Source organism: Streptomyces sp. DT2A-34 (genome assembly GCF_030499515.1).
In the GTDB taxonomy this organism is placed as follows: Bacteria; Actinomycetota; Actinomycetes; order Streptomycetales; family Streptomycetaceae; genus Streptomyces.
This window is the reverse complement of the sequence record NZ_JASTWJ010000001.1, coordinates 7,560,353-8,017,101: the sequence shown is the minus strand read 5'-3', so window position 1 is coordinate 8,017,101 and position 456,749 is coordinate 7,560,353. Positions and strand designations below refer to the sequence as shown.

The 456,749-nt window shown below is 70.7% G+C and carries 406 protein-coding genes, 1 tRNA gene, 15 pseudogenes and 2 riboswitches (2 of these 424 running past the window's edge); of the genes and pseudogenes, 178 read left to right on the top strand and 244 right to left on the bottom strand.

The genetic code is table 11. From position 1 onward, the window contains the following. Together QQM39_RS35810 and serB are read left to right on the top strand one after the other, a co-directional pair. On the top strand, positions 1–1,661 hold the 3' portion of the coding sequence (locus QQM39_RS35810; protein ID WP_302001730.1) for a streptophobe family protein. It extends 433 nt beyond the left edge of the window; only the last 1,661 of its 2,094 coding nucleotides appear in the window; the start codon falls outside the window, past its left edge; it ends in the stop codon at positions 1,659–1,661. A 239-nt stretch (positions 1,662–1,900) separates the two neighbouring features. Continuing rightward, a complete protein-coding gene (gene serB / locus QQM39_RS35805) occupies positions 1,901–3,109 on the top strand; it encodes a phosphoserine phosphatase SerB (RefSeq protein WP_302001729.1) in 1,209 nt (402 codons plus the stop codon). Between the two features lie 74 nt (positions 3,110–3,183). On the opposite strand, the gene QQM39_RS35800 is transcribed toward serB, so the two are convergent. The 4 genes from QQM39_RS35800 to QQM39_RS35785 all read right to left on the bottom strand — a co-directional run bounded on the left by QQM39_RS35800 (position 3,184) and on the right by QQM39_RS35785 (position 5,655). Beyond that, complete coding sequence (locus tag QQM39_RS35800; protein WP_302001728.1) at positions 3,184–3,702, bottom strand: histidine phosphatase family protein; 519 nt, start codon at positions 3,700–3,702, stop codon at positions 3,184–3,186. Between the two features lie 65 nt (positions 3,703–3,767). After that, positions 3,768–3,974, bottom strand: a complete 207-nt coding sequence (locus QQM39_RS35795; RefSeq protein WP_302001727.1) for a hypothetical protein — start codon at positions 3,972–3,974, stop codon at positions 3,768–3,770. A gap of 216 nt (positions 3,975–4,190) precedes the next feature. Next, positions 4,191–4,310, bottom strand: coding sequence for an SGM_5486 family transporter-associated protein (locus QQM39_RS35790; RefSeq protein ID WP_302001726.1), 120 nt, complete (start codon positions 4,308–4,310; stop codon positions 4,191–4,193). A 49-nt stretch (positions 4,311–4,359) separates the two neighbouring features. Next, positions 4,360–5,655, bottom strand: a complete 1,296-nt coding sequence (locus QQM39_RS35785; protein WP_302001725.1) for a CynX/NimT family MFS transporter — start codon at positions 5,653–5,655, stop codon at positions 4,360–4,362. 70 nt (positions 5,656–5,725) lie between these two features. On the opposite strand from QQM39_RS35785, the gene QQM39_RS35780 reads away from it, so the two are divergent. Further along, a complete protein-coding gene (locus QQM39_RS35780) occupies positions 5,726–6,418 on the top strand; it encodes a FadR/GntR family transcriptional regulator (protein WP_302001724.1) in 693 nt (230 codons plus the stop codon). On the opposite strand, the gene QQM39_RS35775 is transcribed toward QQM39_RS35780, so the two are convergent. The 3 genes from QQM39_RS35775 to fabG all read right to left on the bottom strand — a co-directional run bounded on the left by QQM39_RS35775 (position 6,396) and on the right by fabG (position 8,389). Continuing rightward, complete coding sequence (locus QQM39_RS35775; RefSeq protein ID WP_302001722.1) at positions 6,396–6,746, bottom strand: hypothetical protein; 351 nt, start codon at positions 6,744–6,746, stop codon at positions 6,396–6,398. The genes QQM39_RS35780 and QQM39_RS35775 overlap by 23 nt on opposite strands. A gap of 162 nt (positions 6,747–6,908) precedes the next feature. Then, positions 6,909–7,679, bottom strand: coding sequence for an enoyl-ACP reductase FabI (gene fabI / locus QQM39_RS35770; protein WP_302001720.1), 771 nt, complete (start codon positions 7,677–7,679; stop codon positions 6,909–6,911). 5 nt (positions 7,680–7,684) lie between these two features. Continuing rightward, entirely contained in the window at positions 7,685–8,389 is a 705-nt protein-coding gene (gene fabG, locus QQM39_RS35765; RefSeq protein ID WP_030612594.1) for a 3-oxoacyl-[acyl-carrier-protein] reductase, read from the bottom strand. 240 nt (positions 8,390–8,629) lie between these two features. On the opposite strand from fabG, the gene QQM39_RS35760 reads away from it, so the two are divergent. After that, complete coding sequence (locus tag QQM39_RS35760; RefSeq protein WP_302001719.1) at positions 8,630–10,156, top strand: TldD/PmbA family protein; 1,527 nt, start codon at positions 8,630–8,632, stop codon at positions 10,154–10,156. A 60-nt stretch (positions 10,157–10,216) separates the two neighbouring features. On the opposite strand, the gene QQM39_RS35755 is transcribed toward QQM39_RS35760, so the two are convergent. From QQM39_RS35755 to QQM39_RS35725, 7 genes are all read right to left on the bottom strand, one after another. After that, positions 10,217–11,344, bottom strand: coding sequence for a site-specific integrase (locus tag QQM39_RS35755; protein WP_302001718.1), 1,128 nt, complete (start codon positions 11,342–11,344; stop codon positions 10,217–10,219). 167 nt (positions 11,345–11,511) lie between these two features. After that, positions 11,512–11,673 (bottom strand): helix-turn-helix domain-containing protein, encoded by a 162-nt coding sequence (locus QQM39_RS35750; protein ID WP_302001717.1) that lies wholly within the window; start codon positions 11,671–11,673, stop codon positions 11,512–11,514. Between the two features lie 79 nt (positions 11,674–11,752). Further along, on the bottom strand, positions 11,753–13,186 hold the full coding sequence (locus tag QQM39_RS35745; protein ID WP_367669448.1) for a replication initiator: 1,434 nt from the start codon (positions 13,184–13,186) through the stop codon (positions 11,753–11,755). A gap of 1,387 nt (positions 13,187–14,573) precedes the next feature. Further along, the gene (locus QQM39_RS35740; RefSeq protein ID WP_302001716.1) at positions 14,574–14,795 is read right to left on the bottom strand and encodes a hypothetical protein; all 222 of its coding nucleotides are present in this window, start codon (positions 14,793–14,795) and stop codon (positions 14,574–14,576) included. After that, a complete protein-coding gene (locus QQM39_RS35735) occupies positions 14,792–14,971 on the bottom strand; it encodes a hypothetical protein (RefSeq protein ID WP_302001715.1) in 180 nt (59 codons plus the stop codon). Before QQM39_RS35735 ends, QQM39_RS35740 begins: the two co-directional genes overlap by 4 nt. Then, entirely contained in the window at positions 14,968–15,159 is a 192-nt protein-coding gene (locus QQM39_RS35730) for a hypothetical protein (RefSeq protein WP_302001714.1), read from the bottom strand. Before QQM39_RS35730 ends, QQM39_RS35735 begins: the two co-directional genes overlap by 4 nt. A 132-nt stretch (positions 15,160–15,291) precedes the next feature. Further along, entirely contained in the window at positions 15,292–16,473 is a 1,182-nt protein-coding gene (locus QQM39_RS35725) for a helix-turn-helix domain-containing protein (RefSeq protein ID WP_302001713.1), read from the bottom strand. A 341-nt stretch (positions 16,474–16,814) separates the two neighbouring features. On the opposite strand from QQM39_RS35725, the pseudogene QQM39_RS35720 reads away from it, so the two are divergent. The 3 genes and pseudogenes from QQM39_RS35720 to tyrS all read left to right on the top strand — a co-directional run. Further along, positions 16,815–17,081 (top strand): annotated as a pseudogene (locus tag QQM39_RS35720) (metallopeptidase TldD-related protein); the annotation flags it as partial. Then, positions 17,078–18,481, top strand: a complete 1,404-nt coding sequence (locus tag QQM39_RS35715; protein ID WP_302001712.1) for a metallopeptidase TldD-related protein — start codon at positions 17,078–17,080, stop codon at positions 18,479–18,481. The pseudogene QQM39_RS35720 and the gene QQM39_RS35715, both read left to right, overlap by 4 nt. A gap of 56 nt (positions 18,482–18,537) precedes the next feature. Next, complete coding sequence (tyrS, locus tag QQM39_RS35710; RefSeq protein ID WP_302001711.1) at positions 18,538–19,806, top strand: tyrosine--tRNA ligase; 1,269 nt, start codon at positions 18,538–18,540, stop codon at positions 19,804–19,806. A gap of 99 nt (positions 19,807–19,905) precedes the next feature. On the opposite strand, the gene QQM39_RS35705 is transcribed toward tyrS, so the two are convergent. Further along, positions 19,906–20,184 carry a GlsB/YeaQ/YmgE family stress response membrane protein gene (locus QQM39_RS35705; protein ID WP_302003846.1) on the bottom strand — a complete coding sequence of 93 codons (279 nt, stop codon included), beginning with the start codon at positions 20,182–20,184 and terminating at the stop codon, positions 19,906–19,908. A 246-nt stretch (positions 20,185–20,430) separates the two neighbouring features. Between QQM39_RS35705 and QQM39_RS35700 the strand changes: the two genes are divergently transcribed. Both QQM39_RS35700 and QQM39_RS35695 read left to right on the top strand, forming a co-directional pair. After that, a complete protein-coding gene (locus tag QQM39_RS35700) occupies positions 20,431–20,829 on the top strand; it encodes a DUF3099 domain-containing protein (protein ID WP_302001710.1) in 399 nt (132 codons plus the stop codon). Between the two features lie 214 nt (positions 20,830–21,043). Further along, entirely contained in the window at positions 21,044–21,271 is a 228-nt protein-coding gene (locus tag QQM39_RS35695) for a hypothetical protein (RefSeq protein WP_302001709.1), read from the top strand. On the opposite strand, the gene moaA is transcribed toward QQM39_RS35695, so the two are convergent. The 3 genes from moaA to QQM39_RS35680 all read right to left on the bottom strand — a co-directional run bounded on the left by moaA (position 21,254) and on the right by QQM39_RS35680 (position 24,374). Then, entirely contained in the window at positions 21,254–22,243 is a 990-nt protein-coding gene (gene moaA / locus QQM39_RS35690) for a GTP 3',8-cyclase MoaA (protein WP_302003845.1), read from the bottom strand. The genes QQM39_RS35695 and moaA overlap by 18 nt on opposite strands. Before the next feature lie 149 nt (positions 22,244–22,392). After that, positions 22,393–24,021, bottom strand: coding sequence for a cation acetate symporter (locus tag QQM39_RS35685; protein ID WP_302001708.1), 1,629 nt, complete (start codon positions 24,019–24,021; stop codon positions 22,393–22,395). Next, positions 24,018–24,374 carry a DUF485 domain-containing protein gene (locus QQM39_RS35680; RefSeq protein WP_302001707.1) on the bottom strand — a complete coding sequence of 119 codons (357 nt, stop codon included), beginning with the start codon at positions 24,372–24,374 and terminating at the stop codon, positions 24,018–24,020. Before QQM39_RS35680 ends, QQM39_RS35685 begins: the two co-directional genes overlap by 4 nt. Positions 24,375–24,763: 389 nt before the next feature. Between QQM39_RS35680 and QQM39_RS35675 the strand changes: the two genes are divergently transcribed. From QQM39_RS35675 to QQM39_RS35630, 10 genes are all read left to right on the top strand, one after another. Continuing rightward, positions 24,764–26,293, top strand: a complete 1,530-nt coding sequence (locus QQM39_RS35675; RefSeq protein ID WP_302001706.1) for a S8 family serine peptidase — start codon at positions 24,764–24,766, stop codon at positions 26,291–26,293. 283 nt (positions 26,294–26,576) lie between these two features. Next, complete coding sequence (locus tag QQM39_RS35670) at positions 26,577–27,446, top strand: HEXXH motif-containing putative peptide modification protein (protein WP_302001705.1); 870 nt, start codon at positions 26,577–26,579, stop codon at positions 27,444–27,446. Continuing rightward, positions 27,398–28,483 carry a radical SAM protein gene (locus tag QQM39_RS35665; protein ID WP_367669444.1) on the top strand — a complete coding sequence of 362 codons (1,086 nt, stop codon included), beginning with the start codon at positions 27,398–27,400 and terminating at the stop codon, positions 28,481–28,483. The genes QQM39_RS35670 and QQM39_RS35665 overlap by 49 nt, the downstream gene beginning before the upstream one ends. Next, positions 28,440–28,754 (top strand): hypothetical protein, encoded by a 315-nt coding sequence (locus QQM39_RS35660; protein WP_302001703.1) that lies wholly within the window; start codon positions 28,440–28,442, stop codon positions 28,752–28,754. Before QQM39_RS35665 ends, QQM39_RS35660 begins: the two co-directional genes overlap by 44 nt. A gap of 71 nt (positions 28,755–28,825) precedes the next feature. Next, complete coding sequence (locus tag QQM39_RS35655; protein ID WP_302001702.1) at positions 28,826–29,002, top strand: hypothetical protein; 177 nt, start codon at positions 28,826–28,828, stop codon at positions 29,000–29,002. A 121-nt stretch (positions 29,003–29,123) separates the two neighbouring features. Then, positions 29,124–31,514, top strand: coding sequence for a radical SAM protein (locus QQM39_RS35650; protein ID WP_302001701.1), 2,391 nt, complete (start codon positions 29,124–29,126; stop codon positions 31,512–31,514). Positions 31,515–31,526: 12 nt separating this feature from the next. Further along, positions 31,527–32,801 carry an MFS transporter gene (locus tag QQM39_RS35645; protein ID WP_302001700.1) on the top strand — a complete coding sequence of 425 codons (1,275 nt, stop codon included), beginning with the start codon at positions 31,527–31,529 and terminating at the stop codon, positions 32,799–32,801. Then, on the top strand, positions 32,794–33,330 hold the full coding sequence (locus QQM39_RS35640; RefSeq protein WP_302001699.1) for a GNAT family N-acetyltransferase: 537 nt from the start codon (positions 32,794–32,796) through the stop codon (positions 33,328–33,330). Before QQM39_RS35645 ends, QQM39_RS35640 begins: the two co-directional genes overlap by 8 nt. A gap of 7 nt (positions 33,331–33,337) precedes the next feature. Beyond that, positions 33,338–34,723 carry a CoA transferase gene (locus QQM39_RS35635; RefSeq protein WP_302001698.1) on the top strand — a complete coding sequence of 462 codons (1,386 nt, stop codon included), beginning with the start codon at positions 33,338–33,340 and terminating at the stop codon, positions 34,721–34,723. A 135-nt stretch (positions 34,724–34,858) separates the two neighbouring features. After that, positions 34,859–35,866 carry a CopD family protein gene (locus QQM39_RS35630; RefSeq protein WP_302001697.1) on the top strand — a complete coding sequence of 336 codons (1,008 nt, stop codon included), beginning with the start codon at positions 34,859–34,861 and terminating at the stop codon, positions 35,864–35,866. 1 nt (position 35,867) lies between these two features. On the opposite strand, the gene QQM39_RS35625 is transcribed toward QQM39_RS35630, so the two are convergent. Continuing rightward, complete coding sequence (locus QQM39_RS35625; RefSeq protein ID WP_302001696.1) at positions 35,868–36,911, bottom strand: zinc-dependent alcohol dehydrogenase family protein; 1,044 nt, start codon at positions 36,909–36,911, stop codon at positions 35,868–35,870. A 456-nt stretch (positions 36,912–37,367) separates the two neighbouring features. On the opposite strand from QQM39_RS35625, the gene QQM39_RS35620 reads away from it, so the two are divergent. The 3 genes from QQM39_RS35620 to QQM39_RS35610 all read left to right on the top strand — a co-directional run bounded on the left by QQM39_RS35620 (position 37,368) and on the right by QQM39_RS35610 (position 39,563). Continuing rightward, positions 37,368–38,378, top strand: a complete 1,011-nt coding sequence (locus QQM39_RS35620; protein ID WP_302001695.1) for a DEDDh family exonuclease — start codon at positions 37,368–37,370, stop codon at positions 38,376–38,378. A gap of 79 nt (positions 38,379–38,457) precedes the next feature. Further along, positions 38,458–38,691 (top strand): hypothetical protein, encoded by a 234-nt coding sequence (locus QQM39_RS35615; RefSeq protein WP_302001694.1) that lies wholly within the window; start codon positions 38,458–38,460, stop codon positions 38,689–38,691. Positions 38,692–38,774: 83 nt separating this feature from the next. Continuing rightward, complete coding sequence (locus tag QQM39_RS35610; RefSeq protein WP_302001693.1) at positions 38,775–39,563, top strand: SURF1 family protein; 789 nt, start codon at positions 38,775–38,777, stop codon at positions 39,561–39,563. A 263-nt stretch (positions 39,564–39,826) separates the two neighbouring features. On the opposite strand, the pseudogene QQM39_RS35605 reads toward QQM39_RS35610, so the two are convergent. Next, a pseudogene (locus QQM39_RS35605) lies at positions 39,827–40,084 on the bottom strand (carbon starvation protein A); the annotation flags it as partial. Between QQM39_RS35605 and QQM39_RS35600 the strand changes: the two are divergent. The 4 genes and pseudogenes from QQM39_RS35600 to QQM39_RS35585 form a co-directional block, all read left to right on the top strand. Next, a pseudogene (locus tag QQM39_RS35600) lies at positions 40,084–40,388 on the top strand (sigma-70 family RNA polymerase sigma factor); the annotation flags it as partial. The pseudogenes QQM39_RS35605 and QQM39_RS35600 sit on opposite strands and share 1 nt — an antisense overlap. Continuing rightward, a complete protein-coding gene (locus tag QQM39_RS35595) occupies positions 40,385–40,783 on the top strand; it encodes a hypothetical protein (RefSeq protein ID WP_302001692.1) in 399 nt (132 codons plus the stop codon). The pseudogene QQM39_RS35600 and the gene QQM39_RS35595, both read left to right, overlap by 4 nt. A 243-nt stretch (positions 40,784–41,026) precedes the next feature. Further along, entirely contained in the window at positions 41,027–42,814 is a 1,788-nt protein-coding gene (locus QQM39_RS35590) for a glycoside hydrolase family 15 protein (protein ID WP_302001691.1), read from the top strand. 5 nt (positions 42,815–42,819) lie between these two features. Beyond that, entirely contained in the window at positions 42,820–43,575 is a 756-nt protein-coding gene (locus QQM39_RS35585; protein WP_302001690.1) for an SDR family oxidoreductase, read from the top strand. Here the strand turns inward: QQM39_RS35585 and amaP are convergent. The 5 genes from amaP to QQM39_RS35560 are packed head-to-tail and all read right to left on the bottom strand — an operon-like array spanning position 43,572 to position 45,938. Further along, positions 43,572–44,150 (bottom strand): alkaline shock response membrane anchor protein AmaP, encoded by a 579-nt coding sequence (gene amaP / locus QQM39_RS35580; protein ID WP_302001689.1) that lies wholly within the window; start codon positions 44,148–44,150, stop codon positions 43,572–43,574. The two genes, QQM39_RS35585 and amaP, sit on opposite strands and share 4 nt — an antisense overlap. A gap of 5 nt (positions 44,151–44,155) precedes the next feature. Beyond that, positions 44,156–44,839, bottom strand: coding sequence for a DUF6286 domain-containing protein (locus QQM39_RS35575; RefSeq protein ID WP_302001688.1), 684 nt, complete (start codon positions 44,837–44,839; stop codon positions 44,156–44,158). Continuing rightward, positions 44,836–45,219 carry an Asp23/Gls24 family envelope stress response protein gene (locus tag QQM39_RS35570; protein WP_302001687.1) on the bottom strand — a complete coding sequence of 128 codons (384 nt, stop codon included), beginning with the start codon at positions 45,217–45,219 and terminating at the stop codon, positions 44,836–44,838. Before QQM39_RS35570 ends, QQM39_RS35575 begins: the two co-directional genes overlap by 4 nt. Next, positions 45,216–45,401 (bottom strand): hypothetical protein, encoded by a 186-nt coding sequence (locus QQM39_RS35565; RefSeq protein ID WP_302001685.1) that lies wholly within the window; start codon positions 45,399–45,401, stop codon positions 45,216–45,218. The genes QQM39_RS35570 and QQM39_RS35565 overlap by 4 nt, the downstream gene beginning before the upstream one ends. A gap of 57 nt (positions 45,402–45,458) precedes the next feature. Continuing rightward, on the bottom strand, positions 45,459–45,938 hold the full coding sequence (locus QQM39_RS35560; RefSeq protein WP_302001683.1) for an Asp23/Gls24 family envelope stress response protein: 480 nt from the start codon (positions 45,936–45,938) through the stop codon (positions 45,459–45,461). An 87-nt stretch (positions 45,939–46,025) separates the two neighbouring features. On the opposite strand from QQM39_RS35560, the gene QQM39_RS35555 reads away from it, so the two are divergent. Continuing rightward, complete coding sequence (locus QQM39_RS35555) at positions 46,026–46,748, top strand: nucleopolyhedrovirus P10 family protein (RefSeq protein WP_302001682.1); 723 nt, start codon at positions 46,026–46,028, stop codon at positions 46,746–46,748. A 12-nt stretch (positions 46,749–46,760) separates the two neighbouring features. On the opposite strand, the gene QQM39_RS35550 is transcribed toward QQM39_RS35555, so the two are convergent. The 4 genes from QQM39_RS35550 to QQM39_RS35535 form a co-directional block, all read right to left on the bottom strand. Further along, entirely contained in the window at positions 46,761–47,564 is an 804-nt protein-coding gene (locus QQM39_RS35550) for an enoyl-CoA hydratase/isomerase family protein (protein ID WP_302001681.1), read from the bottom strand. A gap of 132 nt (positions 47,565–47,696) precedes the next feature. After that, entirely contained in the window at positions 47,697–47,915 is a 219-nt protein-coding gene (locus QQM39_RS35545; RefSeq protein ID WP_019758351.1) for a helix-turn-helix domain-containing protein, read from the bottom strand. A gap of 335 nt (positions 47,916–48,250) precedes the next feature. Next, on the bottom strand, positions 48,251–49,849 hold the full coding sequence (locus tag QQM39_RS35540; RefSeq protein ID WP_302001680.1) for an ABC-F family ATP-binding cassette domain-containing protein: 1,599 nt from the start codon (positions 49,847–49,849) through the stop codon (positions 48,251–48,253). Between the two features lie 92 nt (positions 49,850–49,941). Further along, positions 49,942–50,745, bottom strand: coding sequence for a hypothetical protein (locus QQM39_RS35535; RefSeq protein WP_302001679.1), 804 nt, complete (start codon positions 50,743–50,745; stop codon positions 49,942–49,944). A gap of 253 nt (positions 50,746–50,998) precedes the next feature. Between QQM39_RS35535 and QQM39_RS35530 the strand changes: the two genes are divergently transcribed. Then, positions 50,999–51,436 carry a VOC family protein gene (locus QQM39_RS35530; protein WP_302001678.1) on the top strand — a complete coding sequence of 146 codons (438 nt, stop codon included), beginning with the start codon at positions 50,999–51,001 and terminating at the stop codon, positions 51,434–51,436. Between the two features lie 12 nt (positions 51,437–51,448). Here the strand turns inward: QQM39_RS35530 and QQM39_RS35525 are convergent, their stop codons facing one another. From QQM39_RS35525 to QQM39_RS35515, 3 genes are all read right to left on the bottom strand, one after another. After that, the gene (locus QQM39_RS35525) at positions 51,449–52,861 is read right to left on the bottom strand and encodes a hypothetical protein (protein WP_302001677.1); all 1,413 of its coding nucleotides are present in this window, start codon (positions 52,859–52,861) and stop codon (positions 51,449–51,451) included. A 208-nt stretch (positions 52,862–53,069) separates the two neighbouring features. Next, positions 53,070–54,197, bottom strand: a complete 1,128-nt coding sequence (locus tag QQM39_RS35520) for an alpha/beta hydrolase (RefSeq protein WP_302001676.1) — start codon at positions 54,195–54,197, stop codon at positions 53,070–53,072. Between the two features lie 208 nt (positions 54,198–54,405). Continuing rightward, entirely contained in the window at positions 54,406–55,137 is a 732-nt protein-coding gene (locus QQM39_RS35515) for a class II aldolase/adducin family protein (protein WP_302001675.1), read from the bottom strand. A gap of 217 nt (positions 55,138–55,354) precedes the next feature. On the opposite strand from QQM39_RS35515, the gene QQM39_RS35510 reads away from it, so the two are divergent. From QQM39_RS35510 to cobC, 16 genes and pseudogenes are all read left to right on the top strand, one after another. Continuing rightward, positions 55,355–56,104 carry a lysozyme gene (locus QQM39_RS35510; protein WP_302001674.1) on the top strand — a complete coding sequence of 250 codons (750 nt, stop codon included), beginning with the start codon at positions 55,355–55,357 and terminating at the stop codon, positions 56,102–56,104. A gap of 174 nt (positions 56,105–56,278) precedes the next feature. Further along, positions 56,279–57,514 carry an inorganic phosphate transporter gene (locus QQM39_RS35505; RefSeq protein WP_302001673.1) on the top strand — a complete coding sequence of 412 codons (1,236 nt, stop codon included), beginning with the start codon at positions 56,279–56,281 and terminating at the stop codon, positions 57,512–57,514. 43 nt (positions 57,515–57,557) lie between these two features. Further along, positions 57,558–57,779 (top strand): hypothetical protein, encoded by a 222-nt coding sequence (locus QQM39_RS35500; protein WP_062142391.1) that lies wholly within the window; start codon positions 57,558–57,560, stop codon positions 57,777–57,779. Between the two features lie 148 nt (positions 57,780–57,927). Beyond that, positions 57,928–58,071, top strand: a riboswitch (cobalamin riboswitch). Positions 58,072–58,169: 98 nt separating this feature from the next. Next, positions 58,170–59,114, top strand: coding sequence for a cobalamin biosynthesis protein (locus QQM39_RS35495; RefSeq protein ID WP_302001671.1), 945 nt, complete (start codon positions 58,170–58,172; stop codon positions 59,112–59,114). Next, positions 59,111–60,621 (top strand): annotated as a pseudogene (locus tag QQM39_RS35490) (cobyric acid synthase). The gene QQM39_RS35495 and the pseudogene QQM39_RS35490 overlap by 4 nt, the downstream one beginning before the upstream one ends. Beyond that, positions 60,618–64,274 (top strand): cobaltochelatase subunit CobN, encoded by a 3,657-nt coding sequence (gene cobN / locus QQM39_RS35485; protein WP_302001670.1) that lies wholly within the window; start codon positions 60,618–60,620, stop codon positions 64,272–64,274. Before QQM39_RS35490 ends, cobN begins: the two are co-directional and overlap by 4 nt. Further along, positions 64,271–66,268 carry a putative cobaltochelatase gene (locus tag QQM39_RS35480; protein WP_302001669.1) on the top strand — a complete coding sequence of 666 codons (1,998 nt, stop codon included), beginning with the start codon at positions 64,271–64,273 and terminating at the stop codon, positions 66,266–66,268. The genes cobN and QQM39_RS35480 overlap by 4 nt, the downstream gene beginning before the upstream one ends. Then, the gene (gene cobO, locus QQM39_RS35475; RefSeq protein ID WP_302001668.1) at positions 66,268–66,867 is read left to right on the top strand and encodes a cob(I)yrinic acid a,c-diamide adenosyltransferase; all 600 of its coding nucleotides are present in this window, start codon (positions 66,268–66,270) and stop codon (positions 66,865–66,867) included. Before QQM39_RS35480 ends, cobO begins: the two co-directional genes overlap by 1 nt. A gap of 4 nt (positions 66,868–66,871) precedes the next feature. Then, on the top strand, positions 66,872–68,416 hold the full coding sequence (locus QQM39_RS35470) for a cobyrinate a,c-diamide synthase (RefSeq protein ID WP_302001667.1): 1,545 nt from the start codon (positions 66,872–66,874) through the stop codon (positions 68,414–68,416). Next, positions 68,401–69,147, top strand: a complete 747-nt coding sequence (cobI, locus tag QQM39_RS35465) for a precorrin-2 C(20)-methyltransferase (protein ID WP_302001666.1) — start codon at positions 68,401–68,403, stop codon at positions 69,145–69,147. Before QQM39_RS35470 ends, cobI begins: the two co-directional genes overlap by 16 nt. An 84-nt stretch (positions 69,148–69,231) precedes the next feature. Continuing rightward, positions 69,232–70,050, top strand: coding sequence for a precorrin-4 C(11)-methyltransferase (cobM, locus tag QQM39_RS35460; protein ID WP_302001665.1), 819 nt, complete (start codon positions 69,232–69,234; stop codon positions 70,048–70,050). Continuing rightward, complete coding sequence (gene cbiE / locus QQM39_RS35455; RefSeq protein ID WP_302001664.1) at positions 70,047–71,315, top strand: precorrin-6y C5,15-methyltransferase (decarboxylating) subunit CbiE; 1,269 nt, start codon at positions 70,047–70,049, stop codon at positions 71,313–71,315. The genes cobM and cbiE overlap by 4 nt, the downstream gene beginning before the upstream one ends. After that, positions 71,312–73,003, top strand: coding sequence for a precorrin-3B C(17)-methyltransferase (gene cobJ, locus QQM39_RS35450; RefSeq protein WP_302001663.1), 1,692 nt, complete (start codon positions 71,312–71,314; stop codon positions 73,001–73,003). The genes cbiE and cobJ overlap by 4 nt, the downstream gene beginning before the upstream one ends. Continuing rightward, positions 73,000–73,590, top strand: coding sequence for a precorrin-8X methylmutase (locus tag QQM39_RS35445; RefSeq protein ID WP_302001662.1), 591 nt, complete (start codon positions 73,000–73,002; stop codon positions 73,588–73,590). Before cobJ ends, QQM39_RS35445 begins: the two co-directional genes overlap by 4 nt. Next, a complete protein-coding gene (locus QQM39_RS35440) occupies positions 73,587–74,531 on the top strand; it encodes a sirohydrochlorin chelatase (RefSeq protein ID WP_302001661.1) in 945 nt (314 codons plus the stop codon). Before QQM39_RS35445 ends, QQM39_RS35440 begins: the two co-directional genes overlap by 4 nt. Further along, the gene (cobC, locus tag QQM39_RS35435) at positions 74,506–75,582 is read left to right on the top strand and encodes an Rv2231c family pyridoxal phosphate-dependent protein CobC (RefSeq protein WP_302001660.1); all 1,077 of its coding nucleotides are present in this window, start codon (positions 74,506–74,508) and stop codon (positions 75,580–75,582) included. The genes QQM39_RS35440 and cobC overlap by 26 nt, the downstream gene beginning before the upstream one ends. Here cobC and QQM39_RS35430 read toward each other — a convergent pair. The 10 genes from QQM39_RS35430 to QQM39_RS35385 all read right to left on the bottom strand — a co-directional run bounded on the left by QQM39_RS35430 (position 75,555) and on the right by QQM39_RS35385 (position 87,005). Next, a complete protein-coding gene (locus QQM39_RS35430) occupies positions 75,555–77,453 on the bottom strand; it encodes a DUF2264 domain-containing protein (protein ID WP_302001659.1) in 1,899 nt (632 codons plus the stop codon). The genes cobC and QQM39_RS35430 overlap by 28 nt on opposite strands. 120 nt (positions 77,454–77,573) lie before the next feature. Beyond that, positions 77,574–78,641 carry a LacI family DNA-binding transcriptional regulator gene (locus QQM39_RS35425; protein ID WP_302001658.1) on the bottom strand — a complete coding sequence of 356 codons (1,068 nt, stop codon included), beginning with the start codon at positions 78,639–78,641 and terminating at the stop codon, positions 77,574–77,576. Between the two features lie 31 nt (positions 78,642–78,672). Next, the gene (locus QQM39_RS35420) at positions 78,673–80,319 is read right to left on the bottom strand and encodes an extracellular solute-binding protein (RefSeq protein WP_302001657.1); all 1,647 of its coding nucleotides are present in this window, start codon (positions 80,317–80,319) and stop codon (positions 78,673–78,675) included. A 25-nt stretch (positions 80,320–80,344) separates the two neighbouring features. Next, positions 80,345–81,205, bottom strand: a complete 861-nt coding sequence (locus tag QQM39_RS35415) for a carbohydrate ABC transporter permease (protein WP_302003844.1) — start codon at positions 81,203–81,205, stop codon at positions 80,345–80,347. Between the two features lie 41 nt (positions 81,206–81,246). Further along, entirely contained in the window at positions 81,247–82,101 is an 855-nt protein-coding gene (locus QQM39_RS35410; protein ID WP_302001656.1) for a sugar ABC transporter permease, read from the bottom strand. Between the two features lie 170 nt (positions 82,102–82,271). Continuing rightward, a complete protein-coding gene (locus QQM39_RS35405; protein WP_302001654.1) occupies positions 82,272–83,204 on the bottom strand; it encodes an SCO1860 family LAETG-anchored protein in 933 nt (310 codons plus the stop codon). Positions 83,205–83,370: 166 nt separating this feature from the next. Then, positions 83,371–84,465: an amidohydrolase family protein gene (locus tag QQM39_RS35400; RefSeq protein ID WP_302001653.1), complete on the bottom strand. Its 1,095-nt coding sequence runs from the start codon at positions 84,463–84,465 to the stop codon at positions 83,371–83,373. A 35-nt stretch (positions 84,466–84,500) separates the two neighbouring features. Further along, positions 84,501–85,310, bottom strand: coding sequence for an amino acid ABC transporter ATP-binding protein (locus tag QQM39_RS35395; RefSeq protein ID WP_302001652.1), 810 nt, complete (start codon positions 85,308–85,310; stop codon positions 84,501–84,503). Then, positions 85,307–86,149, bottom strand: coding sequence for an amino acid ABC transporter permease (locus QQM39_RS35390; protein ID WP_302001651.1), 843 nt, complete (start codon positions 86,147–86,149; stop codon positions 85,307–85,309). The genes QQM39_RS35395 and QQM39_RS35390 overlap by 4 nt, the downstream gene beginning before the upstream one ends. 4 nt (positions 86,150–86,153) lie before the next feature. Beyond that, positions 86,154–87,005, bottom strand: a complete 852-nt coding sequence (locus tag QQM39_RS35385) for a transporter substrate-binding domain-containing protein (RefSeq protein WP_302001650.1) — start codon at positions 87,003–87,005, stop codon at positions 86,154–86,156. Between the two features lie 215 nt (positions 87,006–87,220). Between QQM39_RS35385 and QQM39_RS35380 the strand changes: the two are divergent. The 6 genes and pseudogenes from QQM39_RS35380 to thpD all read left to right on the top strand — a co-directional run bounded on the left by QQM39_RS35380 (position 87,221) and on the right by thpD (position 92,592). After that, positions 87,221–88,320, top strand: a pseudogene (locus tag QQM39_RS35380) (alanine--glyoxylate aminotransferase family protein). 280 nt (positions 88,321–88,600) lie between these two features. Beyond that, the gene (locus QQM39_RS35375; protein ID WP_302001649.1) at positions 88,601–89,134 is read left to right on the top strand and encodes a DinB family protein; all 534 of its coding nucleotides are present in this window, start codon (positions 88,601–88,603) and stop codon (positions 89,132–89,134) included. Between the two features lie 305 nt (positions 89,135–89,439). After that, positions 89,440–89,946, top strand: coding sequence for a diaminobutyrate acetyltransferase (ectA, locus tag QQM39_RS35370; protein ID WP_302001648.1), 507 nt, complete (start codon positions 89,440–89,442; stop codon positions 89,944–89,946). Between the two features lie 31 nt (positions 89,947–89,977). Next, a complete protein-coding gene (gene ectB, locus QQM39_RS35365; RefSeq protein WP_302001647.1) occupies positions 89,978–91,249 on the top strand; it encodes a diaminobutyrate--2-oxoglutarate transaminase in 1,272 nt (423 codons plus the stop codon). A gap of 28 nt (positions 91,250–91,277) precedes the next feature. After that, positions 91,278–91,682: an ectoine synthase gene (locus QQM39_RS35360; protein ID WP_302001646.1), complete on the top strand. Its 405-nt coding sequence runs from the start codon at positions 91,278–91,280 to the stop codon at positions 91,680–91,682. Positions 91,683–91,689: 7 nt separating this feature from the next. Further along, the gene (gene thpD / locus QQM39_RS35355; protein ID WP_302001645.1) at positions 91,690–92,592 is read left to right on the top strand and encodes an ectoine hydroxylase; all 903 of its coding nucleotides are present in this window, start codon (positions 91,690–91,692) and stop codon (positions 92,590–92,592) included. Between the two features lie 79 nt (positions 92,593–92,671). On the opposite strand, the gene QQM39_RS35350 is transcribed toward thpD, so the two are convergent. From QQM39_RS35350 to QQM39_RS35340, 3 genes and pseudogenes are all read right to left on the bottom strand, one after another. Then, positions 92,672–93,724 (bottom strand): aminotransferase class V-fold PLP-dependent enzyme, encoded by a 1,053-nt coding sequence (locus tag QQM39_RS35350; protein WP_302001644.1) that lies wholly within the window; start codon positions 93,722–93,724, stop codon positions 92,672–92,674. Positions 93,725–93,823: 99 nt separating this feature from the next. Beyond that, positions 93,824–94,540: a DsbA family oxidoreductase gene (locus tag QQM39_RS35345; protein WP_302001643.1), complete on the bottom strand. Its 717-nt coding sequence runs from the start codon at positions 94,538–94,540 to the stop codon at positions 93,824–93,826. A gap of 76 nt (positions 94,541–94,616) precedes the next feature. Then, positions 94,617–94,826, bottom strand: a pseudogene (locus QQM39_RS35340) (GNAT family N-acetyltransferase); the annotation flags it as partial. 1 nt (position 94,827) lies between these two features. On the opposite strand from QQM39_RS35340, the pseudogene QQM39_RS35335 reads away from it, so the two are divergent. Continuing rightward, positions 94,828–95,340 (top strand): annotated as a pseudogene (locus QQM39_RS35335) (MFS transporter); the annotation flags it as partial. On the opposite strand, the gene QQM39_RS35330 reads toward QQM39_RS35335, so the two are convergent. Continuing rightward, positions 95,300–95,908 (bottom strand): DUF1349 domain-containing protein, encoded by a 609-nt coding sequence (locus QQM39_RS35330; RefSeq protein ID WP_302001642.1) that lies wholly within the window; start codon positions 95,906–95,908, stop codon positions 95,300–95,302. The pseudogene QQM39_RS35335 and the gene QQM39_RS35330 overlap by 41 nt on opposite strands. Positions 95,909–96,059: 151 nt before the next feature. Further along, entirely contained in the window at positions 96,060–97,589 is a 1,530-nt protein-coding gene (locus QQM39_RS35325; RefSeq protein ID WP_302001641.1) for an aldehyde dehydrogenase (NADP(+)), read from the bottom strand. A 133-nt stretch (positions 97,590–97,722) separates the two neighbouring features. On the opposite strand from QQM39_RS35325, the gene QQM39_RS35320 reads away from it, so the two are divergent. From QQM39_RS35320 to QQM39_RS35295, 6 genes are all read left to right on the top strand, one after another. Beyond that, positions 97,723–98,496 carry an IclR family transcriptional regulator gene (locus QQM39_RS35320; protein ID WP_004002235.1) on the top strand — a complete coding sequence of 258 codons (774 nt, stop codon included), beginning with the start codon at positions 97,723–97,725 and terminating at the stop codon, positions 98,494–98,496. A 60-nt stretch (positions 98,497–98,556) separates the two neighbouring features. After that, the gene (locus QQM39_RS35315) at positions 98,557–99,027 is read left to right on the top strand and encodes a GNAT family N-acetyltransferase (protein ID WP_302001640.1); all 471 of its coding nucleotides are present in this window, start codon (positions 98,557–98,559) and stop codon (positions 99,025–99,027) included. A gap of 80 nt (positions 99,028–99,107) precedes the next feature. Next, positions 99,108–100,109: a hypothetical protein gene (locus tag QQM39_RS35310; RefSeq protein ID WP_302001639.1), complete on the top strand. Its 1,002-nt coding sequence runs from the start codon at positions 99,108–99,110 to the stop codon at positions 100,107–100,109. Beyond that, on the top strand, positions 100,106–101,422 hold the full coding sequence (locus QQM39_RS35305; RefSeq protein ID WP_302001638.1) for a sensor histidine kinase: 1,317 nt from the start codon (positions 100,106–100,108) through the stop codon (positions 101,420–101,422). The genes QQM39_RS35310 and QQM39_RS35305 overlap by 4 nt, the downstream gene beginning before the upstream one ends. A gap of 5 nt (positions 101,423–101,427) precedes the next feature. Further along, positions 101,428–102,090, top strand: coding sequence for a response regulator transcription factor (locus tag QQM39_RS35300; protein WP_302003843.1), 663 nt, complete (start codon positions 101,428–101,430; stop codon positions 102,088–102,090). A 55-nt stretch (positions 102,091–102,145) separates the two neighbouring features. Further along, entirely contained in the window at positions 102,146–103,591 is a 1,446-nt protein-coding gene (locus tag QQM39_RS35295; RefSeq protein WP_302001637.1) for a penicillin-binding transpeptidase domain-containing protein, read from the top strand. A gap of 33 nt (positions 103,592–103,624) precedes the next feature. Here the strand turns inward: QQM39_RS35295 and QQM39_RS35290 are convergent, their stop codons facing one another. Next, positions 103,625–105,076: an NCS2 family permease gene (locus tag QQM39_RS35290; protein ID WP_302001635.1), complete on the bottom strand. Its 1,452-nt coding sequence runs from the start codon at positions 105,074–105,076 to the stop codon at positions 103,625–103,627. 250 nt (positions 105,077–105,326) lie between these two features. Here QQM39_RS35290 and QQM39_RS35285 point away from each other — a divergent pair, with 250 nt between their 5' ends. The 4 genes and pseudogenes from QQM39_RS35285 to QQM39_RS46330 all read left to right on the top strand — a co-directional run. Then, a complete protein-coding gene (locus QQM39_RS35285) occupies positions 105,327–105,893 on the top strand; it encodes a SigE family RNA polymerase sigma factor (protein WP_302001634.1) in 567 nt (188 codons plus the stop codon). Next, positions 105,890–106,741, top strand: coding sequence for a hypothetical protein (locus tag QQM39_RS35280; protein ID WP_302001633.1), 852 nt, complete (start codon positions 105,890–105,892; stop codon positions 106,739–106,741). The genes QQM39_RS35285 and QQM39_RS35280 overlap by 4 nt, the downstream gene beginning before the upstream one ends. Positions 106,742–106,823: 82 nt before the next feature. Beyond that, positions 106,824–107,654 carry a pectate lyase gene (locus QQM39_RS35275; RefSeq protein WP_302001632.1) on the top strand — a complete coding sequence of 277 codons (831 nt, stop codon included), beginning with the start codon at positions 106,824–106,826 and terminating at the stop codon, positions 107,652–107,654. An 18-nt stretch (positions 107,655–107,672) separates the two neighbouring features. Continuing rightward, a pseudogene (locus QQM39_RS46330) lies at positions 107,673–107,804 on the top strand (hypothetical protein); the annotation flags it as partial. Between the two features lie 87 nt (positions 107,805–107,891). Here the strand turns inward: QQM39_RS46330 and QQM39_RS35270 are convergent. Beyond that, positions 107,892–109,046, bottom strand: a complete 1,155-nt coding sequence (locus tag QQM39_RS35270; RefSeq protein ID WP_302001631.1) for a right-handed parallel beta-helix repeat-containing protein — start codon at positions 109,044–109,046, stop codon at positions 107,892–107,894. Positions 109,047–109,290: 244 nt separating this feature from the next. On the opposite strand from QQM39_RS35270, the gene QQM39_RS35265 reads away from it, so the two are divergent. Next, positions 109,291–111,519, top strand: coding sequence for a family 43 glycosylhydrolase (locus tag QQM39_RS35265; protein WP_302001630.1), 2,229 nt, complete (start codon positions 109,291–109,293; stop codon positions 111,517–111,519). A gap of 3 nt (positions 111,520–111,522) precedes the next feature. On the opposite strand, the gene QQM39_RS35260 is transcribed toward QQM39_RS35265, so the two are convergent. The 23 genes from QQM39_RS35260 to QQM39_RS35150 form a co-directional block, all read right to left on the bottom strand. Beyond that, the gene (locus QQM39_RS35260; protein WP_302001629.1) at positions 111,523–112,320 is read right to left on the bottom strand and encodes an HAD family acid phosphatase; all 798 of its coding nucleotides are present in this window, start codon (positions 112,318–112,320) and stop codon (positions 111,523–111,525) included. Positions 112,321–112,420: 100 nt separating this feature from the next. Continuing rightward, positions 112,421–113,536, bottom strand: coding sequence for a chondroitinase-B domain-containing protein (locus QQM39_RS35255; RefSeq protein WP_302001628.1), 1,116 nt, complete (start codon positions 113,534–113,536; stop codon positions 112,421–112,423). 40 nt (positions 113,537–113,576) lie between these two features. Continuing rightward, a complete protein-coding gene (locus QQM39_RS35250; protein WP_302001627.1) occupies positions 113,577–114,728 on the bottom strand; it encodes a dienelactone hydrolase family protein in 1,152 nt (383 codons plus the stop codon). Further along, on the bottom strand, positions 114,721–116,004 hold the full coding sequence (locus QQM39_RS35245; protein ID WP_302001626.1) for a polysaccharide lyase family 1 protein: 1,284 nt from the start codon (positions 116,002–116,004) through the stop codon (positions 114,721–114,723). The genes QQM39_RS35250 and QQM39_RS35245 overlap by 8 nt, the downstream gene beginning before the upstream one ends. Next, positions 115,997–117,019, bottom strand: a complete 1,023-nt coding sequence (locus QQM39_RS35240; RefSeq protein ID WP_302001624.1) for a pectinesterase family protein — start codon at positions 117,017–117,019, stop codon at positions 115,997–115,999. Before QQM39_RS35240 ends, QQM39_RS35245 begins: the two co-directional genes overlap by 8 nt. Position 117,020: 1 nt before the next feature. Continuing rightward, complete coding sequence (locus QQM39_RS35235; RefSeq protein WP_302001623.1) at positions 117,021–118,151, bottom strand: pectinesterase family protein; 1,131 nt, start codon at positions 118,149–118,151, stop codon at positions 117,021–117,023. Between the two features lie 126 nt (positions 118,152–118,277). Next, positions 118,278–119,591, bottom strand: coding sequence for a polysaccharide lyase family 1 protein (locus QQM39_RS35230; RefSeq protein WP_302001622.1), 1,314 nt, complete (start codon positions 119,589–119,591; stop codon positions 118,278–118,280). 31 nt (positions 119,592–119,622) lie between these two features. Beyond that, positions 119,623–120,426, bottom strand: a complete 804-nt coding sequence (locus QQM39_RS35225; RefSeq protein WP_302003842.1) for a rhamnogalacturonan acetylesterase — start codon at positions 120,424–120,426, stop codon at positions 119,623–119,625. 200 nt (positions 120,427–120,626) lie between these two features. Further along, on the bottom strand, positions 120,627–121,988 hold the full coding sequence (locus QQM39_RS35220) for a sugar ABC transporter substrate-binding protein (protein ID WP_302001621.1): 1,362 nt from the start codon (positions 121,986–121,988) through the stop codon (positions 120,627–120,629). A 71-nt stretch (positions 121,989–122,059) separates the two neighbouring features. Further along, on the bottom strand, positions 122,060–124,039 hold the full coding sequence (locus tag QQM39_RS35215) for a pectinesterase family protein (protein WP_302001620.1): 1,980 nt from the start codon (positions 124,037–124,039) through the stop codon (positions 122,060–122,062). 33 nt (positions 124,040–124,072) lie between these two features. Further along, positions 124,073–125,581 (bottom strand): glycoside hydrolase 43 family protein, encoded by a 1,509-nt coding sequence (locus QQM39_RS35210; protein WP_302001619.1) that lies wholly within the window; start codon positions 125,579–125,581, stop codon positions 124,073–124,075. Continuing rightward, positions 125,578–126,423: a PmoA family protein gene (locus tag QQM39_RS35205; protein WP_302001618.1), complete on the bottom strand. Its 846-nt coding sequence runs from the start codon at positions 126,421–126,423 to the stop codon at positions 125,578–125,580. The genes QQM39_RS35210 and QQM39_RS35205 overlap by 4 nt, the downstream gene beginning before the upstream one ends. Next, positions 126,423–127,580 carry a Gfo/Idh/MocA family protein gene (locus QQM39_RS35200; RefSeq protein ID WP_302001617.1) on the bottom strand — a complete coding sequence of 386 codons (1,158 nt, stop codon included), beginning with the start codon at positions 127,578–127,580 and terminating at the stop codon, positions 126,423–126,425. The genes QQM39_RS35205 and QQM39_RS35200 overlap by 1 nt, the downstream gene beginning before the upstream one ends. After that, positions 127,577–128,881 carry a polysaccharide lyase family 1 protein gene (locus QQM39_RS35195; RefSeq protein ID WP_302001616.1) on the bottom strand — a complete coding sequence of 435 codons (1,305 nt, stop codon included), beginning with the start codon at positions 128,879–128,881 and terminating at the stop codon, positions 127,577–127,579. The genes QQM39_RS35200 and QQM39_RS35195 overlap by 4 nt, the downstream gene beginning before the upstream one ends. Beyond that, positions 128,878–129,774, bottom strand: coding sequence for a carbohydrate ABC transporter permease (locus tag QQM39_RS35190; RefSeq protein ID WP_302001615.1), 897 nt, complete (start codon positions 129,772–129,774; stop codon positions 128,878–128,880). The genes QQM39_RS35195 and QQM39_RS35190 overlap by 4 nt, the downstream gene beginning before the upstream one ends. Next, complete coding sequence (locus QQM39_RS35185) at positions 129,771–130,706, bottom strand: carbohydrate ABC transporter permease (protein ID WP_302001614.1); 936 nt, start codon at positions 130,704–130,706, stop codon at positions 129,771–129,773. Before QQM39_RS35185 ends, QQM39_RS35190 begins: the two co-directional genes overlap by 4 nt. A 164-nt stretch (positions 130,707–130,870) precedes the next feature. Next, positions 130,871–132,607 (bottom strand): L-arabinonate dehydratase, encoded by a 1,737-nt coding sequence (araD, locus tag QQM39_RS35180; protein ID WP_302001613.1) that lies wholly within the window; start codon positions 132,605–132,607, stop codon positions 130,871–130,873. Continuing rightward, complete coding sequence (locus tag QQM39_RS35175) at positions 132,604–133,512, bottom strand: dihydrodipicolinate synthase family protein (RefSeq protein WP_302001612.1); 909 nt, start codon at positions 133,510–133,512, stop codon at positions 132,604–132,606. The genes araD and QQM39_RS35175 overlap by 4 nt, the downstream gene beginning before the upstream one ends. Then, positions 133,509–134,177, bottom strand: a complete 669-nt coding sequence (locus QQM39_RS35170) for a GntR family transcriptional regulator (RefSeq protein ID WP_302001611.1) — start codon at positions 134,175–134,177, stop codon at positions 133,509–133,511. The genes QQM39_RS35175 and QQM39_RS35170 overlap by 4 nt, the downstream gene beginning before the upstream one ends. A 168-nt stretch (positions 134,178–134,345) precedes the next feature. After that, complete coding sequence (locus QQM39_RS35165; protein ID WP_302003841.1) at positions 134,346–135,098, bottom strand: MBL fold metallo-hydrolase; 753 nt, start codon at positions 135,096–135,098, stop codon at positions 134,346–134,348. A gap of 52 nt (positions 135,099–135,150) precedes the next feature. Then, positions 135,151–135,738, bottom strand: a complete 588-nt coding sequence (locus QQM39_RS35160; protein ID WP_302001610.1) for a TIGR03086 family metal-binding protein — start codon at positions 135,736–135,738, stop codon at positions 135,151–135,153. Between the two features lie 189 nt (positions 135,739–135,927). Next, positions 135,928–136,359, bottom strand: coding sequence for a VOC family protein (locus QQM39_RS35155; RefSeq protein WP_302001609.1), 432 nt, complete (start codon positions 136,357–136,359; stop codon positions 135,928–135,930). A gap of 74 nt (positions 136,360–136,433) precedes the next feature. Next, a complete protein-coding gene (locus QQM39_RS35150; protein WP_302001608.1) occupies positions 136,434–136,592 on the bottom strand; it encodes a hypothetical protein in 159 nt (52 codons plus the stop codon). Positions 136,593–136,833: 241 nt separating this feature from the next. Between QQM39_RS35150 and QQM39_RS35145 the strand changes: the two genes are divergently transcribed. Further along, positions 136,834–138,072, top strand: a complete 1,239-nt coding sequence (locus QQM39_RS35145; RefSeq protein ID WP_302001607.1) for an MFS transporter — start codon at positions 136,834–136,836, stop codon at positions 138,070–138,072. Here QQM39_RS35145 and QQM39_RS35140 read toward each other — a convergent pair. Next, complete coding sequence (locus QQM39_RS35140) at positions 138,009–139,172, bottom strand: hypothetical protein (protein ID WP_302001606.1); 1,164 nt, start codon at positions 139,170–139,172, stop codon at positions 138,009–138,011. The genes QQM39_RS35145 and QQM39_RS35140 overlap by 64 nt on opposite strands. Next, positions 139,169–140,122 carry a 5-dehydro-4-deoxyglucarate dehydratase gene (locus QQM39_RS35135; protein ID WP_302001605.1) on the bottom strand — a complete coding sequence of 318 codons (954 nt, stop codon included), beginning with the start codon at positions 140,120–140,122 and terminating at the stop codon, positions 139,169–139,171. Before QQM39_RS35135 ends, QQM39_RS35140 begins: the two co-directional genes overlap by 4 nt. A gap of 177 nt (positions 140,123–140,299) precedes the next feature. On the opposite strand from QQM39_RS35135, the gene QQM39_RS35130 reads away from it, so the two are divergent. The 7 genes from QQM39_RS35130 to QQM39_RS35100 all read left to right on the top strand — a co-directional run bounded on the left by QQM39_RS35130 (position 140,300) and on the right by QQM39_RS35100 (position 148,028). Continuing rightward, positions 140,300–141,109, top strand: a complete 810-nt coding sequence (locus tag QQM39_RS35130) for an NAD(P)-dependent oxidoreductase (RefSeq protein ID WP_302001604.1) — start codon at positions 140,300–140,302, stop codon at positions 141,107–141,109. Positions 141,110–141,432: 323 nt separating this feature from the next. Continuing rightward, positions 141,433–142,215 carry a DeoR/GlpR family DNA-binding transcription regulator gene (locus QQM39_RS35125; RefSeq protein WP_302001603.1) on the top strand — a complete coding sequence of 261 codons (783 nt, stop codon included), beginning with the start codon at positions 141,433–141,435 and terminating at the stop codon, positions 142,213–142,215. Between the two features lie 125 nt (positions 142,216–142,340). Continuing rightward, entirely contained in the window at positions 142,341–143,705 is a 1,365-nt protein-coding gene (locus QQM39_RS35120; RefSeq protein ID WP_302001602.1) for a sugar ABC transporter substrate-binding protein, read from the top strand. Further along, on the top strand, positions 143,702–144,646 hold the full coding sequence (locus QQM39_RS35115) for a carbohydrate ABC transporter permease (RefSeq protein WP_302001601.1): 945 nt from the start codon (positions 143,702–143,704) through the stop codon (positions 144,644–144,646). Before QQM39_RS35120 ends, QQM39_RS35115 begins: the two co-directional genes overlap by 4 nt. Next, entirely contained in the window at positions 144,646–145,506 is an 861-nt protein-coding gene (locus QQM39_RS35110; protein WP_302001600.1) for a carbohydrate ABC transporter permease, read from the top strand. Before QQM39_RS35115 ends, QQM39_RS35110 begins: the two co-directional genes overlap by 1 nt. Beyond that, positions 145,503–146,492, top strand: coding sequence for a zinc-dependent alcohol dehydrogenase family protein (locus QQM39_RS35105; protein ID WP_302001599.1), 990 nt, complete (start codon positions 145,503–145,505; stop codon positions 146,490–146,492). The genes QQM39_RS35110 and QQM39_RS35105 overlap by 4 nt, the downstream gene beginning before the upstream one ends. 315 nt (positions 146,493–146,807) lie before the next feature. After that, positions 146,808–148,028, top strand: coding sequence for a TerD family protein (locus tag QQM39_RS35100; protein WP_302003840.1), 1,221 nt, complete (start codon positions 146,808–146,810; stop codon positions 148,026–148,028). A gap of 316 nt (positions 148,029–148,344) precedes the next feature. Here QQM39_RS35100 and QQM39_RS35095 read toward each other — a convergent pair whose 3' ends face one another. From QQM39_RS35095 to QQM39_RS35070, 6 genes and pseudogenes are all read right to left on the bottom strand, one after another. Next, a complete protein-coding gene (locus tag QQM39_RS35095) occupies positions 148,345–149,382 on the bottom strand; it encodes a LacI family DNA-binding transcriptional regulator (RefSeq protein ID WP_302001598.1) in 1,038 nt (345 codons plus the stop codon). Positions 149,383–149,476: 94 nt separating this feature from the next. Next, positions 149,477–150,491: pseudogene (locus QQM39_RS35090) on the bottom strand (1-aminocyclopropane-1-carboxylate deaminase). A 16-nt stretch (positions 150,492–150,507) separates the two neighbouring features. Next, a complete protein-coding gene (locus tag QQM39_RS35085) occupies positions 150,508–150,819 on the bottom strand; it encodes an HNH endonuclease (RefSeq protein ID WP_302001596.1) in 312 nt (103 codons plus the stop codon). 376 nt (positions 150,820–151,195) lie between these two features. Further along, the gene (locus QQM39_RS35080) at positions 151,196–152,776 is read right to left on the bottom strand and encodes a TROVE domain-containing protein (protein WP_302001594.1); all 1,581 of its coding nucleotides are present in this window, start codon (positions 152,774–152,776) and stop codon (positions 151,196–151,198) included. 482 nt (positions 152,777–153,258) lie between these two features. Beyond that, positions 153,259–154,716 (bottom strand): alkaline phosphatase PhoX, encoded by a 1,458-nt coding sequence (locus QQM39_RS35075; protein WP_302001593.1) that lies wholly within the window; start codon positions 154,714–154,716, stop codon positions 153,259–153,261. A 229-nt stretch (positions 154,717–154,945) separates the two neighbouring features. After that, complete coding sequence (locus tag QQM39_RS35070) at positions 154,946–156,382, bottom strand: hypothetical protein (RefSeq protein ID WP_302001592.1); 1,437 nt, start codon at positions 156,380–156,382, stop codon at positions 154,946–154,948. Between the two features lie 316 nt (positions 156,383–156,698). On the opposite strand from QQM39_RS35070, the gene QQM39_RS35065 reads away from it, so the two are divergent. Continuing rightward, on the top strand, positions 156,699–158,525 hold the full coding sequence (locus QQM39_RS35065; RefSeq protein WP_302001591.1) for an endonuclease/exonuclease/phosphatase family protein: 1,827 nt from the start codon (positions 156,699–156,701) through the stop codon (positions 158,523–158,525). A gap of 13 nt (positions 158,526–158,538) precedes the next feature. On the opposite strand, the gene QQM39_RS35060 is transcribed toward QQM39_RS35065, so the two are convergent. From QQM39_RS35060 to QQM39_RS35030, 7 genes are all read right to left on the bottom strand, one after another. Further along, a complete protein-coding gene (locus QQM39_RS35060; RefSeq protein ID WP_302001590.1) occupies positions 158,539–159,285 on the bottom strand; it encodes an SRPBCC domain-containing protein in 747 nt (248 codons plus the stop codon). A gap of 12 nt (positions 159,286–159,297) precedes the next feature. Next, positions 159,298–159,894 carry a helix-turn-helix domain-containing protein gene (locus QQM39_RS35055; RefSeq protein ID WP_302001589.1) on the bottom strand — a complete coding sequence of 199 codons (597 nt, stop codon included), beginning with the start codon at positions 159,892–159,894 and terminating at the stop codon, positions 159,298–159,300. 114 nt (positions 159,895–160,008) lie between these two features. After that, the gene (locus tag QQM39_RS35050; protein ID WP_302001588.1) at positions 160,009–160,710 is read right to left on the bottom strand and encodes an antibiotic biosynthesis monooxygenase; all 702 of its coding nucleotides are present in this window, start codon (positions 160,708–160,710) and stop codon (positions 160,009–160,011) included. Positions 160,711–160,920: 210 nt separating this feature from the next. Next, positions 160,921–161,526 carry a DUF3618 domain-containing protein gene (locus tag QQM39_RS35045; RefSeq protein WP_302001587.1) on the bottom strand — a complete coding sequence of 202 codons (606 nt, stop codon included), beginning with the start codon at positions 161,524–161,526 and terminating at the stop codon, positions 160,921–160,923. Continuing rightward, the gene (locus QQM39_RS35040; RefSeq protein ID WP_302001586.1) at positions 161,523–161,942 is read right to left on the bottom strand and encodes a phage holin family protein; all 420 of its coding nucleotides are present in this window, start codon (positions 161,940–161,942) and stop codon (positions 161,523–161,525) included. Before QQM39_RS35040 ends, QQM39_RS35045 begins: the two co-directional genes overlap by 4 nt. Before the next feature lie 54 nt (positions 161,943–161,996). Beyond that, positions 161,997–162,692 (bottom strand): hypothetical protein, encoded by a 696-nt coding sequence (locus QQM39_RS35035; protein ID WP_302001585.1) that lies wholly within the window; start codon positions 162,690–162,692, stop codon positions 161,997–161,999. Next, complete coding sequence (locus QQM39_RS35030; protein WP_302001583.1) at positions 162,689–162,823, bottom strand: hypothetical protein; 135 nt, start codon at positions 162,821–162,823, stop codon at positions 162,689–162,691. Before QQM39_RS35030 ends, QQM39_RS35035 begins: the two co-directional genes overlap by 4 nt. 176 nt (positions 162,824–162,999) lie before the next feature. On the opposite strand from QQM39_RS35030, the gene dapA reads away from it, so the two are divergent. Then, positions 163,000–163,908 (top strand): 4-hydroxy-tetrahydrodipicolinate synthase, encoded by a 909-nt coding sequence (dapA, locus tag QQM39_RS35025; protein ID WP_302001582.1) that lies wholly within the window; start codon positions 163,000–163,002, stop codon positions 163,906–163,908. Between the two features lie 88 nt (positions 163,909–163,996). On the opposite strand, the gene QQM39_RS35020 is transcribed toward dapA, so the two are convergent. The 4 genes from QQM39_RS35020 to QQM39_RS35005 all read right to left on the bottom strand — a co-directional run bounded on the left by QQM39_RS35020 (position 163,997) and on the right by QQM39_RS35005 (position 166,783). Beyond that, positions 163,997–164,236, bottom strand: a complete 240-nt coding sequence (locus QQM39_RS35020; protein WP_302001581.1) for a hypothetical protein — start codon at positions 164,234–164,236, stop codon at positions 163,997–163,999. 125 nt (positions 164,237–164,361) lie between these two features. Beyond that, positions 164,362–165,351, bottom strand: a complete 990-nt coding sequence (gene dapD / locus QQM39_RS35015; RefSeq protein WP_302001580.1) for a 2,3,4,5-tetrahydropyridine-2,6-dicarboxylate N-succinyltransferase — start codon at positions 165,349–165,351, stop codon at positions 164,362–164,364. Positions 165,352–165,926: 575 nt separating this feature from the next. Beyond that, positions 165,927–166,463 (bottom strand): TetR/AcrR family transcriptional regulator, encoded by a 537-nt coding sequence (locus tag QQM39_RS35010; protein WP_302001579.1) that lies wholly within the window; start codon positions 166,461–166,463, stop codon positions 165,927–165,929. Beyond that, complete coding sequence (locus tag QQM39_RS35005; RefSeq protein WP_302001578.1) at positions 166,463–166,783, bottom strand: multidrug efflux SMR transporter; 321 nt, start codon at positions 166,781–166,783, stop codon at positions 166,463–166,465. The genes QQM39_RS35010 and QQM39_RS35005 overlap by 1 nt, the downstream gene beginning before the upstream one ends. Before the next feature lie 214 nt (positions 166,784–166,997). Between QQM39_RS35005 and QQM39_RS35000 the strand changes: the two genes are divergently transcribed. Further along, on the top strand, positions 166,998–167,825 hold the full coding sequence (locus QQM39_RS35000) for an AbfB domain-containing protein (protein WP_302001577.1): 828 nt from the start codon (positions 166,998–167,000) through the stop codon (positions 167,823–167,825). A gap of 81 nt (positions 167,826–167,906) precedes the next feature. Here the strand turns inward: QQM39_RS35000 and QQM39_RS34995 are convergent, their stop codons facing one another. The 8 genes from QQM39_RS34995 to QQM39_RS34960 all read right to left on the bottom strand — a co-directional run bounded on the left by QQM39_RS34995 (position 167,907) and on the right by QQM39_RS34960 (position 174,493). Then, a complete protein-coding gene (locus QQM39_RS34995; protein ID WP_131569140.1) occupies positions 167,907–168,239 on the bottom strand; it encodes a metal-sulfur cluster assembly factor in 333 nt (110 codons plus the stop codon). After that, the gene (gene sufU / locus QQM39_RS34990) at positions 168,236–168,703 is read right to left on the bottom strand and encodes a Fe-S cluster assembly sulfur transfer protein SufU (protein WP_302001576.1); all 468 of its coding nucleotides are present in this window, start codon (positions 168,701–168,703) and stop codon (positions 168,236–168,238) included. The genes QQM39_RS34995 and sufU overlap by 4 nt, the downstream gene beginning before the upstream one ends. Positions 168,704–168,724: 21 nt before the next feature. After that, positions 168,725–169,981, bottom strand: a complete 1,257-nt coding sequence (locus QQM39_RS34985; RefSeq protein WP_302001575.1) for a cysteine desulfurase — start codon at positions 169,979–169,981, stop codon at positions 168,725–168,727. Beyond that, complete coding sequence (gene sufC, locus QQM39_RS34980; protein ID WP_302001574.1) at positions 169,978–170,742, bottom strand: Fe-S cluster assembly ATPase SufC; 765 nt, start codon at positions 170,740–170,742, stop codon at positions 169,978–169,980. Before sufC ends, QQM39_RS34985 begins: the two co-directional genes overlap by 4 nt. Positions 170,743–170,749: 7 nt before the next feature. After that, a complete protein-coding gene (locus QQM39_RS34975) occupies positions 170,750–171,070 on the bottom strand; it encodes a non-heme iron oxygenase ferredoxin subunit (protein ID WP_302001573.1) in 321 nt (106 codons plus the stop codon). Beyond that, complete coding sequence (gene sufD, locus QQM39_RS34970) at positions 171,070–172,251, bottom strand: Fe-S cluster assembly protein SufD (protein ID WP_302001572.1); 1,182 nt, start codon at positions 172,249–172,251, stop codon at positions 171,070–171,072. Before sufD ends, QQM39_RS34975 begins: the two co-directional genes overlap by 1 nt. Before the next feature lie 62 nt (positions 172,252–172,313). Then, a complete protein-coding gene (sufB, locus tag QQM39_RS34965; RefSeq protein ID WP_302001571.1) occupies positions 172,314–173,735 on the bottom strand; it encodes a Fe-S cluster assembly protein SufB in 1,422 nt (473 codons plus the stop codon). Then, complete coding sequence (locus QQM39_RS34960) at positions 173,732–174,493, bottom strand: metalloregulator ArsR/SmtB family transcription factor (protein ID WP_302001570.1); 762 nt, start codon at positions 174,491–174,493, stop codon at positions 173,732–173,734. The genes sufB and QQM39_RS34960 overlap by 4 nt, the downstream gene beginning before the upstream one ends. Before the next feature lie 161 nt (positions 174,494–174,654). On the opposite strand from QQM39_RS34960, the gene QQM39_RS34955 reads away from it, so the two are divergent. The 4 genes from QQM39_RS34955 (at position 174,655) to QQM39_RS34940 (ending at position 178,574) form a co-directional block, all read left to right on the top strand. Continuing rightward, the gene (locus QQM39_RS34955) at positions 174,655–175,452 is read left to right on the top strand and encodes an aminoglycoside N(3)-acetyltransferase (RefSeq protein WP_302001569.1); all 798 of its coding nucleotides are present in this window, start codon (positions 174,655–174,657) and stop codon (positions 175,450–175,452) included. Positions 175,453–175,522: 70 nt separating this feature from the next. Further along, complete coding sequence (locus tag QQM39_RS34950; RefSeq protein ID WP_302001568.1) at positions 175,523–176,446, top strand: ABC transporter ATP-binding protein; 924 nt, start codon at positions 175,523–175,525, stop codon at positions 176,444–176,446. Positions 176,447–176,778: 332 nt separating this feature from the next. Continuing rightward, a complete protein-coding gene (locus QQM39_RS34945) occupies positions 176,779–177,495 on the top strand; it encodes an ABC transporter permease (RefSeq protein WP_302003839.1) in 717 nt (238 codons plus the stop codon). A gap of 65 nt (positions 177,496–177,560) precedes the next feature. After that, on the top strand, positions 177,561–178,574 hold the full coding sequence (locus QQM39_RS34940) for a heme A synthase (protein ID WP_302001567.1): 1,014 nt from the start codon (positions 177,561–177,563) through the stop codon (positions 178,572–178,574). Here the strand turns inward: QQM39_RS34940 and QQM39_RS34935 are convergent. From QQM39_RS34935 to QQM39_RS34920, 4 genes are all read right to left on the bottom strand, one after another. After that, positions 178,529–179,266, bottom strand: coding sequence for a nucleotidyltransferase domain-containing protein (locus QQM39_RS34935; protein ID WP_302001566.1), 738 nt, complete (start codon positions 179,264–179,266; stop codon positions 178,529–178,531). The two genes, QQM39_RS34940 and QQM39_RS34935, sit on opposite strands and share 46 nt — an antisense overlap. 40 nt (positions 179,267–179,306) lie before the next feature. Next, the gene (locus tag QQM39_RS34930; RefSeq protein ID WP_302001565.1) at positions 179,307–180,413 is read right to left on the bottom strand and encodes an amidohydrolase family protein; all 1,107 of its coding nucleotides are present in this window, start codon (positions 180,411–180,413) and stop codon (positions 179,307–179,309) included. 105 nt (positions 180,414–180,518) lie between these two features. After that, positions 180,519–180,821 (bottom strand): hypothetical protein, encoded by a 303-nt coding sequence (locus QQM39_RS34925; protein ID WP_302001563.1) that lies wholly within the window; start codon positions 180,819–180,821, stop codon positions 180,519–180,521. A 95-nt stretch (positions 180,822–180,916) separates the two neighbouring features. Further along, entirely contained in the window at positions 180,917–181,870 is a 954-nt protein-coding gene (locus QQM39_RS34920; protein ID WP_302003838.1) for a heme o synthase, read from the bottom strand. Positions 181,871–182,225: 355 nt separating this feature from the next. Between QQM39_RS34920 and tkt the strand changes: the two genes are divergently transcribed. Genes tkt through pgl form a run of 5 tightly spaced genes read left to right on the top strand, consistent with a single transcriptional unit; the run spans position 182,226 to position 188,929 of the window. Further along, a complete protein-coding gene (gene tkt / locus QQM39_RS34915) occupies positions 182,226–184,313 on the top strand; it encodes a transketolase (RefSeq protein WP_302001562.1) in 2,088 nt (695 codons plus the stop codon). A 33-nt stretch (positions 184,314–184,346) separates the two neighbouring features. Next, on the top strand, positions 184,347–185,465 hold the full coding sequence (tal, locus tag QQM39_RS34910) for a transaldolase (RefSeq protein ID WP_302001561.1): 1,119 nt from the start codon (positions 184,347–184,349) through the stop codon (positions 185,463–185,465). Between the two features lie 4 nt (positions 185,466–185,469). After that, a complete protein-coding gene (zwf, locus tag QQM39_RS34905; RefSeq protein WP_302001560.1) occupies positions 185,470–187,008 on the top strand; it encodes a glucose-6-phosphate dehydrogenase in 1,539 nt (512 codons plus the stop codon). Then, positions 187,005–188,150, top strand: a complete 1,146-nt coding sequence (opcA, locus tag QQM39_RS34900) for a glucose-6-phosphate dehydrogenase assembly protein OpcA (protein ID WP_302001559.1) — start codon at positions 187,005–187,007, stop codon at positions 188,148–188,150. The genes zwf and opcA overlap by 4 nt, the downstream gene beginning before the upstream one ends. Further along, positions 188,147–188,929: a 6-phosphogluconolactonase gene (pgl, locus tag QQM39_RS34895; protein WP_302001558.1), complete on the top strand. Its 783-nt coding sequence runs from the start codon at positions 188,147–188,149 to the stop codon at positions 188,927–188,929. Before opcA ends, pgl begins: the two co-directional genes overlap by 4 nt. 279 nt (positions 188,930–189,208) lie before the next feature. On the opposite strand, the gene QQM39_RS34890 is transcribed toward pgl, so the two are convergent. The 5 genes from QQM39_RS34890 to QQM39_RS34870 all read right to left on the bottom strand — a co-directional run bounded on the left by QQM39_RS34890 (position 189,209) and on the right by QQM39_RS34870 (position 195,884). Continuing rightward, positions 189,209–190,048: a carbohydrate ABC transporter permease gene (locus QQM39_RS34890; protein WP_302001557.1), complete on the bottom strand. Its 840-nt coding sequence runs from the start codon at positions 190,046–190,048 to the stop codon at positions 189,209–189,211. Beyond that, positions 190,045–191,409 (bottom strand): ABC transporter permease subunit, encoded by a 1,365-nt coding sequence (locus QQM39_RS34885; protein ID WP_302001556.1) that lies wholly within the window; start codon positions 191,407–191,409, stop codon positions 190,045–190,047. Before QQM39_RS34885 ends, QQM39_RS34890 begins: the two co-directional genes overlap by 4 nt. 6 nt (positions 191,410–191,415) lie before the next feature. Then, on the bottom strand, positions 191,416–192,747 hold the full coding sequence (locus tag QQM39_RS34880; RefSeq protein WP_302001555.1) for an ABC transporter substrate-binding protein: 1,332 nt from the start codon (positions 192,745–192,747) through the stop codon (positions 191,416–191,418). 39 nt (positions 192,748–192,786) lie between these two features. Next, positions 192,787–194,448 (bottom strand): glycoside hydrolase family 13 protein, encoded by a 1,662-nt coding sequence (locus QQM39_RS34875; RefSeq protein WP_302001554.1) that lies wholly within the window; start codon positions 194,446–194,448, stop codon positions 192,787–192,789. A 164-nt stretch (positions 194,449–194,612) separates the two neighbouring features. Next, the gene (locus QQM39_RS34870; protein WP_302001553.1) at positions 194,613–195,884 is read right to left on the bottom strand and encodes an ABC transporter substrate-binding protein; all 1,272 of its coding nucleotides are present in this window, start codon (positions 195,882–195,884) and stop codon (positions 194,613–194,615) included. 125 nt (positions 195,885–196,009) lie between these two features. Between QQM39_RS34870 and QQM39_RS34865 the strand changes: the two genes are divergently transcribed. From QQM39_RS34865 to QQM39_RS34855, 3 genes are read left to right on the top strand one after another with little or no spacing between them, the layout of a single operon-like run. Beyond that, positions 196,010–196,525 carry a PadR family transcriptional regulator gene (locus QQM39_RS34865; RefSeq protein ID WP_062719185.1) on the top strand — a complete coding sequence of 172 codons (516 nt, stop codon included), beginning with the start codon at positions 196,010–196,012 and terminating at the stop codon, positions 196,523–196,525. Then, positions 196,522–197,316, top strand: coding sequence for an ABC transporter ATP-binding protein (locus QQM39_RS34860; protein WP_302001552.1), 795 nt, complete (start codon positions 196,522–196,524; stop codon positions 197,314–197,316). Before QQM39_RS34865 ends, QQM39_RS34860 begins: the two co-directional genes overlap by 4 nt. Position 197,317: 1 nt before the next feature. Beyond that, positions 197,318–199,600: an FtsX-like permease family protein gene (locus tag QQM39_RS34855; protein WP_302001551.1), complete on the top strand. Its 2,283-nt coding sequence runs from the start codon at positions 197,318–197,320 to the stop codon at positions 199,598–199,600. 9 nt (positions 199,601–199,609) lie between these two features. Here QQM39_RS34855 and QQM39_RS34850 read toward each other — a convergent pair whose 3' ends face one another. From QQM39_RS34850 to uvrC, 13 genes are all read right to left on the bottom strand, one after another. Further along, positions 199,610–200,560, bottom strand: coding sequence for a proline-rich domain-containing protein (locus tag QQM39_RS34850; protein WP_302001550.1), 951 nt, complete (start codon positions 200,558–200,560; stop codon positions 199,610–199,612). Between the two features lie 91 nt (positions 200,561–200,651). After that, positions 200,652–202,307, bottom strand: a complete 1,656-nt coding sequence (gene pgi, locus QQM39_RS34845; protein WP_302001549.1) for a glucose-6-phosphate isomerase — start codon at positions 202,305–202,307, stop codon at positions 200,652–200,654. Between the two features lie 52 nt (positions 202,308–202,359). Further along, positions 202,360–203,553 (bottom strand): MFS transporter, encoded by a 1,194-nt coding sequence (locus QQM39_RS34840; RefSeq protein WP_302003837.1) that lies wholly within the window; start codon positions 203,551–203,553, stop codon positions 202,360–202,362. Between the two features lie 220 nt (positions 203,554–203,773). After that, positions 203,774–204,109 (bottom strand): RNA polymerase-binding protein RbpA, encoded by a 336-nt coding sequence (locus QQM39_RS34835; RefSeq protein ID WP_003976875.1) that lies wholly within the window; start codon positions 204,107–204,109, stop codon positions 203,774–203,776. A gap of 201 nt (positions 204,110–204,310) precedes the next feature. After that, positions 204,311–204,547, bottom strand: coding sequence for a preprotein translocase subunit SecG (secG, locus tag QQM39_RS34830; protein WP_302001543.1), 237 nt, complete (start codon positions 204,545–204,547; stop codon positions 204,311–204,313). 122 nt (positions 204,548–204,669) lie between these two features. After that, the gene (gene tpiA, locus QQM39_RS34825; protein WP_302001542.1) at positions 204,670–205,446 is read right to left on the bottom strand and encodes a triose-phosphate isomerase; all 777 of its coding nucleotides are present in this window, start codon (positions 205,444–205,446) and stop codon (positions 204,670–204,672) included. A 5-nt stretch (positions 205,447–205,451) separates the two neighbouring features. Next, the gene (gene pgk, locus QQM39_RS34820; protein WP_302001541.1) at positions 205,452–206,663 is read right to left on the bottom strand and encodes a phosphoglycerate kinase; all 1,212 of its coding nucleotides are present in this window, start codon (positions 206,661–206,663) and stop codon (positions 205,452–205,454) included. A gap of 144 nt (positions 206,664–206,807) precedes the next feature. After that, positions 206,808–207,815 (bottom strand): type I glyceraldehyde-3-phosphate dehydrogenase, encoded by a 1,008-nt coding sequence (gene gap, locus QQM39_RS34815; RefSeq protein WP_302001540.1) that lies wholly within the window; start codon positions 207,813–207,815, stop codon positions 206,808–206,810. A gap of 229 nt (positions 207,816–208,044) precedes the next feature. Then, a complete protein-coding gene (locus QQM39_RS34810; RefSeq protein WP_302001539.1) occupies positions 208,045–210,999 on the bottom strand; it encodes a M14 family metallopeptidase in 2,955 nt (984 codons plus the stop codon). 151 nt (positions 211,000–211,150) lie between these two features. Then, a complete protein-coding gene (gene whiA / locus QQM39_RS34805) occupies positions 211,151–212,140 on the bottom strand; it encodes a DNA-binding protein WhiA (protein WP_062719176.1) in 990 nt (329 codons plus the stop codon). Further along, on the bottom strand, positions 212,131–213,198 hold the full coding sequence (gene yvcK, locus QQM39_RS34800) for a uridine diphosphate-N-acetylglucosamine-binding protein YvcK (protein ID WP_302001537.1): 1,068 nt from the start codon (positions 213,196–213,198) through the stop codon (positions 212,131–212,133). The genes whiA and yvcK overlap by 10 nt, the downstream gene beginning before the upstream one ends. After that, the gene (gene rapZ / locus QQM39_RS34795; RefSeq protein WP_302001536.1) at positions 213,195–214,211 is read right to left on the bottom strand and encodes an RNase adapter RapZ; all 1,017 of its coding nucleotides are present in this window, start codon (positions 214,209–214,211) and stop codon (positions 213,195–213,197) included. Before rapZ ends, yvcK begins: the two co-directional genes overlap by 4 nt. Continuing rightward, the gene (gene uvrC, locus QQM39_RS34790) at positions 214,208–216,352 is read right to left on the bottom strand and encodes an excinuclease ABC subunit UvrC (RefSeq protein WP_302001534.1); all 2,145 of its coding nucleotides are present in this window, start codon (positions 216,350–216,352) and stop codon (positions 214,208–214,210) included. The genes rapZ and uvrC overlap by 4 nt, the downstream gene beginning before the upstream one ends. Before the next feature lie 1,034 nt (positions 216,353–217,386). Here uvrC and QQM39_RS34785 point away from each other — a divergent pair. The 3 genes from QQM39_RS34785 (at position 217,387) to QQM39_RS34775 (ending at position 220,740) form a co-directional block, all read left to right on the top strand. Beyond that, positions 217,387–218,340 carry a hypothetical protein gene (locus QQM39_RS34785; protein WP_302001533.1) on the top strand — a complete coding sequence of 318 codons (954 nt, stop codon included), beginning with the start codon at positions 217,387–217,389 and terminating at the stop codon, positions 218,338–218,340. A 442-nt stretch (positions 218,341–218,782) separates the two neighbouring features. Beyond that, positions 218,783–219,832, top strand: a complete 1,050-nt coding sequence (locus QQM39_RS34780) for a LacI family DNA-binding transcriptional regulator (RefSeq protein WP_302001532.1) — start codon at positions 218,783–218,785, stop codon at positions 219,830–219,832. Further along, the gene (locus QQM39_RS34775) at positions 219,829–220,740 is read left to right on the top strand and encodes a carbohydrate kinase (protein WP_302001531.1); all 912 of its coding nucleotides are present in this window, start codon (positions 219,829–219,831) and stop codon (positions 220,738–220,740) included. Before QQM39_RS34780 ends, QQM39_RS34775 begins: the two co-directional genes overlap by 4 nt. 165 nt (positions 220,741–220,905) lie before the next feature. On the opposite strand, the gene uvrA is transcribed toward QQM39_RS34775, so the two are convergent. Further along, positions 220,906–223,950 carry an excinuclease ABC subunit UvrA gene (gene uvrA, locus QQM39_RS34770; RefSeq protein WP_302001530.1) on the bottom strand — a complete coding sequence of 1,015 codons (3,045 nt, stop codon included), beginning with the start codon at positions 223,948–223,950 and terminating at the stop codon, positions 220,906–220,908. Positions 223,951–224,174: 224 nt separating this feature from the next. Between uvrA and QQM39_RS34765 the strand changes: the two genes are divergently transcribed. From QQM39_RS34765 to QQM39_RS34745, 5 genes are all read left to right on the top strand, one after another. After that, entirely contained in the window at positions 224,175–224,861 is a 687-nt protein-coding gene (locus QQM39_RS34765; RefSeq protein ID WP_302001529.1) for a maleylpyruvate isomerase family mycothiol-dependent enzyme, read from the top strand. 44 nt (positions 224,862–224,905) lie between these two features. Further along, positions 224,906–225,562, top strand: a complete 657-nt coding sequence (locus tag QQM39_RS34760; RefSeq protein WP_302001528.1) for an MBL fold metallo-hydrolase — start codon at positions 224,906–224,908, stop codon at positions 225,560–225,562. Between the two features lie 314 nt (positions 225,563–225,876). Then, positions 225,877–226,761: an ABC transporter substrate-binding protein gene (locus tag QQM39_RS34755; protein ID WP_302001527.1), complete on the top strand. Its 885-nt coding sequence runs from the start codon at positions 225,877–225,879 to the stop codon at positions 226,759–226,761. Continuing rightward, positions 226,758–227,678 carry an amino acid ABC transporter permease gene (locus tag QQM39_RS34750; protein ID WP_302001526.1) on the top strand — a complete coding sequence of 307 codons (921 nt, stop codon included), beginning with the start codon at positions 226,758–226,760 and terminating at the stop codon, positions 227,676–227,678. The genes QQM39_RS34755 and QQM39_RS34750 overlap by 4 nt, the downstream gene beginning before the upstream one ends. Before the next feature lie 20 nt (positions 227,679–227,698). Beyond that, positions 227,699–228,427, top strand: a complete 729-nt coding sequence (locus tag QQM39_RS34745; protein ID WP_302003836.1) for an amino acid ABC transporter ATP-binding protein — start codon at positions 227,699–227,701, stop codon at positions 228,425–228,427. Positions 228,428–228,547: 120 nt separating this feature from the next. On the opposite strand, the gene aroQ is transcribed toward QQM39_RS34745, so the two are convergent. Further along, positions 228,548–229,021: a type II 3-dehydroquinate dehydratase gene (gene aroQ, locus QQM39_RS34740; protein WP_302001525.1), complete on the bottom strand. Its 474-nt coding sequence runs from the start codon at positions 229,019–229,021 to the stop codon at positions 228,548–228,550. Between the two features lie 104 nt (positions 229,022–229,125). Between aroQ and QQM39_RS34735 the strand changes: the two genes are divergently transcribed. Together QQM39_RS34735 and QQM39_RS34730 are read left to right on the top strand one after the other, a co-directional pair. Further along, positions 229,126–230,172, top strand: coding sequence for a S66 peptidase family protein (locus QQM39_RS34735; protein ID WP_302001524.1), 1,047 nt, complete (start codon positions 229,126–229,128; stop codon positions 230,170–230,172). Positions 230,173–230,267: 95 nt separating this feature from the next. Beyond that, a complete protein-coding gene (locus QQM39_RS34730) occupies positions 230,268–231,539 on the top strand; it encodes an MFS transporter (protein WP_302001523.1) in 1,272 nt (423 codons plus the stop codon). Positions 231,540–231,609: 70 nt separating this feature from the next. On the opposite strand, the gene QQM39_RS34725 is transcribed toward QQM39_RS34730, so the two are convergent. From QQM39_RS34725 to QQM39_RS34695, 8 genes are all read right to left on the bottom strand, one after another. Beyond that, positions 231,610–232,710 carry a calcium:proton antiporter gene (locus tag QQM39_RS34725; RefSeq protein WP_302001522.1) on the bottom strand — a complete coding sequence of 367 codons (1,101 nt, stop codon included), beginning with the start codon at positions 232,708–232,710 and terminating at the stop codon, positions 231,610–231,612. 103 nt (positions 232,711–232,813) lie between these two features. Next, entirely contained in the window at positions 232,814–232,963 is a 150-nt protein-coding gene (locus tag QQM39_RS46325) for a hypothetical protein (RefSeq protein WP_367669413.1), read from the bottom strand. Positions 232,964–233,048: 85 nt separating this feature from the next. Then, entirely contained in the window at positions 233,049–233,189 is a 141-nt protein-coding gene (locus QQM39_RS46320) for a hypothetical protein (protein ID WP_367669411.1), read from the bottom strand. A gap of 67 nt (positions 233,190–233,256) precedes the next feature. Continuing rightward, entirely contained in the window at positions 233,257–234,258 is a 1,002-nt protein-coding gene (locus tag QQM39_RS34715; RefSeq protein WP_302001521.1) for a TerC/Alx family metal homeostasis membrane protein, read from the bottom strand. Positions 234,259–234,482: 224 nt separating this feature from the next. Then, a complete protein-coding gene (locus tag QQM39_RS34710; RefSeq protein WP_302001520.1) occupies positions 234,483–236,558 on the bottom strand; it encodes a TerD family protein in 2,076 nt (691 codons plus the stop codon). A gap of 71 nt (positions 236,559–236,629) precedes the next feature. Beyond that, positions 236,630–237,205 (bottom strand): TerD family protein, encoded by a 576-nt coding sequence (locus QQM39_RS34705; protein WP_302001519.1) that lies wholly within the window; start codon positions 237,203–237,205, stop codon positions 236,630–236,632. Between the two features lie 198 nt (positions 237,206–237,403). Then, positions 237,404–239,551 carry an excinuclease ABC subunit UvrB gene (gene uvrB, locus QQM39_RS34700; RefSeq protein WP_302001518.1) on the bottom strand — a complete coding sequence of 716 codons (2,148 nt, stop codon included), beginning with the start codon at positions 239,549–239,551 and terminating at the stop codon, positions 237,404–237,406. Positions 239,552–239,591: 40 nt separating this feature from the next. After that, entirely contained in the window at positions 239,592–240,458 is an 867-nt protein-coding gene (locus QQM39_RS34695) for an MHYT domain-containing protein (RefSeq protein ID WP_302001517.1), read from the bottom strand. 278 nt (positions 240,459–240,736) lie between these two features. On the opposite strand from QQM39_RS34695, the gene QQM39_RS34690 reads away from it, so the two are divergent. The 3 genes from QQM39_RS34690 to QQM39_RS34680 all read left to right on the top strand — a co-directional run bounded on the left by QQM39_RS34690 (position 240,737) and on the right by QQM39_RS34680 (position 243,692). Further along, the gene (locus QQM39_RS34690) at positions 240,737–241,606 is read left to right on the top strand and encodes a glycerophosphodiester phosphodiesterase family protein (protein ID WP_302001516.1); all 870 of its coding nucleotides are present in this window, start codon (positions 240,737–240,739) and stop codon (positions 241,604–241,606) included. 64 nt (positions 241,607–241,670) lie between these two features. After that, positions 241,671–242,225, top strand: coding sequence for a methylated-DNA--[protein]-cysteine S-methyltransferase (locus QQM39_RS34685; RefSeq protein ID WP_302001515.1), 555 nt, complete (start codon positions 241,671–241,673; stop codon positions 242,223–242,225). A 207-nt stretch (positions 242,226–242,432) separates the two neighbouring features. Further along, positions 242,433–243,692, top strand: coding sequence for an MFS transporter (locus QQM39_RS34680; RefSeq protein ID WP_302001514.1), 1,260 nt, complete (start codon positions 242,433–242,435; stop codon positions 243,690–243,692). A 152-nt stretch (positions 243,693–243,844) separates the two neighbouring features. Here QQM39_RS34680 and QQM39_RS34675 read toward each other — a convergent pair whose 3' ends face one another. After that, the gene (locus QQM39_RS34675; RefSeq protein WP_302001513.1) at positions 243,845–244,273 is read right to left on the bottom strand and encodes a VOC family protein; all 429 of its coding nucleotides are present in this window, start codon (positions 244,271–244,273) and stop codon (positions 243,845–243,847) included. Between the two features lie 100 nt (positions 244,274–244,373). On the opposite strand from QQM39_RS34675, the gene QQM39_RS34670 reads away from it, so the two are divergent. After that, on the top strand, positions 244,374–245,282 hold the full coding sequence (locus QQM39_RS34670) for a pseudouridine-5'-phosphate glycosidase (protein ID WP_302003835.1): 909 nt from the start codon (positions 244,374–244,376) through the stop codon (positions 245,280–245,282). A 74-nt stretch (positions 245,283–245,356) separates the two neighbouring features. Next, the gene (locus QQM39_RS34665) at positions 245,357–246,247 is read left to right on the top strand and encodes a carbohydrate kinase family protein (RefSeq protein ID WP_302003834.1); all 891 of its coding nucleotides are present in this window, start codon (positions 245,357–245,359) and stop codon (positions 246,245–246,247) included. A 51-nt stretch (positions 246,248–246,298) separates the two neighbouring features. Here the strand turns inward: QQM39_RS34665 and QQM39_RS34660 are convergent, their stop codons facing one another. Then, positions 246,299–247,093: a methyltransferase gene (locus QQM39_RS34660; protein WP_302001512.1), complete on the bottom strand. Its 795-nt coding sequence runs from the start codon at positions 247,091–247,093 to the stop codon at positions 246,299–246,301. Between the two features lie 314 nt (positions 247,094–247,407). Between QQM39_RS34660 and corA the strand changes: the two genes are divergently transcribed. Beyond that, positions 247,408–248,535, top strand: a complete 1,128-nt coding sequence (gene corA, locus QQM39_RS34655) for a magnesium/cobalt transporter CorA (protein ID WP_302001511.1) — start codon at positions 247,408–247,410, stop codon at positions 248,533–248,535. A gap of 97 nt (positions 248,536–248,632) precedes the next feature. Here corA and QQM39_RS34650 read toward each other — a convergent pair whose 3' ends face one another. The 3 genes from QQM39_RS34650 to QQM39_RS34640 all read right to left on the bottom strand — a co-directional run bounded on the left by QQM39_RS34650 (position 248,633) and on the right by QQM39_RS34640 (position 250,339). After that, positions 248,633–249,070, bottom strand: coding sequence for a CBS domain-containing protein (locus QQM39_RS34650; protein WP_302001510.1), 438 nt, complete (start codon positions 249,068–249,070; stop codon positions 248,633–248,635). 134 nt (positions 249,071–249,204) lie between these two features. Next, positions 249,205–249,618, bottom strand: a complete 414-nt coding sequence (locus QQM39_RS34645; protein WP_302001509.1) for a PPOX class F420-dependent oxidoreductase — start codon at positions 249,616–249,618, stop codon at positions 249,205–249,207. Between the two features lie 79 nt (positions 249,619–249,697). Continuing rightward, complete coding sequence (locus QQM39_RS34640; RefSeq protein ID WP_302001508.1) at positions 249,698–250,339, bottom strand: uridine kinase; 642 nt, start codon at positions 250,337–250,339, stop codon at positions 249,698–249,700. Positions 250,340–250,777: 438 nt separating this feature from the next. Between QQM39_RS34640 and QQM39_RS34635 the strand changes: the two genes are divergently transcribed. The 3 genes from QQM39_RS34635 to QQM39_RS34625 all read left to right on the top strand — a co-directional run bounded on the left by QQM39_RS34635 (position 250,778) and on the right by QQM39_RS34625 (position 254,059). After that, positions 250,778–251,473, top strand: a complete 696-nt coding sequence (locus QQM39_RS34635; RefSeq protein WP_302001507.1) for a DUF2293 domain-containing protein — start codon at positions 250,778–250,780, stop codon at positions 251,471–251,473. A gap of 477 nt (positions 251,474–251,950) precedes the next feature. Further along, complete coding sequence (locus QQM39_RS34630; RefSeq protein WP_302001506.1) at positions 251,951–252,430, top strand: DUF1772 domain-containing protein; 480 nt, start codon at positions 251,951–251,953, stop codon at positions 252,428–252,430. Positions 252,431–252,571: 141 nt separating this feature from the next. Continuing rightward, positions 252,572–254,059 (top strand): glutamate synthase subunit beta, encoded by a 1,488-nt coding sequence (locus QQM39_RS34625; protein WP_302001505.1) that lies wholly within the window; start codon positions 252,572–252,574, stop codon positions 254,057–254,059. Between the two features lie 30 nt (positions 254,060–254,089). On the opposite strand, the gene QQM39_RS34620 is transcribed toward QQM39_RS34625, so the two are convergent. Then, positions 254,090–254,623: a carboxymuconolactone decarboxylase family protein gene (locus QQM39_RS34620; protein ID WP_302001504.1), complete on the bottom strand. Its 534-nt coding sequence runs from the start codon at positions 254,621–254,623 to the stop codon at positions 254,090–254,092. A 47-nt stretch (positions 254,624–254,670) separates the two neighbouring features. Here QQM39_RS34620 and QQM39_RS34615 point away from each other — a divergent pair. The 4 genes and pseudogenes from QQM39_RS34615 to QQM39_RS34600 all read left to right on the top strand — a co-directional run bounded on the left by QQM39_RS34615 (position 254,671) and on the right by QQM39_RS34600 (position 260,633). Continuing rightward, positions 254,671–256,195, top strand: a pseudogene (locus QQM39_RS34615) (PLP-dependent aminotransferase family protein). 244 nt (positions 256,196–256,439) lie between these two features. Beyond that, on the top strand, positions 256,440–258,866 hold the full coding sequence (locus tag QQM39_RS34610; protein ID WP_302001503.1) for a PEP/pyruvate-binding domain-containing protein: 2,427 nt from the start codon (positions 256,440–256,442) through the stop codon (positions 258,864–258,866). Continuing rightward, complete coding sequence (locus QQM39_RS34605; protein WP_302001502.1) at positions 258,863–259,780, top strand: hypothetical protein; 918 nt, start codon at positions 258,863–258,865, stop codon at positions 259,778–259,780. The genes QQM39_RS34610 and QQM39_RS34605 overlap by 4 nt, the downstream gene beginning before the upstream one ends. 148 nt (positions 259,781–259,928) lie before the next feature. Beyond that, a complete protein-coding gene (locus tag QQM39_RS34600; RefSeq protein WP_302001501.1) occupies positions 259,929–260,633 on the top strand; it encodes a dual specificity protein phosphatase family protein in 705 nt (234 codons plus the stop codon). Between the two features lie 51 nt (positions 260,634–260,684). Here QQM39_RS34600 and QQM39_RS34595 read toward each other — a convergent pair whose 3' ends face one another. From QQM39_RS34595 to QQM39_RS34585, 3 genes are all read right to left on the bottom strand, one after another. Beyond that, positions 260,685–261,473 carry an SAM-dependent methyltransferase gene (locus QQM39_RS34595; RefSeq protein ID WP_302001500.1) on the bottom strand — a complete coding sequence of 263 codons (789 nt, stop codon included), beginning with the start codon at positions 261,471–261,473 and terminating at the stop codon, positions 260,685–260,687. A 130-nt stretch (positions 261,474–261,603) separates the two neighbouring features. Next, positions 261,604–261,858 (bottom strand): DUF397 domain-containing protein, encoded by a 255-nt coding sequence (locus QQM39_RS34590; RefSeq protein ID WP_302001499.1) that lies wholly within the window; start codon positions 261,856–261,858, stop codon positions 261,604–261,606. After that, entirely contained in the window at positions 261,859–262,719 is an 861-nt protein-coding gene (locus QQM39_RS34585; protein WP_302001497.1) for a helix-turn-helix transcriptional regulator, read from the bottom strand. 242 nt (positions 262,720–262,961) lie between these two features. On the opposite strand from QQM39_RS34585, the gene QQM39_RS34580 reads away from it, so the two are divergent. The 3 genes from QQM39_RS34580 (at position 262,962) to QQM39_RS34570 (ending at position 266,278) form a co-directional block, all read left to right on the top strand. Then, positions 262,962–263,597: an ATP-binding protein gene (locus QQM39_RS34580; protein ID WP_302001496.1), complete on the top strand. Its 636-nt coding sequence runs from the start codon at positions 262,962–262,964 to the stop codon at positions 263,595–263,597. Then, positions 263,588–264,022, top strand: coding sequence for a hypothetical protein (locus QQM39_RS34575; protein WP_302001495.1), 435 nt, complete (start codon positions 263,588–263,590; stop codon positions 264,020–264,022). The genes QQM39_RS34580 and QQM39_RS34575 overlap by 10 nt, the downstream gene beginning before the upstream one ends. 312 nt (positions 264,023–264,334) lie before the next feature. Continuing rightward, positions 264,335–266,278 (top strand): ABC transporter ATP-binding protein, encoded by a 1,944-nt coding sequence (locus QQM39_RS34570; protein WP_302001494.1) that lies wholly within the window; start codon positions 264,335–264,337, stop codon positions 266,276–266,278. Positions 266,279–266,318: 40 nt separating this feature from the next. Here QQM39_RS34570 and QQM39_RS34565 read toward each other — a convergent pair whose 3' ends face one another. The 5 genes from QQM39_RS34565 to QQM39_RS34545 form a co-directional block, all read right to left on the bottom strand. Further along, on the bottom strand, positions 266,319–266,504 hold the full coding sequence (locus QQM39_RS34565) for a hypothetical protein (RefSeq protein ID WP_274238163.1): 186 nt from the start codon (positions 266,502–266,504) through the stop codon (positions 266,319–266,321). A gap of 275 nt (positions 266,505–266,779) precedes the next feature. Continuing rightward, on the bottom strand, positions 266,780–268,144 hold the full coding sequence (locus tag QQM39_RS34560; protein ID WP_302001493.1) for an amidohydrolase: 1,365 nt from the start codon (positions 268,142–268,144) through the stop codon (positions 266,780–266,782). Between the two features lie 91 nt (positions 268,145–268,235). Further along, positions 268,236–270,206 carry an FUSC family protein gene (locus QQM39_RS34555; protein WP_302001492.1) on the bottom strand — a complete coding sequence of 657 codons (1,971 nt, stop codon included), beginning with the start codon at positions 270,204–270,206 and terminating at the stop codon, positions 268,236–268,238. Between the two features lie 245 nt (positions 270,207–270,451). Next, complete coding sequence (locus QQM39_RS34550; protein ID WP_302001491.1) at positions 270,452–271,288, bottom strand: nucleotidyltransferase domain-containing protein; 837 nt, start codon at positions 271,286–271,288, stop codon at positions 270,452–270,454. A 70-nt stretch (positions 271,289–271,358) separates the two neighbouring features. Then, entirely contained in the window at positions 271,359–273,332 is a 1,974-nt protein-coding gene (locus QQM39_RS34545; RefSeq protein WP_302001489.1) for a toll/interleukin-1 receptor domain-containing protein, read from the bottom strand. Positions 273,333–273,370: 38 nt separating this feature from the next. Between QQM39_RS34545 and QQM39_RS34540 the strand changes: the two genes are divergently transcribed. The 4 genes from QQM39_RS34540 to QQM39_RS34525 all read left to right on the top strand — a co-directional run bounded on the left by QQM39_RS34540 (position 273,371) and on the right by QQM39_RS34525 (position 276,207). Continuing rightward, complete coding sequence (locus QQM39_RS34540) at positions 273,371–274,000, top strand: hypothetical protein (RefSeq protein WP_302001488.1); 630 nt, start codon at positions 273,371–273,373, stop codon at positions 273,998–274,000. Positions 274,001–274,143: 143 nt separating this feature from the next. Beyond that, positions 274,144–274,836, top strand: coding sequence for a hypothetical protein (locus tag QQM39_RS34535; RefSeq protein ID WP_302001487.1), 693 nt, complete (start codon positions 274,144–274,146; stop codon positions 274,834–274,836). Positions 274,837–275,305: 469 nt separating this feature from the next. Further along, on the top strand, positions 275,306–275,722 hold the full coding sequence (locus QQM39_RS34530) for a RidA family protein (RefSeq protein WP_302001486.1): 417 nt from the start codon (positions 275,306–275,308) through the stop codon (positions 275,720–275,722). Beyond that, complete coding sequence (locus QQM39_RS34525; protein ID WP_302001485.1) at positions 275,719–276,207, top strand: GNAT family N-acetyltransferase; 489 nt, start codon at positions 275,719–275,721, stop codon at positions 276,205–276,207. Before QQM39_RS34530 ends, QQM39_RS34525 begins: the two co-directional genes overlap by 4 nt. On the opposite strand, the gene QQM39_RS34520 is transcribed toward QQM39_RS34525, so the two are convergent. Further along, the gene (locus QQM39_RS34520) at positions 276,198–276,917 is read right to left on the bottom strand and encodes an aspartate/glutamate racemase family protein (RefSeq protein ID WP_302001484.1); all 720 of its coding nucleotides are present in this window, start codon (positions 276,915–276,917) and stop codon (positions 276,198–276,200) included. The two genes, QQM39_RS34525 and QQM39_RS34520, sit on opposite strands and share 10 nt — an antisense overlap. Before the next feature lie 5 nt (positions 276,918–276,922). Further along, entirely contained in the window at positions 276,923–278,422 is a 1,500-nt protein-coding gene (locus QQM39_RS34515; protein WP_302001483.1) for an NCS1 family nucleobase:cation symporter-1, read from the bottom strand. A gap of 169 nt (positions 278,423–278,591) precedes the next feature. On the opposite strand from QQM39_RS34515, the gene QQM39_RS34510 reads away from it, so the two are divergent. Beyond that, complete coding sequence (locus QQM39_RS34510; RefSeq protein WP_302001482.1) at positions 278,592–279,266, top strand: GntR family transcriptional regulator; 675 nt, start codon at positions 278,592–278,594, stop codon at positions 279,264–279,266. A gap of 33 nt (positions 279,267–279,299) precedes the next feature. Here QQM39_RS34510 and QQM39_RS34505 read toward each other — a convergent pair whose 3' ends face one another. Next, on the bottom strand, positions 279,300–280,013 hold the full coding sequence (locus QQM39_RS34505; protein ID WP_302001481.1) for a uracil-DNA glycosylase: 714 nt from the start codon (positions 280,011–280,013) through the stop codon (positions 279,300–279,302). A 50-nt stretch (positions 280,014–280,063) separates the two neighbouring features. Between QQM39_RS34505 and QQM39_RS34500 the strand changes: the two genes are divergently transcribed. After that, positions 280,064–280,591: an RNA-binding S4 domain-containing protein gene (locus tag QQM39_RS34500; protein ID WP_302001480.1), complete on the top strand. Its 528-nt coding sequence runs from the start codon at positions 280,064–280,066 to the stop codon at positions 280,589–280,591. Positions 280,592–280,648: 57 nt separating this feature from the next. Here the strand turns inward: QQM39_RS34500 and QQM39_RS34495 are convergent, their stop codons facing one another. Both QQM39_RS34495 and QQM39_RS34490 read right to left on the bottom strand, forming a co-directional pair. Next, positions 280,649–281,098, bottom strand: coding sequence for a DoxX family protein (locus QQM39_RS34495; RefSeq protein WP_302001479.1), 450 nt, complete (start codon positions 281,096–281,098; stop codon positions 280,649–280,651). Between the two features lie 86 nt (positions 281,099–281,184). Further along, positions 281,185–282,096: an acyltransferase domain-containing protein gene (locus QQM39_RS34490; protein WP_302001477.1), complete on the bottom strand. Its 912-nt coding sequence runs from the start codon at positions 282,094–282,096 to the stop codon at positions 281,185–281,187. A 55-nt stretch (positions 282,097–282,151) separates the two neighbouring features. On the opposite strand from QQM39_RS34490, the gene QQM39_RS34485 reads away from it, so the two are divergent. Then, positions 282,152–282,448: a DUF6343 family protein gene (locus QQM39_RS34485; protein WP_302001476.1), complete on the top strand. Its 297-nt coding sequence runs from the start codon at positions 282,152–282,154 to the stop codon at positions 282,446–282,448. Positions 282,449–282,482: 34 nt separating this feature from the next. Here QQM39_RS34485 and QQM39_RS34480 read toward each other — a convergent pair. The 4 genes and pseudogenes from QQM39_RS34480 to rpsA form a co-directional block, all read right to left on the bottom strand. Then, a pseudogene (locus tag QQM39_RS34480) lies at positions 282,483–282,862 on the bottom strand (tetratricopeptide repeat protein). 50 nt (positions 282,863–282,912) lie between these two features. After that, entirely contained in the window at positions 282,913–283,548 is a 636-nt protein-coding gene (gene coaE, locus QQM39_RS34475) for a dephospho-CoA kinase (RefSeq protein ID WP_302001475.1), read from the bottom strand. Between the two features lie 57 nt (positions 283,549–283,605). After that, complete coding sequence (locus tag QQM39_RS34470) at positions 283,606–284,544, bottom strand: PAC2 family protein (protein ID WP_302001474.1); 939 nt, start codon at positions 284,542–284,544, stop codon at positions 283,606–283,608. 272 nt (positions 284,545–284,816) lie between these two features. Beyond that, positions 284,817–286,316, bottom strand: coding sequence for a 30S ribosomal protein S1 (rpsA, locus tag QQM39_RS34465; RefSeq protein ID WP_302001473.1), 1,500 nt, complete (start codon positions 286,314–286,316; stop codon positions 284,817–284,819). Between the two features lie 377 nt (positions 286,317–286,693). On the opposite strand from rpsA, the gene QQM39_RS34460 reads away from it, so the two are divergent. Both QQM39_RS34460 and hrpB read left to right on the top strand, forming a co-directional pair. Continuing rightward, the gene (locus QQM39_RS34460; protein ID WP_302003833.1) at positions 286,694–287,530 is read left to right on the top strand and encodes a class I SAM-dependent methyltransferase; all 837 of its coding nucleotides are present in this window, start codon (positions 286,694–286,696) and stop codon (positions 287,528–287,530) included. A gap of 4 nt (positions 287,531–287,534) precedes the next feature. Continuing rightward, positions 287,535–290,012, top strand: coding sequence for an ATP-dependent helicase HrpB (gene hrpB, locus QQM39_RS34455; protein WP_302001472.1), 2,478 nt, complete (start codon positions 287,535–287,537; stop codon positions 290,010–290,012). Here hrpB and QQM39_RS34450 read toward each other — a convergent pair. From QQM39_RS34450 to QQM39_RS34440, 3 genes are all read right to left on the bottom strand, one after another. Then, positions 290,002–290,994 (bottom strand): DUF3068 domain-containing protein, encoded by a 993-nt coding sequence (locus QQM39_RS34450; RefSeq protein ID WP_302001471.1) that lies wholly within the window; start codon positions 290,992–290,994, stop codon positions 290,002–290,004. The two genes, hrpB and QQM39_RS34450, sit on opposite strands and share 11 nt — an antisense overlap. Positions 290,995–291,019: 25 nt before the next feature. Continuing rightward, positions 291,020–291,154 (bottom strand): SPW_0924 family protein, encoded by a 135-nt coding sequence (locus QQM39_RS34445; RefSeq protein WP_302003832.1) that lies wholly within the window; start codon positions 291,152–291,154, stop codon positions 291,020–291,022. Positions 291,155–291,348: 194 nt separating this feature from the next. Next, positions 291,349–293,079, bottom strand: a complete 1,731-nt coding sequence (locus QQM39_RS34440) for a lytic transglycosylase domain-containing protein (protein ID WP_302001470.1) — start codon at positions 293,077–293,079, stop codon at positions 291,349–291,351. A 346-nt stretch (positions 293,080–293,425) separates the two neighbouring features. Here QQM39_RS34440 and QQM39_RS34435 point away from each other — a divergent pair, with 346 nt between their 5' ends. After that, a complete protein-coding gene (locus tag QQM39_RS34435; RefSeq protein ID WP_302001469.1) occupies positions 293,426–294,310 on the top strand; it encodes a DUF4184 family protein in 885 nt (294 codons plus the stop codon). Here QQM39_RS34435 and QQM39_RS34430 read toward each other — a convergent pair. Together QQM39_RS34430 and polA are read right to left on the bottom strand one after the other, a co-directional pair. Beyond that, positions 294,201–294,614 (bottom strand): hypothetical protein, encoded by a 414-nt coding sequence (locus QQM39_RS34430; protein ID WP_302001468.1) that lies wholly within the window; start codon positions 294,612–294,614, stop codon positions 294,201–294,203. The genes QQM39_RS34435 and QQM39_RS34430 overlap by 110 nt on opposite strands. A 318-nt stretch (positions 294,615–294,932) precedes the next feature. Continuing rightward, positions 294,933–297,659: a DNA polymerase I gene (polA, locus tag QQM39_RS34425; RefSeq protein WP_302001467.1), complete on the bottom strand. Its 2,727-nt coding sequence runs from the start codon at positions 297,657–297,659 to the stop codon at positions 294,933–294,935. A gap of 738 nt (positions 297,660–298,397) precedes the next feature. Here polA and QQM39_RS34420 point away from each other — a divergent pair. The 8 genes from QQM39_RS34420 to QQM39_RS34385 all read left to right on the top strand — a co-directional run bounded on the left by QQM39_RS34420 (position 298,398) and on the right by QQM39_RS34385 (position 307,915). After that, positions 298,398–300,695, top strand: a complete 2,298-nt coding sequence (locus tag QQM39_RS34420) for an FdhF/YdeP family oxidoreductase (RefSeq protein ID WP_302001466.1) — start codon at positions 298,398–298,400, stop codon at positions 300,693–300,695. Between the two features lie 55 nt (positions 300,696–300,750). Continuing rightward, positions 300,751–301,239 carry a hotdog fold thioesterase gene (locus QQM39_RS34415; protein ID WP_302001465.1) on the top strand — a complete coding sequence of 163 codons (489 nt, stop codon included), beginning with the start codon at positions 300,751–300,753 and terminating at the stop codon, positions 301,237–301,239. Positions 301,240–301,330: 91 nt separating this feature from the next. Continuing rightward, entirely contained in the window at positions 301,331–301,741 is a 411-nt protein-coding gene (locus QQM39_RS34410) for a hypothetical protein (protein WP_302001464.1), read from the top strand. A gap of 490 nt (positions 301,742–302,231) precedes the next feature. Then, entirely contained in the window at positions 302,232–303,446 is a 1,215-nt protein-coding gene (locus QQM39_RS34405; protein ID WP_302003831.1) for a branched-chain amino acid ABC transporter substrate-binding protein, read from the top strand. Positions 303,447–303,559: 113 nt separating this feature from the next. Continuing rightward, the gene (locus QQM39_RS34400) at positions 303,560–304,489 is read left to right on the top strand and encodes a branched-chain amino acid ABC transporter permease (protein ID WP_302001463.1); all 930 of its coding nucleotides are present in this window, start codon (positions 303,560–303,562) and stop codon (positions 304,487–304,489) included. A gap of 23 nt (positions 304,490–304,512) precedes the next feature. Then, entirely contained in the window at positions 304,513–306,324 is a 1,812-nt protein-coding gene (locus tag QQM39_RS34395) for a branched-chain amino acid ABC transporter permease (RefSeq protein WP_302003830.1), read from the top strand. A 5-nt stretch (positions 306,325–306,329) separates the two neighbouring features. After that, positions 306,330–307,202 carry an ABC transporter ATP-binding protein gene (locus QQM39_RS34390; RefSeq protein WP_302001462.1) on the top strand — a complete coding sequence of 291 codons (873 nt, stop codon included), beginning with the start codon at positions 306,330–306,332 and terminating at the stop codon, positions 307,200–307,202. After that, positions 307,199–307,915, top strand: coding sequence for an ABC transporter ATP-binding protein (locus QQM39_RS34385; protein WP_302001461.1), 717 nt, complete (start codon positions 307,199–307,201; stop codon positions 307,913–307,915). Before QQM39_RS34390 ends, QQM39_RS34385 begins: the two co-directional genes overlap by 4 nt. An 82-nt stretch (positions 307,916–307,997) precedes the next feature. On the opposite strand, the gene QQM39_RS34380 is transcribed toward QQM39_RS34385, so the two are convergent. Next, on the bottom strand, positions 307,998–308,654 hold the full coding sequence (locus tag QQM39_RS34380; RefSeq protein WP_302001460.1) for an ANTAR domain-containing response regulator: 657 nt from the start codon (positions 308,652–308,654) through the stop codon (positions 307,998–308,000). Between the two features lie 96 nt (positions 308,655–308,750). Here QQM39_RS34380 and QQM39_RS34375 point away from each other — a divergent pair. Both QQM39_RS34375 and QQM39_RS34370 read left to right on the top strand, forming a co-directional pair. Further along, positions 308,751–308,834 (top strand) — tRNA-Leu (locus QQM39_RS34375). A gap of 80 nt (positions 308,835–308,914) precedes the next feature. Continuing rightward, a pseudogene (locus QQM39_RS34370) lies at positions 308,915–309,703 on the top strand (helix-turn-helix domain-containing protein). A 49-nt stretch (positions 309,704–309,752) separates the two neighbouring features. On the opposite strand, the gene pyk reads toward QQM39_RS34370, so the two are convergent. Both pyk and QQM39_RS34360 read right to left on the bottom strand, forming a co-directional pair. Beyond that, entirely contained in the window at positions 309,753–311,189 is a 1,437-nt protein-coding gene (pyk, locus tag QQM39_RS34365) for a pyruvate kinase (protein WP_302001459.1), read from the bottom strand. Between the two features lie 189 nt (positions 311,190–311,378). After that, positions 311,379–312,095: an SIMPL domain-containing protein gene (locus tag QQM39_RS34360; protein WP_302001458.1), complete on the bottom strand. Its 717-nt coding sequence runs from the start codon at positions 312,093–312,095 to the stop codon at positions 311,379–311,381. Positions 312,096–312,233: 138 nt separating this feature from the next. Between QQM39_RS34360 and QQM39_RS34355 the strand changes: the two genes are divergently transcribed. Further along, on the top strand, positions 312,234–314,057 hold the full coding sequence (locus tag QQM39_RS34355; protein WP_302001457.1) for a bifunctional UDP-sugar hydrolase/5'-nucleotidase: 1,824 nt from the start codon (positions 312,234–312,236) through the stop codon (positions 314,055–314,057). Positions 314,058–314,133: 76 nt separating this feature from the next. Here QQM39_RS34355 and QQM39_RS34350 read toward each other — a convergent pair whose 3' ends face one another. The 6 genes from QQM39_RS34350 to QQM39_RS34325 all read right to left on the bottom strand — a co-directional run bounded on the left by QQM39_RS34350 (position 314,134) and on the right by QQM39_RS34325 (position 322,042). After that, positions 314,134–315,732 (bottom strand): lysine N(6)-hydroxylase/L-ornithine N(5)-oxygenase family protein, encoded by a 1,599-nt coding sequence (locus tag QQM39_RS34350; protein WP_302001456.1) that lies wholly within the window; start codon positions 315,730–315,732, stop codon positions 314,134–314,136. After that, positions 315,729–317,111, bottom strand: coding sequence for an aminotransferase class V-fold PLP-dependent enzyme (locus QQM39_RS34345; RefSeq protein ID WP_302001455.1), 1,383 nt, complete (start codon positions 317,109–317,111; stop codon positions 315,729–315,731). The genes QQM39_RS34350 and QQM39_RS34345 overlap by 4 nt, the downstream gene beginning before the upstream one ends. A 321-nt stretch (positions 317,112–317,432) precedes the next feature. Then, positions 317,433–319,940 (bottom strand): aminopeptidase N, encoded by a 2,508-nt coding sequence (gene pepN, locus QQM39_RS34340; RefSeq protein WP_302001454.1) that lies wholly within the window; start codon positions 319,938–319,940, stop codon positions 317,433–317,435. An 82-nt stretch (positions 319,941–320,022) separates the two neighbouring features. Further along, on the bottom strand, positions 320,023–320,568 hold the full coding sequence (locus tag QQM39_RS34335; protein WP_302001453.1) for a two-component system response regulator: 546 nt from the start codon (positions 320,566–320,568) through the stop codon (positions 320,023–320,025). Positions 320,569–320,774: 206 nt separating this feature from the next. Continuing rightward, on the bottom strand, positions 320,775–321,131 hold the full coding sequence (locus tag QQM39_RS34330) for a chorismate mutase (RefSeq protein WP_302001452.1): 357 nt from the start codon (positions 321,129–321,131) through the stop codon (positions 320,775–320,777). A gap of 23 nt (positions 321,132–321,154) precedes the next feature. Further along, positions 321,155–322,042: an AraC family transcriptional regulator gene (locus QQM39_RS34325; RefSeq protein ID WP_302001451.1), complete on the bottom strand. Its 888-nt coding sequence runs from the start codon at positions 322,040–322,042 to the stop codon at positions 321,155–321,157. A gap of 94 nt (positions 322,043–322,136) precedes the next feature. Between QQM39_RS34325 and QQM39_RS34320 the strand changes: the two genes are divergently transcribed. Continuing rightward, positions 322,137–323,912: a beta-galactosidase family protein gene (locus QQM39_RS34320; RefSeq protein WP_302001450.1), complete on the top strand. Its 1,776-nt coding sequence runs from the start codon at positions 322,137–322,139 to the stop codon at positions 323,910–323,912. A 33-nt stretch (positions 323,913–323,945) separates the two neighbouring features. Here the strand turns inward: QQM39_RS34320 and QQM39_RS34315 are convergent, their stop codons facing one another. Beyond that, positions 323,946–324,755: a trypsin-like serine protease gene (locus QQM39_RS34315; RefSeq protein WP_302001449.1), complete on the bottom strand. Its 810-nt coding sequence runs from the start codon at positions 324,753–324,755 to the stop codon at positions 323,946–323,948. A gap of 148 nt (positions 324,756–324,903) precedes the next feature. On the opposite strand from QQM39_RS34315, the gene QQM39_RS34310 reads away from it, so the two are divergent. Next, the gene (locus QQM39_RS34310; RefSeq protein WP_302001448.1) at positions 324,904–325,806 is read left to right on the top strand and encodes a hypothetical protein; all 903 of its coding nucleotides are present in this window, start codon (positions 324,904–324,906) and stop codon (positions 325,804–325,806) included. 170 nt (positions 325,807–325,976) lie between these two features. On the opposite strand, the gene QQM39_RS34305 is transcribed toward QQM39_RS34310, so the two are convergent. Together QQM39_RS34305 and QQM39_RS34300 are read right to left on the bottom strand one after the other, a co-directional pair. Further along, the gene (locus QQM39_RS34305; protein WP_302001447.1) at positions 325,977–327,071 is read right to left on the bottom strand and encodes an SDR family oxidoreductase; all 1,095 of its coding nucleotides are present in this window, start codon (positions 327,069–327,071) and stop codon (positions 325,977–325,979) included. Between the two features lies 1 nt (position 327,072). After that, positions 327,073–327,813: an SDR family oxidoreductase gene (locus QQM39_RS34300; RefSeq protein WP_302001446.1), complete on the bottom strand. Its 741-nt coding sequence runs from the start codon at positions 327,811–327,813 to the stop codon at positions 327,073–327,075. A 54-nt stretch (positions 327,814–327,867) separates the two neighbouring features. On the opposite strand from QQM39_RS34300, the gene QQM39_RS34295 reads away from it, so the two are divergent. The 4 genes from QQM39_RS34295 to QQM39_RS34280 are packed head-to-tail and all read left to right on the top strand — an operon-like array spanning position 327,868 to position 331,273. Then, positions 327,868–328,635, top strand: coding sequence for an enoyl-CoA hydratase family protein (locus QQM39_RS34295; RefSeq protein WP_302001445.1), 768 nt, complete (start codon positions 327,868–327,870; stop codon positions 328,633–328,635). Further along, on the top strand, positions 328,636–329,472 hold the full coding sequence (locus tag QQM39_RS34290) for a CoA transferase subunit A (RefSeq protein WP_302001444.1): 837 nt from the start codon (positions 328,636–328,638) through the stop codon (positions 329,470–329,472). Next, positions 329,469–330,218 carry a CoA-transferase subunit beta gene (locus QQM39_RS34285; RefSeq protein WP_302001443.1) on the top strand — a complete coding sequence of 250 codons (750 nt, stop codon included), beginning with the start codon at positions 329,469–329,471 and terminating at the stop codon, positions 330,216–330,218. Before QQM39_RS34290 ends, QQM39_RS34285 begins: the two co-directional genes overlap by 4 nt. Positions 330,219–330,229: 11 nt before the next feature. Then, positions 330,230–331,273 (top strand): nitronate monooxygenase family protein, encoded by a 1,044-nt coding sequence (locus QQM39_RS34280; RefSeq protein ID WP_302003829.1) that lies wholly within the window; start codon positions 330,230–330,232, stop codon positions 331,271–331,273. A gap of 3 nt (positions 331,274–331,276) precedes the next feature. Here the strand turns inward: QQM39_RS34280 and QQM39_RS34275 are convergent, their stop codons facing one another. The 3 genes from QQM39_RS34275 to QQM39_RS34265 are packed head-to-tail and all read right to left on the bottom strand — an operon-like array spanning position 331,277 to position 333,876. Next, positions 331,277–332,434: an acetyl-CoA C-acetyltransferase gene (locus tag QQM39_RS34275; protein ID WP_302001442.1), complete on the bottom strand. Its 1,158-nt coding sequence runs from the start codon at positions 332,432–332,434 to the stop codon at positions 331,277–331,279. A gap of 26 nt (positions 332,435–332,460) precedes the next feature. Next, the gene (locus QQM39_RS34270; protein ID WP_302001440.1) at positions 332,461–333,072 is read right to left on the bottom strand and encodes a TetR/AcrR family transcriptional regulator; all 612 of its coding nucleotides are present in this window, start codon (positions 333,070–333,072) and stop codon (positions 332,461–332,463) included. A gap of 15 nt (positions 333,073–333,087) precedes the next feature. After that, positions 333,088–333,876 (bottom strand): SDR family oxidoreductase, encoded by a 789-nt coding sequence (locus QQM39_RS34265; protein WP_302001439.1) that lies wholly within the window; start codon positions 333,874–333,876, stop codon positions 333,088–333,090. A 61-nt stretch (positions 333,877–333,937) separates the two neighbouring features. Here QQM39_RS34265 and QQM39_RS34260 point away from each other — a divergent pair, with 61 nt between their 5' ends. Both QQM39_RS34260 and QQM39_RS34255 read left to right on the top strand, forming a co-directional pair. After that, positions 333,938–335,077 (top strand): acyl-CoA dehydrogenase family protein, encoded by a 1,140-nt coding sequence (locus QQM39_RS34260; protein WP_302001438.1) that lies wholly within the window; start codon positions 333,938–333,940, stop codon positions 335,075–335,077. Further along, a complete protein-coding gene (locus QQM39_RS34255; RefSeq protein ID WP_302001437.1) occupies positions 335,077–336,057 on the top strand; it encodes an acyl-CoA dehydrogenase family protein in 981 nt (326 codons plus the stop codon). Before QQM39_RS34260 ends, QQM39_RS34255 begins: the two co-directional genes overlap by 1 nt. Here the strand turns inward: QQM39_RS34255 and QQM39_RS34250 are convergent. Both QQM39_RS34250 and QQM39_RS34245 read right to left on the bottom strand, forming a co-directional pair. Continuing rightward, the gene (locus QQM39_RS34250) at positions 336,035–337,681 is read right to left on the bottom strand and encodes a cytochrome bc complex cytochrome b subunit (RefSeq protein ID WP_302001435.1); all 1,647 of its coding nucleotides are present in this window, start codon (positions 337,679–337,681) and stop codon (positions 336,035–336,037) included. The two genes, QQM39_RS34255 and QQM39_RS34250, sit on opposite strands and share 23 nt — an antisense overlap. A 136-nt stretch (positions 337,682–337,817) precedes the next feature. After that, positions 337,818–338,543, bottom strand: a complete 726-nt coding sequence (locus QQM39_RS34245) for a VWA domain-containing protein (protein WP_302001434.1) — start codon at positions 338,541–338,543, stop codon at positions 337,818–337,820. 146 nt (positions 338,544–338,689) lie between these two features. On the opposite strand from QQM39_RS34245, the gene QQM39_RS34240 reads away from it, so the two are divergent. Continuing rightward, entirely contained in the window at positions 338,690–339,658 is a 969-nt protein-coding gene (locus QQM39_RS34240) for a rhomboid family intramembrane serine protease (RefSeq protein WP_302001433.1), read from the top strand. A gap of 266 nt (positions 339,659–339,924) precedes the next feature. On the opposite strand, the gene QQM39_RS34235 is transcribed toward QQM39_RS34240, so the two are convergent. From QQM39_RS34235 to QQM39_RS34225, 3 genes are all read right to left on the bottom strand, one after another. Further along, positions 339,925–341,385 carry a glutamate synthase subunit beta gene (locus QQM39_RS34235; RefSeq protein WP_302001432.1) on the bottom strand — a complete coding sequence of 487 codons (1,461 nt, stop codon included), beginning with the start codon at positions 341,383–341,385 and terminating at the stop codon, positions 339,925–339,927. Further along, complete coding sequence (gltB, locus tag QQM39_RS34230; RefSeq protein ID WP_302003828.1) at positions 341,378–345,976, bottom strand: glutamate synthase large subunit; 4,599 nt, start codon at positions 345,974–345,976, stop codon at positions 341,378–341,380. Before gltB ends, QQM39_RS34235 begins: the two co-directional genes overlap by 8 nt. A gap of 372 nt (positions 345,977–346,348) precedes the next feature. After that, positions 346,349–347,080 (bottom strand): VIT1/CCC1 transporter family protein, encoded by a 732-nt coding sequence (locus tag QQM39_RS34225; protein WP_302001430.1) that lies wholly within the window; start codon positions 347,078–347,080, stop codon positions 346,349–346,351. A gap of 271 nt (positions 347,081–347,351) precedes the next feature. Between QQM39_RS34225 and QQM39_RS34220 the strand changes: the two genes are divergently transcribed. Genes QQM39_RS34220 through QQM39_RS34190 form a run of 7 tightly spaced genes read left to right on the top strand, consistent with a single transcriptional unit; the run spans position 347,352 to position 355,397 of the window. After that, positions 347,352–348,419: an ADP-ribosylglycohydrolase family protein gene (locus QQM39_RS34220; RefSeq protein ID WP_302001429.1), complete on the top strand. Its 1,068-nt coding sequence runs from the start codon at positions 347,352–347,354 to the stop codon at positions 348,417–348,419. Then, positions 348,416–349,789, top strand: coding sequence for an ADP-ribosylglycohydrolase family protein (locus tag QQM39_RS34215; protein ID WP_302001428.1), 1,374 nt, complete (start codon positions 348,416–348,418; stop codon positions 349,787–349,789). The genes QQM39_RS34220 and QQM39_RS34215 overlap by 4 nt, the downstream gene beginning before the upstream one ends. A gap of 8 nt (positions 349,790–349,797) precedes the next feature. Then, positions 349,798–350,973 carry an ADP-ribosylglycohydrolase family protein gene (locus QQM39_RS34210; protein ID WP_302001427.1) on the top strand — a complete coding sequence of 392 codons (1,176 nt, stop codon included), beginning with the start codon at positions 349,798–349,800 and terminating at the stop codon, positions 350,971–350,973. Next, positions 350,961–352,442: an ADP-ribosylglycohydrolase family protein gene (locus tag QQM39_RS34205; RefSeq protein WP_302001426.1), complete on the top strand. Its 1,482-nt coding sequence runs from the start codon at positions 350,961–350,963 to the stop codon at positions 352,440–352,442. Before QQM39_RS34210 ends, QQM39_RS34205 begins: the two co-directional genes overlap by 13 nt. Beyond that, a complete protein-coding gene (gene rbsK, locus QQM39_RS34200) occupies positions 352,439–353,332 on the top strand; it encodes a ribokinase (RefSeq protein WP_302001425.1) in 894 nt (297 codons plus the stop codon). The genes QQM39_RS34205 and rbsK overlap by 4 nt, the downstream gene beginning before the upstream one ends. Next, positions 353,329–354,582, top strand: a complete 1,254-nt coding sequence (locus tag QQM39_RS34195) for a CaiB/BaiF CoA-transferase family protein (RefSeq protein WP_302001424.1) — start codon at positions 353,329–353,331, stop codon at positions 354,580–354,582. Before rbsK ends, QQM39_RS34195 begins: the two co-directional genes overlap by 4 nt. Beyond that, entirely contained in the window at positions 354,579–355,397 is an 819-nt protein-coding gene (locus tag QQM39_RS34190) for a CoA ester lyase (protein WP_302001423.1), read from the top strand. Before QQM39_RS34195 ends, QQM39_RS34190 begins: the two co-directional genes overlap by 4 nt. A 66-nt stretch (positions 355,398–355,463) precedes the next feature. On the opposite strand, the gene lgt is transcribed toward QQM39_RS34190, so the two are convergent. The 11 genes from lgt to hisI form a co-directional block, all read right to left on the bottom strand. Then, complete coding sequence (lgt, locus tag QQM39_RS34185; RefSeq protein WP_302001422.1) at positions 355,464–356,435, bottom strand: prolipoprotein diacylglyceryl transferase; 972 nt, start codon at positions 356,433–356,435, stop codon at positions 355,464–355,466. Positions 356,436–356,537: 102 nt separating this feature from the next. Then, positions 356,538–357,311 (bottom strand): thioredoxin domain-containing protein, encoded by a 774-nt coding sequence (locus QQM39_RS34180; RefSeq protein WP_302001421.1) that lies wholly within the window; start codon positions 357,309–357,311, stop codon positions 356,538–356,540. A 119-nt stretch (positions 357,312–357,430) separates the two neighbouring features. Then, positions 357,431–358,249: a tryptophan synthase subunit alpha gene (gene trpA / locus QQM39_RS34175; protein ID WP_302001420.1), complete on the bottom strand. Its 819-nt coding sequence runs from the start codon at positions 358,247–358,249 to the stop codon at positions 357,431–357,433. Beyond that, entirely contained in the window at positions 358,246–359,529 is a 1,284-nt protein-coding gene (gene trpB / locus QQM39_RS34170; protein WP_302001419.1) for a tryptophan synthase subunit beta, read from the bottom strand. Before trpB ends, trpA begins: the two co-directional genes overlap by 4 nt. A 135-nt stretch (positions 359,530–359,664) precedes the next feature. After that, positions 359,665–359,838: a tryptophan biosynthesis modulator TrpM gene (gene trpM / locus QQM39_RS46315; RefSeq protein WP_367669387.1), complete on the bottom strand. Its 174-nt coding sequence runs from the start codon at positions 359,836–359,838 to the stop codon at positions 359,665–359,667. Positions 359,839–359,860: 22 nt separating this feature from the next. Further along, positions 359,861–360,670, bottom strand: a complete 810-nt coding sequence (gene trpC / locus QQM39_RS34165; protein ID WP_302001418.1) for an indole-3-glycerol phosphate synthase TrpC — start codon at positions 360,668–360,670, stop codon at positions 359,861–359,863. A 135-nt stretch (positions 360,671–360,805) separates the two neighbouring features. After that, the gene (locus QQM39_RS34160) at positions 360,806–361,246 is read right to left on the bottom strand and encodes a DUF2752 domain-containing protein (protein WP_302001417.1); all 441 of its coding nucleotides are present in this window, start codon (positions 361,244–361,246) and stop codon (positions 360,806–360,808) included. Positions 361,247–361,325: 79 nt separating this feature from the next. Further along, positions 361,326–361,577, bottom strand: a complete 252-nt coding sequence (locus QQM39_RS34155; RefSeq protein WP_302001416.1) for an HGxxPAAW family protein — start codon at positions 361,575–361,577, stop codon at positions 361,326–361,328. A gap of 225 nt (positions 361,578–361,802) precedes the next feature. Continuing rightward, the gene (locus QQM39_RS34150) at positions 361,803–362,444 is read right to left on the bottom strand and encodes a TIGR02234 family membrane protein (protein WP_302001415.1); all 642 of its coding nucleotides are present in this window, start codon (positions 362,442–362,444) and stop codon (positions 361,803–361,805) included. A 145-nt stretch (positions 362,445–362,589) separates the two neighbouring features. Next, a complete protein-coding gene (locus QQM39_RS34145; protein ID WP_302001414.1) occupies positions 362,590–364,077 on the bottom strand; it encodes an anthranilate synthase component I in 1,488 nt (495 codons plus the stop codon). Between the two features lie 11 nt (positions 364,078–364,088). After that, a complete protein-coding gene (gene hisI, locus QQM39_RS34140) occupies positions 364,089–364,505 on the bottom strand; it encodes a phosphoribosyl-AMP cyclohydrolase (RefSeq protein ID WP_302001413.1) in 417 nt (138 codons plus the stop codon). A gap of 131 nt (positions 364,506–364,636) precedes the next feature. Between hisI and QQM39_RS34135 the strand changes: the two genes are divergently transcribed. Beyond that, entirely contained in the window at positions 364,637–365,272 is a 636-nt protein-coding gene (locus QQM39_RS34135; protein ID WP_302001412.1) for a TIGR03085 family metal-binding protein, read from the top strand. Between the two features lie 4 nt (positions 365,273–365,276). On the opposite strand, the gene QQM39_RS34130 is transcribed toward QQM39_RS34135, so the two are convergent. From QQM39_RS34130 to hisD, 10 genes and pseudogenes are all read right to left on the bottom strand, one after another. Beyond that, entirely contained in the window at positions 365,277–366,533 is a 1,257-nt protein-coding gene (locus tag QQM39_RS34130; protein ID WP_302001411.1) for an MFS transporter, read from the bottom strand. Between the two features lie 10 nt (positions 366,534–366,543). Next, positions 366,544–366,750 (bottom strand): annotated as a pseudogene (locus QQM39_RS34125) (transcriptional regulator); the annotation flags it as partial. Positions 366,751–366,899: 149 nt separating this feature from the next. After that, a complete protein-coding gene (gene hisF / locus QQM39_RS34120) occupies positions 366,900–367,655 on the bottom strand; it encodes an imidazole glycerol phosphate synthase subunit HisF (protein WP_302001410.1) in 756 nt (251 codons plus the stop codon). Between the two features lie 13 nt (positions 367,656–367,668). After that, positions 367,669–368,064, bottom strand: coding sequence for a RidA family protein (locus tag QQM39_RS34115; RefSeq protein ID WP_302001409.1), 396 nt, complete (start codon positions 368,062–368,064; stop codon positions 367,669–367,671). Next, positions 368,061–368,786: a bifunctional 1-(5-phosphoribosyl)-5-((5-phosphoribosylamino)methylideneamino)imidazole-4-carboxamide isomerase/phosphoribosylanthranilate isomerase PriA gene (priA, locus tag QQM39_RS34110; RefSeq protein WP_217210200.1), complete on the bottom strand. Its 726-nt coding sequence runs from the start codon at positions 368,784–368,786 to the stop codon at positions 368,061–368,063. The genes QQM39_RS34115 and priA overlap by 4 nt, the downstream gene beginning before the upstream one ends. A 4-nt stretch (positions 368,787–368,790) precedes the next feature. Beyond that, the gene (hisH, locus tag QQM39_RS34105; protein WP_302001408.1) at positions 368,791–369,435 is read right to left on the bottom strand and encodes an imidazole glycerol phosphate synthase subunit HisH; all 645 of its coding nucleotides are present in this window, start codon (positions 369,433–369,435) and stop codon (positions 368,791–368,793) included. Next, positions 369,435–369,599 (bottom strand): hypothetical protein, encoded by a 165-nt coding sequence (locus QQM39_RS34100; protein ID WP_033318048.1) that lies wholly within the window; start codon positions 369,597–369,599, stop codon positions 369,435–369,437. The genes hisH and QQM39_RS34100 overlap by 1 nt, the downstream gene beginning before the upstream one ends. Positions 369,600–369,603: 4 nt before the next feature. After that, the gene (gene hisB, locus QQM39_RS34095) at positions 369,604–370,197 is read right to left on the bottom strand and encodes an imidazoleglycerol-phosphate dehydratase HisB (RefSeq protein ID WP_015661105.1); all 594 of its coding nucleotides are present in this window, start codon (positions 370,195–370,197) and stop codon (positions 369,604–369,606) included. Further along, a complete protein-coding gene (locus tag QQM39_RS34090) occupies positions 370,194–371,336 on the bottom strand; it encodes a histidinol-phosphate transaminase (RefSeq protein ID WP_302001406.1) in 1,143 nt (380 codons plus the stop codon). Before QQM39_RS34090 ends, hisB begins: the two co-directional genes overlap by 4 nt. Next, the gene (hisD, locus tag QQM39_RS34085; RefSeq protein WP_302001405.1) at positions 371,333–372,658 is read right to left on the bottom strand and encodes a histidinol dehydrogenase; all 1,326 of its coding nucleotides are present in this window, start codon (positions 372,656–372,658) and stop codon (positions 371,333–371,335) included. The genes QQM39_RS34090 and hisD overlap by 4 nt, the downstream gene beginning before the upstream one ends. A gap of 170 nt (positions 372,659–372,828) precedes the next feature. Between hisD and QQM39_RS34080 the strand changes: the two genes are divergently transcribed. The 4 genes from QQM39_RS34080 to ybaK all read left to right on the top strand — a co-directional run bounded on the left by QQM39_RS34080 (position 372,829) and on the right by ybaK (position 376,875). Further along, on the top strand, positions 372,829–374,418 hold the full coding sequence (locus tag QQM39_RS34080; protein WP_302001404.1) for an oxidoreductase: 1,590 nt from the start codon (positions 372,829–372,831) through the stop codon (positions 374,416–374,418). 133 nt (positions 374,419–374,551) lie between these two features. Continuing rightward, positions 374,552–375,586 (top strand): hypothetical protein, encoded by a 1,035-nt coding sequence (locus QQM39_RS34075; RefSeq protein ID WP_302001403.1) that lies wholly within the window; start codon positions 374,552–374,554, stop codon positions 375,584–375,586. Between the two features lie 11 nt (positions 375,587–375,597). Further along, a complete protein-coding gene (locus tag QQM39_RS34070; protein WP_302001402.1) occupies positions 375,598–376,335 on the top strand; it encodes an LON peptidase substrate-binding domain-containing protein in 738 nt (245 codons plus the stop codon). Positions 376,336–376,365: 30 nt separating this feature from the next. Continuing rightward, positions 376,366–376,875 carry a Cys-tRNA(Pro) deacylase gene (gene ybaK / locus QQM39_RS34065; RefSeq protein WP_302001401.1) on the top strand — a complete coding sequence of 170 codons (510 nt, stop codon included), beginning with the start codon at positions 376,366–376,368 and terminating at the stop codon, positions 376,873–376,875. 482 nt (positions 376,876–377,357) lie between these two features. Here ybaK and QQM39_RS34060 read toward each other — a convergent pair whose 3' ends face one another. From QQM39_RS34060 to QQM39_RS34045, 4 genes are all read right to left on the bottom strand, one after another. Next, positions 377,358–378,110 (bottom strand): AAA family ATPase, encoded by a 753-nt coding sequence (locus QQM39_RS34060; protein ID WP_302001400.1) that lies wholly within the window; start codon positions 378,108–378,110, stop codon positions 377,358–377,360. Positions 378,111–378,144: 34 nt separating this feature from the next. Next, positions 378,145–378,969, bottom strand: a complete 825-nt coding sequence (locus QQM39_RS34055; protein ID WP_302001399.1) for an ABC transporter permease — start codon at positions 378,967–378,969, stop codon at positions 378,145–378,147. Between the two features lie 124 nt (positions 378,970–379,093). Then, complete coding sequence (locus tag QQM39_RS34050; protein ID WP_302001398.1) at positions 379,094–380,068, bottom strand: ABC transporter ATP-binding protein; 975 nt, start codon at positions 380,066–380,068, stop codon at positions 379,094–379,096. 211 nt (positions 380,069–380,279) lie between these two features. After that, on the bottom strand, positions 380,280–381,500 hold the full coding sequence (locus QQM39_RS34045; protein ID WP_302001397.1) for an NYN domain-containing protein: 1,221 nt from the start codon (positions 381,498–381,500) through the stop codon (positions 380,280–380,282). Between the two features lie 246 nt (positions 381,501–381,746). On the opposite strand from QQM39_RS34045, the gene QQM39_RS34040 reads away from it, so the two are divergent. Further along, positions 381,747–381,911: a hypothetical protein gene (locus QQM39_RS34040; RefSeq protein WP_302001396.1), complete on the top strand. Its 165-nt coding sequence runs from the start codon at positions 381,747–381,749 to the stop codon at positions 381,909–381,911. A 76-nt stretch (positions 381,912–381,987) separates the two neighbouring features. Here the strand turns inward: QQM39_RS34040 and dnaE are convergent, their stop codons facing one another. Beyond that, a complete protein-coding gene (gene dnaE / locus QQM39_RS34035; RefSeq protein ID WP_302001395.1) occupies positions 381,988–385,527 on the bottom strand; it encodes a DNA polymerase III subunit alpha in 3,540 nt (1,179 codons plus the stop codon). 205 nt (positions 385,528–385,732) lie between these two features. Between dnaE and QQM39_RS34030 the strand changes: the two genes are divergently transcribed. From QQM39_RS34030 to QQM39_RS34015, 4 genes are all read left to right on the top strand, one after another. Continuing rightward, the gene (locus QQM39_RS34030) at positions 385,733–387,058 is read left to right on the top strand and encodes a DUF2252 domain-containing protein (protein ID WP_302001394.1); all 1,326 of its coding nucleotides are present in this window, start codon (positions 385,733–385,735) and stop codon (positions 387,056–387,058) included. A gap of 89 nt (positions 387,059–387,147) precedes the next feature. Continuing rightward, positions 387,148–387,846, top strand: coding sequence for a hypothetical protein (locus QQM39_RS34025; protein ID WP_302001393.1), 699 nt, complete (start codon positions 387,148–387,150; stop codon positions 387,844–387,846). A gap of 77 nt (positions 387,847–387,923) precedes the next feature. Next, positions 387,924–388,763: a thioredoxin domain-containing protein gene (locus QQM39_RS34020; protein WP_302001392.1), complete on the top strand. Its 840-nt coding sequence runs from the start codon at positions 387,924–387,926 to the stop codon at positions 388,761–388,763. 92 nt (positions 388,764–388,855) lie between these two features. Then, the gene (locus tag QQM39_RS34015) at positions 388,856–390,517 is read left to right on the top strand and encodes an alkaline phosphatase (RefSeq protein ID WP_302001391.1); all 1,662 of its coding nucleotides are present in this window, start codon (positions 388,856–388,858) and stop codon (positions 390,515–390,517) included. Between the two features lie 26 nt (positions 390,518–390,543). Here the strand turns inward: QQM39_RS34015 and QQM39_RS34010 are convergent, their stop codons facing one another. Continuing rightward, the gene (locus QQM39_RS34010; RefSeq protein WP_302001390.1) at positions 390,544–391,113 is read right to left on the bottom strand and encodes a dienelactone hydrolase family protein; all 570 of its coding nucleotides are present in this window, start codon (positions 391,111–391,113) and stop codon (positions 390,544–390,546) included. A gap of 94 nt (positions 391,114–391,207) precedes the next feature. Here QQM39_RS34010 and QQM39_RS34005 point away from each other — a divergent pair, with 94 nt between their 5' ends. Further along, the gene (locus QQM39_RS34005; RefSeq protein WP_302001389.1) at positions 391,208–392,338 is read left to right on the top strand and encodes a mechanosensitive ion channel family protein; all 1,131 of its coding nucleotides are present in this window, start codon (positions 391,208–391,210) and stop codon (positions 392,336–392,338) included. Between the two features lie 5 nt (positions 392,339–392,343). Here the strand turns inward: QQM39_RS34005 and QQM39_RS34000 are convergent, their stop codons facing one another. From QQM39_RS34000 to QQM39_RS33975, 6 genes are all read right to left on the bottom strand, one after another. Beyond that, the gene (locus QQM39_RS34000; protein ID WP_302001388.1) at positions 392,344–393,084 is read right to left on the bottom strand and encodes an SDR family NAD(P)-dependent oxidoreductase; all 741 of its coding nucleotides are present in this window, start codon (positions 393,082–393,084) and stop codon (positions 392,344–392,346) included. A gap of 61 nt (positions 393,085–393,145) precedes the next feature. Beyond that, entirely contained in the window at positions 393,146–394,732 is a 1,587-nt protein-coding gene (locus QQM39_RS33995; RefSeq protein ID WP_302003827.1) for a Na+/H+ antiporter, read from the bottom strand. Positions 394,733–394,820: 88 nt separating this feature from the next. Then, positions 394,821–395,237 carry a GNAT family N-acetyltransferase gene (locus QQM39_RS33990; RefSeq protein ID WP_302003826.1) on the bottom strand — a complete coding sequence of 139 codons (417 nt, stop codon included), beginning with the start codon at positions 395,235–395,237 and terminating at the stop codon, positions 394,821–394,823. Between the two features lie 68 nt (positions 395,238–395,305). Further along, positions 395,306–396,250, bottom strand: coding sequence for an RluA family pseudouridine synthase (locus QQM39_RS33985; protein ID WP_302001387.1), 945 nt, complete (start codon positions 396,248–396,250; stop codon positions 395,306–395,308). 111 nt (positions 396,251–396,361) lie between these two features. Further along, a complete protein-coding gene (gene lspA, locus QQM39_RS33980) occupies positions 396,362–396,958 on the bottom strand; it encodes a signal peptidase II (RefSeq protein ID WP_302001386.1) in 597 nt (198 codons plus the stop codon). Between the two features lie 70 nt (positions 396,959–397,028). Then, entirely contained in the window at positions 397,029–398,315 is a 1,287-nt protein-coding gene (locus tag QQM39_RS33975; RefSeq protein ID WP_302001385.1) for a TraR/DksA family transcriptional regulator, read from the bottom strand. A gap of 595 nt (positions 398,316–398,910) precedes the next feature. Here QQM39_RS33975 and ileS point away from each other — a divergent pair. Next, the gene (gene ileS, locus QQM39_RS33970; protein WP_302001384.1) at positions 398,911–402,081 is read left to right on the top strand and encodes an isoleucine--tRNA ligase; all 3,171 of its coding nucleotides are present in this window, start codon (positions 398,911–398,913) and stop codon (positions 402,079–402,081) included. A gap of 213 nt (positions 402,082–402,294) precedes the next feature. Here ileS and QQM39_RS33965 read toward each other — a convergent pair whose 3' ends face one another. The 16 genes and pseudogenes from QQM39_RS33965 to rsmH form a co-directional block, all read right to left on the bottom strand. Then, on the bottom strand, positions 402,295–403,431 hold the full coding sequence (locus tag QQM39_RS33965) for a DivIVA domain-containing protein (protein ID WP_302001383.1): 1,137 nt from the start codon (positions 403,429–403,431) through the stop codon (positions 402,295–402,297). Between the two features lie 55 nt (positions 403,432–403,486). Next, entirely contained in the window at positions 403,487–403,774 is a 288-nt protein-coding gene (locus QQM39_RS33960) for a YggT family protein (RefSeq protein WP_033312669.1), read from the bottom strand. 66 nt (positions 403,775–403,840) lie between these two features. Further along, entirely contained in the window at positions 403,841–404,482 is a 642-nt protein-coding gene (locus QQM39_RS33955; RefSeq protein WP_302001382.1) for a cell division protein SepF, read from the bottom strand. A gap of 128 nt (positions 404,483–404,610) precedes the next feature. After that, on the bottom strand, positions 404,611–405,330 hold the full coding sequence (locus QQM39_RS33950) for a YggS family pyridoxal phosphate-dependent enzyme (protein ID WP_302003825.1): 720 nt from the start codon (positions 405,328–405,330) through the stop codon (positions 404,611–404,613). Positions 405,331–405,336: 6 nt separating this feature from the next. Further along, the gene (gene pgeF / locus QQM39_RS33945; RefSeq protein WP_302001381.1) at positions 405,337–406,065 is read right to left on the bottom strand and encodes a peptidoglycan editing factor PgeF; all 729 of its coding nucleotides are present in this window, start codon (positions 406,063–406,065) and stop codon (positions 405,337–405,339) included. 10 nt (positions 406,066–406,075) lie between these two features. Further along, positions 406,076–407,293: a cell division protein FtsZ gene (ftsZ, locus tag QQM39_RS33940; RefSeq protein WP_302001380.1), complete on the bottom strand. Its 1,218-nt coding sequence runs from the start codon at positions 407,291–407,293 to the stop codon at positions 406,076–406,078. A 291-nt stretch (positions 407,294–407,584) separates the two neighbouring features. Further along, positions 407,585–408,382 carry a cell division protein FtsQ/DivIB gene (locus QQM39_RS33935; protein ID WP_302001379.1) on the bottom strand — a complete coding sequence of 266 codons (798 nt, stop codon included), beginning with the start codon at positions 408,380–408,382 and terminating at the stop codon, positions 407,585–407,587. Positions 408,383–408,407: 25 nt separating this feature from the next. Beyond that, a complete protein-coding gene (gene murG / locus QQM39_RS33930) occupies positions 408,408–409,499 on the bottom strand; it encodes an undecaprenyldiphospho-muramoylpentapeptide beta-N-acetylglucosaminyltransferase (RefSeq protein ID WP_302001378.1) in 1,092 nt (363 codons plus the stop codon). A gap of 6 nt (positions 409,500–409,505) precedes the next feature. After that, positions 409,506–410,866: pseudogene (gene ftsW / locus QQM39_RS33925) on the bottom strand (putative lipid II flippase FtsW). A gap of 103 nt (positions 410,867–410,969) precedes the next feature. Next, on the bottom strand, positions 410,970–412,445 hold the full coding sequence (murD, locus tag QQM39_RS33920) for a UDP-N-acetylmuramoyl-L-alanine--D-glutamate ligase (protein WP_302001377.1): 1,476 nt from the start codon (positions 412,443–412,445) through the stop codon (positions 410,970–410,972). After that, on the bottom strand, positions 412,427–413,497 hold the full coding sequence (mraY, locus tag QQM39_RS33915; RefSeq protein ID WP_302003824.1) for a phospho-N-acetylmuramoyl-pentapeptide-transferase: 1,071 nt from the start codon (positions 413,495–413,497) through the stop codon (positions 412,427–412,429). Before mraY ends, murD begins: the two co-directional genes overlap by 19 nt. After that, a complete protein-coding gene (murF, locus tag QQM39_RS33910) occupies positions 413,497–414,912 on the bottom strand; it encodes a UDP-N-acetylmuramoyl-tripeptide--D-alanyl-D-alanine ligase (protein WP_302001376.1) in 1,416 nt (471 codons plus the stop codon). The genes mraY and murF overlap by 1 nt, the downstream gene beginning before the upstream one ends. Before the next feature lie 4 nt (positions 414,913–414,916). Further along, entirely contained in the window at positions 414,917–416,443 is a 1,527-nt protein-coding gene (locus tag QQM39_RS33905; RefSeq protein ID WP_302001375.1) for a UDP-N-acetylmuramoyl-L-alanyl-D-glutamate--2,6-diaminopimelate ligase, read from the bottom strand. 172 nt (positions 416,444–416,615) lie between these two features. Further along, positions 416,616–418,571: a penicillin-binding protein 2 gene (locus QQM39_RS33900; RefSeq protein WP_302001374.1), complete on the bottom strand. Its 1,956-nt coding sequence runs from the start codon at positions 418,569–418,571 to the stop codon at positions 416,616–416,618. Continuing rightward, positions 418,568–419,161, bottom strand: a complete 594-nt coding sequence (locus QQM39_RS33895; protein WP_302001373.1) for a septum formation initiator family protein — start codon at positions 419,159–419,161, stop codon at positions 418,568–418,570. Before QQM39_RS33895 ends, QQM39_RS33900 begins: the two co-directional genes overlap by 4 nt. Positions 419,162–419,239: 78 nt before the next feature. Further along, complete coding sequence (gene rsmH / locus QQM39_RS33890) at positions 419,240–420,196, bottom strand: 16S rRNA (cytosine(1402)-N(4))-methyltransferase RsmH (RefSeq protein ID WP_302001372.1); 957 nt, start codon at positions 420,194–420,196, stop codon at positions 419,240–419,242. A gap of 358 nt (positions 420,197–420,554) precedes the next feature. Between rsmH and QQM39_RS33885 the strand changes: the two are divergent. From QQM39_RS33885 to QQM39_RS33870, 4 genes and pseudogenes are all read left to right on the top strand, one after another. Next, positions 420,555–421,165, top strand: a pseudogene (locus QQM39_RS33885) (beta-class carbonic anhydrase). A gap of 258 nt (positions 421,166–421,423) precedes the next feature. Further along, on the top strand, positions 421,424–422,464 hold the full coding sequence (locus QQM39_RS33880) for a MoxR family ATPase (protein WP_302001371.1): 1,041 nt from the start codon (positions 421,424–421,426) through the stop codon (positions 422,462–422,464). Continuing rightward, positions 422,464–423,837 (top strand): DUF58 domain-containing protein, encoded by a 1,374-nt coding sequence (locus tag QQM39_RS33875; RefSeq protein WP_302001370.1) that lies wholly within the window; start codon positions 422,464–422,466, stop codon positions 423,835–423,837. Before QQM39_RS33880 ends, QQM39_RS33875 begins: the two co-directional genes overlap by 1 nt. After that, positions 423,834–426,215 (top strand): DUF3488 and transglutaminase-like domain-containing protein, encoded by a 2,382-nt coding sequence (locus QQM39_RS33870; protein ID WP_302001369.1) that lies wholly within the window; start codon positions 423,834–423,836, stop codon positions 426,213–426,215. Before QQM39_RS33875 ends, QQM39_RS33870 begins: the two co-directional genes overlap by 4 nt. A gap of 1,171 nt (positions 426,216–427,386) precedes the next feature. Here QQM39_RS33870 and QQM39_RS33865 read toward each other — a convergent pair. The 3 genes from QQM39_RS33865 to QQM39_RS33855 all read right to left on the bottom strand — a co-directional run bounded on the left by QQM39_RS33865 (position 427,387) and on the right by QQM39_RS33855 (position 429,634). Next, on the bottom strand, positions 427,387–427,779 hold the full coding sequence (locus tag QQM39_RS33865) for a DUF3040 domain-containing protein (RefSeq protein WP_302001368.1): 393 nt from the start codon (positions 427,777–427,779) through the stop codon (positions 427,387–427,389). 292 nt (positions 427,780–428,071) lie between these two features. Beyond that, on the bottom strand, positions 428,072–428,842 hold the full coding sequence (locus QQM39_RS33860; RefSeq protein ID WP_302001367.1) for a methyltransferase: 771 nt from the start codon (positions 428,840–428,842) through the stop codon (positions 428,072–428,074). Positions 428,843–429,061: 219 nt separating this feature from the next. Continuing rightward, the gene (locus tag QQM39_RS33855) at positions 429,062–429,634 is read right to left on the bottom strand and encodes an SAV_6107 family HEPN domain-containing protein (protein WP_302001366.1); all 573 of its coding nucleotides are present in this window, start codon (positions 429,632–429,634) and stop codon (positions 429,062–429,064) included. 166 nt (positions 429,635–429,800) lie between these two features. On the opposite strand from QQM39_RS33855, the gene QQM39_RS33850 reads away from it, so the two are divergent. The 5 genes from QQM39_RS33850 (at position 429,801) to QQM39_RS33830 (ending at position 435,929) form a co-directional block, all read left to right on the top strand. Next, complete coding sequence (locus QQM39_RS33850; protein ID WP_302001365.1) at positions 429,801–430,601, top strand: ATP-binding cassette domain-containing protein; 801 nt, start codon at positions 429,801–429,803, stop codon at positions 430,599–430,601. After that, complete coding sequence (locus QQM39_RS33845) at positions 430,573–432,657, top strand: YhgE/Pip domain-containing protein (protein WP_302001364.1); 2,085 nt, start codon at positions 430,573–430,575, stop codon at positions 432,655–432,657. The genes QQM39_RS33850 and QQM39_RS33845 overlap by 29 nt, the downstream gene beginning before the upstream one ends. A gap of 23 nt (positions 432,658–432,680) precedes the next feature. Beyond that, on the top strand, positions 432,681–433,310 hold the full coding sequence (locus QQM39_RS33840; RefSeq protein WP_302001363.1) for a TetR/AcrR family transcriptional regulator: 630 nt from the start codon (positions 432,681–432,683) through the stop codon (positions 433,308–433,310). Between the two features lie 425 nt (positions 433,311–433,735). Further along, positions 433,736–434,350, top strand: coding sequence for a DUF4126 domain-containing protein (locus tag QQM39_RS33835; protein WP_302001362.1), 615 nt, complete (start codon positions 433,736–433,738; stop codon positions 434,348–434,350). A gap of 67 nt (positions 434,351–434,417) precedes the next feature. Next, entirely contained in the window at positions 434,418–435,929 is a 1,512-nt protein-coding gene (locus QQM39_RS33830) for an NAD(P)/FAD-dependent oxidoreductase (protein ID WP_302001361.1), read from the top strand. Positions 435,930–435,970: 41 nt separating this feature from the next. On the opposite strand, the gene QQM39_RS33825 is transcribed toward QQM39_RS33830, so the two are convergent. From QQM39_RS33825 to QQM39_RS33800, 6 genes are all read right to left on the bottom strand, one after another. Beyond that, on the bottom strand, positions 435,971–436,975 hold the full coding sequence (locus QQM39_RS33825) for a hypothetical protein (RefSeq protein ID WP_302001360.1): 1,005 nt from the start codon (positions 436,973–436,975) through the stop codon (positions 435,971–435,973). A gap of 57 nt (positions 436,976–437,032) precedes the next feature. Beyond that, complete coding sequence (metF, locus tag QQM39_RS33820) at positions 437,033–437,956, bottom strand: methylenetetrahydrofolate reductase [NAD(P)H] (protein WP_302001359.1); 924 nt, start codon at positions 437,954–437,956, stop codon at positions 437,033–437,035. 269 nt (positions 437,957–438,225) lie between these two features. Further along, the gene (gene thiE, locus QQM39_RS33815; RefSeq protein ID WP_302001358.1) at positions 438,226–438,888 is read right to left on the bottom strand and encodes a thiamine phosphate synthase; all 663 of its coding nucleotides are present in this window, start codon (positions 438,886–438,888) and stop codon (positions 438,226–438,228) included. 503 nt (positions 438,889–439,391) lie between these two features. Then, entirely contained in the window at positions 439,392–439,763 is a 372-nt protein-coding gene (locus tag QQM39_RS33810; RefSeq protein WP_058925820.1) for an Rv2175c family DNA-binding protein, read from the bottom strand. 78 nt (positions 439,764–439,841) lie between these two features. Further along, positions 439,842–441,071, bottom strand: coding sequence for an NAD(P)/FAD-dependent oxidoreductase (locus QQM39_RS33805; RefSeq protein ID WP_302001356.1), 1,230 nt, complete (start codon positions 441,069–441,071; stop codon positions 439,842–439,844). Between the two features lie 32 nt (positions 441,072–441,103). Then, complete coding sequence (locus tag QQM39_RS33800) at positions 441,104–441,454, bottom strand: hypothetical protein (RefSeq protein ID WP_302001355.1); 351 nt, start codon at positions 441,452–441,454, stop codon at positions 441,104–441,106. A gap of 52 nt (positions 441,455–441,506) precedes the next feature. After that, positions 441,507–441,618, top strand: a riboswitch (TPP riboswitch). Here QQM39_RS33800 and thiO point away from each other — a divergent pair. From thiO to QQM39_RS33775, 5 genes are all read left to right on the top strand, one after another. Beyond that, a complete protein-coding gene (gene thiO, locus QQM39_RS33795; protein WP_302001354.1) occupies positions 441,616–442,782 on the top strand; it encodes a glycine oxidase ThiO in 1,167 nt (388 codons plus the stop codon). Its footprint overlaps the riboswitch before it by 3 nt. Then, positions 442,779–442,991: a sulfur carrier protein ThiS gene (thiS, locus tag QQM39_RS33790; RefSeq protein ID WP_302001353.1), complete on the top strand. Its 213-nt coding sequence runs from the start codon at positions 442,779–442,781 to the stop codon at positions 442,989–442,991. The genes thiO and thiS overlap by 4 nt, the downstream gene beginning before the upstream one ends. Before the next feature lie 3 nt (positions 442,992–442,994). Next, a complete protein-coding gene (locus tag QQM39_RS33785) occupies positions 442,995–443,789 on the top strand; it encodes a thiazole synthase (protein WP_302001352.1) in 795 nt (264 codons plus the stop codon). 119 nt (positions 443,790–443,908) lie between these two features. Beyond that, positions 443,909–445,846 (top strand): Stk1 family PASTA domain-containing Ser/Thr kinase, encoded by a 1,938-nt coding sequence (gene pknB / locus QQM39_RS33780; protein WP_302001351.1) that lies wholly within the window; start codon positions 443,909–443,911, stop codon positions 445,844–445,846. 95 nt (positions 445,847–445,941) lie between these two features. Next, complete coding sequence (locus QQM39_RS33775; RefSeq protein WP_302001350.1) at positions 445,942–446,835, top strand: deoxyribonuclease IV; 894 nt, start codon at positions 445,942–445,944, stop codon at positions 446,833–446,835. A 9-nt stretch (positions 446,836–446,844) separates the two neighbouring features. Here the strand turns inward: QQM39_RS33775 and QQM39_RS33770 are convergent, their stop codons facing one another. Next, on the bottom strand, positions 446,845–447,477 hold the full coding sequence (locus QQM39_RS33770; RefSeq protein ID WP_302001349.1) for a sulfite oxidase-like oxidoreductase: 633 nt from the start codon (positions 447,475–447,477) through the stop codon (positions 446,845–446,847). A 176-nt stretch (positions 447,478–447,653) separates the two neighbouring features. Between QQM39_RS33770 and bfr the strand changes: the two genes are divergently transcribed. Next, positions 447,654–448,130, top strand: a complete 477-nt coding sequence (gene bfr / locus QQM39_RS33765; protein ID WP_030051286.1) for a bacterioferritin — start codon at positions 447,654–447,656, stop codon at positions 448,128–448,130. A 36-nt stretch (positions 448,131–448,166) separates the two neighbouring features. Here bfr and QQM39_RS33760 read toward each other — a convergent pair whose 3' ends face one another. Both QQM39_RS33760 and QQM39_RS33755 read right to left on the bottom strand, forming a co-directional pair. Beyond that, positions 448,167–448,391, bottom strand: coding sequence for a bacterioferritin-associated ferredoxin (locus QQM39_RS33760; protein WP_302001347.1), 225 nt, complete (start codon positions 448,389–448,391; stop codon positions 448,167–448,169). 156 nt (positions 448,392–448,547) lie between these two features. Beyond that, positions 448,548–449,900, bottom strand: a complete 1,353-nt coding sequence (locus QQM39_RS33755) for a class II 3-deoxy-7-phosphoheptulonate synthase (protein WP_302001346.1) — start codon at positions 449,898–449,900, stop codon at positions 448,548–448,550. A gap of 96 nt (positions 449,901–449,996) precedes the next feature. Between QQM39_RS33755 and QQM39_RS46310 the strand changes: the two genes are divergently transcribed. Both QQM39_RS46310 and QQM39_RS33750 read left to right on the top strand, forming a co-directional pair. After that, positions 449,997–450,053, top strand: a complete 57-nt coding sequence (locus QQM39_RS46310) for a trp operon leader peptide (protein WP_071528813.1) — start codon at positions 449,997–449,999, stop codon at positions 450,051–450,053. A gap of 115 nt (positions 450,054–450,168) precedes the next feature. Next, positions 450,169–452,034 (top strand): anthranilate synthase family protein, encoded by a 1,866-nt coding sequence (locus tag QQM39_RS33750; protein WP_302001345.1) that lies wholly within the window; start codon positions 450,169–450,171, stop codon positions 452,032–452,034. Between the two features lie 51 nt (positions 452,035–452,085). Here QQM39_RS33750 and QQM39_RS33745 read toward each other — a convergent pair whose 3' ends face one another. From QQM39_RS33745 to QQM39_RS33730, 4 genes are all read right to left on the bottom strand, one after another. Beyond that, positions 452,086–453,114: a 6-phosphofructokinase gene (locus tag QQM39_RS33745; protein WP_302001344.1), complete on the bottom strand. Its 1,029-nt coding sequence runs from the start codon at positions 453,112–453,114 to the stop codon at positions 452,086–452,088. Positions 453,115–453,252: 138 nt separating this feature from the next. Continuing rightward, positions 453,253–453,963, bottom strand: a complete 711-nt coding sequence (locus tag QQM39_RS33740; RefSeq protein ID WP_302001343.1) for a response regulator transcription factor — start codon at positions 453,961–453,963, stop codon at positions 453,253–453,255. Further along, on the bottom strand, positions 453,960–455,189 hold the full coding sequence (locus QQM39_RS33735) for a MacS family sensor histidine kinase (protein WP_302001342.1): 1,230 nt from the start codon (positions 455,187–455,189) through the stop codon (positions 453,960–453,962). Before QQM39_RS33735 ends, QQM39_RS33740 begins: the two co-directional genes overlap by 4 nt. 43 nt (positions 455,190–455,232) lie before the next feature. Then, positions 455,233–455,994: a 1-acyl-sn-glycerol-3-phosphate acyltransferase gene (locus QQM39_RS33730; RefSeq protein WP_302001341.1), complete on the bottom strand. Its 762-nt coding sequence runs from the start codon at positions 455,992–455,994 to the stop codon at positions 455,233–455,235. Positions 455,995–456,199: 205 nt separating this feature from the next. Between QQM39_RS33730 and QQM39_RS33725 the strand changes: the two genes are divergently transcribed. Then, positions 456,200–456,749 carry the 5' portion of a carboxylesterase gene (locus tag QQM39_RS33725; protein ID WP_302001340.1) on the top strand. Its footprint extends 230 nt past the window's final position, so the window shows 550 of its 780 coding nt (coding positions 1–550); its start codon is at positions 456,200–456,202; its stop codon lies beyond the right edge, outside the window.

The following is a 456,749-nucleotide window of genomic DNA, read 5'->3' as shown; positions in this document are numbered from 1 at the left end:
CCTGGGCGGGACACGACGTCATCACGATCGACGGGAGCTCGCTGGGGCTCGACGACCTGCCCGGTGGTGGCGGGGGCGGGGACGGGGGCGGAATCGAGATCCCTGGGGTGGGTGGCATCGGGGACATCGGCGGCATCGGGGGGCTGCTGCCCGACCAGATCGGTGACCTCATCGACGCGAAGGCGGCGGTCGGCTTCACGGTGGACACCGCACCGACACTCCTCGGCGGCATGGGCTGGTCCGCCGGCATCCTGCTGATCGCCCTGCTGGCCTCGCGCCGCACCCCGCTGCCGCGCGGCTGGGAGGCCGTGCACCGCGTCGTACGCCCCGCCGCGTCCGCCCTCGTCACGGTCCTGCTGGTGGGGGTCGCCGCCGGGGTCGCGGCCGCGGCGTACGCGGCGATCGGCGACGACCGTCCCCAGCGGATCGCGGGCGCCGCCCTGCTCGGCGCCCCGAACGGCGTGTGGCTCGGCATCCCGATCGGCCTGTTCGTGCCGTTCGACGGCAGGGCGACAGGGGTGCTGGCAGGGCTGCTGCCCGCTCCCCTGGACGACCTCCTGAACGGCGGCGCCGACCAGTCCGTGACGCTGAGCAGGCTGGCGGAGCTGGACGGCCGGGTGTGGCTGCTGGGGGTCGCGGCGGCGCTGATGATGCTGCTCGCGGGGGTGCTTACGGCGGTGCGGACGCCGCTGGGGGTGGGGGGCGGGGGCGGCCAGCACGGGGGCAGGGGCGGGGGCGGCGGGTCCGGCGAGGCTCCGGGCTTGCGAGGCGGGGTGACTTCGGATGCCGTACGGCCATCAGGAGCCGGCGCCGCAGGAGGTCCGGCTTCCGGGGGCGTACGGGATCCAGGGCCCCTCGGTTTCGCGGGGCAGTGTGCGCTGCGGCTGGGCATCGCCACGGCGTTGACGCTGCCGTTGCTCGCGTGGCTGACGGAGTTGTCCGTGGACGCCTCACTGTCGGTGCTGGGCTTCGACGCGTTCGGCGCCGGGGTGCAGTTGCGAGGGAACCTCGGTATGGCGCTGCTCCTGGGGGCAGCCTGGGGCGCGGGGGCGGGTGCCGTGGGGGCGCTGCTGGCCTGGGCGACGGGGGCCGCGGGGCAGCGGGCGGCGCCGCCGGCTCGGGGTGAGGTGGCGGGCGGTGCGTGGGCGGGTGGCTCGGGACCGGCGGGACCGGCGGGACCGGCGGCCGAGGGTGCCGGCGCTTCGTCGTATGGGAGCCGGTCCGGGCCGTACACGCCCGGCACGCCGTACCGGCCACCGAACCCGGCGACGAACCCGTATCTGCGTGCGCCGGACCACCCGCGCGAGCCGGAGGACGCGCGGCCGCCGGGCACGGCCCCGCCACCGGGGAGCGCGCGGTCGTCCGAGGCGCCGGAGCGTGATGCGGGGTGGGGGCGCGACGATGCGTGGCAGCCCCGTGCCCCTCAGCCCCGTGACCCTGAGTACGGCGAGCCGCCCCGCCCCGGTGGCGACGACATGTACGGCGCCCCTACCGTCGCCCGGCCGTTCGCACCGCCCCCGAGGTCGTCCCGCCCGCCTCGGCCGCGTGGGAACCGGTCGTCGTCCGGAGCGGGCGAAGGGCCACCGCCTCCGCCACCGCCTCCGCCACCGCCTCCGCCACCCCCTCCCCCGCCGCCGGGGAGGCCGAAGGGGCACTCCTGATCCCGAGCCGGGGTGGGGCGCGGTCCTCCTACGCCCTCGGTCCAGCCCGCCACATCCGCAGTCACGTCCGGCGCGCGTCAGTGGCCCCGCTCACAGGTACGCCTGGTCGGTTCACAGGTCCGGGCCAGCCGTGGCCCGAATGTAAGGCTCACGCCACCCTGCCGACACCCACTGTTCCGTGTCCGCTAGACGGACCTCAGCGGCGGCAGGCACTGGGTGCCGGATACGGTGGAAGCACCATGAGCGCTTCGCAGACCTCCGACATCCCCACCCTTCTCGTCAAGATCTTCGGGAAGGACAGGCCGGGCATCACGGCCGGCCTCTTCGACACGCTGGCCGCGTACTCCGTCGACGTGGTCGACATCGAGCAGGTCCTCACCCGTGGCCGGATCACGCTGTGCGCGCTCGTGACACAGCCTCCTGCCGGGCTGGAGGGGGACCTCCGGGCGACCGTCCACAGCTGGGCCGAGTCGATGAAGATGCAGGCGGAGATCATCTCCGGCCTCGGCGACAACCGGCCACGCGGCCTCGGGCGCTCTCTGGTGACCGTGCTCGGGCACCCGCTCACCGCGGAGGCGACGGCCGCGATCGCGGCCCGGATCACCAAGTCCGGCGGCAACATCGACCGTATCTTCCGGCTCGCCAAGTACCCCGTGACGGCGGTGGAGTTCGCGGTGTCCGGCGTGGAGACGGAGCCGCTGCGCACCGCCCTGGTGACCGACGCGGCGGCACTGGGTGTCGACATCGCGGTCGTCGCGGCCGGTCTGCACCGGCGTGCGCAGCGCCTGGTCGTCATGGACGTGGACTCGACCCTCATCCAGGACGAGGTGATCGAGCTCTTCGCGGCACACGCCGGCTGCGAGGACAAGGTGGCCGAGGTGACGGCGGCCGCGATGCGCGGGGAGCTGGACTTCGAACAGTCGCTGCACGCGCGCGTGGCGCTGCTGGAGGGGCTGGATGCCTCGGTGGTGGAGAAGGTGCGCAACGAGGTGCGGCTGACGCCGGGCGCGCGCACGCTGATCCGTACGCTGAAGCGGCTCGGCTATCAAGTCGGGGTCGTCTCGGGTGGGTTCACCCAGGTCACGGATGATCTGAAGGAACGGCTCGGGCTCGACTTCGCCCAGGCGAACACGCTGGAGGTCGTCGACGGGAAGCTGACGGGCAGGGTCACCGGCGAGATCGTGGACCGGGCGGGCAAGGCGCGGCTGCTGCGCCGGTTCGCCGCGGAGGCGGGGGTGCCGCTGTCACAGACGGTGGCGATCGGCGACGGCGCCAACGACCTGGACATGCTGAACGCGGCCGGTCTCGGCGTCGCCTTCAATGCCAAGCCGGTGGTGCGGGAGGCGGCGCACACGGCGGTGAACGTGCCGTTCCTGGACACGGTGCTGTATCTGCTGGGCGTCACCCGTGAAGAGGTCGAGGCGGCGGACATGCACGACGAGGCCTGATGGGCCGTATCTGATGCCCTACGTACACAGGGGCCCGGCACCGCGACGGCGCCGGGCCCCTTCGCGTGGTTCGGTCACTCGGACGGTGCCCAGTAGTCCAGCAGTGTGCCCATGCCGGGCTCCAGCGTCTTCCAGGTGCCGCTGAAGGAGAGAACGGCGAAGGCGGCGGCCGGGAAGCCGCGGCGGCTCATCCGCTCGCGCGCGTCGCTGTCGGCCGAGCCGGACAGGATCTCGGCGAGTCCCTGCACGCCCGGGTTGTGGCCGATCAGCAGGACGCTCTGCACGTCGTCGGGTGTTTCGTTGAGCACGGCGATCAGCTCGCCGGGTGAGGCCTCGTAGACCCGCTCCTCGTAGATCGTTTTCGGCCGGTGCGGGAACTCGTGGACGGCGAGCTTCCAGGTTTCCCGGGTCCGGGTCGCGGTGGAGCACAGGGCCAGATCGAAGGGGATCGCGGTGTCGGCCAGCCTGCGCCCGGCCTCTGCCGCGTCCATACGGCCCCGGTCGGCGAGTGGCCGCTCATGGTCGTTCACCTGTGGCCAGTCGGCTTTCGCATGCCGGAAGAGGACAATCCTGCGGGGTTCTGCGACGCTCATGAGATCCAGCTTCGCATGAAACAGGCCACGGGGCGCAGGGAGTTGACGGGCGGCTTCTGTAGTGCTCAGCGCGTGATCAACTGCTGTATGCGCTCGAAGAGCTGGGTGATCGCGGGCTCGGCGGTCGCCGCGTGCGCGTCGGACGGGTTGATGATCAGCATCAGCAGCGTGGCGAAGGCGAGCGTCGGCAGGGCGAGGGCCCACCAGGGCAGCCGGATGTCGGCACGGCCCGTGGACGCGGGGTGGGGCGGAGTGTGCGTGCGGGCCGACATGACGCCTCCGTGGGTCTTCGAGTGGTCCGTGCCCGCCTCTCGCGGTCACACTTCGAAGTTACGGACTCTTCGACCCTCAACCCATCCGGTGATCCACCCAGTTGACCCTGACACTCGCCCCCTAGGGGATGGGGGTGCCAGCCCCACCATCGGCGGGACGACGTGCGTCGGGCCGTGCGCCAAGAGAGGCGAGAGGGAGAGGGTGCAGAAGAGGCGTCAGGGAGAGGCGATCGTCGCGATGACGGCGATGATCACGAAGATGGCGAAGAACGCGCCGAAGACGAGCAGCATCTTCTTCTGGCCGTTCTGGGGGTTCGGGTCGAGCACTGGCGACATGCGGCAAGTCTCGCACCCTCCGCCCCGGCGCGGCCCTCCGGGGTGCGGCTCAGCGGGCCGCCTCGTCCTCCACCGTACGGTCGCGTCCGGCCAGGACGCCCACCGCCATCTGCGGGATCATCAGGCCCGCCATGAGCGCGATCGGCAGCCCCCAGCCGCCGCTGTGCTGGTAGAGCACACCCACCAGAAGCGGGCCGGGAATCGAGATCAGATAGCCGGTGCTCTGCGCGAAGCCCGACAGCTGGGCCACGCCCGCGCTGGTCCGAGCCCGCATGCCGACCATCGTGAGGGCCAGCGGGAACGAGCAGTTGGAGACGCCGAGCAGCAGGGCCCAGGCCCAGGATCCGGCGGCCGGCGCGAGGTACAGGCCGGCGTAACCGACGAGGCCGCAGGCGCCCAGCACGAGCACGATCGGCCCCTGGTGCGGCAGCCTGGTGGCGAGGCGCGGGATGACGAAGGCCAGCGGGACGCCCATCACCATCGTGACGGCGAGCAGCAGCCCCGCCGTGCCGGCGTGCACGCCCGCGTCGCGGAAGATCTGCGCCATCCAGCCCATGGTGATGTAGGCGCCGGTGGCCTGGAGCCCGAAGTAGACGGCGAGGGCCCAGGAGGTGCGGCTCCGGGTGATCCGCAGCGGAGGTGCGTCCACGCGCGCGTGGCTCTCCTGCGCGGAGGCGGCGGGCGCCGCCCCCCGGTTCCGTACGAAGGGCACCCACGGCAGCACGGCCGCCGCCGCGAGCGCCGCCCACACCGCGAGCCCGGTCTGCCAACTCCCGCCCAGCGCCTCGGTCATGGGCACCGTCACGGCCGCCGCGGACGAGGTGCCGAGCGCGAGGGCCATCGAGTACAGGCCGGTCATGGAGCCGACCCGGTCCGGGAACCAGCGCTTGACGATGACCGGCATCAGGACGTTGCTGACGGCGATACCCATGAGGGCGAGCGCGCTGGCGGCCAGGAAGCCGGCCGTGCTGCCCGTGTACGGCCGGATGAGCAGACCCGCGGTGATGGCGACCATGCCCGCGCACACCACCGCTCCCGGACCGAAGCGGCGGGCCAGGCGCGGGGCCGTGACGCCGAAGACGGCGAAGCAGAGCGGGGGCACGGAGGTGAGCAGTCCGGCCGCGCTGCCGCTCATGCCGAGCCCGTCGCGGACCTCTTCGAGGAGGGCGCCGAGGCTGGTGATGGCGGGGCGGAGGTTCAGCGCGGTCAGCACGATGCCGAGCACGAGCAGCCGCATCGTCCACGCGCGCGTGGCGGGCGCTGTGGGAGTGCTTGCCTCAGGGGTGCGTAGGGGCGTGGACGTCGTCGTCCGGGTTTTCTCGCGTGCTGCCATGAGGCCCATCATAGAATCATGGGATGATTGGTTGTCCACCTCGGGGCTACGCGGTCCCGGCCTTGCCGTGCGAAGGTGTGCCATGCCCCTGAGTCACCCCCGCCGCTCGGCGCTGTCCGAGCAGGTCATCGCGGCGTTGCGGAACCAGATCGCCTCGGGCGAATGGCCCGTCGGCTCCCGTATCCCGACCGAGCCCGAGCTGGTCGAGCAGCTCGGCGTGGCCCGCAACACCGTCCGTGAGGCGGTTCGCGCGCTCGCGCACAACGGCCTGCTGGACATCCGCCAGGGCTCCGGCACCTACGTGGTGGCCACCAGCGAGCTGGCCGGCGTCATGCACCGCCGCTTCGCCGACGCCGACCCCCGGCACATCGCCGAACTGCGCTCCACGCTGGAGTCCGCCGCTGCGAAGCTGGCCGCCGAGCGGCGCACGGAGAAGGACCTCAAGCAGCTGGACGCGCTGCTGGTGCGCCGTGAGGAGGCCTGGGAGTCGGGTGACGCGGAGGCGTTCGTGGCGGCCGACGCGACGTTCCATCTGGCCGTGGTGGCGGCCTCCCACAACGACGTGATGACCGCGATGTACGCGGACCTGGGCGAGGTGCTGCGGGACTGGCTGCGCGAGGACGTCGGCGAGGAGCTGACGCCGGAGACGCACATGGACCACGCTCGGCTGGTCGACGCGATCCGCACTGGGGACTCGGCGGCGGCCGCGGCGGAGGCGGCGAGCTATCCGTTCCTGTGCCGTCCGGGGCGCTTCAGCGCTCCCGCCGGTGGCTGATCCACACCGAGCCGACCTCTTTCCAGCAGCGCCCGGTCAGCCGCACGGTCTGCGCGGGCCCGGCCTGAACCGGAGAGCTGTCGCTGTCGAGGTCCCACCAGCGGGCGCACTCGACGTGCAGGGTCACCCGGTCGGTGCCTGGATAGGGGTTGTGGCAGTACGCCGTCACATGGGAGCCGTTGACCCGGATCCGGCAGGCGGCGCCGAACGGCTCCGAGGACTCCACCTCCGCGGCATGCACGCGCGCGTGGGGTATCGACTCGTACGACACGAGCAGCACGAGAGCGACGGCGACGGTCGTTGAGGCCAGGCTGCGGAACAAGCGCACAAGGGGACCTCCTCGGCCGTGCTGGGGAGGGGCTCGCGTAGTGAACGCGTACTCCAGAGTGCGCAGTTGTGGGTCTCCCCCGCCCGGCCGGGTGGGCCGAACGGGTGACGCCCCGCTCCCCGCGCGGGGCGGGAAACGGGGCGTCGACGAGGTACCGGAGGATCAGGCGCCGATGGCGTGCAGGCCGCCGTCCACGTGGATGATCTCGCCGGTGGTCTTCGGGAACCAGTCCGACAGCAGGGCGACGATGCCCTTGCCCGCCGGCTCCGGGTCCTCCAGCTTCCACTCCAGCGGGGAGCGGCTGTCCCACACGGACGCCAGCTCGGCGAAGCCGGGGATGGACTTCGCGGCCATGGAGCCGATCGGCCCCGCCGAGATCAGGTTGCAGCGGATGTCGTGCTTGCCGAGGTCACGCGCCATGTAGCGGTTCGTGGCCTCCAGGGCGGCCTTGGCGGGGCCCATCCAGTCGTACTGCGGCCAGGCGAACTGCGCGTCGAAGGTGAGACCGACGACGGAACCGCCCTCGCTCATCAGCGGCAGCAGCGCCATCGTCAGCGACTTCAGGGAGAAGGCGGAGACGTGCATGGCGGTGGCCACGGACTCGAACGGCGTGTTCAGGAAGTTGCCGCCGAGCGCGTCCTGCGGCGCGAAGCCGATGGAGTGCACGACGCCGTCGAGCCGGTCGCCCAGGTGCTCGCGGACCTGGCTCTCCAGGCGGGCGAGGTGCTCGTCGTTGGAGACGTCGAGCTCCAGGACCGTGACCGGCTTCGGCAGCTTCTTGGCGATGCGCTCGGTCAGCGAGGGCCGGGGCCAAGCGGTCAGGATGATCTCCGCGCCCTGCTCCTGGGCCAGCTTGGCGGCGTGGAACGCGATGGAGGACTCCATCAGCACACCGGTGATCAGGATGCGCTTGCCCTCGAGAATTCCGCTCATGGTGATCAGTGACCCATTCCCAGTCCGCCGTCAACGGGGATGACGGCTCCAGTGATGTACGAGGCGTCGTCCGAGGCGAGGAACCGCACCGTCGCGGCGATCTCCTCCGGCTGCGCGTAACGACCGAGCGGCACCTGCTTCACGATGCCCTCACGCTGCTCGTCGGTGAGCACCTTGGTCATGTCGGTGTCGACGAAGCCGGGCGCGACGACGTTGAAGGTGATGTTGCGCGAGCCCAGCTCACGGGCGAGGGAGCGCGCGAAGCCGACCAGGGCGGCCTTGGAGGCGGCGTAGTTGGCCTGGCCGGGGCCGCCGTACAGGCCGACGACCGACGAGATGAGCACCACGCGGCCCTTCTTGGCGCGCAGCATGCCGCGGTTGGCGCGCTTGACCACACGAAAGGTGCCGGTGAGGTTGGTGTCGACGACCGAGGTGAAGTCCTCCTCGGACATGCGCATCAGGAGCTGGTCCTTGGTGATGCCGGCGTTGGCGATCAGAACCTCGACCGGACCGTGCTCGGCCTCGATCTCCTTGTAGGCCTGCTCCACCTGCTCGGTGTCGGTGATGTCGCACTTGACGGCCAGGAAGCCGGCCGGCGGCTCACCCGAGCGGTACGTGATCGCGACCTTGTCGCCGGCGTCGGCGAAAGCGCGGGCGATGGCGAGGCCGATGCCCCGGTTGCCTCCGGTGACGAGAACCGAGCGGCTCAACGGATCACCCTTTCGATAGGGGTCTGACACACCCGCCCGAACACCTCGATGGCAGGCGGCTTCCCCGAAAACCTATCGGGCCGGTCCCGCCCGGGAACATCCGGGCACCGACAGTGGCGTAGGGGTGTCACTGTCGGGTCTCTACAGAAAGACGCGCACTCCAGCCGGAAACGTGTGGTCCACGGCCCCGCCCGCGCGACATGATCGATACCGACAGGCCACGACAGCAGGGAGACCTCCGTGCCTCATACGATCGACGAAGCCTTTACGGCACTTCCCCTACGCGCCCTGGCCGACGCCGCGCTGGCACGCGCGCGTGCGCTGGGGGCCGAGCACGCGGACTTCCGGTTCGAGCGGGTGCGCAGCGCGTCCTGGCGCCTGCGGGACGCCCGGCTCGCCGGGTCGTCGGACACCACCGACCTGGGGTACGCGGTGCGGGTGGTGCACGGCGGGACCTGGGGGTTCGCCTCCGGAGTGGATCTGACCCTGGACGCCGCCGCCAAGGTCGCCTCGCAGGCGGTGGCGATGGCGAAGCTGTCCGCCCAGGTGATCAAGGCCGCCGGGTCGGACGAGCGGGTGGAACTCGCCGACGAGCCCGTGCACGCCGAGAAGACGTGGATCTCGTCGTACGAGATCGATCCGTTCACCGTGCCCGACGAGGAGAAGTCGGCACTGCTGGCGGAGTGGAGCGCGCGGCTGCTGGCGGCGGACGGGGTCAATCATGTCGACGCCTCGCTGCTCACGGTCCACGAGAACAAGTTCTACGCCGACACCGCCGGGACCGTGACCACGCAGCAGCGCGTGCGGCTGCACCCGCAGCTGACCGCTGTGTCGGTCGACGAGTCGAGCGGCGAGTTCGACTCCATGCGCACCATCGCGCCGCCCGTGGGACGCGGCTGGGAGTACCTGACCGGCACCGGCTGGGACTGGGAGTCCGAGCTGGCGCGGATCCCCGAGCTGCTCGCCGAGAAGATGCGGGCGCCGAGCGTCGAGGCGGGGCCGTACGACCTCGTCGTCGACCCCTCCAACCTGTGGCTGACGATCCACGAGTCCATCGGCCACGCCACCGAGCTGGACCGCGCCCTCGGCTACGAGGCCGCCTACGCCGGCACCTCCTTCGCCACCTTCGACCAGCTCGGCAAGCTCAGGTACGGCTCCGACCTGATGAACGTCACCGGTGACCGCACCGCCGAGCACGGCCTGGCGACCATCGGGTACGACGACGAGGGCGTCGAGGGCCAGTCGTGGGACCTGGTGAAGGACGGCACCCTCGTCGGCTACCAGCTGGACCGGCGGATCGCGAAGCTGACCGGGTTCGAGCGGTCCAACGGGTGCGCCTTCGCCGACTCCCCCGGGCATGTGCCGGTGCAGCGCATGGCCAATGTGTCGCTGCAGCCGGATCCGGCCGGGATGTCGACCGAGGATCTGATCGGGAGCGTCGACCGCGGGATCTACGTCGTCGGCGACCGGTCCTGGTCGATCGACATGCAGCGCTACAACTTCCAGTTTACGGGTCAGAGGGCATACATGATCCGGAACGGCCGCCTTGCGGGGCAGGTCCGGGACTTTGCATATCAGGGGGTAACCCCCCAGTTCTGGGGTGCCATGGAAGCTGTTGGAGGCCCCCAGACTTACGTACTTGGAGGGGCTTTCAACTGCGGAAAGGCCCAACCTGGGCAGGTCGCCGCCGTGTCCCACGGGTGCCCTTCAGCAATGTTCCGGAGTGTGAATATCCTGAACACCACGACCGAGGCTGGCGGCGCCTGAGACGGCGACCAATCCGGTCCGAAGTCTGCACCAGGTCGACACGCGATCACAGCGAACCTCCTACGCCACGTCGTCCCATTCCTCGACGTCGTCCTCCGAGGGCGTCAGCGAGGGCGGGACGATGAGGCCCCTGAAGGGCTCCAGCTTGAGACCCAGGCGGTTGTGCATGGTGCGGGCGCCTCGGTCCATCGCCCGGCGGACGAGGTGGCCGTAGACCAGCTCCGTCGTCCTGGTGGTCCGGTGCCCGACCCACGCCGCGATCTCGAAGAGCGGGATGTCGGCGTGGATCGCTTCGGAGACGAAGAAGTGCCGGAAGCTCTTCGGGGTGTACTGCGGAGTCCCCGCCAGCTTGGCCGCCGCCTTGAACTGGTCCAGGAACCAGTCATAGGACGGGTGGCGGTCGTTCAGCCGAGGTGACTCGAAGAACCAGCCCCGGTCGCCCCAGGTACCGAACGCGTCGATGTGATCGTTGAAGATCTCGTTGATCGATTCGGGCACTGGCGTACGCCGCGCCTGATCGAAGGTCCGGTGTTTCGTACCCCGCTTCACTCCGCGCCGGTAGCCGGAGATCTCCTGACACCCGTAGGCCGAGACCTGGTGATCCACGGCCAGGATGCTGCGCTCCCAGTCCATTGACTCGTCGGCCAGCGCCAAGGACTCCCCCGGACGCGTCCCACAGCCCGCCATGGCCCAGAAGCCGGCGCGGATCAGCTTGGGGGCCTCCGCGATGATCCCCAGCACCTCTTCCATGGTCGGGATGTCGTTGTCGGTGACCGGTGTGAGTTGCTGCCCCGAGCGCCTCCGGGGGTTCGCCTTCTTGCACGGATTACGGCCGATGATCTCGGCTGCCACCGCATAGTTGAAGACGGACGAGAGGACGTTCTTACGTCCGTTGATGCCGGTCTCCTTGTAGCCCCGCTCCTTCTGGTCCGCCTCCCATTCCTGGATGGTCGTCGGGGTGATGCTGGCGATCGGCTTGCTCCCGAAGAACGGGCCGTAGTGGTTGTCGTAGACGCTCTGGTAGTTCCTCTTCGAGGACTCTTCGAGCGTTCCCGCTTCAACCCACTCGTTCCAGATCTCGGCGAACGTCCTCTGTCCCGCCTTGGGGTTGATGTACGTCCCGAGGTCCTTGTCCCGCTCGACCTTGATCGCGAACGCTTCCGCGTCTTCGAGCTTCTTGAAGGACACCTGCCTCGGCTTGCCTGCCCTGCCCCCGGGCTCCCGGTACGACACCCGATACGGCTTGTGAGGGCACGTGGGTTTCTTGCGCCGAGGGCAGGAGCAGTCTTCCTTCTTGATGGTCGCCACGCTTGTTAACCCTCCACATGTTGATTGGTTAGCGGCTGATCGTCAGCCTAGTTGTGCTGCATGCGCACCTCAACCCAGTTGTGCAGATCGCGAGTTCGGAAACGGACGTGCTTGCCGACCTTGAGGTACGGGATGCCCCAGCGTCGGTACGAGTCCATGAGGACCCGCTTGGTGACGCCGAGTTCTGCGGCTGCCTCATCCGGCGTCATGAGTAGGTTGCTGCCACCTCTCACAGCCACTCACCCCACTGCTCTGCGTCCTCCCGTGCCTCCCTGGCCAGTTGGCGATTCATGGCGATGTCTTCGGCGATGGTGAAGGCAGGTCAGCCTCGCCGGGGGTATAGCCGGAGCCGACGTAACGCCAGGCCGATTCCGTGACCATGTCCGGGCCATCCGTGGGCTTGGTGTCGCCCCTTCGGTGGTCGGCTCGTTCCTCACGCAGTGCGCCGTACGTGGTGGAGTAGCGGCGGGATTTGGTGAGGATGTGGCCCCGGTAGCCGAGTGCGTGAGCCCAGGGACGGAGCCGGAGATGTTCCAGCTCGGCGAGGCCGCCCAGCCGCCAACAGGTGCCCATGAGGGCGCGTACGTGGCTGTTGACGACGGCCGCGCGGATGTCCTCCAGGCTGGTGACCCGGTAGTCCAATCCGGCTGCCGTGTCGGCTGCGCCCTTGGTGACGTACTTCGCCACGTACCCGGCGACCGCGTTACCTGATGGCCCGTCACCATCGGGCAGGGAGCGGATCGGTAGGACGTCGAACTGCGTGCCCCAGCCGAGCCGTTCTGTGCCGTAGGCGCCGGAGTCCGGCACGCGCACGAAGCTGGAGGCGGCAGCCCGTTCGACCGCATCCAGCAGCACGCTTTCCGTCGCCCAGTCGGGAGCGGGCGAGCCCGCACCGTCCGGACCGTCCAGACGCACGACGGCATGGAAGTGAACCGCCGCCCGCCGCTGGAACTCGGCGACCTTGGCGAACGACACCACCAGGTGATCGCCGAGCTTCGAGCGTGCTACCCCACCGGCCGAAGCGAGGCAGCGCCGCACGGCAGTCGTGAACCGGTCCCACAACCGCCCGGCATGCGCGTGCCACAGCACATGGCCGACGTAGTCGTAGCAGTCCGGGCACAGCGGCAGACCGACCGCCGGATCACCCTCGGTGTGCACCAGGCCGCAGCCGAGCAGCCGCCCGTGCTCGCAGCGCGGATCATCCCGACGCGGACGGCATCGCTGTCCGTCGAGCACCCGGTGCACCGGCCCGAACGACGGAGCCGTCAGGGTCACGAACAGCCGGGAACGCTCCCGCACCGAATCGGGCACACCCTTGCCGCCGGACAGGCCCGCCCGCACGAGCTGGAAGGTATCCCCGGCATGCAGGTAAGCGCACGGCTCACACACCGAGGCACGCCGGTTACGGCAGCGCACCGCCAGCCGCTCACCTGGCTCCCCGTCCGTCGAATAGGACGAGATCACCTCACCCGTGACCGCATGCCGGGTAACCGTGGAACCGGACAGGTAAATCGGATTGGCGCAGCCGCCAATCGCTTTGATCTGCTCCTGCCAGCGCGCAAAGAGCGGATCATTGACGAGCCGTATAAGGTCACGGTCCGCCTCTGAGAGAGCTTGTAGTCGTAGTTCGCGTGCCAGCCCGTCGGAACGCCCGGCCGGAGCGGACGATGCGTCGGACGGGCGGATTTTGCGTGTGGTGTTGTTGCCGCACTCGGCAGACATGACGCGGCCTCCAGAGCCTCAAGTCAGGAAGTAGGTAACGGGGGTTCATGGCTTCTCTCCTTTGCGCTCACAGGGCGCGTATCCTGCGTACGCCCTGGTCAGGCGCAGCCAACTTGCCTTTGAATTGTATGAGTTACCGCCGACAGCAGTATGAAGATTTTCCCGTGATACATGCCACCGCCCCATCGGGAACTCCGGGAAATCCGTACCGGAATCGACCGAAGTACGGACCATGTCAGCCGAAGGCGGTTCAACCAGGACCTCACATCAACTACGGCCGCAGTCAATCTATTTGACGGAGCGCCAGAAACGAGGAAGCACGCACGACACCGGAATCGGTTGACCCTGCGTGCTTCTGGCCGGTTGCATTGCGTGCCGCGCTCATCAGGAGGGGAAGCGGGCAGCAGCTCGGGGCGTGGCGGAATCTGGCTTTACTTGTTCCAGGGCGCGCCTTCGGCGCGCCGCCGGGACGGCTCACCGCGCCCCGGCCCGGCATGCGGCCTTCGGCCGGTCCGGTCCGGGGCGCCGCCGCCCCGGCGCACACCGGACGAGCCTGGACGCGCAGCCAGACCCAGCACGGCCCACGCCGCCCGGTTCCGTTCCCATGGAGCACGACCGTTGTTCACGGCCTTCAGCAGCTCAGCCACCGCCCCCCGGCCGCGCTGTCCCTCCCTGCCCCGCCTATACGCCCGGCCAGGAGTGAGCGCCGCCATGTCCCGCGAACAGGCTGCACACGACGTTGTCCACCCGATCCTCATCCCCGAACGAATACTCCAGGCACGGATCATGATTCTCCACTCCGGAGCGCCACCACACCCAGGTCATACGCCCGGAAGGATCTTGCGCTTCAACGATCCCCGCCGAATGATCCGATCCCTCATGCGGTTCCAGTTCGCACTCCAAGATCAGCGGATGGTCAATCTCCGACTCCACTCCTGCCAGACGGAACGCCTCCATCTGCATTTCCGGAGAGGGAGCAAACCGATCACCGCAGCTCTTCATAAGCACCTCGCTCAGTAATCCGACATGGTCAAGGCGCCGGTACAGGCACACACCCTCTTGGGCGGGGGCCGACGGCCTACGAGGCTTTTAGGCAGCCACCATGGGGCGAGCCTCTAAGAACAGGGGGCCGATCGGGCTATTGCGGGCAGGTCCCAAAGACTGCCCGATCCGCGAGGCAGCGTAAGGCCCCCTGTTCACTCGCCCCATGGCAGCTCCCGCCCAAAAGCCTCTACGGCCGGCGGCGTGCCCACAGCGCACCACTACCAGGGCAAAGCCCCGCCCCCGTCAGGGCTTCTCAAAGCGGGCGGAGCCCTCGATTGGCTGCTCCCGACGGGGATGTGGGTCTACAAACTTCACAACGCGATGAGCGGTCACGCCCCGGGGCCTACCGAGCCGCCAGATCCGCCCAGTCCTGCGCCTGAATCTCCTTCATGGCCAAGCACGCCAGCTCATGCAGACACTCGCCACAGGCGTACATGCGCCCTTCACCGGCCGGAGTCTTCACAAAGCCGACCGCCAGCACCCGCCCCGCCATGCGGCAGTACAACATGCACTCCCCATCCATCCAGGCATGCCCATCACCCGGATACGGCGGCAGCCAGCTCACGCATGCCGCCACGCATGCCACGGACGGGTGATGATCTCCCGGAACGTGCGGTGCGACGGGTTCCTGCCGCGGTGCTCCAGCGCCCGGCCCTGCGGATCGGCGAAGTCCTCACCAGTGTCCGAGGACTCCGGCATGAGCGTCCACGCCTCCTGACGGATCACCGAACGCACACTCACAGCCGCCTCCGTCCCGACTGCACGTTGGCCGCCTTCACACCCGCGCTCAACCGCTCCGCCGGAGTCGCCGGGCGGATCTCGGCCGGGTCTGCCTGCCACTCACGGCCGCCACCCACCGGACGCAGCATGGCGTACGGACCAGCTGTGTCCAGGTACTCCCCGACCTTGCGGGTCGCCGGGTCGTACATCACCGTTCCGACTTCAGGGATTGCTGTCTCTGGTGCTCTACCTTGAGTCGCCATGCCAATGACGCTACGTAGCGGCAAGAGCACACCTCAATGGCACTTTGCCGGGGTGCCAGTCCGAAGTGCCACACCATGTCACAGCGGTACGCCGATCGCGTCGGCCAGCTCCCGCATCTCCGAGGTGAGAGTGCGCCGACGCGCGATCACTCGACCGAAGATGTCCCGCGCGTACCGCTGATTGGGCAGCCACTGGGGTGCGTCCGCGCGGATGCCCTGCAAGACATCCACCGTCTTCGCGTAGTCACGCGAGCGCGCATGCGCTTCCGCCACGTCCAGGAGGTGACGGTTGCGGTTGTTGGAAGTGGGCCGCATGCCGCCTGTCGGGATGCGCGCCGAGAGCTTGAGCACCAGGTCCGGCTTGTCAACGATCATCGCGTTCTCGGCACGCTTCAGAGCCACCGTGACCGGTCCGAATGCCTGCAAGAAATCATCGCGCGGGGCAAACTCCCGCCCCATCGCGACCGCAGCCGAATTGGCGTAGCGCAAGGCATCCTCGGCCTCCCCAGGCCGGTTGTCCCGGATCGCGGCGGCAGAGGCACGCAGCAGCAGCCAGCCCCACGCGCTGAGCTCTGCCGGAGTCGCGCGCGAGATACGCGGCTCGACCTCATCCGCCCACCGGGTCGCCAGCTCCCGCGCCTCAGCCAGCCGACCGCGCCGCAGCAATAGCCAGCACTGTGTGTTCACCGTCGCCGCTGCCTGAAGCCGGTCTGAGGATTCGTCCAGGGACCGGGAGAGTGCGATGTCAGCCGACTCGAACTGCCGAGTCTGAGTGAGCAGCCATCCCGTCAGCTGCGACAGCCGGACGCGTACAGCACGTCCCTCCGGGCCGTACTCGGCGACGAGATCAGCGTCGCGCAGCAAAGGCGGAAGGATCACGCTCAACTCTGCGAAACGATCACCGGAGAAGAGCGGCAGTGCCGACTCCACGGCGTCTCGCACGCCATCCACGGTCGGTTCTTCGGTCAGCCCCTCCACCCGCACCGGGGCCACGAGCGCCCGGCGGACAGCCTCCCAACGATCATCTGCCCCAGGCGCCGCCTGTCGCTCCTCCTCATGTCCAGCGATGAGGTTCGTCGTCGGTACCCGCAGGGCCAGCGCCAGTCGGCGCGCAGTCTCCAGGCGCGTGTCACCCCGTTCCCCTTGCTCCAGCTTCCGGACCAAGGACAGGGACACGCCGGATTCGCTCGCTAGCTGACGCTGCGTCATACCGCGCCGCTTGCGCACTTCCTGAAGCCGCTTGCCAATGTCGGCACTCATGATTCGAGCGTACGGCGCGCGCGGCCCGTCCGTGCGACCTTCTGCGCCCATCACTCCCCCGAGAGGTGATCTCATACGACCGACGAGAGCTCAGGTCAGGGCAATATTTCGCATCCCGGCCCGGGCGACCGGTGGGTAGTCTCTGATCCGATCTGGGGCCAGCCTCCAGGACCCGCGTCAGCCAGCCCCGCAGCAGGCCCCGGAGGTCGACACCAAGTCATCACCAGACCCCGTACCGTCCGGTTTCAACCCGTATGAACAGGGATTGAGGGTAGACCGTGAATAACCGCCTGACCAGCACAAACGCCGATCAGAGAGGTATGCCCCCTGACCCTACGGACAACTTCCAGTTCACCGGGCAGCGGTTCTTCAAGATCGAGAACGGGCGGATCACCGGGCAGCTGCGGGATGTCGCCTATCAGGCGACGACCACGGACTTCTGGGGGTCGATGGCGGCCGTCGGCGGTCCGCAGACCTATGTACTCGGCGGCGCGTTCAACTGCGGCAAGGCCCAGCCGGGGCAGGTCGCGGCGGTTTCGCACGGCTGCCCTTCGGCCCTCTTCAAGGGAGTCAACATTCTGAACACCACGCAGGAGGCCGGTCGATGAGCGCTCACTCCACCAAGGCGAACAAGCCGCACGAGATCGTCGAGCGGGCCCTGGAGCTGTCCAGGGCCGACGGGTGCGTCGTCATCGCCGACGAGCAGTCGACCGCCAACCTGCGCTGGGCGGGCAACGCGCTGACCACGAACGGCGTCACGCGCGGGCGGACGCTCACCGTCGTCGCGACCGTCGACGGCAAGGAGGGCACGGCCTCCGGGGTCGTGTCGCGCTCGGCCGTGACCGCGGAGGAGCTGGAGCCGCTGGTGCGGGCCGCCGAGGCCGCCGCGCGCGGCGCCGGGCCCGCCGAGGACGCGCAGCCGCTGGTGGCGGACGTACCGGCGTCGCCGGACTTCGCGGACGCCCCGGCCGAGACGTCGTCCACCGTGTTCGCCGACTTCGCCCCGGCGCTCGGTGAGGCGTTCGCACGCGCGCGTGCGGGCGGACGGGAGCTGTACGGCTTCGCCAACCACGAGCTGGTGTCGACCTATGTGGGCACGTCGACCGGGCTGCGGCTGCGGCACGACCAGCCCAACGGGACGCTGGAGCTGAACGCCAAGTCCCCGGACCGCACCCGCTCGGCCTGGGCGGGGCGCTCCACGCGGGACTTCAAGGACGTGGACCCGACGACGCTGGACGCCGAGCTGGCCGTACGCCTCGGCTGGGCCGAGCGGCGCCTTGAGCTGCCGGCGGGCCGGTACGAGACGCTGCTGCCGCCGACCGCCGTGGCCGACCTGCTGATCTACCAGATGTGGTCGGCGTCGGGGCGGGACGCCGTCGAGGGCCGGACGGTGTTCTCCAAGCCCGGCGGCAAGACGCGGGTCGGCGAGAAGCTGAGCGAGCTGCCGCTGACCTTGCGCAGTGACCCGAACGAGCCGGGTCTGGAGGCCGCGCCCTTCGTGATCGCGCACTCCTCCGGCGGTGATCAGTCGGTGTTCGACAACGGGCTGCCGATCGCGGCCACCGAGTGGATGCGCGAGGGCGAGCTGAAGCACCTCACGACCACCCGCCACAGTGCCGGACTGACCGGTCTGCCGGTGGCGCCGGGCGCCGACAACCTGATCCTGGACGGCGGCGATGACCGCTCGCTCGAGGAGATGGTCGCGAACACCGAGCGCGGGCTGCTGCTGACCTGCCTCTGGTACATCCGCGAGGTCGACCCGGCGACGCTGCTGCTCACCGGCCTGACCCGGGACGGGGTGTACCTCGTCGAGAACGGTGAGGTGACCGGCGAGGTCAACAACTTCAGGTTCAACGAATCGCCGGTGGGACTGCTCGGGCGGGCGACGGAGGCGGGCCGTACGGAGAAGACCCTCCCCCGGGAGTGGAGCGACTGGTTCACCAGGGCGGCTATGCCGGCGCTGCGCGTCCCCGATTTCAACATGAGCTCTGTCAGTCAGGGCGTATAACCTCGTAGTCGGCTGTCACCCGACTGCCCGAAGATCATCGAGGAGACACGAGAACCGTGACGGACATCGTCGACGAGCTGAAGTGGCGCGGCGTGATCGCCCTGTCCACTGACGAGGACGCATTGCGCAAGGCGCTCGCGGACGGTCCCGTCACGTTCTATTGCGGTTTCGACCCGACCGCGGCCAGCCTGCACGTCGGCCACCTGGTCCAGGTCCTCACCATGCGCCGCCTCCAGCAGGCGGGCCTGCGCCCACTGGCGCTGGTGGGCGGCGCCACGGGCCAGATCGGCGACCCGCGCCCGACGGCCGAGCGCACGCTGAACGACCCGGAGACGGTCGCGAACTGGGTGAACTGCCTGCGCGCGCAGATCGAGCCGTTCCTGTCCTTCGAGGGCGACAACGCCGCGACGATGGTGAACAACCTGGACTGGACGGCCGGCATGTCGGCCATCGAGTTCCTGCGGGACATCGGCAAGCACTTCCGCGTCAACAAGATGCTGACCAAGGACTCGGTCGCCCGTCGCCTCCAGTCCGAAGAGGGCATCAGCTACACCGAGTTCAGCTACCAGCTGCTCCAGGGCATGGACTTCCTGGAGCTGTACCGGCGGCACGGCTGCACGCTCCAGCAGGGCGGCAGCGACCAGTGGGGCAACCTCACGGCGGGTCTGGACCTGATCCACAGGCTGGAGCCGCACGCGAGCGTGCACGCTCTGGCGACCCCGCTGATGACCAAGGCGGACGGCACCAAGTTCGGCAAGACCGAGGGCGGCGCCATCTGGCTCGACCCGGAGATGACGACGCCGTACGCGTTCTACCAGTTCTGGCTGAACGCGGACGACCGGGACATCTCGACGTACATGCGCATCCTGTCCTTCAAGTCCCGTGAGGAGCTGGAGGAGCTGGAGAAGCAGACCGAGGAGCGGCCGCAGGCCCGTGCCGCGCAGCGTGCGCTGGCCGAGGAGCTGACGACGCTGGTGCACGGTGCCGACCAGACGGCCGCCGTGATCGCCGCGTCCAAGGCCCTCTTCGGCCAGGGCGAGCTGACGGAGCTGGACGACCGGACGCTGGCGGCGGCCCTCTCCGAGGTGCCGCACATCCAGGTCGAGCAGCTCGGCCAGGTCGTCGACCTCTTCGCCGAGGTCGGCCTGGTGGCCAGCAAGTCCGCCGCGCGGCGCACCGTGAAGGAGGGCGGCGCCTACGTGAACAACGTCAAGGTCGCCGGCGAGGACGCGGTGCCCGCGAAGGAGGACCTGCTGCACGGGCGGTGGCTGGTGCTGCGGCGAGGGAAGAAGAACCTGGCGGCGGTCGAGGTGACCGGAGTCTGACGGGCCTACAAGGCCGTAAGGAACATATGCATGCCGAAGGGTCGGCTACCCGGACGGGCGGCCGCCCCTTCGGCATGTACGACCTCTGGTTCTCCGGCCTCAGGCCCGCTCCTTGCGCTTGCCCAGCGTCGCCATGTACAGCATGTCGCCCAGGTACACGATGATCACCGCGGCGACGATCTGGAAGACGTGCCGACTCCAGTCGATGCCGCGGGTCGAGTCGACGCCGAACGCGCGGGCGATGGAGTTCCCGACGACGGCACCGAGGATGCCGAAGATCGTGGTCAGCCAGAGGGGGCTGTGCTGCTTGCCCGGGATGATTGCCTTCGCGAGCAGACCCAGCACGAATCCCACGATGATCGCCCACAACCAGCCCATGGCTGCCTCCTCGTACGGCTCGGGGTGAGCATTACGCCCAGTGTTGGTCCGGGACGTGGTACGTCGCATGCCGGGTACGGCCGTACGTGTTACGGCTGAGGGCGTTCCCCCAGGTGGCAGGGGCCCCGCTCTCGTTGGCGGCGGAGATGGGGCGTACGGTGGGAGGTGTCCTGGCCCGGGTCCCCGACCGGGGGCGGACGGGTACGGGCAGGGGGAGAGTCCGATGCGGGTGGATGGTGGAATGTGATGCGGAAGCTGCATGCGGGCGGCCACACCGAGGTGTTCCGGATCACCGGGGCCCGGGCCGGCCTCCACGACGATGTACGTGCGCGGCAACGTCGGTACATCATCTCGATGTCGGTCCGTACGGTGTCGGTGATCCTCGCGGCCACACTGTGGAACGTCGAACGGCACGTCGCGATCGTGGCGTTGGTGCTCGGCGCGATCCTGCCGTACATCGCGGTGGTGATCGCCAACGCGGGGCGGGAAAATGCGCCGTCCTTGCCGTCGACGTTCGTGGCCGCGCCGATGCGGCCAATGATCACGCCCCCGCGGACGAATGACGGTTTCGCGGAATCCGTCCCGGAAGATGTCGCGGGCGACTCCGCGCCGGGCGCACAAAGGAAACCGCACGACGAGGTGTGAGCCTGCGGACCGTTTCCCTCCGGAAGTCGAGTCCGCGCCAAGCTCAGGAAAAGCTCAGATCAATAGTGTTGTTCCGGTGCCGGGCGACGGGTTACCCGTGACATACTTCGTAGGCGCTCCGCATCCCCCGTCGGAGCGACGGACCGACGCCGGGCAGCTCCCCCCGTGGCTGCTCGGCGTCGCCTTTTTATGCGCGAACTTGTGAGACGAATCTGTGAGTGACGAGACGCCGATCTGTTCTGCCAAGGGGTGCCGTGCCGACGCCGTGTGGGTGCTGGCGTGGAACAACCCGAAGCTTCACACGCCGGAGCGGCGCAAGACATGGCTCGCTTGCGAGGAACATCGCGAGCATTTGTCGCAGTTCCTCGGGGTGCGGGGGTTTCTGAAGGACGTCGTCCTGCTGAACGAGTGGGAAGAGGCCTCTTCAGCCACCGATGGCTGACATGGGACGGTCCGGCTGCACGAACGTCGGGTCGTCCAATCCCGCTCCCGCCTTCTTGCCCCACATCGCCAGCCGCCAGATACGGGCTATCTCCTCGTCCGGGGCGCCCGAGCGCAGGGCCGCGCGCAGGTCCGTCTCCTCCGTGGCGAACAGGCACGTGCGGACCTGGCCGTCGGCCGTCAGGCGGGTGCGGTCGCAGGCCGAGCAGAACGGGCGGGTGACGGAGGCGATGACGCCGACCACGTGCGGGCCGCCGTCGACCAGCCAGCGCTCCGCCGGGGCCGAGCCGCGCTTCTCCTCGCCCTCGGCGGTCAGCTCGAAGCGGGTGCGCAGGGAGGTCAGGATGTCGCCGGCGGTGATCATGCCGTCGCGCTTCCAGCCGTGCTGGGCGTCCAGGGGCATCTGCTCGATGAAGCGCAGTTCGTAGTCGTGCTCCACCGCCCAGGCCAGGAGGTCGGGGGCCTCGTCCCCGTTCAGGCCCGGCATCAGGACCGTGTTGACCTTGACCGGGGTCAGGCCCGCGTCGCGGGCGGCGTGCAGGCCCTCGATGACGTCCTTGTGCCGGTCACGGCGGGTCAGGGCCTTGAAGACGTCCGGGCGCAGCGTGTCCAGGGAGACGTTGACCCGGTCCAGGCCCGCCGCCTTCAGCGCGGCCGCGGTGCGCTTGAGGCCGATGCCGTTCGTCGTCAGCGACATCTGGGGGCGGGGCTCAAGGGCCGCGACCCGCTCGACTATGCCCACCAGGCCGGGACGCAGCAGGGGCTCACCGCCGGTGAAACGAACCTCCTCGATCCCGAGGGAGGTGACGGCGATGTCGATCAGGCGGACGATCTCGTCGTCCGTCAGCAGGTCCGGCTTGGCCAGCCACTGCAGGCCCTCCTCGGGCATGCAGTAGGTGCACCGCAGATTGCAGCGGTCGGTCAGCGAGACTCTCAGGTCGGTGGCCACCCGGCCGTAGGTGTCGATGAGCACGTGGGCCCCCTCCCTCGTCACGAACCACAGTTTTCTTCCGTCACCTGCGAGCCTACGTGACCGCACTGACAGCGACACCGACCCGATCCCACGACGTACGACGCGGCCGCGTCGTAGGGATCTACGACGCGGCCGCTCAGGGGGCGCGCTCAGTGGGCGCCGGTGCCGGTCAGGGACCGGACCTCCAGCTCCGCGTACTTGCCGGCGTCGGGCTCTTCCTTGGACAGGACCGTGCCGAGCCAGCCCATGAAGAAGCCGAACGGGATGGAGATGATGCCCGGGTTCTTCAGCGGGAACCAGGCGAAGTCGACGTCGGGGAACATCGCCTTGGGGTCGCCGGAGACGACGGGCGAGAACAGCACCAGGCCGACGGCGACGATCAGACCGCCGTAGATCGACCACAGCGCGCCCTGGGTGGTGAACTTCTTCCAGAACAGGCTGTAGAGGATCGTCGGCAGGTTGGCGGAGGCCGCGACCGCGAAGGCCAGGGCGACCAGGCCGGCGACGTTCAGGTCGCGGGCGAGGGCGCCGAGGAGGATGGAGACGGCGCCGATGCCGATGGTGGCGAGGCGGGCCGCCCGGACCTCCTCCTTCTCGGTGGCCTCGCCCTTCCTGATGACGTTCGCGTAGATGTCGTGGGCGAACGACGAGGACGAGGCCAGGGTCAGGCCGGCGACGACCGCGAGGATGGTCGCGAAGGCCACCGCCGAGATGGTGGCGAGCAGGATCGCGCCCCACGCCGAGTCGACGCCGCCCAGATGCAGGGCGAGCAGTGGCGCCGCCGTGTTGCCGGCCGGGTTGGAGGCGATGATCTCGTCCTGCGAGATGAGTGCGGCGGCGCCGAAGCCGAGGGCGATGGTCATCAGGTAGAAGCCGCCGATGATGCCGATGGCCCAGTTCACGGACTTCCGGGCGGCCTTGGCGTTGGGCACCGTGTAGAAGCGGATCAGGATGTGCGGCAGACCGGCGGTGCCCAGGACCAGGGCGATGCCGAGGGAGATGAAGTCCAGCTTGGAGGTGCCGGTGGCGCCGTACTGCAGGCCGGGCTCCAGGAAGGCGGCGCCCTTGCCGCTGTTCTCGGCGGCCTTGCCGAGCAGGTCGGAGATGTTGAAGTTGAACTTCAGCAGCACCAGGAAGGTGATCAGGATGGTGCCGCCGATGAGCAGCACGGCCTTGACCATCTGGACCCAGGTGGTGCCCTTCATGCCGCCGATGGAGACGTACACGATCATCAGGACGCCGACGAGGGCGACGATGAGGATCTTGCCCGCGTCGGTGGTGATGCCGAGCAGCAGCGAGACCAGGACGCCCGCGCCCGCCATCTGGGCCAGCAGGTAGAAGATCGACACGACGATCGTGGAGGTGCCGGCCGCCGTACGGACCGGGCGCTGGCGCATGCGGTACGCGAGGACGTCGCCCATCGTGTAGCGGCCGGAGTTCCTGAGCGGCTCGGCCACCAGGAGCAGGGCGACCAGCCAGGCGACCAGGAAGCCGATGGAGTACAGGAAGCCGTCGTAGCCGAAGAGGGCGATGGCGCCCGCGATGCCGAGGAAGGACGCGGCGGACATGTAGTCGCCGGAGACGGCGAGGCCGTTCTGGAAGGCGCTGAACGACCGGCCGCCCGCGTAGAAGTCCGCGGCGTCCTTGGTCTGGCGGCCCGCCCAGACAGTGATGAAGAGGGTCGCGACCACGAAGAGCGCGAACAGGGTGATGATCAGCGGCCGGTGCTCGCTGGCCTCGTTGGCGGCGAGCTGCACATGGGTCATCGCGGGGCTCATGCGCCGCCCTCCATACGGGTCTTGATGGCCTCGGCCTTGGGGTCGAGCTTGGCACCGGCGTGCCGCGCGTACCACCAGGCGATGAGGAACGTGGTGACGAACTGGGCGATACCGAAGACGAACGCGATGTTGATGTTGCCGAACAGCTTGGTGCCCATGAAGTCGCCCGCGTAGTTGGAGAGCAGGACGTACAGCAGGTACCAGACGATGAAGGCGACGGTCAGCGGAAAGGCGAAGGAGCGGTAGGAGCGGCGCAGTTCACCGAACTCCGCGCTCTCCTGCACCTCGGTGAACTCCTCGGTGGAGGGGAGTTTGCGTGTCTCTTTCGAGGGGGGCGGTGCGTCGGTGGCCACGGAGTCTCCTCGCGTTGCGGGCGCTTTTGCGGCAGTGGACGGGGACGGATCGGGGGTGGGGGGCGGATCGGGAGTCGGGGACGAATCGGGTACGGGCATGGACGGCTCTGTTCCTCGCAGTGACATGGATCACTTGAGCCGGGTGGCGATGTTAGGGCCCCGGCGCGTGATCCGACAGGGGGCTCGATCGTGCTCGCGCCTCCTGTTCAACGTCACGGCGCCACGCGAGGACCGGTTCAACTCCCGGGGCTTCTTTCCGAAGTCGTCCCCGGTCAGATTGCTGACCAGTAGGTTCGGGGATAGCTTCGCCTCTGCACCACTGGTCATGTACCTGCCCGAGCGCCCACCCGCGTCTCGGGCGGTCTCGTTCCGGATGATGTGGAGATCCCATGGCTCATCTGCGGTCCAGACGCCGACTCGGCCTCGCCGTACCCCTCGTTCTGTCGCTGACCGCCTCGCTCGGCTTCCTGCCGGCCGGGGCCTCGGCGGCACCGCCCGCGAAGCCGGCCGTGCGGGCCGCGGACACGCCCTCGCTGGCGTATGTCGTCAACACCAGGCCGGACCGCCGCACGATCGAGTCGGTGGCGAAGGCGATCGCCGCGGCCGACGGGACGGTGGTGATCGCGTACGCGCGGATCGGCGTGATCGTCGTCCACTCCGCGAACCCCGACTTCTCCCGGGCGATACGCACGGTGCGCGGGGTCCAGTCGGCGGGGGCGACGCGTACGGCGCCCTTGACCGCCGCCGGGGCGACGGACGAGGGCCCCCTCCAGCTCATGACGCGGGGACAGGCCGCGAGGACGACGAGCGCGGCCGCCGCGGCGGACGACAGCGAGCCCTTCGAGGCCGACCAGTGGAACCTGCGCGCCATCGGCGCCGACCGGGCAGCGAAGATCAACCCGGGCAGCGGCAGGGTGACGGTCGCCGTGATCGACAACGGCGTCGACGACACGCACCCCGACCTCGCGCCGAACTTCTCCGCCGCCCAGTCCGCGAACTGCGCCGGCGGCAAGGCGGACACCCGTGCGGGCGCCTGGCGGCCGTACACGAGCGACGACGCCCACGGCACGCACGTGGCGGGCGAGATAGCCGCGCCCCGCAACGGCATCGGTATCGCCGGCGTCGCTCCCGGCGTCAAGGTCTCCGGGATCAAGGTGAGCGATCCGGTCAACGGGCTCTACTACCCCGAGAGCGTCGTGTGCGCCTTCGTGTTCGCCGCCGACCACGGCGTCGAGATCACGAACAACAGCTACTACGTTGATCCATGGCTGTACAACTGCATGGACGATCCGGACCAGCGGGCGATCGTCGACGCGGTCAACAGGGCCCAGCTGTACGCCCAGAGGAAGGGCACGCTCAACCTCGCGTCGGCCGGCAACTCCGACCACGACCTGGACTCCGACGCGATCGTCGACGAGAGCAGCCCCGACGACTCGACCGCGGTCAAGCGGACGGTCGACCCGCACGAGTGCTTCGACGTACCGACGCAGCTGCCGGGCGTCGTCACGGTCAGCGCCACGGGCGTACAGAACCTCAAGTCCTACTACTCCTCATACGGTTACGGCGTCGTCGACATCGCGGCACCGGGCGGCGACCGGCTCCACCAGATCCCGGACACCCCGTCGAAGAACGGCCGCATCCTGTCCACCGTCCCGGACGGCAAGTACGGCTTCCTGCAGGGCACGTCGATGGCCTCCCCGCACGCCGCGGGCGTCGCCGCGTTGCTGAAGTCCCACTACCCGTACGCGACTCCGGACCAGCTGAAGGCGCTGCTGAGGGCCGAGGCGGACGACCCGGGCTGCCCGGAGTCCTACGACCAGAACGGCGACGGCACGCAGGACGCGGTGTGCGAGGGCGGCAAGCGGTTCAACGGGTTCTACGGGTTCGGCATCGTCAACGCGCTGGACGCGGTCAAGTGACGCGTACGTCCTGAGACTTCCCACATCGGGCCGGGTGGCATCGTGCCGTCCGGCCCTTTCCTGTCGGGTCACGGCAGCGAAAAGATCCGGCCATTGCCAGAAGCTTGACCTTCGTATGGTTTACCGGAATGCAATCACGCTGCATGAAAAGGGCTTTTGAAGCGTCTTCAAGAACTCCGTAAAGCGACTGGCCATCAAGTCCGAAGCACTGCTGCAGTGATGTGTGCTTCATCAGCGGTGACCCACCGTCTTCCGACGCGAGCTCGAACTTTTCCTGCACCGCATGCGCGAGCGCGATCCGCGGGCCGACGCGACCGCCGATTTCCTCTCCCGCACCGATCTCGTCGCGCCGCCAGGTCCCGATTCCAGCCGGGCGGACGCACGCTTCACCCAACTGGGCGTGCCGGGCGGACGCACGGTGCGCGTGCTGTCCCGTATCGATGACGGCGATGCCTGGACCGCTCAGTTCCAGAGGATCTTCCGAGCGGGACTGACCGAACCCGACAGCCGGTACGGGACGGTCCCGGCGACCTCTCGCGAAGCGGAAGTCGTCTCCGAGGCCGTGCGGCTGCTCGGCGCGGTGCTTCCCCGGACGACGCTGTCCGTGCTCTCGCATCTGGCCTTCGTCGGGGTGGTCGAGGGACCTGGCGCCTTCGAGAGCGCCTCCGACCGGAGGGTTCCGCGAGCCGTCTTCATCAATCGCTGCGCCCTCGACGACGTGCCGCGCACCGCGGAGGCGGTCCTGCACGAGTGCGTGCACCAAAAGCTCTACGACATCCAACTCGTGCATCCGATCTACCGCGCCGCATACGACGCGGAGAAGGCGGCGGTGATCCGTCCGCCGTGGCACGAGAACGCCGAGTGGAGCTTCGACCGGGCGCTTGCCGCCGCCCATGTCTATGTCCATCTGGCCGCCTTCTACACGGCGTTGGAGCATCGGCCGCAGCCGCTCGCGCAGGGAGTCGACGCGGCCACCGGCCGGGCCGGCTCGGCCGGTCGTGCCCGTTTTCTGCTGGCGGCCGTGGCCGGCGTTCCCGCCGAGTCGGGGCCTGCCGGGGTCAGGTTCGTCGAGTGGCTGACCGCGCGGCTGCGACAGATCGAGGCATGTCCGGTGGTGAGCGCGAAGCAGCCACAGAAACAGGGAGTGTTATGACCGAGGCGACTGTCGGTGGTGCGGCCGTGCCGAAACTCGAGTTGCACCGCCCGGTGAAATCGTGGCTTCAGGTGACAGCGACCTGCAATCTGAAGTGCAAACAGTGTTACGGCGACTGCACACCGGACCCTCAGCCCGATGAGGTGACGCTGGAGCAGTTCCACGCGGTGCTCGACGACATGGCGGACTCGGGTGTCATCGAACTCCTGGTGGAAGGCGGCGAACCGCTCCAGCGCCCGGACGTGCTGGACATTCTGGCGCACGCCTCGCCGAGAATGCTCGTCCGCCTCCGGACCAACGGCACCCTGCTCGACGAGCCGATGGCGGATCGGATCAAAGCCGCCGGGATCCGCAATCTGTGCGTCGACTTCATGGGCGCGACCGCGCGGACACACGACTGGCACGTCGGTGAGCCCGGGGCGTTCGAGAAGACCCTGAACGGCCTGAAGGTCTCGCTGGCCGCCGGATTCGAAACGCTCGCGCTCATGATCATGACCAAGCGGAATGCCGGCGAGATACAGGAGTTCGTCGATCTCGCGGCGGCGGCCGGTGTGCGACGCGTGGGCATTCTGCGGCTGTATCCCCTGGGCAGGGCCAAGCGGTACTGGGCGGAGATGGCCTTGTCCCTGCCGGAGCAGATGGCCGCCCTCGAGGGGGTCACAGCCCCCGACGGCGTCCATCTCATGCGGTCCTGGCACCCGCGTGACGCGAACTGCTGCTGGCAGGCGTCGGGCGTGGACGCCCGCGGGCGGTCCGTCGGCTGCTCCTATCTCCGTGACTTCGCGGACTTCGGCAACGTACTTGAGACGCCCTTCCTCAAGACCTGGCAGCACCCGCTGTTCGTGCGGCTGCGCTCACGCGAGGTCGAGGACCACTGTCCCGAGTGCGCCTCGACGCAGGGCTCGGCCGGCGGCTGCCGGTCCACGGCGTATGCGTTCACCGGCGACTGGGACGCGCCCGATCCGTACTGCACCACGACCAACAGGGGCATCGATGTCCGGCTTCTCCCTGCACGACTCCTTCCTGAGGACAGCTGACCTGCGGCTGCGCGAGGTGCCCGAGTGGGGCAGCCTCCTCGTCTACACGCCCGCCCACCCCGACATCCACTATCTCGACGCCCGCTCCTGGCTCCTGTTCGAACTGTGCGACGGCCGCTCCGGCACGGGGATTCTCGAGGAGTTCCGGCAGGCGGTACCGGACGGCACACCGCCCGAGCAGAGCGAGGCGGCCGTCGTCGAGGCACTGACCGCGCTGGCGGAGAAGGGCCTCGTCACCAGGGCTGCGGCCGGTTCGCGAACGGCCGCATGACCCGGTCGCGGCCGGGTGCCGTGTCCGGGTCGCCGTTGCAGTACTCCAACCGATGAGGGGAGGTGAATGCGATGGAGAGGGAAGAGCTGCTGGGCCGGCTCAGGAGCAGGCTGCGCGAGACGTCCTTCGACGCCCCGGCGGTTGAGACCGTCCAGCCCGAGATCCGTTCCGCCGCGCAGTACGCGCTGATGCCGTCGATGCGTGCGGGCTTCCGGATCGACGACGAGGCGGACGACCAGGCGATCTGACGACTGCCTCAGCCGCGGTGTGCCCCGGCTCTCATCGGCCGGGGCATGCCGTTCCCCCGCGCACCCAGGGCTACCGACCTCCGGGCCGAACCAGGAGGGGCCGAACCAGGAGGGGCCGACAATGAACCAGCGGTTCACACTCTTGATCAACCCCCCGCTGTGGAACGCCTACGCTCCGCACCTCGCCGTACCGCTCCTCGCCGGAACGCTGCGGGACCAGGGCCTGCCCGTGCGCTGCCACGACGCCAGCGTGGAGGTACTCGACTGGCTGCTCAGCGCGGACGGGCTGCGGGCGCTGGCCGCGCGCGAAGCAGGTTCGCGAGACCGGCATGTGGCCGCTCGTGGCCGTCTCGTCCATGACCACACGGTGCGCGCCGTCGACCGGGCGAAGACGATCATCCGGGACCTGTCCGCCCTGTCGGACGCACAGGGGCAGGCGTGGGCGCGGCGGGTGACGCGCAACGCGATGTGGTCGGTCTCCGCCGCGTTCGACGGGCTGCGGTTCGATCTCGTCGCCAACGACCTCTACTACTCGGCCACGTCCACGAAGGCCGTGCTCGGCGCGGTGGACGATCCGGAGCGCAACGTCTACCGCTGGGCGCTGGACCGCCTGGTACCGCGCCGGTTCCTGGACGACCCCGCGCTGGGCGTCGTGGGGATCAGCATGTCCGCGGACACCCAGCTGATCGCCGCGATGACCGCGGCCGCCGAGATCCGCCGACGGCGGCCGGACGTGCGGATCGTCGTGGGCGGCAACTACGCCACCCGCATGGTCGAGGAGTGGTCCGCGCCGCACCCCTTCTTCGACTGGGTCGACGCGTTCGTGATGGCGGAGGGCGAGGAGGCGCTCCCCGAGCTGGTCCGGCGCTGGAACACGGGCCGCGATGTGTCGGACGTCCCCGGTGTGGTCACCGCGAGCGGCGGCACGCTGGTCAAGCGTCCCGCCCGCCCCGTCCCGCTGGACGGCGTGAGTGCTCCGTACTTCGCCGACCTCCCGCTGGACCGCTACTTCGCGCCCGGCCCCATCCTTCCGGTGTACGCGTCCCGCAGCTGTGCCTGGAGCTGCGCGTTCTGCTCGATCCCGTTCGCGAGCAACTCCTTCCGGTCCCGGCCCGCGGCCCAGACCGTCGATCACCTCGAACACCTGATGGCCGAGTACGGCACCCGGACGTTCATGTTCGTCGACGAGATCCTCACCCTGCACGTCCTTCGGGAAGTGGCCCGGGAGATCGTCGACCGGGGACTGGAGCTCCACTGGTACGGCGAGACGCGGTTCGCCGGTGGATTCAGCCGTGAGCTCGCCGACCTGCTGTACCGGTCCGGCTGCCGACGCCTCAACTTCGGGCTGGAGTCGTACAACCAGCGTGTGCTCGACCTCATGGCCAAGGGCACGAAGGTCGAACACATCGACCGCACCCTGCGCAACGTCGTGGCCGCGGGCATCGCCCCGCATCTCTTCGTCATCCACGGCTTCCCGGGCGAGACCCTCCAGGAGGCGGAGCACACCGTCTCCTACGCCGAGGAGAAGATCCGCGAGGCGCGGACCACGTACGGCAATCCGTACGCGACGTGGGGCGGCTCGCCGTTCATCCTGGACCTGCACTCCCCCATCGCCAAGGATCCTGGGCGCTTCGGCATCGAACTGGTCGAGTCCCCGGCGGACGAGGATCTGTCGCTGGTCCGCGAGTACACCGTGGCGCAGGGACTCACCTCGGCTCAGGCCATGGATGTCGCGCAGACCGCCAGGCGCTCCACCGTGATCCGGCGCAACGTCTGGTTCCGCACCCGTACCGAGTCGGCACTGGCCGAGGTCGAGGAGTTCACCTTCCTGCGTGCCTGCCTGGGGGCGCCCAACGCCGAGGCGCTCCGGTCCTCCCCCGCCTCCGTCGACGCAGCCGACGACAGGCGGGTGCGGCTGTCCTGCACCGCGTACGTCCTGCCCTGGCAGGCGGGTGAGAGCGGTGGCGCGGCGCTGGCCCTGTACCAGGGTGACTCGGACCGTTTCGTGCAGCTCAGCTGGCCCTCCGGCGAGACGGAGGAGATCCTCGCCCGCGGGACGACCGTGGCGGAGCTCGCCCGGTGGTTCGGTGCGCACGAGGTGACCTGGGGCGGTACGGGCGGACGGGCACTGGTGGAGCTGCTGATCCGGCATGGCATGCTCGGGGCCGTGGACGGGGGTTCTCTGCTGCGCGAGGCACGACAGCCCGCCGAGTGGTGCTGGAGCCGTGAGCCCGCCGTGCTCGACGCCGCCCACGACGACGGCGCCGTACTGCACTCTCCGGTGACCGGCAACACCGTACGGCTGGGTCCGCTGGGCGAGTTGGTCTGGCACCTGTGCGAGGGCGAGGGCACGCCACGGGAGTTCGCCCGGCACCTTCCCGGCGACGCCGGATGGCGCGGTGCCGCGCTCGACGTGGTACGCGAACTCGCGGAGCTCGGCTTCCTCTTCCCGTCCACGCCCGCGTCGGGCACCGTGCGCGCCGACCGGCCGGCGCTCTCCGCCGCACCATGACGAAAGGGAACAGTGTCTGACGGAAGGTCGGGCTCCGGAACGTCGGCCGATCCGGCATCCGTACGCCCCGGAGGTACGGCGGTGCTGCGCAGGCTCGTCACCGCCAACGCGCTCAGCTCGGTGGGGGACGGTGCGCGGTTCGCCGCGCTGCCCCTGCTGGCGGCCTCGGTGACCGGCGGTGACGCGTTCTTGGTCGCCGTGGTCGCGGCGGCGGGCCGGGCGGCATGGCTGTCGGCTTCGGTCATCGGCACCCTGGTGGACCGGATGCCGAAGCACCGGGCGATGATCGGTGCCGACCTGGCGCGCTGCGCGCTGCTGGCGGTCCTGTTCCTCCTGGTGGTGGGCGGAGCCGCGCCCGTGGCGGTGCTCGTGCTCATCGCCCTCCTGTCCGGTGTCGCCGAGGTGTTCTTCGACAGCGCGGCTCAGGCGATCGTGCCCGCCCTGGCCGAGGACCGGGAACTCGAACGGACCAACGCCCGGGTGATCGCCGCCCAGATCACGGGGACGGGATTCGTCGGCCCGCCGCTGGGCGCGGCGCTGTGGGCCTGGTGGCAGCCACTGCCGTTCCTGCTGGACGCACTGACCTTCGCCGCCTCGGCGCTGCTTCTGACGGGCCTGGCGAAGCGGGCCTCGGGTGCCCGGCAGGGCGGGGGCGGCGGGCGGCGGCAGCGTGTGCGAGGCGTGCTCCGCGACACCTGGACCGGGTTGGCCCTGCTGGGGCGGCACCGGGTGTTCCGCCGCCTCATGGTGGTGGTCGCGGTCCTCGGCGTCGCCCAGCAGGCCGTCTACGCCGTCCTCGTGGTGTACGTCGTGAGCCGACTCGGTCTGCCGTCCTCCGCGTACAGTCTGATGCTCGTGGCGGCCGCGGTGGGCAGTCTGGCGGGCGCGCGGACGGCGGCCGCGACGGCGAAGCGACTGGGCACCCGGGGCAGCCTCGTGCTGTCGGTCGCCGTGTCCGCGGTCAGCTATCTCGCTGTGGCCGCACTTCCGTGGTGGCCGCTGGTCGCCGTCATGCTGGCCGTGAACAGCGCCGCCGTCGTGCTGTGGAACGTGTGCACGGTGTCGCTGCGGCAGCGGCTCGCCCCGCCGGACATGCTGGGCCGGGTCACCAGCGGGTACCGGCTCGCCGCCTGGGGAGCCATGCCCGTGGGCGCCGCGTTGGGTGGCACGCTGGCGGAACGGACCGGGCTCGACGCCCCCTGGGCGATGGCGGGCGTTCTTCTCCTTGCCTGCCTTCCTCTGCTGTGGGGCCTGACGACGACGCGGGAGAGGGTCGGAGATGAGTGAGACGTTCACGGTGGTCACGGCGGCGACCGGGCGGCGTTATGTGGTCCGGGAGGCCGGCCCCGGTGACGAGCCGGGCATCCAGGCGCTCTTCGAGGCCAGTACGGAGTACTTCGAGGCCGCCACGGGGCTCCCGCCGGGTCCCGCTGACGTACAGAGTCTCTACTACAGCCTGCCGCCCGGCGCCGACCCGCAGGACAAGCGGATCCTGGTGGTGGCCGAGGAGGCCCCGGGAGGCGCCGGCCCCTCCGACGCCTGCTCCGTCGGCCTGTTCCTGCTGCGGCCGTCGCTGTGGGGGACCTCTCTCGGCCCGGCCCTGGCCGCTCGGCTCCTGGAACATGCCGCCGATTGCGGCGTCCGTCGGGTGACGGCCACGGTCCCGGCGGGGTGGGAGCGGGGGCGCCGCTTCCTGTCCGGGCTCTCCTTCACCGTCACCGGTTCGGCGGGGCAGCGGGCACGGACCGCCAACCGTCGGACCGGGCCGAGGGAACCGGCCGTCGACCAGGCCGAGTTGATCCTGACCGGCGCATAGTGGTGCCATGACGAACGCAGCTCCTGTGACAGACCTGGAGTACGCATGGTCCGCCCTGGGCGGCGATCCCGCCCTCCCGGCACGTGTGTCGCTCCTCCCCCGGCGTGGCGTTCTCGAAGCTCGCCTCCCCGTACGCGAGTTGGCGCGCGCCTGTGTGGGCGCGTGCGCGCTGGCCGCCGCCGAGCTGGGGGCGCGGCGGGCCGGACTCGCCGAAGTGCCCGGGGTGGAGCTGGACGACGGGGCGATCGCCACGGCGTTCGTGAGTGAACGGCATCTCCTGGTCGACGGGCGCGCGCCGGTCGCCTTCGCGCCGCTGTCACGGTTCTGGCGAACGGCGGACGGTTGGGTGCGCACGCATGCCAACTATCCGCATCACCGGGCCCGGCTGCTGACCGCGCTGGGGGTGACGGAGGAGGATCCGGACGCCGTGGGGGCGGCGCTCGCCGAGCGGTCCTCGCGCGAGGTGGAGGAGGCCGTGTACGCGGCCGGCGGGCTGGCCGTGGCGCTGCGTACGCCCGAGGAGTGGGCGGCGCACGAGCAGGCGGCCGCGGTGGCCCGGCGGCCGCTGGTCGAGGGCGAGCAGCTGAACACGGCACGCGCGCGTGCGCTCCCGCCGCTCGACGATTCGCCCCTGCTGCCCGCCACCGGGGTACGCGTACTGGATCTGACGCGGGTCATCGCGGGCCCCGTCGCCACGCGCACGCTCGCGCTGCTCGGCGCGGACGTCCTGCGCGTGGACGCGCCGCACCTTCCCGAGCTGGCCGACCAGCACACCGACACGGGCTTCGGGAAGCGCTCGGCGACGCTGGACCTGATGGCCGACCGGCGCGCCTTCGAAGAACTGCTCGCGGCCGCGGACGTCGTCGTCACCGGGTACCGGCCGGGCGCCCTGCACCGGTTCGGACTGTCGGCTCGGGAACTGGCCGAGCGGCGGCCCGGGCTGATCGTCGCGCAGTTGTCGGCGTGGGGCTCGTACGGGCCGTGGAGCGGGCGGCGCGGCTTCGACAGCCTCGTGCAGGCCGCCACCGGAATCGCCGCGGTCGAGGGATCGGCCGAGCGGCCCGGCGCACTGCCCGCCCAGGCCCTCGACCACGGGACGGGGTATCTGCTGGCGGCGGCCGTACTGCGGGCGTTGACCGAGCGGGCGGAGCAGGGGGACGGCCGGTGCGTACGGCTGTCACTGGCGCGCACGGCGGCATGGCTGACGAACCGAATCCAGCCGGGCCCGGAGGGGAACGTGACGTACGGCGGGCCCGATGCCTGGCTCACCGAGCGGGACAGCGCGCTCGGGCGGCTGCGGTACGCCCTGTCGCCGGTGTTGTTCACGGACGGTCCGGTCGACTGGGCGCGGCCGCCGGGGGGTTGGGGCACGGATCCGGCTCGGTGGGTCTGAGCCGCGGAGGGCTGGATTCCGCGCGGTGGGCCTGAGCACCGGGGGCACCGGAAACGTACTCAGGGGCGGAATGCCGTACCACCACTTGTTTTCCAGCACTTGCCCGACTCTGTGACGCTTTGTGAAGATCATGAGGTGACGTTGACAAGACCCTCCCCCGGCGTGTCCGACGGGAGCGAGCCCAGATCGCGCCCCGGCGTCAGCCGAGCCGTCGCCGTCCTCGCCCTGGTGACGCTGGCGGCGCTGATCCCGCTGCTCGGGCCGTCGGTCGCGCTGGACGGCACCGGGGAGGCCGCCGCGCCCGGCGTCGGTGGGATCGGGCTGCTGCGTACGGTGCTGTTCGCGGCGCTGTGCGTCCCGCTGGGCGAGTTGTTCGTGAACCGGCTGGCCCGTCATGTGCCCGGCGCTCCCCTACACACACCCCGCAGTTGGGCGCCGTACGCGGCCGGCGCCGGTTTCGTCGCCGCCCTCGGCCTCGCCTCGGTGGTGTCCACGGGCAACCTCGTGCCGCACAGCCCTGCCGACCTCGACGTCGGCGGCCTCTACGCGTCACGCGACGGCAAGCTCGCGCTGCTGGAGGTCAACGCCTTCGCCGCGGCCGGACTGTGCGCCCTCTCACGCCGGCCCGCCACCCAGGTCTGGCCGCTGGCCGCGGTCGTCGCCGCCGAGGCGCTGCGCGCCCACCCCACGACCGAGCACGGCCCGCTGCTCGGCTCCGGGCTGACGCTGGTTCACCTGGCCTGCGCGTCGCTCTGGGTCGGCGGGCTGCTGCACGCGCTGCGGACCCTGCGCGGGTGGGGCGGCACGGAGGCGGGCGCGGCCCTGCTGGGGCTCTACGCGCGCGTGGCCGCCGTACTGCTCGCCGCCATCACGGCGACGGGGGTGTGGAGCTCGCTGCGCCGGATGCCGTCGGACACGATCCTGGCGCAGCTGACCGAGACGGCGTACGGACGTGCCCTGCTGGCCAAGGTGATCCTGGTGGCGGCCGTGGCCGCGCTCGCCCTGTGGGCCCGGATCAGGCTGGGCCGGGCGGCCGACCCGCTGACAGCCTGCTCTCCCGCGCGGGCCGAGGTCGTCGCCCTGGGCGTGGTGGTGGCGCTGTCGGGCCTGCTGACGGCGCTGCCCGTGCCGATCCGCTGGTGACTCAGAGGGTGACCTGAACCTTGAGCGCCGTGCGCTCGTCCATCGCCTTGTAGCCGGCGGGGACGTCCTCCAGCCCGACCGTCAGGTCGAAGACCGGCGACGGGTCGATCGTGCCGTCCAGGACGTCGGGCAGCAGCTGGGGGATGTAGGCGCGGACCGGCGCGACGCCGCCGCGGAGCGCGATGTTGCGGTCGAACATGACGCCGAGGTCGAGCCCGGTACCGCTGCCGTGCGGCACACCGACGAAGCCGATGGCGCCGCCGTCCCGGGTGATGTTGACCGCCGTACGCATGGACTGTTCGGTACCGACGGCCTCCACGACGGCGTGTGCGCCCTGACCGCGGGTGAGTTCGCGTACGGCCTCCACGGCCGCGTCCCCGCGCTCGGCGACGACCTCGGTGGCGCCGAAGCGGCGGGCGATGTCCGTGCGGACCTGGTGCCGGCCCAGCGCGATGATCCGCTCCGCGCCGAGCCGCTTGGCCGCGAGCACCGCGCACAGTCCCACGGCGCCGTCACCCACGACGGCGACCGTGGCGCCCGGGCGGACCCCGGCGCCGAGGGCCGCGTGGTGGCCGGTGCCCATGACGTCGGAGAGGGTCAGCAGAGCGGACAGCAGGTGGTCGTCCGAGGCCGCGTCCTTGGGGAGCTGGACGAGCGTGCCGTCGGCGTAGGGGACGCGCACGGCCTCGCCCCGGCCGCCGTCGGAGCCGACGGTGCCCCAGAAGCCGCCGTGCTCGCAGGAGGTGTGGAGGCCCTCGCGGCAGTAGTCGCAGACGCCGTCGGACCACATGAAGGGCGCGACGACGAGATCGCCCCGCTCGACGCCGCTCACCTCGGAGCCGGCCTCCTCCACGACACCGAGGAACTCGTGGCCGATCCGCTGACCGGGCTGCCGTGCCGACTCCCCCCGGTACGCCCACAGGTCGCTGCCGCAGACGCAGGCGCGCAGCACCCGGACCACGGCGTCGGTGGGGTGCTGCACCACGGGGTCGGCCACGTCCTCCACGCGCAGGTCGAAGGGGGCGTGGATGGTGGTGGCACGCATAGTGAGGGTCCTTCTCGTGTCCGGTGGTACCTGCGCTCGGGGGGTTGTGGGTCGACCTCATCACCGTACGTCGTCGTCGGCACCCGGCGCGCTTCGAAGGCCCGAGTCTGCCACTGCCCAAAGGCACCCGCGCGCCAATACGGCGCCCGCCGTCCCGCGGCCGTGAACGCGAGGAAGCCGAGCCGCACGCGCGCGTGCGTAGCGCGTCCCTTTTCCGTGAGCTGGACCGCCGCCTCCAGGGCTGCGTTGGTTCGGTCACATGCGGAGGATTGCACCACGGCGGCCATCAAGGACGTATCGACGCTCCTGGCCCGGCATCGGGCTCGTGCGGGGCGCAGCAACACCGTGTATGCGCCGACCGGTCGACGCGCTGACGTTCGCGGCGCTCGAACGGGCGGACGAGGCAAGGCACCTGACGGCCAGGAGTGTCAGTCCCGGCCCGTATCCTCAGTGACCATGCTCGAAGACCGTACTGCCGCAGCGCCCTCCGCCACAGTGTGGCCGGCCGCGTATCCCCAGGGATACGCGGTCGTTGACGTGGAGACCACGGGCCTGGCCCGGGACGACCGGATAATCTCCGCGGCCGTCTACCGGCTGGACGCGCGCGGCGAGGTCGAGGACCACTGGTACACACTGGTCAATCCCGAGCGGGACCCGGGCCCGGTCTGGATCCACGGTCTGACGAGCGACGTGCTCGAAGCGGCACCCCTCTTCCAGGACGTCGCCGAGGAGTTCTCGGCCCGGCTCGACGGCCGGGTGCTGGTCGCGCACAACGCCGTCTTCGACTGGCAGATGATCGCGCGGGAGTACGCGCGCGCGGAGCGCGAGGCCCCCGTACGCCAGCGGCTGTGCACCATCGCGCTCTCCAAGGAGCTGGACCTGCCGCTGCCGAACCACAAGCTGGAGTCGCTCGCCGCGCACTTCGGCGTCGTACAGCAGCGCGCGCACCACGCGCTGGACGACGCGCGCGTGCTGGCGGAGGCGTTCCGGCCGAGCCTGCGGGCCGCGGCGGCGGGCAGTGTGCGGCTGCCGCTGCAGGAGTGCCGGCCCCTGACCGAGTGGCGGGACACCCCCGCACCCCGGATCGGACAGCAGGCGGGCGGCTACAGCGGTTACGGCGGCTCCAGCGGCTATCGGACGACCAGTTGGCGTCCGTCCCGCAAGAGGCCCGCCTGCCCCTACCCCAACCCAGGACGCTACGAAGAGGGCAAACGGCTCAAACAAGGCATGCGGGTCGCCTTCTCCGGCGACACCTCGATCGAGCGCGACCTGCTGGAGGACCGCGCCATCGAGGCCGGGCTGCATGTGTCGACGAGCCTGTCCCGACTGACCAGCCTGCTCGTCACCAACGACCCGGACGCGGGGACGTCGAAAGTGGTCAAGGCCCGCCAGTACGGGACGCCGGTGATCGACGAGGCGGCGTTCGGGCAACTCCTGCGGGACGTGGAACCGGCGTCGGAGCCGTGACCGTACGGACGGGTGATTGCCGCGCGACTCGCCCGGAGCCGTCTCGCCCGGGCCGCGGTGACGGCTCACCCTGTGGCGCATGGCGACATGTGAAGTATGCGGAAACGACTACGGCATGACCTTCGAGGTGCACGCGCAGGGCGCCGTGCACGTCTTCGACTGCTTCTCCTGTGCGATCCACCGCATGGCACCGGTCTGCGAGCACTGCCGCGTCCAGATCATCGGGCAGGGCGTCGAGGTCGAGGGCCAGTGGTACTGCGGTGCCCACTGCGCCCGCGAGGAGGGGAAGGCGGGGATCGTCGACAAAGTGTGAGCCGGCCCCGACACCGACCCCGACCGCGAACCCGACCCGTACCCGCCTGAAAGCACCCCACGACCGAGTTGTACGGTCGTGGGGTGTACCGCTTCCTGTTGTCCCGGCAGTGGGTGATCCTCACGCTGGTCGCCCTCGTCCTCATCCCCACGATGATCAGGCTGGGCATCTGGCAGATGCACCGTTACGAGGAGCGCTCCGCCCGCAACCAGCTGGTCGCCGACGCGCTGGGCGCGAAGCCGGTACCCGTGGAGAAGCTGACCTCCCCGGGGCACGCCGTCACCACCAAGGAGCGGTACCGCACGGTGACCGCCGTGGGCCGCTTCGACACCGAGCGGGAAGTCGTCGTCAGGCGGCGCGTCAACGCCGACGAAGAGGTCGGTTTCCACGTCCTCACCCCCTTTGTCCTGGCGGACGGCAAGGTGCTGCTGGTCAACCGTGGCTGGATCCCCGCGGACGGTCCCAGCCAGACGGCCTTCCCCAAGATCCCGGCGCCGCCGAGCGGGCGTATCACCGTCACCGGGCGGCTGATGCCCGACGAGACGACCGAGGCGAGCGGTATCAAGGACCTCAAGGGGCTGCCCGACCGGCAGGTCATGCTGATCAGCAGCGAGGAGGAGGCGGGGCGCCTCCATGCGCGGGTGCTCGGCGGGTACGTGGTGCAGACGGCGCCCGAGCCGAAGGGGGATACGCCGGAGCTGATCGGGAAGCCCGGTGAGGAGAACGCCCCGCTGAACTATGCGTATGCCCTTCAGTGGTGGCTGTTCGCTGCCGGGGTGCCCGTCGGGTGGGTGATCCTGGCCCGCCGGGAGGCTCGTGACCGGGCGGCGGGGCAGGAGAAGGCGGTGGAGGCGGAGCCGGTGGGTGTGTAGGGTCCGCCCACTCGCCATGGGTGGCTGGTGCGTCGTCCGGCGGCTGCGGGTTGCCGGGGGCTGGTCGCGCCCACGCGGCGGAGCCGCAGATCGCACACCGCCCCGCGCCCCCTTGGGTACGCCCAGTCCCCCTGGGCTGCCAAGCCGCCGGCCCGACTCTCAGCAGCAGCGCCCCTGCCGGTGCTCCTCCCTGTGCAGCAGGCTCAGCACCTCCGTCGGTTCCCGTACGTACCACCGCACCGCCCGAACCCAGCGCACCGCCCTCACGACCGCACCCCCACCAGCGGCTCACCCGTCTGCTCGGGTACGTCGATGCGGGACTCGACGTACGGTGCCTCGGTGGTCGGCAGTGAGCCGGGACGGCGTATCGAGCGGACGCAGACCACCGCCGCGTTGACGATCACGACCGCGACCAGCAGCAGGAGCAGTGCGATCAGTACGCCGTCGGCGTACTTGGCGCGCTGGGCGAAGAAGCCGATCCTGGGGTCGGCGGAGAAGATCTTCTGCCAGCCCGCGGTGAATCTGCAATCTGACGCGGATGCGGATACGGCACCTCCAAGTGGCCCGCAAGCACGTGGAGAAGCCGGCCGACGAGCTCGTCGCCTCCGCCGAGAGCACCGCGCTGCTCCGCGACGACCAGCGCGTCCTGATCGACGCGCTCCAGCAGCTGCCCGCCCGGCAGCGCGAGGCGCTGGTGCTGCGGCACTGGCTCGGACTGAAGGAGAGCGAGATCGCCGCGGCCATGGGACCTCCTGCGGATCCGTCAAGACCCATACGGCGCGCGGCCTTGCCGCCCTGACCCAGGCGATGGAGGCCCGGCGATGACGCATCGAGATGCGACTCCGTCGCGTGGCACCAGTGCGGACCGCACGGAGCGGGAGCTGCGCGAGGCGCTCTCCGCGCTCGCCGACGGGGTGCGGTCGGCGCCCGACGCCCATCGCACGGCGCGCGGTGAGTGGCTGCGCCGGGAACGCCGGCGCCGGCTCGTCCTCGCCGTCCTCGTCGCGGTCGTGTGCGCCCTGGCCACACTGATCGGGCTGTGGGTCCTCAACCAGGCCCCGGCCGATCCCGGCGTGATCTTCTCCGGCACGGGGTCCACGACGGACTTCTCGCTCACCGGGTCCACGGCGGACTTCTCGCTCACCCGGGCCCCGGCGGACTTGTCGCTCACCCGGGCCCCGGCGGGCGCATCACTCGCCGGATCCCCGGCGAGCGCATGACTCACCGGATCCCCGGCAGGCGTGTCGGTCACCGGATCCCCGGCGAGCGCATGACTGGCGGATCCCTGGCAGACGTTTCGGCCACCGGATCCCCGGCAGACGTTTCGGCCACCGGGTCCCGATCAGGCGTTTCGGCCACCGGATCCCCGGCAGGCGTGTCGGTCACCGGGCCCCAGCCGGGCGTATCACTCCCCCGGCCTCACCCCTGATTGGCCCACCGACCCTTGGGGAACCCGCAATTGCGTGCACCCGCGCATCGAGGACTACGCCCTCATCGGCGACGAGCAGACGGCCGCTCTCGTCGGCAGGGACGGCTCCGTCGACTGGCTGTGTCTGCCCCGCTTCGACTCGGGAGCCTGCTTCGCCAGACTCCTCGGCAACAGCGACAACGGCCACTGGCGCATCGCCCCCAAGCATGTCAAGGGCCCCTGCACCCGCCGCGCCTACCGCCGCGACACGCTGGTGCTCGACACCGAGTGGGAGACCGACGAGGGCGCGATACGCGTCACCGACCTGATGCCCCAACGCGACCGCGCCCCCGACCTCGTGCGCATCGTGGAGGGCCTCGACGGCCGCGTCACCGTGCGCAGCACCCTGCGGCTCCGCTTCGACTACGGCTCGATCGCGCCCTGGGTGCGCAAGACCGACGGGCACCGGGTGGCCGTCGCCGGCCCCGACTCGGTCTGGCTGCGCAGCGAACCCCATGTACACACCTGGGGCAAGGACTTCGGTACGCACTCGGAGTTCACGGTCGAGAAGGGGGAGAAGGTCGCGTTCGTCCTCACCTGGCACCCCTCGCACGAGCCGCGCCCGCCGCTCGTCGACCCGTACAAGGCGTTGCGCGCCAGCGTCCGGGACTGGCGGAAGTGGGCAGGGCAGTGCCGCTACGACGGCCCGTACCGCGACGCCGTCGTCCGCTCCCTGATCACCCTCAAGGCCCTCACCTACCGGCCCACCGGCGGCATCGTCGCCGCCCCCACCACCTCGCTCCCCGAGGAGACGGGGGGCGTGCGCAACTGGGACTACCGCTACTGCTGGCTGCGCGACTCCACCCTCCTGCTGAACGTGGGCCTGTCGGCGGGCTATCGGGAGGAGGCCGAGGCCTGGCGCGACTGGCTGCTGCGCGCGGTCGCCGGCGACCCGGCCGACCTGCAGATCATGTACGGCCTGGCGGGCGAGCGCCGGCTGCCCGAGTTCGAGGTGCCGTGGCTGCCCGGCTTCGCCGGCTCCAGCCCCGTACGCATCGGCAACGAGGCCGTGAAACAGCTGCAGTTGGACGTGTACGGCGAGGTCATGGACACGCTGGCACTGGCCCGGGACGCGGGCCTGCCCATCAAGCCGCACATGTGGGCGATCCAGTCCTCCCTCATGGAGTGGCTGCGCGCGGAGTGGCGGCAGCCGGACGAGGGGCTGTGGGAGGTGCGCGGCGGCCGCCGCAACTTCGTGCACTCGAAAGTGATGGTGTGGGTGGCCGCGGACCGGGCCGTGCGCACCCTGGAGAAGAACCCGAAGCTGAACGGCGACCTCGACGGCTGGCGCGAGCTGCGCGACGAGGTGCACCGCGAGGTGTGCGAGAAGGGCTACGACGCCGAGCGGAACACCTTCACGCAGTCCTACGGCTCCCGCGAACTCGACGCCGCGCTGCTGCTCATCCCGCGCGTCGGCTTCCTGCCGCCGGACGACCCGCGCGTCACCGGCACCATCGACGCGATCCGCGCCGAGCTCAGCCACGACGGCTTCCTGCGCCGCTACAGCACCGACGAGACGACGGTCGACGGGCTGCCGGGCGGCGAGGGCACGTTCCTGGCCTGCTCGTTCTGGCTCGCGGAGGCGCTGCACATGACGGGTCGTACGCGGGAGGCACACGAGCTGTTCGACCGGCTGGTGGGGCTCGCCAACGACGTGGGCCTGCTGTCCGAGGAGTACGACCCGGTGGCCGAACGCCAGCTCGGCAACTTCCCGCAGGCCTTCAGTCACATCGGCCTGGTGAACACCGCCCTCGCCCTGTTCGGGGGCGACGGGGCAGGATAGGGGCCATGGATCTTGGACTGAAGGACCGGGTGTACGTCGTCACGGGGGCCACCCGTGGACTGGGCAACGCGGCGGCACGTGAGCTCGTGGCCGACGGGGCGAAGGTCGTGCTGACCGGCAGGGACAAGGAGCGGGCCGCCGCCGCCGCGGCCGAGCTGGGGCCGAACGCCCTCGGGCTGGCCGTCGACAACTCCGACCCGGACGCGGCGGCACGGTTGATCGCTGCCGCGCGGGATGCGTTCGGGGGCTTCGACGGCATCCTCGTGAGTGTCGGTGGGCCACCGGCCGGGTTCGTCGCCGACAACACGGACGAGCAGTGGCAGGCCGCGTTCGAGTCGGTGTTCCTCGGTGCGGTTCGGCTCGCGCGGGCGGCAGCGACGGAACTGGAGGACGGCGGGGTCATCGGGTTCGTGCTGTCGGGGTCGGTGCATGAACCGATTCCGGGGCTGACCATTTCGAATGGGCTACGGCCGGGGCTCGCCGGGTTCGCCAAGTCCCTCGCGGATGAGTTGGGGCCGCGGGGAATTCGGGTCGTGGGACTGCTTCCGTCCCGTATCGACACGGATCGTGTGCGGGAGCTGGACGGCATGTCCGCTGACCCGGAGGCCACTCGGGCGGCGAATGAGGCCCGCATTCCGCTGCGGCGGTATGGGATGCCGGAGGAGTTCGGGCGTGCGGCGGCGTTTTTGTTGTCTCCGGCCGCGTCTTATCTGACGGGGATCATGTTGCCTGTGGATGGCGGGATGCGGCACGGGTTCTAACTGACCCTTTCCGCACGGTGCTTGACGCCCTTCAAGCGAACCTCTGTCGGCAGTGACGCCAGGCCCGCTGAATTGCGGGCGTGGGTCAGGGCCTGGGTGGTGAGGTCGTTCAAGGCCGTGCCCGGGTCCACGTGCGGTTCCAGCAGGAGGCGCACCTGGGCCTCGGGGGCGCTGCGCCTGCCCCGTAGGTGGACGGGGGCGCGCTGGACGCCCTCCAGGCCCCCCGCCTCGCCCGCCAGCACGCCCTCCAGGGCCCGGCCCCGCAGCAGGGCGCCCTCGCCGTCGCCGGTGTCGACCAGGACCTCGGCGAGTCGGCGCCGGCGCAGGACCGAGGTCAGCCACCACAGGGCGAGCAGGACCAGGACGGCGAGTACGGCGATGACGGTCGGCCACCACCAGCCGTCGTCCCGCCAGCGCGTCCGCTCGGCGTCGCTGAGCAGGACGTCGTGCCGGCTGTCGTGGATCCACCAGGAGGGGGGCTCCAGCCCCAGTCCCACGGCCAGTACGGAGCCGCCGATCACGAGCAGCACCAGCCCGACGAGCCCGATCAGCACCCGGTTGACCACCCTGAGCACGGCCCTCACCCCTTCCGTCCGAGCCGCCGTACCCGCACCGACAGCGAGGGCGGCCGGGCCAGCCCCAGGCCCCTGATCGCGTCGGCGAGTACGGCGTCCAGGTCGGCGCGTACGTCGTCCAGGTCGCGGAAGTGCGAGACCGCGCGGACATCGGCCTTGGCGCGGCCCATCCGCACCCGTACGGACTGGACCCCGGGGACCTCCATGGCCCGGTCGCGCAGGACGAGGGCGGCCAGGTCGCGGTGGAGGCCGGCGCGGACGTCGGGGTGGGTGCGCCGCATCGGCAGGACCGAGCGCAGGCCAGGCGTGGTGGCCAGGACCAGCAGCCACAGGCCGAGGACCGCGGCGACGCCCGCGCCGACCAGCACCCAGATGTCGTCGAGGGGGCGTTCGGCGAGCTGGTGGGCCAGTTCGCGGCGCCAGCGCATGGCGGACCGGTCGGCGCGCACGGCGGCGATATCGTACAGGAAGACGCCGGCGCCGAGGAAGAGCAGGAGCGCCGTGATCGCGGCCGGGATCCGGCGTGCCGACCAGAAGCGGCCCGCGCCGCCGCCCTTGCCGTCGACCGGGGGCGGCGGCTCGTAGTCCGCCGCCGACGCCGACTGGTCGAGGGGGTGGTCGGGTCCGGTCGTCTTCTCCATGACCGGCAGTCGTTGTGTGGTGCCCTCGGAGCCCTGGGACTCGCTCATCGCGTCCTCCCGTGTGCCGCGCCCTGTCCGGGCGCCGGGTGCAGCCGCTCCACGTGCACGGCGACCTCCGGCACCTCCATGCCCACCAACGCGCCTACCCGCTCCGCGACATGCCGACGCACGGCGGCGCATCGGGCGCCGATGTCGGTGGGGTAGTCGAGTTCGAGGTGGACACGGACGCGGGCGGTGTCGTGGGCGACGACGACGTCGGCGTAGGGCCGGTCGGCGTCCTCGGCCAACTTCCCCACCGCCTCGCGCGCGGCCTGCGAGGCGATCTTCGCGACGACCCGGTCGGCGATCCGGGTCGCCCCGCGCTCACCCGGCGGAACGACGGGAAGGGGTCTGCCGAGCTCTCCGGCCCCCGCGCTCACCGGCCTCACCGCCGCCGTTCGTCACGGCGCCGGAAGAAGTCACCGAACTCGTACTCGCCCTCCAGGAACCGCCCGGCGACGAAACCGACGGCGCCCAGGGCCGCCACCAGCAGGAAGGCGCCGAATCCGCCGAAGTACCCGGCGAAGCCCAGTACCATGCCGGCGATCATGCCGACCACGGCCATGCTCATGGTGCGCTCCTCAGCTCCTCAACGGCTTCCGCCGCCGAGTTGTCGGTCGCCGATGCCTCACTGGATCCTGCGCTCCGGTTCCTCTTCCTCTTCCTCCGGAAGCTTCACATCACTCACCGCGATGTTGACCTCGACCACTTCGAGGCCGGCCATCCGCTCGACCGCGGTGATCACGTTCTCGCGGACATCCCGGGCCACGTCGGCGATCGACACGCCGTACTCGACGACGATCTCCAGGTCGAGCGCGGCCTGCACCTCGCCGACCTCGGCCTTCACGCCCCGCGTCACCGACTTCGGTCCACCGCCGGGCACCCGCTCGCGCACGGCCCCGAGGGTCCGCGACAGTCCGCTGCCCATCGCGTGCACGCCGTCGACATCACGTGCGGCCATCCCGGCGATCTTCTCCACGACGCCGTCCGCGATGGTCGTCCGCCCCCGGGCACCGGGGTCTCCCCCGCCGCGCCTGGGCGCCTGGGTCTTTCGTGTGCTGAGGGCCTCGCCCTCCGTCCCCCGGGTCTGCTCCGTCGTCTCAGTCATGGCAGCACGTCCTTTTCGGTTGTCCTCCCTTGACCACGTTAGTCATGGTTACGCGATCGCGCGCCAGGGATGCGGCAGGCTGGAGGAATGACGACGACAGACCGGTGGACGCAGGCAGTGAAACGACAGCTCCGCCTCGGCAGGCTCCTGCCCCTGGGCGGCCCGCACGACGGCGCGTGGATCTCCGAGGAGGCGGCCGAGTCGGTACTGCGGCGCGCGGCCGAGGACATGCGCGGGGTACGGCTGGACGCGCTCCGGATCGCGCTCATCGACCCGGACGACGCCGAAGAGGCGGCCGTACCCCCGCCGCCGAGCGCATTGCCGCCCGGGCCCCTACGGGTGACGGCGGACTTCGCGGCGACGGCGGCCGAGGCGCTGCCCACGACGGCGGATCGGCTGCGTGACCTGCTGGCCACCGCGGCCACGGAAAGCCTTGGCCTGACAGTGACCGAGGTGGACCTACGCGTGACGGCCCTGCTCGACGAGGACGCGGAACCCGCTCCCGTACGGCAGCCCGAGCCGACGCGGGCCGCCGAGCCCGGGAGCCCCGACGAGGAGCGCGTCGCCGCCGCGGCCCTGGCGGTACCAGGCGTGACCGAGCTGACGGGCGCTCTGGGCGGGTTGGGCCGTGCCATGCACATCGAGGAACGGCAGGACGAGGCCGCCCTGCCGCGCCGTCACGTGCGCGTGGAGATCGCGGTGAGCGCGGACCGCCGGCCTGTGGAAGTGGCCCGGGAGGTCCGCGAGTGGGTAGGCGAGGCGCTGGCCGATCGCCCGACGGTGGCGGTGCTGATCACGGCCGTCGGCTGATCAGCGCATGGCTCATTCGCCGAGGCCGGCCAGGTCCCGCAGCCGCCGCGCCTGCGCGGCACGCTCGGCGCCGCGCTGCTCGTCGTACGTCCGGTCCACGGCACCACGAATCAGCGCCTTGGTCTCGATCACGGCATCCCGCGGCGCGGCCACGATGGCCCCCGCCAGATCCCGTACGGCGTCGTCGAGTTGCTCGGCGGGCACCGCGAGGTTGGCCAGGCCGCTGCTCACGGCCTCCTCGGCGAGCACGAAACGGCCGGTGACACAGATCTCCAGCGCACGGCCGTAGCCGACCAGCCCGACCAGCGGATGCGTGCCCGTCAGGTCCGGCACCAGCCCGAGGCTGGTCTCACGCATGGCGAACTGCACGTCGTCGGCGACGACGCGCACGTCACAGGCGAGCGCGAGCTGGAAGCCCGCCCCGATGGAGTGGCCCTGTACGGCGGCGATGGACACGATGTCGTTGCGCCGCCACCAGGTGAAGCCTTCCTGGAACTCGGCGATGGCGGCGTCCAGTTCGGCGTCGCTGCTACGCGCGAGCTCGATGAAGGACGGCTCGCCCTCGATCCCCTCGGGCGTGAACATCTGCCGGTCGAGCCCCGCGGAGAAGGACTTGCCCTCACCACGCAGCACGACGACACGCACGCTGCCCGGCAGCAACTGCCCGGCCTCGGCGAGCGTCCGCCACATGGCGGGGCTCTGCGCGTTGCGCTTGGCCGGGTTGTTCAGCGTCACCGTGGCGATCGCGCCGTCGAAGGTGAGCCGTACGCCGTTCTTGTCGAGCAGGGGAGCGAGTTCCTGGTCGGCCGAAGCCATGGGGTGCCTCCGATGCGTGCGGTCATCACGGGATGCCCGGGAGGGCACCCCCTAAGTGACTGCACAGTAACCACCCGGCCGATCAGCCGACCGACCGGGTGGCCACCATCGAAGCCGATGGGCCTCCCGGTCTCAGCCGGCGGCCTTCTTGCCTCGTGTCGCACCGCCACGCCCACGGAGCGTGACGCCCGACTCGCTGAGCATCCGGTGCACGAAGCCATACGAGCGGCCGGTTTCCTCGGCCAGTGCCCGAATGCTCGCACCGGAGTCGTACTTCTTCTTCAGGTCTGCCGCGAGCTTGTCGCGCGCGGCGCCGGTTACCCGGCTGCCCTTCTTCAGAGTCTCGGCCACCCGTGCCTCCTCATGGGAAGTGCGCTCTGGTCTCCTCATGATCACCCCTCCGGGCCTTCATGGCCACCCATTCGGCAAGGTCCGTGAGACCTGGTTTTGACGACAGGAGCACATCCCCACAAGCGGAATCTTCAATTCCGCCGCGAGTTGTCCGTACGGCCGAACGGGTTCTTTCGCGAAGTACCAGGTCAGGGACGCACGACGGCCGAGCCCTTGTCGATAAAGGACTCGGCCGTGAAATCGATGTAGTACACACCTCGGTACGAGGAGATCTCACACAGATGATGGATCACCGATGGGCCGAATGATCCATACGCCGGTGATCACGTATTCGATCAAGCCAGGGCGACGAGATCCGCGTAGTCGGCGCCCCACAGGTCCTCGACACCGTCCGGCAGCAGAATGATCCGCTCCGGCTGGAGCGCCTCGACGGCGCCCTCGTCGTGGGTGACGAGCACGACCGCGCCCTTGTAGGTGCGCAGCGCGCCGAGGATCTCCTCACGGCTGGCCGGGTCGAGGTTGTTGGTGGGCTCGTCGAGGAGCAGGACGTTGGCCGAGGAGACGACCAGGGTCGCGAGGGCGAGGCGGGTCTTCTCGCCGCCGGAGAGGACGGCGGCGGGCTTGTCGACGTCGTCGCCGGAGAAGAGGAACGAGCCGAGCGTCTTGCGCACCTCGACGAGATCGAGGTCGGGGGCCGCCGAGCGCATGTTCTCCAGGACGGTGCGCTCGGGGTCGAGGGTCTCGTGCTCCTGGGCGTAGTAGCCGAGCTTGAGGCCGTGGCCGGGCACGACCGCGCCCGTGTCCGGCTGCTCGGCCCCGGCCAGCAGGCGCAGCAGGGTCGTCTTGCCCGCGCCGTTGAGGCCCAGGATGACCACGCGCGAGCCCTTGTCGATGGCCAGGTCGACGTCGGTGAAGATCTCCAGCGAGCCGTACGACTTCGACAGGCCCTCCGCCATCAGCGGGGTCTTCCCGCAGGGCGCGGGCTCGGGGAAGCGCAGCTTGGCGACCTTGTCCTGCTGGCGCACCGCGTCGAGGCCCGCGAGGAGCCTGTCGGCGCGCTTGGCCATGTTCTGTGCGGCGACGGTCTTGGTGGCCTTCGCGCGCATCTTGTCGGCCTGCGAGTGGAGTGCGGCGGCCTTCTTCTCGGCGTTCTGCCGCTCGCGCTTGCGGCGCTTCTCGTCGGCCTCGCGCTGCTGCTGGTAGAGCTTCCAGCCCATGTTGTAGACGTCGATCTGGGCGCGGTTGGCGTCCAGGTAGAACACCTTGTTGACGACCGTCTCGACCAGGTCGACGTCGTGGGAGATGACGATGAAGCCGCCGCGGTAGGTCTTCAGGTAGTCGCGCAGCCAGACGATCGAGTCCGCGTCGAGGTGGTTGGTCGGCTCGTCGAGCAGCAGGGTGTCGGCGTCCGAGAACAGGATGCGGGCGAGCTCGATACGGCGGCGCTGACCGCCGGAGAGGGTGTGCAGCGGCTGGCCGAGCACCCGGTCGGGCAGGTTGAGCGCGGCGGCGATGGTGGCGGCCTCGGCCTCGGCGGCGTACCCGCCCTTGGTGAGGAACTCCGTCTCCTGGCGCTCGTACTGCTTCAGCGCCTTCTCGCGGGTCGCGCCCTGGCCGTTGGCGATGCGCTGTTCGTTCTCGCGCATCTTGCGGATCAGTACGTCCAGGCCGCGCGCGGACAGGACGCGGTCGCGGGCGAGTACGTCGAGGTCGCCGGTGCGGGGGTCCTGCGGGAGGTAGCCGACCTCGCCGGAGCGGGTGATGGTGCCGCCGGCGGGGATGCCTTCGCCGGCGAGGCACTTGGTGAGGGTCGTCTTGCCGGCGCCGTTGCGGCCGACGAGGCCGATGCGGTCGCCCTTGGCGACGCGGAAGGTCGCGGACTCGATGAGGACGCGCGCACCGGCGCGCAGCTCGATACCGGAGGCGGAGATCACGGACAGACTCCAGAGCGGGGGTAGGTGGCGGGAAGGGCGGCTGAGGACGTTCCCGCCGTCTAATGCGCGAGGAGAATGGCCATGCGGTCAGTCTAACGGGGCTGTGCAACCACTTTTTCTGGGTTCGGGTGTTCGAGCCGGGAACCGCTGCCTTCCATGACGACTTCATTGCCGAGCGGTCTGCGGTGCGGGGCGACCCGTCCCAGGTCGTCCACGGCGATGAGCTGGGCGGTCCAGGCCGCGTGGGAGCAGGGCTGGGCGACGAGCAGAGCCCCATCGTGATGTACGGCACGTGCGGGCTCGAACGCGCAACCCTCACGGGCGGGCAGCACCCAGCGCAGATCGCCGTCGGCGATGCGGTACGCCAGGACGCCGCGCGGCGTCACGACACCGAGGATGCCGCGCCCGAGGGGGCGCAGGACTCCGGTGCCGCCCTGGGCCGGGAGCCACTCGGCGGCCGCGGGCAGGGCGCGGTGCCAGCGCACGGAACGGCCGTCGGTGTCCGTGACCATGCCGTCGTCCCAGAGCGTGATGGCCTCCCCGCGCGCGTGGAGTGAGGTGAGGGGGCGGCGTCCTTCGCGGGTGTAGCGCCACAGGGTCGTGCCGGTGCGGGGGGCGTAGGCCTCCAAGGTCGCGGCGCGTGTGCGCAGAGCTGTCGGGGGCGGTGGCGTCGGGTGCCGGGGGGCGGCGTGATCCCCGCGCGCGTGGCCGGCATGGACGGTGAGGTGGTCGCCGTAGGGGGTGGGGCGTGCGTGGTGGGCGAGCGCCAGGAGCGGGACCGCGAGGAGGAGGGCCAGAACCGTCGGCAGCAGTCGGGATCGGGGGGCTGCGGGGGGCTCGGGAGCGGCACCGAGAGCCGCAGTCGCGTCGACCGCCTCGACCGGCAGAGCGGCCATCACGCCCCCTTGGAGCCCGTCTCGGAGCCTTCTGGGCCCGTCCCGGAACCCGCTTCCAGCGGACCCGGCGCAGAGCGTAGCCACCCTCGCGGCGAGGGGCGGGGCTTGCCGTCGGGACACGGCGAGGGGGGCCCGGGCTGTCCCCCGCATGGCGGCCTCGGCTCACGGGCCGTTGTCAGTGGTCGCTGCAAGACTGGCTGCGGGTCGGAATTCCGGCAGTCGACAGCAAGGATCACGAGCAAGGATCACTGCGATGGATCACGAAGGGGTGATCGGCATGGCGGGCACGAGCGGTGGGCGTCCGAGCATCTACCCGACGCTGCTGTACGCGGACGCGAAGGCGGCGATCAAGCAGCTCACGGAGGCCTTCGGCTTCACGGAGCTGGCGGTGTACGAGGCCGAGGACGGCTCGGTGGCACACGCCGAGCTGGTGCAGGGCAACGGCGCGGTGATGCTCGGCTCGAAGGGCACCGGCAGCGCCTTCGACAAGGTGATGAAGGACGCGGGCACGACCGGGGTGTACGTCGTCGTGGACGACGTCGACGCACACCACCGACGGGCCGTGGAGCACGGCGCGGAGATCCTCATGCCCCCGACGGACCAGGACTACGGCTCGCGGGACTACATGGCCCGGGACGTCGAGGGCAATGTGTGGAGCTTCGGCACCTACGCCCCTGAGATGAAGGGCTGACGCCGGTCCGGCTCAGTTCCCCCCGGTGTGCACCTGGAAGGCGGCGCGGCGTACGGCCTTCGCGAGCGCCGGGTCGGGGTGCGCGGCGGCGAGCGCGACCAGGACCTGCACGGTGCGGGGATGGCCGACGGCACGCACCTCGTCCAGGAGCATCGGCACCGTCGGCTGCACCGCGGACTCCAGGTGCCGTACGAGCATCGGGGCCTCGCCGTGGTCGGCGACGGCGGCGGCGGTGTCGACCCACAGCCAGGTGGCCTCTTCCCGGGTGAGCACCTCGTGGGCGTCCTCGGGGTCGACGCCGTCGTGCTCGGCGAGCCACAGCAGGGCGTAGGGCCGCAGCGTCGGCTCGTCGTGGACGGCACGCACGTCGGGCTCGGCGGGGGCGCCGACGACGCGCAGCGCCTCGAAGGCGAGGCCGCGCAGCAGGGCGTCCTCGCCCCGGGCGGCGTCGAGGAGTTCGGTGACGGCGCTGCCGACGGGGCGGGCGGCGAGCCAGGCGCGGTATTCGTCGCGGGCGGCGTTCGGGCGGAGCTGGGCGCAGCCGCGGAGCATGTCCTCGGCGGACTGCTCGATGTTCCCGGCGGGGCTCTGGGCGGCGACGCAGATCTGCTCCAGCTTGACCCAGACCGCCCAGTTGCCGAGCGGGGTGAGCGTGGCCTGGCCGTCGCCGTAGGTGAGGGCGCCGACGGAGGCGAGGGCGTGCAGGGCCCAGTCGAGGAGGGGGGCGAGGGGCGTGTCCTCCACGGCGGGCGCGTCGGCGACCGGCTCCGGTTGCGGCTGCGGCCCGTAGGGGATCTCGCAGCGCTCGGTGCGCAGTTCGGTGACCCGCTGCTCCAGCAGGTCCAGGAGCTGCTCCACCGGGACCGGGCCGGCGGACAGCTGCAGGAAGGAGAGCACCTGGGGCATGGCCGAGACGACGTCGGCCACGGCGGCGGCGTGCTCGTGCTGCTCGGGTTCCGGGTGGGCGAGCGACCAGGCGTCGAAGAGGGCGACCCAGCCGCGCAGTACGGCGCTGTCGTCGCGGTCCCAGGCGCGCAGCCGCCAGCCGGGGCGGGCGCTGTCGCCGTGCACCTCGACGAGGCCCGCGAGGCGGGCGGTGTCCCAGTCGGCGCGGACCTGAGCGACGGTCAGGCCGAGGTCCTGGGCCGCGCGTTCGGCGGTCGCGTCGGAGAGGGTGCCCTTGCCGTCGGGGTTCCCACCGTCACCGCCGGGGCGCAGCGCGGCGTCGGCCCAGTGGGCGACGCGGGCCGCGCCGGCCAGACCGGAGCGAGCCATTCTGGCCAGCTCGGACCGGGCCGGGGTGCCCTCCGGAGGACGGGGCGCGGGGCGGCGTGGGCGCCGCTGGTTCACAGCTCTGGGGGCGGCGGCCAGGGGTCGCGGGCGGACGAGTCGAAGCCTGGAGTCGCGCGGGATACGGGACGTCACGGGTGCAGTCTTCCGGTTGACGGTCCGAAAACCCAAACGGAATGTCACGAGGGGCGACGGGGATGGCCAACGCACGGGGCCCGGCGGGCGGCGAGGGACTCATAACAGGCCAGTGGTACGGGGTTAAACGGAATCCGTGGGACCGGTGTGGGGAGGCGGGTGCGGGACAAGGTCGGAGCAGGTGCGGAGGGGTGTCGCTTCGGCTGCGTCACATGAGCGGTGTGATGAAGCGGCGCAGGGACTCCTCGTAGGACTCGGGGTCGGCGTTCCACATGGCGGCGTGGGGAGCGTTCTTGACCGTGTTGAGGGCCACCAGGTTGGGGTGGGCGTCGGCCAGCCGGCGGGAGAGGGCCCAGGGGGCCACCCTGTCGTCGGGTCCGTGGAAGATCAGCGTCGGAACCGTGAGGCGGTCGGGGGCGCCGGTGTCGTTGCCGCGGTCGGCGCTCAGGCCGGTGCGGCCCTGTGCCGCGCGGACCGCGAGCGGCAGCAGCGCGCTGGGCGTGTGGCGGGCCGTGGCGAGGGCGCGCAGGGTGGCTTCCCAGCTGAGCACCGGGGAGTCCAGGACGAGGCCCGAGACATGGTCACGCAGCCCGGAGTGCGCGGCGGCGCGCAGCGCCATCGTCGCGCCGGTGGACCAGCCGAGCAGGACGAGCTGCTTGGCGCCGTACCGCACGGCGTAGCGCATGGCCGCGTCCAGGTCGCGCCACTCGGTCTCGCCGAGGTGGTTCAGGCCGTCCGGCGGGCGGGGTGCGCCGAGGTCGCCGCGGTAGGCGAGGGCGAGAACCGGGAAGTGGCGGCCGTTGAGGAACTCCATGACGTTCATGGCCTGTTCGCGGGTGGTGCCGAGGCCGTGCACGGCGATGATCCAGGTGTCGCGGGCGCCGGGGACGAACCATGCGGGCAGGGCGCCGAGTTCGCCGGGGATGTCGACGTCGGCGTGGTCGAGGCCGAGGGCGGCGCTCGGGTTGCCGACGTGGACGTTGGGGGTGAGCCAGACGCTGTCGCCGGGTTGGAGGGTGCCGTGCGTGACGCGTTCCAGGCGGCGTACGACGGTGTCGGCGGAGTGGTTCGCCGTGGCGAGGACGGGGCCGACGACCGCGTGTGAGCCGTCGCCGGAGAGGCCGTAGGTGCCGGGTCGCAGGGAGGCCAGGTCGCGGGTGAGCGCGATCTGGCCGGCGGCCGTGGCGTGCACGGTGAGTTTGGGTTCGGTGGGCAGGGGGCGGCCCGCGGGCGCGGTCAGCGCGGCTCCGCTGGCGAATCGGCCGGCCGCCACGGTGGCGGCGCCGGCGCCCAGGGCCACGGTGACGGCGGCGGCCGTCGCTTTGACAGTGCGCACGTGTTCCAGTGTCCGGGCGGACGGGGAGAGCGGCCAGTGGGAGGGCGGGTTGGAGTGAGGTCCCGTTTTCTTCGCCCCGCCGCCCCTACCCGTCCCATCCCTGGGGGCTGCCGCCCCCAGACCCCCGCTTCGGCCCCGAAAGGGCCTCGTCCTCAAACGCCGGACAGGCTGGGAGATGCGGGCCGGCGCCGAAAAGTGGCAGCACCCGTCACCCCCGCTGCCCATACCCCCGAAGTCGCTCCCCCGCCTCCGCCACCTGCCCCTCCGACAGCAGCGTCGGCGTGAGCCCCGGTACCGACGACGCCGTGAGCCACAGGCGGGACATCCACTCGAGTTGGGCTGTGCGGTCGTAGGCCTGGTCCAGGCTCGTGCCGTAGGTGATCGTGCCGTGGTTCTGGAGGAGGCAGGCGGTGCGGTCGGTGAGGGCCTGGAGCATGTTCTCGGCCAACTCCTGGGTGCCGTACGTCGCATACGGGGCAACCCGGACGGGGCCGCCGAGGGCGCCCGCCATGTAGTGGATCAGCGGGAGCTCCGGGACCAGGGTCGAGACGGCCGTCGCGTGGACCGCGTGGGTGTGGACGACGGCGCCGGCGTCCGTGGCGCGGTAGACGGCGAGGTGCATGGGCAGCTCGCTCGTCGGCACCAGCGCGCCCAGCACCTGCCTGCCGTCCAGGTCGACCCCTGTCACGTCCTGCGGCGCCAGCCGGTCGTACGGCACTCCGGACGGCGTGACCAGCACCGTGTCACCGACGCGCACCGAGACATTGCCGGAGGTGCCGACGACCAGCCCCTCGGACACGGTCCGGCGGGCCGTCGCCACGAGGGACTCCCAGGCATCCGCCTCCTCGGGGCGCACACGCCTGCCCCACGGCTCCCCCACTTCCTGTGCACCCTCCCGCGCATCCCGCGCGCCCCGCTGGTCCCGCCGCTCCTCAGCCATACGGCGATCCTGCCAGCCGGGGCCGGCCGGGATCGCGACGCGGTCTCAAGTCGCGACGGAGCCGGGGCACTTTAGGGCGGAAGACGGACGTCCGGAAGTACACATATGCGGATACATCACCCTCTTCCCACGCTTGGCCGGGGATCGATCGGCATTCCATGACCTTCCAGTAATCTCTGGGGGATTTGTCGTGCACGTCGCCATTCCGGGGGGAAATATGGCCCGTGATCGCAAACCGTCCCGCCACCGCTCCCGCCTCATAGCGGCATCCGTGGCAGCGCTCACCCTTGGGGGGACCGCACTCGTCGAGATTCCGGCCGCGGCGGCCGGCAAGCCCAAGGGTCATGACGTCTCGTCCCACCAGAAGAACGTCAACTGGCAGAGCTCGAAGGCGAAGGGCGCCAAGTTCGTCTACGTCAAGGCGACGGAGTCCCACACCTACCGCAACCCGTACTTCAACCAGCAGTACAACGGCTCCCGCAACGCGGGCCTGATACGCGGCGCGTACCACTTCGCGCTGCCGAACAAGTCGTCGGGCCAGGCGCAGGCGGCGCACTTCGTACGCAACGGCGGCGGCTGGAAGTCGGACGGCTGGACTCTGCCGCCCGCGCTCGACATCGAGTACAACCCGTACAGCAAGCACAAGTGCTACGGGCTGAGCAAGGCGAAGATGGTCAGCTGGATCCAGTCCTTCAGCAATGAGGTGAAGCGGCTGACCGGTCGCCGTCCGGTGATCTACACCACCACGCACTGGTGGAACACCTGTACCGGCGCCAGCCGCGCCTTCGCCTCGAATCACGCGCTGTGGATAGCCCGCTACGACTCCGCGACCGCGGGGACACTGCCGGCCGGATGGCAGTTCTGGACCGTCTGGCAGTACGACAACGGCAGCGGCAGCCTGCCGGGTGACCAGAATCTCTTCAACGGGTCCATGACCCAGATGAGGAAGTTCGCCCGGGGCTACTAGCCCTGCGGCGACTGGGCCGCGCGCTGACCGACGGAGGCCGACGGAGCGGGAACTCCCCCATCCGGCAGAGCAACCCCTCCCCCGGACACCGTGCGGCCTGCCTCAGTTCATCTTCCGTTCACTCAGGTTACCTACGTTCGTCCGGACAATGACCTCGAACGATTGCCTGGGTAAATGGAAAACTTCTCGCTGATCCTCGCGATTGTGGTGGTAACCGCACTCGCGTTCGATTTCACGAACGGTTTCCACGACACCGCCAACGCGATGGCCACCACCATCTCAACCGGTGCGCTCAAGCCCAAGGTCGCGGTGGCCATGTCCGCCGTGCTGAACCTTGTCGGCGCCTTCCTCTCCGTGGAGGTCGCCAACACGATCTCCAAAGGTCTCGTCGACGAGACCGGCATCCGTCCCGAGGTCATATTCGCCGCCTTGGTCGGCGCGATCCTCTGGAACCTGCTGACCTGGCTGGTCGGACTGCCCTCCAGCTCCTCGCACGCCCTCATGGGCGGCCTGATCGGCGCCACCATCGCCTCGGCCGGCGTCGGCGCGGTCCACGGCGACGTGCTCGTCACCAAGGTGCTGATCCCGGCGATCGCCGCCCCGCTGGTCGCGGGCGTCGCCGCGCTGCTGGCCACGCGCCTGACGTACTCCCTCGGCAAGAAGGCCGACGGCAACGCCTCCAAGAAGGGCTACCGCGCCGGCCAGATCGCCTCCGCCGGCCTGGTCTCGCTGGCCCACGGCACGAACGACGCGCAGAAGACGATGGGCATCATCACCCTCGCCCTGGTCGCCGGCGGCACCCTCGCCCCCGACTCCGACCCGCCCATGTGGGTCATCCTCTCCGCGGGCCTGGCCATCGCGCTCGGCACCTACCTCGGCGGCTGGCGCATCATCCGCACCATGGGCAAGGGCCTGACCGACCTCCAGCCGCAGCAGGGCTTCGCCGCCCAGACCAGCGCGGCGACGGTCATCCTGGCCTCGTCCCACCTGGGCTTCTCCCTCTCCACCACGCACTCCGTCTCCGGCGCGGTGATGGGCGCGGGCCTCGGCCGCAAGGGCGGCGTGGTCCGCTGGTCGACGGCCACCCGCATGTTCGTCGCCTGGGGCCTCACGCTCCCGGCCGCCGCACTGGTCGGCGCGCTCGCCGAGTACGTGACCGGCTTCGGCGCCTGGGGCACGGCCCTCGTGGCGATCTTCCTGGTCGGCTCCAGCGCCGCCATCTGGAAGCTCTCCCGCCGTGAGGTCGTCGACCACACGAACGTCAACGAGACCGACGAGCCGGCGGGCGTCGTCACCACGGCGATGGCCGCCGTGACCCCGCCCCCCACGGCCGGCGCGGCGACCGAGGACCTGGCGGCCACGATCCCGGCCCCGTCCTCCGAGCCGACGCCTTCGCAGGCCACGGTCTGACACCCAGCCGCTTACTCACCCCAGTTACCCAGGAAGAAGAATCATGAAGATCGACTGGGCGGCCCTCGGCTCCGTCTTCGGCGTCAGCCTCGTGGTCACGGTGGCCCTGGTGGGCCTGTTCACCCTCGGCATCGCGGGCCTGTCCCGCCAGGAGAAGGCCTCGGCCCAGGGCGGCTCGGCCGCCCTGGCGGTCACCGGCGCGTACGCGTGCTTCGCGGCGTGCGCGGCGGCTGTCGGGTACGGCATCTATCTGATCGTGGCCTGACGCACCTCGCCTCTGCATCCGCCCTGCCCGCCACCGTCCGACGACGGTGGCGGGCAGGGCGGTTTCCTGTCCCCTCGAACGGTGGGGAAGCCACCCCGGTGTGGGGTTCTGCACACTCCGCTGTCGCAGGTCAACGGCAAGTTGACGCCCCTTCCAACCCCGTGGTGGACTTCCGGAGCCATGTACGGCGGCAGAAGAGGAAGCCGGTGAAAGTCCGGCGCGGTCCCGCCACTGTCACCGGGGTAGAAAGCCCCGGGAGCCAGGAACTCTCGCCGCCGGTCTCGTCGAACCAGGGCGTGGACACCCTGAGTGAGGACATAACGCGATGCTCGCCTGCCGATCGACACGCAGTATCAGACCCGCGTCTGACCCCACGGTCGGCTGACCCCGATGCGTGCCGATCGCGTCTTCGCGTACGGCGCCGCCGCCGGACTTCTCGGTGACCTGCTGCTCGGCGACCCTCGCCGGGGGCATCCGGTCGCCGCGTTCGGGCGGGCCGCCGGCGCCGTGGAGCGGGTGTTGTGGCGGGACCACCGGGGCTGGGGCGCCCTGCACACCGCCGTGTGCGCCGGTGGCGCCGTAGCGCTCGCAGCCGTCGCCGCCCGCGCCGTACGTACCTCTCCCGCCGCCTCCCTCGCGCTGACCGGCGCCGCCACCTGGGCCGTCGTCGGGGGGACTTCGCTAGCCCGGGAGGCCCAGGTCATCGGGCGTGCCCTGGAGGCCGGCGATGTCGAGGCGGCTCGGGCGCGGCTGCCGCATCTGTGCGGGCGGGATCCGCAGGCGCTGGACGCGGACGGGATCGCCCGGGCCGTGGTCGAGTCCGTCGCCGAGAACACCTCCGACGCGGTCGTGGGGGCGCTGGTGTGGGGGGCCTTGGGAGGAGTGCCGGGGCTTGTCGGGTTTCGGGCCGTGAACACGCTCGACGCCATGGTCGGGCACAAGTCGCCCAAGTACCGGCGGTACGGGTGGGCTTCGGCCCGGCTCGACGACGTCGCCGGGTGGCCCGGGGCGCGGCTGACCGCCGTGCTCGCGGCTGTGGCGGGGGGCGATCCGCGGGGAGCCGTGCAGGCCTGGCGCGCCGATGCCGCCAAGCATCCGAGTCCCAACGCCGGGCCGGTCGAGGCGTCGTTCGCCGGCGCCCTCGGGGTGCGGCTGGGCGGGACCCTGTCGTACCGGGGACGGGTCGAGCACCGGCCCGTGCTCAACGGTGCCGCCGGGCGCGCCGTCGTCACGCGCGACATCGAGCGTGCCGTACGGCTCTCCCGGCGCGTCGGTTGGCTCGCGCTCGGCGTCAGTGTCGCCGCGCGCCACATCGTGAAGGGGCGTATGTCATGACGGGCGGTGGGCTTCTCGTCGCCGGCACCACCTCCGACGCCGGCAAGAGCGTCGTCACCGCCGGGATCTGCCGGTGGCTGGTGCGGCAGGGGGTCAAGGTCGCGCCGTTCAAGGCGCAGAACATGTCCCTCAACTCGTTCGTGACGCGGGAAGGGGCCGAGATCGGGCGGGCGCAGGCCATGCAGGCGCAGGCCTGTCGCGTCGAGCCGACCGCGCTCATGAATCCCGTGCTGCTCAAGCCCGGTGGCGAGCAGAGCAGTCAGGTCGTGCTCATGGGCAAGCCGGTCGGTGAGCTGAGCGCGCGCGGCTATCACGGCGGGCGGCAGCAGCAACTCCTCGGGACCGTGCTCGACTGTCTCGCCGAGTTGCGGGGCACGTATGACGCGGTGATCTGTGAGGGGGCCGGTTCTCCCGCCGAGATCAATCTGCGGCGGACGGACATCGTGAACATGGGGATCGCGCGCAACGCACGGCTGCCCGTGCTCGTCGTCGGTGACATCGACCGTGGCGGGGTCTTCGCCTCGTTCTTCGGGACCGTGGCGCTGCTGTCGCGCGAGGACCAGGAGTTGGTTGCCGGGTTCCTCGTCAACAAGTTCCGGGGGACGTCTCGCTGCTCGAACCGGGGCTCGACATGCTGCACGGCCTCACCGGGCGGCACACGTACGGCGTCCTGCCCTTTCAGCACGGGCTCGGCATCGACGAGGAGGACGGGCTGCGGGTCTCCCTGCGGGGAGCGGTTCGGGAGTCCCAGGTCTCCGCCCCCGTCGGCGAGGACGTGCTCCGCGTCGCCGTGTGTGCCGTCCCGCTCATGTCCAACTTCACCGACGTCGACGCCCTCGCCGCCGAGCCGGGTGTCGTGGTGCGGTTCGTGGACCGGCCGGAGGAGCTGGCGGACGCCGATCTCGTCGTCGTTCCGGGGACGCGGGGGACCGTGAAGGCCCTGGACTGGCTGCGGGAGCGGGGACTTGCGGACGCCCTCGTCCGAAGGGCCGCTCAGCAAAGGCCCGTCCTCGGCATCTGCGGCGGCTTTCAGGTTCTCGGCGAGCACATCGAGGACGAGGTCGAGAGCCGGCGCGGGCACGTCGAGGGGCTCGGAGTCCTGCCCGTACGGGTGCGGTTCGCCCGGGAGAAGACCCTCACCCGGCCGGTGGGGGAAGCCCTCGGCGGGCCCGTCGAGGGGTACGAGATCCATCACGGGGTCGCCGAGATCAGCGGCGGAACCCCCTTCCTGGACGGCTGCCGGATCGGTCAGACCTGGGGCACGCACTGGCACGGCTCGCTGGAGTCGGACGGTTTCCGGCGGGCCTTTCTGCGTGAGGTGGCGGCCGCCGCGGGCCGTCGCTTCGTGCCGGCCGCCGACACGTCGTTCGCCGCGCTGCGCGAGGAGCAGCTCGACCGGCTCGGCGATCTGATCGAACAGCACGCGGACACGGACGCGCTCTGGCGGCTCATCGAGTCGGGCGCGCCGCAAGGACTGCCTTTCATTCCACCGGGAGCGCCCGCATGAGCACTGTGTTGTTGTTGTCGACCGCCGACACGGATCTGCTGGCGGCCCGCGCCGCCTCCGGTGCCGACTACCGGATCGGCAACCCGACCCGCGTGGACGTCGACGGCGAGCTGCCCGCGCTGCTCGACGGCGCGGACATCGCCGTCGTACGGCTGCTGGGCGGCAAGCGGGCGTGGGAGGACGGGCTCGCCGAGCTGAAGGCGTCCGGTGTCCCGACCGTCCTGCTGGGCGGCGAGGCCGTCCCCGACGCCGAGTTGATGGCCGAGTCGTCCGTCCCGGCCGGTGTCGTGGCCGAGGCGCTGAAGTACCTCGTCGAGGGCGGGCCCGCCAACCTCACCGAACTCGCCCGGTTCCTCTCCGACACCGTGCTGCTCACGGGCGAGGGGTTCGTCGAGCCGCAGAAGATGCCGGAGTACGGCGTCCACGGCGAGCGTCCCCTCCTCGACGGCCGTCCGACGGTCGGCGTGCTCTTCTACCGGGCCCATGAGCTGAGCGGCAACACCGCCTTCGTGGACACCCTGTGCGACGCCATCGAGGCGCGGGGCGCCAACGCCCTGCCCGTGTACTGCGGTTCGCTGCGCGGTGCGGACGCGGAGCTCTACGAGATCCTCGGCAAGGCCGACGCCCTGGTCGCCACCGTCCTCGCGGCGGGCGGCACGCACGCCTCGCAGGCGTCGGCGGGCGGCGACGAGGAGGCCTGGGACATCGGCAGGCTCGCCGAGCTCGACGTCCCCGTGCTGCAAGGTCTTTGCCTCACCTCGTCGCGGGCCGCCTGGGACGAGTCCGACGCCGCCCTCTCCCCCATGGACGCGGCGATGCAGGTCGCGATCCCGGAGTTCGACGGCCGCCTCATCACCGTCCCGTTCTCCTTCAAGGAGCAGGGCCCGGACGACGTTCCCGTGTACGTCGCCGACCCGGAGCGGGCCGCGCGCGTCGCGGGGATCGCCGTACGGCACGCGCGGTTGAAGCACAAGCCGAACGCCGACAAAAAGCTCGCGCTCGTCTTCACCGCCTACCCGACCAAGCACTCGCGCGTCGGCAACGCGGTCGGCCTGGACACGCCCGCGTCGGCGGTACAGGTCCTGGACGCGCTGAAGGCGGCCGGGTACGGCCTCACCGAGTACCCCGACAACGGCGATGAGCTGATCCACCGGCTCATCGAGGCCGGCGGGCACGACGTCGAGTGGCTGACCGAGGACCAGTTGGCCGCCGCGCCCGCGCGGGTGCCGCTCGCCGACTACCGGGCGTGGTTCGACAAGCTCGACCCGGAGTTGCGGAACGCCATGCTGGAGGCGTGGGGCGAACCGCCGGGCTCCCTGTACGTGGACGGCGACGACATCGTGCTGGCCTCCCTCCGGTTCGGGAACGTCGTCGTCATGATCCAGCCGCCGCGCGGCTTCGGCGAGAACCCGATCGCGATCTACCACGACCCGGACATGCCGCCGTCGCACCACTACATGGCGGCCTACCGGTGGCTGGAGAACTCGTTCGGCGCCGACGCGATCGTGCACATGGGCAAGCACGGCACGATGGAGTGGCTGCCGGGCAAGGGGCTCGGGCTCAGCGGCGGTTGCGCGCCGGACGCCGTGCTCGGTGAACTGCCGCTGATCTACCCGTTCATCGTCAACGACCCCGGCGAGGGCACCCAGGCCAAGCGCCGCGGTCACGCCACCGTCGTCGACCACCTCGTGCCGCCGATGGCACGCGCGGACACCTACGGCGATCTGGCCAAGCTGGAGCAGCTCCTCGACGAGTACGCGCTCGTCTCCGACCTGGACCCGACGAAGGCCCCCGCGGTCCGGGCGCAGATCTGGACGCTGGTCAAGGCGGCCGAGCTCCACCACGACCTGCATGTCGACGAGCAGCCGGACGACGAGACGTTCGACGAGTTCGTCATGCACATCGACGGCTATCTGTGCGAGATCAAGGACGTGCAGATCCGCGACGGGCTGCACATCCTCGGCGGCGGGCCGGTCGCCGAACCGCGTGTCAACCTCGTGCTCGCCGTGCTGCGCGCCTCGCAGGTGTGGGGCGGGCAGGCCAACGCCCTGCCGGGGCTGCGGGCTTCGCTGGCGGCATATTTCGGGCTCGACGAGAAGGAGTTGCTGGCCGAGCCGGGGGCGCCGGTGAAGGTGCCGGTGGAGCTGTCCGACCTCGTCGAGGGCCCGTCGCGTACGGCCGCCGACGCGATCGACCTGCTGGAGCAGCTGTGCCGGCGGCTCGCGGAGGGGATGGAGTCCCGGTCGTGGGACGTGGCGGCCGTCCCGGCTCTCGTCCGTGACGTCCTCGGCGCCGAACTCCCCGACGCCGTCGCCGTGTTGGAGTTCGCCTGCGACGAGGTCGTGCCTCGCCTGGCGAGGACCACCGACGAGATCGGCCACATCCTCAAGGCCCTCGACGGCGGTTACGTCCCGGCCGGTCCGTCCGGCTCGCCCACGCGCGGACTGGTCAACGTCCTGCCGACGGGCCGGAACTTCTACTCCGTCGACCCCAAGGCCATCCCGTCCAGGCTCAGTTGGGAGGTCGGCCAGTCGCTCGCCGACTCGCTGGTCGCCCGCTACCTCCAGGACACCGGCGCATACCCGAAGTCCGTCGGCCTGACGGTCTGGGGCACGTCCGCGATGCGCACCCAGGGCGACGACATCGCCGAGATCCTCGCACTGCTGGGCTGCCGTCCGGTGTGGGACGACGCCTCGCGCCGGGTGACCGGCTTCGAGGTGATCGGCCTGGCGGAGCTCGGGCGGCCGCGCATCGACGTCACAGTGCGCATCTCCGGGTTCTTCCGGGACGCCTTCCCGCACGTGGTCGGGCTGATCGACGACGCGGTGCGGACGGTGGCCGAGCTGGACGAGCCGGCCGACCGGAACTTCGTCCGCGCCCACGCCGACGAGGACACCGCCGAACACGGCGACCGGCGGCGCGCGACGGCCCGTGTCTTCGGCTCCAAGCCCGGCGCGTACGGCGCGGGCCTGCTGCCGCTGATCGACGCCCGGAACTGGCGTTCGGACGCCGACCTGGCCGAGGTGTACGCCGTCTGGGGCGGCTACGCCTACGGACGCGGGCTCGACGGGCGGGCGGCGCGCGGGGACATGGAGACCGCGTTCAAGCGGATCAACGTCGCCGCGAAGAACGTCGACACGCGCGAGCACGACCTCGTCGACGCCGACGACTACTTCCAGTACCACGGCGGCATGGTCGCCATGGTGCGGCACCTGACCGGCGCGAACCCCGAGGCGTACGTGGGTGATTCGGCGACTCCGGACCAGGTGAAGACCCGCACGCTGGGCGAGGAGACGCACCGCGTCTTCCGCGCCCGCGTGGTCAACCCCCGCTGGATGGCGGCCATGCGCCGGCACGGCTACAAGGGCGCCTTCGAGATGGCGGCGACCGTGGACTACCTCTTCGGGTACGACGCCACGGCCGGGGTCGTCGACGACTGGATGTACGAGAAGCTGTCGGCCGAGTACGTCTTCGACGCCGAGAACCGGGACTTCATGAAGAAGTCCAACCCGTGGGCGCTGCGCGGCATCACCGAGCGGCTCCTGGAGGCCGCCGACCGCGGGCTGTGGGCCGAGCCGGACGCCGACACGCTGGAGCGGCTGCGGGCCACCTACCTGGAGCTGGAAGGCGACTTGGAGGGCGACGAGAAGTGACAACTCCCTTCCCTTTTACGGCCGTTGTCGGCCAGGACGACCTGCGGCTCGCGCTGCTGCTGAACGCCGTGTCACCGGCGGTCGGCGGTGTGCTGGTGCGCGGCGAGAAGGGCACGGCCAAGTCGACGGCCGTACGGGCGCTTTCGGCGCTGATGCCCGAGGTGCCGGTGGTCGCCGGATGCCGTTTCTCGTGCAACCCGAGCGCTCCCGACCCCGCGTGCCCGGGCGGGCCGCACGAGGCCGGGGCGGGCACCGAGCGCCCCGCCCGCATGGTCGAACTGCCCGTCGGCGCCTCCGAGGACCGGCTGGTGGGCGCGCTGGACATCGAGCGGGCGCTGGCGGAGGGCGTGAAGGCCTTCGAGCCCGGCCTGCTCGCCGACGCCCACCGCGGGATCCTCTACGTCGACGAGGTCAACCTCCTCCACGACCACCTGGTCGACCTGCTGCTGGACGCGGCGGCGATGGGCGCCTCGTACGTCGAACGCGAGGGCGTCTCCGTCCGGCACGCCGCCCGTTTCCTGCTCGTCGGCACCATGAACCCCGAAGAGGGCGAGCTGCGGCCGCAGTTGCTCGACCGGTTCGGGCTGACCGTCGAGGTCGCGGCCTCGCGGGAGCCGGACCAGCGGGTGGAGGTCGTACGGCGGCGGCTCGCGTACGACGACGACCCGGCCGCCTTCGCCGCGCGGTGGGCTGACGAGGAGGCCGCCGTACGGGCTCGGATCGTGGCGGCGCGGGAGCTGCTGCCGTCGGTGCGGCTGGGCGACGGGGCGCTGCGGCAGATCGCGGCGACCTGTGCCGCCTTCGAGGTGGACGGCATGCGGGCCGACATCGTGATGGCCCGTACGGCCACCGCGCTGGCCGCGTGGGCCGGGCGGACGGATGTGCTCGCCGAGGATGTGCGGCAGGCGGCGCTGCTCGCGCTGCCGCACCGCAGGCGGCGTAATCCCTTTGACGCGCCGGGGCTTGACGAGGACAAGCTGGACGACACGCTGGAGCAGTTCTCCGGGGAGGGGGACGAGGATCCCGATCCGGACGGGCCCGGGGGCGGGGGTGGCGGGCAGCCGCCGCAGTCCGACGACGGCGGGCCTCAGGGTGGAGACACCGCCGCGCGTCCCGAGGCCGGGGAGAGCGGGGAGCCGCAGCCTTCGGGGGCCGGTTCGGGCGAGCAGCAGGCCGTGCGCGCCGCCGAGCCCTTCCGGGCCAAGGTGCTGAGCGTGCCGGGCATCGGCGAGGGCGCCGCCGGGCGGCGCTCGCGGGCCCGGACCGAGCACGGGCGGACCACCGGGGCCCGGCGACCCCGGGGCGCGCTGACCAAGCTGCATCTGGCGGCGACCGTGCAGGCCGCAGCGCCGCATCAGCGGGCGCGGGGGCGGTCGGGTCCGGGGCTGGTGCTGCGGCGGGACGATCTGCGGCAGGCGACGCGGGAGGGGCGTGAGGGGAATCTCGTGCTGTTCGTCGTGGACGCCTCGGGGTCGATGGCGGCGCGGCAGCGGATGAGTGCCGTGAAGGGCGCTGTGCTGTCGCTGCTGCTGGACGCCTATCAGCGGCGGGACAAGGTGGGGCTGGTGACGTTTCGTGGGGCTGCTGCCGATGTGGCGTTGCCTCCCACGTCGTCCGTGGACGCGGCGGCGGCCCGGCTGGAATCCCTGCCGACGGGTGGGCGGACGCCGCTCGCGGCCGGGCTGCTGAAGGCGCATGACGTGCTGCGGGTGGAGCGGCTGCGGGATCCGGCCCGGCGGGCGCTCGTCGTGGTCGTGACCGACGGGCGGGCCACCGGGGGGCCGGAGCCGGTCGCGCTGGCCGGGCGGGCGGCGCGGCTGTTCGCCGCCGAGGGGATCGCGTCCGTGGTCGTGGACTGCGAGTCGGGGCCCGTGCGGCTGGGGCTCGCGGGGCAGCTCGCGGGTGAGCTGGGCGGTACGGCGGTGACGCTGGACGAATTGCGGGCGGACTCGATCGCCGGACTGGTGAAGGACGTACAGAGGAGGGCCGCGTAGTGCCTCAGGGTCAGCCGAGTGTGGTGCCGGACGATGGACTGACGACTCGTCAGCGTCGTAATCGGCCGCTTGTCGTCGTGCACACGGGCGTCGGGAAGGGCAAGTCGACCGCTGCGTTCGGGCTTGCCCTGCGGGCCTGGAACCAGGGGTGGCCCATCGGGGTGTTCCAGTTCGTCAAGTCGGCCAAGTGGAAGGTCGGCGAGGAGAACGCGCTGCGGGTGCTCGGTGCAAGTGGTGAGGGCGGGTCCGTCGACTGGCACAAGATGGGTGAGGGTTGGTCGTGGGTGCAGCGTGACGATCAGATGGACAACGAGGAGAAGGCCCGGGAGGGCTGGGAGCAGGTCAAGCGGGACCTGGCGGCCGAGACGTACAAGCTGTACGTGCTCGACGAGTTCGCGTACCCGATGCACTGGGGGTGGGTGGACACCGATGAGGTGGTCGACGTGCTCCGTGATCGGCCCGGTACCCAGCATGTCGTGATCACCGGGCGGAACGCGCCCGAGAAGCTCGTCGAGTTCGCCGACCTGGTGACCGACATGTCCAAGGTGAAGCACCCGATGGATGTGGGTCAGAAGGGCCAGAGGGGCATCGAGTGGTGATCGCGTGATGTCCTCCTCCTCGTCCTCGTCCGTCCCTCGGCTGGTCATTGCCGCGCCCTCCTCGGGCAGCGGCAAGACCACCGTCGCCACGGGGTTGATGGCCGCGCTCACCGCGCGGGGGCTCGCCGTGTCTCCGCACAAGGTGGGGCCGGACTACATCGATCCCGGGTATCACTCGCTCGCCACCGGGCGGGTGGGGCGGAATCTCGACGCGTATCTGTGCGGGCCGGAGTTGATCGGGCCGTTGTTTCTGCATGGGGCGCGCGGGTGTGACGTCGCTGTCGTCGAGGGCGTCATGGGGATGTACGACGGGGCCGCGGGGGAAGGGGAACTGGCGTCCACCGCGCATGTGGCGAAGTTGCTGCGGGCGCCGGTGGTGCTCGTCGTGGACGCTTCGTCGCAGTCTCGGTCCGTTGCGGCGCTGGTGCATGGGTTCGCTTCGTGGGATCCGGAGGTGCGGGTCGGGGGCGTGATCCTGAACAAGGTCGCGTCGGATCGGCATGAGGAGTTGCTGCGGGAGGCGTTGGACTCGGCCGGGGTGCCCGTGCTGGGGGTGCTGCGGCGGGTTGCGCAGGTGGATACGCCTTCGCGGCATCTGGGGCTGGTGCCGGTCGCCGAGCGGCACGCTGCCGCTGTGGAGGCCGTGGGGGCGATGGCGGCGCAGGTTTCCGCAGGGTGCGATCTGGAGGCGTTGGTCGCGCTGGCGCGGGGTGCGGGTGTGTTGTCGTGTGCGGCTTGGGATGCGGGTGAGGTCTTGGTTCCCGCGGCGGAGCCGCTGATGGATGCAGCGCCCCCGCCGCCCCTTCCCGTCCCGACCTCCAAGGGCTCCGCCCCTTCGACCCCGCCAGGGGGCTCCGCCCCCTGGACCCCCGATCGGCCTGAACGGCCTCGTCCTCAAACTCCCCCAGAGGGGGCACCCCCAGACGGGCTGAAGAATGGCGACCGGCGTGTGAGCGTTGCCGTCGCCGGCGGTCCCGCCTTCACCTTCTCCTACGCCGAGCACGCCGAGCTTCTCGCCGCCGCCGGTGCCGAAGTCGTCCCCTTCGACCCCCTCCGTGACGAGCAACTCCCCGACGGCACCCGGGGCTTGGTCATCGGGGGCGGGTTCCCCGAGGTGTACGCCGCTGAGCTGTCCGCCAACGAACCCCTGCGCAAGGCCATCGGTGACTTCGCGTTGAGCGGCGCTCCCGTCGCCGCCGAGTGTGCCGGGCTGCTCTATCTCTGTCGGGAGCTGGACGGGCAGCCCATGTGCGGGGTGCTCGATGCCGGTGCCCGGATGAGCGAGCGGCTCACGCTCGGGTATCGGGACGCCGTCGCCGTGAGTGACAGTGTGCTCGCCGGGGCGGGGACGCGGATGCGGGGGCACGAGTTTCATCGGACCGTCGTCGAGCCCGGCTCGGGGGCGGCGCCCGCCTGGGGGGTGCGCGCCCCTCAACGGCGGGTCGAAGGTTTCGTACAGCAGGGCGTGCACGCGAGTTATCTGCACACGCACTGGGCCTCGCAGCCCGGTGTCGCCCGTCGGTTCGTGGAGAGGTGCCGGACGTCATGAGCAGCAGCAGGTTGATCGGAGTCGGGGTGGGTCCCGGCGACCCGGAGCTGGTGACCGTCAAGGGCGTCAACGCTCTGCGGGCCGCCGATGTCGTCGTCGTACCCGTGATGGACACGGGTGAGCGTGGACGCGCCGAGGCGACCGTGCTGCATTACGTGCCCGAGGAGAAGGTCGTGCGGGTCGTGTTCGCCCTCAATGAGCGGACCGACCGGGGGCGGCGCGAGGCCGCCTGGGACGCGGCGGGCGAGCGGGTGGCCGAGCTGCTGCGCGGGCATGCCGCCGTGGCCTTCGCGACCATCGGTGATCCCAATGTCTATTCGACCTTCACCTATCTCGCCCAGACCATCGGCGAGTTGGTGCCCGACACCGTCGTCGAGACCGTGCCTGGCATCACCGCCATGCAGGACCTCGCCGCGCGGTCGGGTGCCGTGCTGACCGAGGGGACCGAGCCGCTCACGCTCGTGCCCGTCACGGCGGGGGCGACCGTGCTCAAGGAGGCTCTCGCCGGGCCCGGCACCGTCGTCGCCTACAAGTTCGGCCGGCAGGCGCGGGAGGTCGCCGAGGCGCTGCGGGAGACCGGGCGGCTCGGGGACGCGGTGTGGGGGTCGGCACTCGGGCTGGAGGAGGAGTCGATCCGGCCGGCCGCCGAGCTCGGCGGCACGCCCCTTCCCTATCTCTCGACGCTCATCGCCCCCGCGCGGCGCGACGGCGGGCGGGGCGGCAAGCTCTGACGCCCGTACGACGTCCCGGGCAACGCCCCGCCGCCCGTCCCCGCTGATCCCCTGAACCCCCTTGTAGGAGAGGACCGATTCCCCATGGCCGATGCCCCCACCGGCAAGGTGACCTTCGTCGGTGCCGGCCCCGGCGCCGCCGATCTGCTGACGTTCCGCGCCGCGCGTGCCATCGCCGAGGCCGACGTCGTGATCTGGGCGGCCAGCCTGGTGCAGGCGGAGGTCCTCCAGCACGCGCGTGAGGACGCCGAGATCCTCGACTCGGCGACCATGTCCCTGGAGGACGTCGTCGCCGTGTACGAGCGGGCCCGTGAGGCCGGACTCAAGGTCGCGCGCATCCACTCCGGTGACCCCGCCCTCTGGGGCGGTACGCAGGAGCAGCTCGACCGGTGTGCCGGGATCGGCGTCGAGACCGAGGTCGTGCCCGGGGTCTCCGCCTTCTCCGCCGTCGCCGCGCTCGCCCAGCGGGAGCTGACGATCCCCGAGGTCGCGCAGTCCGTCGTCCTCACCCGGCTCGGTGGCGGCAAGACGCCGATGCCGCCCGGCGAGGAGGTGCGGGAGTTCGCCAAGCACGGGACCACCATGGCGATCTTCCTGTCGGCCGCCCGTAGCGGGCAGCTCGTGCGGGAGCTGCTGGAGGGCGGGTATCCGACGTCGACGCCGGTCGTCGTCGCCTACCAGGCGACCTGGCCGGAGGAGCTCGTCGTGAAGTGCACGATCGGCACGCTGGAGGAGACCGTCAAGGAGCACAAGCTCTGGAAGCACACCCTGTTCCTGGTCGGCCCGGCCCTCGACGCGCACGGCACCCGCTCGCACCTCTACCACCCCGGTCACTTCCACGGGTACCGGAAGGCCGACCCGCAGGCGCGGCGGGCGCTGCGCGAGCGCGGGGCGAGCACGTGACCTCCGAGCGGCCGATCCGCGAGCGGCCGATCACGGTCGTCGGTACGGGGACGGGGGCGCCGCTGCCCGAGGACGTCCTCGCCGATGCCGAGCTGGTCGTCGGCGGGCGGCGGCATCTGGAGGCCGTACGGCTGCCGGACGGGGTGGAGCGGGTCGTGCTCGGGGCGCTCTCGGCCGCCCTCGACACGGTCGAGGAGTACGTCGCGAAGGATCGGCCGGTCCTGGTGCTGGCCTCCGGCGACCCCGGGTTCTTCGGGATCGTGCGGGCGCTCGCCGAGCGGTTCGGGTCGGAGCGGCTGGATGTGCGGCCAGGGGTGTCGTCCGTCGCCACCGCCTTCGCGCGGCTCGGGCTGACCTGGGACGACGCGGTCGTCGTCAGCGCGCATGGGCGGGATCCGCGGACGGCCGTCAATGTCTGCCGGGCGCATCCCAAGGTCGCCGTGCTGACCGGGCCGGGGGCCGGACCGGCCGAGCTGGGTGCGGCCCTGCGGGACAGCGGGCGTGTGCTGGTGGTGGCCTCCGCGCTGGGCGATCCCGAGCGGGAGCGCGTGGAGCGGGTGTCGCCCGCCGAGGCGGCGGCCCGTGACTGGGGTACGGCGGTGAGCGTCGTGCTGTGCCTGGACAGGACACGGATGCTCGGCCCGGTGCGGACGCTCGCGGGGCCGGACGTACGGCCCGCCGGATGGGCTCTGGGCGAGGCCGACTTCGCGCACCGCGACTCGATGATCACGAAGTTCGAGGTGCGGGCGCTGGCCCTGGCCCGGCTGGGCCCACGGCTCGGCGACCTGGTGTGGGACGTCGGCGCGGGCTCCGGCTCGGTGGCCGTGGAGTGCGCCCGGCTCGGGGCGGCGGCCGTCGCCGTCGAGAAGGCACCCGACGGGGTGGCGCGGATCCGCGCCAACGCCGCCGCACACGGCGTGGACGTGCATGTGGTGCACGGCGCGGCGCCGGACGCGCTCGCGGGTCTCGCCGACGACCCCGACGCCGTGTTCGTCGGCGGCGGCGGGCGCGAACTGCCCGCCGTCGTCACCGCCTGCGCGCGGCGCGCCCGGCGCACGGTGGTCGTCGCCATGGCCGCGCTCGACCGGGTACCGGCCGCCCGTGAGGCGCTGAAGAGTGCCGGGTTCGACTGCGACGGAGTGCTGTTGCAGTCGTCGCGGCTCGCGCCGCTGCCGGGGGACGTCACCCGGCTGGCGGCGACCAATCCCGTTTTTCTGCTGTGGGGTGTCAGGCCCGACGGCCGTAGCGAAGGAGTTGCCCAGTGATCGGCCTCATTTCCGCCACCGCGGCGGGGGCGGCGGCGCGGGACCGGCTGGTCGCCGCGTGGCCGGAGCGCGTGCGCGTGTACGACGGGCCCGTCGGGGACGCCGTACGGCGGGCGTTCGCGGAGTGCGAGCAGCTCGTGTGCTTTCTCGCGACGGGAGCGGTCGTACGGCTGATCGCCCCGCTGCTGGGTGACAAGGCGACCGACCCGGGCGTGGTGTGCGTCGACGAGGGCGGGCGGTTCGCCGTGTCGCTGGTCGGCGGGCATGGCGGCGGGGCCAATGAACTCGCCCGGGAGGTCGGGGAGTTGCTGGGGGCCGAGCCCGTGGTGACGACGGCGACCGATGCCGTGGGGCTGCCCGGTCTGGACACGCTCGGGTTCCCGGTGGAGGGCGATGTCGCCGGGGTCTCGCGGGCCCTGCTCGACGGTGAAGCGGTGGCTCTGAAGGCCGAGTTGGCCTGGCCGCTGCCGCCGCTCCCGGTCGCCGCCGAGGGTTCCTGCACCGTCCGTCTGACGGATCGGCTCGTCGAGACCGTCGCCGAGCACGAGGTCGTCCTGCGCCCGCCGTCCCTCGTCGTCGGCGTCGGTGCCTCCAAGGGCGCCCCCGTCGACGAGGTGCTCGGGCTGATCGAGAGCGCGCTCGGCGACGCCGGCCTGTCCCCCAAGTCCCTCGCGGAACTCGCCACCGTCGACGCCAAGGCCGACGAACCCGGCATCGTCGAGGCCGCCGAACGCCTCGGCGTCCCCCTCGTCACCCACTCCGCCGAGGAGCTGGCCGCCGTCGAGGTCCCCAACCCCTCCGAGGCGCCCCTCGCCGCGGTGGGCACCCCCTCGGTCGCCGAGGCCGCCGCTCTCGTGGGCGGCGGCGAACTCCTCGTACCCAAGCGGAAGTCGGAGCGCGCCGACGGGCAGCCGGCGATGGCGACCTGTGCCGTCGTACGGCGGCCGGGGCGCGGGCGGCTCGCGGTCGTCGGGCTCGGACCCGGCGCCCGGGACCTGCTCACCCCGCGTGCGAAGGCCGAGCTGCGGCGGGCCTCCGTGCTCGTAGGGCTCGACCAGTACGTCGACCAGATCCGCGACCTGCTGCGGCCCGGCACGCGGGTCCTGGAGTCGGGGCTCGGCGCCGAGGAGGAGCGGGCCCGGACGGCCGTCGCGGAGGCCCGGAAGGGGCAGGCGGTCGCGCTGATCGGCAGCGGTGACGCCGGCGTGTACGCCATGGCCTCCCCCGCGCTCGCCGAGGCCTCCGACGACATCGACGTGATCGGGGTGCCGGGCGTCACCGCCGCGCTCGCGGCCGCCGCGATCCTCGGTGCGCCGCTCGGGCACGACCACGTGTCGATCAGCCTCTCCGACCTGCACACACCGTGGGAGGTCATCGAGCGGCGGGTGCGGGCCGCGGCCGAGGCGGACATCGTGGTCACCTTCTACAACCCCCGTTCCCGGGGCCGGGACTGGCAGCTGCCCAAGGCCCTCGCGATCCTCGCCGAGCACCGCGAGCCCACGACGCCGGTCGGTGTCGTACGGAACGCGTCACGGCCGGACGAGTCCGCTCGGCTCACGACACTGGGCACCCTCGACCCGGCGACGGTCGACATGATGACGGTCGTGACGGTGGGCAACACGGCGACCCGGGACATCGCGGGGCGCATGGTGACGCCGCGCGGCTACCGCTGGCAGGAGGCCGAGTGAACCGCGTCGTTCATCCCATCGAGGAGGAGTCCTACCGGCGGCTGCGCGCCCGCCTGGACACCTCGCACTTCCCGCCGCTGACCCGGGCGGTGGTGGAGCGGGTCATCCACTCCGCGGCCGACCTGGAGTACGCCACCGATCTCGTCACGGACGAGGGCGACCTGGAGAAGGCGCACGCGGCCCTGCACACGGGCGCGCCCGTCGTCGTGGATGTGGAGATGGTCGGGGCCGGCATCACCCGGCGCGAGACCGTGTGCCGGCTCAGGGATGCCGTGGCCGGGCCGGGGCTGACCCGTTCGGCGCACGCGATCCGGCTCGCCTACGAGCAGGTCGGCCCGGGCGCGCTCTGGGTCATCGGCAACGCACCCACCGCGCTGGAGGAGTTGCTGACCCTCGATGCCTCCCCCGCGCTCGTCATCGGTCTGCCCGTCGGCTTCGTCGGCGCGGTCGAGTCCAAGGCCGCGTTGCGCGAGAGCGGGCTGCCCGCCGTGAGCAACGTGTCCGAGAAGGGCGGTTCGGCGGTCGCCGCTGCCGCACTCAACGCTCTGCTGTACCACCCCACTTCAGATTCCGAGGAGAAATCGTGACCACCCCGCCGCCCGCCCTGCTCATCGCCGGTCATGGCACCCGGGACGATGCCGGAGCCGAGGCGTTCCGCGACTTCGTCCGGGAGCTGGGGGCCCGCCACCCCGGCCTGCCCGTCGCGGGCGGCTTCATCGAGCTGTCCCCGCCGCCCCTGGGCGAGGCCGTGACCGAGCTGGTCGAGCGGGGCGTGCGGCGTTTCGCCGCGGTGCCGCTGATGCTGGTGTCGGCCGGGCACGCCAAGGGGGACATCCCGGCGGCGCTGGCCCGCGAGAAGGAGCGGCACCCCGGGATCTCGTACACCTACGGCCGCCCGCTCGGCCCGCACCCGTCGCTGCTGTCCGTCCTCGAACGGCGGCTCGACGAGGCGCTCGGCACGGAGGGGCGCACGCCCGGCGACCGGGCCGACGTCACCGTGCTGCTCGTCGGGCGCGGGTCGACCGACCCGGACGCCAACGCCGAGGTGCACAAGGCGGCGCGGCTGCTGTGGGAGGGGCGCGGATACGCGGGCGTGGAGACGGCGTTCGTGTCGCTCGCGGCGCCGGATGTGCCGAGCGGTCTCGACCGGTGCGTGAAGCTGGGGGCGAAGCGGATCGTCGTCCTGCCCTACTTCCTGTTCACGGGCATCCTGCCGGACCGGGTGCGGCAGCAGACGGAGGGCTGGGCGGCCGCGCACCCGGAGGTCGAGGTGCGCTCGGGGGACGTCATCGGCCCGGAGCCGGAGCTCCTCGACCTGGTGATGGAGCGGTACGAGGAGGCGCTGAAGGGCGACCTGCGGATGAACTGCGACTCGTGCGTGTACCGCATCGCGCTGCCCGGCTTCGAGGACAAGGTCGGCATGCCCCAGCAGCCGCACTTCCACCCGGACGACGACGGCCACCACCACCATGGGGACGGTCATCACGACCACGGCCACCACCATGGCAGCCACTCCCATGCCCACTGAGGCGCACGACCTGCGCCACCACGGCGACGCCGAGGTCCGCGACGACGGCTCGGCGCTCGTCGACCTCGCCGTGAACGTCCGCGCGGACACGCCGCCCACCTGGCTGCGCGAGCTGATCGCCGGGTCGCTGGGCTCCCTCGCGGCCTACCCGGACGGGCGGGCCGCGCGGGCGGCGGTGGCCGCGCGGCACGGGCTGCCGGCGGAACGGGTGCTGCTCACGGCGGGGGCGGCGGAGGCGTTCGTCCTCCTCGCCCGCGCGCTGAAGGTGCGCCGGCCGGTCGTCGTGCACCCGCAGTTCACGGAGCCGGAGGCGGCCCTGCGGGACGCGGGGCACACGGTCGACCGGGTGCTGCTGCGGGAGGCGGACGGCTTCCGGCTCGATACGGCGGCCGTCCCCGAGGACGCCGACCTGGTGGTGATCGGCAACCCCACGAACCCGACGTCGGTGCTCCACCCGGCCGCGTCCATCGCCCGACTCGCCCAGCCGGGGCGGACGTTGGTGGTGGACGAGGCGTTCATGGACGCGGTGCCGGGTGAGCGGGAGGCGCTGGCGGGGCGGACGGACGTACCGGGCCTGGTCGTGCTGCGCAGCCTGACGAAGACCTGGGGCCTGGCCGGTCTGCGCATCGGCTATGTCCTCGCCGCCCCGGACACCATCGCCGACCTGGAACGCGCCCAGCCCCTGTGGCCGGTCTCCACGCCCGCGCTCGCCGCCGCCGAGGCCTGCGTGTCGTCCCCGGCTCTGGCGGAGGCGGGCCACGCGGCCCACCGCCTCGCCGCCGACCGGGCCCATCTCGTCGCGGGGCTCGGCGAGTTCGCGTCGGCCGGACTCCGGGTCGTCGAGCCCGCCGAGGGTCCCTTCGTCCTCGTACGCCTGCCGAGGGCGGCCGCCGTTCGCCGGCACCTGCGCGAGCTCGGGTTCGCGGTGCGGCGTGGGGACACCTTCCCCGGGCTGGGCGAGGAGTGGCTGCGGCTGGCGGTGCGGGACCGGGGGACGGTCAACGGGTTCCTGCGGGCACTGGATCAGGCAATGGCTCTGGCGCGCCGCTGAGCCCGGCGGGGCACCCGCTCCGGGGTGCCGTCCGGGAAGCGGATCTCCACGGTGCCGTCGGCGGTGACGGTCGCGCTCGCCCCCGTGAGCGGCGGGTGCGGGGCCGCGCTCAGCATGACGAGGGTCACCAACAGCCGGGCGCCTGCGGGCAGTTGGAGCACCGGAGTCGCCGAGTGGTGGCCCACGGCGTTCCTGCCGACGCCGCGCACGACCGCCGCCTCGGCGTCGTCCCAGCCGTACAGGCCGACGACCGCGCTGGTCAGCCCGTCCGACCGGCGGGCCAGCGCCCGGCCGGGGCCGGTGCGCGCGACCGGGGGTGCCGTGTCGTCGGCCACCGCCCAACCGCCTTCCCGCACGGGCGTGTCGGGCGGTACGTCGAGGCGGTGCACCCGCACTTCCCACGGCCCGTGCACGACGCTGACGGTCTCGATACGGCCGTCCTGCCAGGATCCGGCCCGCCGGCCCTCGGCGCCGAGGGGATGGATGCGTCCGCGCCGGGAGGGCGTTCCGTCGGGACCCAGCAGGGCGATGTGGTTGTCGACGCCCGGCGTTTCGGGGGCGGTCGCGCTGGAGTAGGCGAACCGGGCGTAGTGCGGGCTGTCGTCGGCCGTGGCGGGCGGGGGCGGGAGGCGGTCGCTGCCGTGGTTGACCAGCCGTACGATCCCGTCGGCCGCGGTGGAGTGCAGCAGCCAGCCGGGGGCGGGCAGGGCCAGGGTCACGTCCTCGGTGTCCACGGCGGCGGGTTCCTCCGGTGCCGTCCAGACGGGGTGGTCGGCGGGCAGCAGCAGCCCCAGGAAGGCCTTGCTCGCCCAGTACGGGGAGGCGGGGCCCGAGTAGCGCTGGGTGACGGGGAGGAAGGGCCGGTACCAGCCGAGGGTGAGCAGGCCTCGCGAGTCGGGCACCCCTCGCTCGGCGAAATGCTTCAGCGCACCGGACGCCAGACGTCGGGTGCGGCCCGGCGGGAGCGGGGTGGCGTCGGCGAGGGCGCCCGCCCACAGCGGGGCGGTGGTCGCGAAGCGGTAGGTGAGGGAGCGGCCCTGGTGGACGGGGGCGCCGTCGGAGCCGAAGAAGTGCTGGTGGACGGCGAGGAACTCGCGCAGCCGGGCACGGTGGCGAGCCACGGTGGCCGTATCCGCCCGTGACCCCGCGATCCGCGCCCACAGCACCGGATACAGGTGCAGCGCCCAGGCGTTGTAGTAGTCGAACTTCCGCCCGTCGCCGTCGGTGTACCAGCCCCCGCCCCGGTACCAGTCGTCCAGGCGGGCCAGCCCGGCGTCGATCTCGGCCCGGCTGTGCGGGGCGCCCACGGAGGCGAGGAACTCCTCGGTGATGACCTGGAACAGCCGCCAGTTGGAGTCATTGACGTCCGCGCCGACGAAGGCGCCGAGCCAGGCGCACACCCGTTGCCGTACGGCGTCGTCGAGGTGGTCCCACAGCCACGGGCGGGACTCGTGCAGGGCGATGGCGACGGAGGCCGCCTCGACCATGGGCTGGGCGCGGTCGGTGATGGGGGGCCAGTGTTCGGGGTGGTGCGGGTCGGTGCCGGTGGCCAGGCCGGTGGCGTACCGCTCGATGAGAGCCGGGCCGACCCGGCCGCCGGAGCCCGCGATGCGGAAGGCGGCGAGGAGGAAGGAGCGCGCGAAGCCTTCCAGGCCGTCGGACCAGGGGCCGGAGTGGCTGGGCGGTCCGGGCAGGCGGTACTGGGCGAAGCCCGGTGCGGCGTACGGCAGCAGCCCGTCGAGGAGCCGGTCGGCGATCGCCTCCCAGTGGGCGCGGGTCCAGCCGGTGCGGGGCGAGAGGGTCGGGTCGGTCGGGGGAAGCCCGGGAAGGTGCGTCGGGTCGTCGGGGGGCGACACATGCGGCGCGGTCATACGGGTTTCGGTCCTCCATGAAGTTGGGGGCGACGGGAGCGCCCCTTCAGGGGCGCGGGGCTGCATCGACATGCGGCTCCGCCGCGTGGGCGCGGCCAGCCACAAACCACCCGCAGTCGCCTACGGCACCCGAGGTGAAGCGACGCTACGGCGCACGACGATGTGCGTACCGAGCAGATGATGGTTCCCACCGGCATGCTCAGGATCACGCAGAGCGATCCGCACGGCGGCCCGACCAAGCTCCTCGGCGGGCGTACGGACCGTCGTCAGCGGCGGATTGAAGTCCTCGGCCAACGGAATGTCGTTGTACCCGACGACCGAGATGTCCTCAGGGACCCTCAGGCCGGCGTCGGCAATGGCACGCAGCGCCCCTGCGGCGACCATGTCGTCCCCGGCAACCACCGCAGTGAACTCCCGCGTTTCCTTGAGGAGTTCGGCCATCGCCCGCAGACCCGCCGCACGACCGAGCCCACAGTCGACGACCCGCGCAGCCGCCGCAGGCACCCCGTGCTCGGCGAGCGCCGCCCGGTAGCCGGCGACGCGCGCCTCCAGCGCGGTGTTGCCGGGCAGCCCGCCGAGGAAGACGATCCGGCGGTGCCCGGCGGACAGCAGGTGACCGGTGATCGCCCGGGCGCCCGCCTCGTTGTCGAACTCCACGACCAGCGCGGGGATCTCGGGGCCGGGCGCCGGGCGTGCGCACAGCACGAGTCGGGCACCGGAGGAGTCGAGCGCCTGGGCGTAGTGGGCGACGCGCTCCCGGTAGGCGTCGTCCTCGACGACCCCGCCGACCAGGATCACCAGCCGCGCCCCCTCCTCCCGCATCAGCTGCACGAACTCCATCTCGCGCTGCGGATCCCCGCCGGTCGCGCCGACCACGCACAGCCAGCCCCGGTCGGCGGCCTCCGCCTCCACGCCCTCGGCGACCTGGGCGTAGAAGGGGCTGGTGACCTGGCGGACGACGACGGCGGCCATCTTCCGGCCGCCCCCCACCAGGGCACGGGCGTGCGCGTTGGCGACGTAGTCGAGGTCACGCGCGGCGCGCAGCACGCGGGCCCGGGTCGAGGCGGGCACCGGATGGTTGCCGCTGAGCGCGCGCGACGCCGTGGCGATCGACACGCCCGCCCGCTCGGCGACCTCGCGGATCGTGACCCGCCGCTTGGACCCGGTGTCCGCCATGTCGTTCCCCATCCCCCGCATCTCCTGTTCCACGAGCGGCTGTTCAGGCCTTGGCCCCGTTGGCCGCGTAGTCCTTCGCGAACTCCTCGGCCATTCTGTCGCCGCCCCGGGCACGCCATTTCTTCACGGTCGCGTCCCACTCCGACAGCGGGACGCGCCCGGCGACGATCCCGGTGACGGTGTCGTCGAGCAGGGCCTTGAGGGTGGTGCCCTGCGCGTTCTTGGTGCGGGACTGCAGGCCGAAGGAGGCGTCGCGGACGGCGTGCGGCACGACCTTGCGCTGCCAGGTGTGCAGGGCCCGTACGGCATCGGGCATGCCCGGCACGAACAGCACCTGCGGGCCCTCGGCGAGGTACTTCAGCGGCAGGTTGGTGTTGTTCTCGACCTCGCCCAGCTTGGTGGGCTCGGGGGAACCGTCCTTGGCGCGGGTGAAGTGGGTGCCCTCGACGCCGTAGTGGACCAGCTCCCACTCCTTGCTGCCGAAGGGGGCGGCGAGGAAGTCCAGGACGCGGAGCAGCATCTCGATGCGCTCCTTCTTCGCCGTCTTCAGGACGGTGTGACCGAAGGAGCGGCGTGCGGCGACGATCCCGCCGGGCGTGCCGTCGACGCTGTACGGCAGGGCTGCGGCCGGGGTCATCCCGTCCGGTGCCTCCCGGTACTTGGGCAGGTAGGCGCCGAAGCCGTCCTGCATGGAGCCGACGGTGCCGTTGTAGAAGAGGGTGGTCAGGTCGATCTGGGAGACGGACGTGGCGTCCGGGTGGTACGAGCCGTTCTTGCGGAGCTGCGTCTGGAAGGCGATGGCCGCCTTGTAGCGTTCGTCGGCGCAGCCCGGCCGGAACGTGCCGTCCTCGGTGACGGCCCAGTTCTGCGGCGCGTTGTGGGCGGCGGAGTGCACGGCGTTGCCGAACAGGGAACCGTTGGCGGCGCCGAGTGCGTACGCCCTCCCACCGGTCGCCCGCTTCGCCACGGCGGCGAAGTCCCCGGACGTCCAGCCCTCCTTCATACCGGCGTCGGTGAACATGCCCTGATTCAGCCAGAGCGTGGAGCCGGGCAGCGGGCGCTCCAGCGGGATGCCGTAGACGCGGCCGCCGATGCGGCCCATGTCGCGCCAGGCGTGGGTGGGGATGTTCGCGAGGTTGGGGTAGTCGGCGATCGCGTCGCCGGAGAGGTACGGCGTGAGGTCCTCGGCGCGCCGCTGCACGAACTCGGCCTCGCGGGGCAGGACGAACCCGGAGAAGAGGTTGATGATGTCCGGCAGGGTGTCGGCGTCACCGGCCATGACCGTGGCCATCTTCTTCTGGTAGTCGGCCTGGGAGACGATCGTGTACTCGATCTTCACGCCGAGGGCGTTCTCGACGGCCGCCCAGAACCGGTTGGCGGAGGCGGGCTTCGGGGGCGTGCCGAACGACACCGACATGACCTTGACCGTGGAGCCGTCGCCCGGCGGGCGGGAGACGGACCGCACCAGGTCGGAGGGGTAGGCGGTGTAGCCCGCCTGCACGCCGGCCTCGGTGGGGGCGAGGTCCGGCTTGGGGCCCGGGGCGGGCGTGTACGAGGGCCAGGGCGCGAGCTTCTTGCCCGCGTTGGAGACGTCGCTGTCGCCGGAGCCCGTGGAGCAGGCGGTCAGCACACCCGGGACGGACGCGGCGGCCAGGGAACCGAGCAGGGTTCGTCGGGACATGCGGGGCATGGGTGAATCACCTCGTGTCGGCTTGTCAGCTCTTGATGGCGCCGGTGAGCACGCCCTTGGTGAAGTACTTCTGCAGGAAGGGGTAGACCAGCAGGATCGGCACGGTGGCGATCACGAGCACCGCCATCTGCACGGTCTGCGGGGCGGTGACCGTCCCCTCGCCGGTGGTGGCGTCGGTGAGTCCGGAGCCCGCGATCACATAGGTGCGCAGGACCTGCTGGAGGGGCCAGTGGTCGCTCTCCAGATAGAGCGAGGCGTAGAACCAGGAGTTCCAGTACGCCACCGCGTAGAACAGGCCTACGACGGCCAACGCGGCCTTGGACAGCGGCAGTACGACGGAGAACAGCACCCGCCAGTCCCCCGCGCCGTCGAGCCGTGCGGCCTCGTACAGCTCCTCGGGGATGCCCTGGAAGAAGCCGCGCAGGACGACCAGGTTGAAGACGTTGACCAGGACGGGCAGGACGAGCGAGGCGTAACTGTCCAGCAGCCCCAGCTCCTTGACCAGCAGGAAGCTCGGGATCATGCCGGGCGGGAAGAGGAACGTGAACAGCACGAGCAGCAGGACCGGCCGGCCGCCGAAGACGCCGGGGCGGGAGAGGGCGTAGGCGAGGGTGACGGTGCAGGCGAGGCTGAGCAGGGTGCCGACGGTCGTGACGCCCGCGCTGACGCCGAGGGCGTGGGTGACGATGCCGCCGTCGAGGATGTCGCGGTAGGCGTCGAGGCTCGGCTCGGTCGGCCACAGCACCCAGCCGCCGTTCGCGACGACCTCGTCGGTGGAGGCGAGTGAGGTCGAGACGATGACGAGGAACGGCACACAGACCAGGAGGACGACGGCGGCGAGGGCGAGCGCCTTGCCGGCCTGGGTCACCGGCTTCGGCTTCTCCATCCACCCCGGACGGACCGGGCGGACCGGACGGACCCGGCTGCTCACTTGTAGACCCCCTGTTCGCCGAGGCGGTGGGCGACCTTGTTGGCGGCGTAGACGAGCAGCGCGCCGATGACGCCCTTGAACAGGCCCGCGGCGGCGGCGAATCCGTAGTCGCCGCCGACGATGCCCTGGTAGTAGACGAAGGTGTCGATGATCTCGGCGGCCTCGGGGCCGACCGCGTCGCGCTGGAGCAGCATCTGCTCGAAGCCGACGGAGAGGATGTCGCCGAGCCGCATGATCAGCAGCAGCACGATCACCGGGCGGATGGCGGGCAGCGTGACGTGCCAGAAGCGGCGCCACGGGCCGGCGCCGTCGATCGCGGCGGCCTCGTACTGCTGCTCGTCGACCTGTGCGAGGGCGGCGAGGAAGATGATCGTGCCCCAGCCGGCGTCCTTCCAGATGACCTGGGCGACGACCAGCGGGCGGAAGGCGTCGGGGTCGCCGATGATGTCGACGGTTCGCCAACCCATGCCTTCGAGGCCCGAGTTGAGCAGTCCCGTGTCGCCGAGGACCTGCTGGAACAGGGCGACGACGATCACCCACGAGATGAAGTGCGGCAGGTACGCCACCGACTGCACGAAGCGGCGGACCGTGCTCCAGGTGAGGCTGTGCAGGAGCAGGGCGAGGGCGAGCGGCACCGGGAAGTAGAAGACGAGCTGGAGGACGGCGATCCACACGGTGTTGAGGACGGCGTCCCAGAACGCGCCGTCCTCGAACATCCGCCGGAAGTTGCCGAGGCCCACCCAGGGGCTGCCCCAGAGGCCGTCGAAGGGGACGTACTCCTTGAAGGCGATGACGTTGCCGGCCAGGGCGCCGTAGTGGAACAGCAGGAAGTAGGCGAGGCCGGGGAGCATGAGCAAGAGGAGGGCGCGGGACTGAAAGCGTTTGCGCTCCACTGATCCCCTCGTCTCTCGAAGTCGGAGTGAGGGGAAGCTAAAACGTTTTCAGACGCCAGTCAACAGCCCTGACAAGAAGGGCTGTTGACCGGGCGGACTCTCCCGGAGGGGGGCGTCTCCTGGCGGGATCAGCTCCTGCCGCGCCGTGCCAGGGCCACCGCTCCCCCACCCGCGAGGAGCAGAGCGACCGCGCCGCCCGCGATGTACGGCGTCATGGAGCTGCCGCCGGTCTCGGCGAGGCCGTCCTCGGCGGAGTCACCCTGGGGCTTGACGTCGCCGCCCGAACCGGTGCCCGGGTCGGCACTGGGGTCGACACTCGGGTCGGCTTCCTGCGCGGGCGCGTCCGGCGTCTCGCAGGTCGCCTCGGCCAGGGTCAGGGTGCCCTGGACGTCGGCCACGTTCAGCTTCAACGGGTTGACGGAGACCTTGAGTTCGAGGGCGGTGGCGGCTGCCGTACGCGACGTGTTCTCCGTCCTGGAGTAGTCCAGCCGCACGTCGCCCACGCCCGGCACCTCGACCTTCGTGGTGCCGCCCGCGGTCAGGGTGACCTTCTTGCCCAGCACGGTGACGTCACCCAGCAGGTTGGACGAGGCGGTCGGCGTCTTCCCGGCCTCGCAGGTCGCCTTGGAGGTGACCTGGCCGACCTCGATGAGGGAGAGCAGCGGCAGACCGGGGACGTGGACCTTGGCGTGGGCGAGGTTGGTGTACCCCTCGGCCTTGCCGTCGGCGACCGTGGCCTTCGCCGAGGCAACCTCCGCGCTCAGCACGCTGAACGGCTTTCCGCCGTCCACGCCGTTCAACTGGGCCGTCAGCGTGGACTTTTCGGCGCTCTCGGGCGCCTGCACCTCGTTCAGGGAGACCGCGAGCGGGACGTTCACGGTCTTGTTGAGCAGGGACACGTCGAGCCCGGTGCGCAGCACGACGGCGCTCGCGCGCCCTTCGTCACCGGTCGCGTACGCGGGTCCCGCGGCGGCCAGGGCCGCGGGGCCGACGGCCAGGGCGGTGGCCGTCGCGACGGTGGCGAGACGGCGTGCGGGCATGCGGAGGTTCTTGCCGTTCAAGGTGGGGACCCCTCGGAGGAGACTTGCTCGGGACCTGCCAAGAATCGCGCATGCGGGGTGTACGGTCAGCTTCCTGACGGGCATTCACCCCTTCGTGCGTTTCCCGTGCAGGTTTTCGAACCTCAGGGCACGCACGTTCTCCACAGCCACAGACGCAACGGCCGCCTCAGCCCATGATCTTCCCGTTCAGGACGACCCGTCGAGGCGCCGCCAGCACCCGTACGTCTTCCCGCGGGTCGGACTCGTACACCACGAGGTCCGCCGCCGCCCCCTCCTCCAGGCCGGGACGGCCGAGCCACGCCCTGGCCGACCAGGTCGTCGCCGCGAGCGCCTCGACCGCGGGGATGCCGGCGGTGACCAGTTCCGCCACCTCGGCCGCCACCAGACCGTGCGGCAGGGTGCCGCCCGCGTCGGTGCCCACGAAGACCGGGATGCCGGCGTCGTAGGCGGAGCGGACCGTGTCGTAGCGGCGTTCGTGGAGCCGGCGCATATGGGCCGACCAGCGGGGGAACCTGGACTCGCCGCCGTCGGCCAGCTTCGGGAAGGTCGCGATGTTCACGAGGGTGGGGACGATCGCCACCCCGCGCTCGGCGAACAGCGGGATCAGGTCCTCGGTCAGTCCCGTCGCGTGCTCGATGCAGTCGATGCCCGACTCGACCAGGTCCTGCAGGGAGTCCTCCGAGAAGCAGTGCGCGGTGACCCGGGCGCCCAGCCGGTGGGCCTCCGCGATGCCCGCCTCGACCGCCTCCCGTGGCCAGGTGGGGGCCAGGTCCCCGAGGTCGCGGTCGATCCAGTCGCCGACCAGCTTGACCCAGCCGTCGCCGCGCCGGGCCTCCTGGGCGACATAGGCGACCAGGTCCTCCGGCTCGATCTCGTGGGCATAGCCGCGGATGTAGCGGCGGGTGCGGGCGATGTGCCGGCCCGCCCGGATGATCTTCGGCAGGTCCTCGCGGTCGTCGACCCAGCGGGTGTCGGAGGGCGAGCCGGCGTCGCGGATCAGCAGGGTGCCCGCGTCGCGGTCGGTCAGCGCCTGCTTCTCCGCGGTGCCGTCGTCGACCGGGCCGTGCGCACCGAGGCCCACATGGCAGTGCGCGTCGACGAGGCCGGGCAGGGCCCAGCCCTCGACGGTCCGGACGTCGCGGGCGCCGGCGGGACGGTCGTAGGAGATCCGGCCGTCGACGACCCACAGCTCGTCCCGGACGTCGTCGGGTCCGACGAGGACCCGGCCCTTCACGTGCAGCACACCCGCGCGATCGCTCATGTACTGCACCTTAGTGACCGGACCCTGATGACCGGCTAGTCCCCCTTGCCCACCTGGTCCGAGGTCTCCTCCTCCACCTCGGCCATCGCCGGGTCGAGGAGGCGGGAGAGGAAGTGGCGGGTGCGCTCGTGCTGGGGGTTGCCGATGACCTGGTCGGGGGTGCCGTCCTCGACGATCACTCCGCCGTCCATGAAGACGACCCGGTCGGCGACCTCGCGGGCGAAGGTCATCTCGTGGGTGACGACCATCATCGTCATGCCCTCGTTCGCGAGCATGCGCATGACGGCGAGTACGTCCCCCACCAGCTCCGGGTCCAGCGCCGACGTCGGCTCGTCGAAGAGCATCACCTCGGGGCCCATGGCGAGCGCGCGGGCGATGGCGACGCGCTGCTGCTGGCCGCCGGAGAGGGAGGACGGGTACGCCGTCGCCTTCTCCGCGAGGCCCACCCGCTCCAGGTTCTCGGCGGCGACCTTCGCGGCCGTGGCCTTGTCGCGCCTGAGGACCCGGCGCTGCGGCAGGCTGAGGTTCTCGGTCACCGTGAGGTGCGGGAACAGGTTGAACTGCTGGAAGACCATGCCGATCCGGCGGCGTACGGCGTCGATGTCGACGTCCGGGTCGGTGAGCTCGGTGCCGCCGACGAAGACCTGGCCCTTGGTGGGCTCTTCGAGCAGGTTCACGCAGCGAAGGAGCGTCGACTTGCCGGAGCCGGACGGGCCGATGACGCACACGACCTCGCCCTGGCCGATCTCCAGGTCGATGCCGCGCAGCACCTGGTTGTCGCCGAAGGACTTGTGCAGGCCGCGGACTTCGATCTCCGGTCGGGAGCCAAGGGTCTTCTCGGTCACTTCACGGCCTCCTGGGCTTTCGCCTCCATGCGGCGTACGACGAAGCCGAGCGGGATCGTGACCAGCAGATAGCACAGGCCCGCGACCAGGATCGGCGTGGAGTTGGCGGTCTGGCTGGCCAGGTCGCGGCCGAACTTGGACAGTTCGCGCTCCTCCAGCGTCACACCGAGGAACAGCACCAGCGAGGAGTCCTTGAAGAGCAGGACGAGTTCGTTGGTCAGCGGCGGTAGGATGATCCGGAACGCCTGCGGGATGATGATCGAGATCATGGCGCGGGCGGGCGAGAACCCGAGCGAACGCGCCGCCTCCATCTGCCCCTTGGGCACCGCCTGGATGCCCGCGCGGATCGTCTCCGCCATGTACGCGGCGGCCACCAGGCCGAGCGCGAGGGCCACCTTGCCGTAGGTGCCGCCGGGAATCTCCGTCCCGGGGAAGGCCAGCGGTACGGCGACCCCGATGAAGATGAAGATCAGCAGGGCGGGCAGACCGCGGAAGATCTCGATGTAGACGCCGGCGAGCCAGCGGTACGGCCCTACGGACGACAGCCGCATCAGCGCGATCACCATGCCGAGGACCAGTCCGACGGCGAAGCCGGACACGGTGTACAGCACGGTGTTCTTCAGCGCCAGCGTGATGACGTCGGGGAACATCTGCCGGGCGATGTCCTCTTGCGCGAACTGGTTCGCCAGGCGGTCCCAGTCGGCCGCGACCGCGAAGGCGATCACGGCCGCGACGAAGACGACGTACTGGACGCCACGCGAGAGGCTGCGCTTCTGACGCCGGGTCAGGCCCTTCTTCTTGGGCTGGAGTTCTACGTCTGTGCCGGTTGTGTCCGTCATGGGGTCAGGACGCGGAGGGCGAGGCGGAGGCGGCGGACTCGTCGTACGGGCCGATCCACTGCTCGTAGAGCTTCTTGTACGTGCCGTCGGCCTTCGCGTCCTTGATCGCCTTGTTGATGGCCTCGCGGAGCTTGTCGTTGCCCTTCTTCACCGTGAAACCGTACTGCTCACCGGTGTTGATCTGCTCGGCGACCTCGAAGGCGGCGGCGTTGGCCTTGTCCTTCAGCCAGCCCTGGACGACCGGGTAGTCGATGACGACGGCCTCGACCTGGCCGGTGCGCAGGCCGTTGATGACGGCGTCGGAGGACTCGAAGGAGACGGGGTCCAGGCCCTTGCTCTTGGCGTAGTCCTCGCCGGTGGTCTGCGCCTGGGCGCCGACCTTCTTGCCCTTGAGGTCCGCGAAGGAGGAGATGCCGCTCTTCTTGTCGACGAGGACGGCCTGGGTGGCCTCGAAGTACGGGTCCGAGAAGTCGACGTTCTTCTTGCGCTCCTCGGTGATGGTCATGCCGGCCGCGGCGAGGTCGCAGCTGCCGGCGTTGAGGGAGCCGCCGGTCTTGAAGTTCTCGAAGGGCTGGTCGACGATCGTCTGCTGCACACCCAGGTCGTCCGCGACCAGGTCGATGAGGGACACGTCGAAGCCCTGCACCTTGCCGTCGATCTCCGACTGGAAGGGCGGGTACGGCAGGTGGGTGCAGGTGGTGAGCCGGCCCGCCTTGACGACTTCGACACCGCCGGCCGCCGTCTTCGTACCGCTGCCGCCGTTGTCGTCGGAGGAGCAGCCGGCCACGAGCACCAGCCCGGCCGTCGCGGTGGTGGCGGCCAGCATGCGGGTCCGGCGCCCGAGGGTCGTCTTCACGGGGAGCCTCCTGTCAGGGAACTGTGGGTTCCGATTATAAGGAGAAGTTTGAGATCCTCAAACCAAACCGATGGTTAAGGGGCCGTTCGACCTAAGAAGTCGGGTGCGGAAAGGGCGAGAAAGGGGTGTGGGGCGCCCGGTCACTGCCCAGTCACCGCCCGGTTTACGCTCGTCTTCGTCGATCCCGGAGCGTAGAGAGCGAAGAGAGCCCCGCCGTGACCCACCCCTTCCTGGACCTGGCCCCGCTGAGCGCCGCCCGATTCGCCGCCATCGAGGACCGGGTGGCGCGGCTGCTCGGGACCGAGCAGGACGTCGTGATCATGCAGGGCGAGGCGCTGCTGCCGCTGGAGGGGGCGATCCGGGGACGGCCGGGCCCGGCACGGTCGCGTTGAACGTGATCACCGGTCCGTACGGGCAGACCTTCGGCGACTGGCTGCGTGACTGCGGCGCGACCGTGATCGATCTGGCGGTGCCCTTCCATACGGCGGTCACGGCGGACCAGGTCCGGCAGGCCTTCGCCGAGCACCCGGAGATCGACTTCGTGTCCCTGGTGCATGCGGAGGCGGCGACCGGCAACACCAACCCCGTCGCCGAGATCGGTGAGGTCGTGAAGGCGCACGGGGCGCTGTTCTACCTGGACGCCGTGGCGTCGATCGGGGCCGAGCCGGTGCTGCCGGACGCGTGGGGCGTGGACCTGTGCGTCATCGGGGCGCAGAAGGCGATGGGCGGGCCGGCCGGGGTGTCGGCGGTGTCGGTGAGCGAGCGGGCGTGGGCTCGGATGGCGGCGAATCCCGGGGCGCCGCGGCGGTCGTATCTGTCGCTGCTCGACTGGAAGGAGCGGTGGATCGACGGGGGGCGGAAGGCACTGCTGCACGCGCCTGCGCAGCTGGAGATGCTGGCGCTGGAGGCGTGTGTGGAGCGGATCGAGGGGGACGGGCTGGACGCGGTGATGGCCCGGCACCGGGCCGCCGCGCTGTCCGCTCGGGCCGGGGCGGTCGCGCTGGGTGGGGGGTTGGAGCCGTACGTGTACGACGCGGCGGAGGCTGCGCCGGTCGCTACGACGCTTCGGGCGCCGGCGGGGGTGGTGGCGTCGGAGGTGGTGGCTCGGGCGCTGGCGTCCGACCCTGCGTTGCCGCTGGCCGCGGGGGGTGGGGCGTTGGCCAAGGAGATGATTCGGGTCCATCACTACGGGGTGGATGCGACGTCGGGTGTGGTGCGGGGGTGTGTGGCGGCGTTGGGGGCTGCGCTGGCGGAGAAGGGGCTGGGTGTGGATGTGGAGGGGGCGTTGCGGGCGGTGGATGCCGGCTGGCGGTAGCGGGTTCCTCGCCCCCGCCGCCCCTACCCCATCCTCAAGGGGCTCCGCCCCTTCGACCCCGGCCAGGGGGCTCCGCCCCCTGGACCCCCGCTCCTCAAACGCCGGAGGAGCTGACGCACTCAGCCCGTCCGGCGTTTGAGGACAAGGCCCGTTCAGGGCCGAAGCGGGGGTCTGGGGGCGGCAGCCCCCAGGGGACGGGAATGGGTAGGGGCGGCGGGGGCGAAGAACCCTCCGGTGCTGAACCCTGTGCCGCTGTCAGTCCCCCTGCCATGCTGCCCGCATGACCACCGACACGCCCCAGACCCTCCCCGACGGCCGCCCCATCCCCCTCACGACCGGCGACGAGCTCCCCATGCTGCAGAGCTGGCTCGAGTTTCACCGGGCCACCTTGGCACTGAAGTGCGCGGGGCTGGACGACACACAGGTGCGGCTGGCCGCGGCGGAACCGTCCGGGTTGACGTTGCTCGGACTCGTGCAGCACCTCGCCGAGGTCGAGCGGAACTGGTTCCAGCGGGTGATGGGCGGGCTCGACCTGCCGCCGGTGTACGGGGAGGGGAACGAGAGCGGGTACGCCCTCGACGGCGCGCGCGGCATCGACGAGGCGCTCACGGCGTGGCGGCACGAGATCGCGCGGGGCCGGGAGGTGTGTGCCGGGCGGGCGCTGGACGGTGTGGGGCGGATCGGGGACGGGCTGATGGCTGGGGTCGAGGTCAGTCTGCGGTGGGTGCTCATTCACATGATCGAGGAGTACGCGCGGCACAACGGCCACGCCGACATTCTGCGAGAGCGCATCGACGGAGTTACCGGAGCCTGAATTCTGCGTAATTCTCGAATTCCTTTCCAGGGCAGCTTCCCATTCTCTTCTGCCCGCTTTCGCCAGACCTAAACGCAAAGATTCCGCGAACACCAACCGGGGGAATTCGGGCAGATCTCGTGGGAGTTACATGGCTGTGACGCGTTCCACATCGCGCCCATTTTGCCCGGTATTAACCGGACAGAAGGTGTGATTCACACCCGTCTCGCGCCGCCACTCACGCCCGCGTGATAACACACCCGGCCCTCACACGTAACCCCTCACGGCCATGCAATTTCGAATTTCCCTCGGTAAATTCAATTCGCATGACTGCCGCACAAGCAGACCTGCAAATCGACCGTCCGGCGGTGGCCGACGGGGCCGCGCTGTGGCGGATTGCCAGAGACTCCAAGGCCCTCGACCTGAACTCGTCGTACAGCTATCTGCTGTGGTGCCGCGACTTCGCCGGCACATCGGCCGTCGCCCGCGACGAGCGCGGGGAGCCGGTCGGCTTCGTCACCGGGTACGTACGGCCGGAGCGTCCGCGCACCCTGCTCGTCTGGCAGGTGGCCGTGGACGACGCGCACCGCGGCCGCGGGATCGCCGCCGCGCTGCTCGACGGGCTCGTCGCACGAGTCGGTGTCGAGTACGGCGTCACGAGCGTCGAGACCACCATCACCCCGGGCAACACCGCCTCCGAGCGGCTGTTCGGCTCCTTCGCCGAGCGGCACGGCGCCGCCCTGGAGCGCGACGTGCTGTTCGACGCCGGCCTGTTCCCGGACGGACCGCACGACCCCGAAGTCCTGTACCGCATCGGCCCCCTCTCCCTCTGACCTCCCCCCACGCACCGAGGAGCGATTCGTCGTGACCATCACCCAGCCCGACCTCAGCGTCTTCGAGACCCTGGAGTCCGAGGTACGCAGCTACTGCCGCGGCTGGCCCACCGTCTTCGACCGCGCGCGCGGCAGCCGCATGTACGACGAGGACGGCCACGAGTACCTGGACTTCTTCGCCGGGGCCGGCTCCCTGAACTACGGGCACAACAACCCGGTCCTGAAACGGGCGTTGATCGACTACCTGGAGCGGGACGGCGTCACGCACGGGCTCGACATGTCCACCAGCGCCAAGCGTGCCTTCCTGGAGTCCTTCCAGAACATCGTGCTGCGGCCGCGCGACCTGCCGTACAAGGTCATGTTCCCGGGCCCCACGGGCACGAATGCCGTCGAGTCGGCGCTGAAGCTGGCGCGGAAGGTGAAGGGGCGCGAGGCCATCGTCTCGTTCACCAACGCCTTCCACGGGATGTCCCTCGGCTCGCTCGCCGTCACCGGCAACGCCTTCAAGCGGGCCGGCGCCGGGATCCCGCTCGTGCACGGCACGCCCATGCCGTTCGACAACTACTTCGACGGCACGGTCGAGGACTTCCTGTGGTTCGAGCGGCTGCTCGAGGACCAGGGGTCCGGGCTCAACAAGCCCGCCGCCGTGATCGTCGAGACCGTGCAGGGCGAGGGCGGCATCAACGTCGCCCGCCGGGAGTGGCTCCAGGCGCTCGCCGCACTGTGCGAGCGGCAGGACATGCTGCTCATCGTCGACGACATCCAGATGGGGTGCGGTCGGACCGGTGCCTTCTTCTCCTTCGAGGAGGCGGGCATCACCCCCGACATCGTCACCGTGTCCAAGTCGATCAGCGGCTACGGACTGCCCATGTCGCTCTGCCTGTTCAAGCCCGAGCTGGACATCTGGGAGCCGGGCGAGCACAACGGCACCTTCCGCGGCAACAACCCCGCCTTCGTCACGGCCACCGCCGCCCTGGAGACGTACTGGGCGGACGGGTCCGCGATGGAGAAGCAGACCCGGGGGCGCGGCGAGCAGGTCGAGCAGGCGCTCATCTCCATCACCGAGGAGAACCTCGCCGACGTGAAGGAGTACCGCGGGCGCGGGCTCGTGTGGGGCCTGGAGTTCCACGACAAGGAGCGCGCCGGACGCGTGGCGCACCGCGCGTTCGAACTCGGGCTGCTCATCGAGACGTCGGGCCCCGAGAGCGAGGTCGTGAAGCTGCTTCCGGCGCTCACGATCACCCCGGAGGAACTGGACGAGGGACTCAGCGTCCTCGCCCGCTCCGTCCGGGAAACCATCTGAAACACCACCTAGGAGGCATCGCAGCACCGTGATCGTCCGTTCGTTCAAGGACATCGAAGGAACCGACCGCCATGTGAAATCGGCGTCCGGCACCTGGGAGAGCAAGCGCATCGTCCTCGCCAAGGAGAAGGTCGGCTTCTCCCTGCACGAGACGATCCTGTACGCGGGTACGGAGACGTCGATGTGGTACGCGAACCACATCGAGGCCGTCGTCTGCGTCGAGGGCGAGGCCGAGCTGACCGACCACGAGACCGGGCGGACGCACTCGATCACGCCCGGGACCATGTACCTCCTGGACGGGCACGAGAGGCACACGCTGCGGATCAAGGAGGACTTCCGCTGCCTCTGTGTCTTCAACCCGCCCGTGACCGGCCGGGAGGACCACGACGAGAACGGCGTGTACCCGCTGCTCACCGAGCCCGAGGAGGTGTGAGAAACCCATGACCACCGCCATGACCGCGAACGTCACCGATCTCTACCCCAGCCGCGGCGCCACCGAGGTGGCGACCCCGCGTCAGGACCCCGTCGTCTGGGGCTCCCCCGACACGCCCGGTCCGATCACGACCACCGACCTGCAGTCCTTCGAGCGCGACGGCTTCCTCGCCATCGACCGGCTCATCACCGAGGACGAGGTCGCGGTCTACGCGCAGGAGCTGGAGCGGCTGGTCACCGACCCGGCGATCCGTGCGGACGAGCGCTCGATCATCGAGCCGCAGTCCAAGGAGATCCGGTCCGTCTTCGAAGTGCACAAGATCAGCGAGGTGTTCGCCTCCCTGGTGCGCGACGAGCGGGTCGTCGGCCGGGCCCGGCAGATCCTCGGCTCGGACGTGTACGTCCACCAGTCGCGGATCAACGTCAAGCCGGGCTTCGGGGCGAGCGGCTTCTACTGGCACTCGGACTTCGAGACCTGGCACGCCGAGGACGGTCTGCCCAGCATGCGGACGGTGTCCGTCTCGATCGCCCTGACCGAGAACTACGACACCAACGGCGGGCTCATGATCATGCCCGGCTCGCACAAGACCTTCCTCGGGTGTGCGGGGGCCACGCCGAAGGACAACTACAGGAAGTCCCTCCAGATGCAGGACGCGGGCACCCCGTCCGACGAGGCGCTCACCGCCATGGCCTCCGAGTACGGCATCAAGCTCTTCACGGGCAAGGCCGGTTCGGCGACCTGGTTCGACTGCAACTGCATGCACGGCTCCGGCGACAACATCACGCCGTTCCCGCGCAGCAACGTGTTCATCGTGTTCAACAGCGTGGAGAACACGGCCGTCGAGCCCTTCGCGGCTCCGGTACGGCGACCTGAGTTCATCGGCGCGAGGGACTTCACCCCCGTGAAGTGACCCTCACAGCCACACAGGCGACGCGGCCGCTCCCGTACGTTCCGTACGGCGGCCGCGTCGCCTTTTCGCCCCTCGGCATTCAGGGAGACAGGGCGTCCAGCAGCCGGTCGACGTCCTCGGGGGTGTTGTAGAGGTGGAAGGAGGCGCGCAGGTTGCCCGCGCGGTCCGAGACCTCGATTCCGGCCGCGCTCAGCTCGGGCTGGCGGTGGCCGAGTCCGGGCACGGACACGATGGCCGAGCCGGGTGCGGGCACCGGTGCGTGGCCGAGGTCGTCGAGACCGGACCGGAAGCGGTCGGCGAGGGCGAGGTCGTGGGCGCGTACGGCGTCCACGCCGAGTTCCTCGAGGAGTTCGAGGGAGCGGCGCAGTCCGGCGAAGCTGAACAGGGCCGGGGGCAGGTCGAACCGGCGGGCGGAGTGGGCGAGTTCGGTCACCGGGCCGTAGCAGCTGTCCCACGGGTTCTCTCCGGCGACCCAGCCGGCCAGGAGCGGCAGCAGTCCGCCGAAGTCCTCCGGCACGACGAGGAAGCCCGCGCCGTGCGGGCCCATCAGCCACTTGTAGCAGACGGACACGGTGAAGTCGTATGCGTCGGCCTCCATCGGCAGCCAGGCGCCGGCCTGGGAGAAGTCGACGTACGTACGCGCGCCGTGCTCGCGGGCGGCCTCGCGCAGGGCGGGCAGGTCGGCGATCCGGCCGTCGGCGGACTGCGCGGCGCTGACCGCGACGAGCACGGTGCCGGGCCGCACGGACTCGGCGAGCCGCTCCAGCGGCACGATGCGCACCTTGAGGTCGCCGCGGGCGTGGAAGGGGTTCACGACGGAGGTGAAGTCGTCCTCGGCGGTGAGGACTTCGGCGCCCGCGGGCAGCGAGGCCGCGACCAGCCCGGTGTAGGCGGCGACGGACGAACCCGCCGCCACCCGCTCGACGGGGACGCCGGCCAGCCGGGCGAAGGCGGCCCGGGCGGCCTCGACGTCCGCGTGCAGCGGGCCCAGTGGCCTGCCCTCGGCCCGCATGCGTGCCGCCTCGGCGAGGGCGGCCACGGTGCGGGCCGGGAGCAGCCCGGTGCTCGCGGTGTTGAGATAGACGTTCTTCGGGGCGAACTCGGCACGGACGAGGCTCTCGAAGGTCTCCATGGCTCCACTGTGGGCCCTGAAGACCTCTCGGTCCATTGCGATTCTTTACGTGGTTTCGCTAAGCAGCGCTTATAGATCGGCCCCGACCTGCGGACTTGCTCAGTGCCGCGGCACCGCGCACCCTTCCGGACCGCAGCCGTCCGCGTCACCCTGCTCGATCAGCGTCAGCGGCGACCGCTCGCCCCACGCCTGGGTCAGCGCCTGCTGGAAGACCTCGGCGGGCTGGGCGCCGGAGACGCCGAACTTGCGGTCGAGGACGAAGAACGGCACACCGTTGGCACCGAGCTGGGCCGCCTCGCGCTCGTCGGCGCGGACGTCGTCGGCGTAGGCGTTCGGGTCGGCGAGGACCCTGCGGACGTCGTCGGCGTCGAGCCCGGCCGCGACGGCCAGCTCCACGAGCCGCTCGTCGCCCTCGGAGAAGACGGACCGCTCCTCGGCGAAGTTCGCCCGGTAGAGGATCTGGATCAGCTCGTCCTGCTTGCCGTGCTCCTTGGCGAGGTGCAGGAGTCGGTGCATGTCGAAGGTGTTGCCGTGGTCGCGGCCCTCGGTGCGGTAGTCGAGCCCCTCCGCGGCGGCCTGCGCGCCGAGGTTCTCCTCGCCGGCCTGCGCCTGTGCCGCGCTCATCCCGTACTTCTTCGTGAGCATGGTGATCACGGGCTGGATGTCGCCCTTGGCCCGCCCGGGGTCCAGCTCGAACGAGCGGTGCACCACCTCGACCTGGTCGCGGTGCGGGAAGGCCTCCAGCGCCTTCTCGAAGCGGGCCTTGCCCACATAGCACCAGGGGCAGGCGATGTCGCTCCAGATCTCGACGCGCATGTCTGTGGCTCTCTCCGGCTCGTACGGATGCGGAGGCTCTCTCCGCTCCGGTACGTGAACGTTCAAATAGCCGCGTTCATTCCCCGGTCACGGAGAAGCGCAGGAACAGGTGGTGGTCGCCGTCGGCGGGCGGGTTCTCCGGGTCGGGGATCCAGCCCTGGCGGGCGTAGAAGGCCTGGGCGCGCCGGTTGTCGACGTGTACGTCGAGAACGGCCGTGCGCTTGCCGTCCGCCCGCCACTCCTCGACGCAGGCCGTGTGCAGGGCCGTACCGACGCCGCCGCGCCAGGTGTTCGTCTTCTCGCTCTTCTTCCAGCAGGTGCAGGGCCGTTCCGCACTCCAGGCCGGGCTGATGTTCCTGCCGATGACGGGCCTGATCGCGGTGACGAACGTGGCGGCGGGCAAGCTCGCGGGCCGCTACGGCGCCCGGGTGCCCATGGTGGTGGGGCAGGGCCTGGCCGTCGCAGGGCTGCTCGCGATGCTGTACGTCGACTCCGGGACGTCTCCCGCCCTGGTGGCCCTGCTCCTCGTCCCCATGGCGTTGGGCTGCGCACTGACGGTGCCGCCGCTGACGGCGGCGATGCTGGACGCCGTACCCGCCGAGCGGGCGGGGCTGGCGGCCGGCGTCCTCAACTCGGCGCGGCAGATGGCCGGGGCGCTGGGCATCGCCGCCTTCGGGGCGCTGATCTCCGACAGCTTCGTGACGGGGATGCGGCTGAGCCTGGTGATCAGCGCGGGCCTGCTGGCGGTGACGGGCCTGCTCAGCTTCCGTCTCGCAGGTCCTTCGGCCAGTTCGGCCTGAACTCGATGTGGTCGTACGTCACGACACAGCCCTCCCCCATCGGCGACTGGGTCATGAAGCCGACCAGGGCGGCGTCCGCCTCCTTCTCCTCGCCCAGGGTGAAGAGCCGGACGAAGGTCCAGCGCTCACCGTCCCGGGAGGCGTGGAAGGCGAAGGCACGCCCGGTCCGGCTCACCCGCAGCCAGACCGAACTCCCCTCCACGGTGAAGGAGTTGGCGTCGTCGGAGTGCCCCCGGGTGACCACCGTGCAGACGGTGGGCACGTCCGGGGAGTACTCCAGGCAGAGCTTGGCCCAGGCCCGTTCCCCGACATGGACGTAGAGCACCCCGGCGTCGAAGGCGGCGGCGAACCCGACGGTGACGCGGGCGATGAGCTGAAAGTCGCCCTCGGGCGCGCCGAGAAGACGCGGTGCGTCGGAGGCGGGGTCGAGGGCCTCATCGGTGGGCGGCACGAACCGGTCCTGCCGGGGGCCGGCCCATCCGGAGAGGATGCCGTCCTCGTAGGCCCAGTGGCCGTCGGGGCCGTAGGTGCGGAGCAGGAAGGGCAGTTCGGGAAGTTCGACGTCCATCGCCTCAGTGTCTCAGCAGAACGTGTGCAGCATCTTGAGAGCGCCGGGATCTGCAACGCCTTGAAGGGGCGCGGGGAACTGCGCGCGACCAGCCACTGCGGACCGGCACCGCGCAACGCACCCGCACCCCTACGGCGAATCCCGCGGAGCGTTATCGCTCCAAACGCCCGTTGAACCTGCGAGGCAGTCCCAGCGGATTGTCGTCGCGGAGCTCCTTGGGCAGCAGCGCCTCAGGCGCCCCCTGATAGGCAACCGGCCTCATCCACCGCTCGATCGCCGTACCGCCGACCGACGTCGACGTCGAGGTCGTCGCCGGGTAAGGCCCACCGTGATGCTGGGCCGGCGCGACGGCAACCCCCGTCGGCCACCCGTTCACCAGCACGCGCCCGGCCAGCGGCGTCAGCTCCGCGAGGATCTCCGCACCGCGGCCCTCACCCGCCGCCTCCTCGGCCGACAGATGAACCGTCGCCGTGAGGTTGCCGGGCAGCCGGGACAGCACGGCCCGCGCCTGCTCGTCGTCGTCGTAGCGGGCCACCACCGTCACCGGCCCGAAGCACTCCTCGAGGAGCAGGTCGTACGCCCCCTCACTCGTCAGCTTCTCGGCCGCGACCGTGAGGAACCCGGCGCTGACCGTGTGCTCGCCCCCCGCACCCGGCGTCACCGGGGTCTCCACGTCGGGGAGCTCGGCACGCTCGGCGACCCCGGCGACGAAGTTGTCCCGCATGCGGTGGTCGAGGAGGACACCGGCGTCGGTGTCGCTCACGGCGTCCGTGAGCGACTTGACCAGGCCGTCACCCGCGGCACCGGACGGCACCAGCACCAGGCCAGGCTTCACACAGAACTGCCCGACGCCCAGCGTCATCGAGCCCGCGAGCCCCGTACCGATCGCCTCGGCGCGCTCGGCCGCCGCGGCCTCGGTGATCACGACGGGGTTCAGCGACCCCAGCTCACCGTGGAACGGGATCGGCACCGGCCGTGCGGCCGCCGCGTCGAAGAGGGCGCGGCCACCCCGGATCGAACCGGTGAAGCCGGCCGCGGTGACCAGCGGGTGCTTGATCAGCTCGATGCCCGCCTCGAAGCCGTGCACGAGGCCGATGACACCCTCGGGGATGCCGTGCTCGGCGGCGGCCCGCCGCAGGACGGCCGCGACCAGCTCGGACAGCGCCGGGTGGTCGGGGTGGGCCTTGACGACGACCGGGCAGCCCGCGCCGAGCGCGCTCGCGGTGTCGCCGCCGGCGACGGAGAAGGCGAAGGGGAAGTTGGACGCCGAGTAGACGGCGACGACGCCGAGGGGCACCTTGTAGCGGCGCAGATCCGGGATCGGCGGGGTCGCGGTGTCGTCGGGGTGGTTGATGACGACGTCCAGGAAGGCGCCCTCGTCGACGATGTCGGCGAAGGACCGCAGCTGGTAACAGGTGCGGGCGAGTTCGCCGGTGAGGCGGACCGGGCCGAGCGCGGTCTCCGCGTCGGCGGCCTCGACGAGCTGGTCCTTGGCCGCCTGGAGCTTGTCGGCGGCGGTGCGCAGGAAGGCCGCGCGGACCGTGCGGTCGGCCAGGGCGCCGCGCGCGTCGTGCGCGGCGCGGACGGCGGCGTCCACCTCCTGGGCTGTGGCCTCCACCGCAACCTGTTCACGCTGCTTCCCGGTTCGGGGGTCGACACTCCAGACTGGTACTACTGCCACCGCGGGTCCCTCCACACATGTATTGCCGCAGTACGGGGTCATCCACCAGGGTCGTTCGATATGCTGAACGCTGTCTCTGATGATGAATATGCTGTCGGAGACTATTTCCCGTCGAACGAAGGGGTCAAGGGCGATGTCGGCTGGCGAGACGGGCGGCGGGGCGCAGGTCAAGTCCGCGGTACGGACGGTTGAACTGCTCGAATACTTCGCCGGACGCCCCGGCATGCACTCCCTCGCGTCGGTCCAGGAGGCCGTCGGATACCCCAAGTCCAGCCTCTACATGTTGCTGCGCACCCTCGTCGAGCTGGGCTGGGTGGAGACGGACGCGACGGGCACGCGGTACGGCATCGGCGTTCGGGCGCTGCTGGTCGGCACCTCCTACATCGACGGCGACGAGGTGGTCGCGGCGGCCCGTCCGACGCTGGACCGCCTGTCGGACGACACGACCGAGACGATCCACCTGGCCCGTCTGGACGGCACGAACGTCGTCTACCTGGCCACCCGCCAGTCCCAGCACTACCTGCGCCCCTTCACCCGGGTCGGCCGTCGCCTGCCCGCCCACTCGACCTCCCTCGGCAAGGCGCTGCTGAGCACCTACACGGACGAACAGGTCCGCAAGATGCTCCCGGAGACGTTGCCCGCGCTGACCGAGAACACCATCACCGACCGCGAGAAGCTCATCGAGGAGCTCCACCAGGTCCGCGAGCAGGGCTTCGCCGTCGACCGCGAGGAGAACACGTTGGGGCTGCGCTGCTTCGGCGTCGCGATTCCGTACCGCACCCCGGCCCGCGACGCGATCAGCTGCTCGGTGCCGGTGGCCCGGCTGACCCCCGCCCACGAGCAGATGGTGAAGGACGCGCTGTTCGACGCACGCGACAGACTGACGCTGGCCACGCGGAGGCTCTGACTCCGTCGCAGATCCTGATCTCCCCCGCAGGCCGTGATCTCCCTCGTAGGCTCTGACCCCATGGATGTGGAACTCCGCGAGGTGCACGACAGCGACCTGCCGGTTTTCTACCGGCAGCTGAACGACCCGGAGGCCCTGCGCATGGCGGCCTTCACCCCCAAGGACCCGGCCGACTGGGACGCCTTCGACGCGCACTGGAAACGGATCCGGTCCTCGGACGACGTCCTGCGGACGATCCTGGCCGACGGTGATGTGGTGGGCAGTACCGCTGTGTACGGGGAGCCGGGCGAGCGCGAGGTGACGTACTGGGTGGACCGGGCGTACTGGGGCCGGGGCATCGCCACGGCCGCCCTGCGCGGGCTGCTCACCGAGGTCCCCGAACGCCCGCTGTACGCCCGGGCGGCGGCGGACAACGCGGGCTCGCTGCGGGTGCTGCACAAGTGCGGGTTCCGGGTCACGGCGCAGGCGAGGGGCTTCGCGAACGCGCGGGGCGAGGAGATCGACGAGGTCGTCCTCCACCTGGGGGGCTGAGGGCCTCTCCCCCGTCAGACGGAGACGGATCATCGCCGTGCAGGAGGTGCCGACCGGCGCTCTCGCGGGAGCGTGGCCGTATGACGCAGACACTCGCTCCCGCCCAGGAGACCGACCACGCCGTCGAGCTCGGCAGATCCCGTCGCGCCCTGCGGGCCGTCGCCATCGTCTCCTGCCTGCCGTATCTCTCGCTCAAGATCGCCTGGATCGCCGGGAGCCGGATCGGCATCCCGGACGGCAGCTCCCTGCTGGAGCACCGGGCGAGCATGGCCGTCGCCAACAGCGTCACCGTGCTCATGGACGCGGCCGTCATCGTGCTCGCGCTGGTGCTGACCCGGCCGTGGGGGCTGCGGGTGCCCGCGTGGCTGCTCGTCCTCCCTGCCTGGGTGGCCACCGGACTGCTCGCGCCGATCATGGCCGGGTTCCCGCTCCAGGTGCTCGTCGACGCGCTCGGCGGGCCCACGAACACCACCGCAGCCGATGGTGAACCGTTCCTCGACGCCTGGGTCTTCGGGGTCGTCTACACCGGGTTCATCGTGCAGGGACTCAGCCTCGGCGCCCTGCTCGTGCTGTACGCCCGTGACCGCTGGGGCCGGCTGTGGGAGGGACGGATCTGGGAGCTTCCGGTCGGCCTCATCGGGGCGGCCCAGCGGGCGGTCGCCGTCGCGGCGGCCGGGTGCGGGCTGCCGCCGCTGACCGCCCACCTGCTGTGGGCGTGCGGCGGCACCACCGGGCTGGCCGAGGCCCACCTCGCCGACCGCACCAGTGGTTTCTACGTCATGGAGGCTCTGTCCGCCCTGTTCCTCGCCATGGCCGTCACCGGCGGCCTCCTCCTCGCCTTCCGGCGCGGCCGGGCGCTGCCCGTCGGGCTGCCCCTCACCCTCGCCTGGGTCGGCTCCGCCGCCACGGTCTGCTGGGCGGGCTGGCTGTCGCTGGCCCCGCTCACCGACATCGCCGACGGCCCGACACCGGTGCTGAGCCTCACCTACGCTGGCCAGATGATCGTCGGCATCCTCGTCGCCTGCCTCGGCGTCCACTTCCTCGCGGAGCGCTCCGCGAGGCAGAAGTGCCGTACGGCATGAGTGAGTTCGTCCGCCATCTGTTCGGGCGGCGGGCGCGTCGGCGCTGGATCCATCTGATCCTCGGCGGCGCGCTCGCCATGCCGTACGTCTTCGTGGGCCAGCTCGTCGTCGGCCCCGCCACCGACTCCAGGTACGTCTTCCAGGACCTGCCCCTGCAACTGCTCTCCTTCACCGTCGGGTTGCCCCTCGCCGCCCTCACCGCCGCCCTGTTCCCGCTGACCCGGTCCCTGGAGGCGGGTGCCGTGCGGTCGCTGTGCGGTGTCGACGCGGGGCTGCTCGCCCACGGCCCCGCCCGGACGCGGGCGGCGAAGGGGCGTGCGGCGGCCTGGTTCACGCTGCATCTCGGGTTCGGCGGGATCATCTCGGGGATGTCGCTGGCGGTGCCGCCGTTCGCGGGCTTCCTCGCCGCACTGCCGCTGATCGTCTGGCTGGGCGGTGCCGAGGCCGTCGAGTTGCCTGAATCCCTCGCCCAGCCCTGGGTGTTGGCGCTCGCGCCGGTCGCGGGCGTGGCGACCCTGCTCGCGCTCGCCGGCTGCGCGGCCGTCTCCGGCGCGCTCCTCGCCCGCTGGGCGCCCGCGTTGCTCGGCCCGACGCCCGAGGACCGGCTCGCGGCGGCCGAGGCACGCGCCGCCGACCTCGCCGTGCGCAACCGGCTCGCGCGCGAGCTGCACGACTCCGTGGGCCACGCCCTCAGCGCCGTCACCCTCCAGGCGAGCGCGGCCCGCCGACTCCTCGACGCGGACCCGGAGTTCGTTCGCGAGGCCCTCGCCGCGATCGAGGACACGACCCGGCGCACGGTCGGCGAACTCGACGCCGTCCTGGGTGTGTTGAGGGACGGCGGCGCACCCGGTACGGCCCCGGCGCCGACCCTCGCCGCCGACCTCGACGGACTGCTGCGCCGCACCCGCGCGGGCGGGGCGCGGGTGACCGCCACGCTCGCCGCCGACGCCGAGGCCCTGCCGCCCGTCCTGGCCCGCGAGGGCTACCGCATCGTGCAGGAGGGGTTGAGCAACGCCCTCAAGCACGCCGGTGACCAGGTGAGGGTGAGTCTGCGGATCGAGGTCGCCGACGAGCACCTGGAGATCACCGTCGAGAACCCCCTGGCCCACGCCTCCCCCTGCCGCCCCGGCGGCGGCCACGGCCTGCGCGGCATCGCCGACCGGGCGCGGCTGCTGGGCGGAACGGTGGAGGCGGGGACGGTGGAGGCGGGAGCGGCGGAGGCCGGGGCGGCAGCGACGGGACCGGCGAAGGCCGGCACGACGAAGGGCACCTGGCGACTGCACGTACGGCTGCCCATGAAGGGAGCCGCATGACGAGCATGACGACCAGCCCACCCATCCGCATCGTCCTCGCCGACGACGAGCGCATGGTCCGCACCGCCCTGCGCGCCATCCTCTCCGCCGAGCCGGACCTGGAGGTGGTCGGTGAGGCGGCGACCGGGGCCGAGGCGGTGTCCGTCGTGCGGGAGCGGCGGCCCGACGTGGTCCTCATGGACGTCCGTATGCCGGAGATCGACGGCATACGGGCGACCGAGCAGATCCTGGCCACGCTCGACGAACCTCCCCGCGTTGTCGTCGTCACCACCTTCGAGAACGACTCCTATGTGTACGACGCCCTGCGCGCGGGAGCCGCCGGGTTCCTGTTGAAGCGGGCGGAGGCCGACGTGCTCGTCCAGGCCGTACGGCTGGTCTCGCGCACCGACACCCTGCTGTTCCCGTCGGCCGTACGCAGCCTCGCGGCCGAGCACGCGCGCGCGTACCCCGCGCCTCCGCCCTGGCTGGGGAAGCTCACGGGCCGCGAGAGCGAGGTGCTGCGGCTGATGGCGCGGGGCCTGACCAACGCGGAGATCGCGCGGCGCATGGAGGTCGGTCCGGCCACCGTGAAGTCGCATGTGGCGGCGGTGCTGGCGAAGACCGGCACCCGGGACCGCACGCAGGCCGTGATCGCCGCCTACGAGGCGGGCTTCATGAACGCTCGATGAGAAAACAGGGCGGAAGGGAACGTTCCGCCCCATCCTGATCGTCTTCTTGAGTGGGATGAACAAGACGATCAGGCGGGCGTCCGTCTTCGCGCTGCTGCTGGTGTTCGCTCTGCTGGTCAGGGCGACCTGGGTGCAGTTCTACGAAGGCCAGGCGCTCGCGGACGACAAGGACAACCGGCGGAACACGATCGCGCTGTACAGCGAGCCGCTCGGCAACATCATCGTGGGCGGCGAAGCCATCACCGGCTCGGCGCGGACGAAGAGCGGTGACCTCGCCTACAAGCGGACGTACACCGACGGCGCGCTGTACTCGGCCGTCACCGGCTACAGCTCGCAGGCGTACGGCGCCACGCAGTTGGAGGGCATCTACCAGGACCTGCTCGACGGCAGCGACACCCGCCTGAAGAGCGTGATGGACACGATCACCGACAAGCGGGCCGATCCGGGCAATGTGATCACGGCGATCGACCCGGATGTGCAGAAGGCCGCGTACGACGCGCTCGGCGACAACAAGGGCGCCGCCGTCGCGATCGACCCCACCACGGGGAAGATCCTCGCGGTCGTCTCCACACCGTCGTACGACCCGTCGCGGATCACCACGGGCGACTCGGCCGCCTGGAAGCAGCTGACCCAGGACGCCGACAAGCCGATGACGAACCGCGCGCTGCGCCAGCCGCTGCCGCCGGGTTCTACGTTCAAGCTGGTGGTGGCGGCGGCCGCGCTGGAGGACGGCCTGTACACGTCGGTGGACGAGAAGACGGACAGCCCGGACCCGTACCCGCTGCCGCAGTCCAGCGACAAGCTGACGAACGAGAACCCGTCCGCCCCGTGCGAGAACGCCTCGATCCGGGTGGCTCTCCAGTACTCGTGCAACAACGTCTTCGGGAGCATGGCCGTCGCCCTCGGCCAGGACAAGGTCAGGGCGATGGCGGAGAAGTTCGGCTTCAACGACGAGGAGCAGGACGTACCGGTGCGGGCGTACACCAGCGTGTACCCCTCCGACATGGACGACGCGTCGACCGCCCTGACCGGCATCGGCCAGTTCGACGTCACCGCGACCCCGCTGCAGATGGCCATGGTGTCGGCTGCCATAGCCAACGACGGCAAGCTGGTCTCGCCGCACATGGTGTCGCAGATCACCGACGGCGGCGACGACGTCCTGGAGAACTACGACGACAACACCGAGACCAAGGAGATCGTCAGCTCCGACACCGCCGAGCAACTCCAGTCGGCCATGCAGACGGTCGTCGAGAAGGGCACCGGCACGAACGCGCAGATCTCGGGCGCGACGGTGGGCGGCAAGACGGGCACGGCCCAGCACGGCGAGAACAACAGCAAGACGCCGTACGCCTGGTTCACGTCCTACGGGAAGGCCGACGGCAAGGAGGTCGCCGTGGCCGTGGTCGTCGAGCAGTCGAACGCGGCGCGCTCGGAGGTCAGCGGTAACGGGCTGGCGGCGCCGGTGGCCAAGGCCGTGATGGAGGCCGCGCTGAAGAACTAGCGAAGGGCCCCGGCTCAACACCGGGGCTCTTCCCTACTTCACGCCCAGGATCTGCTCGATCGGGTTGATGGAGAAGTACACCAGGAACAGCACCGAGGTCCCCCACAGCAACCAGTGGATCTCCTTCGCCTTCCCCAGCACCACCTTGATCACGACGTAGGCGAGGAACCCCGCCCCGATGCCGTTGGTGATCGAGTACGTGAACGGCATCACGGCGATGGTCAGGAACGCCGGGATGGCGATCTCGTACTTGTCCCAGTCGATGTGCTTGACCTGGGTCATCATCAGGAAGCCGACGGCGACGAGGGCGGGGGCGGCCGCCTGGAGCGGGACGATCGTGAGCAGCGGGGTCAGGAAGAGGGCCAGGGCGAACATGCCGCCGGTGATCAGGTTGGAGAAGCCCGTGCGCGCGCCCTCGCCGACGCCCGCGGCCGACTCGATGTAGGAGGTCGCGGAGGACGACGAGGCCGCACCGCCGGCGGCGGCAGCGGCGCCGTCGATCAGCAGCACCCGGCCGAGGTTGGGTACCTTGCCCTGCTCGTCGAGGAGACCGGCCTCCGCGCTGATGCCGACGACCGTGCCCATGGTGTCGAAGAAGTCGGACAGGATCAGCGTGAAGATCAGCAGGACGACGGTGATGGCCGTGGTCTCGCCGAACGCGCCGAACAGGCTGAAGTCGCCGATGAGTCCGAAGTCGGGGGTGTCGACCACCTTGTCGGGCCAGGCCGGTGTGGTCAGGCCCCAGGCCTTGATGTCGGCGATCGAGTTGATGACCATCGCGACGACCGTCATCGTCACGATGCTGATCAGGATGGCGCCCTTCACCTTGCGGGCGAGCAGGGCGATCGTCAGCAGAACACCGAGACAGAAGACGAGGATCGGCCACCCGGTGAGCGTGCCGGTGCCGCCCAGCTGAACCGGGACGGTGGTGTTCGCGGCGTCCGGGATGCGGCTGACGAACCCGGCGTCGACGAAGCCGATGAAGGCGATGAACAGGCCGATGCCGACACTGATCGCCTGCTTGAGCGGTTGCGGGATGGCGTGCATGACGGCCTCGCGCAGCCCGGTGACCACGAGCACGCAGATCAGCAGGCCTTCGAGGACGACCAGGCCCATCGCGTCGTCCCAGGACATCAACGGGGCGATCTGGAAGGCGACGACGGCGTTGAGGCCCAGGCCGGCGGCGAGCGCGAGCGGGAGGTTGCCGCCGACGCCCATGATGATCGTCATGACCGCGGCCACCAGGGCGGTGGCGGTGGTGAGTTGGACGGCGTCCAACTGGTGGCCGAACTTGTCCTTCGCGCTGCCGAGGATGATGGGATTCAGGACAAGGATGTAGGCCATCGTGAAGAACGTGGCGAAGCCGCCGCGTATCTCACGGGCGAAGGTGGACCCCCGTGCGGAGATCTTGAAGAACCGGTCGACGCTGTTCACGCCTGGTGGCGGGGCACTTGGCCGGTCGGTCACCTTCTGGGATTCGGACATGGCGGTCGCTCCTTGTTGCCTGACTGATCGGTGTGCGGATGCTGGCTGGATTGTTCCCGCGTTGAACGCGTTTCAGGTTTTCTCCGTGTTACGGAATCAGGGCTGCTCACCGTACGGCCTGCCATACGGCGTTCGAAGTCCCGTACGACTAAGCGCTCGATCACTGCTACGCTTCCGGATCTCAAATCCGGATGACCTCCGGATGATCACACGTCATTCACATGACACACACAGGCAGGGGGGGTCGCCCGTGGGCACGGTCGTCGACGACGCCGCCTCCGTGGAGTTCCACGCCTTCTTCGAACGCCACTACGCCGAACTGTCCCGCCTCGCCCATCTGTTGACGGGCGAGGCGGACGCCGCGGACGATCTGGCGGCGGACGCGTTGCTGGCACTGTGGCACCGCTGGGACCGGGTACGCGCGGCCGACCATCCGGTGGCCTACGCGCGCGGGGTGGTCGCCAATCTGGCCCGCACCAAAATCCGTAGCGCGGTACGGGAACGGCGGCGCATCGCCCTGTTCTGGTCGCAGCGCGAGGAGAAGACGGAGAACCCGGACGTCGCGGGCGTCGTCGACGTCCAGGAGGCGTTGCGTCGACTTCCGTTCCGCAAACGCGCCTGTGTGGTGCTGCGGCACGCCTTCGACCTGTCCGAGAAGGACACCGCCCTCGCCCTGGGCGTCTCGGTCGGTACGGTGAAGAGCCAGACCTCGAAGGGCATGGCCGAGTTGCAGCGGCTGCTCGGGGCACAGGGAGCTCCGCTCAGGGTGCACGCGGCGATGGCGCGCACCGGTGACGCCGGAGGAAGGGACCGATGACGATGCGGCGGGACGTGCACGACGAGCTGCGCGCCCGGCTGCACCAGGCGGCCGAGGCGCACGAGCCCGACCGGGAGCGGATCCTGGCCCGGATCGAGCGCGGCATGAGCGAACAGATCCGCCCCGACCACCGGGCGACCTGTCCGCCGGTCTACGGCTGGTTCCGGGTGGTGACCGCCACGGCCGCGGTCGCCGGTGTCCTCGCGGTCGGCGGGTACGCGGTCGCGTCCGCCGTGCGGGAGGACACCCCGCAGCAGACGGTGGCGACCTCGCCGACGCCCACGCCGTCGCCGGACGCGACGAGCCGCGCACCGGTGCCGCCGGTGAACCCCACGCCGGAGAAACCGCGGCAGACAGCCGAGCCGAGCAGGTCCCCCTCGCAGCAGCCGCCCGTGACCGCCCCGCTGCCGGCCGCCGAGGGCGAGGAGGACGGCCCGCTGTGGTCGGACGGCTCGGTGGACCCGCACAGCAACGACTTCTGGGCGCAGAGCAATCTCACCCTCAGGACGAGCGAGCAACTCACCGAGCTCACCGTGCGGTTGAAGGTCGCCCAGACCGGCGGGGTCACCTCGGCCGGCGCCTGGCGCTCGCTGCCCGAGGACGACTTCACGCTGACGGTCGAGGAGAAGGACGGCTTCCTCGTCTACACCTGGGTGCTCAAGGAGGGCCGTACGGTCCGCGAGGGCGAGTGGGTGTTCGCGGGGCAGTACGACCATGAGCGCGGCGGCCGGGACGCCAAGAACGACAGCTATGCGATGACGGCCGCGGCGGGCGGCGAACAGCTGTCCGTGGCAGGCGACTTCGCAGGTCACGACGACAACTCCGCCACAGACGAAGGGGATTCGTAAAAGAGTCCCGAAGGCGCGGCAACCCCTCCTTCACCGGGGGCGACCAAGAGTCGCAACGATCCCCCACGCAAGGAAACGGGTCATGACAGCACGAGCCGAACAGCGCGTCAGCCACCGCCGCAAGGTCACGAAGCGACGGGCGGTGATCGCCGGAGCCACGGCCTTGGGCATCACGGGTGCGGCGATCGTCACGACGACGTTACTGTCCTCCGCGGGCGCCGCCGCATCCTGGCCGACGGCCAAGGGCAAGCAGGCCGTGAGCAGCACGATCAAGGTCTCCGGTACCTATGACGGTGGCTACAAGCAGTTCTACGGCAGCGGCGCCCTGGGGGGTGACAGCCAGGAAGAGGGGCAGGACCCGGTCTTCCAGCTGGCGGACGGCGCGGTCCTCAAGAACGTGATCATCGGCACCCCGGCCGCCGACGGCGTGCACTGCCTGGGCAGCTGCACGCTGCAGAACGTGTGGTGGAACGACGTCGGCGAGGACGCGGCGACCTTCAAGGGCAAGTCCTCCTCGGCCGTGTACACGGTCTACGGCGGCGGCGCGAAGAACGGGTCGGACAAGGTCCTCCAGTTCAACGGCGCGGGCAAGCTGGTCGTCAGCAAGTTCCAGGTCGCGGGCTCGGGCAAGCTGGTGCGCAGTTGCGGCAACTGCTCCACGCAGTACAAGCGCACGATCATCATCAACGACGTCGACGTCACCGCGCCCATGAACTCCATCGTCGGCATCAACGCCAACTACGGCGACACGGCCGCCCTGCGCAAGGTCCGCATCCACGGCGACAGCGGCAAGAAGATCAAGACCTGCGTCCGCTTCCAGGGCAACAGCAGCGGCGACGAGCCGAAGGAGCTCGGCACCGGCCCGGACGGAACCTCCTGCAGGTTCTCGTCATCCGACCTCACGTACCAGTGAATGAACCGGCTCGGCGACTGGGTCTCGGCCGCCCCCACGGCTCCCACACAACCCTCGACGCGTTCCCTCACCACGGGTTCCTACCGCGGGAACAACCACACGTTCGTCTTCAGCGTCCCTAATAGTGCGTGGAAGACGGACACGACCCAGGACCTGCTGACCTGAGCCCCCCTCGGTCAGCAGAACAGAACGCCCCGCCGGTGACGACCGGCGGGGCGTTCTCCCTTGTACCGGGGGCTAGTTCATGGTCGAGCCGATGGTCGTGGAGCCCGTCGTGAGGAAGGTCGTCGCGGGCAGCGAGCCGTTCGAACCGCGGGCGCCGTACGCCGTGGTCGCGTCCTTCGACTTGAAGGACGGGGTCGCCACCCCGACGTCCCAGTTGTTCGCCGCGCTGACGGTCGACGACCCCAGCTTGGACAGCCCGCCCTTGTTGCTCACGGCGAGATTGCGGGCCGGCCGCGCCTTGCCGGTGGCGAAGTAGAAGCCGGAGGCGGTGTTGGCGTAGGCGGTGTTGCGGTTGAGGACGATCGCCCCGGTGCTGGAGTTCTCCGTGAAGCCGTGCAGCGTGTTGTCCCAGGCCGCGTTGTTGTTGACGACGTGCGCGACGGAGGCCCCTCCGCCGCCCAGCTTGAAGCCGTTGCCGTTGCCCTCGAAGGCGGAGTCGGCCCAGCGGTTCTTGCCGTTGCCGAAGGCCCAGGTGTGCTCGATGGTCACCGGCGAGGAGAACTGCCAGAGGTCGAGACCGTCATCGGAATTGTTGTAGAGGCGCGCCCCGGTGAGCTTGTTGCCCGTTCCTGAGCCGAACTTGATGGCGATCCCGTCGGCGTTCTGACCGTGCCCGGACGGGTCGTAGTTGCCGTAACTGTCCAGGTTCCGCACGAGGTTGTTCGTCGTACCGTCGCCGCGCAGGGTGAAGCCGGAGTCGCCGTTGTTCGCGGTGACCAGGTTCTTGAAGACGCCACCCACGGACGAGGTGGCGACGAAGCCCTGGGCCGGGGCGTTGACGAAGGTGAGGTTCTGGACGGTCCAGTAGTCGCCGTAGATCCCGGCCAGCCAGGAGCCGGCGGGCAGCTTGGCGCCGTCGATCCTCACCTTCTCGCTGCCGTACGCCCGCAGCGTGATCCGGGACGAACCGGTGCCGTTCGCCGTGGACTTGAGGGTGGCGGTCGGCTGGTAGGTGCCACCGCGGACCTGGATCGTCGTACCGGCGGCGGCGTTCTTGACGGCCGACTCCAGCTGAGCGGTGGTGGAGACGGTGACCGTCGTCGCGGCGGCCTCGGCGCCGCCGCCCGAAAGACCGAGGTAGACGCCGCCCGCCCCCGAGGCGACGGCGATCGCCGCGGCGATGGACAGGGTACGGGTCCTGCGGTGACGGCCGGCGCTCAAACGCACGGAGCGTTCCTTTCCTGGGGGATGGGGACGAAGCGGGCCGGAGGGGCCGCCCCGGCCCGCTTCTGGCATCTGGTCGCCGCCGTCACCGGGAAGGTTGCCGCACCCGCCGAAAGCGAGCGAAAGTTTCGGTCCCCGACCATCACCTGCGCACCGATTGACGCCCTGTCCCCCACCGATGACACTCCGAGTCAGCCGAACAAACAGAACCCCCCACTCGAACCCCCAGACTCACACAGGATGTGTCATGCGCCCCCGCACCGCCCGCACGCTCCTGACCCCCCTGATCCCCCTCCTGGCCCTCCTGCTCGGCCTGCTGGCCGCACCCCCCAGTACCGCGAACTCCGGAGCACCACCCGTGACACAGCCCGTCAGCCAGCCCAGGTACGCCGGCTATCTCTTCGCCTACTTCACCGGCGAGGGCACCGCCGACGGCGAGCAGATCCGCTACGCCCTCAGCCGCGGCAACGACGCGCTGCACTGGCGGGAGCTCAACGCCGGCAAGCCGGTCCTCACCTCCACGATCGGTGAGAAGGGCCTGCGCGACCCGTTCGTGATCCGCTCCCCCGAGGGCGACAAGTTCTACATGATCGCGACCGACCTGCGGATGTACCAGAACAGCAGCGGCAGTTGGGACCAGGTCCAGCGGCACGGCAGCAAGTCGATCATGGTCTGGGAGTCCACCGACCTGGTCCACTGGACCGACCAGCGCCTGGTGAAGGTCTCCCCCGAGAACGCGGGCAACACCTGGGCGCCGGAGGCGTACTGGGACGACAGCCTGGGTGAGTTCGTCGTCTTCTGGGCGTCGAAGCTGTACGCCGACGACGATCCCGACCACACCGGATCGACGTACAACAAGATGCTGTACGCGACCACGAAGGACTTCCGCACCTTCAGCGCGCCGAAGGTCTGGGACGACCCCGGCTACTCGGTGATCGACTCGACCGTGGTCAAGCACAAGGACACCTACTACCGCTACACCAAGGACGAGCGGGACCCCAGCTCCTCCAGCCCCTGCTCGAAGTTCATCACCGCGGAGAAGTCGACGAGCCTGACCGACACGTCGTACGACTTCGTGGCCGACTGCGTCGGCAGCGGCGCGATGGACCGGGGCGAGGGTCCGACGGTGTTCAAGTCGAACACCGAGGAGAAGTGGTACCTGTTCATCGACGAGTACGGCGGCCGCGGCTACGTCCCCTTCGAGACGACCGACCTCGACTCGGGCAGGTGGACCCCCTCCACCGACTACCAGCTGCCCGCCAGCCCCCGGCACGGCACGGTGATTCCGGTGACTCAGGCGGAGTACGACCGGCTGCTGGCCGCGTACCCCGCGAGCCCGGCCTCGGTCGTGGACGCGACGGCGCAGGACCAGAAGGGGTACGCGATCGTCACCGAGAGCGCCGCCAAGGTCGTGCTCCCGATGCGGCCGGACGCCGACCTCGGGCGCCTCGCCCCGAAGCTGTGGGTCGGTGAGGGCGCGACGGTCAGCCCGCGCTCCGGCACCCGGCGCGACTTCCGCAAGCCGCAGACGTACACGGTGACGGCTGCGGACGGCACGAAGCGCGCCTGGACGGTCGAGGCGGTACGGACCGGCAGTCCCGTCCTGCCGGGCCTCAACGCCGACCCGGACGTGCACTACCTCGACGGCGAGTACTGGATCTACCCGACGACGGACGGCTTCCAGGGCTGGAGCGGGACCAGGTTCAAGGCGTACTCGTCCAAGGACCTGGTCCACTGGAAGGACCACGGCGTGATCCTGGACCTGGGGCCGGACGTGAGCTGGGCCGACAAGTACGCCTGGGCGCCGGCGATCGCCGAGCGCGACGGCAAGTACTACTTCTACTTCTGCGCCGAGCAGCAGATCGGCGTGGCGGTGGCCGACTCACCGGCCGGCCCGTTCAAGGACGCGCTGGGCAAGCCGCTGGTCGCCAAGGGCGGTGCGCTCAGGGGCCAGATGATCGACCCGGCCGTCTTCACGGACGACGACGGGACGTCGTATCTCTACTGGGGCAACGGGCACGGGTACGTGGTCCCGCTGAACGACGACATGGTGTCGTACGACGCGTCCGAGGTGCAGGACATCACGCCCGACAACTTCCGCGAGGGATCCTTCGTGATCAAGCGGAAGGGCACCTACTACTTCATGTGGTCCGAGGACGACACCCGCAGCGAGAACTACCACGTCGCCTACGCCACGGGGCCGTCCCCGCTCGGCCCGTGGACCAAGCGGGGCACCATCCTGCAGAAGCGTCCCGAGTACGGGATCCTCGGCACGGGTCACCACTCCGTGGTCAACGCCCCCGGCACCGACGACTGGTACGCCGTCTACCACCGGTTCGCCCTGAACGGCCCCGGCAGGCCGGGCGGCGACGGCATGCACCGCGAGGCGACCATCGACCGGATGCGCTTCGCGGCCGACGGCACGATCGAGCCGGTGGTGCCGACGCTGGAGGGGATCAAGCCCGTACGGCGGTGAGGGTCAGCCGACGAAGTACGTCGGGTTGGGCAGCTTGTACGTCCGGTCCGCGTAGCCGCCCTCGAGGTCGCTGTACTGGTCGCCGAAGTTGGCGATGATCTCGTAGCCGAGGTCGTCCTCGATGTGCTGCCGGGTACCGGACTTGTACTGCACGGTCGTGCAGGTCCAGGTGCCCGGCGTGGCGCACTCGGCGAGGTAGGCGGGCGGGTTCGCCTTGTCCTTGAGGAACATGTGGTCGGCGTCGAGGTTCACCTCGACGCCGACCTTCTTCAGGTTCAGGGCGGCGGCGGAGCGCTGCGCCTCGCTCAGGCCCGAGTTGTAGAAGACCTCGACGCCCTTGGACTCGGCGTACCGGACCAGCTCCGGGCTGCCGAAGACGGCCGGGCGGTCGGCCTTGTTCACGTACTCGGCCCATGTGGTGCCGTCGTACGTGTAGTTGGTCTTCTTCTCGTAGTCGAGGCTGAGCAGCAGGGTGTCGTCGATGTCGAAGACGACGGCCGGCTTCTCGCCCTTGTGCAGCGCCTTGCGGGCCGCCTTGTCGATGTACTTCCGGGCGGCCTTGTCGATGCGCGCCAGGTCCTTGGCGTAGGGGCTGTTCTTGGACGCCTGGTACACGCCGTTCGCGTCGAGGGTGGTGCCGTAGTAGGTGTCGATGTCCTTGGCCAGCAGCCCTATGTTGTAGGGCTCGTGGGTGCTGTTCGCGGTCGACTGTCCGGCCGTGGCCGCGCCGGCGCCGTACAGGGCGGCACCGGCGACGGCACAGGCGGCGGTGACGGCCGCGATGCGCAGTGGTTTATGCATGACAAAGCTTTCTACGCGCGTCACCTGCCTGAGCGCGAGACCCGTTGCCCGATCTTTACCTCTCTCCCGGACGAACGGGTCTCGCGCTCCCCCGTGCAGGTCAGTCCATCGTCGCCCCGATGGTCGTGCTGCCCGTGGTCAGGAAGGTCGTCACCGGCAGCGCGCCGTTGGACCGGCGGGCGTTGTAGGTGCTCGACGCGTCGGTGGACCGGAAGGCCGGGGTCGATATCCCGGAGTCCCAGTTGTTGCCGGCCGACACCACCGACGAGCCCTTGCTCACCATGCCGCTGCCGTTGCTCACGGCGAGGTTCTTGCCGAGCCGGGCAGCGCCGGTGGCGAAGTAGTAGCCCCACTTGGCGTTGGCGTAGGCGGTGGTGCGGTTGATGACGATCGCGCCCCTGTTGCTGTTCTCGGTGAAACCGTTGCCGGCGTTGTCCCAGGCGGCGGAGTTGTTGACGACGTGCGCGACGACCTCGCCGTCGCCGCCCAGCTTGTAGCCGTTGCCGTCGCCCGCGAAGGCGGAGTCGGACCAGCGGTTCTTGCCGTTGCCGAACGCCCAGGTGTGCTCGACGGTGACCGGCGAGGAGAAGGACCAGAAGTCCAACCCGTCGTCCGAGTTGTTGTAGAGGCGGGCCCCGGTGATCAGGTTTCCGGTGCCGGAGCCGAACTTCACGGCGATGCCGTCGGCGTTCTCGCCGTGGGTGGCGGCGTCGTAGTGGCCGTAGGAGTCGATGTTCCGGACGGTGTTGTTGACCGTGCCGTCGCCGGTGAGCGTGAAGCCGGAGTCGCCGCCGTTGATGGTCTTGATGTTGTTCCAGTTGGTGCCGGTGCAGGACTGGCAGACGACCGCGCTGTCCGGGGAGTTCTGGAAGGTGAGGTTGGAGACGTTCCAGTAGTCCGCGGTGAGCTTGAAGATCCAGCCGCCGGAGGGGAGCGACGACCCGTCGATCTTCACCGTCTCCGAGCCGTACGCGGTGAGCGTGACGGGCGCCGACGAGGTGCCGTTGGCCGTGGACTGGAGCGTGGCCGTCGGGTAGTAGGTGCCGCCGCGGACCTGGATGACCGTTCCGGCGGTGGCGTTCTTGAGGGCGTTGGACAGGTCGGTCGAGTTGCTGACGACCACGGTCGCGGCCTGTGCCTGGGTGGGGAGCAGGGCGAGGCCGGCGCCGAGGGCGAGGGCCGTGCCGAGGGTGGTGAGAGCGGTACGACGAGTCATGGAGTGCGGGTCCTTTTCCGTCGTTCGGGTGGGGAGGGGGTTACAGGACGCGGTCCAGCCAGGCGAAGACCTCGTCCTGCATGCGGTCGACGAAGACATGGCCCAGGTCGGGCCAGGTCTTGAGGTGCAACCGCTCCTCGGCGTGGCGCGAACGCCAGACGGCGCGCAGCTTGTCGTGGGCCACCCGGACGCCGTCGGCGGGGAAGAGGGTGTCCAGGGCGCCGCTGAAGAAGAGCATCGGCCTGGGTGCGGCGATGCCCGCCACGTCGGGGAAGTCGAGGAACCGGGCAAGCCCGGGGTGGAGCATGTAGTACGACGACTGCCCGCGCAGCGTGTTGTTGCCGGGCACCATCATTTCCTTCAGGCCGGTCATCCAGCAGACGGCGGCGGTGGCGGCGATGTGGTCGCTGAGCGCGGCGGTTTGCCAGGCGCGGTAGGCGCCCATGGAGAACCCGACGGCGGCGACCCGGCGTGCGTCCACCCGGTCGAGGCCGGCCAGGAATCCGGCGGCACGGGCGTCCTCGCGGGCCATGAGTCCGGCGAGCGAGGAGCCGAGGTTGTAGAAGTTGGAGGCCAGCGCCTGCTGCTGGTCGTAGGTGAGCGGGCCCCGGTCGCCCCAGCCGAGGGCGTCCGCGCACAGGACGACATAGCCGCGCCGGGCCAGCTCGTCGCCGACGAACCGCCCGCTGAAGTACCGGTCCGCCCAGGCCTGCGCGGAGGCGAGCCGGGTGTCGTCGTACCAGGGCCGGACGAGCTTCTCCTTGCCGATGTCGAACTTGGCCCCGTGGTCGTGGAGCAGCAGGACGGCGGGGAAAGGGCCGGGTCCCCGCGGGGTGAGGAGGGCGGCGCGCACCCGTTCGTGGCGGCTGAGGGAGAGGGTGACCAACTCCCTTGTGCAGCCGTCGCCTTGAGGTCCCGCGGTGAACTCCGGTGCGTACGGCGTCCCGTCCTGGCCGTCGACGAGGAGGTGCTCCTCGACCTTGGCGCGGGCGGCGCGCCGCCAGGCCCGGAAGTCGCGGATCGGTGAAGTGCCCCAGGCGAGCGGGAAGTTCAGCTCGTCCTTGAGAGCCTGGTGGAAGTCGGGAAGGTTGCCGCCGACGAGGTCGGCCGCCTCGGCGCTCCCGGATCCCGCCGCGAGGGCCACGGCGGCGGCTCCCGTCACGAACGTCCGGCGTCCCATCGCGTCAGGCATGCGGCCTCCCCGCGCCGGCGTGGGTCAGGACGTAGTGCTCGACCGCCGCCCGGGACATGAGGGGCCGGTACGGGTACGCGTCGGCCGGGTGCCAGCCGACGTCGTCGGTGAGCCCGAGACCGCCGGCCACCGCGTTCAGCCGGGCCGGGCGGCCGTTGAACCAGGAGCCGGTGTCGTGGAAGTGCTCGCCTCCGTAGGCGGCGACGGCGAGGGACGGCTCGCCTCCCGGGTGGCTGAAGACATTGCGCTCCGAGAAGATCGCGGACTCCACCCCGACTCCGAGCGCGTAGAGGGTGTCCTCGGCGCTCCCCCGGTACACGTTGTTGACGACGTGCACCTGCCCGAAGCGGACGCGGGGCCCGCGCTGCACGATGTCGGTGAACAGGTTCCGGACGAACGTCACCTTCAGGTGCCCGCGGTCGCGGTCGCCGCGTCCGTCGCCCGACCCGATGAGGAGCGCCTTGTCGTGGTCGTCGAAACGGCTGTCGGAGACGGTGACGAAGTCGGAGCCGTCCTCGATGTCCAGCAGCCCGTCGTGCCGCTGGACGTGCTCGCCGTGGAAGCCGAGGGGGGCGTCGCGGTCGGGGAAGCGGCCGTCGGTGAAGGTGCAGTGGTCGATCCAGATGTGCTTGCCGGTGACGACGGTCATCGCGTCGAAGCGGGCGTTCCAGTTGCCCTGGGTGGCGTCGTCCGGTGACCAGCTGGTGAAGTGGTCGACGGGGGCTTCGAGACGCAGGTTCCGGACGACGATGTTCGTGCCGGTGTTGACGGTCAGGAAGACCCCGAGGAGCCGGGCGTCGTCGCCGATGCCGACGAGCGTGGTGTTGCTCGGCACGGTCAGCTGGATCTGCGCCTTCTCCTTGCCCGACCCGGTCTGGCGGAGCTGACGCTGCTGCCTGCAGTAGTCGTAGCGGGTGTCGGACCAGGTGGCGCCGTCCTCGCCGAAGCAGGACATGTACTTGGCGAGGTCGTACCCGGGCGCGTAGTCCTGCTCGCCGAGCAGTGAACCGTCGGCCGCCTCATGCCCGTTGATGGCGCCGACGATCCGGATCACCTTGGGCGCGGTGGGGTCGCCGTGGTTGGCGAGGGCCTCCTTGAGCTCGGCGCGGGTGCGCACCGTCCAGGTGGTGCCGCCCGCCCCGCCGGTGGTGCCGGGGCCGGTGACGGCCCAGCCGACGGGGCCGCGCTGCTCGGCGGCGGAGGCGGCGGTGGCGGCCCCGGGTGCTCCCCCGAGCAGGCACGCCCAGGCGAGCAGAACGGCGGCGGCCCTACGCACCGGGCCGCCAGTCGCCGAGATACGTCCGCTTGGTGTGCGCCTCGGCTTCCGCGGCGGTCAGTTGAGGCCGGTTCCCCGGAACCGAGATCACCGCACCCGGCCCGCAGTTGCGGTACTCCCGGAACCGCATGGTCTGCCAGGGGTACTGCTCCCGCATGTTGGTGTACGGCGCCACCGGGTCGATGCCGGGCCCGATCCGGGTGTCCCGCACGACGAGGGACGGCCAGGCGGTCGTCTCGTACGTCGGCACCCATGGCCGGGCGAGCTTGTACGCCGCGTTCTCGGCGCCGGAGGTGATGCGGGAGCGGACGGCGAGGATGCCGTACGGGTTGGCGCGGGCGGTGGACGGGGCGAAGACCATGCCCTTGGGGGTGAAGTCCACGGCCCGCTGGAGCGTGTGGAAGTGGCACTCCTCGAAGACGGCGGTCGCCCGGCCGAAGACGAAGTCGACGTCGCCCTCGATGTAGCAACGGCGGAAGTACTGCCGGTCGAACGCCGTCAGCGCGGTCGTCTCGACGAACAGCGTGTCCTGGTGGGCCAGCAGCCGGACGTTCTCGAAGTGGGTGCGGTCGCCGTACGTGTACGCCGCCACCGCCTGGGTGCCGGTGATGTCGGGGTGGTCGGCGCGCAGCCAGTCGTTGGCGAGGGTCAGGTCGCGGACGGTGAGGCCGGGGGCGGCCGAGGTGAAGGTGGCGGAGCCCGCGGTGCCGTACGTGGTGCCGTCGGGCTTCTTCGTGCCGTTCGCGTTGTCGTGGACGATGACGGCGTCGCGCGGGTCGCGGGAGGCACCGCGCAGGGTCAAGTGAGCCTTGCCGACAGGCACGTTGACGACCTCGCGGTACGTCCCCGGATGCACGACGATCGTCCAGCCGGGCCCGTCCACGGCGTCCACGGCCGCCTGGACGGAGTCGCCGGGGCGGACGTGCAGGACGCGACGGGACCCGGCGGCGAGGGCAGGGGTGGACCCGGCGACGACCAGGCCCAGCCCAGCCGCGAGAAGAGCGCGCCGGCGCATGTCAGCACGCCTCCTTCCACGGCTGCCAGTCACCGAGGTAAGCCGCGCGGGTCGCCGACTCGGCCTGCTCGTCGTCGAGTTGGGGACGGTTCTCGGGGACGCTGACGACCGCGCCGGGGCCGGTGTTGCGGTACTCGGCGAAGCGCTGGTTCTGCCACGGGAAGGCGTCCGACATGTTGGTGTAGGGCGCGACCGCGTCGATGCCGGCCCCGAGGTGGGTGTCCCGGACGACGAGGGACGGGCGGGCGGTGGTGTCGGAGCTGGGCACCCAGGGGCGGGCCAGCTTGTAGTAGGCGTCCGGGGCCTCGCTGGTGACACGGCTCCTGGTCACCAGGTAGCCGAGCGGGTTGGCGCCCGCCGTCGAGGGTGCGAAGACGAAGCCGTACGGCGTCGAGGTCAGGTCGGTCCGGGTCAGGGTCCGGAAGTGGCAGTGCTCGTACACGGCCGTGGCCCGCCCGAAGACGAAGTCGACGTCGCCCTCGGCGTAGCAGTGCGAGAAGTACTGGCGGGCGAAGACGCCGAGGGCGATGGAGTCGGCGTACAGGGTGTCCTGGTGACCGAGGAAGTGGCAGTGGTGGAAGGCGGACCGGTCGCCCTGCACCTTGATGGCGACCGCCTGGGTGCCGGAGATGCCGGGGTGGTCGGCGCGCAGCCAGTCGTTGGCGAAGGTGATGTGGCGGGCGGTGAAGCCGTCGGCCTGCACGGTGGTGGTGGCGGAGCCGGTGGTGCCGTAGGTGCCGCCGCCGGGCTTGGGGGTGCCGGCGGCGTTGTCGTAGACGATGACGACGTCACGCGGGTCGTCACCGGCGCCGAGCCAGGTCATCTCCGTGCGGGTCACGCCGACGGCGACGGTCTCCCGGTACGTCCCCGGCGCGATGACCAGGGTCCAGCCGCTGCCGGTCGCGGCGGACACGGCGGCCCGGACGGACGTGAAGTCGCCCTGGCCGGACGCGTCGACGTACAGGGTCTGCGCGGTCAGGCGCGCGGCCGGGGAACCGTAGCGGCCGAACGGGCGGGGTCGAGCGGTGGCCCGCGCGGGGGCCGACGCGAGCGCGAGGGCGGCGCCGGCTCCGGCGCTCGTCAGCAGGAATCGCCGTCTGGTCAGGGGGAGTTGGCGGTCGGGCGAGGGCATGCGGGTGCTCCTTCGCGGTGCGGCTCTTCAGGGGTGAGCGGGGCGTTCGGGTTGATCGGGGAGTTCCTCGCCGTGGGGGGTGGTGCGGTGGGCCGGGGCTACGGGCCCCGGCCCGGTGCGGGTGGGTCAGCGCAGGCGGCCGGCGCCCGCACAGCCGTCGACGATCCCAGGCAGCGCCTTGGGGTTGTCGACCTTCGTGCGCAGGGTCGGTGTCCATCCGGCGCCGGACTGGAGGGTCTCCGCCGGGATCTCGGCGTTGTGGACCGCGATGAGGTCCGTCAGCTTGCCGTTGACGTAGTTGTTCTCGGCGGTCAGCGGCGACTCGTTCCACTTCTTCAGCACCTTGCCGACGCTCGCGCCGGCCGGCAGCGAGATGGCGTTGTCGCTGGCGTGCAGTTGCGAGGAGATGCCGACGCCGAAGATGTAGTAGTCGTCCTTCTGTTCCTCGGTCACCACGTAGTGGTTGTTGTAGACGTCGACCTGCCCGAACCGCACGCGCGGGGAGCGCTGGAGGATCCCGTCGAAGCGGTTGTGGTGCATGGTGACCTTGAGCTTGCCGCCGTCGGTGGTGGCGAGGCCGTCACCGTTGCCGATCAGCATGTTCTTGTCGTGGTTCTCGAAGCGGTTCCAGGACACGGTCACGTAGTTGGAGCCGCGCACGATGTCCGTCAGCCCGTCGTGCTGCTGGAAGACCTTGCCGAAGTGGACCGGCCGCTCGCTGTCCGGGTAGCGCCCGTCGGTGAACGTGTTGTGGTCGAGCCACACGTGATCCGTCCCGTAGACGACCACGGCGTCGTACTCGGAGTTCCAGTTGCCGGTCTTGTTGTCGTCGGTCGGATCCCACTTGGGGAAGCAGTCGAGCGGGGCCTCGATGGTGAGGTTGCGCATGATGACGTTCGAGACGCCCTTGATCTGGAGGCTGCCGCCGAGGATGCCGGAGTTCCTGCCGACGCCGACGATGGTGGTGTTGCTGGGGATGTTGGCCTTGATCTCCGAGTCCTGCTTGGCGGCGGAGGCGACCCGCGCGTCCTCCTGCGGACCCTTGGCGACCTCGTCGTTGCCGTAGACGGCCGGGTCGTAGTCCTTGAGGTACTGCTGGAGGTCGTACCCGTCGGTGACGAAGGCCTCGCAGCCCTCGGAGACGGCGTCGATCATGCCTTTGACCTTGATGATCTTGGGCGCGTCGCCGCCCGCCTTCAGCGCGGCCTTGAACTGGGCCCAGGTGGTGACGGTGTAGACGTGCTCGGCGTCGGCGGCCGAACCGCCGGTGGTCCCGGCGCCCTCCGACCCCCAGCCGTCGTTCGCTCCCAGGACCTGTCGGCCGAGATCGCGGGGGCCCGCCTCCGCGCTGGTGCCGGTGAGTCCGAGGACGAGCGCGGTGCAGCCGATCAGCACGGCTGTCTTCGCTGTGACATGCCCATGCCATACCTGTGCGTTCATGGTGCGGCTCTCTTTTCTGCGGTCGGGGTGGTTACGCGGCGGCCTGCGGCCAGGTGATCCAGGACTCCGGGATTTCCGCGTCGAGCCGGCGCACGTCCTGCGGGGCCAGCACGCGGGTGCGCAGCAGTTCCCGCGCCACGAGACGCGCCACGGCGATCGCGCCGGGCGGATTGAAGTGCGTGTTGTCCTGCTCGGTGGCGGTCCAGTTGAAGTACGTCTTCGTCCCCTCGACCCCGAGCCGCTGCCACAGCGCGAGGGACAGGGCCTGGATGTCGAGCAGCGTGACGCGCTCCTCCTGGGCGAGCGCGCGCATCGCCGCCGGATAGTCGCCGTGGGTCGGCACGGCGTTGCCGGCGGCGTCGAACTTCCGGCGCTCCACGGCGGTGGCGAGGACGGGGCGGGCACCTCGGGCACGGGCGCCGTCGATGTAGAGGCGCAGGTAGTCCTGGTACGTCGTCCAGGGCTCGGTGTACCGCGTGGGGTCGGCGATCTTCTCGTCGTTGTGGGCGAACTGGACGAGGAGCAAGTCGTCCGGCTGGATCGCGCCGAGGATGACATCGAGCCGACCCTCGTCGACGAAGCTCTTCGAACTACGCCCGTTCACGGCATGGTTGGCGACGGGCCTGTCCTTGTGCAGAAAGAAGGGGAAAGCCATCCCCCAGCCGGTCTCGGGAGCCACGTCGGTGTACTTCTGGGCGGCGGTGGAGTCACCGGCGATGTAGAGGGTGCGGGTGCGGCGGCGCTCCGTGGCCTGAGCGGTACCCGTGGCCGCGAAGGAGAGGGGGACGGCAGCGAGGGCGGCCATGGTGGTGACCTGTCTGCGGTTGAGGGACACGAGCATGTGCCTTTCTCAAGGGTGTTACGGGATAGCGGTGCCTTTCAACGTGGGGGGTGCTTGGCGACCTGAAGGGGCGCGGGGCAGTGCCCGATATGCGGCTCCGCCGCGTGGGCGCGCCCAGCCACGGCCGGTCCGAGGCCCGAACACGGGCCTCGCAGCCCCGGACCGGCCGCAATCAGCTGAACCGGCGGAACCAGTCAGCCCTTCTGCTGATTCCACTCGGCCTGAGCCTCATTCAGCTGCTCGGCCATCGTGTCCAGGAAGTCCTTCGCGCTCATGTCACCGAGCAGCACCTTCTGGAGGTTGGGCTCGTTGTCGGCCTTGGAGATGGTGTTCCAGTCGGGCAGGTAGTACGGCAGCTGGACGATCTCGGTCGAACCATCGTTCAGCGCCGTGGCCGCCAGCTTCGTCGGCTCGGCCTTGGAGATCCACGCGTCCTGCGCGGCGTCCGTGTTGGCCGGGATCGCGCCGGCCGACTCGTTCCACTTGGAGTTCGACTCGTGTGAGGCGGCGAACTCGATGAACTTCCAGGCCGCCTCCTTGTTCTTGGAGCTCTTGAACAGCCCCAGACCGTCGACCGGGTTGGAGACCTGGACCCGCTTGCCGCCCGGCCCGGTGGGCTGCGGAATACCCCGGAACTTCTCGGTGCCCAGGGCCTTCACGTGGTCCTGGTACGACCCCAGGTTGTGGTTCAGCATGCCGATGGTGCCGGAGTCCCACTGGGAGACCATCTTGGTGAAGTCGTTGTTCAGGTCGGCCGCCGGAGTGACCTTCTTGTAGAGCGCGGCGTACTTCTCCAGCGCAGCCGCATTCTTCGGGTCGTTGACGGTCGTCTTCTCACCGCCGGCGTCCCAGAAGGACGTGATCCCGGACTGCCCGTACATCGCGTCCAGCGCCTGGGCGACGGAACCGGCGCCACCGCGGATGGTGTAACCGAACTCGTTCTTGCCGGCGTTGGTGAGCTTCTCCGCGGCCTCGTAGAACTTGTCCCAGGTCGTCGGCTCGTCCAGGTTCGCCTTCTCGAACAGGTCGGTGCGGTAGTACAGGACGCCGTTGTTCGCGGAGGTCGGAACCGAGTACAGCGTGTCGTCACCGCCGCCGGCGGCCTTCAGCGAGGTGACCATGTCCTCGTTGAGCTTGCCGTCCAGGGCGGACTTGGCGAGCCGGTCGTCCAGCGGCTCCAGCGCATTCTGCGCGGCGAACCCGGCGAGCATCGCCGCGCCGACGCCGCCGACGTCCGGCAGGCCGCCGCCCTGGAGGGCGGTGTCCACCTTGGACTGGTAGTCGGTGGACGGAATCCCGACGTACTCGACCTTGATGTCCGGGTTCGCCTTCTCGAAGTCGGCGATGACCTCCTTCCAGATGTCGGTGCGGACACCGCCGTTGTTGTCCCAGAAGACGATCTCTCCCTTGCCGCTGCCCTCGTCGCCCTTGTCGCCCCCCGTACCGCTCCCGTCGTCACCACAGGCGGTGGCCGTCAGGGCGAGCACGGCGCTCAGGGCGACGACGGCCGACATGCGGCGACCGCCTGTGCTGCTCCTGCGATTGCTGATCTTCATTGGTCGGCTCTTTCTTCTGGATCAAACGGAGATATGAAGTTGTGGGGGGTCTTCAGGGCGTTGAGACGCGCTCAGCGCCGGACGTGCGGCGCCCAGCCATCGGCGCCCTTGAGGTAGTCGGCGACGGTGTGGGTACGCGCCTCGCCATCGCTCATCTGCGGCCGGTCCGCGGTGACAGCCGCCCCCGGCCCGAAGTTCCGGTACTCCGCGAACCGCGCGTCCTTCCACGAGAACCCGCCCATGTCGGTCCACGGCGAGGCCTTGATCGCGGCGGGCAGTTCGGTGTTCCGGATCAACACCTGGGCGATCGCCTGGGGTTCACCACCGGGATGCCAGGGCCGTCCCAGGTGGAAGGATCCGGCCGGCGCGTCGCTCACCACCCTCGAGTCGGTGATCAGGAACCCGTACGGGTTGTCCTTGAAGGTCGAGGCGGCGGTGATCCAGCCGTTGTTGGTGGTTGAGCCGCGGCTCAGCGCGCGGATCACCGAACGCTCGATGACGGTGGTCGCCCGCCCGTAGACGAAGTCGACGTCGCCCTCGATGTACGAGTCGCGGATGTAGACCCGGCTGACGGTGGTCAGCTTGGGGCTGTCGGTCATCAGCGTGTCCTGGTTGCCCAGGAAGGCGGTGTTCTCGAAGACGATCCGATCGCCGGTCGTCTTCATCGCCAGCGCCTGCTCGCCGCTCAGCTCGTGCGCGGCCTCGTCGAAGTCGTTGCTGAAGGTGAGGTTGCGCGCGGTCACGTCGTTGGCGGCGATCCGCACGGTGGCGCTTCCGGTGGAGCCGCCGTAGGCCGCCGGCGTGTCGAAGACGATGACGGTGTCCGACCGATCTTGTCCAGTCCCCTGCAACACGATGTTCGGCTTGCTCGCGGGGATGAACACCTTGGCGCGGTACGTCCCCGGTGCGACCGCGATCGTCACCGAGCCGGCGTTGCCGTCCGGCACGGCGTCAACAGCGGCCTGCACGGTCGGATAGTCGCCGGGGACGTGCAGCGTCACCGCGTCGCCGATCTGCTTCTGCGGCCCGGAGAAACGCGTCACCAGCGCCGGGACGGCGGCCGCCGGGTCAAGCTGGTAGTCGTAGAACTCCCGCGGATCGAAGGCGGCACCCCACTCGTCCTGCCGCCCGCTGACGTTCTTCAGGATCGACCCACGCTCGACCAACTCGGCCGTCGCATCGGCCTGATAGGGATGCCGAACCCCGTCGTAGTAGCTGTTCTCGATGACCATCCTGGTCTTGCCGCGCGACCAGTTCCCGTACGACCACACCGGGTCACCGTCGGCCACCTGCGCGGACAGGTAGTTGTTGTACAGGTGCGCGTAGGCGCAGTTGTCGGCGGACGGATTGCGCTGCTTCGTGCCCGTGAACCAGTTGTGGTCGACGGTGAGCTGCGTCAGCACATTCGTCGTCCAGCCGACCCCGAACGCCTTGTTGTGGTTGGTGAACTGGTTGTAGGAGACGGTGATGTACTGACTGTCCTTACGGATGTCGAGCAGCCCGTCGCCCATGTGCGTGAAGCGGTTGTGGTCGATCCAGACATGGTGGACGGTGTCCATCTGGATCGCGTCGAAGTCCTGGGTCTTGCCGTCCCAGTCGCCCTCGACATACGAGTCACGGATCGTCAGGTTGCGGATAATGACATTGCTCGTGCCGGGGTTGAGGTGCAGCTCACCGTGCACGATCTCACCGGTGTCGCCGACGCCGATGATGGTCTTGTTCGAGGTCACGACGATGTTCGAGCCGAAGGGCTCGACGTCGATCGCCCCCGAGACGCGGATGATGTACGGCTCTTGCGCCGCCGCGTACTTGGCCAGCGAGGCCTGATCGGTGACGGTGACGACCTTGCCGCCCGCGCCACCGGTCGTACCGCCGGCGAGGGAGGCGAAGCCGTGCGGCTGGTCGGTCCAGCGGTCTGCGGTCACCGACGGTGCGGGGGCGGCTGCCTTCGCCTCCCCGACCGCCCCGAGCGCCAGGGCGGCCACCAGGCCCACGACGGTGGCCAGGGTTCTGCCGACATTCGGCAAGCGCTTGCTATGGAGGTGCGTCATTGCGGCTCCCAACAGGCTTACAAATCCGGTGAGTTACGAGGCGCTGATCCTGAAGTGGGTGAAGGTCGCCGCTCCGGCGTGTCCCGGACCGGCGGGGGCGAGGCCGAAGAGCCCGAGCAGGGCACCGACCCAGCGCCAGGGGGTGGCGGCAAAGACCTGACCGGAGGGCGTCCAGCCGTCGCCGGTGTCGTACGAGAAGCGGCAGCGCGCCCCCGACCCGATCTCGATCCGCAGCCGCACCCGCCCCTCGGGCGCGGGCCTCGGATGATCGGCGTCCCGTTCCTTCTCCGCGACCGCTTCCGCGAACCGGTGCACGACATGCACCGCCCCGTCCGCGCCCCGCTGGAGCCCGATCCAGCTGAACGCGTCCCCGAGCACCGCGAGCCCGGCCCGCGCCCCCGGCTCCACGCTGTCCAGCCGTAGCTCGACCTCGACCGCGCACGGCGTGCCGGGCAGCCGCTGCGTGAGGATGTTCGGAAGTTTGCGCAGGTCGTGCGCGTCGGCCGAGCGGACGCAGGCGAGCCGCAGACCGTCGCCGGAGTGCTGGGTGGCCCAGCCGTCCTGCGGGTTGGCGGTCCACGACCACTGGCGGCCGAAGCGTCCGCCGGGGAAGTCGTCGTCGGTGGCGGGCGCGGCGGGCGGCTGCGGCGGCAGGTCGGGGACGCGGTGTACGGCGACGGGGGCGCCGTCCTCGCCGAGCACCGGCCAGCCGTCGGCGTCCCAGCGCATCGGCTGGAGGTGGACGACCCTGCCGTACGCGCCCCGCTGCTGGAAGTGCAGGAACCAGTCCTCACCGGACGGGGTGCGCACCCAGCCGCCCTGGTGGGGGCCGTTGACGTCGGTGTCCTTCTGTTCGAGGACGATCCTCTCCTCGTACGGCCCGAAGAACTCGCGCGAGCGGAGGGCGCCCTGCCAGCCGGTCTCCACTCCCCCGGCGGGCGCCAGGATCCAGAACCAGCCGTCGTGCTTGTAGAGCTTCGGCCCTTCGAGGGTGAACCAGCCGGGGATCCGGTCGCCGTCGACGATCAGCTTGCCCCCGTCGAGGAGTTCGGTGCCGTCGGGGTGCATACGGTGGCCGGTGAGGCGGTTCTTCACCCCCGACCGGGACTTGGCCCAGGCGTGCACGAGGTAGGCCTCGCCGGTCTCGTCGTCCCACAGGGGGCAGGGGTCGATCAGGCCCTTGCCCTGCTTCACCAGGTGCGGGCGGGTCCAGGGGCCGCGGATCTCGGGGGCGTTGACCTGGAAGATGCCCTGGTCGGGGTCGCCCCAGAAGATCCAGAAGCGCTCGTCGTGGTGGCGGAGGGACGGAGCCCAGACGCCGCGGTCGTGCCGGGGGGTCGCGAACTCCTCGGCCGGTTCGAGGTGGTCGACGGCGTGGCCGACCAGCGTCCAGTTGACCAGGTCGCGGGAGTGCAGGAGGGGCAGGCCCGGGGCGCGGCCGAAGCTGGAGGCGCTGAGGTAGAAGTCGTCGCCGACGCGGACGACGTCCGGGTCGGACCAGTCGGCGTTGAGGATGGGGTTGCGATACACGTCGGTCGTCACGGGCTCACCGCCTTGCGGACCAGGGACGCCGCTTCGAGCCGGCTGATCCGGCCGTCGGCGACGACGGTGACGATCCGGCGTACGGCGGTCTCGCCGGGCGGGATCGGCAGCCGTTCCTCGGCGGCGAGGGAGGAGCCGACGCCGGGATACTCCCCGGCGCGCACGAACCACGGGTCCTGGCGGGTCCGTTCGGTGGCCCCGGCGAAGATCAGGGTCCAGGTGGAGCCGGTGAGGGCCACCCAGGGGGCGCGGGTGCCGTGGATCTCCTGCTCGCCCTCGCGGTCGACGGTGAACACGTCCGGCGCCGAGGCCTCCTTGCGGGCCCGCCAGAAGAAGCCGCCGTAGGCCGCGCCGGGGCGGCCGTTGGTGGCGGGGCTGCCGATCGACAGCGGGCCCGGGGTGACGTTGGTCAGGGAGAAGGTGAAGTCCAACGCCCAGGCGAAGTCGGCGAGTTCGGTGGTCGCGACCGTACGGCGCTCGCGCAGCAGCTCGGCCCCCGCCGCCACCCAGCGCAGTTCCTCGACGAAGCCGTCGGGGTCGCGCAGCTGGAAGGCGGTGTGGCGCTGGGCGCCGTGGTTGTCGAGCTCGGTCGGGCCCTGGTCACGGACGTAGGTGCGTCCGCCCCAGAAGTTGTGCCCCTCGACGTCGGGAACGGCGACACCGACGCCGAGGTGGTGTATGTGGTCGGCGGGGCTCAGCTCGGTGACCGCCGTGCCGGCCAGGGTGGTGACGGGGTGCAGATACGGGCGCGGGGAGAGCCGGGCCGGCAGTTCGGGCCGGGTGACGTACCGGCCGACCGGTCGGCCCGCTACACGCAGCACCGCGGTGTCGTGGGGGGTCATCAGGTGCTCACCTCTTTCGTTCGTGCCTCAGGCGCCCAGGGAGCGCCCAGCTCGGAGTAGAGGGCGAGGGTGTCGGCGGCGGCCGCGACGAGGCCGTCGATGCCGGGCACGACCCGGCGCTGCTCGTCGGGGAGCAGCTGCCAGGCCTCGTCCGGCAGCGGGGCCGGGTCGGGGGCGAGTCGAATCGCCTCTACGACCTTCATGAAGGCGCCGGTCGCCTCGGGTGTGACCAGCACGTCGGTGCCGTCGGTGAGATGCTCGACGAGGTTCTCGAGCAGGTCCGTACGGTCGTACTCGAACTCCTCGGGGCCGTGGCCCGCGCGCTGGAGCAGGACGCGGTCCTGCTTGTACCAGAAGGTGATCCGGCCGTGTTCGCCGTGGACGACGACGTACGGATCGTCCGGGTCCTCGGCGCACAGGGTCGTGGCGACGACGACCTGGGGGCCGTGCGCGGTGGTGACGCGGACGCAGGAGGTGTCGTCGGACTCGATGGCGTTGGCGCGCAGCAGCTCGGTCTCGATGGCGGTGACGTCCTCGGCGCGCACCGTTCCGCCCAGCGCGAGGGCGGTGGCGACGGCGTGCGCGAGCGGGTTGGTCAGCACGCCGTCGATGACGTCGACGCCGTTCAGGCGCCGCTTGCCCGCCCAGGGCGCCCGCCGGTAGTACGCCTCGGTGCGTGCCCAGGCCCCGGCCCCTCCGATCCCGACGATCTCGCCGATGGCGCCCTCGGCCATCAGCGTCCGGATCGCCGGCACCGCGCCCGAGCCCAGCGACTGGAAGCCGATCTGGCAGACGACCCCGGCCTCGGCGACCCCGTCGGCCATGCGCCGGAACTCGGCGTACGACGGGGCGGGCGGCTTCTCCAGCAGGATGTGCACGCCCCGGCGGGCGGCCGTCAGGGCCAGGTCGGTGTGGGTCGGGATCGGCGTGCAGATCACGGCGACGCTCGCGCCGGTGGAGTCGAGGAGGGCGCCGAAGTCGGCGGACTGTTCCGGCGACCCCAGGCCCTCGGGAAGCTCGTCCGCGCTCAGCGGGGTCAGCTCGCAGATCCCCGCCAGCCGGACGATCCCCTTGTCGTGGAGCCGGCGGATGTTGTCGAGGTGCCAGCGGCCGTGGCCGCGCGCGCCCGCCAGGACGATGGGTACGGCAGTGCTCATGGGGTCCTCCCTGCGCCCGCGCCGCGTGCCACCTCTCGGTCGGCCGTGGCGGCGCTGTCGATCTTTGTGTGCAGGGTAGGTGTCCAGCCGACGTCGGCCGTGAGATCACGCTCGCTGCCGGAGTTGTAGGCGTTGTAGATGGCGAGCAGGTCCACCGGATAGCCGTTGAACAGGGTCCCGGACTGGTGGAGGGCGGTGCCGTTCCAGCTCTTGACCAGGTCGGCGACCTCGATGTGGCCGGGGGTGGTGAAGGCGTTGTTCTCGGCGTGGACGGCGGACTCGGTCGACACGCCGATGGAGTAGCGGTAGTCGTGGGCGTCGGCCGGGACGACGTACCGGTTGTTGTAGAGGTGCACCTGCCCGAAGCGGACGCGGGGCGCGCGCTGGACGACGGACTCGAACTCGTTGTGGTGCAGGGTGACCCGCAGCTTGCCGCGGTCCCCGGTCGCGGTGTCGCCGTTGCCGATGAGCATCGCCTTGTCGTGGTCGGCGAACCGGCTCCAGGAGACGGTGACCAGGTCGGAGGCGTTGGTGATGTCCAGCAGGCCGTCGTGGCGAAGGTAGTTGCGGCCGAAGTATGTGGGCTCCTGCTCGTCCGAGTGGCCCTTGTCGCTGAGGGTCACATGGTCGATCCACACATGTGTGGCGCCGCGCAGCCATATGTTGTCGTACGCCGTCTTCCAGTCGCCGAGGCCGCCTGTGTTGGGCTGCCACGCAGGGAAGCAGTCGTAGGCGTCGCGGAGTTCCAGGTTGCGGACGATGACGTTGTTCGCGCCGTTGAGCTGGAGGCTCGCGCCCTTGAGGACCGCGCTGTCGCCGAGTCCGACGATGGTGGTGTGGGAGCCGACGGGCAGCTCGATCCGCTCGGCCTGCCTGGCCGCCGAGGCCTGGCGGGCCTCCTCCTGCGGGCCGCTGGGCTTGGCGGAGCCCCAGGTGCGCGGGTCGTAGGCGGCCAGGTACTTCTTGGTGCTGTAGCCGTCGGTGGCGTAGTCGGCGCAGTCCAGGTGGTCGCCGTCGTCGTCGGTGTTGGCGTCGATCGTCCCCGCGATCTTGATGATCTTCGGGGTGGCGCTGCCGCCGTCGAGGGCGCGGACCAGCTCACTGCGGTTGCGTACGGTGAAGACGTGGGCGTCGTCGGCGGTGGAACCCCCCGTGGTACCACCGTCGGCCGCCGCCCAGCCGTCGTTCGCGGCGAGGGTGTCGCGGCTGATGTCGCGTGCCTCGGCCCCGGCCGGGGCGCTGAACGCGAGGCCCAGCATCCCGGCGACGACGGCCAGTTGAAGTCCCCTTCGGCTCCTCATCCCTTCACCGCCCCCGCGCTGAAGCCCGTGATCAGCCACTTCTGGATGAAGGCGAACACGATCACGACGGGTACGGCGGCGATGATGCCGCCCGCGGCGAGCGCGCCCAGGTCGACGCTGTCGGCGCCCATCAGGGTGTTGAGGCCGACCGGGATGGTCTGCTTCTCCTGGTTGTTGAGGAACATCAGGGCGAACAGGAAGTGGTTCCAGGAGTGCACGAAGGCGAAGGAGCCGACGGCGATCAGACCGGGCCGCAGCAGGGGCAGGACGACGATCCGGAAGGCGGTGAAGCGGTTGCAGCCGTCGACCCAGGCCGCCTCCTCCAGGGAGTACGGCACGTTCTTGATGAAGTTGCTGATCAGGATCATCGACAGCGGCAGTTGGAAGACCGTCTCGGCGATGATGACGCTGCCCAGCGAGTTGATCATCTGCAGCTCGGCGAAGATCTCGAACAGCGGCACCAGGAGCAGCGCGCCCGGCACGAACTGGGAGCACAGCAGGGCGAGCATGAAGGCGCGCTTGACCTTGAAGTTGAAGCGCGCGAGGGCGTAGCCGCCGGCCAGGGCGACGAGGGTCGTCATCAGCAGGGTGGCGACGCCGACCAGCACGCTGTTCTGGAAGTAGGTGCCGAAGGCCCGCTCCGTCCAGACCTTCTCGAAGTGGTCGAAGGTCATCGGCCAGGGCACGAGCGAGGTCGAGCCGGCCGGGCGCAGGGAGAAGAGCAGGATCCAGTAGAAGGGGATGAGGGTGAAGACCAGGTAGATCGACAGCGGGAGGTAGATCTGCCAGCGCGGAACCTCGTCCCAGGAAGGGTTCTTCTTCGACGGACGCGGCGGCTCGGGGTCGGCACGCATGGGGGCGGGCGCGGCCTTGGTTGCTTCCTTGACGCTCACTTGTCCTCACCTCCGAACTTGCTCAGCCGCAGATAGACCATCGAGCAGAAGAGCAGGATCACGAACGCGACCGTGGTCAGGGCGGACGCGTAGCCGAAGTTGTGTGCGTCGACGCTGGTGTTGGCGATGTAGAGCGGGAGCGTCGTGGTCTCGCCGGCCGGCCCGCCGCCGGTGAGCGTGTAGAGCAGGTCGACGTTGTTGAACTCCCACACCGCGCGCAGCAGCGTGGACAGGACGATGGCGTCCTTCAGATGGGGCAGCGTGATGTGCCAGAACTGCTTGATGCGGCTGGCCCCGTCGACCTCGGCGGCCTCGTACAGGTCCCTCGAGACGGACTGGAGGTCGGCGAGGATGAGGATCGCGAAGAAGGGCACACCGCGCCACAGATCGGCGACCACCGCCGCCGGGAACACCGTGGAGGTGTCCGACAGCCAGCTGGTGCCGTAGGACCCGATGCCCACGTCCGCGAGGTAACGGGTGATGCCCGTCTGGGAGTTGTAGAGCAGCACCCAGATCGCCGAGGTCAGCACGCCGGAGACGGCCCACGGCGAGAAGACCAGGGCGCGGCCGAGCGCCCGGCCCACGAAGGTCTGGTTGACGATCAGCGCGAGCGCGAGCCCGAACATCAGCTGGAGCCCGACCTCCACGAACACCCACTTGGCGCTGAAGACCAGCGTGTCCCAGAACAGCGGGTCCTCGGTGAAGGCGTGGACGAAGTTGTCGAAGCCCGCGAAGCCGTTCCGCCAGGGCTTGGTGGGGTTGTACTCCTGCAGGCTGTAGTAGAAGACGCTGATCACCGGGTAGGCGATGAAGCCCAGCATGAGCAGGGCGGCCGGGGCGATCAGCAGATACGGGAGCCTGCGCGGCGTGGCGGAGGCACGGCGTCGCCGGGGTGGCGCGGGCGGTTTCGCCACGGCTGCGGCTTGGGCCATGACTGGTCTCCGTTCTTGGTACGGCGTGCGTGCGGCTTGCTTTCGTGGTGCAGGAAGCGCTTTCTCGATGGGCGGAGGTTGCCCGGATCGCGATACGGGGTGCCTCTTGTGGTTGTGTGGCGGCTGCGGGTGCGTTCTGCCTTGTCGCGCGGTTCCCCGCGCCCCTAAAGGGCGTAGGGGTCTGGGGACTTGCCCGGTCTGGCCAGGAACTCGAAGTCGCAGCCGGTGTCGGCCTGGGTGATCTGGTCGTTGTAGAGGGCGCCGTAGCCGCGCTCGTAGCGGGTGGGCGGTGGGGTCCACTCGGCTCGGCGGCGCTCCAACTCATCGTCGTCCACGTTGAGTTGGAGGACGCGGGCCTCGACGTCCAGGGTGATGAGATCCCCGGTGCGCACGAGCGCCAGCGGTCCGCCGATGTACGACTCGGGCGCCACGTGCAGCACGCACGTGCCGTAACTGGTGCCGCTCATCCGGGCGTCGGAGATCCGCACCATGTCCCGTACGCCCTGCTTGAGCAGGTGGTCGGGGATCGGCAGCATGCCGTACTCGGGCATGCCCGGGCCGCCCTTGGGCCCGGCGTTGCGCAGCACCAGCACACTGTCGGCGGTGATGCCGAGCGACGGGTCGTTGATGGTCCGCTGCATCGTCTTGTAGTCGTCGAAGACGACGGCCGGACCCGTGTGCTTGAGCAGGTGCCGCTCGGCGGCGATGTGCTTGATGACGGCGCCGTCGGGGCAGAGGTTGCCGCGCAGGACCGCGACCCCGCCCTCGCGGGCGACCGGGTTCTCGCGGGTGCGGATGACGTCGTCGTTGTGGACGACGGCGCCCTCGATCTGCTCGCCCAGGGTGCCGCCCACGGTCGGCCGGTCCAGGTGCAGCAGGTCGGTGATCCGCGAGAGGAAGGCGGGCAGGCCGCCGGCGAAGTGGAAGTCCTCCATGAGGTACGTCTGTCCGCCGGGACGGACGTTCGCGAGCACCGGCACGGTACGCGCGATGCGGTCGAAGTCGTCGAGGGTGAGCGTGATGCCCGCGCGGCCGGCCATGGCGATCAGGTGGATGACCGCGTTGGTGGAGCCGCCCAGGCCCAGCACCGTGGTGACGGCGTCCTCGAAGGCCTCGCGGGTGAGGATCTCGGACGGCTTGAGCCCGGTCCAGGCGAGCTCCACGGCGCGGCGCCCGGAGGCGGCGGCCATCCGCTCGTGTCCCGAGTCGACGGCCGGGATCGAGGAGGCACCCGGCAGGGTCATGCCGAGGGTCTCCGCCGCCGCGGTCATCGTGGAGGCGGTCCCCATGGTCATGCAGTGACCGGGTGAACGCGCCAGCCCGCCCTGGAGCTCGCGCAGTTCGCAGTCCGACAGGTTGCCCGCGCGGTGCTCGTCCCAGTACTTCCACATGTCGGTGCCGGACCCGAGGGTCTCACCGCGCCAGTGCCCCGGCAGCATCGGCCCCGCGGGCACGAAGATCGACGTGACATCGGCCGAGGCCGCGCCCATGAGCAGCGCCGGCGTCGACTTGTCGCAGCCGCCGAGCAGCACCGCCGCGTCGATCGGATACGACCGCAGCAGTTCCTCCGTCTCCATCGCGAGCAGGTTGCGGTAGAGCATCGGGGTCGGCTTCTGGTACGTCTCCGAGAGCGTGGAGACCGGGAACTCGAGCGGGAAGCCCCCGGCCTGCCACACCCCCCGCTTGACCGCCTCGGCGCGCTCACGCAGATGGACGTGGCAGGGGTTGATGTCGGACCAGGTGTTGAGGACGGCGATCACCGGGCGGCCCCGGTACTCCTCCGCCTCGTAGCCGAGCTGACGCATGCGGGCGTTGTGCGACCAGGTGCGCAGCTGACCCTCGGTGCCGTACCACTGATGGCTCCGCAGTTCCTCGGGGCGCTTTCGCTGTCTGTCGGTCACATCGACCACCCGGCGGCTATCGCGGCGACCTCGGCGCGCTCGTCCTCGGGCAGGTGCCGGCTCGGCGGACGGACGTCGCGGCGGCACAGGCCGAGGGAGGCGAGGGCCTCCTTGACGACGGTGACGTTGTTGGCGGAGCCGTTCGCGGCCCGCAGTTCCTCGAAGCGGCGGATCTGCTCCCAGACCTTCATCGCGGCCGGGTAGTCCCCGGATCGAAGCGCTTCGATCATGTTCAGCGAAACGGCCGGGGCGACGTTCACGAGTCCGGAGGTGAAGCCGGTGGCGCCCGCGGAGAAGTACGAGGGGGCGTAGGGCTCGGCGAGCCCGGCGACCCACACGAAGCGTTCCAGCCCGGCGTCACGGGCGAAGGCCGCGAACTTGGCGGCGTCCGGTACGGCGTACTTCACGCCGATGACGTTCGGGCAGTCGTCGGCGAGTTCGGCGAGGCGCGCGCCGCTGAGCTGGGCGTTGCGGATGTACGGCACGACGCCGAGCTCGGGCACGGCCTCGGCGATGGCGCGGTGGTAGTCGACCCAGCCGTTCTGGGAGACGTACGGGTGGACGGGCTGGTGGACCATCACCATCTGGGCGCCGAGGTCGCGGGCGTGGCGGGCGGAGGCGATGGCCGTGGGCACGTCGTGGCCGACACCGACGAGGATGACGGCGCGGTCGCCGGCCTCGTCGACGGTCCACTCGGTGACGAGGCGGCGCTCCTCGGGGGTGAGGGCGTAGAACTCGCCGGTGTTGCCGTTGGGGGTGAGGGTGGTGATGCCCCCGTCGAGGAGACGACGCAGCAGGGCCCGGTGGACGTCCTGGTCGACGCGGCCGTCCTCGGCGAACGGGGTCACCGGGATCGCCACCACGTCGGCCAGGGCCGTGCGTTGGGTCTCGAACGTCGTGGTCATGCCGGACCGTCCTCTCCCTGGGCCTCGGAACCCGCTTCGGGGAAGGCCCGCTCGACGAACGACGCGATGTGGGCGTGCAGGGCGCGCGCGGCGCCGTCCGCGTCCCCTTCGAGCGCGAGCCGCAGGATCTCCCGGTGCTCGCCGGCCTCCCGTTCCCAGGAGGGCGAGGCGGCCCAGGCGACGGCGGACACCAGGGCGGCCTGGTCGCGGACCTCGTCGAGCATCCGGCCGAGCAGCGGGTTGCCGCACGGCAGGTAGAGGGCGCGGTGGAACTCCCGGTTCGCGAGGGAGCGTTCGGCGGTGTCGTCGGCCGCGTCGGCGCGGGTCAGGGCATCCCGGGCGGCATCGAGGGAGGCCCCACGCCTGACCGCCCGCTGCAGAGCCTCGGGCTCCAGCAGCAGCCGTACGTCGTAGACCTCGCGCGCCATGTCCGCGTCCACCATGCGCACCGTGACGCCCTTGTACTGGCTCATCACGACCAGCCCGGTCCCGGCCAGCGTCTTGAGCGCCTCGCGCACCGGGGTCTTCGACACCCCGAACTGCGCGGCGAGCTCGGTCTCCACCAGGGCCTGACCTGGCGTCAACTGCCCGGTGAGGATGCGGCGTTTGATCTCCTCCAGCACGTACTGCGTGCGGGAGGGGATCGGCGTGGGCACAGAGGTCATGCGCGCCTCTCGGATCTTCGCGGGATCGGGATCGACCTCGCGTATGGGATCTCAGGTATGGGATCTCACGTATCGCGTCTCATATATGACGTACGAAGTACGACGCGATGAAGGTAAGAGGGGGCGCATGTTTCGTCAATGCTTCTTACAAAGGAAGTTGAGGTTTCCTCAGATGTGCAGGATGTGGCCTTCACACGCGGTGCGGGTGGGCCCGCCGAAGACCGCGGCGGCGCGGGAGGTCGCCGCTCGCGGGGTGAGCGTGGGCCCGACATGGGTGACGACGAGCTCCCGTACGCCCGCCCGGCGGGCGGTGGCTCCGGCGCCCTCGGGCGTTAGGTGAACCTGTTCGCCATCGCGATGCTCGTCGATGTCGGCCTCGCACAGGAACAGGTCGGCGTCGCGGGCGAGTTCGGTGAGCGCGGGGCAGGGACCACTGTCCCCGGAGTACGCGAGAACCCGCCCGCCGCTTTCCACCCGCAGCCCGTAGGCCTCGACGTCGTGCACGACGGCACGCGAGGTGAGCAGCAGGTCGCCGTGCCGGGCGGTGTGGCCGTCGTACAGGGCATGGAAGTCGAAGACGCCGCTCAGGAACCCGGCGTCCGGCTGCCCGAAGAACCCGGCGAGACGCTGCGCGCAATCCGCCGGGGCGTAGACCGGAATGGGCGCGTCCGGCGTGAGCCCGCCATAGGCCAGCCCGTAGAACGCGGCGAGCAGATCGGCGTGGTGATCGGCGTGGAGGTGGGAGATCCAGACAGCACTGAGCTGTGCCGGATTCGTATGCCGCTGCAACTCCGCGAAGGTCCCGGTCCCGGCGTCCACCCACACCTCGGCCCCTCCTCCGCGCACCAGATAGCCGGAGCAGGGGCGCCCGGGGCCGGGGTGCGGCGATGCGGTGCCGAGGACGGTGAGGGTGAGGGGCATGCGGGCGGACATGCGGGGAGCGTATGCCCCCGCCGCCTCGGTGCGCCCGGGATTACGGCGCCCGGCCCGGGTCCCGCCCGCTGAGCCCCACGGCCCGGTCCAGCAGCGGCGCGCCTTCCGGCACCGGAACGACCGGGCCGAAGATGCCGCCGCCCCGGTCGCCCTCGTCGGCGGCGGCGCGGAGGAAGTCGTACGACGACTTCAGGGCGGCCGGGTCCGGGGCGTACGGCAGGCCCGTGGCCACGGCCAGGTCCCAGCCGTGGATCACCAGCTCGTCCACGGCCACCGCCGCCGCCACCGCGCCGGGCAGGTCCACGCCGCCGGCACGGGTCATGCCGGCCCATGCGTCCGGGGCGCGCCACGCCTCGGCCAGTTCGTCGAGCACCTTGGGCAGCTCCTCACGCCAGCCCGGCCCGATGTCCGGTACGGCCGCCTCGGGGCTGGTGTCGGTCGTGACGCCCAGATCCTTGCGCCCGGCGTCACGGAAGGCGACGGCCAGGCCGATCAGGTGGCCCAGCAGATTGCGCACCGCCATGTCGGGACAGGGCGTCGGCGCCGAGAGCTGCTCGTCGGTGACGCCCTCCGCGAGACGGGCCACGATGCGGGCCTGCGGTCCGAGGTCGAGGGTCGTGTCGGTCATGGGGCGGCTCCTCACAGACGTGTTCCTGAGAGGTGGACCGTCGGGGGTCGCGAAACTCATCGGTGGCGCCGACGAGGTTTGTCGGCGGGGTGGGGTGGGGTGGGGTGGGCCTCTGGCGTAGGGCGGAGCGTCCCGCCTGGACGGATTCCCGCCGGGCCCGCGTTCACGCGCCCGCTCGCGGCCCGGGACTCATTCCGTCCAGTCGGCGCCCGTGATGCCGTCGGGATGTCCCGCCGGCCACTGGACCAGCTCGATCCGGTTGCCGTCCGGATCGGTGAGCCATGCCGTCAGGAAGTCGTCCGAACCGTCCGGCGATACGGGCGCCTCGGCGTCGATGCCCTGCGCGGCGAGTTCGCCGAGAGTGGCCGTCATCGACTCCGCCTTGATGACGAAATGGTTGAGGACGCTTCTGTTACCGGTGTCGACCTCGGCCGTGTATCCGCCGGCGGCATCGTGGACGAGTTCGATGCTGACGAACTCGTCGCCGGGGAGCTTCAGCATGGTCAGGCTTCCGAACGGGGTGTCGGGGACGCTGCCGATCACCTCATAGCCGACGGCCGTGTAGAACGCGAGCGATCGGTCGAGGTCGGCGACGCGAAGGCCGAAGTGCAGGGTCCTCATCGGGTCCCCTTTCCGGACAGCCGAAACGGCCCGCCGAGAATCCGACGGACCGTCACCGTACTCCGAGCAGGCTGTCAGCCGACCGGCTCCGCGGCAATGGCGGCCGACGTCTCCGTGGTCGTGGTCTCTTCGGACTCGACGCCCTCTTCCCGCTGCTTCTTCAGAGCGAGTTCCCTGGCCGTCTTTTCCGAGAACAGCCTCATTTCCGCCTCGGTCCGGAGATCGAACACCATTGCCTCCTTCAAGCTTGTCCAGCCGCGGTTCACTTGACTACCGCGAACGCTTCTTTTCCTGCATATTACCTTACGACCTGCTCCCGAGTCATCGCCAAATTACGGTCGCACACAGGGAGTTGGCGCACTGTTCACCTGCCGCACGCCCTCGCACGCCCTATGGCGCACAGACCGAAGAAGGCGCCCTATAAGGCACTTCCCCGATCCGTACGCCCCCGCCTCAGCCGCACGCTGGTCCGGCATGACGACGACCACCACCTGGGCACTCCCCCGCGTCCTGAGCAACCGCAACGCCGCCCTCTACCTCGCCGGAGTCGTGGTCTCCGGCTTCGGCACCTCGGCGTTGTGGCTGGCGTCCGGCGTATGGGTCAAAGACCTCACCGGATCCGACGGTCTGGCCGCGCTGTGCATGCTCGCCATGTGGGCACCCACCCTGGCCGGCCCGCTCCTCGGCACGCTCGCCGACCGCACCCGCCGCAAACCGCTGCTGATCGGCGCGAACCTCCTCCTGGCCGCCCTCCTGCTCGCCCTCTTCACCGTCGACTCCCCGGACCGCCTCTGGCTCCTCTTCGCGGTCCTGTTCGTCTACGGCACCGCGGGCGTCGTCCACGACGCCGCCGAGTCCGCCCTCGTCGCCTCCGCCGTGCCCGCGCCCCTGCTCGGCGACTTCAACGGGCTGCGCATGACGGCCTCCGAGGGCATGAAGCTCCTCGCCCCGCTGGCCGGCGCGGGCGTCTACGCGGCGTACGGCGGCGCGAGTGTCGCCCTGCTCGACGCGGTGACGTTCGTGGTCGCGACCGGCCTGTACGCCTGCCTCCGCGTCCGCGAGAGCAGGCCAGAGCCGCCGGCCGACGGCTGGCGGGCGCAGACCATCGAGGGCGCCCGCCACCTCTGGACCCACCCCCGGCTGCGCCCCCTCGTCCTGGCCGGCGGCACCACCATGCTCTTCGCCGGCCTCAACGGGGCGATGATCTACGCCGTCATCGACGGCCTCGGGCACGCGCCCGCGTACGCCGGTGTGCTGTACGCCGTCCAGGGCGCCGGCTCGGTGGCGATCGGGCTGCTCTCCGGCCCCGCGCTGCGCCGCCTGGGCGAACGCCGTTTCGCCGCGTACGGCATCGCTCTGACGGCCCTCGCCGCCGGCCTGCGGGCGATCCCGTCCGAGCCACTGACCCTGGTCTGCAGCGCGGCGAGCGGCGTAGGGCTGCCCTGCGTGCTGATCGCCGCGCTCACCGCCGTGCAGCGCGAGACGCCGGACGCCCTGCTCGGCCGTACCGCCGCCACGGCCAACACGCTCGTCTTCACGCCGAACGCCATCGGGCTGGCCGCGGGGGCGGCGTTGGTCGAACTGCTCGACGTACGGCTCGTGTTGGCCGTCCTGGGCCCGGTGTGGCTGGTGACGGCCGTACCGCTGCTTCAGAGCGCGGCGAGCCCCTCCCGCACCGCCACCAAGTCCCCGTCCGACGCCAACCCCGCGTGATAGAGTCGGATTTCCGTGGCTCCGAGCTCACGCGCGCGTGCCGCGTCCGACGCCAGCGTGCCGGGGCTGCCACCCATCCCGGAGACGACACCGAAGTTGGCGGCGATGACCGAGCCTGTGCGGCCCTGCCCGGCGAAGGGCGTCAGCAGGCCGGGGCCGCCCGCGCAGGGCACGACGACGCCGTCCGCGACGGAGAGGATGTGCTCGGGGTCGACGCCCGGGTTGGCGCCGACGTGGTACGTCACCGGGTCGGCGTGCAGCAGGATCTGGAAGCCGTCGGGGGCGGCCGCGCGGACCGCCCGGACCGCCGACTCCTGGAGTGTGCGGGCGGTTTCGTCGCGCCACGCGCGCGTGGCCGCCGCGTTCGCCTCGCCGAGCTGCTTCTCGACCCCGGCCCAGCCCTCGTCGGCGACCGCGCCCTGCCACAGCGGCTCCAGGGCGGCGCGTACGGCGGCGGCCAGCTCGTCGGCGTCCAGGCCCTGGTCGCCGTAGCCCTCCTTGCACGTGGGGCAGAAGCAGAGCGCCATCAGGTACATCCCGGCGTCGTCGAGCGGGACTCCGCCGGTCTTGTCGTGTGCGTGCAGGTGCTGCAACCCGTACCAGCCGAGGGACTCCAGCTCGGTGCCGCGCGCCCCGGGCCGTACGGCGGCCTCGGCGGCCAGGTCGACGAGGTACGCGCGCGTGGCGGGCTGGGCGATGCACGGGGCCCAGGGGTAGCGGTCGCCGTAGGCGTTGACGACCGAGGTGTCGGGGTGCTCGGCGCCCAGGCGGGAGTTGTGCGCGAGGACCACCCAGGTGTGCACCTCCAGGCCGGCGTCGGCGAGCGCGGCGGCCGCCTCGCCGTACGCGTCCCCGGGCGCCCAGTCCCCCGCCGGGTACGGGCGCAACTCGCGGCCCTTCCAGCGGTCGTCCGTCGGGTAGAGCACGGCGGCGTGCTCGGCGGTGACGATGCGGTGGCGCGGGTGGCGGGGGGTGAGGGCGCGGGTGGAGTGGTAGGCGGCGGCGAGCGTCGCCTGCCGCACGCCGAGGGCGGCGATCCTCGCGGGCGCCTCCGGGTCTCCGTTGACGTCCCAGGGGTAGACGAATGTCGACGCCTTCACTTGGTGTCCTCCGGCTCCTTCTCCAGCAGCGCGTATCCGCGCTCGATCACCTCGGCGAGCTGCTTGACATGATCCTCGCTCGGCTCGTGCAGCGGAGGCCGGACCTCCCCCACGGCCGGCCCGCGCAGCCGTACGCCGGCCTTGACGAGGGCGACGGCGTATCCGCGGCCCTGGGCGCGCAGCTCGACGAACGGGCGGTAGAAGCCGTCCAGGAGGCGGTTCACCGTCGTGTCGTCACCGGCCTCCAGCGCCCGGTAGAAGGCGAGGGCGATCTCGGGGGCGAAGCAGAACACGGCGGAGGAGTAGAGCGGGACGCCGATGGCCCGGTAGGCGAGCTGGGTCTGTTCGGCGGTGGGCAGGCCGTTGAAGTAGAGGAAGTCGCCGGGGACCTCGGTGCGTACGGCGCTGACGATCCGCTGCATCAGGTCCAGGTCGCCGAGGCCGTCCTTGAGCCCGATGATCCCGTCCGTGCGGGCCAGTTCGACGACGGTGTCCGGGGTGAACAGGGCGTTGTCGCGCTGGTAGACGATGACGGGGAGCGCGGTCGCCGCGGCGATCTCCTTGTAGTGCCGCAGCAGCCCCTCCTGCCCGGCGACGACGAGATACGGCGGCATGGCGAGCAGCCCGTCCGCTCCGGCCGCCTCGGCGAGCCGCGCGTACCGCACGGCGAGGGCGGTGCCGTACCCGGCGCCCGCGACGACCGGCACACGTCCCGCCGCCTCCTCGACGGCCGCCCGCACGCACGCCTCGAACTCCTCGGGCGTGAGCGCGTGGAACTCCCCGGTGCCGCAGCACGCGAACACGGCGGCGGCCCCTGCCTCGACTCCTCGGCGCACGTGGGTGCGGTAGGTGTCGAGGTCGACCGAGCCATCGGGGCCGTAGGCGGTGACGGGGAAGAACAGCGGCCCGCCGGGGATGCTGAGGCGTGCGGCGAGGGGGGCTGGCGTCACGGGCTCTCCCTGGGGCGAGTACGGAAACTTACAGGAACGGTGCAGGATACTGATCAGAGTTTATGGTTATGAAAATCGCCTACACCACCCTTGACTCGCAGGGCTCGTGATCCTTAACTTGTCCACGAATGTGAATACCGTGCACACACGCGGCCTATCACTCAAGGAGCCCCGAGGATGCCCGCACCCCGCACCGTTCTGCTCACCGGCGCCGCCGGCGGCCTCGGCACCCTGATGCGGGGCCTGCTCCCGGCGTACGGCTACGAGCTGCGGCTGCTCGATCTGCGCCCCGTCGAGGGCGAGCCGGACGCGATCGTCGCCGATCTCGCCGACAAGGAGGCGGTGCGCGAGGCCGTCCGGGGCGTCGACGCGATCATCCATCTCGCGGGCATCTCCCTGGAAGCCCCCTTCGAGAAGATCCTCAAGGCGAACATCGAGGGCACCTACCACCTGTACGAGGCCGCCCGCGAGGAGGGCGTGGGGCGCATCGTCTTCGCCTCCTCCAACCACGCCGTCGGCTTCACGCCCCGCCCCCAGGGCGACGATCCCCTCATCCCGATCGACACCCCGCGCCGCCCGGACACCTTCTACGGCCTGTCCAAGTGCTTCGGTGAGGATCTCGCGCAGTTCTACTGGGACAAGTACGGCCTGGAGACGGTGTCCGTCCGCATCGGCTCCTGCTTCCCCGAGCCGACCAGCGTCCGCATGCTCTCGGTGTGGATGAGTCCCGCCGACGGCGCCCGCCTCTTCCACGCGGCCCTGACCGCCGAGAACGTCGAGCACACCGTCGTCCACGGCTCCTCCGCGAACACCCGCCTGTGGTGGGACCTCAGCACCGCCCGCGCCCTCGGCTACGAGCCGCAGGACGACTCCGAGCCGTACGCCGAGAAGCTCATCGCCGAGCAGGGCGACCTCGAACCGGACAACATCGCGCACGCCTACCTGGGCGGCCACTTCGTGAGCGACCCGCCGATCTGGCCGTACTGACGTCACCGGTTCCGCCGCGGCGGCGGAAAACGGTCGTTCGCGACGGCGGGCGGGCACCGAACGGGCCCGTCCGCTCCTGCATTCGGGCATCCGCCCTGCCCGATCCCACGCCGCGATCCAGGGCCGCCCAGGTCCGAGACGGGCACCTGCCGAGCCGAACGGGCACAAGCGGGCAGCATCGCCCCGACAACAGAGCTGTTCAGACCCGCACCGCCGCTGTAGAACTTCCTCCATGGGCCCCACCGGGCCCGAACGGGCAGGACGACCCGACCGCCCCGCAGGCGATCGAGTCAGGCAGCACAGCACGGAAGCGGGTGTCGACGATGACGACGGCGAATACGGCGAAGACCGCCGAGGAACGCCAGCGTGAGATCGTGCACCTCGCGCGCACCCTCGGCTCGGTCGACGTCACCGCGCTCGCCACCGATCTGGGCGTGGCCAAGGAGACCGTACGGCGGGACCTGCGCGTCCTGGAGGACCACGGCCTGCTCCGCCGGACCCACGGCGGCGCCTACCCGGTGGAGAGCGCCGGCTTCGAGACGACGCTCGCCTTCCGCGCCACCAGTCATGTGCCCGAGAAGCGCCGGATCGCGGAAGCGGCGGCCGGGCTGCTCGGGGACGCCGAGACCGTCTTCGTCGACGAGGGCTTCACCCCGCAGCTCGTCGCCGAGGCCCTGCCCAGGGACCGGCAGCTGACCGTGGTCACCGCGTCCCTGCCGGTCGCGGGCTCGCTCGCCGAGGCCGAGCACATCTCGGTCCTGCTGCTCGGCGGCCGGGTGCGCTCCGGCACGCTGGCGACCGTCGACCACTGGACGACGAAGATGCTCGCCGGCTTCGTCATCGACCTGGCGTTCATCGGCGCCAACGGCATCTCCCGCGATCATGGCCTCACCACCCCCGACCCGGCGGTCAGCGAGGTCAAGTCACAGGCGATCCGGTCCGCGCGGCGCACGGTGTTCGCCGGTGTGCACACCAAGTTCGGAGCGGTCAGCTTCTGCCGGTTCGCCGAGGTCGGCGCACTGGAGGCGATCGTGACGAGCACATCGCTTCCCGCGTCCGAGGCGCACCGCTACTCACTCCTCGGGCCGCAGGTCATCCGCGTCTGACGTTCGGGCCGCCCCTGGCGCCCACGCCGCCCCACCGAAGATCCAGAAATCAAACCGCCCCACCCCGTAGGGCACTTCCACACCCTTCACCGCCCCTTTTGCAGCCAAATGTCCAGGAGCATCACATGCGAACCCAGAGCCGACGCGCGCCACGCCACCTCCTCCTCGTGGCCGCCGTAGGGACGCTGATCACTCCGCTCGCCGCCTGCGCCGGCGCCGGCGGGTCCGGATCCTCCGACGGCGACTCCATCAACGTCCTGATGGTGAACAACCCGCAGATGGTGGAGCTGCAGAAGCTCACCGCCGACAACTTCACCAAGGACACCGGCCTCAAGGTGAACTTCACCGTCCTGCCGGAGAACGACGTCCGGGACAAGATCAGCCAGGACTTCGCCAACCAGGCGGGCCAGTACGACGTCGCCACCCTCAGCAACTACGAGATCCCGATCTACGCCAGGAACGGCTGGCTCCACTCCCTGGACTCGTACGTCAAGAGCGACACCGCCTTCGACCAGGACGACGTCCTCAAGCCGATGACGCAGGCCCTCACCGCGGAGGACGGCAAGCTCTACGGTGAGCCCTTCTACGGCGAGTCCTCCTTCCTGATGTACCGCAAGGACATCTTCGAGAAGGCGGGCCTGACCATGCCCGACAAGCCCACCTGGAAGCAGGTCGCCGCCCTCGCCGCGCAGGTGGACGAGGCCGAGTCCGACATGAAGGGCATCTGCCTGCGCGGCCTGCCGGGCTGGGGCGAGGTCATGGCCCCGCTGACCACGGTCGTCAACACCTTCGGCGGCACCTGGTTCGACAAGGACTGGAACGCACAGCTGGACTCCAAGGAGTTCAAGGAGGCCACGCGGTTCTACGTCGACCTGGTCCGCAAGCACGGCGAGTCCGGCGCCGCACAGTCCGGCTACGCCGAGTGCCTGAACAACATGACCCAGAGCAAGACGGCCATGTGGTACGACGCCACCGCCGGTGCCGGTTCGCTGGAGGCCTCCGGCTCCCCGGTCAAGGGCAAAATCGGCTACGTACCCGCGCCGGTCGAGAAGACCGACAGCTCCGGCTGGCTCTACACCTGGGCCTGGGGCATCCAGAAGGCGTCCAAGAACGCCGAGAACGCCTGGAAGTTCATCTCCTGGGCGTCCGGCAAGGACTACGAGAAGCTCGTCGGCGAGAAGATCGGCTGGGCCAACGTGCCGGGCGGCAAGCGTGCGTCGACGTACGACCTCCCGCAGTACCGCAAGGACGCGGCCGCCTTCGCCGACGTCACCCGGGACGCCATCGCGGGCGCCAAGCCCGAGGACCCGGGCGTGCAGCCCCGGCCCGCGCCCGGCATCCAGTTCGTCGGCATCCCCGAGTTCACCGACCTGGGCACCAAGGTCTCCCAGGAGATCAGTGCCGCGATCGCCGGCCGGCAGTCCGTGGACAGCGCGCTGAGCAAGTCGCAGAAGCTCGCCGAGGCCGTCGGAAAGAAGTACCAGTCATGACCGTGACGACTCCCCCCACCCGGGCCGCCGCCTCCCCGCGGCCGGCGGCCCGGCGGCCGAACCGTATGCGCGCCTGGGCCACCCGGGCGCCCCTGCTGCCCGCACTGATCTTCATGGTCGTCGTGACGCAGCTGCCCTTCGTGGCCACGCTGGTGATCTCGTTCTTCGACTGGAACGCCCTGTACCCGGACGATCGCCACTTCGCCGGCTTCGCCAACTACTCGGAAGTGCTGAGCACGCCCGACCTGCGCAAGTCGGTGTGGACGACGGTCCTGCTGACCGCCACGGTCGTGCTCGTCAGCCTGGTCCTCGGCCTGCTGCTGGCGCTCCTGCTGGACCGGAAGTTCCGTGGCCGGGCCGCCGTACGCACGATGCTCATCGCCCCGTTCCTGCTGGTGCCGATCGCGGCCGCGCTGCTGTGGAAGCACGTGCTGTTCAACCCCGAATACGGCCTGTTCAACGGCATCCTGCACTGGATCGGAGGCGACGGCGCGGCCCAGCCGGACTGGATCTCCGAGATGCCGCTGATGGCGGTCGAGGCCTCGCTGATATGGCAGTGGACGCCATTCATGACGCTGATCCTGCTCGCCGGACTGCAGAGCCGTGACCCGCAGCTGATCGAGGCGGCCCGGGTGGACGGCGCGAGCGACTGGCAGGTGTTCGTCCACATGACGCTGCCGCACATCCGCCGCTACATCGAACTGAGCGTGCTGCTCGGCTCGATCTACATCGTGCAGAACTTCGACGCGGTGTACACCATCACCTCCGGCGGCCTGGACACCGCGAATCTGCCGTACACCATCTACCAGACCTTCTACCAGGCGCACGAGAACGGCCTCGCCTCGGCGGCCGGCGTCATCGTCGTCATCGGCTCGATCGTCCTCGCGACCTTCGCCCTGCGCGTCGTGTCGTCCCTGTTCCGCGCGGAGGTGTCCCGCTGATGACCACCCTCACCACCGCCGCCCCGCGACGGTCCCGGGCCCGGATCCAGGGTGCCGCCCTGGGCGTCACCGCGTGGCTGGCCGGCATCCTGTTCGTGCTGCCCATCCTCTGGATGGTCCTGACGTCCTTCCACTCCGAGGCGGACGCGGCGACCAACCCGCCCTCCGTCGCCGCCTCGCTCACCCTGGACAGCTACCGCGCGTTCTTCGGCGCGGGCGGTGGCGCCAGCCCCTGGCCCTCGCTCATCAACTCCACGACGGCCTCGGTGGCCTCCACGCTGCTGACGCTGGTCCTGGCACTGCCCGCCGCCTACGCGCTCTCCATCCGGCCGGTGAAGAAGTGGACCGACGTCCTGTTCTTCTTCCTGTCCACCAAGATGCTCCCGCTGGTCGCAGGCCTGCTGCCGATCTACCTGTTCGCCAAGAACACCGGTCTGCTCGACAACATCTGGGCGCTGGTCATCCTCTGCACGGCCATGAACCTGCCGATCGCGGTGTGGATGATGCAGTCCTTCCTCGCCGAGGTGCCGGTCGCGATCATCGAGGCGGCGCAGATCGACGGCGCGAGACTGCCGACGATCCTGGGGCGGGTGGTGGCTCCCATCGCCCTGCCCGGAATCGCGGCGACGTCCCTGATCTGCTTCATCTTCAGCTGGAACGAACTGCTCTTCGCGAGGGTGCTCAGCGGCGTGGTCGCCGAGACCGCCCCCGTCTTCCTGACCGGCTTCATCACCAGCCAGGGCCTGTTCCTGGCGAAGGTGTGCGCCGCGTCGCTCGTCATCTCCCTGCCGGTGCTCGCCGCGGGGTTCGCCGCCCAGGACAAGCTGGTCCAGGGCCTGTCGTTGGGAGCCGTGAAATGAAGGCCGCCGTCATCGAGTCCGTGGGCAAGGCCGTCGTCGCCGAGGTCCCGGACCCGACGCCAGGACCGCGCGACGTCGTGGTCGAGGTCGCGGCGTGCGGCCTGTGCGGAACCGATCTCCACATCCTCCAGGGCGAGTTCGCCCCGAAGCTGCCGATCGTGCCCGGGCACGAGTTCGCGGGCGAGGTGGTCGGGGTCGGCACCCAGGTCACGGAGCTGTCGGTCGGCGACCGGGTCGCGGTGGACCCGTCGTTGTACTGCTACGAGTGCCGGTACTGCCGTACGGGCCACAACAACCTCTGCGCACGCTGGGCGGCGATCGGGGTGACGACGGCGGGCGGCGCGGCGCGGTACGCGGTGGCCCCGGTGGCGAACTGCGTGAAGCTGCCGGAACACGTCCGTACGCAGGACGCCGCGCTGGTGGAGCCGTTGTCCTGCGCGGTACGCGGCTACGACGTCCTCCAGTCCCGCCTCGGCGCCCACGTCCTGATCTACGGCTCCGGCACGATGGGCCTGATGATGCTGGAGCTCGCCAAGCGGACGGGAGCGGCGAGCGTGGACGTGGTGGACGTGAACCCGGCACGGCTGGAAACGGCACGGCGGCTCGGGGTCTCGGCATCCGCCGCGAACCCTGACGAACTGGACCGTCCCCAGGGCTGGGACCTCGTGGTCGACGCCACGGGCAACGCGGCGGCGATCCAGGACGGCCTGGACCGGGTCGCGAAGGCGGGCACGTTCCTGCAGTTCGGGGTGGCGGACTACGCGACCCGGGTGACGATCGACCCGTACCGCATCTACAACCAGGAGATCACCATCACGGGTTCGATGGCGGTCCTGCACAGCTTCGAGCGCGCGGCGGAGCTGTTCGCGACCGGGGTCCTCGACCCCGAGATCTTCATCAGCGACCGCATCCCGCTGGAGCAGTACCCGCAGGCGCTGGAGCAGTTCGCGTCGGGGGTGGGCCGCAAGATCGTGGTGGTGCCGTAGGGGTTCTTCGCCCCCGCCGCCCCTACCCGTCCCATCCTCAAGGGGCTACCCGCCCGGCGTCCGAGGACAAGGCCACACCATCCCTAACCCCCACCCACCCACAGGGGGCTTCGCCTCTCGACGCCGGCCCGCGTCATCCAGCCCGTCCGGCGTTTGAGGACGAGGCCCGTTCAGGGCCGAAGCGGGGGTCTGGGGGCGGCAGCCCCCAGTGATGGGACGGGTAGGGGCGGCGGGGGCGAAACCCAAGGCCCCGCCGAATGGCCCCGGGTAAGGGAACGGTAAAGCGCCCCCGCTCGTTCACCCGGCATGACAGCTATGACCCCCGGCTCGAACATCCCTCTCTCCACCGCACGCGTGACGGTGGACGTCGCCGCCCCGGTGCGGCTCGACGTATCGGGCCTGCTGCTCACCGCCGACGGCAAGGTGCGCTCGGACGACGACTTCATCTTCTACAACCAGCCGACAGGGCCCGGGGTGACGTACCGCTCGGGCGGCGGCACCAGCCCCGACGCGATCACCGTCGACACCTCGGCCGTTCCCCCCGGCATCGAGAAGATCGTCGTCACCGCCAGCCCGGACGCCGCCGGCCAGACCTTCCAGGGCATCGAGCCGACGGCCACCATCCGCAACGCGGACGACAACAGCGTCCTGGCCACCTTCACACCCCCGCAGCTCGGCACCGAGACGGCACTGGTGATCGTCGAGGTCTACCTCCGCAACGGCGCCTGGAAGGCCCGCGCGGTCGGCCAGGGCTACGCCAACGGCCTGGCCGGCATCGCCACCGACTTCGGCGTCACGGTCGAGGAACCGGCCCCGGCCCCCGCTGCCCCCGTGGCCCCGCCGCAGCCCACCATGCAGCCCCCGGTCGCCCCGCCGGCCCCGCCGATGTCCACTCCCCCGGCGCCCCAGGCTCCCGCCGCTCCCCCGGCCCCGCCCGCGCCTCCCGCGCCCGGCGCCGGCAAGATCAACCTCGACAAGGGCCGGGTCAGCCTCCAGAAGAACCAGACCGTCTCCCTGGTCAAGGGCGGCCGCCCCCTGCTCTCCCAGGTCAAGATGGGCCTCGGCTGGGAGCCGGCGTACCGCGGCAAGGACATCGACCTGGACGCCTCGGTCATCGCGTACGGCCCGCAGCGCAACCACATCGACAGCTGCTACTTCGGCAAGCTCCAGATCGTGCAGGGCGCGATCCGCCACTCCGGCGACAACCTCACGGGTGAGGGCGGAGGCGACGACGAGGTCATCACCGTCGACCTCGGCCGCCTCCCGCAGGAGGTCACCGGACTCGTCTTCACGGTCAACTCCTTCTCCGGCCAGAAGTTCACCGAGGTCGCCAAGGCCTACTGCCGACTGATCGACGCCGCCTCCGGCGAGGAACTCGTCCGCTTCGACCTCACCAGCGCCGAGGCGCAGACAGGCGTGATGATGGCGAAGTTGATCAAGCAGTTCTCCGGCGAGTGGGAGATGACGGCCATGGGCGACTTCGTGAAGTCCCGCACGGTGAGGGGGATGGTGAAGCCGGCGGCCCAGGCGCTGTAGACAGCCGTACGACGTCCAGGGCGCCCCCGGTCGAAGGGGGCGCCCGGCGCGACCGGGAGTCAGGGCAGGCACTGCCCCCGCTCACAGCTTCCTAGCTCCCGCCGCCAGATCCCGCAGGAAGTGCCGCGCCCGAACGCATAGTCGGCGTTGTACAGGACGTTGAGGTTCGCCAGGGCGACCTGGAGGGTGACCTTCTCCGGATTGAGGCGTGTGAGGACTGGTGCCGAGGCATGCGAGGACGGGTGCCGAGGCGTGTCTGGGCGTGTGCCGAGGCGTCAACGCCCCTGCACTGAGGCGCTCGCGGCACGCCGGCGCCTCAGACCGAAGCCCGCACCACCAGCTCGGGCACCACCCACGCCTCGGCGCCCCGCAGTGGTTCCTCCCCCGCTCGCAGCCGGGCCACCTGCTCCACGGCCAGCCGCCCCAGCCGCCGTTTGTCGATGTGCAGGGTGGTCAGGGCGGGCTCGATCAGCTCGCCCAGCGACAGTCCGTCGAAGCCCAGGACGGCCAGGTCGTCCGGCACCCGCCGGCCGCGGCGCCGGGCGGCACGCATGGCGCCGACCGCCATCAGGTCGTTGAAACCGAAGACGGCGCTGATGTCGGGCCGGGCGTCCAGCAGTTGCTCCATGCCGGCCTCGCCCCCGGCCACGCTGTGCTCGGGACACAGCGCGATCCAGCTGTCGTCGACCGGCAGGCCGTGCCGCCGGGCCTCCTCCAGGAAGGCCTGTCTGCGGGGGCCGGGCCCGTGCACACCGTCGAGCATGCCGATCCTGCGGTGACCGGCGCCCACCAGATGCGCCATGCCCTGTGCGAGACCGGCGGCGGCGTCGATGCCCACGGCCGCGAAACCGGTCTGCTGCGGGCCGCGCTCCAGCAGTACCAGCGGTACGCCGCCGAGGTGCCGGGCGAGCACGTCGTCCGGGCTCTTGAAGTAGCCCACGACCGCGTCCGCCTGATGGGACAGCACGTCGAGCGCCTCCCGCTCCCGGGCCTCGTCGATACGGGAGTCCCATACGACGACCTGCCAGCCGCGCTGCTCGGCCGCCTCCAGCACGCCTGCGGCCACCTCGGGGAAGAAGGGGTTCATCAGGTCCGGGATCACCAGACCGGCCGTCACGGTCCCCTTCTGCACGAGGCCGCGCGCGAAACGGCTGGGCCGGTAGTCCAGCAGCCGTGCCGCCTCCAGCACGCGCTCCTTCGTGGCCGGGTCGATCTCGCCCTTGTCGTTGACCGCGCGGGAGACCGTCTGGCGGGACACGCCGGCCAGGCGTGCGACGTCGTGGATCGTGGCCCGGCGGCTGGTGCCGTCAGGCCGCTCGACACTCGGCTCCCGGTGCTGATCGTCCGCCCACACGCGTGCACTGTATCCGGCCAGGTGCGCGCGGCGGCAGGGCCCGGTCCCGCGAGGCCGGCCGAGCCTGCGCAGGTCGAAGCGCCGGACCGACCGCCTAGAACAAGGCGCTGTACGCGTTCAGCGCGGGCTGCCCGCCGAGGTGGGCGTACAGCACGGTCGAGTCCCGCCCGATCTCCCCGCGCCCGACCAGATCGATCATCCCGGCCATCGACTTGCCCTCGTAGACGGGGTCCGTGACCATCCCCTCGGTCCGCGCCGCCAGCTCATCGCCTCCAGCGTCGTCTCATCGGGGATCCCGTACGTGCCCGCGTGGTACCGCTCGTCGAGCTCGATGTCGGCCTCGGTCAACTCTCGTTTGAGGCCGATGAGTTGTCCGGTGCGGTGGGCGATCCGGGCGATCTGCTCACGAGTGGCGGCCGGCGCGGCCGAGGCGTCGACGCCGAGGACGCGGCGCCGCCGGCCGCCCGCCTCCTCCAGGGCGGCGAAGCCGGCGACCATACCGGCCTGGGTGGAACCGGTCACCGAGCACACGATCACCGTGTCGAAGAAGACCCCCAACTGCCTCTCTTGCTCGGCGACTTCGTACGCCCACCCGGCGAACCCGAGCCCGCCGAGCGGATGATCGGAAGCCCCGGCCGGGATGGCGTACGGCTTGCCACCCGACTCCTCGACCTCCCTGAGCGCCTGCTCCCAGCTCTCCTTGAAGCCGATCCCGAACCCGGCCCGCACGAGGCGTACGTCGGCTCCGGCCAGGTGGCTGACAAGGATGTTGCCGACCTTGTCGTACACGGATTCGGGCCAGTCCACCCAACTCTCCTGGACCAGTACGCACTTGAGACCGGCAGGGGCGGCGACGGCGGCAACCTGGCGGGTGTGGTTGGACTGCACGCCCCCTATGGACACGAGCGTGTCGCAACCCTTGGCCAGCGCGTCGGCGACCAGGTACTCCAGCTTGCGGGTCTTGTTCCCGCCGTACGCGATACCGGAGTTGCAGTCCTCCCGCTTGGCCTGGAGGGAGGCACCGCCGAGGTGGGCGGTCAGACGCTCCAGGGGTGCACGGGGGACGGGCCGAAGAGGAGGGGATAGCGGTCGTAGGAGGAAAGGGGCATGGGTCAGACCGCCTGTCTAGAGCGCCTCGTCGGGCACATCACCGTATCGCTCGATGACTTCCCGCGCGAAGGCCGGCAAGTCGCTCACCCGCTGCCCGCTGGGCTGCATAGTGGTCCACAGCTCCAGGTTCGCGGGCCGGTTGTCGTCGCGGATACCGTTCTTGTGATGCACAGTCTCCACACGCGGCCGTAGCGGCCTGCCCAGGATCTGCTCCATTACCAACCGGTGTTCGGGAACACGCTTTCCGTCCACCCAGAAGATGCGATAGCCATTCTGCAGGCTTCCCCGCACTTTACGGCCGCCAAGGCCGTGCTTACCGCGGCGCAAGCGCTCGTAGTGCAGGTGACAGTACCCGCGGCCGCCGCCGTACCGCTCCCGCTCGCACCCCTCGTAACTGCAGGGCGTACCACGCCGAGTCCATTCGAACTTTGTGGCCAACGGAGAACCGTACCTCTGTAAGCGCCTGTAGTGCGTAGCACACAGCCCTCGCGCCTTCAGAGGCCTCGAACAGCCTTCCATTTCGCATGGCCGGGGCGGGGACACAGCCCTCCCCGTGGGGTGACCACCACCGTTCGGATCACCGTAGGCGAGCCAACGTTGGTAGTGCAGATTGCAGTATCCCCGCCCCTTGTGCGGCCTCGAGCACTCGTCGATTTCACATAACCTGGTTGCGATTCCGACAGATTGACGAACTCGTGCCCGTTCATTCAAGCCATGGCCAGAGCCCGTCACTGCCACGCTCCAGCAAAGGCACCATCCGAAAAGCCCCGTCCGACAGCCCTCCAAACGTGTGCCGGTTCGCCTTCCCCGACGGGCCGTGGCCCGCCCGATAGCCAGCGAGGTTCCAGGTGTAGACCGGCACATCGGCGGGGACCTGCTGGGTCGGGTCGCCGTGGTGGCTGTACGCGTACTGCTCGTCGGTGACGATCAGGACCCGGTCGTGGCTTCTGTAGTGCCGGCGGACCGCCTCGGTGGTGTCGGTGCCGCCCAGGTCGCCGAAGCGGCCCAGGATCTTCAGTACCGACTCGCCCCTGCGGAACTTCACCGGGGCGCTCGTGGACCCGAACTCCACCAGGTCCGCCTTCATCGCCCGCAGCGCCAGCGCCGTGCCGAAGATCGCCGCCGCGTCGGCCCGGTTGAGCTTCGAGCGGTCGGACAGCGGACCCCACATCGAGCCGGAGCGGTCGACGAGCACCAGCGTCCGGCCGGGCAGCGCGGGCACATTGGCCAGCGAGTGACCGAGCGCCTGCTCCAGCGGGTAGGCCCAGCGCAGCGAGGGCGCGTGCTGGTACGCGGCGAGGTACCGGAAGGGGAACTGCCGCGAGCGCGCGACCTCCGCCGGGTCACTGATGCGGGCCGCCACCTGCGCGGCCACCTCGTCGGAGACGCCGGCCTCATCGAAGTTCCGCAGGTTCCTCGTCAAAGCCATCGCGCCCATGGACGGAATGACGGCCTCCCAGGCCGCCTTGTCCATCGGTCCCTGCAGCCAGCCCGCCAGCGCCTCCCATGTCATCCCGGCCGCCGCGAGCCGCTCGGCACCGCCCTCGGACGTGACCACCGCACGCCGCTCCGCGACGGGCAGCGCCATCAGCTCGCGGTGCGCGGTCAGCGTCCGGTTGGACGCGGGCGGCACCGCGGTGTCCGGGTTGTGCCGGCGGTCGAGGGCGTACCGGAACAGCTCGCCCTGCCACGGCTTGTCCGGGTCCGGGGCCGCGTGCACCAGGTTGAGGATGTCGCCGAAGCGGTAGCCCTTGGACGCGGTGTCGTACTTCAGCAGCGACTTGCCGCTGTACAGACGCCGTACGGCGTCGGCGATGCCGCGCTTGACCGGCTTCGGGACGTTACGGCCGTACACCGCCGTCCAGTACGCGAGCAGTTCACCGGGTTCGTCCGGCCGCTGGAGTACGGAGGCGACGACCTGCCGGTTGGACGGACCGTCGGTGGCCCCGGCCTCCAGGCGGGCCTGCACGTACTCGGCGGCGCCCACGAGAGCCGCCGTACGGAGGTTGCCCGCGCCGCGCAGCCAGCCGAGCAGGCCGGCCGTCCACACGGGGTCGGTGACGGCGAGCTCGCGCACGAGCTTGGCGAACCGGTCGTCGCGGTCGTCGCCGGTCTCGTAGAAGGTCTGCTGGGTGACGAAGTGGGAGACCGCGAGCAGGAAGAGCTCGGAGCGCGGGTCCCGCTCACGGCCGCGGCCGCCCTGGTACGTACGGAGCACTCGCCCCGTCGAAGTGACCCGCGAGGTCGGCCGCGCCTTGGCGGCACGCGTGTTGAATCGCGCCATGGTGAATTCCCCCCGAATTCATTCGTGTTTGGGAGGAGGCGCAGCAAAAGGAGGGTGCCCGAGTTCAGGAGTCGGCGACGGACTTTAGCCTGGTGCTCTACCGAATTGAGCTACACCGACCCGAAGTCGATGACGAGACTCGAACCCGCAACCGCCAGATCCAATGAAGTAACCGTTGCCTGCGCACCGGGCACCCACCTTGAGCTGCGCCTCCCGAGATCAAGTCGGCGGCGGCCTGGGATTCTTTTAGGAGAAGAAGTAGCCGCAGCCTGCGCACCGGGAGGTGCATGAAGTTGTGGTGTCCAGAGATCGAGGTCGGCGGAACCGACGTGGTGCTCTGCCACTGAGCTACACCGGCTCGTGGAACCGGTGGCGGGATTCGAACCCGCGGCCTCCCCATTAAGAGTGGAAGTAGGTCCTGCCTTCGCACCTGGACGTTCATCACTCTAAGAGGGACGCCGCGGGCCGGGCGAGCGAATTAATCAGCCGCGCTTCTGCCGCTTCCAGGGCCCGGTGATGGCGAGCATGATTCCCGGCGTCTGGATGTTGGCGAACAGGGTCCTGCCGTCGCACGAGAAGGTGACGCCGGCGAACTCGCTGTATTCCGGCTCCTCTTCGGTGCCGATGTTGAGTTCGTTGCGGGCGATGGGGTACGTGCGGCCGCTGTCGGTGGCGCCGAACAGGTGCTGGATGCCCTCGCCGTCCTCGGCGAGGATCAGGCCGCCGTACGGGGAGACGGTGATGTTGTCGGGGCCGTCGAAGGCGCCGTCCTCGGACGGGTCGGGGTTGATGCCGAGGAGGACCTTGAGGGTGAGGGTGCGGCGTTTGGGGTCGTAGAACCAGACCTGGCCGTCGTGCTGGACCGGGCTCTCCTCACGGGCGTACGAGGAGACGATGTACGCGCCGCCGTCGGCCCACCACATACCTTCGAGCTTGCGGGCGCGGGTGACCTCGCCGGTGGCGAACTGCTTGCGCACCGGTGTGGTCCGCGCGTCGCGGTCGGGGACGTCCACCCAGTCGACGCCGTAGACCGTGCCGATCTTCACGGCGCGGGAGAGGTCGTCGACGAACTTGCCGCCGGAGTCGAAGCACTTGGGTGCCTGGAGGACACCGGCGTCGTCGGCGAGGGTGCGGAACTTGCCGCGGCCGTACTCGAAGCCCTTCGGCGGGGTCCAGCGGTAGAAGAGGCCGTTGGGCTCGTCGTCGTCCTCGGTGAGGTAGGCGTGGCCGCGCCTGGGGTCGATGACGACGGCCTCGTGGTCGTAGCGGCCGAAGAACTTCAGCGGCTTGGGGTCGCGGTTGGCGCGCCGGTCGACGGGGTCGACCTCGAAGACGTAGCCGTGGTCCTTGGTCATGCCGTTGGTGCCGGCCTTGTCGGAGTTCTCCTCGCAGGTGAGCCAGGTACCCCAAGGGGTGCTGCCGCCCGCGCAGTTGGTGGAGGTGCCCGCGATGCCGACCCATTCGGCGACCTGGCCGCCGGGGCGGACCTCGACGACGGTGCAGCCGCCGGCCGCGGCGGGGTCGTAGACGAGGCCCTCGGTGAGCGGGACCGGGTACTTCCAGTTGGCGCGCGGGCCTTTCAGCTCGTGGTTGTTGACGAGGAGGGTGGTGCCGCGCGGGCCGTCGAAGGTGGCCGTGCCGTCGTGGTTGGAGGGGGTGTACTCGCCCGACTCCAGCTTCGTCCTGCCGCTGTAGGTGAGGATCCGGTACTCGAACCCGGCGGGCAGGGCGAGGATGCCCTCGGGGTCCGGGATCAGCGGCCCGTACCCGACACCGCCCCCGTGGGCGTCCGCGGACTCCTCGCTCGCGGTCTCGGCCTCGGCCTCGGTGGACGCGAGCGCGTTCGGTGCGGTGGCCAGCACGCCGGCGCTGCCCGCCAGCGCGACACCGGCACCGGTGATCGCGGATTTCCTGGCGAAGTCCCTGCGGGTGAGCGACATGGTGTCTCCTGTGACAGTGGGTGTGCCGTGGGAGGTGGCGGACTTCGGTCGGCGCAACCGTCCCGCCCATGCCTGAACGCAGGTTGAACATCAGGCGCCCTCAGAGCACCCGCTTCCATGAATCAACGCCGGGCGCCGGCAACCCCTTGGGGGCGCGGGGCTGTCTCGATATGCGGCTCCGCCGCGTGGGCGCGACCAGCCACACTCGACCCGCACCCGCGACCCGACATCAACCACCCTGCTGCGATCGCGCCTTGAACGCGGCCTTCCGCGCTTCCTTCGCGACCTTCTTGTCCGAATGCAGCCGCCCCATCGCCTCCAGCACATCCGCGGTGGCCGGATGTCCCACCCGCCAGGCCGCCGCGAAGAACCCACTGTGCTGCCCGGCCAGCCCCTCCACCAGCGCCCTCAGCTCGTCGGAGTCCCCCTCGGCCGCCAGCTGGGCGGCAAGGGTGTCGACGGTCAGCCAGAACACCAGTTCCTGGGAGGGCGCGGGAACGTCGGCGAACCCCGCCTCGGTCAGCCAGACCCGGGCCAGCCCGCCCAGCTCCGGATCGTCGAGGACCTCCCGCAGCGCGGGCTCGGCCTCCGCGCCCACCAGGGACAGCGCCTGCTGGCAGCGCAGCCGCCGCAGCGGCGCCCCGGCGTCCAGTCCGCGTGCCGCCGCCAGCAACTCCCGTGCCGCGGCGAGGGATTCGCGCCGGGCCAGCCACTGCTCGGTCTCGGCCTGCGCGGCCCCCTGCGGGAACGTGGCCGTCCCGTCGAGCAGCGCGTCGGCGCCCTTGTCCGCGAGGTCTCCGACCGCGGGCGCCTCGAACCCGGCCTCCAGCAGCCGGGCCCGCAGCCCGTACAGCCCGAGCGGGGTCAGCCGCACCATGCCGTAGCGCGACACGTCGGTGTCGTCGACGGCGGCCGACGGATCCTCGCCTGCGCCGTCGGTGTCCGCCATCAGCGCCTCGTCCACCGGCTGGTACTCCACGAGGCCGACCGGCTCCAGCAGCCGGAACTGGTCGTCCAGGCGCATCATCGCGTCGGACACCTGCTCCAGCACGTCGTTGGTGGGCTCGCCCATGTCGCTGGGCACGATCATCGAGGCGGCGAGCGCGGGCAGCGGCACGGGCCCGTCGGCCGGCCCGTCCTCGCTGACCGTCAGCAGGTACAGGTTGCCGAGCACCCCGTCGAGGAACTCCGCCTCCGCCTCCGGGTCCCAGTCCAGCGAGGAGAGGTCGACCGCGCCGCCCGCGTCCATGGCGTCGACCAGCTCGTCGAGGTCGGGCACGCTCGCGTCCGCGAGCACCGCCTCCAGCGCCCCCGTCCACACGCCGAGTACGTCCTGCGGCGAACCGCCGGTCAGCAGGGCCAGTTCCGCGCCGGCGGCGACGGTGCCCTCCTCCTCGTCGACGACCTCGACCAGGCCGGTGTCGACGGCCACCCGCCAGGCCTCGCTCGCGTACGCGGCGGCGTCGTCCCCGCTCAGCCCGAGCAGCTCGGCGGCGGCCGGGAGTTGCTCGTCGACGAGCCCGCCCCCGGCGTCGACCCGGGTGTCGGGCCCGGCCCAGCGGGCCAGCCGCGCGGCCCGGGAGAGCAACGGCGTGGACAGGGCGTCACGCGCCAGCTCCGCTTCGGGGTGCAGCCGCACCGGCGGCAGGGGGGAGCTGTCTGACATCGGCTGGTTCTCCTAGGGCGTTCCGCAGGGCCGTACGCATCACGGCTCGGCCGCTGTACATCACGGCTCAACCGCTCAGCCTAGACGGATTTCCACCCATGCCGCCTGGTTCATCTCCCGGTCGGGAGCTGTACATGGCCGAAACCTTGACAAGTGGCTTGACCAGGCAGGAGATTGACGCGCGTAGAAACCGGGCGGACATCTGTTCACTGTATTTTCTACGCGCGTCGCCACCGCCCCACCGGTCGCGCCTGCACCCACCGTTCCACGCACCACCCTCGTCCCGGCGCTCATTCACGTCCCCGGAGGGATCACGTTGCCGAGCAAGAAGTCCGCGCGTCTCGCTGCGCTCACCGTCGCCGCCGTCTGTTCCGCGGCGTCCACCGTCGTCCTCACCGCGCCCGCGCACGCCGACTCCGTGCGCATCCATGACATCCAGGGCAGCACCCGCATATCCCCGTACGCCGGCAAGCAGGTCACGGACGTGGCCGGAATCGTCACCGGCGTGCGCACCTACGGCTCGTCCAGAGGCTTCTGGATCCAGGATCCGGACGCGGACGCCGACCCGGCCACCAGCGAGGGCGTCTTCGTCTTCACCGGTTCCGTCCCGAAGGTGGCCGTCGGCGACTCGGTCCTGGTCTCGGGCACGGTCGCCGAGTACGTCCCGGGCGGCGCCTCCTCCGGCAACCAGTCGCTCACCGAGATCACCAAGCCGACGATCACCGTCGTCTCCAGCGGCAACGCCGTCCCGGCCGCGACGGTCGTCGACGAGGACTCGGTGCCGGACAGCTACACCCCGGCCGGCGACACCGCCGCGGGCGGCTCGGTCAACGGTCTGACGCTCCAGCCGGCGAAGTACGCCCTCGACCACTACGAGTCCCTGGAGGGCATGAACGTCCAGGTCGCCGATGCGCGCGTGGTCACCGCGACCGACCCGTACACCGAGCTGTGGGTCACGGTGAAGCCGTGGGAGCACCGCAACCGCCGCGGCGGCACGGTCTACGGCTCCTACGAGTCGCAGAACACCGGACGCCTGCAGATCCAGTCCCTGGGCGCCCCGGCCGACTTCCCGGTCGCGAACGTCGGCGACACGCTCGCCGGCACCACCACCGGCCCGCTGGACTACACCCAGTTCGGCGGCTACACCCTCGTCGCGAGCGAGCTGGGCACGCTCAAGAGCGGTGGCATCAAGCGGGAGACGACCCAGAAGCAGGGGCGCGGCGAGCTGGCGGTCGCGACGTACAACGTCGAGAACCTCGACCCGTCCGACGCCACCTTCGCCGAGCACGCCTCCGCGATCGTGAACAACCTCCAGTCGCCCGACATCGTGTCCCTGGAGGAGATCCAGGACAACAACGGCGCGAAGAACGACGGTACGGTCGCCGCCGACCAGACGATGAAGAAGCTGATCGACGCGATCGTCGACGCGGGCGGCCCGGCGTACGACTGGCGCTCCATCGACCCGGTCGACAAGGCCGACGGCGGTGAGCCGGGCGGCAACATCCGCCAGGTGTTCCTGTTCAACCCGGAGCGGGTCTCCTTCGTCGATCGCGCGGGCGGCGACGCCACGACGGCCGTCGGTGTGACCAAGGTGAACGGCAAGGCGGCGCTGACGGCCTCCCCCGGCCGTGTCGACCCGGCGAACGCGGCCTGGACGAACAGCCGCAAGCCGCTGGCCGGCGAGTTCGCCTTCCGTGGCCGCACGGTCTTCGTGATCGCCAACCACTTCGCCTCCAAGGGCGGCGACCAGTCGCTGCACGCGCAGTACCAGCCGCCGGCCCGCAGCTCGGAGACCCAGCGCCACCTCCAGGCGACCGCGGTGAACGCCTTCGTCAAGGACATCCTGGCCGTCCAGAAGAACGCGGACGTCGTCACGCTCGGCGACATCAACGACTTCGAGTTCTCCGGCACCGCCGAGCGGCTGGAGGACGGCGGCGCGCTGTGGTCGGCGATCAAGTCGCTGCCCAAGAGCGAGCGTTACTCGTACGTCTACCAGGGCAACGCCCAGACGCTGGACCAGATCCTGATCAGCCCGTCGATCCGGCGCTCCTGCGACTTCGAGTACGACAGCGTGCACATCAACTCGGAGTTCAACGACCAGATCAGCGACCACGACCCGCAGGTGCTGCGGTTCCGCCCGTAACCGCAGCAGTTGTTCAGGACTGGCTGAACACGCCGTTCAGCCAGTCCTGCCAGGCGGTTTCGCACTCCTTGATGTCGGCGCCCGGCGTGAAGTCGTGCAGGGAGATGCCGACCGGGTGGCCCCAGTGGTTGCGTCCGAAGACGCGGGTGAGGCCCCGGTCCGTGCGCAGCCCGATGAAGTACGGGTCGCGGTAGTCGACCACGGCGTCGAACTCGTCGGGCCCGTGGACCGTCACCCGCGTCCCGGCGACCACGTCCTCCCCCACGCCGAGCGCCCGCCCGACGGCGGCGAGGGCGTCGGCGGCCTTCGACGCCTCGGGCCCGTCGAAGGTGGCGAAGGCGGCCGGGCGGGGCGCGAAGTGGAGCAGGTACTCGCGCAGGGTGTGCAGATAGAAGTCGGTGTGCTTGGCGGCACCGTCGTACTGGTTGTCCCAGTCGTCGACGAAGATCCCGCTGTGCACGTACCGCACCCAGGCCCGTCGGCCGTCGTCGCGGGGCTCGACCGTGTAGTCGAGCTGGTTCATGGTCTGCTCGGAGATGCCCTCGACGTCCTCGACGCGGTTGGTGTAGCGGTGCGGCGGGTCCCAGGCGGTGACCGTGGACCCGAAGGGCCCCTTGCCGCCGACCTTGGGCTCCGGCGGCTCCATCGGCCACAGATAGCCTCCGGTTCCGGTGGTGATCGCCTCCCACACCTCCTGGGGAGTGGCGTCGACCTCGAACTCGCGGGCGATCTCGAATTCCTTGGACTTTTCCTCGGACATGGTGACTCCTGGCTATTCCAACTCGGTCTGCTTGAGCGTGGGATGGACCGCCACAACGATCCGGTGATCCCGGCCGCCCTCGGCGTCGGGCGCGTCGTACTTGCGGATCAGTGCGCTCACGCCCGCCGTCAACTCCTCGATGAACGCGGCCCGTTCGGTGGCCGACGCGAACCGGACCTCGCCGTCCAGCGCGTACGTCGCCAGCCGCTTGCGGGCCTTCGCCGCGCCGGTGATCAGCGAACCGACGTCCCTCACGAGCCGGGCGCCGAGGGCGAGCAGCCAGCGGGCGGAGAGCTGGTCCCGGAAGCGGTCCGGGTCCGGCTGCACGGAGGCGAGCGCGAGCGGGGAGATCACGTACGACGCTGCGGTCGCCCGCATCAGCCGCTCGGTGACGTTGCCCTTGCGCCGCTCACCGGCCAGCTCGACCAGGCCGTGCCGCTCCAGCGCCTTGAGGTGGTAGTTCACCTTCTGCCGGGGCAGCCCGACCTTCCCGGCCAGCATGGCGGCCGACGCGGGGCCGGCCGCCAGCTCGGCGAGCAGCCGGGCCCTTATGGGGTCCAGGGAGACGGCTGCGGCCTCGGGGTCCTCGATCACGGTGACGTCCAGCATGGGTCCACCGTCCCACCGAAAACTTTTTTTGTCCAGACCGAATCATTCTTCGGTGGAGGGGCCGGTCGGAACGAAGGTTCCATCAGGGACGAAGGTTCAGTCAGGGACGAAGGTTCAGTCAGGGACGAGGCCGAGGGCGTAGTCGTACCGGCTGACCGTGCTGCTCTTGAGCCCCGGCCAGGTCTGTACCCGGTGCCACAGCTCGGTCGCCGAGCCGACGCCGTTACCCGGGGCGGCGAGGGCCTCGACGTGGGCCCGGGCGCTCTCCCACTCGGCGTAGTTGAGGACGCGCGTGCCGTCGGTGCTGAGGTGGAAGTGGCCGGAGATGCCGCCGGGGTGGGGGTTCGGCTCGCTCTCCAGCGCCTCGAAGACGGCGTCGACCCAGGCGCGCTGCCGGTCGGGGTCGGGGCCCTCGAACTCGATGTCGACGATCACGATGCAGCCGGGGACACGGCTGTCGCCCTCGCGGCGGGCGCTGCGGTAGTGCCGGTACCGGCCGAGCCCCAGCCGCTCGATGCCCGGTACGGCGGTGTCGATCTCGTCGTTGCGCTCCTGCCGGTGGCGCCGCACGAAGGCCTCGTACGCCTGCTCGCTCGCCCACTGCGAGTAGTGGAGCAGGGTGGAGGCGTCCTGGCCGGTGTAGACGTAGTAGCCGAGCAGGTCGTCCGTGGGCCAGGGGCGGCGCTCCCAGGTGTCGGCGATCGCCTCGACGCTCTGTTTCTGTCGAAGGGGCGTGCCCACTCGCCAGGTGCTGAAGAAGGGGGCGCCGATCTCGGGGCGGGTGAGGTCGGGGTGGGTGTCGGTGCGGCGGGTCATGGAGACCTCCGGAACAGGTGGCCGATGCGTGCACCGCTCACCTTTCGCCCTCAACCGAACTTGAGGTCAAGGGCGAAGAGCCGCGGGCAGTCGCGCCGATGGGCCGGCAGGAGTGGGCGCGGCCCGGCACCCGTGGGGCGCCGGGCCGCGTGACCCGTACCGGCCGGCCGCAGCCGACGGCACCACCTGACTCCGCCGTACCGTTCGGCCTCAGTGGTGCCCGTTGCGCCGGTGCCGCATGACCCGCGTCGCGACCACCGCTCCCACCGCCGCCCCGGCGATCAGCACCGGGCGCGGATGCCGCAGGCCGGCCTGGACGATGGTGCGCACGGGGCGCGGCACGCTGTGCTCGACCACGTGGCCCGCGTGCGTCGCCTTGCCCTGGACGGTGTGCCCGGCCTGGGTCGCCCGGTCCTGCACGGTGTGACCGGCCTGTGCGGCGCGGTCCTGCACCAGGTGACCGGCCTGCGCCGCCTTGTCCTGCACGACGTGCCCGGCGCGGGTCGCCCGGTCCTGCACCGCGTGGCCCGCCTGGGCCGCGCTGCTGCGCAGCTGCACGGTCATCGCGCCCGCCTTGTCCCTGAGGTCGGCGGCGCGGGCCATGGCCCGGCCCTTGACGTCCGCCTTCCCGGCCAACTCCGATACGGTGTCGCCGAGTTCGCCGCGGGTGTGCTCGATCTGGCGGCGAAGCTCCTCGGGGCCCTTGGCCCCGCCGCTCGCCTTCCCGGCCGCGGCCTTCCCCGCGGCGGCGGCCTTCGCGGAGCCCTTCTTCGCGGCCCCCTTACCGCCTGCCGCCCCGGCCTTCCTGTCCGTCATCGGTGTGCCCTTCCCTTGATCTCCTCGACATCGGCCCTGACGCTGCCGAGCGCCTCCTCCGGTGTGGGAGGGGCTGCGCGCCGCAGCTGGGCGCGGCCGGTCACGGCGAACAGGCCCGCGACGGCGAACAGCACCGCCGTCACGATCAGCGCCGCCGCCCACAGGGGCAGCGTCAGCGAGAGCGCGGCGGTGGCCGTCGCGGCCAGGAACAACAGGCCGGCGTACGCGACGGCGCCCGCCGCACCCAGCAGCCCACCGCCGCGTCCGGCGCGTCGGCCCTTCTCGGCCAGCTCCTCCTTGGCGAGGGCGACTTCCTGCCGTACAAGACGGGAGAGCTGTTCGCCGGCCTGTCCGGTGAGTTCGCCCACCGAGTGGTGCTCGTCCCGCACCCGCTCGCGGGCCGTGGTCCCGGTCACCGTGTTCCGCCTCCTCTCGGTTCGGAACACCCCGGGTACCCGGACCGGCCCCCGCTATCCCTTCCGTCCGCCGCCCGGCCCGCGCTCGCCCAGCCGGGCCAGCTGGGTCTGGAACCAGTCGAGGCGGGCCTGCAACAACGCGGCCTCGGCGGCGAGTTCGGGCACGCCGAAATCCTTGGCGTCCCCGAGCCCGGCCACCGCCCCGGACGCCGCGCCCTTCCCGGCCACCACCCGCAGCCCCTCCCCGCCCAGCCGGGCGAACCCCGCGAGCGAGACGGAGGTACGGCCGCGCAGGCAGCCCGCGCAGGAAGGGGCGAGGGCCGTCCAGCCGGGACGGCCCCAGCCGGCGTCGGCCAGGGCGGCGGCGACCGCACCGCAGGCACACGGGCCGACCGTGGCGGTGCGCACCCGCTGACGGGCGTAACGGAAGCCGCGCTCGAAGCGGATGTACCGGCCCAGCACGGTGACTTCCAGCAGTACGGCCGCCCGGTACTCGGCCGTGCACAGCAGCGCCTCGGCCGCCGTACGGTCGTGCACGCAGTGGAAGCCGCAGTCGCAGCGGCGGTTCGGCGCCCGGTGCCGCAGGCCGTAGACGCAGGACGCGCCGGCCAGGACTCCGTACGGCAGCGCGCCGCCCAGCGACACACCGGTGAACCCGCCCCGGGTGCCGTCCTGGGACAGCACCGGGTGGGCGATCTTGTATCCGGTCGGCGGCTCCGTCGGGTGTTCCTCCGGAAGCCGCAGTCTCATCGGGCGGCCGGGGCCTCTTCGGGCGCCTTCAGTTCCTCGATCTCCTCGGGGAGCCGGAGTTCGGGTTCTTCCTCGCGGGTCTGCGGCCGCTCTTCCGCGACTCCGGTGGCGAGTGCCTTGCCGAGCTTCATGACGCCTCCCATAACCCAAGGGCCGATGACCGTCCTGGCCATGGTGACCCATGACGCCCGAGTTGGACATACGGCCTGCGTAGGGCCCAACGGACCGTCACCCCACAGCAACCCTTACCAATACCTGGTAGAAGAATTAAGTGGAGCTTCACAGTCGGCCCGCCGACACTACTTCCATGACGACGACGCCCTCCGCCGCCCCGCCCTTCGGCCGCACCCTCTGCGCCATGATCACGCCCTTCACCGAGGCGGGCTCGCTCGACCTCGACGGCGCTCAGCGGCTCGCCGAACGGCTGGTGTCCGAGGGGTGCGACGGGCTCGTACTCTCCGGCACGACGGGCGAGTCGCCGACCACGTCGGACGCCGAGAAGTCGGATCTGATCAGGGCCGTCCGGGAGGCGGTGGGCGGCCGGGCGTCGGTCGTCGCCGGTGTGGGCACCTTCGACACCCGGCACACCGTCGAGCTGGCCCTGGCGGCCGAAAAGGCGGGCGCCGACGGCCTGTTGGTGGTCGCGCCGTACTACAGCAAGCCCCCGCAGGACGCCGTCGAGGCACACTTCCGCGAGGTCGCCGACGCCGCCGGACTGCCCCTCGCGCTGTACGACATCCCGGGCCGCACCGGCACCCGCATCGAGCCGGAGACGCTGATCCGGATCGCCGAGCACCCCCGGGTCGTGGCGGTGAAGGACTGCTCCTACGACTTCCTCGGCGCCCAGAAGGTGCTGTCCCGGACCGAGTTGGCGTACTACGCGGGGTGCGACGAGCACAACCTCGCGCTGTACGCGGTGGGCGGGGCGGGCTACGTCAGCACGGTCGCCAATGTGGTTCCCCGCCATCTCCGTTCGGTACTGGACGCCTTCGACGCGGGAGACACGGCGGGCGCGGCCCGGCTCCAGCAACGGGCCACGCCCCTCATCGAGTTGATGATGTCGGCGGGCCTGCCCGGGACGGTCACCGCCAAGGCCGTACTCCATGAGCTCGGTCTGCCCGCGGGCCCGGTCCGAGCACCGCTGCGGCCCGCCGGCCGGGAGGCGGTCGACGGGCTGCTGGCGGAGTACGAGCGGCTGGTGGCCTTGGCCGTTTGAGCCCGCAGGGAAAAGGGGCCGGGGCCCGTACCGCATCCTGTGCGGTACGGGCCCCGGCCCGCGTGCTGTGCCCGTGCCCGGTGCGCGATCAGCCCCACTTGTACCCGTCGCCGAAGAGCAGGAAGTGCTCCAGCACATCCTCCATCGGATCGTCCACCTGCCCGACGTTGACCAGTCCGATGCGGGGGCCGTTGTGCGAGCCCGTGTTGGTCTCGTCGGCGTACGCGGTCCCGGCCGGCAGCCAGCACACGGCCCCCGCGGCCAGCGCGCCGACCACCAGGCGGAGTACGGCCCTGGTCCACGCGTTCGTCTTCACTCGACCGGTCATCGGCCCTCATTTCGTCGGTTCGGCATGTGATCGGAAACTGCGTCCACCCGTTCATCTGCCTGGACCGCGATGAGGTCACGCGGAGTAACCCGTACGTGATCGCGCCGTGTTGCCGCCGGTCGGCGTCAGTTGTGGCTGTGCAGGATCTCGTTCAGACCGCCCCACACCGCGTTGTTCGGGCGGGCCTCGACGGTGCCGGTGACCGAGTTGCGGCGGAAGAGGATGTTGGAGGCGCCGGACAGCTCGCGGGCCTTGACGATCTGGCCGTCGGGCATGGTGACGCGGGTGCCGGCGGTGACGTAGAGGCCGGCCTCGACGACGCACTCGTCGCCGAGCGCGATGCCGACGCCCGCCTCGGCGCCGATCAGGCAGCGCTCGCCGATGGAGATGATCACGTTGCCGCCGCCGGACAGCGTGCCCATCGTGGAGGCGCCGCCACCGATGTCGGAGCCGTCGCCGACGATGACGCCCGCGGAGATACGGCCCTCGACCATGGAGGTGCCGAGGGTGCCGGCGTTGAAGTTGACGAAGCCCTCGTGCATCACGGTGGTGCCCTCGGCAAGGTGGGCACCGAGCCGCACGCGGTCGGCGTCGGCGATGCGGACGCCCTTGGGGGCCACGTAGTCCGTCATCCGCGGGAACTTGTCGATCGAGGTCACCTGGAGGTGCAGGCCCTCGGCGCGGGCGTTCAGCCGGACCTTCTCGACGTCGTCGACGGCGACCGGGCCGAGGGAGGTCCAGGCGACGTTGGCGAGGAAGCCGAACTGGCCCTCCAGGCTCAGGCCGTGCGGCTTGACCAGGCGGTGGGAGAGCAGGTGCAGGCGCAGGTAGACGTCGTGCGCGTCGATCGGCTTCTCGTCGAGCGAGGCGATGACCGTGCGGACCGCGACGACCTCGACGCCCCGGCGCGCATCCGGCCCGATCGCCGCGGTGGCACCGCCACCGAGCAGCTCCGCGGCACGCTCGGCGGACAGCCGCTCACTGCCGGAGGGACCCGGCTCGGCGACGAGCTCGGGCGCGGGGAACCAAGTGTCGAGAACAGTGCCGTCAGCAGCGATCGTGGCGAGGCCGGCGGCCACGGCGCCGGTGGTGCGAGGAGCAGTCGTGTCGGTCATGAGGGCAACCTAACGTGAGGCCCACCGCAGGGGCGAACCGGCGGGGGCCCGTCTCACGTGCCGGGCGGTACCGCTCATCGCTCGACGGCCACCGGCGCCGACCGACACCATCCAGCCCGCCCGGCGTTCGAGAACAAGGCCACACCACCCCAGCCCCCACCCACCCACAGGGCCCTTCACCCCTTGAAGCCAGCCCGCACCACCCGACCCACCCGGCATTCGAGAACGAGGCCACGCCGTCCCCAGCCCCCACCCACCCACAGGGCCCTTCACTCCTTGAAGCCGGCCGGCCCGCACCACCCAACCCACCCAGCATTCGAGAACAAGGCCACACCACCCCCAGCCCCCACCCACCCACCCACCCACAGGGCCCTTCACCCCTTGAGGCCAGCCCGCATCACCCAGCCCGTCCGGCGTTTGAGGACGAGGCCCGTTCAGGGCCGAAGCGGGGTCTGGGGCGGCAGCCCCAGCGGGGTCGAAGGGGCGGAGCCCCTTCAGGATGGGACGGGTAGGGGCGGCGGGGGCGAGAAACCAATGGCGCCACCCCCCGGCGAGGCGCCGCCCTGCCCCTACCGTCACCGGATGACCCGGCCCAGCACCTCCCGCGCGTACTCCTCGTCGTAGGTACCACCGGCAAGCAGCACCTGCAGACAGATCCCGTCCATCAGCGCCACCAGCGCCCGCGCGGTGACCGCGTCCGTACGACGGGACAGCCGATCGGCGAGGTCCTGTGCCCACTCGGCGGCGACCGGGCGCAGGGCAGGGCGGCGCAGGGCGGCGAGGTAGAGCTCGTACTCCAGCTCGACGCCGGTGCGGTCCCCCGCGAGCCACTCCCCCATCCAGGCGGCGAGCTCGGTGGCGAGGTCGGTTTCCGGGTCCTCCAGACCCTCACGGGAGGCGATCACCTTGGCGAAGCCCTCGCTCGCCTGGCGCAGGGCGGCGACCATCAGGTCGTCGAGGGTCTTGAAGTGGTACGTCGTGGAGCCGAGCGGCACATCCGCCTCGGCGGCGACGGCGCGGTGGCTGAGCCCCGCGATGCCCTTCTCCCCGACGACCCGGATCGCCGCGTCGATGATCCGCCGGCGCCGCTCGGGGTCGTAGCGCCGCGGCATCAGTGCGCGCCTCCCAGGTTCAGCACGACCACGCCGACGATGATCAGCGCGATCCCGGCGGCCTTCACGACGGTCATCCCTTCTCCCATGAAGACGATCCCTATCGTGGCGATGGCCGCGGTGCCGACGCCGGCCCAGATCGCGTACGCCGTGCCCACGGAGACGGTCTTCAGGGTCTGGGCGAGCAATGTGAAGGACACGACGTACCCGAGCGCGGTCACCAGCGACGGCCACAGCCTGCTGAAACCGTCGCTGTACTTCATGGCGGTCGTGGCGGCCACCTCGGCCGCGATGGCCCCGGCGAGCAGCAGGTATCCCATGTGTACGATCGTACACAACGTTGCGTACGGGCGTACACAACGGCTGCCCGGACCGATACGGCGGGACCCTCGCGGGCGCCGAGAGATCGATGTGGATACGGCTCGTTACAAACGGCTGCCCCAACGCCCCTGCGCCCACTACTGTTTCACCGTTCACATACCGGGCCCTCGCAGCCGCGGCTGTCGTCACGTGACGCCGCTGGAGGATCAGCGCATGCCAGAAAACAAGTCCCGGCCGCCTCACGACCAACCTTGGGAGAACGGCTGGGCCCCGGACACCTCCCGGGCACCGGGGACGCGCCGCCTCTGGTTGGCGGGCGGGATGGCAGTGGTGACGATCGTCGCCTGTTTCACGGCGATTGCCGTGACGGACAGGGCGCCTGACGTGGGGGTACGCGCGGCGCCGGCCGACGACACCACGTCGGTCCCCGGCCTGATCTCCTTCGCCACCCCGTCGGAGACCCCTCCCCCCAAGGGCAAGAGCGGCCTGTCGACCGCCGAGGAGACGACGACGGCGCCCGGCCGACAGGACGCCGACGCGCCCGAGCCGAAGCCGGAGCCGGAGCCGTCCAAGTCGCCTTCCCACGAGGGCAGTTCAGCTCCCGCCCCGAAGCCCCCGGCCACCACCTGGCGGTCCGTCCGCTCGGTCAACTACCCCGACCGCTACTGGCACGCGAGCGGCGGCTACGTGAAGCTGGACGCGGTCCGTGGCTCGGAGAGCCGCGAGGACTCCACCTTCAAGCTGGTCAAGGGCCTGGGCAACGCCTCCTGCTACTCCTTCGCCACGGCCGACGGCGCCTACCTCCGCCACCGCAGCTTCGTCCTGCGCTCCGAACGCAACGACGGCTCCGCCCTGTTCAAGCAGGACGCCACCTTCTGCGCCCGCGCAGCGGGGTATTCGGGCGCGGTCATGCTGGAGTCGGTCAACTACCCGGGCCGTTTCCTGCGCCACCAGAACTTCCAGCTGAAACTGGACCCTTACCAGCACAGCTCCCTCTACCTGGCGGACTCCGCGTTCCGGCTGATGGCAGGGCTGGCCTGAGCGACAGAACCCGAGCGACAAGAACGGCGAGGTCCGAGGACCTCGCCGTTCTTCGCATGTCGCTTTTCGTGGCTGTGGGCCTCAGACGTTGAAGCCCAGCGCCCGAAGCTGCTCACGGCCGTCATCCGTGATCTTGTCCGGGCCCCACGGCGGCATCCACACCCAGTTGATGCGCAGCTCGCTGACGAGACCGTCCGTGGCGGACTTGGCCTGGTCCTCGATGACGTCGGTCAGCGGGCAGGCCGCCGAGGTCAGGGTCATGTCGACGGTCGCGATGTTCGCGTCGTCGACGTGGATGCCGTAGATCAGGCCGAGGTTGACGACGTCGATGCCCAGCTCGGGGTCGACCACGTCCATCAGGGCCTCGCGGAGCTCCTCCTCCGAGGCCGGCTTCATCTCCACGGTGTCACTCATGCCGTCTTCCTTTCGGCGTCGGCTCCGCCCAGCACCTGGGCCGTCGCGTCCTTCCACGCCATCCAGCTCAGGAGGGCGCACTTCACCCGGGCCGGGTACTTGGAGACACCGGCGAACGCGACCGCGTCCTCCAGCACCTCCTCCATCGCGTCGTCCGGTTCGATCCTGCCCTTGGACTGCATCAGCTCCAGGAAGGTCTCCTGGATCTTCTGCGCGTCGGACAGCTCCTTGCCGACGAGGAGTTCGTTGAGGACCGACGCCGACGCCTGGCTGATCGAGCAGCCCTGGCCCTCGTACGAGACGTCCTCGATCTTCGTGCCGTCGTACTTCACACGCAGGGTGATCTCGTCGCCGCACGTCGGGTTCACGTGGTGCACCTCGGCGTCGCCATCCCTCAGACCACGCCCGTGCGGGTTCTTGTAGTGGTCCAGGATGACTTCCTGGTACATCGAATCCAGCTTCATGCGATCGCTCGTCCCGTCCCGTCAGCCGAAGAAGTTCCGTACGTGCTCCAGGCCGTCCACCAGAGCGTCGATCTCGGCCGGCGTGGAGTACAGATAGAACGACGCTCGCGTGGTCGCAGGAATTCCGTACCTCAGGCAGACCGGCCGCGCGCAGTGGTGGCCGACCCGGACCGCGATGCCCTGCTCGTCGAGGACCTGGCCCACGTCGTGCGGGTGGATGTCACCGAGCGTGAAGGAGATCGCGGCGCCGCGGTCCTCGGCCGTCGTCGGGCCGATGATCCTGAGGTCCGGGACCTCCGCCAGCCGCTTCACCGCGTACTCGGTGAGGGCGTGCTCATGGGCGAGGATCTTGTCCATGCCGATCGAGTTGAGGTAGTCGATCGCCGCGCCCAGGCCGATCGCCTGCGAGACCGGGGGCGTACCCGCCTCGAACTTGTGCGGGGCGGGAGCGTACGTCGACGAGTGCATCGACACCGTCTCGATCATCTCGCCGCCGCCGAGGAACGGGGGCAGGTCCTCCAGCAGCTCCTGGCGGCCCCACAGGACGCCGATGCCGGTCGGGCCGCACATCTTGTGGCCGGTGAAGGCCACGAAGTCGGCCTGGAGCGCCTGCACGTCCAGCGGCATGTGCGGAGCCGCCTGAGAGGCGTCGATGCAGACCAGCGCACCGACCTCCTGCGCACGGCGCACTATCGCCTCGACCGGGTTGAGCGTGCCCAGGATGTTCGACACCAGCACGAAAGAGACGATCTTCGTCTTCTCCGTGATGATCTCGTCGATGTTGGACAGGTCGAGGCGGCCGTCGTCGGTCAGGCCGAACCACTTCAGCTTCGCGCCCGTGCGCTGCGCGAGCAGCTGCCACGGCACGATGTTGGAGTGGTGCTCCATCTCCGTGATGACGATCTCGGTCTCGTGGTCCACCCGGTAGGGCTCGTCGGCCCAGCCGAGCATGTTCGCCACGAGGTTGAGCGACTCGGAGGCGTTCTTGGTGAAGATCACCTCGTCACGGCTGGGCGCGTTGATGAACTCCGCGACCTTGTCGCGCGCGCCCTCGTACAGCGCCGTGGCCTCCTCGGCGAGGACGTGCACGCCACGGTGGACGTTGGCGTTGTGCTGCTCGTAGTACTCGGAGAGCACGTCGAGAACCTGGCGCGGCGTCTGCGAGGTCGCCGCGTTGTCCAGGTACACGAGCTTCTTGTCGCCGTGGACGACGCGGTCCAGGATCGGGAAGTCCTTGCGGAGCGCCTCGGTGTCGAGGAGGCCCGGCAGCTGTGTCACGCGGATGCGCCACCCTTCGTGTATGCCTCGTAGCCCTCGGCCTCCAGCTTGTCGGCGAGCTCGGGGCCGCCGGACTCGGCGATACGGCCGGCCGCGAACACGTGGACGTGGTCGGGCTTGATGTAGCGCAGGATGCGCGTGTAGTGCGTGATCAGCAGGGTGCCGACCTCGCCGGTCTCACGGACGCGGTTGACGCCCTCGGAGACGACGCGCAGGGCGTCGACGTCCAGGCCGGAGTCGGTCTCGTCGAGGACCGCGATCTTCGGCTTGAGCAGCTCCAGCTGAAGGATCTCGTGGCGCTTCTTCTCACCGCCGGAGAAGCCCTCGTTGACGTTGCGCTCGGCGAAGGCGGGGTCCATGTTGAGGCGCTCCATGGCCTCCTTGACCTCCTTCACCCAGGTGCGCAGCTTGGGGGCCTCGCCGCGGATGGCGGTGGCGGAGGTGCGCAGGAAGTTGGAGACCGAGACGCCGGGGACCTCGACCGGGTACTGCATCGCCAGGAACAGGCCGGCGCGGGCGCGCTCGTCGACGGACATCTCCAGGACGTCCTCGCCGTCGAGGGTGACGGAGCCGCCGGTGATCGTGTACTTCGGGTGACCCGCGAGGGAGTAGGCGAGGGTCGACTTGCCGGAGCCGTTGGGGCCCATGATGGCGTGCGTCTCGCCCTGCTTCACGGTGAGGTCGACGCCCTTGAGGATCTCCTTCGTGGCGTTGTCGGCCTCGACGGTGACGTGCAGGTCTCGGATTTCAAGCGTTGCCATGGGTGCCTCAGGACTCCTGGGTGAGGGAGACGAGAACGTCGTCCCCTTCGATCTTTACGGGGTATACGGGGACGGGGCGCGTCGCGGGGAGGCCGGACGGCTTGCCGGTGCGGAGGTCGAAGCTGGAGCCGTGCAGCCAGCACTCGATCTGGCAGTCCTCCACCTCGCCCTCGGAGAGCGAGACGTTCGCGTGGGAGCAGATGTCGTAAATGGCGAACACCTCCCCCTCGGTCTGCACGACCGAGACCGGCGTGCCGTCGAGTTCCACCCGCTTCGGGGTGTCCTCCTCCAGCTCGCTCAGGCCGCAGGCGCGTACGAAGGCAGTCATCAGACCGACGCCTCCAGCTCCTCGTCGATCTTCACGAGGAGGCGCTCCTCGATGTCGTCGACACCGATCTGCTGGACCAGCTCGGCGAAGAAGCCGCGGACCACCAGGCGACGGGCCTCGTCGGCGGGGATGCCGCGGGCCATCAGGTAGAAGAGCTGCTCGTCGTCGAAGCGGCCGGTCGCCGAGGCGTGGCCGGCGCCGACGATCTCGCCGGTCTCGATCTCCAGGTTCGGCACGGAGTCGACGCGGGCGCCGTCGGTCAGAACCAGGTTGCGGTTCATCTCGTACGTGTCCGTGCCCTCGGCCTTCGCCTCGATGAGGACGTCGCCGATCCACACCGCGTGGGCGTTGTCGCCCTGGAGGGCGCCCTTGTAGACGACGTTGGACTTGCAGTGCGGAACGTTGTGGTCGACCAGGAGGCGGTGCTCCTGGTGCTGGCCGGCGTCCGTGAAGTACAGCCCGAACAGCTCGGCCTCGCCGCCGGTGCCGGCGTAGGAGACGCGCGGGTGGAGGCGTACGACGTCGCCGCCGAAGGTCACCACGACCGACTTGAAGCTGGCGTCGCGCCCGATGAGGGCGTTGTGCTGGGCCACGTGCACGGCCTTGTCGTCCCAGTCCTGGACGGAGACGACGGTCAGCTTGGCGCCGTCGCCCAGGATGTAGTCGACGTTGGCGGCGAGCACCGCGTCACCGGTGTGGTCGATGACGACGACGGCCTCGGCGAAGGCGCCCAGCTCGACGACCTGGTGACCGAAGGCCACCCCGCCCTCGCCGTGCACGGCGATGCGGATCGGCTCGGTGAGCACCGTCTCCTTGGGGACGGTGACCACGCCGGCCTTCTCGAACGCCGAGTACGCCTGCGCGGCGACGCGGTCCACCGGGGTGCCCGCCTTGCCGATCCGGGCGTCGTCGCGGCCGACGGCCTCGACGGTGACGCCCTCGGGGGCCTGGACGTCCACCTTCACGCCGGTGCCGTTGGCGACGGCGGTGCCGTCGTGCAGCCCGCGCAGGCGCTCCAGCGGGGTGAACCGCCACTCTTCCTCGCGGCCGTGCGGGACCGGGAAGTCCGCGACGTCGAAGGACGGGGGCGCGCTCATGCGCGTGGCGACGGTCGACTCGGCGGCCACCGCGATCTGGCCCGCGGTGGTGGACCCCACGGGGATGTTCTGAGCCTCAGCCATGGCTGTCGGTCTGCTCTCTTTCCTACGTCAGATTTCGCTAGCTGTTGTCCGGAGGGCGGGTCTTAGCCGACCGCGCCTTCCATCTGCAGCTCGATCAGCCGGTTGAGCTCGAGGGCGTACTCCATGGGCAGCTCCTTCGCGATGGGCTCGACGAAGCCGCGCACGATCATCGCCATCGCCTCGAACTCGCTCAGACCGCGGCTCATCAGGTAGAAGAGCTGGTCCTCGGAGACCTTGGAGACGGTGGCCTCGTGGCCCATGGACACGTCGTCCTCGCGGACGTCCACGTAGGGGTACGTGTCGGAGCGGGAGATGGTGTCGACGAGCAGCGCGTCGCACAGCACGTTCGACTTGGAGCCGTGGGCACCCTCGCCGATCTCGACGAGACCGCGGTAGGACGTACGACCGCCACCGCGCGCCACGGACTTCGAGACGATGTTGGAGGACGTGTTCGGCGCCATGTGGACCATCTTGGAGCCGGCGTCCTGGTGCTGCCCCTCGCCCGCGAAGGCGATGGACAGGGTCTCGCCCTTGGCGTGCTCGCCCATCAGGTAGACGGCCGGGTACTTCATCGTCACCTTGGAGCCGATGTTGCCGTCGATCCACTCCATGGTCGCGCCCTCGTAGGCGACGGCGCGCTTGGTGACCAGGTTGTAGACGTTGTTCGACCAGTTCTGGATGGTCGTGTAGCGGCAGCGGGCGTTCTTCTTGACGATGATCTCGACGACTGCGCTGTGCAGCGAGTCCGACTTGTAGATCGGGGCCGTACAACCCTCGACGTAGTGCACGTAGGCACCCTCGTCGACGATGATCAGGGTCCGCTCGAACTGGCCCATGTTCTCCGTGTTGATACGGAAGTAGGCCTGGAGCGGGATCTCCACGTGGACGCCCGGCGGGACGTAGATGAAGGAGCCACCGGACCACACGGCGGTGTTCAGGGAGGCGAACTTGTTGTCACCGACCGGGATGACGGTCCCGAAGTACTCCTTGAAGAGCTCCGGGTGCTCCTTCAGGGCCGTGTCGGTGTCGAGGAAGATGACGCCCTGCTCCTCCAGGTCCTCGCGGATCTGGTGGTAGACGACCTCGGACTCGTACTGGGCCGCGACACCGGCGACGAGGCGCTGCTTCTCCGCCTCCGGGATGCCGAGCTTGTCGTACGTGTTCTTGATGTCCTCGGGCAGGTCCTCCCAGGACTCCGCCTGCTTCTCCGTGGACCGTACGAAGTACTTGATGTTGTCGAAGTCGATACCGGAAAGGTCCGAGCCCCAGTTGGGCATGGGCTTCTTGTCGAAAAGACGCAGGCCCTTGAGACGGAGCTTGGTCATCCACTCCGGCTCGGACTTCTTCGCGGAGATGTCCTTGACGACATCCTCGCTCAGACCGCGCTTCGCAGAGGCGCCGGCTACGTCGGAGTCGGCCCAGCCGTATTCGTACTTGCCCAGGCCCTCGAGCTCAGGGTGGGCAGTCTCCGTGGGGAGAGTCATGCGGGGTTCCTCCCGGCCGTGCTTGCAGATGCGTTGTGGCTATGGACTTGCGTGTGGGAAATCTTTGGGATGAACGTCGTGCAGACGCCGTCGCCGTGCGCGATGGTCGCCAGCCGCTGGACGTGCGTCCCGAGCAGCTCGGCGAAGATCTCCGTCTCCGCCTCGCACAGCTGCGGGAACTGCTCCGCCACGTGGGCGACCGGGCAGTGGTGCTGGCACAGCTGCTCGCCTTTTTGCGGGAGGGGTGCGCTGCGCGCCGTAGCAGCGTACCCGTCGGCGCTCAGGGCCTTGGCCAAGGCTTGGGTGCGCTCGTCCGGGCTGACGGCCTCGATCGCCTTGCGGTACGCGCTCGCCTGGGCGGCGATCCGAGCCCGGGCGAAGGCGGCGACCGCCTCCTGCCCGCCCTCGCGCTCGGCGATCCACTTCAGGGCGTCCGCGGCGAGCTTGTCGTACGACTGGTCGAAGGCGTCGCGGCCGCAGTCGGTGAGCGCGAAGACCTTGGCGGGACGGCCACGCGTGCGCGTGCCGTACACCCGCTGTTCCCGGGCCTCCACGACGTCGTCCGCGACCAGCGCGTCCAGATGCCTGCGTACGGCGGCCTGGGTCAGTCCCAGCCGGCCGGCCAGCTCGGCGACGGTCGACGGGCCGTGGTCCAGGATGGACCGCGCGACCCGGTTGCGCGTGGAGCGCTCCCCGGTCGCGAGCTCTTCCTGAGGGGCCCCCGTGGGGGTCTCCCGAGCCTCGCCGACGTTTTTCACAACGCCATTGTTGCGTAATTCCTCAAAGCCAGGCAAGCCGCGTCCGGACCCCTCGACGGTGCCCTGCGTCACTTAGGCATACCTAATCTGACCTGCGCGAATGATCTTTGATCGATCAATTCGGTGGCGCCGCCGGGCTCCCTCGGGGACACTCCCGAACCATGTCGACACCCCCTCCGACCGGCCCTCTTGTCACCCGCGACACCCTCGCCGCACAACTGCGCGAGCTAGGCGTCCAAAGCGGTGAAACGCTCCTCGTGCACTCCTCCCTGAGCTCCCTCGGCTGGGTCTGCGGAGGAGCCGTCGCGGTCGTCCAGGGACTGCTCGACGCGCTCGGCCCGGACGGCACCCTGGTGGTCCCCACCCAGTCCGGCGACCTCTCGGACCCGGCGGTGTGGAGCAATCCGCCGGTGCCCGAGGAGTGGTGGGACACGATCCGGGCGACCATGCCCGCGTACGACCCCCTGGTGACGCCCGCGCTCGGGGTCGGCGTCGTCCCGGAGACCGTACGGACCTGGCCGGGAGCCCTGCGCAGTGCGCATCCGCAGACGTCCTTCGCCGCCGTCGGCCCGCGTGCCGCGGAGATCGTCGAGGGGCATGCCCGCGACTGCCGGCTCGGCGAGCGCAGCCCGCTGGCCCGGCTGGAGGCGCTCCACGCGCGCGTGCTGCTGCTCGGCGCCGGTTACGACGCGTGCACCTGCTTCCATCTGGCCGAGTACCGCATTCCGTCGCCGCTGGTGAAGGTGGGGCGACCGGGGCCCACGGGCTGGGAAGTGGTGACCGAGCTGTCGATCACCTCGGACCGCTTCAACGAGCTGGGCCATGACTTCGAGCGGGACCGTCCCGTCGTCCGCGGGAAGGCGGGCGCGGCCGACGTACGGCTGTTTCCGCTGGCGGACGCGGTGGCGTACGCCCAGCGGTGGCTGAAGATACACCGGCCCCGCGCCGAGGAGATCTGAGACCGGGCCGTGCGGGGAGATGCGAACCCGGCCGTTCGGGTTACCGGCTCCCTACCTAGACTCTGGAGCCATGCGAACTGAGCCCGTGGTCCAGGTCCAGGACCTGGTGAAGCGGTACGGCGGCAAAACCGCGGTGGACGGTCTCGACCTGGTGGCCCGGGCCGGTGTCACCGCCGTCCTCGGACCCAACGGCGCGGGCAAGACGACGACGGTCGAGACCTGCGAGGGGTACCGGAAGCCGGACTCCGGCACGGTGCGCGTCCTGGGCCTCGACCCGGTGAGACAGTCCGGCGAGCTGCGGCCCCGTATCGGCGTGATGCTGCAGTCCGGCGGCGTGTACTCGGGCGCGCGGGCGGACGAGATGCTGCGGCATGTGGCGAAGCTGCACGCGCACCCCCTGGACGTCGACGCCCTCATCGAGCGGCTCGGTCTCGGCAGCTGCGGCCGGACCCCGTACCGCCGCCTGTCCGGCGGTCAGCAACAGCGGCTGGCGCTCGCCATGGCCGTCGTCGGCCGCCCGGAGCTGGTGTTCCTCGACGAGCCGACCGCCGGCCTGGACCCACAGGCCCGCCGCGCCACCTGGGACCTGGTCCGGGACCTGCGCGCCGACGGCGTCTCCGTGATCCTCACGACCCACTACATGGACGAGGCCGAGCAGCTCGCCGACGACGTCGCGATCATCGACGCCGGCCGGGTCATCGCCCAGGGCTCCCCGGAGGAGCTGTGCCGGGGCGGCGCCGAGAACACCCTCCGCTTCACGGGCCGCCCCGGCCTGGACGTGGGCTCCCTGCTGAAGGCCCTGCCCGCCGACTGCACGGCCGCGGAGCTGACGCCGGGCTCGTACCGGGTCGTCGGCAAGGTCGACCCGCAACTGCTCGCGACGGTGACGTCGTGGTGTGCGCAGCACGGGGTGATGCCGGAGAAGATCTCCGTGGAACGGCACACCCTGGAAGACGTGTTCTTGGAGCTCACCGGCAAGGAGTTGCGCTCATGATTCCGGCCCGCACACAGATCGGCCGGGGGTTCCGGGGGTTGTCCCCCGGGAAGACACAGCCTGGAGCTCACCGGCAAGGAGTTGCGCTCATGATTCCGGCCCGCACACAGATCGGCCGGGGGTTCCGGGGGTTGTCCCCGGGAAGACACAGCCTGGAGCTCACCGGCAAGGAGTTGCGCTCATGATTCCGGCCCGCACACAGATCGGCCGGGGGTCCGGGGGTTGTCCCCGGGAAGACACAGCCTGGAGCTCACCGGCAAGGAGCTGCGTTCGTGACCACCGTCGGTACGGGTGCGTACACCCCGAAGCCAGGGGCGGCCCCCCTCCCCCGCATGATCGCGGCCCAGGCGGCGCTCGAGACGAAGATGCTGCTGCGCAACGGCGAGCAGCTGCTCCTGACCGTCGTGATCCCCACCCTGCTGCTGGTCCTGTTCAGCTCGGTGGACATCGTCGACACCGGCGCGGGTGAGGCCGTCGACTTCCTGACCCCCGGCATCCTCGCGCTCGCCGTGATGTCGACGGCGTTCACGGGGCAGGCGATCGCCACGGGCTTCGAGCGCCGGTACGGCGTGCTGAAGCGGCTGGCCTCCTCGCCGCTGCCGCGCTGGGCGCTGATGGCGGCGAAGACGGCGTCGGTGCTGGTCACGGAGGTCCTGCAGATCCTCCTGCTGACGGTGATCGCCTTCGCGCTCGGCTGGTCGCCGCACGGCAACCCGGCAGCCGTCGTCCTCCTGCTGGTCCTGGGGACGGCCGCCTTCTCGGGTCTGGGCCTGCTGATGGCCGGCACCCTCAAGGCCGAGGCCACCCTGGCCGCCGCCAACCTGGTCTTCCTGCTGCTGCTCGTCGGCGGCGGGGTCATCGTGCCCCTGGACAAGTTCCCGCCCGGCGCGCAGGACGTCCTCGGCCTGCTGCCGATCTCGGCCCTGTCGGACGGGCTGCGCGACGTGCTCCAGCACGGGGCCGGCATGCCCTGGGGCGACCTGGGGATTCTGGCCGTGTGGGCGGTCGTCGGGCTGGCGGCGGCGGGGAAGTTCTTCCGCTGGGAGTAGGGCGGGGCAGGTCTCCCGGGGACCCTCGTGAAAGCGTGCACAAGCGGCCGCCTACGATAGGGCGCGTGCCAAACGTGACCCGCGCCGACGCCGTAGCGGCTGTGCGCAACCCGCTCGCCTTCATCGCCGCACGCTGGACCCCGACCCCGAGGACGGTCCAGCGGGCGGCCCTCGCCGCGCTCGTGATGTCGGTGCTCATCGTGGTCACCGGCGGTGCGGTGCGGCTCACCGGTTCCGGGCTCGGCTGCCCGACCTGGCCCAAGTGCACCGACGACTCCCTCACCGCCACCAGCGAGATGGGCTTCCACGGTGCCATCGAGTTCGGCAACCGCATGCTGACGTACGTGCTGTGCGCGGCCGTCGGCTGGGCGATCATCGCCGCGCGCTCCGAGAAGCCGTACCGGCGCGACCTGACCCGGCTGGGCTGGGCGCAGTTCTGGATCGTGATGAGCAACGCGGTGCTCGGCGGCATCGTCGTCCTGGTCGGCCTCAACCCGTACACGGTCGCGGCCCACTTCGTGGCGACGTCCGCCCTCATCGCGGTCGCCACGGTGATGTGGCAGCGCACCCGGGAGGGCGGCGCGGCGCCGCGCCCCCTGGTCGGCAAGGCGGTGCAGCAGCTGGTGTGGGTCCTGGTCGGGGCCTCGGTGCTGCTGATCCTGGTCGGCACGGTGGTCACCGGCGCGGGTCCGCACGCGGGTGACTCCAGCGAGGTCGAGCGGATGCCGGTCGACTGGGAGACCGTCACCAAGCTGCACGCCGTGCTGGCCTGGATCGTGGTCACGCTGACGTTCGCCCTGTGGTTCGTCCTCAAGGCGGTCGACGCCCCGAAGGGCCCCCTGAACCGCACCCGCGACCTCTTCCTGATCCTCCTCGCCCAGGGACTCATCGGTTACGTCCAGTACTTCACGGACCTCCCGGAGGTCCTGGTCGGCCTGCACATGTTCGGCTCGGCCGTGACGTGGATCGCCGTACTGCGCGTGCTGCTGGCCCTGCGGGAACGGCCCGAGGCGGACCTGCCCGACCTGCCCGTTCAGTCGTACGAGGCCACGAGCGCGTCGATCGCCGGTCCCAGGTAGTCCCGGGTCAGCCCGGCCCTGCGTGCCGCCCACTCCTCGGCCGGCGGCGCGGCGTCGTCGTAGCGGCGCCTGCGGATGTCCTCGACGACCTCCACGGGCGCCCCGAGGCCGGGCAGCAGGTCCAGGGCCTCCCGCTTGGTGATCAGGCGGCCGTCGCGCAGGGTGACGCCTGCCCGTGCGAAGGTGACCAGCCCCAGGTCGACCCACACGTCCCGCGTCCACAACGGGGCGTTGTCGACGGCCGGCCGCCAGAAGTCCCGCTGGTCGCGTACGACGAAGTCGGCGAGCTCCCGGTCCGAAACCGGCGGCAGCAGGCCGGCGGGAGCGTGCCCGTGCAGCACCCGTCCGAAGCCGTGCAGCTCGCGCCGGGTCACCGGGGTCACCGTCCGTTTGAACAGCTCCTCGTGCGCCCAGGTGAGATGGCGCCGGCCGGGGTCACCCGCCGAGTCGGGCGTCACGTAGGTGCAGTGCAGCTGCGCGGCGAGCGGCTCGTCCCGCAGCCGGGCGTGGAGCTTCGCCAGCCGCCAGACGGTGCGGGGCGTGGGAGGGCCGTCCAGTACCGCGATCAGGTCCAGGTCGCTGCGGCCCTCCTGGTAGTCGCCCCCGGCGAGCGAGCCGTGCGCCCAGACGGCGAGGGGGGCGAGTGGTTCCAGGGCGGAGAGGAAGCGGTCGAGTAACACGTCGGTCTGCATCCGCCCAGTCTGTGCACGGTGCGACAAGCCGTACATCCCGTCACTCCAACCCGTACACCCGGCGAGCGTTCCCCGCCGCCACCATCCCCGCCACCCGTTGCGCGTCCGTCAGCGACCACGCCCCCTCGGCCACCCAGCCGCCGAGGACCCGGCCGAGGGCCTCGCGGAAGAGCTGGGCGCCCACCACATGCAGTTCGGGCAGGGCCTGCGCGCCGCTGGAGAAGAGGATCTTGCCGAAGGGGGCCAGTTCCAGGATCTCGGCGAGGATCGTGGCCGCGCGGGCGCCCGTGCGGATGAGGGCGGCGCCCGAGTCGGCGTAGACGTGCGGGAAGACGCCGGCCAGGTGGGCCGCGTGGCGGTGGTACGGGTAGCCGTGCAGCAGGATCAGGTCGGTGCCGAGGCCGGCCGTCGCGCGGACGAAGTCCGTCAGCAGTACCGGGTCCGTGCGGTCGATGCGCAGGCCCGGCTCCCCCAGCCCCGCGTGCAGCTGGAGCGGCAGTCCGGACGCCACCGCGATCCACAGCAGGTGCCGTAGCAGCACCGGGTCGCTCAGCTCGCCGCCGACCGTGCGCGCCGCCAGCCAGCGCCCCGCCGCGCCCCGCACCTCCCCCGGCCCCGGCGGCTCCGGCGCGAGGGCGAGGCCGTGCCGTACGCCCGCCACGGACGTGAAGGCGACCGCGTTCACCGCCGCGCCGTGCACCGACTCGGCGAGGTTGGCGAGGAAGGACTCGACGGTGCCCGAGGTGTCGGCGACCTGTTCGGCGAGGAGTTCCAGGCGCACGATCTCATGGGCCTCGGCCGACGCGGCCGACGCCATCTCCGGCGGCCCGGTGAGGTCGCCGGGCAGACCGGTGTCGATCAGATACGTCGTGATGCCGCTGCCGCGCAGCAGGCGCCGCCCCGCCTCCAGTACGCCGAGTTCACGGCGCCTGGCGAGGTAGCGAGCGGGCAGGCAGTGCGGTTCCAGACCGAGCAGCGGGGGGCACCAGCGGCGTACGGCGAAACCGGTCTGTGTGTCGAAGAGCGTGGTGCCGGGAGCCGGTGGGCCTTCGGTGCGGGCCAGCTGGGCCTCGAAGGTGCCGAGGCCCAGTTCCGTTCGCAGTACGCCGTGGCAGTACTGGTCCACGAGGGACGGCGTTTCGATCATCCGGGCTCCCCGTTGTGCTGGACCGTGTGCTCCTCACAGGTCCTAACGGGTGAACCGGGCAACAGGTGTTGGTGTCACACACCCCATGCGAAACGCCGACGGGTCTCAGCCGTTGCTGGGCCCACCGACCTGGATGCCCGCCATGCGGCTCCACTCGTACGGGCCGGTCTTCACCTTCGCCGCGAACTCGCCGTCGAAGGACTCGTGGGCCGTGACGCCCGCCTTCTCCACCGCCTTCTCGGCGATCTCGTACGACGGTGCCACCAGGTCGCCCCAGCCGCCGTCCTCACCGACGAGCACGATGCGGGCGCCGCGCTGTCCGAGGTACGCGACCTGGGCCTCGGCGCCGCCGTGGGACTTCGCGAAGGAGTTGATCTGCTTGGCCAGCTTGGCCACCTTGTCTGCCATGGCCAGGATGCTACCGACGAGTAGATCGAATGGCGACGGGCGGGGTGAGTGACCCGTGCCTCAGGGCCCCTGCCTGAGGGCCTCTGACTCAGGGCCTACCTCAGGAAGGGGTCCACCGCCACCGCCACGAACAGCAGCGACACATAGGTGATCGACCAGTGGAACAGGCGCATCTCCTTCAGCTTCGCGCCCGTCACCTCCGCCTTGGCGCGGTTCTGCAGCGCGTGCGCCTCCCACAGCCACCAGCCGCCCGCGCCCAGCGCGACCGCGGTGTAGAACCAGCCCGTGTAGCCGAGCGGCTGCAACAGCAGCGACACCGCCACCATCACCCAGCTGTAGATGACGATCTGCTTGGCGACGACCTTGTTGGAGGCCATGACGGGGAGCATGGGCACGCCCACGCGCGCGTAGTCGTCCTTCACCTTCATGGACAGCGGCCAGTAGTGCGGCGGCGTCCAGAAGAAGATCACCATGAAGAGGATGAGCGGCGCCCAGGTGAGGGAGTTCGTGACGGCCGTCCAGCCGATCAGTACGGGCATGCAGCCCGCGATGCCGCCCCACACGATGTTCTGCGAGGTACGGCGCTTGAGGATCATCGTGTAGACGACGACGTAGAAGAGGAGTGCGCCGAGCGACAGCCAGGCCGACAGCCAGTTGACGGTGAGGCCGAACAGCAGCGTCGAGACGACCGCCAGCGTGATGCCGAAGACCAGGCACTCGCGCGGGCTGACCATCCCGGTGACCAGGGGGCGCTGCGAGGTGCGGTCCATGAGCGCGTCGATGTCGCGGTCGATGTACATGTTCAGCGCGTTGGCGCCGCCGGCCGACAGGTAGCCGCCGACACAGGTGAGGAGCACCAGACCGAGGTCGGGCACGCCCTGCTCGGCGAGGAACATCACCGGCACGGTGGTGATCAGCAGCAGCTCGATGATCCGCGGCTTGGTAAGCGCCACGAACGCCTTGACCCGGGCCCCGATCGGCCGCCGGCTCGGGCTCTGGCTCGTCCCGATAATCCCCGCTGGACGGGATTCAACGGCCGTCACGCACACCCCTGACAGAGACATCCCAGCGAGCCTCCCCGTGTGAAGTCCCGGTAAAGGCTCGCGCGTACCACGCCACTGTAGACGTTGCCCAGACCCGGACATTCGCGGGGGTCGGGTCGTGTTGAGGAGGGCCCTCGGAAGAGTCCCGCACGACTCTGTTGAGCACTCGGACGAGCGGCAGCGTATTCAGTTGCCGAATGCGGTCCCGCCCAGTGGGGAGGCGGATCCCCGAGACTCCCGGCAGTCTGGAATGACTCGAAAAGACGCACGTACTTACGGGGGTAGGCTCGACCACGGCCGGGCGCCCGATGCACCGGCATTCGATACATGCGTGACATGTGGAGAGGAGCCCTGACCCAGGGTGAGCACCAAGCCGACCACCACAGACCTCGAGTGGACCGAGTTGGACCAGCGGGCCGTCGACACCGCCCGCGTCCTGGCCGCCGATGCCGTACAGAAGGTCGGCAACGGCCATCCGGGTACGGCGATGAGTCTGGCGCCCGCCGCCTACACCCTCTTCCAGAAGGTGATGCGGCACGACCCGGCCGACCCGGAGTGGGTCGCCCGCGACCGCTTCGTGCTGTCCGCGGGCCACTCGTCCCTGACCCTGTACACCCAGCTGTACCTGGCAGGCTTCGGCCTGGAGCTGGACGACCTGAAGGCGTTCCGGACGTGGGGCTCGAAGACCCCCGGTCACCCGGAGTACGGCCACACCAAGGGCGTCGAGACGACAACCGGCCCGCTCGGCCAGGGTGTCGCCAACGCCGTCGGCATGGCCATGGCCGCCCGCTACGAGCGCGGTCTGTTCGACCCGGAGGCCCCCGAGGGCACCTCCCCCTTCGACCACTTCGTCTACGTCATCGCCGGTGACGGCTGCCTCCAGGAGGGCATCTCCGCCGAGGCGTCCTCCCTGGCCGGCCACCAGAAGCTGGGCAACCTGGTCCTGCTGTGGGACGACAACCACATCTCGATCGAAGGTGACACCGAGACGGCCGTCTCCGAGGACACCGTCAAGCGGTACGAGGCGTACGGCTGGCACGTGCAGCGCGTCGCCCCGAAGCCGGACGGCGACCTCGACCCGCACGCCATCTACAACGCGATCGAGGAAGCGAAGAAGGTGACGGACAAGCCGTCCTTCATCGCGATGCGCTCGATCATCGCCTGGCCCGCCCCGAACGCGCAGAACACCGAGGCCGCCCACGGCTCGGCGCTCGGCGACGACGAGGTGGCGGCCACCAAGCGCGTCCTCGGCTTCGACCCGGAGCAGAGCTTCGAGGTCTCCGAGGAGGTCATCGCCCACACCCGCCAGGCCCTCGACCGCGGTCGCCAGGCCAAGGCGGAGTGGGAGAAGCAGCTCCAGGAGTGGCGCAACAGCAACCCGGAGCGCGCCGCCGAGTTCGACCGCGTCAGCAAGGGCGAGCTGCCCACGGGCTGGGAGGAGAAGATCCCGGTCTTCGAGCCCGGCAAGGGCGTCGCGACGCGTGCCGCGTCCGGCAAGGTGCTCCAGGCGCTGGGTGCCGTCATCCCCGAGCTGTGGGGCGGCTCGGCCGACCTGGCCGGCTCCAACAACACGACGATCGACAAGGACAGTTCGTTCCTGCCGGCGGACAATCCGCTGCCGGAGGCGAACCCCTACGGCCGTACGATCCACTTCGGCATCCGCGAGCACTCCATGGCCGCGGAGATGAACGGCATCGCGCTGCACGGCAACACCCGTATCTACGGCGGCACCTTCCTCGTCTTCTCCGACTACATGCGCAACGCCGTGCGTCTGTCGGCGCTGATGCACCTGCCGGTGACGTACGTGTGGACGCACGACTCCATCGGTCTGGGCGAGGACGGCCCGACCCACCAGCCCGTCGAGCACCTCGCCTCGCTGCGCGCCATCCCGGGCCTCAATGTCGTCCGCCCGGCCGACGCCAACGAGACCGCGATCGCCTGGCGCGAGATCCTCAAGCGCTACACGAAGGTCTTCGGCAAGGGCGCCCCGCACGGCCTGGCGCTGACCCGTCAGGGCGTGCCGACCTACGAGCCCAACGAGGATGCCGCCAAGGGCGGTTACGTCCTCTTCGAGGCGTCGAACGGGACTCCCGAGGTCGTCCTCATCGCCACCGGTTCCGAGGTGCACGTGGCCGTCGAGGCGCGTGAGCAGCTGGAGGCCGACGGTGTGCCGACGCGGGTCGTGTCCATGCCGTCCGTGGAGTGGTTCGAGGAGCAGGACCAGGGGTACCGGGACAGCGTCCTGCCGCCGTCGGTGAAGGCACGGGTCGCCGTCGAGGCCGGGATCGGTCTGACCTGGCAGAAGTACGTCGGGGACGCCGGCCGCATCGTTTCCCTGGAGCACTTCGGTGCTTCCGCCGACGGCAAGGTCCTCTTCCGCGAGTTCGGCTTCACTGCCGAGAACGTGGCCGCGAAGGCCCGGGAATCCCTCGCCGCCGTCCAGCGCTGACGCTCATATACGACACGTAGGAGATGTAATTCCATGACAGACGCACTCAAGCGCCTCTCCGAGGAAGGCGTCGCGATCTGGCTGGACGACCTGTCGCGCAAGCGGATCACGTCCGGCAACCTCGCCGAGCTGATCGACCAGCAGCACGTCGTGGGCGTCACCACCAACCCGACGATCTTCCAGAAGGCGATCTCTTCCGGGGACGGTTACGAGCAGCAGCTCTCGGACCTCGCCGCCCGCAAGGTCACCGTCGAAGAAGCGGTCCGCATGATCACGACGGCGGACGTCCGGGACGCCGCCGACATCCTGCGCCCGGTCTTCGACGCCACCGGCGGCCAGGACGGCCGGGTGTCGATCGAGGTCGACCCGCGGCTGGCGCACCACACCAAGGCGACGGTCGCCGAGGCCAAGCAGCTGGCCTGGCTGGTCGACCGGCCCAACACGCTCATCAAGATCCCGGCCACCAAGGCGGGCCTGCCGGCCATCACCGAGGTGATCGGCAACGGCATCAGCGTCAACGTCACGCTGATCTTCTCCCTCGAGCGCTACCGCGAGGTCATGGACGCGTACCTCGCCGGCCTGGAGAAGGCCAAGGCCAAGGGCCTGGACCTGTCGCTGATCCACTCCGTGGCGTCCTTCTTCGTGTCCCGCGTGGACACCGAGATCGACAAGCGGATCGACGCGCTGGGCACCGACGAGGCCAAGGCCGCGCGCGGCAAGGCCGCCGTCGCCAACGCCCGGCTCGCCTACCAGGCGTACGAGGAGGTCTTCTCGACCGACCGCTGGAGCGCGCTGGAGAACGCGGGCGCCAACAAGCAGCGTCCGCTGTGGGCCTCCACCGGCGTCAAGGACCCGGCCTACAAGGCGACCCTGTACGTCGACGACCTGGTCGCGCCGAACACGGTCAACACCATGCCGGAAGCCACCCTCCAGGCCACCGAGGAGAGCGGCTCGATCACCGGCAACACCATCGCCGGCACCTACGCGCAGGCCCGCGCGGACCTGGACGCCGTCGAGAAGCTCGGGATCTCGTACGACGACGTGGTCCAGGTGCTGGAGGACGAGGGCGTCGAGAAGTTCGAGGCGTCCTGGAACGACCTGCTGAAGTCGACCGAGGCGGAGCTGGAGCGCCTCGCCCCCTCGGAGGGCTGATCCCTTGCCACCCTTCAACGTCACTGAAGCGAACCCGCTTCGTGACGCCGCCGACCGACGGCTCCCGCGCATCGCGGGGCCGTCGGGCCTGGTGATCTTCGGCGTTACGGGCGATTTGTCACGCAAAAAGCTGATGCCCGCCGTGTACGACCTCGCCAACCGGGGTCTGCTGCCGCCGGGCTTCTCGCTGGTCGGCTTCGCCCGCCGCGAGTGGGCCCACGAGGACTTCGCACAGGAGGTCCACGACGCGGTCAAGGAGCACGCCCGCACCCCCTTCCGCGAGGAGGTCTGGCAGCAGCTCATCCAGGGCATGCGCTTCGTGCAGGGCACCTTCGACGACGACGACGCCTTCGAGCGGCTGCGCGGCACCATCGAGGAGCTGGACAAGGCACAGGGCACGGGCGGCAACTTCGCCTTCTACCTCTCGGTGCCGCCGCGTTCCTTCCCGGTGGTCATCCAGCAGCTGAAGAAGCACGGCCTGGCCGACCAGACGGGCGGCTCCTGGCGCCGCGCGGTCATCGAGAAGCCCTTCGGCCACGACCTGAAGTCCGCCGAGGAGCTCAACAAGGTCGTCCACGAGGTCTTCGCCCCGGACCAGGTCTTCCGCATCGACCACTACCTGGGCAAGGAGACCGTCCAGAACATCCTGGCGCTGCGCTTCGCCAACACGATGTTCGAGCCGATCTGGAACCGGTCCTTCGTGGACCACGTGCAGATCACCATGGCCGAGGACATCGGCATCGGCGGCCGCGCGGGTTATTACGACGGGATCGGCGCGGCACGCGACGTCATCCAGAACCACCTCCTCCAGCTGATGGCCCTGACCGCCATGGAGGAGCCCGCCTCCTTCGACGCGGACGCGCTGGCGGCGGAGAAGACCAAGGTGCTCGGGGCGGTCAGGCTCCCCAAGGACCTGGGCCGCGACACGGTGTTCGGGCAGTACGCGGCCGGCTGGCAGGGCGGCGAGAAGGCGGTCGGGTACCTCCAGGAGGAGGGCATCGACGCCAAGTCGAAGACCGACACGTACGCCGCGATCAAGCTGGGGATCGACAACCGCCGCTGGGCGGGCGTCCCCTTCTATCTGCGCACCGGCAAGCGGCTCGGCCGCCGTGTCACCGAGATCGCGGTGGTCTTCCAGCGCGCCCCGCACTCCCCCTTCGACACAACGGCCACCGAGGAGCTGGGCCAGAACGCGATCGTGATCCGCGTCCAGCCCGACGAGGGCGTCACGGTCCGCTTCGGCTCGAAGGTGCCGGGCACCTCGATGGAGATCCGGGACGTGTCGATGGACTTCGCGTACGGCGAGTCCTTCACGGAGTCCTCGCCCGAGGCGTACGAGCGGCTGATCCTCGACGTCCTCCTCGGCGACGCGAACCTCTTCCCGCGCACCGAGGAGGTGGAGCTGTCCTGGAAGATCCTCGACCCGATCGAGGAGTACTGGGACACGCACGGCAAGCCCGCCCAGTACCCGGCCGGTACCTGGGGCCCCGTCGAGGCGGACGAAATGCTCGAGCGAGACGGACGGAGCTGGCGCCGCCCATGAAGATAGACCTGACCGACACCACGGCCAGCAAGATCAACAAGGCGCTGGTGCAGGGCCGCCGAGCCATCGGCACGCCGGCCGTCGGCATGGTGCTCACGCTGGTCATCGTCACCGACGAGGAGAACGCGTACGACGCCCTGAAGGCCGCCAACGACGCCTCGCACGAGCACCCCTCGCGCACGCTGGTGGTCATCAAGCGCGTCTCGCGTTCGCCCCGCGACCGCACGCAGTCCCGGCTGGACGCCGAGGTGCGGGTGGGCGCGGACGCGGGCAGCGGCGAGACGGTGGTGCTGCGGCTGTACGGCGAGGTGTCCGACCACGCGCAGTCCGTCGCCCTTCCGCTGCTCCTGCCGGACGCCCCGGTGGTGGTCTGGTGGCCGGTGAACGCGCCGCTCGACCCGGCGAACGACCCGCTGGGCTCGCTGGCCCAGCGCCGGGTGACGGACACGTACGCCTCGGAACAGCCGGTACGGGAGCTGTCGTCCCGCGCCGAGACCTACACACCGGGCGACACGGATCTCTCCTGGACCCGCATCACGCCGTGGCGGTCGATGCTGGCGGCGGCTCTGGACCAGGTGGTCTGCGAGGTGAAGGCCGTCGAGGTGGAGGGCGAGGAGTTCAACCCGAGCTGTGAGCTGCTGGCGATGTGGCTCGCGGACCGGCTGGACGTGCCCGTGAAGCGGTCGCTGTCGTCGGGCCCCGGTCTGACGGCGGTCCGTATGGCCACCGACTGCGGCCCGATAGTGCTGGACCGGGCGGACGGCTCCCTGGCGACCCTCTCCATCCAGGGCCAGCCGGACCGTGCGGTGGCGCTGAAGCGGCGGGAGACGGCCGAGCTGATCGCGGAGGAGCTGCGGCGGCTCGACCCGGACGACACGTACGCGTCGGCGCTGCGGTTCGGGGTGGAGCGGCTGAACTCGGCGCCCGCTTCGGCGGTTCGGGGCGCGGAGGCCGCCGAGGCCGCCGAGGCCAAGTCTGTGCAGGCCGTGGCGCCGGAGGATGCCGCTGTGGCCAGGGCGGAGGTGTCGCCGGCCAAAGGGGAATCTCCGGCCAAAGGAGAAGCGGCCGAGTCTCCCGGCGAAGCCGATGCGCAGGAAGCGGCGGCGCAGGAACCGATGAAGAAGGCGGCGGCGAACTCGTGAGCACTCCGCAGCTGGTCGTGCACCACGACAAGGAGCTGATGGCGCAGGCCGCCGCGGCCCGGCTGATCACGAAGATCGTGGACGCCCAGGCCTCCCGGGGCTCGGCATCCGTGGTCCTCACCGGCGGCCGCAACGGCAACGGCCTGCTGGCCGCCCTCGCCGCCGCCCCCGCTCGGGACGCCATCGACTGGGCCCGGCTGGACCTCTGGTGGGGCGACGAACGTTTCCTCCCCGAAGGCGACCCGGAACGCAACGTCACGCAGGCCCGCGAGGCCCTGCTGGACACCGTGCCGCTGGACCCCAAGCGCGTGCACGCCATGCCCGCCTCGGACGGCCCGTTCGGCACGGACGTGGAAGCGGCGGCCGCCTCGTACGCTGAGGAGCTGGCGCGGGCGGCGGGTCCCGAGAACCACGGTGCGGTCCCCACCTTCGACGTCCTGATGCTGGGCGTGGGGCCCGACAGGCACGTGGCGTCCCTCTTCCCGGAACTGCCCGCGGTACGGGAGACGGACCGTACGGTCGTCGGCGTCCACGGCGCTCCCAAGCCGCCGCCGACCCGGGTGACCCTCACCCTCCCGGCGATCCGGGCGGCCCGTGAGGTGTGGCTGCTGGCGGCGGGCGAGGACAAGGCGCAGGCCGCGGCGATCGCCCTCTCGGGCGCGGGCGAGATCCAGGCGCCGGCGGCGGGGGCGTACGGCCGCTCGCGGACCCTGTGGTTGCTGGACGCGGCGGCGGCATCGCAGCTGCCGCGGTCGCTGTATCCGCCTGCGTCTGCGTAAGGGGACGGCGGGGGAGTTTTTCGCCCCCGCCGCCCCTACCCGTCCCATCCTGAAGGGGCTCCGCCCCTTCGACCCCCGCTCCTCAAACGCCGGAGGGGCTGGATTTACCCGCCCGGCGCTTGAGGCCGAGGCCACGGGGGCTTCACCCCTCAACGCCGGCCCAGGCATTCCAGCCCGTCCGGCGTTTGAGGACGAGGCCCGTTCAGGGCCGAAGCGGGGGTCTGGGGGCCGCAGGCCCCCAGGGGACGGGACGGGTAGGGGCGGCGGGGGCGAGAAACCCTACTTCACCGAGCCCGCCATAACCCCCTGCACAAAGTGCCGCTGAAACGCGAAGAACACGACCACCGGCACCACCAGCGACACGAACGCCCCCGGCGCCAGCACATCGATGTTGCTGCCGAACTGCCGTATCTGCGACTGGAGTTCAACAGTCAGCGGCTGCGACGCACTGTCGGCGAACAGCAACGCCACCAGCATGTCGTTCCACACCCACAGGAACTGGAAGATGCCCAGCGAGGCAATGGCCGGCCGCCCCACCGGCAGTACCAGCCGCGTGAAGATCCGCCACTCGCTGCCCCCGTCCATCCGCGCCGCCTCCAGCATCTCCTTCGGCATCTCGGCGAAGTAGTTCCGCAGCAGGAACACGGCGAACGGCAGCCCGTACGCCACATGGAAGAGAACGACCCCGGGAATCGTGCCGAACAGCCCCAGTTGGCCGAAGAGTTTGGCGACCGGAAGAAGGCCGATCTGCACGGGGACCACCAGCAGCGCCACCACGACCAGGAAGATCGCCTCGCGCCCGGGGAAGTCCAGCCACGCGAACGCGTACCCGGCGAGCGCCGCGAGGACAACGACCAGCAAAGTCGCCGGCACCGAGATCAGCACGGTGTTCCAGAAGGCGTGGGTGATCCCGGCGTTCCCCAGCAGCGCCGAGTAGTTGTCGAAGGACAGCTGACCGGGGCTGGTGAACACCGTCCACCAGCCGCCCTCGGCCGTTTCCTCGGCGGACCGCAGGGACGACAGGAACAACCCGGCGAGCGGTGTCAGCCACACCAGCCCGACCACCACGAGAAGCGCCTGGACGACCCCGTTGCCCAGCCCGCGCCTGACCGCGTTCATCGCTGACTCCCTCGGAAACGACGGACGTTGAAGACCATGGCGGGGATCACCAACAACAGCAGAAGCACACCCAGTGCGCTGCCCAGCCCCTGGTTGTTGCCGCCGCCGAACGACACCAGCCACATCTGCGTCGCGAGCACGGTCGCGTCCTCCTGCACCGGCCCTGGCGCGATGATGTAGACGAGGTCGAAGACCTTCATCACGTTGATCACAAGGGTCACGAAGACCACCGTCAGCACCGGCGCCAGCAGCGGCACCGTGATCCGCCGGAAGATCTGCCACTCGTTCGCGCCGTCCATCCGCGCCGCCTCCAGCGCGTCCCGCGGGAGGGTCGACAGGCCGGCACCGATCAGGACCATGGCGAAGCCCGTCCAGATCCACAGGTACGCCCCGATGATCGCCGGTGTCACGAGCGTGGGCCCGAGCCAGGAGATGCCCTCGTAGGGCGCGGCGAAGTTCGAGGCCGGCAGCCTCACCGTGTACGAGCCCTCGTCCAGCCCCTCGAAGCGGAACGAGCCGTCGGACCCGGTGGTCGTCGACGCGACCGTCTTCCCGGCCCGCACCGCCTCGACCTGCATCTCCGGCAGCCCGTTCTCCCGCCGGTCGACCTTGCCCTGCTCCCCTCCCCCACCGGGCGTGAAGTCGAGGTACACGACCCCGCGCAGCTCACCGGGGTTCGCCTTGTGCCCCGCCGCCGCGTACGCCGGCTCGGTGCCCCCGGGCAGGTCGTCGGGCAGGACGCCGACCAGCCCCAGCGTCACCGCCTCGCCCGGCGACACGCTCGCGCTCGTGCGATACGAGCCGTCGGGCCCCTTCGTCAGCCCCTGCCCGTCGCGCGCCCGGGCCGTCGGATACGTCGACGTGCCCTGGAAGGCGTCGTGCACGGAGACGGCGGCGGCGTTCAGCACGCCCTTGTCCGGGTCCTCGTCGTAGGCGAGCCGGAAGATGATGCCGGCGGCGAGGAAGGACACGGCCATCGGCATGAACAGCAGCAGCTTGAACGCGGTCGCCCAGCGGACCTTCTCCACCAGCACGGCCAGGATCAGGCCGAGGCCGGTCAGCAGGGCCGGGGCCACGACCACCCAGATCGTGGTGTTGCGGATGGCCTTGAGGGTGGCCGGGTCGCGGAACATCTCGTTGTAGTTCTCGCCGCCCACGAAACGGGTGCCGGAGGCGTCGAAGAAGCTGCGGCCGATCGAGAACAGCACCGGATACACGACCAGGGCGCCCAGCAGGAGCAGCGCGGGGAAGACGAAGAGCAGGGCGATGATCCGTCCGCGCCGCCGGGTGCGCCGGCTGCGCGCCTTGTCGGCGCCCGCGGCGGGCGGCGGGCTCGTCTCTTTCACGAGGGTTGCGGTCATGACCGGTCAGCCCTGGCCCTGGTACGCCTTGGCCGCCGCGGCCTCCAGCTTCGCCGCGGTCGCCTTCGGGTCCGACGGGTCGCGCAGGAAGTCCTGCAGGAGCTTCCACTCACCCGCGCCCTTCGTGCCGCCGAAGGCCGCCGGGGCCTGGTCGGACATGTCGAAGCGGACCGAATCGCCCGCCGAGACAAGGGACTTGGCGGTCGCGCGGGTGACGTCGTCGCCGTACGACGCGAGGTCGACGTTCTTGTTCGGGGACAGGAAGCCGCCCGCCTCCGCCCACACCGCCGCGGCCTCCGGCGTCGCCAGGTACTCCAGCAGGGCCATGCCGGCCTTCTGGTTCTTGCCGTCCTTCAGGACGACGGCCGCGTCACCGCCGCTGACGACCGGCGCCTCGCCGCCGCCGACCGCCGGGAACGGGAAGAAGTTCGCGTCCTCGCCGATCGCCTTGCCGAACTGGTCCTTGGCGACGCCCGCGACGAAGTCGCCCTCGTAGACCATGCCCGCCTCGGGCTTCGGCCCGAACACCTTCTCCACCGAGCCCGGGAAGTCGGTGTTGAGGGCGCCCTTCTGGCCGCCCGCGATCAGCTGCTTGTCCTTGAACAGCTTGCCGAGGGTGCTGAGCGCCTCGACCACCGACGCGTCGGTCCACTTCAGCTTGTGCGCGGCGAGGGCGTCGTACTTCTCGGGTCCGGCCTGGGAGAGGTAGACGTTCTCGAACCAGTCGGTCAGCGTCCAGCCGTCCTGCCCCGCGACCGAGAAGGCGGCGAGCCCGGAGTCGGAGACGGTGTGCCCGGCCTTGAGCATCGCGTCGTACGTCTTCGGCGGCTCGACGCCGGCCTGGGCGAGGGCATCGGGGCTGTACCAGACGGTCGACTTGTGGGCGGCCTTGAAGTAGAGGCCGTAGAGCGTGCCGTCGACGCTGCCGTAGTCCTTCCACACGGGGGCGAAGTTGGTGTCCACGGACTGCTGGGTGGTCTTGGACAGCGGCTTGAGCCAGTCGTTCTTCGCGAACTGCTGAAGCACGCCGACCTGCGGGACCATCACGACGTCGGGCGCGTTGCCGCCCTCGATCTTGCTGCCGACGACGGTGGAGACGTTGTCCCCGGTGGAGGTGAACTGGGTCTTGGCCCCCGTCTTCTCGGTGAACGCGTCCAGCACCTTCTGGAAGTTCTTCTGCTCTGTGCCGGACCAGACACCGGCCACGGTGACCGTCTGGCCACTGAGCGCCTTGTCACCGCCGCCCGCGGAGACCGGCCCGCCGCCACAGGCGGTCGCGCCGAGTGCCAGGACGAGGCCGGTGCAGCCGGTGAGCAGGGTGGTACGTCGTCGCATCATCGTTGATGTCCCTTCGGGGATGGGGGAACTGACGGAAAATCAGGCAGGGGTGGACTCGGTCCCGTCGCTCATCCACCAGGCGGCCGTCGAGCCGGGCAGCACCCCGGCCGGGCAGGGGCCGCTCGACAGCAGTGGGGAGCCGGAGACCGGCGCGGGCACGGTCGCCGTACCGAAGTTGACGGCGCAGACGAGGCCGTCGCCGCGGACGAAGGCCAGGACGCCGGGCGGGGTGTCCAGCCAGCGCAGGGTGCCCTCGCCCAACTGGGGCAGGGCGTCCCGCAGTTGGAGGCCATCGCGGTACAGGTGCCAGAAGGAGCGGGTGTCGGCGAGGGCGCGGTCGGTGGCGTACTCGGCGAAGTACTCCGGCTGCGGCAGCCACGGCTTGGCGCTCTCGGCGCCGGAGGTGAAGCCGAAGGGGGACGCCTGTCCTGACCAGGGCAGCGGCACCCGGCAGCCGTCGCGGATACGGGCCCGGCTGCCGGTGCGGTGGAAGATCGGGTCGGTGAGCACGTCGTCGGGCAGGTCGACGACCTCGGGCAGGCCCAGTTCCTCGCCCTGGTAGATGTACGCGGCTCCGGGCAGCGCCAGCATCAGCAGCGCGGCGGCGCGGGCGCGGGCGGCGCCGAGGCCGCTGCCCTCGGTGGCGGGTTCGCCGTAGCGGGTGACGGTGCGGACCTGGTCGTGGTTGTTGAGGACCCAGGTGACCGTCGAGCCCGTGCCGGCTATGTCCTGCATGGCCTCGGAGATGACCTTGCGGAAGGCGTCGGCCTCCCAGGGGGCGCTGAGCAGGTCGAAGAAGAAGGCCTGGTGGAGCTCGTCGGAGCGGACGTACAGGGCGTGTTCGCGCGCGGTCGGGACGGACACCTCGCCGACCAGGAGCCGGTCGCGGCCGTCGCGGGCGGTGTACTCCTCGCATATGGAACGCCACCGGCGCCACACCTCGTGTACCTCGGGCTGGTTCCAGGCGAGCGGGTTGACCGAGTCGCGCGTGCGGGCGTCGGCCTCCGGATCGTCGGAGTCGGGCAGCTCGGGGTGCTTGTAGAGGCCGGCGGCGACGTCGATGCGGAAGCCGTCGATGCCCCGGTCGAGCCAGAAGCGGAGGATCCGGTCGAACTCGGCGGCGATCTCGGGGTTGCGCCAGTTCCAGTCGGGCTGCTCGGGCGCGAACATGTGCAGGTACCACTGGCCGGGCCGCCCGTCCGCCTCGGTCACCCGGCTCCAGGCCGGGCCGCCGAACATGGAGTGCCAGTTGTTGGGCGGCTCGGACCCGTCGGCGCCGCGGCCGTCGGCGAAGTGGAAGCGGGCGCGAGCCGCGCTGCCGGGTTCGGCGGCCAGCGCCTCCTCGAACCACGGGTGCTCGCTGGAGCAGTGGTTGGGGACGATGTCGAGCAGCACCTTGACGCCGAGCCGCCGGGCCGCCGCGACCAGCAGGTCGAACTCGGCGAGGTCGCCGAAGAGCGGGTCGACGTCGCAGTAGTCGGCGACGTCGTAGCCGTGGTCGTGCTGCGGCGAGGGATAGAAGGGGCTCAGCCAGATCCCGTCCACCCCGAGCTTCTTCAGATACGGCAGCCCCGCTCGGACTCCGGCGAGGTCGCCGACGCCGTCGCCGGTGCTGTCGAGGAAGCTGCGGACGTACACCTGGTAGATCACCGCGTCGCGCCACCAGTGGTGCCTGTTCAATCCATTGCCCTGTCTCTGCATCGGGAACTCGTTATGCATGCATGTTAAGTAGGCGTGTCGCGAGGGTGTCAACGAGCAGGACGTAAGCTACCGGACAGTTAGCCGGTAATATCCGGACTTATCCATCAGAGACGACGCGAGAAGAGAACTCGGCGTTACTTAACAAGTAACTAGCGACCAAATGGCTAGCGAGAGGAAAGGGCGGCGAGCTCCCGCGCCAGCCGCCGCACCGCCGCCTCGGGCGTCTCACGCCCGGTCATCGCGTCGCGCACGACCGCCTGCACCACCAGGCTCACCTGGTCGTAGCGCGGGCTCTTGGGGCGCGGCGCGGCCGTGCGCACGCTCTCGCGCAGGGTCGGCAGATACGGGAACTCCCGGACCAGCTCGGGATCTTCGTACAGGTCGGCCCGTACGGGCGGCAGGGCGCCGCGCGTGAGGACCTGGCGCTGGACGCGCTGGCTGGTCAGGTACGCGATCAGGCGGGCGGCCGAGTCGGGGTGCCGGGCATGCGTGCTGACGGCGAGATTGGAGCCGCCCAGGACACTCGTCCCCGGCCCGTCCGGACCCGGCAGCGGTACGGCGCCGATCTTCCCGGCGACCGGCGACCCCTTGGCCGAGGCGCCGACATAGGCGTACGGCCAATTACGGAGGAAGAGCAGGCGTCCGTCCTGGAAGGCCTGCTTGGACTCCTCCTCCTTGAAGGTGAGCGCCCGCTTCGGGATCCAGCCCTCGCGCACGCCCCGAGCGAGGAACCCGATGCCTTCGCGGGCGGCCGTCGAGTCCACGGTGACGCGCTCGCCCTCGTCGCCGAGGATCGAGCCGCCCGCCGAGTAGACGGCCTCGGCGGCGTTGACGGTGAGGCCCTCGTACGGCAGGAACTGGCCCGCGTAGCCGTCCAGGCCGTACTTGGGCGCGATGGTCCTCGCGGCCCGTGCCAGGTCGGACCAAGTACGCGGGGGGTCGACGCCCTCCTTGGCGAGGATGTCCTTGCGGTAGAGAAGCAGGCCGGCGTTGGTGACGTACGGGACCGCGTACAACTGCCCGTCGTAGGTTGCCGTGTCCACGACCGGCGGCAGGAAGGTGTCCAGCGGGAAGCGGTCGCGGGCCAGCGGGCGGATCCAGCCCTGCGCCGCGAACTCCGAGGTCCAGCTGACGTCGATGTTGAGGACGTCGAAGCGGCTGCGGTCGCCGGCGCGCAGGTCGGTGGCCATCTGCGCGTGGGTCTCGTCGGCGGAGTCGGGCAGCTCGACGAGCGTGACCTTCTCGTCGGGGTGGGTGCGGTTCCAGCCGTCCAGGACGGAGCCGAGATAGCCGGTGAGGTCGCCTGCGGTGGCGAGGGTCATGGGCCCCCTGCCCGCCGCGGGCCCCTCGTCGGCGCGGGCGCCGGAGGCGATATAGCCGGTCAGGATCACGACGAGGACGAGAAGGCCCCTACCCGCGGCATGGATCCACCGCATAGGTTCCTCCCTGTACACCTGGCGCCGAACGTCTTCGTCCGGGGTCAGAGGCCATGTATACCTGTTAGGTATGCGCGATACTAGGCCTCGCAGCACATTAACCAGATGCGAGGAGGAGAGCACGAGTGCGGCTGCCCCTCCTGGCCCTGCTGGCGCGCGGCCCGGCGCACGGCTACGAGCTGAAGCAGGACCTTGAGCAACTGCTGGGCTCCGCGTACCCTCAGCCGAACGTCGGCCAGATCTATGTGACCCTCGGCCGTCTCGAGAAATCGGGGCTGATAGAGGGCGAGGACGTCGAGCAGTCGAGCCGGCCCAACAAGAAGGTCTACCACCTCACCGACGCCGGGCGTGAGGCGCTGCGCGCCTGGTTCGAGGAGCCCGAGGACGAGCCACGGGTGCGGGACGAGTTCTTCATGAAACTGGCGGTCGCCCCGCAGACGGGTCTCGCCGACCAGATCGCTCTCATCAACAAGCAGCGGCGCCAGTACCTGAACACCATGCGTCAACTGTCGAAGCTGGCCGCCGCCGAGGACCGGGACAACCGCATCGCCCATCTGCTGATCGAGGGCGCGATGCTGCATCTGCAGGCCGACCTCGACTGGCTCGAGCGGTGCCAGGAAGAGCTGGAGGAGCTGGAGTGAGCGACGATTCCACTCCTGCGCTGGGCGCGGAGACCTCTGCGCCGCGTACCGGGAGCCCTCTGCTGCGCGCCGAGGGCCTGGTCAAGACGCATTACGGCGAGGGTGCTCCGGCGCATGCCGTGCGGGGGGTTGATCTTGCCGTCCGGCCGGGCGAGTTCGTGGCCGTCACCGGTCCGTCCGGTGCCGGTAAGTCGACTTTGCTGCATCTGCTCGGCGGACTGCAGCGGCCCGACAGCGGCGGCATCTGGCTGGACGGCGAGTGCGCCGACGCGTGGAGCGAGGCCCGCTGGGCGGTGGAGCGCAGGAAGCGCATCGGGATCGTCTTCCAGTTCTTCAACCTGGTCTCCGACCTGTCCGTCGCCGACAACGTCGAGCTGCCCGCGCTGCTGGCCGGCGTCCCGCCGAAGCGGGCCCGCGCCGAGCGGGCGGAGCTGCTGGGCGAGCTGGGCCTCGCGGGCAAGGAGCGGAGCATGCCGGGCGAGCTGTCCGGCGGCGAACAGCAGCGCGTCGCACTGGCCCGCGCGCTGGTCAACCGTCCCCCTCTCCTGCTGGCCGACGAACCCGCCGGCAGCCTGGACAGCAAGGGCACCCGCGAGGTGATGCGGCTGCTGTCCCGCTTCCACCAGCGCGGCCAGGCGATCGTGCTGGTCACGCATGACGCCCGGCTGGCGAGCGCGGCGGACCGGGTGATCAGCTTCTTCGACGGACGGATCGCCGACGACGCCGAGCTGGACGGCGGCACGCCGCCGCGCCGGAGCGGGATATCGGGTGTGCTGGAGCTCAGGGACTGAGATGCGGGCCACCCTGCGCTGGGCGCACTCCGATCTGCGCACGCACCGCGGCGAGGCGCTGTTCCTCGTGCTGGCCACGGCCGGGATCGTCGTCTCGCTGTTGCTGGCCACGGCGCTGTTCGGCTACGCCACCAACCCCTGGCAGCGCGTCTTCACCCAAGCGCACGGCGCACACGTCTGGCTGCACACCGGAACCTCGGCCGACACCGGGAAACTGGCCGAGCTCGACGGCGTCGACTCCGTCGCGGGCCCCTATCCGACCGCCTCCACCACCCTGGCCTCCCGCGGCACCCGCGCCTCCGTCGAACTGCGCGGCACCCCCGAGCGCCCCGCTGTCGACCGCCCGCTCCTCACCTCGGGCCACTGGCTGGACCCGGCGAACCCCGACGGCGTCGTCCTGGAGAGCCGCCTGGCCCGCGCCCTCCTGGCCGCCCCCGGCGACACGCTCACCCTGCCCGGCACCAGCCGGACCCTGACCGTCCTCGGCATCGCCGACAGCGCCGAGCCGCGCTACCGGCCGGGCGAGCAGCCGGGCCTGGTCTGGGCGCCGCCGGCCGCCGTGCGCGATCCCGGCGGCCAGGTGATCGGGCTGCGCCTGGCGGACCCCGACGACACGGACTACGCCGTACAGCGCGCCGTGACCGTGCTGGGCGCGGGCGCGGTCGGCGAGGTCTCCACCTGGAAGCAGGCGCGGGCCGAGGCACAGGGCGACAACCGGCTGCTCGGGCAGGTGCTGGGCCTGTTCGGGCTGGGTGCCCTGGTCGCCGCCGGGCTCGCCGTGCACGGGGCGATCGGCACCCGTATCCGCGGACATCTGCGGGACATCTCCGTGCTGAAGGCGATCGGCTTCACGCCTGGGCAGGTGGTCCGCGTCTTCCTGCTCCAGCACCTCGCCTACGCGCTGCTGGGTGCCGTGGCCGCGGCGGCCCTCATCCAGGCCGTGGGCAGCCATGTCCCGGGGCGGCTCGGGGACGCGGTCGGCGTGTGGCAGGGGCTGCCCGGGCACAGCGTGGCGCTGTTCGTGGTGCCCGTGGGGGCGGTGCTGTTCATCGGTGCGACCACGGGGCTCGCGGCGTGGCGGGCGGGGCGTGTGCCCCCGGTGCCGGTGCCGCGGCCCGCGGCTCCGCTCGGCGGGCGGCTTTCCGGCCTGGCCCGGCAGGCCCTCGGGCTGCGGCTGCCGCCCGCGCTGGTGCTGGGCTGGCACCGGGCGTTCACGCGCCGACTGCGGTCGCTGGCCACGGTGGCCCGGCTCGCGCTGCCGCTGCTGCTGATCGTGGTCGCGATGAGCGCCTGGACCACCATCGACCGCTTCGACAGCAGGCCCGACCGGATCGGCCTGCCGACCGCCCTCACCGTCCACGCCGACTCCGGCCTGCCCGACCGGGACGCCCGCACGCTGCTGGAACGCGACCCGCAGGTCGCCGCCGCCTACCCGGGCGTCGAGGTGGCCGCCCTGGTCCCGGGCCAGACGGCCACGATCGCCCTGCGCGGCCTCGGCACCCGCGAGGACCCCTACCCGTACACCCTGGCCGAGGGCCGTGCCGCGCAGGGCCGCGACGAGGCCGTGGCCGGACAGGGCCTGCTCGACCTGCTGGACGTGAACGTCGGCGACTGGGTCCGGATGACCGTCGGCGACCAGCCGCAGATCCTGCACATCGTGGGCCGCAGCATCGAGCCCGAGAACGCCGGCCGGGTCATCTCCACCTCCCTCGACACCCTCCGCGAGAACGACCCGGACCTGGGCCCCACCCTCTACGAGCTACGGCTCCGACCGGGCGCCGAACCGTACGAGGTGGCCGACCGCCTGACCGCCGCCGGGCACGGACGCCTGGACGTACACGCCGTACCGAACCCCGCCGACGGCCTCTCCCCCCTGCGCGGAGTCGTCGTGGGCCTGATCGCCGTACTGGCCCTCATCGGGCTCATCGAACTGCTGACCGCGATCGGCGGCACCGTCCGCGAGAGCGAACGCGACCTGCTGGCCCTCAAGGCCATCGGCCTGTCCCCACGGCAGATCACCGCGATCACCGTCACGTCCACCGCCTGCACCGCCCTGGCCGCGGTCGCCATCGGCACGGCGCTGGGCGCACCCCTCGCGCACTGGCTGATCGACGCCCAGGGCAGATCGAGCGGCATCGGCGCCGGGATCGCCCAGGGCCCGTCCGTCGCTCTCCTGCTGCTGTTCGGCGCGGCGGCGGTCACGGGCGCGGCCGCCCTCGCCACCGTCCCGGCCTCCCGCGCGGCCCGCCGCCGGCTCGCGGACACACTGAGCGCAGCCGCCTGACCTGCGAGGCTACCGCGGGTTGTACGGGGGCGGCGGGTTGTACGGCAGCTGCGGGCCCGGTGCGTACGGGTTGCCCTGCGGGGGCGTGCCGTAGGGGTTTCCGGCCGGCGGTGCGTAGGGGTTCCCGCTCGGCGGGCCGTACGGGTTGCCCTGGGACGGCACGAAACCGTTCGGCGCGTACGACGGTGGCGGCGGGGCCGGTGTCGGAGTGGGCGGCAGGGTGGCCGGATGGGCCGCCAGCCGGATGCCGTACCGGCTCCTGAGCCGGCCCATCTCCAGCAGGGCGATGCCCGTGACCGTCACGGGGGCGCCCAGGATGAAGACGACGCCCATCGCGAGGCCGAGGCCGTGCAGGTCGCCGGTGATGAGATCGGAGATGGCCATGAGCCAGGTCGTCACCGTGGCGAGCAGTGGCGGCAGACAGCGGTGCACGGCGGCGGTACCGAAGAAGTTCCCCGAGATCCGGTACGCGCCGGCGATCACGAAGAAGCCCATCCAGAGCCCGAGGAGACTGAACAACATGCCCCCGAGGGTCCCCAGGGCGTTGCCCATCCGGAAGATCAGCACCGTACCGAGCGCCGAGCCGATGAACAGCAGCAGCAACTTCAGCGACCTGACGAGCGGCTCCCGCAACTGCCCCACTGTGCCCGCGCCGGACCGCCGCCAGATGTGAAGCATCACGCCGACCGTGAGCGGTGTGATGAACAGCAGGACGACACAGGCGGTCGCCGCGTTGTCCAGCATCTCGTCGAAGGCGAAACCACCCTCGACGAAGGTGTAGACCCCGAACGCCGCGACCGCGCCCGCGATGACGCGCGCCTTCTTGAGCGCGTCCACCGAGGGATCCAGTGAGCCCGGGATCCAGGTCGGGTGGAACACCGCCCGCGCCACGTGATGGGGCTTCAGGAACGAACGGGCGGTCAGCGTGCCGCCGGTCCAACTCCCGTATGAATTTGTCAACTTGCACTCCCCCGAGTGATCGCGCTCTTGATCGACGAGGGAGTCTACGGGAAGCGGACGACCGCGTGCCGCCCGCTTTCCGTATCCGCGATCACTGCCGGCCGCGCAGCTCCCGATACTTGGCGACGAGCGCCTTCGTCGACGCGTCCAGACCCGGCACGTCGGCGCCGCCGGTCAGCGCGGGCTCGACACGCTTGGCGAGAACCTTGCCGAGCTCCACTCCCCACTGGTCGAAGGAGTCGATGTTCCACACCGCCCCCTGCACGAACACCTTGTGCTCGTACAGCGCGATCAGCTGACCCAGCACGGACGGGGTCAGCTCGCGCGCGAGGATCGTGGTCGTCGGATGGTCGCCCTTGAACGTCTTGTGGGTCACCAGCTCCTCGGGCACCCCCTCCGCACGCACCTCGTCCGGCGTCTTGCCGAAGGCCAGCGCCTGCGTCTGCGCGAAGAAGTTCGCCATCAACAGGTCGTGCTGTGCCTTGAGTTCGTCACTCATCTCGGCGACCGGCTCGGCGAAGCCGATGAAGTCCGCCGGGATCAGCTTGGTGCCCTGGTGGATCAGCTGGTAGTACGCGTGCTGCCCGTTGGTGCCCGGCGTGCCCCACACGACCGGCCCGGTCTGCCAGTCGACCTCCCGCCCGTCCCGGCCGACGTACTTGCCGTTGGACTCCATGTCCAGCTGCTGCAGATAGGCCGTGAACTTGGACAGGTAGTGGCTGTACGGCAGCACGGCGTGCGACTGGGCGTCGTGGAAGTTGCCGTACCAGATGCCCAACAGGCCGAGCAGCAGCGGCACGTTGGACTCGGCGGGCGCGGTGCGGAAGTGCTCGTCGACGATCCGGAAGCCGTCGAGCATCTCGCGGAAGCGGTCCGGACCGATGGCGACCATGAGCGAGAGCCCGATGGCCGAGTCGTACGAGTAACGCCCGCCGACCCAGTCCCAGAACTCGAACATGTTGGCCGTGTCGATACCGAAGTCGGCGACCTTCTCGGCATTCGTCGACAGCGCGACGAAGTGCTTGGCGACGGCCTCCTGCCCTGCCTGCAGCTCACCCAGCAGCCAGTTGCGGGCCGAGGTGGCGTTGGTGATCGTCTCGATCGTGGTGAACGTCTTGGACGCGATGATGAACAGCGTCTCGGCCGCGTCCAGGTCGCGGATCGCCTCGTGCAGGTCGGCGCCGTCGACGTTCGACACGAAGCGGACGATGAGGCCGCGGTCGGTGTAGCTGCGCAGAACCTCGTACGCCATCGCCGGGCCGAGGTCGGAGCCGCCGATGCCGATGTTGACGACGTTCTTGATGCGCTTGCCGGTGTGGCCGGTCCAGACGCCGGAGCGGACCCGCTCGGCGAAGTCGGCCATCTTGTCCAGGACGGCGTGCACACCCGGGACGACGTTCTCCCCGTCGACCTCGATCACCGCGTCACGCGGCGCGCGCAGCGCGGTGTGCAGAACGGCGCGGTCCTCGGTGGTGTTGATCTTCTCGCCGCGGAACATGGCGTCGCGCAGCCCGAACACGTCCATCGCGACGGCCAGCTCGCGCAGCAGCCGCAGGGTCTCGTCGGTGACGAGGTGCTTGGAGTAGTCGATGTGCAGGTCACCGACCTGCAGCGTGTACCCCGTGCCGCGCCCCGGATCGGCGGCGAACAGCTCCCGCAGCCGCACCTCGCCGAGCTCCTCGCGGTGCTTGGCCAGCGCGGTCCACTCGGGCGTCTGGTTGAGCCTGGTACGGCCGTCTGCGTTCATGTCCGACTTCAGCCTTCTTTCGTGCCTGTCCCAGCGGTTCCAACCTAATTGATCAGCGCGAGGCGTGAGCCGTCGTGGCGTCGTCGTCCGGCGCAACAACAGGTACGTCCGGCTTGCGCGCCGGTATCAACGAGGTGACGGCGAGGGCGAAGAGTACGGCGGCCAGCAGCGCCGGTCCGTTCAGCCCGAACGTCCCCGCCACGGCACCGCCGAGCAGGGCCCCGATCGGGGCGCCGGACGTCGAGGCCGTACGAAAGGCCGAGGCGATGCGGCCCACCATGGACTCGGGGCTGCGCTGCTGCATGAGCGTGACCTGGTTGACGTTCCACACCATGGCCATGGCGCCGAGCAACGCCATGGCCACCAGGAGGGCCGCCAGGTGGCGGACGGTGCCCGCGAGCAGCAGCGACGACGTCTGGACGGTCCCGGCCAGCAGCAGTGCCCGCACCCGTCCGGTCCTGCGCGCGATCCGCTGGGCCACGAAGCCGCCGACCAGGCTGCCGGCCGCGTAGGCGGTCATCGCCGCCGCGTACGCCGCGTGGCCCCCTTGCAGCCAACGCGTCACATGCAGTACCAGCGTGGCGATCAGGGCGCCCATACCGATGTTGCACAGCAGCGTGGCCACGCAGACCGCCCGCAGCGCCCGATCGCGCCAGAGTGTGCGCAACCCGTCGCCGATCTCGGCGCGCAGCGTGCTGCCCGCCGGGCGTGGTTTCCGCTCGGGCGGTCGTATGCGCAGGGACGCCACCAGGACAGCGGCCAGCAGATAGGTACTCGCGTCGGCCACGAAGGGCATCGCGGCGCCGACCGTCAGCAGCAGTGGCACGAAAGGGCCCGCCAGCAGTCCACCCGCGAGTTGCTGGCCTGTCATCAGCCGGGCGTTGGCACCGCCCAGGGCCTCGCGGTCCACCAGGGAGGGCAGAAGGGCCGTGGCCGCGTTGTCGAACAGCGTCTGGAGTGTCGTCAGGGAGAAGGCGAGCACCAGCAGCAACGGGATCGACGCGTGTCCGAGTCCGACGGCGAGCGCGAACCCGGTGACGAGCAGCCCTCGTACGAGATCGACCGCCCACATCGCGCGCCGCTGGTCCACCCGGTCCGCGACGGCCCCGCCGAGCAGCCCGAAGAGCAGCCAGGGGACATAGCCGCAGGCGGTGACCGAGGCGATGACCAGGGGATCGTCCGTGAGCTGCACGGCGAGCAGGGGCAGCGCGGTCGTACGCAGCGCGTCTCCGAACCGCGAGACCACGGCAGCGGTCCACAACCGCCCGAACCCGCCGCGCCACGCGGGCGCAAGCGCACCCGCTGTCTCAGCCGTCGCCACAACTCCCCCTCGGTCCATCGATGCGGAAGATCGATACACAAACCGTAGAGGGCGCCACTGACAATCGGCCTCGGAGCGGGAGTCCGCCGGAGCTTCATACAGGTCCGGCCAGGCACCCCGTAGGTGCCCGGCCGGTCCTCAACTCCTAGATCTCGCCCCGCAGTTTGGCGAGCGCCTCGGCGAGGATCGCCTCGCCGTCCGCGTCGCTGCGCCGCTCCCGTACATACGCCAGGTGCGTCTTGTAGGGCTCGGTGCGCGGCGGGTCCGGCGGGTTGTCCCGGTCCTGTCCGGCGGGAAAGCCGCAGCGCGGGCAGTCCCAGGTTTCGGGAACCTGCGCGTCGCTGGCGAAGCTGGGCTGCGTCTCATGCCCGTTGGAGCACCAGAAGGAGATGCGCAGCCGGGGCGCGGACTCGCCCCGCTCGGCCTCGCCCATCGGCCCCGCCCCGACCCGGCTTCCTCGGATCGCGTTGCCACTTGCCACGGTCGTAACTCCCTGCGTGATGGTGCCGCGAAGCGAGTCGGCGTTTCGCTTCGCTGCGAGCGCCTCAGTCTACGTAAGGCCCAACGCGCGTCCAGTGATTGGAGTTACATAGCCCCCACACCAAGACGCAAGCCCCATGATAGGCCGCGCTCAGCTGCGCGTACCGAACATGGGGCCTTACGTACGGAATGTGCGTGCCGGTCAGTTGTTCATCTTCATCAGGATGCCGAGCACGACAATGCACGCGAACCACAGGAGACCGACCACGATGGTGATCCGGTCGAGGTTGCGCTCGGCGACCGAGGAGCCGCCGACGGACGACTGCATGCCGCCACCGAACATGTCGGAGAGGCCGCCGCCCTTGCCCTTGTGCATCAGCACCAGCAGCATCATCAGCAGGCTGAAGACGATCAGGGCGATCGAGAACCCCAAAACCACGGCTGGACCAACTTCCTCGGATTCGGATGACGACGGGGGTCGAAGCCCTTTTCGTGAGCCTCATGCTCACCTTTCAAGCCCCGACCCCCGCAAGGGTACGACGAATCGCCGTTACCGCATACTCACTGGTCGCGGAACCGCACGATCTTGACGAACTCGTCGGCGTCCAGCGAGGCGCCGCCGACCAGGGCACCGTCGATGTCGGCCTGCGCCATGATCTCGGCGACGTTGCCGGACTTCACGGAGCCGCCGTACTGGATGCGGACCTTGTCGGCCAGCTCCTGCGTGTACAGGTCGGCGAGCTTGCCGCGGATGGCGGCGCAGACCTCCTGGGCGTCCTCGGCGCCGCAGACCTTGCCGGTGCCGATGGCCCAGACGGGCTCGTAGGCGATGACGATGGTCTCGGCCTGCTCGGCCGGGAGGTCCTTCAGACCGCCCTCGACCTGGGCGAGGGTGTGCGGGACGGCGTTGCCGGCCTCGCGGACCTCCAGCTCCTCGCCGACGCACATGATCGGGGTGAGGCCGTGCTTGTAGGCGGCCTTGACCTTGGCGTTGACGATCTCGTCGGTCTCGGCGTGGTACTGGCGGCGCTCGGAGTGGCCGATCGCCACGTACGTGCACTTCAGCTTGGCCAGCATCGAGCCGGAGATCTCGCCGGTGTAGGCGCCGGAGTCCTGGGCCGAGATGTCCTGGGCGCCGTACTTGATCTTCAGCTTGTCGCCGTCGACCAGGGTCTGCACGGAGCGCAGGTCGGTGAAGGGCGGCAGGACGGCGACCTCGACGGCCTCGTAGTCCTTGTCGGCCAGGGCGAAGGCGAGCTTCTGGACGTGGGCGATGGCCTCGAGGTGGTTGAGGTTCATCTTCCAGTTGCCCGCCATCAGCGGCGTGCGCGTGCTCATGTAGGTCAGTCCTCCAGTGCGGCGAGGCCGGGGAGCGTCTTGCCCTCGAGGTATTCGAGGGAGGCGCCGCCACCGGTCGAGATGTGGCCGAATGCGTTCTCGTCGAAGCCCAGGGTGCGCACGGCCGCGGCGGAGTCGCCGCCGCCGACGACGGTGAAGCCCTTGGACTCGACGAGGGCCTGGGCGACCGCCTTGGTGCCCTCGGCGTAGTCGGGGTGCTCGAAGACGCCCATGGGGCCGTTCCAGAAGACGGTGGCGGCGTCGGCGAGCTTCGAGGCGTACAGCTTGCGGGTCTCCGGACCGATGTCCAGGCCCTCCTGGTCGGCGGGGATGGCGTCCGCGGCGACGGTCGTGGGGTTGGCCGGGGCCTTGGTCTTCAGGTCCGGGAACTCGGTGGAGACCAGGACGTCGACCGGCAGGACGATCTCGACGCCGTTCTTCTCGGCGCGCTCCATGTACTCGGTGACGGCCGGGATCTGGTCCGCCTGGAGCAGGGAGATGCCGACCTCGTAGCCCTTGGCCTTGAGGAAGGTGTACGCCATGCCGCCGCCGATGAGCAGCCGGTCGGCCTTGGCGAGCAGCTGGTCGATGACGGCGAGCTTGTCGGAGACCTTGGCGCCGCCGAGCGCGACGACGTAGGGCCGCTTGACGTCATCAGTGAGCTTCTTCAGGACGGCGACCTCGGTGGCGATGAGGTGGCCGGCGTAGTGCGGCAGGCGGGCCGGGAGGTCGAACACGGACGCGTGCCCCCGGTGCACCGCGCCGAAGCCGTCACCGACGTAGACGTCGACGAGGGCGGCGAGCTGGTCGGCGAACGCGCCACGCTCGGCGTCGTCCTTGCTCGTCTCACCGGCGTTGAAGCGGAGGTTCTCGACGACCGCGACCTGGCCGTCGGCGAGGCCCGCCACGGTGGCCTGGGCGGACTCGCCGACCGTGTCGGTCGCGAACGCCACGTCGGCGCCGAGGAGTTCACCCAGGCGCGCGGCGGCGGGCGCGAGGGAGAAGGCCGGGTCCGGGGCGCCCTTGGGGCGGCCCAGGTGGGAGGCGACGACCACGCGGGCACCCGCCTCCGCCAGCGCCTTGACGGTGGGCAGGACGGCGCGGATACGGCCGTCGTCGGTGATCGTGGTGCCGTCCAGCGGCACGTTCAGGTCGGCGCGGACGAAGACCCGCTTGCCGGCGACGCCTTCGGAGAGAAGTTCGTCGATCGTCTTCATGAAGGGGGCTCCTGAGAAGGGCTCGTGATCGCTCGGAAACGCTCGTGATCCAACAGGTCTGATCTGCACGTGAGTCAGGGCTCGGACGGCGCGTCCCTGCGCCGCCCGAGCCCTGCTTTCACATCAATGTGCCTGCTCTGGATATCAGAGCTGGTTGCCGACGAAGACCGTGAGGTCGACGAGGCGGTTGGAGTAACCCCACTCGTTGTCGTACCAGCCGAGGATCTTCACCGACTTGCCCTCCTGGACCATGGTCAGGGAGGAGTCGAAGGTGCAGGAGGCCGGGTCGCTGACGATGTCGGAGGAGACGATCGGGTCCTCCGTGTAGGACAGGTAGCCCTGCAGCTCGCCCTCGGAGGCCTTCTTGAACGCGGCGTTGACCTCGTCCTTGGTGACCTCGCGCTCCAGCTCCACGACCAGGTCGGTGGCCGAGCCGGTCGGGACCGGGACGCGCATCGCGATGCCGTCGAGCTTGCCCTTGAGCTGCGGGAGGACCAGGGCGGTGGCCTTGGCGGCACCGGTCGTGGTCGGGATGATGTTCTCCGCGGCGGCGCGGGCGCGGCGCAGGTCGGAGTGCGGGAAGTCCAGGATGCGCTGGTCGTTCGTGTAGGCGTGGACCGTGGTCATCAGACCCTTGACGATGCCGAAGTTCTCGTCGAGAACCTTGGCCATCGGCGCCACACAGTTGGTGGTGCAGGAGGCGTTCGAGATGACGTGGTGGTTCGCCGGGTCGTACTTGCTCTCGTTGACACCCATCACGATGGTGATGTCCTCGTCCTTGGCCGGAGCCGAGATGAGGACCTTCTTGGCGCCGCCGGCGATGTGCTTCTCGGCGTCGGCCTTCTTGGTGAAGATGCCGGTCGACTCGATGACGATGTCGACGCCCAGCTCGCCCCACGGGATGTCGGCGGGGTTGCGCTCGGACAGGACCTTGATGGTGTGGCCGTCGACGGTGATCGTGTCGGCGGTGTGGGTGACCTCCTGCTTGAGGCGGCCCAGAATCGTGTCGTACTTCAGCAGGTGAGCGGTGGTCGCAGTGTCACCCAGGTCGTTGACAGCCACGATCTCGATGTCAGCACCCTGCTCCAGCAGCGCGCGGAAGTAGTTGCGACCGATACGACCGAAGCCGTTGATGCCTACGCGGATCGTCACGAACCGATCTCCTCGTTGGTACGCCGGCCATGCGGTGCCGGCGAGCTCTATTTGGGATGTCCCCGACCGCCTACGACCCTACCTCTCTGAAGCCGCCGTGGTGACATTCAGATGCCTCATACACGGCACGGCGGTCCGTACCCGCCAGTAGGGGTACGGACCGCCCGGCCCGGAAGCCCGGATCACTCGATTTGATCACGGCGCGTTGCGCGCTGTTGACCTCGGCGTGTCAGTCCTCAAGTGAGGAGAGGGCCTTTCCGATGAGCGCCGTACGGTCGGCCGCCGCGGTGACATGTTCCAGGCCGAAGCCCAGCAGCACCGTGTCGTCGGTGGTGACCGCTCCATAGGTCTGGAACAGCGCCCCGGTGCGCGCCCAGTCCTTGAGCACGGCCGGGCTGCCCGCGGGCGGTCCGGTCACGCTCCAGGCGCCGAGCGACGTCTCGAAGCCCTCGGTCTGGGTCGCCGTACCGCCGACGACGAGCGAGGCCTCGTCGGCGAGGACGCCATGGCCTCCGGTGCTCGGGTCGGTGACGTAGGCGATCGAGATCTCGACCGACTTCCCGGCGTATGCGCTCAGGTCGAACTCGACCTGCTTCCAGCCCGCGGAGGCGCCCGTGAGGGCGTTCCACTGGCCGCTGCTGCCGCTCGCGGTGCACCCGCTCGTCGCCACGGTGAGGTAGTGGTTCAGCCAGGGGTGCTCGCCCGCGTAGAACCCGGCCTCGCAGTCCGCGGGCACGGTGGTGCTGGTGGCACCGCCCGCCTCGGGGAGTGTCGTCCAGTCCTCGGCCCCTGTGGTGTGGGCCTCGATCAGGACGTTGTCGTAGCCGGGCTCGACGTCCCACAGCAGCTGGGTGCGCAAGGTCGGCTTCTGCGCCGCGCTCACCCCGGTGAGGTCGACGGTCCTGGTCAGCCGCTTGTAGGCGTCGTCGGTGTGGACGGCGGCCGCCATGGAGGAACCGGCGTACGGCCCGTACGGGTTGACGATCCCGGCGAACTGACCGGCGCCCGCGCTCGCGAACTGCGGGTAGTCGTCGGCAGGGAGTTCGTCCGAGGTGACGCTGTAGCTCCCGGCCTTGTCGAGCGGGTTGCCGGTCGCGTCACCGAGCGCTCCGATGAACCCGCCGAACTTGCCGGAGCCGGTGAAGCCGGTGGCCCCGGGGAGCGACGTACGGGAGTAGGCGCCCAGGTAGTACTGGCTGAAGTCGTCCGACAGGGTGCCGCCGCCGAGGTCGACGGCGCCGCCGGCCTGCTCGCCCGCCTCCATCAGCTTGCCGCCCTCGTTGAGGTAGGCGCGCAACTGGAGTTGGGTGGCGTTGCCCGGGACGTTCGTGCCTGTGTAGTGGACGACGGTGTCGAAGTGGCCCAGCACGCCGAGCGCGTCGGGCGCGCCCTGAGTGGCGACGTCCCAGACGATCGCCCGGTGGCCGTTGGCCTTGAGCGCGTCGACGTACTTCTGCGCGTGCGTGGCGGTGGCGCCTTCCTCGGCGACCACGAGGACGCCCGCGCGCGGCCGTTCGGCCAAGGTGTAGGTGAAGTGCTCGCTGGAAACGGGCTTCCCGCTCCTCGTCTCGCCGGTGAACCACACCTCGACCTTGTCGCCCGGGTCGCCGTCCGCGACCTTGGCCCGGTACTCGTCGAAGTAGAGGTTGTCCTCACCGCCGTACGTCTCGCCGCCCTTCCAGGGCCGGAGCGCCATGTCCTCCGTACGGCCGCCGTTGACGCGGTACTTGAGCTCCTTGTCGCGCACGGACTTGCGTACGACGACGGAGACCTCCTGGTCCGCGCCGCGGGAGTACGACGTGGTGAACGCCGCCGGGGTGAAGTCGGCGGCGCTCAGGCCGACCGAGGAGGACGGCCGGTCGGGGTGCGCGGCGCTCTCGGCGACGGAGAGCGCGAACGGGACGTTCTTGGCGAACTCCTGCTGGATCAGCTTCTCGTCGTCCGGGAAGTTGAAGACCGACTGGCAGTCCCGCGCGTTCCACTGGTCGTTCGGGTCGAGGTTCGACGCGGTCTGGCAGGTCGACATCTCGGGCGTGAACATCGCTATGCCGTTGACGTTCGAGGCGTGCCCGTCGGCTTCGCCGTTCGTCGTGTACAGCTCCGAGGAGACCTGCGGGTGGTAGCCGGGGACCGCGGGGTTGTCCGGCGTGCCGGCGAGGGACTCGTAGAGGACGTCGTCCGGGGTGTCGGTGGCGACCTGCCAGCCGACACCGTAGAGGATGAGTTCGGCCGCGGAGTGGTAGTTGATGCCGTAGTCGAAGCCGATACGGCGCTCGAAGGCGTCCAGCGCCTTGGTCTCGGGCTCGGAGGCCGGGGACGCGCCGCGGTAGGTCTCGCTGGTGGGGTTGGGGGACGAACCCTCGTCGTCGTAGCCCCACTTGTAGGTGAAGTTGCGGTTGAGGTCGACGCCGTCGCCGGTGCTGATGGCACCGTCGCCGTTGATGTCGCGCAGGTTCTTGCGCCACAGGCGGTTGCCGGAGTCCTGGAAGGTGTAGTCGTAGCCGTCGGGGTTGGCCGAGAGGACGAACCACAGCTCGGTCGAGTCGACGATCTTCTTCACGCGCTTGTCGGTCTTGTAGTTGTCCAGGTAGTAGTGCATCAGGCGCCGGGTCATCTCCGGTGTGATCCACTCGCGCGCGTGCTGGTTGGACACGTAGAGGACGGAGGGCTTGGTGCCGTCCTTGGTCTTCTTGGCGTTCTTGGTGAGTTTGAGCGCCAGGATGTCCTGGCCGTTGATCGTCTTGCCGATGGAGACGACCTTGGTGAGGCCGGGGTTCTCCTGCCCGGTCCGGACGATCTCCTCCTTGAGTCCCCCGCTGCCGCTGTACGGGCGGTACACGCCCTCGGCGGCCTTCTCGGTGCGAGCCTCGGCCTTGGCGGAGAGGTCGTGCTCGGTGAGCTCGACGCCCTGCTTCTCGAGCTTCTTGGCCTGGTCGTCGGTGAGGTAGACCTCGACGGTGGCCGTGCCCTTCTCGGGCGCCTGCTCACTGAGTTCGTGGCCGTCCTGACCGGCCGCCAGCAGCAGGGGTACCTGCTTCTTGGTGACCTCGGCGCGGAAGACCTTCACTTCGTTCGGGTCGGTTTCTTGTGAACTTCCCGGTTGCGCCTGGGCGATGGGTGCGATACTCGCTCCGCCTATCAGGAGCGCGCCGGCAGCGAGGATCGATCTCGCTCTGGGTCTCATGAACCCCCCTAGCAGTGTTTCGCCACAGTGACGAATGACTGCCAGGCTCATGCCACTTCACGGCCCAGTCAAGAGTGCCGCAAAGACTGACAAAAGACCGGCGCCGATGCCCAAGCGGACATCAGCGCCGGTCTGTTGACGACCCCTCACATCATCCCACGAGGTTGTCCGCCAACTCCTCGGAGAGGTTGGCCTCGGTGCCCGGAATGCCGAGGTCCTGGGCCCGCTTGTCGGCCATGGCCAGCAGCCGGCGGATACGGCCGGCGACGGCGTCCTTGGTGAGCGGCGGGTCGGCGAGCGCGCCCAACTCCTCCAGCGAGGCCTGCTTGTGCTCCATACGCAGGCGTCCGGCGGCAGCGAGGTGCTCGGGGACCTCCTCGCCGAGGATCTCCAGCGCGCGCTGGACGCGAGCGCCGGCGGCGACGGCCGCGCGCGCCGAGCGGCGGAGGTTGGCGTCGTCGAAGTTGGCGAGACGGTTCGCCGTGGCGCGCACCTCGCGGCGCATCCGGCGCTCCTCCCAGGCCAGCACGGACTCGTGCGCGCCGAGCCGGGTCAGCAGGGCGCCGATCGCGTCGCCGTCCCGGACGACCACGCGGTCCACGCCGCGCACCTCGCGGGCCTTGGCGGCGATCGACAGCCGGCGGGCCGCGCCGACCAGGGCGAGCGCGGCCTCGGGACCCGGGCAGGTCACCTCCAGGGAGGACGAGCGGCCGGGCTCGGTGAGCGAACCGTGCGCCAGGAAGGCGCCGCGCCAGGCGGCCTCGGCGTCACAGGTGGCCCCAGACACCACCTGCGGGGGCAGGCCGCGGATCGGTCGGCCGCGCCCGTCGACCAGGCCGGTCTGGCGGGCCAGCTGGTCACCGCCCGCGACCACGCGCACGACGTAGCGCGAACCGCGACGCAGCCCGCCCGGCGCCATCACGATCAGCTCGGAGCTGTGGCCGAAGATCTCCAGGATGTCCCGCTTGAGCCGTCTGGCCGCCATCGCGGTGTCCAGCTCCGCCTCGATCACGATGCGCCCGCTCACCAGGTGGAGGCCGCCGGCGAACCGCAGAATGGCGGAGACCTCCGCCTTCCTGCAGCAGGTCCGGGTGACGGGGAGCCGGGAAATCTCATCCTTCACCGCTGCCGTCATCGCCATGGGCCGATCCTTCCATGCATCCGAAAAATACGGTCGTACGCGGCGGCCAGCAGCTCCGGGTCGTGCCGGGGCGTCCCGTCCGTCCGGGCCACCGGGGCCAGCTCGACCGCGGCACCGAGCCGTTTGGCGGCCTCGGTGAGCACATCCCGGTCCGGCACGGCGGCCTCGTCGGCCAGCACCACGTCCAGGGCGAGTTTAGGGGCGTGTCGTCCCAAAACCTCCAAATGACGCTGCGGTGAGAAGCCTTCGGTTTCTCCCGGCTGCGGGGCGAGGTTCAGGGAGAGTACCCGGCGCGCCTTCGTCTCGGTGAGGGCGTCCAGGAGTTCGGGCACGAGCAGGTGCGGGATGACCGAGGAGAACCAGGAGCCCGGGCCGAGCACCACCCAGTCCGCGTCCCGGACGGCGGCGACGGCCTCCGGGACGGCGGGCGGGTCGTGCGGCACGACGTGCACCGACTGCACCTCGCCGGGGGTGAGGGCGACGTTGGCCTGACCACGGACCGTGTCGACGGCCTCGGGCAGGTCCGGGTTGTGCCCCTTGACCAGGGCCTGGAGCTCCAGCGGTACGGCCGACATGGGCAGCACGCGCCCGTGCGCGCCGAGCAGCTTGCCGACCAGGTCGAGGGCCTGGACGTGGTCACCGAGCTGCTCCCACAGGGCGACGATCAGCAGGTTGCCGACCGCGTGGTCGTGCAGGTCGCCCTGGGAGTGGAAGCGGTGCTGGATGACGCGGGCCCAGGTCTGGCCCCAGTCGTCGTCGCCGCACAGCGCGGCCAGCGCCTTGCGCAGGTCACCGGGCGGCAGCACACCCAGCTCGTCGCGCAGGCGCCCGCTGGAGCCGCCGTCGTCGGCCACGGTGACCACGGCGGTCAGGTCGCCGGTGATCCGGCGCAGCGCGGCGAGCGAGGCGGACAGCCCCATGCCGCCGCCGAGGGCGACGACCTTGGGCTGGGCGCCGCGGCGGCGCGGCCTGGCGCCGCGGGCCTCGGCGGGCCGGCCGGCCCGCGACTCGGGCATCGCCCGGCGCAACCTGCTCAGCCGCGGAGTACGTCCCGTCATTCCCGTCCCATGTCCCGGTGTACGACCACCGTCTCCACGCCCTGGGAGGCAAGGCGCGCCGCCAGCTTCTCGGATGTGGCGACCGAGCGGTGCTTGCCGCCGGTGCAACCGACCGCGATCGTCACGTACCGCTTGCCCTCTCGGCGGTATCCGGCCGCGATGAGCTGGAGCAGCTCGGAGTAGCGGTCGATGAACTCCTTCGCGCCGGGCTGGTTGAAGACATACGCCGACACCTCCTCGTTGAGGCCGGTGAAGGGGCGCAGCTCCGGGACCCAGTGCGGGTTGGGCAGGAAGCGCATGTCCACGACCAGGTCGGCGTCGACCGGGAGGCCGTACTTGAAGCCGAAGGACATGACCGTGGCCCGCAGCTCGGGCTCCTCCTCGCCGGCGAACTGGGCGTCCATCTTGGCGCGCAGCTCGTGCACGTTGAGGCTGGAGGTGTCGATCACCAGGTCGGCGTCGCCGCGCAGCTCGCGCAGCAGCTGGCGTTCGGCGGCGATGCCGTCGACGATGCGGCCGTCGCCCTGGAGGGGGTGCGGGCGGCGCACCGACTCGAAGCGGCGCACCAGGGCGTCGTCGGAGGACTCCAGGAAGACGATCCGGCGGGTGACGCCCCGGGTGTCGAGTTCGGCGAGGGACTCGCGGAGGTTGTCGAAGAAGCGCCGGCCGCGGACGTCGACGACCACCGCGATCCGCGCCACATTGCCCTGGGAACGGGCGCCGAGTTCCACCATGGTGGGGATCAGCGCGGGCGGGAGGTTGTCGACGACGAACCAGCCGAGGTCCTCCAGACACTTGGCGGCCGTCGAGCGGCCGGCCCCGGACATGCCGGAGATGATCACCAGCTCGGGGATGGCCGCTTCGGGGACCCCGGCTGTCTCGTTGCCCGTACTCACCTGTGCTCCGTCTTCCTGGCGTGCGTCCTGCTGGGTGAGATCCTCGCCGGTCTTCTTGTGGGTTTCCTGAGCTTCTTGATCTCGCTCGCCTGTGGGATGTGTGTGGTGCTCGCTCATCTCTCCTGCCCCCGTCGTTCGTCCGGGGCGCCCGCGGACACGGGCTCCCCCGAGGTCTCCGCCGTCGTATCGGATTCCTCGTCTTCCATGATCTCTCCAGTCGCCGTGTTCACGGCGGGCGCGGCCGGGGCCGCCTGGGCGAGAGCCACGGCGATCGTTTCGGCCGTCTTGCGGCCTATGCCCGGAACCTCACAGATCTGGTCGATTGTCGCGGATCGCAGCCTCTTCACCGACCCGAAGTGCTTGATCAGCGCCTGCTTGCGGGTCTCACCGAGGCCGGGGACGTCGTCCAGCGGGCTTGACCGGAAGCGCTTGGCCCGCTTGGTGCGCTGGTAGGTGATCGCGAAGCGGTGGGCCTCGTCCCGGACGCGCTGGAGCAGATACAGGCCCTCGCTGGTCCGGGGCAGGACGACCGGGTCGTCCTCGCCGGGTACCCAGACCTCCTCCAGGCGCTTGGCGAGGCCGCAGACGGCGATGTCGTCGATGCCGAGCTCGTCCAGGGCCCGCTGGGCGGCCGCGACCTGCGGCTGTCCGCCGTCGACGACGACGAGCTGCGGCGGGTAGGCGAAGCGCTTGGGACGGCCGTCGTCGTCCTTGAGGCCGTTGGCGAGGGGGGCGGAGGAGGTGTCGGTGAGCAGGTCGGACGAGGTGCCGGCGAGGGCATCGGACGAGGCGTCCGTGAGCGGGGCGGACGAGGTGTCGGCGAGGGTGTTCTCGCCGTCGGCCCACTCGCCCGTCTTCTCCTTCTCGGCGAGGTAGCGCTTGAAGCGGCGGGTGATCACCTCGTGCATGGAGCGGACGTCGTCCTGGCCCTCGAAGCCCTTGATCTGGAAGCGGCGGTACTCGCTCTTGCGCTGCAGCCCGTCCTCGAAGACGACCATGGAGGCCACGACGTCGTCGCCCTGGAGGTGCGAGATGTCGTAGCACTCGATCCTCAGCGGGGCGCTGTCCAGGTCGAGGGCGTCGGCGATCTCCTCCAGGGCACGCGAGCGCGTGGTCAGGTCGGAGGCGCGCTTGGTCTTGTGCAGGACGAGCGCCTGCTGGGCGTTGCGCTCGACGGTCTCCATGAGGGCACGCTTGTCGCCGCGCTGGGGGATGCGCAGCGAGACGCCGGCGCCGCGGCGCCCGGTCAGCCACTCCTGCACGGGCTCCACGGGGTCGGGCAGGGCCGGGACCAGGACCTCCTTGGGCACGGCGTCCCCGGTCTCCTCGCCATAGAGCTGCTGGAGGGCGTGCTCGACGAGGGCACCGGTGGTGATCTCCTCGACCTTGTCGGTGACCCAGCCGCGCTGGCCGCGCACCCGGCCGCCACGGACGTGGAAGATCTGTACGGCCGCTTCCAGCTCGTCCTCGGCGACCGCGATGAGATCGGCGTCGGTCGCGTCGGCGAGCACGACCGCGTTCTTCTCCATGGCCTTCTTCAGGGCCTCGATGTCGTCGCGCAGGCGGGCGGCCCGCTCGTACTCCATCTCGTCGGCCGCCTCCATCATCTGCTTCTCAAGGCGGCGGAGGTACGTGCCCGTGCGGCCGGTCATGAAGTCGCAGAACTCCTCGGCCAGTTCCCGGTGCTCCTCGGCCGAGACGCGGTCCACGCAGGGGGCGGAGCACTTGCCGATGTAGCCGAGCAGGCAGGGGCGGCCGGTGCGGCGGGCGTTCTTGAAGACGCCGGCCGAGCAGGTGCGCACGGGGAAGACGCGCAGGAGCAGGTCGACGGTGTCACGGATCGCCCACGCGTGCGCGTACGGCCCGAAATACCTGACGCCCTTCTTTTTGTGACCGCGCATCACCTGCACACGCGGGTACTCCTCGTTCATCGTCACCGCGAGATACGGGTAGCTCTTGTCGTCGCGGTACTTGACGTTGAACCGGGGGTCGTACTCCTTGATCCAGGAGTACTCCAGCTGCAGGGCCTCGACCTCGGTGGACACCACGGTCCACTCCACGGACGCGGCTGTGGTGACCATCGTGCGGGTGCGCGGGTGCAGGCCGGCCAGGTCCTGGAAGTAGTTCGCCAGGCGCTGGCGCAGGCTCTTCGCCTTTCCGACGTAGATCACCCGGCGGTGCTCGTCACGGAACCTGTACACCCCGGGAGAGTCCGGGATCTGTCCCGGCTTGGGGCGGTAGCTGGAGGGATCGGCCATGTCTCACACCCTACTGGCGAGCACTGACAGTCCGGCGGGGCTGTGGACAACGCCGGAGCGTTGGGGCTCAGCGGTTCCCGACCCACGCCAGGTCGGGCGGTGGCACCCCGGAGACCAGCACGTGGCCGGCGATCCGCAGCGCCTGTGCGAGCGGCACCGTGTGCGCGCCGGGGGCCCGGCATTCGTGGCGTGCGCGCCGGGGTCGTCCTCGTCGTCGCACGGATCACCATAGGCCCTACCGGCACCCCAGCGGCCCGGCGGCCAGCGCTGGAACCTGAGAATGGCCAGGACAGGAACGTGAGAATGGGTGGGACACGGTGGTGGCCATCGCCGGCCTCCCGGAGCCGGAGTTCGGCCAGGATGCTGCGGATGTGCTTCTCCGCGGTGCCCGAGAGGACCCGCAGGTAGCGGCCTATGCCCGTGTCGGACCGGCCCTCGGCCATGAGGGAGAGGCCCTCGTGCTCGCGGGCGCTGAGGTGAGTCGGCGGATCATCCGGCACTGGGGGGAACAGCTCCTGGACCTGGGAGGGGGCGACGACCGAGCCGCCCCGGAGGATCCGGTCCAAGGCCTCGCTGATCGGGTCGTTCAACCCCGACCAGTACCAGCAGCCCAGCCGCGTCATCGGCCTGACCCGCCACCTCGTACCCGACCGCTCGCACAGGCCGACCAGGCCCTTCCGGAGCAACACTCCAGCCACGGCTTCCTGCACTCATCAGCTCCGGCCGCACGCGCCATCAGGGCGGTGCTGCGCAACACCGGGGCCGGCGCTGGACGACACCGGGCCAGCGCTGGACAACACCGGGGCTGACACAGCGACTTGAGGCGACGGCATCGCGACTCGGCCAGGATTGCCCACTGTTGGGCATCAGGTGTTGTCGGGACTTGGTCAACACGCTTCAATGCGGGGGAACTCGGGGCCATGAACGACGGCGTACGGATGTGAAGACCCCCTGCCGCGCCGACCGGGGTGGCCCCGAGCAGCCGCGCGAACGGTCTGACCACCCGTTGTGAACATCCACAGAAAGGCCCCTGCATGCCGCACGCCACACAGCACGCGGACATCCCCGCCGCCACCGCGGAACTGGACACGGCCCTGCGAGGTGGCCCGTTCCACGTCGCCCTGCGCGCCGCGATAGCCGCCCGGGGACTGCCGCTGCAGCGCGTGCAGCACCATCTGTCCCGTCGCGGTGTGAAGGTCGGCGTCACCAGTCTGAGCTACTGGCAGCAGGGCGCCCGCCGGCCGCAGCGCCCCGAGTCACTGCGCGCGGTACGGGCGCTGGAGGAGATCCTCCAGCTGCCGGAGGAGTCCCTGATCCGGCTGCTCGCCGAGGCCGGCGACCACTCCGCCCTCCAACGGCCCGCGGCCCGCTCCTACCGCTCCCTGGTGGAGGCCTCGGGCGTCCTGGAACAGCTCCTGGCCGAGCTGGACTGGCCGGTCGACGGCGGCCTGCACACCCTCGCCCACCACGAACGGGTACGGATCGGGCCGCGCCGCGAACTGGCGGGACGCGAGTCGCACCACATCGTGCGCGCCCACAAGGACGGCGTGGACCGCTTCGTCGCCGTCCACCACGGCGACCCGGGGTGCGCGCCGGAGCGCATCACGGTGCACGCGCTGGAGAACTGCCGCACGGGACGGGTGCGTTGGCACCATGACACCGGTGTCCTCGTGGCCGAGCTGCTCTTCGGTACGCGTCTGTGGGCCGGCGACACCTACCTCTTCCGGTACGGCGTCGAGGACGGCACGGCCGACGTGTCCCGCGAGTACGCCCGCGGTTTCCCTCTCGCGGGCGGCCAGTACGCCCTCCAGGTGCGCTTCGCCGAGAACGCCCTCCCGGTCCGCTGCCACCGGTTCGCCCAGCACTCGGCAGCGGCGCCCCGCAGTGACCGTCAGGGACTGGCCGTCAGTGGGCTGCACCGCTCCGTCCACCTTGTCGAGCCACGGGTGCGGACGGGGATCGTGGGCATCGGGTGGGAGTGGGAGTGAGCCGCCGCTCCGATCTGTCGCGGCCGCGGCTGACCGCCACGTTTCGATCCCAGTCGGCCCGACCGCCACATTGCAATCCCGGTCGGCCCGACCGCCACGTTTTGATACCGGCCGGACTGACCACCACGTCCTCACACCGGCCGGGCTGCCCACCGCGCCCTGACACCGGCTGAGCTGACCGCCGCGCCCTGACTCAGACCGGGCTGACCACCACTTTTCATCCTGGTGCGGCTGATCAGCACGCTTCCCACACCGGTACGGAAGACCACCAGGTTCTGATCCAGGGACGGCCGACGTCCCCCCTCGGCAGGATCAGCGGAGGGACGTAAGCGATTGCGCAAGCGTTTACGTCCGGCTCCGAATGGGATACCTTCCCGGCCAGAAGAGCCGCGGCGGCCCGGCGAGGGGCCCGCGGCACAGGCAGAAACGGGAGGGGATCGCGATGGCAACCATGGCCGACGTCGCGCGGAGCGCCGGCGTGTCCGTGGCGACCGTCTCTCATGTGCTGAACGGCACCCGGCCGGTGCTGCCCCACACCCGCCAGGCGGTGCTGGACGCCATGGACGAACTCGGCTACACACCCAACACCCTCGCCCGTTCCCTGGTGACCTCCCGCACCCGCTCCATAGGGCTCGCAGTGTCGGCGATCAGCAACCCGTACTTCACGGAGATACTCCAGGGCGTCGAGGCCGCTGCCCTGGAACACGGCTACAGCCTGCTCATCGCCGACCCGCACGACGATCCGGAGCATGAACGCAAGGTCGTCCAGCTCCTGCACGAGCGCCGCGTGGACGGCATGATCGTCGCGCCCTCGGCGGACCCGCGCGAGCTCATCGCCTACCTCGGGCGTCACAAGGTGCCGACCGTCCTCCTCGACCGCGTGGTCCACCCCACGACCGACAGCTCGCCGCATTTCGACCAGGTCTGCGCCGACAGCGCCGAACCCGTGGCCCGGCTCGTCACTCATCTCGCCGATCTCGGCCACCGGCGGATCGCCATGGTCGCCGGCCTGTCCGGCCTCAGCACCACCAGCGAGCGGCTCACCGGATACCGGGACGGCCTGGCGGCGGCCGGGCTCGTGTACGACGAGCGCCTCGTCGTACACGGCGACTCCGAATCGGCCGGCGCCGAACAGGCCACCGCCTCATTGCTGTCGCTCGCCTCGCCGCCCACCGCTCTCGTCACCGCCAACAACGCGATGACGATCGGTGCCCTGCGCGCCCTGCGTGAGCACGGTCTGGCCGTGCCCGACGACATCGCGCTGTGCTGCTTCGACGACTTCGCCTGGGCCGACCTGTTCTCGCCCCGGCTCACCGCGATAGCCCAGCCCAGCAGGGACATCGGCGCCCAGGCGGTCCGCGTGCTGCTGGACCGCCTCGCCTCGCCGGACCGGCCCGCCCGGACCGAGCGGCTCCCCTGCACCTTCGTGCATCGCACCTCGTGTGGATGCCCCGAACAGACCCTGACGTCCGTGAAAGGAACCGTCTCGTGATCGTCGTCGCCGGTGAGGCCCTGATCGACCTGGTACCGCAGGGCACGGGCGCCCTGGCGGGCCTGAAGCCGGCGCTCGGCGGCGGGCCCTACAACACCGCGGTGGCCCTCGGCCGCCTCGGCTCCCCCACCACCTTCTGCTCCCGGACCTCCTACGACGCCTTCGGTGAGGCCCTGCTCGACGGGCTGCGGAGGGCCGGGGTGGACGTATCGGCCGTGCAGCGCGGTATGGAGCCGACCACCCTGGCGGTCGCCACCATCGACGCGAAGGGCTCGGCCGCGTACTCCTTCTACGTCGAGGGCACCGCCGACCGGCTCTTCACGGCACCCCCGGAACTGCCCGCGCAGACGCGCGCGGTCTCCTTCGGCACCTGTTCGCTCGTCCTGGAACCGGGGGCGAGCGCCTACGAGGAGCTGATGCGGAGCGCGGCCGCGCAAGGGGTGTTCACCGCGCTCGACCCGAACATCCGGGCTGGGCTGATCCCGGACCCGGATGGCTACCGGGCCCGGTTCAAGAGCTGGCTGCCGTCGGTGTCGCTGCTCAAGCTGTCCGAGGAGGACGCGTTGTGGCTGGGCGGCACCCCGCGCGAGTGGCTGGCCGCGGGGCCTGCGGCCGTCGTGATCACTCAGGGTGGTGACGGACTGACCGCCTTCACGCGGGACGGCGCGGTGCACACCGTAGCGGGCGAGGACGTCGACGTCGTGGACACGATCGGTGCGGGCGACACCGTGAATGCGGCCCTGTTGCACGGCCTGGCCGCCCAGGACGCCCTGTCCGCCGAGGCGCTCGTGGGACTGGGCGCCGACGGCTGGACACGGCTGTTGCGGTTCGCGGCGCGGGCTGCCGCGATCACCTGCTCCCGGGCGGGCGCCGAGCCGCCCTACGCCTCCGAACTGGGGGACTTCTAGGAGGCGTTCCGTTCCACTGTTGTCCACTCTTGAGGAGTCAAGGTTCGTCACAGCCGCAGGGATCGAGCGGCTGATCATGCAACGTGCGGCGCCCCGCGGGGAGTTCCCGCGGGGCGCCGCACTTTTCGGGGTGTGTTCGGTGTTCGGGCTCGTTGCCCTCGAGCCTCAGGCCTTGCGAGCCCGCGTCGTCTTCTTCGCGGGTGCCGCCTTCTTCGTGGCGCCGGTCGCCTTCTTGGTGGCGGTGTTGTTGGCGGTGGTCGTCTTCGTGGTCCTGGCCGTCGCCGTCTTCTTCACCGTCGAGCCCGCCGCGACCGTCTTCTTGGCTGCCGCCTTGCGCGGGGCCTTCACCGAGGTCGCGTCGCTGATCCGGTCGGCGTCGAGGATCTCGCGCAGGAACTTGCCGGTGTGGCTGGTGGGGACCGCGGCGACCTCCTCGGGCGTGCCCTCGGCGATGACCAGGCCACCGCCGGCGCCGCCCTCGGGGCCCATGTCCACGATCCAGTCGGCGGTCTTGATCACGTCGAGGTTGTGCTCGATGACGATGACCGTGTTGCCCTTGTCCACCAGGCCGGACAGGACCTTCAGCAGCTTGCTGATGTCCTCGAAGTGCAGACCGGTGGTGGGCTCGTCCAGGACGTAGACCGTACGGCCGGTGGAGCGCTTCTGCAGCTCGCTGGCGAGCTTCACGCGCTGCGCCTCACCGCCGGACAGGGTGGTCGCGGACTGGCCGAGCCGGACATAGCCGAGACCGACGTCGTTCAGCGTCTTGAGGTGGCGGTTGATCGCCGGAACCGCCTCGAAGAAGGTCATGGCCTCCTCGATGGGCATGTTCAGGACCTCGGAGATGGACTTGCCCTTGTAGTGGACCTCCAGGGTCTCCCGGTTGTACCGGGCGCCGTGGCAGACCTCGCACGGGACGTAGACGTCCGGGAGGAAGTTCATCTCGATCTTGATCGTGCCGTCGCCCGCGCAGTTCTCGCAGCGGCCACCCTTGACGTTGAAGGAGAAGCGTCCCGGCATGTAGCCGCGGACCTTCGCCTCGGTGGTCTCGGCGAACAGCTTGCGGATGTGGTCGAAGACGCCGGTGTACGTGGCCGGGTTCGAGCGCGGGGTGCGGCCGATGGGCGACTGGTCGACGTGCACGACCTTGTCGACGAGGTCGTCGCCCGCCACGCGCGTGTGGCGCCCGGGGACATTGCGGGCGCCGTTGAGCTCGCGGGCCAGGTGCGTGTACAGGATGTCGTTGACCAGCGTCGACTTGCCGGAGCCGGACACGCCCGTGACCGCGGTGAACACGCCCAGCGGGAAGGACACGTCGATGTCCTGGAGGTTGTTCTCCCGGGCGCCGTGCACCGTGAGCCGGCGGGACGGGTCCTGCGGGCGGCGGATGTCGGGCAGCGGGATGGACTTCTTGCCGGCCAGGTACTGCCCGGTCTGCGACTCGGTGTTGGCGAGCAGCTCCTTCAGGGAGCCGCTGTGCACGACCTTGCCGCCGTGCTCGCCGGCGCCGGGGCCGATGTCGACGATCCAGTCGGCCATCTTGATGGTGTCCTCGTCGTGCTCGACGACGATGAGCGTGTTGCCCATGTCGCGCAGCCGGACCAGGGTCTCGATGAGCCGGTGGTTGTCGCGCTGGTGCAGACCGATGGAGGGCTCGTCGAGGACGTACAGGACGCCGACAAGGCCGGAGCCGATCTGGGTGGCCAGGCGGATGCGCTGGGCCTCGCCGCCGGAGAGCGTGCCGGCCGCGCGGTTCAGCGACAGGTAGTCGAGGCCGACGTCGACGAGGAACCGCAGCCGTTCGTTGACCTCCTTCAGCACCCGCTCGGCGATCTTCTTGTCGCGGGCGTTGAGCTTCAGCTCGCCCAGGAAGTCCGCGCAGTCGCTGATGGACATCGCGGAGACCTCCGCGATCGACTTGTCCATGATCGTCACCGCGAGGACGATCGGCTTCAGACGCGTCCCCTCACAGGTGGGGCAGGGCACCTCGCGCATGTAGCCCTCGAAGCGCTCACGGCTGGCGTCGCTCTCGGCCTCGCTGTGCCTGCGCTTGACGAAGGGGACGGCCCCTTCGAACGGCGTGGTGTACACGCGCTCGCGCCCGTACCTGTTCCGGTAGCGGACCTCGATCTGCGTCTTGTGCCCGTGGAGGAGCGCCTTCTTGGCGCGCTGCGGCAGGCCCGCGAAGGGGATGTCCGTGCGGAATCCCAGCGCATCCGCGAGGGCACCGATCAGGCGGCCGAAGTAGTCCTTGGTGTGCCCGTGCGACCAGGGGTGGATGGCTCCCTCGTCGAGGGACTTGTCCTCGTCCGGGACGATCAGCTCGGGGTCGACCTCCATGCGCGTACCGATACCGGTGCACTCGGGGCAGGCGCCGAAGGGCGAGTTGAAGGAGAAGGAGCGCGGCTCCAGCTCTTCGAAGGAGAGGTCGTCGTACGGGCAGTACAGGTGCTCCGAGTACATGCGCTCGCGCTCGGGGTCGCCCTCGGGGAGGTCGACGAAGTCGAGCACGACCATGCCGCCGGACAGGCCGAGGGCGGTCTCCACGGAGTCGGTGAGGCGGCGCTTGGCGGTGTCCTTCACCGTGAGGCGGTCGACGACCACCTCGATGGTGTGCTTCTCCTGCTTCTTCAGCGTCGGCGGGTTGGAGAGCTGGATCGTCTCGCCGTCCACACGCGCGCGGGAGTAGCCCTTGGTCTGAAGATCGGCGAAGAGGTCGACGAACTCGCCCTTGCGCTCGCGCACCAGCGGCGACAGCACCTGGAAGCGGCTCCCCTCCGGCAGCTCCAGGACCTTGTCGACGATGGCCTGCGGCGACTGGCGCGAGATCGGGCGGCTGCACTGGGGGCAGTGCGGCTTGCCGATGCGCGCGAAGAGCAGACGCAGATAGTCGTAGACCTCGGTGATGGTGCCGACCGTCGAGCGCGGGTTGCGCGAGGTCGACTTCTGGTCGATGGAGACCGCCGGGGACAGACCCTCGATGAAGTCGACGTCCGGCTTATCCATCTGACCGAGGAACTGCCGGGCGTACGACGACAGCGACTCCACGTAGCGCCGCTGCCCCTCGGCGAAGATGGTGTCGAAGGCCAGCGAGGACTTGCCCGACCCCGACAGGCCCGTGAAGACGATGAGCGAGTCGCGCGGCAGGTCGAGCGAGACATTCTTCAGGTTGTGCTCGCGCGCGCCACGGACGATGAGACGGTCGGCCACGCCGGTCCGCACCTTTCTTGAGAGAAGTGACAGGGGCGAGGCCCCCGTGCTTTTTCAGACTAGGGGGAGCCACTGACAACGCCGGTCGGATTCCCGAATGGGACAACAATCCCGGACCATCCAGCATGCCCGACGCCGAGACCGACCCTATAGCACGCGCATTCGATTTACGGCACTCGTTCACCACCTTCACCCAAAGGTGTGGCGGGGCTAATGTCAGCACCATGATTGATCACGCTCGTGACCTGGTGTCTGTACGTGAAGCGACGGAACGGCTGCTCACCGCAGCGGCCAAGCTGGACAACGCGTCGGTGGCCGAGCCGTCACGGCTCCCCGGCTGGAGCCGCGGCCACGTCCTCGCACACCTCGCCCGCAATGCCGACGCCCTCGTGAACGTCCTCCAAGGGCGCCCCATGTACGTTTCGGCGACGGCCCGGGACGCCGACATCGAGCGCGACGCCCCGCGCCCCCTCGACGCGCAGCTCACAGACGTACGCGAGAGCGCGGCCCGCTTCCAGGAGACGGGGGCGGCGCCCGCGGACTGGTCGCGCACCGTGGAGCTGCGCAATGGGGTCACCGACGCGGCGGCCCGGGTGCCGTTCCGGCGCTGGGTCGAGGTGGAGTTGCATCACGTGGATCTCGGGATCGGGTACGAGTTGGAGGACCTGCCGGCGGAGTTCGTGGAGCGGGAGATCGACTTCCTCGCCGAGCGGTTCACCGGGCACCCCGATGTGCCGCCGACCCGTCTCGCGGACGGCACGCGCGCGTGGAGCACAGGCCGGGAGGCGGACACCGCAGAGATCACCGTCCGAGGTCCCGCGCCCGAGCTGCTCGGCTGGCTCGCCGGGCGCCGCGACGGATCCGGGCTGACCGTGGAGGGCGGCCCGCTGCCGTCGCTCCCCCCGCTGTAGCTCCTGGACCGCCCTGGACCGCTCTCCCGCTATAGGCTGCCGCCATGATGTACAGCGGACAGGTGACGGTCGGTGGCCCCGCCGACGTGCATGAGCTCAAGGACCTGATGATCACCAAGATCGCGGTCGGCCCGATGAACAACAACGCCTATCTGCTGCGCTGCCGGGCCACGGACGAGCAACTGCTGATCGACGCCGCCAACGACGCGGAGGCGCTGCTCGGCATGATCGGTGACGACGGCATCGCGTCCGTCGTCACCACGCACCAGCACGGCGACCACTGGCAGGCCCTCGCCGCCGTCGTCGAGGCCACCGGGGCACGCATTTATGCCGGACGCGACGACGCCGAGGGCATCCCGGTGCCGACCGACGTCCTGGTCGACGACGGCGACACCATCCGGGTGGGGCGCGTGGAGCTCACCGCGCGCCACCTGGTCGGGCACACGCCGGGTTCGATCGCCCTCGTCTACGACGACCCGCACGGGCATCCCCATGTGTTCACCGGGGACTGCCTGTTCCCGGGCGGCGTGGGCAACACCCGTAAGGATCCAAAGGCGTTCGCCAGCCTGATCCACGACGTCGAGACGAAGATCTTCGATGTGCTGCCGGACGAGACCTGGGTCTACCCGGGCCACGGCAACGACACGACGCTGGGCGCGGAACGGCCGCAGCTGCCGGAGTGGCGCGCGCGGGGCTGGTGAGCGCGCGAGGACGGTGAGCGCGCGGACGTGAGCGCGCACCCCCGCGTACGCGCCCCGTGTGAATCGTTCACACGCGCCGGTGCCACGCGCGCGCTCCCGGCGGACGTTGTTGCGCGGTCAACTGGAAGCAGCCCCGCACAGGATGACGGCTCCTGAGCGGTAAGGGCCGCCGGTCTCTCCATCCCCGCCCTCGGCCGGCGGCCCCGGCGGCGCACCGAGGGCTTGTTCACAGGAACGCAACAACCGTTCCCACTATGCGGACAGTTACCGTCCTGACCTCGACAAACACGACGATGTACTGTCAATCTCCCGCCATGCACCTTGCCCCTCGCGCGCTGCGCCGCGCCGTCGCCGTCGCAACAACCGCCCTGCTCGCCACCGCTCTCGGCTGTGCTCCACAGCCGGACGACAAGGCCGCCGACGCGCCGTCGGGGTCGGCCGGGAACACCTGTGCCAAGGGCAAGTTGGCCACCCAGGCCTCCGGCAAGCTGACGATCGCCACCGATGAACCGGCGTACGAGCCCTGGTTCAAGGACGACAAGCCCGCGGGCGGTGAGGGATTCGAGTCGGCGGTCGCGTACGCCGTGGCGAAGCAGCTCGGCTACGACAAGAGCGCCGTCGTCTGGCAGAGCGTGCCGTTCAACAAGGCCTTCGCGCCCGGCGAGAAGACCTTCGACTTCGACATCAACCAGGTGTCGATCAGCGACGAGCGCAAGAAGGCCGTGGACTTCTCCTCCGGCTACTACGACGTCCGCCAGGCCGTCATCGCGTTGAAGGGCACCAAGGCCGCCCAGGCGAAGAGCATCGCGGACCTGAAGGGCCTCAAGCTGGGCGCACAGGTCGGCACCACCAGCCTGGATTACATCGACGACGTGGTGAAGCCGACGCAGGAAGCCGCAGCGTACGCCAAGAACGACCAGGCCAAGTCCGCGCTGAAGAACGGTCAGGTCGACGCCATCGTCGTCGACCTGCCGACCGCCTTCTACATCACCGCGGCCGAGGTGACGGACGCGACGATCGTCGGGCAGTTCGAGAACCAGGGCGGTACGCCGGAGCAGTTCGGGCTCGTGCTCGACAAGGGCAGCGCGCTCACCGCGTGCGTGACCGACGCCGTGGACACGCTGCGCAAGGACGGCACCCTGGCCAAGCTCGAGCAGCAGTGGCTGTCGGACGCCGTCGACGCTCCGGTGCTCAAGTGACGGTCACGAAGGCGGAGTCCGGCCAGGAGGGCGCGGACGACAACGGCGGCATGTCCGGCGCGGGCGGCGACGGCTACGTCCCCTCGCAGCGACGTCTCGACCGCGAGCGCTACAAGCGCAACCGCGCCCGCCGCGCCACGGCGATCGCCGCCCTCTCCACCCTGGTCACCGGCGTCGCTCTCTACCTGGTCGTGGTCAACGCGCCGGGCTGGCCACGTACCAAGGAGACGTTCTTCAACGGGCAGTACGCGCGCGAGGCGTTCCCCAAGGTCCTCGAAGGGCTCTGGCTCAACGTCCGGCTGCTGCTGGTCTGCGGTGCGGCCGTGCTGGTCCTCGGGATGCTCATCGCCGTCGCGCGTACGCTGCGTGGCCCGGTGTTCTTCCCTCTGCGGGCGCTGGCGGCGGCGTACACGGACTTCTTCCGCGGGCTTCCGCTCATCATTAACTTGATGATCGTCGTCTTGGGCGTCCCCGCGCTGCGGCTGCAGGGCGTGACCGTCGATCCGGTACTGCTGGGCGGTACCGCGCTGACGCTGACCTACTCGGCGTACGTAGCCGAGGTGTTCCGCGCCGGCATCGAGTCCGTCCACCCCTCGCAGCGCGCCGCGGCCCGCTCCCTCGGCCTCACCAACCGGCAGGCGCTGCGGCACGTCGTCCTGCCCCAGGCCGTGCGCCGTCAGGTGCCGCCGCTGCTGAACGACCTGGTGTCGCTGCAGAAGGACACCGGGCTGGTGTCGATCGGCGGTGCGGTGGACGCCGTACGGGCCGCGGACATCATCGCGGGCCGCAGTCTCAACTACACGCCGTACATCGTCGCGGGCCTGGTCTTCGTGGCGCTGACCATCCCGATGACCCGCTTCACGGACTGGGTGACGGCCCGGATGGACCGTCGCCGCGCCCAAGGAGGAGCCCTGTGAGCGACGCACCTGTGCTGCGCATGGAGTCCGTCCGCAAGACCTTCGGCGGCTCGGTCGTGCTGCGGGACGTCGACCTGGAGGTCGCCCCGCACACCGTGACCGCGCTGATCGGCGCCTCCGGCTCCGGCAAGTCCACGCTGCTGCGGTGCGCGAACCTGCTGGAGGACATCGACGACGGCGCGATCTGGCTGGACGGCGAGGAGATCACCGATCCGCGCGCCGACCAGGACGCCGTACGACGCCGTATCGGCGTGGTGTTCCAGGCGTACAACCTCTTTCCGCACATGACGGTCCTGGAGAACATCACCCTCGCCCCGCGCCGGGTGCACGGTGTGTCCCGGGCGGAGGCCGAGGCACGCGCGCGTGAGCTGCTGGAACGGCTCGGGCTGGCCGGCAAGGCGGGCGAGTACCCGGACCGGCTGAGCGGCGGCCAGCAGCAGCGGGTCGCCATCGTCCGCGCCCTGGCCGTACGCCCCCGGCTGCTGTTGCTCGACGAGATCACCGCCGCCCTCGACCCCGAGCTCGTGGGTGAAGTCCTCTCCGTCGTCCGCGACTTGAAGGGGGACGGGATGACGATGGTGCTGGCCACGCACGAGATGGGGTTCGCCCGCGAGGTCGCCGACCAGGTTTGTTTTCTGGACGGAGGCGTGGTGCTGGAGCGCGGCACGGCCGAGCAGATCTTCGGCGATCCGCAGCAGGAGCGCACCCAGCGCTTCCTGCGGCGGATCGTGGAGGCGGGGCGACTGTAAGGACCGCTCGCTATGGTCGGCGGGACTTACACATCCACGGGACTTACACGTCCACGGGCCTTACGCATCCACAGGGGTCATAGGTGCGCCGGACCTACACGCCCGCCCCGCCCGGCCGCTTCACGTGTCGGCCTGTCCCGCCCCCGCCAGTGCGGCGACCCGCTCCACCCCGAACACGTACCCCTGCACACCACAACCAGCGATGACGCCGTCGGCGCGCAGGGAGACATACGAGTGGTGCCGGAACGACTCACGCTTGTGGATGTTGGAGATGTGGACCTCCAACACGGGTAGTCCGTCGCAGGTGTTGAGTGCGTCCAGAATCGCAACTGACGTGTGCGAGTAGGCGCCGGGGTTGATCACGATCCCGCTGTGGTTCAGCCGTGCCTCATGGATCCAGTCGACCAGTTCGCCCTCGTGGTTGGACTGCCGGAAGTCGATCGTGCCGCCGTGCGCGGCCGCCGCCTTGGCGCACAGGGCCTCGACATCGGTCAGGGTCTCGGAGCCGTAGATCTCCGGCTGACGCTGGCCGAGAAGGTTCAGGTTGGGGCCGTTGAGGATCATGATCGGGGCGTTGGCCAGGGTGCGGGGCACGGTTCCTCCGGTCCGTTCAGGGTGTGGCGGTCCGTCGGTGACCGCTGTTCAGACCCCGGTTTATCACGGTGCGCGGGCCACGCCACGAGTCATACCCTCCCGTCATGACCATGATCTCGTACCCTCCCAAGCCGTCCCCCGGCGACCGCGTCGCCGTCATCTCCCCCGGCGCAGGCCTGCCCGGGCTCTTCCCACGCCCCTACGAACTGGGCCTGGAGCGGCTGCGCAAGGACTACGAACTCGAGCCGGTCGAGTACCCCTCGACGCGCAAGATGGGATCGACGCCGCAGGAACGCGCCGACGACATACATGCCGCGTTCGCCGATCCCGACATCAAGGCGGTCATCGCGTCGATCGGCGGCGACGACCAGATCACCGTGCTGCCGCTGCTGGACCGGGAGTTGATCCGGGCAAACCCAAAGCCGTTCTTCGGGATGAGCGACAACACGAACCTGCTCATGTTCCTGCGCAACACCGGCATCGTCGGCTACCACGGCGCGACCGTCATGACCGCGTTGGGCCGCCCTGTTGCCATGGACCAGTTGACCGCCGAGTCACTGCGGGCGGCGCTCTTCACATCGGGCGAGTACGAGCTGAAGCCCGCAGAGCTCTGGAACGACATCAACCGTGACTGGGCCGACCCGGCGACCTTCGACGCGGAGCCGGAGATGCGACCCTCCGACGGATGGACGTGGGTGAACGCCGACGGGGTGGTGGAAGGCCGCAGTTGGGGCGGCTGTCTGGAGATCCTCGGCTGGATGCTGATGGCTGACCGGGAGATCGCGCGCGACCTCTCGGAATACGACGGCGGAGTGCTGCTCCTGGAGACCTCGGAGGAGATGCCGAGCGGCGAGGAGGTCTTCCGCACCATGCGCAACATGGGCGAGCGCGGGCTGCTCCAGCGCTTCTCCGCACTCCTGATGGGCCGCGCGAAGACCTGGTCCTTCGAGCGCCCCAACAGCCCCGAGGAGGCCGCTCGTTACGCGGCCGAGCAGCGCGAGGCCGTCCTGCGCGCCATGCGGGCCTACGCTCCCGACACCATGATCGTCTTCGACGTGGACTACGGGCACACCGACCCACAACTCGTGATCCCCTACGGCGGCATCGTCCGCGTCGACGGCCCCGCCCGGCGCATCACCGTCACGTACTGACCAAGCCCCGGCGCGCCTGTACGCCCCCGTAACCCGTGGTCACCGTGGGTAGTTGACGCGGCATGCAAGATGTACGCACCGTAAGGGCGCCCTCCATGTTGCGGCTCGCGGCCGCCTCGCTCGCCGGAACAGCCATCGAGTTCTACGACTTTTTCGTCTACGGGACCGCGGCGGCGCTGGTCCTGGGGCCGCTGTTCTTCCCGACGTTCTCGCCAGTGGCGGGAACCCTGGCCGCTTTCGCGACGTTCGGCGTGGGCTTTGTGGCGCGGCCACTGGGGTCGGTGCTGTTCGGGCACATCGGGGACCGGCACGGACGCCGGCCGGTCCTCGTCGCCTCGTTGCTGCTGACCGGCGCCTCCACGGTCGCGGTCGGCTGCGTACCGACGTACGACACGATCGGTGTCACCGCTCCCCTGCTGCTGCTCGTGCTGCGCTTTCTGCAGGGCCTGGGGCTCGGCGGGGAGTGGGGCGGGGCCGTCCTGCTGACCGTGGAGCACGCGCCGGCCGAGCGGCGTGGTCTGTGGTCGAGCTTCCCGCAGGTCGGGCCCGCGCTGGGCTTTCTGCTCGCCAACGGTGTGGTGCTGGGGCTGTCGGCGACGTTGTCCGACGCGCAGTTCGCCGCGTGGGGATGGCGTGTGCCGTTCTGGGCGGCGGGGGTGCTCGCGGTGGTGGGGCTCTGGCTGCGGTCGTCGCTCACCGAGAGCCCCCGGTTCCTCGAAATCGACGACCACGCGCGCGTGCCGCTGGCCGAAGTCGTGCACGACCACTGGCGGCTCGTTCTGCTGACGGCCGGGGCGCTGTCGATCGGATACGCGATCTTCTACACCGTGACGACCTGGTCCCTCGCCTACGCCACCGAGCGGCTCGGTGTGAGCCGGGGCGTCATGCTGACCTGCGTCATGGGCGCGGTGGTGGTGAAGGGCTCGCTCACACCGCTGGTGGCGATGCTCGGCGACCGGTACGGGCGGCGGCCCCTGACCCTGATCGGGTGCGCTGCCGCCGTCCTGTGGATGTTTCCGCTGGTCGCGCTCCTCGCGACGGGCGAGCCACTGCTGATGTTCCTGGGCTTCCTCGGGGCGATGCTCGCGTTCATCACGATGTTCGCCGTGATCGCCGCGTATCTGCCGGAGTTGTACGAGCCCCGGGTGCGCTGCACGGGCGCGGCGGTGGGCTACAACCTCGGTGGCGTCCTCGGGGGCGCGCTCACACCGATCGTGGCGACGGCGCTCGCCGAGCAGGGCGGTCGGGTGCCGTGGGGTGTGGGGGCCTATCTGACCGGGATCGCGCTGCTCAGCCTGGGGTGCTTCGCACTGCTGCCCGAGACGCGTCCGGCGCCTGCTGCGGCGCCGGAGCCCGCCATCGGGTGACGGGCTCCGGACAGCACGGCTCCGCTGTGCTCCGCAGCCGCGAAGGACGATCGGCCGCGGAGCACAGCGGCTACGGATTGATCGCGAGCTCCAGATACGCCGCGAACAGCACCAGATGAACGCCTCCCTGGAGCGGCGTCGCCCGCCCGGGGACCACCGTCAGCGAGCTCACCACCACCGTCAGGGCGAGCAGCACCATGTGGGTGGGGCCGAGGCCGAGGACGAGTGGGCCCGAGAGCCAGACGGAGGCAAGGGCGACCGCGGGGATGGTCAGGCCGATGCTGGCCATCGCCGAACCGAGCGCGAGGTTCAGGCTGGTCTGCACGCGGTCACGGCGGGCGGAGCGCAGCGCGGCGATCGTCTCGGGGAGCAGCACCAGCAGGGCGATGATCACACCGACGACGGCATGCGGCAGGCCGGCGGCCGACACCCCGGACTCGATGGTGGGCGACACGCCTTTGGCGAGGCCGACCACACCGATCAGGGCCAGGCCCAGCAGCCCGAGGCTGATCTTCGCGGTGCGGGCGGAGGGCGCATGGGCGTGGTGGTCGGCGGTGATCACCTCGCCCTGCCGGGTGATGGGGAGGAAGTAGTCGCGGTGCCGCACGGTCTGCGTCGCCACGAACAGGCCGTACAGGATCAGCGAGGAGAGCGCGGCGAACGTCAGCTGCACGCTGGAGAACTCCGGCCCGGGCTTGCTCGTGGTGAACGTCGGCAGCACCAGGCTGAGCGTGGCCAGGGTGGCGACGGTCGCGAGAGCGGCGCCCGTGCCCTCGGGGTTGAAGACCGCCGTACGGTGGCGCAGCGAGGCGACCAGCAGACAGAGGCCGACGATGCCGTTACAGGTGATCATGACGGCCGCGAAGACCGTGTCCCGGGCGAGGGTGGAGCTCTTGTCGCCGCCGTCGGCCATCAGGGTCACGATCAGGGCGACCTCGATGATCGTGACGGCCACGGCGAGGACCAGGGAGCCGAAGGGCTCGCCGACCCGGTGAGCGACCACTTCGGCATGGTGTACGGCGGCCAGGACGGCCCCCGCGAGGACCAGTGTCACCAGCGCGACGAGGGCGCCGGGCAGGTCCCGTCCCCAGGTGAAGGCCAGCAGGACGACCGCGAGCACCGGCACGACGTATGTCCACTGGGTCGTGAGCGGCCTGAGCCGAGCGATCATGGAGCGATCGTCGCAGAGGCGTTGAGGGTTCGCACTCCGGTCCGGATCGTTGTCAGGCGGCCCCGCGCCCTCGGGATGCGGGGCCCCTGTGGGTCGTGTGTCGCTACGCGAAATCGGTCATCTCCTGTACGTCGCAGTCCGTGAAGGACGGCGGCCTGGTGCACAGTGCGGCCATCTGCTCCGCGAACTTGGTCGTCTCGGGGTCGTCGCTGTTGCGCATGGCGTCCTCGCAGGAGTCGAACTCGATCACCACGAGGTAGCGGTTGGCCTCGCCCCGGTCCTTGAGGACGAGACGGCGCGTGGGGCCGCCGGTGCGACCTGACAGGCGCTGTTCCGTCTCATTGGCCCAGCTCCCGCATCTCGTCGATGCGCTCGGTCTCGAAGTCGATGATCTGCACGAACTTCACGGGTGCGTCCACAGGTGCCTCCGCCCGGCCGTGGTGTCCCCGGCCGGGGACACCCAGCGCCCAACGAAGCACCGGGAGCGGTGCTCGGCAATTCGCTGGGCACCACTCCCGGTGTTGATTCTTCGTACGTCCGACGTGATCAGACGTCGATGCTGTCCTTCGGAGCGCCTTCGCTCCGCTCCTGCGCCGCCTCGGCCGCCGCCTGCTTCTTGGAGGCCCTCAAGCTGGTGATCGTGGTGACGATCAGGACCGAGCAGATCACGCCGAGCGAGACCGGGATGCTGATCTCAGGGACATGGACACCGGACTCGTGCAGCGCGTGCAGCACCAGCTTGACGCCGATGAAGCCCAGGATGATCGACAGGCCGTAGCTCAGGTGGACCAGCTTCTTCAGCAGGCCGCCGATGAGGAAGTACAGCTGCCTGAGACCCATCAGGGCGAAGGCGTTGGCCGTGAACACGATGTACGGGTCCTGGGTCAGGCCGAAGATCGCCGGGATGGAGTCGAGGGCGAACAGCACGTCCGTGGTGCCGATCGCCAGCATCACGACCAGCATCGGGGTCATGATCCGCTTGCCGTTCTCGGTGATGAACAGCTTGGTGCCGTGGTAGCGGTCAGCGACACCGAACTTGCGCTCGGCGGCCTTGAGCAGCTTGTTCTCCTCGTACTCCTCGTCCTCTTCGTCGGCCCGCGCCTCCTGGATGAGCTTCCAGGCGGTCCAGATGAGGAAGGCACCGAAGAGGTAGAACACCCACGAGAAGCTCGCGAGGATCGCGGCGCCCGCGGCGATGAAGATCGCGCGCAGGACCAGGGCTATGAGGACGCCAATGAGGAGCACGCGCTGCTGGTACTGCGAGGGCACCGCGAACTTCGCCATGATCAGGACGAAGACGAAGAGGTTGTCGACGCTCAGCGACTTCTCGGTGATGAAGCCTGCGAAGAACTCACCGGCGGGCTGTCCGCCGCCGAAGATCAGCAGGCCGAGCCCGAAGAGGCCCGCCAGGACGATCCAGACGACCGTCCAGATACCGGCTTCCTTGATCGAGACGTCGTGCGGCTTGCGGCCGATGAAGAAGTCGACCGCGATCAGGGCGGCAAGGCCCACGATGGTCAGGACCCATAGGGTCGGGGAAACATCCACTGCGCCTCCGGCAGTCGTAACGGCAAATGTCAGCGTCGTCGCGCGCCGGAGGTCTCTTCCACCCACGATGGGCCGACGCCCCGGGATCTGGCCGGATCCGTATTGACGGGTACGTCGCAGCAGACAGGGAGTACTCCCCTCCGTGCGATGAACAGTACCCCAATCACCAAGGAAAGGTAAAACGCTTGGCAAAAGAAAGGCCAAGTGTGCTGGTCAGGGGCTCTTTACCTGTGCTTGGTCCGGGCTGCGGCGACCTGTGTGAGCACCTGCTGGAGCACCTGGCTGCCGGGCGGCACGAGCGGGGGCTCGTAAGTCCAGGCGTGCCCCACCCACGGGTCGGCGAGGTGATCGTCCGGCACCGGGGTCAGTCGCATCAGCGAACGCCACAGCGGGTCGAGCAACGGGCCGTAGGCGGCGGCCTCCTCACGGTCCGCGACCATCATGAGGTGGACGCCGACGGCGGGCCCCTCGTCCGCCAGGTAGCGCAGCTGGTTCACGGCCCGGTCGTCGAAGCCGTGCGGGAAGTCATTGACGATCAGCAGCTGCTCGGAGGTGTCGAAACCCGGCGGCAGGGAGTCGGGCGCACCGCCGCGCAGGGCCATCTGCACCAGGTCGACGCGCTGAGTGAGTCGTGCGAGGACCTCCGTGACACCCGCCGCGCCCACAGCGGGCGGGGCTGCGAGCACGCCGGTCTGCACCAGCGGTACGAGCGTCTGCGCGCCCGAACCGGCAGGATCGATGACGTGCACGGTGAACTCGCCCGCCGGATAGACGGCGAGCAGCCGGGCCGCGTGCGCCAGCGCCGTCTCCATCGCGAGGCGCCGCAGGTCGTGGGAGTCGGTGAACGATCCGTCGAGCGATCCGCCGCGTCCGCTGTCGATCCACAAGCCGCGCTCCAACGGCAGCCGGACCAGCATCGGTATGCGCAATGGGGCGCTCTCGGGCAGGTGGAGGTCGCCCAGGCGCAGCGCCATGGGGATCTCCATCGGCACGCGGTAGCCGTGCCAGACGGGGTTGTCCCACCGCGCGTACGCGGTCGGCAGCGCGGGTTCGACGACCTCGGACTCGGCGGTGAGCTGGGCCAGGTCCCGGTCGAGCGCCGCCCTGGCCTGGTTGACCAGCTGGGCGTGCTTGGCCTGGGCCGCCTCGCGTGCGGCGTCGCCCTGTCCGCCGATCCGGCTGCGCGGATCCGACAGGACCTGGTCGAGCTCCTTCTCCATGCGCGAGTCGGCGAAGTCGACCGCGCTGCGGTAGGCGGCGGTCGTGCGGGCCAGGTCCTCGAACATGCCCCACACCTGGTTGTAGAGCCGCTCGTCCATGGACCAGCCGGTGGCGTCACCCGCGACCGGCTGCGCGGGCTGCCCGGGCTGGGCCGGTGGTGCGGTCGGCGGAGGCGGCGGGGCCGCGCTCTGGCGGCGCGGGTGGCTGTAGTTGATCGGGCCGCCGGACGTGGGCACGGACGGCTGGGCGGGGTCGGTGGCGCCGGTTCCGCCCTGATACGGCGGCGGCTGCGGGGGCTGGCCGGGTACGCCGGGCGGCTGGGTGCCGTACGGGGAGTTCGGCTGCGGTGTGGGCTGCCCGGACGTGCCGGGCGCCTGGGTGCCGTAGGGCGAGGTCGGCGGAGGCGGTACGGGGCCGGAGGTGCCCTGTGGTGCGGGGCCGCCCTGGTCCGGGCCGAGTGCCGGTGCGGCCGTCTGCCGGGAGCGGTCGCCGTCCGGCCGGGGCGGGGGGGCCGGCACGCTGCGGGCCATGCCCTGGGCCACCGCTTCGTTGATGCCGCCGGCGAGTTGGTGGGCTTGGGGCAGGCCCTGGTCGGTGAAGAGGTCGGCGAGGCCGCCTGCGTAGCCCTGGCCGATGGCGCGCACCTTCCAGGCACCCTGGCGGCGGTAGAGCTCAAGGGCGACGACAGCCGACTCGGCCTCCAGGCCGGTGATGGTGTAGGACGCGACCTCGGTGCCGTCGAGGCCGGTGACCGCGACGAAGGGGGTGGCGACTGCACCGAACCGGGTGGGACCGGCGACCCCGGTGGGCAGGGCGAGCAGCACACTGACGCGGTGGACGGCTTCCGGCATGGCGTCCAGGTCCACCGCGAGGCGATGGTCGGCGGCCGCCTGCCGGGAGACCTCGAGGCCTGGCAGGGTGGGGGCGCCGGGGTGGGCCACCCATTCGACGCCGTGGATCCTGCCCTGCTCGTCACCGAGCGCCGCTCCGGCCACGATCGGCGTGCCGGCCGAGACCCGGATCTCCAGACGGGCCTGGGAGAGCGGGTGGTTCTGCCCCCGCACCAGCTCGGCCGTCATGCCTTCGTCCCCCTGTGTCGCTTGTCGTGTGGTGTGCCGCTCACCGGGCCGCTCTAGAGGTCCTTCATGTCCTACAGGTGCGGCAGGATCGACGGCATCAGGTCCTGGAAGGTGCGGCCATTGGCCGGCGTGCCGAGGGCCGTCATCGTCCAGCCCGGGCCGTTGCGGTGCACCTTCGCCATGATCTGCGCCGTGTAGGCGCCGCCGCCCGCGAGGGTGTAGCGGGCCAGCTCCTGACCGTTGGTTTCGTCGACCAGGCGGCAGAACGCGTTCTGCACCTCCTGGAAGGTCTGGCCCGTGAAGGAGTTCACAGTGAAGACGATCTGGTCGATGTGGACCGGGATGCGCGCGAGGTCGACGAGGATCGCCTCGTCGTCGCCCTGGCCGACACCGCCGACGAGGTTGTCACCGGTGTGGCGCACCGAGCCGTCGTCGCTCACCAGGTGGCGGAAGAAGACGACGTCGACCGGCTGCTTGTCCGCGAACAGGACCGCGGAGGCGTCGAGGTCGACCTCCCGCGTGCGCGACCCGAACAGGCCGCGCCGGGGAGCCGCCTGCCAGCCGAGACCCATGCGCACCGCGGTCAGGCTGCCGCCGTCGCTCTTCTGCAGACTGATGGCCTGACCCTTGGTCATGTTGACGGTCACGTGCCGATTCCCCTCTCGAGCTGTCCCCTGTTGGCCGCGGACACCGCGGATGACCAGAACCCTACGCAGGGCCACTGACAGTGCCGTACCCCGGTCCGCACTTTGTGTCGGTCTTGCAACACAGCGCGTGCTCGGCGTGCCCTGGCAGGCCGTTCGAGGGCGCCGGTTCCAGAGCGTGGACCGGCACCCGTGGGCCCGTCAGGCCAGGCCCGCCTCCTTCATCTGGCGCAGTTCCTTCTTCATCTCGGACACCTCGTCACGCAGCCGGGCCGCGATCTCGAACTGCAGATCCGCGGCGGCGGCGCGCATACGCTCCGTCAACTCTTCGATCTGCTCGGCAAGTTCGGCCGCCGGCCGGTCGGTCGGCACCGTCTCCTTGGCCTTGCCCTTGGCGGACTTGGCCGCCTTCGCGCCCTTGACCGCCTTGTCACCGAGGGAGGGCACGGGGGCCTTGGTGCCCCGGCCGTCCTTCTTGGCGCGGTAACCCGTGCCGAGCAGCTGCTCGGTGTCGACGCCCTCACGGGCGATCTGCGCGACTATGTCGTTGATCTTCTTGCGCAGCGGCTGGGGGTCGATGCCGTTCGCCTTGTTGTACGCGACCTGCTTCTCCCGGCGGCGGTTGGTCTCGTCGATGGCCTTCGCCATCGCCGGGGTGATCTTGTCGGCGTACATGTGGACCTGGCCGGAGACATTGCGCGCCGCGCGGCCGATGGTCTGGATGAGAGAGGTGCCGGAGCGCAGGAAGCCCTCCTTGTCGGCGTCGAGGATCGCCACCAGGGACACCTCGGGAAGGTCGAGGCCTTCGCGGAGGAGGTTGATGCCGACCAGGACGTCGAACTCGCCCGCGCGCAGTTCGCGCAGCAACTCGACGCGGCGCAGCGTGTCGACGTCGCTGTGCAGATAGCGCACCTGGATGCCGAGCTCCAGGAAGTAGTCCGTGAGGTCCTCGGCCATTTTCTTGGTGAGAGTGGTGACCAGGACGCGCTCGTCCTTCTCCACCCGCTCCCGGATCTCGTGGACCAGGTCGTCGATCTGGCCCTCGGTGGGCTTGACGACGACCTCGGGGTCGACGAGGCCGGTGGGGCGGATGATCTGCTCGACCTGGCCATCTCCGCGGGAGAGCTCGTAGGTGCCCGGGGTCGCCGACAGATAGACCGTCTGCCCGATGCGCTCCTGGAACTCCTCCCACTTCAGGGGGCGGTTGTCGAGGGCGGAGGGCAGGCGGAAGCCGTGGTCGACGAGGGTGCGCTTGCGGGATGCGTCGCCCTCGTACATGGCGCCGATCTGCGGGACGGTGACGTGCGACTCGTCGATGACGAGCAGGAAGTCGTCCGGGAAGTAGTCGAGCAGGGTGTTGGGCGGGGATCCGGGCGAGCGGCCGTCGAAGTGCATCGAGTAGTTCTCCACGCCGGAGCAGGAGCCGATCTGACGGAGCATCTCGAGGTCGTAGGTCGTGCGCATCCGCAGGCGCTGGGCCTCCAGGAGCTTGCCCTGCTTCTCCAGCTCGGCGAGACGCTCCCCCAGCTCCTTCTCGATGTCGTTGACGGCCCGCTCCAAACGCTCGGGACCCGCGACGTAGTGGGAGGCCGGGAAGACGTACAGCTGCTCGTCGTCGCTGATGATCTCGCCGGTGAGCGGGTGCAGCGTGGACAGGGCCTCGATCTCGTCGCCGAACATCTCGATGCGGACGGCGAGTTCCTCGTAGACCGGGAAGATCTCGATGGTGTCGCCGCGCACCCGGAAGGTGCCGCGGGTGAAGGCCAGGTCGTTGCGCGTGTACTGGATGTCCACGAAGCGGCGCAGCAGCTGATCCCGGTCTATCTCCTCGCCGACCTTGAGGGGGACCATGCGGTCCACGTACTCCTGCGGAGTACCGAGGCCGTAGATGCAGGAGACGGAGGCGACCACGACGACGTCACGTCGGGTGAGCAGCGAGTTGGTCGCGGAGTGGCGCAGGCGCTCGACCTCCTCGTTGATCGAGGAGTCCTTCTCGATGTAGGTGTCCGACTGCGGGACGTAGGCCTCGGGCTGGTAGTAGTCGTAGTACGAGACGAAGTACTCGACGGCGTTGTTCGGCAGCAGCTCGCGGAATTCGTTCGCCAGCTGGGCGGCCAGCGTCTTGTTCGGCGCCATCACCAGGGTGGGGCGCTGGAGCTTCTCGATCATCCACGCGGTGGTGGCGGACTTGCCTGTGCCGGTCGCGCCGAGCAGGACGACGTCCTTCTCGCCGGCCTCGATGCGCCGGGCGAGCTCGGTGATGGCCTGCGGCTGGTCGCCGCTGGGCTGGTAGGGACTGACGACCTCGAAGGGCGCCACCGTGCGTTCGATGCTGGAAACGGGCCGCATGGAATCAACCGTACGACCCGCCACTGACAACGCGGCCCGATCAGTGGTTTTGCGGGGTGCGGGGCCCTCGCTGCCCGAGGGCGCGGCGGGGCCGCAGCGACGGGCGGCGGGTCGGATGCGGGACGGTGGCGTGGGCCGGGACGCCGGGCTTGTGCTCGACGGGGACGCCGGCGGGCTTCCCCATGACCATCTTCGGGTCGAACAGCATGACGGCGCCCGCGAGGAGCAGGAAGGCGAGCGGGCCGATCATCATGGGCGCGAGCAGGGCGGCGGGTGAGTCGCCCGCGGAGGGGGCCTCCGTGCCGTGCAGATGGACGCTGAGGGCGGCCATGCCGGTGTAGTGCATGCCGCTGACGGCGAGGCCCATGACGAGGCTCGCGCCCACGCTCCACATCAGCCCCCTGACCTGTCCGGCGGCCCACAGGGCGGCGGTGGCCGCCACCATGGCTATGGCGACGGAGACGGCGACGGTGAACGTGTTGTACTCCAGCTTGCCGTCGAGTCGCATGCCGGCCATGCCCAGGTAGTGCATCGAGGCGATGCCCAAGCCGGTGATGGTGCCGCCGGTGAACAGGGCCGCTCCGCTGGCGCCCTTGTAGCCGACGATGAAGATCCCGACGCCCACCATGACGATGGCGACGGCCAGGCTCGCGAACGTCATCGGTTTGTCGTAGTGGATCGGCGTCTCCTTGACCGTGAACCCCATCATCGCGACGAAGTGCATGGTCCAGATGCCGGAGCCGATGGCCGCCGACCCCAGGGCGAGCCAGCCCGGCCGCCAGGACTGCGAGACGAGCATCGATCTGGTGGTGCAGCGCAGGCCGAGGGCACCGCCGAGGCAGGCCATCAGGTAGGCCACCAGCGGTGTGACGAGTCCGTAGCTGAATCCGTCGATCGTGCCCTGCATACGCGGCTGCCTTTCCCGCCCTCTTACGTCCCGGAACTCTGTGGAATGCGCCCCTTCCCAGGACCGCCCGAGCGGTCAGGGTTGAGGCAGAGAGTAACCCCCACCGGAATGGTCGAACGATTCTCCGGCAAAGAAACACGGCCTTGCCTCAGTTGTGCGGCACGAGTGAGCGGGCCCGGGCAACTCCATTCAATCTGTGGCCATTCTGTACACCCCCACCGTTGACCCTCTGCTGTCACAGTTGAGCTGTCCGTGATCGTTCGACGCGAGGAGTACGCATGCACGCGCGCGCTGTAGCCGCAACGACGACCGCGCTCCTGGGAGCCGCCGCCCTTCTGCTCCCCGCCTCCGCCGCCCGGGCCGGTGCCGAGCGGCCCACGATCATCGCCCACCGGGGGGCCTCCGCGTACGCCCCCGAGAACACGCTGGCCGCCGTCGACGAGGCCGCCGAGTTGGGCGTCAGCTGGGTCGAGAACGACGTCCAGCGCACCAAGGACGGCGAGCTGGTCGTCCTCCACGACGACAATCTGAAGCGCACGACCGATGTGGAGGAGGTCTTCCCCGACCGGGCGCCGTGGAAGGTGAAGGACTTCACCGCCGCCGAGATCGCACACCTGGACGCGGGCAGTTGGTTCGGCCCCGCCTACGCGGGCGAGCGCGTACCGACGCTGGAGCAGTTCATGGACCGCGTGGAGCTGCACCACCAGAAGCTGCTCCTGGAGATCAAGAATCCCGACCTGTACCCCGGCATCGAGCGGCAGACCCTCAAGGTCCTGGGCAACGAGGGCTGGCTCGACCCGGACCACCTGGCGAGGCGGCTGATCGTGCAGAGCTTCAGTGCCGACAGCATGCGGACCGTCCACGAGCTGAAGCCGGCCGTGAAGACCGGATTCCTCGGGACGCCGGCCGTGGCGGACCTGTCCTGGTACGCGACCTTCGTCGACCAGATCAACCCCTCGCACTCCTCCATCTCCACGGACTATGTCGCCTCCGTCCACGAGTTCGAGGGACCGCAGGGCGGGCCGCTGGAGGTCTTCACCTGGACGGTGAACGACGCGGACACCGCCCGGCTGGTCGGCAGGTACGGAGTCGACGGCATCATCACCAACAGTCCCGACGTGGTGCGGGACGCGTTCCCCAAGGGCTGAGGCCAGGCCGGCAGCCGGTGCCCGCTCCCGGGGCGTTGTCAGTGGTGGGTCGTACGGTGGGCGCATGGACAGCCATGGGCAGTACGAGCAGCAGGTCGTGTGGGCCGTCGTCGGTACCGACATCGGTCCGCTGATGCTGGCCGCGACCCGCGACGGCCTGGTCAGCGTCGTGTTCCACGCCAAGGAGAGCGTGCGCGACCAGACGCTGGACCGACTGGCGTCCAGGCTGGGCGCCGAGCCGGTCGAGGCGCCCGGCTCTCCCCTGCTGGCCCAGGCGATACGTCAGGTGGAGGAGTACTTCGCGGGCTCCCGGCGCGACTTCGAGCTGCCGCTGGACTGGTCGCTCATCTCCGGCTTCAACCGGCAGGTGCTGCGCGAGCTGGCGTCCGGTGTCCCGTACGGCACGGTCGTCGGGTACGGCGACCTGGCGGGACGGGTGGGGCAGCCGGGCGCGGCCCAGGCGGTGGGGATGGCGATGGGCGCCAATCCGCTGCCGGTCGTCGTGCCCTGCCACCGGGTCGTGGAGAGCGACGGCGGCATCGGCGGGTTCGGGGGCGGCCTGGAGACCAAGCGGAAGCTGCTCGCGCTGGAGGGGGTGCTGCCGGAGCCGCTGTTCTGAGGCATCCGGTCTTTCGCAGAGCTGGACAGGCAAGAGAAGACAGGCGGGAGAAGAGGGGGAGACTGCGCCTGTGACGACACATTTCACCCGGCTGCACGCGGCCGGTATCACCCACCCGTACGCGGCCGGTCCGGTGTGCTGTCCCGTTGCCGGCAGGTCCGGGGGGCTGCTCCATGTGGGCCGCCCGGGCGCGCCGTACAACCGGGTGTGCATCGTGACCGCCGTCGTCCGAGGGTCCGTCGCGTCCATCACGCCCGACCGGTTGTCGCGACGCAGATCCTGGGCGGGCTGGGCGTCGCCACCGGCATCGCGCTCGCGGCCGTCCTGGCGACGGAGGTCAGCGGCACCGAGTCGCTGGCCGGGCTCGCGCCCACCGCGACCGTGGCCGGTACGGCGGTGCTGTCGATGCCGCTGGCCGCGCTGATGACCGCGCGCGGGCGGCGTCCCGGACTCGTCCTGGCCTATCTCATAGGAGCCGTCGGCGCCGGTGTCACGGTGGTCGCGGCCGGCATCGGGAGCTTTCCGCTGCTGCTGTGCGGGATGGCCGCCTTCGGCGCGGCCTCGTCGGCGAACCTCCAGGCACGGTTCGCGGCCGCCGATCTGGCCGAACCGGAGCGGCGGGCCCGGGCCATCTCGCTCGTCGTATGGGCCACCACCATCGGCGCGGTCGTCGGCCCGAACATCGCCTCGCCCGCCGGTCGGAGCGTCACGGGCCTCGGGATACCCGCGGCGGCGGGTCCGTTCCTCTGGGCGGCCGGGATCTTCCTGATATCCGCGGTCGTGGTCGCCGTACTGCTGCGGCCGGACCCGCTGCTGACGGCGCGTGCGCTCGCGCCGGCCGAGGAGCAGTCGCCCGCGGCCCGTTCACTGCGCGCCGGGATGGCAGCCGTGGCCGCCTCGCCGCGGGCGCGGCTCGCGGTGGTGACCGTTGCCGTGGCGCACACGGCCATGGTGTCGGTGATGGCGATGACCCCGGTCGACCTCGCGCACCACGGCGCGGGCATCGACCTGATCGGGCTGGTCATCAGCGGCCACATCGCCGGCATGTACGCGTTCGCACCGCTCATGGGGCGGTTGTCGGACCGGCTGGGGCGGCTGTCCGGGATCGGGCTCGCCGTGGGGCTGCTGGCATGCGCGGCGTTCCTCGCCGGTACGGCAGGCGGCAGTCACGGGCAGACGGCCGTCGGGCTCTTCGTGCTGGGCCTCGGCTGGTCGGCGGGGCTCGTCTCCGGTTCCGCGCTGCTCACGGACTCCGTTCCGCAGCCCGCGCGGGCCGCCGCTCAGGGTCTGTCGGACCTCGTCATGAACGCCTCCGCGGGCGTCGGTGGCGCGGCCGCCGGGCTCGTCGTCGCCCAGGCGAGCTACGGCTGGCTGAACTTCACCGCCGCCTGCCTGCTGCTCCCGCTGGCGGCGTTGGCGCTGTTCACGCGGGGCAGACGGGCCGCCGACGTTCCGGTGGGCGACTGACGTCAGGACTGGCTCGCAGCACCCCCAGGGGCGGAGGAGGCCAGGTGCTTCCTCGCTGTTCCCGATCGCCGCTGTTGCCAGACAGCCGCGCGGAGGCCGGCCGGAGCACGGACGCGGTAGCAAGCTCCGCGTGTGGCCCCCTTCTCAACGCGCTAGTCGTAGTGCCGGGCCTCGAAGACGTTGCCGTCGGGGTCGCGGAAGTAGAAGCTGCGCCTGGCCTTGCCGCGGGCGCCGAAGGAGTCGTACGAGTAGTCCGATACAGGTACGTCGTGCTCCTCCAGGTGGGTGCGCAGGCCGCGGAAGTCGGCCTCCGGCAAGGACAGGCAGACGTGATTGACCGGGTGTCCCGCGCTCCGGTCGGCGCCGGGGAGCATCTTCATGCGCTCCACCATGGCCATCGGCATGAGGTCGAGGATGGTCTCCTCGTTGACGCGCACCGAGGGAAACGGCGCCTCACCCGCGATGAACTCGGTGAGCCTGATCGGTGCCATACCGAGCGTCTTCTCGTAGAACTCGGCCGAGGCGGCGGGGTCGCGCACCCACAGGACCACGTGGTCGAGACGTGTCGTGTTGTCGTTCATGCGTCCCAGGCTGGTGTCGTCTCCCACAGGCCGCAAGGGTTTGACCGGGCGTGGCGCCCGCCAGAGATGAGGGAAGACCGAACGACAGGGAGGCATGCGCGTGGTGCTGGTGGTGTCCGAAGAAGTGCGGGAGGCGATCAACGCGCGTCAACCCGTGGTGGCCCTGGAGTCCACGATCATCGCGCACGGGCTGCCGCGCCCGCGCAATCTGCAGGTGGCGCTGGAGCTGGAGGACGTCGTACGGCGGGAGGGCGCGGTTCCCGCGACGATCGCCGTGCTGGACGGGCGGCCCCATGTCGGGCTGGACAAGGAGCAGTTGGAGCGGATCGCGAACGAGGACGGTATCCGCAAGCTGGGGCACCGGGATCTGCCGCTCGCGGTGGCCGCCGGGGCAAGCGGGGCGACCACGGTGTCGGCGACGGCTCTGCTGGCGGCGCTCGCCGGCGTACGGGTGTTCGCGACGGGCGGGCTCGGCGGTGTGCACCGGGAGTGGACGGTGACGCAGGACGAGTCGGCCGACCTGGGGCTGCTGGCGCGCACGCGGATCACCGTGGTGTGTGCCGGGGTGAAGTCGATCCTGGATGTCCCGGCGACCCTGCAACGCCTGGAGACCCTCGGCGTCGCGGTCGCCGGCTACCGCACCGAGCGCTTCCCCGGCTTCTATCTGTCCGACTCGGGGCATCCGGTGGACTGGACGCTTCGGTCACCTCAGGAGGTGGCTGAGGTGATGTGCGCTCAGGACGCGCTCGACGGTCCCGAGTCGGCGCTGATCGTCGCCAATCCGGTGCCGGAGGCTGAGCAGTTGGATCCCGAGCTGCACACGCGTGTGCTCGCCGACGCGCTGCACGCGTGCGACGAGCAGGGCGTCACCGGTCAGGCGGTCACGCCGTTCCTGCTGGATTACTTGGTACGACACACGGACGGTGCCTCGCTGAGCGCCAATCTCGCGGCGGTGCGCGGCAACGTACGGCTGGCGGGGCGGATCGCGGCGGCCTGGGCCGGGGCGTGAGCGAGCCGGGGAACGGGCCGGGGCACGGCGGCGCGGGGGACGGGCCCACTCCGGTCGACGAGCGCGACGGCGCGCTGCTGGTCGTCGGGGACGTGGTGACGGACGTCATCGCCCGGCACCGGGGGCCGCTCGCCTCGGGCACGGACACGGCCGCGGCCATCAGGACGGTGCCGGGCGGCGCGGGCGCCAATGTGGCCTGCTGGGCCGCGTATTGGGGCAGTAGTCAGGTGCGGCTCCTGGGGCGGGTCGGCACGGACGCGGCCGCGTGGCACGAGCGGGAACTGTCCGCGAGCGGAGTACTGCCCCGTCTCGTCGTGGATCCGCAGGTGCCGACCGGGACGGTGATCTGCCTGGTCGACACGGGCGCCGCTGCCGAGCGGACGTTCCTCACCGACAGCGGGGCATGCTTGCGGCTCGGCCCTGACGACTGGGCGGACACGCTGCTCGACGGTGTCGCCCGGCTGCACCTCTCGGGCTATCTGTTGTTCTCCGAGCCGAGCCGGGCGCTGGTGGCGGTAGCTCTGGCGTCGGCACGCGCGCGGGGTGTGCCGGTGAGTCTGGATCCGGCGTCGGCCGGTTTCCTCGTGGAGTTGGGCGTCGACCGTTTCCTGGCGCTGGTGGAAGGGGTGGACGTCCTGCTTCCCAGCCGTGACGAGGCGTGCCTGCTCACGGGGTTGCCCGACGCGGCGGACGCGGCGGCCAAGCTGAGCCGTCAGGTGCCGTTGGTGGTGGTCAAGCAGGGCGCGGACGGTGCGCTGGTGGCGCGGTCCGGCGCGGTGCGCGCCCAGGTCCCCGCCGCGCCGGCGACGCCGAGGGACACGACGGGGGCGGGCGACGCCTTCACGGGTGCCTTCCTCGCGGCCCTGCTCGCGGGCGCCGGGCCCGAGGATGCGGCGCGGGAGGGGTGCCGGGCGGGTGCGCTGGCGGTGGACCGGGTGGGTGGAAGGCCGCCCACGGCGCAGTGACGGCGACCGGCTTCTGGCGACTCTGCTGAATCCACGTCAGTTCCCACTCCCCTACGCCTTGCGCCCCCATGCCGAGATCATCGGGGCGGTGGCCAGGTCCATGCCTCCGGCGGCGACGTTGGCGAGGTGGCGGTCGATGTCCTTGTCGGTGGCGAGGCCCTCGGTGACGAGCCGGCCGCGGATCTGGCGGATGGTGGCGGACTCCAGGGCGGCGCAGGCGGGCGAGGCGACCGGGAAGTACGCGTCGGCCTCCACCCGGCGCAGACCTGCCTCGCGGAGCAGGCGCGGGAGTCGGCGGCCGTAGGAGAGGTCGGCGCCACGGTCGGCGAGCAGTTTGCGGAAGCCGTTGCGGAGCCGGTTCGCCAGCTGCTGTTCGGGGCCGTACTCGTCGGGGCAGAGCAGGGGCTGCAGAGCGGGGTCGGCGTCCTCGATCAGGAGCCGGCCGCCGGGGCGCAGGGCACTGATCATCGAGCGCAACGCCCGTTCGCGGTCCGGCACATGCACGAGTACGAGCCGGGCGTGCACCAGATCGAACCCCTCCCCCGGCGGCTCGTCCGCACCCACGTCGTGGACGCGGACCTCGACCGGCGGCCGGGCGGCCGGGGTGAGCTGTGAGGTGTCGATGTCGGTCGCGATGACCCGTCCCGTCGGGCCGACCTTCTTGGCCAGCCAGGACACCACGGAGGTGCCGCCGGCGCCCACCTCCCAGCAGAGCCAGCCGGGTCCGACACCGAGCCGTTCGAGGTGTCGGAACGTCGTGGGGTCGAAGAGAGTGGCGAAGGCGTCGAAGCGCTCGCCCGCCTCGTCCTGCTGATTACCGAGGAGATATCCGTGGGTTCGCGTCATGATGCGATCATCCCAGTTGCGCGGCTTGTCCGGAGGGGGCGACGCTCGGCAGGGCGGCCCCGAATTCGGCAGGACGGCCCTGAATCCCGCAGGGCCGCCCCTTCCGAGTGGTGACGCCGGGACGGACTCTTCATCCACAGCCGGGAACAAAGCGGAACCACCTGCTCCCACAGGCTTACCCACGTCTCACAGCCACCTGGCAAACTGGCGGGCCAGGGCGCTCAGATGCGGCGCACCGCGAGCGAACCGAAGGGGCTGGAGCGCCCCGGAGGCGAGTCGCACTTCAATGGGGAGATCCACGCAAGGAGATCCAGATGTCCATGGCAGGGAATCTGCGGAAGGTCACGGGCCTCAGCAAGGTCGGCGGCCTCCGCAAGGTGGCACGGCTGACTCGACGGCGCCCCCGCGTCGACCTCAGCCATCCCGCCAGATCCCCGCTGGGCTCCTCAGTGGTGAACTGCGTGACGTACCGGGACGGCGTACGGGTCCCGGAGAGCGGCGATCTGGTCGACGTCGTGCAGAAGGTGCGCAAGCGCGGCGCCGGATTCGTCTGGCTCGGCCTCCATGAGCCGACGGACCAGGAGTTCGCGGGCATCGCCGAGTTGTTCGCCCTGCATCCGCTGGCCGTCGAGGACGCGGTCGAGGCGCATCAGCGGCCGAAGCTGGAGCGCTACGACGAGACACTGTTCGCGGTGTTCAAGACGGTCTGCTACGTCGATCACGAGGAACTCACGGCGACGAGCGAGGTCGTGAACACCGGCGAGATCATGGTGTTCGTCGGCCGGGACTTCGTGATCACGGTGCGGCACGGGCGGCACGGTTCGCTGGGCCCGTTGCGCGAGGAGCTGGAATCGAGCCCCGAGCAGCTCGCCAAAGGTCCCGCCGCCGTGCTGCACGCGATCGCGGACCATGTGGTCGACGACTATCTGAGCGTCACCGACTCGATGCAGGAGGACATCGACCAGGTCGAGACGGATGTGTTCGCGGAGAACGGCGCGCGTGCCGACCCGGGCCGGATCTACCAGCTCAAGCGGGAACTCCTCGAGCTGAAGCGGGCCGTGGTTCCACTGGGCCGTCCGCTCGAGGAACTGGCCACGCGGCCCATCCGGGTGGTCGAGCCGGAGATACAGGCCTACTTCCGCGACGTCTCCGACCATCTGCTGCGGGCCAAGGAGCAGATAGCCGCCTTCGACGAACTTCTGAACTCGATCCTGCAGGCGCACCTGGCACAGGTCACGGTCGCGCAGAACGAGGACATGCGGAAAATCACGGCCTATGCCGCGATCGTCGCCGTACCGACGATGGTGTGCGGGCTGTACGGGATGAACTTCGACTACATGCCGGAGCTGCGCTGGACTTACGGCTATCCGCTGGTCATAGGCGTGATATCCGTGGCGTGTGTGACGCTGTACCGCGGCTTCCGACGCAACGGATGGCTCTGACGCTCCCCTCGCCGGTCTCCGGCCGACTGCGGTGCGTCCCCGTCCGGCACGGTCGGCCGGACGGGGACGGCACCTCAGGTGAGGGACGTGCGCCGGGTCAGTGCGTCGTCGGCGCCGTGGTCCTGGCGTAGACGCTCTCGGCCCAGTGGGCGACCTGGTCCTCCGGCAGGTTCCGGGCCAGATCGGCCTCGCTGATCATGCCGACCAGGCGCTTGTTCTCGATGACCGGGAGCCGGCGGATCTGGTGCTCCTTCATCTCCCGCAGCACGTCGCTGATGTCGGCGTTGGCATCGATCCAGCGCGGGGTGCCGTGGGCCATCTCGCCGGCGGTGACCTTGCTCGGGTCGCGACCCACGGCCACGCAGCCGATGACGATGTCGCGGTCGGTGAGGATGCCGCAGAGCCGCTCGTTCTGGTCGCTGATGGGCAGGGCTCCGACGCCCAGCTCGCGCATGAGCTGGGCGGCGCGGTCCAGGGTCTCGTGGGCGGGGATCCACTGGGCGCCACGGTGCATGATGTCTCCGGCAGTGGTCATGGAGTACCTCCCGATGCCGGACGGCCGGCGCGGCGCAGGACGCACCGCTAGTCCCGGCGCCCTTCATTCTCGCCGTGCCTTCCGGCACCCGCACCCGGAACCGAGCGGTGACGGCCACCGGCAGCGGGCGGCGATCAGGCCGAGAAGCCCACGATCTTCCGTGGGACGACGCGGATGATCACCCGGGTCTCGTCGTCCTTCTCGGCGGGCGGGTCGATGCCGAGGTACTTGTGCGAGAGCTCGAACGGGAGCCGCTTGGCGTCGTCCGGGAGTATCTCGGCGGTGCCGCGGATCTCGACGGAGGTGTAGGGGTTGGCGAGGTCGTAGACCGAGACGCTGATGCGGGGGTCGCGGCGGAGGTTGCGCACTTTCTGGCGGGCGTCGACGGAGGAGAAGAGCACGGTGTCGCCCTCGCGCTTGATCCAGACCACCGAGTTCTGCGGGGCGCCGTCGGGGCCGAGGGTGGCCACGCTGGCGAAGTTCCTGCCGTCGAGCAGGGAGCGGACGGAGTCGTCGAAGGAGATCGGATCACTCGTGGAGGTCGCCATGGAGACAGAGTAATTAAATGCACGTGCATATAGAAGGGGTTTGCCGACTCGGGTTCAACTGCTCAATGGCTCAAACCGCTCAACCACTCCACGCCGGGTGCCGCGGATCGTCGGCACGGACCAGGACGTCCGCAGTGCCGGCGGGGTCGGTCTCGTGGTCGTAGCGCTCGAAGGCGGGGAGGGTCCAGTGCTCGGCCTCGGGGGTACGGCGGCGCAGGGCACCGGGCGAGAGGAGGACATGGACGGTCAGGTCGAAGGGGAACCAGTGACGCAACAGGAGGGGACCGTGCAGCAACAGCAAGCCAGCGGGCGGGAGTTGGACGTAGGAGCTGCGGGTGGCTCGGTCGGTGACCGGGTCCCAAAGGTCGGGCAGGACGCGACCGTCGCCGCCGGGTTCGAGAGGGCCGAAGACCTCGCGCCACAGGGCACCGGTGTCGAACCAGCCGTCGTAGTAGGCGTCCACGTCCCGGTGGCCGTACTCCAGGCGGACCGAGGCGGGGCGCAGGAAGCCCTCCGTGCCGACGGTGAGAGAGGGGCGGCCGCGTATGCGCAGCGCCTCACCGACGCGCTCGGCGAGGTCTCCCGGGCGGGCCGCCGGGGCACCGTCGAACGCGATGCGCGGCCAAGCGCTGCCATCGGCCGACTTCAGGTCGAACAGCCGCTCCGCCAGCAGGTCGCCGAGCCGTTCCCAGGTGATCGCTTCGAGTCGCACACGGCCCATGATGCGGCAGGACGCGGCCGGGGTGCGGCGCGCTCCGCGGCCGCACCACCGCCGTCGCTTCCCCCCTTGCCCCCACTCGCCCTCACCCCCGCCGCGCCCCTATCCCTGTCCCGCGCCCTCACCCCCGCCCTGGCCCTACTCCTCGCCCTCGCCCTCGCCCTCGCCCTCGCCCTCGCCCTCGCTCAGACCGTCCCCCGAATCCGAGTAGACCGTCCCCCGAATCCGAGCAGACCGTCTCCAGGCCCGAACCGACCGCCCCCGGACCGACCAGACCGTCCCGGACCCGACCACACCGTTCCCCAGACACGCTCGGTCGCGTTCCAGACCCGGTCGGTCGGGCTCCCCGGCCTGATCAGACGGCTTCTCTGCCCCGGTCAGGGAGTTCCCCGGGCCTGCCCCGAGGGGAATGAACCCCGTATGGCACCGCATGAACCCCGTATGGCACCGCTCGCAGCTCCCCCGCCCCGAACCGGCCTTATCGTGATCCAGCCCCTCAAGCGGCGGCACTGTGCTGAGTGTCATGCGGGACCGTTGCGGATGCTCGTGCTGGAGGAGGGTGCGCCGCGGTGTCTCGACTGTGCCGACCTCGGGCATCTGGTGTTTCTGCCGCGCGGCGACACGGCGTTGACGCGTCGGTCACGGGAGGAGAGTGCGCTGTCGGCGGTGGTCGTGCGCTTCAACCGACGCAGGAGCCGTTATGAGCGGCAGGGCGTCCTCGTCGAGGAGGCGGGGCTCGCCCGCGCCGAGCAGCGGTGCCTGGCGGACGCGGAGGCCCGGCGGCGGCGCCGGGTGCGGGACGCCCGGCGGCGGGCGCGGGAGGACGTGCGGTTCGCGGCGGCGTTCGCGGGGGAGATCCGGCGGCTGTTCCCGGGGTGCCCGGCGGGCCGGGCGCGGGACGTCGCCGCGCATGCGTCGGTGCGGGGCAGCGGGCGGGTGGGGCGGAGTGCGGCGGGGCGGGCGTTGTCCGAGGCGGCGGTGACGTCGGCGGTCGTGGCGTCCGTACGGCATATGGACACGCCGTACGACCAGCTGTTGATGAGCGGGGTGCCGCGACACAAGGCTCGGCGTCGGATCGCGGCGGCGGTGGAGTCGACGTTGCGGGCGTGGCGGGCGGAGGTGTCGGGGGTCGGCTGAGAGTGGTCCGGAGAGACGGGACCCGGAGGCAGGCCGTGTCAGGTGCGGTCGTTCGGCACCGCCGGGCAGCACGGCCGCCATTGCCTTGCCGCGCGGATCGATCATGTGCAGCCGACGTGGTCAGGAACGGCCGAGCCGATGCCGCCAGCCGCGCGGGGGCCGGGACGTGAACCGCCGAGAGGTGAACGGCCGGGACGTGAACGGCCAGGACCTGAACGGCCAGGACGTGAACGGCCGGGAAGTGAACCGCCGGGAGGTGAACCGCCGGGAAGCCAACCGGCCCCTGCACGATGCCCCGCCGCCTCAAAGCGCACCGTTCACTGCGGCGCCCGTCCTCCGCCGCCCGGCCGACCGGCAGGCCGCTCGCGTATGTGCGCGCGCCGCTCGGCCATGGTCACGGATCTCGTACAAGGTTTCACTGGTAATGCTGGAGGGAGCCGGGCATGATCCCGGCGGGACGCGGGAGTTGACGCTGACGTGATTGATGGACCGTACTTCGTACTGATCGTGATCGGTGTGGTCGGCACCGGTCTCGTGGCCGGGGTGTTCTGCGCGTTCTCGACCTTCGTGATGCGCGGGCTCGCCGCGCTGCCGCCCGCGCAGGGCGTGGCCGCGATGAAGGCGATCAATGTGGCGGCGTTGCTGCCGGCGTTCATGCTGGTGTTCATAGGGTCGGCGGTGCTGTGCGCGGTGATCGCCGTGGTGACGTTCGTGCTCTGGCCGGACGAAGCGACCGTGGAATTGCTGCTGGGCAGTGCGCTGTATCTGTTCGGCTCGTTCGGAGTGACCATGGTGGCGAACGTGCCGCGCAACGAGGCGCTGCTCAAGCTCGACGCGGGCACTCCGGAGGCGGCTGCCTACTGGCCGACGTACGTGCGCGAGTGGACGGCGTGGAACCACGTCCGCGCGGTCGCCTCGGCCGCCGCGACGGTGTCCTACGTGCTGGCCCTCAGCTGACCCCGCCCCCGCTCGCCCCACGGAGAAAGCGCTGTCCCGCCACTCTGCGCCCGTGGCCCGTGGGACGTATCGTGGCCGGAAGAGTGCCGCCCGATGACGCACGGCTCCAACACGTCACACGCGCACGCAAGGAAGACGGCCATGGCCGATCCCAAGGGTTTCATGACCACCCCCCGCCAGGACTGGCCGCGCCGGCCCGTCGAGGAGCGGGTCAAGGACTGGGACGAGGTGTACGTCCCCGGGGCGCTGCTGCCGATCATCAGCAAGCAGGCCGACCGCTGCATGGACTGCGGCATACCCTTCTGCCACGACGCCTGTCCGCTGGGCAATCTGATCCCCGAGTGGAACGACCTGGTGTCGCGGGAGGACTGGCGGGCGGCCGCCGACCGGCTGCACGCGACGAACAACTTCCCGGAGTTCACCGGGCGGTTGTGTCCGGCGCCGTGCGAGGCGGGGTGCGTGCTGGCGATCAACCAGCCGGCCGTCACCATCAAGAACGTCGAGTGCGCGATCGCCGACCGCGCCTGGGAAGAGGGGTTCGCGCCCCCGAGCCCGCCGGACCGGCTGTCCGGGCGCACGGTCGCGGTGATCGGGTCGGGGCCCACCGGGCTCGCCGCGGCGCAGCAGCTGACCCGGGCGGGGCACACGGTCGCCGTGTACGAGAAGGACGACCGGATCGGCGGGCTGATGCGATACGGCATCCCCGAGTTCAAGATGGAGAAGCACCATCTGGAACGCCGGATCGAGCAGATGCGGGCCGAGGGGACCAAGTTCCGTACGTCGACGGCGGTCGGGCGGGACATCGGAGCCGCCGAGCTGCGGTCGCGCTACGACGCCGTGGTGATCGCCACGGGGGCCACGGCTTGGCGTGAACTTCCCCTCCCCGGGCGGGAGTTGAGCGGCATCCATCAGGCGATGGAGTATCTGCCGCTGGCCAACCGGGTGTGCGAGGGTGATCTGGAGACCTCCCCCATGTCCGCGGCCGGGAAGCACGTCGTCATCGTCGGCGGCGGGGACACGGGGGCCGACTGTCTCGGCACCGCCGTTCGGGAGGGCGCCGCGTCCGTGACCCAGCTGGACATCTACGCCCAGCCGGGCGCCGAGCGGGACGAGGACGCCGAACCCTGGCCGACGTACCCGAAGATCTACCGTCTGTCGGCCGCGCACGAGGAGGCGCGCGATCTTCGGACGGCCCCCGCGGCGGACGCGGACGCGCGGCTGTTCGCGGCGTCCACGCTCCACTTCACGGGTGACGCCGACGGACACGTACGGGCGCTCCACCTGACCGAGGTGGACGCACGGCGCAGCCCGCTGGCGGGCACCGAACGGACGCTGCCCGCCGACCTCGTCCTGCTCGCCCTCGGCTTCTCCGGGCCCGACCGGGGAGACGGGCTGATCGACCAGCTGGGGCTGGAGCTGGAGCCTCGCGGGACGATCACGCGGGATGCCGGGTTCGCCACGAATGTCCCCGGCGTGTTCGCCGCGGGGGATGCTGCCCGGGGCCAGTCGCTCATCGTGTGGGCGATCGCGGAGGGGCGGGCGGTCGCGGCGGCCGTCGACCGTTGTCTGACGGGGAGTTCACGGCTTCCGGCGCCGATCTCGCCGTACGACCGCCCCATGTCCGTCTGACGGGCAGTGATCGCGGGCGCGGGAAACGGCTCACTGACGTCCTTGACGCCGCTCGTCCGTCCCCGCCACCTTCCCCGTCGCCAACGCCACCCTGTTCCATGTGTTGATCGTGAGGATCAGGGCCAGGACGTGTGCCAGTTCCGCTTCGTCGAAGTGGGCCGCGGCCTGGGCGTAGACCTCGTCGGGGACCCCTCCGTCGGCCACCAGGGTCACCGCTTCCGTCAGGGCCAGGGCGGCCTGTTCCTTCTCGGTGAAGAAGTGGCGGGCCTCGCGCCAGACGGCGACCATGTGCAGCCGGTCCTCGCTCTCACCGGCCTTGCGGGCGTCGCCCGTGTGCATGTGGAGGCAGTAGGCGCAGTGGTTGAGGTGCGAGGCGCGGATCTGGATCAGTTCGACGAGTGCGGGGTCCAGGCCCTCGCGGGCGGCGGCGTCGAAGCCGACGATGGCGCGGAAGACCTTCGGGGCGGACTTCGCGAAGTCGAGGCGGGTGCGGGCGGCCTCGGCCTCGTTGATGGACTCGGCGATGGACTCGGTGAGCTTGGTGTCGGTCGTGTTCGTCGTCATGTGGATCAACCTACGGGCCGAAAAGACCGGTTGTAGGGTGCATTTCCATGGCGGAATCGTGGGTCAATTCGGCAGAGCGGATCGGCGCCGACCTGCATGTGGATCTGTCCGAGCCCTCCGAGCCGTCCGGGTCGTCCGAGGCATCCGGTTCATCCGCGCCGGGCGGCCGCCGGGCCGCGCTGATCCGTGCGCTGCGCGAGGCCGTGCGCAGTGGGCGGCTCGCGCCCGGTACCCGGCTGCCGCCGTACCGTTCGCTCGCCGCCGACCTGGGGGTCGCCCGCAACACCGTGGCCGACGCGTACGCGGAGCTGGTGGCCGAGGGCTGGCTCACCGCCCGCCAGGGCTCGGGGACGAGGGTGGCCGAGCGTGCCGACCCCCTGCGACGCGCCGAGCGGGTGCCCCGTAAGGCGCCTCCCACGCGCGCGTGGGCCTCGGCACGACCTGCGGCAGGGCACCCCGGACGCGTCGGCGTTCCCGCGTGCGGCCTGGCTGGCCTCCTATCGGCGGGCCCTCCAGCAGGCGCCGAACGAGGTCTTCGGGCCCGGTGATCCCGCCGGGCGCGTGGAACTGCGGGAGGCGCTCACCGAGTACCTGGCACGCGCGCGTGGCGTGCGCACCGAGCCGGACCGGATCGTGATCTGCTCCGGCTTCGCGCACGCCCTGCGGCTGCTGTTCGGCCAGGACAGGTGCACAAGCACAAGCACAAGCACAGGCACAGGCACAGGCGGCGGTGTGCTGCGCGGCCCACTGGCCGTGGAGGGGTACGGGCTGGGCTTCCACCGGGAACTCCTCGCCGCCGCGGGCGCACGGACCGTACCGCTCCCCCTCGACGAGGACGGCGCACGCGTCGACGTGCTGGGACGCGAACGGGCCGTACTGCTCACGCCCGCGCACCAGTTCCCGACCGGCGGCCCGCTGCATCCCGAGCGCCGTGCCGCCGTGATCGACTGGGCACGCGCGCGTGGGGGCGTCGTTCTGGAGGACGACTACGACGGGGAGTTCCGCTACGACCGCAAACCCGTCGGCGCCGTCCAGGGTCTCGATCCCGAGCGAGTGATCTTCATCGGCTCGGTCAGCAAGAGCCTGTCGCCGGCGGTGCGGCTCGGGTGGATGGTGCTGCCGGAGCGGTACGTCGACGACGTGCTCGTGACCAAGGGCGAGCGCGAGGCGTGGGCGAGCGTCCTCGATCAGCTGAGCCTCGCCGACTTCATCGTCTCCGGGGCGTACGACCGTCATGTACGGCGCATGCGGCAGCGGTACCGGAGCCGCCGCGACCGCCTCGTCGCGGCGCTCGCCACGCACGCGCCGCACATCGAGGTCACCGGTGTCGCCGCCGGACTGCACGCGGTGCTGCGGCTGCCGCCCGGCACCGAACGTTCCACGGTCAAGGCGGCCACCTGGCAGGGCATCGCCCTGGACGGCCTCGCCGAGTTCCGGCACCCGGACGCCGTGGCGAGGGCCATGCCGGTCCGTGACGGCATCGTCGTCGGATACGCGACGCCCTCGGAGCACGCGTACGGGGCGGCGCTGGAGGCGCTGTGCGGGGTGCTGCCGCCGGGCGAGAGCCACTAAGGCTGGATAAATCACTCATTCCCGGCATACCGTCACTTTCAGATTTGTTCTCGCATGTGTCCGAAAGATGACTTCCGGGCTACATGGATCCGAACAGGAGTGGGATCATCGGAGCAGGAGGTGTGCTGTCGTCGTACCCGGGTCCGGGACGGCAGCGGCTCGCCCCCATCCTTCGTTCCGTCGTCAGGCGCAGGGCCACCCCAGCGCGTCCCCCCTGTTGGCGGTCGGTCCTGGAGGGTGTTCGATGACGACGCTCGATGAACGTCACGGAGAAGGTGCGCGCGACGGGGATGAGTTCCGGGGCGACGTCACGCCGGCCGAGGTCGAGACGTACGGTCCGGCCGTCGTCCCGCTGGACCTGCCCGGCGCCGCGCTCCCCCGGCTGATGGGATCCAAGGCCGCGAACCTCGCCCGCGCGGCCCGCGCCGGACTGCCCGTGCTTCCCGGTTTCGTGATACCGCACCAGGCAATGCGCGACACGGTCGCCCTGCGGCGCGCCTGGGACGAGCTCTCCGACGGCGGCACCCGCCCGCTCGTCGTACGGTCGTCCTCGCCCCAGGAGGACACCGAGGAGTCGTCCCTGGCGGGCCAGTTCACCTCGGTGCTCGACGTGCGCGGTTGGCGGGACTTTCGTACGGCCGTACAGACCGTGCTCGGCTCGGCGCACCGGCCCGACGGCTCCACGGCGCCGATGGCGGTGCTGGTGCAGCCCATGCTCACGGCTCGGGTCGGCGGGGTGATGTTCGGTGCCGACCCGGTCGCTGGGCGGGCCGACAGATTGCTGGTCAGCGCGGTGCGCGGCGGGCCGGACAGCCTGGTGAGCGGGGCGCGGTCGGGCACCGACCACTGGCTGAGCGGGCACGGACGGCTCCTGCGGACGGAGTCGTCGGAGGTCCCGGCGGAGCCCTCCGGTTCGTTGCTCACGCGCGTCGAGCTGTTCCGGCTGGCGCGGCTGGCGCGGCAGGTCCGTCGGGTCTTCGGCGGGCCGCAGGACGTCGAGTTCGGGTTCGACGCGGACGGGCGGCTGTGGCTGTTCCAGAGTCGGCCGATCACCGCGATGGCGGCGCGACCGGCACGCGGCGCGCGACTGCTCGGGCCCGGTCCGGTGGCGGAGACGCTGCCGGAGCAGCTGACGCCGCTGGAGGAGGACCTGTGGGTGGCGCCGATGGCCCGTGGGCTCGCCGCCGCACTGGACATCGGGGGCACCGCGCCGCGTCGGCTGCTGAACTCGGTGCCGGTGGTCACTACGGTCACTGGGCGTGCCGCCGCCGATCTGCGGCTCCTCGGCGCCGTGCCACCCCGGCACCGGTGGCTCGCGCTGCTCAACCCGGCACCCGGAGCGCGCCGGCTCACCGCGGCCTGGCGGGTGGGTCGCCTCGCGTCCGCCCTGCCCGGCCTTGCCACCGACCTCGCCGCGGACGTCGACCGCCGCCTCGCCGGGATCCCGTCACCCACCGGGCTCTCCGGCTCGGCCCTGGCCGCGGAGCTCCGCTGGGCCCGCCGGGTCCTGGTCTCCCTGCACGCCCAGGAGGCCCTCGCGGGAGCCCTCCTCGACGAACCGCCCAGGAGCCGCACAGCGGCCGGCACGGCCCTGGCCGTCCTGGCCGAGTCCCGTGCCCTGGGCATCCCCGACGAGCAGGTGGTCGCCGAGAACCCGGTGGTCCTGACCCTCACCGCCCCGAGCCTGCGCAGACGGGGGCGACCGCCGGGCGCTACGGCGACGCCGTCACCGCCGACGAACGACTCCGGCCAAGCCGCTCCGCAGGGCACGGGGACGCACCGCACGTGGGCGACAGTGATCGCCCAGGAACCGGCGCCGGACGCCACCACACCGACGCGGCCCACCCACGCCGCACCCACCGCCAACGGCAGCCGCCGCCCGCCCGCTCCGCGCCCGCCCTCCCGTGAGCCGGCCCAGCGAGCCACCCCCACGAGCGCGGCCTTCGCCATCTACGCCACCCCGCACACCGGCACCACACGGGCCGCTTGGCACGCAGAGGCGTCTCAGTCCCCCGCACCCGCAGAGGCCACCCAGGCCACTGCGCCCATGGACACCCCCCGCCCCACGACCCTCCACTCCCCCTCCCTCACCCCCCTCCCACCCCGTGAAGCCCTCCGCCTCCGCATCCGCTGGGTGCAGGAACTGCAGGTCCGGCTCGTGCGCGAGGTGGCTCGGCGGCTGGGGATCGGCCTGGAGCGTGTCGGGCTGTTGCGGTGGGCGGAGCTGGCCACCGTGCTGGACGGCGGGGCCCTGCCCGGCGATCTCCACGCACGCGTGCCGCAGGCCGAGTCGCCGCCGTTGCCGGACGCCTTCCGGCTCGCGGACGGTCAGGTCGTCGTCGCCGAGCGGGGAGGCGCCCGGGGCGACGGCGTACGGGGCGTGTCCGCGGGGCGCGTCGTCGGAACCGTGTGGGACGGGGCGGGTCCCCGGCCGACGGACCCCGTGCTGGTCGTGCGCTCCCTGGACCCCGCGCTCGCCCCGCTGCTGCCCGGCCTGACCGGCCTGGTCGCCCAGACCGGCAGCGCGTTGTCCCATCTGGCCGTCCTGGCAAGGGAGTTCGGGCTCCCCGCGGTCGTCGGCGCCACCGACGCCGTACGCCGCTTCCCGCCGGGCTCCCGGCTGACGGTCGACGGGACGGCAGGTGACGTACGACTGGGGGACGCGTCATGAGGAAGATCGCGTACGTCTTCGGAGCGCTGGTCGCCGCCGGCGCGGGCACCTACCTCGTCGTCTACCTGTACCGCTGGCAGTGGCAGCGGGCGATGATCTGCGGGGTCCTGCTGCTGGTCGTCGAGGTGATGCTGCTCGGCCTGGTGACGCTGGGGCGGCTGAACCGGATCGAGGAGCGGCTGCGCGACACCGACCGGCGGCAGCGGGAGCTGGACGCCCGCCAGGAGGACGTACTGACGCGGTTGCGCGAGCCGGCCGTGGCGCACGAGGAGACGCGGTTCCGGTGGCTGGAGGACCCGGCGGAGCGGAGGTACGTCTTCGTGCCGGTCCTCATGTTCGCCGGTGTCCTGCTGTCCGGGCTCGCCTGGGTGGTGCAGCGGGTCGCGTCGGCCACGGCGAAACCCGCCGAGCGGCGCCTGGCCGGGCGGCTGGCCGTGCTCGCCGCCCCCGACCCGGCAGCCGCCGACGACCTGGAGGACCTGCCACCGCTGGGCGGTGGACGCTCCCGGGGCCGTACCGCACGTCTCGCCACCGTCGCCCTCGCCGGTGCCGCCCTGCTCGCCGCCCTGATCGTGGGGCTCGCCGACCTCACCCAGACCCGTAAGGAAGAGGCCAACGAGAACGAGGCGACCTCCGTGGTCGTCCAGATCGAGCTGCGGGGCGTGGACATGTCGTCCGCCGGGAAGGCGCTGGCCGCACAGCAGATCTGGGAGAGCTGCCGGCACTCCACGGCCGCACCGCTGCGGCACGCCGCCCTCGGCGACCTGGGAGACGGCACGTTCGCGGGGGTCGTACGGCCCGCGCTCACCGAGCACGACCTCATGCGGCTGCGCGGCTGCCTGGAGGACGCGACCCTGGATCGCGCCCATCTCACGGTGGTCGGTGTCGGCGACGCGGAGGCGGATGAGGGCTGAACGTGCCGCGCCGACCGTGACCGACCGACTGTGCGCACCAAACATGACAGGTGAGACTTATCGCACAAAACGGACTTATCGCACAGTTGATCACATACCGCAGGTTACGATTCCAACGACCCCCGCCCCCTAGTCCCCCGGGTCGCCCATGGCTGTCCTTACCGCAACCCTGCCCTCCCCTGCTCTCCGCAAGCGCCCGCTGTCCCGGCGCGCGCTGCGGATCCTCCTCGGCCTCGTCATCGGCTACATCGCCCTGTGGGTCGCCGGCGCAGGCAGCATCCTGGGCCTGTCGTTCTTGGCCCGCGAGGAGACTCCAGTGCCTGCCGGTACGCGCTCCGTCCAGGGCGTGAACCACTTCCAGCCGGTGGACACCGACGGCCGGCTGTGGCGCGGCTCCGCCCCCTCCCCGGCCGGTTACCGGGCACTGGCGAGCATGGGCATCACCACCGTCGTCGACCTGCGCGCCGAGGACCTGAGCGCGGCCGAGCTGGCCGAACCGGGTGAGGCCGGGCTGAAGGCCGTGCGCATGCCGATCCGTGACGGGCAGACGCCGTCACCCCAGCAGGTGCAGCGCTTCCTCGACGTCGTCTCGTCGGCGTCCGGCCCGGTGTTCGTCCACTGCGGCGCGGGTGTCGGCCGTACGGGCGCGATGGTCGCGGCGTACCTCGTGAAGACCGGTGAGGAGTCGCCGTCGCAGGCGGTCCGGCGCAACCTCGCGGTCGGACCGCCCTCGATCGAGCAGATCTACTACGGGCTGAACCTGAGCCCGGCCAAGGTGGAGCAGCCCCCGCTGCCGGTGGTGGTCCTCAGCCGCCTGGTGGACGCTCCGCGGCGCATGATGTCGTACCTGTAAGGCGAACTACGGTTTGCCCGTAAGGAGAACTACGGCTTGCCCGTAGGGGGACTACGGCTTGCGCCCCACCGCCCCGTACCCGGGGATGACCCCGTCGTCCTGTCCGGGTACGGGCTCACCCAGTTCGGGGTGCCAGTGGTGCGGCACCTCGACGCCGGGCTCGACGAGTTCGAGGCCGGCGAAGAAGCGGGTGAACTCCTCGCGGGAGCGCAGGGCCAGGGTGACGCCGGCCGCCTTGAGCTTCTCGGTCGCCGCCTTCGACTCCTCGGGAGTGAAGTCGGCGGTCGCGTGGGTCACCACCAGGTAGCTGCCGGAGGGGAGTTCGGACAGCAGCCGGGTCACCAAGTCGTGCGCGCCGTCCTCGTCGGAGACGAAGTGCAGCAGCGCGACGAGGGAAAGGGCGACGGGGCGGCTGAAGTCCAGGACTTTCTTCGCGCCCTCGATGATCGCCTCGGGGCTGCGCACATCGGCCTGCAGGTACTCGGTCGTGCCTTCGTCCGTGCCGCGCAGCAGGGCTGCCGCGTGGGCCAGCACGATGGGGTCGTTGTCGCAGTAGACGACGCGCGCGTCGGGGGCGACCCCCTGGGCCACCTGATGGAGGTTCGGCTCGGTCGGGATGCCGGTGCCGATGTCCAGGAACTGACGTACGCCCTGCTCGGCGAGCCAGCGCGTGGCCCTGTGCATGAACGCGCGGTTGACCCGCGCCATCACCGGGACGCGCGGGTCGAGGGCGAGCATCTGCTTCCCCATGGCCTCGTCGACGGGGTAGTTGTCCTTGCCGCCGAGATACCAGTCGTACATCCGCGCGGGATGCGGCTTGCTGGTGTCGATCTCGATCATGAGGCACTCCGTAGGACGCAATGGATTATCAACTGAGCACCAAGTAAAGGAAGTTGCGAGAGAGGCAGGCAAGTGACTCAGTAGCTCATGTGGGTCAAGTAGCTCATGTGGCTCAAGTAGCTCGAGCAGCTCAGGAAAGGAGGAAGTCCGCCGCCCCCGCCTTCGCCCCCTCGATGAACGCCGTGATCTCGTCCGTGGTGTAGATCAGCGCCGGCCCGTCCGGGTCGGTCGACTGGCGGACGGCGATCCGGCCGTCGGCGAGCTTCATCGCCTCCAGGCAGTTGCCTCCGTTGCCGCCGCTCCACGGCTTGTGCCAGCCCTCGCTGCCCAAGTCCCGCGCGGGCATGCCGTTGTAGACGCGTATGCGCGGCTTGATGCGATCCATTCACAGCTCCTTGCGGAGATCCCGGAGGATCCCCTTCGTGCGATGTGCCGTAGCAGCCTGCGCCGCCATGCGGTCCATGACCTCGAGATGGGTCGCCACCTCGGCGCGCGCGTCGAGGTAGACGGCGCCGGTCAGGTACTCGCTGTAGACCATGTCCGGCAGTTCTGACATGGCAAATCGGAACAGCACGAAAGGCCCGTAGGTGCCGGGGTGCGGTCCGTTCGCGAACGGGGCCACCTGCAGCGTCACATTGGGCAGCTTCGTGGCCTCGAGCAGCCGGTCGATCTGGGCACGCATCACCTCCGGGCCGCCGACCCGGCGGCGCAGCACGGTCTCGTCCATCACGACCCACAGCCGGGGCGCGTCCTCACGGGTGAGCAGTTGCTGGCGTCGCATACGCAGGGCGACATGGCGCTCGATGTCGTCGGGGCTGGTCTGGCCGACGGCCCCCGACCTCAGCACCGCGCGCGCGTAGTCCTCGGTCTGCAACAGGCCGGGCACGAAGTGGGGTTCGTACGACCGGATGAGGCCGGCCGCGCCCTCCAGGCTGACGTACATCGAGAACCAGCCCGGCAGGATGTCGTGGAACCGCTGCCACCAGCCGGGTTTGTTCGCCTCCTCGGCCAGTTGCACAAAGCCGTCGGCCTCGTCGTCGGAGATGCCGTAGGCCTTCAGGAGCAGTTGGAGGTACGGGATCTTGAGCGCGACCTCGGCCATCTCCATGCGGCGGACCGTGGCGGGGGCGACGCGGAGGATGCGGGCGGCCTCCTCACGCTTGAGCCCGGCGCGTTCACGCAGGTCCAGCAGGCGTCGGCCGAGGACGACCTGACCGACCGTCGGCGCGGACCGCGGCTCGCTCACGCTCCACCTCCACGAATGAGTCCCGACAGGCCGGCTGAATCCCGACATGAATCCCGACAGGCCGACGGCGCCATTCGAAGACCAATTCGAAGATCCCGGTGAGAACCGGCGGATCCTCGGCGATCCCAACTGGCGCCGCTCGACATGCTGTTGCGAGCAGTGTGCCACGGCCTTCCACCGCGTCACACAGCACTCTGCAATTTTCAGAGTGACACTTGCCAAGTGTTCACGGCGGGGCGATAGTGGCAAGCGTGATTCCGTCCCCGCCCTTAGGAACAGACGCCGCTGCCCCCCACGGCTTCGGCGCCGCCACGGGAGTCGGCCCCCAGCTGGGCGCCGCTGCCGAGCGCCGGTTCCGCTTCGAACTGGCCGCGCATCCGGGTTCTCCCGCGCAGGCCAGACGCCTGACCCGGGCTCGGTTGAACGGCTGGGCGGTGTGCGAGGACACCTGCGACACGGCGGCTCTGGTCGTGTCCGAGCTGGTCACCAACGCGATCGTGCACACGGCGAGCGAGCACATCGTCTGTGAGCTGCACGACGGTGCCGAGCTGGTGCGCATAGCCGTGCGCGACGAAGGGTGCGCGCCGGGTGAGCCGCACCCGTTGGCGGCGCGGCCCGACGAGGAGCACGGGAGGGGACTGCTTCTCATCGACGCCCTCTGCCACGCCTGGGGGACCCGGGAACAGGAGTCCGGGCTCGTCGTCTGGGCGGATCTGCCGCGCACGGCCGGGCTCCGGGACGCTGCCCGCCGCGGCATCGGGCCGTACAACGACCTCGGGTGGGGGTCCCGGCCCAAGCCGGGTCCGTCCGGGGACTCGGGCGACGAGGACGGGACGCGGGCGCGGCACGGCGGGGGAACGGGGCCCGCATGGCTGTGAGCGGCGCGTCCGGCGGCGGTCAGGTGCTGAGCCTGGACTCGCTGGTACGGCTCCGCCGCGGCCTGCGTTCCGCTGCGGCTCCTCGACGGCTGCCCGTTCCCGACGGCATGACGGCGCCCCTGGGCTGCGACGCGGTGGCGGTGCCCGCCCGCTTCGGGCCTCTGGTCCTGGCTCGGCTGCCTCGTGTGGGGTGCGTGTACGCCGACGAGACGCACTGGTGGTGGATCGTGCCGTCCGACTCCGACTATGCGCTGGAGTGGCCGGCGATGGTGCGGTACACGACGGGGGCGGTGGTGCTGGACGCGCCTCGGCTGATTCATCAGCCGGACGGGACGGTTCCTTATACGCCGCCGATTCCGTTGTATTTGGTGTTGTGCCGGGTGACGGGGACTACGCCTACGTGGTCTCGGCACATCAGCGCGTGAGGCTCCGCCGGTGGGGCGGGGTGGCTGCGGGTGCCGTGGTGGGAGCGGTGCCGCACCTTCCGTCCCGTACCAGGGGGCTGCCGCCCCCTGGACCCCCGCTTCGGCCCTGAACGGGCCCCGTCCTCAAACGCCGGACGGGCTGGATGGCGCGGGCCGGCGCCGAAGCGTGACCACCCGTTTCGGCCCCGCCGCCCTCGCCCGCACGGCGTACGCCCGCGCGTGCCCGCCGCCCCTCACTCGCGCCCTCCCCCGAACGCCCCCACCCCGCCATAGTGGCCCTCCGTCACGAGGGCGGCCGGGGGAGGGGCTGGGGTGGGGAAGAAGCGCGGTGCTGGTGCGGCTGAGGTGTCCGAGTCGGAGCGGCTGCTCTTCGGGGGTCCGCTGCGGTACGACATGGGGTGGAATCAGCATCGGGACGCCTTTCTGGAGCTGAGCTTCCGGGCCATGGTGACGCGGCTGCCGTCGCTGATGGCGTCGAGTTTCCGGCTCGCCTGGCAGGCCGATCGGCGGGCCGCGCGGACCGTGCTGGTGGCCGAGGTGGGGCGTGGGCTGGGGCAGGCGGTCGGGCTGCTTGCCGTGAACAGTGTGCTGGGGCGGCTGATCGGCGGCGGGGCGCTGGAGGAGCGGTTACGGGGTGCCGTTCCCGCGCTCGTCACCATGGCCGTCGTGATGGTGGTCTCCACGTTGCTGCGGGCCGCTTCGACGTACGCCGCCGGGCGTCTGGAGCCCAAGGTGGAGCGGGTGGCGACCGAGCTGTATCTGGAGCGGGCGGCGGCCGTGGAGCTGGCCGCGATCGAGGACCACGCCTTCCACAAGCTGCTGGACACCGCGCAGTACGGCGCGGGGGCCGCCCGCCGCATGATCGCGTACAGCACGCGCGTCGTGAACGCGGGCATCTCGCTGATCGCCGCGGCCGGCGTGCTCACCGTGCTGCACCCCGCCCTGCTCCCCCTCCTCGCCACCATGACGCTGCCCAGCGCGTGGAGCGCCCTGACCAACGCGCGGCGCCGCTACGAGTCCTTCCACACCTGGGTGCAGCACTCCCGGGCCGGCCATCTGATCAGCGGGCTGCTCACCGAGCCCGCCGCCGCGCCCGAGATCCGCGTCCACGGCGTCGGGCCCTTCCTCCTGCGCCACTACCGGGCCATGTCGGAGACGGCGGAGGCGGAGCAGGCGCGGCTGGCCCGGCTGGCAGCGCGTACGGGGCTCATCGCGGCGGCGTGGACGGGGCTCGCGACCGTCGCGACGTACGCCACGCTGGGCGGACTGCTGCTCGCCGGCGCGATGGCGCTCTCCGTGGCGGGTACGGCCGTCATCGCGATCCGCACCGGCTCGTCGAGCCTCGACACCCTCGTCCTGGAGGTCAACGCCCTCCACGAGGAGGCCCTCTTCGTGGGCGACCTTCAGCGGCTGTACGTCGAGGCGGCCGAACGGGCGATTCCGGTCGGTGGGGCCACCCTGCCCGAGGACCCGCGGGAGGTCCGTTTCGAGAACGTCAGCTTCTCCTACCCCGGCGAATCCGCCCGCCCCGCCCTCGACGATGTCACGCTCACCCTCCCCCTCGGCCGGATCGTCGCCCTGGTCGGCGAGAACGGCTCCGGGAAGACCACTCTGGTGAAGCTGCTGGCGGGTCTCTACACGCCGGACCGGGGCCGCATCCTCTGGGACGGCGTCGACGCGGCCACCGCCGACCGGCACCAACTCGCCGAGCGCATCGCGATGGTGGCCCAGGACTTCAAGCGCTGGCCGTTCACAGCCCGGGTCAATGTGGCCGTCGGCCGCTCCTCCGCACCCCTCACCGAGGAACGTCTGGCCGCCTCGCTCGCCGAGGCCGGCGCCGAGGACGTGGTCGCCGATCTGCCGCGCGGCCTGGACACCCTGCTGGCCCGGCACTTCAGCGGCGGGCACGAGCTGTCGGGCGGTCAGTGGCAGCGGCTGGGGATCGCGCGGGCCGCCTACCGGCGCGGTCACATCCTGATCGTGGACGAGCCGACCGCGGCCCTGGACGCACGGGCCGAGCTGGAGGTCTTCGAGAAGATCCGCGCGCTGGCCTCCGCCGGGCAGACGGTCGTCCTCATCACCCACCGGCTGGCGTCCGTACGCCATGCCGATCTGGTGCACGTCCTCGACCAGGGGCGGCTCGTGGAGTCCGGCACGCCCGACGAACTGCTGGCCACCGGCGGTGTCTACGCCGAGCTGTACTCGCTCCAGGCGGAGCAGTTCACGACCCGGGTGCCCGCCCCGAAGGCAGGCTGATCAGCGCGAGGGCCCGACGGGGAACGCCCCGGCCCTCATGTCACGCGGCGGCGTCAGCCGCGAGGTCACCGCGGACGATCACCAGGAACGCGTCCGTCGCGAGGTCCATGACGACCTCGGCGTCCAGACCCTCCATGCGCCGCGCGTGTGCGAACTCCTCCGCCGGCCACGACCCTCGCGGCCCGCCCGCGGGAAAGCGTTCGAGCACTGTTCGCCCGTTCACCATCCTGCACCTCCAGAAAGCGTCGTACTTGTAGGAGTTAACGCCTGCCGGAGGTGAAACGCCTCGCCCGGTGACGGGACTGAGACGTAGTTGACACTCGTTCACCGCGATGTGTGAGCGCCCGCTCACTCTCGATGATCAACCGCTACGCCCCGCATCAATTGTCTCACTCATCGTGATACGGATGCGCTCACTGCCCGCAGACGCCCCAAGAGCCGACGCGCGCCCCTGCTCGCCTGGTGACCGGCGGGCTCCATGGGCCTCGGGCTATGTTCGGGCTATGTGTCGTATTCCTGGATGCGCTTGCCGTGGCTCCGGTCCAGGAGGGCGGGCATCCGCTCCCCCAGCTCCCTCACCACCGCGGGCACGTCGATCGTCAGCAGTTCCCGGTCGCGCATCAGGATCCGCCCGTCGACGACGGTCGTGCGGACGTCGGAGGAGCGGGCGCTGTGCACGAGGGTGGCGGCGAGGTCGTGGACGGGCTGGCTGTGCGGGCCGGTGAGGTCGACCAGGATGATGTCGGCGCGCCGACCGGCTGCGATGCTGCCGACCACGTCACCGAGCCCGACCGCGCGGGCGCTCTGCAGGGTGGCGTGGTGCAGGGCCTGACGAGATGTCAGCCAGCGCGGATCGCCGGTGGTCGACTTCTGGATGAGGGCGGTGAGGGCCATCGACTCCCATACGTCGAGGGAGTTGTTGGAGGCGGCGCCGTCCGTGGCGAGCCCGACGGGGATGCCGATGTCCTGCAGGGCGCGTACGGGTGTGGTGGTGGGCCAGGCGAACTTCAGATAGCCGCGGGGGGCGCTGGCGACGGCCGTACGACCGGAGGCATGCTCCAGGACCGGCAGGTCGCGGTCGAGGATTCCGGTGCCGTGGGCGATGAGGACGTCGACGTCGAGGATTCCGGTGCGTTTCAGGACCTCGATGGGGGTGACGCCGTGGCGGGCGAGGCTGGTCTCGGCCTGGTCGCGGTTCTCGGAGGCGTGGAGGTGGACGGGAAGGCCGTGGTCGCGGGCGAGTTCGGCGGTGGCGGCCAGGTCGGCGTCGTCGACGGTGTAGGGGGCGTGCGGGGCGAGGGCGGTGGTGATACGGCCGTCGGCGCCGCCGCGCTGCCGTAGCGCGAACTCCAGTGACTTCTCCCGCCCTTGAGGCCCCTGGGAGGAGAAGAAGGCCTCGCCGAGGTGGGCCCGCATCCCGCACTCGGCGACGACGGCGGCCACGGCGTCCATCGAGAAGTAGTGGTCGGCGAAGCAGGTGACGCCGCCCCGGATCATCTCGGCGCAGGCGAGCCGCGCCCCCCACTCCACGTCCCGTTCGGTGAGGTTGGACTCGACGGGCCAGACGACGTCGTTGAACCACTCCTCGGTGGGCAGGTCCTCGGCGACACCGCGCAGGGCGACCATCGGGGCGTGGGTGTGGCAGTTGACGAGGCCGGGGAGGGCGACCTGGCCTGCTGCGTCGAGGCGCTCGACGGCGGGTCGGTCGCGCACGGCGTCGGCGGTCGTGACAGCCTCGACGACCCCGCCCCGTACGACGATCGCGGCATCCTCCTCGAACCCGATCCGCTCTTGGTCGTCGTGCACGAGGACGGTGCATCCGGTGATGACGAGGTCGGCGGGAGCTTCTGCGGGAGAAGGCGTCATCACGCCAACGTACGACGCGGTCGCGGGGGCGCGTGAGGTGAACCGCGCATCGGGGAGCAGCCCGGTCCGCGTGCGGGCCACCGCGCCGACGTCAGCCTGCGAGCGGCACGTCGGGGACCTCGGGGCCGCGTAGTCCGACCCGGTCGCGCTCGCGCGCGAGCTCGTCCAGCAACTCGGCGAGGTGGGCGGTGTGCCAGGACGTGAGCCGGCCCGAGTCGTCGAGGTGCACGGCGCACGCGGTGGTCGTGTCGACGAGCTGTTCGAGGGTGGCGACGACGTCGTCCGCGCCCTCCGTGTGCCGGGCGAGGGCGGGGAGTTCCGCGGCGGCGAGCGCGATGGCGGTCCGGGCCTCGGCGAGCGTGCGGTAGGCCTCGCGGCGAAGCGTCCAGCGCAGGGCACGGTCGCCGGAAGGGGCGGGGCCACGGCCGTCGGACGGGAGCGGGGTACGGGCGTCGGCGTCGCGCAGCGCCTCGGCGTCGGACTCGCGCAGCACCGCGGCATCGGACTCCCGCAGAACATGCGCCAGGTACGCGTGCGCGGCCCGGTTGGCCGCTGTGAGCCGTGCCCGTACTCCCCCGCCCCGCTGCCCCGGCATCGGCAGATGCCCCACGACCAGCACGATCGCGCAGGCCAGCAGCGTCTCCCCGATCCGGCTCGCGGAGGCCTGCGGCTCGCCGCCCACCATCACCAGCGCGAGCACGAGGACGGTCACGACGGCGGTCTGGGCGGCGAAGTGCCGAGTGGCCACGGGAATGAGGGCGCCGCTGAGAGCCACGAGCGCGATGAGCCCTTCCGGCCGGGGCAGCACGGCCGCGAACCCGGCGAAGAGGAGGGCGCCCAGCACCGTGCCGGCGGCCCGGCACAGCACCCGGGACGCGAGCGGCCCGAGGTCGGGCTTGACGAGGAAGACGGCGGTGGCCGGGAGCCAGTACCAGTGCTCGTGCTGCCCGTGCCACTGGGCGTGGTGCAGGGCCTGGGCGATGGCGGCGCTGGCCCCGAAGCAGAGGGCGACGCGCAGGCCGTACTCCCGCCCGCCGGCCCCGAACAGGGAACGGACAAGGTCCTTGGGCCTACGACGCCGGGTGTGCAGGTCGCGGTTGCCCTTGCCCCGGTCGAAGGCCTCGGCGGCATGCAGCAGGGCGTCGTCGAGGGCGCGCAGCGCGGGCGCGGACCGGGAGGGCGCGGGGAGGGGTCCGGTGTGCGTGTTGCCGCGTACGGCGGCGGCGAGGCGTCGGGGGCCTTCGCAGGCCCGGGCGGGCACGGGTTCCCCGGCCCAGGCGAGCGCGGTGGCGGCCTCGGCGAGGGGAAGGGCCGCCGCGTACTGCGCGTGCAGCCGCCGCTCGGTGGACGAGGAGGCGTACCGCCGCAGCCGGGGCCCGGCGAGGGCGTCCTGCGCGTGATCGAGGGCGGCGGTGAGCGCCACGCGCCGGGCGGAGGCCTGCTCGGTGCCCGCGGCGTCGAGGAGCTCACCGACGGCGTCGTACACGGCGGCGACGGCGTCCCGCTCCCCGTCGAACCGGAAGTCGCCGGCGAGGGAACCGGGCGTGGGAAGCACGAGCCGCAACGCGAGCAGCCATACGGCACCGGCGAGATAGGCGAGCGCCCGCTGCCACCCGGCATCGGGCAACGGCATCCCGGCCCCGATGGCGGAGGCGACGAGCAACTGCGTGCCGGCGCCGGAGGAGACGGGACCGACCGCGCTGATGCCGCCGGCGAAGAGCCCGAGGCCGGTGAGGAGGAGGGTGAGCGGGACGGCTCCGACATGGTCCCCGGCGTACGTCCCGACGAGCAGCCCGGCCGCCCCTGCCAGCGCGGGCACCCCGAGCCGCTTGACGGAGGCACGGCGGCTGCCGGGGCGGTCGTTGATGCCGGCGAGCATGGCCGCGATCGCTGCTACGACGCCGAGGGAGACGCGGTCGGCGAGGACGGCGGCGAGGAGGAGGGGCCCGGCCGCCAAGGCCCCTCGCGTGACCGCACTCCAGGGAACGGGTCCGCGCTGGGTGCGCAGGGCGTGGGCGAGCCAGGGCGGCAGGGTGAGGGCCGGGACTGCGGGGCGGGACACGGGGCTCCAGTCGTCTCGTCGAGGGCGGGGGTGAGCCTTCGGGCGACGGTGGCCGGGCTTGGGGCTGTGGCGTCCACGGTAGGGCGGGTTCTTGGAGGCGATGGGACGCCGGTGTTTCGGGGATGTGACGATACGTGGAAACGCCACGTTCTTTATGAACGCAACTGCGGGAGCCCGCGCGGCGAAGGCGCGGTGTCAGTCCGGGGACGGCGAAGCCGAGGACGCGGGAAGCGTACGCGGTGCCCTCAGCCCATAGCCCGCTCGAACAGCGCCTCCGCTTCCGCGACCGCCCCGCTCAACTGGTCGGGACGCCCACCCAGCGACCCGATGACACCGTCAACGCCCCGCAGCCCCGCCCGCTCCAGCAACCGCTTCTCATTCGTCACCCACTCCCCCCGCCCCGCCAGCACCGCATGCCCCGTCTGCACGGCAGCCGTGGCGATCGCCCCCGCGACCTCGGTGCGGCGGCCCGCCGGGACATGGTTGGCCTGCGCGTACCCGAGGGTGGCCCGGGCGGTGCCGTACCAACGCTCGCGCGCCGTGTGACGCAACTTCCGCGGATAGCCGGCCGGCCGGGGCAGCGCACCCCGAAGCACCTGGTTGATCGCCAGCTCAGCGACGACCAAGTAGCTGGGAATCCCCGCGAGATGGAACAGCAACGGCTCCACCCGGAACCGCCCCTCCTCCGCCTCGGCCAACTCCCGCTCCACGACGTCGAGATCGCGGTAATGGACGTCGACGCGCCGCCCGTCGACGGTCAGCCACGCACCCCCGTTGAAGACACCGCCGCCCCAGCCGCCGACCTCGGAGACCTCGCCCTCCCAGCCGACCGCGCGCAGGTCCGCTGGATCGAAGGCGCCCCGGTAGTAGATCGCCAGGTCCCAGTCGCTGTCGGGCATGTGGGTGCCCTGGGCTCGCGAGCCGCCGAGAGCGACGGCCCGGACGGTGGGGAGGGCGGCGAGGCGATCGGCGGTGGCGTCGAGGAAGGCCGAGTCGGAGAGGGCGGCGGTGCCGGGGAGGGAGGCAGGGTCAGGAAGGGAGGCGGGGTCAGGAAGGGAGGCGGGGTCGGGGAGGCAGGGCATGCGCGCAGCGTACGCAGCCCTGCCGCCGCGTCTCCAGGCAATTACGCCCGCCGGACTCGCCCCTCCGTCCTCACCCCGTGGCCGCCACCCCGAAGTCCGCCCCGGAGATGCCGCCCAGCCCCTCCGCGATCCGCACCAACGGCTCGCGCAGCGCGGCCAGTTCGGCCCGCATCGCCTCCGCCTGCGGCCAGGCCGCCTCGTGGTCGAGCGGGGCCACGTCCGCCGGGCAGCGGGCCTCGTAGGCGGCAAGGCGAGGGTGCCAGGTGCTGGTGAAGGGCCGAATCGTCTCGTTGATCAGGGCGTACGCGAGGTTCTGGACCGTCGGCGCGCCGGTTTCCGAGCCGTGTTCCAGGCTCACGCTGTATGTGTGCAGGGTCGCGCGCGTGAAGTCGATCAGCGACTTCAGGGAGGTGAGCGCCTCCCGCAGGCTCCCCGTCCCCGGTGCCAGCTCCTGCACCCCGATCCGGGTGACCAACTCGATCTGGATGTCGTAGGCGGCCATCCGTTCCGACTCGCTGGGCGCTGCCATGGGTGCCTCCCTCCGGGTACCGGGGAAGGCCAGCGTAACCGGGTCACGCGCGTCGCGGCGGCCGCACAGGGTGCGCAGGGCGGCGTGGCGGAGGGCCTCCGTGCGGGCGGGGGCCGGGTCGTGGTGGTGCCAGGCGTGCTGGGTCACGGGGTGCAGGGACCAGCGTTCGTCGGCCGCCGGGGTCAGCAGGCTGCGGGCGCGCAGTTCACGGACGCCGTTGGCGGCGCGCCGGCGGGCGACGATCTGCGGGACGCGGTCGGCGGCGGCGAGGACGTGGGCCGCGTCGTCGGTGCTGAGGGGCAGCGGGTGGAGGGCGGCGGCGCAGCGCAGGACGTCGGCGGCGTCCGCCGTGTCCACGTCCCGTACGACGGCGCCCGTGACGTCCTCGTCGGCGAGGGCGTCGAGGAGGGAGCGGCCCCGGGCGTGCAGCCGGTCGTAGAGCGCGCCGGGGTGGTGGCCGGCGCGGACCGCACGGCCCAGCAGGCCCAGCGCGAGGGGATGGCCGCCGACCGCGTCGGCGAGTGCCTCGTCACCGGCCAGCACGCGCGCGTGGGGCGCGTCGAGCGGCCCCAGGTCGACCGGGGTGCCGAGGGTGTCGTAGGCGCGGCTGCGCAGGGTGAAGAGGGTGTGGCCGAGGGGGTGCGGTGCCGCCATCGCCGCGATGTCGCGGGCGGGGAGCCGGTCGGCGGGGGCGGCGTCGACGATCCACAGGAACGGTTCGCCGATGGCGTCGAAGTAGGCGAAGAGGCCACCTGGCCCGCCGACACCTGTCCCGGCGACACCTGTCCCGCCGACACCTGCGCCCGCGTCGCCGAGGGCGTGCACGGAATCCTCGTACGCCTCCCCGTCCACCCAGTACACGCCGCCGGGGTACGCCGCCTCGAAGCGCAGGGCGTACTCCTGGGCCAGCAGGCTCTTGCCGATGCCCGCCATGCCGCGGATCTGCACGGCGTGCGCTGCGGCGCGGCCGGTGACGAGCGGTGCGGCGTGGGCGTGCAGGGCGGAGTGCACCTGCCAGAGCTCGAAGAGGCGGCCCAGGAAGTCGGGGCGGGGGCGTGGGGTGCCCAGCAGCCAGTGCCGTACGCCGGGTTCCGCGATCGTCATCGGGCCGTCGAGGCGGGCCACGTGCGCGCGTACGTCGGCCACGAGGGCGGGGAGGTCGTCGGGCGCGGCGTGTCTGGCGTCACGCAGTTCCACGGGCTGGATGTGGTCCGCCGTCCGCTCCGGGTTGACCACCATGACCCGGCGCCGCGGATCGCCCTCCCCAAGTCCCGCCAGATAGGCGGTGGTCAGCTCCCACTGGCAGGCCTCGCGCTCGGGGTAGCCGGTGGAGTAGAAGGCCAGCAGCGCCTTGGAACGGCCCAGTTCGCGCCGGATGGTGGCGCTGATGCCGGCGAAGGACTCGACGCCGGTCTCGTCCGTGAACACCTCGAGCCCGCCGTCGCGCAGCGCCCGCGCGAGCGGACGGACCCGCTCCACGTCACCGCGGCTGTAGCTGAGGAAGACGTCCCACACGGCGACTTACCCTACTGTGGGTACCGGGGAGGGCGATCATGGGACACAGGCAGCGCAGGCGACGTCGACCGAGCGGTCCGTCGCAGATCACGGCCAAGCTGACGATTCCGTTCGTCGGCGAGATATCCGGCATGTGGGAGCCGGCCGACGCGGAGCGCAGCGCGGCCTGGGAGCTCTATCTGGAGCTGGTCACGCGCGTGTCGGTCGAGGAGCTCGACCCCGACGAGGGCTTTCTGCGCGAGGCGCTCTCCTCCCTCTACACCTTCTTCAACACCACACGTGAGATCCTCCGCCGCTACGGCCCCGACGTCGCCCCGCCCCTGGCTCCCGGCCACGTCAGCTTCGGCGTCCTGGCCGTCACCGTCCTCAACCGCGTGCTGCGTCCGCTCCTCGCCCAGTGGCATCCCCGCCTGACCGCGTACGAGGCCCAGCGGCCGGCGGGGCGCGATCCCGTGGTCCACGAACGCGAATGGGAGCATGCCGAGACCCTGCGCCGCGAGATCGCCGCCGTACGGGAGACGCTGGTGTCGCTGGCGCGGACCTTGCAGGAGGTGGCGAACGTCAGCGATCTGATCGACCTTCCTGCGCCGCGGGCTCCGAGGTCGCCGCGTTCTCCCGAGACGGGGGCAGATCGGGGCACCCCCCCCCGCAGGTCAGAGGGGTCCTGACGGTCGGGGTGACTGAATCGAGCCGACGGTTCCTGCGGGTTGCGTGAGCCGCCCGGTGGCGGTCGGGCCCGGTAGGTGATTGTCAGTGGTGCGCGTTATCAATGAAGTCGTCACTCAGCGTAATGGCGACGGGGGAAGCATTGATGACGACGCACGAGCAGGACCACGTGGGCCATGGCCGTCAGGAGCCGCAGCCGAGGTACCCGCACCTCTCGGCAGCGGGGCTTCGGGCCCGGGGCTGGACTCCGAGCATGGTGCGGCAACTGCTCGGTGAGCCCGACATGCTGGCGGGCCATCCGATCTTCCGGTCCGCCCCGCGGACCCGGCTTTACCGGATGGAGCGGATCGAGGCCGCTGAGCGCAGTGAGGAGTTCAGGGCCATCGCGGCCGCCGCCGCGCGGCGGTCGGGTGCGGCGCGGGCTGCCGCTGCGCGCAGGCGGCGGGAGGTGCTGGCGCGGATCGCTGCGGAGCCGATGGACGTGCCGCAGCTGGCTCCGGACAGGCTGGCGGCGCTGGCTGTCGAACACCGGAACCGCCAAGAGGAGAAGCGGACGTCCGGCCGGTGGCAGGGAGGGCGGGGGCGCGTGGCGGAGCCGGCCACCGTCGAGAGTGCCGAGCCCGCCGCGCTCGACCGGTGGAAGGTCGACTACCTACGCCACCGGCTGACCCGGCACCACGAGATCCTCGGTGAGTTGTACGGGAGCACGGGGCGTGCCGCAGCCGAGGAGTTGCTCTGGCACCGTGTCTACGCGGCCATTTCCAAGGCGTACCCGAACCTTGCACAGGAGTGCGAACGTCGGGTGCGTGAACAGCAGCGTGGTCCTTCGCCAGGATGACATATCGGTCCGACCGGGCTCAGACGGGCGTGAGCGCCGGCGCGACGGCGACTATCGCAGGCGGTACTGGGTCCGTTCCCCGGGAAGCCGTAGCGGGAGCGGGCCCGTGGGGACCATCACCGTCGACACCTGGCCCGTGGGCGTGGGCGCGGTGCGTGTCACGTCGCTCTACGTCCATCCCGTCGCCCGTCGCCCGTCGGCAAGGAGTCGCCTCCGCCGCACTGGCCATGGTGTACGACGCCTGCCGTGCCGAAGGGCTGCATGTGTTCCGCCTGGACACGCACTGGACCTGGCAGCCGGCGGTGCGCTGCGTATGCGGTCAGGGAAGGCGAACGCGGTGAGGTGACGTTCCTGGTAGCCGGCGCCGACGGGGAGAAATTGGGATGCGGGTGTGGGCCAGGGCCCCGGATGATCGGCGAGTAGTTCGCCGTACAAGGCACGAACTGGCAGGAAAGACCCAGGAGGCCCCATGATCCGCCGCGTCACCTCGCCCACCCTCTTCCCACCCCCCACCTACTCCCACGCCTCCGTCGTCGAGGCCGGCACGAAGCTCGCCTTCCTCGCCGGTTCCGTGCCTCTCGACGCCGACGGGAAGCTCGTCGGTGAAGGAGACCCCGTACGGCAGGCCGAGCAGGTGATCGCCAACCTCGAAGAGCAACTGCGCGCGGTCGGCAGTGACTTGGCGCATGTGCTGTCGAGCGACGTGTATGTGGTGAGCGGTGAGACGGCTGTGCTGTCCGCCGTATGGGAGGTCGTGGAGGCGTCGGGACTGAGCGCCGGTCCTCACTCGTCGACGCTGCTGGGGGTCGCCTGCCTCGGATACACGGGACAGTTGGTGGAGATCACGGCCACGGCCGTCGTTCCGGAGGAGGGGACACAGCCGTGAGCCGTGTCGCCCTCCGCCGCGCCACTGCGACCGACGCCGGTGCCGCCGCCGACGTCTGGCTGCGGTCGTTCGCCGCCGCCCTGCCGACGGTCGTCCGGCCGCGCTCCGACGACGACGTGCGGACGTACTTCCGGGAGGTGGTGGTCCTGCTGCGGGAGACCTGGGTGGCCGAGGCCGCCGACCGCATCGTCGGTCTCATGGTGCTCGACGGCGACCAGCTCTCCCAGCTCTATCTCGACCCCGACCGGCGCGGCTGCGGCATCGGCGACCGCTTCGTGGACCTCGCCAAACAGCTCAGACCGCACGGACTGACCCTGTGGACCTTCCAGGTCAACAAGCCCGCCCACCGTTTCTACGAGCGGCACGGCTTCGTCGCCGTCGAGTACACGGACGGCAGCGGCAACGAGGAGCGCGAGCCGGACGTGCGGTACGTCTGGCGTCCGGGGCACCCCCATCCGGCTCACCCACGTCCGCGTCACCCTTGAGGCGACCCCCAGGTCCGCCGCTTCGGCAACGGCTTCGCGTAGCTCCCGGCCCGGCTCGTCGTCAGCCCCAACGCGACCAGCGACTCGGCGAGTTTGACGGCCGCTCCCACCCCGTCGACCACCGGAACCCCCAGCTTCTCCCCCACGGTCCGCTGCAACCCGGTCATCCCGGCGCACCCCAGCACCAGGACCTCGGCACCCGCGTCCCGCGCGCGTTCGGCGGCTGCCAGAAAGGCGGACTCCGTGCGCTCGCCGTCCTCCAACTCCAGCACCCCGAGCCCGGTGCCGATCACGGCGACGCAGTTGCGGCCCACCCCTGCGGTATCGAGGCTGTCCTCGATCTGCCCGCACGACCGCTCCAGCGTGGTCACCACGCCGTACCGCCGTCCGAGCAGGCAGGCCAGATGCGCGGCCGCCTCCGTGATGTCGACGACCGGTACGTCGACCAGTTCCCGGACGCCCTCACGCCCGTGCTCCCCGAAGCCGGCCATGACGACCGCGTCGTACGCGGGGCCCTCGTACGTCCGCAGCGCGTCCATGACCGCCGCCGCCGAGAGGTAGCTGTCGAGCCAGCCCTCCGCGGACTCGGGCCCCCACGCGGGGGTCAGCCCGAGCACGGTGGTGCCCGGGCCTGCCGCGGCCCGGGCACCTCGTACGATCTCCTCGGTCATCTCCTGCGTGGTGTTGCAGTTGGTGACGACGATCCGCACGTCCGTCAGACCTCCTGCGCCCTGGACTCGGCGGCATCGGTCGCGCCGGCGGAGTCGGTGGCGGACTCGGCGCGCTCACCACGGCACAGCACCAGGTACAGGCCCGCCGCCATCGCCGTCCCGATGAACCACGAGTACGGCGCCACATCGCTGAACGTCTTCACCAGCGCCAGCACCGCCGCGACACCGGCCGCCGGCAGGAACGCCCACAGCGCCTTGGGGTTGACGCCGTTGCGGTAGTAGTAGCGCGAGCCCGGCTCGGCGGAGAACAGCTCGTCCACGTCCACGCGGCCGCGCTTGACCAGGTAGTAGTCGACCATGATCACGCCGAACAGCGGGCCCAGGAAGGCGCCCAGGCCGCCCAGGAAGTAGTTCACGACCGTCGGGTTCGAGAAGAGGTTCCAGGGGGTCACGACGAGCGCCGCGACCGTGCTGATCATGCCGCCGACCTTGAAGGTGATCTTCTGCGGCCAGACGTTGGCCAGGTCGTACGCCGGTGAGACGAAGTTGGCGACGATGTTGACGCCCATGGTGGCGATGGCGAACGTCAGGGCGGCCAGGACCAGGATCCAGGTGTTGCCGACCTTCGCCACCAGCTCCGCCGGATCCGTGATGGCCTCGCCGAACACCTCCAGCGAACCGGCCGTGACGATCACCGAAACCACCACGAACGCCGTCGAGTTGATGGGCAGACCCCAGAAGTTGCCGCGCTTGACGGTCGGGTAGTCGGGCGCGAAGCGCGAGAAGTCGCAGAAGTTGAGCATCAGCGTGCCGTACGTGGCGAGGATCAGGCCGATCGCGCCGAACCACTGCCGCCACTGCTCGCCGACGGAGACCGGGTGCGGGGTGCTCGTGAGCGAGATCGTCCAGCCCGCCTTGGCGAAGATCCAGACCGCCAGCGCGATCATCACGACCCAGATCGCCGGACCGCAGAAGTCCTGGAACTTCCGCACCGACTCCATGCCCTGGCTGATGATCAACGCCTGGATGAGCCAGAGGGAGAGGAAGGAGACCCAGCCGAGCGCGTGCAGGCCCAGGAAGGAGCTGTGCGTCCAGGACTCCAGGCCGGGCCAGGCCGCCAGCAGCATCACGTTCACGGCGACGGACGCGAGATAGGTCTGGATGCCGTACCACATGATGGCGATCACGGCCCTGATCAGCGCCGGGATGTTGGCACCCCAGACGCCGAAGCTGATGCGGCTGACCACGGGGAACGGGACGCCGTGGCGCTGGCCGATCTTCCCCATCCAGTTCATGCCGATGTAGATGAGCACGAAGCCGACGAGCAGGGAGGTGAAGACCTGCCACACATTCATGCCGAGGACCAGCAGGCCGGCCGCGAACGTGTAGTTGCCGAGGTTGTGGACGTCGGACATCCACAGCGCGAAGAGGTCGAAGACCTTCCAGTTGCGCTTGCCGGCGGGCGCGAGGTCTTCGTTGGTGAGCCTGGGATCGGGGACGAACGCTGGTGTGCCGGTGACTTCGGCACGGTCGGCGAGGGACACGGGGCCTCCAGGAGCCGGGGGACGGAGGACTGCTTATGGAGGGGACTGCTCGCGGGGGGGGTGTTTGGTATACCAAACTGCGCACATAGTCCTCCCGTCAACAGTTCCGACCGATGTCGCTCTTGTTAACGCTCCGTAAAACACACCCCGAGTCGGCCAAAATGGCCCCATGAGCTCCCCGACGAAGATCGAACCCCTCGGCGCGGTACGGGAACGCGTCCTGGCGACCCTGCGGCAGGACATCATCGTGGGTCGCCTCCGGCCCGGCGACCGGCTCGTCGAGCGGGAGCTGGCCGAGCGCCTCGGGGTCTCGCGCGTGCCGGTCCGCGAGGCGATCCGGGCCCTGGTCGCCGAGGGCTTCGTCCACTTCGAGTCGGCGCGCCGCACGGTCGTACGCCGACTGACCCCGGCCGACGTCAAGGAACTCTTCGAACTGCGCGAGGCCTTGGAGGTGTACGCGGCGGGACTGGCCGCGTCCCGTGCGACACCGGAGGGTCTCGCCGAGGTCGAGCGGCTCCTGGACCAGGCGGCCACCGCGACCGCGGCGGGCGACGCGGAGACCATCACGGACGTCAACAGCCGGCTGCACGACCGCATCGTGGCCATGGCGGGCAACAAACTGCTCATCGAGGCCCTGGAGCCGGTCGCCGGCCGCCTGCGCTGGATGACCCGACGGAACGAGGAATGGCGCCAACTCCTCGTGGAGCACCGGGAGTTGTACGAGGCGATCGCCTCCGGAGACCCGAACCGCGCCCGCGCGCACGCACTCACCCACGTACAGACCAACTACCGCTCGACGGTACGGCAGCTGTTCGGCGAGAAGGCGGCCGAGGACCTGCCCTAGAGCCGGCCGGACAGGCCCTGGCGCACCCCCTGCCTACGGCGTCCCCGGCAGCCCCGCCGCCTCCGCCGCCGTACGCAGCACCTCCCGCAGCATCGCGGGCGTCAGCCTGCCGGTGAAGGTGTTGCGCTGGCTGACGTGGAAGCACCCGAAGAGTTCGAGGCCGTCGAGGCCGCCCACCCCGTCGAGCGCGACCCGCGCCCCATGCGCGAACGCGGGCCGCGGCCGGGGCACGCTCCAACCCGCCTCCGCCAGCACGGGCAGCGTGGCCTGCCAGCCGAAGGCGCCGAGCACGACGACCGCCCGCACCGTCGGCCGCAGCAGCCTCAGCTCCTGCACGAGCCAGGCCCGGCAGGTCTCCCGCTCCCCCGGGGTGGGTTTGTTCGCGGGCGGGGCGCAGTGCACCGGGGCCGTGACGCGGACGCCGTACAGCTCCAGGCCGTCGTCGACGGCGACCGACGTGGGCTGCGAGGCGAGGCCCACGTCGTACAGCGCCTGGTACAGCACGTCCCCTGAGCGGTCCCCGGTGAACATCCGGCCGGTGCGGTTGCCGCCGTGCGCCGCCGGCGCGAGCCCGACGATCAGCAGCCGGGCGTCCGGCGGGCCGAAGCCGGGCACCGGGCGGCCCCAGTACGTCTGGTCGGCGAAGGCGGCGCGCTTGGTGCGGGCCACGTCCTCCCGCCAGTCGACCAGCCGCGGGCAGGCCCGGCAGCCCGCGATCCGCCGGTCCAGATCAGCGAGGGCATCCACAGCTCCACCGTAAAGCCGACTTGGCCCCGTACGGGGACTAAGGTCGAGGCATGCCTTCCGAGGACGACGAGGAGAAGAGCGGCAGCACGGCCGACGGACAGCCGGACGCGACGAACGCAGAGCCGGCCGTCGATGCGAAGATCGCCGCCGCGGTGGCCGCCGCCGAGGCCGCCGGCCCGGCCGGCGGCGAGCCCGTGCGGATCGACAGCTGGATCTGGGCCGTACGTCTGGTCAAGACCCGCTCCCTGGGCGCCGCCGCCTGCAAGGGCGGGCACGTGCGCGTGAACGGCCAGAACGTGAAACCCGCCCACTCGCTGCGCGTCGGCGACGAGGTACGGCTGCGGCAGGAGAACCGGGAGCGGATCGTCATCGTCAAGCGGCTCATCCGCAAGCGGGTCGGCGCGCCGGTGGCGGTCCAGTGCTACGTCGACAACTCGCCCCCTCCCCCGCCGCGCGAGGCCGTCGCCCCGGCCGGCATCCGCGACCGCGGCACGGGCCGGCCGACCAAACGGGACCGGCGCGAGCTGGAACGGCTGCGCGGGCTCATGAGCGGGCCGAAGCGTCCGGACGGCCGGTAGACCGTACGGCGGCGGCGTCCGGTAAGCCTGGAAGGCCCGCGCCGGACGCCACCACCGTCATGCGTCACGCATACGTCGCGCCCGTCGTCGCAACAGCCGCAGCAGCTCCGCGTTGGAGTCACGCCGCGCCCACGCGATCAGGGCGAACGGCACGATCAGGATGAGCGGTGTCGCGGCGTACTGCGCGTCGAAGGCGGCGATCTGGACGACGAACGCGCCCACCATCAGTCCGATGAACGCCATGGCCGCCACCGACTGCAGCACCGGGATCAACAGCGCGACGGCTCCGGCGAGTTCGAGGACACCGATGGTGTACATGCCCGCGCTGCCCCAGCCGAGCTCGTCGAACGTGTCTGCCGCGGAGGAGTGCGCGATCAGCTTGGGCACGGCACTCGCGATGCCCATGAAGAGCGCCAGCAGCACCTGCAGGCCGCGCAGCGCGATACGGGCCCGGCGGCCGCGCGGGGTCGCGGACTCGGCGATGGCGGAGGCAGTGGTCTCGGACATGGGGTCTCCAGTGTGAAGCGGTCCGTGGTGCTGTCACAGAGGTAGACCGGGCCTCGCCCCGGAACTCATCGCCGTACGAACCGAATTCACCCTCCCCCGCCCAACGGCAGCCACCCGTGCCCGATGTACCAGTGACCGCCCGCCCGCAGATGGTCCCCGACCGCCCGCTCCACGGCCGTGCGGCGCGGCAGGCTCTCGACGGGCAACTCCGGGTCCCCGAAGACGAATCGGACCGGCTCGGTGTCGGCCGGCTCCATGTCCTCGCGGGCGACGCCGAAACGCTCCTGGAACCGGACGATGTTGGAGTCCCCGGGAAGGTACTTCCTGAACTGCGCGTCCAGCAGCCAGGAGTGGCAGGTCACCGTCCGGTACCGCTCCTCGGGAAAGTGGAGGGCGAAGAACTCCCGGGCCAGGGCCAGGGAACGGTCGACGGCGGCCGGGGACAGCGGGCCGTGGAAGTCGGGGATGTGCAGGTTGAGGCAGCGCGAGTGCGGACCCGCGTCGAGGCCGGCCGCCGCGAGCCGCGTCCCCGTCCGCTGCCCGAGCCGCGCCCGCTCGAACTGCAACCGCCCCAGCTGGTACAGCTCGCCGCGGAAGTGATGGGTGAGCCACCGGGGAGCCTGCACGCCCGCCCGGCCGTGCCGCCTGCGGTGCGCGGCCATGTTCCGCCCGAGGCCGACGAGGGTGCGCCGGGAGACGTCGGCCGGGATGCCGCGCTCGCGGTGGTACGCGCGCGTGTACGGCAGCGCGGCGAGGAAGACGTACACGGGGAAGCAGCGCTGCAGGGCGCCCGTGGCCCAGTCGAGGTCGGGCAGGTCGACCGGGCGGCCGACCTCCCCCATCCCCTGGACGAGCTCGCCGACGGACCGCTCCAGGATCTGCCGTAGCTCGGGGTCGTCCGTGACCCGCCGGCCCATCCGTACGAGGTCGTTGATGTCCTCGTGGGGTACGCCGAGGTCGAGCAGCGCTTCGGCCAGTTCATCGGTGTCCGGCAGCACGGGGCCCCCTGCGAGGAGTACGAGGAGTACGTTTCAAGAAGGAGTGGTGATCCGGATGCGTACGGGCAGTGAGCCGACGACAGCGCGCAGTGCACTGCGGGCCCGCTTCTGGCTGTGCGTGTGGGGCCTGGTCTGGGCGGTCTTCGGCACCGCCGCGTTCGCGCTCGCCGGCCGCCCCGGCTGGGCGGCGGCCTGCGGAGTGCTGTGGCTGGTGATCACGATCGACATGGCCATGATCCTCAGGCACATCCGCCAGGGCCCGCACTACCAGCCGGGCCGCGACATTCCGCCGTACCGCCCGCCCGAGAGCCGCCCCTACCGGCCGCCCCCGCCGGAGAACCGCCACCCCTAGTCGCACCGGCCGGCCCGCCGCCCCCTCTCGCCGCTCACGCCTCGAACCGTGCCGCCTTGAGGTAATCCGGGTTCGGATCGAGCGCGGCCGCCAGCCGGAAGTGACGCTTGGCCTGGTCGGGCCGCCCCTGGCGCTCATACGTCCGGGCGAGCGCGAAGTGCGCGAAGGCGTTGTCCGGCTCGCGCTCCAGGACGATGGTGAACTCCAGCTCGGCGGGCCGCAGTTGCGCGGCGGCGAAGAAGGCACGCGCGCGCGCAGCCGGGCGGCGGTGTTCTCCGGGTGCACGGCGATGACCCCGTCGAGCAGCTTCACCGCACCCCGCGGATCCCGCGCGGCGAGCAGCTGCTCGGCGGCACGGAAGTCGATGACATGCGTCTCCGGCGTACGTCCGGTGGAACCGCTGGTCTCGGGCACGGCAAAGTCCTTCCCTCGCTGGAGGACTTCAACGCGCGAACGACGTGCCCCTATTCCTGCGGCGACCGGGGCTGCCGGCTCCCCTGTGCCCCGTGGGCCCGGCGCACGAGCTCGTCCCATACGTCCTTCACACGCCGCTGAAGCTCCTCCAGCGGTACGTCGTTGTCGATGACGATGTCCGCGATCTCCCGGCGCTTCTCCCGCGTCGCCTGCGCGGCCATACGCGCGCGTGCGTCCTCCTCGGTCATGCCGCGCAGCCGGACGAGCCGGTCGAGCTGCGTCTCGGGACCGGCGTCGACGACGACCACGACGTCGTACAGCGGGGCGAGGCCGTTCTCCGTGAGGAGCGGGACGTCGTGGACGACGACGGCGTCCTCGGCGGCGGCCTCTTCGAGCTCGCGGGAGCGGGCGCCGACGAGGGGGTGCACGATCGAGTTCAGTACGGCGAGCCGCTCGGGGTCGGCGAAGACGATCGAGCCCAGCTTGGGCCGGTCCAGGCTGCCGTCCTCGGTGAGCACGTCCTCACCGAACGCCTCCACGACGGCGGCAAGGCCGGGCGTGCCGGGCGCGACCACCTCGCGTGCGATACGGTCCGCGTCGATCAGCACGGCCCCGCACTCGACGAGCAGCCGCGACACCTCGCTCTTACCGGCTCCGATGCCCCCGGTCAGGCCCACCTTCAGCATGACGGGAAGCCTAGACGCTCCGCTTGGGCAACGGTGCGGAAGGTGCGGGCCGGTCGATCAGTTCTCGCCCTCCCGCTCGGCCAGGAACCGCTCGAACTCCCGTCCGATCTCGTCGGCCGACGGGATGTCCACGGGCTCGGCGAGCATGTTGCCGCGGGTCTCGGCGCCGGCGATCGCGTCGTACTGATGCTCCAGGCCCTCGACGAGGTTGGTGAGCTCCTCGTCGCCTTCGCGGATCTGGCGGTCGATCTCGTTCTGCGTGCGGTGGGCCTCCGTGCGCAGGGTGTGCGCGATGCCCGGCAGGACCAGGCCGGTCGCCGCCGTGACGGCCTCCAGCACGGTCAGGGCCGCGTCCGGGTAGGCGGAGCGGGCGATGTAGTGCGGGACGTGCGCGGCGACACCCAGCACCTCGTGCCCGGCCTCCATGAGCCGGTACTCGATCAGGGACTCGGCGCTGCCGGGCACCTGCGCCTCGTCGAAGGGGCTGCGGTGGCCGGGGACGAGGTCGGTGCGGTTGCCGTGGGGAGTGATGCCGACCGGGCGGGTGTGCGGGACGCCCATGGGGATGCCGTGGAAGTTCACCGACAGGCGCACCCCGAGCCGCTCCACGATCTGCTGGACGGCCGCGGCGAAGCGCTCCCACTCCACGTCCGGCTCGGGCCCGGACAGCAGCAGGAAGGGCGCCCCGGTGGCGTCCTGGACGAGCCGCACCTCGATGGCGGGCACCTCGTACGCGGCCCAGCGGTCGCGCTTGAACGTCAGCAGCGGGCGCCGGGCGCGGTAGTCCACCAGTCGGTCGTGGTCGAAGCGGGCGACGAGCTGGTGGGGCAGCGAGTCCAGGAGGCCGTCGACGATCTGGTCGCCGGTCTCACCCGCGTCGATGTATCCGTCGAAGTGGTAGAGCATGACAAGGCCTGCCGAGTCCTGGGCAAGCGCCATGTCGACGACAGCCAGGCCCTTCGGCTCCCATGCGTACAAACCCTGCGGATCAAGCACTGTGACCGCTCCTCCTCGTGTTCGTACAGCACAACGCCCTTACGGGCGTTGGCATTCCCGAAAAGGAGGGGCGCATGATCTTGCCGGGGACGACAACTCCCCAGGGGCGCGGGGCTGTATCGATATGCGGCTCCGCCGCGTGGGCGCGACAAGCCCCCACCGGCCGGCAGCCGAAACGCGACCCGCCCCGCCCCGCCCCAGGGCAACGCCAAGGGGCCGCACCTCGAAAGGTACGGCCCCTCAGTTACCGGCTAAGCCTCAGCGGCCGGCGTTCAGCTCTGACCACCGGCCAGCTTCTCGCGGAGCGCGGCCAGCGCCTCGTCCGAGGCCAGCGCGCCGGAGGTGTCCGCACCCTCGGAGGAGTACGAACCGCCACCACCCGCGGCCGGAGCCGCGCCCGCGGCGTCGCCGCCCTCGGCCGCAGCAGCGGCGTCGGCCTCGCGGGACTTGATGACCTGCTGCTGGTGCTGCTCGAAGCGGGTCTGCGCCTCGGCGTACTGGTGCTCCCACGCCTCGCGCTGGGTCTCGTAGCCCTCGAGCCAGTCGTTGGTCTCGGGGTCGAAGCCCTCGGGGTAGATGTAGTTGCCCTGGTCGTCGTACGACGCGGCCATGCCGTACAGGGTCGGGTCGAACTCGACCGTGGCCGGGTCGGCACCGAAGGCCTCGTTGGCCTGCTTCAGCGAGAGGCTGATGCGGCGGCGCTCGAGGTCGATGTCGATGACCTTGACGAAGATCTCGTCGTTGACCTGGACGACCTGCTCCGGGATCTCCACGTGGCGCTCGGCCAGCTCGGAGATGTGGACCAGACCCTCGATGCCCTCGTCCACGCGGACGAACGCACCGAACGGAACCAGCTTCGTGACCTTGCCGGGCACGACCTGGCCGATCTGGTGGGTCCGGGCGAACTGCTGCCACGGGTCTTCCTGCGTCGCCTTCAGCGACAGGGAGACACGCTCGCGGTCCATGTCGACGTCGAGAACCTCGACGGTGACTTCCTGGCCGACCTCGACAACCTCGGACGGGTGGTCGATGTGCTTCCAGGAGAGCTCGGAGACGTGGACCAGACCGTCGACGCCACCCAGGTCCACGAAGGCACCGAAGTTGACGATCGAGGAGACGACGCCGGAACGGACCTGACCCTTCTGGAGGGTGGTGAGGAACGTCTGGCGGACCTCGGACTGGGTCTGCTCGAGCCAGGCGCGGCGGGACAGGACCACGTTGTTGCGGTTCTTGTCCAGCTCGATGATCTTCGCCTCGAGCTCCTTGCCCACGTAGGGCTGGAGGTCGCGAACGCGGCGCATCTCGACCAGGGAGGCCGGGAGGAAGCCACGGAGGCCGATGTCGAGGATGAGACCACCCTTGACGACCTCGATGACGGTACCGGTGACGATCCCGTCCTCTTCCTTGATCTTCTCGATGGTGCCCCAGGCACGCTCGTACTGGGCGCGCTTCTTCGAGAGGATCAGGCGGCCTTCCTTGTCCTCCTTCTGGAGAACAAGGGCCTCGATCTCGTCACCGACGGCGACGACCTCGTTGGGGTCGACGTCGTGCTTGATCGAGAGCTCGCGGCTCGGGATAACGCCTTCGGTCTTGTAACCGATGTCGAGCAGGACCTCGTCCCGGTCGACCTTCACGATGACGCCGTCGACGATGTCGCCGTCGTTGAAGTACTTGATCGTCTCGTCGATCGCGGCGAGGAAGGCTTCCTCGTTACCGATGTCGTTGACCGCTACCTGCGGGGTGGTTGCGGTGGTCTCGGTGCTGCTCGTCATGTGGGAAAGGGCTCCGGTACGGACATTGAAGTCGTAGGTACTGCTTACGCCGGGAGCCCGTTTCGCTCTGAAGAAGCCGGACAGCCAAGGAAGCGCCTCACCAACGCTGGTGATGCGCCTCGACAACCGAGGGGACATACAACAGATGCGAGCGCAGCCTGCTACGTCTGAGGTGCGCAGGCCCGCAGCGCAACTTGTAGCATACGGGGGCAGCCGGGCAGGGTCAATGCGCGAAGCCGCACACCCGGGGCGGATCGCCGCATACCCGGCACAAAACCTGTCGCTTGAGGCCACGCAGGCCTTGGAGCGCCTCTTGCGTGACACCACCGGGAGGGGCCGCGCCATTCGGGTGACGGAAGAGTACGACGAGGGAGCCGATCATCCAAGAGCCCGTATCGCCCGAGACCGCGTCCGACACCTCCGTCGAAGCGGAGGCCACCCGGCGCGACGCCGATGTCGCGGAGAGTTCCCGGGCCAACCGGGGCTGGTGGGACCGCAACGCCGACGAGTACCAGATCGAGCACGGCACGTTCCTCGGCGACGACCGCTTCGTGTGGGGCCCCGAGGGCCTGGACGAGGTGGAGGCCGAGCTGCTCGGCCCGCCGGAGGACCTCAAGGGCAAGGACGTCCTGGAGATCGGCGCCGGAGCGGCCCAGTGCTCGCGCTGGCTGGCCGCGCAGGGGGCCCGCCCGGTCGCCCTGGACCTCTCCCACCGCCAGCTGCAGCACGCCCTGCGCATCGGCGGCGCGTTCCCCCTGGTCTGCGCCGACGCGGGCGCCCTTCCCTTCGCCGACGGCTCCTTCGACCTGGCCTGCTCGGCGTACGGGGCGCTGCCGTTCGTCGCCGACCCGGTGCTGGTGCTGCGGGAAGTGCGGCGGGTGCTGCGGCCGGGCGGACGCTTCGTCTTCTCCGTCACCCACCCCATCCGCTGGGCCTTCCCCGACGAGCCGGGTCCCGAGGGCCTGTCCGTCGCCGCGTCCTACTTCGACCGCACGCCGTACGTGGAGCAGGACGACGAGGGCCGAGCGGTGTACGTCGAGCATCACCGCACGGTCGGCGACCGGGTGCGGGACGTCGTGGCGGCGGGCTTCCGGCTGGTGGACCTGGTGGAGCCGGAGTGGCCGGCCTGGAACTCCTCGGAGTGGGGCGGCTGGTCGCCCCTGCGCGGGAACCTGATCCCGGGGACGGCCATCTTCGTGTGCGTACGAGACTGAGAGCGTGATCCGTTACGACGCCCTGGACGCGCTGCCCGTACGCGGTGCCCTGCCCGGCCTGACCGACGCCCTGGACGGGCACGGCACCGCGGTGCTCGTCGCGCCGCCCGGCACCGGCAAGACCACCCTGGTGCCACTGGCCCTGGCGGGGCTGCTCGGCGAGGGGCCGGCGCGGCGGGTCGTCGTCGCCGAGCCGCGGCGGATCGCGGCCCGGGCCGCCGCGCGGCGGATGGCGTGGCTGCTGGGCGAGAAGGTCGGCGCGAACGTCGGGTACACCGTGCGCGGGGAGCGGGTCGTCGGACGGCACGCGCGCGTGGAGGTCGTCACGACCGGTGTGCTGCTCCAGCGGCTGCAGCGCGACCAGGAGCTCGCGGGCGTGGACGTGGTGGTGCTCGACGAGTGCCACGAGCGGCATCTGGACGCGGACACGGTGGCGGCGTTCCTGTGGGACGTACGGCAGACGCTGCGGCCGGAGCTGCGGCTGCTGGCCGCGTCGGCGACGACGGACGCGCAGGGGTGGGCGCGGCTGCTGGGTGACGCGCCGGTGGTCGAGGCGGAGGGCGTGTCGCATCCCGTGGAGCTGGTCTGGGCGCCGCCGACGCGTCCGGTACGGCCGCCGCACGGCATGCGGGTCGACCCGGCGCTGCTGGCGCACGTGGCGTCGGTGGTGCGGCGGGCGCTCGCCGAGCGGGCCGGGGATGTGCTGTGTTTCCTGCCGGGCGTGGGCGAGATCGCGCGGGTCGCCGGGCAGCTGGGCGACCTCGGGGACGTCGAGGTGCTCCAGGTGCACGGGCGGGCTCCGGCGGCCGTGCAGGACGCGGTGCTGGCGGGCGGGGAGCGGCGCCGGGTGGTGCTGGCGACGGCCGTGGCGGAGTCGTCGCTGACGGTTCCCGGTGTGCGGGTCGTCGTCGACTCGGGGCTGGCGCGGGAGCCTCGCGTCGACCACGCGCGCGGGCTGAGCGCCCTGACGACGGTACGGGCCTCGCAGGCGGCCGGGCGGCAGCGGGCGGGGCGGGCCGGGCGCGAGGCGCCGGGGGCGGTGTACCGCTGCTGGGCGGAGGCCGAGGACGCGCGGCTGCCGCGGTTCCCGTCGCCGGAGATCAAGGTGGCCGACCTGACGGCGTTCGCGTTGCAGGCGGCGTGCTGGGGTGATCCGGAGGCCGCCGGGCTGGCCTTGCTGGATCCGCCGCCGGGTGGGGCGATGGCGGCGGCGAGGAGCGTACTGACGGCCATCGGGGCGGTGGAACGCGGCGGGCGCGCCACGGCTCGGGGCACTGAGCTGGCCCGGCTGGGGCTGCATCCCCGCTTGGGGAGGGCCCTGCTGGACACACCCGGTGCCGGTGCCGAGGTGGTCGCCCTGCTGAGCGAGGAGGCACCGAGGGAGTACGGGGACGATCTGGCTGCCGCTCTGCGCGCGGCTCGGCGAGGCGGTGACGCCTATGCGGGGCGGTGGCGTACGGAGGTGCGGCGGTTGCAGGCGGGCAGCGGCAGCGCGTCGGCGCACAGCGCGGACGACCGCACCGCGGGTCTCGTCGCCGCCCTCGCCTTCCCCGAGCGCGTTGCCAGAGCCGAGGGCGGTTCCTACCTCATGGTCTCCGGCACCCGCGCCGAACTCGCTGACGGCAGCCCCCTGCGCGGCGCCCCGTGGATCGCCGTGGCCGTCGCGGACCGGCCCGTCGGCAAGGGGCACGCACGCGTGCAGCTCGCCGCCGTGGTGGACGAGGACATGGCCCGGTCGGCGGCGGCCACCCTGTACTCCGCGAGCCAGGAGGTCCACTGGGCCGACGGGGATGTCGTCGCACGGCACGTGGAGCGGCTGGGGGCGATCGAGCTCGCGGCGCGGCCACTGCGCGACGCCGACCCCGCCCTCGTACGGGACGCGCTGCTCGAAGGCCTACGGCAGGAAGGGCTCGGCCTGTTGCGCTGGTCCCCCGACGCCGGCGTGCTGCGGCAGCGGCTCGCCTTTCTGTGTCTGCATCTCGGTGCGCCCTGGCCCGACGTCAGCGACGACGCGCTGCACGCGCGCGTGGACGAGTGGCTGGAGCCCGAGCTGAGCCGGGCCCGGCGGCGGGCCGACCTGGCGCGGATCGACGCCGGGGCGGCGCTGGCGCGGCTGCTGCCGTGGGCGTCCGGGGAGGCCGGGCGGCTCGACGAGCTGGCGCCGGAGCGGATCGCCGTACCCAGTGGGTCCAGAATCCGGATCGACTACGGCAACCCCGAACAGCCCGTCCTGGCCGTGAAGGTGCAGGAGATGTTCGGGCTGCACGAGTCGCCCTCCGTCGCCGGGGTGCCGCTGCTGGTCCATCTGCTCTCCCCCGCCGGGCGTCCCGCGGCTGTCACCGCCGACCTCGCCTCCTTCTGGAAGGACGGCTACAAGGGCGTACGGGCGGAGCTGCGCGGCCGTTATCCGAAGCATCCGTGGCCCGAGGATCCCGCCACCGCCGAGCCGACCCGGCACACCAACGCCCGGCTCAGGCGCTGACCGGTTCCGGGTCGGTGTTCCTCGTCGGCTCCGGGCCGCCGGGGCGGCGGCCGCGTGCCTCCAGGTAGAGGGAGAGCGACAGGAGCAGGAGCCCCAGGATCAGGAAGCCCCAGGGGAGATACGACGTCATCAGCAGGACCAGCGTGCGGTTGGACTTGACCAGGTCCACCGTGTGGTCGATGTAGTCCTCGCGCATCTTCACGTGGCCCGCGAACGCCGTCACCTTCTCGCGGCCGCCGAGCAGGGTGCCGCCGCGCAGTTCCTCCTTGTGGATCTCCTCGCCGTAGACGGGGGCGCCGGTGAGGGGTTCGACCCAGAACTTGCGGACCGTGGTGTACCAGCGGGTCGTGCCGGTCTTGGCCACTGACTCCGGGGTGATGCCCTCGACCGGCATGGTCCTGGGGAACCTCACCTTGGTCCACGGGATGGTCTGCTCGAAGTAGTAGACGTCGACGCCGCGGAAGGTCTGGGTGCCCTTGTAGTGGATGGGGGCCGTCACGCGCGCCTGTGCGTCGAAGTACTCGTAGTCCCGTTTCTCCGTCAGGAAGGGCCACTTGAACTCGATGCCCTGCCGCTTCACCGGGTCGCCGTCGACCATCTCTCCGGTGGCGTGGACGGGTTCCTGGGTGTGGGCGTCGAAGATGTAGCGCTCGGGGATCTTGGAGACCATCTTGCCGTCGGGGCCGACGACATAGGACAGGCCGTCCCAGACGACGACGTCCTTCCCGGCCGTTCTCTCGATCTTCTCCGAGGCTTCGACGTTGCCCTTCAGCGTCTGCACGATGGTGACCTTGGAGACCTTGCGGGCCTTCATCGTGCCGTAGTCGAGGAGGGTCGCGTCCTTCGCCTCCAGGACCATGTCCTGGTACTGGTTCGCCGGGATCTTGGCCAGGCGAGGGAAGGCGTACCAGCGCACCAGTGGGGACAGTGCCGCGAAGAACACGGCGAGGGCGAGCAGGATCAGGCCGGCCTTGCGGCGCATCTCGGCCTCCCTCCCAGGCGGGCGGTCACGGGTGTGCGGGCACCGTTGTCAGCAGCGGCTTCGGGGACGTCTTGCCGGTCGGTGCGCCCATGGCCGTGATGGCGAGGACCAGGGCGAGCGCGACGGTGAGACCGGTCGCGGCGGCGATCAGGGCGCGCATACGGGCCTCCCGGAACCCCGGAGCGGGATGTATCTGATACATCGTCAGGTTCGGCACCGTAGCAACGGGCGGGCGAGATGAGAACACGTTGCACAGCGAACGAGTTGTGCCGACGGCCGCGGACGGCCGTGGACGGACGAAGGGCGCCCAGTCCGCCGTAGCGGAAGGGCGCCCTTCGTCGGGTCATGCGGTGCTTACGCGGTCGGGCTCGCCGACGCCGACGGGGAGCCGGACGTCGACTCCGAGGGGGTCGGGGTGGGCGACGTCTCGGCCGCCGCCACCTTCAGCTCGACGGTCAGGGTCGCGCCGCCCGCGGTGTTGATGCGGAGCAGGAACGTGCCGGTGGTGTCGTCGGCGTACAGCTTCGGCAGCTTGAGCAGGCCGTTCGCGTCCGTCGTCAGGCCGGTCAGGGTGCGTACGGTCCTGCCGTCGGCGTCCTTGAAGTAGGGGCCCTTGTCGTTCTCGGTCGGGTCGTCGGCCGACTTGATGAGCGTGGCGGTGGCCGCGACCTTGTCCGCGACGGCGCCCTTGTAGGTCGCCCTCACCTCGACCTGGTCGGTGAACTCGCCGCCCGGGGTGCAGGTCAGCGCGGTGTCGCTGGTGCGGGTCAGGGTGTCGGCGGCGCGCTCGGTGACGGTGGCCGTGTAGTCCAGGCCGGGGATCGAACGGCCGACGAGGGTGGCGCGGACGACGAACTCGCCCGTGTCCTCGCCCGCCCGGAGGGCCGGCGCGACCGCCTCACCGGCGCTGTTGGTCACGACGGCCGCGTACTTCTCGCCGCCGGTGAAGGTGGCGTCGGTCCGGCCGACGATCGTGAAACGGACCCGGACCTTGGCGACGCCCTTGCCGGCCTCGGTCTCGGCGCGGGCGCTGATCTTCTCGGTGAAGGTGTCGCCCGCCATCGCGGTGAGCTTCGCGGTGCCCGCGTCCTGAAGGTGGTCCACCGTGTCGGTGGGGGTGGGGGGCGTGGTGCTCGGCGGGGTGGTGGCCGGCGGGGTCGGCTTCGGGCTCGTGGAGCCGCCGGGCTTGGGGCTCGTCGGCGTCGTGGGCGTCGTCGGCGTGGTGGGGGTCGTGGGCGTGGGGCTGGCGCCGGCCGTGTCGTCGCTGCGGTCGGACGGGAGGGTGCCGGTGCCGTCCGGGATCTCGTGCGTGCCCTTGCGGTAGTACTCCAGCCACTTCAGGACCAGGTTCAGGTAGTCCTGCGAGTTGTTGTAGCTGAGGATCGCGCTGCTGAGGTCGCTCCGGGTGGACAGGTCCCAGCCGAAGCGGCACAGGTAGTGGCCGGCGGCGAGCGCGGCGTCGTAGACGTTGTTGGGGTCCTTCCTGCCGTCGCCGTTGCCGTCGCGGCCGGCCCACTCCCAGGTGGAGGGGATGAACTGCATGGGGCCGACGGCACGGTCGTACGAGGCGTCCCCGTCGTAGGCGCCGTTGTCGGTGTCGCTGATGTTCGCGAAGCCGTTGCCGTTGAGCTGCGGGCCGAGGATCGGGGTGATCGTGGTGCCGTTCGCGTCGACGCGGCCGCCGCGGGCCTGGCCGGACTCGACCTTGCCGATGGCGGCGAGAAGCTGCCATTCCAGGTTGCAGCCGGGCTTGGCGTCCTGGAGCGCGGTCGCGGCCTTCTTGTACGCGTCGAGGACGGTCGCGGGGATGCCCGCCTCGGAGGCGCCCGGGGTGACGGGGGTGCTGGGCGAGGGCGAGGGATTGGGGCTGTTGAGCGGCGGCAGGTCCGTGTAGTACGGCGAGTTGCCGGTCGCGCTGTCCTCGGCGGGCGTGTCCGCCGAGGGCTGGGTTCCGGTGGTGACCCTTCTGCCGGCGTCGTCGGTCGTCACTCCGGGAGCCTGGGACGCGGCCAGTGCCGCGACCACGACCGCGGCCACCGTGGTGTTCACCGCCCCCTTGCGCAGCCTGCCGAATTCCGCCGCCATAGAGCGAACCCCTCCCGTGGACGCCCGAGCGCCCGTCTCTGTCTGCCGGGCCCGCCATGCCGGGCCCGCCCCTGTTGTGACGATCGACTCGCCGCGACAGTTGCCCCCGCGGCGCGATTTCATGCGCCGTTCGCGCGTTCGACCGCACGCCCCGGCACGGTGGCCCAGGCGACCCTACGACAACTTCCTTTGCACGGGCACCCGTTGGCGCCCGATTTTTACCAGTTGGGCGCCTGCCGTCCGCCTGTCGGACGTCCCGCATACTGGCCGTCGTACGTCCCTGACACCGGCTTCGCCGACGACCGGGGCGGACCTGCCCCGTCAACCTCCCGCGCAAGGAGCCCCGTTGCCGTTCACGCTGAGCCATGCGGCGGCCGTACTGCCCGCCGTACGCACCGACGGAACCGGCCGCGCCACGCTCGTACCGGCCGTGTTGGTGGCGGGCTCCTTCTCGCCCGACATGACCTATTACGCGGCGAGTGTCCTGTCCGGGGCTATGGAGTTCGGCGATGTCACACACTCGTTCGCGGGTGTGTTCACCATCGACGTGGTGATCGCCTGGGTGCTGGTGGGTCTGTGGCTGCTGCTGCGCGAGCCGCTGGTGGCGCTGCTGCCGGTGCGTCGACAGGCGCGGGTGGCCACGCTGTTGCGCTGCGGGGCGTCACGCGCGCGTGTAGGGCCGTCGCTGGCGCTGCGCTGGTACGTATCGGCCGCGCTCGGCGCGCTGACGCATGTCGTGTGGGACGCGTTCACGCATCTCGACCGCTGGGGGATGCGGCTGTTTCCCGTCCTGGGCGAGGAGATCGCGGGCTCGCCGCTGTACTGGTATCTGCAGTACGGCGGTTCGGCTCTCGCCGCGGTCGTCATCGCCGCGTTCGTGTTCGTGGCGCTACGGCGGACGCCCGCGGCCGCGCCGGTCGGGGTGCCGGTGCTTTCGGTACGGGACCGGTGGTTGGCCGGGGCAGTGATCGGCGGGATCGCCGCGGTGGCCGCGGTCCAGCGGGCGTCGCGCTGGTGGGACTATTGGGGTTCGACCGCGAAGTACTGGGAGCTGATTCCGACGGTGTGCTTCGGCGCGGGCGCGGGGCTCGTCCTGGGGCTGCTGCTGTACGCGGTGGGCGTCAGGGTGTGGCGTCCGGTCCCGGGCCCTGGTCCTGGCCCTGGTCCTGGCCCTGGCAGCGCGGGTGCGGATGAGGCCGGTAAGGAGCCGAGCCGTCCGGTGGCTCGGTGAGGGTGCCGACGGGCGCGATGAACACGGTGACGGTCCCTGCGGGGCGGGACCGTGGGAGCAGCGTGAGGGCGAGGGCCAGGTAGCTGCGGGTGAGCTCGGCCCATCCTTGTGCCCGGTGGGCGAGGCCGCGGCGGGCGATCGTCGCCGTGTTCCGCAGGGTGCTCATCAGGTCGGCGGGGATGCGGGCGGTGCTTGCGCCGGGGGCGAAGGGTGGCAGCGACGGCTGCGCTTCGGACGGGGCCTTCTCGGCGTTCGCTTGCGCCGGTGCCGGGGCTGTCCGGCGGTGGAGCGTGCGTATACCCATGTCCGCATCCTTACGGGCGGCGGGTGTGGGGGGCGCTTTTGCGGGGGCCACGCGAGTGACGGGTCCCTCCGGGGGTGGGGCGGGGTCCCTTGCGTTTGCCGGGTGCGGTGATTCTCGGGACTGCGGGTTATGGGGGCTGAGCCCCTGAGCGTCTGCCTGGTTGCGGTGGTTTTGGGGCTATCGGTGGTCTGTGGCTGGTCGCGCAGTTCCCCGCGCCCCTAAGGGCGCGCTGCAGCGCCGCCCCTCCAGGACGCCACGGGATGCCGGGCCGGTTGGGAAAACTGGCCCGGCATCGAGGTGTGGCTCTGCCGTCGGAGGCTAGTGGGCTGCTGATTCCCAGTCGGGGCCCGCGCCTACCGAGACGCCCAGGGGGACGTTGAGGTGGACGGCGTCGGACATTTCGCGGCGGACCAGTTCTTCCGCGGCCTCGCGTTCGCCGGGGGCGATTTCCAGGACGATTTCGTCGTGGACCTGGAGGAGCATGCGGGAGGTGAGGTTCGCCTCGCGCAGGGCCCGGTCCACGTTGAGCATGGCGATCTTGACGATGTCCGCCGCCGTGCCCTGGATGGGGGCGTTGAGGGCCATGCGCTCGGCCGCCTCGCGGCGCTGGCGGTTGTCGCTGTTGAGGTCGGGGAGGTAGCGGCGGCGGCCGAAGAGCGTCGCCGTGTAGCCCGTCGCCCGTGCCTCGTCGACGGCGCGGCGCAGATAGTCCCGTACGCCGCCGAAGCGCTCGAAGTAGGCGTCCATCAGGGCGCGGGCCTCGCCCGCGTCGATGTTCAGCTGCTGGGAGAGGCCGAAGGCGGAGAGCCCGTAGGCGAGGCCGTACGACATCGCCTTGATCTTGCGGCGCATCTCCGCGTCCACCGCGGCCGGTTCCACCGCGAACACCTGCGAGGCGGCCGTGGTGTGCAGGTCCTCGCCCGAGGTGAACGCCTCGATCAGGCCCTCGTCCTCGGACAGGTGGGCCATCACGCGCAGTTCGATCTGGCTGTAGTCCGCGGTCATCAGGGACTCGAAGCCCTCTCCGACCACGAAGCCCCGGCGGATCGCCCTGCCCTCGTCCGTGCGGACCGGGATGTTCTGCAGGTTCGGGTCCGTGGAGGAGAGGCGGCCGGTCGCCGCGACCGTCTGGTTGAACGTCGTGTGGATACGGCCGTCCGTCGCGATCGTCTTGATCAGGCCCTCGACGGTGACGCGGAGCTTCGCCTGCTCGCGGTGGCGGAGCATGATGACCGGCAGTTCGTTGTCGGTCTGGGTGGCGAGCCAGGCCAGGGCGTCGGCGTCCGTGGTGTAGCCCGTCTTCGTCTTCTTCGTCTTGGGCAGGGCGAGCTCGCCGAAGAGGACCTCCTGGAGCTGCTTGGGCGAGCCCAGGTTGAACTCGTGCCCGGCCGCCGCGTGCGCCTCCTTCACGGCCTGCTGCACGGCGCCCGCGAACATCTGCTCCATGGCCTCCAGATGGGCCCGGTCGGCCGCGATGCCGTGCCGTTCCATGCGGGCCAGCAGGGCGGAGGTCGGCAGCTCCACGTCACGCAGGAGGTCCGCCGCGCCGACCTCCTGGAGCTTGGCCTCGAAGGCCTCGCCCAGGTCGAGGACGGCACGGGCCTGGATCATCAGCGCCTCGGCCTCGGCGCCGTCGTCCGCGCCGAAGGCCAGCTGGCCGTCGGCCGCTGCGGCGGGGGCCAGCTCGCGGTGGAGGTACTCCAGGGACAGCGCGTCCAGGGCGAAGGAGCGGCGGCCCGGCTTGACCAGGTAGGCGGCGAGCGCGGTGTCCATGCGCACGCCGGCGATGCTCCAGCCGTGCTCGGCGAAGACCCGCATCGCGCCCTTGGCGTTGTGGAAGACCTTCGGCTTGTCGGCGTCGGCCAGCCAGGCCGCGAACGCCTTCTCGTCGGTCTCGTCCAGCTCCGCCGGGTCGAACCAGCCGGCCGCGCCGTCGCCTGCCGCGAGCGCGACCTCGGCGACCGAGCCGGTGCCCAGCGCCCAGGTGTCGACGGTGGCCACGCCGAGCAGCTCGCCGCCGTGCTCCGCCAGCCAGGGGGCCAGGTCGCCGGTGCCGAGCACCGAGCCGTCCAGCTCCACGCCCTCGGTGGCGATCGGCGTGGTCTCGGCCTCCTCTGCTCCGGGGTCGACGCCGAAGAGCCGCTCGCGCAGGGAGGGGTTACGGATCTCCAGGGTGTCCAGGATCATCGCGACGGCCTTGCGGTCGTACGGCACGCGCGCGACGTCGGCGACGGTCTTGGGCAGCTCGACGTTGCGCTCCAGCTCGGTCAGCCGGCGGTTGAGCTTGACGGCCTCCAGGTGATCGCGGAGGTTCTGGCCGGCCTTGCCCTTGACCTCCTCGACGCGCTCGACCAGCTCGGCGAACGAGCCGAACTGGTTGATCCACTTCGCTGCGGTCTTCTCGCCGACGCCCGGGATGCCCGGCAGGTTGTCGGACGGGTCGCCGCGCAGGGCCGCGAAGTCGGGGTACTGGGCGGGCGTCAATCCGTACTTCTCGAAGACCTTCTCCGGGGTGAAGCGGGTCAGCTCGGAGACGCCCTTCGTCGGATACAGCACCGTGGTGTGCTCGCTGACCAGCTGGAAGGAGTCACGGTCGCCGGTGACGATCAGCACCTCGAAGCCGTCGGCCTCGGCCTGGGTGGCGAGGGTGGCGATCACGTCGTCGGCCTCGAAGCCGTCGATCGCGAACCGGGAGACGTGCATCGCGTCGAGCAGCTCGCCGATCAGCTCGACCTGGCCCTTGAACTCGTCCGGGGTCTTGGAGCGGTTCGCCTTGTACTCCGTGAACTCCGCGGAGCGCCAGGTCTTGCGGGACACGTCGAAGGCCACCGCGAAGTGGGTGGGCGCCTCGTCGCGCAGGGTGTTGGCCAGCATCGACGCGAACCCGTAGATCGCGTTCGTCGGCTGGCCCGTCGCGGTCGTGAAGTTCTCCGCGGGCAGCGCGAAGAACGCGCGGTAGGCCAGCGAGTGCCCATCCATGAGCATCAGGCGGGGCCGGCTGCCGCCGGGGTTGGTTTCGGTCTGCTTCGATGCTGTCTCTGCCACGCCCCCGATCCTGCCACGCCCCACTGACAGTCGGTCCCCACCGGGGGCCCCGGCCGGTCCGGCACAGCCGGGCTCCCACGTCGCGTTGATCGCCGTCGGGGCGGCGAGGATGCGCCGGGGGGAGCGGGGTCGGGTGGAGCAGCAGTGCCGGGGGCCACGGCAACGCAAGCGCCGAGGGCCGGCAACGCGGCGGGAGCGGGGCACGGGAGGGCCGGGAGGCGGCTGCTGGAAGGAAAGGAGCGGAGCGAGTCGCGGGGAGAAGGAGAGCGGCCGGGGGACGAAAAGGGGCGGCGCGGACAGGAAGCGGCGGCGGAGACGCGGGGGGCGGACGGCCGGGCGGGACGAGGCCTCCGGAACGCCCTCGGCAGGAACAGCAGTGGTGCGGGCGTAGGAGGCGACCGGACCCGAGCAGGCGGTGCGGGACAGCCCACGGAAGGCAGCAGGCAAGCCGCACAGCCGTCGGCAAGCCGGTCCCCCTCCGCGCACCTACTCCTGGTGCCCCGGCCACTCGCCTCCCCACAACCACTGACGCCTCCTCCGCCCCCCCTCCTCACAACCACCGCCCCCCTGCCCCCCGCTTCCCCCTCCGCACCCCCTCAGGCCCACCCCCCACGTTGTCAGTCCCCCGTGCGAGGATCGGAGACGTACCTCACACGTGTACACGGCCGGTGACCCGCAACAGTGCGGGTGTCGGCGACGCGTTCCCGTGGTGAACGAGAAGACTAGGGAGAGTGTGCGATGGCCACCAAGCCGCCCAAGGGTGATCCGGTTCAGGACGCGCCCCAGGTCGCGGAGCCGAAGCACGCGGCGGCGGGGCTGCCGGCCATCGGGCACACCTTGCGCATCGCGCAGCAGCAGATGGGCGTGAAGCGCACCGCGCTGACGTTGCTGCGGGTCAACCAGAAGGACGGCTTCGACTGCCCGGGGTGCGCGTGGCCGGAGCCGGAGCACCGGCACAAGGCGGAGTTCTGTGAGAACGGCGCGAAGGCGGTGGCCGAGGAGGCGACCCTGCGCCGGGTCACCCCGGAGTTCTTCGCCACGCACTCCGTCGCCGACCTCGCGACCAGGAGCGGTTACTGGCTGGGGCAGCAGGGGCGGCTCACCCACCCCATGTTTCTCGCCGAAGGGGGCACCCACTACGAGCCGGTGACCTGGGAGCGCGCCTTCGACATCATCGGCGAGGAGATCACTGCCCTCGGCTCCCCCGACGAGGCCGTCTTCTACACCTCCGGGCGCACCAGCAACGAGGCCGCGTTCCTCTACCAGCTCTTCGCGCGCGAACTCGGCACGAACAACCTGCCGGACTGCTCCAACATGTGCCACGAGTCGTCCGGGTCGGCGCTCTCCGAGACCATCGGCGTCGGCAAGGGCAGCGTCCTGCTCGAGGACCTCTACAAGGCCGACCTGATCATCGTCGCCGGGCAGAATCCGGGGACGAACCACCCGCGCATGCTCTCCGCCCTGGAGAAGGCCAAGGAGAACGGCGCGAAGATCGTCAGCGTCAACCCGCTCCCCGAGGCCGGTCTGGAGCGGTTCAAGAACCCGCAGACCCCCCAGGGCATGCTCAGGGGCGCCGCCCTCACCGACCTGTTCCTGCAGATCCGCATCGGCGGCGACCAGGCCCTCTTCCGCCTCCTCAACAAGCTGATCCTGGCTGAATCCGATAGCGCCTCCGGCTCGGGCGCGGTCGACGAGGAGTTCGTCCGCGAACACACCCACGGCTACGAGGAGTTCGCTGCGGCCGCCCGCGCGGCCGACTGGGACGAGACGCTGACGGCGACCGGCCTCACCCGGGCGGACATCGACGACGTCATGGCCATGGTCCTCGCCTCGCAGCGCACCATCGTGTGCTGGGCCATGGGCCTCACCCAGCACAAGCACTCCGTGCCGACCATCCGCGAGGTCGTCAACTTCCTTCTGCTGCGCGGCAACATCGGCCGCCCGGGCGCGGGCGTGTGCCCGGTGCGCGGTCACTCGAACGTGCAGGGCGACCGCACGATGGGCATCTTCGAGCGGCCCGCCCCGGCCTTCCTGGACGCCCTGGAGAAGGAGTTCGGCTTCACCCCGCCGCGTGAGCACGGCTACGACGTCGTGCGGGCCATCCGGGCGCTGCGCGACGGCGAGGCGAAGGTGTTCTTCGCGATGGGCGGCAACTTCGTGGCGGCCACGCCGGACACGGACGTCACCGAGGCGGCGATGCGGCGTGCCCGGCTGACCGTGCACGTGTCGACGAAGCTCAACCGCAGCCACGCCGTCACGGGCGCGCGTGCGCTGATCCTGCCGACGCTGGGCCGCACCGAGCGCGACCTCCAGGGCAGCGGTGAGCAGTTCGTGACGGTCGAGGACTCCATGGGCATGGTGCACGCCTCCCGCGGCCGTCTGGAGCCCGCGAGCGCGCATCTGCTGTCCGAGCCGGCGATCGTGTGCCGGCTCGCCCGCCGGGTCCTGGGTGAGGACAGCAGGGTCCCGTGGGAGGAGTTCGAGAAGGACTACGCGACGATCCGGGACCGGATCGCGCGCGTGATCCCCGGCTTCGAGGACTTCAACGCGCGCGTGGCCCGCCCCGGCGGCTTCACGCTCCCCCACGCCCCGCGCGACGAGCGCCGCTTCCCGACGGCGACGGGCAAGGCCAACTTCACGGCGGCTCCGGTCGAGTACCCGAAGGTGCCTCAGGGGCGGCTGCTGCTGCAGACCCTGCGCTCGCACGACCAGTACAACACCACGATCTACGGCCTCGACGACCGCTACCGGGGCATCAAGAACGGCCGCCGGGTCGTCATGATCAACCCCGAGGACGCGCAGCGACTGAACATCGCCGACGGCTCGTACGTCGATCTGGTGAGCGAGTGGAAGGACGGGGTCGAGCGGCGGGCGCCCGGCTTCCGGGTGGTGCTGTATCCGACGGCCCGGGGCTGCGCGGCCGCCTACTACCCGGAGACCAACGTCCTCGTGCCGCTGGACGCCACCGCGGACACCAGTAACACCCCGGCCAGCAAGTCCGTCGTCGTACGTCTGGAACAATCGGTGACCGACTGAGCGTTTGCTCAGTCGACCTGTAACGCGACTGTGCACGACGAACGGAGCCGGACCCATGGGCGAGCAGCAGCACGTGACGTTCCCGCAGGAGGTCATCGACGAGTACGCCGCGCTCGGCGTCGACCTGCCGGCCCTGTTCTCCGCCGGGCACCTCGGGACGCGCATGGGCGTCGAGATCATGGAGGCGTCCGCCGAGCGGGTCGTCGGGACCATGCCGGTGGAGGGGAACACCCAGCCGTACGGGCTGCTGCACGGCGGCGCCTCCGCGGTGCTCGCCGAGACGCTCGGGTCGGTGGGGTCGATGCTGCACGCCGGCAGCTCCAAGATCGCGGTCGGCGTCGACCTCAACTGCACCCACCACCGCGGCGTCAGCTCCGGCCTCGTCACCGGCGTGGCCACACCCCTGCACCGGGGCCGCTCGACGGCGACGTACGAGATCGTGATCAGCGACGAGGCGGGCCGGCGGGTGTGCAGCGCGCGGCTGACCTGCATGCTGCGGGACGTGAACCCGGGCGACGGGGAGCACATCCGGGCGGCGAGCTGACGCCGGCGCCCCGACGACGGTGCCGTTACGGCCAACATCCTTGTTTTTCCCTGCCGTTGAACCCTGACGCCCGGCGGCATAACGTCGAGGCATGACGACGGGAGGAGCCCGCCGGCAGGGGGCGGCGCTCGCACTGGCGCTGCCGGCCGTCGGCCCGGCGGCCGGATGCGGCGGGCAGCCGGGCGCCCAGGGCGACGTGCCCGAGACCCGGGCGAGCGCCAACTCGCCCTCCCCCGCAGCGACTTCACCCGCGCAGCTGTGCACGCGGATCATCGGCTACTGGTCGCGCCGGGCACTGACCGGCGCGACCTACGGTGACCACCAGTCGATGGGCCTGTCCGACGGCCAGTACGAGATCCTCCGCAAGGTCGTGGACGCCGCCCGGGCGGAACGCGAGCGCGCGGGCGCACGAGCGGCGGACCGGCTGATCGACCGCCGGGCACAGGAGTCGTGCGAGGAGAGATACCGCAAAGGCGAGCCGACCGGAGGTCCGTGGGGCTGAGTCAGTCGCCTTTTCCTTTTCGTGCCCCGTACACGAAATAACGAGGAACGCCGAACCTATTTCCCGGCCGTAACTCTACGTAATACAGCCGCAATACAAGCCAACAGTTCCCCCGCGGTGAGCACCCCTCACACAAGACGACAGAAGCCCCCTGGTAGCCTCCAGCCACCACTTCGGTCATCACCAAAACATGTGAACACTAGTGAAGAAGCTACGCGCGGACGCTGCGAGTTCTCACTATGTGGACAGGGCGAATCGGCCGGAAATCCACTCTTCCCCCCACCGAGTACCGCTCTGTGTTACCCCGTGTCATAACAAGAGCGTCACAGCCTTGGTCAGAGACTCCTCCATGTTCCCTCCACCCGCTTAGAGTCACCGCCAGTCACCGAGCCACCGGATTCGAAGCCACTTCGGCCCAGCGCTCGACTCGGCGCGCTCCATGGGGAACCGCCGTGCCAGGGAAAGGACCTGATTCGTGCGTCAACGTTCGATCATCGCTATAACCGCCGCGCTCGCGGCGGGATCGCTGACACTCACGGCTTGTGGGTCGCGTGACGAGGGCGGCAACAGCAGCAACGGCGACAAGACCACCGTGGTGATCGGCCTCGACGCCCCGCTGACCGGCGACCTGTCCGCACTCGGCCTCGGCATGAAGAACTCCGCCGACCTCGCCGCCAAGACGGCCAACAAGCAGGAGTTCGTCAAGGGCGTCGAGTTCAAGATCGAGTCGCTCGACGACCAGGCACAGCCCTCCGTCGGCCAGCAGAACGCCCAGAAGTTCATCAGCAACAAGGACGTCCTCGGCGTCGTCGGCCCGCTGAACTCCAGCGTCTCGCAGCAGATGCAGAAGCCGTTCAGCGACGCCGGCCTGACCCAGGTCTCCCCGGCCAACACCGGTACGGAGCTGACCCAGGGCGACGGCTGGAAGACCGGCGACTCGGTCCGCCAGTTCAAGACGTTCTTCCGCACCGCCACCACGGACGAGATCCAGGGTGCCTTCGCCGCCGACTACCTGTACAACCAGGCGAAGATCAAGAAGGTCTACCTGATCGACGACCAGAAGACCTACGGCGCCGGCCTCGCCGCCTCCTTCAAGACGAACTTCACCAAGTTCGGCGGCAAGATCGTCGGCAGCGACCACATCAACCCCGACGACCGTGACTTCAACGCCGTGGTCGCCAAGATCAAGAAGACCGGCGCCGAGGCCCTCTACTACGGCGGCGAGTACCCGGCCGCGGCTCCGCTGAGCCAGCAGCTCAAGGACAGCGGCCAGAACATCCCGCTCATGGGCGGCGACGGCATCTACTCCGGTGAGTTCCCGAAGCTGAACAAGAAGGCCGAGGGCGACCTCGCCACCTCCGTGGGCGAGCCCGTCGAGAAGCTCGAATCCGCCAAGACGTTCATCAAGAACTACGAGGCCGCGGGCTACGAGGACGACTACGAGGCCTACGGCGGCCTCACCTACGACGCCACCTGGGCCATCATCGAGGCCGTCAAGCTGGCGGTCGAGGGCAACGACGGCGAGGTCCCGTCCGACGGCCGCAAGGCAGTCCTGGACGCCATGGCGAAGGTCAAGTTCGACGGCGTCACCGGCGCCATCTCCTTCGACGAGTTCGGTGACACCACGAACCACACGATGACCGCGTACAAGGTCGAGAAGAACGCATGGGCGCCGGAGTTCAGCGGCGAGCCCAAGCTGGGCTAGCAGAGGACGAGTAGAGAACACTCCCCCATCACACATTGATCCAGGCCGCGCGGGAGCACCCATCAGCGCTCCCGCGCGGCGCCATATCCGAACCACTCCACGGAGGCCCTGCGGTGAACGAACTGCCGCAACAGCTGGCCAATGGACTCATCCTCGGCGCGATGTACGGACTCATCGCGATCGGCTACACGATGGTCTACGGCATCGTCCAGCTCATCAACTTCGCCCACGGCGAGATATTCATGGTCGGGGGCTTCGGGGCCCTCACCGTCTGGTTGGTACTCCCCGAAGGCTTCGCCCTCGGCGCAGCGATCCCCCTCATGATCGTCGCCGGCGTCATCGTCTCCGTCGCCGTCGCCACCGCGGCGGAACGCTTCGCCTACCGGCCCCTGCGCACCGCGCCACGCCTGGCACCCCTCATCACCGCCATCGGCCTGTCCATCGTCCTCCAGCAGGCCGTGTGGATGTGGTACCCGGACGCGAAGAAGGACCAGCCCTTCCCGCAGTTCGAAGGCGGCCCCATCGACGTCCTCGGCGCCAACATCCAGCGCGGCGACCTCTTCGTACTCATAGCCGCCCCGCTGTGCATGTTCGCCCTCGGCCTCTTCGTCACCAAGACGCGCTCCGGCCGCGGCATGCAGGCCACCGCCCAGGACCCCGACACGGCCAAACTGATGGGCATCAACACCGACCGCATCATCGTCATGGCCTTCGCCATCGGTGCCGCGTTCGCCGCCATCGCCGCCGTCGCCTACGGCCTGAAAAACGGTCAGGTCGGCTTCCGCATGGGCTTCCTGATGGGCCTCAAGGCCTTCACCGCCGCCGTCCTCGGCGGCATCGGCAACATCTACGGCGCCATGCTCGGCGGTGTGGTCCTCGGCGTCGCCGAGTCCCTCGCCACCGGCTACATCGGCGACATCCCCGGCATGGACCTCTTCGGCGGCGGCGCCTGGAAGGACGTATGGGCGTTCGCCCTCCTCATCCTCGTCCTCCTGTTCAGGCCACAAGGCCTGCTCGGCGAACGCGTCGCGGATCGGGCGTGATACCCATGACCACCGAGACCCCCATGGACAAGACCACCGACACCACCAAGGTGTCCACCGCACCGGCCACCCCCATCATCCCGCTGCCGCACACCGCGGCACGCGCGCTGACCGTCGCCGGCTCCGCCCTCGCCCTCGCAGGCACCTTCCTCGCCTGGACCTGGACCGACGAATTCCCGGGCAACCTCACCGTCACCGGCTACCCCGGCGGCCTCCAGGTCCTCACCCTCGTCGGCTCCGTGCTCACCCTGCTGTTCGCCCTCTCCGGCTACGGCATCCGCGGCCTCGGCTGGCTCACCCCCGGCGGCACCAACAGCCCCGTCCTGCTCGCCGCCCTCGGCGTGTTCGGCACCACGGGCTACGCCATGGGCGCCATCAGCCAGGAACTCGGCGGCCTCGTCAACCTGGAGCCCGGCGCCTGGGTCTCCGGCATCGGCGCCCTCGTCGCCGTCATCGGCGCCCTCGGCCTCCCGGTCGACCAGCCCTACGACGCGGCGGACCCCACCCCCAACCTCTGGGGCCGGATACGCCACTCGCTCACCGCACCCGAGCCCAGCCGCGCCAAGGAACTGCCCTCCTGGGCGGAGATCCTGATCATCGCCGCGGGCTTCGGCGTCGGCCTGTACGTCTTCGCGTACGGCATCGGCACCGAGTACTCCGAGCTGTTCATCGGCTTCCTGATCATCACGGGCTTCGGCTTCACCGCCGTCACCCGCGCAGGCCTCCTCAAGCGGCTCTCGGCGCTCACCGCCAAGCACCGCAACGTCGCCATGGCAGCAGCCTTCGTCGCGGCGATCTGCTTCCCCTTCACCCAGACCAACGACCAGTTCGCCCTCATCGGCGCGAACATCCTGATCTTCGCCACGGTCGCCCTGGGCCTCAACGTCGTCGTCGGCCTCGCCGGCCTCCTCGACCTCGGATACGTCGCCTTCCTCGGCGTCGGCGCCTACGCCGCCGCCCTGGTCTCCGGCTCCCCGCAGTCGAGCATCGGCGTCGAATTCCCGTTCTGGGCGGCCGTCCTCACCGGCGCCGCCGCCTCGCTGATCTTCGGCGTGGTGATCGGCGCCCCCACCCTGCGACTGCGCGGCGACTACCTCGCCATCGTGACGCTCGGCTTCGGTGAGATCTTCCGCATCACCATGAACAACCTCAACGGCAACAGCGGACCGGACGTCACCAACGGCTCCAACGGCATCCCCAACATCCCCGACCTGGAGATCTTCGGGTTCAACCTCGGACTGCCGCACAACATCCTGGGCACCGAACTCACCCGCTCCGGCAACTACTACCTGCTGATGCTGCTGTGCACGGCCATCGTCGTCCTGGTCTTCCGCCGCTCCGCGGAATCCCGCATCGGCCGCGCCTGGGTCGCCATCCGCGAGGACGAGACCGCCGCCACCGCGATGGGCATCAACGGCTTCCGCCTCAAGCTCCTCGCCTTCGCACTCGGCGCCGCCCTCGCCGGCCTCGCCGGCACCGTCCAGGCCCACGTGTCCTACAGCGTCACCCCCGAGCAGTACCAGTTCGCCGGCTCCGTACCGCCGAACTCGGCCTTCCTGCTCGCCGCCGTCATCCTCGGCGGCATGGGCACCATCAGCGGCCCGCTCATCGGCGCCGCACTGCTCTACCTGATCCCCGCCAAGCTCCAGTTCATGGCGGAGTACCAGCTGCTCCTCTTCGGCGTCGCGCTGATGCTGCTGATGCGCTTCCGCCCCGAGGGCCTGGTCGCCGACCGCAGGAAGCAGCTCGAATTCCACGAGACCGGACAGCTCGACGTACCGGAGGACAAGTCGCTGCCCGAAGGCGCGACCGGCGTCGCCAAGGCAGGGGCGTGACCGCCATGACCACCACCACGACCGCACCCACCGCCACGACCGTGCTCGACGCCAGCGGTGTCACCATGCGCTTCGGCGGCCTCACCGCCGTACGCGACGTGAACCTCACCGTGAACACCGGCGAGATCGTCGGCCTCATCGGCCCCAACGGCGCCGGCAAGACGACCTTCTTCAACTGCCTCACCGGCCTGTACGTGCCGACCGAAGGCAAGGTCGCCTACAAAGGCACCGTCCTGCCGCCCAAGCCCCACCTGGTCACCCAGGCCGGCATCGCCCGCACCTTCCAGAACATCCGGCTCTTCGCCAACATGACCGTCCTGGAAAACGTGCTCGTCGGACGGCACACCCGCACCAAGGAAGGCCTCTGGTCCGCCCTCCTGCGCCTCCCCGGCTTCAAAAAGGCCGAGGAGGAGTCCCGGGCCCGGGCCATGGAACTCCTGGAGTTCACCGGCCTCGCCGCCAAGGCCGACCACCTCGCCCGCAACCTGCCCTACGGCGAACAGCGCAAGCTGGAAATCGCCCGCGCGCTGGCGAGCGAGCCGGGCCTGCTGCTCCTCGACGAGCCCACCGCCGGCATGAACCCGCAGGAAACCCGGGCCGCCGAAGAGCTCATCTTCGCCATCCGGGACCAGGGCATCGCCGTCCTCGTCATCGAACACGACATCCGGTTCATCATGAACCTCTGCGACCGGGTCGCCGTGCTCGTCCAGGGCGAGAAGATCGTCGAAGGCCCCGCCGAAGTCGTCCAGGCCGACGAACGCGTCATCGCCGCCTACCTCGGCACACCCTTCGAGGGCGAGCCGGGCAAGGAGGAAGCCGCCGAAGTCGAGGCTGCGGAGGCCCAGGCGCAGAGCACCACGGAAGGGGACGACAAGTGACCGCACTGCTCGAGGTCGAAGACCTCAGGGTCGCTTACGGCAAGATCGAGGCCGTCAAAGGCATCTCGTTCAAGGTGAACGCGGGCGAGGTCGTCACCCTCATCGGCACCAACGGCGCCGGCAAGACCACCACCCTGCGCACCCTGTCCGGGCTGCTCACGCCGGTGTCCGGCGACATCAAGTTCGACGGCAAATCGCTGAAGAAGATCCCCGCCCACAAGGTCGTCTCACTGGGACTCGCCCACTCCCCCGAGGGGCGCCACATCTTCCCCCGCATGACGATCGAGGACAACCTCCGCCTCGGCGCCTTCCTCCGCAACGACAAGGAAGGCATCGAGAAGGACATCCAACGCGCCTACGACCTCTTCCCCATCCTCGGGGAGCGCAGGAAGCAGGCCGCGGGCACCCTCTCCGGGGGCGAGCAGCAGATGCTCGCCATGGGGCGGGCACTGATGTCCCGACCGAAACTGCTCATGCTCGACGAGCCCTCCATGGGCCTCTCCCCGATCATGATGCAGAAGATCATGGCGACCATCCAGGAACTCAAGTCCCAGGGCACCACCATCCTGCTCATCGAGCAGAACGCCCAGGCCGCCCTCTCCCTGGCCGACCACGGCCACGTCATGGAGGTCGGCAAGATCGTCCTCTCCGGCACCGGGCAGGACCTGCTGCACGACGAGTCGGTGCGGAAGGCGTACCTGGGCGAGGACTGATTCGCCCACGTGGTTTCGTGCATACGGCGAGGCCCGCGTCCCCTGCTCAGGGGGCGCGGGCCTCTTCCGTGCGTACGGCGGCTCAGCCCTTGGCGGCCTTCTTCTCCTCGGCGTCCTGGATAACGGCCTCGGCGACCTGCTGCATCGACATCCGCCGATCCATGGACGTCTTCTGAATCCACCGGAACGCGGCCGGCTCCGTCAGCCCGTACTCCGTCTGCAGGATCGACTTCGCCCGATCCACCAGCTTTCGCGTCTCCAGGCGCAGAGTGAGGTCGGCGACCTCCTTCTCCAGCTCCTTCAGCTCGGTGAACCGCGACACGGCCATCTCGATCGCCGGCACGACGTCACTCTTGCTGAACGGCTTCACCAGGTACGCCATGGCACCGGCGTCCCGCGCCCGCTCGACCAGATCCCGCTGCGAGAACGCCGTCAGCATCAGAACCGGCGCGATGCTCTCCTCGGCGATCTTCTCGGCCGCCGAAATGCCGTCCAGCTTCGGCATCTTCACGTCAAGGATGACGAGATCGGGCTTGTGCTCACGGGCCAGCTCGACGGCCTGCTCACCGTCACCGGCCTCGCCGACGACGGTGTACCCCTCTTCTTCGAGCATCTCTTTGAGATCGAGCCGGATCAGCGCCTCGTCCTCGGCGATGACGACACGGGTCGTCAGCGGAGGCACGTGCGACTTGTCGTCGTCGGGCGCGTCTACGGGCTGGGGCGACTCGGGGGCGGTCACGGGGGCTCCTCGTTCAGGGGCAGGGGTGCTGCTCCCAAGAGCCTACCTAGCTGCGGCGCAGTAAGGTCACCCGGTACACTCCTCAGCAGCACTCAAGCCGGGTTGGCGCAACTGGTTGACGCGGAGGTCTCAAACACCTCTGTCCGAAAGGACGTGTGGGTTCGAATCCCATACCCGGCACTAGAAAGCGGATGTCCACGTTCTCGTGAACATCCGCTTTTTGCTGCGTACGGCCGCGATCACTCACCCAGAGTAGTCGCATGACCTTTCACAGCACTGAGGTTCGACAGAAGGCACTCACCCTGCTGCGCAACGGCGCAGCGAATGCGGAGGTGGCTCGCAAGCTCGACGTGCCCTTCGGCACCATCGGCTACTGGAAGCATATGGACCGGGCGAAGCGCGGCGAGTGCCCCGGACGACACAGTCCGCCATGCCCCCGTTGCGATGGGCGAGAGCTCGACGAGGCCGCCTACAGCTACCTGCTGGGCCTCTATCTCGGCGACGGCCACATCAGCCGCTACTCCGAGCACCGCGTCCCCAACCTCATGATCAGCTGCTCCGAATAGTGGCCTGGACTCATGGACGACTGCGACAAGGCCATGCGTGCTGTGTTCCCCGGCAATTCCGTCTGCCGCGTCCGCGAAGTCGGCTGCCGCAACGTGAAGGTCTACTCGAAACACCTTCACTGCCTGTTCCCCCAACACGGCCCCGGCAAGAAGCACGAGCGCACCATCGCCCTCGAACCCTGGCAGCAAGAAGTCGTCGACGCCCATCCCTGGGGGTTCATCCGCGGTCTCATCCACTCCGACGGCTGCCGCATCACCAATTGGACGACCCGCATGGTCGGCGGTGAGCGCAAGCGCTACGAATACCCGCGCTACTTCTTCACCAACGTCTCCGACGACATCCGCCGCCTCTATACCGACACCCTCGACAAGCTCGGTATCGACTGGGCCCACTGCACCCGCAACGGCAGCCCGTACAACATCTCCGTCGCCAAGAGGGCCTCCGTCGCCCTCCTCGACACCCACGTAGGCCCCAAGCACTGACCCCACCGCAAAGGGCCCCTCCTCAAGCCGAAGAGGGGCCCTCCGTCTGCTACTTGGGGCTGTCGTCCTCCCCGATGTGATGCACCCGCACCATGTTCGTCGAGCCCGACACCCCCGGAGGCGACCCCGCCGTGATGACGACCGTGTCGCCCTTCTTGCACCGGCCGTACTTCAGCAACAGCTCATCCACCTGGTCGACCATCGCGTCCGTCGACTCCACATGCGGCCCCAGGAACGTCTCCACACCCCACGTCAGATTCAACTGCGACCGCGTCGCCGGCTCCGGCGTGAACGCCAGTAGCGGAATCGGTGAGCGGTAGCGGGACAGGCGGCGGACGGTGTCGCCGGACTGGGTGAAGGCGACCAGGAACCGGGCGCCGAGGAAGTCGCCGATCTCGGCTGCCGCGCGGGCCACCGCGCCGGCCTGGGTGCGGGGCTTGTTGCGTTCGGTCAGGGGCGGGAGGCCCTTGGCGAGAATGTCCTCCTCGGCCGCCTCGACGATCTTCGCCATCGTGCGGACCGTTTCGATGGGGTACTTGCCGACGCTCGTCTCGCCGGACAGCATCACCGCGTCCGTGCCGTCGATGACCGCGTTGGCCACATCCGACGCTTCCGCGCGCGTCGGGCGGGAGTTGTCGATCATCGAGTCCAGCATCTGCGTCGCCACGATCACCGGCTTGGCGTTGCGCTTGGCCAGCTTGATGGCGCGCTTCTGGACGATGGGGACCTGTTCCAGCGGCATCTCCACGCCCAGGTCCCCGCGCGCGACCATGATGCCGTCGAAGGCGGCGACGATGTCGTCGATCGCCTCGACCGCCTGGGGCTTCTCCACCTTGGCGATGACGGGGAGGCGGCGGCCTTCCTCGTCCATGATGCGGTGGACGTCCTCGATGTCGCGGCCACTGCGCACGAACGACAGCGCGATGACGTCGAAGCCGGTGCGCAGCGCCCAGCGGAGGTCGGCCTCGTCCTTCTCCGACAACGCGGGAACCGAGACCGCGACGCCCGGCAGGTTCAGGCCTTTGTTGTCGGAGACCATGCCGCCTTCGACCACCGTGGTGTGGACGCGCGGTCCGTCGACGGACGTGACTTCCAGGCAGACCTTGCCGTCGTCGACGAGGATGCGCTCCCCCGGGGTGACGTCGTCGGCGAGGCCGGAGTAGGTGGTGCCGCACTGTTGGCGGTCGCCTTCGGCGCCCTCTTCGACGGTGATGGTGAAGGTGTCTCCGCGTTCAAGGAGTACGGGTCCTTCGGTGAAGCGGCCGAGGCGGATCTTCGGGCCTTGAAGGTCGGCGAGGATGCCGACGCTGCGGCCGGTCTCGTCGGAGGCCTTTCGTACGTGCTGGTAGCGCTCTTCGTGGTCGGCGTAGCTGCCGTGGCTGAGGTTGAATCGGGCGACGTCCATTCCGGCGTCGACCAGTGCCTTTATCTGGTCGTACGAGTCGGTGGCGGGGCCCAGTGTGCAGACGATTTTCGCTCGGCGCATGTTTCGACTCTATGACTTACCGGCGGGTAGTGAATTGGCCGCGTATGACTACTCAACAACCTTTGCGTGAAGGGCTATTGACAAGTGTTGAATTGTGCGGCGGGGTGCTCCGATGAGCGTTCGAAGCACCCCCGGTGGATGTCATGGCCGTTCATCCGCGACCGCAAGTGAATTCGAATTTCCGTGCATTCACAGCCGCGGGGGCGTCATCGTAAAGCGGGCGTTGACCTGGGCGTAGACGTGCTGGCGCTGGGGTTCGAGATCGAGGGGGGCGGCGGCGGTGTCTTCCGCGGCGCCGTAGGCCATGGAGCGCATGCGGCTGCCGGCGGCCTGTGGGTAGGGCGGCGGGGCGTTCTCCGCACCGATGTCGGCGAGTTCGACCAGCGCGGCCAGGGAGGTGCCGAGCGCTTCCGCGTACTCCCGCGCGCGCTGCACCGCTTCCCGTACCGCTTGCTGCCGTGCTTCCCGGTGGGCCGGTGAGTCGGGGCGCAGGGCCCAGTAGGGGCCGTCCACGCGGGTGAGGTCCAGGTCGGCCAGGCGTGGGGTGAGTTCGCCGAGGGCGGTGAAGTCGGTGAGTACGGCGGTGATGTGGACGCGGCCGTGGTAGGCGTGGACGCGTTCGCCGCGTCCCTTGTCCTTCAGTTCGGGGCTGATGGAGAAGGCGCCGGTCTCCAGTCGTTCGACTGCGTCGCCGTAGGTTTTGACGAGGTCGAGGACGGTGGTGTTGCGGCGGGTGAGGTCGTCCAGGGCGGCGCGGCGGTCTTTGCCGCGGGAGGCGACGGTGATGCCGATGCGGGCGATCTCGGGGTCGACCTCGAGGCGGGCTTCTCCGCGGACGGCGATGCGGGGGGCGTCGGGGGTGCCGTAGGGGACGGCGGGCTGAAGTTCGTCTGAGGGGGCGGTCATACGTCCCACTCTGTCATCGCTTGCTGGGTTACGAGTCCTGCGGGTCATCAGATCGAAACCCGTGGGGGCTGTTGCCGCCTGCCATGGCCAGGTCAGAATCTACGCGCGTTGTTGACCATTCCCTTGGGAGAAGCAGTCATGCCGTTGAACCGCCGGAAGTTCCTGAAGAAGTCCGCCGTGACCGGAGCGGGGGTGGCGGTGGCGGGTGCGGTGGCTGCCCCGGCGGCGCAGGCCGCGGAGACGGTGACGGGGTCGGGGTCGGCGAAGGGCTCTCGGCCGGTGAAGCGGTATTCGCTGACGGTGATGGGCACGACCGATCTGCACGGCAACATCTTCAACTGGGACTACTTCAAGGACGCGGAGTTTTCGGACGCCAAGGGCAACGCGAAGGGTCTGGCGCGTGTCTCGACGCTGGTGAGCCAGGTCCGTGAGGAGAAGGGCCGCCGCAACACGCTGCTCATCGACGCGGGCGACACGATCCAGGGCACGCCGCTGACGTACTACTACGCGAAGGTGGACCCGATCACCGCGAAGGGTGGTCCGGTCCATCCGATGGCGGCGGCGATGAACGCGATCGGGTATGACGCGGTGGCGCTGGGCAACCACGAGTTCAACTACGGCATCGAGACGCTGCGCAAGTTCGAGAAGCAGTGCGAATTTCCGCTGCTGGGTGCGAACGCGCTGGACGCGAAGACGTTGAAGCCCGCCTTCCCGCCGTACTTCATCAAGAAGTTCTGTGTGCCGGGTGCCCCGCCGGTGAAGGTCGCGGTGCTCGGTCTGACGAACCCGGGTATCGCGATCTGGGACAAGGCGTACGTCGAGGGCAAGATGGTGTTCCCGGGGCTGGAGGAGCAGGCCGCGAAGTGGGTGCCGAAGCTGCGTTCGATGGGTGCCGATGTGGTGGTCGTGTCGGCGCACTCCGGTTCGTCGGGGACGTCGTCGTACGGTGACCAGTTGCCGTACGTCGAGAACTCGTCGGCGCTGGTGGCGCAGCAGGTGCCGGGCATCGACGCGATTCTGGTCGGGCATGCGCACACGGAGATCGCGGAGCTGCTGGTCACGAACGAGAAGACGGGGAAGACGGTCGTGCTGTCGGAGCCGCTGTGTTACGCGCAGCGGCTGACCCTGTTCGACTTCGAGCTGGTCTTCTCCAAGGGCCGCTGGACGGTCGAGTCGGTGAAGGCGACGGTGCGTGACTCGAAGACGGTCGCCGACGACCCGAAGATCACCAAGCTGCTGAAGGACGACCACGACATCGTCGTGGAGTACGTCAACCAGGTGGTCGGAACAGCGACCGAGAAGCTGACGACGGTCGATGCCCGTTACAAGGATGCCCCGATCATCGACCTGATCACGAAGGTTCAGGAGGATGTGGCGAAGGCGGCGCTGGCGGGCACGGAGTACGCCTCGCTGCCGGTCATCTCCCAGGCGTCGCCGTTCTCCCGTACTTCGGAGATTCCGGCCGGTGAGGTGACGATCCGGGATCTGTCGAGTCTGTATGTGTACGACAACACGCTGGTCGCGAAGCTGATGACGGGTGCGCAGATCAAGGCGTATCTGGAGTATTCGGCGGAGTACTTCGTGCAGACGGCGGCGGACGCGGCGGTCGACGTGGAGAAGCTGACGAACGCGGGTGGCCGCCCGGACTACAACTACGACTACGTGTCGGGGCTGTCGTACGAGATCGACGTCGCCCAGGCGGCCGGTTCGCGGATCAAGAACCTGTCGTACAACGGTGCCGCGCTGGACGACGCCCAGCGGTTCGTGTTCGCGGTGAACAACTACCGGGCCAATGGCGGTGGTGCGTTCCCGCATGTGGCGTCGGCTCAGGAGTTGTGGTCGGAGTCGACGGAGATTCGCACGCGGATCGCGGAGTGGGTGACCGCGAAGGGTGTGCTGGACCCGAAGGACTTCGCGTCGGTGGGCTGGAAGTTGACGCGGAACGGTACGCCGGTGTTCTGAGCTGTGGTACGTGAGGCGCCTGGACTTTCCCTCCCTGGGGCGTTCAGGCGCCTTTCGTATGCCCTGGTGCTCCCCGTCAGCCCTTGAGTGGGACGACCGTTCCGCGCTGGGCGCCGATCTGGCGGGAGCGGACGTGGCGTGGGAGGGCTGGGTCGAGGCCGAAGGTGGTGAAGGCCGTCCGGGTGGGCAGGGGGTAAGCCTCTTTGCCGGTTACGGAGTTGAGGATGGCGGCGCTGCGCCAGGCGGCGAGGCCGAGGTCGGGGGTGCCGATGCCGTGGGTGTGGCGTTCGGCGTTCTGGACGTAGATGTTGCAGCCGGAGCCGGTGACGGAGGGGTCCATGACGAGGCGGTACTGGTCGTCGATGCGGGGGCGTTCTTTGCTGTCGAGGCGCATGTAGGGGTCGAGGCCGGCGAGGATGCGGCTGAGGGGGCGTTCGCGGTAGCCGGTGGCCAGGACGACGGCGTCGGTGGTGAGGCGTGAGCGGGTGTTCTGGTGGAGGTGTTCCAGGTGGAGTTCCACCTTGGTGGTGGCGACACGGCCGGCGGTGCGGACGCGGACACCGGGGGTGAGGACGGTGTCGGGCCAGCCGCCGTGCAGGGTGCGGCGGTAGAGCTCGTCGTGGATGGCGGAGAGGGTGCCGGCGTCGATGCCCTTGTGGAGCTGCCACTGGGAGGCGAGGAGCTGGTCGCGGACGGGCTCGGCGAGGGCGTGGAAGTAGCGGGTGTAGTCGGGTGTGAAGTGTTCCAGGCCGAGCTTGGAGTACTCCATGGGGGCGAAGGCGTCGGTGCGGCCGAGCCAGTGCAGTCCCTCGCGTCCGACGGGGCGGTGTCGGAGCAGGTCGAGGAAGACTTCGGCGCCGGACTGTCCTGACCCGATGACGGTGATGTGGTCGGCGGCGAGGAGCGTCTCGCGGTGGTCGAGGTAGTCGGCGGCGTGGATGACGGGGACGCCGGGTGCCTCGACGAGGGGCTTGAGCGGGTCGGGGACGTCGGGCTCGGTGCCGATGCCCAGGACGATGTTCTTGGCGTAGGTGCGGCCGAGTGCTTCGGCCTCTCCGTCGGGGCCGAGTTGGGTGAAGTCGACTTCGAAGACGTCGCGTTCGGGGTTGAAGCGGACGGCGTCGACCTGGTGGCCGAAGCTCAGTGCCGGGAGGTTCTCGCTGACCCAGCGGCAGTAGGCGTCGTATTCGGCGCGTTGGATGTGGAAGCGCTCGGCGAAGTAGAAGGGGAAGAGCCGGTCGCGGGTTTTGAGGTAGTTGAGGAAGGACCAGGGGCTGGCGGGGTCGGCGAGGGTCACCAGGTCGGCGAGGAAGGGGACTTGGATGCGGGCGCCTTCGATGAGGAGGCCGGGGTGCCAGGCGAAGGTGGGGCGCTGTTCGTAGAAGACGGCGTCGAGTCCGGTGAGGGGGTGGGCGAGGGCGGCGAGGGAGAGGTTGAAGGGGCCGATGCCGATGCCGACGAGGTCGCGGGGGGTGTCGGGGTCGTCGGGGGTGTCGGGGTGGTGGTGGCGTGGGGTGGTCCTGAGGGTGGGCTGAGGGCCGCTGTCGGGGACGGCGTGGGGGCCGGTGCCGGGGCTTGTCTGGGGGCGTGTGAAGGCGCTTGTCTGGGGGCGCGGGTGGGGGCCGGTGTGGGGGTTTGGCTGGGTGCCGGTGTGGGGGTTCGGCTGGGGGATCATCCGGGGGTGTTTCCTTCCACCAGTTTCAGGAGAGCGGCCAGGTCGTCCGGGCGCGTGTGGGGGTTGAGGAGCGTGGCTTTGAGCCACAGGCGCCCGTCTATCCGGGCCCGTCCGAGAACGGCGCGGCCGTCGGTGAGGAGCCTTCGGCGTACGGCTGCGACGGCGGCGTCGGTGGCGTGTGCGGGCCGGAACAGGACCGTGCTGATGGTGGGCGGGTCGTAGAGCTCGAAGCCGGGGTGGTCGTGGACGAGGGCGGCGAACTCGCGGGCGTGGTCGCAGACTTGCTCGACGAGTCGGCCGAGGCCGCTGCGGCCGAGGGTCTTGAGGGTGACGGCGATCTTGAGGACGTCCGGTCGGCGGCTGGTGCGCAGGGAGCGGCCGAGCAGGTCGGGCAGGCCCGCTTCGGTGTCGTCGTGGGCGTTGAGGTAGTCGGTGTGGTGGTGGAGCGCGGTGAGGTCGTGCGGGTCACTGACGGCGAGGAGACCGGCGGCGACGGGCTGCCAGCCGAGCTTGTGCAGGTCAAGGGTGACGGTGTCGGCGGCGTCGAGGCCGGTGAGCCGGTCGCGGTACCGGTCGCTGAAGAGGAGGCCCGCGCCGTAGGCGGCGTCGATGTGGAGCCGGGTGCCGTGGGCCGCGCACAGGGCGGCGATGTCGGGGAGGGGGTCGATGAGCCCGGCGTCGGTGGTGCCCGCGGTGGCTGCCACCAGGTGGGGGCCGGGGAGCTGGGTGAGGGCCTCGTCGAGGGCGACGGGGTCGAGTGTGCCGGCCGGGGCGGGTACGGCGACGGGTTCGGGCAGGCCGAGCAGCCAGGCGGCGCGGGGCAGCGAGTGGTGGGCGTTGGCCCCGTGGATCAGGCGGACGCCGGCGCCTTGGGCTTCTCGGGCGAGGAGGAGGGCCAGTTGGTTGGATTCGGTGCCGCCGGTGGTGAGGAGGGTGGTGCTTCCTCTCTCCTCTCCCCCTGGGCCGAACACCTCCGTCGCGAGCGCCGCCGTCACCAATGTCTCCAGCTCCGACGCCCCGGGCGCCTGGTCCCAGGAGTCCAGCGAGGGGTTGAGGGCCGAGGCGGCGAGGTCGGCGGCGGTGGCGAGGGCGAGGGGTGGGCAGTGGAGGTGGGCGGCGCAGAGGGGGTCCGAGGGGTCGGTGGCGCCCGCTGCAAGGGCCCGGACGAGGGCGTGGAGGGCGCCCGGGTCGCCCTGGTGCGGGAGTACGTCCCCGACCGCGTCGCGCATGCGTGCGGCGACCGCGTCCGGGCCGCCGGCGGGCAGTGGTCCGCCGCGTGTTCGGGCGCCTTCGCTCAGTGCTTCGAGCACGGTGTCGAGCAACGGCCGCAGGGCGTGGGGACCTTCAGGGCCTGAAGCGAGCGACGGCGACGCGCTCATGGTGTCCTCCCGGGCGCAGGGCAAGAGGGACTTCCAGCTTGTACCCGGATGCGTGATCGCGCCCGAAAAGCCCAACGACAGGAACCCGAAAGGGGTAGTTGCGCGCGGGGAAAGCGTGTCGGGGGTGGTTTGCCGAGGGTGGCGGAGTAAGGGGCGGCGGCGGTCCTCTCCTGTCGTGGGCTGATCCTCCTGGGGCCGTCGAGTCGGGCCCCAGGAGTCAGGGCTCAGGAGTCAGGGCTCAGGAGTCGGGGCATGCAGGAAGATCAGCCCACCACGTCGCACCCCCGGGTGCCGGTGGCGTCTACGTCACCGGCACCAGCCTCACTCACCCTCCCGCACGCGCAGCGCCCGTGCCAGGTCGTCGAGGTGGTCGGCGAGCCTGCGTCGCAGCGCCGGGATCGGCTCGCCGTCGCGCAGGCATTCCTCGCCCAGTCGCAGGGTGTCGGCGTCGACGGCGTGCGCGGGGAAGGCGTAGTGGCCGGCGGCGTCGGCGATGGCGGGGCCGCGGCGGGCGGCGACGGCGACCGCGTCCTCGTAGTAGCGCGGCACGTACTGCCGTACGAGGTCGGCCTGTTCGGGCTGCCAGAAGCCCTGGGCGGTGGCGATGAAGAGGTAGTTGGACAGATCGGTGCCGTCGTCGGTGGCGAACATGGCGTCCCAGGCCCTTGCCTTGGCCTGCGCGTCGGGCAGGGCGGCCCGGCAGCGGGCGGCGCCCTCCTGGCCGGTGGCGCTCGGGTCGCGCGCCAGCTCGTCGGCGATGGCGGCGTCGTCGACGGCGCCGAGGACGGCGAGGCGGCCCAGGACGCGCCAGCGCAGGTCGGGGTCGAGTTCGGGTCCGCCGGGCACGGTGCCGTCGGCGAGCCAGGCGGCGATGGTGTCGGGGTGGGCGGCGACGTCGATGAAGTGGCGTACGGCGATCAGGCGCAGGCCGGGGTTGTCGCCGTCCTCGGTGCGGCGGATGAGGTCGCGGCAGAGGGAGGAGAGCGTGGCCAAGGCGGCGGGGCGCTCCTCGGGGGTGAGGTAGCGGTCGGCGACCTGGGTGGCGGCGAAGGCGAGGACGCCCTGGACGATGGCGAGGTCGGTCTCGTGCGGGAGGTGGGTGCGGGCCGTCTCCAGGTAGGCGGTGGCGGCCAGTTCGCCGTCGCGGACGGCGTCGCGCAGGGCGTTCCAGACGACCGCGCGGGTGAGCGGTTCGGGCAGTCCGGCGAGGCTCTTGCGGACGGCTTCGAAGGACTCGGGGTCGAAGCGGACCTTGGCGTAGGTCAGGTCGCCGTCGTTGAGCAGCAGCAGTGCCGGGCGCTTGCCGATGGGGTGCGGGGCGGTGTGCGGGACGTCGAGGTCGAGGCGGTCGCGCAGGACGAGGTGGCCGTCGTTGTCGCCGAGGTCGAGGTCGTACAGGCCGACGGCGATGCGGTGGGGGCGGCTGCCGGCGTGGTCGACGGTGAGGCTGTACGTGCCGTTCTCGCCGGGGGTGACGGTCGGGGTGAGGGTGTCGACGCCGGTGGTGCGCAGCCAGGTGTCGGCCCAGGCGTGGACGTCGCGTTCGGTGGCGGAGGCGAGGGAGTCGATGAAGTCGGCGAGGGTGGCGTTGGCGAACTTGTGGCGGGCGAAGTGGGTGTTGATGCCGGCGAGGAAGTCCTTCTCGCCGAGCCAGGCCACCAGCTGGCGCAGTGCGGAGGCGCCCTTGGCGTAGGAGATGCCGTCGAAGTTGAGCAGGGCCGTGGCGGTGTCGTGGACGGCTTCGGGGGCGACGGGGTGGGTGGAGGGGCGCTGGTCGGCGTCGTAGCCCCAGGCCTTGCGGGCGACGCCGAAGTCGGTCCAGGTGTCGGTGAAGCGGGTGGCTTCGGCGCAGGTCTGGTAGCCCATGTACTCGGCGAAGGACTCGTTCAGCCAGATGTCGTCCCACCAGCGCAGGGTGACGAGGTCGCCGAACCACATGTGGGCCATCTCGTGGGCGATGACCATGGCGCGGGTCTGGCGCTCGGTGTCGGTGACGGCGGAGCGGTAGACGAACTCGTCGCGGAAGGTGACCAGTCCGGGGTTCTCCATGGCGCCGGCGTTGAACTCGGGGACGAACGCCTGGTCGTAGGAGTCGAAGGGGTAGGGCTCGTCGAACTTCTCGTGGTAGCGGTCGAAGCACGCGCGCGTGACCTCGAAGAGCTCGTCGGTGTCGGTGTCGAGATGGCGCGCGAGCGAGCGGCGGCAGTGCAGGCCGAAGGGCAGGCCGCGGTGTTCGGTGCGTACGGAGTGCCAGGGGCCGGCGGCGACGGCGACGAGGTAGGTGGAGATCAGCGGGGTGGGTGCGGCCTGCCAGCGACCGTCGCCGAGGTGTTCGGTGATGCCGTTGGCGAGGACGGTCCAGCCCTCGGGGGCCTTGACGGACAGATCGAAGACGGCCTTGAGGTCCGGCTGGTCGAAGGCGGCGAAGACGCGCTGGACGTCCTCCATGAACAGCTGCGTGTAGACGTAGGTCTCGCCGTCGCTGGGGTCGGTGAAGCGGTGCATGCCCTCGCCGGTGCGGGAGTAGCGCATGGCCGCCTCGACGCGCAGTTCGTGCTCGCCGGCGGTGAGGTTCTTCAGGGGCAGCCGGTTCTCGTCCAGGGTCTGCGGGTCGAGGGGTTGTCCGTCCAGCGTGACGGAGCGCAGCTCGGCCGGCTTGATCTCGACGAAGGTGTCCGTGTCCGCGTGGTCCGCGCGCGTGGTGAACCGGATGACGGTGCGGGAGTCGAAGGTCTCGTCCCCGGTGGTCAGATCGAGTTCGATGGTGTAGCGGTGGACGTCGAGGAGCAGGGCACGGGTCTGCGCTTCGTCGCGCGTCAGTACGGACATGCAGGACATGCTGCCTGATGCCGCTGACAAGGCACAGAGGCTGATCAATAAGTGCGTTATGTCCAGTCTTTGGTCTGCCGCCTCAGGTCCGGTCCTTGGCCGATGTCGCCGCCGGGCTGTCCCGCTGGGGCGGGACGCGGGCGTCGGGGTGGGGCAAGGCGGGGCGTGGGCCGGGTTCCTGGCCCCCGGGGTCGTCCTTGATGAGGGCGCGTAACTCGTGGACCTCCCGCTCCAGTCTGCGCCGGCGCTGGTAGGAGTCGTACAGGTAGCGGACCTTGGTGCGCAGTGCCCAGGGTTCGATGGGCTTCAGGACCAGGTCGGCGACGCCGAGTCCGAAGGCGGTCGCGGTCAGTTCGTGGTCCGCGCCGAAACCGGTGAGCAGGATGACCGGTATGTGCTGGGTCTGCTCCAGGCGCCGCATGTAGCGCACCACCTCCAGGCCGCTGACGCCGGGCATGCGGACGTCCAGGAGCAGCAGGCCGACCTGCCCGCGGAGCACCTGCTTGAGCGCCTCGTCACCGCTGGTGGCACGGGCGAGCCGGTAGCCCAGCGGCGCCAGGGCGCTCTCCAGCGCGTACAGCGTGTCCTCGTGGTCGTCGACGATGAGGATCTTGGCATCCGACGGCATGGCCCGACGTCCCTCCCGCGTGGACATCCAGGGTATGTCCGGGGCGCTGACGGGGAGTACGTGTCAGCTGGCATGGAGTGCACAGCGCAGCATGCCCGGCATCGGCCGCCGTGTCACTCCCTCGGGAGGGCCCGTCCAGGTCCTGTCGTCATCATCGCGTCGCCCGCCCGCAGGGCGGGCGGGAATGCGGCGAGAGAGCTACGCGCCTACGGTCGGTTCGCCGTGGGCGCGGCGCCGTTGATCGTGTCTTCGGCGATGCTCTCGTGGTGCCTGATCACTTCGGCGATGATGAAGTTGAGGAACTTCTCGGCGAAAGCCGGGTCGAGCTTGGCGTTTTCGGCGAGTGTGCGCAGGCGGGCGATCTGGCGGCCCTCACGGGCGGGGTCGGCGGGCGGCAGCTGGTGCTTGGCTTTGAGGTGGCCGACCTGCTGGGTGCACTTGAAGCGTTCGGCGAGCATGTGGACGACAGCCGCGTCGATGTTGTCGATGCTGTCGCGCAGCCGGGCGAGCTCCTCGCGCACGGCGGGGTCGACGTCGCCGGGGGACGTGTTGCTGGTGGTCATGAGGGCCCAGCCTACGGGGCTCCTCACAGGGGCGTTCGTTCGATCACGGGTGGATCGTCGGGGTCGGGGACCTGGTTGCTCCAGCCGCCGGGGACGGTGCGGCCCTGCTGGTCGCGGAAGCGGACCGGGGCCATGCCGACGCGGCGGGTGAACAGGCGGGAGAAGTAGGCGGGGTCGTCGTAGCCGACGCGGCGGGCGACGGCGGCGACGGGGAGCTCGGTGGCGGCGAGGAGTTCCTTGGCGCGGCCCAGGCGGATGCCGAGCAGATAGTCCTTGGGGCTGCAGCCGGCGCCGCGCCGCACGGCGGTGCGCAGTTCGGCGAGGGTCATGCCGTGCCGGGCGGCGTGCTCGGCGACCGTCAGCGGCAGGCACGCGTCGCGTGCCAGCGCCTTGAGGACCGCCTCCCCGTCGGGGGCGAGGTCGGCTCGGGCGCGGCGCAGGGCGACGAGGAGCTCGTGGACGGCGGCGCCGGTCTCGACCTCCAGGAGGGGGTTGTCGCGGCGTGCGGCGCGCGCCATGCGTCCGATCACGGCACGCGGGCCGGAGGCGTCGGAGAGGGGCACGACGGGGCGGTCCGGTTCGATGTAGCCGAGTTCGGTGTACGTCGCGGTGGCGGGCCCGGCGAAGTCGACGAAGCCCTCGTCCCAGCCGGTGCCGGGGTCGGGCGCGTAGTGGTGCGGCACGCCGGGGGTCAGCCACAGCAGCGCGGGCGCGGTGACGGCCGTACGGCGGCCGTCGGGGCCCTCGTACCAGCCGCCGCCCGCGTTGATGACGACGGCGACGTGGTGGTCGAGGGTGCGGGGGCCGACGGTGGGCAGGGCGCCGTACTGCAGGCCGACGCCGAGGCAGACGAGGCCGAGCCGGTGGTGGGCGGGGCCGGGCGTGAAGAACCGCATCCAGGTGTGGTACATCCGCGGTCCCCTCTGTGCGGCTGCGTCGTTTCGGTCCAAGCAGCGCCGATCTTTGTCCATGGACCTGATCACCGCCAGAGGTGAGGGTGGGCGCATGAGCGAGTTCACGGTCGGGGACGAGGACTTCCTGCTGGACGGCAGGCCGGTGCGGCTGCTGTCCGGCGCGCTGCACTACTTCCGGGTGCACGAGGCGCAGTGGGGGCACCGGCTGGCGATGCTGCGGGCGATGGGCCTCAACTGTGTGGAGACGTACGTGCCGTGGAACCTGCACGAGCCGAGACCGGGGCACAGCCGGGACGTGCAGGCGCTGGGTCGTTTCCTGGACGCGGCGCGGGAGGCGGGGCTGTGGGCGATCGTGCGGCCGGGGCCGTACATCTGCGCCGAGTGGGAGAACGGCGGGCTGCCGTACTGGCTGACGGCGGAGCTGGGCGCACGCGCGCGTACGCGAGACGAGCGCTGTATGACGTATGTGGCCAGCTGGTTCCGGCGGCTGCGGCACGAGATCGTGCCCCGGCAGATCGACCGCGGCGGACCGGTGATCATGGTGCAGGTCGAGAACGAGTACGGCAGCTACGGCTCGGACGCCGAGTATCCGCGCCGCCTGGCCGGCCTGCTGCGCGAGCAGGGCGTCACGGTCCCGCTGTTCACCTCGGACGGCCCCGAGGACCACATGTTCTCCGGCGGCTCGGTCCCCGGGGTCCTGGCGACGGTGAACTTCGGCTCCCACGCGCGCGAGGCCTTCGAGACGCTGCGCCGGCACCGCCCCGACGGTCCGCTGATGTGTATGGAGTTCTGGTGCGGCTGGTTCGACCACTGGGGCGGCGAGCATGTCGTACGGGATCCCGGGGACGCGGCGGCGGCCCTGCGGGAGATCCTGGAGTGCGGGGCGTCGGTCAATCTGTACATGGCGCACGGCGGCACCAGTTTCGGCGGCTGGGCGGGCGCCAACCGGGGCGGCGGCGCGCTGCACGACGGGCCGCTGGAGCCCGACGTGACGTCGTACGACTACGACGCCCCGATCGACGAGCACGGCCGCCCCACGGCGAAGTTCTGGGCCTTTCGCGAGGTCCTCGCCGAGTACGCCGAGGGCCCGCTGCCCGAAGTCCCGCCCGCGCCCGCCCCGTTGGGCACGTCGGCCGAGGCGGTTCTGACCGACTGGGCGCCCCTGAGTGACGTACTGGAGACGCTGGGCGGCCCGCAGACGTCCGGGCCCGTCCCGCCCACCTTCGAGGAACTGGGCGTCGAGCGCGGCCTGGTGCGGTACGAGGTGACGGTGCCGGGGCCGCGGCAGCCGTATCCGCTGACGGTGCGCGGGCTGCGGGACCTCGCCGTGGTGTACGTCGACGGGGAGCGGGCCGGGGTGCTCACCGAGGACGACGCGAGCCTCAAGGAGCCCGTCGCCGGGTACGCGCGCGTGGAGCTGTGGGTGGAGTCCCTGGGGCGGGTCAACTACGGGCCGCGGCTGGGCGAAGCCAAGGGGATCACCGGGGGCGTGCTGCACGAGCGGCAGTATCTGCACGACGTACGCGCGCGTGGGCTGCGACTGGAGGCGCTGGACGACGTCGAGCGGGTCCGGGCGGTGCCGTCGCGGGAGCTGCCCGAGGACGGTGCCCCGGGGCTGTACCGGGGCACCGTCACGGTGCGGGGTGCCGGTGACGCCCGCCTGGAGCTGCCGGGCTTCACGCGCGGGTTCGTGTGGATCAACGGCTTCGGTCTGGGCCGTTACTGGTCCACGGGCCCGCAGCACTCGCTGTACGTCCCGGGCCCCGTACTGCGGGAGGGCGGCAACGAGGTGTGGATGCTGGAGCTGGCGGAGACGGCCCGGTCGGGGTCCGGTGAAGCGGGTGCCCCGGTCCTCCGGGCCGTCTGACGCACTCGTGAAGGTCCCTGGTGCGGCGGCCGCCTACAGGGCGTTCGCCGCGCGGGCGATGTCCTTCGCGAAGGTGCTGACCTCGGTGTAGACGCCGGGCACACCTGTGCGGGCGCAGCCGTCGCCCCAGCTGACGATGCCGACCTGGATCCACTTGCCCGCGTCGTCCTTACGGAACATGGGACCGCCGGAGTCGCCCTGGCAGGTGTCGATGCCGCCGCTCTGCCAGCCGGCGCACAGTTCCTCCTTCGACACCAGCCGGTTTCCGTAGTGGCGCTTGCAGATGCGGTCGGCGACGAAGGGAACAGCGGCCTTCTGGAGCTTGGTCGTGCCCTCACCGGCCCCTTCCTTCGTGTCGCCCCACCCGGCGATCGTGAACATGCCGCGGTTGTAGCGGTCCGTGGTGGCGATCTTCAGCGTCGGCTTGTCGATGGGCCGGGCGAGCTTGATCAGCGCCCAGTCCTTGCCGCTGCCGTTGTAGCCCGGGGCCACCTTGACCTTCTTCGACTTGACCTTGATCGCGGCGGAGGAGTCGAGGTCGTTGACACCCGCGGTGACGGTGATGCTGGTGTTGTTGCCGGAGCCGTCCATGCAGTGGGCGGCGGTCAGCACGACGTCCTTCTTGTAGAGCGCCCCGCCGCAGCCCATCGAGAGATGGACCATGAACGGGAACTCGTTCTGCGCGGCGGGCGTTCCACCGACGACACGGGTGGACGCGGCATTCGCGCTGAGGGGCTGAAGGGAGGCGACCGCGAGGGCCACGGCACCGACCGCCGCGGCTCTTTTGGCCAGGGTTATGCCGCTTCTCTTCGGCGAGCTAAGGGTCAACGTACGTCCTTTCATGGCGTGTTGAGCGGCCCGCAGTATGAAGATCAGGTGACATGCTTGACAAGGACGGATCTCACGCCCCGGGCATGGAACCTCGCCGGGGAAAAACCCCTCACATCCCCGTAGAGTGGAATCGGGTTCAAGGCGTCTTGGGGGTACGGGCGTGGCGAACGGCGGACCGGTCCAGCACGGCTTCCCACACCTTCAGACGGTGCGGGCCTCGATCACCGCGCTCTACAAACGGCTGTCGTACGACACCGTCCAGACGTTCGCGACCAGCGTGCTGCCGGCCGATGTGGCGTTCTGCGACACGGACGACCTGTATCTGGGCGCGCAGCGCGTGGCCCGCGAACTGGTGCGGCACTACCGCCTGCCGGACGCGCGGCTGGTCGTCAGCTTCCGCGAGATGAGCCACGCGGCCAGCGTCGAACTCGCCGCCGGGCCCGAGTACTTCGTCGAGCTGAACGACCGCTTCCGCACCCATCGCCGGGACATCGGGGCGGCCCTCGCCCACGAGGTGATGCATGTGTACCTGCACCGCCTCGACCTGTCCTTCCCCGGCATCCGGGACAACGAGATCCTCACCGACACGGCGACGACGTATCTCGGCGCAGGCTGGCTGCTTCTCGACGCCTACCGGGAGGACGATGCGTCCTCGCAGAAGCTGGGGTATCTGACGCCGGAGGAGTTCGGGTACGTGCTCGCCAAGCGGGCGCTGGTCTTCGCCGAGGATCCGTCGGTGTGGTTCACCAGTCCGCAGGCGTACACGGCGTATGGGAAGGGCCTTGCCGAGGCCCGGCGCGACGAGCAGCAGCCGCCGCTGACGGCGGCGGGGTGGGCGGGGCGGCGGCGGTACGCGCGGGATCGGCGCCATGCCCAGGAGCGGGGCGGGGGCGGGGGTGGGGCGCAGGCGGGGGTGCCGTATGCGTTCACGCCGGATGGCCGGGGGCCGTTGCGGGTGTCGTTTCCGTGTCCGACGTGTCAGCAGCGGATTCGGGTGCCGGTGCGGGGGCGGGTTCGGGCGCGGTGTGGGTTGTGCCGGGCGGTGCTGGAGTGCGACACGTAGGGGTTTTCGCCCCCGCCGCCCCTACCCGTCCCATCCTGAAGGGGCTCCGCCCCTTCGACCCCGGCCAGGGGGCTCCGCCCCCTGGACCCCCGCTCCTCAAACGCCGGAGGGGCTGTCTTAGCCTGTCCGGCGTTTGAGGACGAGGCCCGTTCAGGGCCGCGAAGAACCCCTCACGCGCCGTACACCGGCCCCGGCACCCCCGCCTCCCCCACCAGCTTCAGCGCCGTCTCCCCCGCCTCCTCCGGCGTCCACCGCGCCCCCTTGTCCGTGCTCGGCCCCGCCCGCCACCCCTCCATGACCGTGATCCGACCACCCTCCGCCTCGAAGACCCGCCCCGTCACACCCTCACTCGCCGCCGAGCCCAGCCAGACGGCCAACGGGGAGACGTTCCCCGGAGCCATGGCGTCGAAGCCGGTGTCAGGAGCCGCCATCGACACCGCGAAGGTACGTTCCGTCATACGGGTACGGGCCGCCGGGGCGATCGCGTTGACCTGGACGCCGTAGCGGCCCAGCTCGGCCGCCGCGACCAGGGTCAGGGCGACGATGCCGGCCTTCGCGGCGCTGTAGTTGGCCTGGCCGAGCGAGCCCAGCAACCCCGCCCCACTGCTCGTGTTGACGATCCGGGCGACCGGCGTGCGGCCCGCCTTCGCCTCCGCCCGCCAGTGCGCGGCCGCGTGCTTCAGGGGGAGGAAGTGGCCCTTGAGATGAACCCGTACGACGGCGTCCCAGTCGTCCTCGTCGAGGTTGACCAGCATCCGGTCGCGCAGGAAGCCGGCGTTGTTGACGAGGGTGTCGAGACGGCCGTACGTCTCCAGCGCGGCCGCCACCAGGGAGGCCGCCCCGGCGCTGGTCGCGATGTCGCCGCCGTGCGCGATCGCCTCGCCGCCAGCCGCGCGGATCTCGTCGACCACCTGCCGGGCCGGGTTGTCGACGGCCACCTGCCGCGCGGTGCCCTCGACGGCCACCTGCCGCGCAGGGCCGTCGGAGGCCACCCGGGGCCCGGGACTGTCGGCCGCCACCTGCCGCGCAGGGCCGTCGCCGGCCACCCCCCGCGCAGAGCCGTCACCCGCCACCCCCCGCGCAGGGCCCTCGACCGCCACGTCCCCCGCAGGACCACCGGCGGCCTGCGTGCCGTCAAGGCCCACCCCGAGATCATTGACGACGACCTTCGCTCCCGCCGCCGCGAACGCGAGCGCATGCGCGCGCCCGAGCCCCCGGCCCCCGCCGGTGACGACCACGACCCGCCCCTCACACATCCGGCTCATGTCATGCCTCCTTGTTGACCGTTGCGGCGTCCAGGAACGCGGGTCGCTCGCCCCCGCCGTGCACGAGAAGGCTCGCCCCGCTGATGTAGGCGGCGGAGTCGGAGGCGAGGAAGACGGCGGCCGCGCCCACGTCGGACGGTTCCGCGAGGCGGCCGAGCGGGACGGTGCGGGAGACGCCGGCGATGCCGTCCTCGCCGCCGTAGTGGAGAGCGGACCGCTCCGTGCGGACCATCCCCACGACCAGGGTGTTGACCCGGACCTCGGGCGCCCACTCCACCGCCATCGAGCGGGCCAGGCTCTCCAGCCCGGCCTTGGCCGCCCCGTACGCCGCCGATCCGGGCGACGGACGGCCGCCGCTGACGCTGCCGATCATCACCACCGAGCCCCGCACCCGCTTCAGGTGCTCGTACGCGGCCAGGGATGCCGTCAGGGGGGCGAGAAGGTTCAGCTCGATCACGCGCGCGTGCCGCTCGGCGTCCGCGTCCGTCAACCGTCGGTACGGTGTGCCACCCGCGTTGTTGACGAGGACGTCGAGGCGGGGCAGGGCCGCGAAGAAGGCCCGTACGGCTGCCGGGTCGCGGAGGTCGAGCGGGCTGAACTCCGCACCGGACAGCGGCACTTCGGGCGGTCTGCGTGCGCAGACCACGACGTCCGCGCCGACCTCGGCGAAAGCCCTCGCCACCCCCGCACCGACGCCCCGGGTACCGCCCGTGACGACCACGACCTTCCCGTCCAGCCCCATTCCCGGCTACCCTTCACCTAACAAACGTTTGGTGGAAAGGTAGCTGATGCGGCCATGGGTGTCTCCACCTCGTCCCCGGAAAAGGGGGACGGAAAAAATGGAATCGCCGTCGTCACGGTCGACTTCCCGCCGGTGAACGCCCTGCCGGTGAAAGGCTGGTTCGCTCTGGCCGACGCCGTGCGGACGGCGGGACGCGACCCGGGGGTCCGGTGTGTCGTCATCACGGCCGAGGGGCGCGGCTTCAACGCGGGCGTGGACATCAAGGAGCTGCAGAGGGACGGGCACAGCGCGCTGATCGGCGCCAACCACGCCTGCGCGGAAGCCTTCGGCGCGGTGTACGACTGCGAGGTGCCCGTGGTCGCGGCCGTGCACGGCTTCTGCCTGGGCGGCGGTATCGGCCTGGTGGGCAACGCGGACGCGATCGTGGCAAGCGAGGACGCCACCTTCGGGCTGCCCGAGCTGGACCGGGGAGCGCTGGGCGCGGCCACCCATCTGGCCCGGCTGGTCCCCCAGCATCTGATGCGCGCGCTGTACTACACCTCGCGCACGGCGACCGCGGCCGAGCTGCACGCGCACGGCTCGGTGTGGCGGGTCGTGCCGCGCGAGGAACTACGCGCCGCGGCCCTGGAGTTGGCTCGCGAGATCGCCGCCAAGGACGGGCAGCTGCTGCGCCTGGCCAAGGCCGCCATCAACGGCATCGATCCGGTCGACGTGCGCCGCGGCTACCGCTTCGAGCAGGGCTTCACCTTCGAGGCCGGCCTCAGCGGGGTGGCCGACCGGGTCCGTGACACCTTCGGCAGCAAGGCGGAGGAGGGGGCGTAGGTGAGCGACAAGACAATGAGCGCCGAGCAGGTCGTCTCCCGGCTGCACAGCGGCATGACCCTCGGCATCGGCGGCTGGGGCTCACGCCGCAAGCCGATGGCCCTGGTCAGGGCGGTACTCCGGTCCGACGTCACCGACCTCACCGTCGTCTCGTACGGCGGCCCGGACGTCGGCATGCTCGCCGCCGCCGGGCGGATCCGCAAGCTGGTCGCCCCCTTCGCCACCCTCGACTCCATCCCCCTCGAACCGTACTTCCGCGCGGCCCGGGAGCGCGGCGCCTTCGAGCTGATGGAGGTCGACGAGGCGATGTTCATGTGGGGGCTGCACGCGGCCGCGAACCGGCTGCCCTTCCTGCCGGTGCGCGCCGGGATCGGTTCGGATGTGATGCGGGTCAACCCGGCCCTGCGGACGGTGACTTCGCCGTACGACGACGGGGAGACGTTCGTCGCCATGCCCGCGCTGCGGCTCGACGCGGCCCTGGTCCACGTCAACCGCGCCGACCGGCTGGGCAACGGGCAGTGCCTGGGGCCCGACCCGTACTTCGACGACCTGTTCTGCGAGGCGGCCGACACGGCGTACGTCTCCTGCGAACGGGTCGTCGACACGGCCGAGTTGACGAAGGACGCGGCCCCGCAGTCGCTGCTGATCAAGCGGCACACGGTGACCGGTGTCGTCGAGGCCCCGAACGGGGCGCACTTCACGTCCTGTGCGCCCGACTACGGCCGGGACGAGGCCTTCCAGAAGACGTACGCGACCACGCCCTGGCCGCAGTTCGCGGCGCGGTTCCTCGGCGGGGACGAGCACGCGTACCGGTCGGCGGTCGGGGAGGGCTCATGACGGCGACGGAAGCCACCCGCACACCTCTTCTCCCGCCCACCCGTGCCGAGTACTGCGTGATCGCCTGCGCCGAGGCCTGGCGCGACGCGGGGGAGATCCTGGCGAGCCCGATGGGCCTGATCCCGTCGGTGGGGGCCCGGCTGGCACGGCTCACGTTCTCGCCGGACCTGCTGCTGACCGACGGCGAGGCGATGCTCGTCCGCCCGGACGGGACCACCGAGGGCTGGCTGCCGTACCGACAGCACCTGGCCCTGGTCACCGGCGGCCGACGGCACGTGATGATGGGCGCGAGCCAGATCGACCGCTTCGGCAACCAGAACATCTCGTGCATCGGCGACTGGGAGCGGCCGAAGCGGCAGCTGCTCGGGGTGCGCGGGGCGCCGGTCAACACGCTCAACAATCCGACCAGTTACTGGATCCCGAGGCATTCCCGGCGGGTGTTCGTCGAGAAGGTCGACATGGTGTGCGGGGTGGGCTACGACCACGCGGGCGGCGCCCGGTATCACCGCATCCCTCGTGTCGTCTCCGACCTCGGCGTCTTCGACTTCGCCACACCCGACCACACGATGCGTCCGGCGTCGCTCCATCCGGGAGTCACCCTGGAGCAGGTCAGGGAGGCGACCGCGTTCGACCTGGTCGTTCCGGACGACGTGCCGCCGACCCGCGAACCCACCGCCGCCGAACTCCGTCTCATCCGCGAGGTCATCGACCCGGCGAACACCCGCGCCAAGGAGGTCGGTGCGTGATGGAGACGGCGATGGAGACGCCGCTGACCCGGCTGGTCGGGGTCCGCCACCCGCTCGTGCAGACGGGGATGGGCTGGGTGGCGGGCCCGCGGCTGGTCTCGGCGACGGCGAACGCGGGTGCGCTGGGCATCCTGGCCTCCGCGACGATGACCGTCGACCGGCTGCGTGCGGCGATACGCGAGGTCAAGTCCCGTACCGACGCGCCGTTCGGGGTGAATCTGCGCGCGGACGCCTCGGACGCCGGCGACCGGGTCCGTGTCGTGATCGACGAAGGTGTGCGCGTCGCGTCCTTCGCTCTCGCGCCGTCCCCCGAGCTGATCGCCGAGCTCAAGGACGCGGGCGTGATCGTCATCCCCTCGATCGGCGCCCGGCGGCATGCCGAGAAGGTCGCGGCCTGGGGCGCGGACGCGGTGATCGTGCAGGGCGGGGAGGGCGGCGGACACACCGGCGAGGTCGCGACGACGGTGCTGCTGCCCCAGGTGGTCGACGCCGTGGACATACCGGTCGTGGCGGCGGGTGGCTTCTTCGACGGACGGGGACTGGTCGCGGCGCTGGCCTACGGGGCGGCGGGCGTCGCGATGGGCACACGGTTCCTGCTGACGTCGGACTCGACGGTGCCGGATGCGGTGAAGGCGCGGTATCTGGCGGCGACGGTCAAGGACGTGACGGTGACCCGAGCGGTCGACGGTCTGCCGCACCGCATGCTGCGTACGGAACTGGTGGCCGCGCTGGAGAACTCCGGCCGTACGAAGGCCCTGGCGCACGCAATCCGTCGGGCGGCCGGCTTCCGGAAACTGTCGGGGCTGACCTGGCGGCAACTGATCCACGACGGCCTGGCGATGCGGCACGGCAAGGACCTCACCTGGAGCCAGGTCCTGCTCGCCGCCAACACCCCGATGCTGCTCAGATCGGCGATGGTGGACGGCCGTACGGATCTCGGAGTCATGGCCTCCGGGCAGGTCGCCGGGGTGATCGACGACCTGCCGTCGTGCGCGGAGCTGGTGGAACGGATCATGAAGGAGGCGCAGGAGGCGCGGGACCGTCTCACGCCGTGACGGCTACAGCCTCTCGATGATCGTCACATTGGCCTGCCCCCCGCCCTCGCACATCGTCTGAAGCCCGAACCGACCCCCCGTCCGCTCCAGTTCGTGCAGCAGCGTCGTCATCAGCTTCACCCCGGTCGCCCCCAGCGGATGCCCCAGAGCAATCGCACCGCCATTGACATTGACCTTCTCCGGATCCGCGCCGGTCTCCTTCAGCCACGCCAGGACGACCGGAGCGAAGGCCTCGTTGATCTCCACGAGGTCGATGTCGTCGATGGTCAGGCCGGTCTTCTTCAGGGCGTGGGCGGTGGCGGGGATGGGGGCGGTGAGCATGCGGATGGGATCCTCACCGCGCACCGAGAGGTGGTGCACCCGGGCCCGGGGCGTGAGCCCATGCTCGCGCACCGCCCGCTCCGAGGCCAGCAACATCGCCGCCGCGCCGTCGGAGACCTGCGAGGAACAGGCGGCCGTGATGGTGCCACCGTCGATGACGGGCTTGAGCCCGGCCATCTTCTCCAGGGAGGTGTCCCGGCGCGGCCCCTCGTCGACGGCGACCCCGCCGTAGGGCACGACCTCCCGCTCGAAGCGGCCCTCGTCGATCGCCCGCAGCGCCCGCCGGTGCGAGCGCAGTGCGAACTCCTCCTGGTCCTGCCGGCTGATCCCCCACGTCGCGGCGATCATCTCGGCGCCCACGAACTGGTTGACGGGCTTCTCCCCGTACCGCGCCCGCCAGCCCTCGCTGCCCGCGAAGGGACCCGCCGTCAGCCCCAGCGGCTCGGCGGCCTGCCGGGTGGCGAAGGCGATGGGGATCATCGACATGTTCTGCACGCCGCCCGCGACCACCAGGTCCTGGGTGCCGGACAGCACGCCCTGCGCCGCGAAGTGCACGGCCTGCTGCGAGGACCCGCACTGCCGGTCCACGGTCACCCCCGGCACCTCCTCGGGCAGCCCGGCCGCCAGCCAGCAGGTCCGCGCGATGTCGCCGGCCTGCGGCCCCACGGCGTCCAGGCAGCCGAAGACGACGTCCTCGACGGCGGCCGGGTCCATGCCCGCGCGCGAGACGAGTTCCTTGAGCACATGCGCGCCCAGGTCGGCCGGATGGACCCCGCTGAGCCCTCCTGCGCGCCGCCCGACGGGCGTACGGACCGCTTCGACGATGTAGGCCTCGGCCATGGCAACTCCCCATATTCCCCGATGAGTCATGTGCGTACGGCGATCCCGTCCAGCACCATCGACAGGTACTGCCGGGCGATCTCCTCCGGGCTGTGCTGTCCGCCGGGCCGGTACCAGGACGCGGCGACCCACACCGTGTCCCGCACGAACCGGTAGGTGAGCCGGACGTCGAGGTCGGACCGGAACACCTCGGCCGCGACCCCGCGCTCCAGCGTGGACAGCCACGCCTTCTCGAACTTGCGCTGCGACTCGGCGAGGAACGCGAACCGCTCCTGCGCCACCAGCTGTCTGTTCTCCTTCTGGTAGATCGCGACGGCGGCACGGTGCCGGTCGATCTCCCGGAACGACTCGGTGACCAGCGCCTGAAGCGTCTCGCGCGGGTCCAGCTCGGCCGCCAGGACGGCGTCGTAGCCACTCCACAGCTCGTCGAGGAAGGACCGCAGGATCTCCTCCAGCATCGACTCCTTGGAGTCGAAGTGGTAGTAGAGGCTGCCCGCGAGCATGCCCGCGTGGTCGGCGATCTTGCGTACGGTGGTGGCGTTGTAGCCCTGCTCGGCGAAGACCTCGGCGGCGGTGTCGAGGAGTTCGCGGCGCCTGGCGGCTGCGGCGGTCACCTGGGGCTTCTTCTTGGTCGGCACGGGTCCATTGTCGTCCTAGGCGTGCTGGCTGCTGACGGAGACGATCTCTCCCGTCATGTACGAGGAGTAGCCGGACGCCAGGAAGACGATCACGTTGGCCACCTCCCAGGGTTCGGCGTACCGCCCGAAGGCCTCGCGCGCGGTCAGTTCCTCCAGCAGCTCGGGGGTCGTCACCTTCGCCAGGTGCGGGTGCATGGCGAGGCTCGGCGACACCGCGTTGACCCGCACCCCGTACTCGGCCGCCTCGATCGCGGCGCACCGGGTCAGCGCCATCACGCCCGCCTTCGCGGCCGCGTAGTGCGCCTGCCCGGCCTGGGCGCGCCAGCCGACGACGGAGGCGTTGTTGACGATCACGCCGCCACGCCCGTCCGCGCGAAACAGCCGGAGCGCCGCCCGCACGCACCGGAATGTGCCGTTCAACGTCACGTCCAGCACCCGCGCCCACTGCTCGTCGGCCATGTCGACGAGCGGTGAAGTCCCGCCGAGACCCGCGTTGTTGACGACCACGTCGAGCCGGCCGTGCTCCTGTACGGCGGCGTCGAACAGCGCCTGCACCTGCGTCTCGTCGGTGACATCGCACACCGCGGACGCCACCGCGCCCTCGAACTCCCGGGCCAGCTGCGCCTCGTACTCCTTCAGTCGCCGCGCGTGCGCGTCGCTGATCAGCACGCGCGCACCCTCTTCGAGGAAGCGGCGCGCGGTCGCGCCGCCGATGCCCGCGCCCGCCGCCGCGGTGATGACGGCGGTGCGCCCGCGGAGCAGTCCGTGCCCGGGAACGTACGCCGGCGCCTCGACGTTTGTCATAGCAGCACGCTAACCTACCAAACACTTGTTAGGGAAGAACTCGTGAGGAGGGAGGGCGACCGTGGACCTCACCCACTCCGCCGCCGACGAGGCGTTCCGCGCCGAGGCCCGCGCCTGGCTGCGCGCGCATGTGCCGCCCGATCCGCTCCCGTCCCTGGAGACCGGGGAGGGATTCGCGGCGCACCGGGCGTGGGAGGCCGAACTGGCGGCGGACCGCTGGTCGGTGGTGAACTGGCCGACGGCGTACGGCGGCCGGGACGCCACGCTCGTGCGGTGGCTGCTGTTCGAGGAGGAGTACTACGCGGCGGGCGCCCCCGGCCGCGTCAACCAGAACGGGATCAGCCTCCTCGCCCCGACCCTCTTCGATCACGGCACCGAGGAGCAACGCGCCCGGGTGCTCCCTCCCATGGCCACCGGCGAGGTGATCTGGGCGCAGGCGTGGTCGGAGCCGGAGGCCGGTTCCGACCTGGCGTCCCTGAGGTCCAGGGCCACCCGCACGGAGGGCGGCTGGCTGCTGTCCGGCCAGAAGACCTGGTCGTCGCGCGCGGCCTTCGCCGACCGCGCGTTCGGCCTGTTCCGCACCGACCCGGACGCCCCGAAGCCCCACCAGGGCCTGACGTACCTGATGTTCGACCTGCACGCCCCCGGTGTCACGGTCCGCCCCATCGCCCGCCTCGACGGCAAGCCCGCCTTCGCCGAGCTGTTCCTGGACGAGGTGTTCGTGCCGGACGAGGACGTGATCGGCGAGCCGGGCCAGGGCTGGCGCATCGCGATGTCGACGGCGGGCAACGAGCGCGGCCTGATGCTCCGCTCCCCCGGCCGGTTCCTCGCGAGCGCCGACCGGCTGCACCGGCTCTGGCAGGCCCAGGGCAGCCCGGAGAGCACCAAGAACCGCGTGGCCGACGCCCTGATCGGCGCCCGCGCCTACCAGCTCTTCACCTTCGCCGCCGCCGCCCGCTTCCTCGACGGCGAGTCGATCGGCCCGGAGTCCAGCCTGAACAAGGTCTTCTGGTCGGAGTACGACATCGCGCTGCACGAGACGGCGCTCGATCTGCTGGGCGCAGAGGGCGAGGTGGCCGGCACCGACTGGTCCGAGCGGTACGTCTTCTCCCTCGCCGGCCCGATCTACGCCGGGACGAACGAGATCCAGCGCGACATCATCGCCGAGCGGCTGCTCGGGCTGCCGAAGGGACCTCGCTGATGCGGTTCCTCCTGGACGCCGAGCAGCGGGCGTTCGCCGATTCGTTGGACATGATGCTGACGGCTGCGGACACGCCGTCGGCCGTACGGGACTGGAGCCGGGGCGAGCATGCGCGGGGCCGCGCGCTGTGGTCCCGTATCGCCGAAGCGGGAGTGTTCGCGCTGGCCGTTCCTGAGGCGTACGAAGGGCTGGGCCCTCGCCCCCTCGAACTCGCCGTTGCCTTCGTGGAGTTGGGGCGCCATGCGGTACCGGGACCGCTGGTGGAAACGGTCACGGCAGCGACCCTGCTGGCCGGCCTACCGGATCCCGGCCCGGCCAAGCGGCTCCTGCCGGCGCTGGCGACGGGCGAGGCGGTGGCGACGCTGGCGTGGACAGCGCCGTACGCCCTGGACGGCGACGTGGCCACCACCCACCTGGCCCTCACTCCCCAAGGCCTGCACCTCTCCCCCGGTCACGGCCCGGTACGCCCCTCCCTGGACCCGGCCCGCCGCCTCACCCCCCTCAATCCCGGCGGCGAGCTCCTCAGCCCCGACCCGCCCACCACCCACGCCCTGGCCTACGCCCGCCTCACCACCGCCGCCCAGGCTCTCGGCGTCGGTCTCGCGCTTCTCGACAAGACGGTCGCCCACGTCAAGCAGCGCACCCAGTTCGGTGCCCCCATAGGCTCGTTCCAGGCGGTCAAGCATCGTCTCGCCGACGCGAAGATCGCCCTGGAGTTCGCCCGCCCCCTCCTGTTCGGCGCCGCCCTCACCATGGCGCCCGCCGACGTCGCCGCCGCCAAGGCCACCGCCTGCGAGGCGGCGTACGCCACCGCCCGTACGGCGCTGCAGTTGCACGGCGCGATCGGCTACACGGCGGAGTACGACCTGTCGCTGTGGCTGACCAAGGCCCGCGCCCTGCGCACCGCCTGGGGCGACCCGGACGGATGCAGAGCCGACGTGCTCGCTGCCCGCACCCTCAGTGGTGATCGCCGCTGGTGAGCTCGCGGTACTCCTCCACCGTCGGCTTGGCGATCCGCGTCCGCGGCCCGAACATCGCCCGCGCCAGCCTGGCCCGCACCCGCTGCGTCGGGCTGACCCTGCGCCGGACGCCGTTCGCGTCGACGAGCGGGCCGATCTCGTACGGCGGGTGCTCCTCGTGCTGGGTGAGGGTGAACAGCTGCGCCTGCGAGAGGGGTTCGTGGATCTCGATGTACTCGCCGTTCGGGAGCCGTTTGATGGTGCCCGTCTCCCTGCCGTGCAGCACCTTGTCCCGGTCCCGGCGCTGCAGCCCGAGACAGATGCGCTTGGTCAGGAAGAAGGTGACGACCGGCACGACGAAGACCGAGACCCGCACGAACCACGTGATCGCGTTGATGGACAGATGGAGATGCGTGGCCACGATGTCGTTGCCGCCACCGATCAGCAGCACCGCGTACAGGCTCAGCCAGGCCGCGCCGAGGCCGGTGCGTACGGGCATGTTGCGCGGCCGGTCGAGGATGTGGTGCTCGCGTTTGTCGCCGGTGATCCACGCCTCCAGGAAGGGATACAGGCCGATGGCGAGCAGGATCAGCGGGAAGAGCGAGAAGGGGATGAAGACGCCCGGTTCCAGGGTGTGGCCCCAGGCGTTGAGCTCCCATCCCGGCATCACCCGGATCAGCCCCTCGGAGAAGCCCAGGTACCAGTCGGGCTGGGCACCCGTGGTCACCATGTCCGGGCGGTAGGGGCCGAACGCCCACACCGGGTTGATGCTGGCGATGCCGCCCATGAGCGCCAGCACGCCGAAGACGAGGAAGAAGAAGCCGCCCGCCTTGGCCATGTACACCGGCAGGAAGGGCATGCCGACGACCGTCTTCTCGTCGCGGCCGGGGCCCGGGTACTGCGTGTGCTTGTGGTAGAAGACCAGGATCAGATGGGCGACCACCAGGCCGAGCATGATCCCGGGCAGCAGCAGGATGTGGATCGGGTACAGCCGCGCGATGAAGTCCTCCCCGGGGAACTCCCCGCCGAAGAGGAAGAACGCCACGTACGTCCCCACGATCGGGATGGACAGGATCGCGCCGTGGGCGAACCTGAGGCCGGTGCCGGACAGCAGGTCGTCGGGGAGGGAGTAGCCGGTCAGGCCGGTGATGATGCCGAGCATCAGCAGGGTCCAGCCGAACACCCAGTTGAGCTCGCGCGGCTTGCGGAAGGCGCCGGTGAAGAACACCCGCATCATGTGCACGAGCATGCCGGTGACGAAGACCAGCGCCGCCCAGTGGTGGATCTGCCGCATCAGCAGCCCGCCGCGCACGTCGAAGCTGATGTCGAGGGTGGACTCGTACGCCCTGGTCATCAGGACGCCGTTGAGGGGCTCGTAGGTGCCGTTGTAGACGACCTCGTTGGTGCTCGGGTCGAAGAACAGGGTGAGGTAGACGCCGGTGAGGATCAGCACGAGGAAGCTGTAGAGGCAGACCTCGCCCAGCATGAACGACCAGTGGTCCGGAAAGACCTTGCGCATGTTGGCCTTGGCCAGCGCGTACAGCCCGAGCCGCCCGTCGGCCCAGTCGGCGATCCTCTCGCCCTTGCCGGGCGGGGCGGACCGCCTCGCCGTTGTGCCGTCGTTCCCCGATCGTGCGCCGTCCATACGTCGTCGCCTCCCCGTCGGATCAACCACAGGGTTACACGGGCGTACCGGCTGAGCCAACGGGGCGAGCAGACGGCCGACGGCAACCCGTCGCCGGGAGATCCACCCGGCCGGGTGATCCGCACCGCCGGGTGAGTCAGGTCGGCCGTACGATCCCCCGCGCCCGCGCCGCCGCCAGCCACTGCGGGAACTCCCCGACCAGGCGGTCGTACAACTCGGCGTCGGCGACGGTCCGCGGATCCGAGCCGGCGTGGAAGAAACCGGCGTTGTCGACCACCCGCTTGTCCGGCACCGCCAGCTCGTCGAGCTTGCGCAGGAAGTCGAACTGCCGGCTGGTCGCGTCCCCGAAGCCGATGAACTGCCAGAACAGCGGGAGCGGAGCCGCTTTGCACAGGTACCGTTCCGCGGCGAGCTTGTTGATGGGCCCACCGTCGGTCTGGAAGACGACCAGGGCGGGGTCCTTCGGCCCGCTGTCCAGGTAGTGGTCGATGACGGCGTCCATGGCGAGGTGGTAGCTGGTCTTGCCCATGTGTCCGAGGCCGGCCACGATCCGCTCGATCCGCCCCTGATGGTCGGCCAGGGCGATCTCGGTGACGGCGTCGACGTCGGTGGAGAAGAACACCACCGGCACGGTCCCGTCGTCGTCGATGTGCGCCGACAGCCCGAGCACCCGGTCGGCCAGCGCCTGCACGCTGCCGTCCTTGTAGTACGGCTTCATCGACCCGGAGTAGTCGACGACCAGATAGACCGCGGCCCGCACCCCGTCCAGCCGGTGCTTGCGCAGCGACTCCCCGGCGCTCTTGTACAGGCTGACCAGCGCGGGCGCGGTCTCCTCGACCTTGCTGAGACTGATCGCGGCCATATGCTCTCCCCCTCGTGCATCGTGCGGCTGCCGAGGCTACGGCACCATGGGCCCCGCCTCTCCCTCCACCCACAGGTGTTCGCTATTTTGTTCGCCGCCGTCCCCACCGGCTCACCGTTCGTCCCGTCCCCATCGAGGAGCCGGCTGTGGAGCCCGAGTCCACCCCATCCGAGTCCACCCAGCCCCAGTCCACCCAGCCCGAGTCCACCCGGCCCACCGTCACGACCTGCTATCGCCACCCCAAGGTGGAGTCCCACGTCCGCTGCACCCGCTGCGACCGGTACATCTGCCCGGACTGCATGCGGGAGGCGGCCGTCGGACACCAGTGCGTGGAGTGTGTGAGGGAGGGCGCGCGGTCGGTGCGGCAGGCCCGCACGCTCGTGGGCGGACGGATCGCCGCGACGCCTCTCGTGACCTCCGTGCTCATCGGGCTCAACGTCCTCGCCTATCTGGCCGAGGTGGTGCGCCCGGAGATCCTGGACCGGTTCGCGATGCTCAGCGCCCGGCTGGTCGGGCCGGACGGCGGCTACTACCTCTACGAGCCCGGCCACCCGTCGGACTTCCACGCCGAGGGAGTGGTCGCCGGACAGTGGGACCGGCTGCTGACCAGCGGGTTCCTCCACACGCCGCCGACGGAGGGCACCTTCGGGCTGCTGCACATCGTGATGAACATGCTCTCGCTGTGGCAGCTCGGCCGGGTCGTGGAACCCATGCTGGGCCGGGTCCGGTACATCGTGCTCTACCTGCTGGCGACGCTGGGCGGTTCGGTGTTCGAGCTGCTGCTCACCGACGCGCACGTGGAGTCGGTCGGTGCGTCGGGCGCGATATTCGGCCTCGGCGCCGCGTACTACGTCCTCGCCCGCCGGATCGGCGCGGACATGCGCACGGTCAATCGCTTCATGACGTTCCTGCTGCTGTGGCTGCTGCTCTCCGCGGGCCTCACCTCCTGGCAGGGCCATCTCGGCGGACTGCTGACGGGGGCCGCGGTCACGCTCGCCTACGCCTACGCCCCGCGCGGGCCGCGCCAGGCCCTGATCCAGGCGGCCGCCTGCGTGGGCGTACTGGTGCTGCTGGCGGTGGTCGCGGTCGCGAAGGTCTCGGAACTGACGGGCTGAGGATCGGCCCAGGCAGACGTATCGGCGTCCTGCGCTTCGCGGCCGTCCCCGTCGCCGTCGCCGCGGTCGTCTGATTCCTGGTCCCCTCGGACCCCGCCCCCCGAGGGCCTGGCCCCCGGTCTTACGGCGGCCTGGACGGCGGAGGAGTACAAGCGGCGGCGCCCGCCCAGTCGTCCGGTCGGGGACTGTGGGCAGGCGCCGTCTGTGTTCCGTACGCCGTTGTACGGGACGTTTTTTGAGTGGCCGTCAGGTCACTTGTCGAGCCGTCAGACCATCAGCGAGCGGTCGGTCGGCCGGATCGGCGCCGGCAGCTCGCTGGCGCCGGTCAGGAAGCGGTCGGTGCCGCGGGCGGCCGAGCGGCCCTCCGCGATCGCCCACACGATCAGGGACTGGCCGCGGCCCGCGTCACCGGCGACGAAGACGCCCGGGACGTTGGTCTGGAAGTCGGCGTCGCGGGCGATGTTGCCGCGCTCGTCGAGCTCCAGGCCGAACTGCTCGACCAGGCCGTTCTCGCGGTCGGTGCCCGTGAAGCCCATGGCGAGGGTGACCAGCTGGGCGGGGATCTTGCGCTCGGTGCCCGGCTTCGGGGTCAGCTTGCCCTCGATGAACTCGACCTCGGTGAGGTGCAGCCACTGGACGTTGCCGTCCTCGTCGCCCTCGAAGTGGGTGGTGGAGACGGAGTAGACCCGCTCGCCGCCCTCCTCGTGCGCGGACGTGACCTTGTAGAGCATCGGGAAGGTCGGCCACGGCTGGTGCGCGGCACGGTCCTCGCTCGGCCTGGGCATGATCTCCAGCTGCGTCACCGAGGCCGCGCCCTGGCGGTGGGCGGTGCCCACGCAGTCGGCGCCGGTGTCGCCACCGCCGATGACCACGACGTGCTTGCCCTCGGCCGAGATCGGGGGCGTCACGAAGTCGCCCTCCTGGACCTTGTTGGCCAGCGGCAGGTACTCCATGGCCTGGTGGATGCCCTTGAGTTCGCGGCCGGGGACCGGGAGGTCACGGGCGGTCGTCGCACCGGCGGCGATGACGATGGCGTCGTACCGCTTCTTCAGGTCGGTCGCCTTGAGGTCGCGGCCGATCTCGATGCCGGTACGGAAGCGGGTGCCCTCCGCGCGCATCTGCTCGATACGGCGGTTGATGTGCCGCTTCTCCATCTTGAACTCGGGGATGCCGTACCGGAGGAGGCCGCCGATACGGTCCGCGCGCTCGTAGACGGCGACGGTGTGGCCGGCCCGCGTGAGCTGCTGTGCGGCGGCGAGACCGGCGGGGCCGGACCCGATGACCGCGACGGTCTTGCCGGACAGGCGCTCCGGGATCTGCGGCGCGACGTCACCGCTGTCCCACGCCTTGTCGATGATCGAGACCTCGACGTTCTTGATGGTGACGGCCGGCTGGTTGATGCCGAGCACGCACGCCGACTCACAGGGGGCCGGGCAGAGGCGACCGGTGAACTCCGGGAAGTTGTTGGTCGCGTGCAGGCGCTCCGACGCCGCCTCCCAGTCCTCGCGGTAGGCGTAGTCGTTCCACTCGGGGATCAGGTTCCCCAGCGGACAGCCGTTGTGGCAGAACGGGATGCCGCAGTCCATGCAGCGGCTGGCCTGCTTGCTGATGATCGGCAGCAGGGAGCCGGGGACGTAGACCTCGTTCCAGTCCTTCAGGCGCACGTCGACGGGACGGGACTTGGCGACCTCGCGGCCGTGGTTGAGAAAGCCCTTGGGATCAGCCATTGGTCGCCGCCTCCATCATCTTCTCGGTGATCTCGGTCTCGGAGAGACCGGCTCGCTCGGCGGCGTCCTTGGCGGCGAGCACTGCCTTGTACGTGCTGGGGATGATCTTGCTGAAGCGGTCCACGGCGGTGTCCCACTCGGCGAGCAGCTTCTCGGCGACCGTGGAGCCGGTCTCCTCCTGGTGGCGGCGCACCACGTCGTGCAGCCACTGCTTGTCGGCGTCGTCCAGAGCCTCTACGGCGTTCACGTTGCCGACATTGACGTTGTCGCGGTCGAGGTCGATGACGTACGCGATACCGCCGGACATACCGGCCGCGAAGTTGCGGCCCGTCTCGCCGAGGACCACCGCGTGACCGCCGGTCATGTACTCGCAGCCGTGGTCGCCCACGCCCTCGGAGACGACCGTCGCGCCGGAGTTGCGGACACAGAACCGCTCACCCGTACGACCGCGCAGGAACAGCTCACCGCCGGTCGCGCCGTACGCGATCGTGTTGCCCGCGATCGTCGAGTACTCGGCGAGGTGGTCCGCGCCCCGGTCCGGGCGGACGATGACACGGCCGCCGGAGAGGCCCTTGCCGACGTAGTCGTTGGCGTCGCCCTCCAGGCGCAGCGTGACACCGCGCGGGAGGAAGGCACCGAAGGACTGGCCCGCCGAGCCGGTGAAGGTGATGTCGATGGTGTCGTCGGGCAGGCCCGCGCCACCGAACTTCTTCGTCACCTCGTGGCCGAGCATGGTGCCGACCGTGCGGTTGATGTTGCGGATCGCGACCTGGGCGCGCACCGGCTGGGCGTCGGTCGCCGAGTCGGCGGCGAGGGCGTCGGCGGCGAGCTTGATCAGCTCGTTGTCGAGCGCCTTCTCCAGGCCGTGGTCCTGCTCGATCAGCTGGTGGCGCACCGCGCCCTCGGGCAGCGCCGGCACGTGGAACAGCGGGGCCAGCTCCAGACCCTGCGCCTTCCAGTGGTCGACCGCGCGGGTCACGTCGAGCGCCTCGGCGTGGCCGACGGCCTCCTCGATGGTGCGGAAGCCCAGCTCGGCGAGGATCTCGCGGACCTCTTCGGCGATGAACTGGAAGAAGTTCACGACGTACTCGGCCTTGCCGGAGAACCGGTCGCGGAGCGTCGGGTTCTGGGTGGCGATGCCGACCGGGCAGGTGTCCAGGTGGCAGACGCGCATCATGACGCAGCCGGAGACGACGAGCGGCGCGGTCGCGAAACCGAACTCCTCGGCGCCGAGCAGCGCGGCGATCACGACGTCACGACCGGTCTTCAGCTGGCCGTCGGTCTGCACGACGATGCGGTCGCGCAGGCCGTTGAGCAGCAGCGTCTGCTGGGTCTCGGCGAGGCCGAGCTCCCAGGGACCACCGGCGTGCTTCAGCGAGGTGAGCGGGGAGGCACCCGTACCACCGTCGTGACCGGAGATCAGGACGACATCCGCGTGCGCCTTCGACACACCCGCGGCGACCGTGCCGACGCCGACCTCGGAGACCAGCTTGACGTGAATCCGCGCCTGCGGGTTCGCGTTCTTGAGGTCGTGGATCAGCTGGGCCAGGTCCTCGATGGAGTAGATGTCGTGGTGCGGCGGCGGGGAGATCAGGCCCACGCCCGGCGTCGAGTGACGCGTCTTGGCGACCCACGGGTAGACCTTGTGGCCGGGCAGCTGACCGCCCTCACCGGGCTTGGCGCCCTGGGCCATCTTGATCTGGATGTCGTCGGCGTTGACCAGGTACTCGGAGGTGACACCGAACCGGCCGGAGGCGACCTGCTTGATGCTCGACCGGCGCGCCGGGTCGTACAGACGCTCCGGGTCCTCGCCGCCCTCACCGGTGTTGGACTTGCCGCCCAGCTGGTTCATGGCGATGGCGAGGGTCTCGTGCGCCTCCTTGGAGATGGAGCCGTACGACATGGCGCCGGTGGAGAAGCGCTTGACGATCTCGCTGGCCGGCTCGACCTCGTCGATGGAGATCGGCTGCCGGTCCGACTTGAAGCCGAAGAGCCCGCGGAGCGTCATCAGCCGCTCGGACTGCTCGTTCACGCGGTCCGTGTACTTCTTGAAGATGTCGTAGCGGCCGGTGCGCGTGGAGTGCTGGAGACGGAAGACCGTCTCCGGGTCGAACAGGTGCGGCTCGCCCTCACGGCGCCACTGGTACTCGCCGCCTATGTCGAGGGCGCGGTGCGCGGGCGCGATGCCGGAGGCCGGGTACGCCTTGGCGTGGCGGGCGGCGACCTCCTTGGCGATGACGTCGATGCCGACGCCGCCGATCTTGGTGGCCGTGCCGTTGAAGTACTTCTCGACGAAGGCGTCGTCGAGACCGACGGCCTCGAAGACCTGGGCACCGCGGTAGGAGGCGACCGTCGAGATGCCCATCTTGGACATGACCTTCAGCACGCCCTTGCCGAGGGCGTAGATCAGGTTGCGGATGGCCTGCTCGGCCTCGATGTCCGAGAGGAAGGTGCCCGCGCGGACCAGGTCCTCGACGGACTCCATCGCCAGGTACGGGTTGACGGCGGCGGCGCCGTAGCCGATGAGCAGGGCGACGTGGTGGACCTCGCGGACGTCACCGGCCTCGACCAGCAGGCCCACGTGGGTGCGCTGCTTGGTGCGGATGAGGTGGTGGTGGACGGCCGCGGTGAGCAGCAGCGACGGGATCGGCGCGTGCTCGGCGTCCGAGTGGCGGTCCGACAGGACGATCAGCCGGGCGCCGTTGTCGATGGCGGCGTCGGCCTCGGCGCAGATCTCCTCGATGCGCGCGGCGAGGGCGTCACCGCCGCCGTGCACCCGGTACAGGCCGGAGAGGGTCGCGGCCTTGAAGCCCGGCATGTCGCCGTCGGCGTTGATGTGGATGAGCTTGGCCAGCTCGTCGTTGTCGATCACCGGGAACGGCAGCGTGACGCTACGGCAGGACGCGGCCGTCGGCTCCAGCAGGTTGCCCTGCGGGCCGAGGGAGCTCCTGAGCGAGGTGACGAGCTCCTCGCGGATGGCGTCCAGCGGCGGGTTGGTGACCTGCGCGAACAGCTGGGTGAAGTAGTCGAAGAGCAGACGCGGGCGGTCGCTCAGCGCGGCGATCGGCGAGTCGGTGCCCATCGAACCGATCGGCTCGGCACCGGCCTTGGCCATCGGCGCGAGGATGATGCGCAGCTCCTCCTCGGTGTAACCGAAGGTCTGCTGGCGGCGGGTGACCGAGGCGTGGGTGTGCACGATGTGCTCACGCTCGGGCAGGTCGGACAGCTCGATCTCGCCGGCCTCCAGCCACTCCGCGTAGGGGGCCTCGGCGGCGAGCTGCGCCTTGATCTCGTCGTCCTCGATGATGCGGTGCTCGGCGGTGTCGACGAGGAACATCTTGCCGGGCTGCAGGCGGCCCTTGCGGACGACCTTGGCGGGGTCGATGTCGAGGACGCCGACCTCCGAGCCGAGGACGACGAGGCCGTCGTCGGTGACCCAGTAGCGGCCGGGGCGCAGGCCGTTGCGGTCGAGAACGGCGCCGACCTGGGTGCCGTCGGTGAAGGTGACACAGGCCGGGCCGTCCCAGGGCTCCATCATCGTGGAGTGGTACTGGTAGAAGGCGCGTCGGGCCGGGTCCATGGAGTCGTGGTTCTCCCACGCCTCCGGGATCATCATCAGCACGGAGTGCGGCAGGGAGCGGCCACCGAGGTGGAGCAGCTCCAGCACCTCGTCGAAGGACGCGGAGTCGGAGGCGTCCGGCGTGCACACCGGGAAGATGCGCTCGAGGGCCTTGTCGTCGGCGCCGAGCAGGTCGGAGACGAGCTGCGACTCGCGGGCGACCATCCAGTTGCGGTTGCCCTTGACGGTGTTGATCTCACCGTTGTGCGCGACGAAGCGGTACGGGTGCGCGAGCGGCCACGACGGGAAGGTGTTCGTCGAGAAGCGCGAGTGGACGAGGGCGACGGCCGAGCCGAAGCGGCGGTCGGACAAGTCCGGGAAGAAGGGCTCCAGCTGACCCGTGGTCAGCATGCCCTTGTAGACGATCGTGCGGGCCGACAGCGACGGGAAGTAGACACCGGCCTCGCGCTCGGCGCGCTTGCGCAGCACGAAGGCCTTGCGGTCGAGGGCGATGTCCTTCGAGGAACCGTCCGCCACGAAGACCTGGCGGAAGACGGGCATCGTCGACCGGGCGGTGGCGCCCAGCAGCTCGGGGGCGACGGGAACCTCGCGCCAGCCGAGAACCGTCAGCCCCTCCTCGGACGCGATCGTCTCGATCTGCGAGACGGCGTCCTGGGCCCCGTCCTCCGGCAGGAAGGCGATACCGACGGCATACGCACCGGCCTCGGGCAGTTCGAATCCGGCCACCTCCCGGAAGAAGGTGTCGGGCACCTGGGAGAGGATGCCGGCGCCGTCACCCGAGTCGGGCTCGGAGCCGGTGGCACCGCGGTGTTCCAGGTTGCGCAGAACGGTCAGCGCCTGCTCGACCAGCGCATGGCTCGCCTCGCCGGTGAGGGTGGCCACGAAGCCGACGCCACAGGCGTCGCGCTCGTTGCGGGGGTCGTACATACCCTGCGCAGCAGGGCGAGCATCCATGAACGACCAGTTCTGGCCATTCGCGGAGTGCTGGGACGGCTGGCGCGGCGTACGCATCGGCTCTCCCGTCGTCGTCATGTGGCATATGCAAGGTGCCGAGGGACGACGTTGGCCCTCTGCGTGATCGCAAAATTTCGTGCAGGTTACATGATGGAACGGTTCTCGGGAACCGGGATAACCCGTTCCAACATGCGGACGCCACGCGCTTGCGTAGGTGGTTCCGCGCACATGGCTTGAAGTATGTGGGGGACCGAGCGTGACAGGTCTATGCCCGTCGGTCCGAGGGCGGAGGAGGCGGCGTCGCCCACCCCGCGAGTGCGCCGCAGGCGTCATTGCCCGCAGCGCTTACGGCTCATGCCCGGTGGTTAAGCATTCGAAACCAGCGAGTAACGGCTACTTATGCGGCCCAACGCATAAGTTCCAGCCGAACTATCCTACGGCCGTTCCGAACAAGCTGCCCAGGGCGTACGTCACACCGGCCGCGGCACCACCGAGCGTGAGCTGCCGCAGTCCGCTGAACCACCAGGTCCGCGCGGTCACCTTGGCCACGACCGCACCGCACAGGAAGAGCCCGGCGAGCGCGAGCAGCACCGCCGGCCACAGCGCGGTGGCGCCGAGCAGATACGGCAGTACGGGCAGCAGGGCCCCCAGCGCGAACGACCCGAACGACGACACGGCCGCTACCAGCGGCGAGGGCAGATCGCCGGGGTCGATGCCGAGCTCCTCGCGGGCATGTATCTCCAGGGCCACCTCGGGATCACGGGAGAGCTGCTCGGCGACGGCCTGCGCGAGCTTCGGCTCGACACCCCGAGCCTCGTAGAGCGCCGCGAGCTCGGCCTCCTCGTCCTTGGGGTGCTTTCTCAGCTCCCGCCGCTCGACATCCAGCTCGGCCTCGACGAGCTCGCGCTGCGAGGCGACGGAGGTGTACTCGCCGGCGGCCATGGAGAAGGCGCCGGCCGCGAGCCCGGCGAGCCCGCTCAGCACGATGGTCTGGTGACCCACGGCCCCGCCCGCGACGCCGGTCATCAGGGCGAGGTTGGAGACCAGACCGTCCATCGCGCCGAAGACGGCGGGGCGCAGCCAGCCGCCGTTCACATCCCGGTGCGTGTGGTTGTCACGGTGCGCCTCGTGCAGCGGCGCTTCGGTCTCGATGATGGCCATGAGGGTCCCCCAGGAAGCTCAGGTAAGGCTGTCTTTAGACAGTTTCTACTCTTGGACAGCACTCAATCTACGCCCGGAAATTCCGCCCCGCCAGCAAGGAAAGGCTGGGCTAACCTGCGGTTTTCCCTAGAACGCTCATTCGTAGCTGGCCCCGCACAGATGTCGACTGGGTGACACTGAGGCCTTCGAGGCTCTGGTCAACCGCCGACGGTGGGACACATCCGCAAAGGGCTCCGCGCCCTGGGCGGAGCCCCCGGAGGAGAGGCCGCGCATGCCATCCATCGCCTGCATTCCCTCGGTCCCGGCGCCCGGGGACGCCGCCGAACTCCGCGACCGGGCACGCGGCGCGATGCTGGGCCTGGCGGTCGGCGACGCGCTGGGCGCCCCGGCGGAGAACATGAAGCCCTCCGAGATCCGCGCCCGCTGGGGCCGCATCACGGGATTCGTCACCGACAACCCGGCCGGCACGGACGACACCGAGTACGCGATCTTCTCGGGCCTCCTCCTCGCCCGCCACGGCTCGGCTCTCACCCCCGCCCATGTGGAGACGGCGTGGCACGAGTGGATCGCGGACCGTTCGGAAGGCCCCTTCCGGGGCGCCGGTTTCAGCGAACGCGGCACGCTGGAGAACCTCCGCCGCGGCCTCGCGGCCCCCATCTCGGCCCAGCACCGCCACGCCTGGAGCGACGGCCTCGCCATGCGGGCGGCCCCCTTCGGCGTCTTCGCGGCGGGCCGCCCGGCCGAGGCGGCCCGCCTGGTGGCCATCGACGGCTCGGTGAGCCACGACGGCGAGGGCATCTACGGCGGCCAGGCGGTGGCGGCGGGCGTGGCGGCGGCGATGGCGGGGGCGCCGACGATCGCGGTGGTCGCGTCAGCCCTGGCGGTGGTCCCGGACGACTCCTGGACGGCCCGTTCCCTGCGCCGCGCCGTGGCGGTGGCCCACCGCGGCGAACGCGCGGTCCGCTCCGCGGTCGTGATCGGCGGCTACCCCTGGACCGACCTGGCCCCCGAGGCGGTCGCGCTGGCCTTCGGGGCGTACGCGGCGGCGGACGGCGACTTCGTCCAGGCGGTCCTCACGGCCGTGAACATGGGCCGGGACGCGGACACGACGGCCGCGGTGGCGGGGGCGCTGGCGGGTGCGACGCAGGGGGCGACGGCGATCCCGACGGAGTGGGCGGCGGCGATCGGGCCGGCGCGGGGGAGCTGTCTGCCGTCGATGGCCGGGCATCACGTGCTGGACGTGGCGGAGTTGCTGGTGCCGGGGGAGGACAGGAAATGGGTGACGGGGGGGCTCACAACGGCTGAGGCGCCGACGCCACGCACCGGAGCCCGACGATGACCCCGCCCACCCCATGGGACGAGGGCACCCCGACCACAACCGCCCCCGAAGCCGAGCCCACGCTGCTCACACAGCCGCCCGAACCCACGGCCGCGGACGGCACGACTCTCACACAACCGAACGAGCCCGCGACCGCCGACGGCGAGCACGGCCCACTGGGGCCACCCGCACGCGAGGACGAGAGCCGCACGGTCGGTGCGGGTGGGAAACGACCGGCCGAAGGCGGAGCCGAGGCCGGCACGGCGCACCCCCCGGAGGGCAACCGCGTCGAAGGCCTCCTGCTGGGCCTGGCCGCAGGCGACGCCGCCGGCTGGCCCGCCGCCCGCCACAGAGCCGCCCGCATGCCCGACTGGACCCGCCGCCTCACCCGCGAACTCGACACCTTCGCCGAGCAGAACGCAACCACCACCCTCCCCGTCCCCATCGCCCTCAACCAACCCCCCGAACCCCTTCGCCTGGGCCCCTCCGACGACGCGGAATGGGCGGCCTTCGCAGCCGAAGCGGTTCTACGAGCCGGCGACGACACCGCCTTGGGCGACCTGAGCCGAGAACGCCGCACCCGAACCGCGATCGACCTGACCTGGACCGCCGTAGCCGACGAAGTCGCCGCCGCGGCGGACCGCGCCCCCGAGGTCGAGTCGGCCATCCTCCCCCTGCGCGCCCGCATCTCCGTCCGCGCCGGCCTCGGCAACCTCGCCACCGGCCTGCGCCCACCCGCCACCGGCCACGACAACCCGCACTACTTCGACGACGCGGCCTGCGTAAGGGCCTGTGTCCTCGCCGTAGCCCACCCCGGCGACCCCCGCGCCGCCGCCGACCTCGCCGAGTTCGACGCCCGCTACACCCAGGACGGCGACGGCGTACACGGCGCGAGGGCGATGGCGGCGGCCCTCGCGCTGGCCCTGACCGGCGCGGACACCGCGGCCTGCGTGGCAGCGGCACTCACCGAACTCCCCGAGGAAACGGAGATCGGCCGCAACGCCCGCCACGCGCTGAAGCTCGCCCAGGCCGCCGACAGCGCCTTCGCCCTGATCCCCCTCCTCGAGCACCAAATCGTCGACCACGTCTACAGCTACGGCATCGCGGCAGCGGAAACGGTTCCGGTCGCCCTGGCCCTCGCGGTCGCCGCAGAGGGCCGTATCGCCGAAGCGGTCCCCGCCGCCGCGTGCCTCTCCCGGGTCGCGGACTCGGCGCCGGCTCTGGCGGGCGCGCTGACAGGCGCACTAGGCGGCGGTACGGCGATCCCGGCGTCCTGGCGCGACACCTGCCGCACCCTCTCCGGTTGCGTACTCCCCCGGCTCACCGGCACGGACCTGGTCGAACTCGCCGAACTCCTGGAAGCCACGCAACCGGCCCGACCAGGAGGATGATTCGGGGCATGACGCCCAAAGCAGAAGAAAGCAGTGGTCCGCGTCTCGACGAGCGGATCACCGGCGCCCTGGTCGGCGCGGCGGTCGGCGACGCCCTCGGCGGCCCGGTGGAGGGCTACTCCCCCGACCAGATCCTTCAGCGCCACGGCGGCCGCGTCCACGGCATCGTCGGCCCCTGGAACGGCGACGCCTGGCGCACGGCCCGCCCCATCGCGCCGTACCACAAGGGCGACGGCCACGTCACCGACGACACCTTGATGACGCACGCACTGGTCCGCGTCTACGCCACGGTCCGCGACCACCTCGACGCGTACGCCGTCGCCGACCACCTGGTCCCGGACCTGATGACGACCCCGCGCTGGATCCCGGAACTGGAGGCGGAGGCCCTCCCCCTCCACCGCGTCTTCCTGGCGGAGAAATGGCTGGTGGCGCGCCTCCACTACGGCCACATCGACCCCCGCGAGGCGGGCGTCGGCAACATCGTCAACTGCGGTGCGGCGATGTACATGGCCCCGGTCGGCCTGGTCAACGCGGCCGACCCCAGGGCCGCGTACGCCGAGGCCCTGGACATCGCGGGCGCCCACCAGTCGTCGTACGGCCGCGAGGCGGCGGGCGTCTTCGCGGCGGCGGTCGCGGCGGCGTGCACCCCCGGGGCGACACCGGACTCGATCGTCACGGCCTGCCTGTCCCTGGCGAAGGACGGGACGAGGGCGGCGATCGAGAAGGTCTGCGAAGTGGCAAGCCACTACACGGACTTCGAGTCGGCCCTCACTCCGCTCCGGGAGGCGGTGACCCCGTACGACACGGTGGGCCCCGACTACCGGCAGCCCTCCCTCGGCGCCCGCCGCCCCTCCCGCCTGCACGCGATCGAGGAACTCCCCGTCGCGCTGGGGATGCTGGTCGTGGCGAACGGCGACTACCGCGCATCGGTCCTGGGCGCGGTGAACTACGGCCGGGACTGCGACTCGATCGCGACGATGGCCGGCGCCCTGTCCGGCGCCCTGGGCTCACCGCCCCCGGAGGACTGGTCGAAGACGGTCGCGGAAGCCAGCCGCCTGGACCTCTGGGAACCGCCGCGCGCGCTGACCGAGGTGACGAGGGAGATCCACGAACGGGACGTACGCCGCCGCCGGGCGCACGAGACGGCCTTCACCGCACTGGAGGGCCGAGGATGCTCCGACTGACGTGGGTCCAACCGGAGGACCTCCTGGGCCACGAACTCCGACAGGCAGCCCTGGACGGCCGGGAGCCGTCGAGGATCGCGGAGAGATGGAAGGCGGCGGGCGGTGGGGAGGCGCCCCTGCGGGCGGGGGCGTCACCGGAACCGGCGTCGCGCTATCTGCGCCAACTGGCAGAGGACTTGTTGGATGAACTGGCCGATCTACCAAGCAAGTTAGAGGACAAGGAACCCACCGACCTGGCCCGGATCAGGGCCAGCTGCTCAGCCTGGCCAGCTCTGGCTGCGGGCAGTCGTGCCGCTAGGGCGGCTCCCGACCCAAAGAGAGGCGGCACCCCGCCGGCGCAAGCGAGCGTCCCCACCCCCACAGCAACCCTCACCCAGGCCCGCCTGGAAGCCGCCTGGCTGGGCCGAGCAGTCGGCTGCCTCCTGGGCAAACCCGTCGAAAAACTCCCCCTCGAAGCCATCCGCCAACTAGCCGCAGCAACCGGCAACTGGCCCCTGACCACGTACTTCACCGCCAAAGGAGTCCCCGAGGAACTGGCCGCGGAATACCCCTGGAACCGCCGCTCAGCGAAAACCTCCCTCGCCGAAAACATCGACGGCATGCCCGAGGACGACGACCTCAACTACCCGCTCCTCAACCTCCTCCTCATCCAGCGCCACGGCAAAGCCTTCACCACCACCGACGTAGCCCGCCTCTGGCTCGACGAACTCCCACCAGGCCGCACCTTCACAGCCGAACGCATCGCCCACCGCAACCTCCTCCTCGGCATCGAACCCCCGCACACGGCCCGCCACCGCAACCCCTTCCGCGAATGGATCGGCGCCCTCATCCGCGCCGACGTCCACGGCTGGACCAACCCCGGCAACCCCGCCGCGGCGGCCGAACAGGCGCACCGGGACGCCACCCTCACCCACACCGCGAACGGCGTCTACGCGGCGATGTTCACGGCGGCCGTCATCGCCCAGGCGGCGACAGCGACCGGCCCCCACGCCATCCACACCTGCCTGAGCACCGGCCTCACGGTGATCCCCCCGGACTCCCGCCTGTCCCAGGCCGTCCGCCATGCCATCCAACTGGCGCAATCCCACGACGACTTCGACACGATCGTCGACGCACTCCACGCCACCTACTCCCCCACCCACCACTGGGTCCACGCCATCCCCAACACCGCCCTGATCACCGCCGCCCTCATCCACGCCCACGGTGACTTCACCGGCTCCATCTGCCGTGCCGTATCAGGAGGTTGGGACACCGACTCCAACGGCGCGACGGCGGGCAGCATCGCCGCCCTCCTCACCGGCACCCCCGCCGCCCTCCCCGACCGCTGGACGGCCCCCCTCAAGAACCGCCTCGCCACCTCCGTCGCCGACTTCAACGGCACCGGCTTCGACGCCCTGGCCCAACTCACCCACGAACTCACCGACGACCTCCCCCACGACCTCGCCCCCTTGGAGGCCACTCGCCCATGACCGACATCGTCGTGCTCGGCAGCACGAACATGGACCTCGTCACCTACGTCGAGAAGGCCCCGCAACGCGGGGAGACCGTGACGGGCCGGGAGTTCCGTACGATCCCCGGCGGCAAGGGCGCCAACCAGGCGATCGCGGCGGCCCGCGCCGGCGGCACCGTCACGATGATCGGCGCCGTCGGCAACGACGCCTTCGGCACCCGTCTGCGCTCCAATCTCGAACACTCCGGCGTCGACACCGACGACCTCCGCACGGCCGAGGGCCCGTCCGGCACCGCGCACATCGTCGTGGACGACGAGGGCGGCAACGCGATCGTCGTGATCCCCGGCGCGAACGGCACGCTGGACCATCTGAGCCCCGGCGACGAGGGCGTCATCGCCTCCGCCCAGACGCTGCTGCTTCAGCTGGAGATCCCGCTGGCCGCGGTCCTCGCCGGCGCGCAGGCGGCCCGCCGCCACGGCGTCCGTACAATCCTCACCCCCTCGCCCGCCCAACCGCTCCCCCACGAACTCCTCGCCGCCATCGACCTGTTGGTCCCCAACGAGCACGAGGCCACCACCCTCACCGGCCGCACCGAACCCCGGGAGGCGGCCATCGCGCTGCTCGACCAGGTACCCGAGGTCGTCATCACCCTGGGCGCGGCCGGCAGCCTGTACGCCACCCGCGGCGCCGACCCCGTGACCGTCCCGGCGCCGAAGGTCACCGCCGTCGACTCCACCGGCGCCGGCGACACCTTCGTCGGCGCCCTCGCGGTGGCCCTCGGCGAGGGACGGCCGATGCGGGAGGCGCTGGCGTGGGCGGCAGAGGCCGCGGCACTGTCGGTGCAGCGGGAGGGCGCCTCGGTGTCGATGCCGTACCGGCCCGAGATCGACGCGCGGTACGCCGCATGACCGCGCCCGGCCCCCGGCCCCGTACCGCCCCTGCCCCTGCCCCTGCCCCTCTCCGTACCGTCCCTGCCCCTCCCCTGACCGGCCTGCGCGTCCTCGACCTCGCCACCCTCTTCGCCGGCCCCCTCGCCGCCACGATGCTCGGCGACTTCGGCGCGGAGGTCATCAAGGTCGAGCACCCCGCGAAACCGGACCCCTCCCGCGGCCACGGCCCGTCGAAGGACGGCGTAGGCCTGTGGTGGAAGGTCCTCGGCCGCAACAAGCGCACGATCACCCTCAACCTCTCCAAGCCCGGCGGGCGCGCCACCCTGCTCCGCCTGGCCGCGACCGCCGACGTCGTCATCGAGAACTTCCGCCCGGGCACCCTGGAGAAATGGGACCTGGGCTGGCCGGAGCTCTCCGCCGCCAACCCCCGCCTGATCCTCACCCGCGTCACCGGCTTCGGCCAGTTCGGCCCCTACGCCCACCGCCCCGGCTTCGGCACCCTCGCCGAGGCGATGAGCGGCTTCGCCGCGCTCACCGGCGAACCGGACGCGCCCCCGACCCTCCCGCCCTTCGGCCTGGCCGACTCGATCGCCGGCCTCGCGACCGCGTACGCGGTGCTGACGGCACTGGCCGCCCGCGACCGCACCGGCGAGGGCCAGGTCGTCGACATGGCGCTCATCGAGCCGATGCTGCTGGCCCTCGGCCCCCAGCCGACCTGGTACGACCAACTGGGCTACGTCCAGGAACGCACCGGCAACCGCTCCGCCAACAACGCCCCACGCAACACCTACCGCACCGCGGACGGCACCTGGGTCGCCGTCTCCACCTCCGCCCAGTCGATCGCCGAGCGCGTGATGCACCTGGTGGGACGCCCCGACCTGATCGACGAACCGTGGTTCGCGACGGGCGCCGACCGGGCCCGCCACGCCGACGTCCTGGACAAGGCGGTCGGCGACTGGATCGCCCGCCACACCCGCGCCGACGTCCTCGCGGCCTTCGAGAAGGCGGAGGCCGCGGTGGCCCCGATCCAGGACGTACGCGAGGTGATGACCGACCCCCAGTACGCGGCCCTCGGCACGATCACCACCGTCGACGACCCCGAACTCGGTCCCCTGCGCATGCAGAACGTCCTCTTCCGTCTCTCCGCCACCCCCGGCACGATCCGCTGGCCGGGCCGCCCGCATGGCGCGGACACGGACGAGATCCTCACCGACCTGGGCCTGACCCCCACCGAACTGGCGGCCCTGCGCGAGGAGGGCGCCCTGTGACGGCCTGCCCCCTCACCTGGCTGTACGCGCCGGGCGACCGGCCCGCGGTGGTGGCGAAGGCGCTCGTCTCCGGAGCGGACGTCGTCGTGATCGACCTGGAGGACGCGGTCGCCCCCGACCGCAAGGAGTACGCCCGTGAGGCCACCGCCGAGCTTCTCTCCCAGCCGCAACCGGTACCCGTCCACGTCCGGGTGAACGCCCTGGACGGTCCGCTGGCGCCGGCGGACCTGTGGGCGGTGGCACACCTGCCGGGCGTCTCCGGCCTCCGCCTCCCGAAGGTGACATCGGCCGAGCAGGTCACCTGCATCGTGGAGACCTTCGGCAGAACACCCCCGCTGTACGCCCTCCTCGAAACAGCCGTCGGCATCGAACACGCCTACGCGATCGCCTCCGCCCATCCGTCCCTGCGCGGTATCTCCCTGGGCGAGGCGGATCTACGGGCCGACCTGGGCGTACAGGAGGACGCGGGCCTCGACTGGTCCCGATCGCGCGTCGTCGTGGCGGCCAGAGCAGCCGGACTGCCCCCTCCGCCCCAGTCCGTCCACCCGGACATCCGCGACCTGGAGGGCCTGGCGGCGTCCTGCGCCCACGGCCGCGCCCTGGGCTTCCGGGGCCGGGCGGCCATCCACCCCCGCCAACTCCCGGTGATCGAACGGGCCTACCTCCCCACGGAGGCGGAACTGGAACAGGCGGAGACGATCCTCAAGGCAGCGGCGACAGAACACGGCGCCCAGGCCCTGCGGGACGGAACCTTCATCGACGCGGCGGTGGTGGCAGCGGCCCAGCGCACCCTGTCACTGGCCCGCAGGCGCTGACCACGCCGGACACACAACGAGGGCGCCCGGACAGTCCCGAGCGCCCTCGTCACGTAGAGCCGAGCGTCACGTCTTCTTCGTCGCCGACTCGGCCTTGTCGCTGGGTTCCTTCCCGTCCTCCGCGTCCGACGCGTCCGCCTCGGCCTTCTCGCTCTCGGCCTTCCCGGCGTCGGCCTCGGTACCGCCCTCGACCTCACCGTCGGCCTCACCGCCGACGGAAGCCGCTCCCGGCTCGACGACGGCTTCCCTGCCGGGCCGCTTCTTCGCCGACACCACGAGGTACGCCACCGCGAGCAGGAACACGATCAGCGCGGTCCAGACGTTCAGCCGCAGGCCCAGGATGTGGTGGGCATCGTCGACACGCATGTACTCGATCCACGCGCGGCCCGAGCAGTACGCGGCGACGTACAGTGCGAACGCCCGCCCGCGCCCCAGCTTGAAGCGGCGGTCGGCCCAGATCACCAGCAGCGCGACGCCGATGCACCACAGGGATTCGTACAGGAACGTCGGGTGATAGGTGCCCGGCATCCGCCCGTCCGCGGAGGACGTGATCTCCAGGGCCCAGGGGACATCCGTCCGCCGCCCGTACAGCTCCTGGTTGAACCAGTTGCCCCAGCGCCCGATCGCCTGGGCGAAGGCGATCCCGGGGGCGACGGCGTCGGCGTACGCGGGCAGCGGGATGCCCCGGCGGCGGCAGCCGATCCACGCGCCCAGCGCGCCGAGCGCGATCGCACCCCAGATACCGAGGCCGCCCTCCCAGATCTTGAAGGCGTCCACCCAGTCGCGGCCCTCGCTGAAGTACAGCTCGTAGTCCGTGATCACGTGGTAGAGACGCCCGCCGAGGAGGCCGAAGGGCACGGCCCAGACCGCGATGTCGGCCACCGTGCCGGCTCGCCCGCCCCGGGCGATCCAGCGTTTGTTGCCGAGCCAGACGGCTACGAAGACACCGATGATGATGCAGAACGCGTAGCCGCGCAGCGGGACGGGGCCGAGGTACAGCACCCCGCGCGACGGGCTGGGAATGTAGGCAAGTTCCATGGCAAGGTCGACGCTACCCTGCCGGGCGGCAGCGATGGCAGGCAGCCCGGCTACGGGTCCATAACGGGCAGCGCCTCGATCAGGCCCTGCCCCGCGGGAGCTTCACCCCTTGGCGGCCTCCTCCACCATCTGCTTCAGCTTCGCCGGCGTCATCGTCTGGTCCTGGTAGATGTTCTTGCCGTTCAGCAGCACCGTCGGCGTGCCGCTGAAGCCGCCCTTCTGGAACGCCTCGTTGGACTTGTTGACCCAGCTGTTGTGCGTACCGTCCTCGACGCACTTGCGGAAGGCGGGCGTGTCCAGGCCCTTGACCTTGCCCGCGAGCTCCAGGAGCTTGCTGTTCTTGGCGAAGGCGTCGTCGACCTCGGGAGGCTGGTTCTGGTACAGCACGTCGTGGTACGGCGTGAACTTCCCGGTGTCCTGGGCGCAGGCCGCGGCATTGGCCGCGTTGCGGGAGCCGGTGCCGCCCATGTTGCCGTCGATGATCGTCGCCAGGTGGTAGTCGACCTTGAGCTTGCCGGACTCCGTCAGCTCGTGGATCGTCGATCTGTACGCGTCCTCGAAGGACTTGCAGGCCGGGCAGCGGAAGTCCTCCCAGACGGTGAGCGTCGACTTGGCGCTCTCCTCGCCCACCGGGATCGCGAGCCCGTCCTTGCCCTGTGCCCCCGAGGGCCCGACCACCGGCCCCGCCTCACTGCTGTCGTCCTTGCCGGCGTTCGCCGCGACGACTCCGATCACCGCCGCGAGGCCCAGGACGCAGACGACGCTGGCGCCGACGATCAGCGTACGGCGCCGCCTGTCGGCGGCCTTCTGCTTCTCACGCTCGACCGCCAGCCGCTCCCGGGCGGTCCGCTTTCCGTCACGATTCTTTTCGCTCACACCCGCAGAACGAACCGGGGAGGCGCAGCGCGCCTCCCCGGTCTCAGGTCCACCCGTTCGAGCGACTCGTACGGAATGACCTTCTTCTGAAGATGTCTCCTACGGCCGCAGGGCGCTTCCTACGCCTGCCCGCGCACGCCCTTCGCCAGCTCGCCGGCGAGCGTGCGCACGGCCTCGACGCCGGCCGCGTCGTCCGGCGCGTCCAGCATCCGCTTGACGAAGGCCGAGCCGACGATCACGCCGTCGGCGAAGCCGGCGACCTCGGCGGCCTGCTCGGCACTGGAGACGCCGAGCCCGACGCAGACGGGCAGGTCGGTGCCGGTGGCCCGGGTGCGCTCGACCAGGTCCTGCGCCTGCGCGCCCACGGACTCACGGGTACCCGTGACGCCCATCAGCGAGGCGGCGTAGACGAAGCCGCTGCCCGCCGCGGTGATCTGCCCGAGCCGCTCGTCCTTGCTGCTGGGCGCCACGACGAAGACCGTCGCGAGCCCGTGCTTCTCGGCGTGCTCCCTCCACAGGGCCGACTCCTGGACGGGCAGGTCGGGCAGGATGCACCCGGCGCCGCCCGCCTCGGCGAGCTCGGCGGTGAAGCGCTCGACGCCGTAGCGGTCGATGGGGTTCCAGTACGTCATGACGAGGATCGGCTTCCCGGTGGCCTCGTAGGCCTCCTTGACCGTGCGCATGACGTCCGCGATCTTGACCCCGCCGCGCAGGGCGATGTCGTCGGCGGTCTGGATGACGGGGCCGTCGAGGACGGGGTCGCTGTGCGGCAGACCCACCTCCACGACATCCGCGCCCCCGTCGAGTACGGCCTTGATCGCCTCGATGCCGCCGTCCACGGTCGGGAACCCCGCCGGGAGGTAGGCGATGAGGGCGGAGCGGCCCTCGGCCTTGGCAGCGTGCAGGGTGTCCGTCAACAGCTGGATGTTGCCGCTCACTTGGCGTCCCCCTCGATCTCCGCGACATCGGCCGCGTTGGCAGCGACTTCGGCATCGGTGTCGTACAGGCCGAAGTAGCGCGCGGCGGTGTCCATGTCCTTGTCGCCGCGCCCGGACAGGTTGACCACGATCAGCCCGTCCTTGCCCAGTTCCTTGCCGACATCGAGGGCGCCCGCGAGGGCGTGTGCGCTCTCGATGGCCGGGATGATGCCCTCGGTGCGCGACAGCAGGCGCAGGGCCTGCATGGCCGCGTCGTCGGTGACCGCGCGGTACTCGCCGCGGCCGGTGTCCTTGAGGTAGGAGTGCTCGGGGCCGATGCCGGGGTAGTCCAGGCCTGCCGAGATCGAGTACGGCTCGGTGATCTGGCCCTCCTCGTCCTGCAGGACGTAGGAGCGGGAGCCGTGCAGGATGCCGGGCTCGCCGGCGGTCAGCGTGGCCGCGTGCTCACCGGTCTCGACGCCGTGCCCGGCGGGCTCGCAGCCGATGAGGCGTACGTCCGTGTCCGGGATGAAGGCGTGGAAGAGACCGATGGCGTTGGAGCCGCCGCCGACGCAGGCGACGGCGGCGTCGGGGAGGCGGCCGGCGCGCTCCAGGAGCTGACGGCGTGCCTCGACGCCGATCACGCGGTGGAAGTCGCGGACCATGGCGGGGAAGGGGTGCGGGCCGGCGACCGTGCCGAAGAGGTAGTGCGTGTGGTCGACGTTCGCCACCCAGTCGCGGAACGCCTCGTTGATGGCGTCCTTGAGGGTGCGGCTGCCGGACTTCACGGCGATGACCTCGGCGCCGAGCATGCGCATCCGGGCCACGTTGAGGGCCTGGCGCTGGGTGTCGATCTCGCCCATGTAGATCGTGCAGTCGAGGCCGAACAGCGCGCAGGCCGTGGCGGTCGCGACGCCGTGCTGACCGGCACCGGTCTCGGCGATGACCCGGGTCTTGCCCATGCGCTTGGTGAGCAGGGCCTGGCCGAGCACGTTGTTGATCTTGTGAGAGCCGGTGTGGTTGAGGTCCTCGCGCTTGAGGAACACGCGGCAGCCACCGGCGTGCTCGGCGAAACGAGGCACCTCGGTGAGGGAGCTGGGGCGACCGGTGTAGTTGACGAGCAGGTCGTCGAGCTCCCGGGCGAACTCGGGGTCGTGCTTGGCCTTGTCGTACTCGACGGCCACCTCGTCCACGGCGGCGACGAGGGCCTCCGGGATGAACTTGCCGCCGAACGCGCCGAAGTAGCCTTCGGCGCTGGGAACCTGGCCCTCGGGGTCAGGGATGAAGAACTCGCTGGGCATGCGGAAACCTCACGGTGAGTGTGTGTGAATGCACTAATCGCCGTGGGGGCGGGGCTTTGTCAGTCGGCTACCGGCCGGCTGTGGCTTGTCGCGCACGCGCGGCGGTAGCCGCAAATCAGGCAGAGTCCCGCGCCCCTAAGGGGCGCGCTGCCATCGACGGCCGTTCACCTGCCCAGGCTCGTCACCGATGACGTAACGGACCCTGCGACCATGCACCCTGCGCGCGGGCGCGCGGCAACCCCGGGGACGGCAGCCGCGCGCGAGGCGGGCGTACGGGTCCCGGGTCGTCAGGGTGGTCGGGAGAGTCATCGGGGTTAAGCCTAGCGGGTGATCAGCCGCGGCCGTGCCGCAATGCGGGATGTTCCCCCGCCGCCACCAGGTCGGCGACCGCCGTCTTCGGGTCCTTGCCCGTGACCAGGGACTCGCCGACCAGGACCGCGTCGGCGCCGGCGTTGGCGTACGCGATGAGGTCGTGCGGGCCCCGGACGCCGGATTCGGCCACCTTGACGAGGCCCGAGGGGATCTCGGGCGCGACGCGCTCGAACGTCCCGCGGTCGACCTCCAGGGTCTTCAGGTTCCGCGCGTTGACACCGATGATCTTCGCGCCCGCGTCCACGGCACGCTCGACCTCGTCCTCGTCGTGCACCTCGACCAGCGGGGTCAGGCCGATGGACACGGCCCGCTCGATCAGCGACTCCAGCGCCGACTGGTCGAGGGCCGCGACGATCAGCAGGGCGAGGTCGGCGCCGTACGCCCGGGCCTCCCACAGCTGGTACGACGTGACGATGAAGTCCTTGCGCAGGACCGGGATGTCCACGCGCGCGCGGACCGCCTCCAGGTCGGCCAGCGAGCCGCCGAAGCGGCGCTCCTCGGTGAGGACGGAGATGACGGCCGCGCCGCCCGCCTCGTAGTCCGCGGCGAGTCCGGCCGGGTCGGCGATAGCGGCCAGCGCACCCTTGGAGGGGCTGGAGCGCTTGACCTCGCAGATGACCTTGACGCCGTCGCCCTTCAGCGCGGCGACGCCGTCCTTGGCCGCGGGAGCCTTCGCCGCGCGCTCCTTGAGCTCGTCGAGGCTGACGCGCGCCTGCCGCTCCGCGAGGTCGGCACGGACTCCGTCGATGATCTCGTCGAGCACACTCACGCGAGCGGCCCCCTTCCAGACGGTCGGTTGTGAAAGCGATGCGAAAACTATGGTCACTGCGATGGTATCCGGAGGAGGGCGTAGGCCTCGCATCCAGTTGACGCCGGTCCCACTACCTGGACGTTCTCCGGTTGATCAAGGGTGTAGCCAGCCACCGAAGGGCAGGTTCCGGACAACGGTGAAGACCAGCAGCAATGCCCCCACGGCCCGCAGCTGCACCGGCGAGAGAACGAGGCTGATCGGCCGCCCTCGGACCGCCCGGACCACCCAGACGGTCCACACCACGGCGAAGAGCCCATAGCCGACGACAGCGAGCGCGTTGTCCTGGAGTGCCGCCGCGAAGTCCCCGTGGACGACGGCGTGCGCACTGCGCAGTCCGCCGCAGCCGGGACAGTAGATGCCGGTGAACCGCAGGAGCGGACAGGCGGGGTAGTGGCCGGGCTCGTTCGGGTCCACGGTCCCCACGTACGCGAAGGCGCCGACGACGGCCGCGAGCACCCCGGCCGGGACGGCCAGTCGCCCCAGCACGGCACCGGACCCGGTCGACCTCCGGTTGTCGGCGTTCACGTCCTGCATTGTCCCCTCCGAACGCGCGGGAGGGGCGCCCCTGGCACCCATCGGCACCGGGTCGCCCCTCAGCGAAGTCGTACGCGCCTCAGCTCTCGACGGTCGCCGTCTCGCGCTCCTGCGTCGTGAGCAGCGCCTTGTGCGCGTCCTTCGGCTGGCCCATGCCCATCGCGCTCATGATCCAGCCGACGACGCCACCGAGGACCACGACGCCCAGGCCGGCCCAGAAACCCGCGGGCTGGGCCATCACCATGAAGGCGCCCGAGACGCAGAAACCGATGAAGGCGATCGTGACACCGGTCCAGGCGGCCGGGGTGTGACCGTGGCTGCTGCCCGCCATTGCTTGCTCCTCGTTGCTGAAGTACATGTCCGAGCCGGACGCTCGCTGCCATTGTCGCGCACGCGTGAGCATGAGGTGATCGGGGGTAGCCCTCACGGGTCGACACCGGGGGGCTGCAGCGCCCCTGAGGGGGGCGCGGCTGTGTCGATATGCGGCTACCGCCGCGTGCGCGCGACCAGCCCCCACCGACCCGCAGCTTCATAACGGCCCTCCCGAGCGGAGCCGCTACGCGCCGGTCGGGTCCTCGCCCCGGTCGAGGGCCTTCCAGAGCTCCTCGGGCCGGTCGGGGTCGGCGGCCGGGGCCTTGCGGCGCGGGCGGGGGGTGCCGCCGCGCTCGTAGCGGCCGGACATCCCGGGCCACAGCCGGCCGTAGCGCAGGGCCAGCAGTCCGGCGAGCAGGATCAGGGCGCCGCCGACGGCCGCGACGTACGGCCAGGCGGTGTGGGTGAGGGCCTGGACGGTGGCCGAGGTGTCGCCGGAGGCCTGCGCGGCCTTCTCGTCCAGCGCGGAGCTGTCGGAGGCGCCGAGCAGGGCCGCGGCGACGGTGCCGGCGCCGGAGAGCGCGAGGAGTCCGGCGACCATGAAGCGGCCGGCCCTGCGGACGGCGAAGACGGCGACGAGCGCGGCGAGCCCCACTATGGCCAGGGCCGCGGGGACGCCCGTGACGTCGCTGCCCTTGGCGGTCAGGGGGAACGCGCCGCCGGCCACTGTCGCGGTGCCCTCCGACCAGCGCTGCCGGGTGGCGAGCAGCGCCACGGCCGCGCCGAGCGCGCCGCACAGCAGGGCAACGGCAAGACTCATACGGCCGGCCCGGGCGGAACCGGGGGCTTCGGAACGGGGGTGCGGAACAGCAGTCACGTACTCCACTATCACCCGGGCCCCGAACGATCAGTCACCCGGGGTTCGATGAGAGGGCTCCCCGGGTTCAGGTGGGGCCGCCGCCCGGGGCACGCACGGCAGGTACCGGACCCCGCGGGACGCGCCCGGGTTCACGCTCGGCGGCCACCCTGGTTCACGTGAGTCGGTTCGCCGTGTGTACCGCCCGCAGTACCGCCGCCGCCTTGTTCCGGCACTCGGTGTCCTCGGCGACCGGGTCCGAGTCGGCGACGATGCCCGCGCCCGCCTGGACGTACGCCGTGCCGTCGCGCAGCAGGGCCGTACGGATCGCGATGGCCGTGTCGGAGTCGCCCGCGAAGTCGAGGTAGCCGACGCAGCCGCCGTACAACCCCCGCCTGGACGGCTCGAGTTCGTCGATGATCTGCATGGCCCGGGGCTTGGGCGCGCCGGAGAGCGTGCCCGCCGGGAAGCAGGCCGTCAGGACGTCGAAGGCCGTGCGGCCGGGTGCCACGCGTCCCGTCACGGTCGAGACGATGTGCATCACGTGCGAGTACCGCTCGATGGACATGAAGTCGACGACCTCGACCGAACCCGGCTCGCAGACCCGCCCGAGATCGTTGCGGCCGAGGTCGACCAGCATGAGGTGCTCGGCGCGTTCCTTGGGGTCGGCGAGCAGCTCGTCGGCGAGGGCCTGGTCCTCCTGCGGGGTGGCGCCGCGCCAGCGCGTCCCGGCGATGGGGTGGACCATCGCCTGCCCGTCCTCGACCTTCACCAGGGCCTCGGGGGACGAGCCGACGACGTCGAAGCCGTCGAAGCGGAACAGGTACATGTACGGGGAGGGATTGGTCGCCCGCAGCACCCGGTAGACATCCAACGCGCCGGCCGTGCACGGCGTTTCGAAGCGCTGGGAGGGGACCACCTGGAAGGCCTCGCCGGCCCGGATGCGTTCCTTGATGTCGTCGACGGCCTCCTGGAAGTCCTCGCCGCCCCAGAGGGCTGTGTACTCGGGCAGCTCGGAGGGCGGGAGCACGGCCGGCGGCTGGGCGACCGGGCGCGACAGGTCGGCCTGCATGGCGTCGAGGCGGGCCACCGCGTCCGCGTAGGCCTCGTCGATGCCCGTGTCGCGGTCGTTGTGGTTGATCGCGTTGGCGATCAGCAGGACCGAGCCCTCCCAGTGGTCCATGACGGCCAGGTCACTGGTGAGCAGCATGGTCAGCTCGGGCAGCTTGAGATCGTCCCGGTCGCCGGGGCCGATCTTCTCCAGGCGGCGCACGATGTCGTAGCCGAGGTAGCCGACCATGCCGCCGGTGAAGGGCGGCAGGTTCAGGTCGTGGGCGAGGTCGCGCGGGGTGTGCAGGGCCTCGATGGTGGCGCGCAGGGCGGCGAGCGGGTCGCCCTCGACGGGGACGCCGACGGGCGGGGAGCCGAGCCAGTGGGCCTGGCCGTCCCGCTCGGTGAGGGTCGCCGACGAACGGACGCCCACGAATGAGTAGCGGGACCACGAGCGGCCGTTCTCCGCGGACTCCAGCAGGAACGTGCCGGGGCGCTCGGCGGCGAGCTTGCGGTAGAGCGCGACCGGGGTGTCGCCGTCGGCGAGGAGCTTGCGGGTGACCGGGATGACACGGCGGTCGGTGGCCAGCTTGCGGAACGTCTCGAGGTCCATGGCGGCTGACCTTACTGATCCGAGACCGGTACGCCGGAATCGGCGCCCTCGGTCTCCTTGAGCAGCACATCCACGTCGAAGCAGGTGCGCGCGCCGGTGTGGCAGGCGGCGCCGACCTGGTCGACCTGGACGAGCACGGTGTCGGCGTCGCAGTCGAGGGCGACGGACTTGACCCACTGGAAGTGGCCGGAGGTGTCGCCCTTGACCCAGTACTCCCGGCGGCTGCGCGACCAGTAGGTGCAGCGGCCGGTGGTGAGCGTGCGATGCAGCGCCTCGTCGTCCATCCAGCCGAGCATCAGCACCTCACCGGTGTCGTACTGCTGGGCGATGGCGGGCAGGAGTCCGTCCGCGCTGCGCTTGAGGCGCGCGGCGATCTCGGGGTCCAGCCGGCTGGGCTGACGGGGCGTACTCGTGGTCATGCCTGCCATTGTGCCGCCTGCCACTGACAGTGACGGTCCGATGTCCACTGAGTGGATAGGGGCGGCGCGCAGCGCCACGATGAGGGGTGGTGGTCGGGCGACGGGTGGGCGGACTTGTCACGTGGTCGTAGGCTGACTGCATGTCGACCTTCGCCAAGCGTGAACGACTTCTCCTGGCCGACCTCTTGGAGGCCGAGGGCCCGGACGCCCCCACCCTCTGCGAGGGGTGGACGACCCGCGATCTCGCCGCGCACGTGGTGGTGCGCGAGCGCCGCCCCGACGCCGCCGCGGGCATGCTGCTCAAGCAGCTCGCGCCGCGCCTGGACAAGGCGATGGAGGAGTTCGCGGCGAAGCCGTACGAGGAACTGATCCAGCTCATCCGCACCGGTCCGCCGCGCTTCTCGCCGTTCCAGCTCAAGCAGATCGACGAGTTGTCGAACACGATCGAGTTCTACGTCCACACGGAGGACGTCCGCCGCGCCCAGCCGGACTGGACGCCCCGCGAACTCGACCCGGTCTTCCAGGACGCCCTCTGGTCCCGCCTGGAGCGTTCCGCCCGTCTGATGGGCCGCGGCGCGCCCACGGGCCTGGTGCTGCGCCGCCCGAACGGCCAGACGGCGGTCGCCCACCGGGGCACGCCGGTCGTCACGGTGACCGGCGAGCCGTCGGAGCTGCTGCTCTTCGCCTACGGCCGCCAGGACGCCGCCGACGTCGAACTGGACGGCGACAAGGACGCGATCTCGAAGCTGCACGAGGGGAAGCAGCTCGGGATCTGAGAGGTCACTTCGGGAGTTCGGCGCGGCGTAGGCCGGGCACGCCCAGGGCGATCACTCCGCCCAGCCCGCACACCGCCGCGCTGACCACGAAGACCGGGCCGGTGCCCCAGGCGCCGATGGCGGCGGCGGACAGGGGCATGCTGAGCGGCGCGAAACCGAGGCTGACCAGCCCTGAGACGGCGGTGACGCGGCCCAGGTAGGCGGCGTCGGCCTGGGTCTGCAGCAGGGCGCCGCACATGGCGCCGCTGAGACCGGCGAGCAGTCCGATGAGCAGGGCGACCCCGACGGCCGCGATCACGCCGGGCACGAAGGCCAGGGCACCGATCGCGACCGCCCCCGCGAGGATCGCCCACCCCGCCACCTGCCCGGCGTGCGGCAGGCGTCCGCGCACGGTCAGCAGCAGGGACGCGGCACCCGCGCCGACGCCGAAGCCGGCGAGCACCCAGCCCATTCCGGAGGCGCCCCAGCCCCGCTCGTCGGCGAGCAGCGCCAGGCCGACGTTGAGCGGGCCGACGAAGCCGAGGTCGCCGAGGGCGATGGCCAGCATCAGCGGAGCGAGCACCCGGTGGTGCCGGACGTAGCCGAGGCCGGCCACCAGATCGCGCCACGCGGTGCCGCCCGGCGAGACCGCCTTGTCGTCGGCGGGCAGCTCCCGCATCCGCACGGAGACCAGCAGCGGCACCGACACCGCGATGAGCAGCCCGGCGAGGCCGAACGCGGCCGCCGCGCCCCCGACCGCGACCCCTAGACCGCCGAGCGGACCGCCGACGACGCTCGCGAACCGGATCCCGAGGCCCCGCATGCCCTGCACGCGCGCGAGCTGGTCGCGTGTCGTCACGCGCGCGGGGAGCGCGCCCACGGCCGGCATGAAGACGGCGTCGACGGTGCCGAAGACCAGGGCGAGCGCGGCCAGCGGCCACAGGCCCGGGGTGGTGAGGAACAGCAGCCCCGCCACCGCGACGACGGCCGCGCACCGCACCACGTCACTGCCGATGACGACCCTGCGCGGCCCGAGCCGGTCGGCGATCACTCCCCCGCCCAGCATCAGCAGCGCCCGCGGCAGGGCGCTCACCGCCATGACCACTCCGGCCTGGGACGGCGAACCGGCCTGTACGGCCGCCCAGGAGAGGGCGATGTAGTAGACGCTGTCGCCCATCATCGAGGAGGTGTAGGCGGCGAGCCAGCGCAGGACGTTGGGGTCGCGGTGGGCGGGGCGCTCCGCGCCGGGAGTGGCCTCTGCGGCGGTGAGCGTCGAAGGCACGTCGGTCCTCTCAGGTCCGGAACGGGAAGGCGTACGGGTGTACCGCGACGTTCTGGTTGCCCTCGGTGTCTCCTGCGGCGTCGGCGGCGCGGCCGTGCTCTCTGCTCGGCGAAGAGCCGGCTCGCGGCCGTGTGTGCGGCCGCCTTTCGGGAGCGTCGCGGAAGTCCTCGTCCCGGATGCTCACCTCGTCCGACGCCGGCCGCCACCAGCGCTCCCGGCGCGGGCATCCTGAGGGAGCGCCATGGGCGTCCGCCTGCATGAGGCTGGGCAGCGGTAGGGCCCGGCCACGCCGTGGCCGGGCCCTACCTGCGGTCTCCCGAATCAGTCACGCACGTGTCGAGGAACCCGGCGGCACTCAGCGGAGCGTCACCGCACAGCGTGACCCGCCCCGCGCAACGCGTCCTTCACCTCGCCGATCCGCAGATCCCCGAAGTGGAACACCGACGCCGCGAGCACCGCGTCCGCGCCCGCCTCGATGGCCGGCGGGAAGTCGGCGAGCTTGCCGGCGCCGCCGGAGGCGATGACCGGGACCGTCACGTGCTTGCGTACGGCCTGGATCATCTCCAGGTCGTAGCCGTCCTTCGTGCCGTCCGCGTCCATCGAGTTGAGCAGGATCTCGCCCGCGCCCAGCTCGGCGGCGCGGTGCGCCCACTCGACGGCGTCGATGCCGGTGCCCTTGCGGCCGCCGTGGGTGGTGACCTCGAAGGTGCCTTCAGGAGTGCGCCGCGCGTCGACCGACAGCACCAGCACCTGGCGCCCGAAGCGCTCGGCGATCTCGCGGATCAGGTCCGGGCGGGCGATCGCGGCGGTGTTCACACCCACCTTGTCGGCGCCGGCCCGCAGCAGCTTGTCCACGTCCTCGGCCGTGCGGACGCCGCCGCCGACCGTCAGCGGGATGAACACCTGCTCGGCCGTACGGCGCACCACGTCGTACGTGGTCTCGCGGTTGCCCGACGAGGCGGTGATGTCCAGGAACGTCAGCTCGTCGGCGCCCTCGGCGTCGTACACCTTGGCCATCTCGACGGGGTCGCCCGCGTCGCGCAGGTTCTGGAAGTTGACGCCCTTGACGACCCGGCCGTTGTCCACGTCCAGGCAGGGGATGACTCGGACCGCCAGGGTCATGAAACCGGCTCCTCTAACGTCCTCTGAATGCTTCTATTTCCACTTCGACCAGGATGCGTGAGTCCACGAAACCCTCCACGACGAGCAACGTCGAGACCGGGCGCACCGTGTCGAAGAACTCCTTGTGGGCCCGGCCCACCGCGTCCACGTCCCGCGCGTGGGTCAGGTACATCCTGGTACGGATCACGGACTCGACGCCGAGTCCGAACTCGCCGAGCGCGTCCAGCGCACTGGTGAAGGCCACCGTGGCCTGCTCGTACGGGTCGCCCTCGCCGTACAGGACGTCGCCCTTGAAGGAGGTCGTGCCCCCCACCAGGACACGGTCCCCCGCCGCGACGGCACGTGCGAAACCGAAGGACTCTTCCCAGGGACTTCCGCTCTGCACGCGCCGTACGGCATCGGACGTCATGACGAGACAACCTCCAGGGCCTCTTCCAGGGTGAACGCCTTCGCGTACAGGGCCTTCCCGACGATGGAGCCCTCGACACCGAGCGGGACCAGCTCGGCGATCGCCCGCAGGTCGTCCAGGGACGAGACGCCGCCGGAGGCGACCACCGGGCGGTCCGTCGCCGCGCAGACGTTCTTCAGCAGCTCCAGGTTCGGGCCCTGCAGCGTGCCGTCCTTGGCGATGTCCGTGACGACGTACCGCGCGCAGCCCTCGCTGTTGAGGCGCTCCAGCGTCTCGTAGAGGTCGCCGCCGTCGCGGGTCCAGCCGCGGCCGCGCAGGGTCGTGCCGCGTACGTCGAGGCCGACGGCGATCTTGTCGCCGTGCTCGGCGATGACCTTGGCGACCCACTCGGGGGTCTCCAGGGCGGCCGTACCGAGGTTCACGCGCGTGCAGCCGGTGGCGAGCGCGGCGGCCAGGGAGGCGTCGTCGCGGATGCCGCCGGACAGCTCGACCTTGATGTCCATCGCCTTGGCGACCTCGGCGATCAGCTCCCGGTTGTCGCCGGTGCCGAAGGCGGCGTCCAGGTCGACGAGGTGCAGCCACTCGGCGCCCGAACGCTGCCAGGCCAGGGCGGCCTCCAGCGGGGAGCCGTAGGAGGTCTCGGTGCCGGACTCGCCGTGCACGAGGCGGACGGCCTGGCCGTCGCGGACGTCGACAGCGGGGAGGAGTTCGAGCTTGGCCATGTCTCTACAGGGTTCCGATCCAGTTGGTGAGCAGCTGCGCTCCGGCGTCGCCGGACTTCTCGGGGTGGAACTGCGTGGCCCACAGGGCGCCGTTCTCCACGGCGGCCACGAAGGGCTTGCCGTGCGTCGACCAGGTGACCTTGGGTGCCTGCATCAGCGGGTTGTGCACCTCCAGGGCCCAGTCGTGGACCGCGTAGGAGTGCACGAAGTAGAAGCGCGCGTCGGCGTCCAGACCGGCGAACAGCTCGGTGCCGGCCGCCACGTCCACGGTGTTCCAGCCCATGTGGGGCACGATGTCGGCCTGGAGCGGCTCGACCGAGCCGGGCCACTCGCCGAGGCCCTCGGTCTCGACGCCGTGCTCGATGCCCCGCGCGAACAGGATCTGCATGCCGACGCAGATACCCATCACCGGGCGCCCGCCGGCCAGTCGCCGCTCGACGATCCAGTCGCCGCGCGCCTCCTTCAGGCCCTGCATGCAGGCCGCGAAGGCGCCGACGCCGGGCACCAGCAGGCCGTCGGCGTTCATGGCCTTGTCGAAGTCGCGCGTGATCTCGACGTCGGCTCCCGCGCGCGCGAGGGCGCGTTCGGCGGAGCGGACGTTGCCGAAGCCGTAGTCGAAGACGACGACCTTCTTCGAGACGGTGCTCATCAGTTCCACACCTCCAGCCTCAGGATGCCCGCGACGAGACACATCGCGGCGCCGATCGAGAGCAGCACGATGAGGCTCTTCGGCATCTGCTGCTTGGCGAACGAGATGATCCCGCCGACGAGGAAGAGGCCGACGACGATCAGGACGGTGGACAGCCCGTTCATGGGGTTACAGCGCACCCTTCGTGGAGGGAAGGATGCCCGCCGCGCGCGGGTCGCGCTCGGACGCGTACCGCAGGGCCCGGGCCAGCGCCTTGAACTGGCACTCCACGATGTGGTGGGCGTTGCGCCCGTACGGCACGTGCACGTGCAGCGCGATCTGCGCCTGGGCGACGAAGGACTCCAGGATGTGCCGGGTCATCGTGGTGTCGTACTCGCCGATCATCGGCGCCATGTTCTCGGGCTCGGTGTGCACGAGGTACGGGCGGCCGGACAGGTCGACGGTGACCTGGGCGAGGGACTCGTCCAGCGGGACCGTGCAGTTGCCGAATCGATAAATCCCCACCTTGTCGCCGAGCGCCTGCTTGAAGGCGGCGCCCAGTGCGAGGGCGGTGTCCTCGATGGTGTGGTGCGAGTCGATGTGCAGGTCGCCCTCGGTCTTCACGGTCAGGTCGAACAGACCGTGCCGGCCGAGCTGGTCGAGCATGTGGTCGTAGAAGCCGACGCCGGTCGACACATCGACCTTGCCGGACCCGTCGAGGTCGATCTCGACGAGGACCGAGGTCTCCTTGGTGACTCGCTCCACGCGTCCTACGCGGTTCATGCGCTCTGCTCCTTCGGGGGTGTGGGGGTGTCCCCCACAAGACACTGCAACTCACGTACCGCGTCGAGGAACGCGTCGTTCTCTTCGGGGGTTCCGGCGGTGACCCGCAGCCACCCCGGCACGCCGTTGTCCCGGACCAGCACGCCCCGGTCGAGGATCTTCTGCCAGGCGGCATGCGCGTCGTCGAACCGTCCGAACTGCACGAAGTTGGCGTCCGACGGCGTGACGTCGTAGCCGAGGGCAAGCAGCTCGCCCACCAGCCGGTCCCGCTCCGACTTGAGCTGCTCGACGTACTTCAGCAGCGTGTCGGTGTGCTCCAGGGCGGCCAGGGCGGTCGCCTGGGTGACGGCCGACAGGTGGTAGGGCAGCCGTACGAGCTGGACGGCGTCCACGACCGCCGGGTGCGCGGCGAGATAGCCGAGGCGCAGGCCGGCGGCGCCGAAGGCCTTGGACATCGTGCGGGAGACGACGAGATTCGGCCGACCTTCGAGCAGCGGCAGCAGCGAGTCGCCGTGGCTGAACTCGATGTACGCCTCGTCGACCACGACCATGGAGGGCTTGGCGGCCTGCGCGGCCTCGTACAGCGCGAGGACGGTCTCGGGAGGGACCGCGGTGCCCGTGGGGTTGTTGGGGGTGGTGATGAAGACGATGTCGGGCCGGTGCTCGGCGATCGCCTTCTCGGCGGCCGGGAGGTCGATCGTGAAGTCCTCGTTCCGCGGGCCGGAGATCCAGCCGGTGCCGGTGCCGCGCGAGATGAGGCCGTGCATCGAGTACGACGGCTCGAAGCCGATGGCCGTACGCCCCGGTCCGCCGAAGGTCTGCAGCACCTGCTGGAGGACCTCGTTGGAGCCGTTGGCCGCCCAGACGTTCGCGAGGCCCACCTCGTGACCGGACGTGTCCGTCAGGTACTCGGCGAGCCGGGTGCGCAGCTCCACCGCGTCCCGGTCGGGGTAGCGGTTGAGGTTGCGGGCCGCCTCACGGACGCGCTCGGCGATCCGTTCGACCAGCGGCTCGGGCAGCGGGTAGGGGTTCTCGTTGGTGTTCAGCCGTACGGGGACGTCCAACTGGGGCGCGCCGTAAGGGGACTTGCCGCGCAGCTCGTCCCGTACGGGGAGATCGTCGATACGTACGTCGCTCACTTGCTCTCGGGTACCTTCCAGCCGAACCTCGCCTTGATCGCCGCGCCGTGCGCCGGCAGATCCTCCGCCTCCGCCAGCGTGACCACGTGATGCGCGACCTCGGCCAGCGCGTCCTTCGTGTAGTCGACGATGTGGATGCCCCGGAGGAAGGACTGCACGGACAGGCCGGAGGAGTGGCAGGCGCAGCCGCCGGTCGGCAGCACGTGGTTGGACCCGGCGGCGTAGTCGCCGAGCGAGACCGGCGCCCAGGGGCCGATGAAGATCGCGCCGGCGTTGCGCACCCGGTCGGCCACGGCGGCCGCGTCGGCCGTCTGGATCTCCAGGTGCTCGGCGCCGTACGCGTCGACGACCCGAAGCCCCTCCTCGACCCCGTCGACCAGGACGATCGCGGACTGCCTGCCCTTGAGGGCCGGGACGATCCGGTCGTCGATGTGCTTGCTGGCCGCGACCTGCGGCTCCAGCTCCTTCTCCACCGCGTCGGCGAGCTCCACGGAGTCGGTGACGAGGACGGCGGCGGCGAGCGGGTCGTGCTCGGCCTGGCTAATCAGGTCGGCGGCGACGTGCACCGGGTCGGCGGTGGCGTCGGCCAGGATCGCGATCTCGGTCGGGCCCGCCTCGGCGTCGATGCCGATCTTGCCGGTGAAGTAGCGCTTGGCGGCGGCGACCCAGATGTTGCCGGGGCCGGTGACCATGTTGGCGGGCGGGCAGGACTCGGTGCCGTACGCGAACATCGCGACGGCGGTCGCGCCACCGGCGGCGTACACCTCGTCGACGCCGAGCAGCGCGCACGCGGCGAGGATCGTCGGGTGCGGGAGGCCGTTGAACTCGGCCTGGGCAGGCGAAGCGAGGGCGATCGACTCGACGCCGGCCTCCTGGGCCGGGACGACGTTCATGACCACGGAGGAGGGGTAGACGGAGCGGCCGCCGGGCGCGTACAGCCCGACGCGGTCGACCGGCACCCACTTCTCGGTGACCGAGCCGCCCGGCACGACCTGCGTGGTGTGCGTCGTACGGCGCTGCTCGCGGTGGACGAGACGGGCGCGCCGGATGGACTCCTCCAGGGCCGCACGGACGGCCGGGTCGAGCCCCTCCAACGCGCGCGTGAGCGCCGCGGCCGGCACCCGCACCTGGTCGAGCTTCACCCCGTCGAACTTCTCCGCGAAGTCGATCAGCGCCGCGTCACCCCGATGATGCACGGCCTCGCAGATCGGACGCACCTTCTCCAGGGCGGCCTGAACGTCGAAGTCGGCTCGGGGCAGCAGGTCGCGCAGGGCGGGGCCCTCGGGAAGGGCGTCGCCGCGCAGATCGATTCGGGAGATCACGGGCTCAATTCTCTCAGACCCGGGTCCGGCGTCGTTCGCGCGTATCAATGGCTGATACAGAACGCCCCGGGAACCCGGAAGATCACCTTCACGTCTAGCGTTCGGGGCGTCACTCAGCGGGCATGAACAGTTGTACGAACCCATGAGTAGATGAGGGGGATGGGCGAAACGTGACCGAAGGTGCCGGCCTCCGTGACGGAGACCTGCCGGACGACCTGCCGAACGACCTGACCGCCGCCGAACTCGGCATGTGGCAGGCCTTCCGCAACGGCAGCGTGTACGACCTGAGCAGCGGCGACACGGTCGTCGACGACCCGCACGGCGGGCATCCGTGGGGAGAGGAGCGGACCGTACGCGCGCGGATCATCTGCTGGCTGCTGCTGGACGGGCCCCCCGCCCTCGCGGGCCGGGTGTCGTCGCTGAAGCTCGTCGGCGTGCGGATCAGCGACACGATGGACCTCGCGGGCGGCACGGTGGTGCCGTACGTGGAGATGCGCGGCTGCCGCTTCGACCAGGAGATCCGGCTGCCGGAGGCGCGTTTCACGACCGTGCGACTGGTGGACTGCGCGGTGCCGCGCCTGGAGGCGGCCCGGGTGCACACCGAGGGTGATCTGCACCTGCCGCGCTGCCGCTTCCAGGGCGGCATCCGGCTCACCGACGCGCAGATCGGCACGGATCTGCTGCTCAACCAGGCCATCGTCTACCGCGACCGCAGCGGCCGCTCGATCGCCGCGGACGGCATCAGCGTCGGCCAGGACCTCCAGGCCGAGATGCTGGAGTCGCACGGTGAGATGAGCCTGCGCGGCGCCAACATCGGCGTGTCGCTGAGCCTGCGGGGCGCCCGGCTGGTCAACCCGTACACGCGGCTCGCGCTGAACGCCCCCCAGCTCACCGTCGGGCGCACCCTGTACCTGACTCCGGCGGGCGTCGGCAGTCCGCTGCTGAGCGGCCGTACACCCGCGCGCGGGACGCGCATCCAGCGCTTCGCGTGCCAGGGCGGGGTGCGGCTGGACGACGGGCGGTTCGGGGACGCGGTCGACCTGGAGCGGGCCCGGTTCACCTTCTCGGACGAGCAGGAGCTGTCCCTGCGCCGCATCCAGACGCCCGAGCTGCGCTTCCTCGGGGAGCGGCCGGAGCGCGGCCGGGTGGTGCTGTCCGGGGCACGGGTCGTCAACCTGATGGACCGGGCGGACGCCTGGCCGGGCCCGGGTCTGCTGCACATGGGTGGCTTCAGCTACGAGAACCTCGTGCCGCGCGGCCCGTTCCCGCTGGAGAGACGGCTGGAGTGGGTGGCCGCCGCGACCGCCGAGTACAACCCGGAGCCGTACGAACTGCTGGCCTCCGTGCTGCGCAACGGCGGTGAGGACGAGGACGCGCGCGAGGTGCTGCTCGCCAAGCAGCGCCGGCGCCGCGAGACGCTGCCCCCCGCGGCCAAGCTGTGGGGGTACGCGCAGGACTGGATGGTCGCCTACGGCTATCGGCCGGGCCGCGCCGCCGTGTGGATGGCGGTGGTGTGGGCGGCGAGTTCGGTGGCCTTCGCGTACGCCGATCCTCCACCGCTCAAGGGCGGCGAGCATCCGACCTGGAGCCCGGCCCTGTTCGCCCTGGACCTGCTGCTGCCGGTCATCGACCTGGGCCAGGCCGGGTTCTGGCAGCTGAGCGGCGCCTGGCAGTGGCTGGCCGCGGCGATGATCCTGCTGGGGTGGATCCTGGCCACGACGGTGGCGGCGGGGGCGACACGCACGCTGCGGCGGAGCTGACCCGCCACGCGAACGCGTACAACCATCACCGCTCGTCGGTCGTCTTTAGACCGCAACCATTAATTGAGCAACCACAACGGCGAGAACCCGGTCCGCGAGAGCGGCGCCGGTTCAGGCGCAAAAGGGTGTCACCATGGCTCTGCCGCTCCCGTTCGGCCGCGCGTCCCGGCCGGCAAGGACCGTAGAACACCCCGCCGTCGGGCTCCCCGCCGACGCCGAGGTGCTCCTCGACGCGCCCGACGACCGCCTCGGACCCGCGCTGGTCGCGGCCGGGCGGGGCACGTACGAGACTGCCGCCGAGGTGCTCGCCGCCACCCGGGTGAAGGCGCAGTGGGAGTACCGCGACGGATACGCGCTGCGCCTTGCCGCCTTCGCGCGCTCGCGGCCGGAGTGGCTGGAGGCCTGGTGCGCGGCCGCTCCGAACGATCCGGACGCGCTGCTGGTCCGGGCCCAGTTGGCGGTGGACCGCGCCTGGCAGTCCCCCGCCCGGGCCGAACTGCTGCGCGGTGTGAGCCCGCTGATCACCGCCGCCGCCCGCGCCGACGACCGCGACCCGGTGCCGTGGCGGATCGCACTGGACCACGCGCGCGGCTCACGCGCCGGGCACACCTACTTCGGGGAACTGTGGGAGGCGGCCCTGCGCCGCGCCCCGCTCCACTACGGCTGCCATGTGGCGGCCCTGCGCTACCTCGCCTCGTCCTGGCACGGCTCCCACCGGGAGTGCCTCGACTTCGCCGACCGGGCCGCGCAGGACGCCCCGGCCGACTCCCTCGTACAGGCGCTGCCGACCCGGGCCGTCCTCAGCTACCTGAACGACGGCTGCGGTCCGGGCGTGCCGCCCGAGCGGCTGGACGCGGCGGCCGACCGCGCGATCGCGCTCTCCGCCCGCTTCCCGGCCGCCGACCTGTGGACCGCCGCGATCCGCAACAAGCTGACGTACGTCCTGGTACGGCTGGGCCGCTGGGAGGACGCCCTGGAGCAACTGCGCCTGATCGGCCCGTACGCCACCTCCTTCCCCTGGAGCCGGTACTCGGACGATCCGCTCGGCCGGTTCCTTGAGGCGCGCGACGAGGTGCGGCACCGGACGGCCTCCGCTCCTCCCCGGACTGCGAGCGCCGGTCATCCACGGAGTGGGCACGCCGGACGCGTTCACTCCGGCGACCACTAGGCTTTGGCGCCGTGACCGTCCGCCTTCCGCTCTTCCCCCTGAACTCGGTGCTGTTCCCGGGCCTCGTCCTTCCTCTGAACATCTTCGAGGAGCGCTATCGCGCCATGATGCGCGATCTGCTGAAGACCCCCGAGGAGGAACCGCGTCGTTTCGCCGTCGTGGCGATCCGCGACGGCCACGAGGTGGCCCAGAGCGCGCCCGGCATGCCGGACCCCACGTCCGTCCCCGAGCGCGGCCCCGCGGCGGGCTTCGGCCCGGACCCGGTCAAGGCGTTCCACGGGGTGGGCTGTGTGGCCGACGCGGCGACGATCCGGGAGCGGGCCGACGGCACGTTCGAGGTGCTGGCGACGGGAACGACGCGGGTCCGGCTGCTGTCGGTCGACGCCTCGGGCCCGTTCCTGACGGCGGAGCTGGAGGAGCTGCCGGAGGAGCCGGGCGACGAGGCGGGAGCCCTTGCCGAAGGGGTGCTGCGCGCGTTCCGCCAGTACCAGAAGCGCCTGGCGGGCGCCCGCGAACGCTCCCTGTCCACCACGGCCGACCTCCCCGACCAGCCCTCGGTCGTCTCCTTCCTGGTGGCGGCCGCGATGATGCTGGACACCCCGACGAAGCAGCGCCTGCTCCAGGCTCCGGACACCGCGTCCCGCCTGCGCGACGAACTGAAACTCCTTCGCACCGAGACCTCGATCATCCGTACTCTGCCGTCGCTGCCGGCGTCGGACCTGACGCGCGGTCCGACGAGTCTCAACTGAGCCGAACTGAGCGGAACTGAGCGGAACGACATGGCGAAGAAGTCGAAGAAGACCCAGCAGCAATCGGGCGGCGGCACCCCCGCGACGGTGGCGCTGTCGGCCGCGGGCGTCGAGTACACGATCCACGCCTACGACCACGACCCCTCCCACCCGTCCTACGGCGAGGAGGCCGCGGAGGCGATGGGCGTCTCCCCCGACAGGGTCTTCAAGACCCTCGTCGCCGACGTGGACGGCACCCTCACCGTGGCGGTGGTCCCGGTCGCCGGCCAGCTGGACCTCAAGGCCCTGGCGTCGGCGGTCCGCGGCAAGCGCGCCGCGATGGCCGACCCGGCCCTGGCGGAACGCACCACGGGCTACGTCCGGGGCGGCATCTCCCCGCTCGGCCAGCGCAAGAAGCTCCCCACGGTCGTGGACGCCTCGGCCTCCACCCACCCCACGATCTGCGTCTCGGCCGGCCGCCGCGGCCTGGAGGTCGAACTCTCCCCCGAAGACCTGACCAACCTCACGAACGCGACCCTCGCCCCCATCGGACGTGCGTGACCCCTCGACGAACCCCGTCCCCTCGGTTAAGTACGAGGGACATGTCGAAGAAAACACGGAAACGCAAGTGGCGCACCAAGAAGGGCCGCTCGAACCATGGACGGCGCCCGGCATAGAACCCGAACGCGCGCCGATCCCACACCGGAGGCGGTCCCCCTCTCGACCCCGACCCGCACCATCCAGCCGCCCGGCGCTTGAGAACGAGGCCACACCGCCCCAAGCCCCCACTTACCCGCCTACGGTCACTCCCTGGCCTGTCAGCCCGTCCGGCGTTTGAGGACAAGGCCACACCGTCCCCAGCCCCCACCCACCCACCTGGGAGCTGGCGTCGGCCCAGGCATTTCAGCCCGTCCGGCGTTTGAGGACGAGGCCCGTTCAGGGCCGAAGCGGGGGTCTGGGGGCCGCAGGCCCCCAGGAGGGCGGGGTCGAAGGGGCAGCGCCCCTGGGGGATGGGACGGGTAGGGGCGGCGGGGGCGAGAAACCTACGCCGGCGGCGCCCCGTACGGCCCCTGCTGAGCCACCGAAGGCTGCAGCTGATCCGGCTCCGCATCCCGAGGCCCGAACAACGCCGTCAACCCCAGATGCACCACCAACGCAGCCAGCGGCCACGCCAGCCACGCCCCCTTGGCACCAAGCTTCAGCGGCGCCGAGAACGTAACCCCCTTGCCCACTTCCTTCGCGTGGCCGATCACATCCTCCGCAGGCCCCAGCCACACCCCGACCCGCCAGGCCAGCAACGCCCCGAGAAACCCCCCGACGGCCAGCCCCACCACCAGCGGCACACCCCCACGCCGCCGCCAGACAAAGACGGCAACCGCACTCACCAGCCCGAACGCGAGCGCGAGCAGAGTGAACGTTCCGTCCACCCCGACCGCCTGCTCCCCCTCGGTGTCCTTGAAGTAGACGACCCAGCTCTTGTCGACGACGTCCCCGACCAGCGGCACGCTCGGCGCCAGCCACCACCACAGCACCCCGAGCAGCGCTCCGAAGAACGCCACGACGACCGCGACCACGGCGGCCTCTCGCACTTCGGTCTTCATCCCAGGGCCGTCCTGTCCGTACGAGCCATATATGCCGTACGCGCCGTGAGAGCCGTGGGGACCTTGTGCCCCGTGAGGCGCGCCGTACACGGCGTCATACGGCCCGGAACCCGCGCGCCCGGCAGCGGGCTGCTGCCACGCGTGGTGGGAGGACTGGTCACGGGGCGGCGGGGGAGGAGTCAGCGGAGCGGTCACCCTGCCATCGTGCCAGGCCGAACTGTGCGACGCGTCACCGGACGGCAGCCCGGCGGTACGCCCAGGTGGCGACGGCCAGCGAGACGACGCCGACCACCCCGCACACGGCGAGGTCACCCAGCACGAAGGCCCAGTCGGGGTGCGGTCCGAAGGTCCGCGCGAAGGCTTCCACGCCGTACGTCGACGGCAGTAGATCGCGCGCGAACCGCACCACCTCCGGCATCCGGTCGGCCGGCAGCACCCCCAGCAGCAGCGCCGCTGACATCCCCAACTGCCCGAGCAGCGTGGCCAGTTCCGGCCGCGGCGCGAGCAGCCCGAGCGCCGCCCCCAGCCCGGCGAGCGCGGCCCCGGCCAGCGGAATCACCGCGACGAGCACCCACAGATGCGCCACCGGCAACCCGAACAACACGCACCCGAAGAGCGCCGTCACCACGGTCCCCGGCACGGTGAAGGACGCGTACGCCCCCGCCGCCCCCAGCACCACCGCGGCCGGCGGCACCGGCAGTGTGGCGTAGTGGTCGAGCCCACCGCTGGCCCGCAGCTGCCCGAAGTACTGCGCGAGCAGGTTCAGCGCGACGAAGGCCACGACGAGCACCGCCGACCCGGCCACCACGGCCTGCGCCTCGGCGCCGCCGTCCACGACCCCGCGCATCAGGATCATGATCCCGATCGACTGGAAGGTCGCCACGAACAGCAGCGGAATGCGCGCGACCCGGGCACGGGACAGCTGCGCCCGGTACACGGCGCACAGCGACGGCCACAGCCGCGCCCGCGGCCCGAGCTCGGCCGCGGCCGGACGGGCCGTCTCGTCCACGGCCAGGGCGCTGCCCGGCAGAACCTCGGCGGGTACGACACTCACGTGGCGCTGCTCCCTTTCACACGGGGGATCACTGGGGAGGTGGCCCTGTTCCGGACGGAGGCTCTGTTCCGTACCGAAGCCCTGTTCCGTACGCCTACAGGTACGGCTACGACAGTCTGCGTACTCAAGCCTTCACCAGCCCCTGCTGCGCGGCCCCGCCCAGCGCCAGATAGACGTCCTCCAGGCTCGGCGTGGCCAGCGTGAAGTCGTCCAGCGCGGCGAAGGCGGCCCCGCCGGTGACGGTGGCGACGACCGCGCGGGCCTCCTCGGGGGCGAGCCGCAGCGTCCAGCGCCGCCCGGACTCCACGACCCGGTCCTGCAGCGCGGCGACCTCGGGCACCTCCAGGGGCGCCCGGTCCCGCCACAGCAGCTCGACCCGCACCTCGCCCGCGACCTGTTCCTTGAGCCCGGACGGCGTGTCGCAGGCGATCACACGGCCCCGGTCGAGCACCGCGACCCGGTCGAGCACGGTCTCGGCCTCGATGACGTTGTGGGTGACGAGCAGCACGGTCGTACCGCGCTCGGCCCGCCGCCGGTCCACGGCCGACCACACGGCCCGCCGCGCCACCGGGTCCATCGCGGTGGTCGGCTCGTCGAGCACGAGCAGCGGCCGCTCCCCCACCAGCGTGGCGGCGAAGCAAGCGAGCCGCCGCTGTCCGCCGGACAGCTTCTTGATCGGCCGCCCGGCGAGCGGCCCGAGGCCCAGCTCGTCGAGTACGGCGTCCCGCTCGGCCCGCGCCCGCCGCACGTCCAGGCCGCGCAGCCGCCCGGTCGTCTCGGCGGCGAGGGACACGGTCAGCTCGTCGAGGGCGGTCGACTCCTGCCCGAGGTAGGCGAGAATGCGCGCGGCCCGCTCCGGGTGCCGCACGATGTCGTGCCCGAGGATCTCCACGCTGCCGGTGTCGGGCCGCATCAGCCCGGTGAGCTGCCGTACGAGTGTGGTCTTGCCGGCGCCGTTCGGGCCGAGCAGCCCGAAGATCTCGCCGCCCCGGATGTCCAGCCGTACGTCGTCGGTGGCGCGCACCTCGGGCGTTGCGGGCGCCCCGCGCCGCCCTCGTACGGCCGGGTAGGTCTTGGTCAGCCCGCGCACGGCACACACGACATCCCCACTGTGCCGAAGTGCCTGTCCCGCGCGCGTACTCACAAGGGACGAGACTACGGGGTCCGGAACCCCGATCCGTCCTCGGGTCGGCCACTCGGCACAAACCGGCAGCTCGCCGTAGGAAATCCGCCGGTAACCCCAAATCCGCCGCAACGGCGCTCAACCCCGACGACGCGTCCGGGCGGCGTCGGGCTCACCTCGGCCCGCGTCATTCGCCCACGGGGGCGTGCTCCGCGGCCGTCCGCACATCGATCTCCCGCCAGAACCCGGCCCGGATCGCGTACCGATCATGCTCGTCGATCTGGTCGTCCTTGTGCGCGAGCAACCCGAACCGGGCGGCGTACCGCAGCAGCTCCCCGTCGATCCGATGCGGGATCCGCGGATACATCCCGGAGAGCTTCTGCAGATGGCCCTGCTCCCCCAGCCGCTCCATCCACCGCCGCGCGAAGACCTGCCCCACCTCGTACGGATCGCCGCCGACCGTGGTGATGTCCTCCTCCCGGTCGGCCCATCGCTGCTCCGCCGTGGTCAGCTGCGCGAGCGTCGGCATGGAGGCGGCGTCGGGCGGCTCGGCCGCGACGCCGGGCCGGTCGACCCACCCCTTGTCCGAGGACCAGCGCAGCGTCGCGCTCGCGGGGGGCTGGGCCGGCTGGACGCCGGGCGCGCGCAGGGCGGCGAGGTCCTTCGGCGTGGGCACGCCCTTGGGCGCCGGTACCCGCTCCTGCGTGCCGTTCTCCGAGGCGGTGGCCGGCGGGGCGTGTTCGCCGTCCTCGGCGGACCGCTCGGTCCGCGCGCCGAGCGCGGAGTCGGGCAGCGGCGCGGACAGGATCGCGGCGATCTCGGGCCGGGGCACGGGCGGCGGCGCGCAGACGCCGGTGAGCTCCTTGGCGCGTACGGCCTTGGTGATCCACGTACGGTCGAGGACGCGCCGTTCGTCGGCCTCGGCGACCAGGTCCTCGGACTGGTTGTAGTCCCCGTCGGCGGCTTGCACCGCCCACAGGTGTACGGCGACGCCGTGCTCCTTGGCGGCCATCATGCCCGGCAGCAGATCGCCGTCGCCGGTCACCAGCACCACGTCCGAGCAGGCGCGGTTGCGGGCCAGCTCGGTGAGCTCGGCGTGCATCGCGGCGTCCACGCCCTTCTGGGCCCAGCGGCCGTCGCTGCGGGTGAGGGCGCCCAGCCGGACGGTGACCCGGGGCATCACGCGCAGCCTGCGGTGCTCGGGCTGGGGGACGCGGTCGGGGGCGCCGTCGAACCAGTAGATGCGCAGCAGGGGCTGCTGGGTGTCGGACTCGGCGCGTTCGCGCAGCCCCTGGATGAGGGCGGTGTGGTCGACGGTGATCCGGGACCGGGAGGGCTCCCCGGCGAGGAGGCTCGCGGCGGCCCCCAGCAGATACCCGGCGTCCACCAGGACGATGCAGCGGTCCACGCGACTCACCCTCTTCCTGGGAGGTTTGCTTCGGGGCTTCCTTCGAGTCTGCCCGACCGCGCGGGGGTTAACGGGGCGAACTCGATCTTCGGCGTGGCGTTTCGGGGCATCGCCACCGCGGCGCGCCAGGCCTCACGCCCCGACAACCCCCATTACACACGGTAATTATCCGAAATGCAGTCTTCGTCAGCCTATGTGAATCTGGTCCCGGCCCTGGCCCCTAGATCCCCCACAGGAGGCATCACCATGGCCAAGAACAAGAAGCAGGACCGGAAGCAGCCGCAGTCCGAGCGTGGTCAGCAGCAGGCCCAGCAGTCCTCGATGGAGACGCAGGCCGAGCAGCGCATCACCCAGGCGACTCCGGGCGACATGGCCCGCAAGGGCCGGCAGAAGCGCTTCGGCCACAACTGACATCTGCATAACGGGTTGTTGAGACCCAGGCACATGAAGAGGGGCGCACCTCGCACGGGGTGCGCCCCTCAGCCGATCAGCCCGCCAGGCAGGACGGGCCGAGCAGCACCTTCAGGTCACCGAACAGCGCCGGGTCGGGCTTCACCCGGTGCCGGTCCAGCCGGAGCACCGTCGTCTTTGTCGGGCCCTGGAGCTTGATGCGGACCTCGCTGTCGCCCTTGTGGTGGCTGAGGATCTCGCCGAGGCGGTTGACCATCGGCGGGGTGACCCTGGTGGCCGGGATGGTGAGGATCACGGGGGCGTTGGTGCCCGCGTTGGACAGGTCGGGGACCTGGAGCTCCATCGCGACCAGCCGGGGCACGTCCTCGCGCTTGTCGAGGCGGCCCTTGACGAACACGACGGCGTCCTCGACGAGTTGGGTCGAGACGAGCTGGTACGTCGCCGGGAAGAACATGCACTCGATGGAACCGGCGAGATCCTCGACCGTGGCGATCGCCCAGGCGTTGCCCTGCTTGGTCATCTTGCGCTGGAGGCCGGAGATGATGCCGCCGATGGTCACCACCGCGCCGTCGGCGTGCTCGCCGCCCGTCAGCTGGGCGATGCCGGCGTCCGCCTTGTCGGACAGGACGTGTTCCAGGCCGAAGAGCGGGTGGTCGGAGACGTACAGACCGAGCATCTCCCGCTCCTGGGCGAGCAGATAGGTCTTGTCCCACTCCTCGTCGGTGAACTGCACGTCGAGTCCGAAGCCGGGCTCGTCGGTCTCCTCCTCGCCCATGCCGCCGAAGAGGTCGAACTGGCCCTCGGCCTCCTTGCGCTTGACCGCGACCACGTTGTCGATCATCGGCTCGAAGTGCGCGGTGAGGCCCTTGCGGGTGTGCCCCAGGGTGTCGAAAGCGCCCGCCTTGATCAGCGACTCCGTGGTGCGCTTGTTGCAGGCGACCGCCTCGACCTTGTCGAGATAGTCGGGGAAGGAGGCGTACTTGCCCTTGGCCTTGCGGCTCCTGATGATCGACTCGACCACGTTCGTGCCGACGTTGCGCACGGCCTCGAGGCCGAAGAGGATCACGTCGTCGCCCTGGGCGGCGAAGTTGTGCACCGACTCGTTGACATTCGGCGGGAGCACCTTGATGCCCATACGGCGGCACTCGTTGAGGTAGACCGCCGACTTGTCCTTGTCGTCCTTGACGGAGGTCAGCAGCGCCGCCATGTACTCGGCGGGGTGGTTCGCCTTGAGGTAGGCGGTCCAGTACGAGACCAGGCCGTACGCGGCGGAGTGCGCCTTGTTGAACGCGTAGCCGGCGAACGGGACCAGCACGTCCCACAGGGCCTGGATGGCCTCGTCGCTGTACCCCTTCTTGCGGGCGCCGTCCTGGAAGAGGACGAAGTTCTTCGCCAGTTCCTCGGGCTTCTTCTTGCCCATCACACGGCGGAGGATGTCGGCTTCGCCGAGCGAGTAGCCGGCGATGATCTGGGCGGCCTTCTGCACCTGCTCCTGGTAGACGATCAGGCCGTAGGTGACGTCCAGGACCTCCCTGAGGGGCTCTTCGAGCTCCTTGTGGATGGGGGTGATCTCCTGGAGCTTGTTCTTGCGCAGCGCGTAGTTGGTGTGCGAGTCCATGCCCATCGGGCCGGGACGGTAGAGCGCGGAGACAGCGGAGATGTCTTCGAAGTTGTCGGGCTTCATCAGGCGCAGCAGCGAGCGCATGGGGCCGCCGTCGAACTGGAAGACGCCGAGGGTGTCGCCGCGCTGGAGCAGGTCGAAGGTCGTTGGATCGTCGAGCGGGAGGCTCAGCAGATCGATGTCGATGCCCTTGTTGGACTTCACCATCTTGACGGCGTCGTCCATGATCGTCAGGTTGCGCAGACCGAGGAAGTCCATCTTCAGCAGGCCGAGCGACTCGCAGCTCGGGTAGTCCCACTGCGTGATGGTCACGCCGTCGGTGTGCCTGACCCAGACGGGCACGTGCTCGGTGATGGTCTCACTGGACATGATCACGCCGGCCGCGTGCACACCCATCTGCCGCACCAGGCCCTCGACGCCCTTCGCGGTGTCGATGACCTTCTTCACGTCCGGCTCGTTCTCGTACATCGCCCGGATCTCGCCCGCCTCGCTGTAGCGGGGGTGCGAGGGGTCGGTGATGCCGTTGAGGTCGATGCCCTTGCCGAGGACGTCGGCGGGCATCGCCTTGGTGAGGCGGTCGCCCATGGCGTACGGGTAGCCCAGTACGCGCGCGGAGTCCTTGATCGCGTTCTTCGCCTTGATCTTGCCGTAGGTGCCGATCATGGCGACCTTGTCGGCGCCGTACTTCTCGGTCACGTACCGGATCACCTCGACGCGCCGGCGCTCGTCGAAGTCGATGTCGACATCGGGCATCGAGATGCGCTCGGGGTTGAGGAACCGCTCGAAGATCAGGCCGTGCGGGATCGGGTCGAGGTCGGTGATGCCCATGGCGTACGCGACGATCGAACCGGCCGCGGATCCTCGGCCGGGGCCGACCGCGATGCCGTTGTTCTTGGCCCACATGATGAAGTCGGCGACGACGAGGAAGTAGCCGGGGAAGCCCATCGAGATGATGACGTCCATCTCGTACTCGGCCTGCTTCTGTCGGTCCTCGGGGATGCCGCCGGGGAAGCGGCGCTCCATGCCGCGGCGGACCTCCTCCTTGAACCAGGTGACCTCGGTGTAGCCCTCGGGGATGTCGAACGTCGGCATGAGGTTCTTGGCCTCGAACATGCCGGTGGTGTCGACCATCTCGGCGACGAGGAGCGTGTTGGCGCAGCCCTGCTGCCAGGCGTCCGAGGAGTCGATGGCGTACATCTCGTCCGTGGACTTCAGGTAGTAGCCGGTGCCGTCGAACTTGAAGCGGTCCGGGTCGGAGAGGTTCTTGCCGGTCTGGATGCACAGCAGCGCGTCGTGGGCGGTCGCCTCGTGCGCGTACGTGTAGTGCGAGTCGTTGGTGACCAGCGGGGGGATGCCGAGCTTCCTGCCGATCTCCAGCAGGCCGTCACGGACCCGGTGCTCGATGTCGATGCCGTGGTCCATCAGCTCCAGGAAGTACTTGTCCTTGCCGAAGATGTCCTGGTAGTCGGCGGCCGCCTTGAGGGCCTCCTCCTCCTGGCCCAGCCGCAGCCGGGTCTGGACCTCGCCGGAGGGGCAGCCGGTGGAGGCGACGATCCCCTCGGACCACTGGGAGATGGTCTCCTTGTCCATCCGGGGCCACTTCTGCAGCCAGCCCTTGGCGTACGCGTCCGAGGACAGCCGGAAGATGTTGTGCAGGCCCGTCTTGTTCACGGCCCACATGGTCTTGTGGGTGTAACCACCGGAACCGGAGACGTCGTCCCGCTTCTGGTGCGGCTGGCCCCACTGGATCTTGCGCTTGTTGCGCCGCGACTCGGGCGCGACATATGCCTCGATGCCGATGATCGGGGTGACTCCGGCCTTCTTCGCGGAGTGGAAGAAGTCGTACGCCCCATGGAGGTTGCCGTGGTCGGACATGGCGATGTGCGTCATGCCCATCTCGTTGCAGGCGTTGAACATGTCCTTGAGCCGCGCGGCACCGTCCAGCAGCGAGTACTGGGTGTGGACGTGCAGGTGCGTGAACGGCGGCTTTGACACGGTGTGGCCTCCAAAGGAAACGCTCGGCAACGGGCTGGCGGACAGTCCTGGGGTCAGCGTCGAAGTCTATGCCTCGGGACTGACACTCGACGGGCTCCCCCGCGTACCTTCACAGCGAGGGTCGCGGGCACTTCCGGGCACCCTCGACCGTTGAAGACGACAGAAACGCTGTCGTACACGTTCATGCACCAGGAGGCACCCAGCGATGTCGGTCCCCCAGCTCAACGACGAGCAGCGCGGCGACGAGATCCTCGCCGTCTTCGACACCGCCTTCGGCGAGCTCCTGGCCGCCGACCCGGCCGCGTTCCGCGTGAAGTTCCGGAAGATGGCGGCGTCGGCGTTCGCGTTCTATCGCGGCACGGCGTGCCTCTTCTACCACGACCTGGACGCGGAGAAGCGCGGCGGCCCCTACCTCGACGAGCGGACGTCCCGGGTCTGGATCCACGGCGACCTGCACGCGGAGAACTTCGGCACGTACATGGACGCCAACGGTCGGCTGATCTTCAACGTCAACGACTTCGACGAGGCGTACGTCGGCCCCTTCACCTGGGACCTCAAGCGCTTCGCCGCCTCGGTCGCCCTCATCGGGTACGCCAAGGCGCTCAGCGACGAGCAGATCACCGAGCTGGTGCAGATCTACGCGGGCGCGTACCGCGAGCGTGTGCACGCCCTGGCCACCGGCGCCAAGAGCGACGAGGTCCCGCCGTTCACGCTGGACACCGCCCAGGGACCGCTCCTGGACGCGCTGCGGGACGCCCGCGCGCTGACCCGCTTCGGGCTGCTGGACTCGATGACCGAGATCCGGGACTTCGAGCGCCGCTTCGCTTCCGGCGGCGGCTCCATCGAGCTGGACGCGGCCACGCGCTACAAGGTGCTCGCGGCCTTCGACGGCTACCTGGAGACGCTGCCGGACTCCTCGCTGACCCGCCCTGACTCGTACCGGGTGAAGGACGTGGTCGGCCGCCGCGGCATCGGCATCGGATCGGCCGGGCTGCCGTCGTACAACATCCTTCTGGAGGGCCACAGCGACGCCCTGGAGAACGATGTCGTGATCTACATCAAGCAGGCCCAGACCCCGGCCGTCTCCCGCCACATCACCGACCCGGCGATCCGCGAGTACTTCCAGCACGAGGGTCACCGCACGGTGATCTCCCAGCGCGCCCTGCAGGCGCACGCCGACCCGTGGCTGGGCTGGACCGAGCTGGACGGCGCGGGCCAGCTGGTCGCCGAGGTCTCGCCGTACGCCGTGGACCTGGACTGGGGCGACATCGACGACCCGGAGGAGATCGCGGCGGTCGTCGCCGACCTCGGCCGGGCCACGGCCACGATGCACGCGGCTGCGGACGACACCTCCGGCGAGTCGCTGGTGCCGTTCTCCACCGAGCGGGCCATCGACGCGGCCATCGCGGCCGACGAGGACGGCTTCGCGGAGCTCCTGGTCGACTTCGCGCACGGCTACGGCGCACGCGCGCGTGCCGACCACCAGACCTTCGTGGACCTGTTCCGCAACGGCCGGATTCCGGGTCTGTGACGGAAAGGCCGCGCACCGGCGCTCACCGGCCACTCACAGGCACCCTTTAGGGGTCTCTTACAGGCCTACGTGACACACTCTCCTCCGCTATGGACATATCCGGGACCCAGCTACGAGCCGTACGCGCGGCGCTGTTCACGTCACTCGTCGTGACGCTCAGCACCGCGTCGCACGTGCTGCTGTCCCGGGCGCCCTTGCCGCTGAACACGGTGGCCCTGCTCGCGGCCGCCATGTTCGTCCTCGCGTACGCCCTGGCCGGCCGCGAGCGCAGCTTCGGGCGGATCGCCGCCCTGCTGATCCCGCTGGAGCTGGCCGCCGACACGATCCTCACCACCGGCCAGCACGTCTGTTACGGCAAGGCGGGCGGTCCGGTCGCCGGCCCGCTGGCCTCGGTCGGCTGGGACGTGCTGTGCGGCGACGGCGCCCAGGTCGGTGCCCCCCTGGCCCAGGTCACCGGTTCCGACCCCGACAGGCTCGGCGGTCTCCTCGCCCACTCCGACCCGGCCACCGCCTGGCTGCTGCTCGGCGCGCACGTCTCGGTCGGCCTCCTCGCCGCCGCCTGGCTGCGCCGCGGCGAGCGGGCCCTGGCGCAACTGCTGAGCGCGGTGACGGCGACCACGTTCCGCCCGCTGCTGCTGGCGGTCGCCGCGGTGACGGTGCGCCGGATCGCACCGGCCCGCCGCCTGCCGCGCCCCGCCGGCCGTACGGGCACCGCCCGCAGCCTCCTCCTCGTGCACTCCCTGGGACGGCGTGGACCGCCGTGCTCGCCCGCCTTCACCTGCGCGTGAACGGCATCTGAGCACCACAGCCCACCCATACGTATCCCGCACACACACGTGTGCGTGTCCCCATGGAGATCACCAACATGAGCAAGCGGAACAGCCAGGCAGCGAAGACGGCGGCCCGGGAGCGGCTGCGCGCCGAGCGCGAGCGCGAGGCCAAGCGGTCGAAGGTCAGGCGGCAGATCATCGTCGCCTGCTCGGTCGTCGGCGTCCTGGCGGCGGCGGGCGGCATAGGTTACGCCGTCGTCCAGGCCAGCAAGCCCAGCCACTGGGAGGCGGTGAAGGACGAGAAGGTCGTCGCCCCGGCCCACACCACGGGCACGAACGGCACGACCGTCATCATCGGCAAGGACAGCGCCAAGAAGACCCTCAAGATCTACGAGGACCCGCGCTGTCCCGTCTGCGCCTCGTTCGAGCAGGCCGCCGGTTCGGTCGTCGACAAGGACATCGAGGCCGGCAAGTACAAGATCCAGTTCATCGGCGGCACGTTCCTCGACGGCGACCAGCTGAACGACGGCAAGATCGGCGCCAACGCCGAGGGCTCCAAGAACGCGATGAGCGCCATGGGCGCCGCGCTGAACGTGAGCACGGATGCGTTCCTCGACTACAAGACCGCGCTCTACTCGGCGAAGTACCACCCCGAGGAGTCGGACGACAAGTTCAAGGACGACGACTACCTCATCGAGGTCGCGAACACCGTCCCCGCCCTCAAGAACAACACCAAGTTCCAGAACGCCGTGAAGAACGGCACGTACGACGCCTGGGCGCTGGCCATGTCGAAGAGCTTCGACACCAACAAGGACGGCGTGACGGGGACCCCGAGCTTCGTCATGGACGGCACGCAGCTCAAGACCTCCAACCCCAACCAGCCGTGGACGGCGGCTGAGTTCACCAAGGCGGTGGACGCGGCCCTCAAGGGCTGACGCCAACCGGAAGTCGGCCTCTGCACGAAAAGCGGGCGAACTTTTACAGGTTCGCCCGCTCTTGTTCATACCGATCAGTAACCTGATCGGCTGTGACCAGTCGATACAGATCACCAGAGCAGCTCAACTCCCTTACCCCTCGCCGCCGTACGGTCGTCAAGGCCGCGGCGGCGACGGCTGTCCTGGCCGGCCCGCTCGCCGCCGCGCTGCCCGCCCGGGCCGCCGAGCAGGCCCCCGCCTTCCTGCACGGTGTCGCCTCCGGCGACCCGTTGCCCGACGGCGTCCTGCTGTGGACCCGGGTGACGCCGACCGCCGAGGCCGTACCCGGCTCCGGGCTCGGCCCGGACACCGAGGTCAGCTGGATCGTCGCCCGGGACAAGGCGTTGACGAACATCGTGGCCAAGGGCTCGACCACCGCGACCGCCGCCTCCGACCACACCGTCAAGGCCGACATACGGGGCCTGGAGCCGGCCACCGACTACTGGTTCCGCTTCTCGGCGGGCGGCACGGACTCCCCGGCGGCGCGTACCCGCACCGCGCCGACGGCGAACGCGTCCGTCGAGGGCCTGCGCTTCGGCGTGGTCTCCTGCGCCAACTGGGAGGGCGGTTACTTCTCGTCGTACCGCCATCTCGCGGCCCGCGGCGACCTGGACGCCTGGCTCCACCTGGGCGACTACATCTACGAGTACGGCACCGGCGAGTACGGCACGCGCGGCACCGTCGTACGCCAGACCGCGCCCACCCACGAGATCCTCACGCTCGCCGACTACCGCATCCGGCACGGCAAGTACAAAACGGACCCGGATCTGCAGGCCCTGCACACGAAGGCGCCGGTCATCGCGATCTGGGACGACCACGAGATCGCCAACGACGCCTGGTCGGGCGGCGCCGAGAACCACACCGAGGGCGCCGAGGGCACCTGGGCCGCGCGTCAGGCCGCCGCCAAGCAGGCCTACTTCGAGTGGATGCCGGTGCGCCCGGCGATCGCCGGCACCACCTACCGCCGCCTGCGCTTCGGCAAGCTCGCCGACCTCTCCCTGCTCGACCTGCGCTCCTTCCGCTCGCAGCAGGTGAAGGTCGGCAACGGTGAGGTCGACGACCCGGACCGCACGCTCACCGGGCGAGCCCAACTGGACTGGCTGAAGGCGGGGCTGAAGTCCTCCGACACCACCTGGCGGCTGGTCGGCAACTCGGTGATGATCTCGCCGTTCGCGATCGGCTCCCTCACCGCGGACCTGCTCAAGCCGCTGGCCAAGCTGATGGGCCTGCCGCAGGAGGGCCTCGCCCTCAACCCCGACCAGTGGGACGGCTACACGGACGACCGCCGGGAGCTGCTCGCCCACCTGCGCTCGAACGCGATCCGCAACACCGTGTTCCTGACCGGCGACATCCACATGGCGTGGGCCAACGACGTGCCGGTGGACGCCGGTACGTATCCGCTGTCCGCCTCCGCCGCCACGGAGTTCGTCGTCACCTCGGTCACCTCGGACAACCTCGACGACATCGTCAAGGTCCCCGAGGGCACGCTCTCCGCGATCGCAGCGCCGATCATCAAGGCCGCCAACCGGCACGTCCACTGGGTCGACACCGACCGCCACGGCTACGGCGTCCTGGACATCACGGCCGAGCGGGCGCAGATGGACTACTACGTCCTGTCCGACAAGACCAAGAAGGACGCGACCGCCTCCTGGGCGCGCTCGTACCGCACCCGCAGCGGGACGCAGAAGGTCGAGCGGACGTACGACCCCGTCTGAAAGCCCCTGACGGCCCCTGACAGCCCCTAGAGGGTTTCGAGGAAGCCGAGCGCCACCCGCCAGGTGGCCTCGGCGGCCTCCTCGTCGTAGTCCGGCAGGTCGGGGTCGGTGAAGAGGTGGCCCGCCCCGGCGTATCTGTACACCTCGACGTCGGCGCCCGCTCTGCCCATCTGCAGATACCAGGCGCTCAGCCAGTCGTCCGTCTCGAACGGGTCCGGCTCGGCGACATGCAGCTGCACCGGCAGCTCGTCCACCGAGGCGTTCGCCGCGATGTCCGAGGTGCCGTGCAGGAGCAGCACCCCGCGCGCCTTCTCGTCGCCGAGCGCGAGGGTCTGCGCGATGGAGGCGCCGAGCGAGAACCCGGCGTACACCAGGCCTCGCTCCGAGTAGGGCGCGGCGGCGAGCACGGCTCGCTTCAGCAGCTCGTCCTTGCCGATCCGGTCGTTGTACTCCATGCCTTCCTCGACGGTCTCGAACGCGCGCCCCTCGAAGAGGTCCGGCGTCCACACCTCGTGTCCGGCGGCCCGCAGCCGGTCCGCGGCCTGGCGCACCGCGGGCCTGAGGCCATAGGTCGAGTGAAAGAGCATGATGTTCATGAGGCCATGGTGCCAGCCGGGTACGACAGCGCCGTGACCACCGCCTCACCGGCGCACATGTTCATGACCCCCCTCGGGTGGTTACGTTCGGGGGATGGAGAACATACTCCGACCGCTGATCGTGATCGGCGGCTCGGTGCTGCTCACCCTGATCATCGGGTGGGCCACCGACCGTCTGATGCGCAAGGCCGACGAACGGCACAACGAGACGCCGCTGTGGGGTCTGCTGCGCCGTGCCCGCGTCCCCTACCAGGTCGTCCTGTGCGCGGCCCTGCTCAGAGGGGCGTACGACGAGGCGAAGCTGCTGGAGGAGAACAAGGTCGCCGTCGGCCGGTTGCTGACGCTGGTGCTGATCGGGGCGGCGGCCTGGCTGGCGATCCGTATCGCGGCGGCGGTCGTGGAGACCACGTACAGCCGCTACGCCCGCGTCCACCGCGATCCGGCCCGGGTCCGGCGGGTGCGCACCCAGGTGACGTTGATCACGCGCGTGGTGTCGGCGGTCGTCGGCGTGGTGGCCGTGGCGGCGATGCTGCTGACGTTCCCGGCGTTCCGCGCCGCCGGCGCCTCGCTGCTGGCCTCGGCCGGCATCCTCGGCATCGTCGCCGGTGTCGCGGCCCAGTCCACGCTGAGCAACATGTTCGCCGGGTTCCAGATCGCCTTCGGGGACATGGTGCGCCTCGGGGACACGGTCGTGGTGGACGGCGAGTGGGGCACGGTCGAGGAGATCACGCTGACGTTCCTGACGGTGCGCACATGGGACGAACGCCGGATCACGATGCCCGTGTCGTACTTCACCTCGAAGGCCTTCGAGAACTGGTCGCGCGGTGGTGCCCAGATGACCGGCACCGTCTTCCTCCACCTCGACCACTCGGCACCGTTGGAGAAGATGCGCGAGCGGCTCCGCGACATCCTGCGCGCGTGCCCGGCGTGGGACGGCCGCGACTACGGCCTGGTCGTCACGGACTCGACACCGAGCACCATGGAGGTGCGGGCCCTGGTCACGGCGAAGGACGCGGACGACCTGTGGACGGTACGGGTCACGGTGCGCGAGCAGCTCATCAGCTGGGTGGCCGAGCAGCACCCGTACGCGCTGCCGCGCGTCAACGCGACGGACGCGGCCCTGCCGCCCGGCTTCCCCGTCCCCGGCGCCGTGCCCGGCCGCGTCCCGGCCCGCCGCACCCACCAGCACGACCATCAGCCGACAGCGCGGCCCGACCGGCCCTGACCGGCTCAGTGGCCGCGCTCGGCCCCGCCGTTGACCTGGATGATCTGCGAGGTGATGTGCCCGGCGGCGTGCGACGCCAGCCAGTGCAGGGTCGCGGCGACGTCCCCCGGCGTGGCGGCCCGCCCGGTCGAGGTCTCCGCGACGAGCCGCTCGTGCCGCTCCTGGTCCATCGTGTCGCCGAAGAAGTCGGTGTCCTCGACATAGCCGGGCGCGACCACGTTCACGGTGATCCCGCGCGGCCCCAACTGCCGGGCCAGATCATGGGCGTACGGATGCAGCGCCGCCTTGGACGCCGCGTACGCCCCGCTGCCGGACCCCCGGAAGGCGGCGATGGAGCTGAGGAACAGCACCCGCCCGCCGGGGTCGGCGAGCCGGTCCTTCAGCGCCTCGGTGAGCAGGGCCGCGGTCAGGGTGTTGAGGCCGAAGTTGAGGGTCCAGTTGTGCAGGACGACGTCGAGGGGCTCGTCGCTGTCCACCGTGGGCTCCAGGTAGCCGGCGCCTCCGGCGCTGTGGATCAGTACGTCCACGGTGCCGAACTCCGACGCCACGAACCGCTCCACGCCCCGCACGCCGCGCGGCTTGCTCAGATCCGCCGCATAGGTGAGGGCCCCGGGCACACCGGCCTGCTCCAGCACCTCGGCGCGCCGCCCGAGCAGCAGCACCTGATCCCCGTCCGCCGCGAACAGCTGCGCCGCCGCGAGCCCGATTCCTGTACCGCCACCACTGATGACAACGTTGCGAGCCATGATCCGACCCTACAAAGGGACGCCGCACATGCCTCGTCCGTTCACACGACTGCCATAAAGGTCACCGCAGGCTACGCACGTCCAAATGCCGCAGCACCCGGTCCACCACCTCGGGATCGGCCCCCGGCTCACTGCGCGCCGCCAGCACCTCGTGCCTGGCCGCGCTCAGCAGCTCGCCCTGGATCCGCCGTACCCGCTTCAGCCGCCGCACCCGCTGCTGATGCGCCTCCCTGCGCTCCTCCTCGCCCATCTCCGGGCTGATCCGCACCCCGATCTCGAACGCCCGCCGCAGCATCTGCTCGGACAGCTCCTCGGGCAGTTCCTCGACGGCCTCGATCTCCCTCAGCCTCCGCTTCGCCGCCTTGGCCGCCCGCACCGCCAGCTGCTTCTCGAACTCCTTCTCCCGCTCGCTGTCGGCGCGCACCCCGAGCCGCTTCACCAGCCACGGCAGGGTCAGCCCCTGCAGCACCAGCGTCGCCATGATCACCCCGAACGCGATGAACACGATCTCGTCCCGGTCGGGAAAGGCGGCGCCCGAATCCGTCTGAAGCGGAATGGCCAGCGCCAGGGCGACCGAGGCGACGCCCCGCATCCCCGACCACCACATCACGATGGTCTCGCGCCAGCTGACCGGGATCTCCTCGTCGTAGTCCCGTTTCGCGTGCATCCGCTTGGTGAGCCAGGTCGCCGGCAGCAACCACAGCAGTCGCACCAGTACGACGACGCCGACCACCGCGGCCGCCCAGCCGAGCATCTCGTCCCACCGCCCGGACGCCGTCCGCACCGCGATGTGCAGTTCGAGCCCGATGAGCCCGAACGCGACGCCGGTGACCAGCGTGTCGACGATGTCCCAGAAGGTGTGCCCGGCGAGCCGTGTCATCACGTCGTCCGCGTCGGTGGCGTACTCGGCGAGGAACAGGGCGGTGACGAGCACGGCGAGCACACCGGAGCCGTGGAGCTCCTCGGCCAGCACGTACGAGGCGTACGGCACGAGCAGCGTGAGCCCGATCTGCAGGGTCGGGTCCCCCAGCAGATCCATCAGCTTGTTGGCGCCCCACCCGAGAGCGAGCCCGACGGCCAGCGCCACCACGGCGGAGAGCACCAGATCCAGTCCGGCCTCCCACGGCGAGAAGCTGCCGCTCACGGCGGCCGCGATCGCCACGTGGTACAGCACGATGGCCGTCACGTCGTTGAAGAGACCCTCGCCCTCCAGGATGGACACCAGGCGCCGCGGCAGCCCGAGTTGCCCGGCGACGGCGGTCGCCGCGACCGGGTCGGGCGGCGCGACGAGCGCGCCCAGCGCCACGGCGGCGGCGAGCGGCAGCCCCGGCACGATCGCGTGGGCGACCGCGGCCACGCACACCGTCGTGACGAACACCAGCGCCACGGCCAGCAGAAGGATGGGCCGCACATTCGCCGCGAACTGCCGCCACGAGGTCCGCCGTACGGCGGCGTACAGCAACGGCGGCAACAGCAGCGGCAGGATCAGATCGGGCGGAATGTCGACATTGGGCACGAAGTCGAGCAGCGCGAGAACGATCCCGAGCAGCGTCATCAGCACCGGCGCCGGCAACCCGACCCGGTCCCCCACCGGGACACTCACCACGGCCCCGAGCAACAGCACGAACAACAGGGCCAACTGATCCACGGTCAGCGCTCCGGTGACATCGACGTCCACAAGACAGACCTCAAGCCTGCCAGGCCGCCCTTCTCACCAGCGCGTACGGGTCCCTCGACTACAGAGCGCGCCGCATCGCCCGGTGCGGTATCCCCGCGTCGGGGAACTCCGGCCCGTACGCCGCGTACCCCAACCGCTCGTAAAAACCCAGCGCGTGCGTCTGCGCGTGCAGATCCACGGCGGCGAGCCCGCGCGCGCGTGCCGTCTCCTCGATGGCCCGCACCAGCGCGACGCCGACACCGAGCCCACGCGCCGCCTTCGTCACCGCGAGCCGCCCCAGCGACCCGACCGACGGATCACCGTCGACCTTCGCCGCGGCCGCCTCCCCGTGCAGCAGCCGCCCGGTGCCCAGCGGCACCCCGTCCTCCCGCACGGCCAGCACCTGCACGGCGACGGCGTCGTACGCGTCGTACTCCAGGTCCTCGGGGACTCCCTGCTCCCCGACGAAGACCTCCTTGCGCACCGCGAAGCACATCTCACGGTCGGCGGGGTCCTCGGCGACCCGCACCGCATACGACGTGGACGGCGACGACGGCGACGAACTCACGCGTACGTCTCCTCGCGGACCTGGTCCAGGGCCTTCTGCAGGTCGGCCGGGTAGTCGCACGCGAACTCCACCCACTGCCCGTCCCCGGGGTGCTCGAAGCCGAGGCGTACGGCGTGCAGCCACTGGCGGGTCAGGTGGAGCCGCTTGGCCAGCGTCGGGTCGGCGCCGTACGTCAGGTCGCCCACGCAGGGGTGCCGGTGGGCGGCCATGTGGACGCGGATCTGGTGGGTGCGGCCGGTCTCCAGCTTCACATCGAGCAGGGAGGCCGCGCGGAACGCCTCGATGAGGTCGTAGTGCGTGACGGACGGCTTGCCGTCGGCCGTGACCGCCCACTTGTAGTCGTGGTTGGGGTGGCGGCCGATGGGAGCGTCGATGGTGCCGCTGGTCGGGTCGGGGTGGCCCTGGACGAGCGTGTGGTACCGCTTGTCGACCGTGCGCTCCTTGAACTGGCGCTTGAGCGACGTGTACGCGTACTCGGACTTGGCGACGACCATCAGCCCGGACGTGCCCACGTCGAGCCGGTGCACGATGCCCTGGCGCTCGGCGGCGCCGGACGTCGAGATCCGGTACCCGGCGGCGGCGAGCCCACCGATGACCGTCGGACCGCTCCAGCCCGGCGACGGATGCGCGGCCACACCGACCGGCTTCACGATCACGACCACGTCATCGTCGTCGTGCACGATCTCCATGCCCTCGACCGGCTCGGCGACGACCTGCACCGGCGCGGGCGCCTGCGGCATCTCCACCTCGAGCCAGGCGCCGCCGTGCACCCGCTCGGACTTCCCGACCACCGAGCCGTCGACCGTGACCTTCCCCGCCGCGGCAAGCTCGGCGGCCTTCGTACGGGAGAAGCCGAACATGCGGGAGATGGCGGCGTCGACGCGCTCGCCCTCCAGGCCGTCGGGCACGGGCAGGGTACGGATCTCGGGAATCGTGCTCACCCGACGAGTATGCCGGACGGGGCCGACAGCCCCGTACGGAGCCTGTGGACAACGGAGCCTTTGGGACAACGGAGCCTGTGGACAACCCTCGCCGGCCGGCCCGTGCGGGCCTCAGTCCTTGTGGACGGTCCCGTCGGGGTCCAGCCCCTTGAACGACAGCAGCACGATCAGGATGCCGCCGCACACGATCGCCGAGTCGGCCAGGTTGAACACCGCGAAGTGCTTGGGTGCGATGAAGTCCACGACCGCGCCCTCGAAGACACCGGGCGAGCGGAAGATCCGGTCGGTGAGGTTGCCGAGCGCACCGCCGAGCAGCAGGCCGAGCGCGATCGCCCAGGGCAGGCTGTACAGCTTGCGGGCGAGCCGGGCGATCACCACGATCACGGCCGCCGCGATCACCGTGAAGATCACGGTGAAGGCCTCGCCGAAGCCGAAGGCCGCGCCCGCGTTGCGGATCGCCTCGAACTTCAGCCAGTCCCCGATGATCTCGATCGGCGGGTGGTGCTCCAGCTTGGCGACCACGATCATCTTGCTGACCAGGTCGAGGGCGTAGGCGAAGGCGGCGACCCCGAACAGCACGGCGATCCGGCGCCGGCCCCGGGGCCGCTCGGCCGCGGCTTCCTTCGCGTTCTCGTCGGACTGCTCCGGCTCGGCTCCCGCCGCCTCTGGGGTATCCGGCGTACCGATGATGCGCTCCGCCTCTGCCACGTGAGTCCTTCAACCTAGGTACCTGACTGAGGACGAGAGTACGACACGTCCGGCGGCACCCGGATACCGGTCAGTACCGCCGCTCTTGCTTCTGCTTGCACTCCACGCACAGGGTCGCGCGAGGGAAGGCCTGCATGCGTGCCTTGCCGATCGGGTTGCCGCAGTTCTCGCACAGGCCGTAGGTGCCCGCGTCGAGCCGCTCCAGGGCCCGCTCGGTCTGTGTGAGCATCTCGCGCGCGTTGGCGGCGAGCGCCAGCTCGTGCTCGCGCGTGATGTTCTTGGCGCCGGTGTCCGCCTGGTCGTCGCCGGCCCCGTCCCCGGAGTCCCGCATCAGGCCGACCAGGGACTGCTCGGACGACGCGAGCTCGTCGCGCAGCCGCATCACCTCGGCCATCAGCTCGGCTCGTGCCTCCTCGACCTCCTCCGGGGTCCAGGGGTCCTCGCCGGGGCGCACCGCGAGCTCGCCGGGCTCCACCGCCGCGGCGATGCGTGCCTTGGGAAGGGCGGTCTTCGCCGCCGTGGCCGTGCCAGGAGTCTTCTTCGCAACCACCGTCGTGGCTCCCGTCTGCTCCGCGCCCGCCTTCTTGGCCCTGCTCTCGGCGACCGCACTCTTCCCGGCCGCCCGCTCCGCGACCGCCTTCTTCCTGGCCGCGGCCCTCTTGGACGTGGTGCTCGTCCTGGACGTGCTCCTTTTGGAGCTACGCGCCTCGGAGGCGCCCTGCACCACAGCACCGCGCCCCTGCCCACCCCCACCGACGCCCTTCTCCCCGGCCGCCTTCTCGCCGGCCATTTCCTTCCCAGCTGCTTCCTTCCCGACGGCCACCTTCACGACCACCTTCTTGGCGGCACCTTCCTTGGCCACGGCCTTCTTGGCGGCGCTTCCCTTGGCCGCTTTCTTCGCCGCCTTCGTGGCCGCGCTTCCCTTCGGTGTCGCCTTCTTCCCGACCGCCGTCCTTGCGACCGCTCTCTCTACGGTCGCCTCTCCGGCCGCCGCCCCCTTGGCTCCCTTGCCCCCGGGCCCGACCTTCTTGGACACCGCCTTCTTGGACACCGCCTTCTTGGACACCGCCTTCTTGGACACGGCCTTCTTGGCGCCCGCTTTCGAGCCCGCCCTCTTCCCGGCCGTCTCCTCCGCCCCGCCCCCGACAGACCCCCGAACGGTCTTCACCGGCTTCCCGCCCCGCACACCCGCGGAAGCACCTCCCTGCGCCCCCGTGGAACTCCCCCGCGCACTCTTCTTCCCGCCCACATCCTTGGCCGCACCGCCGGAGGCACCGGCACCCGTACCGCCGGAGGCGCTCGCATGGGTGGACCTGCCCGACGCCGACTGCTGTACGGCGGTCTTCTTCGCCACCATGCCGCGGCCCCTTCACATATTGTGATCTCGCTCGCGAATCGTGCTGGGACGATAAATCGACTTGAGTCCCGCGGCAACGGGGCACACCGCCCGATTCGCCCGCCTCACGCATGCCGCTCGGCAGACCTGCATGCGTTGTGCCCAGCTCCCCGCCGGGTATGCAATCGAGCCGGACGTCCCAGAATCCGAACACGCGTACCGATCCATTCGGGTCACCCCGGCCGGTACGGCACCGCCTCCCCCGGGTGCCGTAAATCCGGTCGGCCGCTGTCCCCGCGGCGCCGTACACTGGGCGGAGCGAAAAAGCGTGGATGGGGACGAGTAGCGGCGTACGCGGCCCAGAGCGACCCGGGGACGGTGGAAGCCCGGGGGCGAGCGCGACGTGAAGATCACCCCGGAGCCGCCGGAAGAAAGCCTCCTCAAGGCGAGTAGACCCGGCATCGCGACCCCAATGAGGGGGTTCACCGACGCACACCCCGCGTCGGCGGGCCAAGGAGGGTGGTACCGCGGGAGCGCGCCGAAACCGGCGTACGGAAAGACACGGCTCTCGTCCCTCCGGACGGAAGGCAGCAAGTCCGCCGGAGGAAGCTCGCTGATGACAACGCCGACGTACCGCCAGGTACCCGCCCAGGTCGACCTGCCCGCGCTCGAGCACGCCGTGCTCGACTTCTGGCGCGAGCAGAAGATCTTCGCCAAGAGCCTGGAGCAGTCCGAGGGCCGCCCCGAGTGGGTGTTCTACGAGGGCCCGCCCACCGCCAACGGCATGCCCGGCGCCCATCACATCGAGGCCCGCGTCTTCAAGGACGTCTTCCCCCGCTTCCGCACCATGCGCGGCTACCACGTCGCCCGCAAGGCCGGCTGGGACTGCCACGGGCTGCCGGTGGAGCTGACGGTCGAGAAGGAGCTCGGCTTCAGCGGCAAGCAGGACATCGAGGCGTACGGCATCGCCGCCTTCAACTCCAAGTGCCGTGAGTCCGTGCTCCGCCACACCGACGCCTTCGAAGAGCTCACGAACCGCATGGGCTACTGGGTCGACCTGAACGACGCCTACGTCACGATGGAGCCCGAGTACATCGAGTCCGTCTGGTGGTCGCTCAAGGAGATCTTCGACAAGGGCCTGCTGGTCCAGGACCACCGCGTAGCGCCCTGGTGCCCCCGCTGCGGCACCGGCCTGTCCGACCACGAGCTGGCGCAGGGCTACGAGACGGTCGTCGACCCCTCGGTGTACGTCCGTTTCCCCCTCACCTCCGGTCCGCTCGCCGGCGAAGCCGCGCTCCTGGTGTGGACGACGACGCCCTGGACCCTCGTCTCCAACACGGCCGTGGCCGCGCACCCCGAGGTCACCTACGTCGTCGCGACGAACGGCGAGGAGAAGCTCGTCGTCGCCGAACCGCTCGTCGCCAAGGCCCTCGGTGAGGGCTGGGAGACGACCGGCCAGACCTTCACGGGCGCCGAGATGGAGCGCTGGACGTATCAACGTCCGTTCGAGCTGGTCGAGTTCCCGAGCGTCAGCGAGGGAACCAGTGGGCACAGCCCGGCGCAGGCGCATTTCGTCGTCAACGCCGAGTACGTCACGACCGAGGACGGTACGGGTCTGGTCCACCAGTCCCCCGCCTTCGGTGAGGACGACCTGAAGGTCTGCCGCGCGTACGACCTGCCGGTCGTGAACCCCGTCCGCCCGGACGGCACCTTCGCCGAGGACGTCCCCCTGGTCGGCGGCGTCTTCTTCAAGAAGGCGGACGAAAAGCTCACCGAGGACCTCCAGCAGCGCGGTCTGCTCTTCCGGCACATCCCGTACGAGCACAGCTACCCGCACTGCTGGCGCTGCCACACCGCGCTCCTCTACTACGCGCAGCCGTCCTGGTACATCCGCACCACCGCCATCAAGGACCGCCTCCTCCAGGAGAACGAGAAGACCAACTGGTTCCCGGAGACGGTGAAGCACGGCCGCTTCGGCGACTGGCTGCAGAACAACATCGACTGGGCACTGTCCCGCAACCGCTACTGGGGCACCCCGCTGCCGATCTGGCGCTGCGAGGACGACCACCTCACCTGCGTCGGCTCGCGCGCTCAGCTCACCGAGCTGACCGGCACCGACCAGTCGAGCCTTGACCCGCACCGCCCGTACATCGACGACGTCACCTTCGCGTGCCCCCAGTGCGAGAAGACGGCCACGCGCGTGCCGGAGGTCATCGACGCCTGGTACGACTCGGGCTCGATGCCGTTCGCGCAGTGGGGCTACCCGCACAAGAACAAGGAGCTCTTCGAGAGCCGCTACCCGGCGCAGTTCATCAGCGAGGCCATCGACCAGACCCGCGGCTGGTTCTACACGCTGATGGCGGTCGGCACCCTGGTCTTCGACAAGTCGTCGTACGAGAACGTCGTCTGCCTCGGCCACATCCTCGCCGAGGACGGCCGCAAGATGTCCAAGCACCTGGGCAACACCCTGGAGCCGATCCCGCTGATGGACCGGCACGGCGCGGACGCGGTGCGCTGGTTCATGGCAGCCGGCGGCTCCCCGTGGGCGGCACGCCGCGTGGGCCACGGCACGATCCAGGAGGTGGTGCGGAAGACCCTCCTCACCTACTGGAACACGGTCGCCTTCCAGGCCCTGTACGCCCGCACGTCGAACTGGGCGCCGTCCGCGGCCGACCCGGCCCCGGCCGACCGCCCGGTCCTGGACCGCTGGCTGCTGTCCGAGCTGCACGCGCTGACCGACCAGGTGACCCAGTCCCTGGAGGCGTACGACACCCAGCGCGCCGGCAAGCTGCTCTCGGCGTTCGTCGACGACCTGTCGAACTGGTACGTCCGCCGCTCCCGCCGCCGCTTCTGGCAGGGCGACAAGGCGGCGCTGCGCACCCTGCACGAGGTCGTCGAGACGGTCACCAAGCTGATGGCCCCGCTGACCCCGTTCATCACCGAGCGGGTCTGGCAGGACCTGGTGGTGCCGGTCACCCCGGACGCGCCGGAGTCGGTCCACCTGGCGTCCTGGCCGGAGGCGGACCTGTCGGCGATCGACCCGGAGCTGTCGAAGCAGATGGTCCTGGTCCGCCGGCTGGTCGAGCTGGGCCGCGCCACGCGCGCGGAGTCGGGCGTGAAGACCCGCCAGCCGCTGCGGCGCGCGCTGGTCGCCGCGACCGGCTTCGAGGCGCTCAACCCCGAGCTCCACACGCAGATCACGGAAGAGCTGAACGTCGAGTCGCTGGCGTCGCTGTCCGAGGTGGGCGGCAGCCTGGTGGACACCACCGCCAAGGCCAACTTCCGCGCCCTGGGCAAGCGTTTCGGCAAGCGCGTCCAGGACGTGGCGAAGGCCGTCGCAAACGCCGACGCGGCCGCGCTCTCCCTCGCCCTGCGCGAGGGCACGGCCTCGGTGGAGGTCGACGGCGAGACGATCACGCTCGCCCCCGACGAGGTGATCATCACGGAGACCCCGCGCGAGGGCTGGTCGGTGGCGTCCGACTCGGGCGCGACGGTCGCCCTGGACCTGGAGATCACGGAGGAGCTGCGCCGCGCGGGCCTGGCCCGTGACGCGATCCGCCTGATCCAGGAGGCCCGCAAGAACAGCGGCCTGGACGTGGCCGACCGGATCGCCCTGCGCTGGACGGCGACGGACGCGGCGACGATCGCGGCGCTGGGCGAGCACGCCGAGCTCATCGCCGACGAGGTCCTGGCGACGGACTTCGCGCAGGGCGACGCGGACGACACCTACGGCTCCCCGTTCACGGACGAGGGCCTGACCCTGACGTTCCGCCTGCGCAAGGCGTAGCCGAGGGCACAGCTGAACAACCGAAGGCCCGGGCCCGCCAAGAAGATCTTGGTCGGCCCGGGCCTTCGGCGTTGTGTACGTCGGACACCGCACCCCACCCCCGAACAAACGCCGCAAACTCTATGAACACGCGTAGCAAAAGGGCGGGGCCCCGGATCGAAATCCGGGGCCCCGCCCTGAACGCTACCGACGCCTACGGCGTACTACCAACCGTCAGTTGTCGTCCTCGTCGATGAGGAACCCGCGCATCGGAGACGGAGCCTGGCCCATCGGGGACGGGCCCTGCGGCCGGACCGGTGCCATGGGCTGGGTCATCGCCGGGGACATCTGCTGCTGACCGCCGTAGGACGGAGCAGCCGGAGACGGGGCGCCGCCCATCGTCTGGTTGCCGCCGTACGACGGGGCACTCGCGCCGGCCGGTGCCATGGAGGGCGCCGGGGACGGCGGGAGGGACGCCGTGGCCGGGGTGCGCGGCGGGGCGAGCGAGTCGTCCGACTGGGTCTCCAGCTGGCGCAGCTGGGACTCGAGGTAGGACTTCAGCCGCGTGCGGTACTCGCGCTCGAAGCCGCGCAGGTCCTCGACCTTGCGCTCCAGCGTGGCGCGGGCGGACTCCAGGGAGCCCATCGCGACGCGGTGCTTCTCCTGCGCGTCCCGCTCCAGGGCGTCCGCCTTGGCACGGGCGTCACGCTCAAGACCCTCGGCACGCGAACGCGCCTCGCCGACGATCTTGTTGGCCTCGGAACGAGCCTCGGCGATCGCCTGGTCGGCGGTCTGCTGGGCCAGCGAGAGGACACGGGCGGCGCTGTCGCCACCGGGACCACCCTGACCCGGGCCGCCCATGGGGCCGGGGCCACCCATCGGACCGCCCATGGGGCCACCCATCTGCTGCTGCATCGGGGGCTGGCCCATCGGCCCCGGACCCTGGCCCATCGGACCGGGACCCTGCGGGCCACCCTGACCGCCGGGACCGGCGGGCAGCTGCGGAGCACCGCTGGGCAGCTGGGGCGGGCCTCCCATGGGGCCGCCCATCTGCTGCTGCGGCGGGCCCGATATGCCGGCGGGCACGGGAGCACCGGGACCGCGCATACCCTGCTGAGGCATGCCGCCCTGCTGCTGGTCCTGCGGACCGCCGGGACCCTCCGGGGGCTTGCGCATGTTCTGCTGGTTCTGAGCAGCAGCACGCGTGGCCGCGGCCAGTTTGGCCCGCAGGTCCTCGTTCTCGCGGAGCAGTCGCGTCAGTTCGGCTTCGACCTCATCGAGGAAGGCATCGACCTCGTCCTCGTCATAGCCTTCTCGGAGGCGGACGGTCGTGAACTGCTTGTTCCGCACGTCCTCGGGGGTCAACGGCATCTCTTCACCTCAACGTTGTCGTCGGCAGTCGGCAAGACCGTATCTGTCACATCGCTCACATCGCGTTCCGCACGAGCGTGATCAGGATGTAGACGATGATCATCAGTACGAAGAAGGACAGGTCGAGCGCCACGCCCCCGAGACGCAGCGGCGGGATGACCCGCCGCAGAAGCTTGAGCGGTGGATCAGTGACAGTGTAGGTGGCCTCCAGAACGACCACCATCGCCTTGCCGGGTTGCCACGAGCGGGCGAACTGGAAGACGTAGTCCATGACCAACCGGAAGATGAGCACGATGAGGAAGACCATCAGCGCGATGTAGAGAACCTGCAAGACCACGCTCATGACTGGTGCTTCCCTCTCCCCTGTTCCCTGTTCCCTGATTCGTGCGGGTGTTTCCGGTGGTGCGTCTCAGCTCTGGTTGAAGAACCCGCCCTCTGCGATACGGGCCTTGTCCTCCGCCGTGACATCGACGTTAGCAGGCGACAACAGGAACACCTTCTGCGTCACCCGCTCGATGCTGCCGTGAAGACCAAACACCAAACCGGCCGCAAAGTCGACAAGTCGCTTGGCGTCTGTGTCATCCATCTCAGTCAGATTCATGATCACCGGGGTGCCTTCACGGAAGTGTTCCCCGATAGTACGGGCCTCGTTGTAGGTCCGCGGGTGAAGCGTGGTGATCCGGTAAGGCTCTCGTTCCGACACGACCTTGGGCATGATCACCGGTGCGTTCTTCTCCAGGCTTGCGCGTTCTTGTGTGATGGATGCCACGGGCGCGATGCGCGCCGGACGGCTGGATTCCGCGGATAGCGAAGTCGATCTGGCCACGGGTTCACGCGGCGCGGGCGGCTGCACGATTCGCACCTCTTCGTCCCTTTGGGACTGATGTGCGCTGTGCGACTGGTGGGACGGCTCGTGCCGTCGGTGGTCCCGCTCGGGCTCCGGGTCCAGTTCGGGCTCGAAGTCGTCGTCGGGGTCGAACCCCCGGCCGTCGTACCCATCGTCCTCCACGAGGCCGAGGTAGACCGCCATCTTGCGCATCGCGCCGGCCATGCTCTGAGTCCTCCGCTCTGTGGTGGATCGGCTGACGACTGCCAAGTGCCCGCGATCCACGCGGTCGTTACGCCACCTTTCGGCGACATTGACCATATTTTCTGCTGTGGTCCGACTTCCTGGCGACGTTACCCGAGCCTGGGGCGGACTCCGAGTACCGCAGTGCCGACGCGCACATGTGTCGCACCGGCCGCCACGGCCTCCTCGAGGTCCGCACTCATTCCCGCCGACACCATGTTCGCAGTCGGATGGGCTCGGCGCAGGGTGGTCGACAAATCCATCAACCGCTCGAACGCCGCCTGTTGGCGACCGGCGTACTCCCCGGTGAGCGGGGCGACGGTCATGAGCCCGTCGAGCCGCAACCCCGGAGCCTTCGCGACGAGGTCGGCCAACTCTTCGATCCCGCCCGGCGCCACACCACCCCTCTCCCCCCTTGCGCGCTCTCCCGCATCCAGCGCGACCTGGATGAGGCAGCCCACTTCGCGCTCCTGCCGTACGGCCTCCTTCGACAGGGCCGTCACCAGCTTGGAACGATCGACGGACTGCACGAGATCCGCGTAACCGACCACAGATCGCACCTTGTTGGTCTGCAACTGGCCGACAAAATGCCACGCAAGGGGCAGATCCGAGCATTCGGCGGCCTTCGGTGCCGCGTCCTGATCGCGGTTCTCGGCGACGTGGCGCACGCCGAGTTCCGACAGGATCCGCACATCGCCCGCCGGGTACGTCTTGGTGACCACGATCAGGGTCACCTCCTCGCGGCCGCGCCCGGCGGCCGCGCAGGCGGCGGCGATCCGGTCCTCCACTTTCGCCAGGTTCGCGGCGAGTTCGTCCTTACGGTCCGTCATGTCCATTCAGTCCAGCCACACATAACCCGCGAGCCGACCGGTGGTGCGGTCGCGGCGGTACGAGAAGTGGTCGCTCGACTCCCGCGTGCACACCGGCGAGTGCTCCCGGTCACCCACGCCGCGCCGTGCGAGCTGCGCGTGCACCCCGGCGGCCACATCGACCGCCGGCGTGCCCCAACTCGTCTCGGCGTGCGCCGCCGGCTCCACGGCGGCAACCTCCGCGCGCATCCCCTCCGGCACCTCGTAGCACCGGCCGCAGACGGCCGGGCCGGTGCGGGCGACGATCCGGGCGGGGTCGGCGCCCAGTTCCGTCATCGCGCGTAGCGCGGCCGGGACGACCCCGGCGACCATGCCGGGCCGTCCCGCATGAGCCGCGGCGACGATCCCGGCGACCGGGTCGGCCAACAGGACCGGCACACAGTCGGCCGTGAGGACGGCGAGGGCGAGACCCCGCCGCGCCGTGACGATCGCGTCGACGCGGGGCACCGGACGATCGGGCCATGGTCCGTCGACCACCGCGACGTCCGTCCCGTGCACCTGGTTCATCCAGACGACCTCGCCCGGGTCGAGCCCGAGCGGCTTGGCGGCGAGCTCGCGATTGGTCCGTACGGCGTCGCCGTCGTCGCCGACCGCGTCGCCGAGATTGAGCTCCTCATACGGAGCGGCGCTCACCCCGCCCCACCGGTCGGTGAAGGCGAAGTGCGCGCCGCTCACGATGTCGCGCTGTGCTATCACGTCAGAAGGATCACTTAAGGAAGTCCGGGACGTCCAGCTCTTCCGCCGCGCTGTCGGCGTAGGTCCGCGACGGCGGGACCGGCGGGGCGACCGGGATGTCGGCCACCGGGTCCGGCGCGGCGGGCTCGGGCTCCTCCTTCGGCGTGACGCTGCCGAGCGAGCCGAAGGACGAGCGGCTCTCGGGCTGCCGTACCGGAGTGGGCTCCTCGCGGCGGGGCGAGGATGCCGTCGAGGACGAGGACGAGGTCGAACCGAGGACGGTGTCCCGCCGGGCCGGCGGCTGGCCCCCGTCGAAGCCGGCCGCGATCACGGTGACCCGGACCTCGTCGCCGAGGGCGTCGTCGATGACCGCGCCGAAGATGATGTTGGCCTCGGGGTGGGCGGCCTCGCTGACCAGCTGGGCCGCTTCGTTGATCTCGAACAGGCCGAGGTCCGAGCCGCCGGAGATGGAGAGCAGCACGCCCCGGGCGCCGTCGATGGACGCCTCCAGGAGCGGCGAGGAGATCGCCATCTCGGCCGCGGCAACCGCGCGGTCGTCGCCGCGAGCCGAGCCGATGCCCATGAGGGCCGAACCGGCCTCGGACATCACGGACTTGACGTCGGCGAAGTCGAGGTTGATCAGACCCGGCGTGGTGATGAGGTCGGTGATGCCCTGGACACCGGAGAGCAGGACCTGGTCGGCCGACTTGAAGGCGTCGAGCACGGAGACCTGGCGGTCCGAGATGGACAGCAGCCGGTCGTTCGGGATGACGATGAGGGTGTCGACCTCTTCGCGGAGTTCGGCGATGCCGTCCTCGGCCTGGTTGGCACGGCGCCGTCCCTCGAAGGTGAACGGGCGCGTGACCACGCCGATGGTGAGGGCGCCCAGGGAGCGGGCGATGTTGGCCACGACGGGCGCGCCGCCGGTGCCGGTGCCGCCGCCTTCACCGGCCGTCACGAAGACCATGTCGGCCCCCTTGAGGACCTCTTCGATCTCCTCGCGGTGGTCCTCGGCGGCCTTGCGGCCGACGGCCGGGTTGGCTCCGGCGCCGAGTCCGCGGGTGAGTTCACGGCCGACGTCGAGCTTGACGTCGGCGTCGCTCATCAACAGAGCTTGCGCGTCGGTGTTGATGGCGATGAACTCGACGCCCTTGAGACCGACCTCGATCATCCGGTTGATGGCATTGACACCACCGCCGCCGACACCGATGACTTTGATGACTGCGAGGTAGTTCTGCGGTGCTGCCACGTCGAAGGCCTCTCGCCTCGAGTTACGGGTCGTCGGATCACGGGGAAGCGCTGTAGCTCCGCGAAACCCGGCGACTGATGCCGAATGGGACGGTCCGTAGCGCCGACCCGAACCCTAACCCTGAAGTTTAGGGTTACCAGTGTGTCTGTTCCTTGAAGTCTTCTGAACAGGACACTAAGTCGACAAGTGGCGCACGTTCAACGAACACGCCGAACCTCCCGTTTTTCTTTTCACCCTATGTGATCAGCCATGTCGCTGCCCAACCAGGGTGCTGGCCTGCGCAGATGTGCGTCAACTCCCGGATGACGCAGGGGCGGTGGGAACGCTGACGTCGAAGTACCGCGCATCCGGCGAGGCTTTCATGAGAGCAGTGAGTGTGCGAGCCTTCGCCGCACCCTTCTCGCCACTCCCCCATGCGACGATCCGGCCGTCGCCCAACTCCAGTGAGATGTCGTCATAGGAACGGACCTTGACGACCTGGGTGACACGCGCGACGGCGGCCGGAATGGCACCGGCGACCCGCACCGCCTCCCGCACCAGACGGTCCTTGCCGAAGCGGCGCAGGCTCGCGGCGGCGGAGCTCGACCGGGACACCGTCAATTCCAGCGCGGGAACGCCTTTCGGAGCCTCAGAAACCATGGCGAATCGGACACCTTCATCGTCCACTTCGACGAACTTTCCGCCCCTTTGGACAATCAGAACCGGAGTACGCTCCACCACTTTCAGGCCGATTCCGTGCGGCCAGGAGCGGACTACGTCAACCTCGTCAATTCGGGGCAATTTCCGGCGCAGTCGTGCCTCAATCGCATCGGTCTCGATGGAAATCAGCGGCGCCCCGAGGGGAACGTCGGCCGCCTCGCGGACCTGTGCGGGCGTCAGGACCCGGGTCCCGGCGACGGATACACGCTCGACGCGCAGCCACTTGGACCCGTACAGCAGCCAGACGGAGCCCGCGCCGAGGAGCGCGAGCAGCACGGCAAGAATGATGATCATACGAAGGCGCGACAGCCTCAACCGCCGCCGGGCGAGGGGCGGGTCGGACGACTCCTGCTGGCGTTCACCGCGCTCGGCGGTCGTCGGTCCGGCCACGCTCCCTGCCCTCCGTCATACGTTCCTAGCGGCGATGCGAGGCGATCGCCTCGTACACCATGCCGACGAGCAGGTCGTCGGCGTCCCGGCGGCCGAACTCGCTTGCGGCGCGGGACATCTCGTACAGCCGGTGCGGGTCGGCGAGCACGGGCAGGACGTTCTGCTGCACCCACTCGGGGGTGAGTTCCGCGTCGTCGACCAGCAGTCCGCCGCCGGCCTTGACCACCGGCTGGGCGTTCAGCCGCTGTTCGCCGTTGCCGATGGGCAGCGGGACGTAGGCGGCCGGGAGCCCGACGGCGGAGAGTTCGGCGACGGTCATCGCGCCCGCGCGGCAGAGCATCATGTCGGCCGCGGCGTACGCGAGGTCCATCCGGTCCAGGTAACTTACCGGGATGTAGGGCGGCATTCCCGGCATCTGGTGCACTTGCGGCAGTTCGTTCTTCGGGCCGACCGCGTGCAGGATCTGGATGCCTGCCTGCTGGAGCCAGGGCGCGACCTGCTGGACGACCTCGTTCAGGCGGCGGGCGCCCTGCGAGCCGCCGGAGACCAGCAGCGTGGGCAGGTTCGGGTCGAGCCCGAACGCGGCGCGGGCCTCGGGGCGCATCGCGGCCCGGTCGAGGGTGGCGATGGTCCGGCGCAGCGGGATGCCGATGTAGCGCGAGTTGCGGAGCTTGCTGTCCGGGGTGGACACGGCCACCTGGGCGGCGTACCGCGAACCGATCTTGTTGGCGAGGCCCGGGCGGGCGTTGGCCTCGTGGATGACGATCGGCACACCGAGGCGCTTGGCGGCGAGGTAGCCGGGCAGGGCGACATAGCCGCCGAAACCGACGACGCAGTCCGCTTTCGTGCGCTCCAGGATCTGCTCGGTCGCCTTGATCGTGCCGCGCAGCCGGCCCGGCACGGTGATCAGCTCGGGCGTCGGCTTGCGCGGCAGCGGGACGGCGGGGATCAGCGCGAGCTCATAGCCCCGCTGCGGAACGAGCGTGGTCTCCAGGCCGCGCTCCGTGCCCAGGGCCGTGATCCCCACGGTCGGGTCCTGCCTGCGCAGGGCGTCCGCGAGGGCGAGCGCGGGCTCGATGTGGCCGGCGGTCCCCCCACCGGCGAGTACGACATGCACCGAAATTCACCGCTCTCCGGACGAACGCGCCACCGAGGCACGCCGTCGCATCGTGTTCCATCTCCGAGGCTCCCGGCCGCGGCCGGCGCCTCCCGCACGCTTTCTACCAAAGCGGGGTTGCCGCGCAGAAAGCGCTGCCCGCGCAGCGGGCTCGTCGCGTGCGAAGGCGATCAGCAGCCCGATGGCGAACATGGTCGGCAGCAAGGCGGATCCCCCGTAGGAGAACAGCGGGAGGGGGACGCCGGCGATCGGCAGCAAGCCGAGCACCGCACCGATGTTGATCACGGCTTGCGCCGTGATCCAGGTGGTCACGCCTCCCGCGGCATACCTCACGAAGGGGTCCTCCGTGCGTCCGGCCACGCGGATACCCGCATAGCCTAGAGCCGCGAAGAGGGCGAGCACCGACACCGTCCCCGCCAAGCCCAGTTCCTCACCGGTGACGGCGAAGATGAAGTCCGTGTGGGCTTCGGGGAGTTGCCCCCATTTCTCCACGCTCGCACCCAGTCCGGAGCCGAAGATTCCGCCGGAGGCGAGCGCGTAGATGCCGTGCACCGCCTGCCAGCAGTCGACGAGGCCGCTGCGCGGCTCGGTGGCACCGAGACACTGCAGGCGCGCCATGCGGTTCTCGCTGCTCTTGATCAGGAGCACACCGATCGCGCCGGCGACCGACAGCACCCCCACGAACAGCCGGGTCGGCGCCCCCGCCAGCCACAGCAGGCCGAACAGGATCGCCGACAGGATGATCGCCGTACCCATGTCGCCGCCGAGCATGATCAGCCCGAGCAGCATGAAGGCGACCGGCACGAGGGGCACCAGCATGTGCTTCCACTGGGTCAGCAGCTTCTTGTCCTGCTTGCGCGCGATCAGGTCGGCGCCCCACAGCACCAGGGCGAGCTTGCCGAACTCGCTGGGCTGGATCTGGAAGGAGCCGCCGAGGGCGATCCAGTTCTGGTTGCCGTTGACCGCGACTCCTATCCCGGGGACCTGCACGAGTGCCATCAGGAAGACGGCACCGGCGAGGATCGGGTAGGCGAGCGCCCGGTGCAGCTTCACGGGCATCCGGGAGGCGGCGAGCAGCAGCCCTGCGCCGATCGCCGCGGCCAGCAGCTGCTTGCGGAAGAAGTACGACCCGGGCAGCGACATCTGCAGCGCGGTGATCTGGGAGGCCGAGTAGACCATCACCAGACCGAGGACGGTGATCAGCAGGCTGCCGCCGAGAATCAGGTAGTAGGCGGTCAGCGGCCGGTCCCATGCCCGGTGCAGGCGCGTGTAGAGCCGTCGTACGGGGTTGTCGCGCGGCGGGCCGGAAGCGACGGGGCGCCGCACGGCCCGCTGGACGGGGGGCGTCCCGTACGGCTACCGGGCATCGGCGCTCACCACCCCGCCGTGGGCGTGCGTACCGTCCAGCCACATCCGAGTCACGCGTCCCTCCAAGGGTCCCGTAGCACCCGCAGTGGCCGAGACCCGGCGTCAGGCGCCCGCGCCGAGTTCGCGAACCGCCTCCGCGAACACGTCACCGCGCTGGTTGTAGTTGGCGAACATGTCCATCGAGGCACAGGCCGGGGCAAGGAGCACCGTGTCGCCGGGCTGTGCGAGCCGCTTCGCCTCCTGGACTGCCGCGAGCATCGCCCCAGTGTCGGTCCGGTCGAGGTCGACGACGGGTACTTCCGGCGCGTGTCGCGCGAGGGCTTCACGGATGAGGGCGCGATCGGCGCCGATGAGCACGGCCGCGCGAAGTCGCTTTGCCGACTTGGCGACCAGCTCGTCGAAGACGGCACCCTTGGCGAGCCCGCCCGCGATCCACACGATGGACTCGTAGGCAGCCAACGAGGCCTCGGCCGCGTGGGTGTTGGTGGCCTTGGAGTCGTCGACATACGCGACCCCGTCCACGTCCGCCACATGCGCGATGCGGTGGGCGTCCGGGGTGAAGGCCCGCAGGCCGTCCCGTACGGCCTTGGGGGGCACCCCGTAGGCCCGGGCGAGGGCCGCTGCCGCGAGGGCGTTGGCGATGTTGTGCGGGGCCGGCGGGTTGACGTCGGCGACCTCGGCGAGCTCCTGGGCGTTCTTCTGCCGGTTCTCGACGAAGGCGCGGTCGACGAGGATGCCCTCCACCACGCCGAGTTGGGACGGGCCGGGGGTGCCCAGCGTGAAGCCGATGGCCCGGCAGCCCTCCTCGACGTCGGCCTCGCGCACCAGGTCCTCGGTGGCCTTGTCGGCGACGTTGTAGACGCAGGCGACGCGATTGCCCTCGTAGATACGGCCCTTGTCCTTGGCGTACGCCTCCATGGAGCCGTGCCAGTCGAGGTGGTCGGGGGCGAGGTTCAGCACGGCCGCCGAGTGGGCCCGCAGCGAGGGCGCCCAGTGGAGCTGGTAGCTGGACAACTCCACGGCCAGGACGTCGTACTGCTCCTCGCCGAGCACCGCGTCGAGGAGCGAGATGCCGATGTTGCCGACGGCGGCGGTGCGCAGGCCGGCCGCCTTGAGGATCGAGGCCAGCATCTGGACGGTCGTGGTCTTGCCGTTGGTGCCGGTGACGGCGAGCCAGGGCGCGGCGTCGGGGCCACGGAGCCGCCAGGCCAGCTCCACGTCGCCCCAGACCGGAACGCCTGCTTCATGAGCCGCCGAGAACAGCGGCTTGTCCGGCTTCCAGCCGGGCGCGGTGACGATGAGTTCGGTGCCTTCGGGCAGGGTCGCCCCGTCGCCGAGGCGGACGGTGATGCCCGCCCGTCGCCCGCCACCAGCCCTGACCGAGGCGCTACGCGCCGCCTCCGCCCAAGCCTCCAGCTCGGCGGCCTGGGCACGCGCGCGTGCGTCGTCGCCGTCGTTGACGACGGTGACCTTGGCGCCGAGGCCGTGCAGCACCTTGGCCGCCGGGATCCCGGAGACGCCGAGCCCGGCGACGGTGACGTTCTTCCCCTGCCAGTCGGTCACTTGTCCGCTGCCCATCCCGCGTAGAAGAGACCCAGTCCGACGATCACACAGATGCCCTGGATGATCCAGAAGCGGACCACCACAAGGACCTCGGACCAGCCCTTGAGTTCGAAGTGGTGCTGGAGTGGCGCCATGCGGAAGACGCGCTTGCCGGTGAGGCGGAAGGAGCCGACCTGGATGACCACCGACATGGTGATCAGCACGAACAGGCCGCCGAGGATGGCGAGCAGCAACTCGGTGCGGGAGCAGATCGCGAGACCGGCGAGCACACCGCCGAGCGCGAGCGAGCCGGTGTCACCCATGAAGATCTTGGCCGGCGACGTGTTCCACCACAGGAAGCCGAGGCAGGCGCCCATCAGGGCGGCGGAGACGACAGCGAGGTCGAGTGGATCTCGTACCTCGTAACAGGCACCGGGGTTGGTCAGGGTCTGCGCGTTGGCGCAGGACTCCTGGAACTGCCAGACGCCGATGAACGTGTAGGCGCCGAAGACGAGCACGGAGGCGCCGGTGGCCAGACCGTCCAGACCGTCGGTCAGGTTCACGCCGTTCGACATCGCGAGGATCATGAACAGCGCCCAGACGACGAACAGCACCGGGCCGATCGTCCAGCCGAAGTCGGTGATGAACGACAGCTTCGTGGACGCCGGGGTGTTGCCGCGGGCGTCCTCGAACTGCAGCGAGAGCACCGCGAAGGCGATACCGCCGAGCAGCTGGCCGGCCATCTTGGCCTTGGCCCGCAGGCCCAGCGAACGCCGCTTGACGATCTTGATGTAGTCGTCCAGGAAGCCGACCAGGCCCATGCCGACCATCAGACCCAGCACGAGCAGACCCGAGTAGGTCGGGGTGTAGCCGGTGATGAGCTTGGACAGGAAGTAGGCGGCAACCGTCGCGAAGATGAAGGCGATACCGCCCATCGTCGGCGTACCGCGCTTACTGGCGTGCTCGCGCGGGCCGTCGTCGCGGATGTACTGGCCGTAGCCCTTGCGCGCGAGGAGCTTGATCAGCAGGGGGGTGCCGATCAGGGTCAGGAAGAGACCAATGACTCCTGCGAACAGGATCTGCTTCATCATCGGGCGGCAACCTCACCCTCGGCACCGGTCCCGAGCAGCGCCTCGGCGACGCTCTCCAACCCCACCGAACGGGACGCCTTCACGAGCACGACGTCCCCCGGGCGCAACTCGCTGCGCAACAGGTCGACCGCCGCCTGTGCGTCGGACACGTGCACCGACTCCTCACCCCACGAACCCTCGTTATATGCGCCCAGTTGCAGCCAGGACGCTTCCCTGCCCCCGACCGCGACGAGCTTGCCGACATTGAGCCGGACGGCGAGCCGCCCGACCGCGTCGTGCTCGGCGAGCGCCTCGTCCCCGAGCTCGGCCATCTTGCCGAGCACCGCCCAGGTCCGCCGCCCCTTGCCCATGGCTGCCAGCGCCCGGAGGGCGGCCCGCATGGACTCGGGGTTCGCGTTGTAGGCGTCGTTGACGACCGTCACGCCGTCCGGGCGCTCGGTGACCTCCATCCGCCAGCGGGAGAGGGAGCCCGCCTCGGAGAGCGCGGTGGCGATCTCTTCCGCGGACATGCCCAGCTCATGGGCGACGGCGGCCGCGGCGAGCGCGTTCGACACGTGGTGCTCACCGTACAGGCGCATGGTCACATCGCTTGCACCGGAGGGTGTGTGAAGAGTGAAAGCAGGCTGTCCGCTGTCCGTGAGTCTCACGTTCTCGGCGCGTACGTCCGCTTCGCCTGACTCTCCGAAAAGGACCACCTTCGCCTTCGTACGCGACGCCATGGCCCGTACAAGGGGATCGTCGGCGTTGAGGATCGCGGCGCCGCCGTCTTCCGCCGACGGCAGGCCCTCGACGAGCTCGCCCTTGGCCTGCGCGATCTGCTCGCGACCGCCGAACTCGCCGATGTGGGCGGTGCCGACGTTGAGCACGAGGCCGATCTTCGGGGGCGTCAGATCGGTGAGGTAGCGGATGTGGCCGATGCCACGGGCGCCCATCTCCAGGACGAGGAACCTGGTCTCCTCGGTGGCGCTCAGGGCGGTCAGCGGCAGCCCGATCTCGTTGTTGAGCGAGCCCGGCGTCCACACGGTGGGCGCCTTGCGCTGGAGCACCTGGGCGATCAGGTCCTTTGTGCTGGTCTTGCCCGCCGAGCCGGTCAGGGCCACGAGGGTCGCGCCGAGCCGTCGTACGACATGGCGGGCGAGGGCGCCGAGGGCCTTCTGGACGTCCGCCACGACGATCGCGGGAACGCCGACGGGGCGCGACGCCAGTACGGCGACCGCGCCCGCTTCGACGACCCGCTCGGCGAAGTCGTGGCCGTCCACGCGCTCACCGACGAAGGCGGCGAAGAGGGTGCCGGGCTCCACTTCACGGGAGTCCCGGACGACCGGTCCGGTGACGTGGACGGACGGATCCGGTATGTCGTACGTCTGCCCGCCGACGACTTCAGCGATCTCGGCGAGAGAGAGGGCGATCACAAGTTCATCCCTGGGTCTTCTGGATAGCTTCGCGAAGCACTAGGCGGTCGTCGAAGGGACGGACCACTCCGGCGATGTCCTGGCCCTGCTCATGGCCCTTGCCGGCGACCAGCACGGTGTCGCCGGGCCGGGCGCGGGCGACGGCCGCGGCGATCGCGGCGGCCCGGTCCTCGAAGACCTGGACCTCGCCGCGCTCGTGTGCCGGCACGGACGCCGCGCCCTGGAGCATGGTCGCGAGGATCGCGAGGGGGTCCTCGGAGCGGGGGTTGTCGGAGGTCAGTACGGCGGTGTCGGCGAGCCGGGCCGCGGCGGCGCCCATCGGCCCGCGCTTGGTCACATCGCGGTCCCCGCCGCAGCCGAGCACGACGTGCAGCCGGCCCTCGGTGACCTTGCGGAGCGCCTTGAGCACCGATTCGACGGCGTCGGTCTTGTGGGCGTAGTCCACGACCGCGAGATACGGCTGTCCGGCGTCCACCCGCTCGAGGCGGCCCGGCACGCCCGGCACCGCGGCGATGCCGTCGGCGGCGGCCTGGGCGTCGAGACCGGCGGCGGCCAGGGCGGTGATGGCGGCGAGGGTGTTCGCCACGTTGAAGGGGCCCGCGATCGGCGACCTGGCGGCGATCCGCTCGCCCTTGGGGCCGATCACGGTGAACGTCGAGTCCATGGGGCCGACTTCGACGTCCTCGGCCCGCCAGTCGGCGTCCGGGTGGCCCTCGGCGGAGAAGGTGACGACCGGGACGGTGGCTTCCTTGGCCAGCCTGCGGCCGTACTCGTCGTCGAGGTTGACGACGCCGAGTTTGCTGCGTTTCGGGGTGAACAGCTGCGCCTTGGCCCGGAAGTAGTCCTCCATGTCGGAGTGGAACTCCATGTGTTCCGGGCTGAGGTTGGTGAAGACCGCGATGTCGAAGACGCAGCCGTCGACGCGGCCGAGGATCAGCGCGTGGCTGGAGACCTCCATGGCGACCGCCTCGACGCCGCGTTCGCGCATGACGGCGAACAGGGCCTGCAGGTCGGTGGCTTCGGGGGTGGTGCGCTCGGACTTGATGCGCTCGTCGCCGATGCGCATCTCGACCGTACCGATCAGGCCGGTGGCCCGGGCGGCCTTGAGGGCACCCTCGACGAGGTAGGCGGTGGTGGTCTTGCCGGAGGTGCCGGTGATGCCGATCTGCAGCAGGTCCCGGCCGGGGTGGCCGTAGATCGTGGCCGCCAGCTCGCCCATCAGCCCGCGTGGGTCCTTGACGACCAGGACCGGCAGGCCGGTCGCCGCGGCACGCTCGGCGCCGGTCGGGTCGGTCAGCACGGCGGCCGCGCCGAGGCCGGCGGCCTGCGTGACGAAGTCGGCGCCGTGCAGGCGGGCGCCCGGGAGGGCGGCGTACAGGTCGCCGGGGCGGACGGCGCGCGAGTCATGGGTGATGCCCGTGACCTCGACGGCGTCCGCGCGGTCCGGCGCGGTGGCACCCAGCTGATCGGCGAGTTCCGCGAGGGGTGTGGCGGAGACCTGCGCCGGCCTGGGCGGCCCCGGATACGTCACGGGATGCCCCTTCTGGGTCGTTTGGGACTGATCAGCGTGTGGCACGGCGGTGAGCGTACCGGGCGCACCGGCCTCGGAGCGAAGTGAGGGGCGGGGCGCGCTCTGGTTCCCGGAGTCGGGGGTGATCGTTGTCACGAGGTGGTTCCTGGCTGCTCGGTGCTGATCAGGGTGGTCAGGGCTTGTAGGAGACCGGGAGCTTCGCGGGCTTGGCCCCGGTCGGCGGGACCTGGAGGGTCTTCAGGGCGAACTCCATCACCTTCTTGTAGATGGGGCCGCAGATCTGGCCGCCGAAGTAGTTGCCCGCGGTGGCGTTCTGGATGGCGCAGTAGACCGTGATGCGGGGCTTGTCCGCGGGTGCGAAACCGGCGAACGACGACGTGTAGCCGCGGTACTTGCCGGTGGCCGGATCCACGCGGTTCGCCGTACCCGTCTTGCCCGCGACGCGGTAGCCGGGGATGCGCGCCTTGGTGCCGGTGCCCTCCCTGTCGTCCACGACCGACTCCAGCATCTGGGCGAGGGTCTTCGCCGTCTTGGCGCTGATGACCCTGGTCTTCTTGGGTGCCGGGACGTCGGTGAACTGCCCGTCGGGTCCCTTGGTGCCGCGTACGAGCGTGGGTTCGACGCGGACTCCGCCGTTGGCGATCGTCGAGTAGATCGAGGCCGCCTGCATCGCGTTGAGCGACAAGCCCTGGCCGAAAGGAATCGTGTACTGCTGCGAGGTCGACCACTTGTCCGGGGCCGCGAGGATGCCGCGGGTCTCGCCGGGGAAGCCGAGCCCGGTGTAACTGCCGAGGCCGAACTTGCGCAGGTAGCTGTAGAGCACCTTGTTGGCCTGCGCCTGGGTCCTGCCCAGCTGGCCGGTGGCCAGGATGGTGCCGATGTTGCTGGACTTGGCGAGGACGCCGTTGAGCGTCAGGAACCAGGTCGCGTGGTCGATGTCGTCCTTGAAGAGCCGGTCGCCGCGGTGCAGCCGGTTGGGTACGACGACGTGCGTACCGGGCGTGGCCACGCCCTCCTCCAGTACGGCGGCCATCGACATGACCTTCGCGGTGGAGCCGGGCTCGTAGGCGTCCTGGACGGCCGCGTTGCCCATGTTCTCGCCGCTGGCCGCGGAGAGGTCGTTCGGGTCGAAGCCGGGCGAGTTGGCCATGGCGAGGATCTCGCCGGTGCGGGTGTCCTGGACGATCACATAGCCGCGGTCCGCCCTGGACTCCTCCACCTGCTCGCTGATCGCGTTCTGCGCGGCCCACTGGATGTCGCGGTCGATGGTGAGCTCGACATCGCTGCCGGGCACGGCGGGCGTCTCGGTGGAGCCCGCGGTGGGCACCTGGCGGCCGCCCGACTGGGCGTAGCGGATCTCGCCGTCCTTGCCGGACAGCTGCTTGTTCAGCTGCTGCTCGATACCGCCGCCGCCCTTGCCGTCGGCGTTGACCCAGCCCAGTATCCCGGCGGCGAGATCGCCGTTCGGGTACACGCGCTTGCTGCTGGCGACCGAGAGGACGCCCGCGAGGACGTTGACCGTGCTCTTGTCGTTCCCGGCCTTGGTGGCCAGCGCGGACTTCAGGTCCTTGATCTGCTTCCAGACCTGCGGGGTCTGGCGGCTCGCCAGCAGGGTGTAGCGCAGGTTCTTGTTGGCGGGCCGGAGCTTCTTGATGATCTTTTCCGGCTCCTGGCCGAGAATCGGCGCGAGGAGCGCGGCCGCCTGCTCGGGGCCGTCGTCGATCTTCAGCTGTTCGCGGCTGAAGAGCGTGGGGTCGGCCGTGATGTCGTACGCGTCGACGCTGGTCGCCAGCGCCACTCCGTTGCGGTCGGTGATGCCGCCGCGCACGGCGGCCAGGGTGTAGCCGACGTACCGGTTCTTCTCGGCCTTGGCGGCGTAGGTGCTCGCGTCGACGGCCTGCACCTGGAGCAGCCGTACGACGAAGGCGATCAGGACGAGGGTCAGGGCCAGGCTGACCATGCGCAGCCGGGGGCGGGGGCTGCCGAGCCGGATCTTGGCGGGGGGCATGGGGCGCGACCGTGCCGGTCGGGCCGCGGGGCCCGGGCGCCGCTGGGCGCCGGAGCGGGCGGGCTTCGCGGGTCCGGGCACGCGGCGGCGCGGCGGTTCCCTGTCTGGCACTTCCGTCACCTGCCGGGGGTCGGATACGTGGAGGACTGGGCGGACTGGACGAACTGCTCGGGGGCTGCGTACCGGGGCACTGCCGTGGCTTCGGGGGCCGTGTACGGAGGCACGTCGGAGGTGTCCTCGGGGGCCGCAGTGGTGGGTGCCGGGCTGGGGGCCGGGGGCTCCGTCGGCTCGCTGACGAGGGCCTCGGGGGCGAGGACGAGGGGGACGTAGTCGGAGGTCCGGTCGGCGGGCGCGGGGCTGGGGAAGCCCTTGACCGTGCCGTCGGGGCCGAGGAAGGCGGGGTCGCCGCCGGGGACCATGCCGAGTTCCCGGGCGCGGCGCTGGAGGGCGTCGGGGGCGGAGTAGGCGTCGATGTCCCGCTGCAGGGACTGCTCCTCGTCGGTGAGGGACTTCGTGTCCCTCTTCAGGTCGTCGAGTTCGAACGCGCCTTCGCTGAGGGCGGAGTTCAGCACGAGGAGCCCGATGAGGCCGCCGCCGAGGAGGACGACGACGAGGAGGACGAAGGGGGCACGGGCGGCCTGCCCTCCCCCGGTGGGGAAGAGCCGCGCGAGCCGGGCCGCCCGCCCCCTCAGTTCGGGTTTCCTACTCACTCGTCCTCCCCCGAGTCCGGTTCTCCAACTCATGGGTTTGAATCCTGGACCCGGACACCCGCCCCTGCCTCACGCGCCTCATTCGATGGACTCCCTGATGCGCTCGGCCCCCCGCAGGCGAGCCGGTGCCGCGCGCCGGTTCTCGGCGACCTCTTCCTCGGTGGGAAGTTCGGCACCGCGGGTCAGCAGCTTGAGCCGGGGCTGGTACTGCTCGGGGACGACGGGCAGCCCGGGCGGGGCGGTGTTGGCGGCGCCGGCCGCGAAGACCTGCTTGACCAGCCGGTCCTCCAGCGACTGGTACGACAGGACGGCGATCCGTCCGCCGACGTCGAGGGCCTCCACGGCGGCCGGGATCGCCCGCTCCAGGACGGAGAGCTCGCCGTTGACCTCGATCCGCAGCGCCTGGAAGGTGCGCTTGGCCGGATTGCCGCCGGTGCGCTTGGCGGCCTGCGGCAGGGCGTCGCGGATCAGCTCCACGAGCCGCGCGCTGTTACTGAACGACTCCTTCTCGCGCTCGCGCACGATGGCGCCCACGATCCGCTTGGCCTGCTTCTCCTCGCCGTACGCGCGCAGGATGCGCACGAGTTCGCCGGCCGGGTAGGTGTTGAGGACCTCGGCGGCGCTGACGCCGGTCGTCTGGTCCATGCGCATGTCGAGGGGGGCATCCTGGGCGTAGGCGAAGCCGCGGTCTGCCTCGTCGAGCTGCATGGAGGAGACGCCGAGGTCGAACAGGACGCCCTGCACGCGCGCGATGCCGAGCCTGTCGAGGACCTCCGGGAGCTCGTCGTAGACCGCGTGGACGAGGGTGGCGCGCTCACCGAAGGGCGCGAGCCGCTCGCCGGACAGGCGCAGGGCCTCCTTGTCGCGGTCGAGGGCGACGAGCCGGGCCTCGGGGAACTGCTGAAGGAGAGCCTCGCTGTGGCCGCCGAGCCCCAGCGTGCAGTCGACGACCACCGCTCCCGGCCGCTGCAGGGCGGGGGCCAACAGGTCCAGGCACCGCTGGAGCATCACCGGGACATGTCGACTCTGACTCAAGGGGCCCTCTCAGATCCGGCGAGGCGGTACGCACCGCCGGGTCCCCGCCCGCTCGTGAAGGGGAGGCCTGCCGGCGCCGGAAGCGTCAGCCGGCCGGGAGCGGGAGGAGGCCGAGCCGTACGTACGCGCCGCGCACGTGGGGAGATCTCCGGCAGTCGCGGGGGTCTCCGGGGGAAAACAATCCAGCAGGGAGAGTTCTCCCCTCCCGCTTCGCGTCACTTTAGTCCACCCTGTCTCGCGGTCAATCAACCGGCCTGCGCGTCGCCGATTCGGGTTCGGGCGAAGCCGCGCAGTGCGGAAAATCGCTCGTATGGGCGCAATCACGCCACCCCTGCGGGTTAGCTCACAACACGGGTCGATGACGTTCTTTGTCCCCTCTCACAGCGGGACCGTTTCGGCCGTGACCAGTACCGTCATGGGTATGACGACTTCTGCATCGGTTCCCGCTGGCCCCAAGGTGCGATAGCCGACCGCGGCACGGTCACCGACCGTCTCGTCGAGGCGAACGAGCGATACGCCGCCGCCTTCACCGGCCCCGGCATGGACGCCCGCCCCGTGCTCCACGTCGCCATCGTCGCCTGCATGGACGCCCGTCTCGACCTGCACGCCGCGCTCGGTCTGGAGCTCGGCGACTGTCACACCATCCGCAACGCCGGCGGCGTCGTCACGGACGACGTGATCCGCTCGCTCACCATCAGTCAGCGCAAGCTCGGCACCCGCAGCATCGTCCTGATCCACCACACCGGCTGTGGCCTGGAGGCGATCACCGAGGACTTCCGCACCGACCTGGAGATGGAGGTCGGCCAGCGGCCCGCCTGGGCGGTGGAGGCCTTCCGGGACGTGGACCAGGACGTACGGCAGTCGATGCAGCGCGTGCGCACCTCGCCGTTCCTGCTGCACACCGACGACGTGCGGGGCTTCGTCTTCGACGTGAAGACGGGTCTGCTGCGCGAGATCGACCCCGCCTAGCCGTCACGCAGGGCCCGCGTAACCATCCGCCGCACCTGTCGTTTGGCTGTCAATTTCGGCTCCGGCGTGCCCAAAAGGCCGTAAGACCCGACATATCGCAGGCGGTTGTCCACAGGCGAGTGACACGAATCGGTAACGGCAGCAAGAATGCGGGTGTGGCAACACGCGGAACGTTCCATGCGTGGTGTCCGTGTTCCAGGGGAGGCCGGTCCGCGTCGTAGAGCGTCGGCCCGGAAAGAACGGGCCGAGGAGGGCCGGGTGACGACCTATGACGATCGAGCGAGCCTCACTGATCTGACCGCCACTGTGGAGCGTGTCCGCAGTTCGGTGGAAGGAGTGATCGAGGGCAAGCCCGAGGTCGTACGGCTTTCGCTGACCGTACTGCTCGCCGAGGGACATCTTCTGATCGAAGATGTTCCCGGCGTGGGCAAGACGATGCTCGCGAAGGCGCTGGCGCGGTCCATCGACTGTTCGGTACGGCGTATCCAGTTCACGCCCGACCTGCTGCCGTCGGACATCACGGGCGTGTCCATCTGGGACCAGCAGCGCAAGGACTTCGAGTTCAAGCCGGGCGCGATCTTCGCCCAGATCGTGATCGGCGACGAGATCAACCGCGCGTCGCCGAAGACGCAGTCCGCGCTCCTGGAGTCCATGGAGGAGCGCCAGGTCACGATCGACGGCCAGACCTACGAGCTGCCGAGCCCCTTCATGGTGGTGGCCACGCAGAACCCGGTCGAGATGGAGGGCACCTACCCGCTGCCCGAGGCCCAGCGCGACCGCTTCATGGCCCGCGTCTCCGTCGGCTACCCCAGCGTGGAGGCCGAGCTGCAGATGCTGGACGTGCACGGCGGGGTCTCCCCCTTGGAGGACCTCCAGCCGGTGGCGCATGCCCACGACATCGTGAAGCTGGTCGAGGCCGTCCGCGGCGTCCACGTCGCCGAGCCGGTCCGGCGGTACGTGGTGGACCTGGTCGCCGCCACGCGCACCCACCCGGACCTCAGACTCGGCGCCTCCCCGCGCGCGACACTGCATCTGCTGCGCGCCGCGAAGGCGTCGGCGGCTCTGAGCGGCCGGGAGTACGCGCTGCCGGACGACGTGCAGGCGCTCGCCGTGGCCGTCCTGGCCCACCGCCTGCTGCCCACCGCGCAGGCCCAGCTGAACCGCCGTACGTCCGAGCAGGTCGTCCAGGAGATCCTGCAGCGCACCCCGGTGCCCGCCGCGCCCCAGCAGCAGAGCGGCTTCGGGGGCCTCGGCCGCGGTACTCAGGCCTACGGCCAGCAGCCGCCGCGGAGGCTGTGATGACCTCCGGCAGTACGGGCCAGGCCGAGCCGGACCGCGGTGAGAACAGCGGGCTGCGCACGGCACTGGCCGGTCTGACCACGCGCGGCCGCTCCTTCCTGGCCGCCGGCGTCGCGGCCGCCGTCTGCGCCTACGTCCTCGGCCAGAGCGACCTGCTGCGCGTCGGGCTGCTGCTCGCCGTGCTGCCGCTGATCTGCGCGACCGTGCTGTACCGCACCCGCTACCGGGTCGCGGGCAGCCGCCGGCTCTCCCCCGCGCGCGTGCCCGCGGGCAGCGAGGCCCGCGTCCATCTGCGGATGGACAACGTCTCCCGGCTGCCCACCGGCCTGCTGATGCTCCAGGACCAGGTGCCGTACGTGCTCGGGCCGCGCCCCCGCTTCGTGCTGGACCGAATGGAGGCGGGTGGCCGCCGCGAGGTGTCCTACCGGGTGCGCTCCGACCTGCGCGGCCGCTACCCGCTGGGCCCGCTGCAGCTGCGCCTGACCGACCCGTTCGGCATGTGCGAGCTGACCCGCTCCTTCTCGACGTACGACACCCTGACCGTGATCCCGCGCGTGGAGCCGCTGCCGCCGGTGCGCTTCAACGGGGAGGCGAAGGGCTACGGCGACGGGCGGCAGCGCTCGCTGGCGCTGGCCGGCGAGGACGATGTGATCCCGCGCGGGTACCGCTACGGCGACGACCTGCGCCGCGTGCACTGGCGCTCCACCGCGCGCTACGGCGAGCTGATGGTGCGCCGCGAGGAGCAGCCGCAGCGCTCCCGCTGCACGGTGCTGCTGGACACCCGGGGCCTGGCCTTCCAGGGCGCGGGCCCGGACTCGGCCTTCGAGTGGGCCGTGTCGGGTACTGCGTCCGTGCTGGTCCACATGCTCGAGCGGGGCTTTTCGGTACGGCTGCTGACCGACACCGGCAGCTCGGTCCCCGGTGAGGGCGCCGACGGGTTCGCGGGCGCGAGCCAGGAGTCGGCGGACGCGGCCGGGCTGATGATGGACACCCTCGCGGTGATCGACCATTCCGACGGTACGGGTCTGTCGCGGGCGTACGACGTGCTGCGCGGCGGCAACGAAGGGCTGCTGGTCGCCTTCTTCGGCGACCTCGACGAGGAGCAGGCGGCGGTGGCCGCCAAGATGCGGCAGCGCAGCGGGGGCGCGGTGGCCTTCGTGCTGGGCAGCGGGGCCTGGGTGCGGGAACCGACCGATGTGCCCGGCGCGTTGGACAGGAGCGAGGAGCGGCTGCGGTTGCTGCGGGAGGCGGGCTGGACGGCCCTGAGCGTGCCGCGGGGCGCTTCGCTGAACGAGCTGTGGCGCCAGGCGGACCGAGCGCGTACGGACGCCGCCGCGACCACTGGCGCGCGGGGCGAGGGGGGACCGGTATGAGCGGGCGGACACGGATGGCGCTGTGCGCCGCGGCGGCCACACTGCTGGCGTCCTGCGCCCTGCTGCCGCTGGTCTCTCCGGTCACCTGGCTGATTCAGGCGATCTTCCTGCTGGCGATCCAGACCGGCGTCGGCATGGTGACCCGGAGGGTGCCGCTGGCACGGCCCCTGACGGTGGCCGCGCAGGCCCTCGTCGCGCTGATGCTGCTGACCCTGACCTTCGCCAACCAGCAGGCGATCATCGGAGTGATCCCCGGTCCGGAGGCCTTCCGTCACTTCGCCGACCTGTTGCAGGCCGGCGCGGACGACGTGAGCCGGTACTCGATCCCGGCACCGCTGTCCGACGGCATCCGGCTGATGCTCATCGGCGGAGTCCTGATCATCGGCCTGGCGGTGGACACCCTCGCGGTGACGTTCCGCAGCGCGGCCCCGGCCGGGCTGCCCCTGCTGGCGCTGTACTCCGTGGCCGCGGGACTGGCCGACGGCGGCGCGGACTGGCTGTGGTTCCTGGTCGCCGCCGCGGGTTATCTGATGCTGCTCCTGGCCGAGGGCCGCGACCGGCTCTCGCAGTGGGGCCGGGTCTTCGGCGGGGCGCCACGGACGCCGGGTGGGGAGCCCAGCGGCGTGGTGGCGCCGGTCCGCACCGGGCGACGCATCGGCATGGTCGCCCTGGGCATCGCCCTGGTCGTACCGCTGGCCCTGCCCGCGATGAACGGCGGCTTGCTGGACCCCGCGAGCACAGTCGGCTCAGGCAGCGGGAGAGGGGGCACGATCTCCGCGGTGAATCCAGTGGTGTCGCTGCGCAACAGTCTGAACGTGGACGAGGACCGCCAGGTCCTCTCCCTGAGGAGCAGCACCGAAGACACCTCGAGCCTGTACCTGCGGATCGTGTCCCTGGACGACTTCGACGGCAAGACCTGGGAGCCGGCCAAGCGCGGCATCCAGGCCGTGCCGGACGAGTTCCCCACGCCCATCGGCCTCGGCCCCGACATCCGGCGTGCCGAGGTCGAGACGACCATCTCGGCCGCCGACTGGTACGCCCAGAACTGGCTGCCGATGCCCTATCCGCCCAGCGGAGTGAGCATCGCGGGCAGGTGGCGGTACGAACCGCTGGGGATGACGGTCGTCGGTGATCGCCGCCAGACCACACGCGGGGTGACGTACACCGTGCGCAGCCTTGATGTGCAGCCGACGGCGAAGCAGCTCGCAAACGCGCCGGAGCCGCCGGCGGCACTGAGGCGCGAGTTCACCGAGCTGCCCGACTCGCTGCCCGCGGTGGTCGCCCGAACCGCGCGTGAGGTCACCGAGGGCGCGACCAGCCACTACGAGCAGGCGGTCAAGCTGCAGGAGTATTTCGCCGTCACAGGCGGGTTCCAGTACGACACCAACGTCAAGGCCGGCGAAGATCGACAGGCGATCGCCCGGTTCCTGCGCGACAAGCAGGGCTTCTGCGTCCACTTCTCCTTCGCGATGGCGGCCATGGCCCGCTCGCTCGACATACCCGCCCGGGTCGCCGTGGGCTTCGCGCCCGGCACCCCGCAGGGCGACAGCACGGTCTCGGTGGGGCTGAAGGACGCGCACGCCTGGCCCGAGCTGTACTTCGAGGGCGTGGGGTGGACCCGCTTCGAGCCGACCCCGACCCGTGGTTCGGTTCCGTCGTACACCCAGTCGGACTCGCCCGGCTCCACTCTCCCGGACGTGACGCGTCCCACGCAGTCGACAAGCACGGGGCCGTCCGCCTCGCCCTCGACGAGCGAGAGCTGCGCCGGGCGGAACCCGGAGCTGTGCGCGAGCGAGTCCCCCGAGGCCGCGCTCGCCCCGGGCGACGACGGCTTGAGGTGGTACGTCGTTCTGGCGTGGGCGCCCGTCGGGCTGGCAGCGCTGCTGATCCCGTTGGCGCCGATGCTGTGGCGATTTCGGACACGGGCGGCACGGCTGGGAGCACATGGCCGCACGGAGGCGGACGTATCGCGTCACACCTTGGCGGTCTGGCAGGAACTCACCGACCTCGCCTGGGACTTCGGCATCCCGCCGGACGACTCCCAGACGCCCCGCAAGACCGCGGCCCGCATCGTCCGCCTGGGTCACCTCGACCCACCGGCCGCAGCCTCGGTTCACCGGGTGGCCGACGCGGTGGAACAGGTCCTCTACGCCCCCGTCCCTCGCCCGACGGCCGGCCTCGCAGAGGATGTCCGTCGCGTCCGGTCCGACCTCGAGTCCAAGGCCCGCTGGACGACACACATGCGCGCCGTCCTGGCCCCACGCTCCAGCGTGCGGGTGGCCTGGGCCGTGTCGGACTGGTGGACCGACACCAAGCGCCACGCAGCCGCCGCCCGACCGACACTGCGCAAGCCGTCGACGCCTGCGCAGCGGGGGTAATCAGCCGCTGGGGGGGGCGTGGGGTGCGGGCGGGCCTGCGGTGGGGTGGGGGCTTCCGCTGGGGCAGGGTGCTGCGTGCTTCGGCTGGGGCGGTGGGGTGCTGCGTGCTTCGGCTGGGGCCGGGTGGGTGCTTGGGGCCGGGGCGGGGTGCGTGCCGGAGGGGTGGTTGGGGACGCCGGTGCGGGGGCGCGTGCTTCTGGCCGGGGCGGGGCTTGCTTCAGGCCGGGCCTCGCTCGTGCCCGGGCCATGCTCGTGCCCGGGCCTCACTCCGGCCGCGCCTTATTCGGGCCGAGGACCCTCTCCTGCCCACGCCCCACCGGGGCCAAGGGCCCTCTCCTGCCCACGCCCCACCGGGGCCGAGGACCCACTCCGGCCCAGCCCCACTCGCGCCCGGATCTCACCGTGACGGGTGCCGCGGGGACCGCCCCAGCAGAGTTGGGACAGCTCGCTCAGCGGAGCTGAGGGCATTGGCCCGGAGCGACCGCGGTGGGCGGCCTCGGGCGGGACGCGGAACGGGCGGAACCTGCGTCGGGCACAAGCCGTAGCGGGCAGATCTCCGGCCAGAGACCCGCACGAGCCGAGGACGAGGGGTCTGCTCCGATCTGGGCGGCCGCCTGAGGTCGGCTCGGCCGAGGTGGTCGGCTGAGGCCGACGGCGATACGTCGGGGGGCGCTTCGGGCCGACAGCAATACGCGGTGGGCCTTGCATCGGCCGGCGGCGATACACGTAGGGCCCTGCATCGAGCCGGCGGCGATACGCCGTAGGGCCCTGCCTCAGACCGGAGCGAGGCAGCAATACGTAGATGGACCTGTTTCAGACCGGCGCCAATACACCGTAGGCCCCTGCCTCAGACCGGAGGCAAGGACGTTGGCCTGAAGCTCCACACCCCGGAGTCGGTGGGACGGGACCTTGTCCGAGCTGAGGAATTGGCCGAGTCCGTTCGCTCGGGGCGGGCGTCACCCGGGCAATTCAGGACGTTGCTCGCCCCCGTCACCCTGCCCGCCCATCGGCCCCATCAGCCCTCGGCTCCCCAGCCTCTGGGATCCTGCCCCGCTCCCGTCACCCTCCAGCCCCCGTCTCCTCCCCGCCCCAAGCCGTACGGGGGCGTACATCAGGGGGTGGCCACCGAGTCGGTGGTCACCCCCTGCGTGTCCAGGAGCTGCTCGTCGAGCTAATGACCGCCCTGTTCGTCACGACGTCGCTGCCAGCGCTGCTCGATGCGGTCCATCATGGAACGCTTCTGACGCGGCTGACGACGGGCGTGCGGGCCACCGGCAGGCTGTTCGCCCGGCTTGGGGGCCTTGCGCCAGCCGGTCACGGCAAGTACCGCACAGCCCAGCATGACGAGGAAGCCCACCACGCTGAGCCAGACCTGCTTGGCGACCATTCCTGCCATGAGGAGCGCGATACCTACGAGGAAGCCGGCGACCGCCTGGTAGACCCGTCGCCGGGTGTACGTGCGCAGCCCGCTTCCCTCAAGCGCTGTCGCGAACTTGGGATCTTCGGCGTACAGCGCTCGCTCCATCTGCTCGAGCATTCGCTGCTCGTGCTCCGAGAGCGGCACGGAGTCCTCCTCATCGTGCAGTCGCCGGGGCGACCCGGGGGGTCCCTTCAGGATAGGCAGGGAATCGCCCCCGTGAAACCCGCCCCTCTACGCCAATTGGCCAACCGGGCTCCGCCATGGACATCCCGACTCGCTGAGATCTGCATTCCCCAGCGGCCGACCCGTCATGCCAGAACGGTCTCCCTCGATCATACGGCGCTGGACGCCCGATCGGGGGGCCTGTGGCGTACTCCATGTGCAGCCAACCCCCTGATCAACGGCGCACCCTCACGGGCCGCTCACAGGGGACGGCTCAGGCCGCAGCACTCTCCCGCGTCTCGCCGAGCACGTGGAGCTGCGTGGCCACCGAGTGGAAGGAGGGCAGCTCGGCCGCCGCCTCCTCCAGCCTCAGCAGCGCCTCCAGCGCCCCGGGCTCAGTGTCCACCAGCACCCCGGGGACCAGGTCGGCGAAGACCCGCACCCCGTGCACGGCACCGACCCGCAGGCCCGCGCCCTCGACCAGCCCGGTGAGCTGCTCGGCGGTGAAGCGGCGCGGCACCGGGTCACCCTGCCCCCAACGGCCGTCCGGGTCCTCCAGGGCCCGCTTGGCCTCCTTGAAGTGACCGGCGAGCGCCCGCGCCAGCACCGCGCCGCCCAGCCCGGCGGCGAGCAGGCTGAGGACGCCCTCGGCGCGCAGGGCGGCCACCGCGTTGCGGACGCCCTCGGCGGGGTCGTCGACGTACTCCAGGACGCCATGGCACAGCACGACGTCGTACCCGCCGCGCTCGACCACGTCGAAGAGGCCGTGGGCGTCACCCTGGACGCCCCGCACCCGGTCGGCCACGTCGGCCTCGGCGGCGCGCCGCTCCAGGGCGAAGAGCGCGTTCGGGCTGGGGTCGACGACGGTGACGCGGTGGCCGAGCCGGGCGAGGGGCACCGCGAAGTTGCCGCTGCCGCCTCCGGTGTCGAGGACGTCCAGCACCTGGCGCCCCGTGGCCTTCACGCGGCGGTCCAGGGCATCCCGGAGGACTTCCCACACCACGGCTGTACGGAGGGCAGCGCGGGGGCGCATCGGGTCCGACACGGCAGTTGACTCCTCGGCGCGGCACCGCCACTTGCACGGCGGAGCGATCGGGCTGCCTCCCCGGCCCGGGTCACGGGAGCGGGAAGGCTTCAGGCGCCCTCCACCCTATTGCCTACGGCGCCCCACACGACCATCGCGGTGCCGCGCGACGGGCCATCGCGGTGCCGTGCGAAGCCGCCCGACCCGTCCGGCAGACAGCAAGGGCGGGCAGCAGGGCGGTCAGCCAGCGTCCGGCATGTCCTCACGCGCGTGACGCGAGCTGTCGGCCTCGTCGGTGTCGGTGTCCGGTCGCGGCTGTGGCAGGACCGGTTGGAGCACCAGCATCCGCTCGACGAGGCGCAGGAACATCGCCACGTCGCGTATCAGGTCGTCGGCGTCCCGGCGGCTGGCCGCGCCCTGGATGCCCGCCTCCGCCCGGGCGCGGCGCCGGGCGCCGGAGGCGAACAGCGCGCTCCACTCGGTGAGTTCGGGCGCTATCTCGGGGAGCACTTCCCAGGCGCTCCTGATGCGGGCCCGGCGCTTGGACATGGGCTCGGGGCGCCCGCGCGCGGCGAGTACGGCGGCGGCGGTGCGCAGGGCGGCGAGGTGGGCCGTGGCATAGCGTTCGTTCGGCGTTTCCAGAACGGCGGCCTCGTCCAGTCCGGCACGCGCCTGGGCGAGCAGGTCGAGGGCGGCGGGCGGGGCCGTGGCCCGGCGGAGCACGGGGTGGACGTCGCTCGCCGGGCCGGTCAGTGAGGGGGCAGGGCCGGTGGCGCGGCGCCGGCGGGCGGCTGCTGCGGGGTAGTTGGCCATGACGAACCTCCTGTCGTCTGTGTGACGGCACGCCCGATACGGGATGCCGTATGTGCCCATCGTGGGGTATGGCACTGACAATCCGTTCTGACCTGGCCTTTTGCATCGATCGAGAGTTCGGGCTAGCTTTTGCACTGACCAGTCAGTTCAAAAGAGGAGGGGCGGGATGGGGGGAACCGTGGCCGGAGTCGGCGTCACGGCCCTGGGCCTCGGTCTCGAAGGGCCCCGCGGATGGGCGTTCCGCGGGGTCTCCTTCGAGGCGGAGCCCGGCTCACTGATCACGATCGAAGGGCCGTCCGGCACCGGACGTACCTGCCTGTTGCTGGCGCTCACGGGACGGATGAAGCTGACCGAGGGAACCGCCACCGTGGGCGCGGCCGGGCTGCCCAAGCGCATGGCGGCGGTGCGGCGTATCAGCGCCCTGGCCCATGTTCCGGGTGTGACCGACCTGGACCCGGCCCTGACCGTCGCCGAGCACCTCCACGAACGGGCGCTTCTGCAGCGGCGGTTCGGCGACTCCTGGCGCGGGCTGCTGCGGCCGCGTGCCGAGCGGAGGACCGATGCGCGGGCGCGGATCGACGCCGCGCTCACGGCAGCGGGGCTCGACCCGGACTCACTGCCCAAGGGCTCGCGTACCGCCGTACGCGATCTGGAGCGTCTGGAGGCGCTGCGGCTGTCCGTCGCGCTGGCCCTGATCGCGCGCCCGCGCGTGCTCGGTGTCGACGACACCGATCTGAAGCTCTCGGACGCCGAACGGGCCGAGGTCTGGGCGCTGTTGAAGTCCATCACCGAGGCCGGGACCACGGTCGTGGCGGTGTGCAGCGAGGCCCCCGACGACACGGTCAAGGTGTCCACGGCCCAGGAGGCCGACGCGGCCTCCGCCTCCCAGGAGTCCCCGGAAACCGACGGACCGGAAACCGACGGAAAGGAGGCCACCGATGCGCTCACCGAGGCTGGCCGCGCTTGAGCTGAGGCGCTTCGGCCGGGGGAAGCTGCCGCGTGCCGCCCTGGTCGCGCTGCTGGTGCTGCCCCTGCTCTACGGCGCCCTGTACCTGTGGTCGTTCTGGGACCCGTACGGCCGTCTCGACCGCATCCCCGTGGCGCTCGTGAACGACGACAAGGGGGCGACCGCCGACGGGAAGAAGCTCTCGGCCGGCGACGACATCACCAAGGGGCTGCGCGAGAGCGACGTCTTCGACTGGCACGAGGTGAGTGCCGCCGAAGCCGAGAAGGGGGTCGAGAACGGCACCTACTACCTGTCGCTGACCATGCCGACCGACTTCAGCGCACGGATCGCCTCCAGCGCGGGCGACTCGCCGGAGACGGGCGCCCTTCAGGTGCGTACGAACGACGCGAACAACTACATCGTCGGGCAGATCTCGCGGACGGTCTTCAGCGAGGTGCGCGAGGCCGCGTCCACCAAGGCGTCGCGGTCGTTCCTGGACCGGATCTTCGTCTCGTTCTCCGACATCCACGGCGCGACGGTCAAGGCCGCGAACGGCGCCGACAAGCTCGAAGGCGGCATCGGCAAGGCGGAGAAGGGCTCCAAGGACCTCGCCGACGGGCTGAAGACCGCCAAGAAGGGCAGCGGCAAGCTGTCCACGGGCCTGAAGAAGCTCAACGAGGGCGCGGGTGACCTGGAGAGCGGCTCCAAGCAGGTCGCCAAGGGTACGCAGACGCTCGCCGACCGGGTCAACGGAGTCGACAAGAAGATCGGCCCCTTCCTCCAGGACAACGAGAAGACCATCGGGGACACCGCCCGGCTCGTCGCCGACACTTCGGGGGCGATCCGCGACAACCTCGACGACCTGGTGGAGCGCGCTCCGGGCGCCGCCAAGGGCGCCCATGCGGCCTCTGACGTGCTGAACGCCGTCTACAAGGCGCGCTGCGAGGACGCCGTACTGCCCGACCCGGCCTGCTCCGACCTGAAGAAGGCGAAGGCGTCGGCCGCCGACGTGGCGACGATCGCCGACGACCTCAACACGCTGATCGCCGACCAAGATGGGGATCTGAAGAAGCTCGACAAGAACCTCGCCACCCTCCAGAAGCAGTCCCAGGCGCTCGCCGACCGCGCGCCCCGCCTCTCCGAGGACCTCGACGACGCCGTCACCAGGATCAACAAGCTGAACCAGGGAGCCGCGAAGGTCGCCGCGGGCGCCAAGAAGCTGCACTCCGGCCTCGGCACGGCCAGGACCGGCGCGGCGAGTCTGGACGCCGGCGTGGGTGAGCTGAAGACCGGCGCGTACGACCTCAACGGCGGCATCTACAAGCTCGTCGACGGCTCGGGGAAGCTCTCGGACGGCCTGCACGACGGCGCGGAGCAGATCCCCGACTACGACAAGAAGGCCCGCGACCAGCGCACCGAGGTCATGGCCGACCCGGTCCAGCTCGTCTCCCGGGACATGCACAAGGCGCCCAACTACGGCACCGGTTTCGCCCCGTACTTCATCCCGCTTTCGCTGTGGGTGGGCGCGATGGTGGCGTACATGCTGATCGCGCCGATGAACCGGCGCGCGCTCGCCGCGGGCGCCTCGGCGTGGCGGATCGCGCTGGCCGGATGGCTGCCCGTGGTCGCGATCGGGGTGCTGCAGACGGTGGCCCTGATGTCGGTGCTGCACTGGGCGGTCGGCCTTCAGATGGCGCGGGCGGCCGGGACGGTGGGCTTCCTGTTCCTGGTGACGGCGTGCTTCGCGGCGATCGTGCAGTGGCTGAACGCGCGCTTCGGGGCGGCGGGGCGGATCCTCGTCCTGGCCCTGCTGATGCTGCAGTTGACGTCCGCGGGCGGCACGTACCCCGTGCAGACCAGCCCGGGCTTCTTCAACGCGCTCCACCCCTTCCTGCCGATGAGCTACGTCGTGGAGGCGCTCAGGAGGCTCATCACGGGCGGCGGTCTGGAACCGGTGTGGCACGCGTGCGTGGTGCTCGCCGCCTTCACCGCGGCCGCCCTCGCGCTGACCGCGGTGTCGGCCCGTCGTCGGCAGGTGTGGACGCTCGACCGGCTGCACCCGGAGCTGACCCTGTGACCGCGCGCGGCACAATCAGGGCCATGGAAAGCAGCAACGCCGCGTCGGGCGGCAGCACGCGCCGTGAGGCCACCCGGCAGAAGCTCTACGAGGCGGCCGTCACGCTCATCGCCGAACAGGGCTTCTCCGCCACCACGGTGGACGAGATCGCCGAGCGGGCCGGGGTGGCGAAGGGCACGGTCTACTACAACTTCGCGAGCAAGTCGGTCCTCTTCGAGGAACTGCTGCGCCACGGAGTCGGGCTCCTCACCGCCTCCCTCCGGGAGGCGGCCGAGAAGACCGAACGCGAGGGCGGCAGCAAGGTGGACACCCTGGACGCGATGGTCCACGCGGGACTCGTCTTCATCGACCGCTACCCGTCCTTCACCCAGCTCTACGTCGCCGAGCTGTGGCGGACGAACCGGACCTGGCAGTCCACGCTGATGGTGGTCCGGCAGCAGGCCGTGGCGGTCGTCGAGGGTGTGCTGCGCGAGGGCGTGAAGAACGGCGAGTTCAGCGAGGAGATCGACGTCCCGCTGACCGCCTCCGCGCTGGTCGGCATGGTCCTGGTGGCCGCGCTGGACTGGAAGTCGTTCCAGCCGGAGCGCTCCCTGGACGACGTGCACGCGGCGCTGTCCCGGCTGTTGCAGGGCCGGGTGAGCGGTCGCCGCTGAAGCGGTGGCGTCGCGCACACCGCGGCGTCGGGCGCATACGAAAGCGCCGGTCCGGAAGTGGCCGCGTCCCCCGCGGGCCACTCTCGAACCGGCGCCTTCTCGTGCTCCCCCGTGTCCCCCGTTTTCCCTTCCCCCGTACTCCCCCGTGCCCCCCGTCGGACCCCCGTTCGGTCGTTCCCCCGGGTCCCCCGGTCTCGCTCCCGCCGACGCCGGGCCGGCGGAAGGAGCGGATCCGGGGTCGCTCCGTTCCGGCGCCCCGTGTCGCCGGTGCCGGAGCCGATCCCCTTCTCCGTGCCTCCACTCTCTCGTTCACGCAGGTCGGAGCCCATCCGCGCGCGTACTCATCTCACCGACTAGGTACGGGTACTCAGGGCTGCGCGCTCATCCTCAGGACCCTCCGTTGCCGACTGGTTACGATCGCCTCCGTGTCGATACTCCCTTTGGTGTTCACCAGCGGCTGGGCCAGCGGCGTCAACGCCTACGCCGTGGTGCTGTTGCTCGGCGTCTTCGGCGCCACCGGCCTGAGTGACGAGGTGCCCGAGGCACTGCAACGGCCCGATGTCCTGATAGCCGCCGGCGTGCTGTTCCTCTGCGAGGCCGTCGCCGACAAGATCCCGTACGTGGACTCGGCCTGGGACTCGGTGCACACCGTGATCCGGCCGGTCGCGGGTGCGGTCGTCGCGGCGCTGCTCGCCGGTCAGAGCGGGTCGCTGCCCGAACTGGCGGCGGGCGCGGTCGGCGGTTCCACGGCGCTGGTGAGCCACCTGGTCAAGGCCGGGACGCGGATGGCGGTCAACACCTCGCCCGAGCCGTTCAGCAACATCGTGGTCAGCGTCGCCGAGGATCTCGGGGTCGGGGCCCTGATCAGCCTCGCGATCTTCTACCCCGTCGCCGCGGCGGTCGTCGCGGGCGCCCTGCTGCTGGCCGGACTGCTGCTGCTCTTCTTCCTGGTATCGCGGATCCGCCGCTTCCGGCGCCGCAGGGCCGAGCGCCGGGAGGAGAAACGGCTCGCACAAGCGGTGGGGCAACGGCCCGGCTGAGCTCCGCCCGACGGCCAAGGCCCAGGTCCGCGAGCCGTTGTCAGTGGCGGCCGATAAAGTCCCACGCATGGCAAGGATTGCGGTGATCGGCGCCGGGATGGGTGCGATGGCGGCCGCTGCCCGGCTGGCCGTCGCGGGCCACCGGGTGGCGGTGTACGAGCGTACGGAGACGTACGGCGGAGCGGTGCGCCGCTTCGAGCGCGACGGCTTCGGCTTCGACACGGGACCCGGGCTGCTCCCGCTTCCCGCCGTGTACCGCGACCTGTTCATCAAGACCGGCAAGGAGCCGCTGGAGGCGTCCGTCGAGCTGGTCCAGGTCGACCCGTCCGCGCGGCACGTCTTCGCCGACGGCACCGAGGTCCGTCTGCCGAACGCCTCGCGCGCGGGCGTGGTGGCCACCCTGGACGAGGCGCTGGGCGCCGGGACCGGCGACCGCTGGGGCGACTTCCTGGTCCGGGCCCGCGAGGCCTGGGACCGCACGCGCAGGCCGCTGCTGGAGGAGCCACTGTGGCCGAACTGGCAGGTGCTGGCCGACCGCGAGCCCTATCCGGCGGTCCCCCACAAGCGACTCCTGCGCACCCGCCGGGCCGGCACACTCGCCGAGGTCGGCGCGTGGGAGCTGCGCGATCCCCGGCTCATCGCCCTGCTGGAGAGCCACGCGCTCGCGTACGGCCTGGATCCGCGCGCAACGCCGGCGAGCGCGGCGGTGCTGCCGTACCTGGAGCACGCCTTCGGGACCTGGTATGTGCGGGGCGGCATACGGGAGTTGGCGCGGGCGGTGTACGAGCGGTGCGTGGCCCGGAAGGTCGAGTTCAGCTTCGGTGCCGAGGTGGTCGGGGTCCTGGAGAAGGACGGCCGGGCGGCGGGGTTGGAGCTGGCCGACGGATCGGTGACGGAGGCCGACATGGTCGTCGGCACCGGGCCGTGGCGCCTGAGCGACCTGGTGCGCGGCCGTGAGCTGTACGAGGCGGAGGAGGTCGAGTCCAACCCCGAGGGCATGTCCCCGGGCCGGGTCGTGGTCTGTCTGGCGTTGCGCGGCGCGCGCGAGGCGGGCACCGCGCACCGTACGGTGGTGCACGCCCCGGACCGGCAGGCCGAGTTGGACGCCTTCGGGCTCGGTGAGCCGCCCGCGCACCCGACGGTCCGCATCGACCGCCCGGACGATGCGGCGCTGCGCCCCGACGACGGGCATGAGTCCGTGGTCCTCACGGCCACGGTGCCGTCACAGACGCTGTACGACTGGACCGCGGCCGGTGCCGCCGACGCCTTCGCGGACCGGATGGTGACGGCCGCCGAGCGGGCGATACCCGGACTGCGTGAGCGGACGCTGTGGCGCGAGGTCCGTACGCCGGTGGACACCCGGCGGGAGACGGGAGCCGAGGGCGGCGGGGTACCGGCGCCGGCGCTGGCAGCAGCGGAGGGGACCTTCCTGCGCCCGTCCAACAGCACCCGCGTACCCGGCCTGTTCACGGTCGGCGGCTGGTCTCATCCGGGCGGCGGTCTCCCCCACGCCGGTATGTCGGGCGCGCTGGTGGCCGGGCTGATCGTGGAGGGGCCGGAGTTCCGGGGCTCGCAGTGAGGCACGCGTAGGGCGCCTCGCGAGGGACGCCGCGCGGTCTGTCAGAAGCGGTACTGCTCGTCGTACCCGTTCCCCTGGCCCTGCTGCTGGCCGTCGCCCTGGTACGGGTACTGCTGCTCCGGCGGGAGCTCACCGCCGTAGGCCTCGTCGGTGCGCTGCTGAGGGACCCAGACGCCGCCGGGCGGGGTCGTCTCGCCGTAGGTGCCGGTGGCGTACTGGTCCTGGCCGTAGCCCTGCTGGCCGTACTGCTGCTGGCCGTAGGCGTCGTACGACGTGTCGCCGTAGTTCTGGGTGCCGATGTACGGGTCGGAGTAGGCGGCGTACTGCTGCTGGCCGGTCGTGTCGTAGCCGTACTGCTGCTGGTCGTAGCCGGAGTAGCCGTCGTAGGCGTAGTTCTGGTCGGCCGTGGCGTACTGGTCCTGGGGCTGGCCCGCGGATGCGTAGTTCTGGTCGGCGGCGGCATGGGCGGCGTCGCTGTATATGCCGTACGAGCCGGTGTCCTCGGGCAGGGGCTGCGGCTCGTAGACGGCGCTCGGGTCAGCGGCCGCGGGCCGATTCTGGCGCGAGGGAGTGAAGACGTCGTCGCGGTCGTAGTCGTCCTGGCCGTAACCGGCGTCGCCCTGGCCGTAACCGGCGTTGTCCTGGCCGTACTTGGCGTCGTCGTGACCGTACGTGCCGTCGTGGCCGGGGAAAGCGCCCTCGGCCGCCTCGAGGTCGGACACCTCCAGGGTCGGCTCCTGGCGGTCCGGCCGGCCACGGCGGCGCTTGACGGCAGCCAGGGGGCCCAGGGCCGGCGCGGAGACCGCCCAGCCGGCCGAGAAGCCGCTGCGGAACGACAGCGTGACGTAGGTCTGGCCGACCGCGAACGCGGCGGCACCCAGACCGATGACGACGACGGAGGGGATCAGCACCCCGACCACGACGCCGAGGAAGCCGACGAAGGCGAGCAGTCGCCAGCGCAGACGTGCCTTGTACTGCAGCAGCACCTCGCCCAGCAGCCACAGCGCGACGATGCCGAACGCGATGTAGAGGACCGTCCAGCCCATGTACGCCCCTCTCCCAGTGGCCGCCTACGCAGTGTGACGTACACCGGTACGGCCGGTCTAGGCCTGCGGTGGGTGGTGCAGGCCCAGGTTTTCGTAGATTTCCAGGGTCGCCGTGGAGTTGTTGAGCGTGATGAAGTGCAGTCCGGGCACTCCCTCGGCCAGTAGCCGCGCGCAGAACTCCGTGGCGAACTCGATTCCGATCGAGCGTACAGCGGTCGGATCGTCTTTTGCTGTGAGGATCCGCTCTTTCAGGGCATCCGGGAAGGCTGCGTTGGTGAGCGACGGGATCCGCTCCAGCGTCCGCACGCTGGCGATCGGCATGATCTCCGGGATGATCGGGGTGTCGCAGCCGGCGGCCGAGACCCGGTCGCGCAGTCGCAGGTAGTCCTCCGGTTCGAAGAACATCTGCGTGATGGCGTAGTCCGCGCCCGCACGGCACTTGTCGACGAAGTGCCGGACGTCGGTCTCCCAGTCCGCGGAGCGCGGGTGCATCGCGGGGAAGGCCGCGACGCCGACGCAGAAGTCGCCGGACGCCTTGATCAGTTCGACGAGTTCGGCGGCGTAGGTGAGGCCCTGGGGGTGCCGCACCCACTCGCCCAGCGGATCGCCGGGCGGGTCACCGCGCAGCGCCAGCATGTTGCGGATGCCCGCGTCGGCGTACTGCCCGATGATGTTGCGCAGGTCGGCCACCGAGTGGTCGACCGCGGTGAGGTGGGCGATCGGCGTGAGCGTGGTGTCCGAGGCGATCGCCTCCGTCGCCTTGACCGTGCCCGCGCGGGTGGAACCGCCCGCGCCGTAGGTCACGGAGACGAAGTCGGGCCCCACGGCTTCGACCCGGCGCAGCGCGTTCCACAGGTTCCGCTCGCCCTTCGGGGTCTTGGGGGCGTAGAACTCGAACGAATACGTCGTCTTGCCGGTCGCGAGCATCTCGCGCACGGTACGAGCGTGGTCCGACCTGATGGATGCGGTGCCGAGGGCCATACCCGCAGGTTAGCCAGGGGTTCCCGGTCTCCCAACCGAATGCCGGACATTTGCCCGATTTGTCTGTCTGTTGTCCACTCCTTGGACAACGTGGGCCACCAAAGGGCCCCGCAGCGGGCCAGGCAGAGCCCCGAGATCGGGGATCGCAGCCGACTCTGCCCACTGGCTGAGACGGGGCGGGCCTGGAACTGAGACGCCGTGCTCCGAAGGGCCGGCGATATCGGCGCCCCTCCCCGGCATCGCCCGCAGCCGCCACCTATACCTGCCGCCTATACCTGCCGCAGCCGCTTCGCGAACTCCGCCGCTGCCGCGCCCGGGTCGTCCGCCTCCGTGATCGCCCGTACGACGACGACGCGGCGGGCGCCGGCCTCCAGCACCTCGTCGAGGTTGCCGAGGTCGATGCCGCCGATGGCGAACCAGGGACGGTAGGTACCGAGGGCGGCGGTGTGACGGACCAGGTCGAGGCCGGGGGCGTGGCGGCCGGGCTTGGTGGGGGTGGGCCAGCAGGGGCCGGTGCAGAAGTAGTCCACGCCCTCCTGGACGGCGGCCGCCGTGGCCTCGGACTCGGAGTGCGTGGAGCGGCCGACGAGGACGTCGTCGCCGAGAATCGCGCGGGCGGCGGGCACCGGGAGGTCGCCCTGGCCGAGATGCAGGACGTCGGCGCCGGCGGCGTGGGCGACGTCGGCACGGTCGTTGACCGCGAGGAGCTTGCCGTGCCGGGCACAGGCCTCGGCGAAGACCTTCAGGTGCTCCAGTTCCTCGGCCGCCTCCATGCCCTTGTCGCGCAGCTGCACGATGTCGACACCGGCGGCCAGGACGGCGTCCAGGAACTCCGCGAGGTCGCCCCGCTGCTTGCGGGCGTCCGTGCAGAGGTAGAGCCGGGCGTCGGCGAGCTGGGCGCGGGCGGTGCCTGCGGTGGCGGTGTCGGACATACGGTGCCCCCTGTGTCGGGTTGCCGGGCGGGACGTCGGGCTGGTGCCGGACGGTGGCACGGTAGCCGGAGCCCGGCGCCGCGTCGCGAGCCGGTGCTGGTCGGTGACTCGTGGTCCGGGCGGGGCGGCGGCCCGTGGCGCGGGCCGGAGTGGTCCGGGGCCGGACGGCGTATGGCGCCGTGGCACTGCCCGGGCGTGATGTGCCCCACAACGCCCCGACGGCACCCGCCGCCGCGCGTGGCGACGCCATGCGCCCGCGCCCGACGTGGCATCCCTGCGACAGCGCGCCGTCACATGGATGACGTACGGGTCGATGGCATACGGCCCCGAGGCCGAGGACCCGGCACCCCCGTGGGGCAGGCGCTCGCTCGCGCATGCCACTCACCACACGCCCCAGGCCCCTGGCTCCCGCGGGCCGCGGTCAACTGCGACCGTGGCCCGCGGGAGCCCGGTCCATACGCCGGACGATGTTCGGATGAGGACGTTCGGTCAGAGCGTTCGGTTCAGACGGCGAGCGCCTGGGCGCGGCGCTTCACCTCCGTGCCGCGATTCTCGCTGAGGGCCTGCGCGGGGGTGCCGGGCAGGCTCTCGTCGGGGGTGAAGAGCCACTCCAGCATCTCTTCGTCCGTGAAGCCGTCGTCCCGCAGGAGCGTCAGGGTCCCGGACAGGCCCTTGACGACCTTCTGCTCGGCCCCGTCGATGAAGGCGGCGGGGACGTGCAGTGCGCGGTTCTCACCACGGCGTACGGCGATGAGCTGGCCGTCCTTGACCAGCTGCCGGACGCGGGTCACCTCGACATCGAGCATCTCTGCGATGTCGGGCAGGGTGAGCCAGGCGGGGACGAGAGCATCGATCTTTGCGTCAATCTCGGTCACGGAAACAAGCCTGCCATCTGCCACTGACAGTCGGAAGCCAGGCCCGTCCCGACCAGGGCCGACACCCCGCTCTCGGCCCTACGCCGTCGCCGCCTTCATCGGCCGCGCCGGGTCCCCCAGCAGCGCCGGATCCATCGGCGTTCCCGCCTCGATCAGCCGCCGCCCCTGTGCCAGGTCCCTCGGTCGGCCGACCGCCAGCAGGGCGACCAGGCGGTCGTCCTTCAGCCAGCAGACCGTCCAGGCCGGGCCCGACGGGTCGCCGCGCCACAGGGTCGTGTCGGCGGCGGCGTGGTGGCCGGCGTACTGGACGAAGCGGCCGAACTGCTCGGACCAGAAGTACGGCACGGGGTCGTAGACCGCGGGGGTCTCGCCGAGGATGTCGGCGGCGACCGTCCGCGGGCCCTGGAGGGCGTTGTCCCAGTGGTGGACCAGCAGGCGCTCGCCATACCGTGCCGAGGGGAAGGAGGCGCAGTCGCCGACCGCGTAGACGTCCGGTACGGAGGTGCGCAGGTGGTCGTCGGCCACGACCTCGCCGTGCACGCCCAGCTCGATGCCCGAGCCGGCCAGCCAGGCCGTGGCGGGCCGTGCCCCGATGCCGACCACGACGGCGCCCGCGGGCAGAAGCGTGCCGTCGTCGAGGATCACCGCACCGGGCTCGACGCGCTCCACGCGCGCGTGCGTGCGCAGCACCGCCCCGCTGTCCTCGTACCAGGCGGTCATCGGCGCCGCCACCTCCGCGGGCAGCGCACCCGCGAGCGGCCGGTCGGCGGCCTCCACGACCGTCACCGCGCAGCCCGCCTCGCGCGCGGCCGTGGCGAACTCCGCGCCGATCCAGCCCGCCCCGACGACCACGATGTCGTGCTGCCGGGCGAGCACCGGCCGCAGCCGCTCGGCGTCGTCCAGGGTGCGCAGCAGATGCACCCCGGGGACGCCCTCCGCGCCCGGCAGCCGGATCGGTTCGGCGCCGGTGGCGAGCACGAGGACGTCGTACGGGACGGGCCCGGCCTCGGTGTCCAACTCGTGGTCGGCGGTGCGCACGCCCAGCACCTCGCGCCCCAGCCGCAGTTCGATGCCGAGCGCCTCGAAGTCGACGTCGAAGGCGGAGCCCTCGGCCGTGCCGAGCAGTACGGCCTTGGACAGGGGCGGTCGGTCGTACGGCTGGTGGGGCTCGGCGCCGATCAGTGTGACGGTGCCGGTGAAGCCCTGTTCGCGCAGGGCGACCGCGGTCTGCACCCCTGCCATGCCCGCCCCGGCGACGACCACGCGCCGCGCCTTTGACGTGCCCCGTTGCTGCGTCTGCTCGCTCACCTGATCACCATAGACAACTGACTGTTCGTCAGTCAGGGGGCGTGCTCAGTGACCTGCTCCACAACGCTCGTCCCCTTGCCGGCCTGCGACTCCCACTGCCAGCTCTCCTCCAGGCGCACCCGCCCGTCGGCCAGCTCGACGACCGTCGACACACAGTGGCCCGACGACGTCGTCCCGTCCCGCTTGAGCTGCACGTACCGAAAGTCCAGCCGGTCGCCTTCCCGGCCGCCCACGAGATACCCGCGTACGACATCGCCGCCCGCGTATTCGGCCCAGATCTCGCCGTCCTTCTCGTGGTACGTGAACCGGGTACGCGTACCCACCTGACCTGGCGCTTGGTCCGCGACGGGGGCGAGGACGAGACCGTCGAGCGAGCGGGCCATGGGTACGGGCTCCCTTACTGAGACATGTGGCGGCGGGCTAGGGTGGCCAACGTAGAGCACTCGCGGGAGCCCGGACGCACCGGGCTGAGAGGGAGGCTGGCGGCCTCCGACCGTACGAACCTGATCCGGGTCATGCCGGCGAAGGGAGGGGCTGGACGCCCATGTCGCGTACGCGAACGTCAGACGTCCTTGTCATCGGGGGCGGCATCATCGGCCTGGTCACGGCGTGGCGGGCCGCAGGGCGCGGGTTCACCACGGCCGTCGTGGACCCCGAGCCGGGTGGCGGCGCCGCCCAGGTGGCGGCCGGCATGCTGGCCGCCGTCACGGAACTGCACTACGGCGAGCAGACCCTGCTCGGCCTGAACCTCGTCTCGGCCCGCCGCTACCCGGACTTCGCGGCCGAGCTCACCGACCTCACCGGCCACGACCTCGGCTACCGCCAGTGCGGCACGCTCGCGGTCGCGCTGGACTCCGACGACCGCGCCCACCTGCGCGAACTGCACACCCTGCAACGCCGGTCCGGGCTGGACTCGGAGTGGCTGTCGGGGCGGGAGTGCCGACGCCTGGAGCCGATGCTCGCGCCGGGCGTGCGCGGGGGCCTGCGCGTGGACGGCGACCACCAGATCGATCCGCGACGGCTGGCCGGGGCGCTGGTGGCCGCCTGCGAGCGGGCCGGTGTGGTCTTCCACCGGACGTGGGCCGAGCGCTTCGACCGCGTACGGGAGCGGGCAGCCGGTGTCACCACGCCGGACGGCACCGAGCTGCGCGCGGGCCAGGTCGTCCTCGCGGCCGGCAGCCTCAGCGGGCGGCTGCCCGGGGTCCCGGACGACGTCCTGCCGCCCGTGCGCCCGGTGAAGGGGCAGGTGCTGCGGCTGACCGTGCCGAAGCGGTACGCGCCGTTCCTGAGCCGGACCGTGCGGGCCGTGGTGCGCGGCAGCCAGGTGTACCTGGTGCCGCGCGAGAGCGGGGAGCTGGTCGTCGGGGCGACGAGCGAGGAGCTGGGCTGGGACACGACGGTGACCGCGGGCGGGGTGTACGAGCTGCTGCGCGACGCCCACGAGTTGGTGCCGGGCATCACGGAACTGCCGCTCACGGAGACGCGGGCGGGCCTGCGCCCCGGCTCCCCCGACAACGCGCCGCTGCTCGGCCCGACCGAGCTGGAGGGGCTGCTGCTGGCCACCGGGCACTACCGCAACGGGGTGCTGCTCACGCCGGTCACCGGCGACGCCATGGCGCACGCCCTGACCACCGGTGAACTCCCGGACGAAGCCCGGCCGTTCACGCCCAAACGCTTCAGCGCCGCCGCACTCTCGGAGCAGCCCGCATGAACCACCCGGTCACCATCTCGGTCAACGGCGAGCGGCGGCAGATCGAGCCGGGCACGGCTCTCGACACGCTCGTACGTTCCCTCACCGCGGCGCCCTCCGGAGTGGCCGCCGCCCTCAACGAAACCGTCGTACCGCGCGCGCAGTGGTCGTCGACATCCCTCTCCGAGGGAGACCGCGTCGAGGTCCTCACCGCCGTCCAAGGAGGCTGAACCATGGCCGACGATCCTTTTCTCATCGGGGACACGTCCTTCACGTCCCGCCTGATCATGGGCACGGGCGGGGCGCCCAGCCTGGGGGTGCTGGAGCGTGCGCTCGTGGCGTCCGGGACGGAGCTGACGACGGTCGCGATGCGGCGGGTCAACCCGTCGGTGCACGGCTCCGTGCTGTCGGTGCTGGAGAAGCTCGGCATCCGGGTGCTGCCGAACACGGCCGGATGCTTCACGGCCGGTGAGGCCGTGCTGACGGCCCGCCTCGCGCGCGAAGCGCTCGGTACGGATCTGATCAAGCTGGAGGTCATCGCCGACGAGCGGACCCTGCTGCCGGACCCGATCGAGCTGCTGGACGCCGCGGAGACGCTGGTGGACGACGGGTTCACCGTGCTGCCGTACACGAATGACGACCCCGTGCTGGCGCGGAAGCTGGAGGACGTCGGCTGTGCCGCGATCATGCCGCTCGGTTCCCCGATCGGCTCGGGGCTCGGCATCCGCAACCCGCACAACTTCCAGCTGATCGTGGAGCACGCACGCGTGCCGGTGATTCTGGACGCGGGAGCCGGTACGGCGTCGGACGCGGCGCTCGCGATGGAGCTGGGGTGCGCGGGTGTGATGCTCGCCTCGGCGGTCACGCGGGCGCAGGAGCCGGTACTCATGGCCGACGCGATGCGGCACGCGGTGGAGGCGGGGCGGTTGGCGTACCGGGCGGGGCGGATTCCTCGGCGGCACTTCGCGGAGGCGTCGTCTCCGGTGGAGGGCATCGCACGGCTGGACCCGGAACGCCCCGCATTCTGAACGCCTGTTCGATGAAGGCGTTTCAACCCATGAGGCGTCCGTCACAGCTCAGCTGCAGTCCCGCCCCGATCCCGGCCGAACCGGCAGGCGTGTCAGTGTCGGCTCGTACACTCACCTGCGTGGATACGACCCTTCAGGACCCTCTGGTCGGGCAGGTGCTCGACGGCCGGTACCGCGTGGACGCGCGGATCGCCGTCGGCGGGATGGCCACGGTCTACCGGGCCCTGGACACCCGCCTCGACCGCGTGCTCGCGCTCAAGGTGATGCATCCCGCGCTGGCGGTGGACGGGGTTTTCGTCGAGCGGTTCATCCGTGAGGCGAAGTCCGTCGCCCGGCTCGCGCACCCCAATGTCGTGCAGGTCTTCGACCAGGGCACCGACGGGTCGTACGTCTATCTCGCCATGGAGTACGTCGCGGGCTGCACCCTGCGCGACGTCCTGCGCGAGCGCGGGGCGCTCCAGCCCCGGGCCGCCCTGGACATCCTGGAGCCGGTGCTGGCCGCGCTCGGCGCCGCGCACCGCGCCGGGTTCGTGCACCGGGACATGAAGCCCGAGAACGTGCTGATAGGGGACGACGGGCGGGTCAAGGTCGCCGACTTCGGGCTCGTGCGGTCCGTGGACACCGTGACCAGCACCACCGGTGCCGTGCTCGGCACCGTCTCCTATCTCGCGCCCGAGCAGATCGAGCAGCCCGGCGCCGCCGACGCCCGCGTCGACGTCTACGCGTGCGGTGTCGTCCTCTACGAGATGCTCACCGGCGACAAGCCGCACGACGGCGACTCCCCGGCGGTGGTGCTCTACAAGCACCTGCACGAGGACGTCCCGCCACCCTCGGCGATCGTGCCCGGACTGGCGTACGAGCTCGACGAGCTGGTCGCGTCGGCCACCGCGCGCACCCCGGATCTGCGTCCGTACGACGCCGTGGCACTCCTCGCGCAGGCCCGGGAGGCGCGTGCCGCGCTGAGCGCGGACCAGCTGGACGCGGTGCCGCCGCAGGCGCTCACGGCGGAGCACAGCAACGCCGACGACCGTACGAGCGTGATCCCGCGCGCACTGACCATCCAGCGGCCGCTTCCCGTGAACGAGGACGAGCCCGAGGCCGTCTTCAACAGGACCAGCCGGTTCGAGGCTCCCCCGCCCCCGCCGCCCCGGCGCCGGTCGCGGACCCCGCGTGCGCCGCGCGGCCCGCTCGTCATCGTCGCCGCCGTCCTGCTGGCCCTCGGCCTCGGCGTCGGCATCTGGTACATCAACTCCGGCCAATTCACCAAGGTCCCGGCGCTACTGTCCAAGACCGAGGCGCAGGCCGCGGACCGGCTGGAGGAGGCCGGGCTGGAGCTCGGCAAGGTGGAGCGCGCCTACAGCGACACCGTCGAGCGCGGCACCGTCATCAGCACGGCCCCGGAGACGGGCGCCCGCATCCGGCACAACGACTCCGTGAACCTGGTCATCTCGGCGGGACCGAAGACCGTGAAGGTGCCCGATCTTCAGGGATACCCGCTGGCCAAGGCGAAGACCGAACTGAAGGAGAGCGGACTCGAACCGGGCATGGTGACCCGGGAGTTCAGCGACGACGTCACCCGAGGCTCCGTGATCTCCGCGGCCCCCGAGACCGGCACCAAGGTCCGCTCCGGTTCCGCGGTCGCGCTCACCGTCAGCAAGGGCAGCCCCGTGGACGTCCCGGACGTCACCGGCGAGAGCCTGGCCGACGCGAAGGCCGAGCTGGCGGAGGCCGGCCTGAAGGTGAAGGTCGCCTCCGCGCGCGTCAACTCCGACTTCGACGCGGGCCAGGTCGCCCGGCAGTCGCCCACCGACGGCAGGCAGGCCGCCGAGGGTGACACGGTGACGCTGACGCTGTCCAAGGGCCCCGAGATGATCGAGGTCCCGGACGTGGTCGGTGACAGCGTCGACGACGCCAGGGCCGAGCTGGAGGCCGCCGGCTTCGAGGTCGACGAGGACCGTGGCCTGCTCGGGCTGTTCGGCGACACGGTCAAGAAGCAGTCCGTGGACGGCGGGCAGACGGCGCCGAAGGGGTCGACGATCACGATCACCATCCGTTAGGAAGACCACTGGGGACGACCATCGAGGAAGGTCATCGAGAAAGGCCGGCACCGGCCGGTGATCGGGTGGTCCGGGCAGCATGACACCCTGAACGGGTGAGAAGTCAGCAGTCCGGCACCGCCCCCTCGGGCCCCTCCCGCAACCCCATCGGCGGCCACGTCCCCGTGGCCGGCGGTCTCCACTCCGTCGGGCTCACCTACGCCCACGACCTCAAGGCCGAGACGGTCCAGGTCTTCGTCGCCAACCCGCGCGGCTGGGCCACGCCCGCCGGGAATCCGCGGCAGGACGAGGAGTTCCGCGCGGTCTGCGAGGCCGAGTCGATCCCGGCGTATGTGCATGCGCCGTACCTGATCAACTTCGGCTCGCACACGGAGGCGACGGTCGAGAAGTCGGTGGAGTCGCTACGGCACTCGCTGCGGCGCGGGCGGGAGATCGGGGCGCTCGGCGTGGTCGTGCACACGGGCAGCGCGACCGGCGGCCGGGAGCGCTCGGTGGCCCTGAAGCAGGTACGGGAGCACCTGCTGCCGCTGCTCGACGAGCTGACCCACGACGACGACCCGTATCTGCTCCTGGAGTCCACCGCCGGGCAGGGCGCCTCGCTCTGCTCGCGGACCTGGGACTTCGGGCCGTACTTCGAGGCGCTGGACGCCCATCCGAAGCTGGGCGTATGCCTGGACACCTGCCACATCTTCGCCGCCGGCCACGACCTGACCGGACCCTCCGGCATGCACCAGACCCTCGACCTGCTGGTGGACACCGTGGGCGAAGGCCGGCTGAAGCTGATCCACGCCAATGACTCCAAGGACGTCGTCGGCGCGCACAAGGACCGGCACGAGAACATCGGCGCGGGTCACATCGGCGAGGACCCGTTCCGGGCGCTGATGACGCACCCGGCCACCGCGGGCGTACCGCTGATCATCGAGACACCGGGCGGGAAGGAAGGCCACGCGGCGGACGTGGAGCGGCTGAAGAAACTTCGGGACGCGTAACGCCGAACGTCACAGCTCGGGCCCGTCCCCGGGCTCCTCCTGGTACGAGTACCGCTGTTCCTTCCAGGGGTCGCCGATGTTGTGGTAGCCGCGCTCCTCCCAGAAGCCGCGGCGATCGGCGGTCATGTACTCGACGCCGCGGACCCACTTGGGCCCCTTCCAGGCGTACAGATGGGGGACGACCAGACGGAGGGGGAAACCGTGCTCCGCCGTGAGCAGTTCGCCGTCCTTGTGGGTGGCGAAGATCGCGCCCTCGGCGGCGAAGTCGGAGAGGCGGAGGTTGGAGCTGAAGCCGTACTCCGCCCACACCATCACATGGGTGACGGCAGCCGCGGGCGGGGCGATCTCCAGGATCGTACGGGCCGGGATGCCGCCCCACTCCGCGCCGAGCATGCTGAACTTCGTGACACAGTGCAGATCGGCGACGACGGTGGTGTACGGCAGGGCCGTGAACTCCTCATGGGTCCAGCAGTGCTTCTCGCCGTCGGCGGTGGCGCCGAACACCCTGAACTCCCAGCGTTCGGGGCGAAACTTGGGGACCGGACCGTAGTGCGTGACCGGCCAGCCGCGCTGTACCCGCTGTCCCGGCGGAAGCTCGGAGTGTGCTGCTGCCCCACCTTCGCGCTCCACCGGCTGACCCATGACTCCATCCTGACAGACCTGGGGCAGTGCACCTGACCACACCCCTCAATAATTCACCTCATAACGGACTAAGCATGCCCTTACTTACTAAGTGAAGACTTACTGGACGATCTTCGCTGCCGGTGCAATCATGCGGCGCAACCTGCCAGTTCCCCCGCGCGGAAGGAGCCTCTGCGATGCAGGGCGACCCCGAGGTCCTCGAATTCCTCAACGAGCAGCTGACCGGCGAGCTGACGGCGATCAACCAGTACTGGCTGCACTACCGGATCCAGGACAACAAAGGCTGGACGAAGCTCGCCAAGTACACGCGTGAAGAGTCCATCGATGAGATGAAGCACGCGGACAAGATCACCGAGCGCATCCTCATGCTGGACGGCCTGCCCAACTATCAGCGCCTGTTCCACGTCCGGGTCGGCCAGACGGTCACCGAGATGTTCCAGGCCGACCGGCAGGTCGAGGTCGAGGCGATCGACCGCCTCAAGCGCGGTATCGAGGTGATGCGCACCAAGGGCGACATCACGTCCGCGAACCTCTTCGAGTCGATCCTCGAGGACGAGGAGCACCACATCGACTACCTGGACACGCAGCTGGAACTCATCGACAAGCTGGGTGAGGCGCTCTACCTCGCGCAGCAGATCGAGCAGCCGAGCTAGGGGGCCAGGGGCCAGGGGCCAGGGAGCCAACGCGAGCTAGGCGGCGTCCGCCAGGTCGGTGAGCACCGGCTTGCCCTGATCGGCCAGCTCACGGCGCGGGCACGCGCCCCTGCCCAGGAGTGCCTGAATACGACGTACACACGACCCGCAGTCCGTGCCCGCCTTGCAGGCGGACGCTATCTGGCGGGGCGTGCAGGCACCGTTCTCCGCGTGCTGCTTGACCTGCTGCTCGGTGACACCGAAGCAACTGCAGATGTACACGCGGACCACCTCCCGCCGGGATCGAAATCGTGCCATCCCCTTGATCGGTGAGGCAAACCTAACCTTACCCGTCACACAGGAACCGTAAAAGTGGGGTGGGACGCGGATCGTATGTGATCCGCGCCCCACCCCACATGCGGGTAATAACCGAACCGGTTACTGGTCCCTGTACATCTCGGCGACGAGGAAGGCCAGGTCGAGCGACTGGCTGCGGTTGAGCCGCGGGTCGCAGGCCGTCTCGTAGCGCTGGTGCAGGTCGTCGACGAAGATCTCGTCGCCGCCGCCCACGCACTCGGTGACATCGTCACCGGTGAGCTCCACGTGAATGCCGCCCGGGTGGGTGCCCAGCGACTTGTGGACCTCGAAGAAGCCCTTGACCTCGTCGAGCACGTCGTCGAAGCGGCGGGTCTTGTGGCCCGAGGCCGCCTCGTAGGTGTTGCCGTGCATCGGGTCGGTGATCCAGGCCACGGTCGCGCCGGAGGCGGTGACCTTCTCGACCAGCTCGGGGAGCTTGTCGCGGACCTTGTCGGCGCCCATGCGGACGATGAAGGTCAGCCGGCCCGGCTCACGGTCCGGGTCGAGGCGCTCGATGTACTGCAGCGCCTCCTCGGCCGTCGTGGTCGGGCCGAGCTTGATGCCGATCGGGTTGCGGATCTGCGAGGCGAACTCGATGTGCGCGTGGTCCAGCTGCCGGGTGCGCTCACCGATCCACACCATGTGCGCCGAGACGTCGTACAGCTGACCCGTGCGGGAGTCGACCCTGGTCAGCGCCGACTCGTAGTCGAGGAGCAGCGCCTCGTGCGAGGAGTAGAACTCGACGGTCTTGAACTCCTCCGGGTCGGCCCCGCAGGCGTGCATGAAGTTGAGTGCCTGGTCGATCTCGCGGGCGAGCTGCTCGTAGCGCTGCCCCGACGGGGACGACTTCACGAAGTCCTGGTTCCAGGCGTGCACCTGGCGCAGGTCGGCGTAACCACCGGTGGTGAAGGCGCGCACCAGGTTCAGCGTCGAGGCGGACGCGTTGTACATCCGCTTCAGGCGCTCGGGGTCCGGGACGCGGGCGGCCTCGGTGAAGTCGAAGCCGTTGACGGAGTCGCCGCGGTAGGTCGGCAGGGTCACGCCGTCGCGGGTCTCGGTCGGCTTGGAGCGCGGCTTGGAGTACTGGCCGGCGATGCGGCCGACCTTCACGACCGGCACCGAGGCGGCGTACGTCAGCACGGCGCCCATCTGCAGCAGGGTCTTGAGCTTGTTGCGGATGTGGTCGGCGGACACCGCGTCGAAGGCCTCGGCGCAGTCGCCGCCCTGGAGAAGGAACGCCTCTCCCTTGGCGACAGCCGCCATCCGGGCGCGCAGCTGGTCGCACTCGCCCGCGAAGACGAGCGGCGGATACGACTCGAGGTCCGCGATCACTGCGCGCAGAGCCTCGGTGTCGGGGTACTCGGGCTGCTGCGCCGCGGGCAGGTCTCGCCAGGTGTTGCCAGCGCTCGCGCTGGTCTTAGCGTTCACGGTCACGCCCTCAACATTACGGGGTCGTGTCGGGCGTCCAGCCCCATGCCCAGCAAATGAGACGCGGGGTACACGACTCGGACATGGGGTAGGGTGCCTCGCATGTTCGCGCACTCGACCCAGAACTGGTGGTGGACCGCTCATCCGGCGGCCCACTGACTGCGCGTACGCAAGACTTCGCGAAGGCCGCCCGAGGGGCGGCCTTCGGTGTTTCCGGGGTCCGTTCCTCTCCGACTGAGTACCACTGAGTCTCACTGAGAAGGAGCACGGATCCATGAACCTGCTCGGCTTGCTGGACGATCCCCGCCCGTTCGCCCTGCTGCGCCGCCGCACCCCGGGCCGCGCCGTCGAAGAAGGCGCGACGGTCGAGGTCCTCATCGGCCCGGTCGCCACGTACGACCGGCTCGCCGACCTCCCCGACGAGGGCCTGGCGCTCGTCCCCTTCCGGCAGATCCGCGAGCGCGGCTTCGACGTCCGCGACGACGGCACACCGCTGGTGGTGCTGACACCGGAGGAGTCGTACGACCTCCCCCTGGCCGAAGCGCTCGCCCAGCTCCCGGCGCATGACGTGCGCGTCGAGGGCGGCGGCTTCGACGTGGCCGACGAGGAGTACGCGGAGATCGTCGGGCGCGTCCTGCGGGAGGAGATCGGGCGGGGCGAGGGCGCGAACTTCGTGATCCGGCGGACGTACGAGGGTGAGATCCCGGGGTTCGGACGGGCCGACGCGCTGGCACTGTTCCGGCGGCTGCTGGAGGGCGAGCGGGGCGCGTACTGGACGTTCGTCGTGCACACCGGGGAGCGCACGCTGGTCGGGGCGAGCCCCGAGGTGCACGTGCGGATGAGCGGCGGGACCGTCGTCATGAACCCGATCAGCGGCACGTACCGCTATCCCGCCGAGGGCCCCACCCCCGAGCATCTGCTCGACTTCCTCGCCGACGGCAAGGAGATCGAGGAGCTGTCGATGGTCGTCGACGAGGAGCTCAAGATGATGTGCACCGTCGGCGACATGGGCGGCGTGGTCGTCGGGCCCCGCTTGAAGGAGATGGCGCACCTCGCGCACACCGAGTACGAACTGCGCGGGAAGTCCTCGCTGGATGTGCGGGAGGTCCTGAAGGAGACCATGTTCGCGGCCACCGTCACCGGCTCGCCCGTGCAGAACGCCTGCCGGGTGATCGAGCGGCACGAGGTCGGCGGGCGCGGCTACTACGCGGGGGCGCTGGCACTCCTCGGCCGGGACTCCGGCGGGGCCCAGACCCTCGACTCCCCCATCCTCATCCGCACCGCCGACATCGACGCCGACGGACGGCTGCGCGTGCCGGTCGGCGCCACGCTCGTGCGGGGCTCGGACCCGGCGAGCGAGGTCGAGGAGACCCACGCGAAGGCGGCGGGGGTACTGGCGGCTCTCGGCGTACGACCGTCCCGCCCCCGTGCGGAGCACGCGCGCGTACGCCTCACCGACGACCCACGCGTGCGTGCCGCCCTCGACGGGCGCCGCGCCTCGCTCGCGCCGTTCTGGCTGCGGATGCAGGAGCGGTCCGAGGAGCTGAGCGGACACGCCCTGGTCGTCGACGGCGAGGACACCTTCACGGCGATGCTCGCGCACGTGCTCCGGTCGAACGGCCTGGAGGTGACCGTCCGGCGGTACGACGAGGAGGGGCTGCGGGAGGCGGTGCTCGCGCACGAGGGGCCGGTGGTGCTGGGTCCCGGGCCCGGTGATCCTTCCGACCTGACCGACCCCAAGATGCGCTTCCTGCGTGACCTCACCGCCCGGGTCATCCGCAACAACCGGCACGGCGTGCTCGGCGTCTGCCTCGGGCACGAGCTGATCGCGGCCGAGCTGGGGTTGGAGATCGTACGGAAGGAGGTGCCGTACCAGGGGGCCCAGACGACGATCGACCTGTTCGGGCGGCCGGAGACGGTCGGTTTCTACAACAGCTTCGTGGCGCGCTGCGACGACGAGGTGGCGGAGGAGTTGTCCGCGCACGGGGTGGAGGTGAGCCGGGCGGGCAACGGGGAGGTGCATGCCGTACGGGGGTCCGGATTCGCCGGCGTGCAGTTCCACCCGGAGTCGATCCTGACGCTCAACGGGGCAGCTGTCGTACGGGAGTTGGTGGGGCAGCTGCGCAACACGACCGTGTAGCCGTCTGGGGGCTCGCGCCCCCAGACTTCCGTTCTCTCGTCGGCCGACGGATCAGCCGAAGAAGACCCCGACCTCCTCGTACAGCTTCGGATCCACCGTCTTCAGCTTGGCCGTGGCGTCCGCGATCGGGACGCGGACGATGTCCGTGCCGCGCAGGGCGACCATCTTGCCGAAGTCGCCGTCGCGGACGGCCTCGATGGCGTGCAGCCCGAAGCGGGTGGCGAGCCAGCGGTCGAAGGCGCTGGGGGTGCCGCCGCGCTGGATGTGCCCGAGGACCGTCGTACGGGCTTCCTTGCCCGTGCGCTTCTCGATCTCCTTGGCCAGCCATTCGCCGACCCCGGACAGCCGGACGTGCCCGAAGGAGTCCAGCGACTCGTCCTTGAGGACCATGTCGCCGTCCCTCGGCATGGCGCCCTCGGCGACGACCACGATGGGGGCGTACGACGCCTTGAAGCGCGAGGTGATCCAGGCGCAGACCTTGTCGACGTCGAAGCGCTGCTCGGGGATGAGGATGACGTTGGCGCCGCCGGCCAGCCCGGAGTGGATGGCGATCCAGCCGGCGTGACGGCCCATCACCTCGCAGACCAGGACGCGCATATGGGACTCGGCGGTGGTGTGCAGCCGGTCGATCGCCTCGGTCGCGATGCCGACGGCGGTGTCGAAGCCGAAGGTGTAGTCGGTGGCGGACAGGTCGTTGTCGATGGTCTTGGGTACGCCGACGCAGGGCACGCCGTACTCGTCGGACAGCCGGGCGGCTACGCCGAGGGTGTCCTCGCCGCCGATGGCGATGAGCGCCTCGACCTCCTGCTTGGCGAGGTTCTCCTTGATACGGCGGATGCCGTCCTCCTGCTTCAGCGGGTTGGTGCGCGAGGAGCCGAGGATGGTGCCGCCGCGGGGCAGGATGCCGCGTACGGCGGGGATGTCGAGACGGACGGTGTCGTTCTCGAGCGGACCTCGCCAGCCGTCCCGGAAGCCGACGAAGTCGTAGCCGTACTCCTGCACGCCCTTGCGGACGACGGCCCGGATGACGGCGTTGAGACCGGGGCAGTCGCCGCCTCCGGTCAGTACTCCGACCCGCATGGAAATGTCCCTTCGCCGCGGTTGCCTGGTGAGGCCACGCTAATGGTGATCCAGGTCACAGCGGGATGGGTCGGAGCGGCAATTCCGGTGAACTGCCGGGTGTTTGGTTTACGCGCCGTCAAGCGGGCGGCCGATGGATCACTCGTCGTCGAGGCCGCGCTCTATGGCGTACCGCACCAGCTCCACCCGGTTGTGCAGTTGGAGCTTGCCGAGGGTGTTCTGTACGTGGTTCTGGACCGTGCGGTGGGAGATGACCAGGCGTTCGGCGATCTGCTTGTAGCTCAGGCCCTTGGCGACGAGGCGCAGCACCTCGGTCTCGCGCTCGGTGAGCTGCGGGGCCCCCGGCTGGTCGGCGTCCTGTGCGGCGGGCGCCGGTTCGGAGGCGAGGCGGCGGTACTCGCCGAGGACGAGTCCGGCCAGGCCCGGCGTGAACACCGGGTCGCCGACGGCCGTACGGCGCACCGCGTCGAGGAGTTCCTCCGTCGAGGCCGACTTCAGCAGATAGCCGGTGGCGCCCGACTTCACGGCCTCCAGGACGTCGGCGTGCTCGCCGCTCGCGGACAGGACGAGGACGCGCAGCGCGGGGTTGTGGGCCACCAGTTCCTTGCAGACCTGGACGCCGGGCTTGGCGGGCAGGTTGAGGTCCAGCACGAGGACGTCGGGGGCGGCGGCCTTGGCGCGGCGTACGGCCTGGTCGCCGTCGCCCGCCGTGGCGACCACGTCGAGGCCGGACTCGGCCAGGTCGCGGGCGACCGCGTCGCGCCACATGGGGTGGTCGTCGACGACCATGACCTTGATCGTGCCCTGCTGCCCGTCCTGTCCTTCCTGTCCGCTCGCGGTGTCCGTCATCGCTGCTCCGCCTTCCCCCGTGAAGCGCTGCTGTCCTTCGGTACTTTCAGTTCCACTTCCGTGCCCTGCCCCGGCACCGAGATCAGCTCGGCGCTGCCGCCGAGGTCCCGCAGCCGCCCCCGGATCGACAGGGCGACGCCGAGCCGCCCCTCGCCCTCGGCCTGCGCGAGCCGTCCCGCGGGGATGCCGGGGCCGTCGTCCCGTACGGTGACGATCACCGCATCGGGCTCGTCCTCGACCAGGATCCACGCACGCGCGTGCTCCCCCGCATGCTTACGGACGTTGTCCAGGGCGGCCCCCACGGCCGCGGCCAGCTCCCGCGCGGCGGCCGGGGCCAGCGGCACGGGCGCGCCGGGCTCGGCCAGACTCACCTTGGCGCCGGCGTACGCGGCGAGCAGCACACGCAGATCGACGGGACCGCCGGCGTCGTCCGGCTCGTCCACGGCCCGTACGAGGGCCCCCTCGGCGGCGTCCTCCGACACCCGCGACACGGGTACGAGGCCGCCGGAGACCAGGGTGCGCAGGGCCACCTCCTGCTCGCCGGCCATCCGGCCCAGCTCGGCCGCCTCACCGCCGATGACGGCGCCCCGCCGCTGCACCATCGCCAGCACCTGGAGCACGCTGTCGTGGATGTCCCGGGCGAGCCGCTCCCGCTCACAGGTCGCCGCCTCGATCTCCAGGGCCCGGGCGAGGGTGCGCTCGGAGGCGCGGGCGACCTCGACGACGTAGCCGATGGCGATGGAGGCGATCCACACGAGCAGCACCATGTGGATGGTGTCGCGGGTCGGCACTCCGGAGCGCTCGATCAGGTTGGCGGCGGCGACCAGCGTGGAGGCGAAGGCGGCCCAGCGCCAGCCGCCCTTGATGGCGAACGCCAGCACGGCGCCCCCGGTCCATATCGACGGCAGGGTCGGGGCTCCGGCGTCGATCCGCTCGGGCGTCTCGGCGAGCCGGGTGAGCAGGATGCCGACCAGGGCGACGGTGAGGTCCACGACGAGGAAGCGCTTGGTGCAGCTCGCGGCGTTCGCGACCTTGGGCAGGCTGGCCAGGGTCCAGACGGCCAGTACGGCGAGGTAGGCGATGGCCACCCCGGGGCGCGCGATCTCGTCGTGGGCGCTGATGAAGAGCCCGATCGCGTAGACCATGGTCAGCACCCGGTACCCGGCGAGCGCGCGCCACAGCGGCTGCTCGACGGACATCCTCATGACCCGCTCGCGCTTGGCCATTCCCCCACCCCTGTTTTCGAATCGCTCGCCCAGACTGCCCTGCCTACGCCCCCGAACGCTCCTCGTCCGCCTTCTTCGTCTTCTTCGCCTGTTCCTTCTTCGCCTGTTCCTTCTCGGCCTTCGCCGCCTCCGCGATCTGCCGCTTGGCGGCGGTCGCGTACATGTCGACGTACTCCTGGCCGGAGAGCTTCATGATCTCGTACATGACTTCGTCGGTCAGCGCGCGCAGCACGAAACGGTCGTGCTCCATGCCCTGGTACCGGCGGAAGTCCAGGGGCTTGCCGATCCGGATGCCCGGCCGCATGAGCTTGGGCATGACCTGGCCCGGCGGCTGGATCTTCTCCGTGTCGATCATGGCGACCGGGATGACCGGAGCTCCGGTGGCGAGCGCCACGCGCGCGAGGCCGCCGGGCTTGCCCCGGTAGAGCCGGCCGTCGGGCGAGCGCGTGCCCTCCGGATAGATGCCGAACAGCTCACCGCGTTCGAGGACCTCTATGCCGCTCTTGATGGCCGCCTCGCCCGCGCCGCGCCCCCCGGAGCGGTCCACGGGCAGCTGGCCGACACCCTTGAAGAACGCGGCCGTCATCCGGCCTTTGACGCCGGGGGTCGTGAAGTACTCGGCCTTCGCGATGAAGGTCACCTTGCGGTCGAGGACCGCCGGCAGGAAGAACGAGTCCGAGAAGGAGAGGTGGTTGCTCGCCAGGATCGCGGGGCCCTCGGCGGGAATGTTCTCCAGCCCCTCCACCCAGGGCCTGAAAGCGACCTTCAACGGTCCCCCGATGGCCACCTTCATCGCGCCGTACAACAACCGAGTGCCTCCTGTGTCTGTCGATCAGACCTTAACCCGGGCCACTGTCAAAGAGTCCGACGGCCCTGGTCGGTGTCAGTACGGTCGCGTACGGTGAAGCACACCTGGCTGTATCGATATGCGGCTCCGCCGCGTGGGTTCATGTCGTTCCTCTCGTTCATATCCGTCATGTCCGTCCTTCTCACGAACAGGAGACCGTAAGGTGCCGGTCCTTCCTGGAGCCGAGCCGTACCGCCATGAGGGCGGGGAGATCGGGGTTCTGCTCTGCCATGGCTTCACCGGTTCCCCCCAGTCGCTGCGCCCCTGGGCGGAGTATCTCGGCGAGCGCGGGCTCACCGTCTCGCTGCCGCTGCTGCCGGGCCACGGCACCCGCTGGGAGGACATGCGGCTCACCGGCTGGCAGGACTGGTACGCCGAGGTGGACCGCGAGCTGCGCAACCTCCGTGACCGCTGCGAGCGGATCTTCGTCGCCGGCCTGTCCATGGGCGGGGCCCTGGCACTGCGGCTCGCCGCGAAGCACGGGGAGCACGTCGCCGGCGTCATGGTCGTCAACCCGGCGAACAAAGTGCACGGCCTGTACGCGTACACCCTCCCGGTGTCCCGCCACTTCGTCCGCACGGTGCCGGGAATCGCGGGCGACATCGCGAAGGAGGGCGGCATCGAGATCGGCTACGACCGGGTGCCGCTGCACGCGGCCCACTCCCTGCGGAACTTCTTCCGCCTGGTCGACGGCGAGCTGCCGCAGGTCACCC

Coding starts and splice junctions, on each gene's coding strand:
- serB (WP_302001729.1), top strand. CDS start 1,901: ATGAGCGCTTCGCAGACCTCCGACATCCCCACCCTTCTCGTCAAGATC.
- QQM39_RS35800 (WP_302001728.1), bottom strand. CDS start 3,702: ATGAGCGTCGCAGAACCCCGCAGGATTGTCCTCTTCCGGCATGCGAAA.
- QQM39_RS35795 (WP_302001727.1), bottom strand. CDS start 3,974: ATGTCGGCCCGCACGCACACTCCGCCCCACCCCGCGTCCACGGGCCGT.
- QQM39_RS35790 (WP_302001726.1), bottom strand. CDS start 4,310: ATGTCGCCAGTGCTCGACCCGAACCCCCAGAACGGCCAGAAGAAGATG.
- QQM39_RS35785 (WP_302001725.1), bottom strand. CDS start 5,655: ATGATGGGCCTCATGGCAGCACGCGAGAAAACCCGGACGACGACGTCC.
- QQM39_RS35780 (WP_302001724.1), top strand. CDS start 5,726: ATGCCCCTGAGTCACCCCCGCCGCTCGGCGCTGTCCGAGCAGGTCATC.
- fabI (WP_302001720.1), bottom strand. CDS start 7,679: ATGAGCGGAATTCTCGAGGGCAAGCGCATCCTGATCACCGGTGTGCTG.
- QQM39_RS35750 (WP_302001717.1), bottom strand. CDS start 11,673: ATGACGCCGGATGAGGCAGCCGCAGAACTCGGCGTCACCAAGCGGGTC.
- QQM39_RS35745 (WP_367669448.1), bottom strand. CDS start 13,186: ATGTCTGCCGAGTGCGGCAACAACACCACACGCAAAATCCGCCCGTCC.
- QQM39_RS35730 (WP_302001714.1), bottom strand. CDS start 15,159: ATGTACGACCCGGCGACCCGCAAGGTCGGGGAGTACCTGGACACAGCT.
- QQM39_RS35725 (WP_302001713.1), bottom strand. CDS start 16,473: ATGAGTGCCGACATTGGCAAGCGGCTTCAGGAAGTGCGCAAGCGGCGC.
- QQM39_RS35715 (WP_302001712.1), top strand. CDS start 17,078: ATGAGCGCTCACTCCACCAAGGCGAACAAGCCGCACGAGATCGTCGAG.
- QQM39_RS35705 (WP_302003846.1), bottom strand. CDS start 20,184: ATGGGCTGGTTGTGGGCGATCATCGTGGGATTCGTGCTGGGTCTGCTC.
- QQM39_RS35700 (WP_302001710.1), top strand. CDS start 20,431: ATGCGGAAGCTGCATGCGGGCGGCCACACCGAGGTGTTCCGGATCACC.
- QQM39_RS35685 (WP_302001708.1), bottom strand. CDS start 24,021: ATGAGCCCCGCGATGACCCATGTGCAGCTCGCCGCCAACGAGGCCAGC.
- QQM39_RS35675 (WP_302001706.1), top strand. CDS start 24,764: ATGGCTCATCTGCGGTCCAGACGCCGACTCGGCCTCGCCGTACCCCTC.
- QQM39_RS35670 (WP_302001705.1), top strand. CDS start 26,577: ATGCGCGAGCGCGATCCGCGGGCCGACGCGACCGCCGATTTCCTCTCC.
- QQM39_RS35665 (WP_367669444.1), top strand. CDS start 27,398: ATGTCCGGTGGTGAGCGCGAAGCAGCCACAGAAACAGGGAGTGTTATG.
- QQM39_RS35660 (WP_302001703.1), top strand. CDS start 28,440: ATGTCCGGCTTCTCCCTGCACGACTCCTTCCTGAGGACAGCTGACCTG.
- QQM39_RS35655 (WP_302001702.1), top strand. CDS start 28,826: ATGGAGAGGGAAGAGCTGCTGGGCCGGCTCAGGAGCAGGCTGCGCGAG.
- QQM39_RS35650 (WP_302001701.1), top strand. CDS start 29,124: ATGAACCAGCGGTTCACACTCTTGATCAACCCCCCGCTGTGGAACGCC.
- QQM39_RS35640 (WP_302001699.1), top strand. CDS start 32,794: ATGAGTGAGACGTTCACGGTGGTCACGGCGGCGACCGGGCGGCGTTAT.
- QQM39_RS35635 (WP_302001698.1), top strand. CDS start 33,338: ATGACGAACGCAGCTCCTGTGACAGACCTGGAGTACGCATGGTCCGCC.
- QQM39_RS35625 (WP_302001696.1), bottom strand. CDS start 36,911: ATGCGTGCCACCACCATCCACGCCCCCTTCGACCTGCGCGTGGAGGAC.
- QQM39_RS35620 (WP_302001695.1), top strand. CDS start 37,368: ATGCTCGAAGACCGTACTGCCGCAGCGCCCTCCGCCACAGTGTGGCCG.
- QQM39_RS35615 (WP_302001694.1), top strand. CDS start 38,458: ATGGCGACATGTGAAGTATGCGGAAACGACTACGGCATGACCTTCGAG.
- QQM39_RS35595 (WP_302001692.1), top strand. CDS start 40,385: ATGACGCATCGAGATGCGACTCCGTCGCGTGGCACCAGTGCGGACCGC.
- QQM39_RS35585 (WP_302001690.1), top strand. CDS start 42,820: ATGGATCTTGGACTGAAGGACCGGGTGTACGTCGTCACGGGGGCCACC.
- QQM39_RS35575 (WP_302001688.1), bottom strand. CDS start 44,839: ATGAGCGAGTCCCAGGGCTCCGAGGGCACCACACAACGACTGCCGGTC.
- QQM39_RS35565 (WP_302001685.1), bottom strand. CDS start 45,401: ATGAGCATGGCCGTGGTCGGCATGATCGCCGGCATGGTACTGGGCTTC.
- QQM39_RS35560 (WP_302001683.1), bottom strand. CDS start 45,938: ATGACTGAGACGACGGAGCAGACCCGGGGGACGGAGGGCGAGGCCCTC.
- QQM39_RS35555 (WP_302001682.1), top strand. CDS start 46,026: ATGACGACGACAGACCGGTGGACGCAGGCAGTGAAACGACAGCTCCGC.
- QQM39_RS35550 (WP_302001681.1), bottom strand. CDS start 47,564: ATGGCTTCGGCCGACCAGGAACTCGCTCCCCTGCTCGACAAGAACGGC.
- QQM39_RS35535 (WP_302001679.1), bottom strand. CDS start 50,745: ATGGCCGCTCTGCCGGTCGAGGCGGTCGACGCGACTGCGGCTCTCGGT.
- QQM39_RS35530 (WP_302001678.1), top strand. CDS start 50,999: ATGGATCACGAAGGGGTGATCGGCATGGCGGGCACGAGCGGTGGGCGT.
- QQM39_RS35515 (WP_302001675.1), bottom strand. CDS start 55,137: ATGGCTGAGGAGCGGCGGGACCAGCGGGGCGCGCGGGATGCGCGGGAG.
- QQM39_RS35510 (WP_302001674.1), top strand. CDS start 55,355: ATGGCCCGTGATCGCAAACCGTCCCGCCACCGCTCCCGCCTCATAGCG.
- QQM39_RS35505 (WP_302001673.1), top strand. CDS start 56,279: ATGGAAAACTTCTCGCTGATCCTCGCGATTGTGGTGGTAACCGCACTC.
- QQM39_RS35500 (WP_062142391.1), top strand. CDS start 57,558: ATGAAGATCGACTGGGCGGCCCTCGGCTCCGTCTTCGGCGTCAGCCTC.
- QQM39_RS35495 (WP_302001671.1), top strand. CDS start 58,170: ATGCGTGCCGATCGCGTCTTCGCGTACGGCGCCGCCGCCGGACTTCTC.
- cobN (WP_302001670.1), top strand. CDS start 60,618: ATGAGCACTGTGTTGTTGTTGTCGACCGCCGACACGGATCTGCTGGCG.
- cobM (WP_302001665.1), top strand. CDS start 69,232: ATGGCCGATGCCCCCACCGGCAAGGTGACCTTCGTCGGTGCCGGCCCC.
- cobC (WP_302001660.1), top strand. CDS start 74,506: ATGGCAGCCACTCCCATGCCCACTGAGGCGCACGACCTGCGCCACCAC.
- QQM39_RS35430 (WP_302001659.1), bottom strand. CDS start 77,453: ATGACCGCGCCGCATGTGTCGCCCCCCGACGACCCGACGCACCTTCCC.
- QQM39_RS35425 (WP_302001658.1), bottom strand. CDS start 78,641: ATGGGGAACGACATGGCGGACACCGGGTCCAAGCGGCGGGTCACGATC.
- QQM39_RS35420 (WP_302001657.1), bottom strand. CDS start 80,319: ATGCCCCGCATGTCCCGACGAACCCTGCTCGGTTCCCTGGCCGCCGCG.
- QQM39_RS35415 (WP_302003844.1), bottom strand. CDS start 81,205: ATGGAGAAGCCGAAGCCGGTGACCCAGGCCGGCAAGGCGCTCGCCCTC.
- QQM39_RS35410 (WP_302001656.1), bottom strand. CDS start 82,101: ATGCTCCCCGGCCTCGCCTACTTCCTGCTGTTCCACTACGGCGCCCTG.
- QQM39_RS35400 (WP_302001653.1), bottom strand. CDS start 84,465: ATGAGCGATCGCGCGGGTGTGCTGCACGTGAAGGGCCGGGTCCTCGTC.
- QQM39_RS35390 (WP_302001651.1), bottom strand. CDS start 86,149: ATGACGGACACAACCGGCACAGACGTAGAACTCCAGCCCAAGAAGAAG.
- QQM39_RS35375 (WP_302001649.1), top strand. CDS start 88,601: ATGACCACCGACACGCCCCAGACCCTCCCCGACGGCCGCCCCATCCCC.
- ectA (WP_302001648.1), top strand. CDS start 89,440: ATGACTGCCGCACAAGCAGACCTGCAAATCGACCGTCCGGCGGTGGCC.
- thpD (WP_302001645.1), top strand. CDS start 91,690: ATGACCACCGCCATGACCGCGAACGTCACCGATCTCTACCCCAGCCGC.
- QQM39_RS35350 (WP_302001644.1), bottom strand. CDS start 93,724: ATGGAGACCTTCGAGAGCCTCGTCCGTGCCGAGTTCGCCCCGAAGAAC.
- QQM39_RS35345 (WP_302001643.1), bottom strand. CDS start 94,540: ATGCGCGTCGAGATCTGGAGCGACATCGCCTGCCCCTGGTGCTATGTG.
- QQM39_RS35330 (WP_302001642.1), bottom strand. CDS start 95,908: ATGGACGTCGAACTTCCCGAACTGCCCTTCCTGCTCCGCACCTACGGC.
- QQM39_RS35320 (WP_004002235.1), top strand. CDS start 97,723: ATGTCGGCTGGCGAGACGGGCGGCGGGGCGCAGGTCAAGTCCGCGGTA.
- QQM39_RS35315 (WP_302001640.1), top strand. CDS start 98,557: ATGGATGTGGAACTCCGCGAGGTGCACGACAGCGACCTGCCGGTTTTC.
- QQM39_RS35310 (WP_302001639.1), top strand. CDS start 99,108: ATGACGCAGACACTCGCTCCCGCCCAGGAGACCGACCACGCCGTCGAG.
- QQM39_RS35305 (WP_302001638.1), top strand. CDS start 100,106: ATGAGTGAGTTCGTCCGCCATCTGTTCGGGCGGCGGGCGCGTCGGCGC.
- QQM39_RS35300 (WP_302003843.1), top strand. CDS start 101,428: ATGACGACCAGCCCACCCATCCGCATCGTCCTCGCCGACGACGAGCGC.
- QQM39_RS35295 (WP_302001637.1), top strand. CDS start 102,146: ATGAACAAGACGATCAGGCGGGCGTCCGTCTTCGCGCTGCTGCTGGTG.
- QQM39_RS35290 (WP_302001635.1), bottom strand. CDS start 105,076: ATGTCCGAATCCCAGAAGGTGACCGACCGGCCAAGTGCCCCGCCACCA.
- QQM39_RS35280 (WP_302001633.1), top strand. CDS start 105,890: ATGACGATGCGGCGGGACGTGCACGACGAGCTGCGCGCCCGGCTGCAC.
- QQM39_RS35275 (WP_302001632.1), top strand. CDS start 106,824: ATGACAGCACGAGCCGAACAGCGCGTCAGCCACCGCCGCAAGGTCACG.
- QQM39_RS35265 (WP_302001630.1), top strand. CDS start 109,291: ATGCGCCCCCGCACCGCCCGCACGCTCCTGACCCCCCTGATCCCCCTC.
- QQM39_RS35260 (WP_302001629.1), bottom strand. CDS start 112,320: ATGCATAAACCACTGCGCATCGCGGCCGTCACCGCCGCCTGTGCCGTC.
- QQM39_RS35255 (WP_302001628.1), bottom strand. CDS start 113,536: ATGACTCGTCGTACCGCTCTCACCACCCTCGGCACGGCCCTCGCCCTC.
- QQM39_RS35250 (WP_302001627.1), bottom strand. CDS start 114,728: ATGCCTGACGCGATGGGACGCCGGACGTTCGTGACGGGAGCCGCCGCC.
- QQM39_RS35240 (WP_302001624.1), bottom strand. CDS start 117,019: ATGCGCCGGCGCGCTCTTCTCGCGGCTGGGCTGGGCCTGGTCGTCGCC.
- QQM39_RS35235 (WP_302001623.1), bottom strand. CDS start 118,151: ATGCCCTCGCCCGACCGCCAACTCCCCCTGACCAGACGGCGATTCCTG.
- QQM39_RS35230 (WP_302001622.1), bottom strand. CDS start 119,591: ATGAACGCACAGGTATGGCATGGGCATGTCACAGCGAAGACAGCCGTG.
- QQM39_RS35220 (WP_302001621.1), bottom strand. CDS start 121,988: ATGAAGATCAGCAATCGCAGGAGCAGCACAGGCGGTCGCCGCATGTCG.
- QQM39_RS35215 (WP_302001620.1), bottom strand. CDS start 124,039: ATGACGCACCTCCATAGCAAGCGCTTGCCGAATGTCGGCAGAACCCTG.
- QQM39_RS35205 (WP_302001618.1), bottom strand. CDS start 126,423: ATGACCCCCCACGACACCGCGGTGCTGCGTGTAGCGGGCCGACCGGTC.
- QQM39_RS35200 (WP_302001617.1), bottom strand. CDS start 127,580: ATGAGCACTGCCGTACCCATCGTCCTGGCGGGCGCGCGCGGCCACGGC.
- QQM39_RS35195 (WP_302001616.1), bottom strand. CDS start 128,881: ATGAGGAGCCGAAGGGGACTTCAACTGGCCGTCGTCGCCGGGATGCTG.
- QQM39_RS35185 (WP_302001614.1), bottom strand. CDS start 130,706: ATGGCCCAAGCCGCAGCCGTGGCGAAACCGCCCGCGCCACCCCGGCGA.
- QQM39_RS35175 (WP_302001612.1), bottom strand. CDS start 133,512: ATGACCACGACGTTCGAGACCCAACGCACGGCCCTGGCCGACGTGGTG.
- QQM39_RS35170 (WP_302001611.1), bottom strand. CDS start 134,177: ATGACCTCTGTGCCCACGCCGATCCCCTCCCGCACGCAGTACGTGCTG.
- QQM39_RS35165 (WP_302003841.1), bottom strand. CDS start 135,098: ATGCCCCTCACCCTCACCGTCCTCGGCACCGCATCGCCGCACCCCGGC.
- QQM39_RS35160 (WP_302001610.1), bottom strand. CDS start 135,738: ATGACCGACACGACCCTCGACCTCGGACCGCAGGCCCGCATCGTGGCC.
- QQM39_RS35155 (WP_302001609.1), bottom strand. CDS start 136,359: ATGAGGACCCTGCACTTCGGCCTTCGCGTCGCCGACCTCGACCGATCG.
- QQM39_RS35150 (WP_302001608.1), bottom strand. CDS start 136,592: ATGGTGTTCGATCTCCGGACCGAGGCGGAAATGAGGCTGTTCTCGGAA.
- QQM39_RS35145 (WP_302001607.1), top strand. CDS start 136,834: ATGACGACGACCACCACCTGGGCACTCCCCCGCGTCCTGAGCAACCGC.
- QQM39_RS35130 (WP_302001604.1), top strand. CDS start 140,300: ATGCCCGCACCCCGCACCGTTCTGCTCACCGGCGCCGCCGGCGGCCTC.
- QQM39_RS35125 (WP_302001603.1), top strand. CDS start 141,433: ATGACGACGGCGAATACGGCGAAGACCGCCGAGGAACGCCAGCGTGAG.
- QQM39_RS35120 (WP_302001602.1), top strand. CDS start 142,341: ATGCGAACCCAGAGCCGACGCGCGCCACGCCACCTCCTCCTCGTGGCC.
- QQM39_RS35115 (WP_302001601.1), top strand. CDS start 143,702: ATGACCGTGACGACTCCCCCCACCCGGGCCGCCGCCTCCCCGCGGCCG.
- QQM39_RS35110 (WP_302001600.1), top strand. CDS start 144,646: ATGACCACCCTCACCACCGCCGCCCCGCGACGGTCCCGGGCCCGGATC.
- QQM39_RS35105 (WP_302001599.1), top strand. CDS start 145,503: ATGAAGGCCGCCGTCATCGAGTCCGTGGGCAAGGCCGTCGTCGCCGAG.
- QQM39_RS35100 (WP_302003840.1), top strand. CDS start 146,808: ATGACCCCCGGCTCGAACATCCCTCTCTCCACCGCACGCGTGACGGTG.
- QQM39_RS35080 (WP_302001594.1), bottom strand. CDS start 152,776: ATGGCGCGATTCAACACGCGTGCCGCCAAGGCGCGGCCGACCTCGCGG.
- QQM39_RS35075 (WP_302001593.1), bottom strand. CDS start 154,716: ATGTCGCTCACCCGCAGGGACTTCGCCAGGAAATCCGCGATCACCGGT.
- QQM39_RS35070 (WP_302001592.1), bottom strand. CDS start 156,382: ATGTCAGACAGCTCCCCCCTGCCGCCGGTGCGGCTGCACCCCGAAGCG.
- QQM39_RS35060 (WP_302001590.1), bottom strand. CDS start 159,285: ATGTCCGAGGAAAAGTCCAAGGAATTCGAGATCGCCCGCGAGTTCGAG.
- QQM39_RS35055 (WP_302001589.1), bottom strand. CDS start 159,894: ATGCTGGACGTCACCGTGATCGAGGACCCCGAGGCCGCAGCCGTCTCC.
- QQM39_RS35050 (WP_302001588.1), bottom strand. CDS start 160,710: ATGACCCGCCGCACCGACACCCACCCCGACCTCACCCGCCCCGAGATC.
- QQM39_RS35045 (WP_302001587.1), bottom strand. CDS start 161,526: ATGACGGACAGGAAGGCCGGGGCGGCAGGCGGTAAGGGGGCCGCGAAG.
- QQM39_RS35035 (WP_302001585.1), bottom strand. CDS start 162,692: ATGAGACTGCGGCTTCCGGAGGAACACCCGACGGAGCCGCCGACCGGA.
- QQM39_RS35030 (WP_302001583.1), bottom strand. CDS start 162,823: ATGAAGCTCGGCAAGGCACTCGCCACCGGAGTCGCGGAAGAGCGGCCG.
- dapA (WP_302001582.1), top strand. CDS start 163,000: ATGACGACGACGCCCTCCGCCGCCCCGCCCTTCGGCCGCACCCTCTGC.
- QQM39_RS35020 (WP_302001581.1), bottom strand. CDS start 164,236: ATGACCGGTCGAGTGAAGACGAACGCGTGGACCAGGGCCGTACTCCGC.
- dapD (WP_302001580.1), bottom strand. CDS start 165,351: ATGACCGACACGACTGCTCCTCGCACCACCGGCGCCGTGGCCGCCGGC.
- QQM39_RS35010 (WP_302001579.1), bottom strand. CDS start 166,463: ATGCCGCGGCGCTACGACCCCGAGCGGCGCCGGCGGATCATCGACGCG.
- QQM39_RS35005 (WP_302001578.1), bottom strand. CDS start 166,783: ATGGGATACCTGCTGCTCGCCGGGGCCATCGCGGCCGAGGTGGCCGCC.
- QQM39_RS35000 (WP_302001577.1), top strand. CDS start 166,998: ATGCCAGAAAACAAGTCCCGGCCGCCTCACGACCAACCTTGGGAGAAC.
- QQM39_RS34995 (WP_131569140.1), bottom strand. CDS start 168,239: ATGAGTGACACCGTGGAGATGAAGCCGGCCTCGGAGGAGGAGCTCCGC.
- sufU (WP_302001576.1), bottom strand. CDS start 168,703: ATGAAGCTGGATTCGATGTACCAGGAAGTCATCCTGGACCACTACAAG.
- sufC (WP_302001574.1), bottom strand. CDS start 170,742: ATGGCAACGCTTGAAATCCGAGACCTGCACGTCACCGTCGAGGCCGAC.
- QQM39_RS34975 (WP_302001573.1), bottom strand. CDS start 171,070: ATGACTGCCTTCGTACGCGCCTGCGGCCTGAGCGAGCTGGAGGAGGAC.
- sufD (WP_302001572.1), bottom strand. CDS start 172,251: ATGGCTGAGGCTCAGAACATCCCCGTGGGGTCCACCACCGCGGGCCAG.
- sufB (WP_302001571.1), bottom strand. CDS start 173,735: ATGACTCTCCCCACGGAGACTGCCCACCCTGAGCTCGAGGGCCTGGGC.
- QQM39_RS34955 (WP_302001569.1), top strand. CDS start 174,655: ATGTCGACACCCCCTCCGACCGGCCCTCTTGTCACCCGCGACACCCTC.
- QQM39_RS34950 (WP_302001568.1), top strand. CDS start 175,523: ATGCGAACTGAGCCCGTGGTCCAGGTCCAGGACCTGGTGAAGCGGTAC.
- QQM39_RS34945 (WP_302003839.1), top strand. CDS start 176,779: ATGATCGCGGCCCAGGCGGCGCTCGAGACGAAGATGCTGCTGCGCAAC.
- QQM39_RS34935 (WP_302001566.1), bottom strand. CDS start 179,266: ATGCAGACCGACGTGTTACTCGACCGCTTCCTCTCCGCCCTGGAACCA.
- QQM39_RS34930 (WP_302001565.1), bottom strand. CDS start 180,413: ATGATCGAAACGCCGTCCCTCGTGGACCAGTACTGCCACGGCGTACTG.
- QQM39_RS34925 (WP_302001563.1), bottom strand. CDS start 180,821: ATGGCAGACAAGGTGGCCAAGCTGGCCAAGCAGATCAACTCCTTCGCG.
- tal (WP_302001561.1), top strand. CDS start 184,347: ATGACAGACGCACTCAAGCGCCTCTCCGAGGAAGGCGTCGCGATCTGG.
- opcA (WP_302001559.1), top strand. CDS start 187,005: ATGAAGATAGACCTGACCGACACCACGGCCAGCAAGATCAACAAGGCG.
- QQM39_RS34890 (WP_302001557.1), bottom strand. CDS start 190,048: ATGAACGCGGTCAGGCGCGGGCTGGGCAACGGGGTCGTCCAGGCGCTT.
- QQM39_RS34885 (WP_302001556.1), bottom strand. CDS start 191,409: ATGACCGCAACCCTCGTGAAAGAGACGAGCCCGCCGCCCGCCGCGGGC.
- QQM39_RS34880 (WP_302001555.1), bottom strand. CDS start 192,747: ATGATGCGACGACGTACCACCCTGCTCACCGGCTGCACCGGCCTCGTC.
- QQM39_RS34875 (WP_302001554.1), bottom strand. CDS start 194,448: ATGCAGAGACAGGGCAATGGATTGAACAGGCACCACTGGTGGCGCGAC.
- QQM39_RS34870 (WP_302001553.1), bottom strand. CDS start 195,884: ATGCGGTGGATCCATGCCGCGGGTAGGGGCCTTCTCGTCCTCGTCGTG.
- QQM39_RS34855 (WP_302001551.1), top strand. CDS start 197,318: ATGCGGGCCACCCTGCGCTGGGCGCACTCCGATCTGCGCACGCACCGC.
- pgi (WP_302001549.1), bottom strand. CDS start 202,307: ATGAACGCAGACGGCCGTACCAGGCTCAACCAGACGCCCGAGTGGACC.
- tpiA (WP_302001542.1), bottom strand. CDS start 205,446: ATGAGCACGCGCACGCCGCTGATGGCGGGCAACTGGAAGATGAACCTC.
- pgk (WP_302001541.1), bottom strand. CDS start 206,663: ATGAAGACGATCGACGAACTTCTCTCCGAAGGCGTCGCCGGCAAGCGG.
- QQM39_RS34810 (WP_302001539.1), bottom strand. CDS start 210,999: ATGAGACCCAGAGCGAGATCGATCCTCGCTGCCGGCGCGCTCCTGATA.
- whiA (WP_062719176.1), bottom strand. CDS start 212,140: ATGGCGATGACGGCAGCGGTGAAGGATGAGATTTCCCGGCTCCCCGTC.
- yvcK (WP_302001537.1), bottom strand. CDS start 213,198: ATGACGGGACGTACTCCGCGGCTGAGCAGGTTGCGCCGGGCGATGCCC.
- rapZ (WP_302001536.1), bottom strand. CDS start 214,211: ATGAGCGAGCACCACACACATCCCACAGGCGAGCGAGATCAAGAAGCT.
- uvrC (WP_302001534.1), bottom strand. CDS start 216,352: ATGGCCGATCCCTCCAGCTACCGCCCCAAGCCGGGACAGATCCCGGAC.
- QQM39_RS34785 (WP_302001533.1), top strand. CDS start 217,387: ATGCCGCACGCCACACAGCACGCGGACATCCCCGCCGCCACCGCGGAA.
- QQM39_RS34780 (WP_302001532.1), top strand. CDS start 218,783: ATGGCAACCATGGCCGACGTCGCGCGGAGCGCCGGCGTGTCCGTGGCG.
- QQM39_RS34765 (WP_302001529.1), top strand. CDS start 224,175: ATGATTGATCACGCTCGTGACCTGGTGTCTGTACGTGAAGCGACGGAA.
- QQM39_RS34760 (WP_302001528.1), top strand. CDS start 224,906: ATGATGTACAGCGGACAGGTGACGGTCGGTGGCCCCGCCGACGTGCAT.
- QQM39_RS34755 (WP_302001527.1), top strand. CDS start 225,877: ATGCACCTTGCCCCTCGCGCGCTGCGCCGCGCCGTCGCCGTCGCAACA.
- QQM39_RS34745 (WP_302003836.1), top strand. CDS start 227,699: ATGGAGTCCGTCCGCAAGACCTTCGGCGGCTCGGTCGTGCTGCGGGAC.
- QQM39_RS34735 (WP_302001524.1), top strand. CDS start 229,126: ATGACCATGATCTCGTACCCTCCCAAGCCGTCCCCCGGCGACCGCGTC.
- QQM39_RS34730 (WP_302001523.1), top strand. CDS start 230,268: ATGTTGCGGCTCGCGGCCGCCTCGCTCGCCGGAACAGCCATCGAGTTC.
- QQM39_RS34725 (WP_302001522.1), bottom strand. CDS start 232,710: ATGATCGCTCGGCTCAGGCCGCTCACGACCCAGTGGACATACGTCGTG.
- QQM39_RS34710 (WP_302001520.1), bottom strand. CDS start 236,558: ATGACGGCCGAGCTGGTGCGGGGGCAGAACCACCCGCTCTCCCAGGCC.
- uvrB (WP_302001518.1), bottom strand. CDS start 239,551: ATGCGGCCCGTTTCCAGCATCGAACGCACGGTGGCGCCCTTCGAGGTC.
- QQM39_RS34695 (WP_302001517.1), bottom strand. CDS start 240,458: ATGCAGGGCACGATCGACGGATTCAGCTACGGACTCGTCACACCGCTG.
- QQM39_RS34690 (WP_302001516.1), top strand. CDS start 240,737: ATGCACGCGCGCGCTGTAGCCGCAACGACGACCGCGCTCCTGGGAGCC.
- QQM39_RS34685 (WP_302001515.1), top strand. CDS start 241,671: ATGGACAGCCATGGGCAGTACGAGCAGCAGGTCGTGTGGGCCGTCGTC.
- QQM39_RS34675 (WP_302001513.1), bottom strand. CDS start 244,273: ATGAACGACAACACGACACGTCTCGACCACGTGGTCCTGTGGGTGCGC.
- QQM39_RS34660 (WP_302001512.1), bottom strand. CDS start 247,093: ATGACGCGAACCCACGGATATCTCCTCGGTAATCAGCAGGACGAGGCG.
- corA (WP_302001511.1), top strand. CDS start 247,408: ATGTCCATGGCAGGGAATCTGCGGAAGGTCACGGGCCTCAGCAAGGTC.
- QQM39_RS34650 (WP_302001510.1), bottom strand. CDS start 249,070: ATGACCACTGCCGGAGACATCATGCACCGTGGCGCCCAGTGGATCCCC.
- QQM39_RS34645 (WP_302001509.1), bottom strand. CDS start 249,618: ATGGCGACCTCCACGAGTGATCCGATCTCCTTCGACGACTCCGTCCGC.
- QQM39_RS34640 (WP_302001508.1), bottom strand. CDS start 250,339: ATGGGCCGTGTGCGACTCGAAGCGATCACCTGGGAACGGCTCGGCGAC.
- QQM39_RS34635 (WP_302001507.1), top strand. CDS start 250,778: ATGGCACCGCTCGCAGCTCCCCCGCCCCGAACCGGCCTTATCGTGATC.
- QQM39_RS34625 (WP_302001505.1), top strand. CDS start 252,572: ATGGCCGATCCCAAGGGTTTCATGACCACCCCCCGCCAGGACTGGCCG.
- QQM39_RS34620 (WP_302001504.1), bottom strand. CDS start 254,623: ATGACGACGAACACGACCGACACCAAGCTCACCGAGTCCATCGCCGAG.
- QQM39_RS34610 (WP_302001503.1), top strand. CDS start 256,440: ATGACGACGCTCGATGAACGTCACGGAGAAGGTGCGCGCGACGGGGAT.
- QQM39_RS34605 (WP_302001502.1), top strand. CDS start 258,863: ATGAGGAAGATCGCGTACGTCTTCGGAGCGCTGGTCGCCGCCGGCGCG.
- QQM39_RS34600 (WP_302001501.1), top strand. CDS start 259,929: ATGGCTGTCCTTACCGCAACCCTGCCCTCCCCTGCTCTCCGCAAGCGC.
- QQM39_RS34595 (WP_302001500.1), bottom strand. CDS start 261,473: ATGATCGAGATCGACACCAGCAAGCCGCATCCCGCGCGGATGTACGAC.
- QQM39_RS34590 (WP_302001499.1), bottom strand. CDS start 261,858: ATGGATCGCATCAAGCCGCGCATACGCGTCTACAACGGCATGCCCGCG.
- QQM39_RS34575 (WP_302001495.1), top strand. CDS start 263,588: ATGGCTGTGAGCGGCGCGTCCGGCGGCGGTCAGGTGCTGAGCCTGGAC.
- QQM39_RS34565 (WP_274238163.1), bottom strand. CDS start 266,504: ATGGTGAACGGGCGAACAGTGCTCGAACGCTTTCCCGCGGGCGGGCCG.
- QQM39_RS34560 (WP_302001493.1), bottom strand. CDS start 268,144: ATGACGCCTTCTCCCGCAGAAGCTCCCGCCGACCTCGTCATCACCGGA.
- QQM39_RS34550 (WP_302001491.1), bottom strand. CDS start 271,288: ATGCCCTGCCTCCCCGACCCCGCCTCCCTTCCTGACCCCGCCTCCCTT.
- QQM39_RS34540 (WP_302001488.1), top strand. CDS start 273,371: ATGGGACACAGGCAGCGCAGGCGACGTCGACCGAGCGGTCCGTCGCAG.
- QQM39_RS34535 (WP_302001487.1), top strand. CDS start 274,144: ATGACGACGCACGAGCAGGACCACGTGGGCCATGGCCGTCAGGAGCCG.
- QQM39_RS34530 (WP_302001486.1), top strand. CDS start 275,306: ATGATCCGCCGCGTCACCTCGCCCACCCTCTTCCCACCCCCCACCTAC.
- QQM39_RS34510 (WP_302001482.1), top strand. CDS start 278,592: ATGAGCTCCCCGACGAAGATCGAACCCCTCGGCGCGGTACGGGAACGC.
- QQM39_RS34500 (WP_302001480.1), top strand. CDS start 280,064: ATGCCTTCCGAGGACGACGAGGAGAAGAGCGGCAGCACGGCCGACGGA.
- QQM39_RS34495 (WP_302001479.1), bottom strand. CDS start 281,098: ATGTCCGAGACCACTGCCTCCGCCATCGCCGAGTCCGCGACCCCGCGC.
- QQM39_RS34485 (WP_302001476.1), top strand. CDS start 282,152: ATGCGTACGGGCAGTGAGCCGACGACAGCGCGCAGTGCACTGCGGGCC.
- coaE (WP_302001475.1), bottom strand. CDS start 283,548: ATGCTGAAGGTGGGCCTGACCGGGGGCATCGGAGCCGGTAAGAGCGAG.
- rpsA (WP_302001473.1), bottom strand. CDS start 286,316: ATGACGAGCAGCACCGAGACCACCGCAACCACCCCGCAGGTAGCGGTC.
- QQM39_RS34450 (WP_302001471.1), bottom strand. CDS start 290,994: ATGCGCCGCAAGGCCGGCCTGATCCTGCTCGCCCTCGCCGTGTTCTTC.
- QQM39_RS34445 (WP_302003832.1), bottom strand. CDS start 291,154: ATGCGCGCCCTGATCGCCGCCGCGACCGGTCTCACCGTCGCGCTCGCC.
- QQM39_RS34440 (WP_302001470.1), bottom strand. CDS start 293,079: ATGGCGGCGGAATTCGGCAGGCTGCGCAAGGGGGCGGTGAACACCACG.
- QQM39_RS34430 (WP_302001468.1), bottom strand. CDS start 294,614: ATGGGTATACGCACGCTCCACCGCCGGACAGCCCCGGCACCGGCGCAA.
- QQM39_RS34420 (WP_302001466.1), top strand. CDS start 298,398: ATGGCCACCAAGCCGCCCAAGGGTGATCCGGTTCAGGACGCGCCCCAG.
- QQM39_RS34415 (WP_302001465.1), top strand. CDS start 300,751: ATGGGCGAGCAGCAGCACGTGACGTTCCCGCAGGAGGTCATCGACGAG.
- QQM39_RS34410 (WP_302001464.1), top strand. CDS start 301,331: ATGACGACGGGAGGAGCCCGCCGGCAGGGGGCGGCGCTCGCACTGGCG.
- QQM39_RS34395 (WP_302003830.1), top strand. CDS start 304,513: ATGGACAAGACCACCGACACCACCAAGGTGTCCACCGCACCGGCCACC.
- QQM39_RS34390 (WP_302001462.1), top strand. CDS start 306,330: ATGACCACCACCACGACCGCACCCACCGCCACGACCGTGCTCGACGCC.
- pyk (WP_302001459.1), bottom strand. CDS start 311,189: ATGCGCCGAGCGAAAATCGTCTGCACACTGGGCCCCGCCACCGACTCG.
- QQM39_RS34360 (WP_302001458.1), bottom strand. CDS start 312,095: ATGACCGCCCCCTCAGACGAACTTCAGCCCGCCGTCCCCTACGGCACC.
- QQM39_RS34355 (WP_302001457.1), top strand. CDS start 312,234: ATGCCGTTGAACCGCCGGAAGTTCCTGAAGAAGTCCGCCGTGACCGGA.
- QQM39_RS34350 (WP_302001456.1), bottom strand. CDS start 315,732: ATGATCCCCCAGCCGAACCCCCACACCGGCACCCAGCCAAACCCCCAC.
- QQM39_RS34345 (WP_302001455.1), bottom strand. CDS start 317,111: ATGAGCGCGTCGCCGTCGCTCGCTTCAGGCCCTGAAGGTCCCCACGCC.
- pepN (WP_302001454.1), bottom strand. CDS start 319,940: ATGTCCGTACTGACGCGCGACGAAGCGCAGACCCGTGCCCTGCTCCTC.
- QQM39_RS34335 (WP_302001453.1), bottom strand. CDS start 320,568: ATGCCGTCGGATGCCAAGATCCTCATCGTCGACGACCACGAGGACACG.
- QQM39_RS34330 (WP_302001452.1), bottom strand. CDS start 321,131: ATGACCACCAGCAACACGTCCCCCGGCGACGTCGACCCCGCCGTGCGC.
- QQM39_RS34325 (WP_302001451.1), bottom strand. CDS start 322,042: ATGTACCACACCTGGATGCGGTTCTTCACGCCCGGCCCCGCCCACCAC.
- QQM39_RS34320 (WP_302001450.1), top strand. CDS start 322,137: ATGAGCGAGTTCACGGTCGGGGACGAGGACTTCCTGCTGGACGGCAGG.
- QQM39_RS34315 (WP_302001449.1), bottom strand. CDS start 324,755: ATGAAAGGACGTACGTTGACCCTTAGCTCGCCGAAGAGAAGCGGCATA.
- QQM39_RS34305 (WP_302001447.1), bottom strand. CDS start 327,071: ATGAGCCGGATGTGTGAGGGGCGGGTCGTGGTCGTCACCGGCGGGGGC.
- QQM39_RS34300 (WP_302001446.1), bottom strand. CDS start 327,813: ATGGGGCTGGACGGGAAGGTCGTGGTCGTCACGGGCGGTACCCGGGGC.
- QQM39_RS34295 (WP_302001445.1), top strand. CDS start 327,868: ATGGGTGTCTCCACCTCGTCCCCGGAAAAGGGGGACGGAAAAAATGGA.
- QQM39_RS34285 (WP_302001443.1), top strand. CDS start 329,469: ATGACGGCGACGGAAGCCACCCGCACACCTCTTCTCCCGCCCACCCGT.
- QQM39_RS34280 (WP_302003829.1), top strand. CDS start 330,230: ATGGAGACGCCGCTGACCCGGCTGGTCGGGGTCCGCCACCCGCTCGTG.
- QQM39_RS34275 (WP_302001442.1), bottom strand. CDS start 332,434: ATGGCCGAGGCCTACATCGTCGAAGCGGTCCGTACGCCCGTCGGGCGG.
- QQM39_RS34265 (WP_302001439.1), bottom strand. CDS start 333,876: ATGACAAACGTCGAGGCGCCGGCGTACGTTCCCGGGCACGGACTGCTC.
- QQM39_RS34255 (WP_302001437.1), top strand. CDS start 335,077: ATGCGGTTCCTCCTGGACGCCGAGCAGCGGGCGTTCGCCGATTCGTTG.
- QQM39_RS34250 (WP_302001435.1), bottom strand. CDS start 337,681: ATGGACGGCGCACGATCGGGGAACGACGGCACAACGGCGAGGCGGTCC.
- QQM39_RS34245 (WP_302001434.1), bottom strand. CDS start 338,543: ATGGCCGCGATCAGTCTCAGCAAGGTCGAGGAGACCGCGCCCGCGCTG.
- QQM39_RS34235 (WP_302001432.1), bottom strand. CDS start 341,385: ATGGCTGATCCCAAGGGCTTTCTCAACCACGGCCGCGAGGTCGCCAAG.
- gltB (WP_302003828.1), bottom strand. CDS start 345,976: ATGCGTACGCCGCGCCAGCCGTCCCAGCACTCCGCGAATGGCCAGAAC.
- QQM39_RS34225 (WP_302001430.1), bottom strand. CDS start 347,080: ATGGCCATCATCGAGACCGAAGCGCCGCTGCACGAGGCGCACCGTGAC.
- QQM39_RS34220 (WP_302001429.1), top strand. CDS start 347,352: ATGCCATCCATCGCCTGCATTCCCTCGGTCCCGGCGCCCGGGGACGCC.
- QQM39_RS34215 (WP_302001428.1), top strand. CDS start 348,416: ATGACCCCGCCCACCCCATGGGACGAGGGCACCCCGACCACAACCGCC.
- QQM39_RS34210 (WP_302001427.1), top strand. CDS start 349,798: ATGACGCCCAAAGCAGAAGAAAGCAGTGGTCCGCGTCTCGACGAGCGG.
- QQM39_RS34205 (WP_302001426.1), top strand. CDS start 350,961: ATGCTCCGACTGACGTGGGTCCAACCGGAGGACCTCCTGGGCCACGAA.
- rbsK (WP_302001425.1), top strand. CDS start 352,439: ATGACCGACATCGTCGTGCTCGGCAGCACGAACATGGACCTCGTCACC.
- QQM39_RS34195 (WP_302001424.1), top strand. CDS start 353,329: ATGACCGCGCCCGGCCCCCGGCCCCGTACCGCCCCTGCCCCTGCCCCT.
- lgt (WP_302001422.1), bottom strand. CDS start 356,435: ATGGAACTTGCCTACATTCCCAGCCCGTCGCGCGGGGTGCTGTACCTC.
- trpB (WP_302001419.1), bottom strand. CDS start 359,529: ATGCCCAGCGAGTTCTTCATCCCTGACCCCGAGGGCCAGGTTCCCAGC.
- trpM (WP_367669387.1), bottom strand. CDS start 359,838: ATGACTCTCCCGACCACCCTGACGACCCGGGACCCGTACGCCCGCCTC.
- QQM39_RS34160 (WP_302001417.1), bottom strand. CDS start 361,246: ATGCAGGACGTGAACGCCGACAACCGGAGGTCGACCGGGTCCGGTGCC.
- QQM39_RS34155 (WP_302001416.1), bottom strand. CDS start 361,577: ATGGCGGGCAGCAGCCACGGTCACACCCCGGCCGCCTGGACCGGTGTC.
- QQM39_RS34145 (WP_302001414.1), bottom strand. CDS start 364,077: ATGGACCTCGAGACGTTCCGCAAGCTGGCCACCGACCGCCGTGTCATC.
- hisI (WP_302001413.1), bottom strand. CDS start 364,505: ATGGCAGGCATGACCACGAGTACGCCCCGTCAGCCCAGCCGGCTGGAC.
- QQM39_RS34135 (WP_302001412.1), top strand. CDS start 364,637: ATGTCGACCTTCGCCAAGCGTGAACGACTTCTCCTGGCCGACCTCTTG.
- hisF (WP_302001410.1), bottom strand. CDS start 367,655: ATGACCCTGGCGGTCCGAGTCATCCCCTGCCTGGACGTGGACAACGGC.
- QQM39_RS34115 (WP_302001409.1), bottom strand. CDS start 368,064: ATGACGTCCGATGCCGTACGGCGCGTGCAGAGCGGAAGTCCCTGGGAA.
- priA (WP_217210200.1), bottom strand. CDS start 368,786: ATGGCCAAGCTCGAACTCCTCCCCGCTGTCGACGTCCGCGACGGCCAG.
- hisH (WP_302001408.1), bottom strand. CDS start 369,435: ATGAGCACCGTCTCGAAGAAGGTCGTCGTCTTCGACTACGGCTTCGGC.
- QQM39_RS34100 (WP_033318048.1), bottom strand. CDS start 369,599: ATGAACGGGCTGTCCACCGTCCTGATCGTCGTCGGCCTCTTCCTCGTC.
- hisB (WP_015661105.1), bottom strand. CDS start 370,197: ATGAACCGCGTAGGACGCGTGGAGCGAGTCACCAAGGAGACCTCGGTC.
- QQM39_RS34075 (WP_302001403.1), top strand. CDS start 374,552: ATGGCTCTGCCGCTCCCGTTCGGCCGCGCGTCCCGGCCGGCAAGGACC.
- ybaK (WP_302001401.1), top strand. CDS start 376,366: ATGGCGAAGAAGTCGAAGAAGACCCAGCAGCAATCGGGCGGCGGCACC.
- QQM39_RS34040 (WP_302001396.1), top strand. CDS start 381,747: ATGGCCAAGAACAAGAAGCAGGACCGGAAGCAGCCGCAGTCCGAGCGT.
- QQM39_RS34030 (WP_302001394.1), top strand. CDS start 385,733: ATGTCGGTCCCCCAGCTCAACGACGAGCAGCGCGGCGACGAGATCCTC.
- QQM39_RS34025 (WP_302001393.1), top strand. CDS start 387,148: ATGGACATATCCGGGACCCAGCTACGAGCCGTACGCGCGGCGCTGTTC.
- QQM39_RS34020 (WP_302001392.1), top strand. CDS start 387,924: ATGAGCAAGCGGAACAGCCAGGCAGCGAAGACGGCGGCCCGGGAGCGG.
- QQM39_RS34010 (WP_302001390.1), bottom strand. CDS start 391,113: ATGAACATCATGCTCTTTCACTCGACCTATGGCCTCAGGCCCGCGGTG.
- QQM39_RS34005 (WP_302001389.1), top strand. CDS start 391,208: ATGGAGAACATACTCCGACCGCTGATCGTGATCGGCGGCTCGGTGCTG.
- QQM39_RS34000 (WP_302001388.1), bottom strand. CDS start 393,084: ATGGCTCGCAACGTTGTCATCAGTGGTGGCGGTACAGGAATCGGGCTC.
- QQM39_RS33990 (WP_302003826.1), bottom strand. CDS start 395,237: ATGTGCTTCGCGGTGCGCAAGGAGGTCTTCGTCGGGGAGCAGGGAGTC.
- QQM39_RS33975 (WP_302001385.1), bottom strand. CDS start 398,315: ATGGTGGCGAAGAAGACCGCCGTACAGCAGTCGGCGTCGGGCAGGTCC.
- ileS (WP_302001384.1), top strand. CDS start 398,911: ATGACAACGCCGACGTACCGCCAGGTACCCGCCCAGGTCGACCTGCCC.
- QQM39_RS33965 (WP_302001383.1), bottom strand. CDS start 403,431: ATGCCGTTGACCCCCGAGGACGTGCGGAACAAGCAGTTCACGACCGTC.
- QQM39_RS33960 (WP_033312669.1), bottom strand. CDS start 403,774: ATGAGCGTGGTCTTGCAGGTTCTCTACATCGCGCTGATGGTCTTCCTC.
- QQM39_RS33955 (WP_302001382.1), bottom strand. CDS start 404,482: ATGGCCGGCGCGATGCGCAAGATGGCGGTCTACCTCGGCCTCGTGGAG.
- QQM39_RS33950 (WP_302003825.1), bottom strand. CDS start 405,330: ATGACGGACCGTAAGGACGAACTCGCCGCGAACCTGGCGAAAGTGGAG.
- murD (WP_302001377.1), bottom strand. CDS start 412,445: ATGGGCAGCGGACAAGTGACCGACTGGCAGGGGAAGAACGTCACCGTC.
- mraY (WP_302003824.1), bottom strand. CDS start 413,497: ATGAAGCAGATCCTGTTCGCAGGAGTCATTGGTCTCTTCCTGACCCTG.
- QQM39_RS33875 (WP_302001370.1), top strand. CDS start 422,464: ATGACCTCCGGCAGTACGGGCCAGGCCGAGCCGGACCGCGGTGAGAAC.
- QQM39_RS33870 (WP_302001369.1), top strand. CDS start 423,834: ATGAGCGGGCGGACACGGATGGCGCTGTGCGCCGCGGCGGCCACACTG.
- QQM39_RS33855 (WP_302001366.1), bottom strand. CDS start 429,634: ATGGCCAACTACCCCGCAGCAGCCGCCCGCCGGCGCCGCGCCACCGGC.
- QQM39_RS33850 (WP_302001365.1), top strand. CDS start 429,801: ATGGGGGGAACCGTGGCCGGAGTCGGCGTCACGGCCCTGGGCCTCGGT.
- QQM39_RS33845 (WP_302001364.1), top strand. CDS start 430,573: ATGCGCTCACCGAGGCTGGCCGCGCTTGAGCTGAGGCGCTTCGGCCGG.
- QQM39_RS33840 (WP_302001363.1), top strand. CDS start 432,681: ATGGAAAGCAGCAACGCCGCGTCGGGCGGCAGCACGCGCCGTGAGGCC.
- QQM39_RS33830 (WP_302001361.1), top strand. CDS start 434,418: ATGGCAAGGATTGCGGTGATCGGCGCCGGGATGGGTGCGATGGCGGCC.
- QQM39_RS33825 (WP_302001360.1), bottom strand. CDS start 436,975: ATGGGCTGGACGGTCCTCTACATCGCGTTCGGCATCGTCGCGCTGTGG.
- metF (WP_302001359.1), bottom strand. CDS start 437,956: ATGGCCCTCGGCACCGCATCCATCAGGTCGGACCACGCTCGTACCGTG.
- thiE (WP_302001358.1), bottom strand. CDS start 438,888: ATGTCCGACACCGCCACCGCAGGCACCGCCCGCGCCCAGCTCGCCGAC.
- QQM39_RS33800 (WP_302001355.1), bottom strand. CDS start 441,454: ATGGCCCGCTCGCTCGACGGTCTCGTCCTCGCCCCCGTCGCGGACCAA.
- thiO (WP_302001354.1), top strand. CDS start 441,616: ATGTCGCGTACGCGAACGTCAGACGTCCTTGTCATCGGGGGCGGCATC.
- thiS (WP_302001353.1), top strand. CDS start 442,779: ATGAACCACCCGGTCACCATCTCGGTCAACGGCGAGCGGCGGCAGATC.
- QQM39_RS33785 (WP_302001352.1), top strand. CDS start 442,995: ATGGCCGACGATCCTTTTCTCATCGGGGACACGTCCTTCACGTCCCGC.
- QQM39_RS33770 (WP_302001349.1), bottom strand. CDS start 447,477: ATGGGTCAGCCGGTGGAGCGCGAAGGTGGGGCAGCAGCACACTCCGAG.
- bfr (WP_030051286.1), top strand. CDS start 447,654: ATGCAGGGCGACCCCGAGGTCCTCGAATTCCTCAACGAGCAGCTGACC.
- QQM39_RS33750 (WP_302001345.1), top strand. CDS start 450,169: ATGAACCTGCTCGGCTTGCTGGACGATCCCCGCCCGTTCGCCCTGCTG.
- QQM39_RS33745 (WP_302001344.1), bottom strand. CDS start 453,114: ATGCGGGTCGGAGTACTGACCGGAGGCGGCGACTGCCCCGGTCTCAAC.
- QQM39_RS33740 (WP_302001343.1), bottom strand. CDS start 453,963: ATGACGGACACCGCGAGCGGACAGGAAGGACAGGACGGGCAGCAGGGC.
- QQM39_RS33735 (WP_302001342.1), bottom strand. CDS start 455,189: ATGGCCAAGCGCGAGCGGGTCATGAGGATGTCCGTCGAGCAGCCGCTG.